This window comes from Rhodopseudomonas sp. NSM (assembly GCF_052445935.1).
Taxonomy (GTDB): domain Bacteria; phylum Pseudomonadota; class Alphaproteobacteria; order Rhizobiales; family Xanthobacteraceae; genus Rhodopseudomonas.
On the sequence record NZ_JBQTCH010000003.1, the window covers coordinates 449,745 to 780,543 of the forward strand.

The 330,799-nt window shown below is 65.8% G+C and carries 289 protein-coding genes, 1 tRNA gene, 3 pseudogenes and 3 riboswitches (1 of these 296 running past the window's edge); of the genes and pseudogenes, 166 read left to right on the forward strand and 127 right to left on the reverse strand.

The genetic code is table 11. The features are described 5' to 3' along the window. Nucleotides 1-830 carry the 3' portion of a sensor histidine kinase gene (locus tag ACTZWT_RS10490; RefSeq protein WP_444769610.1) on the forward strand. The gene continues 640 nt to the left of window position 1, outside the view, so only the last 830 of its 1,470 coding nucleotides appear in the window; its start codon lies off the left edge, out of view; it ends in the stop codon at nt 828-830. After that, nucleotides 827-3,796, forward strand: coding sequence for a bifunctional [glutamine synthetase] adenylyltransferase/[glutamine synthetase]-adenylyl-L-tyrosine phosphorylase (locus tag ACTZWT_RS10495; protein ID WP_444769611.1), 2,970 nt, complete (start codon nt 827-829; stop codon nt 3,794-3,796). Before ACTZWT_RS10490 ends, ACTZWT_RS10495 begins: the two co-directional genes overlap by 4 nt. Before the next feature lie 3 nt (nt 3,797-3,799). On the opposite strand, the gene ACTZWT_RS10500 is transcribed toward ACTZWT_RS10495, so the two are convergent. Both ACTZWT_RS10500 and ACTZWT_RS10505 read right to left on the reverse strand, forming a co-directional pair. Then, a complete protein-coding gene (locus ACTZWT_RS10500; RefSeq protein WP_444769612.1) occupies nt 3,800-4,075 on the reverse strand; it encodes a hypothetical protein in 276 nt (91 codons plus the stop codon). A 111-nt stretch (nt 4,076-4,186) separates the two neighbouring features. Then, complete coding sequence (locus tag ACTZWT_RS10505) at nt 4,187-5,218, reverse strand: helix-turn-helix domain-containing protein (RefSeq protein WP_444769613.1); 1,032 nt, start codon at nt 5,216-5,218, stop codon at nt 4,187-4,189. A gap of 531 nt (nt 5,219-5,749) precedes the next feature. Here ACTZWT_RS10505 and ACTZWT_RS10510 point away from each other — a divergent pair. After that, nucleotides 5,750-9,064 carry a S8 family peptidase gene (locus ACTZWT_RS10510; protein ID WP_444769614.1) on the forward strand — a complete coding sequence of 1,105 codons (3,315 nt, stop codon included), beginning with the start codon at nt 5,750-5,752 and terminating at the stop codon, nt 9,062-9,064. Nucleotides 9,065-9,121: 57 nt separating this feature from the next. Here the strand turns inward: ACTZWT_RS10510 and ACTZWT_RS10515 are convergent, their stop codons facing one another. From ACTZWT_RS10515 to ACTZWT_RS10565, 11 genes are all read right to left on the reverse strand, one after another. Further along, the gene (locus ACTZWT_RS10515; RefSeq protein ID WP_444769615.1) at nt 9,122-11,437 is read right to left on the reverse strand and encodes a PAS domain-containing sensor histidine kinase; all 2,316 of its coding nucleotides are present in this window, start codon (nt 11,435-11,437) and stop codon (nt 9,122-9,124) included. A gap of 218 nt (nt 11,438-11,655) precedes the next feature. After that, nucleotides 11,656-13,035: a cation diffusion facilitator family transporter gene (locus tag ACTZWT_RS10520; protein WP_444769616.1), complete on the reverse strand. Its 1,380-nt coding sequence runs from the start codon at nt 13,033-13,035 to the stop codon at nt 11,656-11,658. 144 nt (nt 13,036-13,179) lie between these two features. Next, entirely contained in the window at nt 13,180-14,148 is a 969-nt protein-coding gene (locus ACTZWT_RS10525) for a quinone oxidoreductase family protein (protein WP_444769617.1), read from the reverse strand. Between the two features lie 28 nt (nt 14,149-14,176). Continuing rightward, nucleotides 14,177-15,172, reverse strand: coding sequence for an NAD(P)H-dependent flavin oxidoreductase (locus ACTZWT_RS10530; protein WP_444769618.1), 996 nt, complete (start codon nt 15,170-15,172; stop codon nt 14,177-14,179). Between the two features lie 396 nt (nt 15,173-15,568). Further along, a complete protein-coding gene (locus tag ACTZWT_RS10535; RefSeq protein ID WP_444769619.1) occupies nt 15,569-16,354 on the reverse strand; it encodes a fumarylacetoacetate hydrolase family protein in 786 nt (261 codons plus the stop codon). Between the two features lie 147 nt (nt 16,355-16,501). Beyond that, a complete protein-coding gene (locus tag ACTZWT_RS10540) occupies nt 16,502-17,476 on the reverse strand; it encodes a 2-dehydropantoate 2-reductase (RefSeq protein ID WP_444769620.1) in 975 nt (324 codons plus the stop codon). A 122-nt stretch (nt 17,477-17,598) separates the two neighbouring features. Then, nucleotides 17,599-19,131, reverse strand: coding sequence for a tripartite tricarboxylate transporter permease (locus ACTZWT_RS10545; RefSeq protein WP_444769621.1), 1,533 nt, complete (start codon nt 19,129-19,131; stop codon nt 17,599-17,601). 90 nt (nt 19,132-19,221) lie between these two features. Then, on the reverse strand, nt 19,222-19,719 hold the full coding sequence (locus tag ACTZWT_RS10550) for a tripartite tricarboxylate transporter TctB family protein (RefSeq protein ID WP_444769622.1): 498 nt from the start codon (nt 19,717-19,719) through the stop codon (nt 19,222-19,224). Between the two features lie 83 nt (nt 19,720-19,802). After that, nucleotides 19,803-20,816: a Bug family tripartite tricarboxylate transporter substrate binding protein gene (locus tag ACTZWT_RS10555; protein WP_444769623.1), complete on the reverse strand. Its 1,014-nt coding sequence runs from the start codon at nt 20,814-20,816 to the stop codon at nt 19,803-19,805. Between the two features lie 229 nt (nt 20,817-21,045). Then, nucleotides 21,046-22,323: a formyl-CoA transferase gene (gene frc, locus ACTZWT_RS10560; RefSeq protein WP_444769624.1), complete on the reverse strand. Its 1,278-nt coding sequence runs from the start codon at nt 22,321-22,323 to the stop codon at nt 21,046-21,048. 128 nt (nt 22,324-22,451) lie between these two features. Beyond that, on the reverse strand, nt 22,452-23,156 hold the full coding sequence (locus ACTZWT_RS10565) for a GntR family transcriptional regulator (protein WP_444769625.1): 705 nt from the start codon (nt 23,154-23,156) through the stop codon (nt 22,452-22,454). 251 nt (nt 23,157-23,407) lie between these two features. On the opposite strand from ACTZWT_RS10565, the gene ACTZWT_RS10570 reads away from it, so the two are divergent. From ACTZWT_RS10570 to pqqE, 9 genes are all read left to right on the forward strand, one after another. After that, nucleotides 23,408-24,259 carry a hypothetical protein gene (locus ACTZWT_RS10570; RefSeq protein ID WP_444769626.1) on the forward strand — a complete coding sequence of 284 codons (852 nt, stop codon included), beginning with the start codon at nt 23,408-23,410 and terminating at the stop codon, nt 24,257-24,259. Beyond that, on the forward strand, nt 24,243-24,659 hold the full coding sequence (locus ACTZWT_RS10575) for a hypothetical protein (RefSeq protein WP_444769627.1): 417 nt from the start codon (nt 24,243-24,245) through the stop codon (nt 24,657-24,659). The genes ACTZWT_RS10570 and ACTZWT_RS10575 overlap by 17 nt, the downstream gene beginning before the upstream one ends. Before the next feature lie 34 nt (nt 24,660-24,693). Continuing rightward, nucleotides 24,694-25,098 carry a hypothetical protein gene (locus tag ACTZWT_RS10580; protein WP_444769628.1) on the forward strand — a complete coding sequence of 135 codons (405 nt, stop codon included), beginning with the start codon at nt 24,694-24,696 and terminating at the stop codon, nt 25,096-25,098. A gap of 41 nt (nt 25,099-25,139) precedes the next feature. Continuing rightward, a complete protein-coding gene (locus ACTZWT_RS10585; protein ID WP_444769629.1) occupies nt 25,140-35,156 on the forward strand; it encodes a hypothetical protein in 10,017 nt (3,338 codons plus the stop codon). Between the two features lie 159 nt (nt 35,157-35,315). Continuing rightward, nucleotides 35,316-35,396 (forward strand): pyrroloquinoline quinone precursor peptide PqqA, encoded by an 81-nt coding sequence (gene pqqA / locus ACTZWT_RS10590; RefSeq protein WP_041798311.1) that lies wholly within the window; start codon nt 35,316-35,318, stop codon nt 35,394-35,396. 138 nt (nt 35,397-35,534) lie between these two features. Next, nucleotides 35,535-36,458 (forward strand): pyrroloquinoline quinone biosynthesis protein PqqB, encoded by a 924-nt coding sequence (pqqB, locus tag ACTZWT_RS10595; protein ID WP_444769630.1) that lies wholly within the window; start codon nt 35,535-35,537, stop codon nt 36,456-36,458. Beyond that, on the forward strand, nt 36,455-37,219 hold the full coding sequence (gene pqqC / locus ACTZWT_RS10600; protein ID WP_444769631.1) for a pyrroloquinoline-quinone synthase PqqC: 765 nt from the start codon (nt 36,455-36,457) through the stop codon (nt 37,217-37,219). Before pqqB ends, pqqC begins: the two co-directional genes overlap by 4 nt. A gap of 10 nt (nt 37,220-37,229) precedes the next feature. After that, a complete protein-coding gene (gene pqqD, locus ACTZWT_RS10605; protein WP_444769632.1) occupies nt 37,230-37,538 on the forward strand; it encodes a pyrroloquinoline quinone biosynthesis peptide chaperone PqqD in 309 nt (102 codons plus the stop codon). Continuing rightward, the gene (pqqE, locus tag ACTZWT_RS10610) at nt 37,535-38,713 is read left to right on the forward strand and encodes a pyrroloquinoline quinone biosynthesis protein PqqE (RefSeq protein ID WP_444769633.1); all 1,179 of its coding nucleotides are present in this window, start codon (nt 37,535-37,537) and stop codon (nt 38,711-38,713) included. Before pqqD ends, pqqE begins: the two co-directional genes overlap by 4 nt. 405 nt (nt 38,714-39,118) lie before the next feature. Here pqqE and ACTZWT_RS10615 read toward each other — a convergent pair whose 3' ends face one another. From ACTZWT_RS10615 to ACTZWT_RS10625, 3 genes are all read right to left on the reverse strand, one after another. Then, on the reverse strand, nt 39,119-40,228 hold the full coding sequence (locus tag ACTZWT_RS10615) for an S-(hydroxymethyl)glutathione dehydrogenase/class III alcohol dehydrogenase (protein WP_444769634.1): 1,110 nt from the start codon (nt 40,226-40,228) through the stop codon (nt 39,119-39,121). Nucleotides 40,229-40,339: 111 nt separating this feature from the next. Beyond that, on the reverse strand, nt 40,340-41,860 hold the full coding sequence (locus ACTZWT_RS10620; protein WP_444769635.1) for a helicase HerA domain-containing protein: 1,521 nt from the start codon (nt 41,858-41,860) through the stop codon (nt 40,340-40,342). A gap of 165 nt (nt 41,861-42,025) precedes the next feature. After that, a complete protein-coding gene (locus ACTZWT_RS10625; RefSeq protein ID WP_444769636.1) occupies nt 42,026-42,646 on the reverse strand; it encodes a TetR/AcrR family transcriptional regulator in 621 nt (206 codons plus the stop codon). 80 nt (nt 42,647-42,726) lie between these two features. On the opposite strand from ACTZWT_RS10625, the gene ACTZWT_RS10630 reads away from it, so the two are divergent. Genes ACTZWT_RS10630 through ACTZWT_RS10655 form a run of 6 tightly spaced genes read left to right on the forward strand, consistent with a single transcriptional unit; the run spans nt 42,727 to nt 50,119 of the window. Beyond that, nucleotides 42,727-43,818, forward strand: a complete 1,092-nt coding sequence (locus tag ACTZWT_RS10630) for an efflux RND transporter periplasmic adaptor subunit (RefSeq protein ID WP_444769637.1) — start codon at nt 42,727-42,729, stop codon at nt 43,816-43,818. Continuing rightward, nucleotides 43,815-44,888, forward strand: a complete 1,074-nt coding sequence (locus ACTZWT_RS10635; RefSeq protein ID WP_444769638.1) for an efflux RND transporter periplasmic adaptor subunit — start codon at nt 43,815-43,817, stop codon at nt 44,886-44,888. The genes ACTZWT_RS10630 and ACTZWT_RS10635 overlap by 4 nt, the downstream gene beginning before the upstream one ends. Next, entirely contained in the window at nt 44,885-47,941 is a 3,057-nt protein-coding gene (locus tag ACTZWT_RS10640; RefSeq protein ID WP_444769639.1) for an efflux RND transporter permease subunit, read from the forward strand. The genes ACTZWT_RS10635 and ACTZWT_RS10640 overlap by 4 nt, the downstream gene beginning before the upstream one ends. Continuing rightward, nucleotides 47,938-48,219: a hypothetical protein gene (locus tag ACTZWT_RS10645; protein ID WP_444769640.1), complete on the forward strand. Its 282-nt coding sequence runs from the start codon at nt 47,938-47,940 to the stop codon at nt 48,217-48,219. The genes ACTZWT_RS10640 and ACTZWT_RS10645 overlap by 4 nt, the downstream gene beginning before the upstream one ends. Nucleotides 48,220-48,247: 28 nt before the next feature. Further along, on the forward strand, nt 48,248-49,444 hold the full coding sequence (locus ACTZWT_RS10650) for a patatin-like phospholipase family protein (RefSeq protein WP_444769641.1): 1,197 nt from the start codon (nt 48,248-48,250) through the stop codon (nt 49,442-49,444). Between the two features lie 54 nt (nt 49,445-49,498). Continuing rightward, nucleotides 49,499-50,119, forward strand: a complete 621-nt coding sequence (locus ACTZWT_RS10655) for a hypothetical protein (RefSeq protein WP_444769642.1) — start codon at nt 49,499-49,501, stop codon at nt 50,117-50,119. 14 nt (nt 50,120-50,133) lie between these two features. Here ACTZWT_RS10655 and ACTZWT_RS10660 read toward each other — a convergent pair whose 3' ends face one another. Genes ACTZWT_RS10660 through ACTZWT_RS10680 form a run of 5 tightly spaced genes read right to left on the reverse strand, consistent with a single transcriptional unit; the run spans nt 50,134 to nt 54,763 of the window. Further along, on the reverse strand, nt 50,134-50,991 hold the full coding sequence (locus ACTZWT_RS10660) for a metal ABC transporter permease (RefSeq protein WP_444769643.1): 858 nt from the start codon (nt 50,989-50,991) through the stop codon (nt 50,134-50,136). Beyond that, on the reverse strand, nt 50,988-51,863 hold the full coding sequence (locus ACTZWT_RS10665) for a metal ABC transporter permease (RefSeq protein ID WP_444769644.1): 876 nt from the start codon (nt 51,861-51,863) through the stop codon (nt 50,988-50,990). The genes ACTZWT_RS10660 and ACTZWT_RS10665 overlap by 4 nt, the downstream gene beginning before the upstream one ends. A 1-nt stretch (nt 51,864) precedes the next feature. Next, nucleotides 51,865-52,746 (reverse strand): manganese/iron ABC transporter ATP-binding protein, encoded by an 882-nt coding sequence (locus tag ACTZWT_RS10670; protein WP_444769645.1) that lies wholly within the window; start codon nt 52,744-52,746, stop codon nt 51,865-51,867. Nucleotides 52,747-52,764: 18 nt separating this feature from the next. Further along, nucleotides 52,765-53,706 (reverse strand): metal ABC transporter substrate-binding protein, encoded by a 942-nt coding sequence (locus ACTZWT_RS10675; RefSeq protein ID WP_444769646.1) that lies wholly within the window; start codon nt 53,704-53,706, stop codon nt 52,765-52,767. 52 nt (nt 53,707-53,758) lie between these two features. Then, nucleotides 53,759-54,763: a hypothetical protein gene (locus ACTZWT_RS10680; RefSeq protein ID WP_444769647.1), complete on the reverse strand. Its 1,005-nt coding sequence runs from the start codon at nt 54,761-54,763 to the stop codon at nt 53,759-53,761. A 168-nt stretch (nt 54,764-54,931) separates the two neighbouring features. On the opposite strand from ACTZWT_RS10680, the gene mntR reads away from it, so the two are divergent. The 3 genes from mntR (at nt 54,932) to ACTZWT_RS10695 (ending at nt 60,267) form a co-directional block, all read left to right on the forward strand. Beyond that, nucleotides 54,932-55,399: a manganese-binding transcriptional regulator MntR gene (gene mntR, locus ACTZWT_RS10685; RefSeq protein WP_444769648.1), complete on the forward strand. Its 468-nt coding sequence runs from the start codon at nt 54,932-54,934 to the stop codon at nt 55,397-55,399. Between the two features lie 513 nt (nt 55,400-55,912). Next, complete coding sequence (locus ACTZWT_RS10690; protein ID WP_444769897.1) at nt 55,913-57,124, forward strand: efflux RND transporter periplasmic adaptor subunit; 1,212 nt, start codon at nt 55,913-55,915, stop codon at nt 57,122-57,124. Continuing rightward, nucleotides 57,124-60,267: an efflux RND transporter permease subunit gene (locus ACTZWT_RS10695; RefSeq protein ID WP_444769649.1), complete on the forward strand. Its 3,144-nt coding sequence runs from the start codon at nt 57,124-57,126 to the stop codon at nt 60,265-60,267. The genes ACTZWT_RS10690 and ACTZWT_RS10695 overlap by 1 nt, the downstream gene beginning before the upstream one ends. Nucleotides 60,268-60,326: 59 nt before the next feature. On the opposite strand, the gene ACTZWT_RS10700 is transcribed toward ACTZWT_RS10695, so the two are convergent. The 8 genes from ACTZWT_RS10700 to ACTZWT_RS10735 are packed head-to-tail and all read right to left on the reverse strand — an operon-like array spanning nt 60,327 to nt 67,353. Beyond that, a complete protein-coding gene (locus ACTZWT_RS10700) occupies nt 60,327-62,006 on the reverse strand; it encodes a complex I subunit 5 family protein (RefSeq protein ID WP_444769650.1) in 1,680 nt (559 codons plus the stop codon). Then, complete coding sequence (locus ACTZWT_RS10705; protein ID WP_444769651.1) at nt 62,003-63,478, reverse strand: complex I subunit 5 family protein; 1,476 nt, start codon at nt 63,476-63,478, stop codon at nt 62,003-62,005. The genes ACTZWT_RS10700 and ACTZWT_RS10705 overlap by 4 nt, the downstream gene beginning before the upstream one ends. Next, complete coding sequence (locus tag ACTZWT_RS10710) at nt 63,475-64,992, reverse strand: complex I subunit 5 family protein (protein WP_444769652.1); 1,518 nt, start codon at nt 64,990-64,992, stop codon at nt 63,475-63,477. The genes ACTZWT_RS10705 and ACTZWT_RS10710 overlap by 4 nt, the downstream gene beginning before the upstream one ends. Then, nucleotides 64,973-65,302, reverse strand: coding sequence for a cation:proton antiporter subunit C (locus ACTZWT_RS10715; RefSeq protein ID WP_444769653.1), 330 nt, complete (start codon nt 65,300-65,302; stop codon nt 64,973-64,975). The genes ACTZWT_RS10710 and ACTZWT_RS10715 overlap by 20 nt, the downstream gene beginning before the upstream one ends. Next, nucleotides 65,299-66,231: a hydrogenase subunit MbhD domain-containing protein gene (locus ACTZWT_RS10720; protein WP_444769654.1), complete on the reverse strand. Its 933-nt coding sequence runs from the start codon at nt 66,229-66,231 to the stop codon at nt 65,299-65,301. The genes ACTZWT_RS10715 and ACTZWT_RS10720 overlap by 4 nt, the downstream gene beginning before the upstream one ends. Further along, nucleotides 66,228-66,551, reverse strand: coding sequence for a cation:proton antiporter (locus tag ACTZWT_RS10725; RefSeq protein ID WP_444769655.1), 324 nt, complete (start codon nt 66,549-66,551; stop codon nt 66,228-66,230). The genes ACTZWT_RS10720 and ACTZWT_RS10725 overlap by 4 nt, the downstream gene beginning before the upstream one ends. After that, nucleotides 66,548-66,832, reverse strand: a complete 285-nt coding sequence (locus ACTZWT_RS10730) for a monovalent cation/H+ antiporter complex subunit F (RefSeq protein WP_444769656.1) — start codon at nt 66,830-66,832, stop codon at nt 66,548-66,550. The genes ACTZWT_RS10725 and ACTZWT_RS10730 overlap by 4 nt, the downstream gene beginning before the upstream one ends. Then, complete coding sequence (locus ACTZWT_RS10735; protein WP_444769657.1) at nt 66,829-67,353, reverse strand: Na+/H+ antiporter subunit E; 525 nt, start codon at nt 67,351-67,353, stop codon at nt 66,829-66,831. Before ACTZWT_RS10735 ends, ACTZWT_RS10730 begins: the two co-directional genes overlap by 4 nt. Nucleotides 67,354-67,470: 117 nt before the next feature. Between ACTZWT_RS10735 and ACTZWT_RS10740 the strand changes: the two genes are divergently transcribed. Beyond that, complete coding sequence (locus ACTZWT_RS10740) at nt 67,471-68,154, forward strand: DUF502 domain-containing protein (RefSeq protein WP_444769658.1); 684 nt, start codon at nt 67,471-67,473, stop codon at nt 68,152-68,154. On the opposite strand, the gene ACTZWT_RS10745 is transcribed toward ACTZWT_RS10740, so the two are convergent. The 6 genes from ACTZWT_RS10745 to ACTZWT_RS10770 all read right to left on the reverse strand — a co-directional run bounded on the left by ACTZWT_RS10745 (nt 68,130) and on the right by ACTZWT_RS10770 (nt 73,052). Continuing rightward, nucleotides 68,130-68,921, reverse strand: a complete 792-nt coding sequence (locus ACTZWT_RS10745; RefSeq protein WP_444769659.1) for a TOBE domain-containing protein — start codon at nt 68,919-68,921, stop codon at nt 68,130-68,132. The two genes, ACTZWT_RS10740 and ACTZWT_RS10745, sit on opposite strands and share 25 nt — an antisense overlap. A 130-nt stretch (nt 68,922-69,051) precedes the next feature. Continuing rightward, nucleotides 69,052-69,567, reverse strand: a complete 516-nt coding sequence (locus ACTZWT_RS10750; protein ID WP_444769660.1) for a DUF2478 domain-containing protein — start codon at nt 69,565-69,567, stop codon at nt 69,052-69,054. 111 nt (nt 69,568-69,678) lie between these two features. Next, entirely contained in the window at nt 69,679-70,524 is an 846-nt protein-coding gene (locus ACTZWT_RS10755) for an ABC transporter ATP-binding protein (protein ID WP_444769661.1), read from the reverse strand. Further along, nucleotides 70,476-71,495 carry a FecCD family ABC transporter permease gene (locus ACTZWT_RS10760; protein WP_444769662.1) on the reverse strand — a complete coding sequence of 340 codons (1,020 nt, stop codon included), beginning with the start codon at nt 71,493-71,495 and terminating at the stop codon, nt 70,476-70,478. The genes ACTZWT_RS10755 and ACTZWT_RS10760 overlap by 49 nt, the downstream gene beginning before the upstream one ends. 4 nt (nt 71,496-71,499) lie before the next feature. Further along, nucleotides 71,500-72,552, reverse strand: coding sequence for an iron ABC transporter substrate-binding protein (locus ACTZWT_RS10765; RefSeq protein WP_444769663.1), 1,053 nt, complete (start codon nt 72,550-72,552; stop codon nt 71,500-71,502). Continuing rightward, nucleotides 72,549-73,052 (reverse strand): SAM-dependent methyltransferase, encoded by a 504-nt coding sequence (locus ACTZWT_RS10770; protein ID WP_444769664.1) that lies wholly within the window; start codon nt 73,050-73,052, stop codon nt 72,549-72,551. Before ACTZWT_RS10770 ends, ACTZWT_RS10765 begins: the two co-directional genes overlap by 4 nt. Nucleotides 73,053-73,543: 491 nt before the next feature. Between ACTZWT_RS10770 and ACTZWT_RS10775 the strand changes: the two genes are divergently transcribed. From ACTZWT_RS10775 to dusA, 11 genes and pseudogenes are all read left to right on the forward strand, one after another. Next, entirely contained in the window at nt 73,544-75,727 is a 2,184-nt protein-coding gene (locus tag ACTZWT_RS10775; protein WP_444769665.1) for a TonB-dependent receptor, read from the forward strand. A gap of 213 nt (nt 75,728-75,940) precedes the next feature. Then, nucleotides 75,941-76,588, forward strand: coding sequence for a pyridoxamine 5'-phosphate oxidase family protein (locus ACTZWT_RS10780; protein WP_444769666.1), 648 nt, complete (start codon nt 75,941-75,943; stop codon nt 76,586-76,588). A 353-nt stretch (nt 76,589-76,941) separates the two neighbouring features. Beyond that, nucleotides 76,942-78,522 (forward strand): sigma-54 interaction domain-containing protein, encoded by a 1,581-nt coding sequence (locus tag ACTZWT_RS10785; protein WP_444769898.1) that lies wholly within the window; start codon nt 76,942-76,944, stop codon nt 78,520-78,522. A gap of 473 nt (nt 78,523-78,995) precedes the next feature. Next, nucleotides 78,996-79,823 carry a nitrogenase iron protein gene (gene nifH, locus ACTZWT_RS10790; RefSeq protein WP_444769667.1) on the forward strand — a complete coding sequence of 276 codons (828 nt, stop codon included), beginning with the start codon at nt 78,996-78,998 and terminating at the stop codon, nt 79,821-79,823. A 59-nt stretch (nt 79,824-79,882) separates the two neighbouring features. Further along, the gene (gene anfD, locus ACTZWT_RS10795; RefSeq protein WP_444769668.1) at nt 79,883-81,457 is read left to right on the forward strand and encodes a nitrogenase iron-iron protein, alpha chain; all 1,575 of its coding nucleotides are present in this window, start codon (nt 79,883-79,885) and stop codon (nt 81,455-81,457) included. 11 nt (nt 81,458-81,468) lie between these two features. Continuing rightward, nucleotides 81,469-81,894 (forward strand): Fe-only nitrogenase subunit delta, encoded by a 426-nt coding sequence (anfG, locus tag ACTZWT_RS10800; RefSeq protein WP_444769669.1) that lies wholly within the window; start codon nt 81,469-81,471, stop codon nt 81,892-81,894. Nucleotides 81,895-81,904: 10 nt separating this feature from the next. Beyond that, a complete protein-coding gene (gene anfK, locus ACTZWT_RS10805; RefSeq protein ID WP_444769670.1) occupies nt 81,905-83,293 on the forward strand; it encodes a Fe-only nitrogenase subunit beta in 1,389 nt (462 codons plus the stop codon). Nucleotides 83,294-83,384: 91 nt separating this feature from the next. Then, a complete protein-coding gene (gene anfO, locus ACTZWT_RS10810) occupies nt 83,385-84,104 on the forward strand; it encodes a Fe-only nitrogenase accessory protein AnfO (RefSeq protein WP_444769671.1) in 720 nt (239 codons plus the stop codon). 11 nt (nt 84,105-84,115) lie between these two features. Continuing rightward, the gene (locus ACTZWT_RS10815) at nt 84,116-84,667 is read left to right on the forward strand and encodes a gamma-glutamylcyclotransferase family protein (RefSeq protein WP_444769672.1); all 552 of its coding nucleotides are present in this window, start codon (nt 84,116-84,118) and stop codon (nt 84,665-84,667) included. 285 nt (nt 84,668-84,952) lie between these two features. Next, nucleotides 84,953-85,948, forward strand: a pseudogene (locus ACTZWT_RS10820) (sigma 54-interacting transcriptional regulator); the annotation flags it as partial. A gap of 277 nt (nt 85,949-86,225) precedes the next feature. Beyond that, nucleotides 86,226-87,221: a tRNA dihydrouridine(20/20a) synthase DusA gene (dusA, locus tag ACTZWT_RS10825; protein ID WP_444769673.1), complete on the forward strand. Its 996-nt coding sequence runs from the start codon at nt 86,226-86,228 to the stop codon at nt 87,219-87,221. Nucleotides 87,222-87,349: 128 nt separating this feature from the next. Here dusA and ACTZWT_RS10830 read toward each other — a convergent pair whose 3' ends face one another. The 5 genes from ACTZWT_RS10830 to ACTZWT_RS10850 all read right to left on the reverse strand — a co-directional run bounded on the left by ACTZWT_RS10830 (nt 87,350) and on the right by ACTZWT_RS10850 (nt 93,006). Beyond that, on the reverse strand, nt 87,350-89,338 hold the full coding sequence (locus ACTZWT_RS10830) for an adenylate/guanylate cyclase domain-containing protein (protein WP_444769674.1): 1,989 nt from the start codon (nt 89,336-89,338) through the stop codon (nt 87,350-87,352). 234 nt (nt 89,339-89,572) lie between these two features. Continuing rightward, nucleotides 89,573-90,109, reverse strand: coding sequence for a TIGR02281 family clan AA aspartic protease (locus tag ACTZWT_RS10835; RefSeq protein ID WP_444769675.1), 537 nt, complete (start codon nt 90,107-90,109; stop codon nt 89,573-89,575). A gap of 10 nt (nt 90,110-90,119) precedes the next feature. Continuing rightward, nucleotides 90,120-90,326: a DUF1289 domain-containing protein gene (locus tag ACTZWT_RS10840; RefSeq protein ID WP_444769676.1), complete on the reverse strand. Its 207-nt coding sequence runs from the start codon at nt 90,324-90,326 to the stop codon at nt 90,120-90,122. A 45-nt stretch (nt 90,327-90,371) separates the two neighbouring features. Continuing rightward, nucleotides 90,372-91,964, reverse strand: coding sequence for a sensor histidine kinase (locus ACTZWT_RS10845; RefSeq protein ID WP_444769677.1), 1,593 nt, complete (start codon nt 91,962-91,964; stop codon nt 90,372-90,374). 172 nt (nt 91,965-92,136) lie between these two features. Further along, complete coding sequence (locus ACTZWT_RS10850) at nt 92,137-93,006, reverse strand: NAD(P)-dependent oxidoreductase (RefSeq protein WP_444769678.1); 870 nt, start codon at nt 93,004-93,006, stop codon at nt 92,137-92,139. A 356-nt stretch (nt 93,007-93,362) separates the two neighbouring features. Here ACTZWT_RS10850 and ACTZWT_RS10855 point away from each other — a divergent pair, with 356 nt between their 5' ends. Both ACTZWT_RS10855 and ACTZWT_RS10860 read left to right on the forward strand, forming a co-directional pair. Further along, entirely contained in the window at nt 93,363-94,481 is a 1,119-nt protein-coding gene (locus ACTZWT_RS10855; protein WP_444769679.1) for an Mrp/NBP35 family ATP-binding protein, read from the forward strand. Nucleotides 94,482-94,697: 216 nt separating this feature from the next. Beyond that, on the forward strand, nt 94,698-95,786 hold the full coding sequence (locus ACTZWT_RS10860; protein ID WP_444769680.1) for a TRAP transporter substrate-binding protein: 1,089 nt from the start codon (nt 94,698-94,700) through the stop codon (nt 95,784-95,786). A gap of 218 nt (nt 95,787-96,004) precedes the next feature. Here ACTZWT_RS10860 and ACTZWT_RS10865 read toward each other — a convergent pair whose 3' ends face one another. The 5 genes from ACTZWT_RS10865 to ACTZWT_RS10885 form a co-directional block, all read right to left on the reverse strand. After that, nucleotides 96,005-97,846, reverse strand: coding sequence for a TRAP transporter large permease (locus ACTZWT_RS10865; RefSeq protein ID WP_444769681.1), 1,842 nt, complete (start codon nt 97,844-97,846; stop codon nt 96,005-96,007). 28 nt (nt 97,847-97,874) lie between these two features. Then, nucleotides 97,875-98,480: a TRAP transporter small permease subunit gene (locus tag ACTZWT_RS10870; RefSeq protein ID WP_444769682.1), complete on the reverse strand. Its 606-nt coding sequence runs from the start codon at nt 98,478-98,480 to the stop codon at nt 97,875-97,877. A 180-nt stretch (nt 98,481-98,660) separates the two neighbouring features. Next, nucleotides 98,661-99,698, reverse strand: coding sequence for a GTP 3',8-cyclase MoaA (moaA, locus tag ACTZWT_RS10875; protein WP_444769683.1), 1,038 nt, complete (start codon nt 99,696-99,698; stop codon nt 98,661-98,663). 106 nt (nt 99,699-99,804) lie between these two features. Continuing rightward, nucleotides 99,805-100,263 carry a hypothetical protein gene (locus tag ACTZWT_RS10880; protein WP_444769684.1) on the reverse strand — a complete coding sequence of 153 codons (459 nt, stop codon included), beginning with the start codon at nt 100,261-100,263 and terminating at the stop codon, nt 99,805-99,807. 160 nt (nt 100,264-100,423) lie between these two features. Then, the gene (locus ACTZWT_RS10885) at nt 100,424-101,101 is read right to left on the reverse strand and encodes an HAD family hydrolase (RefSeq protein WP_444769685.1); all 678 of its coding nucleotides are present in this window, start codon (nt 101,099-101,101) and stop codon (nt 100,424-100,426) included. A 148-nt stretch (nt 101,102-101,249) separates the two neighbouring features. Here ACTZWT_RS10885 and rpiA point away from each other — a divergent pair, with 148 nt between their 5' ends. The 7 genes from rpiA (at nt 101,250) to ACTZWT_RS10920 (ending at nt 109,384) form a co-directional block, all read left to right on the forward strand. Continuing rightward, the gene (gene rpiA, locus ACTZWT_RS10890; RefSeq protein WP_444769686.1) at nt 101,250-101,948 is read left to right on the forward strand and encodes a ribose-5-phosphate isomerase RpiA; all 699 of its coding nucleotides are present in this window, start codon (nt 101,250-101,252) and stop codon (nt 101,946-101,948) included. A 23-nt stretch (nt 101,949-101,971) separates the two neighbouring features. Beyond that, nucleotides 101,972-102,481 (forward strand): DUF2059 domain-containing protein, encoded by a 510-nt coding sequence (locus ACTZWT_RS10895; RefSeq protein ID WP_444769687.1) that lies wholly within the window; start codon nt 101,972-101,974, stop codon nt 102,479-102,481. A gap of 171 nt (nt 102,482-102,652) precedes the next feature. Continuing rightward, nucleotides 102,653-104,038: a glutathione-disulfide reductase gene (gor, locus tag ACTZWT_RS10900; RefSeq protein WP_444769688.1), complete on the forward strand. Its 1,386-nt coding sequence runs from the start codon at nt 102,653-102,655 to the stop codon at nt 104,036-104,038. Between the two features lie 196 nt (nt 104,039-104,234). Then, nucleotides 104,235-105,623, forward strand: a complete 1,389-nt coding sequence (locus ACTZWT_RS10905; RefSeq protein ID WP_444769689.1) for a class II 3-deoxy-7-phosphoheptulonate synthase — start codon at nt 104,235-104,237, stop codon at nt 105,621-105,623. A gap of 1 nt (nt 105,624) precedes the next feature. Further along, on the forward strand, nt 105,625-105,978 hold the full coding sequence (locus ACTZWT_RS10910; RefSeq protein WP_444769690.1) for a diacylglycerol kinase: 354 nt from the start codon (nt 105,625-105,627) through the stop codon (nt 105,976-105,978). Nucleotides 105,979-106,022: 44 nt separating this feature from the next. After that, nucleotides 106,023-107,780 (forward strand): NAD+ synthase, encoded by a 1,758-nt coding sequence (locus tag ACTZWT_RS10915; protein WP_444769691.1) that lies wholly within the window; start codon nt 106,023-106,025, stop codon nt 107,778-107,780. A gap of 116 nt (nt 107,781-107,896) precedes the next feature. After that, entirely contained in the window at nt 107,897-109,384 is a 1,488-nt protein-coding gene (locus tag ACTZWT_RS10920) for an ApeA N-terminal domain 1-containing protein (RefSeq protein ID WP_444769692.1), read from the forward strand. A gap of 216 nt (nt 109,385-109,600) precedes the next feature. Here ACTZWT_RS10920 and ACTZWT_RS10925 read toward each other — a convergent pair. Both ACTZWT_RS10925 and ACTZWT_RS10930 read right to left on the reverse strand, forming a co-directional pair. Then, nucleotides 109,601-109,792 (reverse strand): annotated as a pseudogene (locus ACTZWT_RS10925) (PIN domain-containing protein); the annotation flags it as partial. A 45-nt stretch (nt 109,793-109,837) separates the two neighbouring features. Beyond that, nucleotides 109,838-110,086: an antitoxin gene (locus tag ACTZWT_RS10930; RefSeq protein WP_444769693.1), complete on the reverse strand. Its 249-nt coding sequence runs from the start codon at nt 110,084-110,086 to the stop codon at nt 109,838-109,840. A 203-nt stretch (nt 110,087-110,289) separates the two neighbouring features. Between ACTZWT_RS10930 and ACTZWT_RS10935 the strand changes: the two genes are divergently transcribed. Then, complete coding sequence (locus ACTZWT_RS10935) at nt 110,290-111,045, forward strand: helix-turn-helix transcriptional regulator (protein WP_444769694.1); 756 nt, start codon at nt 110,290-110,292, stop codon at nt 111,043-111,045. Here ACTZWT_RS10935 and ACTZWT_RS10940 read toward each other — a convergent pair. From ACTZWT_RS10940 to ACTZWT_RS10950, 3 genes are all read right to left on the reverse strand, one after another. Then, nucleotides 111,042-112,379, reverse strand: a complete 1,338-nt coding sequence (locus ACTZWT_RS10940; RefSeq protein ID WP_444769695.1) for an FAD-dependent oxidoreductase — start codon at nt 112,377-112,379, stop codon at nt 111,042-111,044. The two genes, ACTZWT_RS10935 and ACTZWT_RS10940, sit on opposite strands and share 4 nt — an antisense overlap. 255 nt (nt 112,380-112,634) lie before the next feature. Next, a complete protein-coding gene (locus ACTZWT_RS10945; RefSeq protein WP_444769696.1) occupies nt 112,635-113,786 on the reverse strand; it encodes a DUF2865 domain-containing protein in 1,152 nt (383 codons plus the stop codon). A gap of 187 nt (nt 113,787-113,973) precedes the next feature. Further along, nucleotides 113,974-114,282, reverse strand: a complete 309-nt coding sequence (locus tag ACTZWT_RS10950; protein WP_444769697.1) for a hypothetical protein — start codon at nt 114,280-114,282, stop codon at nt 113,974-113,976. A gap of 311 nt (nt 114,283-114,593) precedes the next feature. On the opposite strand from ACTZWT_RS10950, the gene cysS reads away from it, so the two are divergent. From cysS to ACTZWT_RS10980, 6 genes are all read left to right on the forward strand, one after another. Then, nucleotides 114,594-116,012: a cysteine--tRNA ligase gene (gene cysS, locus ACTZWT_RS10955; protein WP_444769698.1), complete on the forward strand. Its 1,419-nt coding sequence runs from the start codon at nt 114,594-114,596 to the stop codon at nt 116,010-116,012. A 193-nt stretch (nt 116,013-116,205) separates the two neighbouring features. Further along, on the forward strand, nt 116,206-116,337 hold the full coding sequence (locus ACTZWT_RS10960) for a hypothetical protein (RefSeq protein ID WP_444769699.1): 132 nt from the start codon (nt 116,206-116,208) through the stop codon (nt 116,335-116,337). Nucleotides 116,338-116,340: 3 nt separating this feature from the next. Next, the gene (locus tag ACTZWT_RS10965; protein ID WP_444769700.1) at nt 116,341-116,850 is read left to right on the forward strand and encodes a GNAT family N-acetyltransferase; all 510 of its coding nucleotides are present in this window, start codon (nt 116,341-116,343) and stop codon (nt 116,848-116,850) included. Next, entirely contained in the window at nt 116,847-118,445 is a 1,599-nt protein-coding gene (gene cimA, locus ACTZWT_RS10970; RefSeq protein ID WP_444769701.1) for a citramalate synthase, read from the forward strand. The genes ACTZWT_RS10965 and cimA overlap by 4 nt, the downstream gene beginning before the upstream one ends. Before the next feature lie 174 nt (nt 118,446-118,619). Beyond that, entirely contained in the window at nt 118,620-120,176 is a 1,557-nt protein-coding gene (locus ACTZWT_RS10975; RefSeq protein WP_444769702.1) for an acetolactate synthase large subunit, read from the forward strand. A gap of 11 nt (nt 120,177-120,187) precedes the next feature. Further along, nucleotides 120,188-121,624: an FAD-binding oxidoreductase gene (locus tag ACTZWT_RS10980; protein WP_444769703.1), complete on the forward strand. Its 1,437-nt coding sequence runs from the start codon at nt 120,188-120,190 to the stop codon at nt 121,622-121,624. 9 nt (nt 121,625-121,633) lie between these two features. On the opposite strand, the gene ACTZWT_RS10985 is transcribed toward ACTZWT_RS10980, so the two are convergent. Together ACTZWT_RS10985 and ACTZWT_RS10990 are read right to left on the reverse strand one after the other, a co-directional pair. Next, nucleotides 121,634-123,706, reverse strand: coding sequence for a c-type cytochrome (locus tag ACTZWT_RS10985; protein ID WP_444769704.1), 2,073 nt, complete (start codon nt 123,704-123,706; stop codon nt 121,634-121,636). A 211-nt stretch (nt 123,707-123,917) separates the two neighbouring features. Beyond that, complete coding sequence (locus tag ACTZWT_RS10990; protein WP_444769705.1) at nt 123,918-124,517, reverse strand: LOG family protein; 600 nt, start codon at nt 124,515-124,517, stop codon at nt 123,918-123,920. 193 nt (nt 124,518-124,710) lie between these two features. Between ACTZWT_RS10990 and ACTZWT_RS10995 the strand changes: the two genes are divergently transcribed. The 9 genes from ACTZWT_RS10995 to ACTZWT_RS11035 all read left to right on the forward strand — a co-directional run bounded on the left by ACTZWT_RS10995 (nt 124,711) and on the right by ACTZWT_RS11035 (nt 133,925). Next, complete coding sequence (locus ACTZWT_RS10995) at nt 124,711-126,678, forward strand: ABCB family ABC transporter ATP-binding protein/permease (RefSeq protein ID WP_444769706.1); 1,968 nt, start codon at nt 124,711-124,713, stop codon at nt 126,676-126,678. A gap of 47 nt (nt 126,679-126,725) precedes the next feature. After that, on the forward strand, nt 126,726-127,424 hold the full coding sequence (locus tag ACTZWT_RS11000; RefSeq protein WP_444769707.1) for a phosphatidylserine decarboxylase: 699 nt from the start codon (nt 126,726-126,728) through the stop codon (nt 127,422-127,424). Between the two features lie 74 nt (nt 127,425-127,498). Then, entirely contained in the window at nt 127,499-128,368 is an 870-nt protein-coding gene (pssA, locus tag ACTZWT_RS11005; RefSeq protein WP_444769899.1) for a CDP-diacylglycerol--serine O-phosphatidyltransferase, read from the forward strand. A gap of 143 nt (nt 128,369-128,511) precedes the next feature. Then, nucleotides 128,512-129,231, forward strand: a complete 720-nt coding sequence (locus ACTZWT_RS11010; protein ID WP_444769708.1) for an RraA family protein — start codon at nt 128,512-128,514, stop codon at nt 129,229-129,231. 220 nt (nt 129,232-129,451) lie between these two features. Next, nucleotides 129,452-130,225, forward strand: a complete 774-nt coding sequence (locus ACTZWT_RS11015; RefSeq protein WP_444769709.1) for a motility protein A — start codon at nt 129,452-129,454, stop codon at nt 130,223-130,225. A gap of 30 nt (nt 130,226-130,255) precedes the next feature. Next, nucleotides 130,256-131,077 (forward strand): OmpA/MotB family protein, encoded by an 822-nt coding sequence (locus ACTZWT_RS11020; RefSeq protein ID WP_444769710.1) that lies wholly within the window; start codon nt 130,256-130,258, stop codon nt 131,075-131,077. Between the two features lie 240 nt (nt 131,078-131,317). Then, complete coding sequence (locus ACTZWT_RS11025) at nt 131,318-131,641, forward strand: rhodanese-like domain-containing protein (RefSeq protein ID WP_444769900.1); 324 nt, start codon at nt 131,318-131,320, stop codon at nt 131,639-131,641. A 7-nt stretch (nt 131,642-131,648) separates the two neighbouring features. Then, nucleotides 131,649-132,803 carry an aminotransferase gene (locus tag ACTZWT_RS11030; RefSeq protein ID WP_444769711.1) on the forward strand — a complete coding sequence of 385 codons (1,155 nt, stop codon included), beginning with the start codon at nt 131,649-131,651 and terminating at the stop codon, nt 132,801-132,803. A gap of 9 nt (nt 132,804-132,812) precedes the next feature. After that, a complete protein-coding gene (locus ACTZWT_RS11035) occupies nt 132,813-133,925 on the forward strand; it encodes a polyamine ABC transporter substrate-binding protein (protein WP_444769712.1) in 1,113 nt (370 codons plus the stop codon). Between the two features lie 12 nt (nt 133,926-133,937). Here ACTZWT_RS11035 and ACTZWT_RS11040 read toward each other — a convergent pair whose 3' ends face one another. The 13 genes from ACTZWT_RS11040 to serB all read right to left on the reverse strand — a co-directional run bounded on the left by ACTZWT_RS11040 (nt 133,938) and on the right by serB (nt 148,342). Then, on the reverse strand, nt 133,938-135,728 hold the full coding sequence (locus ACTZWT_RS11040) for a B12-binding domain-containing radical SAM protein (protein ID WP_444769713.1): 1,791 nt from the start codon (nt 135,726-135,728) through the stop codon (nt 133,938-133,940). A gap of 499 nt (nt 135,729-136,227) precedes the next feature. After that, nucleotides 136,228-137,394, reverse strand: a complete 1,167-nt coding sequence (locus ACTZWT_RS11045) for a diguanylate cyclase (RefSeq protein ID WP_444769714.1) — start codon at nt 137,392-137,394, stop codon at nt 136,228-136,230. Nucleotides 137,395-137,504: 110 nt separating this feature from the next. After that, nucleotides 137,505-138,437 carry a lipid A biosynthesis lauroyl acyltransferase gene (locus tag ACTZWT_RS11050; protein ID WP_444769715.1) on the reverse strand — a complete coding sequence of 311 codons (933 nt, stop codon included), beginning with the start codon at nt 138,435-138,437 and terminating at the stop codon, nt 137,505-137,507. Beyond that, a complete protein-coding gene (locus tag ACTZWT_RS11055; RefSeq protein WP_444769716.1) occupies nt 138,437-139,459 on the reverse strand; it encodes a zinc-binding dehydrogenase in 1,023 nt (340 codons plus the stop codon). The genes ACTZWT_RS11050 and ACTZWT_RS11055 overlap by 1 nt, the downstream gene beginning before the upstream one ends. Nucleotides 139,460-139,493: 34 nt before the next feature. Further along, a complete protein-coding gene (locus ACTZWT_RS11060; RefSeq protein WP_444769717.1) occupies nt 139,494-140,774 on the reverse strand; it encodes a beta-ketoacyl-ACP synthase in 1,281 nt (426 codons plus the stop codon). A 28-nt stretch (nt 140,775-140,802) separates the two neighbouring features. After that, the gene (locus tag ACTZWT_RS11065) at nt 140,803-142,005 is read right to left on the reverse strand and encodes a beta-ketoacyl-ACP synthase (RefSeq protein ID WP_444769718.1); all 1,203 of its coding nucleotides are present in this window, start codon (nt 142,003-142,005) and stop codon (nt 140,803-140,805) included. Then, nucleotides 141,998-142,468 (reverse strand): 3-hydroxyacyl-ACP dehydratase FabZ family protein, encoded by a 471-nt coding sequence (locus tag ACTZWT_RS11070; RefSeq protein WP_444769719.1) that lies wholly within the window; start codon nt 142,466-142,468, stop codon nt 141,998-142,000. The genes ACTZWT_RS11065 and ACTZWT_RS11070 overlap by 8 nt, the downstream gene beginning before the upstream one ends. A 25-nt stretch (nt 142,469-142,493) precedes the next feature. Then, nucleotides 142,494-142,775 (reverse strand): acyl carrier protein, encoded by a 282-nt coding sequence (locus ACTZWT_RS11075; RefSeq protein WP_011442233.1) that lies wholly within the window; start codon nt 142,773-142,775, stop codon nt 142,494-142,496. Between the two features lie 168 nt (nt 142,776-142,943). After that, entirely contained in the window at nt 142,944-143,264 is a 321-nt protein-coding gene (locus tag ACTZWT_RS11080; RefSeq protein WP_444769720.1) for a hypothetical protein, read from the reverse strand. 112 nt (nt 143,265-143,376) lie between these two features. After that, nucleotides 143,377-143,877 carry an MgtC/SapB family protein gene (locus tag ACTZWT_RS11085; protein WP_444769721.1) on the reverse strand — a complete coding sequence of 167 codons (501 nt, stop codon included), beginning with the start codon at nt 143,875-143,877 and terminating at the stop codon, nt 143,377-143,379. A gap of 30 nt (nt 143,878-143,907) precedes the next feature. After that, nucleotides 143,908-144,486 (reverse strand): peroxidase-related enzyme, encoded by a 579-nt coding sequence (locus ACTZWT_RS11090; RefSeq protein WP_444769722.1) that lies wholly within the window; start codon nt 144,484-144,486, stop codon nt 143,908-143,910. Nucleotides 144,487-144,696: 210 nt separating this feature from the next. After that, entirely contained in the window at nt 144,697-146,448 is a 1,752-nt protein-coding gene (locus ACTZWT_RS11095; protein ID WP_444769723.1) for an ATP-binding protein, read from the reverse strand. Nucleotides 146,449-147,448: 1,000 nt separating this feature from the next. Next, nucleotides 147,449-148,342: a phosphoserine phosphatase SerB gene (gene serB / locus ACTZWT_RS11100; RefSeq protein WP_444769724.1), complete on the reverse strand. Its 894-nt coding sequence runs from the start codon at nt 148,340-148,342 to the stop codon at nt 147,449-147,451. Here serB and miaA point away from each other — a divergent pair. The 4 genes from miaA (at nt 148,341) to ilvN (ending at nt 153,314) form a co-directional block, all read left to right on the forward strand. Further along, nucleotides 148,341-149,303, forward strand: coding sequence for a tRNA (adenosine(37)-N6)-dimethylallyltransferase MiaA (gene miaA, locus ACTZWT_RS11105; RefSeq protein WP_444769725.1), 963 nt, complete (start codon nt 148,341-148,343; stop codon nt 149,301-149,303). The genes serB and miaA overlap by 2 nt on opposite strands. Before the next feature lie 454 nt (nt 149,304-149,757). Then, nucleotides 149,758-151,536 (forward strand): acetolactate synthase 3 large subunit, encoded by a 1,779-nt coding sequence (locus ACTZWT_RS11110; RefSeq protein ID WP_444769726.1) that lies wholly within the window; start codon nt 149,758-149,760, stop codon nt 151,534-151,536. Between the two features lie 31 nt (nt 151,537-151,567). After that, entirely contained in the window at nt 151,568-152,557 is a 990-nt protein-coding gene (locus ACTZWT_RS11115) for a threonine dehydratase (protein WP_444769727.1), read from the forward strand. Between the two features lie 214 nt (nt 152,558-152,771). Beyond that, on the forward strand, nt 152,772-153,314 hold the full coding sequence (ilvN, locus tag ACTZWT_RS11120; protein ID WP_444769728.1) for an acetolactate synthase small subunit: 543 nt from the start codon (nt 152,772-152,774) through the stop codon (nt 153,312-153,314). Nucleotides 153,315-153,323: 9 nt separating this feature from the next. On the opposite strand, the gene ACTZWT_RS11125 is transcribed toward ilvN, so the two are convergent. Together ACTZWT_RS11125 and ACTZWT_RS11130 are read right to left on the reverse strand one after the other, a co-directional pair. Next, nucleotides 153,324-153,722 (reverse strand): host attachment family protein, encoded by a 399-nt coding sequence (locus ACTZWT_RS11125; RefSeq protein WP_444769729.1) that lies wholly within the window; start codon nt 153,720-153,722, stop codon nt 153,324-153,326. A 42-nt stretch (nt 153,723-153,764) separates the two neighbouring features. Beyond that, complete coding sequence (locus ACTZWT_RS11130; protein ID WP_444769730.1) at nt 153,765-154,319, reverse strand: DUF421 domain-containing protein; 555 nt, start codon at nt 154,317-154,319, stop codon at nt 153,765-153,767. Between the two features lie 304 nt (nt 154,320-154,623). On the opposite strand from ACTZWT_RS11130, the gene ACTZWT_RS11135 reads away from it, so the two are divergent. The 5 genes from ACTZWT_RS11135 to ACTZWT_RS11155 all read left to right on the forward strand — a co-directional run bounded on the left by ACTZWT_RS11135 (nt 154,624) and on the right by ACTZWT_RS11155 (nt 160,302). After that, complete coding sequence (locus ACTZWT_RS11135) at nt 154,624-155,499, forward strand: EamA family transporter (RefSeq protein WP_444769731.1); 876 nt, start codon at nt 154,624-154,626, stop codon at nt 155,497-155,499. Nucleotides 155,500-155,677: 178 nt separating this feature from the next. After that, the gene (gene ilvC, locus ACTZWT_RS11140; RefSeq protein WP_322516589.1) at nt 155,678-156,697 is read left to right on the forward strand and encodes a ketol-acid reductoisomerase; all 1,020 of its coding nucleotides are present in this window, start codon (nt 155,678-155,680) and stop codon (nt 156,695-156,697) included. 412 nt (nt 156,698-157,109) lie between these two features. Further along, nucleotides 157,110-157,874, forward strand: a complete 765-nt coding sequence (locus ACTZWT_RS11145; RefSeq protein ID WP_444769732.1) for a FadR/GntR family transcriptional regulator — start codon at nt 157,110-157,112, stop codon at nt 157,872-157,874. 69 nt (nt 157,875-157,943) lie between these two features. Further along, complete coding sequence (locus tag ACTZWT_RS11150) at nt 157,944-159,176, forward strand: ABC transporter substrate-binding protein (RefSeq protein WP_444769733.1); 1,233 nt, start codon at nt 157,944-157,946, stop codon at nt 159,174-159,176. A 274-nt stretch (nt 159,177-159,450) separates the two neighbouring features. Beyond that, complete coding sequence (locus ACTZWT_RS11155; RefSeq protein WP_444769734.1) at nt 159,451-160,302, forward strand: SDR family oxidoreductase; 852 nt, start codon at nt 159,451-159,453, stop codon at nt 160,300-160,302. A 41-nt stretch (nt 160,303-160,343) separates the two neighbouring features. Here the strand turns inward: ACTZWT_RS11155 and ACTZWT_RS11160 are convergent, their stop codons facing one another. Both ACTZWT_RS11160 and ACTZWT_RS11165 read right to left on the reverse strand, forming a co-directional pair. Further along, nucleotides 160,344-161,891, reverse strand: a complete 1,548-nt coding sequence (locus ACTZWT_RS11160) for an ABC transporter permease/substrate-binding protein (protein ID WP_444769735.1) — start codon at nt 161,889-161,891, stop codon at nt 160,344-160,346. Continuing rightward, nucleotides 161,888-162,679: an ATP-binding cassette domain-containing protein gene (locus tag ACTZWT_RS11165; RefSeq protein WP_444769901.1), complete on the reverse strand. Its 792-nt coding sequence runs from the start codon at nt 162,677-162,679 to the stop codon at nt 161,888-161,890. Before ACTZWT_RS11165 ends, ACTZWT_RS11160 begins: the two co-directional genes overlap by 4 nt. Nucleotides 162,680-162,802: 123 nt before the next feature. Here ACTZWT_RS11165 and ACTZWT_RS11170 point away from each other — a divergent pair, with 123 nt between their 5' ends. The 4 genes from ACTZWT_RS11170 (at nt 162,803) to ACTZWT_RS11185 (ending at nt 166,362) form a co-directional block, all read left to right on the forward strand. Continuing rightward, complete coding sequence (locus tag ACTZWT_RS11170; protein WP_444769902.1) at nt 162,803-163,597, forward strand: ABC transporter ATP-binding protein; 795 nt, start codon at nt 162,803-162,805, stop codon at nt 163,595-163,597. A 163-nt stretch (nt 163,598-163,760) separates the two neighbouring features. After that, nucleotides 163,761-164,558 carry an ABC transporter permease gene (locus ACTZWT_RS11175; RefSeq protein WP_444769736.1) on the forward strand — a complete coding sequence of 266 codons (798 nt, stop codon included), beginning with the start codon at nt 163,761-163,763 and terminating at the stop codon, nt 164,556-164,558. A gap of 53 nt (nt 164,559-164,611) precedes the next feature. Beyond that, nucleotides 164,612-165,634, forward strand: coding sequence for an ABC transporter substrate-binding protein (locus tag ACTZWT_RS11180; protein ID WP_444769737.1), 1,023 nt, complete (start codon nt 164,612-164,614; stop codon nt 165,632-165,634). Nucleotides 165,635-165,645: 11 nt separating this feature from the next. Beyond that, nucleotides 165,646-166,362 carry an NUDIX hydrolase gene (locus ACTZWT_RS11185; protein ID WP_444769738.1) on the forward strand — a complete coding sequence of 239 codons (717 nt, stop codon included), beginning with the start codon at nt 165,646-165,648 and terminating at the stop codon, nt 166,360-166,362. Nucleotides 166,363-166,500: 138 nt separating this feature from the next. Here the strand turns inward: ACTZWT_RS11185 and bioB are convergent, their stop codons facing one another. Further along, on the reverse strand, nt 166,501-167,511 hold the full coding sequence (gene bioB / locus ACTZWT_RS11190) for a biotin synthase BioB (RefSeq protein ID WP_444769739.1): 1,011 nt from the start codon (nt 167,509-167,511) through the stop codon (nt 166,501-166,503). 262 nt (nt 167,512-167,773) lie between these two features. Between bioB and ACTZWT_RS11195 the strand changes: the two genes are divergently transcribed. The 11 genes from ACTZWT_RS11195 to phnE (ACTZWT_RS11245) all read left to right on the forward strand — a co-directional run bounded on the left by ACTZWT_RS11195 (nt 167,774) and on the right by phnE (ACTZWT_RS11245) (nt 177,598). Next, the gene (locus ACTZWT_RS11195; RefSeq protein ID WP_444769740.1) at nt 167,774-167,911 is read left to right on the forward strand and encodes a hypothetical protein; all 138 of its coding nucleotides are present in this window, start codon (nt 167,774-167,776) and stop codon (nt 167,909-167,911) included. Nucleotides 167,912-168,006: 95 nt separating this feature from the next. Further along, complete coding sequence (locus ACTZWT_RS11200) at nt 168,007-169,581, forward strand: 2-isopropylmalate synthase (protein WP_444769741.1); 1,575 nt, start codon at nt 168,007-168,009, stop codon at nt 169,579-169,581. Nucleotides 169,582-169,775: 194 nt separating this feature from the next. Next, on the forward strand, nt 169,776-170,774 hold the full coding sequence (locus ACTZWT_RS11205) for a TRAP transporter substrate-binding protein (protein ID WP_444769742.1): 999 nt from the start codon (nt 169,776-169,778) through the stop codon (nt 170,772-170,774). An 85-nt stretch (nt 170,775-170,859) separates the two neighbouring features. Next, entirely contained in the window at nt 170,860-171,420 is a 561-nt protein-coding gene (locus ACTZWT_RS11210) for a TRAP transporter small permease (protein WP_322516602.1), read from the forward strand. Then, complete coding sequence (locus tag ACTZWT_RS11215) at nt 171,417-172,709, forward strand: TRAP transporter large permease (RefSeq protein WP_444769743.1); 1,293 nt, start codon at nt 171,417-171,419, stop codon at nt 172,707-172,709. The genes ACTZWT_RS11210 and ACTZWT_RS11215 overlap by 4 nt, the downstream gene beginning before the upstream one ends. Nucleotides 172,710-172,861: 152 nt before the next feature. Further along, entirely contained in the window at nt 172,862-173,497 is a 636-nt protein-coding gene (locus tag ACTZWT_RS11220) for a Spy/CpxP family protein refolding chaperone (protein ID WP_444769744.1), read from the forward strand. Nucleotides 173,498-173,663: 166 nt separating this feature from the next. Further along, nucleotides 173,664-173,739: transfer RNA gene (locus ACTZWT_RS11225), tRNA-Lys, on the forward strand. A 409-nt stretch (nt 173,740-174,148) separates the two neighbouring features. After that, on the forward strand, nt 174,149-175,090 hold the full coding sequence (phnD, locus tag ACTZWT_RS11230) for a phosphate/phosphite/phosphonate ABC transporter substrate-binding protein (protein ID WP_444769903.1): 942 nt from the start codon (nt 174,149-174,151) through the stop codon (nt 175,088-175,090). Between the two features lie 30 nt (nt 175,091-175,120). Further along, nucleotides 175,121-175,942 carry a phosphonate ABC transporter ATP-binding protein gene (gene phnC / locus ACTZWT_RS11235; protein ID WP_444769745.1) on the forward strand — a complete coding sequence of 274 codons (822 nt, stop codon included), beginning with the start codon at nt 175,121-175,123 and terminating at the stop codon, nt 175,940-175,942. A 32-nt stretch (nt 175,943-175,974) separates the two neighbouring features. Continuing rightward, nucleotides 175,975-176,775 carry a phosphonate ABC transporter, permease protein PhnE gene (gene phnE / locus ACTZWT_RS11240; protein WP_444769904.1) on the forward strand — a complete coding sequence of 267 codons (801 nt, stop codon included), beginning with the start codon at nt 175,975-175,977 and terminating at the stop codon, nt 176,773-176,775. 1 nt (nt 176,776) lies between these two features. Continuing rightward, entirely contained in the window at nt 176,777-177,598 is an 822-nt protein-coding gene (gene phnE / locus ACTZWT_RS11245; RefSeq protein WP_444769746.1) for a phosphonate ABC transporter, permease protein PhnE, read from the forward strand. A 189-nt stretch (nt 177,599-177,787) separates the two neighbouring features. Here the strand turns inward: phnE (ACTZWT_RS11245) and ACTZWT_RS11250 are convergent, their stop codons facing one another. Then, on the reverse strand, nt 177,788-179,365 hold the full coding sequence (locus tag ACTZWT_RS11250; protein WP_444769747.1) for a cobyric acid synthase: 1,578 nt from the start codon (nt 179,363-179,365) through the stop codon (nt 177,788-177,790). Nucleotides 179,366-179,468: 103 nt separating this feature from the next. Between ACTZWT_RS11250 and ACTZWT_RS11255 the strand changes: the two genes are divergently transcribed. Then, the gene (locus tag ACTZWT_RS11255; protein WP_444769748.1) at nt 179,469-180,002 is read left to right on the forward strand and encodes a tyrosine phosphatase family protein; all 534 of its coding nucleotides are present in this window, start codon (nt 179,469-179,471) and stop codon (nt 180,000-180,002) included. Here ACTZWT_RS11255 and cobS read toward each other — a convergent pair. Both cobS and cobT read right to left on the reverse strand, forming a co-directional pair. Next, nucleotides 179,993-180,769, reverse strand: coding sequence for an adenosylcobinamide-GDP ribazoletransferase (cobS, locus tag ACTZWT_RS11260; RefSeq protein WP_444769749.1), 777 nt, complete (start codon nt 180,767-180,769; stop codon nt 179,993-179,995). The two genes, ACTZWT_RS11255 and cobS, sit on opposite strands and share 10 nt — an antisense overlap. Next, on the reverse strand, nt 180,766-181,830 hold the full coding sequence (cobT, locus tag ACTZWT_RS11265; RefSeq protein ID WP_444769750.1) for a nicotinate-nucleotide--dimethylbenzimidazole phosphoribosyltransferase: 1,065 nt from the start codon (nt 181,828-181,830) through the stop codon (nt 180,766-180,768). Before cobT ends, cobS begins: the two co-directional genes overlap by 4 nt. 203 nt (nt 181,831-182,033) lie before the next feature. Beyond that, nucleotides 182,034-182,243, reverse strand: a riboswitch (cobalamin riboswitch). 158 nt (nt 182,244-182,401) lie between these two features. Then, a riboswitch (cobalamin riboswitch) is annotated at nt 182,402-182,611 on the forward strand. Between the two features lie 210 nt (nt 182,612-182,821). On the opposite strand from cobT, the gene ACTZWT_RS11270 reads away from it, so the two are divergent. After that, the gene (locus ACTZWT_RS11270; RefSeq protein WP_444769751.1) at nt 182,822-183,148 is read left to right on the forward strand and encodes a cysteine-rich small domain-containing protein; all 327 of its coding nucleotides are present in this window, start codon (nt 182,822-182,824) and stop codon (nt 183,146-183,148) included. 34 nt (nt 183,149-183,182) lie between these two features. Here ACTZWT_RS11270 and ACTZWT_RS11275 read toward each other — a convergent pair whose 3' ends face one another. After that, entirely contained in the window at nt 183,183-184,076 is an 894-nt protein-coding gene (locus tag ACTZWT_RS11275; RefSeq protein ID WP_444769905.1) for an ABC transporter substrate-binding protein, read from the reverse strand. A 220-nt stretch (nt 184,077-184,296) separates the two neighbouring features. Between ACTZWT_RS11275 and ACTZWT_RS11280 the strand changes: the two genes are divergently transcribed. Further along, nucleotides 184,297-185,049, forward strand: coding sequence for an alpha/beta hydrolase (locus ACTZWT_RS11280; RefSeq protein ID WP_444769752.1), 753 nt, complete (start codon nt 184,297-184,299; stop codon nt 185,047-185,049). Between the two features lie 90 nt (nt 185,050-185,139). Here ACTZWT_RS11280 and ACTZWT_RS11285 read toward each other — a convergent pair whose 3' ends face one another. After that, on the reverse strand, nt 185,140-187,470 hold the full coding sequence (locus ACTZWT_RS11285; RefSeq protein ID WP_444769753.1) for a Tex family protein: 2,331 nt from the start codon (nt 187,468-187,470) through the stop codon (nt 185,140-185,142). A 132-nt stretch (nt 187,471-187,602) separates the two neighbouring features. Continuing rightward, entirely contained in the window at nt 187,603-188,811 is a 1,209-nt protein-coding gene (locus ACTZWT_RS11290) for an acyltransferase family protein (protein WP_444769754.1), read from the reverse strand. A gap of 309 nt (nt 188,812-189,120) precedes the next feature. Here ACTZWT_RS11290 and ACTZWT_RS11295 point away from each other — a divergent pair, with 309 nt between their 5' ends. The 3 genes from ACTZWT_RS11295 (at nt 189,121) to ACTZWT_RS11305 (ending at nt 191,986) form a co-directional block, all read left to right on the forward strand. After that, entirely contained in the window at nt 189,121-190,506 is a 1,386-nt protein-coding gene (locus ACTZWT_RS11295; RefSeq protein ID WP_444769755.1) for a hypothetical protein, read from the forward strand. Between the two features lie 12 nt (nt 190,507-190,518). Further along, a complete protein-coding gene (locus tag ACTZWT_RS11300) occupies nt 190,519-191,340 on the forward strand; it encodes a hypothetical protein (protein WP_444769756.1) in 822 nt (273 codons plus the stop codon). 160 nt (nt 191,341-191,500) lie between these two features. Next, the gene (locus tag ACTZWT_RS11305) at nt 191,501-191,986 is read left to right on the forward strand and encodes a hypothetical protein (protein ID WP_444769757.1); all 486 of its coding nucleotides are present in this window, start codon (nt 191,501-191,503) and stop codon (nt 191,984-191,986) included. Nucleotides 191,987-192,079: 93 nt separating this feature from the next. On the opposite strand, the gene ACTZWT_RS11310 is transcribed toward ACTZWT_RS11305, so the two are convergent. Beyond that, entirely contained in the window at nt 192,080-194,197 is a 2,118-nt protein-coding gene (locus ACTZWT_RS11310) for an ATP-binding protein (protein ID WP_444769758.1), read from the reverse strand. 204 nt (nt 194,198-194,401) lie between these two features. Here ACTZWT_RS11310 and ACTZWT_RS11315 point away from each other — a divergent pair, with 204 nt between their 5' ends. The 12 genes from ACTZWT_RS11315 (at nt 194,402) to ACTZWT_RS11370 (ending at nt 209,679) form a co-directional block, all read left to right on the forward strand. Next, nucleotides 194,402-194,716: a cytochrome c gene (locus tag ACTZWT_RS11315; protein ID WP_444769759.1), complete on the forward strand. Its 315-nt coding sequence runs from the start codon at nt 194,402-194,404 to the stop codon at nt 194,714-194,716. A gap of 107 nt (nt 194,717-194,823) precedes the next feature. Then, nucleotides 194,824-195,963, forward strand: a complete 1,140-nt coding sequence (locus ACTZWT_RS11320) for an acyl-CoA dehydrogenase family protein (protein ID WP_444769760.1) — start codon at nt 194,824-194,826, stop codon at nt 195,961-195,963. Between the two features lie 193 nt (nt 195,964-196,156). Continuing rightward, nucleotides 196,157-197,314, forward strand: a complete 1,158-nt coding sequence (locus ACTZWT_RS11325) for an acyl-CoA dehydrogenase family protein (RefSeq protein ID WP_444769761.1) — start codon at nt 196,157-196,159, stop codon at nt 197,312-197,314. Nucleotides 197,315-197,431: 117 nt separating this feature from the next. Continuing rightward, nucleotides 197,432-198,655, forward strand: coding sequence for an ABC transporter substrate-binding protein (locus tag ACTZWT_RS11330; protein ID WP_444769762.1), 1,224 nt, complete (start codon nt 197,432-197,434; stop codon nt 198,653-198,655). 140 nt (nt 198,656-198,795) lie between these two features. Beyond that, a complete protein-coding gene (locus ACTZWT_RS11335) occupies nt 198,796-199,446 on the forward strand; it encodes a glutathione S-transferase family protein (RefSeq protein WP_444769763.1) in 651 nt (216 codons plus the stop codon). A gap of 161 nt (nt 199,447-199,607) precedes the next feature. Beyond that, nucleotides 199,608-200,432, forward strand: coding sequence for a helix-turn-helix transcriptional regulator (locus ACTZWT_RS11340; RefSeq protein ID WP_444769764.1), 825 nt, complete (start codon nt 199,608-199,610; stop codon nt 200,430-200,432). A gap of 130 nt (nt 200,433-200,562) precedes the next feature. Next, complete coding sequence (locus tag ACTZWT_RS11345) at nt 200,563-201,429, forward strand: 3-keto-5-aminohexanoate cleavage protein (protein ID WP_444769765.1); 867 nt, start codon at nt 200,563-200,565, stop codon at nt 201,427-201,429. A gap of 169 nt (nt 201,430-201,598) precedes the next feature. Then, the gene (locus ACTZWT_RS11350) at nt 201,599-203,203 is read left to right on the forward strand and encodes an AMP-binding protein (RefSeq protein ID WP_444769766.1); all 1,605 of its coding nucleotides are present in this window, start codon (nt 201,599-201,601) and stop codon (nt 203,201-203,203) included. Between the two features lie 185 nt (nt 203,204-203,388). Further along, nucleotides 203,389-205,011, forward strand: coding sequence for an acyl-CoA carboxylase subunit beta (locus ACTZWT_RS11355; RefSeq protein ID WP_444769767.1), 1,623 nt, complete (start codon nt 203,389-203,391; stop codon nt 205,009-205,011). 11 nt (nt 205,012-205,022) lie between these two features. Further along, on the forward strand, nt 205,023-206,990 hold the full coding sequence (locus ACTZWT_RS11360) for an acetyl/propionyl/methylcrotonyl-CoA carboxylase subunit alpha (RefSeq protein ID WP_444769768.1): 1,968 nt from the start codon (nt 205,023-205,025) through the stop codon (nt 206,988-206,990). A 128-nt stretch (nt 206,991-207,118) separates the two neighbouring features. Continuing rightward, complete coding sequence (locus ACTZWT_RS11365) at nt 207,119-207,898, forward strand: enoyl-CoA hydratase/isomerase family protein (RefSeq protein ID WP_444769769.1); 780 nt, start codon at nt 207,119-207,121, stop codon at nt 207,896-207,898. A 239-nt stretch (nt 207,899-208,137) separates the two neighbouring features. Beyond that, the gene (locus ACTZWT_RS11370; protein WP_444769770.1) at nt 208,138-209,679 is read left to right on the forward strand and encodes an AMP-binding protein; all 1,542 of its coding nucleotides are present in this window, start codon (nt 208,138-208,140) and stop codon (nt 209,677-209,679) included. 251 nt (nt 209,680-209,930) lie between these two features. Here the strand turns inward: ACTZWT_RS11370 and ACTZWT_RS11375 are convergent, their stop codons facing one another. Further along, a complete protein-coding gene (locus ACTZWT_RS11375) occupies nt 209,931-211,193 on the reverse strand; it encodes a serine hydrolase domain-containing protein (RefSeq protein WP_444769771.1) in 1,263 nt (420 codons plus the stop codon). 262 nt (nt 211,194-211,455) lie between these two features. Between ACTZWT_RS11375 and ACTZWT_RS11380 the strand changes: the two genes are divergently transcribed. The 3 genes from ACTZWT_RS11380 (at nt 211,456) to ACTZWT_RS11390 (ending at nt 214,332) form a co-directional block, all read left to right on the forward strand. After that, on the forward strand, nt 211,456-212,364 hold the full coding sequence (locus tag ACTZWT_RS11380) for an intradiol ring-cleavage dioxygenase (protein ID WP_444769772.1): 909 nt from the start codon (nt 211,456-211,458) through the stop codon (nt 212,362-212,364). A gap of 26 nt (nt 212,365-212,390) precedes the next feature. Continuing rightward, entirely contained in the window at nt 212,391-213,224 is an 834-nt protein-coding gene (locus ACTZWT_RS11385; RefSeq protein ID WP_444769773.1) for an aldo/keto reductase, read from the forward strand. Between the two features lie 175 nt (nt 213,225-213,399). Further along, on the forward strand, nt 213,400-214,332 hold the full coding sequence (locus ACTZWT_RS11390) for a DMT family transporter (protein ID WP_444769774.1): 933 nt from the start codon (nt 213,400-213,402) through the stop codon (nt 214,330-214,332). 125 nt (nt 214,333-214,457) lie between these two features. Here the strand turns inward: ACTZWT_RS11390 and ACTZWT_RS11395 are convergent, their stop codons facing one another. Continuing rightward, nucleotides 214,458-214,919, reverse strand: a complete 462-nt coding sequence (locus ACTZWT_RS11395) for an Lrp/AsnC family transcriptional regulator (RefSeq protein WP_444769775.1) — start codon at nt 214,917-214,919, stop codon at nt 214,458-214,460. Nucleotides 214,920-215,051: 132 nt separating this feature from the next. On the opposite strand from ACTZWT_RS11395, the gene ACTZWT_RS11400 reads away from it, so the two are divergent. The 3 genes from ACTZWT_RS11400 (at nt 215,052) to ACTZWT_RS11410 (ending at nt 220,984) form a co-directional block, all read left to right on the forward strand. Further along, nucleotides 215,052-217,448 carry a transketolase gene (locus tag ACTZWT_RS11400; RefSeq protein WP_444769776.1) on the forward strand — a complete coding sequence of 799 codons (2,397 nt, stop codon included), beginning with the start codon at nt 215,052-215,054 and terminating at the stop codon, nt 217,446-217,448. 235 nt (nt 217,449-217,683) lie between these two features. Continuing rightward, nucleotides 217,684-219,114 carry an aldehyde dehydrogenase family protein gene (locus ACTZWT_RS11405; protein ID WP_444769777.1) on the forward strand — a complete coding sequence of 477 codons (1,431 nt, stop codon included), beginning with the start codon at nt 217,684-217,686 and terminating at the stop codon, nt 219,112-219,114. A gap of 160 nt (nt 219,115-219,274) precedes the next feature. After that, on the forward strand, nt 219,275-220,984 hold the full coding sequence (locus tag ACTZWT_RS11410) for an IlvD/Edd family dehydratase (protein ID WP_444769778.1): 1,710 nt from the start codon (nt 219,275-219,277) through the stop codon (nt 220,982-220,984). Between the two features lie 13 nt (nt 220,985-220,997). On the opposite strand, the gene cowN is transcribed toward ACTZWT_RS11410, so the two are convergent. Beyond that, entirely contained in the window at nt 220,998-221,276 is a 279-nt protein-coding gene (gene cowN / locus ACTZWT_RS11415) for a N(2)-fixation sustaining protein CowN (protein WP_011442126.1), read from the reverse strand. 152 nt (nt 221,277-221,428) lie between these two features. Here cowN and ACTZWT_RS11420 point away from each other — a divergent pair, with 152 nt between their 5' ends. From ACTZWT_RS11420 to ACTZWT_RS11430, 3 genes are all read left to right on the forward strand, one after another. Beyond that, nucleotides 221,429-222,124: a DUF899 family protein gene (locus tag ACTZWT_RS11420; protein ID WP_444769779.1), complete on the forward strand. Its 696-nt coding sequence runs from the start codon at nt 221,429-221,431 to the stop codon at nt 222,122-222,124. A 367-nt stretch (nt 222,125-222,491) separates the two neighbouring features. Next, nucleotides 222,492-223,694, forward strand: coding sequence for a DUF2778 domain-containing protein (locus ACTZWT_RS11425; protein WP_444769780.1), 1,203 nt, complete (start codon nt 222,492-222,494; stop codon nt 223,692-223,694). Nucleotides 223,695-223,846: 152 nt separating this feature from the next. Beyond that, a complete protein-coding gene (locus ACTZWT_RS11430; RefSeq protein ID WP_444769781.1) occupies nt 223,847-224,161 on the forward strand; it encodes a hypothetical protein in 315 nt (104 codons plus the stop codon). 67 nt (nt 224,162-224,228) lie between these two features. On the opposite strand, the gene ACTZWT_RS11435 is transcribed toward ACTZWT_RS11430, so the two are convergent. Beyond that, nucleotides 224,229-224,720 carry a hypothetical protein gene (locus ACTZWT_RS11435; protein WP_444769782.1) on the reverse strand — a complete coding sequence of 164 codons (492 nt, stop codon included), beginning with the start codon at nt 224,718-224,720 and terminating at the stop codon, nt 224,229-224,231. A 717-nt stretch (nt 224,721-225,437) separates the two neighbouring features. Next, a complete protein-coding gene (locus ACTZWT_RS11440) occupies nt 225,438-226,190 on the reverse strand; it encodes an SDR family NAD(P)-dependent oxidoreductase (protein ID WP_444769783.1) in 753 nt (250 codons plus the stop codon). Between the two features lie 108 nt (nt 226,191-226,298). On the opposite strand from ACTZWT_RS11440, the gene ACTZWT_RS11445 reads away from it, so the two are divergent. Beyond that, nucleotides 226,299-226,616: an ArsR/SmtB family transcription factor gene (locus tag ACTZWT_RS11445; RefSeq protein ID WP_444769784.1), complete on the forward strand. Its 318-nt coding sequence runs from the start codon at nt 226,299-226,301 to the stop codon at nt 226,614-226,616. Between the two features lie 119 nt (nt 226,617-226,735). On the opposite strand, the gene ACTZWT_RS11450 is transcribed toward ACTZWT_RS11445, so the two are convergent. Next, the gene (locus ACTZWT_RS11450; protein ID WP_444769785.1) at nt 226,736-227,248 is read right to left on the reverse strand and encodes a MarR family winged helix-turn-helix transcriptional regulator; all 513 of its coding nucleotides are present in this window, start codon (nt 227,246-227,248) and stop codon (nt 226,736-226,738) included. Nucleotides 227,249-227,374: 126 nt separating this feature from the next. On the opposite strand from ACTZWT_RS11450, the gene ACTZWT_RS11455 reads away from it, so the two are divergent. From ACTZWT_RS11455 to ACTZWT_RS11475, 5 genes are all read left to right on the forward strand, one after another. Further along, nucleotides 227,375-227,755 (forward strand): alpha/beta fold hydrolase, encoded by a 381-nt coding sequence (locus tag ACTZWT_RS11455; RefSeq protein WP_444769786.1) that lies wholly within the window; start codon nt 227,375-227,377, stop codon nt 227,753-227,755. Further along, the gene (locus tag ACTZWT_RS11460; protein ID WP_444769787.1) at nt 227,725-228,201 is read left to right on the forward strand and encodes an alpha/beta fold hydrolase; all 477 of its coding nucleotides are present in this window, start codon (nt 227,725-227,727) and stop codon (nt 228,199-228,201) included. Before ACTZWT_RS11455 ends, ACTZWT_RS11460 begins: the two co-directional genes overlap by 31 nt. 50 nt (nt 228,202-228,251) lie before the next feature. Then, nucleotides 228,252-229,028, forward strand: coding sequence for an alpha/beta fold hydrolase (locus ACTZWT_RS11465; RefSeq protein WP_444769788.1), 777 nt, complete (start codon nt 228,252-228,254; stop codon nt 229,026-229,028). Nucleotides 229,029-229,174: 146 nt separating this feature from the next. Further along, complete coding sequence (locus tag ACTZWT_RS11470; RefSeq protein WP_444769789.1) at nt 229,175-229,462, forward strand: GIY-YIG nuclease family protein; 288 nt, start codon at nt 229,175-229,177, stop codon at nt 229,460-229,462. A gap of 154 nt (nt 229,463-229,616) precedes the next feature. Further along, on the forward strand, nt 229,617-229,823 hold the full coding sequence (locus tag ACTZWT_RS11475; RefSeq protein ID WP_444769790.1) for a helix-turn-helix transcriptional regulator: 207 nt from the start codon (nt 229,617-229,619) through the stop codon (nt 229,821-229,823). 79 nt (nt 229,824-229,902) lie between these two features. Here ACTZWT_RS11475 and ACTZWT_RS11480 read toward each other — a convergent pair whose 3' ends face one another. Together ACTZWT_RS11480 and ACTZWT_RS11485 are read right to left on the reverse strand one after the other, a co-directional pair. Then, nucleotides 229,903-230,610, reverse strand: coding sequence for a UPF0149 family protein (locus tag ACTZWT_RS11480; protein WP_444769791.1), 708 nt, complete (start codon nt 230,608-230,610; stop codon nt 229,903-229,905). 42 nt (nt 230,611-230,652) lie between these two features. Further along, complete coding sequence (locus ACTZWT_RS11485) at nt 230,653-230,937, reverse strand: HigA family addiction module antitoxin (RefSeq protein ID WP_444769792.1); 285 nt, start codon at nt 230,935-230,937, stop codon at nt 230,653-230,655. 106 nt (nt 230,938-231,043) lie between these two features. Between ACTZWT_RS11485 and ACTZWT_RS11490 the strand changes: the two genes are divergently transcribed. Beyond that, the gene (locus ACTZWT_RS11490; protein ID WP_444769793.1) at nt 231,044-231,340 is read left to right on the forward strand and encodes a helix-turn-helix domain-containing protein; all 297 of its coding nucleotides are present in this window, start codon (nt 231,044-231,046) and stop codon (nt 231,338-231,340) included. 70 nt (nt 231,341-231,410) lie between these two features. On the opposite strand, the gene ACTZWT_RS11495 is transcribed toward ACTZWT_RS11490, so the two are convergent. The 3 genes from ACTZWT_RS11495 to ACTZWT_RS11505 form a co-directional block, all read right to left on the reverse strand. After that, nucleotides 231,411-232,307, reverse strand: a complete 897-nt coding sequence (locus tag ACTZWT_RS11495; RefSeq protein WP_444769794.1) for a hypothetical protein — start codon at nt 232,305-232,307, stop codon at nt 231,411-231,413. Nucleotides 232,308-232,438: 131 nt separating this feature from the next. Beyond that, entirely contained in the window at nt 232,439-234,082 is a 1,644-nt protein-coding gene (groL, locus tag ACTZWT_RS11500) for a chaperonin GroEL (protein WP_322516670.1), read from the reverse strand. 178 nt (nt 234,083-234,260) lie between these two features. Continuing rightward, the gene (locus ACTZWT_RS11505; protein WP_322516671.1) at nt 234,261-234,578 is read right to left on the reverse strand and encodes a co-chaperone GroES; all 318 of its coding nucleotides are present in this window, start codon (nt 234,576-234,578) and stop codon (nt 234,261-234,263) included. A 440-nt stretch (nt 234,579-235,018) separates the two neighbouring features. Between ACTZWT_RS11505 and ACTZWT_RS11510 the strand changes: the two genes are divergently transcribed. Next, entirely contained in the window at nt 235,019-235,303 is a 285-nt protein-coding gene (locus ACTZWT_RS11510) for an usg protein (RefSeq protein ID WP_444769795.1), read from the forward strand. 31 nt (nt 235,304-235,334) lie between these two features. Here the strand turns inward: ACTZWT_RS11510 and ACTZWT_RS11515 are convergent, their stop codons facing one another. Further along, entirely contained in the window at nt 235,335-237,047 is a 1,713-nt protein-coding gene (locus ACTZWT_RS11515) for a hypothetical protein (protein WP_444769796.1), read from the reverse strand. A gap of 633 nt (nt 237,048-237,680) precedes the next feature. Here ACTZWT_RS11515 and ACTZWT_RS11520 point away from each other — a divergent pair. Further along, entirely contained in the window at nt 237,681-240,311 is a 2,631-nt protein-coding gene (locus tag ACTZWT_RS11520) for an EAL domain-containing protein (RefSeq protein ID WP_444769797.1), read from the forward strand. A 36-nt stretch (nt 240,312-240,347) separates the two neighbouring features. Here the strand turns inward: ACTZWT_RS11520 and ACTZWT_RS11525 are convergent, their stop codons facing one another. Further along, entirely contained in the window at nt 240,348-241,598 is a 1,251-nt protein-coding gene (locus ACTZWT_RS11525) for a NupC/NupG family nucleoside CNT transporter (RefSeq protein WP_444769798.1), read from the reverse strand. 191 nt (nt 241,599-241,789) lie between these two features. Here ACTZWT_RS11525 and ACTZWT_RS11530 point away from each other — a divergent pair, with 191 nt between their 5' ends. The 3 genes from ACTZWT_RS11530 to ACTZWT_RS11540 all read left to right on the forward strand — a co-directional run bounded on the left by ACTZWT_RS11530 (nt 241,790) and on the right by ACTZWT_RS11540 (nt 244,226). Next, complete coding sequence (locus tag ACTZWT_RS11530) at nt 241,790-242,893, forward strand: RuBisCO large subunit C-terminal-like domain-containing protein (protein ID WP_444769799.1); 1,104 nt, start codon at nt 241,790-241,792, stop codon at nt 242,891-242,893. Continuing rightward, a complete protein-coding gene (locus ACTZWT_RS11535; protein ID WP_444769800.1) occupies nt 242,883-243,368 on the forward strand; it encodes a cupin domain-containing protein in 486 nt (161 codons plus the stop codon). The genes ACTZWT_RS11530 and ACTZWT_RS11535 overlap by 11 nt, the downstream gene beginning before the upstream one ends. Nucleotides 243,369-243,446: 78 nt before the next feature. Further along, a complete protein-coding gene (locus ACTZWT_RS11540; protein WP_444769801.1) occupies nt 243,447-244,226 on the forward strand; it encodes a hypothetical protein in 780 nt (259 codons plus the stop codon). A gap of 20 nt (nt 244,227-244,246) precedes the next feature. Here the strand turns inward: ACTZWT_RS11540 and ACTZWT_RS11545 are convergent, their stop codons facing one another. Then, entirely contained in the window at nt 244,247-244,588 is a 342-nt protein-coding gene (locus ACTZWT_RS11545; RefSeq protein ID WP_444769802.1) for a hypothetical protein, read from the reverse strand. Between the two features lie 102 nt (nt 244,589-244,690). On the opposite strand from ACTZWT_RS11545, the gene ACTZWT_RS11550 reads away from it, so the two are divergent. Then, complete coding sequence (locus ACTZWT_RS11550; RefSeq protein WP_444769803.1) at nt 244,691-245,491, forward strand: class I SAM-dependent methyltransferase; 801 nt, start codon at nt 244,691-244,693, stop codon at nt 245,489-245,491. 24 nt (nt 245,492-245,515) lie between these two features. Here ACTZWT_RS11550 and ACTZWT_RS11555 read toward each other — a convergent pair whose 3' ends face one another. The 7 genes from ACTZWT_RS11555 to ACTZWT_RS11585 form a co-directional block, all read right to left on the reverse strand. Further along, nucleotides 245,516-246,274, reverse strand: coding sequence for an SDR family oxidoreductase (locus ACTZWT_RS11555; RefSeq protein ID WP_444769804.1), 759 nt, complete (start codon nt 246,272-246,274; stop codon nt 245,516-245,518). 117 nt (nt 246,275-246,391) lie between these two features. Further along, complete coding sequence (locus ACTZWT_RS11560) at nt 246,392-247,579, reverse strand: GNAT family N-acetyltransferase (protein WP_444769805.1); 1,188 nt, start codon at nt 247,577-247,579, stop codon at nt 246,392-246,394. 112 nt (nt 247,580-247,691) lie between these two features. Further along, nucleotides 247,692-248,198 (reverse strand): GNAT family N-acetyltransferase, encoded by a 507-nt coding sequence (locus ACTZWT_RS11565; protein ID WP_444769806.1) that lies wholly within the window; start codon nt 248,196-248,198, stop codon nt 247,692-247,694. A gap of 250 nt (nt 248,199-248,448) precedes the next feature. After that, nucleotides 248,449-249,195, reverse strand: a complete 747-nt coding sequence (locus ACTZWT_RS11570; protein WP_444769807.1) for a peptidase — start codon at nt 249,193-249,195, stop codon at nt 248,449-248,451. A gap of 148 nt (nt 249,196-249,343) precedes the next feature. After that, nucleotides 249,344-250,168: a transglutaminase family protein gene (locus tag ACTZWT_RS11575; protein ID WP_444769808.1), complete on the reverse strand. Its 825-nt coding sequence runs from the start codon at nt 250,166-250,168 to the stop codon at nt 249,344-249,346. Between the two features lie 153 nt (nt 250,169-250,321). Then, nucleotides 250,322-251,266, reverse strand: a complete 945-nt coding sequence (locus tag ACTZWT_RS11580) for an alpha-E domain-containing protein (RefSeq protein ID WP_444769809.1) — start codon at nt 251,264-251,266, stop codon at nt 250,322-250,324. Between the two features lie 115 nt (nt 251,267-251,381). After that, the gene (locus ACTZWT_RS11585; RefSeq protein WP_444769810.1) at nt 251,382-252,800 is read right to left on the reverse strand and encodes a circularly permuted type 2 ATP-grasp protein; all 1,419 of its coding nucleotides are present in this window, start codon (nt 252,798-252,800) and stop codon (nt 251,382-251,384) included. 210 nt (nt 252,801-253,010) lie between these two features. Here ACTZWT_RS11585 and ACTZWT_RS11590 point away from each other — a divergent pair, with 210 nt between their 5' ends. The 4 genes from ACTZWT_RS11590 (at nt 253,011) to ACTZWT_RS11605 (ending at nt 255,610) form a co-directional block, all read left to right on the forward strand. Then, nucleotides 253,011-253,748 (forward strand): competence/damage-inducible protein A, encoded by a 738-nt coding sequence (locus ACTZWT_RS11590; RefSeq protein WP_444769906.1) that lies wholly within the window; start codon nt 253,011-253,013, stop codon nt 253,746-253,748. 18 nt (nt 253,749-253,766) lie between these two features. Further along, nucleotides 253,767-254,225: a PaaI family thioesterase gene (locus tag ACTZWT_RS11595; protein WP_444769811.1), complete on the forward strand. Its 459-nt coding sequence runs from the start codon at nt 253,767-253,769 to the stop codon at nt 254,223-254,225. Next, nucleotides 254,198-254,716 carry a xanthine phosphoribosyltransferase gene (gene gpt / locus ACTZWT_RS11600; RefSeq protein WP_444769812.1) on the forward strand — a complete coding sequence of 173 codons (519 nt, stop codon included), beginning with the start codon at nt 254,198-254,200 and terminating at the stop codon, nt 254,714-254,716. Before ACTZWT_RS11595 ends, gpt begins: the two co-directional genes overlap by 28 nt. Before the next feature lie 273 nt (nt 254,717-254,989). Continuing rightward, nucleotides 254,990-255,610, forward strand: a complete 621-nt coding sequence (locus ACTZWT_RS11605) for a hypothetical protein (RefSeq protein WP_444769813.1) — start codon at nt 254,990-254,992, stop codon at nt 255,608-255,610. 338 nt (nt 255,611-255,948) lie between these two features. Here the strand turns inward: ACTZWT_RS11605 and ACTZWT_RS11610 are convergent, their stop codons facing one another. Beyond that, a complete protein-coding gene (locus tag ACTZWT_RS11610) occupies nt 255,949-256,971 on the reverse strand; it encodes a methionine synthase (protein WP_444769814.1) in 1,023 nt (340 codons plus the stop codon). 140 nt (nt 256,972-257,111) lie between these two features. Between ACTZWT_RS11610 and ACTZWT_RS11615 the strand changes: the two genes are divergently transcribed. The 6 genes from ACTZWT_RS11615 to ACTZWT_RS11640 all read left to right on the forward strand — a co-directional run bounded on the left by ACTZWT_RS11615 (nt 257,112) and on the right by ACTZWT_RS11640 (nt 262,827). Continuing rightward, nucleotides 257,112-257,825: a glutathione S-transferase N-terminal domain-containing protein gene (locus ACTZWT_RS11615; protein WP_444769815.1), complete on the forward strand. Its 714-nt coding sequence runs from the start codon at nt 257,112-257,114 to the stop codon at nt 257,823-257,825. Between the two features lie 318 nt (nt 257,826-258,143). Further along, on the forward strand, nt 258,144-258,764 hold the full coding sequence (locus ACTZWT_RS11620; RefSeq protein ID WP_444769816.1) for a 2-hydroxychromene-2-carboxylate isomerase: 621 nt from the start codon (nt 258,144-258,146) through the stop codon (nt 258,762-258,764). Then, on the forward strand, nt 258,764-259,738 hold the full coding sequence (locus ACTZWT_RS11625; RefSeq protein WP_444769817.1) for an NADPH:quinone oxidoreductase family protein: 975 nt from the start codon (nt 258,764-258,766) through the stop codon (nt 259,736-259,738). The genes ACTZWT_RS11620 and ACTZWT_RS11625 overlap by 1 nt, the downstream gene beginning before the upstream one ends. 87 nt (nt 259,739-259,825) lie before the next feature. Further along, entirely contained in the window at nt 259,826-260,293 is a 468-nt protein-coding gene (locus tag ACTZWT_RS11630; RefSeq protein ID WP_444769818.1) for a MaoC family dehydratase, read from the forward strand. 17 nt (nt 260,294-260,310) lie between these two features. Continuing rightward, a complete protein-coding gene (locus ACTZWT_RS11635) occupies nt 260,311-261,228 on the forward strand; it encodes an SDR family NAD(P)-dependent oxidoreductase (protein WP_444769819.1) in 918 nt (305 codons plus the stop codon). Between the two features lie 366 nt (nt 261,229-261,594). Then, nucleotides 261,595-262,827 carry an NAD(P)/FAD-dependent oxidoreductase gene (locus tag ACTZWT_RS11640; protein WP_444769820.1) on the forward strand — a complete coding sequence of 411 codons (1,233 nt, stop codon included), beginning with the start codon at nt 261,595-261,597 and terminating at the stop codon, nt 262,825-262,827. Between the two features lie 287 nt (nt 262,828-263,114). On the opposite strand, the gene ACTZWT_RS11645 is transcribed toward ACTZWT_RS11640, so the two are convergent. The 3 genes from ACTZWT_RS11645 to ACTZWT_RS11655 form a co-directional block, all read right to left on the reverse strand. Next, nucleotides 263,115-264,197, reverse strand: a complete 1,083-nt coding sequence (locus tag ACTZWT_RS11645) for a D-TA family PLP-dependent enzyme (RefSeq protein WP_444769821.1) — start codon at nt 264,195-264,197, stop codon at nt 263,115-263,117. A gap of 148 nt (nt 264,198-264,345) precedes the next feature. Next, complete coding sequence (locus ACTZWT_RS11650; protein ID WP_444769822.1) at nt 264,346-266,157, reverse strand: ABC-F family ATP-binding cassette domain-containing protein; 1,812 nt, start codon at nt 266,155-266,157, stop codon at nt 264,346-264,348. Between the two features lie 10 nt (nt 266,158-266,167). Next, a complete protein-coding gene (locus ACTZWT_RS11655) occupies nt 266,168-266,662 on the reverse strand; it encodes a YaiI/YqxD family protein (RefSeq protein WP_444769823.1) in 495 nt (164 codons plus the stop codon). Nucleotides 266,663-266,766: 104 nt separating this feature from the next. Between ACTZWT_RS11655 and ACTZWT_RS11660 the strand changes: the two genes are divergently transcribed. Both ACTZWT_RS11660 and ACTZWT_RS11665 read left to right on the forward strand, forming a co-directional pair. Further along, a complete protein-coding gene (locus tag ACTZWT_RS11660; RefSeq protein WP_444769824.1) occupies nt 266,767-267,567 on the forward strand; it encodes a hypothetical protein in 801 nt (266 codons plus the stop codon). Between the two features lie 190 nt (nt 267,568-267,757). Next, nucleotides 267,758-268,975, forward strand: a complete 1,218-nt coding sequence (locus ACTZWT_RS11665; protein WP_444769825.1) for an ABC transporter substrate-binding protein — start codon at nt 267,758-267,760, stop codon at nt 268,973-268,975. 172 nt (nt 268,976-269,147) lie between these two features. Here ACTZWT_RS11665 and ACTZWT_RS11670 read toward each other — a convergent pair whose 3' ends face one another. Both ACTZWT_RS11670 and ACTZWT_RS11675 read right to left on the reverse strand, forming a co-directional pair. After that, entirely contained in the window at nt 269,148-269,570 is a 423-nt protein-coding gene (locus ACTZWT_RS11670; RefSeq protein WP_444769826.1) for a GFA family protein, read from the reverse strand. A 39-nt stretch (nt 269,571-269,609) separates the two neighbouring features. Further along, the gene (locus ACTZWT_RS11675; RefSeq protein ID WP_444769827.1) at nt 269,610-271,997 is read right to left on the reverse strand and encodes a xanthine dehydrogenase family protein molybdopterin-binding subunit; all 2,388 of its coding nucleotides are present in this window, start codon (nt 271,995-271,997) and stop codon (nt 269,610-269,612) included. 219 nt (nt 271,998-272,216) lie between these two features. On the opposite strand from ACTZWT_RS11675, the gene ACTZWT_RS11680 reads away from it, so the two are divergent. Together ACTZWT_RS11680 and ACTZWT_RS11685 are read left to right on the forward strand one after the other, a co-directional pair. Next, nucleotides 272,217-273,287 carry a Ppx/GppA phosphatase family protein gene (locus ACTZWT_RS11680; protein WP_444769828.1) on the forward strand — a complete coding sequence of 357 codons (1,071 nt, stop codon included), beginning with the start codon at nt 272,217-272,219 and terminating at the stop codon, nt 273,285-273,287. Between the two features lie 86 nt (nt 273,288-273,373). Continuing rightward, nucleotides 273,374-274,072 carry an RlmE family RNA methyltransferase gene (locus ACTZWT_RS11685; protein WP_444769829.1) on the forward strand — a complete coding sequence of 233 codons (699 nt, stop codon included), beginning with the start codon at nt 273,374-273,376 and terminating at the stop codon, nt 274,070-274,072. 54 nt (nt 274,073-274,126) lie between these two features. Here ACTZWT_RS11685 and ACTZWT_RS11690 read toward each other — a convergent pair whose 3' ends face one another. Next, complete coding sequence (locus tag ACTZWT_RS11690; protein WP_444769830.1) at nt 274,127-275,599, reverse strand: MFS transporter; 1,473 nt, start codon at nt 275,597-275,599, stop codon at nt 274,127-274,129. Nucleotides 275,600-275,735: 136 nt separating this feature from the next. Here ACTZWT_RS11690 and ACTZWT_RS11695 point away from each other — a divergent pair, with 136 nt between their 5' ends. The 7 genes from ACTZWT_RS11695 to guaA all read left to right on the forward strand — a co-directional run bounded on the left by ACTZWT_RS11695 (nt 275,736) and on the right by guaA (nt 283,475). Next, complete coding sequence (locus tag ACTZWT_RS11695) at nt 275,736-275,984, forward strand: hypothetical protein (RefSeq protein WP_322516714.1); 249 nt, start codon at nt 275,736-275,738, stop codon at nt 275,982-275,984. A 214-nt stretch (nt 275,985-276,198) separates the two neighbouring features. Continuing rightward, the gene (guaB, locus tag ACTZWT_RS11700) at nt 276,199-277,695 is read left to right on the forward strand and encodes an IMP dehydrogenase (protein ID WP_444769831.1); all 1,497 of its coding nucleotides are present in this window, start codon (nt 276,199-276,201) and stop codon (nt 277,693-277,695) included. Between the two features lies 1 nt (nt 277,696). Then, on the forward strand, nt 277,697-278,458 hold the full coding sequence (locus ACTZWT_RS11705; protein WP_444769832.1) for an NAD(P)H-dependent oxidoreductase: 762 nt from the start codon (nt 277,697-277,699) through the stop codon (nt 278,456-278,458). A gap of 135 nt (nt 278,459-278,593) precedes the next feature. Then, nucleotides 278,594-279,619 carry an NADP-dependent oxidoreductase gene (locus tag ACTZWT_RS11710; RefSeq protein ID WP_444769833.1) on the forward strand — a complete coding sequence of 342 codons (1,026 nt, stop codon included), beginning with the start codon at nt 278,594-278,596 and terminating at the stop codon, nt 279,617-279,619. Nucleotides 279,620-279,680: 61 nt separating this feature from the next. Next, complete coding sequence (locus ACTZWT_RS11715; RefSeq protein ID WP_444769834.1) at nt 279,681-280,103, forward strand: MAPEG family protein; 423 nt, start codon at nt 279,681-279,683, stop codon at nt 280,101-280,103. A gap of 38 nt (nt 280,104-280,141) precedes the next feature. Further along, nucleotides 280,142-281,446, forward strand: coding sequence for an RsmB/NOP family class I SAM-dependent RNA methyltransferase (locus tag ACTZWT_RS11720; protein WP_444769835.1), 1,305 nt, complete (start codon nt 280,142-280,144; stop codon nt 281,444-281,446). Nucleotides 281,447-281,852: 406 nt separating this feature from the next. After that, nucleotides 281,853-283,475 carry a glutamine-hydrolyzing GMP synthase gene (gene guaA, locus ACTZWT_RS11725; RefSeq protein WP_444769836.1) on the forward strand — a complete coding sequence of 541 codons (1,623 nt, stop codon included), beginning with the start codon at nt 281,853-281,855 and terminating at the stop codon, nt 283,473-283,475. 17 nt (nt 283,476-283,492) lie between these two features. Here guaA and ACTZWT_RS11730 read toward each other — a convergent pair whose 3' ends face one another. Together ACTZWT_RS11730 and ACTZWT_RS11735 are read right to left on the reverse strand one after the other, a co-directional pair. Beyond that, entirely contained in the window at nt 283,493-286,231 is a 2,739-nt protein-coding gene (locus ACTZWT_RS11730) for a hypothetical protein (RefSeq protein ID WP_444769837.1), read from the reverse strand. Continuing rightward, nucleotides 286,228-287,151, reverse strand: a complete 924-nt coding sequence (locus tag ACTZWT_RS11735) for an SIR2 family protein (RefSeq protein WP_444769838.1) — start codon at nt 287,149-287,151, stop codon at nt 286,228-286,230. The genes ACTZWT_RS11730 and ACTZWT_RS11735 overlap by 4 nt, the downstream gene beginning before the upstream one ends. 491 nt (nt 287,152-287,642) lie before the next feature. Here ACTZWT_RS11735 and ACTZWT_RS11740 point away from each other — a divergent pair. Further along, nucleotides 287,643-287,837 (forward strand): annotated as a pseudogene (locus ACTZWT_RS11740) (glutamine-hydrolyzing GMP synthase); the annotation flags it as partial. 97 nt (nt 287,838-287,934) lie between these two features. Here the strand turns inward: ACTZWT_RS11740 and ACTZWT_RS11745 are convergent. From ACTZWT_RS11745 to ACTZWT_RS11755, 3 genes are read right to left on the reverse strand one after another with little or no spacing between them, the layout of a single operon-like run. Beyond that, nucleotides 287,935-288,774, reverse strand: coding sequence for a DUF3883 domain-containing protein (locus ACTZWT_RS11745; protein ID WP_444769839.1), 840 nt, complete (start codon nt 288,772-288,774; stop codon nt 287,935-287,937). Between the two features lie 42 nt (nt 288,775-288,816). Beyond that, nucleotides 288,817-289,242 carry a type II toxin-antitoxin system VapC family toxin gene (locus ACTZWT_RS11750; RefSeq protein ID WP_444769840.1) on the reverse strand — a complete coding sequence of 142 codons (426 nt, stop codon included), beginning with the start codon at nt 289,240-289,242 and terminating at the stop codon, nt 288,817-288,819. After that, a complete protein-coding gene (locus ACTZWT_RS11755) occupies nt 289,242-289,484 on the reverse strand; it encodes a type II toxin-antitoxin system Phd/YefM family antitoxin (RefSeq protein ID WP_444769841.1) in 243 nt (80 codons plus the stop codon). Before ACTZWT_RS11755 ends, ACTZWT_RS11750 begins: the two co-directional genes overlap by 1 nt. A 70-nt stretch (nt 289,485-289,554) precedes the next feature. Here ACTZWT_RS11755 and ACTZWT_RS11760 point away from each other — a divergent pair, with 70 nt between their 5' ends. Together ACTZWT_RS11760 and ACTZWT_RS11765 are read left to right on the forward strand one after the other, a co-directional pair. Further along, nucleotides 289,555-289,947, forward strand: coding sequence for an NAD(P)H-dependent oxidoreductase (locus tag ACTZWT_RS11760; protein ID WP_444769907.1), 393 nt, complete (start codon nt 289,555-289,557; stop codon nt 289,945-289,947). Next, nucleotides 289,944-290,132 carry a hypothetical protein gene (locus ACTZWT_RS11765; protein WP_444769842.1) on the forward strand — a complete coding sequence of 63 codons (189 nt, stop codon included), beginning with the start codon at nt 289,944-289,946 and terminating at the stop codon, nt 290,130-290,132. The genes ACTZWT_RS11760 and ACTZWT_RS11765 overlap by 4 nt, the downstream gene beginning before the upstream one ends. 288 nt (nt 290,133-290,420) lie before the next feature. On the opposite strand, the gene ACTZWT_RS11770 is transcribed toward ACTZWT_RS11765, so the two are convergent. Beyond that, nucleotides 290,421-291,317 carry a hypothetical protein gene (locus ACTZWT_RS11770; RefSeq protein WP_444769843.1) on the reverse strand — a complete coding sequence of 299 codons (897 nt, stop codon included), beginning with the start codon at nt 291,315-291,317 and terminating at the stop codon, nt 290,421-290,423. A gap of 148 nt (nt 291,318-291,465) precedes the next feature. Here ACTZWT_RS11770 and ACTZWT_RS11775 point away from each other — a divergent pair, with 148 nt between their 5' ends. The 7 genes from ACTZWT_RS11775 (at nt 291,466) to ACTZWT_RS11805 (ending at nt 300,469) form a co-directional block, all read left to right on the forward strand. Beyond that, nucleotides 291,466-293,748, forward strand: a complete 2,283-nt coding sequence (locus ACTZWT_RS11775; protein ID WP_444769844.1) for a 4Fe-4S binding protein — start codon at nt 291,466-291,468, stop codon at nt 293,746-293,748. Between the two features lie 16 nt (nt 293,749-293,764). Beyond that, a complete protein-coding gene (nosZ, locus tag ACTZWT_RS11780) occupies nt 293,765-295,708 on the forward strand; it encodes a TAT-dependent nitrous-oxide reductase (RefSeq protein WP_444769845.1) in 1,944 nt (647 codons plus the stop codon). A 125-nt stretch (nt 295,709-295,833) separates the two neighbouring features. Continuing rightward, nucleotides 295,834-297,195 carry a nitrous oxide reductase family maturation protein NosD gene (locus ACTZWT_RS11785; RefSeq protein WP_444769846.1) on the forward strand — a complete coding sequence of 454 codons (1,362 nt, stop codon included), beginning with the start codon at nt 295,834-295,836 and terminating at the stop codon, nt 297,193-297,195. Beyond that, on the forward strand, nt 297,192-298,094 hold the full coding sequence (locus ACTZWT_RS11790; protein WP_444769847.1) for an ABC transporter ATP-binding protein: 903 nt from the start codon (nt 297,192-297,194) through the stop codon (nt 298,092-298,094). The genes ACTZWT_RS11785 and ACTZWT_RS11790 overlap by 4 nt, the downstream gene beginning before the upstream one ends. Next, nucleotides 298,091-298,918, forward strand: a complete 828-nt coding sequence (locus ACTZWT_RS11795; RefSeq protein WP_444769848.1) for an ABC transporter permease subunit — start codon at nt 298,091-298,093, stop codon at nt 298,916-298,918. Before ACTZWT_RS11790 ends, ACTZWT_RS11795 begins: the two co-directional genes overlap by 4 nt. Next, complete coding sequence (locus ACTZWT_RS11800; protein ID WP_444769849.1) at nt 298,915-299,460, forward strand: nitrous oxide reductase accessory protein NosL; 546 nt, start codon at nt 298,915-298,917, stop codon at nt 299,458-299,460. Before ACTZWT_RS11795 ends, ACTZWT_RS11800 begins: the two co-directional genes overlap by 4 nt. Nucleotides 299,461-299,470: 10 nt before the next feature. Then, nucleotides 299,471-300,469 carry an FAD:protein FMN transferase gene (locus ACTZWT_RS11805; RefSeq protein ID WP_444769850.1) on the forward strand — a complete coding sequence of 333 codons (999 nt, stop codon included), beginning with the start codon at nt 299,471-299,473 and terminating at the stop codon, nt 300,467-300,469. A gap of 100 nt (nt 300,470-300,569) precedes the next feature. On the opposite strand, the gene ACTZWT_RS11810 is transcribed toward ACTZWT_RS11805, so the two are convergent. After that, the gene (locus ACTZWT_RS11810) at nt 300,570-301,445 is read right to left on the reverse strand and encodes an SDR family NAD(P)-dependent oxidoreductase (protein ID WP_444769851.1); all 876 of its coding nucleotides are present in this window, start codon (nt 301,443-301,445) and stop codon (nt 300,570-300,572) included. 186 nt (nt 301,446-301,631) lie between these two features. On the opposite strand from ACTZWT_RS11810, the gene ACTZWT_RS11815 reads away from it, so the two are divergent. Further along, nucleotides 301,632-302,801 carry a zinc-dependent alcohol dehydrogenase gene (locus ACTZWT_RS11815; RefSeq protein ID WP_444769852.1) on the forward strand — a complete coding sequence of 390 codons (1,170 nt, stop codon included), beginning with the start codon at nt 301,632-301,634 and terminating at the stop codon, nt 302,799-302,801. 3 nt (nt 302,802-302,804) lie between these two features. Here ACTZWT_RS11815 and cobA read toward each other — a convergent pair whose 3' ends face one another. Genes cobA through cbiE form a run of 5 tightly spaced genes read right to left on the reverse strand, consistent with a single transcriptional unit; the run spans nt 302,805 to nt 307,290 of the window. Further along, nucleotides 302,805-303,554, reverse strand: a complete 750-nt coding sequence (cobA, locus tag ACTZWT_RS11820; RefSeq protein WP_444769853.1) for a uroporphyrinogen-III C-methyltransferase — start codon at nt 303,552-303,554, stop codon at nt 302,805-302,807. Next, on the reverse strand, nt 303,554-304,915 hold the full coding sequence (locus tag ACTZWT_RS11825) for a cobyrinate a,c-diamide synthase (RefSeq protein ID WP_444769854.1): 1,362 nt from the start codon (nt 304,913-304,915) through the stop codon (nt 303,554-303,556). Before ACTZWT_RS11825 ends, cobA begins: the two co-directional genes overlap by 1 nt. Next, entirely contained in the window at nt 304,902-305,681 is a 780-nt protein-coding gene (gene cobM / locus ACTZWT_RS11830) for a precorrin-4 C(11)-methyltransferase (RefSeq protein WP_444769855.1), read from the reverse strand. The genes ACTZWT_RS11825 and cobM overlap by 14 nt, the downstream gene beginning before the upstream one ends. After that, entirely contained in the window at nt 305,678-306,070 is a 393-nt protein-coding gene (locus ACTZWT_RS11835) for a cobalamin biosynthesis protein (protein ID WP_444769856.1), read from the reverse strand. The genes cobM and ACTZWT_RS11835 overlap by 4 nt, the downstream gene beginning before the upstream one ends. After that, nucleotides 306,067-307,290, reverse strand: a complete 1,224-nt coding sequence (cbiE, locus tag ACTZWT_RS11840; protein WP_444769857.1) for a precorrin-6y C5,15-methyltransferase (decarboxylating) subunit CbiE — start codon at nt 307,288-307,290, stop codon at nt 306,067-306,069. The genes ACTZWT_RS11835 and cbiE overlap by 4 nt, the downstream gene beginning before the upstream one ends. On the opposite strand from cbiE, the gene ACTZWT_RS11845 reads away from it, so the two are divergent. Continuing rightward, nucleotides 307,289-308,071, forward strand: a complete 783-nt coding sequence (locus ACTZWT_RS11845) for a cobalt-precorrin-6A reductase (RefSeq protein ID WP_444769858.1) — start codon at nt 307,289-307,291, stop codon at nt 308,069-308,071. The genes cbiE and ACTZWT_RS11845 overlap by 2 nt on opposite strands. Here the strand turns inward: ACTZWT_RS11845 and cobJ are convergent. From cobJ to tcuA, 6 genes are all read right to left on the reverse strand, one after another. Then, entirely contained in the window at nt 308,038-308,799 is a 762-nt protein-coding gene (gene cobJ / locus ACTZWT_RS11850; protein WP_444769859.1) for a precorrin-3B C(17)-methyltransferase, read from the reverse strand. The two genes, ACTZWT_RS11845 and cobJ, sit on opposite strands and share 34 nt — an antisense overlap. Next, complete coding sequence (locus ACTZWT_RS11855) at nt 308,796-309,524, reverse strand: precorrin-2 C(20)-methyltransferase (protein ID WP_444769860.1); 729 nt, start codon at nt 309,522-309,524, stop codon at nt 308,796-308,798. The genes cobJ and ACTZWT_RS11855 overlap by 4 nt, the downstream gene beginning before the upstream one ends. Next, complete coding sequence (locus ACTZWT_RS11860) at nt 309,521-310,150, reverse strand: precorrin-8X methylmutase (RefSeq protein WP_444769861.1); 630 nt, start codon at nt 310,148-310,150, stop codon at nt 309,521-309,523. The genes ACTZWT_RS11855 and ACTZWT_RS11860 overlap by 4 nt, the downstream gene beginning before the upstream one ends. After that, a complete protein-coding gene (locus ACTZWT_RS11865) occupies nt 310,147-310,830 on the reverse strand; it encodes a hypothetical protein (RefSeq protein ID WP_444769862.1) in 684 nt (227 codons plus the stop codon). The genes ACTZWT_RS11860 and ACTZWT_RS11865 overlap by 4 nt, the downstream gene beginning before the upstream one ends. Then, a riboswitch (cobalamin riboswitch) is annotated at nt 310,795-311,005 on the reverse strand. Its footprint overlaps the gene before it by 36 nt. 138 nt (nt 311,006-311,143) lie before the next feature. Continuing rightward, nucleotides 311,144-312,283 carry a tricarballylate utilization 4Fe-4S protein TcuB gene (tcuB, locus tag ACTZWT_RS11870; protein WP_444769863.1) on the reverse strand — a complete coding sequence of 380 codons (1,140 nt, stop codon included), beginning with the start codon at nt 312,281-312,283 and terminating at the stop codon, nt 311,144-311,146. Next, nucleotides 312,270-313,595 (reverse strand): FAD-dependent tricarballylate dehydrogenase TcuA, encoded by a 1,326-nt coding sequence (gene tcuA, locus ACTZWT_RS11875; protein WP_444769864.1) that lies wholly within the window; start codon nt 313,593-313,595, stop codon nt 312,270-312,272. Before tcuA ends, tcuB begins: the two co-directional genes overlap by 14 nt. Before the next feature lie 239 nt (nt 313,596-313,834). Between tcuA and cobF the strand changes: the two genes are divergently transcribed. From cobF to ACTZWT_RS11890, 3 genes are all read left to right on the forward strand, one after another. After that, complete coding sequence (gene cobF / locus ACTZWT_RS11880) at nt 313,835-314,596, forward strand: precorrin-6A synthase (deacetylating) (RefSeq protein ID WP_444769865.1); 762 nt, start codon at nt 313,835-313,837, stop codon at nt 314,594-314,596. Nucleotides 314,597-315,002: 406 nt separating this feature from the next. Continuing rightward, a complete protein-coding gene (fldA, locus tag ACTZWT_RS11885) occupies nt 315,003-315,485 on the forward strand; it encodes a flavodoxin FldA (RefSeq protein WP_444769866.1) in 483 nt (160 codons plus the stop codon). After that, the gene (locus tag ACTZWT_RS11890; RefSeq protein ID WP_444769867.1) at nt 315,464-315,895 is read left to right on the forward strand and encodes a DUF2023 family protein; all 432 of its coding nucleotides are present in this window, start codon (nt 315,464-315,466) and stop codon (nt 315,893-315,895) included. The genes fldA and ACTZWT_RS11890 overlap by 22 nt, the downstream gene beginning before the upstream one ends. A 111-nt stretch (nt 315,896-316,006) precedes the next feature. Here ACTZWT_RS11890 and ACTZWT_RS11895 read toward each other — a convergent pair whose 3' ends face one another. Both ACTZWT_RS11895 and ACTZWT_RS11900 read right to left on the reverse strand, forming a co-directional pair. After that, a complete protein-coding gene (locus ACTZWT_RS11895; protein ID WP_444769868.1) occupies nt 316,007-317,809 on the reverse strand; it encodes an NAD(P)/FAD-dependent oxidoreductase in 1,803 nt (600 codons plus the stop codon). A 171-nt stretch (nt 317,810-317,980) separates the two neighbouring features. After that, nucleotides 317,981-319,459, reverse strand: a complete 1,479-nt coding sequence (locus ACTZWT_RS11900) for a pyruvate kinase (protein WP_444769869.1) — start codon at nt 319,457-319,459, stop codon at nt 317,981-317,983. A gap of 224 nt (nt 319,460-319,683) precedes the next feature. On the opposite strand from ACTZWT_RS11900, the gene ACTZWT_RS11905 reads away from it, so the two are divergent. The 5 genes from ACTZWT_RS11905 to ACTZWT_RS11925 all read left to right on the forward strand — a co-directional run bounded on the left by ACTZWT_RS11905 (nt 319,684) and on the right by ACTZWT_RS11925 (nt 323,652). Beyond that, complete coding sequence (locus ACTZWT_RS11905) at nt 319,684-320,031, forward strand: ArsC family reductase (protein ID WP_444769870.1); 348 nt, start codon at nt 319,684-319,686, stop codon at nt 320,029-320,031. Between the two features lie 234 nt (nt 320,032-320,265). Then, entirely contained in the window at nt 320,266-321,021 is a 756-nt protein-coding gene (locus ACTZWT_RS11910) for an ABC transporter ATP-binding protein (protein WP_444769871.1), read from the forward strand. After that, nucleotides 321,014-321,760, forward strand: a complete 747-nt coding sequence (locus tag ACTZWT_RS11915) for an ABC transporter ATP-binding protein (RefSeq protein ID WP_444769872.1) — start codon at nt 321,014-321,016, stop codon at nt 321,758-321,760. The genes ACTZWT_RS11910 and ACTZWT_RS11915 overlap by 8 nt, the downstream gene beginning before the upstream one ends. A gap of 52 nt (nt 321,761-321,812) precedes the next feature. Further along, on the forward strand, nt 321,813-322,676 hold the full coding sequence (locus tag ACTZWT_RS11920; protein WP_322518181.1) for a branched-chain amino acid ABC transporter permease: 864 nt from the start codon (nt 321,813-321,815) through the stop codon (nt 322,674-322,676). Between the two features lies 1 nt (nt 322,677). Further along, complete coding sequence (locus ACTZWT_RS11925) at nt 322,678-323,652, forward strand: branched-chain amino acid ABC transporter permease (protein WP_444769873.1); 975 nt, start codon at nt 322,678-322,680, stop codon at nt 323,650-323,652. A gap of 103 nt (nt 323,653-323,755) precedes the next feature. On the opposite strand, the gene ACTZWT_RS11930 is transcribed toward ACTZWT_RS11925, so the two are convergent. Continuing rightward, entirely contained in the window at nt 323,756-326,365 is a 2,610-nt protein-coding gene (locus ACTZWT_RS11930; RefSeq protein WP_444769874.1) for a DUF4407 domain-containing protein, read from the reverse strand. Between the two features lie 501 nt (nt 326,366-326,866). Here ACTZWT_RS11930 and ACTZWT_RS11935 point away from each other — a divergent pair. Together ACTZWT_RS11935 and ACTZWT_RS11940 are read left to right on the forward strand one after the other, a co-directional pair. Further along, nucleotides 326,867-327,511: a DUF47 domain-containing protein gene (locus ACTZWT_RS11935; RefSeq protein WP_322516744.1), complete on the forward strand. Its 645-nt coding sequence runs from the start codon at nt 326,867-326,869 to the stop codon at nt 327,509-327,511. Between the two features lie 9 nt (nt 327,512-327,520). Next, nucleotides 327,521-328,531: an anion permease gene (locus ACTZWT_RS11940; protein WP_444769875.1), complete on the forward strand. Its 1,011-nt coding sequence runs from the start codon at nt 327,521-327,523 to the stop codon at nt 328,529-328,531. Nucleotides 328,532-328,640: 109 nt separating this feature from the next. On the opposite strand, the gene sugE is transcribed toward ACTZWT_RS11940, so the two are convergent. Then, on the reverse strand, nt 328,641-328,955 hold the full coding sequence (gene sugE / locus ACTZWT_RS11945) for a quaternary ammonium compound efflux SMR transporter SugE (protein WP_444769876.1): 315 nt from the start codon (nt 328,953-328,955) through the stop codon (nt 328,641-328,643). A 153-nt stretch (nt 328,956-329,108) separates the two neighbouring features. Here sugE and ACTZWT_RS11950 point away from each other — a divergent pair, with 153 nt between their 5' ends. After that, nucleotides 329,109-330,734: a peptide chain release factor 3 gene (locus ACTZWT_RS11950; RefSeq protein ID WP_444769877.1), complete on the forward strand. Its 1,626-nt coding sequence runs from the start codon at nt 329,109-329,111 to the stop codon at nt 330,732-330,734. Nucleotides 330,735-330,799: the final 65 nt, after the last annotated feature.

The window sequence follows — 330,799 nt, forward strand, 5'->3', positions numbered from 1 at the left end:
GCGACGAACTCGACCGGCTGGCGGAAAATCTCAACGCCATGCTGGAGCGGATCGAGGCGCTGATGAGTGGCCTCAAAGAGGTCTCCGACAACATCGCGCACGATCTGAAGACGCCGCTGACGCGGCTGCGCAACCGCGCCGAGGAGGCGCTGGCGCTGTCCGGCAGCGAGGCGGATTATCGCGCCGCGCTGGAGCGCACCATCGAGGAATCCGACGGCCTGATCCGCACCTTCAACGCGCTCTTGATGATCGCGCGCGCGGAATCCGGGCACGCGCGCGGCGAAATGGATGCGTTCGACGCCGCCGGGATCGCGCGCGACATCCACGAATTGTACGAGCCGCTGGCGGAAGACAACGGCCTGACGCTGCAGGTCACCAGCGCGCCGGCGCCGGTCCGCGGCAATCGCGAACTGATCAGCCAGGCGCTCGCCAATCTGGTCGAGAACGCGATCAAATACGGTCAGCCGCAACTCGCGCTGGCGGCGCCCGGCGCCGAGCCGGCCACAGCAGTCCCGCCGGGCGCCGAGATCATGATCGAGGCGCGCCGCGACGGCGATCAGGTGCTGCTCAGCGTCACCGATCACGGTCGCGGAATACCGGAGGCCGACCGCAAGCACGCGGTGGAGCGCTTCGTGCGGCTGGAGGCGAGTCGCACCCTGCCGGGCTCGGGGCTCGGCCTCAGCCTGGCCTCCGCGGTGGCGACGCTGCATGGCGGCGAATTGCGGCTGGCCGACGCGCAACCGGGTTTGCGCGCCACGCTTGCAATTCCGGCGCACACGGGCGAAGGACTGGCTCCAGCCAACACCACACCAGAACCGACGCCCGCATGACTTTCTCCGCGATTGACGCGGACATTTCACCCGCCGCACTGGCCGCGCGATTCGCTGCCGGGCCGCAATTGCATGCGCCCGACGATGCGGCGAAGCGCTTCGCCGACTGGCTCGCCGAGGTTCCGGCGGATCTCGCCGATGCGATCCGCGGCGTCGCCGATCGCTGTCCGAACATTCGTGTTGCGCTGCATTCGATCGCCGAGGCCTCGCCCTATCTGTTCGACCTGATCCGCGCCGATCCCGCCCGGCTGCTGCGGCTGCTGCGGTCCGAGCCCGAGACCGGCTTCAAGGCGCTGCTCGACGCCACCGCGGCCGCGGTCGCCACCGCCTCCGACGAGGCCGAGGTGATGGCGGTGCTGCGCCGGATGAAGGCGGAGGCGGCGTTGTCGATCGCGCTGTGCGACATCGGCGGGCTGTGGCCGGTGATGCAGGTGACGCAGGCGCTGACCGACCTCGCGGTGCAATCGGTGCAGATGACGCTGCGCTTCCTGCTGCGGCAGGAGGCCGCGCGCGGTCGCATCCTGCCGCCGAACAGCGACGCGCCGGAAGAGGGCAGCGGCCTGATCGTGCTGGCGATGGGCAAGATGGGCGCCGGCGAGTTGAACTACTCCAGCGACATCGATCTGATCGTGTTCTACGAGCTCGACGCGCCGACGCTCGCGCCCGACATCGAACCGCAGCCGTTCTTCGTGCGGGTGACGCAGGGGCTGAGCCGCATCCTGCAGCAGCGCCGCCACGACGGCTACGTGTTCCGCGTCGATCTGCGGCTGCGCCCGGATCCGGCGTCGACGCCGGTGGCGCTGTCGACCGCATCGGCGCTCAACTACTATGAACGCGAGGGCCGCACCTGGGAGCGCGCCGCGATGATCAAGGCGCGCGCCTGCGCCGGCGATCCCGTCGCGGGCGATGCGCTGCTGTCCGAGATCGCGCCGTTCGTCTGGCGCAAGCATCTCGATTTCGCCGCCTTGTCCGACGTCCACGACATGAAGCGGCAGATGCAGACCTTCCGCGGCCAGACCGAGGTCGCGGTCGAGGGCCACAACGTCAAGGTCGGGCGCGGCGGCATCCGCGAAATCGAGTTCTTCGCGCAGACCCAGCAACTGATCGCGGGCGGACGGCATCCGGAATTGCGGGTGCGGCCGACGCTCGCCGCGCTCGACATTCTGGCGAACCGCGACTGGATCACGTTTCAGGCGCGTGACGAATTGTCCGCCGCCTATCAGTTCCTGCGCCGCGTCGAGCATCGCATCCAGATGATCGCGGACGAACAGACCCACACTCTGCCGGACAGCATCGAGGCGGTGGAGCGGTTCTCCCGGTTCTTCGGCTATGCCAGCCGTGAGGCGTTCGCGCGCGATCTGCTGGCGCATCTCGATTGCGTGCAGGGCCACTACAGCAAGCTGTTCGAGGGCGATCCGACCGGCACCGCCAAGTTGCCGGTCGACTACGCCGGTGGCCCCGAGGACACCGTGCTGCTCGATCATCTGCGCACGCTCGGCTACAAGAAGCCGCTGATGGTGGCGACCGCGCTGCAGCAATGGATGGCCGGCGGCTATCGCATTCTCAAGGTCGAAGCGACGCAGCGCGCGTTCCACGATTTCGTGCCGGCGCTGATCGAGGAGTTGGCGCGCGCCGAGGAACCCGACAACGCGGTGAACGCATTCGACCGGCTGCTGCAGGCGCTGCATCGCGGCGGCCGGCTGATCTCGCTGCTCAGCCAGAATCGCGATTTGCTGACGCTGGTCGCGCTGGTGCTCGGCGCGGCGCCGCGGCTCGGCGACATGCTGGCGCGGCAGCCGCAGATCATGGACGGGCTGATCGACCCGCGGTTCTTCGGCGCGATGCCCGACCGCGCCGAATTGTCGGCGCGGCTCGCGGCGACGCTTGCGGACGCCGGCTCCTACGAGGAATTTCTCGACCGGCTGCGGCTGTTCGGGCAGGAGAGCCTGTTCCTGATCGGTACGCGGATTCTGTCCGGTACGGTGTCGACGCAGCAGGCCAGCGTCGCCTTCGCCGACGTCGCCGAGGGCATCGTCGGCACGGTGCACGATCTGGTCAGCAAGCAGTTCGTGTCGCAATACGGCAAGATCAGGGATCAAGAGACCGCGATCCTGGCGATGGGCAAGCTCGGCAGCCGCGAAATGACGGCGTCGTCCGATCTCGATCTGATCCTGATCTATGATTTCGACCACGAGCAGCCGGACTCCGACGGCGAACGTTCGCTGCAGGGCGCGCAGTACTTCGCGCGCTTCACCCAACGGCTGATCTCGGCCTTCACCACGCGCACCAATTACGGCGTGTTGTACGACGTCGACATGCGGCTGCGGCCGTCGGGCCGCGCCGGCCCGCTGGCGTCGCGGCTGGACTCCTTTGCGGAGTATCAGGAGGTCGAAGCCTGGACCTGGGAGCATCTGGCGCTGACGCGGGCCCGGGTGATCTCGGCGTCGCCGGAGTTCCGCGCGCGGATCGAGCAGGTGATCCGCGCGGTGCTGACCCGGCCGCGCGACGCCGCGATCATCGCCAATGACGTCGCCGAAATGCGCGCCGCGATCGCACAGGAGAAGGGCGAGGCCGACGTCTGGGATCTCAAATACGCCGCCGGCGGCATGGTCGATATCGACTTCATCGCGCAGTATCTGCAACTCGTGCACGCCGCCACGATGCCGGACATTCTCGCCGTCAACACGCTGGCGGCGATCGACAACGCGGCCAGATTAGGCGTGCTGGCGCAGCCCGACGCCGATGTGCTGCGCCCGGCGGCACGGCTGTATCACGACCTCACGCAGATCCTGCGGCTGTGCGTCAGTGACAAGTTCAAGCCCGAGGCCGCCGGCGAAGATCTGCTGCGCGTGCTGGTGCGCGCCGGCGACGCGCCGGACTTCTCCTCGCTCCAAGCGCGGGTGAAGGAAACCCAGGCCGAGGTGCGGGCGATCTTCAACCGGCTGATCGGCGGTAAGGGCGAGTAGGGCTTATTTTGCGGGCGGCGCCGGTGCGCCCGCGTCCGGCCCGACCGGCAATTGCTCGCAATCCATCGAATACACCAGCTCGCCCTCCGTGGTGTAGCCGATCGGCTGGCACGGGGGAAAGTCGACGGCGGGCGCTGCGGTCTGCGCGGCGACGAGGCGCGCGCCCGGCATGTCAGCGTCGCCGCGCATCGCGAGATACGCTACGCCCACAAGGCCGCCGGCGATCGCGATCCGGAACGACCAGGTCGCAAACTGATGTAAGAGGGCACTGAAATTCAACGCCGATCCCTCCGCAGACGGACGATCGGCTCATACACGTGGCCGACGCAGCCGCGCAATACGGAATTCGGCTACAGCGGAAGGGCCGCTACCCGATTGCGGTCCCGCTCCTCAGCCGCGGGCGAGGTCGCGAACCGGAGGGCTTCGCGCGACCGCCGTCCACCATTGCTGCACCACGGCCGGGCTGGTGAGCTGGATCGCCGCGGAGGCGTCGAGCTGTGCCTTGCGATAGGCGCTGGCGGTGACGCCGAAGCGTATGCGAAAGCTTCGGCTGAAATGCGCCTCGCTCTTGAAGCCGAGGTCGGAGGCCAGGCGCGACAGGCGGCGCGTCTCGATCGGATCGCTCAGGGCCGCCTGGACGGCAAGCAGCCGGCGCTCCTGGACATAGCGCATGATGCCGCCGCGCTCCGCGAACAGCCGATACAGCGACGCGCGCGAGACGTCGAGCCTGCCGGCCAGCCAATCCGGCGACAGTTGAGGCGACGCGAGATTGTCGCGGATCAGCGCTTCCGACAGCGTGAGAACCGTCTCGTCCGTTCCCTTCTGCTGAGCCAATGAAGGGCCGGGGGCGGGTGCCAGCAGTCGTCTCAAGAAGCCCGTGGTCTCGGCGACCGTGGCGGCGACGTCAGCCTCGGTCAATTGGGCGCTGCGTTCCTGCAACGACAGCATGTGCGCCGCGAGCAGATCGTTCCGGAATGCGTCGAGCCGCGGTTGGAGCGTTTCCAGTGGAAGGCCGCCGAGGAGCTTGCGCGGAACGATCAGGCACACGGTACCGGAGGCGAAGGCGCGCGTGGCGATCGGCTGGCCCAGATCGATCAGCGCGACCTTGCCGGGTCCAATGGTCGTCGGCCGTCCCGTGACGACGCCGTTGAATCCGCCGGTCACGTAGAGATGCAGCAAGAGATGATCCGGCGTCACGGCGATGCGCTGCGCGTCCCGAACGAAGTCCTGCGCATTGAACGCGACCTTGGCGACGACGAGATCGCCGATGATCACCCCATAGGCCGATCCGGTGGGCGTCCTTCTGCCGGGGCCGCACGGGCGCGGTTCGAACAGTGGAGAAATCACCGCACGCCAGGTCGCCAGAGCCGTCGACTCATCGAGATTCGAAGTGACGTAGAACAGTCGGGGAAGGGGCGCCATGACGAGTGTCTGATAGTGCTGATGTTACCTTCGGATCGTTTCGCGTGCCGCCGCGTCCGAATTTGCGACCCAACCTAGCGCCTTGTCCGCGGGAAACGAACGACAAACCGGCGCCGCGGGCGGTTTTACCGCGAACACGCCCGCAGGCTGCGTTCCAGACGCCACCCACATCGAACGAACGATCCGCTTGAGACGCCAAGTCAAAGGAAACCGCAGCCCGCGCTTGTGCAAAGCCATCAGAGCCCTGTCGCAACGATCCTCCGCCGTTCTAGAAGCGTACCGCAAGATGTCGCATCGTGTATGAACGTGTCTGCGATGGGGCTGGAGGGGATCGGGACGCTCGCGCGATGCGCGGGGACCGGGGGAGGATCGATGGCGACTGGCGGACGTTTTCGCAATTTCATGATGCTGTTGCTCGGCTCCACCTTCCTCGTGGGCATCCCTGGTCCGGATCCGCTCCACGCTGCGGACGCGGTCACCAGGCCGAAAACGGCTGCGAAATCCGCCGTGCCACCAGAGTTGAAAGCAAGGTTGGCCGATGCCCTGCGGCGCGGCGAAGGCGAACTGATCGCGCAGGCCTATGATCGTACGTATCGCGATCCCGGATCGCGGGATGCTGTCGTCGGATACGCCGCCGGTCTGTCGCCGCTGGTTGCGCGCCATGTCACGACGGCTGCAGATCTCGGCGTGCTGACCTCGGGGCAGCGGATGTTGCTGGCGCCGAACGCGGCGCAGGTTCTGGCGGCGAGGACGGTAGCGACGGTTTCGGGGCCCGCTGCGACGTCGTACCAGAACGTCGCGATGGCCAACAACACCTCGCCGAATCTCCCCAACCCGCTGCCGAGCGCGCAGGCGCAGACCTGGAACCTCGATCTGATCGGCGCGCCGACCGCGTACAGCCGCGGCTACACCGGCGCCGGCGTCACCGTAACGGTGGCGGACACCGGCTTCGACGTCACCAATGCCGGCCTGGTCAACAAGCTCACGACCAGCCTCGGCTACAATTACGTCGTCCGGGCCGGTGAGGCCTACGATCCGCATCAACTCACGCCGCTGAACGCCAAGGATATCCACGGCTCCCATGTCGCCGGAATCGTCGCAGCAGAGAAGTTCGACAATGTCGACGCCCATGGCGTGGCCTACGATGCGCGCGTCATTCCTCTCCGGATCCTGACCGCGGCCGGCTATGTCGTCGCGGCGGGCAACGACTCCTCTGCGGACGCGCTGAACTACTTCGCGAGTCTGTCGGGAACGATGGTTTACAACGCCAGCTATGGCCCGGACTTCGACGGCATCACCAATCTGACCCAATGGCCGGTCGGCTCCAGTGCGGACGAGGCGGGGGCCGCGCTCAATGCGCTGCGGGCCGGCAAGATCATCGTCGCAGCCAACGGCAACGACCGCGGCTCCAATCCGGTCGCCGCCCGCAACCCCTCCGGTCTGGCACTGCTGCCGTTCCTGAACCCCGCCCATGCCGGCCTCGGCGTGTACGATGATCAGGGCGCGCGGCTCAACTACACGGACCTGCAGCATCAGAACGGCCAGATCATCGGCGTGATGTCGGTCGGGATCACCAAGGCGCCCGCCTGGTACTCGAACCTCTGCGGCGTCACCGCAAGCTGGTGCGTCGCCGCCCCGGGCGGCGACGAAACCACCGGTCCGGAGATCTATTCGACCATTCCGAACAACACCTACGGGTTCGAGGCGGGTACCTCGATGGCGGCGCCGACCGTCTCCGGCGCGATCGCCGTGCTGATCCAGGCCAATCCGACCTACAACGCGCAGGATCTTGCGCATCTGCTGTTTTCGACCACGGAAGATCTGGGAGACGCGGGCATCGACACTGTTTTCGGTCATGGCCTGATCCGGCTGGATCGCGCGACCGATGGTCCGACGACGCTGGCGGCCAATGCCGCCATCACGGTTGCGGCTGATCAGACCGTCTACTGGAGCCAGCTCCTCAACACCCAGGGGGCATTCAGCAAGATCGGCAGCGGCATCCTGACGGTCTCCGGCCGCACCAACGCCGCCGGTGACGTCTTCGCGCAGCTCGGCACGCTCGCCGTGGACGGCACGCTGACGATGGCGGCGGGCCACAGGCTCGACGTCGCCCAGCCCGCGACGCTCGCCGGATTCGGCACCGTCGTCGGCGACAGCACGATCGCCGGCACGCTGTCGCCCGGCAAGATGTCCAATATCGGGGACCTGGTGGCGAACAATGTGGTGGCGGCGGGCACCGTGCTGAACGGCAATTCGGTCGGCGCGCTGACCTTCAACGGCAATGTCACGCTGGCCGCGACGGCCGATACCCGGATCGACATCGACGGCGCGCTGATCGTGCCCGGCGGCCCCGGCACCTATGACAGGATCTATGTCACCGGCGCGGGCAATGTGTTCTATGCGGCGGGCACGCTGACGCCGGTGCTGCGCGACAGCGTCGGTACGGTCAGCAACTACACGCCGGCCCTCGGCGCGGATTTCGCGATCGTGCAGGCGCAGAATGGCGCGCGCACCGCGGGCAGCTTCGCGTCGCTGGTGCAGCCGGTCTCCGGCCTGCCGGCCAACGGCCGCTTCGATCTGGTCTACGACCCGACCGTCCTGACGCTGGTGGTGACGCCGGCGAGTTTCAGCTCCTTCGCCGAGAGCGGTCAGCTCGGTGGCAACGCGCGATTGGTCGCCGGCATCCTCGACAGTCAGCGGCCGGCCGCCGGCGTGCTGCCGTCGGCGAGCGGAAAGGCGTTGTACGATGCGTTGTACGGGCTCGATACCGAAGCGCAGTACGACGTGGCGCTGACGCAATTGCCGGGCCCCGGCCAGCCGGCCGTCTCCGGCGCGGCCCTGCAGGCCTTCACCGGCATCCTCGGCACGATCGGCGATCGCCAGGAGACGATATCCCTGGGCGGCGAGCAGGGGCAGAACGGCACGGCGCAATCCTTTGCGCTGTCCTATGCCGGTCAGAACATGACGAGCGCCGCGACGAGTTCGGCCATGAATGCGTTCGCTGCGATCGCGCCGACGGACCGCATCCAGGACGGCTGGTCGCTCTGGGGGCAGGGCTTCGGCCGTAACTCCCGCGTGCGCGACAATGGCGATCTCGCGGGCTCCAGGGCCGTCAGCGCCGGTTTCACCCTCGGCGCCGATCGCTGGTTCTCGAACAGTCTCGTCGCCGGCGGCGCCTTCGGCTATGCGCGGACCACGGCGAGCAGCACCGATATCCAGGGCAGATCGGATACCTACGCCGGCGCCGCCTATGCGAGCTGGATGCCGGGCGCTGCGGTGGTGGATTTCCGGGTCGTGGCCGGGACGAGTGATTTGTCCACCGGCCGCCAGATCGTGCTGGCGCCCGCGAGCCTGCAGGGCAACGCCAATGGCCTCGGCCTCGGCACCGCGCTCGAGGCGGGGTATCGTTTCGCGCTGGCACCCGATGTGACGCTGAAGCCGTTTGCCGGCCTCACCTGGCAGGGCTTCCGCCGCGACGGCTACAGCGAAAGCCAGCTTCCGATCGGTCTCGTCTACGCTGCGCAGACCTACGACAAGCTGACGACCGTGACCGGCGCTGCCATCAGTGCGCGGCTGCGCGCCGCAGACGGCACGACCCTGGTGCCCGAACTCAAGCTCGGCTGGGGTTACGACCTGCGCGATACCATGTTCGTCAGCCAGGCGGCGTTGCTCGACCAGCCGTTCCTGGTGTCTGCGGCGCAGCCCGGTCGCAACGCCGCGCTGCTCGGCGCCAGGATCTCCGGCTGGCGCAGCGACTCGTTCCGGATGTTCGCGGCTTACAATGGCGAGTATCGCAGCAACGCGGCGAGCCATCAGGTCTCGGCCGGGGCGCGCTTCAACTGGTGAGGCCGAGCTTCGGTCGGACCAAAGCTGTTCGCAGCGCCGTCGGCGGCTGAGGATCGATCAGGCCGCGATCCGGCGGCGCTGGCAGTCGCGCGGCAGCGTCACCATCACCACCGTGCCGGCGCCCAGCGTCGAGCGGAGCCGCATCGAGCCGCCGTGCAGCTTGGTGAGCGACTTGGCGATCGCCAGGCCAAGGCCCGAGCCGTGATAGGTCTTGCTGAGCTGGCTCTCGACCTGCTCGAACGGCTGGCCGAGACGGCGTAGCGATTGCGGGGCGATGCCGATGCCGGAATCGGCGATCATCATCACGATCGAATTCGGCAGCGTCCGGCTGCGCACCATCACCCGGCCGCCGTCGGGGGTGAACTTCACGGCGTTCGACAGAAGGTTGATCAGGATCTGCTTGATCGCCCGGCGATCGGCCACGATCGGAATGTCGTCCTCGATCTCCGAAAGCAGTTCGAGCCGCTTGTTCTCGGCGCGACCGGCCACGACCTTGAGGGATTCGCCGAGGGTGTGGGCGAGATCGAGCTCCTCCATTTCGAGCCGCATCCGACCGGCCTCGATCTTCGACATGTCGAGAATGTCGTTGATCACTTCCAGCAGATAATGCCCGCTGGTCATGATGTCGTGGCAGTATTCCTGATACTTCTCCGAGCCCAGCGTGCCGAACATGCCGCTGCCCATGATTTCCGAAAACCCGATGATGGCGTTGAGCGGCGTGCGCAGCTCGTGGCTCATATTGGCGAGGAATTTCGACTTGGCCTGATTGGCCTCCTCGGCGCGGGTCTTCTCTTCGGAATATTTCCGGGCGAGATCGGCGAGCTGGACCGCCTGTCGCTCCAGCTTGTATTGCGAGATCTTGAGGTCGGCGACGGTGGCGCGCAGCCGCAGATCGTTGTCGACCAGCTTCTGTTCGTGGGCCTTGATCCGCGTGATATCGGTGCCGACCGCGACATAGCCGCCGTCCTTGGTGCGACGTTCGCTGATGTGAAGCCAGCTGCCGTCGTCGAGCTGCGCCTCGAAGGTACGGGCGCCCGGCGTCGAGCCGCCGCCGACGCCGCACAGCCGCGTGCGGATCTCGGGCATCTGCCCGACTTCGATCACCGTCTCGTAGGAGGTGCCGGGCGCAACCGCGATGTCCGGCAGCTTGTGCAGCCGCTGGAAATGGGAATTGCACAGCACCATGCGGTTTTCGGCGTCCCACAGCACGAACGCCTCGGGGATGGTCTCGATCGCGTCGCGCAGTCGCAGATCGGCTTCTACCGTGCGCTCGGCGAGGCTCTTCTGTTCGGTGACATCGACCGCGATGCCGATCAGGTGCTTGTTGTCGGATTGGGTTTCCTGGCTGAGTTCGCAGCGCATCCGCAGCCAGATCCAGTGGCCGTTGGCGTGGCGCATCCGGAAGCTGTGGTCGATGTGATCGGTGTTGCCGGCGATCAACTGGTCGCCGATCGCGAACAGGTCGATGTCGTCGCTGTTCACCAGCGCGTTGACCTCGCCGAAGGTGAGCAGGTCGTTGCGACTCTCCAGGCCGAGCAGCGTGAACATCGACTGCGACCAGAAGATACGGCCGCGCGACAGGTCCCAGTCCCACAGGCCGCAGCGGCCGCGATTGAGCGCGGTGTCGATCCGGCTGCGGACCGCGTCGTTGATCAGATCGCCTTCCTGCGCGCGGGTCGACTGCCAGTGAAACGCGAAGCCGAGGATCAGGACGACGAAGCCGGTGGTGGCCGACAGCGTGATCTGCAGCGCGGCATCGGAGCGCAGGATCGAGCCGGTGTCTTCGTGAATGACGATGACCTGGCCGGGCAGCGACTTGATGGTGTGCAGTGTCGCGAGGGCCGACGCGCCGCTCGGCAGGATGATCTCGGTGATGGTGCCTTGCTGCGCGGACCGGGTCAGCGGCGGCGTGGCGCTGATGATGTCGAGAAACTTGTCGGCGGCGCTCGTGCCTTCGTCGCCCGGCACGCGCGCCAGCACGCGCTGATCGGCGCCGGTGACGATCACATGGCGTCCGGCTGCGATGCCCCAGGACGGGATCAGGCCGGGCAGCAGATTCTGCAGGCGTTCGATCGAGGCCGGGCGATCGAGCCGCACAACGCCGATATGTTCGAGCCGCTCGGCGAGCAGGTCGGCGAGCGCGCAGAGATCGCGATTGAGCGCAGCGCGCTTCTGCCGGCTCTGGTCGATGAACTGAACCGCGGCGCCGAAGCAGATCGTGATGAGGAAGGCGATGATGAGTATCGGGACGGCTCGGCGGAGCACCGGCTCGGCCGTCAATAGCCGATGGTAGGCCGGTTTAGCGATCGACTGCGCCAATCCTTTGATCGAATCGGATTGAGCGCAGGCGCTCGCGCCCTGCACGCGCGCCATACGCGGCCCCCACCAAAATGTCTGTTAGCACCCCGTTCGAACGACGTATCGCCATTCGAATCATGCGCTGATTTGAATCCACTTTTGTCGGGCTGTCGAGAGTCAACGATTCGACGGATCGGAAAATTTCTTATCCAAAGATGAATCGCACGTACATTTATGCGTGAGCCGAGTCCGAAACGGGAACGAATACGCGTAGGAGTCTCAGGCGCCGCGCCTCAATCCGCATTCGGCGGCTCGGCGTGGCTGATCACCCGCTTCACGCTCGGAAACGCGCGGCGCATGTGGCGCTCGATCTCGTCGACGTGGTCGTGCACCGCGATGACGCTGAGCGTCGGCTCGGCATAACAGTGGAAGTTGACGATCTCGCCGGCCTCGGTGTCGCGGACCCTGACGCTGTGGATGTCGTGGATCGCCCCGTTGCTTGCGAAGCCGATCAGCGCGGCGCGAATCTCCTCGACCCGTTCCGGCGCGGCTTCGTAGCCGTGCGGCATTTCCGGCTCGAGCGGCTCGATATGGGTGTCGACCTCGACGTCGGTTCCGAAATCGTCGCGGATGTGCCGCTCCAGCTCGTGCGCGATGTCGTGCGCCTCGACCAGCGGCATGTTGCCGTCGACCTCGAGATCGATGCTGACGGTGATCTTGCAGCCGAGATCGTGGACGGTGACATGGTGGACGGCGAGGCCGGAATTACGCGCGATCACCATGATGCGCTCGCGCACGGTCTCGTTGTCGCGCGCCACCGGAATCGCCGTGAAGGTGAGGTCGGCGTCCTCGAAGGCGAGCTTGAGCGCGTCGTCGGCGCGTCGCTTGATCTCGTCGATCCGGTCGATCGGATAGGTCCGCGGCACCTCGACCAGCGCGTCGATGAAGTGGGTCGGGCCGACCATGCGCGTGCGCAGGCGTTCGATGCCGACGACGCCGGGCACCGCGCTGATCACGTCGCGGGCCTTGTCCGAGACGCCTTCCGGCGCGCGGTCGAGCAGGGTCTGGATCGTCGAGCGGCCGAGCCGCAGGCCGAGGATCGAGATCATCACCGCGACGCCGATCGCAGCGGCGGCGTCGCCCCAGGCGAAGCCCAGCGCCGACAGCGACAGTCCGGCGATCACCGCGAACGAGCCGAGCACGTCGGAGGCGAAGTGCAGCGCGTCGGCGGCCAGCGCCTGACTCTTCGTGGCCACGGCGGTGCGGTGCAGCGCCCAGGCGCGCCAGGTATTGACCAGGATGTCGACGCCGAGGACGCCGAAGGCGAGCCACGAGAAGACCGGCGCGGGAGCGCCCTCGCGCAGCCGGCTGGTGGCCTCGACCAGGATGCCGCCGGCGAGCACATACAGCAGCGCGATGACGCCGAGCGCCGACAGGCTTTCGATCTTGCCGTGTCCATAGTGATGGACGTCGTCGGCCGGGCGGTCGGAGACGCGAACCACGAACCAGGTGATGATGGTCGCGACCAGATCGATCGAACTATGCAAGGCTTCGGAGATCAGCGCCAGCGATCCGATGGCGATGCCGACGGCGAATTTGGCCGCCGCCATGCTGGCGCTCGCCAGCACGGACACCGCAGCCACACGCGATTTGGTGCTCGCGTAATTACTCATGGGCATTACTCATGGGCGCGGTGTAGCAGCCCGGTCCCGAACATAAAAGCCGGGCCATGCGGATCGCCATCGCGATTTCGCGAGTGTTGTTGTTGCAAATAATTCTTATTCAGGCGGCTACGACGTTGCCATCGCGGGAACCGATCAGAGGGTCACCACGATTTTCCCGAGGTGACGGTTCGCCTCCATATGCGCGAAGGCGTTGTCGATCTCGGCGAACGGGAACACCCGGTCGAGCGGCAATCTCAGCTTGCGGGATTCGACCGCCGTCCAGATGTCGCCGCGCACCTGGCGGAAGATTTCGCGGATCTCTTCGATGCTGCGGCTGCGGAAGGTGACGCCGACATAATCGATCCGGCGCGCCGCATGCAGGTCGAAGTTGAAATCGGCGTGGGTGCCACCGAGCCGGCCGACATTGACGATGCGGCCGAGCACGCGCGCCGCGGCGAGGTTCTGGTTGGCGACCTTGCCGGAGATCTGGTCGATGATCAGATCGACGCCGGCGCCGCCGGTGGCGGCGAGCACCTGATCGACCCAGCCTTCGGCCGAAGAATCGATCGCGAGGTCGGCGCCGAATTCGCTCAACCGGTCGCGGCGGCTTTGGTCGGTCGACGAGCCGATCACGAGTCTCGCGCCCTTCAACCGCGCGATCTGCAGCGCCATCAGGCCGACACCCGAGCTCGCGCCCTGAATCAGGACGGTCTCGCCGGGGCGCAGCCTGCCGACCGCGATCAGCGCATTGTGCATCGTGGTGAGCGCGACGGGCAGGGTGGCAGCTTCCTCGAAGCTGATGCTGTCCGGAATGGGAAACAGCCGGCCGTGATCGGCGAGGGTGTACTCGGCGAAGGCTGCTGTGCCCGAGCCCATCACCCGCTGGCCGATCTCGCAGCCATAGGCCTCGTCGCCGACCGCCTCGATCTCGCCGGCCCATTCCATGCCGAGCACCGCGCCGACGCCGCCGGCCGCGCCGTGGGCATGGCCCTTGGTCATGCCGAGATCGGCGCGATTGAGCCCGCAGGCGCGGACGCGGACCAGGACCTGCGGTCCCTTCGGGGCGGGCTTCTCGACGTCGGTGATCGCGACGCCATCGGCGCCGTAGATATAGGCCTTCATCTCAACGCTTCCCGTATGGATGCCGCGGCTACTCCGCCGCCTGGCGCGCGCTCCCCGATAGCATCGTTTCGAGCCGGCCGCGAATGATCGCCTCGGCATCGCGCACGATCCGCGACACCAGCTCGGCGCAGCTCGGAATGTCGTGGATCAGGCCCTGGACCTGGCCGGCCGACCACACGCCTTCGTCGGTGTCGCCGGTGACGTAGACCATCTTGCCGCGGGAGCCGGCGACCAGCTCCTTGACCTGTTCGAAGGTCGCGCCCTGCTTTTCCAGTTCGAGGACCTGCTGGCTGATCGCGTTTTTCGCGACGCGCGAGGTATTTCGCAAAGTGCGGAAGATCAGGTCGGTTGCGCGTTCGTCATTGTCGACGATCTTCTGTTTGACCGCTTCGTGGATCGGGCTCTCCTTGGTGCACATGAAGCGCGTGCCCATATTGATGCCGTCGGCGCCGAGCGACAGCGCGGCGACCAGGCCGCGGCCATCGGCGAAGCCGCCGGAGGCGATCATCGGAATCTTGATCTTGTCGGCCGCGGCCGGGATCAGGATCAGGCCCGGCGTGTCGTCCTCGCCGGGATGGCCGGCGCATTCGAAGCCGTCGATCGAAATCCCGTCGACGCCCATCCGCTCCGCCGACAGCGCGTGGCGGACGCTGGTGCATTTGTGAAGCACCTTGACGCCGTGCTTCCTGAATTCCTCGACGTGCTCCTGCGGCTTGTTGCCCGCGGTCTCGACGATCCGCACGCCGCTCTCGATGATCGCCTGGCGATATTCGGCATAAGGCGGCGGCTTGATCGCCGGCAGGATCGTGAGATTGACGCCGAACGGCTTGTCGGTGAGATCACGGCAGCGCGCGATTTCCTTGGTGAGATCCTCCGGCGTCGGCTGCGTCAATGCGGTGATCATGCCGAGCGCGCCAGCATTGGCTACCGCGGCGACCAGCTCGGCGCGGCCGACCCACTGCATCCCGCCCTGAACGATCGGATGCTCGATGCCGAAGGTTTCGGTGAATCGCGTCTTGATCATGCTGTGCCCCATGGACCGGCGCCTCGCGCGCCTGTTGCTGTTGTGGTTCGGCCGCAGATTGCCGAAGCCGGGAGGAAATGTCCAATGCGCGGGGGAAGGGGCACCCTCTCAACGAGTCATTCCGGGGCGCTCGCGCAAGCGAGCGAACCCGGAATCTCGACGTGAACGACGACGAGTGCGCAACAACTTCGAGATTCCGGGTTCGCGAACTTCGTTCGCGCCCCGGAATGACGTGTGTGGGGCTCACATCGGGCCGCGCATAGAGCTGGGCGACTTCCTCTCAGCGCGTCATTCCGGGGCTCGCCGTAGGCGAGAACCCGGAATCTCTGCCGCGCCAAAACCTCCGCATTCCGGGTTCGCGCCTGACGGCGCGCCCCGGAATGACGGTGCAGGAGGCTACGCTTTCGCCGCCTGATGAAACTCGTTGTGCAGTTCGCCGATGCCCTCGATCGCGATGGTGACGCTGTTGACGGCCTCCTTCATCACGCCCACGCCGACCGAGGTGCCGCAGCAGATCAGGTCGCCGGGCTCGAGCGTCATGTCGTGCGACAGCAGGCTGACGAGCTTGTGGGGCTGAAACACCATGTCGGCGACCGGGTAGTTCTGCCGCTCGGCGCCGTTGAGGATGGTGCGGATCGACAGCGTCGCGGGATCGAGACCGGTGGCGATCGCGGGGCCGAACGGTCCGAAGCCGTCGAAGCTCTTCGCCCGCGCCCATTGCGGGAAGCTCGGATCGCGATTGAGGATATCGGCGGCGGTGATGTCGTTGACGCAGGTGTAGCCGAAGATGTGCGCGGCCGCCTCGGCCTCGGAGATGTTGCTGGCGCGTTTGCCGATGACGATTCCGAGTTCGCCTTCATACACCACCTTGCCGTCATAGGCGGCGGGGCGCTTCACCACCGCGCCGTGCGCGGCGACGCTGGTGGTCGCTTTCAGGAAGTACAACGGCTCGGGTGGGATCGACTGATTGAGCTTGGCCGCCAGCGCGTGAAAATTGTTCCACAACCCGATGATCTTGCCCGGCGCGCAGGGCGCCAGCAATTCGACATCGCCGAGCTGCAGCGTCTGCCCGGTCGGCTTGTTGGCGCCGAACATCTCGCCGTCATGCACGGCGATGTCGGAATGCGCGATGGTGCCGAAGCCGATCGCGCCATCGGCGCGGAAGCGAACCCATTTGGTCATGGCGGGTCTCCTCTCAGATCCGGGAGTCATTCCGGGGCGCGCGTGAAACGCGCGAACCCGGAATCCCGATGCGATGGACGTGCTAATAACCTCTGGATTCCGGGTTCGCGAACTGCGTTCGCGCCCCGGAATGACGAACGTAGACTGTTAGTACAGCCCGGCCACCTTGGCGCGCTGGATCACCAGGCCGAGGACGCTGTCGATCGCCGGCGTCGGGATGCCGGTCATGCGGCCCATTTCCTGCACCACGGTGACCAGGGGATCGATCTCCATCGGCCGGCCGCGTTCGAGGTCCTGCAGCATCGAGGTCTTGTGCGCGCCGACCTTGCGGGCGCCCTCGATGCGGCGTTCGACGTCGACGCGGAACTTGACGCCGAAGGTCTCGCCGATCGCCTGCGCCTCCAGCATCATCGCCTTTGCCAGCGCCCGCGTCGCCGGATCGGACGCGATCACGTCGAGCGTGGCGTGGGTCAGCGCACTGATCGGGTTGAAGCAGACATTGCCCCACAGCTTCAGCCAGATCTCGTCGCGGATGCGGTCGAGGATCGGCGCCTTCAGCCCGGCGGCCTCCAGCAACTTCGACAGATTCTGCACGTCGGTGGTGGTCTCGCCCGAGGCTTCGCCGACCGGGAACTTGTCGCCATAGACATGGCGGATCACGCCCGGGCCTTCCAGCTCGGTCGCCGGATAGACGATGCAGCCGATGCCGCGCTCCGGGCCGAGTTCGTTCCACTGCCGCGCGCCGGGATCGATGCTCTCCAGCGTCCGGCCCTCGAACTGATTGCCGTGCTTGTAGAAGTACCAATACGGCACGCCGTTGACCGCGGTGACGATGCGGGTGTGCGAGCCGAGCAGCGGCTTCATCGCGTCGATCGCACCGGTGATCGAATGCGCCTTGAGGCAGATGATGATGAAGTCCTGCTGGCCCAGTTCCGACGGCTTGTCGGTGGCGCGGACTTTCACCACGCGCTCCTCGTCGCCGATCAACAGCTTGAGGCCGTTCTGCTGCATCGCCGCCAGATGCGCGCCGCGCGCCACCAGGCTGACGTCGGCGCCGGATTGCGCGAGCTGCACGCCGAGATAACCGCCGATCGCGCCGGCGCCGTAGATACAGACTTTCATCGAATTTCCTGGGCTCAACGCCAGAACGCCTGGCGATCGTGGAAGTTGCAGCCGCGAATGATGCGGTGCGGCGGTTTATCGGTCAGATCGGCGCCTCGTTCAAGCATGCGATGCTCATGGCGCTATTCGTAATCGGGGCCGGCCGGCCGCGGCCGCCCGGTCGCCGCGGATCGCAGCCTGGCGTAGCCGGCGTTGATCGGCGACCAGAACAGCGCGATCAGCCCGAGGGTCATGATGGTGGCGACCAGGCCATTGGAGAAGAACACGCCGAGCGCGCCCTGCGAGGCCAGCAGCGACTGCCGGAACGCTTCCTCCGCCTTGTCGCCGAGCACGATCGCCAGCACCAGCGGCGCCAGCGGGTAATTGCACTTCTTCAACAGATAGCCGATCACCCCGAACACCATCATCAGCATCACGTCGAAGGTCGAGTTGTGCACCGAATAGGCGCCGATCGCGCATAGCACCAGGATCAGCGGCGCGACGATGCTGAACGGAATCCGCAGGATCGCGGCGAACAACGGCACGCAGGTCAGCACGATCAAGAGGCCGACGATGTTGCCGAGATACATCGAGGCGATCAGGCCCCAGACGAACTCCTTCTGCTCGACGAACAGCATCGGGCCGGGCTGCAGGCCCCAGATCAGCAGGCCGCCGAGCAGCACCGCGGCGGTCGGCGATCCCGGCACGCCGAGCGACAGCATCGGCAGCAGCGCCGCGGTGCCGGCGGCGTGGGCCGCGGTCTCCGGCGCGATCACGCCCTCGATCTCGCCGTGGCCGAAATTCTTGCCGTTCTTGGAGACGCGCTTGGCGATGCCGTAGCTCATGAACGAGGCCGGCGTGGCGCCGGCCGGCGTGATCCCCATCCAGCAGCCGATCATGCTCGAGCGCAGCGACGTCATCCAGTAGCGTGGCAGTTCCTTCCAGGTCTGCAGCACGACGCGGAGATTGATCTTCGCCTTGCTGCCGCGGAAGCTCAGTCCGTCCTCCATCGTCAGCAGGATTTCGCCGATGCCGAACAGGCCGATCACCGCGATCAGGAAGTCGAAGCCGTTCAGCATTTCGGTGAAGCCGAAGGTCAGCCGAAGCTGGCCGGTCATCGAATCCAGGCCCACGGCGGCCAGCGCGAAGCCGAGCATCATCGCCGCGACCGTCTTGAAGGCGGGCTCTTTCGACAGGCCGATGAAACTGCAGAAGGCGAGGAAGTACACCGCGAATTTCTCGGGCGGCCCGAATTCCAGCGCGAACCGCGCCACCAGCGGCGCGACCAGCGTGATCATGATGATCGCGAACAGCGCGCCGACGAAGGACGAGGTGAAAGCCGCGGTCAGCGCTTCGCCGGCCTTGCCCTGCTGCGCCATCGGGTAGCCGTCGAAGGTGGTCGCGACCGACCATGGTTCGCCGGGGATGTTGAACAGGATCGAGGTGATCGCCCCGCCGAACAGCGCGCCCCAGTAGATGCAGGACAGCATGATGATCGCCGAGGTCGGCGGCATGCTGAAGGTCAGCGGCAGCAGGATCGCGACGCCGTTGGCGCCGCCGAGGCCGGGCAGCACGCCGATGATGACGCCGAGCACGATTCCGATCACCATCACCAGGATGTTGAACGGCATCAGCGCGACGGCGAAGCCGTGGAACAGGTTGGTGAGCTCTTCCATCCGGACGGGTCCTGAACTGCGAGGGTATCGATTGCTTTCGAAAACTGAGTCAGCGCCGGTCCACGTGGAGAAGACAGGCGGAGCGAAAAACTAGAGACCGAGCAACTCCTCGAGCGGCCCCTTCGGCAGAGGCACCAGGAACCAGCGCTCGAACACCAGATAGGTGACCACCGGCGCGCCGATCGCGACGGCAAACACGGTGAGCCAGCGATATTTGCCGAGCCAGCGCATGAACCAGCCGATGAACAGCGCCGACGAGACGTAGAGGCCGATGAACGGCATCGCGCCGACGAACAGCGCGCTCGGGATCAGCACGCTCATGACGTGGCCGAGCTGGCTCCATTCGGCGAACAGATGATGATGGCGGGCGCGCAGCGCGGAGATCAGGTTGATCACGCTGGCGAGCACGATGAACAGCCCGATGTAGAACGGGAAGAAGCCGGCGCGCGGGCCTTCGGCGCCCCAGCCGATCCCGGCCCTGATGCTGCCGACGATCACCACGATCCCTGTGGCGCCAATCAGCAATGCGACGCCGGCCTCGACGAGCTTGTGCGAGGGACCGAGGTTGCCGTCAGTCGATGCAGACATGAGAGTGTCCCCGACAGGAGAGGCGGCGCGGGCGGTCGCTCCGCGCCGGAGCCTTCGTCAGTTGCATGCTTGGTTGAGCGTCGTCAGTTGCCCTGCGCCAGGAAGCCGGCGTCCCGCATCAGGGTCTCGTGCCGCTTGTCCTCGGTCTCGACCCATTTGGTGAATTCGGGTCCGGTCATGAAGGTGGTGTTGAACGCACCGCTCTTCATGAAGTCCTTCCACTCCGGCGTGTCGCGCACCTTGTTGAGGAGGTCGATGTAGTAGGCGACCTGATCCGGGGTCGCCTTCGGCCCCATGAAGATGCCGCGCAGCATCAGGTATTCGATGTCGAGGCCCTGCGACTTGCAGGTCGGCACGTCCTTCCACGCCTTGCCGTCGGCGATCGGATCGCCGTAGTCCATCGGTTTGCCGTCGAACACGCAGAGCGGGCGCAGCTTGCCGCCCCGCCATTGCGCGACCGCCTCGATCGGATTGTTGACGGTGGAGTCGATGTGATTGCCGACGAGCTGCACCGCGACTTCGCCGCCGCCCTTGTAGGGAATGTAGGTGAGCTTGGTTCCGGCGGCCTTTTCGAGCGCCACGGTAATGATCTGGTCTTCCTGCTTCGAGCCGGTGCCGCCCATCTTCATGCTGCCGGGCGGGGCCGCCTTCACGGCGTCGACGAAGTCCTTGGCGGTCTTGTAGGGCTTGTCGGCGTTGACCCAGAGCACGAATTCGTCGAGCGCGAGCATCGCGACCGGCGTGAGATCCTTCCAGTTGAACGGGATGCCGGTGGCGAGCGGCGTGGTGAACAGGTTCGACAGCGTGATGATGATCTTGTGCGGATTGTTCGCCGCCGCCTTGACGTCGAGGAAGCCTTCGCCGCCGGCGCCGCCCGACTTGTTGACGACGACGAGCGGCTGCTTCATCAGATTGTACTTGGTGACGATCCCCTGCAGCGTGCGCGCCATCTGGTCGGCGCCGCCACCGGTGCCGGCGGGGACGATGAACTCCACCGGACGTGTCGGCTGCCAGGCCGCGCCGGCGGGAACTGTGAGGCCGGCGACGCCGACCGTTGCGATGGCGCCGAACACAAGACGAGTCACTCCACTCTTCATGTCGCGTTCTCCCTCGGAATTGAACGCCGATCTTGCGTCGGCTTCGGTGCACTGGTCAGTTTGCTTTACATCGGATGTTCCATCAACCTGACAAAGCTTGCAAACGAAATTGCTGAAAAATCGCCGTCTTCGATCAAATAAGTGACGCGTAGTTATCGGTCGTTCGAAGGCGCGACGAGGCCGCCGGCGGTTCCGGCCGACCCGTCGTCGAGCGGCGTTGCAGCAGCCGCTATTCCGCGGCCTGCTTGCGCGGCGGAGCGAGTGCGCCGGAATCGTGGATTTCAGCGACCTGATGATCGTTGAAGCCGAGGACGTCGCGCAGAATTTCGTCGGTGTGCTCGCCGAGCAGCGGCGAGCGCTCGACGTGGGTCGGCGAGTCCGACAGTTTGATCGGGTTGCCGACCGACAGATATTTGCCGCGGGTCGGATGATCGACCTCGACGATCGTGCCGGTGGCGCGCAGCGAGGCGTCCTCGGCGAGTTCCTTCATCGACAGGATCGGCCCGCAGGGGATGTCGTCCCTGTTGAGGATGTCCATCGCTTCGAATTTGGTCTTGGTCATGGTCCATTGTTCGATGCGGGCGAAGATGTCGTTGAGGTGCTTCAGCCGCGCCGCCGGCGTCGCGTAGTCCGGGTGGGTCTTCCAGCCGGTTTCGCCGATCACGTCGCAGATCTTCTCCCACACCGGCGCCTGGGTGATGAAGTAGATGTAGGCGTTGGGGTCGGTCTCCCAGCCCTTGCATTTCAGGATGCGGCCGGGCTGGCCGCCGCCGGAATCATTGCCGGCGCGCGGCACCGCCTCGCCGAACGGAATGCCTTCGCCGAACTGGCTGTATTCCTTGAGCGGGCCGTGCGCGAGGCGCTGCTGGTCGCGCAGCTTGACGCGCGACAGATTGAGCACGCCGTCCTGCATCGCTGCGGTGACGCGCTGGCCGCGGCCGGTGTGATGGCGCTGATACAAGGCCGTGACGATGCCGAGCGCGAGATGCAGGCCGGTGCCGCTGTCGCCGATCTGCGCGCCGGTGACCAGCGGCGGCCCGTCGCGGAAGCCGGTGGTGGAGGCGGCGCCGCCAGTGCACTGCGCGACGTTCTCGTAGACCTTGCAGTCTTCATACGGACCCGGGCCGAAGCCCTTGATCGAGGCGACGATCATCCGCGGGTTGATCTCCTGGATCTTGTCCCAGGTGAATCCCATGCGGTCGAGCACGCCGGGGCCGAAATTCTCCACCAGCACGTCGCAGGAGCGGATCAGCGCGGTGAGCACTTCCTTGCCCTTCGGGTTCTTGGTGTCGAGCGTGATCGAGCGCTTGTTGTGGTTCAGCATGGTGAAATACAGGCTGTCGACCTTCGGGATGTCCTGCAACTGCCCGCGGGTGATGTCGCCGGTGCCGGGGCGTTCGACCTTGATGACGTCGGCGCCGAACCACGCCAGCAACTGGGTGCAGGTCGGCCCGGACTGGACGTGGGTGAAATCGAGAATGCGAACGCCGTCGAGCGCCTTGGTCATGGTCGTGCTCCGTCTGTTACTTCGATGCGCGCGCGAGGCGGCATTGCTCCGGTGTTGTGTTCCCCCGGCGCATCGTTGTGCACCGGGAATTGTCTGTCAGTCTCGTCGTCCGCACGCCCGACGCGCGGTCAGGCGAACAGCTCCTGGCCATGCGCCTCGACATAGGCGGCGAGCCGCAGCGTGTGCTCGCGCGCCAGCTTCTCGGCGCGTTCGGTGTCGCGTTCTTCCATGGCTTCGATCATCGCCAGATGTTCGGGCAATGATGCGGCGATGCGTTCCTTGCGGCCGATCGTGAGCTGGCGATAGCCGCGCACGTGGATCAGGATGTCGTCCGTCATGTCGACCAGCACCTGCGACTCGCTGAGCGAGATCAGCGCCTGGTGGAACACGATGTTGGCGCGGGAATATTCCTCGATGTGATCCTGCGGCAGATGATCGGGGCCGAACGCCTGAAACACGTCGCGTAGCGCGGTGATGTCGCGTTTGCGCGCCATCGTGGTGATCAGCCGCGCCGCCATGCTCTCCAGCGCCGCCCAGGCGCGGATCATGTCGACGATTTCCGCCTTGGTCCGGCGCACCACCATGATGCCGCGGCGCGGCACGGCTTTCACCAGCCCGTCCTGCTCGAGCATCGCGATCGCCTCGCGGATCGGCGTGCGGCTGACGCCGAGCTTGTCCGACAGCGCGCGCTCGTCGAGCATTACCGGCTCGGGCGTGGTGTAGATGTCCATCTTCAGGATGGCCTGCTTCAGCGCCTGATAGGCCTTGGCCTTGTAGCTCGCTTCGGGCGCGAGCGGCGTCATCGCGAGATCGGGCTCGGCGATCAAGTCCATCGGTCTGGTCCTGGCGCGAGCAGTCATCGATCTTCCATACCGTAACGGGAATGTCTGTTCGCTACTGGCATGCCAAATGCCAAGTCGTCAAGGTGGGCGTCCGATCACGCGAACTGTGCTGCGCTGCGCTTATGGGTTGGGATGCCAGCACAGAGGCGTTCGCGAGCAGAGCGATCCGAAAATAGTGCTTGCGCGAAAATACAACTTATACGAGTATTTCGGCATGGGGTTGCCCCATGCGGAGAGCGGGCATGACGAACGGGATCGGGCGTGTGTTCATGTTCAATCCCTTGGTGAGCGGCACCTACGGCCCGTCCCAGTCCGTGGTCGTCAATTCCGACGGCAGCGCGCCTTACGTGATCAAGAACACCTCGCCGCAGATCGACTATGTGCCGTTCTCGACCTCCGGGGCGCGGGCGCCGGGCTCGTTGCCGTCCGGCAATGCGTTCGTGGATCGCAACGCGCTGCTGATCACCAACGATGTGTCCTGGACCTACCAGTTCGACATTGGTGACTATCCGGGCGACCTGATCGCCTATCTGTTTCGCAGCCAGATCGTGCTGCTCGCGAGCAGCGGCATCTTCCTCGAATCCTGTTCGGGCAGGCCGCAAGCCCCTCGTCGGCAAAGCACGCCCGCACCCGCGATGGCGAACCGGGACACGGAGGCGGGCCGGGTCTACGTCTTCAATCTGTTCAGCGAAGGCCTCGGATTCATGTCGAACGGCGGCAGGGCCGGCGACATCCCGGCCTGGAGCGACGGCAAAAGCGGTGCGGCGATCTACACGCCGAACACCCTCGCGGTCGCGCGCGTGCTCAACAAGAGCGATGCCAAGGGCAAGATCTTCGACGGTGCCAACGCCATCACCGTCACCACCGAGACCATCGGCACGTTCACGCTGAATGTCGACGGCAGGAAATTCCCGCTGGTGCAGGATCTGCTGCTCTATCTGATGCGCGACCGCTGGTACCTGTTCGACGAATTCGGCGCGGACTGCACCACCGGTCCGATCGAATTCGACGACCCTCACTTTCATCCCGGCCGGGACGAAAGCGCTTCGCGACGTCAACCCACAGGAGATCGTCACCATGGCGACGAAGGATAACAACGGATCGGTCTACGTCTTCAACGTCTTCAGCGAGACGCTGACGCTCAGCACCAACGGCGTCACGGTGAAAGACGGTGATATCCCCGGCTGGTTCGCCGACGCGACGCCGAAATATCGGCCGAATGCCGTGGCGGTGCCGCGGGTGCTGAACGCCAGCGACGGGCCCGGCAAGTTCTTCAACGGCACCAACCGGCTGACGATCCAATGGGCCGACGGCCTGTTCGGAGCCTCGGTGGCGATCGACGGCGCCGCGTTTCCGCTGATCCAGGACCTGCTGCTGTTCATCGATCGCAACAAATGGCAGCTCGTCAACGAATACGGCGTCGAGAAGGATACCGGCCAGGTGATCGGCGCGGCGGCTCTCGGCGAACTGGCCGGCGGCCTCGTCAAGGCGTGAGCAGAGGCGCCATGTCCGATCTCATGGCCAGAGCATGACATCGCCCGGCGCCCTGCAGACGCCCGCAGGGAGCGTGTTCGTGTTCAACGTGTTCAGCGAGGACATGGACCGCTTCAGCGCCAACGGCACGCAGGTCGGCGGCAATCCGGCGATCGCGGCATGGAGTGCGGGGCCGACGCCGGCGAAGTACACGCCGGGTTGCCTGCAGGTGCCGCGAACGCTCAATCCGAGCGACGGGCCCGGGAAGTTCTTCAACGGCAGTAACGACATCAAGGTGAACTGGTCCGGCGAGATCGGCGCCTGCACGGTGCCGATCGACGGCGCCCAACATCCGCTGCTCGAGGACCTCGCGCTCTACGTGTTTCGCGGCAACTACTACCTGATCGATTCGGTCGGCGTTCTCATCGAGAGCGGGGCGATGCAGTTGACGGCGCGATAGCGCCGGGATCGCGGCATCGGCCGGCGTGGCAAAGGTGCATCATGGCGAATCGAACGCGTGCCCAGACCTCGTCATTGCAGTTCGAACTGGTGGTGCCCGGCGTCCCGCTGTATCTCGCCGCGGGCGCGACGCCGAAGACCGCGCCCAGCGTGTACTACGCGCTGGTCGGCGATCCCGAATCATTCCCCGACATACTGCCGTTGGACGACGCCTGGGCGGACTGGTCCGGCGGCTTCGTCTTCGTCGGAGCGGGCGCGGCGGTCGCCGATCCGAAGGACGTCGTTGCGGCGCTGAACGTGCGGCTGCAGCCGCAGGCGCCGATGCGGCAATGGGTGGTGTGGTCGAGCGACCTCACGCCGCAGCGGATCGCCGCGGCGCAATTCATTGCCATCGCCAAATCCGCCGGCGGCGGTAGCGGTCGGGTCAAACCAGGCTGCGCGATCACGTTCTGCGATCTGGCGTTGCAGATCAGCGCCGAGGTGATCGTCGCGCCCGCGTTGAGCGCCGATCCGCCGGCGCTGCAACTCGCAGCCAGCGGCAGCAGCGGCCTGGTGCTGCAACGCCAGGGCGCGGGCCAGGCGTCGCTGCCGCTGCCGAGCGATCAGCCGGTGGCGATGCCGATGGCCGGGCCGTCGCTGGGCACGTTCAGCTTCGCCTTCGCGCCGGATCGCGGCAGCTTCTTCGCGCTGTTCGCGCCCGAGGACGACAGCGAAACGCCGCCGGCGTCGGCGGAGATCCGGTTCTTCGCGGGGCCGGTGGAAATGCCGATTGCGATGCGGTTTCCGCTCTTGCTCGGCGCCTTTCCGGATCCGCGCGCGCCGGTGGCGGCGCAACTGCCGCTGCGGGTGACGATCGATCCGCTGCAGCCGACGAATGCGGCGCGCAGCCGTTTCGCGTTCGATCTCGACAAATACGGCGACGGCAAGCCGGTGCTGCCGCTCAGCGAGGCGATGCGCAGCACCGCGGGTGCGACGTTTCGTCTGACGCCGCAATCCGGTGCCGGCTTCAGCCTCGCGCGCAAGCCCGGCGCTGCGCCGCAGACGGCATACCTCACGCCGGCCGGCCGATATCTGGTTGCGACGTTGCCGAAGACCAGGGCAGGCGCGCCGATCGCCAATGATCCGATTGCCCTGATGTGCGGTCTGTTCGGCAGCGAGTTCCTGCTGATCGCGCAGAGCGACCTGCTCGATTTCCAGGGCGAGCGGCCGGGCTTCGCCGCGCACTATCCGCCCGAGATGCATATCGCCCGCGCCTGGGATGCAGCCGGGCCATTGTCCGAGGTCTACTCGACCAACTGGGTGCAGGTGATCCAGGGCGCGAACAGCGACAAGACCTTTCCCGGCACCATCAAGCAGAGCTTCTGTGCGCAGGCGGTCGACACAGTGTATTTCCAGAGCGCGCCGTCGGGCGGCGAGCCGTTTCCGATCGCGGTCGGCGCGCGGATCGCCGATCTGTCGGACCCGGACGCAGGGCAGGTGCTGCCGCTGGCGCCCTATGGCTATGTGTATTTCTCCGACCGGACGATCAGCAATCCGAACCCGGCCGTCAGCGCCGACGCGCTCACCAGCTTCGAGACTGCAGTGCTGTCGCCGGCGCGGTTCGCGGCGATCGCGGCGGATCGCTGCCTCGGGCCGCTGTTCTTCGACATGGCGACGCTGGAGCCGCTGAGCGGCGGCTACGTCCAGACCCCGCAGGGTCTGCTGGTCGGCCTCAACAGCGGGGCGATGACGTCGTCGACGCCGGCCGGGAGCTGGCAGCAATTGCTGCTGGCGCGCAGCCCGCAGCGGCCGGAGCAATGGCTGCGCTTCCGGCACGGCACGACGCCGTCGGGCTGCAGCGGCGGCATCGGGCCGTTCGATGTGGTCAGCCCGTATCTGTCGACAGCGCTGATGAATCCGGCGGCATTTCTGGTGATCGCCGATCCCGCTCACCTCGGCGCCTTCGACAATCTGCTGCAGCTCGGCGAATATCCGATCGAGATCGCGGTGTCGAATGCCGACGACGGGCCGTCGCTCGACGTCAATTGCGTGCTGGTGTTCAAGCTCGCGGCGGGGCGCTCCTTCGCCGACCTCGCCGCGGAGCCGTCGGGCTGGACCGATCCCGAGCTGTTCGCCGGCGCCGGCCGGGCCGAAACGATCTCGCGCCAGATCGTCGACTACATCCATCAGGCCAAGCTCGCGAGCGACGCGGCGCGCGCCGCGGGGGCTTACGATTATTTCGGCGATTTCGTCGCGCGCATGAACGATCCGAACTGGACCGGAATCATCGCGCTCGACGCGCCGTTGCGATTGCCCGAGCTGCCGGCCGACATCGCGATGCTGTTGTGCGGGATGCGGTCCGACAAGCCGCTGCGCTGTCATCATTTCGGCATCACCACCAACGCGCCGAAGCGGGCGGCGTCGGCGGACGGCGCCCTGAAGCACAGCTCGCTGTTCGGGCTGATCTACTACGACGACGCGTTCCAGACCCCGACCACACCGGTCGATTTCCAGACATTGTCGCTGAAGGCGCTGTTCGCCAACAGCCTGCTGGCGCATTTCGAGTCGCAGATCGCTTACTCGATCGCGACGCTGTTCGACGATCCGGTGACATTGTCCGTTGCCGGCCAGAACGATTTCCCCGCCACCAACACCATTGTCATCGACGGCGCGCTGCAGCAGCGCGACGGCGAGACCTCGGTGGTGTTCGTGACCAGCGAGCAGCGCGTCTTCACCTTCCCGGTCGATGGCGATCGCTATCGCGCCCTCGCGGCGCAGACCGTCACCAGCGCCGGGCTCGCGCCGCTGACGGAGGCGAGCGACGGCGTCGGCGGCGACGCGGGGCGAACGGTGTGGGCCGCGTTCACGCTCGACGGCGCGCTCGGCTTCAACACCGTGTCGGCGACTGCGCCGCGAGGTGACGATCCCGCGCCGATCGATCTGTTCTCCTACGGGCTCGACGACGACTATTCCGGCGGGCTCGGCTATTCCGGCTATGCGTTCACGATGACGAGCGTGGTGCCGGATCAAGGCCTCACCCCGCCGCCGACGATCGTGACCGATCTCGGCGGCGTGCTGCTCGACGCCGAGGCCAGCGCGCCGCGCGACCACAGCCTGATGGCGACGCTGCCGCTGAAGCTGCTCGGCTTCCGGCCGCAGGCGGAGTTCGCCGCCCTGAAAACCGTCACTGTCACCGGCGTCGGCCTCGACAGCGTCAGGCCGGTCTATGCGCTGGCGCTGCAGGTGATGATGGGCACGATGGGCGGCCTGACGTCACAGGCGCCGGTGGAAGGCGTGCTGCTGCTCGGCTGGGTGCCCGGCAAGACGCAAGCGGCCGCCGACCAGGTCGGGCTGCTGCTGGCGCCACCGCCGTCGATGAAGGATGGCAGCTTCCAGCTCCAGGGCGTGCTGCCGACGCAATACGGCGCGGTCGAGCTGTTGCGTCCCAAGCTCGCAGGCGACGACGTCTACGTGCTGATGCTGCGCGACGTACTGTTCGCGCTCGGCGCGTTTCCGCTCTACATCCCTTCGACCGGCGAGCGTTCGCTGACCTTCTTCGGCCTGCCGGCGGACGGCGGTGAAGGCCGCGACGCGGGCGATGACGAGGACGGCGGCATCAACCTCGCGTGGTTCCTCGGCGAGCCGGATCTGGCCGGCGCCGGAGCGTCATCCGCGCCTCCGCCATTGGCCGCCAATGAACAGCACCTCAGCGTCACCCCGACGGTCTACGTCGTGGCAGGCCTCAAGGTCGAATACGACATCCAGTCCAACGACGTCATTCCGATCATCATCTCGATGCTGTCGGAAGTGCCGCTGTCGACCAAGGCGGCGCTCGACGACATCGCGGACGGTTCGGCGCAGATCCCGGTGTCCTACGATCCCTCCGCCGGCGTCACCGTCGCGGTCGATCTCGAATTCACTCCGGTGACCTTCCAGTTCGTGTTCTCCGATCCCTATGTCTACGGCGCGCGGCTGTCGATCGGCGCGGCGCCGCCCGATCCGAAGGAGCGCACGTCTGGGCCGGTGGACTTGGTCGCAGCGAACCTCGCTGCGCCACCCGAAAAGAAAAAAGGCATCCTCTCCAGCCTGCGCGGCTTCGTGCTGGAAATCGCCTATCGCAAGATCAGCGACAATCTCGGCGCCTGGAGCGGGTCGTTCACCTGGACCCAGCCGATCGGCACCGACGACTACAACATCATGCTGCCGACGGTCGGACTGATCGTCTACACCAACAGCGATTTCCGGGTCGATATCGGCTGGCCCTTCGCGCCGGACGGGGCGGGGCTGGCGCAGCCGTTCTCGGTGTCGTTCTCGATCGAGGGCGTGCCGGTCGAGGCCGCCGGCGGCTTGTACTTCGCCAAGCTGCGTTCGGCCGACGCACCCGAAGAACTCGGCACCGACTTCGCGGTGATCTGGCGGTTCGGGCTCGGCCTGTCGTTCGGCATCGCCAAGGAGATCCACAAGGGCCCGATGTTCCTGAGCGCGGGGCTGATCGCCTTCGCCACCTTCGAGGGCTTTCTGGCCTCGACGCACGGCAAGATGACCGAGCAGGGCGTCGACTACAAATGGTTCGCCGGCCAGCTCGGCGTCGAGGCCTACTTCACCGGCGCGGTCGATCTGCGGATCATCTCGGCGGCGATCTCGATCAGCGCCACGCTGGTGCTGCAGGTCGCCTACGAGACCGCGCATTCGACGGTGATCCGGCTCGCCTTCAAGGTGTCGATCTACGTCGAATTCCGTATCGTCTTCATCCGGATCTCGTTCAGCTTCGACGCCGACCTCGACGTGTTCCCGCCGATCCATATCGGCAGCGGTCCGCCGGCGCTGATGATCGGCCCGACGCCGCCGACCGCGCGTCGCATCGAGGCGCGGCCGCCGCGCGTGCCGGCGCCTTCGTTCCGCATCCGCAAGGAGCTGCATCCAGCCATCACCGGGCGCTTCGCGACCGGCTCGCCGGGCGATGCGATCGCGATCACGCTGTACTTCACGCTGCAGCCCGCGGTGATCGACAGCACCACCGCGGCGATGCCGCAGGCGGTCGCGGGGCTGGCGATCAACCTGAAGCCGGCGTCGACGGCGCCGGACGATTTCTCCAATCTGTCGACCGCGCTCGGCCATTTTCTGCAGGTGAACTACGCGAAAGGTGCCACGCTGACCGAGCAGCTCGCCGCGATCGCGGCGAAGCTGGAGGACGGCGCCTTCGACGGCGCGGTCGGCAGCTTCCTGTCCGGCCTGAAATTCACCATCCTGCCGCAGGCGAGCCTGACCACGGCGGCAGACTTCGCGTTCTTCCCGATGCTGCCGCAACTGGCGCTGAGCTACAACGGCAGCCAGAATCTGTTCGATGCGCCGCCACTGCCGCCCGGTTACGCCGAGGCGCTGAAGCGCTATTTCGATCAGCTCGCGCAGGGAATGCCGCGCCAGCCGCTGGCGCGCGAGGCGGTTGCAGACAGCGCGTTCCCGACATCGGCGGCCGGGCTGATCTGCACCGACATGATCGTGCTGCTCGCCAAGCAGCTCGTCGCCAATCTGCAGGACATCGCCACGGCCGATCCCGATCTGAGCTTCGATCAGGCGCTGTCCGCGCTCGGCCCGGCCGGCTTCGCGCAGCTCGCCGGCTACATGTCGCGCTTCGCGCTGTACGGGTTGCGGCTGCCGGTGCCGGGCAGCGAGCCGTTCGGCAGCGCGCTGACGGCGATCTATCAGCTCACCGGCCAGCAGGTGGCTCTGGCGCAGCACGGCCAATGGGTCACCAGCTTCACGCTCGGCGTCGCGCCGGGCGAAGACGTCTCCGGCTGGATCGTGTTCGGCGCCGACGGCAAGGCGTCGTCGGTGACCGACGATCTCGGCGCCGGGCTGGTGCTGGACACGATGGTGCAGCCGTCCTGGCTGGGCGCCGGCGGCGGCTTCGTGCCGATGCCGCCGCTGAAGACCCAGCCGTGCCCGTATTACATCGCGCGGTCCTATCTCTGGACCCGCAATGACGGCCACATCGCCAATGTCCGGCCGATGGCCGATGCGCTGCTCACCCGGATGCGGCAGTTCTATGCGCTGGGCGGAAGCGGCGCGGTGGCGCGGCTGGCGCAAGAGCCGGGCGACGCGTTGCCAACAGCATTGAAGGCGATCGCCGGGCTGATCGTCGGGATGAGCCTGCGCCGGATCATTCCGCCGGGGCAGGACAAGCCGCTCGCGACCGTGTTCCGCCTGATCGGCGCCGACACCGGCACGCGCGATCTGCTCGACCGGCTGATCACCGCCGATGCGTGGACGGGAACGACGCTGTCGCTGCTGATCGCCAACGGGTCGAGCAGCTATGCGTCCTGCGCCAAGCCCGAGGCGGTGGTGCTGACCAAGGCCAATCTCTCGACCCTGAACGAGCCGCCGGCGCTGATGGCCACCGGCCAGCCGGCGCTGCGCGCGGCGGCGCAGCAGCCGCCGGTGTCGGCACGGCTCGCGGATGCCGCCGCGTTCGCGCTGCTGGTATGGGAAGTCTCGGTGGTCAATGCCGACGGCTTCTATCTGCACATCGACGGCGTCCCCGACAGCGCCTTCAGCACCGGCGATGCCCAGATCGCGTTGCTGATCTCCGCCGGCGCGCCGGACGTCGCGACGCCGTTGACGCCGTGGGCCAATTGCTTCGTGCTCGACAGCGTGCCCGAGGATAGCAAGGGACCGGTCGCCGCGACCGTGTCGGATTCCAGCGGCGCGTGGCAGACGACGACGCCGGGCAGCCTCGGCGGCAGCGTCGGCTTCTCGATCGACTGGCCGGCGCCGCCGGCGACGCCCGGCCTCGGCGCCAATCCGACGCCAGCCGAAAAGGCGGCCTATGCCGAGGCGCTGTACAGCCTGCTGCAATATCGGATCGACCAGATCGTCGCGCCGTCGCCGCGCGTCGCCGCGGCGATCGGCGCAGGCGTGACGCTGCCGACCAACTGGAGCATGCCGGTCGGCCCCAACCAGGCCGAGCGCGGCGCCGACTGGATCTTCAGCAACAGCGTCGCCGTCGCGGCGCTGCTCGGCCAGAGCAATCGCTACGCCGGGATCGGCTGCTCGGTCAGCTTCTCGATCCAGCTCCTCGACATCTACGGCAATGCGCTGCCGAAGCCATCAACCGTGTCGGTGCCGTTCGTCTACAACGACGTGCTGGTCGCGGTGGAAGCGTGGCCGGCGATCCGCTCCTACTACGCGTTCGGTGCATCAGGCAGCGCCGTCGAACTGACGCTGATGCTGGTGTTCGATCCGGCCAATCTCGGCGGCGGCGCGCTGTCGCCCGACGATCCGGTGACAATCGCCAGCGCGATCGGCAGCTACAGGCTCCTGCTCGACCAGCTCACCGATCCTTTGCAGCTCGCGAGCCCGGGTGCGGCAATCCAGATCGAGACCGTGCTGGCGGCGTCGCCGCTGATCACCACGACCGGCGGCGACAGCCTGCGCGCGGTGCTGACGGCCTTCGTCCGGTCGATCATCGCTTTTCTCGAAGCGCTGCTCGCCGGCCAGACTCCGGCGCCGCCGCCGCCGCTGCAGGCGCCGTTCGCGCTCGACAAAAGCTGGGTCGCCGAGCTGCCGTCGGACATCTTCGAACTCACCGTCGAACTGGTGTTCGCGCGCGCACCCGAGACGGTCGATCCCGCGATCGCCGCGGCGCTGCCGGCGGTGCAGATCACCCGGTCGTGGATCGCGGCGGCGGTGTCGCTGGCGCCGACCGGTGCCGGCGACGGCCCAGATCTGCAGCTCCTGGCGTTCGCGCAGGCGTTCGAAGCGGCGTGGGCCGGCTTCGATGGCAGCGACGGCGTGCTGAAGCTGGCGCAGGGCATCCAGGCCAACAATGCGCTGGCGCAGAAGCGGCGGCAGGCGCGGCTCGGCGCGGTGCGGGCGGCGCTCACCACTGCGGCGGCCGGCCAGACTGCGCAGGCGCCGCTTTGGTGCGTGCGGTTCGCGCGCTCCGCCGGCATCGCCGTCCAGTTCCCCAATGCCGGCGCATCGCCGTCGGCGGCGCAACTGCCGCTGAGCTGTGCCCCGCTGCCACTCTCCACCAGCCTGATTACTGCCACCGTCTCGGTTCGCGTCTACGACGCCAACGGCGGCGTCAAGGCCGATCAGGACGTGGTGTTCTCCGCCATCGACATGGACGTGTGGGCCGGGCAGTTCCTGTCCGCGGCGGACAGCCTGTTCGCGCCGCTGATGTCGAGTGCTGCGGCGACGCTCGATCCGGCCTGCTACGCCGATCTTGCGGCGAACAAGGAAACGCTGGCCGACCAGATTGCGACCGGCCTAGCCGCGGTGCTGCGCATTCCCGGCCAGAGCGTCGACCTCGCCGACGTGACCGAGCGGTTCCGGCAGGCGTTGCTGCAGAGCCTGAGCGCCGACTACGCGCTCGCCGCGGTGGTGCAGGTGCCGGCCGCGGTGACGCTCGCGGGGCAGGACGAGCCCGACGCGCCGCCGCAATTGTTCGGCAAGGTGCGCGATCCCAGCCTGTCGGCGGCGGCCGCGCAGGCGTTCACGCTGACGTCCGCGGACCTCGCGCTCGCCGAGGGCGACGAGCCGCTGATCTATCTCGCCTCGGCGCGCAATCCGGCGGCGCATGCCTGGCTCGATCTGCGCCCGGAATTCGACGTCGCCTTCCTCGAGCACGATTTCGATCCGGACCACAGGCGCTTCGGCTACGAGCCGTCGGCGTGGTTGAGCTTCATCGTGCCGGCCTTCGCGCCGGCCGGCGGCCGGCCGGTGCTGAATATGCCGATGGGCCGCAACGCCATCCCGGTGCCGCTGCGGCTGTTCCCGGCGATGCCGGCGATCGCCACCCAGGCCAGCGTGCTACCGGCGACGATCACCTCGATCGCCGAGGCGCTGCTGTGGAGCTACAGCTTCACCGTGTCGGCGCCAAGCGCGGCGCAGGACGAATTGACGCTGCTGGTGCTGCTGAACGATCCGCCGGCGCCGGGCCTCGGTCGCCGGCTGCAACGCACCGCGCATGCGGAGGCCGCCGGCGACGATCCGCCGCGGCCGCCGCCGACCGATCTGTTCGAGGCGCTGGCGCGGTTCTCGTTCGAATATCCGCAGATCGCGCCGTTCCTCGCGCAGGTGCCGGCCGCCGCGTTCGACGGCGCGCCACCGGAGGCGCCACGCAAGGCGCTGCAGCGTTTCGACGCGCTGATCGCAGGCGCGGCGTCGACCTGGGCAGCGTGGGTGCAGCATCCGCAGCAGGTGAGGGACGAGCGATTGGCTGCTCGCCTGCAGCGGTCGCAAGGCGTCGCCGGCGTGCCGCGCGCGACCTGGCGCTACGTGATCGATTTCAGCAGCCAGCCCGACCTGAAGGTCACCCGCGCGATTGATCAGACCACGACGACATTGCCGCCGTGGCCGCATATCGACGGCTTTGTCACGCCACCCCCGAGCAGCAAGCCGACCGACATCTACGCGTTGCAGCAGCGCAGCGATGCGCCCGGCGAATTGCGCGTGACGTTCCCGGATCTGTTCATGCTGGCGGCGCAGACCGCACATGTGATGGCCAATGTCGTGCGCAATGCCAATCTGGTACCCGACGGCATGCCGGCCGGCACTACCGTCGAGCCGGGTTTCGTCTACACCACGCCATGGACCGAACTCAAAGATCCGGTCGGCCCCGCGCAAACGGTGACGTCGCCGATCGTCGTCGGCAGCGGTGCGACAAATCTCTCCGCCGCGATCGATCAGATGCTGCAGCCCTTCGTCGCAGGTCCGGCCGTTCCCGGTGTGGATGCGACGACGATGCGGCTGCTGGTCAACGCCAACTACGCCTACACACTGGCGCAGGGCGGCACGGATCAGACGTTGCTCAGCCGCTCGGCGATCTTCCTCGGCGATCGCGACATCAGCTTGACGGTGACGCCCGCGGACCCGGCGAGCTTCGACCAGTTCAAGCGCGATCTGGTCGGCGCATTGACGCAGTGGCACGCCGAGGTCGCCCCGAGCGACCGCGGCGCGCGGCTGGAGTTTCTGCTCGATCTGTTTTCGCAGACCGGCGACAAGCAGGTCGCATTGCTCCGCCTGACCGATGTGCGCATTCCAGTGCCGGCGGCCGCGCCGGCGTGGTGGGAATGACGAAACAGCGCCGCGGAATTGTTGCGCCGCACAGATTTCATGTTGCGGTGCTCACCTTGTGTTGATGGCCGGCGGCGAAACCATCCGATGCTTGCGTGCGTTCCAGTGCAGCCTTAATCTTCAAGGCGTGACGACAGCTGCAATCCTCGGGAGGACCTCATGGCCTGGAAGAAGCCTGCGATCGTTGAAGTTTCCGTCGGCATGGAAATCAACATGTACGCCTGCGCGGTGCGCAAGTAATCGATCCGCAACGAGCGTGGGCGGCCGGCGCATCGACGCCGGCTGCTTTCGTTTAGTCCGGCACCGACGGCCTGGGGTCGCGGAGTCGACGGCAAGAGGCCGCAAGATCTCAATCTCAGCGGACATTGGAGGAACCCCATGCGCGTCGTCGTTCTCGGGGCGGCGGCTGGAGGCGGGGTCCCGCAGTGGAACTGCGGCTGCGCGGTCTGCCGCGCGGCATTTGCCGATCCAGCGCTTCGACGCACCCAGGCGTCGATCGCCCTCAGCGCCGATGGCGTGAACTGGTTCCTGATCAATGCTTCGCCGGATCTGCGCCAGCAGATTGTCGCGACGCCGCAGCTCCATCCGAAGCCCGGAGCGCTGCGCCACAGCCCGATCGCGGGCGTGATCCTCACCAATGGCGAGGTCGATGCGGTGGCGGGGCTGCTGTCGATGCGCGAAGGCTCGCCGTTCGCGATCTACGCCCACGCCAAGGTGCTCGCGATCCTGCAGGCCAACAGCATCTTCAACGTGCTCGACGAGAAACTGGTTCCGCGCCGACCGATCGAGACCGGTCGGCCGTTCGAGCCGATGCTGCCGGATGCGACGCCATCGGGCCTCGAAGTGGTTGCGTTCGCCGTGCCCGGCAAGGGCGCGTGGTATCTCGAAGGGCGACCGCATCCGGGCGGCGAGGCGGCGGACGGCGATACGCTCGGCCTGACCATCACCGACAAGTCCACGCGACAATCCATCCACGTCCTCACCGCCTGTGCGCGGGTCACCGACGACCTGAAGGCACGGCTCGCCGGCGCGCCGCTGCTGCTGTTCGACGGCACGGTGTGGCGCGACGACGAACTGATCGCCGCCGGCCTCGGCGCCAAAACCGGGCAGGCGATGGGCCACATTGCGATGTCGGGCGCAGACGGCGCCATCGCCGCACTCGACTGCCTCGGCATTGCGCAAAAACTGTTCGTGCATATCAATAACTCCAATCCGGCGCTGCTCTGCGACTCCGCCGAGCGCGCGGCGGTGGAGCGCGCGGGCTGGCAGATCCCGGCCGACGGCACGGAGGTGGCGCTGTGAATGCGATGACCGCGTTTTCGATCAACAGCGCAGCGCCGCTCGCGAATGCCGACGAACTGGAAGCCGCCCTGCGGCAGATCGGTGTCGCGCGCTATCACAATCTGCATCCGTTTCACCGGCTGCTGCACGGCGGCAAGCTGAACAAGGGGCAGGTGCAGGCCTGGGCGCTGAATCGCTACTACTACCAGAGCACGATCCCGATCAAAGACGCGGTGGTGATCTCGCGCTTCCGCGACCGCGCCACGCGGGTCGAATGGCGGCACCGGATCGAGGATCACGACGGAGACATCGGCAGCGAGGGCGGCATCGAGCGCTGGCTGAAACTCACCGAGGGGCTCGGCCTCGACAGCGAGTATGTCGAATCGACGCAAGGCATTCTGCCGGCGACGCGGTTCGCGGTGGATGCCTATGTGCATTTCGTCCGCGACCGCACGCCGCTGGAGGCGATCGCGTCGTCGCTGACCGAGCTGTTCGCGCCGAACCTGCACGAGGAGCGGATCGCCGGCATGCTGGCGCATTACGACTTCGTCAATCCGGAGATCATGAGCTACTTCAAGCGCCGGCTGACGCAGGCGCCGCGCGACGCCGAGTTCGCGCTCGACTACGTCAAGCGCCACGCCACCACGCCGGCGGAACGCGAAGCGGTGTGCAATGCGCTGATCTTCAAGACCAACGTGCTGTGGGCGCAGCTCGACGCGCTGCATCACGCCTATGTCGACGGCCACGTCCCGCCCGGCGCCTTCGTGCCGCAGGGCGGGTGAGGGCAGGGCGATGGCGTCGCGCCACATCAGCGTCAACGAACAGAGCCGGCCGGTGCTGCCGCGCCACGCCAAATTGCGTTTCGATGAAACAAGGCAGCGCTGGGTGATCCTCGCGCCCGAACGCGTGCTGGCGCCGGACGATATCGCGGTGGAGATCCTGCAGCTCTGCGACGGCACGCGTGACGTCGCGGCGATCATCAATGCGTTGGCGGCGAACTACACCGCCGACCGCGCCGAGATCGGCGCCGACGTCGTCGCGATGCTGCAGGACCTCGCCGACAAGGGGTTTCTCACCGAGGCGCGGGAGGCTGCGCCATGAGCGCCGTGAACGAGACCCATCACCAAGTCGATGGCGTCGCGGCGCTGGAGTCGCGCGGCTCCGTCGCCGAGAGCTTCGGGATTCCGCTCGCGGTGCTGCTGGAAGTGACGCATCGCTGCCCGCTGCAATGTCCGTATTGCTCCAATCCCGTCGAGCTCGAGCGCGGCGGCGCGGAGCTTACGACCGACGAATGGAAGCGCGTGCTGAGCGAACTCGCCACCATCGGCGTGCTGCAGGTGCATTTCTCCGGCGGCGAGCCCACGGCGCGGAAGGACCTCGTCGAACTGGTGCGGCACGCGACCGACGTCGGGCTCTACACCAATCTGATCACCTCGGCGGTGCTGCTGCCGCGCGAGCGCCTCGCGGCGCTGGCGGATGCCGGGCTGTGCCACGTCCAGATCAGCTTCCAGGGAAATGAGCCGGCCGTTGCGGACCGGGTCGGCGGATTTGCCGGCGGCCATGCCAGGAAGCTCGAGGTCGCCCGCTGGACCCGCGAGCTCGATCTGCCGCTCACCGTCAACGCGGTGATGCACCGGCAGAACCTGCATCAATTGCCGGACATCATCGCGATGGCGGTGGCGCTCGACGCCGACCGGCTCGAAGTCGCCAATGTGCAGTATTACGGCTGGGCGCTGAAGAACCGCGCCGCGCTGATGCCGACGCTGCAGCAGATCGAGGATTGCACGGCGATCGTGGAGGCCGCGCAGTCGCGGTTGAAGGGGCAGCTCGCGATCGACTACGTCGTGCCGGACTACTACGCGCTGCGACCGAAGACATGCATGGGCGGCTGGGGCCGGCAGTTCTTCAACATCTCGCCGAGCGGCAAGGTGCTGCCGTGCCACGCCGCCGAGACCATCACCGGGCTCGCCTTCGACTCGGTGCGCGGCGGGCGCTCGATCGCGGAGATCTGGCGCGATTCCGAGGCGCTGAACCGCTATCGCGGCACCTCGTGGATGCAGCAGCCCTGCGCGAGCTGCGCCTTCAAGGAGATTGATTTCGGCGGCTGCCGCTGCCAGGCCTTCGCGCTCGCCGGCGACGCCACCGCAACCGATCCGGCCTGCGCCCTGTCGCCGCTGCACGAGCGGATCTTCAGGACGGCCGAGGCGGAGGCGGAGGCCGGCGGCGACAAGTTCGTGTATCGCAATTTCGCCGGCGGCACGGCGGAGGGTGCGTAGCACCACCTCACCACGTCATTCCGGGGCGCGCGCAGCGCGAACCCGGAATCTCTTCGCGATACATCCCCTCGTTGTCATTCCGGGGCGCCGCGCAGCGGCGAACCCGGAATCCATAGCCCCTGGAGTCGATGCTTTTCTTCGGCCTGACAACGACTGGACTCAAACGCAGGCACAGGGAGTATGGATTCCGGGCCTGCGCTGCTGCGCAGCGCATCCCGGAATGACGTTGAGAGGGGGGTGCACCTGTCGAGATTCCGGGGTCGCGCGCGATGCGCGCGCCCCGGAATGACCGCTGCGTTCGTCATTGCGAGGAGCGAAGCGACGAAGCAATCCAGAAGCTCAGTGCTCGGAGCTGGATTGCTTCGCTTCGCTCGCAATGACGAAGAGAAAGGCCGACGCTTTGGCCTAGAACACCACCACCGACCTGATCGACTTGCCCTCGTGCATCAGCTCGAAGCCCTTGTTGATCTCCTCGAGCGTCAGCACGTGGGTGATCATCGGGTCGATCTCGATCTTGCCGTTCATGTACCAGTCGACGATCTTCGGCACGTCGGTGCGGCCGCGGGCGCCGCCGAAGGCTGAGCCTTTCCAGACGCGGCCGGTGACGAGCTGGAACGGGCGGGTCGAGATTTCCTTGCCGGCTTCCGCCACGCCGATCACCACCGAGACGCCCCAGCCGCGATGGCAGGCTTCCAGCGCCTGGCGCATGACGGTGGTGTTGCCGGTGCAGTCGAAGGTGTAGTCGGCGCCGCCGTCGGTCAGGCCGACCAGATGCTGGACGATGTCGCCGTCGATTGTCTTCGGATTGACGAAATGCGTCATGCCGAAGCGGCGGCCCCATTCTTCCTTGTCGTCGTTGATGTCGACGCCGACGATCTTGTCGGCGCCCACCATCCTGGCGCCCTGGATGACGTTGAGGCCGATGCCGCCGAGGCCGAACACCACGACGTTGGCGCCGGGCTCGACCTTCGCGGTGTTGACCACCGCGCCGACGCCGGTGGTGACGCCGCAGCCGATGTAGCAGCTCTTGTCGAACGGCGCGTCGTCGCGGATCTTCGCCAGCGCGATTTCCGGCAGCACGGTGAAGTTCGAGAACGTCGAGCAGCCCATGTAGTGATAGATCGGCTTGCCCTGATAGCTGAAGCGCGAGGTGCCGTCCGGCATCACGCCCTTGCCCTGGGTGGCGCGGATCGAGGTGCAGAGATTGGTCTTCTGGCTGAGGCAGCTTTTGCACTGCCGGCATTCCGGCGTGTACAGCGGGATGACGTGATCGCCGGGCTTCACCGAGGTGACGCCGGCGCCGATCTCGCGGACGATGCCCGCGCCTTCATGGCCGAGGATCGACGGGAAGATGCCTTCGGAGTCGAGGCCGTCGAGCGTATAGGCGTCGGTGTGGCAGATGCCGGTCGCCTTGATCTCGACCAGCACCTCGCCGGCCTTCGGTCCCTCGAGATCGAGTTCGACGATTTCGAGCGGCCTCTTGGCCTCGAACGCGACGGCGGCCCGTGTCTTCATGGCGAATCTCCCTGCATCGGCGTCACTGCGAATGGCGTGCGGTATCGCAAATCGGCGGCGTCACCGGAACCGTTTTCTCGCGAGCGTTTCTGAACAGCGCGGGGCCGCCGCTCAGGCCGACGACGCGTCGCATGCCGCCTCGGCGGGCATCTCTTCGGCCGCATTCGGGTCGCCCGGCGCGGTCGCCCAGGCGAGTTCGACCAGCGTCACGGTGCGGCGGCCGGTGCCGTCGAACTGGCAGACGATCAGGCCCTGTTCCTCGATATAGGTCAGCAGCCGCCGTGCGCGGCGCAGCGAGTGGGTGCCGTAGGCGCGGGCGATCGCGGCGTCGCCGGGGCAGGGCCAGCCTTCCTTGGCGGCGCGCGCGATCATCATGAACACGCCCTGCATGTCCTCGGGCAGCGTCCCGGCGCGCAGCGAGACGTCCTGCCAGCCGTCATCCTGCGCGATCGCTTCGGTCGTCAGTCCGGCGCGGGCGTGGGTCAGCATCCGGCGGAAATTCGGCATGTCGGGGATCGTCGCGGCCAGGCCTTCGATGCGACAGCGCACGACGAACTCCTGATACAACACGCCGATCGCGCGAAAGCCTGCGTCCGGCTCGGCCAGGATCGCGCGCAGGATGCGGTCGAGCCGCTCGCGCCGTGCGGCCAGTTCCTCGGCGCTGAGCGGCTTCTCCTCGGGTTCGGGCCGCGCCTCCAGCGCCGCCGACTTCGCCGCCATCAACTGACTGAGCAGATCCGGCGCCGAGCGCCGCTGCGGCCGCGTCGATGTCTCCGGCGGCGGTTCGGCGAGGATGATCGAGCGGGCGTTCTGCAACGCTTCTTCAGGCAGCGGCATCAGCCGCGGCGTGGCGTTGCGCGGATGCGTATCGGTCGGCCCGATCCGCAGCGCCAGCGGTCGCCGCGACAAAGCAGGGCCCAGCGCCATGAACTGTCCGCGCTCGAGATCGCGGAACGCATCCGCCTGCCGCCGCTCCATGCCGAGCAGATCGGCGGCGCGCGCCATGTCGATGTCGAGGAAGGTCCGGCCCATCAGGAAGTTCGACGCTTCGGCGGCGACGTTCTTGGCGAGCTTGGCGAGCCGCTGCGTTGCGATCACGCCGGCGAGGCCGCGCTTGCGGCCGCGGCACATCAAATTCGTCATCGCGCCGAGCGACAGCTTGCGCGCCTCGTCGGAGACTTCGCCGGCGACGGCCGGCGCGAACAATTGCGCTTCGTCGACCACCACGAGCATCGGGTACCAATGGTCGCGCGCGACGTCGAACATGCCGCCGAGGAAAGCCGCGGCGCGGCGCATCTGATTTTCGGCGTCCAGCCCTTCGAGATTGAGCACGGTCGAGACCCGGTGGATGCGCGCGCGCTCGCCCGCGACCTGCAAGCCGCGCTCGGTGTGGTCCTCGGCGTCGATGACGAGGTGGCCGAACTTCTCGGCCAGGGTGACGAAATCGCCTTCGGGGTCGATGATCGACTGCTGCACCCAGGGCGCGCTCTGCTCGAGCAGCCGGCGCAGCAGATGCGACTTGCCGGAGCCGGAATTGCCCTGCACCAGCAGCCGGGTCGCCAGCAGTTCCTCGAGGTCGAGCGTCGCCGGTCCGTTGGTCGTGGTCTGCCCCATCTCGATCACAACGGTCATGACTTCGCTCGATGCTCCTTTCGGGGGAGGGGCTTAACAATCCGACCGCACCGCGTCGAGCGCTGTGAACCCATGGCTGACCGTTATGCACGGGTGGTTGCCGGAATGTTCCCTCGGAGCAGCCTCAGGCTGGCCGGGCGCTGGCGCACGCGTAGAGTGACGTGCTCAGCGGGTCAGACCTTTCAGCACGAGGTCGGTGCTGGCTTCCGCGAACTCAGCCATATCGAATTGTTTGCGTGTTCCGAACAGCAACGACCAAAGGCAGATCAGCAGCGAGGGACTCATGATCAGTTCGGCGAATCTCGATGCGGGAGCGTCACGGAATTCGCCGGCTGCAACGCCCGCGTCGATCACTTTCTTGAACTGCTCCATCATCGGCATGATGAACTCGTCATAATGCCGATCGACCAGATCCGGGAAACGCCCGCCTTCGGAGATCAGGAAGCGCAGGACTTCGCGGGAGGCCCTGTTCTCCGCGATGTGATCATAGGTGAAGACGATCAGGGCACGCAGCCGGTCGGGGTGCGAGCCGGTCAGGGCGGCGGCGTAGTCTCCCAATTGCGGCAGGAAATCCTTGGATTTGCGTCGGACCATTTCCTCGAACACCCGCTCCTTGGTGTCGAAGTAGAAATAAATCGTCCCCTTTGTCACGCCGGCCAACGCAGCGACGTCTTCCAGTCGCGTGGCTGAATAACCATGCTTCACAAACTCCTCGAACGCTGCATCGAGGATCTCGGCCGGACGTTCGGCTTTGCGCCGGGCGCGCTTCTTGGTTTCGGCAGGCATGGCGGGAGCTCCAATCATTCGCAGCATACTATTGACTTTCGAGTCAGTCAATATTATTGCAGAGCAGCATGGTCGATCATATGAGCCAGCCCATCATGTTACCGCCGCTTCGAACGATCCTGTTGTTGCTCCTGGCGCTGCCGCTGGCGGCCTGCAACGAAAAGGCTCAGCAGGGCCGGCCGGCGAATCTGGTGAAAACCGAGATCGTTCACCTTCAGCCCCGGCAGACGGTGGTTCGTCTCACCGGTGACGTTCAGGCGCGCGTGACGAGTGAGTTGTCGTTCCGCGTCAGCGGTCGGGTGACCGAGCGGCTGGTCGATGTCGGCGACCATGTGAAGGCCGGCGACGTGCTGGCGCGGATCGATCCGACCGAGCAACAGGCCGACCTCGTCGGGTCTCAGGCAGCCGTCGCCTCGGCGGAGGCGCAGTTGCGCCTCGCCACCGCGACCTTCGAGCGGCAGAAGTCGCTGATGGCCAGCGGCTTCACCACCCGGGGTTCGTTCGACCAGGCGCAGGAAGGCTTGCGGACCGCCGAAGGCTCGCTCGACAACGCCAGGGCCCAGCTCGGGATCGCCAAGGATGCCCTGACCTATACCGAGCTTCGAGCCAGCGCGTCGGGCATCATCACGGCGCGGAATATCGAGGTGGGGCAGGTCGCGCAGTCCGCCCAGTCGGCCTACACGCTCGCCGAGGACGGCGCGCGCGACGCCGTGTTCGACGTCAACGAATCGGTGTTTCTGAAGCCGATCGAGGGCGGCACCATCAAGCTGACGCTGGTGTCGGATCCGTCGGTCACTGCGATCGCGCGTCCCCGGGAAATCTCCCCGACCGTCGACCCGAAGAGCGGGACCGTTCGGGTCAAGCTGTCGATCGAGAATCCGCCGGCCGCGATGACACTCGGGAGCGCCGTCACAGGCGAGGGGCGCAGCCGGTCCGTCGACAAGATCGTGCTGCCTTGGAGTGTCCTGACCTCCGATCAGAAAGGGCCGGCCGTCTGGGTGGTCGACCCCGAGACGCGCGCCGTATCGCTCAGGAGCATCGTGGTGGAAACCTACGAGACCAGTTCGATCGTCGTGGCCAGCGGCCTGAAGCCCGGCGAGCGCGTCGTCGTCGATGGCGGCAAGATGCTGCGGCCCGCGGAAATCGTCACCTATGACGGGGAAAACGCATGACGGCGTCGCGGATCATAGGAGTGATGGCGGCTTGCGTGTTGATCGCGGGATGCCAGGAGAAAGCCAGCCAGCCGGAGCCGATCCGGCCGGTGTTGTCGACTGTGGTCGCCCCTCCCGAAGCGACCAGCATGGGCGTCGTCGGCACGATCGAGCCCCGGTACAAGACGGACTACGGTTTTCGCGTGCTCGGGCGCATGATCGCGCGGCCCGTTTATGTCGGTGACACCGTCGCGAAGGGGCAGGCCCTCGCGGCCATCGATCCGTTCGCGGCGGAACTGGCCGTCAGGTCCGCCGTCGCGGATGTTGCATCGGCGCAGGCGCAGCTGGTGAACGCCAGCAGCAACGTTGCCCGCCAGCGCACGCTGATCGAGACCGGCGCCGTGACCAAGGCCACGCTCGACTCGGCGGAGCAGGGAAATTCCGCCGCGCAGGCCTCGGTCATTCGCGCCCAATCGAGCCTGACCAAAGCGCGCGAGCAACTCAGCTACACCAAGATCGCCACCGAATATGCCGGTGTCGTCACCGCTGTCGGCGCGCAGGTCGGCCAGATCGTCAGTCCCGGCCAGACCGTGGTGACGGTCGCACGACCGGATGTCCGCGAGGCGGTGATCGACGTCGCCGACGACCTCGCCGGCGCCCTGCAGATCGACATGCCGCTGAAGGTCGCGCTGCAGCTCGATCCGCGGATCCGTGTCGAGGGCAAAGTGCGTGAGGTGTCGCCGCAGGCCGATCAGCTGACCCGCACCCGAAGGGTCCGGATCACGCTCGAGAATCCGCCGGAGACGTTTCGGCTCGGCTCCACCATCACGACGCTGATTCCGGGCAAACCGACGCGTGGACTACGATTGCCGGCCACGGCGATCCTGACCGAGGGTGGTCAGCCGAGCGTCTGGATGATCGATCCTGCCGCCGGATCGGTGACCAAACGCAAAGTGCAGATCGTCACCAACGACGACGGTTCGGTCGACGTGGTCGAGGGAATTGCGGCCGGCGCACGTATCGTGACGGCTGGCGTGCATCATCTCAAGGAAGGCCAGATGGTCCGGTTCGGAGAGGGAAGCTCGCTGTGAAGTCCTTCAACCTTTCCGACTGGGCCCTGCAGCACCGCTCGCTGGTCTGGTACTTCATGATCGCGTTCATGGCCGCGGGGCTGTTGTCGTATCTCGAACTCGGACGCGAAGAGGATCCGGCCTTCACCATCAAGACCATGGTGATCCAGGCCCAATGGCCGGGAGCCTCGGCCGAGGAGACGACCCGTCAGGTCACCGACCGGATCGAGAAGAAGCTCGAAGAGCTGGAGTCGCTCGACTACACCAAGAGCATCACGACTTCGGGCCAGACGACGGTGTTCGTGAATCTGCGCGACACCACCAAGGCGCGCGACGTCGTCCCGACCTGGGTGCGCGTCCGCAACATGGTCAACGACATCAAGAGCGAATTTCCGAACGGCGTCGTCGGACCGTTCTTCAACGACCGCTTCGGCGACGTGTTCGGCAACATCTACGCTTTCACTAGCGACGGGCTGACGCAGCGGCAGTTGCGCGACAGGGTTGAGGACGTTCGCGCCAAGGTTCTGCAGGTGCCCAATGTCGGCCGCGTCGACATCGTCGGTGCACAGGACGAGGTGATCTATCTGGAATTCTCGACCCGCAAGGTCGCGGCACTCGGGCTCGACCAGCGTTCGATCATGACGTCGCTGCAGGCGCAGAATGCGATCACGCCCTCGGGCGTGCTGCAGGCCGGGCCGGAACGGATCAGCGTCCGGGTCAGCGGGCAGTTCACCTCGGAGGAAAGCCTCAAGGCGATCAATCTGCGCGTCAACGACCGGTTCTTTCCGCTCACCGATATCGCCACGATCCGCCGCGGCTACACCGATCCGCCGACGTCGCTGTTCCGGTACAAGGGCGAGCCGGCGATCGGCCTGACGATCGGCATGAAGGCCGGCGCCAATCTGCTCGAGTTCGGCGAAGCACTGAAAAAGGAGATGACGCGCATCGCCGCCGACCTGCCGGTCGGCGCAGAGGTGCATCTGGTCTCGGACCAGCCGGAGATCGTCGACGAGGCGGTGTCCGGGTTCACGCGGGCCCTGTTCGAGGCCGTCGTCATCGTGCTGGCGATCAGTTTCATCAGCCTCGGCATGCGCGCCGGCCTGGTGGTCGCCATCTCGATTCCGCTGGTGCTGGCGATCACCTTCCTGGTGATGTCCTACAGCGGCATCTCGCTGCAGCGGATTTCACTGGGCGCGCTGATCATCGCGCTCGGCCTGCTGGTCGACGACGCGATGATCGCGGTCGAGATGATGGTGGCGCGCCTGGAACTGGGCGACTCGCTCAACAAGGCCGCGACCTACGTCTACACGTCGACCGCCTTTCCGATGCTGACAGGCACGCTGGTGACGGTCGCCGGCTTCATTCCGATCGGCCTCAACAACAGCGCGGCGGGCGAATTCACCTTCACGCTGTTCGTCGTGATCGCGGTGTCGCTGCTGACCTCCTGGATCGTCGCGGTGCTGTTCACGCCGCTGCTCGGCGTCACCATTCTGCCGGACAAAATGAAGAGCCATCACGACAACAAGGGATGGTTCTCCACCGCGTTCAGCCGCGCGCTGCTGTTCTGCATGCGCTGGCGCTGGCTCACGATCGCCGTGACGCTCGCGGCGTTCGCGCTGTCGATCGTCGGCATGGGGTTCGTCCAGCAGCAGTTCTTCCCGTCGTCGGATCGCAAGGAGCTGATCGTCGACTGGAGCCTGCCGCAGAACAGTTCGATCGCCGAGACCAGCGCGCAGATGGCGCAGTTCGAGCGGGAGGCGCTGAAGGGCCAGGCCGGGATCGATCACTGGTCGACTTATGTCGGGCAGGGCGCGCCGCGCTTCCTGCTGTCGTTCGACGTTCAGCCGGCCAACGCCACGTTCGGCCAGATGGTGATCGTCACCAAGAGCCTGGCGGATCGTGACCGGCTGAAGGCCGAGTTGCAGGCCTATCTGAAGAAGACGTTCCCCGGCACCGACGCCCTGGTGAAGCTGCTGGATATCGGCCCGCCGGTCGGACGGCCGGTGCAGTATCGCGTCAGCGGGCCCGACATCGGCGAGGTCCGCGCCTTGTCCCGTCAGCTCGCGGGCATCGTCGCCGGAAACCCGCATCTCGGCGACGTGGTGTACGACTGGATGGAGCCCGCGCGGGTCGTCAAGGTCGACGTGCTGCAGGACAAGGCGCGCCAGCTCGGCGTCACCTCGGAAGACATCGCCTCCACCCTGAACGGCGTTGTCGACGGCTCGTCGGTCACGCAAGTTCGTGACGATATCTACCTCGTCAAGGTTCTCGGCCGCGCCAATGCGGCGGAGCGTGGTTCGATCGAAACCCTTCGCAATCTGCAATTGTCGGGCAGCAACGGGCAGTCGGTGCCGCTCGCGGCGGTGGCGAACTTCCGCTACGAGCTCGAGCAGCCGACGATCTGGCGCCGCTCGCGCCTGCCGACCATCACCCTCAAGGCGGACATCCGGGACGGCGTTCAGCCGGCGACCGTCGTCGAGCAGTTGAAAGCGCCGATCGCGGAGTTCAGCGCGAAACTTCCGGTCGGCTATTCCGTCGCCGTCGGCGGCAGCGTCGAGGAGAGCGGAAAGTCGCAGTCGCCGATCATTGCGGTGGTGCCGGTGATGTTGTTCGCGATGGCGACCATTCTGATGATCCAGCTGCAGAGCTTCAGCCGGCTGTTCCTGGTGTTCGCCGTCGCGCCGCTGGCGCTGATCGGTGTGGTCGCGGCACTGTTGCCGAGCGGCGCGCCGCTCGGATTCGTCGCGATCCTCGGCGTGCTGGCGCTGATCGGAATCCTGATCCGCAACTCGGTCATCCTGATCGTGCAGATCGAACATCTGCGAAGCGAGAACAAGCCACCCTGGGACGCCGTGGTCGAAGCCACCGAACACCGGATGCGGCCGATCCTGCTGACCGCCGCCGCGGCCAGCCTCGCGCTGATCCCGATCGCCCGCGAGGTGTTCTGGGGGCCGATGGCCTACGCCATGATGGGCGGCATCATCGTTGGAACGGTGCTGACGCTGCTGTTCCTCCCCGCGCTCTATGTGGCGTGGTTCCGTATCAAGATGCCGGAAGAAGGCACCTCAGCATGAAAACGACAGATCTCGAACCCACTGTGCCGCCATTGTGTCGCGGCGCCCGCGTCCGAATGAGCCGGCTCGGCCGTGAGCGTCATCCTAAATACGGCGAGCGCGAGGGATTGATCGTCGGCCAGGGTTCCCCAAGCAGCTGGCGGGTCAAATTCGACGACCGCAAGACCATCCAGGCGATCCATCAGGACTACCTCGAACGGGTTCCGCGCTCGGCCCAGCCGGCCCAATCCTCGGACGCGATAACGGGTCGGCATCGCGACGCCTCATCGAATCCTTAAACCTTTTCCTCGATCCTCCGGTATGGTCATGCGTCACATTCCCCGGCCGTTGGTCGTGCCTCTGGTGATCGCGTTGAGTTCGCTGCTGGCGGCTTGCGCGTCCAAGCCGCGGGTGCCGTACACCGCCGCGGAAGCCTCCGCGGCCCGTGTGCTCGACCTCAGGGATCTGCGGCGCTACGCCGACGAGCCGGCATCGGCATTCCGGGACGACAAAATCATCGCGGGGCCGCGCACCTATCTGGCGCTGTCGGGCGGCGGTGCCGACGGCGCCTATGGGGCGGGCGTGCTCAACGGATGGACCGACGCCGGGACCCGTCCGTCGTTCTCGATCGTCTCGGGTGTCAGCACCGGCGCGCTGATTGCGCCGTTCGCGTTCCTCGGGCCGCAATACGACCCGACCCTGCGCGAGTTCTACACCAGCGGCATCGCCGAGAGCCTGCTCGACTCGCCGAACCCCTTCAACGCCATCTTCGGCTCGGGCTTGTTCGGCAATACCCGCCTGCGCGAACTCGTCGCCCAGTACATCAATGCGGATTTCATGGCCGCGGTCGCAGACGAGCACGCCCGGGGCCGGATGCTGTTCGTGGCGACGACCAATCTGGATTCCCAGCGCGCCGTGATCTGGAACATGGGCCGGATCGCATCGCTGCGCTCGATGCAGGCGCTCAACCTGTTCCGGGACGTGGTGGCGGCATCGGCGAGCCTTCCGGCGGTCTTCCCGCCGATGCTGGTGAACGCCGAGGCCAACGGCGTCCGGTTCCAGGAGATGCACGTCGATGGTGGCGTCACCGCGCCGGTTCTGACGCTGCCGGAGGCCTATCTGCTGCGCAACGCGTCATGGGGCAAGTCGCTCGATCTGCAGCTCTACATCCTGATGAACAACAAGATCGAGCCGGAATTCCAGGTGGTCCAGAACAGGACGCTGGAGATCGCTGCGCGGTCGTCGTCGACGCTGGTCAAGGCGCAGACGAGGTCGATCCTCTACAGCACCTATGATGCCGCCCGCCGCAACAAATACGGCTTCAACCTGACCTACATCGAAAGCGATCGGCCGCCGTCGCCGTCCGCGGGCTTCGACACCGCTTACATGCGGGACCTGTTTCAGTACGGCTATGACCGGGCGAGGTCGGGCCATGCATGGTCGAAGTCGCCGCCTGCGGATTCGCCGACCGCCGTGCCGGTCGCCCAGGCCACCCCCGTCCGGCGTGTGGCCGGCGCCAACTGATCGTGACGCCGTCGACGCGGCCTTCCACCGCGTCCCGAAGAGAGCGAGGCGGACATGTCTGCACGTATCGTCCTGTCCGTGCTTGCGGCGGCGTCGCTGTTGCTCGGTCTGACCTCGGCGGTCCAGTCCGCGCGCGAACCTCACGAACTCGACGTCGGCGCGACGCCGGGATCTGGCGACGAAGCCGGATCCGCGCCGATCGCCGCCGGCTCCGGTGCGGATCTCGTCCGGATGGTGGAGACCAGCCTGACCGGCGCCAGAGTTTACGATCTGAGCTTCAACGGTGACGGCGCGGCGCCGGCCTTCGAGGTCAAATCGTATCGCGACGACAAGATCTGGAACACGGTCGTCGATGCCGCGACGCGCCGGATCGTTCGCTCCGCCATGGTGATGCCGGCCTCCGATCTGCATGGCGAGGACCAGCGCAGCATCGACGAATTCAGGCGATCGAACATGGCGCTGGCCGAAGCGATCGAAATCGCCGAGAAATACGGGCCGGGCAGGGCGATCAGCGCCGGCCTTCACCACACCGGCGGGAAACTGGTGTTCGTGGTGGTGGTCGTATCAGGCGGTGCGCTGAAGGAAATCGTGATCCGTCCCGAGAGCCTGAAGCGCCGCGGGAGGCGCGGGACGGAGTACCAACCCGCCGATTCCGTCAGCCGCGCGCCCTCCTGAGCCGCGGATCGTCCTCACGGCCGGCTGCCAATTTCGCCGGTCTGTCGCAGGAGACCCCGCTTCGGCGCAAACAGAAATGCCAGAACGAAAACGACCGCCTGGGTCAGCACGATACAGGCGCCGGTCGCGCCGTCGATATGGAAGCTGACCAGCGTCCCGAGCGCGGCCGAACTGGTCGCGACCACCGTGGCGATCACCAGCATCCGGTCGAAGCTGTCGGTCAGCAGATAGGCGGTTGCGCCGGGCGCGACCAGCATCGCCACGACCAGGATGATCCCGACCGCCTTCAGCGACGCCACGATGGTCAGCGCGAGCAGCACCAGCAGCCCGTAATGCAGCCACATCACCGGCAGGCCGATCGAGCGGGCGTGGTTGGGATCGAAGCAGTACAGCAGCAGATCGCGGCCTTTCAGCAGCACGACGAGCAGGGTGCCTCCGGCGACGATGGCGGTTTCGATCAGGTCGCGCGGCGTGACGCCGAGAACGTTGCCGAACAGGATGTGGTTCAAATGCTGGTCGGTATCGATCTTGGTGAACATCACGAGGCCGATGCCGAACATGCCGGAGAACACGATGCCCATCACCGTGTCTTCCTTCACGCGGCTGTTGGCGCTCAAATATCCGGTGAACACGGCGCAGGACAGCCCGGCCGCGAACGCGCCGACCGCGTAGGGCAGGTTCAGCACATGCGCGAGCACGATACCCGGCAGCACCGCGTGGGAGACGGCGTCGCCCATCAGCGACCAGCCCTTGAGCACCAGGTAGCACGACAGCACGGCGCAGACCGCCGCGACCATCACCGATATCATCAGCGCGCGCTGCATGAAGGGATAGGCCAGCGGCCCGGCGAACCAGTCGAACAGTTCGGTCACGACGCAACCTCCGCGGCGGCGAGCCGGCGACGGCGTGCCGCCAGCAGACCATGCTTCGGCGCGAGATAGAACGCCGTCAGAAACACCAGCGTCTGCAGCGTGACGATCACGCCGCCGGTCGCGCCGTCGAGGAAGTAGCTGATATAGGCACCGACGAAACTCGTGATCGCGCCGATCGAGATGCTGATCAGGATCAGTCGGCCGAAGCGGTCGGTGAGGAGATAGGCGGTGGCGCCGGGCGTGACCACCATCGCGATGACGAGGCAGGCGCCGACCGTCTGCAGCGCCGCGACGGTGCAGGCGCTGAGCAGGGTGAAGAACACGATCCTGAGCGCGCGGGGATTGAGGCCGATGCTGCGCGCGTGGTTCTCGTCGAAGAAGGTCACCATCAGGTCCTTCCACAGCAGGGCCAGGATGCCGAGCGAGACTCCCGAGATCAGCGCCACCTGGACGACGTCCCCGTCGGAGATCGCCAGGATGTTGCCGAGCACGATGGTCTGGACGCTGACCGAGGCCGGCCAGATCGAGGCCATCAGCAGGCCGAGCGCGAACAGCGTGGTGAACACCAGGCCGATCACCGCGTCCTCGCGCAGGCGCGAGTTCAGCTTGACGAACTGCATGCCGGCCGCGGCGAGGATGCCGGCGAGGAAGGCGCCGAGCGCGAACGGCACGCCGATGATATAGGCGGCTGCGACGCCGGGCACGATCGAATGCGCCAGGGCGTCGCCCATCAGCGACCAGCCTTTCAGCATCAGATAGGCCGACAGAAAGGCACAGACGCCGCCGACCAGCGCGCTGACCCACATCGCCTTGAGCATGTAGTCGTAGCCGAACGGCACCAGCATCTCGGCGAGCAGCGAGCCCTCGGCCATCTCAGGTCTCCTCTTCGTGCCGCTCGCTGCGGCGCTCGCCATACAGCACGAGCGGCCGCTCGTCGTCGGTGATCACCGTGAACTGCCGGCGGTCGGCGGCGATATCCGGTCCGGTGTCGCCGAACTGCAGGTTGCGCAACACGCCGCCGAACGTTCGTTCGAGGTTGTCTCGCGTGAAGGTCTCGGCGGTCGGGCCGGCGGCGAGAACGGAGCGGTTGATCAGCACGACCTGGTCGCAGAATTCCGGAACGCTGCCGAGGTCGTGGGTCGAGACCAGCATCAGATGCCCGGAGTCCCGCAATTCGCGCAACAGGTCGACAATCGCCGCTTCGGTCTTGACGTCGACGCCGGTGAACGGCTCGTCGAGCAGGATGATGCGGCCGCCCTGCGCCAGCGAGCGAGCGAGGAACACACGTTTCTTCTGGCCGCCGCTCAGTTCGCCGATCTGGCGGTGGCGGTAGGCGCTCATGCCGACGCGCTCCAGCGCCTCGTCGACCTTGCGGCGATCCAGCCGCGACGGAATCCGCAGGAAGTTCATGTGGCCGTAGCGGCCCATCAGCACCACGGTTTCGACCAGCACCGGGAAATTCCAGTCGACATCCTCGCTCTGCGGCACATAGGCGACGATGTTCTTCTTCAGCGCCTCCGAGACCGGCAGACCGCATAGCTTCACCACGCCGGCGGTGGGCCGCACGAAGCCCATGATCGCCTTGAAGATCGTCGACTTGCCGCTGCCGTTGACGCCGACCAGCGCGCAGATCGTGCCGGCGTCGAGCGCGAACGAGGCGTCGCTGACGGCGGTGAAGCCGTTCGGATAGGTGACGGTGAGGTTTTGCACCGTGATGCTGGCGGCGGGCGCCGCGCTGAATTCCGATCTAGCCATGTGCGTGACGTGGCGCGGTCAAGCGCCAAACCCTTTCGCGATGGTCTCGACGGTCACCTTCAGCAGATCCAGATAGGTGGGGACCGGGCCACCTGCGGCGCTGAGCGAGTCGACGTAGAGCATTCCGCCGTAGCGCGCGCCGGCCTCGCGGGCCACCTGCTTCGCGGCGCGGTCCGAGATCGTGCTCTCGCTGAACACCACCGGGATATTGTTGTCGCGCACGAGGTCGATCACCTTGCGCACCTGCTGCGGCGTGCCTTGTTCGTCGGCGTTGATCGGCCAGAGGAAGGCCTCCTTCATGTCGTAGTCGCGCGCGAGATAGCTGAAGGCGCCTTCGCTCGACACCAGCCAGCGCTTGTCCCGGGGGATGGCGGCGAGCCGCATTCGCAGCGGCTCGTCGAGTGCCTTGATCCGCGCGGCATATTCGGCGGCGTTGCGATCATACGCGTCCTTGTTGGCGGGATCGTGCGTGACCAGCGCCTTGCGGATGTTCTCGACATAGATCAGGGCGTTCGAGGGCGACATCCAGGCGTGCGGATTCGGCTTGCCGGCATAGGGCCCTTCGGCAATCCCCATCGGCTCGATACCTTCGGTGACGACGATGCTCGGCACCTGCTTGACGCTCTGGAAGAACCGCTCGAACCAGCGTTCGAGGTTGAATCCGTTCCACAGCACCAGGTCGGCGGACTGCGCACGGACGATGTCGCGCGGTGTCGGCTGGTAGTCGTGGATCTCCGCGCCCGGCTTGGTGATCGATTCCACCACGGCCCTGTCGCCGGCGACGTTCTGCGCGATGTCCTGGATGATCGTGAAGGTCGTCACCACGCGAAGCGGCTTGCGCGTTTCCGCTTGGGACGGCCCGGCCAGCAGCAGGCCAGCGAGGGCAGTCGCCAAGGCGATTGCGAAGGCGATTGCGAAGGCCGTCGTGACCAGGCGTCGCGCGTTTGCCTCCGGCTTCATCTGTCGGCTCCCCGATCGGCGATCATTGCCATTGTCCTGTTCCTGTGACGATCTAGAAATGCACATTGAGGCGCAGCATCGCCTGGTGGCGCTCGAAATTGTCGAGGTCGAGACGGCGGCTGTCGCCCGGCGCTTCGCCGGCCACCTGCATTTGCCAGGTGCCCGACACCCCGAGACTGTTCGTGATGCTGTAGGAGAAGGTCGGACCGACAAACACCGCGTCGCCGGCGAAGCGGTCGAGGCCACCGCCGTCATAGGCCCGCAGATAGCGCAGCGCGATGCCCGCGACGAATTCGGGCACGAACGCGTAGGACAGCGCGCCGTGCAGTTCGAGGCCGGAATCGTGGCTCCACAGTCTCGACGCGCGCTCGCGGGTCGTGCCTGTGCCGTACCAGACGTTGAAGGCGGCAAACAATCTGTCCGGGATCAGCTCGCGGTCGAACAGCGCGGCGAATTCGGCGCCGTAGTGCTCGATCCGCATACCGCTGCCTTCATCGACGCGGCTCCAGCCCGGCTGGGCGTGCAACGTCAGTCCGAACGGCGCGGTGGTCCTGTCGATCAGCTTGTAGCGGAATTCCATCGTCGCACCATTGAAGGTGACGTGGCGCCGATCGCCGTAGCCCGGTGCGCCATCGATCCGCTGGGCGCCGAGGCCGAAGCCGGGTGCGATGCGGAATCGATCGGTGACCGTGTATTTGACCTGGTTGAGCGTCGCGAGCGTGGCGTAGCTGCCGCTTCGCTTGCCGAATGCGCCGACATTTTCCATCTCGATTTCAATGTCGCCGCGCCGGCCGATGTCCGATCCCATGGTGAAGCCGAAAATGTGCTCGGTATCGATGTCCTTGGCTTGATGATCCGGCACGGTCGGCTTTGCGCCGGGGGAGCCGCTCGCCGACGAGGGGGCGACAGCGGCGAGCCATGATGGCCGATCCTGCGCCATTGCGGGCCCGACTTGCGCAAGCGCGCCGATTCCGGTCGCCGCGGCCACGGCGACGAGCGCCCGCTTGGGCTGCTGACGGCCGGCCGGAATGCCCGCCCGCGACCAGACCTCACGCATCAACATCTCCAAATCCTAGCCAATCATACATGGTGTAGCACAGGCTACAGAGTAAGGAATGGTTCGCAGATGTCAACGCTGCAATATGTAGCCAAGGCTACATTTTGACCCGGCCAGTGAAACGTGATCTCTCTGTCTCGCAATCTCAATGGCTTAGGATAGGCGCCCATGCCGGTGACGGCTCACCAGAAGCCACCCCCGACCGACAGCATCAGCACCGAACTGCCTTCGGAGCTCACCCAGGCGCGGCGCTTCGGCAAGACGCGGTCAGCTCAGTCGACCGCGTTGTTCGAAGATTATGTCGAGCTGATCGCCGATCTGCTGACGGGCGTCGGCGAGGCGCGGCCGACGGATATCGCGCGACGGCTCGGGGTGTCCCATGCGACCGCGATCAAGGCCATCGCGCGCCTGAAGCGGGCCGGATTGGCGACCTCGCGCCCTTATCGGGGCGTCTTTCTCACCGAGAACGGACATGCGCTCGCCGAAAAAGTCCATACCCGCCATCGGCTGGTGGTCGACCTGCTGATTGCGGTCGGGGTTCCCGCCGAAGCCGCCGAGGCCGATGCCGAGGGAATGGAGCACCACGTCTCGGATGCGACCCTGAAGGCATTCGCCCATTTCCTCGGGTCCCGATGACGAGCGGCCTGCCGGGCCGGCTGAAGCAGGCCCAAGTAGCAAGTCGTATGTGTCGAACAGATCGGTGCATGACGTCCCGATGATTGATTGAAACGAACCATGCTGACTAATCAATCCCGTCGCTTCTGTGTGGCCCCTATGATGGAATGGGTAGAGAATTTCATGAAATCAAATAGTTAGAGGTGGGGCGTGTGCAAATCTTGTGCACGAATGTTGTTCGATCTTTCACGATCCGTTCCTCCGGTGTGGACCTCATTCTATTTTTTCACTGCGCGATCTCGCGCTATTCGATCCACGCTCCCGCGCGGGGAGCGACCGCCCGGCGTAACGCTTGGCACAATGGCAATCGCCGTGACATTCGCACAATAGTGTTGGAACCGAAGCTAACAGTTCAGGTTGCTTGATGTATCGCGCGTGCTTCCCGCGAACGCCGCTACACGCGCCGCGCCAATCCGTTGCGTCGTTTTTTGTTGGTCAGGTTGAAGCCGGGCAGGTCGAAGGTCATTGGTGCGAATGAGATCAGCCGGCTTTGTCTTCGCCTTCATCGTTGCCCTTGCACTCGGCGCCGCAACCTATTTCTATTTCGGCGACCCGCAGCAAGTCGCGCAAACGACCACCCCCCCGCCGGTCGATGTCGGGGTTATCGATTTGCGCCGCGCAGACGTGCCCTTGCCGCTGACAAATGCCGGCCGCGTCGCCGGATTTCGCAATGTCGAGGTTCGGGCGCAGGTTGGCGGCACCATCCTGAAGCGCGAATTCGTTGAAGGCGCCACGGTGCAGCAGGGCGCGGTGCTGTTCCGGATCGATCCACGCAGCTATCAGGCTGCACTGGACCGCGCCAATGCACAGGCATTGCAGGCCCGCGCAACCCTGGTGCAAGCCGAGGAGAATTTCATCCGCATCGAGCAACTGGCGCAGCGCCAGGTCGCGACTGACAAGCAGCTGGAGGACGCACGCGCCGCGCGCGATCTCGCCCGTGCCGCGCTGCAGAGCGCGCAGGCTGACATCGAGACCGCCAAACTCAATCTCGAATTCACCACCGTGACCGCGCCGGTGTCCGGGCCGACCAGCCTGACGTCGCCGCCGGAAGGCGCGCTGGCGCAGGCGCAGCAGACCGTGCTGACCACCATCACCCAGCTCGATCCGGCCTATGTGAATTTTTCGCTAAGCGAATCCGAATTCGTCGCGCTGCGCGGCATCAATCAGGCGCGCGACCAGCCGCTGAAACGCTCCGACATCGACGTGACGTTGCAATTCGGCGACGGCTCCTTCTACCCGGCGAAAGGCCAGATCAACGAGGCCGCCTCGGTGGTCGATCCGCGAACCGGCACCCTGCAGATACGGGTGATCTTCCCCAATCCGGACGGCGCGCTGCTACCGAACCAGTTCGTCCGTGTGAAGCTCACCGGCGTGGTGCTGCAGGGCGTCTTCGTGGTGCCCGAACAAGCAGTGTCGCAAGGTCCGCAAGGTGCCTTCGTCTACGTGCTCAATTCCGGCAATGACAGCGTCATGTCACGGCCGATCAAGCTCGACCGCAAGGTCGAAGGCGGCTGGGCGGTGAAGGAGGGGCTCAACGACGGCGAGAAGCTGGTGGTCGACGGATTGCTGCGAATTCACCCTGGCGCGAGGGTGAAGCCGGTGCCGGTGAATCCCGACGGCGAGGCCAATGCAAGGACTCGGGCTGAAGCGGCGGGGCCGGCCGTGTCGTCCGGCCAGGCGAAGTAATGTTTTCGCGCTTCTTCATAGACCGGCCGGTGTTCGCCGCGGTCATCTCGATCGGGATCGTCCTGGTCGGATTGATCTCGATGCGCGCATTGCCGATAGCGCAATATCCGGCGATCGTGCCACCCGAGGTGCGGATCAGCGCGACCTATCCCGGAGCTTCCGCCGAAACCATCGCCGAGACGGTGGCCGCGCCGCTGGAGCAGCAGATCAACGGCGTCGAGAACATGCTCTATATGCGCTCGACCTCGACGGGGTCGGGCACCCTATCGATCTCGGTGACGTTTGCGATCGGCACCGATCCGGACCAGGCCACGATCAACGTCAACAACCGGGTGCAGCGCGGCACCCCGCTGTTGCCCGCCGAAGTGGCGCGTCAGGGCGTCGTCGTGCAGAAGCGCTCCAGCGATATTCTGCAGGTGCTGACGATGTCGTCGCCGAGCGGGCGCTACGACACCATCTTCATCAGCAACTACGCGCTGATCAACATCATCGACGAATTGCGCCGCACGCCCGGCGTCGGCGATGCGACGCTATTCGGCGCGTCCGACTATTCGATGCGGATTTGGTTGCGCCCCGACAAGCTCGCGCAGTTCAGCCTGACGCCGGGCGACATCGCCGCCGCGATCCGCGAGCAGAACGCCCAGTTCGCCGCCGGCCGCTTCGGCGAAGAGCCGCAGAAGGATCCCAACGCCTTCACCTATTCGGTGACGACCCAGGGACGGTTCGCCGATCCCAGCGAATTCGAAAACATCATCATCCGATCCGACGAATTCGGCGGTGCGTTGCGGGTCAAGGATGTCGCCCGGGTCGAACTCGGCGCGCTGAACTACAGTTTCGCAGCGACCTATAACGGTGCGCCGACGGTGCCGATCGGGGTCTATCTGCAGCCGGGGGCCAATGCCCTTGAGGTCTCGGCCAACGTGCTGGCCACGATGGACCGGCTGCAGGCCCGGTTCCCGGAAGGTCTCGAGTATCGCAACCCGTTCAACACCACGCGCTTCGTCGAGGCATCGATCGAACGGGTCGTCAGGACCTTTATCGAGGCGATCATCCTGGTGACCTCGGTGGTGTTCCTGTTCATGCAGAACCTGCGAGCGACGCTGATCCCGGTGATCGCCGTGCCGGTTTCGGTGATTGGCACTTTTGCCGGCATGTACGCGCTGGGGTTCTCGATCAACCTGCTGACGCTGTTCGGGCTGGTGCTGTCGATCGGCATCGTCGTCGACGACGCCATCGTCGTATTGGAGAACATCGAGCGCATCATGCGCACCGAGAAGAAATCGCCGCGCGACGCGGCGATCAAGGCGATGGACGAGGTCAGCGGGCCGGTGGTCGCGACCTCGCTTTCGCTGTGCGCGGTGTTCATTCCGGTTTCGTTTCTCGGCGGGCTTGCCGGCGAACTGTATCGCCAGTTCGCAGTGACGATCGCGGTGTCGGTGGTGATTTCGAGCATCGTGGCGCTGACGCTGACGCCGGCGCTGGCGGCGTTGATCCTGAAGCCGCAGCACCAGGAGCCGGCGCGGCCGTTCCGGATCTTCAACCGCGGCTTCGAATGGTTGACCGACAGATACGGCGCCGTGGTGGCGTTCTTCATGCGGCGGGTGGTGGTCTCGCTGGCCGTCGTCGGCGTGATGCTCGCTGCCACCGCGGTGCTGTTCAACACCGTGCCTGGCAGTCTGGTGCCGGAGGAGGACCAGGGGCGCGTGCTGATGGTGACGTCGCTGCCGCCGGCAGCGGCGCTCAGCCGGACCCGCGAGATCGGGCAGATCACAGCCAACGCCATCAAGGACATGCCCGAAGTATCAGGCGTGGTCACGATGTCGGGCTTCGACATCCTGTCGAGCGCGCAGAAGACCAATGCCGGCGTCTCCTTCATCACCCTGAAGGATTGGGCGGAGCGCACCACGCCGGAGTCGGATGCCCGGCAGTTCGCGCCGGCGCTGAGCCGGCTCAATGCCCTGTTCCGTGACGGCGTCGTGGTCGGCTTCAATCCGCCGGCGATCCAAGGCATCAGCACCACCGGCGGCTTCGAACTGTATCTGCAGAACCGTTCCGGCGTCGCGCTGCAGGAATTGGCCGACGCCGCCGACCGGGTGGTCGCCGAGGCCGCCAAGCGTCCCGAACTGGCCGGGGTGCGCTCGCAGTTCTCGACCTCGATTCCGCAATACCGGGTCGACGTCGATCGCGACAAGGCGAAGACGCTCGGGGTGCCGATCGACAGCATTTTCCAAACCATGCAGAGCGGGTTCGGCAGTCTCTACGTCAACGATTTCACGTTGTTCGGACGCACCTACCGCGTCAGCCTGTCGTCGGAATCCGACTTCCGTAGCGCGCCAGGCGACCTGCGGTTCATCTACGCCCGCTCGGAGACCGGCGCGATGATTCCGTTGGATGCGCTGGTCTCGGTGAAGCGCGTGCTCGGCCCGGATTCGGTCGATCGCTTCAACATCTTCCCCTCCGCTAAGATCCTCGGCAATCCGGCGCCGGGATTTTCATCAGGGCAGGCGCTGGCCGCGATGCGGGAGGTGGTCGGCAACACGCTCGGCTCCGACTATTCGATCGGCTGGACCGGCTCGGCCTATCAGGAAATCTCGACCGAGGGCACCGGCTATCAGGGATTTCTGTTCGGCCTGCTGATGGTTTTTCTGATCCTGGCCGCGCAATACGAGCGCTGGTCGCTGCCATTGGCGGTACTGACGGCGGTGCCGTTCGCGCTGTTCGGTGCCATCGTCGCAATCTGGCTGCGCGGGTTGGAGAACAACATCTATTTCCAGATCGGACTGGTGACGTTGATCGGCCTTTCCGCCAAGAACGCGATCCTGATCGTCGAATTCGCCGCGCGGCGACACCGCGATGGACTGTCGGTGATCGATGCGGCACTGGAAGCCGCGCGTCTGCGCTTTCGGCCCATCATCATGACGTCGCTGACGTTCATTCTCGGCGTGATGCCGCTGGCGATCGCGAGCGGCGCCGGCTCCGCCAGTCAGCACTCGATCGGCACCGGCGTGATCGGCGGCATGATCGCCGCCACCGCTCTCGCCATCATCTTTGTGCCGCTGTTCTTTCGCCTGCTGACCCGGAGCAGGCCGAAAGCGGAAGTGATTGCAACGACCGAGAGCAATCCGCCCACGACCATGTCATAATGACCTCCCCGTTGTGATGCTCGTGAAGTACGTATCTCGCTGCCATCGTTGGAGGCAGTTCAGACGAGCGCCGAGAGGCCGAGCAGAATGGCGACCAGCAGCAGTGCGCTCCCGCTCGCCGCCGATCCGGCGAGCCACGTCTCCACCGATTGCGCCGGCCAAGCCAACCCGGCGAGCAGGCGCGTCAGGTCGATCGCGGGTTGCGGAAGGTGCCAGGCTGTCCAGGCGCCGCCGACCCGGCGCACCAAGGCCTCGACAGGGCCAGCGATGTCGCCGACGGGCACGGCAACCCTGATCGGGCGCAACAAAGCCAGGCCGCCGATGACGACCGCCACCAGGATCGGCCACAGCGCATCCCAGATCACCGGGGAGGCGAACGCATAGGCGAGGGGACGTCCGGTCAAGATCGGGAACAATATCCAGGGCACGATCAGGGCAGCGGCCGCCGTCGCGGCGAACGGCACGATCAGGCCGGCTGATGCATGCGCTTCTGCGGCGGGCGGCCGTTGCGCGACGAGGAGCACCAGCGTCCGCAGCATCAGCAGCATGGTTCCGATCGCCGAGAGCGAGGCGAGGAGGCCGACCGGGCCGCTGCCGAGCGGGTCCTTGATGGCGAGTTTTGCAAGCGCGCCGCCGGTGAACGGCATGCCGGCGATTGCTGCGCCGAGAATTGTCGTTATGAGGAGCACCGGGATCGTCACTCGCTTGGAACCCGCCGCGGCGAGCACGCCGACGGCGAGGAACAGCGCGCCCTTGGCCAGCCCGTGATGGGTCGCGTAGAGCGCCGTGGCCATCGCGGTGTCGGCGACGCCGGCCCCGAACCCGGCGCCCAGCACCGCGACCATCAGCCCCATCTGGCTCATCGTCGAATAGGCCAGCACGGCTTTCGGCTGGCGCTGCGGCAAGCCGAGCAGGATTCCGCTCCAGGCGGTGACGAGGCCGAGCCAGACGAGCACGTCGGCCCAGGCCGGCAGAACGTCGACCGGCAGGAAGCGGATCAGGCCGATCAGTCCGGCCTTGACGATAACACCGCTCAGCACCGCGGAGGCGGGCACTGGCGCAGCCGAATGGGCGAGCGGCAGCCAGACGTGCAGCGGCACCAGCCCCGCCTTCAGGCCGAAGCCCATCAGCAAAGCGAGGATCGCGGCATCGCGCCACGGCGAGGCGGCGAGCGCGGCGCGCACATCGTCGATCATCAGGCTGTCGGCGGCGTTGGCGCCGAGCAGCAGACCGAGCAGCAGGCAGGTCTCGCCGAAGATCGCGAGCACGATATAGACCAGCCCGGCTCGCCACGCCGCCGCGCTGCGTTCGTGTACCACAAGGCCGTAGGCTGCTAGCGACAGTAATGCGAACGACAGATAGAAGGTCGCCGCGTCGGCGGCGACGAACGTTCCCGATGTGCCAGCCAGCGTCAGATTCCAGAACAGGCAGAACCGGACCTCGCCCTGTTTGCCACCGAGATAAGCGTAAGCGTAGAAGCCGGCGAGGGTCCACAGCAACGAGGCGAAGCCGAGAAACACCGCACCGAGCGGGTCAAGCCGGAAACTGACGCCGAGCAGCAGCCAAGGCAGACTGATCAGTTCGCCGGTGGGCGACACAAGGGCCGCGGCAAGTCCGGGCAGTGCCGCCAGCGGCAGCAGCGAGGTCGGCCGCCGCAGCAGCAGACCGAGTAGCGCCAGGGCCAGCGGCAGCGTCGGGGCCAGCGGCAGCAGGAGGTTGAAGGACTCGCTCATGGTCATGGGGTGTAATTCCGAGTGACGATGAGCGTCGACCAGCCGAGCGGGCTGAACGGCATTCCAGCGAACACGCCGGCTGCCACCACCGCCGCCGCGGTGACCAGGCCGGGGCCGATCAGCCAGGCCGGGCCTTCCCGGAAGGCGACCGCTGGCCGCGCATCGGCGGGCGGCGCCGCGAACCAGGCGCGGTACAGCAGCGGCAGGAAATAGGCGGCGTTGAGCAGGCTGGAGACGGCGAGTACCGCGAGCACCCAGTGCTGGCCTGCCTGCAGGCCGCCGATGCCGAGATACCATTTGCTGACGAAGCCCGCGAGCGGCGGCACGCCGATCATGCCGAGCGCCGCCACGCTGAACGCCGCCATGGTGAGCGGCATGCGCCGCCCGGCGCCGTCGAGATGCTCGATGCGGGTCGCACCGATCCGCTCGGCGAGCGCGCCGGCGCAGAAGAACAGCGTGATCTTCATCAGCCCCTGGTGGACGAGATGGACCACGCCACCGATGGTCGCGTAGGGACCGAACAATCCGGTGCCGAGCACGATGTAGGCGACCTGACTTACCGTCGAGTAGGCGAGCCGCCGTTTGATGTCATGCTGCTGCAGCGCGCGCAGCGAGCCGTAGACGATGGTCACCGCGGCGATGATCGCCAGCGGCAGCCCGACGCCCAGCTCATTGACCAGCGCGACGCCGTAGACGTCGTACACCACCCGGACGATGCCGAAGGCGCCGGCCTTCACCACCGCCACCGCATGCAGCAACGCGCTGACCGGCGCCGGCGCCACCATGGCGCTCGGCAGCCATCCGTGCAGCGGCACCAGCGCGGCCTTGACGCCGAGGCCCGCCACCATCAGCACGAAAGCGCCAGTGAGCACCAACGGATCGCCGGCCGAGAGGCTGCCGTGGCGGGAGAACTCGATCGGCCCGATCCCACCCTCGAGCCACAGGATGCCGGCGAGCAGCGCGGCGCTGCCGCTCATGGTGTAAGCGAGATAGCGGCGCCCGGCAGCGAGCGAGGCGCCGTCGCCCTTGTGGACGACCAGCGGCCAGGTCGACAGCGTCAGCAGTTCGTAGAACACGAAGAAGGTGATCAGCGACCCGGACAGTGCGACGCCGGTGGTGGCAGCGACGCACAGGCTGAAGAAACCGAAGAAGCGCGACAGATGCGGCCCGTCACCGAGATAGCTGATGGCGTAGACCGTGGTCAGCAGCCACAGGAAGGCGGACAAAGTGAGGAACAACAGCGCCAACGCGTCGACCCGGAGGATCAGCTCCAGCCCGGGAAGCAATGTGAGCGTCGCCTCATAAGTCTCGCCTTCGGCAACGCCGATGATCATCAGTACGGCGAGCCCGAGCTTGCTGATCGCCGCCACCAGATTGACGGCAGTGCGGGAGGTTTTGCTGGTCTCCGGTAGAAGGAAGATCACTGCGGCCGCGAGCAGCGAGGTGGCGAGTGTCAGTACCGGCAGCAGCGCGTTCACGACAGCCCCTCCACGGCGGCGCCCGGACGGCCGATCTGCAGCAGCCGATAGGGGCCGAGCGAGAGGATGCCGAGCAGCACGGACAAGGCCGCTAGGCCGAGCGCGATCGCCTGCCGTGATGGCGCGACCACGACGAGGCGGCCCGGCTGCTCCCGCTTGGCGAGCAGGCGCCCGAGCGGGCGAAACAGGTAGCCGGCGGCTAGCAAGCCACCGGCGATCATCACCACGCCCCACCACCATTGCCCGCTCGCAAAGGCGGCGCTGAGCAGGAGGTACTTGCCGATGAAGCCGCCGCTGGGCGGTAGCCCCATCAGCGACAACGCTGCGAGCCCGAATGCAAAGGCGGCGATCGGCAGGTGCTGCGCAAGTCCGTCGAGACGATCCATCCGGTCGTCGCCAGCCGCCTCGATCATGGCACCGGCGGCGAGGAACATCGCGCTCTTGGCGAGCGCGTGGGACAATGCGTGGAAGATGATGCCGGTCCAGGCGCCCGCAGTCCAGGGTTGTTGCTCCCCGGATCCGCCGGCGAGCGGAAACACCAGCAGCAGATAGCCGAGCTGCGCCACCGTCGAATAGGCGATCACCAGTTTCAAGCGGCGCTGGCGCAGCGCGAGCAGCGACCCGATCAAAATCCCGGCGGCACCGAGTGCGCCTAATCCTTGCGCTACGAATGGAGTTGCGATCGCCGGAGCGATTTCGAACCACAGCCGCAGCATGATGATGAAAGGCCCTTTGACGACCAGCGCCGACAGCAACGCGCTTGCCGGCGCCGGTGCCGAGGCATGCGCAGGCGGCAGCCAGCCGTGTAACGGGAATAGCGCGGCCTTCGCCATCAGCCCCGCCGTCATCAGCGCGACCGCGGTGAGCGTGGCGCCGTCCGTGCTGGCGGCTTGGGCGAGTAGGCGGATATCGAGTGTGCCGTGGACCAAATAGAGGATCGCCGTCCCCAGCAGATAGAGCAGTGAGCCGAGCAGGGCGAATAGCAGGTAGCGGATCGCGGCCGCGAGCGCCGCGGGCTTGCCGTCGAGCGCGACCATCGCCACCGCCGTCATGGTCAGCATTTCCAGCCCGACATAGAGGTTGAACAGATCGCCCGAGACCGCGATCGCGGCAAGCCCGCCGATCGTGCAGAACACCAATGGCCAGAACACGTAGCCGCGCCGGGTCTCGGTGCCGTCCGGCGCGGCGCCGAAGCTGGCGCGGGCAAACAGCATGACGCCTGCGCTGACCAGTGCGATCACCAGCAGGAACGCGCAGCCGAGGCCGTCGAGCCGAAGCGCGATGCCGAGCGGCGGCATCCAGCCGCCGACCGCGATCTCGATCACGCCATGGCGGGCGACCTGCGCGGTCGCGAGTGCAGCGACGGCAAGCCCGGCGAGCGCCATCGGGATGGCGACGCGGTGGGCATGGCGGCCGAGGAGGGAAGCGATCAACGCCGCCGCGAGCGGCAGCACGACGCTGATCGCGGCCCACGGCACCGCCGGGGCAACGAGGTCAACGAAGATCGCGGGCATCGCGGTTCTCCGCATCGCCCGGCGGGCGCGTCGTTGCCGTCTCCTCGTGGAGCCGGATCGCCAGGGCAACAGCGAGCGCCGTGCCGGCGAGGGCAACGACGATGCCGGTGATGATCATCGCTTGCGGCACCGGATCGACGGCAAGCGTCGGATGACGCGCCGCGAGGCTGCCGAAGTACAGGAAGACCCCGCTGCCGACCACGTTGAAGCCGAGGATGCGGCGGAGCAGGCCGGCGCCGGCGACAAGGCCGTAGAGGCCTATGCCCACCAAGGCAGCACCGCACAGGCCATAGAGCATGGGTGCGGTCATGCGAGCCGCCTCGGGCGTCCCATCACCAGCAGCGCCAGCGTGACTGCGATCGACAGTGTCAGCGCCGCCTCGATCGCGAGAATGATGGCTTTGGCCTGCGCCGCCGGAATCACGAGGAAGCCGCCGACGAACAGGCCGGCGCTGGCGACCGCGAGGAACAGCAGCGGTCCGACCGCGACGGCGAGCCGCAGCCGCAGCCGCGATACGGGCGGCGCGTCGACCAGCCCCGCCATGATGCCGAGCATCCACACCGCAGCCAGCACGGTGCCAGCCTGGAACGCGCCGCCCGGCGCATCGGCCCCGATCCAGACCAGATACACGCCGATCATCAGGCCGACAGGCGGCAACAGCCGGCCAAACGACGCCAGCACGCCGTCGATCCGAGCGTGCTCCTTCAGGCCGGGGCGGCCGCCCCAGAAAGGATCGGGGGTCAACGACCACACGCCAACCAGCGCCGCGAACAGCACGATGGTTTCGAGCAGGGTGTCGTAGCCGCGGAAGTCGAGCAGCACCGCCGTCACCGCATTGCCAACGCCGGTCGCGACCAGGTTTTCGCCGACCGGTCCGCGCAGCCCGGCGATCGCATCCGGCAGCGACAGCGACAGCAGGGCGAGCACGGAGGCGATGGCCGCACAGGGAAGCGCAGAACCGAGATGGCCCCTGTGGGGTGGTTGCGCCGCGGCTTCGCTCCGCTGCACGAGAAGCCCGGCGGCCCGCAGCAGCAGCACGCCGCTCAGGCCCGCCCCGATGGCGGCCTCGGCAAGTGCGACATCGACGGCGTCGAGCCGCACCCAGGCGATCGCGACGAACAGGCCGTAGACGATGAACAGCACGATGGCGGCGAACAGGTCGCGCGCCAACACGGCGGCGAGGCCGACACCGATGAGGAGGAGGCATAGTACGAGGTCGAAGACGAGCGGCGCCGTCATGGCCGGCGATCCTGCGACGGGCGCGCGACGAGGGCGGAGCGGGCGAAGAGCTGTGCGACGGTGGCGGCGGCGAGCATCGTCAGCAGCCAGACGACCAGCATCTTAACCGCCTTCCATGCATCGGGTGCCTGGAGCAGGAGGGCCACCGTGATGAAGCCGAGGCCCAGATTGTCGGCCTTGGTCAGGGCGTGCAGCCGGCTGTGAACATCCGGAAAGCGCAGCAGGCCGACGGTGCCGGCGACGAAGAACACGATTCCGGCGGCGAGCAGGGCGATGGTTGCTGCGTCGACAACCGAACCAATGTCGAGATCCCAGCTCATGGGGTTTCCTCCTCGGGATCGCCGACGCCGTCCGGACTGGCCGCTTTGACGAAGGCAACTGCCGCGAAGGCGGCGAGCAGCGCCAGGACCAGCGCGACATCGAGGATCGCAGGGCTGCCAGTAGCTACCGACAACAGCAGCAGGATCCCCACGCCCGCCGTGGCGGCTAGTTGGGCGCCCATCATGCGGTCGGGCCGGGTGGGGCCGCGCAGCACTCGCACCAGGCTCGCCGCAACGGTCAGCAACAGCGCGGCGGCCGTCATGAACAGCAGATCAGTCACGACGGCGGCCTCCCAGCGTCGTCCAGCGTGAGGCCGAGGCCGGCGCCGATCCGACGCTCCTCAGCGGCGATCGCCTCGTCGTGCGGCTGGTCGAGGTCGAGGCAATGCACGTACATCGCACGCCCGTCTTCGCCGGCCGCGAGTGTTCCGGGCATTAGGCTGAGTTCGCCGCCGAGCGCGGCGCGCGGCGCGCCGGAAGGCAGCCGCACCAAATACGCAAGCCAGCCGGGCGAGAGCGGCATGCGCGGATCGAATGCGCGGCGTGCCACGTCGATGCCGCCGCGCAGCGATCCGGCCAGGAAACCTGGGACGAGACCGACCAGCGTAACGAGCCGGACCCGGTGCGCTGCCGGCGGCAACAGGCGCAGGCTCAGCAGCGTTGCCGCTGCCACGGTCAGCAACCCGACGGGCCATGCCGCCGGATCGTTCGAAGTGAGCGCCACCCAGAGTGCACCGAGGAGCACGAAGCGTTTCAGGGCAATCATGAGTTTGGTCATGAGGGCGATCATGTTCGTCACCATGCGACATCGGGTCGCCGCAGCGATTTTGGGGCAGCACCGGCCACTTTGCGCCCGAATGCCGTTAGCCGAACGAGCCAAACGCACGGTTCCGCGGAAGGTTGCGCTTAGCGATTGGCAATGCGCCTGCCACCCGATCGTTGGAAAACCGGCCATGCCGGGCAAGGGGTGCAGATGTTCGAGAGTATCCGTCGCAACGTTCTGACCGGCCTGCTGACGATCGTGCCGCTCTGGATCACCGTGTTGGTAGTCGGGTTCGTACTTGAGCAGATCACCCGCCTGGGACGTCCACTGGTCCTTGGCCTGTCGCGCGGGATTCAACCCTACGCCCCCGATGCCGCCGACCTGCTGACCCGCGACTGGTTTCAGTCGCTGCTCGCGGCCGTCGTCGGTGTCGGATTCCTGTTTTCTATCGGCGCGGCCACGAACGTGGTAGTGGGGCGTCGCTACATCCGGATGCTCGATCGCCTGATCGAGCGGCTGCCGCTGGTCAAGACGATCTACGGGGCGACCCGCACGCTGATCGACTCTGTGCAACGCGGCCCGCAGGGAGGGAACGGCCAGCGGGTCGTACTCATTCCATTTCCGAACCCGAATATGCGGACTGTCGGTTTCGTCACGGCCGTGTTCGAGGCGATCGATACTGGCGAAGAACTCGCGGCAGTCTATGTGCCGACCGCGCCCAATCCGACGTCTGGCTATGTCGAAATCGTGCCGACCAAGCTATTGGTGTGGCTCGACTGGAGCGCCAATGACGCCACATCGTGGGTGAAAGAAACTCAATCAGCAGCGATGATGACGTGATCGGGTTCGAACGTCGCCGCAGCGGTCGAGCCTTCGACGAGTCCGAGATCCTCGACCTGATGACGCGGCACCACCGCGACGAGCGTCTTGCCTTTGCCGAGGTCGAGATGAACCTCCGAATGAACCTCTGCATCGATGCGTCGCACCACCGTGCCGCGAAACAGATTGCGCCGCAGCCGCGATGCGTCGGCCGGTGATACCAGACGCACGAACGGAGCTTTCACCAGCGCCAGCGCCTTTCGGCCGGGGGCGAGGTCGAGCTGTTCCGTGGCGGCATTGGTGATGATCGCGTGAATCGCGTGTTCGTCCGACACTTTGAGGACGACTTCGACGTCGACCGGCCATCGTCGAACGCTCACCACCTCGGTACGGAAGATGTTGCGCGCCGATATTTTGAATCCGGTCGCCCACAGCAGGGCGTCGCCGACGTCTTCGAGGCCTTCTGCGGCGATCAGCGAAGAGATCCTCGCCAGATGATCTTCGAGACGATGGAATGCGGTGATCAGCCGGCGGCCTTCTTCGGTCATCTCGGCGGCGCCGCCGACGCGACCGCTGGTCCGCGTCACGAACGCGGGCGTCGGCAGCAGGTTGTTGATGGCGTCGACGGCTTCCCACGCCGTCTTGTAGCTGATCCCCATCGCCTTCGCGGCCTTGCTGATGCTGCCGTGTTCGGCGACGGCCTCGAGCAGACGGATACGGTCGCGACCGACCAGGAGACGTCCCCCACTCCGAAGCTCGAGATATGCGTCGATCTTGTCGTCGGCCATCGCATGGTGTCGCGTGATTGGTTTGGGGGTGCCACCCTAGGCGATCGCGCTGCGAGGGGAAAGCGCGGCGCAGCGATGCGCAGCGCCCAGAACACCACTTCAGCGGCACGGCTTGTTGCGCAGGCCGAGTTCAGCTGCCGGTCGTGCCGCGTTGCGCCGCGAGCGAGTCGAACCAGTCGACGATCGCGTCCGGACTCACGGGCAACTCTGTCCAGTCGTCGCCCGCGAATTCGATCCAGCCCGGCAGCATCGATCGGTCCACCGCAACGAGAGCGGGAATGTCGCCGGCGACGGCGAGTCCGACTTCCTCGCGAATGCCTCGCCCGGCGATTTCCTCTTTCGCGAACCGTCCGAACAGAACGAGCTGCGGCCGGGTGGCGATCGCTTCAGCGAGCCGCACCTGCGCCATCGCGAGCCCGTCGGCGCTGAGGATGCACGAAGTCGATCCGGCGCCGAGATCCTGCGACAAGGCGATGGAGTCGCCCCGCACCACGTCATCGAGCCAAAGCGAGGCGCGGCCATTCGCGTGGGGCGAACCATAGCGGGGCACGAGGCCGGCGATTCGGGTCGCGGGACGGGCGAGGAGGCGGTCGCGGACCGCGCCGAGCGTCTGTTCGAGCGGATCGCCGGGGCGATACACCACCACGGCGAGAGGCAGCGGGCCAGCCGCTCGATTCCCCGCGCCGGTCTTGATCGCGCGGCCGCCATCGTCGTCGTGGTGATCAAGGCAGTGGTTTCGAGCATCGCAAGACATGCGTTACACCTTTGTCGTTGCAGGATGGGAAAGCGGGGATCGCGACACCACGCGCCGCCCCGAGGGGGTCACCTCGAGAGCCAGCTCGACTCCGTAGAGGCTGCGGAGACGAGCGGCGGTCAGAATATCGTCGACCGCGCCTGCGTCGAAGCGCTGCGCCGGGCCGATGACGGCGACGCGATCGGCGATGGCAAAAGCGTGCTCCGGTTCGTGGGTCGAGACCAGCAGCGCCAGTCCCCGCGATGCCAGGGCGCGGACCTGATCGAGCAGGGCCAGCCGGTTGCCAAGATCGAGGCTGGCGGTCGGTTCGTCCATCACGATGATGTCGGTGTCCTGGGCGAGCGCGCGCGCGATCAGCATCAATTGCCGCTGACCGCCCGAGATCCGATCGGCGGAGCGTTCGGCGATGCCGGCGATACCCAGTGTGTCGAGCGCGCGTCGGGCCGCGGCAACGTCGTCGCGGCTCGGCGTCTCGAACAATCCGAGCCGCGCGGTGCGGCCCATCACCACGATGTCGATCACCGTGTGGCTCGGATCGCCCTGGTAGGCCTGCGGGACGAACGCGATGTGGCGGGCGATTTGTTCGCGGCTCATTGTCGCGATGTCGCGGCCGCCGATCAGGATCTGGCCGCTCAGCGGCGGCAGCAGACCGAGGATCGTTTTGAACAGCGTGGTCTTGCCGACGCCGTTGGGGCCCATCAGGCAGGTCGTGCTGCTGCCCGACAGGTCGAGGTCGATGCCGCCGGCCAGCGCCAAACCGTCATAGCCGATCGTGACATTCCGCAAAGAGAGGCGGGGCGTCATTCGCGCCTCCACAACGCGCGCGCGCCGTGCCGGGTGATCAGCCACACGAACAGGCCGCCGCCGACCAGCGCCGTCAATACGCCGATCGGAATTTCGATGGGCGCAATGGTCCGCGCCAGCGTATCGACCACCACCATGAAGGACGCGCCGAGCAGGATCGACACCGGCAACAGCCGATCGAAACGCGGGCCGACCAGCAGGCGCGCCAGATGCGGCACCATCAGGCCGACCCAGCCGATCACCCCGGACACCGCGACGACGCTCGCGGTGATGAGCGTCGCGGCGGCGATCACCACCTGCCGGGTTCGTCGCGCGTCGACGCCGAGCGCGCGGGCGTCGTCGTCGCCGAGCGACAGCACGGCGATCCGCCAGCGCAGCAGGAACAGCGGGATCAGCCCGATGGCGACGGTCGGAACCACCACTGCGAGATCGTCGGGGCGGATGCTGGCGAGGCTGCCGAGCAGCCAGTAGGTGATCATCGGCAGTTGGGAGTAGGGATCGGCGATGATCTTGACCAGCGAGATCGCCGCCGCCGCCAGTGCGCCCACCACGATGCCGGCGAGAACCAGCATGAGAATGTCGCCGCGTTCGCGCAGCGACCAGGCCAGGGCGGAGACCAGCACGACCGTCAATGACCCGGTGACGAAGCCCATCAGTTCGATGACGGCAACCGGGAGGCCGAACAGGATTCCGATCACCGCGCCCAATCCGGCGCCGTGCGATACGCCGAGAATGTCGGGTGACACCAGCGGATTTCGGAACAGATTCTGATAGGCCGCGCCCGCAGCGGATAGCGCGGCCCCGACGCAGATCGCGGCGGCGATCCGCGGAAGACGAATCTGGAACAGCACGGTCGCGGTCTGGCCCTGGTCATGGTTGCCGGCCACCCGATCGAGGATGGTGGTCACAACTTCGCCTGGCGGAATCTGGTAAGGCCCGGTCCCTGCGGCGAGAATGACGACGAGAGTCAGCAGAACGGTGAGGCCGAGCGCGACCGGCGTGACCCGAAAATGCATCACGTTAGTGGCCGAGACCTTCGAGAAAATTCTCGATCTCTGCGTCGGGGAGGTCGACCTGATAGAACAGCCGATAGAAGCCACGCAGGTCGGCCTCGAGGTTTGTCCGTGCGCGGTCGGGATAGAGGGTATGGACCAGGAGCGGCAATCCGATCAGGCGATTGACCGACGGCGGCAGATCGATGGTGCCGAATGGCTGGTTCGGAAGCAGAAAGACGCGTCGGCTCCGCACAGCCGGGACGACTTGCCATTCGGGACGTTCCAGGATCATGCGCCGAACGGCGGGATCGATGGTGATGATCGTGTCCGGCGCCCATGCGATGACTTGCTCCGGCGAAACGCGTGCGAGGCCGCCCGCCTCGCGGACGCCTTCGACGACATTGACGGCTCCGACGCGTTCGATGATCTCGGTGTTGATCGACCCGCGGGATCCGGTTTCGAATCCGTCGAGGCCGCGGGCGAGGTAGATCCGGGGCCGCACCGCCGGCGGCACCGCCGCGACGGCGCGGTCGACCTCGGCGAAGATCGCTTCGCTGGCGCGGGCCAGGGCTTCGCCGCGTTCACTGACGCCCAGAATGTCGGCGAGCAGCCGCAGTGCTGCGGGCGTGTTCTCGAATCGCCCGTCGATCAGCAGATAGGGAATTCCGGTCTGCGCCTGGATGCGCTCGGCGATCGATCGGTAGGTGTCGCTGGTCGCGCCGAAATCGATGATCACGTCGGGCCGGCTCGCCATCAGGCGCTCCGTATTGATGGTGTCGCCGCGGCCGGTCAGCCGTCCGAGTTCTGGAAGTTCGCGCGTCGCCGGGAGCAGGAAGGGCTTGTCGATGTCGCGGGGCGTGCGGCCCCAGCCGATCATCTTTTCCGGCGCGACAACGTAGAGAAGCACGCCCGCCGGCGGGCCCGATGCGAAGACGCGATTGATGGTGTCGGGGACCTCGACGCGACGGCCGGCGGAATCGACGACGGTGCGAGCTTCCGCGGACGACGACGACGCGAGCAACTGGGCGAACAAGAGGAGGACGACCAGCACGATGCTGCGCCCTGCGAGACCGATCACGAGTGCGCCCCTCCCACCTGAAAGTCTCCAGGCTTGGGCAGTGCCATCGGTGTGAATTCAGAACGATCGGGCTTCAGATCGATCAGAGGCGTGCCGTCCAGGCAATCCAGCCCGCGGACCAGCAGACTGGCGCCGTCACGGCCATCGAGGCGGACGATCGAGGTTCCGATCGGGTTTGGGCGGATCGGTGAGCGAAGTGAAAAAGTGCCGCGCGTGACGCCGTCATTGCGGGGGCATTGCAGCAGAAGATCCCGCCGCGAACGATGCAACCAATAGAACACTTCGAGCATCGCGCCATCCGCAATGCCGGCGAGCGCCGGCAGCCAGGGGTCGAACATCTCGATGCGGCAAAGCGGTCCGTCGGCACGGCCGGCGCGCGGGCACCTGCCGAGCTCGGACCACGGCGTGTGAATCCGGCCGATGAAGACCAGCCCGGCATCGGTTTCGCCGGACCAGTCCGTGGCCACTTCGCCGTCTCTGATTTCGTTGTCCATGTTCATGCGTTGTCCAGTTCTCGTTCGCCGAGGCCGGTCCGTGCCCGAGCCTGAGGCAGAGATGTCGGATATGTAACCTCGAATTACATGATTGGAACTGTCGGTCAATGCGGTGGTCTGTCCCTTGAGAACCATCCATTGGACTTGGAGTAGTTGTTGTTCTGCCACAGTTGGGTCTGAATTCAGCCGCTGGCGGTTAAATATCGTGCAAAAGAGTACATTAACACCACTGTTTCCCGTAATGCGGGTCTCCAATCGGAATACACGCGGAATGACATTGTGTGGGAACTTTGCTTCGTTCGACAAGTAATTTCGGTAATTGATCTATATAAATAGGCGTGCCGCCGAAAGCTGAACCCGCGTCCTTCAGGTCGTGAGGGGCGCTTCAGGCAACCCGGACGTCGCCGCCAAAAAGACATTCGATCTTCCACCGAGGGCCCGCGCGCGGGCAGCGGTGGTTCTCGCTTCAACGCGCGTGAACTGGACAGAGGGGCACTATGAAACGGATAAGGCGCGTGACGATTCTGCTGGCGGGTGCCGCGACGGTCTCTTCGATCGCGGTGGCGCGGGCAGGGAATGAGGGGGCTTACGAACTCGGCATGATTCACGTGACCGCGCCGCCCGGCGATGGTTCGGAATTCGGCGAGTTCGGCGGCAGCACGATTTCCAACGCGCAGACCGAGACCTTCAACAAGAACACGCTCGACAAGGCCGTCGATCTGGTGCCCGGCGTGGTCGCCGCGCCGAGCGGCAACCAGCGCAACGAGACCAACATCTACATCCATGGCTTCGATCGCCTGCAGGTGCCGCTCTCGATCGACGGCGTGCGCATCTATCTGCCGGCCGACAATCGCCTGGATTTCTCACGCTTTCTCACCGACGACATCGCGCAGATCCAGATCGCCAAGGGGTACGTCTCCGTGCTCGACGGATCAGGCGGTCTCGGCGGCGCGATCAATCTCGTGACCAAGAAGCCCGTCAGGCCGTTCGAGGGCGAGTGGCGCAGCCAGGCCGAGTTCGGCAACAACGGCAAGTTCGACGGCTTCAAGAATTACGCGCGCGTCGGCTCCAGGCAGGACGACTACTACTTCCAGGCCAGCGGCACCTGGCGCAAGGTCGAAGGCTGGGAGCTGCCGTCGAGCTTCACGCCCACCGCCATCGAGAACGGCGGCCGCCGCGACTTCTCCGATTCGAAGGACTGGAGCGTCAACCTGAAGGCCGGCTGGACTCCGAACCCGACCGACGAGTATTCGATCAACTTCATCAAGCAGAACGGCTCGAAAAACGCGCCGTACAATGTCGAACCGACCGCGTCGCAAAAATACTGGTCGTGGCCCTATTGGAACGTGCAGATCCTGTCGGCCGCGACCAGGACGGAGATCGGCGACGATGCCTATATCAAGACCCGGACGTTCTGGGAGACCTTCGACAACGCGATCGACATGTGGGACAACGCGGCGCAGACGCAGCGATACTCCACCAGTGCGGCGCGGTCGATCTATCAGGACTGGGCGGTCGGCAACGCGCTGGAATTCGGCAAGGAGTTCGGGACTTTCGACACGCTCAAGCTCGCCACGCACGTTCGACGCGACAGCCACTCCGAATGGAGCGAACTGTTCACCGACCGCTACGGCCTGAATGCGACGACTTCACCGAAGAGTTCGTCCTGCGCCACCAGTATCACCTCGAGTTCGACCTGTTTCATCGAGCCCACCCAGACCTCGACCGAGGACACCTATTCGGTGGCCGCGGAAAACACCGTCCACATCACCCCCAGTGTCGACTGGGTGCAGGGCGTCGGTTATGATCTGCGGCATCTCAACAGGGCCGAGGATTACGTGCTCGGCCAGTACAAATCCGGCACCTACTATCAGCCTTACTGGGTCAACTATCAGCTGACCAATGATTCGGCCTTCAATTGGCAGTCGGCGGCGATCTGGCGCTATTCGGAAACGGCCAAATTGTTCCTGAACATCTCCGACCGGACCCGCTTTCCGACGTTGTTCGAGCGATACAGCTCCAGGTTCGGCACCGCGGCGTCGAACCCCGATCTGCGCCCGGAACGGGCGGTCAACTATCAGCTCGGATGGACCAATGCCTTTGCGCCAAAGAGCCAGGTTTCGGTTCTGGTCTACTATGCCGACGTCACCGACATGATCCAGTCGGTCGCGACGGGCAGGAGTTTCACCGATCCGATTTCCGGAAAAGTGTCCGCCATCACGCAAAACCAGAACGTCGGCGATGGCTACAGGTACGGCATCGACTTCGCCGTCGACTATGCCGTCAGCGCATCGTTGTTGCTGGGCGGCAACGTCTCCTACATTCGCAACGTCCTCACCAATCCGTCCGACCCGACCGTGCAGCAGACCGGCATCCCGACTGTGAAGGGGATGCTGTATGCGAGCTACAGTCCGATCGAATCGGTGACGCTCACGCCGAGCCTGCAATTCGCCGACGATCGCTGGTCGGCAAAGAACGAAGTGATCGCCAACAAGTCAGTCTCCAGTTACGTCAAGACCGGCAGCTACATGTTGGCGAACATGACGGCTGAATACCGGATGAGGGAGAATTTGACCTGGTCCGCGGGGGTGAAGAACATCTTCGATCAGGAATACGCGCTGGCATGGGGTTATCCCGACGCCGGGAGGACCTACTACATCGGGGCGAAGGCGACGTTCTGAGGGGGGCAAATTGAGTCGCGGCTTCCGCCTATGGTGGGAGCCTCGAACCCGACCGGGGCTTGGCGTTAGGCGATCGCGACGTGTCGGTCTTGCCGGCATGGATGCCGCTGACCGCGAGGCTGTAAATCCCGACGCGTTGGGCGGCAGCGTGCCCTCGGTGACACGCTCGCGAATGTAACAGATCGTCGTTTCAATTCGAGAGAGGTACTGCTTATGACCGAGGCTCCCAGCGCACGCACCAAAGTCAACCGCTATCGCTGGCTGGCGAAGTACGATGTAGATACTGTCTACGGAATTCTCGATGCCATGCCGCTTTGTCATGTCGCCTATGTCCATGAGGGCAAGCCGGTTGTCACGCCCACGCTGCAGTGGCGGGATGGGGATCGGATCTATTGGCACGGCGCTGCCGGCGGACGGATGATGAACACCACGCAGGGGCACGAAGTGTGCCTGTGCGTGTCGATCCTCGACGGGCTGGTGATGGCGCGCTCGGCATTCAACTTCAACGTCAACCACCGTTCCGTCATGGTGTTCGGCATCGCCCATCCGGTCACCGATCCGGACGAGAAATACAGGCAGCTCAAACGGTTCGTGGATGGCTTCGTCCCTGGACAATGGGACCGGTTGCGCCCGCCGACGCCCAACGAGCTCGGCGTGACGGCGCTGCATTCGATGTCGCTGACGGAGGCGTCTGCCAAGGTGCGCGCCGGGCCACCGGAAGACAATGATGACGACTACAATTTCGCAGTATGGGCGGGCACGCTACCGATCCAGCTCCAGATCGGCGCGCCGATTCCCGATCCGCGCAACCTGCCGGATGTCGAGATGCCGGCCGAAGTGCAAGATTTCAAAATCGGCTGATCGGTTCCCGGCGAGGTCGGCTGGCCATTGCATTCCGTGAGGTGTCGGCACCGCGGCTGGTACATTCCGGCGACGGTGCCGGCAGCGCGGGCAACCGCTGCCTAAGCCGCGAGCTTCGAGGCGACCACGAACCTTCCGGCTTCGATGCTCGCAGCGGCCCGCTGGACATGGTCGCCGTCTAAAGAGACGAGGGATAGTACATACCGGCCTGCTGACTTCCGCCGCTGGTCGCAATGCAAGGCCGAGTTATTCCTCCGGCACCGCTGGCCTATTTCTTGCTTAAAGCGCTATATAGATAGGAATATAACGAGGCAGATTCGTTGGACGCCCTGGTCATCGATCTCGACGTCGGCATGCCGGTCGAAGATTTTTCGCACTGTTTTACCGGCGAGTGCCGGGTGAACGTGCTGCCGATCCTCTACAAGCTCAATCAGGTCATCTCCGTCAGCGCCGATCTGGCGGAGCCGTTGCGTATCATTCTCGATATCATGCAACGAAACCTGAAGATGGTCCGCGGCGTCATCACGCTCTATGACCGGCGCTCCGAGACTATCTTCATCCACGAGAGCTTCGGCCTGACCGACGAAGAGAAAAGACGTGGAATCTACGCGCTGGGTGAGGGCATCACCGGCAAGGTGGTCGAGAGCGGCAAGGTGATCATCGTACCGCGGCTGGCCGAAAGCCCTGACTTCCTCGATCGCACCGGCGCGGAGCACAAACGGCAAAACACCGCATTCTTCTGCGTGCCGATCATGCTCGGCCAAAAGGTGCTGGGGACGATCGGCGCCGAGCGCGTCTACATGAATCGAAGCCTGTTGAAACAGGATGCCGAGTTCCTGGCGGCGATCGCCCTGATGATCGCGCCGGCTGTCGAACTGTACCTGATCGCGAATATCGACAAGGTCCGCCTCGAGAACGAGAACCATCGCCTGAAGGATGCACTCAAGGAGCGATACAAGCCGGCCAATATCATCGGCAGTTCCAAGCCGATGATGGAGGACGTCTATGATGTGATCGGCAAGGTGGCCTCGACTCGTGCCACCGTGCTGATTCTGGGCGAGAGCGGCGTCGGCAAGGAGCTGGTTGCCAATGCCATCCACTACAGCTCGGCGAGTGCCGAAGGGCCATTCGTCAAATTCAACTGCGCGGCAATTCCGGAAAACCTCGCCGAAAGCGAATTGTTCGGCCACGAAAAGGGCTCGTTCACCGGGGCATTCGCTACCCACAAGGGCAGTTTCGAACAGGCCGACGGCGGCACCATCTTCCTCGACGAAGTCGGCGAACTGAGCCCGTCGGTGCAGGCCAAGCTGTTGAGGGTGTTGCAGGAGCGGACCATCGAGCGGATCGGCAGCGGCAAGCCGATCAAGATCGATGTCCGCGTCATCGCCGCCACCAACCGCAATCTTGCCGAGCGGGTGGCGAGCGGCGAGTTTCGCGAGGACCTGTTCTATCGCCTCAACGTCGTGCCAATCACCGTCCCACCGCTGCGCGACCGCGGCAGCGACGTGATCCTGCTCGCCGACCACTTCGTCTGCCGCTCCAGCACGGCGAACGGAAAGACCATCAAACGGATCTCGACGCCGGCGCTCAACATGTTGATGAGCTACCATTGGCCCGGCAATGTGCGCGAACTCGAGAACGTGATCGAGCGGGCCGTGATCCTGTCCGACGACGACGTAATCCACGGCTACGATCTGCCGCCCTCGCTGCAGACGCCGAAGGAAAGCGGTACGCAGTTCGGGTTGAGCCTCGAGGAGAAGACGCGCGCGGTCGAGTACGAAATGATCGTCGAGGCGCTGAAGAACAGCAATGGCAATGTCGGCGAGGCCGCTGCGGAACTGGGCCTGACCCGTCGCATGCTCGGCATCCGGCTGGATCGCCACGGCATCAACTACAAGACGTTCCGCACGCCGGCTGCGCGCGGTCACGGCTGAGCCGGCCGCGCACGCGGCTCGTGCGCCTCTCCAGCTCCTTGCAAGATCATCATTGCGGATGCGCGCAGCTGCGCGACGACGCGGAATCGCCCGGCGGCGCTCCGGAATTGTCAGGGTCGGCGGCAGCCTCGCGACGCTCTCGATCGTATGCCGGCTGATTTGGGACGCCCAACAGCGTGCGACCGCACGCCTCTCTGCAATCTCGCCAAATTTACCGAAGCGGAAATTGCGGCCCGGAAATTGACGTTCAGGTACTTCGGCGAAGCGATGTTCGCACGCGAATTGCCGGAAACGAACTCTGTCGCAGCTGGATATCTCAGTCGGAAAGTCCGGTTCGGCAGACATATCAGCTCCTTGGAGCCGGAAATTGCCGCCGGCGTTGCATGGCTCCGGCGGCTGGCACACCGGTTGCTAATCAGGTGACGAAGGCGGTGGCACGCGGCTGTCGCGGTCTACTCACAGGAGCACTCACTATGACGCGCAAGATTGCGATCTACGGCAAGGGCGGCATCGGCAAATCGACGACGACCCAAAACACAGCGGCGGCGCTCGCTCATTTCCACGACAAGAACGTGTTCATCCATGGCTGCGATCCCAAGGCGGACTCCACCCGTCTGATCCTCGGCGGCCTGCCGCAGGCCACGGTGATGGACACGCTGCGTATCGAGGGCGCCGAGAAGGTCACGCTCGACAAGGTGGTCAAGGCTGGCTTCAAGGACATCCGCTGCGTCGAATCCGGCGGCCCCGAGCCGGGCGTCGGCTGTGCGGGTCGCGGCGTCATCACCGCCATCGATTTGATGGAAGAGAACGACGCCTACACCGAAGATCTCGATTTCGTGTTCTTCGACGTGCTCGGCGACGTGGTGTGCGGCGGCTTCGCGATGCCGATCCGGGACGGCAAGGCGCAGGAGGTCTACATCGTCGCGTCCGGCGAGATGATGGCGATCTATGCCGCCAACAACATCTGCAAAGGGCTGACCAAATACGCCAAGCAGAGCGGCGTCCGGCTCGGCGGCATCATCTGCAACAGCCGCAATGTCGACGGCGAAAAGGAATTCCTCGCAGAGTTCACGGCCGCCATCGGCACGAAGATGATCCACTTCGTGCCACGCGACAACATCGTGCAGAAGGCCGAGTTCAACAAGAAGACGGTGACCGAATTCCAGCCCGACGCCAACCAGGCGCTCGAATACTGCGAGCTGGGCCGCAAGATCATCGAAAACGATAACTTCGTGATTCCGAAGCCGCTGGCCATGGACGAACTCGAATCGATGGTCGTGAAATACGGCCTGATGGACTGAGCCCAACCCGCGCGCCGGCGTCACGGCGCGCTCCCCACCCTTTCCATGGAGCGAGGCCCATGCCCTACCACGAGTTCGAAGTCAGCAAGTGCATCCCCGAGCGCAAGCAGCACGCGGTCGTCAAGGGGCCGGGCGAGGATCTGACCTCCTGCCTGCCGAAGGGATATCTCAACACCATCCCCGGAACGATCTCCGAACGCGGCTGCGCCTATTGCGGCGCCAAGCACGTGATCGGCACGCCGATGAAGGATGTCATCCATCTCAGCCACGGACCGGTCGGCTGCACCTACGACACCTGGCAGACCAAGCGCTACATCAGCGACAACAACGACTTTCAGCTGAAATACACCTTCGCGTCCGACGTGAAGGAAAAGCACATCGTGTTCGGCGCCGAGAAGCTGTTGAAGCAGAACATGATCGAGGCGTTCAAGGCGTTCCCCGAGATCAAGCGGATGACCATCTACCAGACCTGCGCCACCGCGCTGATCGGTGACGACGTCGACGCCATCGCCGCCGAAGTGAAGGAGGAGATGCCCGACGTCGACATCTTCGTCTGCAACTCGCCGGGGTTCGCCGGTCCCAGCCAATCCGGCGGCCACCACAAGATCAACATCGCCTGGATCAACCAGAAAGTCGGCACGGTCGAGCCGAAGATCACGGGCGACTATGTCATCAACTATGTCGGCGAATACAATATCCAGGGCGACCAGGAGGTCATGCTCGATTATTTCAGGCGCATGGGCATCCAGGTGCTGTCGACCTTCACCGGCAACGGCTCCTATGACGATCTGCGCGCCATGCATGGCGCCCACCTCAACGTGCTGGAATGCGCGCGTTCGGCCGAATACATCTGCGACGAATTGCGGGTGCGCTACGGCATTCCGCGGCTCGACATCGACGGCTTCGGCCACAAGGCGCTCGGCGACAGCTTGCGCAAGATCGGGCTGTTCTTCGGCATCGAGGAGCGCGCCGAGGCGATCATCGCCGAGGAAACCGCGAAATGGGGGCCCGAACTCGCCTGGTACAAGGAACGTCTGCAGGGCAAGAAGGTGTGCCTGTGGCCGGGCGGCTCCAAGCTGTGGCACTGGGCGCATGCGATCCAGGAAGAGATGGGCGTCAAGGTCGTCTCGGTCTACACGAAATTCGGCCATCAGGGTGATATGGAGAAGGGCGTCTCGCGCTGCGGCGAGGGGGCTCTGGCGATCGATGACCCCAACGAACTCGAGAACCAGGAAGCGCTGCGCAACCTGAAGCCCGACGTCATCTTCACCGGCAAGCGGCCGGGCGAAGTCGCCAAGAAGATGCGCGTGCCCTATCTCAACGCCCACGCCTATCACAACGGCCCCTACAAGGGCTGGGAGGGCTGGGTGCGGTTTGCCCGCGACATCTACAACGCGGTCTATTCGCCGATCCACCAGTTGTCGGCGATCGACATCTCCAGGGACGACTACGCGACCGACAAGGGCTTCGTCACCAGGCGCATGCTGTCCGATGTCGATCTGTCCGACGAGGCCAAGGCGTCGCCGATCACGGGCTACACCGGCAAGTTTGATCCGATCGCCGCCATCCGAGCCAAGACCGACGCCGACTATCCGGTATTTCCGCGTCGAAGCGTTGCTGCAGCCGCCGAGTAAGGGAGGGACAAATGGCCAAGAAAGAGAAGAAGGACGTCGCGCGCGCCAGCTATCCGAAGCTCTACGACCACGATCCGCTCGCGGATGTGGACGCCGAGACCAGGACGAAGGTTTCCGAGCTGGAGAACTACATCATGAAGAACTGCCTCTGGCAGTTCAACTCGCGCGGCTGGGATCGGCGCAAGCAGAATGCCGGCATCCTCGGCAAGACCGCCCAGCTTCTCGTTGGCGAGGAGGTCGAAAACCCGACCCCGCTCGACAAATGCTACTGGGTCGACGCGGTTCTGCTCGCCCGGAATTTCACCGAGCGCTGTGGCTGGCTCGCCGACATGGGCAAGGACGAGATCCAAGCCCTGATCGCCAAGCTGCACGCCCGCATCGACTGGCTCACCATCGACGGCTCGCTCAATGAAGAGTTGACGGTCCAGAACTACTAAGGAACACCCCATGAATTGCGAAGTCAAAGCCAAGGACCGCGTCGGCACCATCAACCCGATCTTCACCTGCCAGCCGGCGGGCGCCCAGTTCGCCTCGATCGGCATCAAGGACTGCATCGGCATCGTCCATGGCGGGCAGGGCTGCGTGATGTTCGTCCGCCTGCTGATCTCCCAGCATCTCAAGGAGAGCTTCGAGATCGCCTCGTCTTCGGTGCACGAGGATGGCGCGGTGTTCGGCGCGCTCGACCGCGTCGAGACCGCCGTCGACGTGCTTCTGATGCGCTACCCGCATGTGAAGGTGGTGCCGATCATCACCACCTGCTCGACAGAAGTCATTGGTGACGACGTCGACGGCCTGATCAACAAGCTCGAGGAGGGGCTGCTCGCCGAGAAATACGCCGACCGCGAGGTGCATCTGCTCGCGATCCATTCGCCGAGCTTCGTCGGCTCCATGGTGTCTGGCTACGACGTCGCGGTGCGCGATTTCGTCAAGAAGTTCGCCAAGAAAGGCGAGCCGTCGGGCAGGATCAATCTGCTGACCGGTTGGGTGAATCCGGGTGACGTCAAGGAGCTCAAGCACCTCGTCTCGGAATTGGGCATCGAAGCCAACGTGCTGTTCGAGATCGAGGGTTTCGACAGCCCGCTGATGCCGGAGGGGGATGCGGTTTCGCACGGCAACACCACCATTGCCGATCTGGAGGCGACGGGGTCGGCGATCCACACTTTCGCGCTGAACCGCTACGAGGGCGGCAAGGCGGCGCAATATCTGGAGAAGAAGTTCAAGATCCCGTCCACCATCGGGCCGACGCCGATCGGCATCCGCAACACCGACGCACTGTTGAAGAAGCTCTCGCAGGTCACCGGCAAGCCGATCCCTTCGAGCCTCGTCAAGGAACGCGGCATCGCGCTCGACGCCATCAGCGACGTGGCGCACATGTTCCTCGCCGACAAGAAGGTCGCGATCTACGGCAACGCCGACCTCGTGATCGGTCTGGCCGAGTTCTGTCTCGATCTCGAGATGAAGCCGCAATTGCTGCTGCTCGGCGACGATAATTCCAACTATGCGAACGATCCCCGGATCAAGGCGCTGCAGGAGAACGTCGACTATCCGATGGAGATCGTCACCAACGCCGATTTCTGGGAGCTGGAGGACCGGATCAAGAACAAGGGCCTCGAGCTCGACCTGATCCTCGGTCATTCCAAGGGCCGCTTCATTTCAATCGATTACAATATTCCAATGGTGCGTGTGGGCTTCCCGACCTACGACCGCGCCGGGCTGTATCGCTATCCGGTGGTCGGCTATGGCGGCGCGACCTGGCTCGCCGAGCAGATGGCCAACGCGCTGTTCACCGACATGGAGCACAAGAAGAACAAGGAGTGGCTGCTCAACGTCTGGTGAAGCCGACAAGACGGTGGATGCGCACAAGGGTGTCGGACGCAGGCCACCGGGTCCGACACCCTCGAAACCGGACATCCTGTGAGAGGTCGTCATGAAAATCGCAGCCTATATCGACGGTCAGGACCAGTTGGTCAGCCTCTATCAGCCTGGGCAGTTTTGCATCTACGAGGGCAGCGGCGCCGACTGGACGATGGTGCAGACAACTGCGTTCACGCTCGACGAGTCGCTGTCGCTGGCCGCGATCAAGACCGCCTTGGCGTCGGCGGTTGCGAAGTTCGATGGTTGCGAGGTGCTGCTGTCCGGCGGCATCAAGGGGTTCCCTTACGCATATCTGCAGGAGGAATTCGGGTTTCGGATCTGGAAATCGGAGGGGCCGCTTGCCGAACAGCTGGCGGGCGTCGAGCAGCACGAGCGCGAACGGGCCGAACAGCAGCGTAGTTCGTCGGCGTGCGCTGTCGCGGCCGGCTGTGCCAGCGGCGCATGCGGGGGCGGGCGATCGCGGCGGGTGGCCGCGGCGCCGGCCGGTATCGCTGTCGAAAGTACGGCGATGGCGGCGGAAGATCTCGGTGGCGGACATCTTCGGATCGATCTGGTCGCGGCGATGCGTGCCGCCGCGAAGCTGAATTCGCGGCAGGTCCTGCTGCCGATCCTCGAAGGCGCGGCATTCGAGCGACTGGACATCATATGCGATCACTTGCCGAGATGGTTCGAGGCCAAGCTGGGCGAGATGAATCTGAAGGTCGACGTTGTGCCGCTGGAGGCGGGCCAGGGTATCAAGGCGATCGTGTCGAGCGGCGTGCGTTGCGGTTAGGAACAGGTGATATGGCAGAGCACAAGAAGCGGGAATCCATCCTGCATTTCGCCTATGGTGCCGACATGAATCCGCGCCAGATTGCGGAGCGCTGTTCCTGCGCCAGGGTCGTCGCCGTGGCGCGATTGCCGGACTACGCGTTGTCGTTCCACGGTCACTCCGCGACATGGGACGGTGGAGAGGAGGCGGCCGTGCCGAGACCTGGCGAAGACCTGTATGGCGTGGTCTATCGGCTGTCGCCGACCGACGCCGATCGTCTCGACGCAGCACAAGGCGTTCGGCTGAACGGGACCGGCAACTACTTCCATTACCCTGCCAAAGTGATCGGAACCGACGGCCGCCGGTTCGACGTCGTGCTCCACAAGCGAGACGTCTTGCGGGAAGTGTCCTGCCCGAGCCGGGGCTATCTCGATTTCATCGTTGCAGGTGCGGTGTTGCACGGTCTGCCGGAGGTCTATGTCGATCTGTTGCGGCAGACGAAGACGAGCGAGGCCCGCTACGCCGTCCCGCGGCGTCCCGCAGAATGTCTCCCCGTCCTCGCGGGGACCTCGTGCGCGTGTTGACGCGGAGATGGGCGACACAGCGAGACAAGGCCGTAGCGGGCGGAATGTGCGATGAACATGCTGAGCCGATCAGATGGCGCCATCTCCGATACCGAGGCCACAGAAACGACGCGCGCGCTCGGCGAAATTGCGAAGCTGCTGGCGAAACCGGGGTCGGCGGCGGAGCGTCTTGCGGACGTCAGCGCCGTCGTCAATCGGCTGATCGGCACCCCGCATCATGGCGCGCCCGTCGTCCCTCCACAGTCCAATGCCGCGGCATCGGATCGTAGCGAGGCACCCGGCTGCATCATTGGCGAAAGCCGTGCAATGCTGGCCGCCATGACGAAATTGGAGCGGGTCGCGCCGACGTCATTGTCCGTGCTGTTGCTGGGCGAAAGCGGTACCGGCAAGGGCCTGTTCGCAAGGTTGATTCACGATCGCTCGCCGCGACGGAGCGGTCGGTTTGTCCACGTCAATTGCGCGGCACTGCCGGAAAGCCTGCTCGAGAGCGAGTTGTTCGGGCACGAGAAGGGTGCCTTCACGGGTGCGATGACGCAGCGTAAGGGCCGCTTCGAGCTGGCCGATGGCGGCACCCTGTTCCTTGATGAGATCGGCGAAATTTCGCCGGTCTTCCAGGCCAAGCTGCTGCGCGTCCTGCAGGAACGGGAGTTCGAGCGCGTCGGCGGTGCGATGACCGTCCGGGTCGACGTCAGAATCATCGCCGCGACCAATTCGGACCTGGAGGCGGCCGTTGCTGCTGGACGATTCCGCAGCGATCTCTTTTTCCGCCTGAACATGGTTCCCATCAGGCTGCCGGCACTACGCGATCGGCGCGATCAGATTCCGTTGCTCGCGACGAGGATCCTTGGTCAGTTCAACCGAGAGAACGCTACCGAACTGACATTCGCACCGGAAGCCATCGCGGTCATGAGCGGTTGCTCGTTCCCGGGCAACGTGCGCGAGCTGGAGAACTGTATACGGCGCACGGCGATATTGGCAAAAGGTCCTGTCATCGGAGCCGGGGATCTCGCCTGCCGCGGCGAAGGTTGCACGACAGATCAGTTGCGCCGGGCGGTCGATCGTCACAGGCCACAGTCCGGCATCCGGGGTCGGATAGCCGTGGAAGAGCAGGGGGGGCCGCGCAGACCGGCTCGAAATCGAATTCTCGATCGCGATCGCCTTGTCGAAGCGATGCGCGATGTGGGCTGGTCACAGGCTAAGGCAGGTCGTCTGCTGGGGCTGACCTCCAGACAGGTGCGTTACGCGCTCCGGCGTCACGGCATCGAAGTGCCAAAGATATAGATCAGGGGTGTGGTCCAGCACGACGCAGCTTTTTCCAATCCTTGTGCCCGGTCGCCGGCCCATTCCTCAGCATCCTTCGGCGAAGGAAGGGTCTCATTGACATACTTTCCCTTTCGTCGAAATTGGACGCGCCAGGAGCTGATTTTAGTCTGGTGATGGTCGCCACGCGGGTGCGCTCCGTGTGCACGGAAGCGTCGAGAAACCGGAAAGAACTTCGCGTCATAGCGTAGAATGGAGTGCACATGATGCGACCTGACGACTTGAAGTTACTCAAAAAATGCAAATAAATCAATCACATAAGTTTGCCGTTGCACCTATGATGGAGTGGACCGATTCACGGTGCCGCGTGTTCCATCGGCTGCTGACGCGGCGCGCGCTGTTGTATACCGAGATGCTGACGGCAGCCGCGGTGATCCACGGCGACCGGGCGCGGCTGCTCGGTTTCGATGCGTCCGAACATCCGGTGGCGCTGCAGCTCGGCGGTTCCAGTCCGGCCGACCTCGCGACCGCGGCGCGGATCGGTGAAGACTTCGGCTATGACGAGATCAACCTCAATGTCGGCTGCCCGTCGGATCGGGTGAAGGAGGGCCGGTTCGGCGCCTGCCTGATGGCGGAGCCTGAACTGGTCGCGGACTGCGTCGCGGCGATGAAGCGCGCGGTGCGCATTCCGGTGACGGTGAAGTGCCGGATTGGGATCGACGATCAGGATCCGGAGGAGGCGCTCGATACGCTGGCGCGCAGCGTGGTCGCGGCCGGCGTCGATGCGCTGATCGTGCATGCCCGCAAGGCGTGGCTCAACGGTCTGTCGCCGAAGGAAAATCGCCACATCCCGCCGCTCGACTACGATCGCGTGTACCGGCTGAAGCGGGCGATGCCCGATCTGCCGGTCGTCATCAATGGCGGCATCGGCAGTATCGCCGAGGCGAAGCAGCATCTGGCGCATGTCGACGGCGTGATGCTCGGCCGCGCCGCGTATCAGGAGCCGTGGCGGCTGCTCGATGTCGATCCGGAATTGTTCGGCGAAGCCGCGCCCCACGCCACGATGAAGGACGCGCTCGAGGCGCTGATCCCGTTCATCGAGGACCAGCTCGCGCAGGGCGTGCGGCTGCATGCGTTCACCCGGCACGTCATCGGCGCGTATCAGGGCGTGCCCGGCGCGCGCGCGTTCCGACGCTATCTGTCGGAATTCGGCGTCAGGCCCGATGCCGATGCCAGCGTGCTGCGCAACGCGATGGTGGCGGTCCGCGACAAGGTCGCCGCCGAGGCGGCGTGAACGGCGATAAGTAGTTCGACGGCGTTTTGCTTGGGTGGGGTGGGCCGCGGGCACGGCGGATGAACTCTTCGCCACCCCACCCCGCTCGCTGACGCGAGCGACCCTCACCCTCCAGGGGAGGGTGATCCTCACGCTTCGTTGAGCTCCGCCACCACCCTGGCGAGCGTCTCGCGCACTTCGGCGCGATCGGCGGCGGTGGTGTCGATGAACAGCCGCATCCCGGGCAATTCCTTGCGAATGATCTCGGCCGGCGTAGCGGCCTTGAGGCCGCGTACCGCGTAGGAGCGGACCGGTTCGCCGAATCCCTTCACGGTCAGTGCCGGCCGCTCCTCCGCGTCGATGAATTCGTTCACCAGCGACCAGGTGACGTGGGAAATCAGGATCGAACCGGGCTCGCAGGCCTGTTCGAGCCGGGAGGTGAGGTTCACCTCGCCGCCGACGATGGTGTAGTCCATCCGGTCGGGGCTGCCGAAATTGCCGACGGTGCAATAGCCGGTGTTGATGCCGATCCGCACCCGGAACGGCCGCTGCGCGCCCGCAGCCATCCACTCGGTCTCCAGCTCCTTGAGCTTGGTCTGCATCTCGATCGCCATCGTCACGCAGGCGACGGCGTCGTCCTTGACGCCGCGGCTCTCCGGATCGCCGAAGAAGGCGAGCACGGCGTCGCCGACATATTTGTCGATGGTGGCGCCGTGCTTCAGCGCGATCTGCGCCATCTCGGCGAGATAGCGGTTGAGCATCGCCGTCAGGTCTTCGGATTCGAGCTTGTCGGTGGTGGCGGTGAAGTCGGCGATGTCCGACAGGAAGATCGTCAGCTTCTTGCGCTTCGAGGCGATCTCGGCGACCTGATGGCCGCTGAAGATCGAGGAGTAGACCTGCGGCGACAGATATTTCGACAGCGCCGCCGACAGGCCTTCGAGGCTGCGGGTGCGGGCTTCGAGTTCGGCGGTGCGCTGCTTCACCATCGAATCGAGGTACTCCTCGCGCGCCGCGACCTGACCGGCCATCCCGGTGAACACCCGCGCCAACTGCCCGAGTTCGTCGCGGCGGTCGGCGACGGCCGTGAGCATCGCGGGCTCGAAGGTCTGGGATTCCAGCGCCGTTGCGGCGCGGGTGATCTGGCGCAGCGGCGCGGATTGGTGCCGTGCGACGCCGATCGACAGTAGAATGCCGAGCAGCGCGATCGCGGACGCCGTCGCCGCGGCGATCTCGGCCTGACTCTGCACCGTCGCCCACACCCGGTTCATCGGCAGGCGGACCAAGGCGGCGCCGACGACCTCCTTCTTGTCGTTGTGAACCGGCGCGATCACGCTCAGGTTCTCCCGGGTCTCGATGTGCCGGGTCCGGCCGTCGGCGATCACCAGTCCGACCGGCCCCAGCTCCTGCTTGTTGGGGCCATCGTGCCGGTCCACACCGTAGACGCCCGGGCCCACGATCGCGTCGAGCTTGCGGTCGAACACCCACACCGCGTCGATGTCGCCGTCCGCCAGCAGGTTCTCCACGGTCCGCGGCAGCCCGACTTTCATCGTCAACATCTCGAGCAGTTTCGCGCTGCGCCCGACCTGAATGATCCTCGGCTTGTCGATGCCGCCCACGCCGACATATTTGAAATGCTGATTGTCGATCTCGCGCTTGCGCGCGTCCTGGTCGACTACCTTCCGCTTGCCGGTCAAAAGATCGTAGAACGCGAACGCCTGCGGCTGCACCTGCGGCGAAGGGCTGAAGGTGAAGTCGATTCCCGGCATGCTGTGCAGATAGGCATGGCCTTTGTCGTCGGTGATCCAGATTTCGTCCAACACGGTCGCGTCGGTGATGCTCTTCAGCCGGCGATTGATCTCGTCTGGCGTCGTGCCCGCGCGTTCGGCCGCCTCGACGAATTGCGCCAGAATGGTGCCTTGCGCGACCATCTCGTCGGCGATCATCGATTCCACCTCGGCCGGAATCGAGTTGGCGAGGCTGGCGCTGCGCGCCAGCAGCCGCGCGACCTTCTCGCCCGATGCTTCCGCCTCCGTGATGATGGCCTGGCGTGTCGTCCAGGTGAGTAGCGCGGCGGTGACGAGCGTCGCGCCGACCGTCAGCACGGTGACGAGCAGGATCAATCGCGTGGTGAATTTCATCGAACAACCCGTTGTTGCATGATCGTCTCCGAAACCCGGTCGTCCAGGCTTCGGATCATGCTCGGCCTCTCGCCCGATCAAATGCGCCCGCTCGGTCCACGCGCATTGCTGTCCATCAAACCGCCGACGACGACCAGCGATCGGCATCGGGGCAGCGAACGTCGAACGCGTGGTCCGGCGCATTCGATTCGAATGTCGACAGGCCCCGAAACGATCGGGGCCGGCGACCGGCGACTACGGATAGCCGTGCAGCCGCAACCGGTCGGCGCGAACCTCCCAGCTTTCCAGCCGGTCGAGGAAACTCATGCCGAGCAGGTTGGTCTTCATCTGGCCGCGCGGCACCACCAGCGCCGGCACCGAACGCTCCACCAGTTTGCCGATCGCGATGCTGTCGAGCGACAGCTTGGCGGCGCGGGTGCGCCCGCCGGCGGTTTCGACCTCGACGTCGAAATTCAGTAATTCGAGCGGCAGCCCGGCGGCCTTTGCGGTCTCATAAGTGAGGACGACCGAGGTCGCGCCGGTGTCGATCACCATCGGCGCGTTGACGCCGTTGACCTTGGCGCGCACGGCGAATTCGCCGCCGGTGCCGCGCGGGATCTGGACGACGCGGCCGTGCCCGGCGCCCGTCGTTGCGGTCGCGGCCGCGACGCCCTTCTTCAGCATCGTCGACATCGCATCGCCGGCCTCCGAGATGCGCTTCGGGTCGCCATAGGCGACCACCGCCCCCGCGGTCCCCAGCAGCACCGCGAGAACCAGCAGGATCCTGCTCACGGGGCACCCGTCAGCTGGCGCGGTCCGTGCGTGGCCTGGGCGGCTCCAGGCCGGCCTCGGCCATCCGCTGCGGCAATGCGTCCATGATGGCGAGGCGCTCGTCGCTGGCGAGCCGGTGCCAGCGCGCGATCTCGGGCAGGGTACGGCCGCAGCCGAAGCACAGGCCGGTTTGCGGATCGATCAGGCAGACCGCGATGCAGGGCGTTTCGATGCTCATGCCGGATCGTGAATGACATCGGGTGATGTTCGCAAGCCCTCATCGCTACAGCCCGGTGCCGGCGTTCATGATCGGCTTGCCGCGCGCGCGGCTGCGTTCGTCGATGTCGCCGAGGCTCGGCTGCAGCGGCGCCTCGTCGGCCATCGGCGCCAGCGCCGACATCACCCGCTCGGGCGGGAAGGTGACGATCACTTCGGTGCCGATCCGCAGCTTCGATTTCAGCGTGAAGGTGCCGCCGTGCATGTCGACCAGGCTCTTGGCGATCGGCAGGCCGAGGCCGGCGCCCTGTTCGGCGGATTTGATCGAATTGGAGCCCTGGCCGAACGAGGCCAGCACGACCGGGATCTCTTCCTCCGGGATGCCCGAGCCGGTGTCCTTGACGCTGAGATACTGGCCGCCCGACGCGGTCCAGCCGACCTTGAGCCAGATCTCGCCGCCCTGCGGCGTGAACTTGATCGAGTTCGACAGCAGGTTGAGCACGACCTGACGCACCGCGCGCTCGTCGCCCCAGATCCGCGGCATCCCCTGTTCGAACACTTCGTGGATGGTGATGCCGCGGCTGGAGGCGCGCAGCTTGAGCAGGTGATGACAATCCGTCACCACATGGACCAGCGAGATCGCTTCCTCGTTGAGTTCGTAGCGGCCGGCCTCGATCCGCGACAGATCGAGGATTTCGTTGATCAGGTTGAGCAGGTGGACGCCGGAATTGTGGATGTCCGCCGAGTATTCCTTGTACACCGGCACCGCATGCGCGCCGAAGATCTCGCTCTTCATCACTTCGGAAAAGCCGAGGATGGCGTTGAGCGGCGTGCGCAGCTCGTGGCTCATCTGCGCGAGGAAGCGCGACTTGGCGACATTGGCGGCCTCGGCGCGATGCCGCGCCTCGTCGGAGATCGCCTTGGCCTGTTCGAGCTCGCCGATCAGCGCGTCCTTCTCGGCGCGCGCTTCCAGCGTCGCCAGCGTCGTCGAATGCAGGCGATGCGCCAGCAGCGCGAAGTAACCTTCCGCCGCGACCGTGAGCGCCGCCAGCACGTAGCTGTCGAAGGTGCCGCCGAGCACGAAGTTCAGCGTAATCGCCGCGGTGACCGGGACGGTCGCCGCCAGCGCGGCGATCGGCAGGCTGGCCGCCAGCATGCTCGACACCGCCACCACCAGCAGCATCAGGAACATCAGCAGCGTGTTGGAGACCACGGTCAGCCCGAGCGGGTGGACCAGGATCGTGGTCCAGGCGAGGCCGTAGAGCAGGTCGAGCGCGACGAAGCGGCGTCGCCAGGTCCGTGTGCGGGCCGGTGTGGCGGGCTCCTGCAGGAAGCGGCTGCAGTTGCGGATCATGACGGCGTGGATGCACAGCATCCCGACCGTCCAGGCGCCGGCGGTGACCGGATCGAACCAGAACGCGAACAGGATGCCGGTGACCACCACCAGCAGCATGATGACGAAGGACGCCGACAGCCTTGTCTGCGCGAATTGCCTGACGAGTTCGTGGTCGAAGGCGGGGCGGGTGCCGCTGGTCGATGTCAGCCGGTCGCGCGCTTCGCGGACGCGTTGCGCTGCAGCGCGCCGGTTGCGTGCCGGCGCGACCACCGGGCTCTCAGCCGGAAGCTGGAAGACTTCGGGCTTTTCGGCGGACTCACTCATCACCAGCACAATTCCAGCGCAAAAACGCGCGCAGCTACATCAGCCTAGACATCGCTCATATCGTCGAGAGTAGCCTATGAGGGAATGATATTCCGGTTAACAGCTGGCTAATAATCGCGGTTATCGCCGCGTGAAAACCGCAATCCTCGGGCGAATCCGTAGACCCTGCGTCTCAACGTTCGAGCCGCGCCAGCAGGCTGGAGGTGTCCCAGCGGCGGCCGCCGAGCTTCTCGACTTCGGCATAGAAGGCGTCGACCAGTGCGGTGACCGGCAGGCTGGCGCCGTTGCGCCGGGATTCGGCGAGGCAGATCGACAGGTCCTTGCGCATCCATTCGACCGCGAAGCCGAAATCGTATTTGCCCTCGATCATGGTCTTGTGGCGGTTCTCCATCTGCCACGACTGCGCGGCGCCCTTGGAGATGGTGTCGATCACGGCGTTGACGTCGAGCCCCGCCTTCTTGGCGAAATGGATGCCTTCCGACAGCCCCTGCACCAGACCGGCGATGCAGATCTGGTTGACCATCTTGGTGAGCTGGCCGGAGCCCGCCGGGCCCAGCAGCTTGCACATCCGCGCATAGGCCGCGATCACCGGCTCGGCCTTCGCATAATCCGCGTCGCTGCCGCCGCACATCACCGTCAGCACGCCGTTCTCGGCGCCGGCCTGGCCGCCCGACACCGGCGCATCGATGAAGGCGAAGCCGGCCTTGGTCGCGGCGGCATCGAGCTCGCGCGCCACTTCGGCGGAGGCGGTGGTGTGGTCGACGAAAATCGCGCCCGCTCTCATCGCGGCGAACGCGCCGTCGGCGGCGGTGGTCACCGCGCGCAGATCGTTGTCGTTGCCGACGCAGGCCATGACGAAATCCTGATCCGTCGCCGCCTCGGCCGGCGTCGCCGCGATGCGGCCGCCGAACTGCTCGGCCCACGCCTTCGCCTTGGCCGAGGTGCGATTATAGACCGTGACCTCGTGGCCCCCCTTCTTGACGAGATGTCCGGCCATCGGAAAACCCATCACGCCGAGACCGAGGAAAGCGACTTTGGCCATGTCTGTACCCTTCAGGATTGCGCGGCCCGGCGGAGGCCGGCCGATGGACGTGGAGGATTGCATGCAGCCCCGGGACAGGCCGGCGGCGGCAGGTGCGCCAGCATAGGCTGCGACGCCCGACGGGCAAGGGCCGGCGCGGGGAATTGTCCGTCGATCCGATATCCGCAGTGCGGGTGACCCTCTTGCGGTGCAAAAGAGCGTTCGCTCGACTCGGCGACTGCTGTAGACCGGCCGCGACGACGAAGGCGAAAGCTGCGACGGCGGATTCCGACCTTGAACCGGGCGATGCCATGTGTTCGGTGGGGCCCAACCGGTGCGGCGCATTTCGGCGCGACGCATATCGCAGGAGATATCCATTGAGCGTGACGCAGCAACAGATTCGCGACAGCCTGGCCAAGGTGATGACGCCGCGCGGCGTCGCGCTGACGCAGGCCGACGTGCTGTCGGAAATCGCCGTGACTGACGGCAAGGTGTATTTCTCGATCAATGTCGACGCCGCCGAGGCGCGATCCTGGGAGAGCGTGCGGGCCGCGGCCGAGGCGGCGGCGCGCGCGGTTCCCGGCGTCACCAGCGCGCTCGCCGCGCTGACTGCGGAACGCCGCCCGGGTGCGGCGCAACCGGCACGATCGGGCGTCGCGCCGGCCGCGTCGCATCGGTCGGCGCCGGCCGGCGGCGCGCAGTCGCCGATGTCGAAGCAGGCCGAGATTCCCGGCGTACGCGCGGTGATCGCGGTGGCCTCCGGCAAGGGCGGCGTCGGCAAATCGACCACGGCGCTCAACCTGGCGCTGGGGCTGCGCGACCTCGGCCTGCGGGTCGGCTTGCTCGACGCCGATATCTACGGACCCTCGGTGCCGCGCCTGACCGGCATTCAGGAGAAGCCGCAGCTCGACGACAGCCGCCGGATGATTCCGATTCGTCGCTTCGGGCTGTCGATCATGTCGATCGGCTTCCTGGTCGACGAGGAAGCGCCGATGATCTGGCGCGGGCCGATGGTGATGTCGGCGATCACCCAGATGCTGCGCGACGTCGACTGGGGGCAGCTCGATCTGCTGGTCGTCGACATGCCGCCGGGGACCGGCGACGCCCAACTGACGCTGGCGCAGAACGTGCCGCTGAAAGGGGCAGTGATCGTTTCGACGCCACAGGACCTCGCGCTGATCGATGCGCGGCGCGGGCTGGCGATGTTCACCAAAGTGAACGTCCCGGTGCTCGGTATCATCGAGAACATGAGCTACTTCCTCTGCCCGGAATGCGGCACGCGGTCCGATATCTTCGGCCATGGCGGCGCGCGGCACGAGGCCGAACGGCTGGGCGTTGCGTTCCTCGGCGAGGTCCCGTTGCATATGGACATCCGCGCGACCTCCGATGCCGGCACGCCGGTGGTCGAGAGCGAACCGGACGGTCCGCATGCGGCGATCTATCGCGCGATCGCGGCGCAGGTGCGGGACCGCCTGAAAGCCGTCGCCGCGATCTGACGCCGGGGTCGCCGCGCTGCGGCAGCGGACCGCGCCCGGAGCCTGCGCCGCGGCCTTCGACTTTGGTTGAATTTCGAATATCAGCCCGACGTAGCGTTTCCGCCGCGGACCATCCGTGATAGAGACGCATCCACCAATCGGCTTCGTACCGGACATTCTTGACCGCGAAACGCAAGCCAAGGAATCCGGGAAACGCCGGCAACAAGGAGATGCCTTATGAAACGTCGTGACTTTCTGAAAGTATCAGCAACCGGCGCCGCGGTCGCGGCGGTGGCTTCGCCGGCGATTGCGCAGTCGTCCCCCGAGGTGAAGTGGCGGTTGACCTCGAGCTTCCCGAAGTCGCTCGACACCATCTATGGCGGCGCGGAGTATCTCTCCAAGCAGGTCGCCGAGATGACCGACAACAAGTTTCAGATTCAGGTGTTCGCCGCCGGCGAAGTGGTCCCCGGTCTGCAGGCGCTCGACGCCACCTCGAACGGCACCGTCGAGATGTGCCACACTGTGTCGTACTACTATGTCGGCAAGGACCCGACCTTCGCGGTGTTCGCCGCGGTCCCGTTCGGCCTCAACGCCCGCCAGCAGAATTCGTGGCTGTATCAGGGCGGCGGCAACGAGCTCGCCAACGAGTTCTACAAGAAGCACAACGTGGTCGGCTTCCCCTGCGGCAACACCGGCACCCAGATGGGCGGCTGGTTCCGCAAGGAGATCAAGACCGTCGCCGACATGAGCGGCCTGAAGATGCGGATCGGCGGCATCGCCGGTCAGGTGCTGCAGAAGGTCGGCGTGGTGCCGCAGCAGATCGCCGGCGGCGACATCTACCCGGCGCTGGAAAAGGGCACCATCGACGCCGCCGAATGGGTCGGGCCCTATGACGACGAGAAGCTCGGCTTCCAGAAGGTCGCGAAGTATTACTACTATCCGGGTTTCTGGGAAGGCGGCCCGACCGTGCACGCCTTCACCAATATCGAGAAGTTCAACGCGCTGCCGAAGAACTATCAGACGATCCTCGCCAACGCGGCGGTGAATACCAACACCTGGATGAACGCGCGCTACGACATGCTCAACCCGACCGCGCTGAAGCGGCTGGTGGCGAGCGGCACCCAGCTGCGTCCGTTCTCCAACGAAATCCTCGACGCCTGCCTCAAATCCACCAACGAGCTGTGGGGCGAGATCTCGGCGAAGAACCCCGACTTCAAGAAGGCGATCGACGCGATGCAGGCGTATCGCTCCGATCAGTATCTGTGGTGGCAGGTCGCCGAATACACCTACGACAGCTTCATGATCCGCTCCCGCACCCGCGGCTGATCAAACAAGCATCGCAACAAACAATCAGCCCGGCCTCCGCGAGGGGGCCGGGCTTTTTGTCGTGGAGCAATGCGGCCGTCAGTGGACCGCAGCGTCATCCTGAGGTGCATGCCGGGCAGCGCCCGGCGTGCCTCGAAGGATGAGCCGCAATGCCCGTCTCTCATCCTTCGAGGCTCGCTTCGCTCGCGCCTCAGGATGACGTCCGAACAACAGCCCGGCTAGAACTTCGGCGGGCCGAAATCGAGCTGCGGCGTTTCCATCTGCGGGATGTCGAATTCGATCTTCGAGGGATCGACCGTGCTGGCGATGCCCTTGTAGTGCATCACCATCGCCGGGAACGCGATCACCAGCGCGACCATGATCAGCTGGATCACGACGAACGGCACCGCACCCCAATAGATCTGCCCGGTGGTGATCGGCGCCATCCGCTTGCCGGTGATCCGGTCGATATAGGATTCCTTGGGCGCCACCGAGCGCAGATAGAACAGCGCGAATCCGAACGGCGGATGCATGAACGAGGTCTGCATGTTGACCGCGAGGATGATGCCGAACCAGATCAGGTCGATGCCGAGCTTCTCCGCCGCGGGGCCGAGCAGCGGGATGATGATGAAGGCGAGCTCGAAGAAGTCGAGGAAGAACGCCAGCACGAACACCAGGGCGTTGACGAAGACCAGGAAGCCGAGCTGCCCGCCGGGCAGCGAGGTCAGCAGCTCCTCGACCCAGCGATGGCCGTCGACGCCGTAGAAGGTCAGCGAGAACACCCGGGCGCCGACCAGGATCATCACCACGAAGGCCGACAGCTTGGCGGTCGCCTCGGTGGCCTGGCGGGTGAGGTCGAAGGTCAGCCGGCCTTTCATCAGCGCCAGAATCACCGCGCCCGCGGCGCCCATCGCGCCGCCCTCGGTCGGGGTCGCGACGCCGATGAAGATCGTGCCCAGCACCAGGAAGATCAGCCCGAGCGGCGGCACCATCACGAACACCACCTGCTCGGCGAGCTTCGACAGCAGCTTCAGGCGGAGCAGGCGGTTGAGCACGGCGATGACGAACGACAGCCCGACGGTCACCGACATCGTCAGCACGACGTAGTCCGCGCCGCCCTTCACATCGGTGTAGCGCATCGCCACGATGCCGATCGTGGTCGACAGCACCACGACCAGATACAGCGACAGGGTCATGGTGCGGATCACGCCGATGAACGGCCGGAACAGCACGGCGAGCAGCACCACGAACCAGAAGCCCTGCATCGCCATCGCGGGCAGGCCGATCTTGTCGAACGCCGGCATGCTCCAGCCGAATCCGTCGAGATGCACCGCGAAGAAATAGGCGGTCGCGGCCGCCGAGATCGCCGCCAGCGGCACGATCATCGGGTTCTGCAGGGTGTCGTGTTCGCGCAGGGTCTGCGCTTCCAGCGGCAGGCCGGGCGCCGCCTTCGGGGCGAACACCGTCACCAGGAAGATGTAGCCGGCATACAGCAGCGACAGCACGATGCCGGGAATGAACGCGCCTTCGTACATGTCGCCGACCGAGCGGCCGAGCTGGTCGGCCATCACGATCAGCACCAGCGACGGCGGAATGATCTGCGCCAGCGTGCCCGACGCGGCGATGACGCCGGTGGCGACGCGGCGGTCGTAGCCGTAGCGCAGCATGATCGGCAGCGAGATCAGGCCCATCGAGATCACCGAGGCGGCGACCACGCCGGTGGTGGCCGCGAGCAGCGCGCCGACGAACACCACCGCGTAGGCGATGCCGCCGCGTATCGAGCCGAACAACTGCCCGATGGTTTCGAGCAGGTCCTCGGCCATGCCGGATCTTTCCAGCACCAGCCCCATGAAGGTGAAGAACGGAATCGCCAGCAGCGTGTCGTTGTTCATCACGCCGTAGACGCGTTCGGGCAGCGCCTGCATGAAGTCGGGGCGGAACAGCCCGAGCTCGATGCCGATGAACGCGAACATCAGGCCGTTGGCGGCCAGCGAGAACGCGACCGGATAGCCGAGCAACAGGAAGATCACCAGGGAGCCGAACATGATCGGCGCCATGTAGTGGATAAAAATAGCGGTCATTCGAAACAGTCCCCCAACACAATGACCACTATTCGGCTCGAGGATTCTTCTCGCCGGCGATATGCATCACCAGCCTTTCGGCTTCGAGTTCCGCCGCATGCGCCGACCCCTGCAGCACGTTGCTGTCGGGGATCACCCCCGCCATCATCGCAGCGCGCTTGATGATTTCCGAGATGCCCTGAACGATCAGCAGAACGCAGGCGATCATGATCAGCGACTTCGCCGGCCATTGCGGCAGGCCGCCGGCGCTGAACGATTGTTCGTTCTGATGGTACGAGACCAGGAAGAACGGGATCGACCACCACAGCAGGATGATCGCGAACGGCATCAGGAAGAACACATGGCCGATCATGTCGATCCAGCCGCGGACTTTCAGCGGCAGGGAATGATTGATGATGTCGATCCGGATGTGTTCGTTCTTGAGAAGGGTCCAGGGCGAGCACAGCAGGAACACGACGCTGAACAGCACCCATTGCGCCTCGAGGAAGGAATTCGACGACATATCGAAGACCTTGCGGATGACCGCGTTGCCCGCCGAAATGATCACCGCGACGACGATCATCCACGACAACCAGCGCCCGATCAGCGTGTTGAAGGCGTCGATCTTCCTGCTCAGTCCCAGCAAGGCCTGCAACGCTCGGTCTCCTCCCGTTTCCGCCCGGTCTTCGTGATATGCGAAGTAGCTCTCACAGCCGGAGGCGCGAAGCGGGGGCACCATTTCAGCGCGCAACCGTGCCGTCAATTGGAAAATGGCATTCCAGTGATAGATCAAACGGTTGATACGCGGACGAGCTGATTAGCGGATTCGACGGAATCAGCCGCCGGTGACGCTCATATGCCGGCTGACGCTCGGTCGGTCGTGCTTGCGGTCGATGATGAAGTCGTGACCCTTGGGCTTGTGGCCGATGGCGCGATCAATCGCCGCGTTGAGCAGATCGTCGTCCGGCGAGGCACGGAGCGGGCGGCGCAGGTCGGATGCGTCTTCCTGGCCGAGGCAGGTGTGCAGCGTGCCGGTGCAGGTGATCCGCACCCGGTTGCAGGATTCGCAGAAATTGTGGGTGAGGGGGGTGATGAAACCGAGCCTGCCGCCGGTCTCCTCGACCCGGACGTAGCGGGCCGGTCCGCCGGTCGAGTCCGGCAAATCCGTCAAGGTGTAGTTGTTCGACAGCCGGGCGCGAACCAGCGACAGTGGCACGTACTGATCGATCCGGCCTTCGCCGACCTCGCCGAGCGGCATCACCTCGATCAGCGTCAGCCCCATGCCGAGCCCGTGGGCCCATTGCATCAGCGACGGGATCTCGTCCTCATTGGTCCCTTTCAGCGCCACCGCGTTGATCTTGACGGCGAGGCCGGCTGCGCGCGCGGCCTCGATTCCGGCCAGCACCCGATCGAGTTCGCCCCAGCGGGTGATCGCGCGGAACTTCGCCGGATCGAGGGTGTCGAGCGAGACGTTGATGCGCCGAACGCCGCAGTCGCGTAGTTCGGCGGCGAAGCGGGCGAGCTGCGAGCCGTTGGTGGTGAGGGTGAGTTCGTTGAGCGCGCCGGTTTCGAGATGGCGGGACAGCGCGCGCACCAGCGACATCATGTTGCGCCGGACCAGCGGCTCGCCGCCGGTCAGCCGGAGCTTGCGTACGCCCCGGGCAATGAACGCCGAGCACAGCCGGTCGAGTTCCTCCAGCGTGAGCAGATCGGCGCGCGGGAGGAAGGTCATGTCTTCGGACATGCAGTACGCGCAGCGAAAATCGCAGCGGTCGGTGATCGAGACCCTCAGATAATCGATCGTCCGGCCGAACGGATCGATCATTGTCGAAGCGCCGACGGTCGGCGGGGCGGTCAGGTCAGCATCGATCATACGGCGGCCCTGTCACAAGCGCCGCCGCGGCGGCAAGGAGCTCACCTTTATATCTATGCAGGATTACCGCCTGACACAATCGCGAGTCATGTTGCGTTGCAGTAGCTCAGCGCGGAGCGGCGGCCGGATCAGGGAACGGCGAGGACTCTGCCGCCGGCGCCGGCGCTGCTGCCGGCGCAGCAGCGGCGGGCTTCGGCTTCCTGATCCGCTTCGCAGGTTTGCGGACAGGTTTGATAGGCTGCAACTCGGCGATCACAGGGTTGGGAGTCGCTGCTGCCGTTGCGGATGTCGTGAAGTCGCCGGGCGTCACCACGACCTGAACCGGCACTGTGACCGGCTGGAACTTGTCCATGCTGAAGGTGACGCTGAAGTCAGCGGCCGCGACCGTGATCGAACACGGCGTCCTGCAGCTCTCGCCGCTGGAGGCAACCGCATTGGCTCCGGCGGGTGCGGATTCGAGCTGAACGGTGGCGGTCGGCGGCGCCGACTTGAACGCGTCGAGCGACAACGACGAACAGCCGGCGAGGCTCAGGCCCGCGGCAGCAACGACTACGAAACGGCGCATCTGGAATGTCCACCCTTGGTGCGGCTATCAGCCACAGGCCCCCGCGGACCATAATCGCCCGGAGGTGCGCTTGCAACCGGGTCGGGTGCAATCTTAAGTATTGGTTAACGATTGGCCGCGCGCCTATTGTGTAGGCTGATCAATCAGGTACCGCCGGACATTAAACCGGTGGCAGCAATCGCGCGACGGCATCCGGCAGGTCCCGCATGTGGCCGACCAGGACGTCAGGCTTGAGTTCCGCGATCGGAACCTCGGTATAGCCGAACTCTACCCCGATCACCGGAATTCCGGCGCGCCGAGCGACGCCGACGTCCGGACCGGCGTCGCCGACCATCACCGCCGAAGCCAGATGGCCACCGGCCCTGACGATGGTCTCGCGCAGGATCGCAGGGTCGGGCTTGGCGACGCCGAACGTGTCTGCGCCGCAGATCGCGGCGAAGCGGGAGCTCAGGCCGAGCTGGTCGAGCAGCAGCTTCGACAGCCATTCCAGCTTGTTGGTGCACACCGCGAACCGGTAGCCCTGGCCGGCGAGCACGTCGAGCGTCTGTTCCAGCCCCTCGAACGGCCGCGACTCGACAGCGATATTGGCCGCGTAATAGTCGATGAAATCGACCGCGAGGCGGTTGACGTCCTCCGGGCTGATGACGCGGCCGTCCAGCTCGAGTCCGCGCTCCAGCAGCCGACGCGCGCCTTGCCCGATCATGTTGCGGGCCGTTGCGAGCGGCACCGCGGGCATGCCTTCGCGGACCAGGATGTAATTGAGGGCGTTGATCAGGTCCGGCGCGGTGTCGATCAGCGTGCCGTCCAGGTCGAAGACAACGGTGCGGGATGTGCTCATGCGGCAAGCGCTAGCGGTCCCGGCGGATTTCCGCAACCATCCGATGCCGTGGAGGAGACGGAATCCACCCTGTTGTTATCCCGCAAACGTCGCTAGATATGCCGCGCTGCGCCGGGGACGGTCGGCTGGGAGCAGGGGTCGGTATCCGATGAACAAGGAAGATTTGAAGCGGCAGGCCGCAGCGCGCGCGCTGGACGAGGTCCGCAGCGGGATGAAACTCGGCCTCGGCACCGGCTCGACCGCAAAGCATTTCGTCGAGCTGCTGGGCGAAAAGGTCCGCGCCGGTCTCGATGTCATCGGCGTGCCGACCTCCGAGGTGACCCGGGCCGATGCCGAGCGCTGTGGTATTCCACTGACTACGCTCGACGAGATCGACCGGCTCGACCTGACGGTCGACGGCGCAGACGAGATCGATACCCGGCTCGAGCTGATCAAGGGCGGCGGCGGCGCGCTGCTGCGCGAGAAGATCGTCGCGGCCGCATCCGATCGCATGATCGTGATTGCCGACGAGACCAAATGGGTCGACTGCCTCGGCAAGTTTCCGCTGCCGGTGGAGGTGATTCCGTTCGGGCTGGCCGCGACCCGGCGCGCGATCGAACAGGCGTGCGTGAAAGTCGGCGCGTCCGGCCAATTGCAGCTTCGCAAAGGCAAGGACGGCCATGCTTTCGTCACCGATGGTGGCCACTGGATCGTCGATGCCCACCTCGGGCGGATCCCGGATGCTCCTCGCCTGGCCCATTTATTGTCCGAGATTCCGGGCGTAGTCGAGCATGGGTTGTTTATCGGCATCGCCGGCACCGTCGTGCTCGCGGGGACCGACGGAATTCGAACTGTCGAACGGGCGTAGCGCCAAATCCAGGAGAATTGGAAATGAAGTATCTGTCGAAAGCTCTGCCGGCCGTTGCGCTGGCGCTCGGCTTGGCGTTGTCGGCCGGCCACGCGCAGGCCCAGACCAAGCCTCCGACGCCGGCGGCGATCGCTGCGGCCAAGGAGATTCTGGAGCTGAAGCGCGCCAATACGATCTATGCCAGCGCGGTGCCGAACATCGTCCAGCGCACCATGGACACGCTGATGCAGACCAACCTGAACTATCAGCAGGACCTGAAGGAAGTCGCCATGGTGATCGCCAAGAATATGGCGGGCCGCGAGAAGGAAATCGGCGACGGCATGGCGAAGATCTACGCCCAGGATTTCACCGAGCAGGAGCTCAAGGACCTGGTGGTGTTCTACAAGACGCCGCTCGGGCAGAAGCTGCTGAACGAAGAGCCGAAGGCGATCCAGCAGAGCATGGCGTACATGCAGCAATGGGCGCAGACCTTCTCCGAGGAAGTCAACGGCCAGTTCCGTGCCGAGATGCGCAAGCGCGGCAAGGCGATCTGACCGGCCATTATCTCGTCATTGCGAGCGAAGCGAAGCAATCCAGAGGCCATGCCATGAGCCGGATTGCTTCGTCGCGGAGCCTTCACTCGGACGGCGCGATGCGCCGATCCGGGTGCTCCCCGCAATGACGGACTATTGCGTTCGAGCCACCATTCTCAGGGCGATTACGTCATGACCGACTTCGATACGGATCTGTTCGTCATCGGTGGCGGGTCCGGCGGCGTGCGCGCCGCCCGGATCGCCGCCGGCCATGGCGCCCGCGTCACCGTCGCCGAGGAATATCGCTTCGGTGGCACCTGCGTGATCCGCGGCTGCGTGCCCAAGAAGCTGATGGTCTACGCCTCCCACATCCACCAGGACATCCGCGACGCCGCGGGGTTCGGCTGGACGATTCCGCAGGCGCATTTCGACTGGCCGACGTTGATCGCCAACAAGGACAGGGAGATCGCGCGGCTCGAGGCGATCTACGCGACCAATGTCGAGAAGTCGGGCGCCCGCACCGTCAAGGCGCGCGCGGTGTTCGAGGACCCGCACACCGTGCGGCTGTCGACCGGCGAGACGGTTCGCGCCAGATACATCCTGATCGCGACCGGCGGCGCGCCCAACCACGGCACGATGATTCCCGGCATCGAGCACGTCATCTCGTCGAACGAAGTGTTTCATCTGCCGGAGCTGCCGAAACGGATCCTGATCCAGGGCGGCGGCTACATCGCGCTGGAATTCGCCTGCATCTTCGCCGGGCTCGGTTGCGACGTCACCGTCGTCTATCGCGGCGACAACATCCTGCGCGGCTTCGACGAGGACGTCCGCACCCATGTCCGTACCGAGATGGAGCGGGCGGGCATCAGCATTCTCACCGGCTGCACCGTGGCCCGGGTCGAGAAGCTCGGCGACGAATACACCTCGCATCTGTCGAGCGGCTCCAGCATCGCCTCGGATCAGGTGATGTTCGCGATCGGCCGGCATCCCAACGTCGCCAATCTCGGCCTGGAAAAGGCCAACATCGCGATCAATCCGGACAATGGCGGCATCGCCGTCAACGAGTACTGCCAGACCTCGGTGCCGCACATCTACGCGATCGGCGACGTCACCCATCGCACCAACCTCACGCCGGTGGCGATCCGCGAGGGCCACGCCTTCGCCGACACCGTGTTCGGCAATCGGCCCGCGCAGGTCGACTACACCAACATCCCGACCGCGGTGTTCTCGCAGCCGGAGGTCGGCACGGTCGGACTGACTGAGTCCCAGGCGCGCGCGCTGTACGACCGCGTCGATATCTACAAGACCGATTTCCGCCCGATGAAGGCGACGATGTCGGGCAGTCAGATCCGCACGCTGATGAAGCTGATCGTCGACGGCGACAGCGATCGCGTGCTCGGCTGCCACATCGTCGGCCCGGAGGCCGCCGAACTGGTCCAGCTGATCGCGATCGCGGTGAAGGTGAAGGCGACCAAGGTCGACTTCGATTCCACCATGGCGCTGCACCCGACCGCGGCCGAAGAACTGGTGACGATGCGGACGCCGACCGCCCGTCACGTCCGCCAAGCGGCCGAGTGAGCCCGCCCGGGTTTGCCCGTGGTTTGCCCCGGGTTTGCCGCAACCGTTGAAGGGAGGCGCCTGGAAGCAATTTCAGTAGTTTTCGCAACGGGTTGTCACGCTGCGCGGAAATCCGGCTGGCGGCCGGGGGGGAGCCTGTGTATAACGCGGCCTCCGCGAACATATATAGGGCGGCAGGTCCTCAGGAGTTGGTCTCATGTCCGAACGTTGGACACCCGATAGCTGGCGCAGCAAGCCGGTTCAGCAGATGCCGGACTACCCGGACGCCAAGGCGCTGGGCGATGTCGAGGCGCAGCTGTCGACCTTTCCGCCGCTGGTTTTTGCAGGCGAGGCCCGCAACCTGAAGAAGGCGCTGGCGAGCGTCGCCGCCGGCGAGGCTTTCCTGCTTCAGGGCGGCGATTGCGCCGAGAGCTTCGCCGAGCACGGCGCCAACAACATCCGCGACCTGTTCCGCGTCTTCCTGCAGATGGCGATCGTGCTGACCTATGCGGGCGCCTCGCCGGTGGTGAAGGTCGGCCGCATCGCCGGGCAGTTCGCCAAGCCGCGCTCGGCCCCGGTCGAGAAGCGCGACGGCGTCGAACTGCCGAGCTATCGCGGCGACATCGTCAACGACATCGGCTTCACCGAGCTCGCGCGCGTGCCCGATCCGCGCCGGCAGCTCGAGGCGTATCGGCAGTCGGCGGCGACGCTCAACCTGCTGCGCGCCTTCGCCAAAGGCGGCTACGCCAGCGTCGAGAACGTGCATCGCTGGATGCTGCAGTCGGTCAGCGACAGTCCGCAATCGAAGGCCTATGCCGATCTCGCCGATCGGGTGTCCGGCGCGCTGGATTTCATGCGTGCCTGCGGCCTGACCTTCGCGGTCGACAGTTCGCTCGGCACCACGGACTTCTACACCAGCCACGAAGCGCTGCTGCTCGGCTACGAGCAGGCGATGACTCGCGTCGACTCCACGACGGGCGACTGGTACGCGACCTCCGGCCACATGCTGTGGATCGGCGACCGCACCCGCCAGCTCGACCACGCTCATGTCGAATACTTCCGCGGCATCAAGAATCCGATCGGCCTGAAATGCGGCCCGTCGCTGAAGACCGACGAGTTGCTCAAGCTGATCGACGTGCTCAACCCCGAGAACGAAGCCGGCCGGCTGACGCTGATCGGCCGGTTCGGCCATGAGAAGATCGGCGATCACCTGCCGGCGATGATCCGCGCCGTGCAGCGCGAGGGCCGCAACGTGGTGTGGTCGTGCGATCCGATGCACGGCAACACCATCACCTCGAACTCCGGCTACAAGACCCGGCCGTTCGACCGCATCCTCTCCGAGGTGCGCTCGTTCTTCACCATCCACACCGCGGAAGGCACCCATGCCGGCGGCGTGCATCTGGAGATGACCGGGCAGAACGTCACCGAATGCATCGGCGGCGCGCGCGCGATCACCGACGAGGACCTCAACAACCGCTATCACACCGCCTGCGATCCGCGTCTCAACGCCGAGCAGTCGATCGACATGGCGTTCCTGATCGCGGACCTGCTGAAGCAGGGCCGCGCCGGCAAGGTCAGCCCGCTGCCGGTGGCAGCGGGGCTCTGATGTGCTGAGGTTCTGGCGCGCCACGATCAATTCGTGGCGCGGGCTCAAATTCGCGATCCGCTCCGAGCAGGCGATCCGCGAGGAACTGGTTGCGCTCGTCCTCGCCGTTCCTGCCGCCTGGCTGATCGGCACAACGCCGTCCCGCCGCGTCGAACTCATCGCCGTGGTCGCTCTGGTGATCGTGGTCGAACTGCTCAACACCGCGATCGAGAAGCTCGCCGATCGCCTCACCACCGAGCACGACCCGCAGATCGGGCGGGTCAAGGACATGGGCTCCGCGGCGGTCGGGGTCGCCCTCGCAATTGCCGGGATGGTCTGGCTGTTCGCGCTCGGCGAGCGCATGGGGCTGTTCTAGTTCCCGCGATTGCGAAGCGGGCAGCGGGCGGCTAAATCTCGATTATGACCCAGACAGCCGCCCGTTTCACGATCTCGCTCGCCCAGCTCAACCCGACGGTCGGCGACATCACCGGCAACGCCGCGATGGCGCGCACGGCGCGCGCGCAGGCCGCGGCCGAGCATGCCGACGTCATCGTTTTTCCGGAGCTGTTCATTTCCGGCTATCCGCCGGAAGATCTGGTGCTGAAGCCGGCGTTCCAGGCGGCCTGTCGGGCTGCGGTCGAGGAGTTGGCGCGCGAGACCGCCGATGGCGGGCCGGCGGTGCTGATCGGTTCGCCCTGGGTCGACGGCGGCAAACTGTACAACGCCTGCGCCTTGCTCGACGGCGGCCGCATCGCGGCGATCCGCTTCAAGGTCAATCTGCCGAACTACGGCGTGTTCGACGAGAAGCGCGTGTTCGCACGCGGCCCGGTGGCGGGTCCGGTGACGATCCGCGGCGTCCGCGTCGGCGTGCCGATCTGCGAGGACACCTGGCTGGAGGAATCCGAGGACTACGAGAACGTCGTCGAATGTCTCGCCGAGACCGGCGCCGAGATCCTGATCGTGCCGAACGGTTCGCCCTATGCGCGCGGCAAGGGCGACCTGCGGCTGTCGGTGCAGGTCGCGCGCGTCACCGAGAGCGATCTGCCGCTGGTCTATCTCAACCAGGTCGGCGGCCAGGACGAACTGGTGTTCGACGGCGCATCCTTTGCGCTCAACGCCGACCGCTCGCTCGCCGCGCAACTACCCGCCTTCGCCGAGTGCATCACCACGCTGCACTGGCACAAGGGCGCTTCCGGCTGGCGCTGCGATGGCGCGGTGGCGCCGGTGCCGGACGGCGACGAGGGCGACTATGCCGCCTGCGTGCTGGGGCTACGCGACTACGTCCGCAAGAACGGTTTCCCCGGCGTGCTGCTCGGCATTTCGGGCGGCATCGATTCGGCGCTGTGCGCCGCGATCGCCGTCGATGCGCTCGGCGCCGACAAGGTCCGCGGCGTGATGCTGCCGTTCCGCTACACCGCGCAGATCTCGCTCGACGATGCCGGCAGGCTCGCGAGCGCGCTGGGCTTCGGCTACGAGGTGTTGCCGATTGCGGCCGCGGTCAACGGCTTCGAGGAGATTCTGGCGAAGCCGTTCGAAGGCCTCGAACGCGACATCACCGAGGAGAATCTGCAGGCGCGCACCCGCGGCACGCTGTTGATGGCGATCTCCAACAAGACCGGCGCGATGGTCGTCACCACTGGTAACAAGTCGGAAATGAGCGTCGGCTACGCCACGCTGTATGGCGACATGAACGGCGGCTTCAACCCGATCAAGGACATCTACAAGACGCAGGTGTTCAGGCTCTGCAGCCTGCGCAACCGCTGGAAGCCGGACGGCGCGCGCGGCCCCGACGGCGAGGTGATCCCCGAAAGCATCATCGTCCGCCCGCCGACCGCGGAGCTGCGCGAAGACCAGACCGACCAGGATTCGCTGCCGCCCTACGAGGTGCTCGACGGCATCCTCGAGCGGCTGGTCGAACGCGAGCAGCCGCTGGCGTCGATCGTCGCCGAAGGCTTCGACAAGGACACCGTGGTCCGTATCGACCGCCTCCTGAACATCGCCGAATACAAGCGCCGTCAGGCTGCGCCCGGCGTGAAAGTCACGCGCAAAAATTTCGGCCGCGACCGCCGCTACCCGATCACCAACCGTTTTCGCGACAGGGCCGAGGCGCTGGCCGAGCCGGACGAGTCGCTGGTGATGCGGGCAGGGCGGGCGTCGAGCGAGGCGTTCGAGGGGTAGTAATGAGTTTGGCAAACCGGTCTAGTTGAACGCATCGAAGGGCCAATGATCGCGCCGGTTCTGAGATTCGCTCCGCGAAGGTGTCAGAAGCACGAGAGGCGTAGCGGAGGCGACGCGTGTTAGACAATTCTGGACAGAAGCAGTTTCTCGCGCATTTCGCCGTCCAGGGAACGGAGCATGCCGGAGTCCTCAATCTCGACGGCATGAATACCAAGCTCGATATTTTTTCGAAGGATTTCCTTCATCTTAAGGATGAGGAGATGAATTGTGTGCGCGGCGTGTCCAAGGAAGGCTTCAGCATCTCCGCCATTTATTGCGTGCCGCTCACTATCTCAGGTAGCCACATGACGCTGCAGCCCAATTATGTGGTAATAGGTGCGCATCATCTCGAACCTGAAGCAGACGTTGTTACATCTATCTCGTTTACGTTCACCGAGGCCAATCATCTCTTCTACGAACTCGGCACTTTTGGCCACATCGTTCGCAGGCACCGGTTCTCATTTGGGCAGTTGCGAGAAATCTTGCGCGGAGTAAGGCGTGCACCCAAGCATCGGCGCCGTGGTGGACGCATTGACCTTTATTATCGATGGGATCGGGGGGCGATAATCGAATCCTGTTGTAAGGTAGGTATCATAACGATCTGGAACGCGACGAGTGAACGTTCTCCGTCGTCAGATGGTTTTGAGGTGCGGAATCGCGCGAGGGTTACGGTCTCCTTCATTTCGCCTTGTAATCTTGAAGCCGCTCTGCGTTCGGTTTGGCAGATCATGTCACTATTCGAACTCGTGACGCAGTCATGCCAGAATGTCGAAGACGTGACGCTCGAACACAAGGACGCGCCAGAGCACTCCTATTTAGATCTGCGATTCATTCACCGCGAGTCTGAGGAAGTGAAGAGTGTGATGCCAACGGATGTCCTCGTCAACGGCGGTCTGCATGAGGAAGAATTTAAGACGGTCCTCACTCAATGGATGGATGCCGAACAGCCCCGTGGCGCCGCTCGCCAGCGCTTCATCGATGGTTTTCGTCGCAATTTCCGCTATCGGACCGAACGCCTCATCGGTGCGGCAAACGCTTTCGATCTGCTACCAGCATCTGACTTTACGAAAGCGGGGGCGCTGCCCGACGAGGTCGAGCTTTTGCTGGAAAAATTCGAGACTCAGGTGAGGACGGCCTCGAAAACAAGCGCAAATGTACAGGAGTACAGAGAGCGGATTCTGAACAATCTCAGCTTGGTGCGGAGTCTCAATCTCCGATCAAAGGTGCTGCAGCGCTGGGCCACGGTCCCTTCCTGCATCTCATCGCTCGTTCCAGAAATGCCGGAAGCCATCGCGCATAGTATTCGCGCGCGTAACTTTTTTGTTCATGGTAGCCCTACGCCCATGGCAACCGAATCGGTCTACGAGCTTTCGTCCTTCTTCACCGATACACTGGAATTCGTCTTCGGTGTTTCCGAATTGTGCAGCTGCGGATGGAACGCAGAACGCTGGCTCAATGAGCGGTACTCACTCAGTCGATACAAATGGTACATTAGTAATTTTTCCGGATCTATCAATCGCCTGGAAGCGGCCATTGCGAAGCACAAGACATTGAAAACGATGTGACAAGGCAGAAGGGCAAGCTAGCTCGCAAGGCCATGGGACGAGCGCGAGTTTGTTCGCTGCAGTTTGAGAGCCGTTGCCTCAAGTTGGTCAGCAAGTAGCCCGGATGAAGCGTCCCGCAATCCGGGTCTCTGGATCGACCATGCCGCTCCCGGATTTCGCTGCGCTTCATCCTCGCTGCGGGCTCTCTTTAGCCCGCCTCCGCCCGATCCTCGATCCTCAGCGAGGCACATGGGCGAACGCCTTGTCGCGCGTAACCAGGGTTGCGTCCGTCGCCGCGGCGTGGGCAGCGATCATCATGTCGAGGGGCGCGAGCGTCACGCCTTTGGCTTCGCACGCAGCCCGGATGTCGCCGTAGAGCTTGGTCACGTCGTGGTCTCAAGGCAGTACGTCGACACGGAGCCGGAACTGGCTGGCGAGATCAAGCTCGAGATCGAGCCGGAGCTTGCTCCTGCGCTAGACCGGATCGCGATCCTGCGATGGCCCACTCCGGTCGGCCGGGCTCATGAAATCGTCGGGCACCTGATCCTGATCGTAGAGTGCGATCAGACCGTCCCAGGAATCCGGCTTGCGGGACAGGATGACGTCGCCGGTTCTGGGATCGCGGTGCACGTAGACTTCGCTGCCCTCGAAGCTGAGCTCGGCCGGGAGCCTGACGAACTGGCCGCGGCCGGTGGTGACAATCTTGGCGGTCCGAGATGTCATGGCGGCCTCCATGTCGTGAAATGCATCAGCATGGATATCACGAATTGGCGTTCGCTCGAAGGCTGGTCGCCCGTGCAACGCATCCCGCATCTATGCGCTTGTCCCTTTCGCCGCCACCCGGTTTGATAGGCGCACCGCTACCGGGCAGTGCCGCCGTCGTCCCGCGTCCGGCACGCCACGCCTTCGATCACAGCGAGCCGCGAATGCCGATCCACGATCCTGCCGTCACGCTTCCCGATCTGGCGCGCCGCGCCACGCCCGCGGCGTTCGCCGAGGCCGCGATGCTCTCGCTGCGGCCGTTGTTCGGGGCGACCCGCGCGGTGCTGTCCGACCGGCAGCGCGGGCGGCCCGGCGAGATGCACTTCGTCAACTGGCCGTCCTGGTGCCAGGCGCATTATTGCGCCGAGGTGAGGGCGCGCGATCCGATCCGGCTCTGGCTGGACGGCGCCGAGGGCTGCGACGATCACCGCGTGGCCCGGCTGTCAGATCTGTCGCCGGATGCGCCTGCCGCCCTGCCGCCCGGCGAGCCGCTGCTCGCCGAGAGCGGCGCCGGCTTCGTGCTGACCCTGGCGCTCCGCCAGCAGAGCCGCATCGTCGGCGCCTTCAGCCTGGTGCGCGACGCCGGCCGCGGCGATTTCGACGAGCGCGACCGCGCGCTGGCGCTGTCGCTGCTGCCGCTGCTGGAAATGGCGTATCACGCCGCGACTGCGCGCGTCGCGACGGAGGAAGCGCCGCCCGGCGACGACCCGCTGCGCGCGCTGACTCCGCGCGAACGCGAAGTCGCCGCGCTGGCCGCGGCCGGCCATCCGAACAAGTCGATCGCGCGGCTGCTCGATGCCAGCCCGTGGACGATCAAGAACCACATGCGCGCGGTGCTGACCAAGACCGGCATGCGCAACCGCACCGAACTCAGCGCGCTGCTCGCATCGCAGCGCGGGCGGAGCGCCCGCGTCAGCTAGCAACCGCGACTAATCAAATCCTCGGCCGCCTTCAGCCCCGACCAATGCGCCTGACCGACGGTGCTGTTGGTGAGGTAGTCGCCGCAGAATGCGACGCGCGGCATCGGCCCGAGATCCAAAAACCGGCGCAGGCCGCCGATATAGCCCTTCGGCCGCTTGCAGATCGCGTCCGGTTGGCGCGAGATGAAGCTGTCGATCACGCGCGTCTCGGCCAGTTGCGGCAGGGCGTCGACGACGTCGCCCCAGGCGATGGTCAGCAGGTCCGCGGTGCTGGCGTCGGCGTGCTGCCGGCAGCCAAAATCCTTCCATTGCGAATGCGCGAAGGTGGTGCCGTTGCCCATATCGGTGAAGCGCAGATTGCCGGTGCGGCGGAAGCCGTCGGCGGCGGGCAGCACGTAGGTGTCCAACAGATCCCCTTTGGGGCGGTCGAGCAGATAGTACACGATGTGATGGCCGGCGTAGTCGACGCTGTCGAAGAACGCCCGGCGCTCCGCGTCCAGCGCCGGCATCAGCGCCGACACCTTGTTGCCGGGCACCGCCACGATCACGGCGTCGCCCCGCACGGTCTCGGTGCCTCCCTCGAAAGCGGCGTCGACCGCGACGCCGGAGCCTTCGGTGCGGATTTCGGTGGCGTGGCGGCCGAGCCGGAGATCGACCTGCGGGTCCGCTTCCAACTGACGGCCGAGCTCCCAGGTGATCCGCCCGGCGCCGCGCTCCTTGAAGCTCCAGATCCGGTCGCCCGACCACGACAATCGGCCGGCCGTGCTCCACGCCGTCCAGGCGAGCGAGTAGTCGTCCTCGCCATAGCCGCAGAACATCGCCACGCAGGGCTCGAGGAAGTAATCGACGAAGGTCGGCGAGTAGCGCCGGAAGTACTCGCAGGCGTTGACGTCGTCGAGCGCCACGGCGCTGGTGATGTCGCGCGGATCGCCGGCGACGGCGATCTGGGCGAGCTTCGGCAGCGTCGCCAGCAATCGTGCCTTCTCGATCAGCGGGATGAACGGGTGCTTGGCGGCGCTGATCAGATCGAACGCGCCGAAGCCGACGTTCTGCTGGCGCTTCACCAGGACGTTCCAGCGATGCGCCGCAGTCAGATCGGCGATGCCGTCCGGCTGATCGATGTCGAGCTTGCGGGCGAGGTCGGTGAGATTGGTCTCGGCGCCCAGAAAGGCGAACGCCCCGGTGACCGCCCAGACGCCGTGCCACAGCACGGAGCGGCAGCGTCCGCCGGGTTCGGTGTCCTGTTCGAGGAGCACGACCTCGTGGCCGTCCTCCCGCAACCGATAGGCCGCGCCCATTCCGGCGATGCCGCCGCCGACCACAATGACTCGCATCGACCATCTCCGTTCGTGTCGGCGAAGCGGGGAAAATAGGATGGTCGACGCGCCGCCGGCTATGGCCCGGATGGGCTATGCGGGTTGGGCGAGGGCGGTGCCGCCGGGGTCGCCGTCGGCATAGCGGTATCTGGAGACTGTTATCGGCGCCCAGGATGCATCGCCGGCGCGCAAACGCCGTCGCCACATTTCGCCCTCGGTTTGTCACAGGTTTGCTGCAAGCAAATCGGCGCTGCGCGCGCCTCCGCTGAGCGCTTACCGCGCCGGGATGAAGGTCGGGCCGACCGAACGGATCGTGCCCGGATCGGACGAACTCGTGGTGGCCGGTGGTTTGGCGTCGCCATTCGCCGGCGTGGCCGGGGGGGCGGCGGCATTGCCCTTGCGCGCGGCGGCGCGCTGCGCCGGCGGCAGCGCCATCCGCTTGGCGCTCTCCTCGGTGACGATGATGTCGCCGTGTTCGCGCGCAGAGGTGTCGTCGACGCCTTTCAGCGCGTCGGCCCAGCTCTGGTTCGCGGCCTTGCACGCGCACGCCGGGTTGAATTCCTGACGATAGCGGAAGGCGGCCGGCAGCGAGGTATAGGGCTGGCCGTTGATCGACACCGCGGAGTTCATGTCCTGGCCGGGATTGCGATAGGCGTAGAGCGCCGCGTCGGATGCCGGGCACAGGCTCTTGCAGGTCTTCTCGTCGTCGGCGAAGCGTCCCGGAACGGTGGCGAAGGAGATCGGGAAGTAGTAGCCGTCGCAGGTACGGACGCAGACCGTTCGGAACGTGCCGGAATCGGTGTTGAAATCCGGCAGCGGCGCGCCGGGGGCGTTCGGCGAGTTGCCGCGGAACAGATTGTCGAGGAAATTGCCGCTGCCTTGCTGCGCGGCCGCGGCGTATTGCGGGCCGCAATTGTTCTGCGCCAGCGCCATCAGCACCGAGCGGCGCTGATTGTCGCGGTCGCCGCCGCCGGGGCCGCCGGTGCGCAGCCGCTCGAGGCCCGAGGTCATCTGGTCGAGATTGCCGCGCATCTGCTGGATCTGGTTGTTGACCGGGCCGCATTGCGCCGACTGGCCGTTGAACAGCGAGAAGAAACCGGAGCTGTCGCAGCCCATCCGCTTGGCCTGCATGGTGACGCGGTCGAGCTCGCCCTGCTGGCGGTTGACGGCGTCCTCGTAGCGGCGGATCTGCTCGGCGCGCGCCGGATCTGCGCCGCCGCGGTCGATCGAGGCGAGTTGCGCTTCGAGACGCGGGCAGACCGGATTGACCGCGCCCTGCTGTGCCCCGCCGGGGGGCGGATAGCCCTGCTGCGCATTGGCGCCGGAACCGAGCGCGGCCATGACCAACAGCGCTGCGGCGAACGGCACTGCGCCGGCCGGCAAGCGGCGGCGGAAGCACTTCGCGGTCTCGAACAATTCCGGCATTCAGGGATTCCGAGCGGATGGTGAGATCGGCGATCCGCCGAACCGTCTCAGCAAACCCGCGCGATCGAATCCGCCGGGCAATCCGTTGAAACCGCGACGGTAAAGCACCTCTTAACGGCTTCTCGCGGCATCGTCACGTCGTTTCCGGGGCGTCTCTGTGGCGGAGCCACAGGCGATTTCGCGCAGCCTAACGCCGGCAGGTGATGGCGACATATTCGTCGCAGCCGCCCCGCGTGCAGCCGATGCCGGCGGTCTTCGGCACGGCGCCGGTGATCTCGTCGGGATCGACCCGACGAAAGGCGGTCGCCTGGACGAAATCCCGCTCCTTGCAATAAGCCAGCGCCGCATGGGCGCCGCATCGCTCGCTCTTGGCCAGGCACTGGTCGACGCCGTTGCCGTCCGGCTGGTTGGCGATGATGAAGACGCGGCTGTCGGCCGAGGCGGCAGAAGCCGGGAGCAGCACCAGGCAGGCAACAAGGGCTGGAATCAGTTTCATGGGACACCAGTGGACCAGAGCAGCGGCCTCCGACCGATAGCCGACAAAGGGTAAAGATTGGTTAACCATGGGCGGGAACCCGGCCGGCGCGGAGCCGGGGAAGGGCTCCCATCGGAAATCGGTCGGTCCCGTTCCCTTAGGGCATTCGACGGGCTTGACGCCGTTCCGGCGGCTGGCCATGGTGCGCCGATGAACGGTCTTTTCTCGATTTGTGGCATCTGCCGCGAGATTACGAGCTAGCTCAACGCTGGCTGAGGCCGTCTTTTCTCTCATGAGATCACTGGACGCCCGGCCGCAGGGGACGGGAATCCATGGCTTTGCGCCTCTACGATACGCTGACCAAGGAGAAGCGCGACTTCGCGCCGATCGATCCGCACAACGTGCGGATGTATGTCTGCGGGCCGACGGTCTACGACTTCGCCCATATCGGCAATGCCCGACCCGTCATCGTATTCGACGTGCTGTTCCGGCTGCTGCGGCATCTAGCGAAGCAGGGGACTTGGGATGGTGGCAAGGGTGAAACCCAAGTCACCTACGTCCGCAACATCACGGACGTCGACGATAAGATCAACGACCGCGCCGCGCGCGACTATCCCGGCCTGCCGCTGAACGAGGCGATCCGCAAGGTCACCGAGCAGACCGAAAAGCAATTCCACGACGACGTCGATGCGCTCGGCTGCCTGCGGCCGACCGTCGAGCCGCGCGCCACCGAACACATCGGCGAGATGCAGACGATCATCGACCGGCTGGTCGCCGGCGGCTTCGCCTATGTCGCCGCGGACCACGTGCTGTTCTCGCCGGCGGCGATGAACGCTGCGAACAGCGTGCTGCCGCGCTACGGCGCGCTCGCCAACCGCTCGCTCGACGAGATGATCGCCGGCGCCCGCGTCGACGTCGCCCCCTACAAGCGCGACGTCACCGACTTCGTGCTGTGGAAGCCGTCGAAACCCGGCGAGCCGTCCTGGCCGTCGCCGGCCGGCATCGCCACGCAGGGACGGCCGGGCTGGCACATCGAATGCTCCGCGATGTCGTGGAAGCATCTCGGCGAGACCTTCGACATCCACGGCGGCGGCATCGATCTGGTGTTTCCGCATCACGAAAACGAAGTCGCGCAGTCCTGCTGCGCCTTCCACACCGACCGCATGGCCCAGACCTGGATGCACAACGGCTTCCTGCAGGTCGAAGGCGAGAAGATGTCGAAGAGTTTGGGGAATTTCGTCACGATCCGGGAGTTGCTGGAGACGGACAAATTCGGGGGGCGGAAGTGGGACGGCGCTACGCTACGTCTCGCGATGTTGAAGACGCATTATCGGCAGCCGATCGATTGGACCGCAGATGCATTGCAAGAGGCGGAGAGGGCGATCTTCGATTGGTCGGACTTCATCAAGGACGCCACGCCGGCGGCTTGCGACGACGTCATCGCGGCGCTGACGGATGACCTGAATACGCCCAAGATGATCGCAGAGCTGCACGCGCTGAGACGTGCGGGCAGGGCGGATGAATTGTGCGGCGCCATGCAGTTGCTCGGCATCGCGCAGGTGGTCCGCGCTCCGGTCGATCTGGACGCCGCTGCGAAGTCCTTGATCGAGGCCCGCACAGCCGCCCGTGCCCGCAAAGACTTCAAGGAATCCGACCGCATCCGCGACGAACTCGCCGCGATGGGCGTGGTGCTGAAGGACGGCAAGGACGCCGACGGCAAGCCGGTGACGACGTGGGAGATCGCGCGATGAGCGGTGCCGCGTCGCTGCGTCATCCTGAGGTGCGCGCGCTGTTGCGCGCGCCTCGAAGGATGGGCGACCGGCACGGCGTCGGCCCCGCTGTGCCCGGAAGGTCATCCTTCGAGGCTCGCCCGCCGCGCTGGCGCGCCGCGCACCTCAGGATGACGGCTGTGGCCATCTGCAATCAGCCAACGAGGATCATCCAATGACCGATCAGAAGCCGATTTCGCGCCCCGACACGCCGTTTCCGAAGCACTGGCTGTACTACATCGCGATCAAGATCGCGCTGCTCGCGGGCGCGACGGCGCTGGTGTTGAAGCTCTACAATTTCTGGTGAGTGATGAATACGAATCCCAAACCGGCGCTGCGGCCGTATCTGCCCGAGGATGCCCAGATCGCGGCTGCGATCTTCGTGGCCTCGATCGAGCAGCTCACGTCCGACGACTACAGCGAGGCGCAGCAGGAAGCCTGGGTCTCGGCGGCCGACGACGAGGAAAAATTCGCCGCAAAGCTCGCGTCGCAGCTCACGCTGATCGCGACGCTGGGAGGCGCGCCGGTGGGCTTCGCGTCGCTCGAGGGGGCCGGTCATATCGACATGCTGTTCGTGCATCCGGATTTCGTCGGCCAGCGCGTCGGTGCGACGCTGATCGACGCGCTGGAAAAGCTCGCCGGCGCCCGCGGCGCGCAGGCGCTGACGGTCGACGCCAGCGACAACGCCGCCGAATTCTTCGCCAAGCGCGGCTATGTCGCCACGCAGCGCAACACCGTCACGATCAACGGCGAATGGCTCGCCAACACCTCGATGAAAAAGACGCTCGCGGACCCCGCGGCGCCGGGAGCAGACCAATGAGTCGGGAACGGCTGTATCTCTACGACACCACGCTACGCGACGGCGCGCAGACCAACGGCGTCGACTTCACGCTGCACGACAAGCGGCTGATCGCCGGCCTGCTCGACGACCTCGGCATCGATTATGTCGAGGGCGGCTATCCCGGCGCCAACCCGCTCGACACCGAATTCTTCGCCACCGAGCAGAAGCTCGAGCGCGCGACCTTCGCCGCCTTCGGCATGACGCGGCGGCCGGGCCGATCGGCCTCGAACGATCCGGGCATCGCGCTGCTGCTGGACGCCAAGGCGGATGCAATCTGCTACGTCGCGAAATCGAGCGAGTATCAGGTCCGCGTCGCGCTCGAGACCACCAATGAGGAGAACATCGCCTCGATCCGCGACAGCGTCGCGATCGCCAAGGCCGCCAGCCGTGAAGTGCTGGTCGATTGCGAGCACTTCTTCGACGGCTACAAGGCGAATCCTGCATTTGCGCTGGACTGCGCCAAGGCGGCCTACGAGTCCGGCGCGCGCTGGGTGGTGCTGTGCGACACCAATGGCGGCACCATGCCCGACGAGGTCGAGGCGATCGTCGGCGAGGTGGTGAAGCACATCCCCGGCAGCCATCTCGGCATCCACGCCCACAACGACACCGAGCAGGCGGTGGCGGTGTCGTTCGCGGCTGTCCGCGCCGGCGCGCGGCAGATCCAGGGCACGCTGAACGGGCTCGGCGAGCGCTGCGGCAACGCCAATCTGGTGTCGATGATCCCGACGTTGAAGCTGAAGAAGGAATTCGCCGACAAGTTCGAGATCGGCGTCTCCGACGACAAGCTGGCGAGCTTGGTGCAAGTGTCGCGCGCGCTCGATAATATTCTCGACCGCGCGCCCAATCCGCACGCGCCCTATGTCGGCGGCAGCGCTTTCGTTACGAAAACGGGCATCCACGCTTCGGCGGTGATGAAGGACCCGCACACTTACGAGCACGTCACGCCGGAATCGGTCGGCAACCATCGCAAGGTGCTGGTGTCGGATCAGGCCGGCAAGTCGAATGTGGTCGCGGAGCTGTCGCGCACCACGATCGAGTTCGACCGCGACGATCCGAAGCTCGGCCGTCTGATCGAAAAGATGAAGGAGCGCGAGGCGGCGGGCTATGCCTACGAGTCAGCCAACGCCTCCTTCGATCTGCTGGCGCGCGGCACGCTCGGCCAGGTGCCGGAGTTCTTCCACGTCGAGCAGTTCGATGTGAACGTCGAGCAGCGCTACAATTCGCACGGCCAGCGCGTCACTGTGGCGATGGCGGTGGTCAAGGTCGTGGTCGATGGCGAGACGCTGATCTCGGCCGCCGAAGGCAACGGCCCTGTCAACGCGCTCGACGTCGCGCTGCGCAAGGACCTCGGCAAGTATCAGAAGTACATCGAGGGCCTGAGGCTGGTCGACTACCGCGTCCGTATCCTCAATGGCGGCACCGAGGCCGTGACCCGGGTCCTGATCGAGAGCGAGGATGAACTCGGCGAGCGCTGGACCACGATCGGCGTGTCGCCGAATATCATCGACGCCTCGTTCCAGGCGCTGATGGATTCGGTCGTCTACAAACTGGTGAAGTCGAAGGCGCCGGTGTGAGCGCCGCGGCGGAGTAACCGTCGCCGCGACCGGCGCTCCGGTCCGAACATCCCCGTAAGCACGTACCGCTCGATCGCCGCGTGCTGCCGCATCATCGTTGTTGTCATCGCGCGGTTGCGCTGACAACATGTGTGCAATCAAGCACACGACTGGTGCGGCAGGGGAGACGGTTCAGTGGGCGACGCCATCAATGGTGCACAATCGGTCGTGCAGACGCTGGTCAATTGCGGCGTCGAGGTCTGTTTCGCCAATCCCGGCACCTCCGAGATGCATTTCGTCGCGGCGCTGGACAGCGTCGGCGGATTGCGGCCGGTGCTGTGCCTGTTCGAAGGCGTGGTAACCGGCGCCGCCGACGGCTATGGCCGGATCACCGGCAAGCCGGCGGTGACGCTGCTGCATCTCGGCCCGGGTCTCGCCAACGGCCTCGCCAACCTGCACAACGCCCGCCGCGCCGCGACGCCGATCGTCAATATCGTCGGCGACCACGCCGCGCACCATCTGCAATACGACGCGCCGCTGACCTCCGACATCGTCGACTTCGCCCGCCCGGTGTCCGGCTGGATTCACGAGGCGACAAGCGCTGGCTCCGTCGCCAGCGACGTTGCCCGCGCGGTGCAGGCCGCGAACAGCGCGCCGGGCGCGATCGCGACGCTGATCATGCCGGCCGACGTCGCCTGGAATCCCGCCGCCCGCGCCGCACAGCCGCTCGCCGATCCCGGGCCCGCGCGGGTCGACGCCGATACGGTGGAGGCGGTCGCGAAGCTGCTATCGAACGGCAAGACGTCCGCGCTGCTGATGCGCGGCGGTGCGTTGCTGGGCGAGGGGCTGGAAGCCGCCGGCCGCATCGCGGCGAAGACCGGCGTGCGGCTGCTGTGCGACACCTTCGCGCCGCACACCGAACTCGGCGCCGGCCGCGTGCCGCTGGAGCGCATCCCGTATTTCTCGGAACAGATCACCGCGTTCCTGAAAGACGTCGAGCAGATGATCCTGATCGGCGCCAAGCCGCCAGTGTCGTTCTTCGCCTATCCCGGAAAGCCGAGCTGGGGCTCGCCTGAGGGATGTCATTTCGCGTATCTGGCGCAGCCGCACGAGGACGGCGTGCAGGCGCTGAAGGATCTCGCCGCTGCGCTCGATGCGCCGGCCGAGCCCGCCACGCGCACGCAGCTCGCTTTGCCGGCGCTGCCGAAAGGAAAGCTGAATTCGCTCGGAGTGGCGCAGGCGATCGCGCATCTGACGCCCGACAACGCGATCTATGCCGAGGAGGCCGCGACCTCGGGGTTGCCGTTCCAGATGATCTTGCCGAAGGCGCGTCCGCATACGCATCTGCCGCTGACCGGCGGCTCGATCGGGCAGGGGCTGCCGCTGGCGATCGGCGCAGCGATCGCCGCGCCGGATCGCAAGGTGGTCTGCCCGCACGGCGACGGCGGCGCCGCCTACACGATGCAGGCGCTGTGGACGATGGCGCGCGAGCAGCTCGACGTCACTGTGGTGATCTACGCCAACCGCTCCTATGCGATCCTCAATGTCGAGCTGCAGCGCGTCGGCGCGTCGGGCGCCGGATCGAAAGCGCTGTCGATGCTCGACCTGCACAATCCGGAAATGAACTGGATGAAGATCGCCGAAGGCCTCGGCGTCGAAGCCAGCCGCGCTTCCACCGCCGAAGAGTTCGCCGCGCAATATGCCTCCGCGATGGATCAGCGCGGTCCGCGCCTGATCGAAGCGCTGATCTGAGGGAGCAGGTGATGTCCGCAGCTCTGGTCGATGCCCTCCACACCATCGTCGGCGACGGCGGCGTACTCGACGCCGCCGAGCTCGGCAAACGCTCGGCCGGCGCCTATCGGTTCGATACGCTGAAGGCGGGCGCATTGGTGCGGCCGACCTCGACGCAGCAGGTCTCCGAGATCCTGCGCTGGTGCCACGCCAACAAGGTCACCGTGGTCACCCAGGGCGGACTCACCGGCCTCGTGCACGGCGCCGACGCTGCGCCGAGCGAGGTGATCCTCTCCCTGGAAAGGATGCGCGCGATCGAGGCCATCGACCCGCGGCAGCGTACCGCCACGGTGCAGGCCGGGGTGCCGCTGCAGGCGCTGCAGGAGGCCGTCGACCAGCACGATCTGGCGTTTCCGCTCGATCTCGGCTCGCGCGGCAGCGCGACGCTCGGCGGCAACGCGGCGACCAATGCCGGCGGCAATCGCGTGATCCGCTACGGCATGACCCGCGACATGATCCTCGGCCTCGAAGTCGTGCTCGCCGACGGCACCGTGGTGTCGTCGCTGAACAATCTGATCAAGAACAACGCCGGCTACGATCTCAAGCAATTGTTCATCGGCTCGGAGGGAACGCTCGGCGTGATCACGCGGCTGGTGCTGCGGCTACGCGAAAAGCCGCTCGCCACCAACATGGCGTTCGCCGGACTCGACAGCTTCGACGCGGTGGCGGCCTTCCTCAAGCACTGCGACCGCGCACTCGGCGGCACGCTGTCGGCCTACGAGGTGATGTGGCCGTCGTTCTATCGGCTGGTCACCAGCCCGCCGGCCAAGGGGCAGCCGCCGATCGGGCAGGACTATGCGTACTACGTGCTGGTCGAGAGCCAGGGCTCCGACCAGCAGCTCGACGGTCAGCGGTTCGGCGACGCGATGGAAGCTGCGCTGGAATCCGGCCTGATCGCGGACGCGGCGATCGCGCAATCCGAGCAGGATTGCCGCGCCTTCTGGGCACTCCGTGACGATGTCGGGCAGGTGGTGCAGGGCGGCATGCCGGTGGTGTTCGATGTGTCGCTGCCGATCGCCGCGATGGAGGGCTACGTCGACACGCTCGCCGAGACGCTGACCAATGAGATCGGCGAGCACAGATTGTGGGTGTTCGGCCATCTCGGCGACGGCAATCTGCACGTCGTGGTGCAGGTCAAGCCGATGGACTATCTCGCGCTCCGGCCCAGGATCGAAGCGCTGGTGTATCGCCCGCTCGCCACCTGCCGCGGCTCGGTCTCGGCCGAGCACGGCATCGGGCTGGAGAAGAAGCCGTATCTCTATGTCAGCCGCAGCGCCGCCGAGGTCGCATTGATGCGCACGCTGAAGACCGCGCTCGACCCCAAGGGCATTCTCAACCCGGGCAAGATTTTCAACCTCGATCCTGCGGCTGGCACGGCATCGCCGGTCACGGGATCGGCTGCATCGTGAGCGACGCGATCAGTAGCGCGCGTCCTTCGGCCTGTTGCCGTTCGGCCAGTCCTTGACCTTGCCGGCGAAGTCGGGCCGCTCCATGTGGCTGAAATACTCCGCCACGTCGATCGCCTCCTGGTCGGTCAGGCTGCCTTGTCCGAGCGGGAATTTCTCGTGGGTGCCGATCGGCATGTTGCGCTTGACGAAGGCGGCGGCGGTGTAGGTCCGCGCCATGCCGGCGCCGATGTTGAAGGAACGCTCGCCCCACAGCGGCGGATAGACCAGCCGGCCGGCGGCGTCTTTCAGGCCTTCGCCGTTCTGGCCGTGGCAGGCCACGCATTGCGCCACGTAGATCGCCTTGCCGTTCTCCGGATCGGGCTTCAAATTGGTGTCGACCTTGCCGACGCCGCGTCCGGCCACCTTGTCGGATGGTTTGGTCGCGCCCTTCATCCAGTTGAAATACGCCACCATCGCCTGCATGTCGGCGCCGTCGACCGGCAGCGGCTTGCCGTTCATCGAGCGCAGGAAACAGCCGTTGATGCGGTCCTCCAGCGTGATCTCGCGGCCGGCGCGCGGCGCGTAGCTGGGGAAGAACGCGGAGACGCCGACATAGGGGCTGCCGTCCGCGACCGTTCCGGCGTTGAGATGGCAGGAGGCGCAGTTGAGTTCGTCGCCGACATGGTTCGGCAGCAGCGCGCGGGTTTCGGCATTGAGCCGCATGCCGCGGACCAGTTGCGGCGCGTTGGGCTGCGCCAGCAGGTCGGCGAGGCGTGGCGTCTCGAACAGCGACTTGTCGATCTTCGGGTCGAGCGCGGCGCGCGCCGCGGCGACCTCGGCCTCGCTGACGGCGCGGGCGCCTTCGCCCCAGCTCTCGCGCACGAAGGACAGGATCTCGGCGATCTCGCGATCGGCGAGGCGGGCGAAGGCCGGCATCGTCCAGACCCTCGGATGGGCGGCGGTCGCGGTGGTCTTCCAGCCGGTCAGCGCGATATGCACCAGCGTCGCCGGATCTTTCGCGGTGACGGTCGGGTTGCCGGCGAGCGGCGGGAAGATGCCCTTCACGCCGGCGCCGTCGGCCCGGTGACAGTCGGTGCAGAACTGTGCGTAGCCGAGCCCGCCGCGGGTGGTGAAGGTGGCCGCAGGCGCCTCGGTCGAGGCGATCCGCGGCTCGGCCTTCGGCCGATCGGACGGCAGCGCCTTGAGATAGGTCGCGATCGCGGTCAGGTCCCCGTCGGAGAGCCCCTGCGTCGAATGCAGGATGACGTCGGTCATGCTGCCGGAGGCGGTGGCGAAACGATTCTGGCCGGTCTTCAAGAGCAGAACCGTGTCCTCGACGGTCCACAGATCGCGCAGCTCGATCGCATTCCAGTTCTCGACCTTGGCGCCGGCGAGATAGAAATGGCCCGCCGGTCCGGCGTCGTTCATCGCCTTTTCCTGGAAGCCGATGCCGCGGGGAGTGTGACAGGCGCCGCAATGGCCGAGACCCTGGACCAGATAGGCGCCGCGATTCCACACCGGGTCCCTCGCCGGATCGGGCTTGAACGGCGTCGCATCGAGGAAGGCGAAATTCCAGGCAGCGAGCGCGATGCGCATGTTGAACGGAAACTGCATGTCCAGCGGGCGATTGGCCTGCTCGACCGGCGCGAGGCCCTTGGCGAGATAGGCCCACAGCGCCTTCATGTCGTCGTCGGTCATCTTTGCGTAAGACGGGTAGGGCATCGCCGGATACAAATTGTGGCCGTCCGCCGACACGCCCTTGCGCATCGCGCGATCGAACGCGCCGAACGACCATTGCCCGAGTCCGGTTTTCGGATCGGGTGTCACATTGGTCGAAAACACCGTGCCGAACGGCGTCTCGAGCGCCCGGCCGCCGGCCATGAGAGCGCCGCCCTCGGCGGTGTGGCAGGCGACGCAGTCGCCCAGCCGCGCGATGTATTCGCCGCGCGCGACCATCGCGGGATCGACATTGGCGCCGAAGCCCGGATCATTTTGCTCGATCGGCGGCGGTTGCACGATCCAGGCGGCGGCGCCGCCGATCGCAACGACGGCGATGGCCGCGATGATTCCGAAGCGTTTGAGGCGGCCGTTATTCGTAGTCATCAGTTGCTCGATTCAGGTGTTTTTCGGCGCGAGGCTAGGCATCGCCGGAAAGGGGAGCAACTCAGGACAAGCCCCTATATCCAAACTCTATCGAGGGTCACCGATCTACGTATCGAGGCGAGCAATAATCGAACGAAGGCGGCCCGAACGGATGCCTGCGGAAGGCGTCTCACAGGCAACCGATCGGCGCGCGCCGCCTCAAACGCGGCAATTAAAGCCTGCGCGCGATCTCGGGGGGCATCGTCTTGGCCTGCTCGGGCGCCGCGGCGGCGCGCAGCTTCGGCAGAATCTCGGCGACTGAATCTGCAGTAAGGACTTTGACCGAGAGCTGCGCGCGGATGAAGGCGGTTTCGGTCATATGCGCCAGCAGTCCGAGCAGCGGGTCCCAGAACCCGTCGATGTTGGCGATCAGGATCGGCTTTCTGTGGCGGCCGAGCTGCTGCCAGGTCATCTGCTCGACGAGTTCCTCCAGCGTGCCGATCCCGCCGGGCAGCGCCACGAAGGCGTCGGAGCGTTCGAACATCAGCCGCTTGCGCTCGTGCATGTCGTCGGTGACGATCAGGTCCTGCACGCGGTCGAGCGCGATTTCTTTGGTGCGTAGGAACCCGGGGATGATCCCGGTGACGGCACCGCCATGATCCAGCACGGCGTTGGCGACCGCGCCCATCAGCCCGATCGCGCCGCCGCCATAGACCAGCGTCACGCCGTTCTCGGCGAGTTCCTTGCCGAAAGCGCGGGCCGCCTCGATGAACAGGGGATTGGTGCCGGCTCCGGAGCCGCAATAAACGCAGACGGTTTTGATTTCGCTCATGGTGAGCGATGTGGCACCGCGGGATTACAGCGTCAAGACAGTCGGCTGCCTTGCGCCGCGCAACAGCCTGTTATGACGCAAAGAATCGTCGTCTCAGGGTGCACGCCGCGAACGAAACACTATATGAAGGCGGACCCGACGGATCATCTGTCCGCGGCCGCGTCCCGGCTGCGGTCTGTTTCAGGCACACTTGATGGCTCACCCACATTCGCATTCGCAAAGCGGCAGTCCCGTTGCGACTCCAGAGGACGCCGTAGCGCAGAAGGCGACGCTGGGCGCGACGCTGGTGCATTTGTGGCCGTACATCTGGCCGGGCGACCGGTTCGACCTGAAGATGCGGGTGGCTTGGTCGGTAGTGCTGCTGCTCGTCGCCAAGGCGGCGACGCTGGTTGTTCCGTTCACGTTCAAATGGGCGACCGACGCGCTGACCGGCGCCGACACCGCACCGGTCGAGCCTTCGAACTGGACGTTGTGGCTGCTGGCGTCGCCGCTGGCGCTGACGCTGAGCTACGGCCTGACGCGGGTGCTGATGGCGGTGCTGACGCAATGGCGCGACGGCATGTTCGCCCAGGTGGCGATGCATGCGGTGCGCAAGCTCGCCTATCGGACCTTCGTGCATATGCACGAATTGTCGCTGCGGTTTCATCTCGAGCGCAAGACCGGCGGCCTGACGCGGGTGCTGGAGCGCGGCCGGCTCGGCATCGAAGTCATCGTGCGGATGGTGATCCTGCAACTGGTGCCGACGATCATCGAGCTGACGCTGGTGATGGCCGTGCTGCTGTGGCAGTTCGACTGGCGCTACGTCGCGGTGATCATGGCGACCGTCGTCGTCTACATGTTCTACACCTACAAGGCGACCGAGTGGCGGATCGAGATCCGTCGCCGGATGAACGATTCCGACAGCGACGCCAACCAGAAGGCGATCGACTCGCTGCTCAACTACGAAACCGTGAAGTATTTCGGCGCCGAAGAACGCGAGGCGCGGCGCTACGACAAGTCAATGCGGCGCTACGAGGACGCCAGCGTCAGCACTTACACCTCGCTCGCGGTTCTCAATGCGGGGCAGGCGGTGATCTTCACCTTCGGCCTGACCGGGACGATGCTGATGTGCGCCGTCGGGATCCGCAATGGCACCAACACCGTCGGCGATTTCGTCATGATCAACGCGATGATGATTCAGTTCTATCAGCCGTTGAACTTCATGGGCATGGTGTATCGCGAGATCAAGCAGGCAATCATCGACATCGAGAAGATGTTCGCGGTGCTGTCGCGCAATCCCGAGGTCAAGGACAAGCCGGGCGCCGAGCCGCTGCTCGTGACCGCCGGCACCGTGCAGTTCGACGACGTCCGTTTCGCCTACGATCCGGCGCGGCCGATCCTGAAGGGCCTCAGCTTCGAGGTGCCGGCCGGCAAGACGGTGGCGATCGTCGGCCCGTCGGGCGCCGGCAAGTCGACGATCTCGCGGCTCTTGTTCCGGCTCTACGACGTCTCTGCCGGCCACATCCGGATCGACGGCCAGGACATCCGCGACGTGACCCAGAACTCGTTGCGGGCTGCGATCGGCATGGTGCCGCAGGATACCGTCCTGTTCAACGACACCATCCGCTACAACATCCGCTACGGCCGCTGGGACGCCACAGACGACGAGGTCGAGGAAGCCGCGAGGACGGCACAGATCGACGCGTTCATCAAGGCGTCGCCGAAGGGCTACGAGACCGAGGTCGGCGAGCGCGGGCTCAAGCTGTCGGGCGGCGAAAAGCAGCGTGTCGCGATTGCGCGAACCGTTCTCAAGTCGCCGCCGATCCTGGTGCTGGACGAAGCCACCTCGGCGCTCGACAGCCACACCGAGCACGAAATCCAGGGCGCGCTGGAGCGTGTGTCACAGAACCGCACCTCGCTGGTGATCGCGCATCGGCTGTCGACCATCGTCGGCGCCGACGAGATCATCGTGCTCGATCAGGGCCGGATCTCCGAGCGCGGCACGCATGCGCAACTGCTCGAGCATGGCGGGCTTTATGCCAGCATGTGGAACAGGCAGCGCGAGGCGGAAGAGGCGCGTGAGCGTCTGGCGATGATCGGCGACGACGTCGTCCCGAACGATTCACCGGTTCGTTCGCCCGCGATCGACGACGATCTGGCAACTTCCGCGGCGGCGGAGTAATCGTGTTGCAGCTTTCGGCCACCCGTTTTTGAAGTAGGGGACTTTCCATGTCCGTCGTCAATTCCATCCGTGCCCAGATCCCGCCGATTCATCGGGAAGGCTATCCGTTCATCGGCGCGTTCGCGCTCGCGACCCTGGTGCTGTTCCTGATCTGGGCCCCGCTCGGCTGGATCGGGACCGTGCTGACGATCTGGTGCCTGCTTTTCTTCCGCGATCCGGTGCGTGTGACGCCGGTGCGCGAAGGTCTGGTGGTGGCCCCGGCCGACGGCCGGGTGTCGATGGTGGTGCAGATCATCCCGCCGCCGGCGCTCGGGCTCGGCGACAAGCCGCTGCCGCGCGTCTCGATCTTCATGAGCGTGTTCAACTGCCACGTGAACCGCAGCCCGGTCGCCGGCCGGGTCGAGCGCATCATCTATTCGCCGGGCAAGTTCATCAACGCCGAACTCGACAAGGCGAGCGAGGACAACGAGCGCAACTCGCTGGTGATCTCGACCCCGGCCGGACAGATCGGTGTGGTTCAGATCGCCGGGCTGGTGGCGCGGCGGATCGTCTCGTTCGTCCGCGAAGGCCAGCCGCTGGCCGCCGGCGAGCGGTTCGGCCTGATCCGGTTCGGTTCGCGGCTCGACGTTTACCTGCCGGAAGGCGCCAAGCCGCTAGTGTCCGAAGGGCAGACGGCGATCGCCGGCGAGACCGTGCTGGCGGACTTCAGTCTCGGCGACGGCGGCCGCACCTATCGGGCCGATTGACGCTGTCGGAGCGTCGGCCCGAAGGCTGCCATGATGGCGGCCGAGGATGAGATTGCGAGATCAGGGCGATGCCGATGCAATATGACGAGACCCCACCCGAGATGCCGCGCCGCCGGTTCGGTCCGATTCCGGTGCGGCTGCTGGTGCCCAACGTCATCACCCTGCTGGCGATCTGCGCCGGCCTGACGGCGATCCGGCTGTCGACCGAAGGCCGGATGGAACTCGCGGTGGCGGCGATCGTGTTCGCCGCGGTGCTCGACGGCATCGACGGCCGCGTCGCGCGGATGATCAAGGGGCAGTCGAAATTCGGCGCCGAACTCGACAGCCTGGCTGATTTCGTCAATTTCGGCGTGGCGCCGGGGCTGATCCTGTATTTCTGGCAGCTCCACGATCTCAACAATGTCGGCTGGATCGCCGCGATGGTGTTTGCGATCAGCGGCGGCCTGCGGCTGGCGCGCTTCAACGCCACCATGGACGATCCCAACAAGCCGGCCTTCGCGGCCAATTTCTTCACCGGCGTGCCGGCGCCCGCCGGCGCCATCACGGTTCTGTTGCCGGTGTACATGGCGTTCCTCGGCGCGCCGACGCCGCCTGCGGTGTTGACGGCGCTGTACACGCTGCTGATCGCATTCCTGATGGTATCGCGGTTGCCCGTGTTCTCCGGCAAGACGGTGAAGATGCGGGTGGCGCCGGAAATGGTGCTGCCGCTGTTCGTCTCGGTGGTTCTGTTCATCGCACTGCTGATCGGCTACCCGTGGCACATTCTGTCGGCATGTTCGGTGCTGTATCTGCTCGGCCTGCCGCTCGGCTGGCGGTCCTATCGCGATCACCAGCGCGCTGCCGCCGCGCAGGAATCTCCGCCGGCATCTCCCGCAGGCAGCAAGCCGACGCTGGTGATTCCGGAAGCGGCCGCCAAGGACGATCGGCCGACCCGGCTGAACTGAGCAGGTCGGCCGCGCCGCTAGCGCTGCCATGCGGCGGCGCGCCTTGGGCGCTTTCACAATATTCGCTATAGGGCATGAGCGTTCATCGCTCTGAACGGCATCCGGAACGAGACGGCCGGGTGCGGCGACGCTGGAGGAAGCCCGTGCCCCAATCCGACTCCGGATCTGTGCCCGCTGCCGTGCTCGAAGCGCTCACGCGGTACGACACGCCGACGATCTGCAATGCGATGGAAATCGTTGCGCCGGAGCGCCGCGCCATCGGCTTCACGACGCGCCCGCTGGTGTGTCCGTTTCCGCAATTGCCGCCGATCGTCGGCTATGCCCGCACCGCGACCATCCGCGCCACGGTCGCCTCGGGTCTGCCCGCGGCCGAGCAGCAGGCGCAACGGATGGCGTATTACGAGTATGTCGGCTCCGGGCACGGTCCGCGGATCAGCGTGATCCAGGACATCGACGGCCCGGACGTCGGCTTCGGCGCATTCTGGGGCGAGGTCAACAGCGCGGTGCATCAGGCGCTGGGGTGTCTGGGCGTGATCACCGACGGCTCCGTCCGCGATATCCCGCAATGGGCACCGGGCTTCCAGGCGCTCGCCGGCTCGATCGGTCCGTCACATGGCCACGTCCACGTCACCGGCTTTGCCGCCGAGGTTCGTGTCGCCGGCATGACCGTGCATGACGGCGACCTGATCCACGCCGACAGTCACGGCGCGATCGTGATCCCGCATCACCTCGCCGAGAAACTGCCGGCAGCCGCCGAACTCTGCGCCCGGCGCGAGGTGCCGATACTCGCGATCGCGCGCGATCCTTCGTTTTCGCTGCAGCGGCTGCGCGAGGCGCTGATCCGGTCCGGAGAGATTCACTGAGTCACTCGATCGACCTGCAATGGTTATCAGAAGGTTGACGTAGTACGGCGCGGCACGCGGCAGCGCCGGCGATATCGTTTGTTGCAGCAAGCGTTCCCCCCGACGCTTAACCTTTACGCGTCTTTAATGGCGGTTGCTTAGGGTGAGGCCGCGCAGCGCAGAATGCGTTGCGCCGCCGTCAGCGCGGGCTGGCGCGTGCGTGCGCGTGTCGGAGTACAAGATGGATATCGCCACACTTGTCGGCCTGGTCGCCGGCGCTGCCGTCGTGTCGTCCCTCATCCTGATGGGCGGCAATTTCGGGATGTTCTACGACGTCCATGCGGTCATCGTCATTTTCGGCGGTTCGTTTGCAGCGACCCTGATCCGCTTTCCGTTGTCGGCGATGTTGCACGGACTGCCGCTCGGCGCCAAATTCGCCTTCACCATGAGCAATCTGTCGGCCCGCGACCTGGTCGACGAACTGGCCCGGATCGCCGAGATCGCCCGCAAATCCGGGCCGGTGGGCCTCGAAAAGGTCGAAGCCGACGATCCCTTTCTGGCGAAGGGCATCCGTTACGTCGCCGACGGTTACGACCTCGAATTCATCCGCGACAATCTCGAGCGCGATCGCGACAACTTCCTGCTGCACCTCAACGAGGGTTCGAAGATCTATCGCGCGATCGGCGACTGCGCGCCGGCCTTCGGCATGATCGGCACGCTGCTGGGCATGGTGCAGATGTTCTCCAACATGCAGGACCCGTCGAAGCTCGGGCCGTTCATGGCGGTCGCGCTGCTGGCGACGCTGTACGGCGCGGTGGTGGCGAACCTGGTCTGTCTGCCGATCGCCGACAAGCTGCATGGCAAGCTGGTCGACGAGGAAACCAACCGCACGCTGATCATCGACGGAATCCTGATGATCAGGGACTCCAAGAGTCCGACCCTCGTCAGGGAAATGCTACTCGCTTATCTGCCGGAAAAGCACCGCCACGAAGAAGACGAAGGCGTGCCCGCTTAGTCGGAGACGAGAACAGCCGGAAAGCGCGCCATGGCCAAGAAGAAGCGGGAGGAGGCACACGGCGGTCACGGCTGGTTCGTGACCTTCGCCGATCTGATGGCGCTGCTGCTTGCGTTCTTCGTCATGCTGACGGCGTTCTCGACGCAGGACAAGGACAAGCTGAAGGTCGTCGCAGGCTCGATGCGCGAAGCCTTCGGCGTCCAGTCCGACGCCCGCTATTCCGGCATCATCGAAAACGACGGCCTGCCGACCCGCGGCAAGGTCAAGAACACCGAGCACGTCAATCCCGAATTGTCGACCAGCAAGCCCGCGCCCGGCGAAGTGACGCGTGACGAGGGCATCCAGACCAAGGAAGATCGCGAGTTCGCACTCGCCTCGGCGTCGCTGCGGCAGGCGCTGCAGGACATGCCCGAAATCGCCGAGCTCTCGAAGAATGTGATGTTCGAAGAGACCAAACAGGGCCTCAACCTCGAAATCATGGACCAGGACGGACGCGCGATGTTCGCCGACGGCTCCAAGGCACCGTTCGAGCGCACGCGGCGCCTGCTGCAGCGGCTCGCCGGGCCGCTGCGCGCCAGTCCGCTGCGGCTCACCATCGCCGGCCACACCTCGGCGGGGCTGATGTCGCCGCGAAGCGACTACAACGGCTTCGACCTGTCCGCGGACCGCGCCAATGCGGTGCGCCAGATTCTCGAACGCGAAGGCGTTCCGACCTCGCACTTCTTTGCGGTCACCGGCCGCTCAGACACCCAACCGCTGTTCCCCGAGGACCCCGCGATAGCCGCCAACCGCCGGGTGACCATCACGCTGATGCGCGAAAGCCCGGCGCTGCCGCCGGGGCTCAAGCCGTAACCGCGAACCAGGCGGGAGTGCCCGGCGGCAGAGCCGGTCCATGATCCGACGGTCGCGTTCGACCAATTGGGCGGTGCATTTCGGGCGCCGGCATACTATCCAGCCAGCATGACCGCACCCGTTTTCCGAAGCTTGATTTTCCTCGCGCTAGGCGCGACTTTGGCGATGCAATGGCCGAGCGTCGTTCTCGTTGTTGCACGATTGGGTCCAGCAAGTGCAATCGCGGGAGAGACGAGAGTGATTGGCCAGGTTGAGGATTTGACGCCGCAGGACGTCGCCAAAGGCATCGCAGAGGGGCGCTATCTGCTGGTGGACGTGCGCGAGCCGAACGAAGTGGCCGCGGAAGCCTATCCGGACGCGGTGGTGGTTCCGCTGTCCAGCTTCGACCCGAAGCTGATCCCCGATCCGTCCGGCAAGCAGGTCGTGTTCGCCTGCCGTTCCGGCAAGCGCTCGGTGACCGCGTCGCAGGCGGCGCAGATGGCCGGGCTCGCCTACAACAAGCATCTCGCCGGCGGCATCCTCGGCTGGAAGGCGGCAGGTCTGCCGACCAAGCCGGGCGGCTGATGGCGCGATGAACAGGATCTTCGCCGATCTGCCCGTCACCGTGTTCGAGGCGATGTCGCAGCTCGCGCGCGACAACAACGCGATCAATCTCGGTCAGGGGTTCCCGGACGATCCGGGCCCGGAGGACATCCGCCGCGCCGCCGCGGATGCCGTGCTCAACGGCTACAACCAATATCCCTCGATGATGGGGATCCCCGAACTGCGGCAGGCGATCGCGGCCCATTACGCGCATTGGCACGGCGTCAATCTCGACCCGATGACCGAGGTGATGGTGACCTCGGGCGCGACCGAGGCGCTGGCGAGTGCGATCCTGTCGGTGGTCTCGCCCGGCGACGAAGTCATCGTGTTCCAGCCGGTGTACGATTCCTATCTCCCGATCATCCGGCAGGCCGGCGGCATTCCGCGGCTGGTCCGGCTCGAGCCGCCGCACTGGCGCATCACCGAGGAGGCGCTGCGCGAGGTCTTCAGTCACAAGACCAAGGCGATCGTGTTCAACAATCCGCTCAATCCCGCCGCGGTGGTCTATCCGCGCGAGGATCTCGAATTGCTGGCGCGGTTTTGCCAGGAGTTCGACGCGGTGGCGATCTGCGACGAGGTGTGGGAGCACGTCACCTTCGACGGCCTCGGCCACATCCCGCTGATCGCGATCGAGGGGATGCGCGACCGCACCATCAAGATCGGCTCGGCCGGCAAGATCTTCTCGCTGACCGGCTGGAAGATCGGCTTCGTCTGCGCATCGCCACAACTGCTGCGGGTGGCAGCCAAGGTGCATCAGTTCCTCGCTTTCACCACGGCGCCGAATTTGCAGGTCGCCGTCGCCTACGGACTCGGCAAGAGCGACGATTACTTCCTGCAGATGCGCAAGGACCTCGCCAAGAGCCGCGACCGGCTGGCGCAGGGGCTGTCGAGCATCGGCTTCCCGGTGATCCAGTCGCAGGGCACCTATTTCCTCACCGTCGATCTGTCGCCGCTCGGCCTCAATGAGACCGACGAGGCGTTCTGCAAGCGGATCGTCAACGACTATAAGGTCGCAGCGATTCCGGTGTCGGCGTTCTACGAGGAAGAGCCGGTCACTTCGGTGGTGCGGTTCTGTTTCGCCAAGAAGGATCAGACGCTCGACACCGCTCTCGAGCGGCTGTCGGACGCGGTGCACAGGCGCTAGGGCTCGAGAATGGAACACGGATTCTTCCGGCGGACGCGGTTTGTCGGTCTGACGTTGGCACTGTTCGCAGGCCTCTCTGCGCCGGCGGTGGCGCAGGATCGCGTGGTCAATTTCTACAACTGGTCGAACTACGTCGCGCCCGGCGTGCTGGAGGAGTTCACCCGCGAGACCGGGATCAAGGTGATCTACGATACCTTCGACGGCAACGAGACGCTGGAGACCAAGCTGCTCGCCGGCAAGTCGGGCTACGACGTCGTGGTGCCGACCGCGTATTTTCTGCAGCGCCAGATCGGCGCGAAGGTGTTCCAGAAGCTCGATGCATCGAAGCTGCCGAACCTGAAGAACGCCTGGGACGTCGTCACGAAGAAGCTCGCGCTGTACGATCCCGGCAATCAATACGCCGCGAACTACATGTGGGGCACCACCGGGATCGGCTACAACGCCGCAGCGGTGAAGCGCATTCTCGGCGAGGGTGCGGCGATCGACAGCTGGGACATCGTGTTCAAGCCGGAGAATCTGGCGAAGTTCAAGGACTGCGGCGTGCAGATGCTGGACTCGGCCGACGATATCCTGCCGGCGGCGCTGACTTATCTCGGCCTCGATCCGAATTCGACCAGGCAGGCCGATCTCGACAAAGCTGCCGACGCCGTCGCCAAGGTGCGGCCGTCGGTGCGCAAGTTTCACTCGTCCGAATATCTCAACGCGCTTGCGACCGGAGAGATCTGCCTCGTGGTCGGCTGGTCCGGCGACATCAAGCAGGCGCAGGCGCGCGCCACCGAAGCCAACAACGGCGTCGAGATCGGCTACGCGATCCCGAAGGAGGGCGCGCAGATGTTCTTCGACAATCTGGCGATTCCCGCCGACGCCCGGAACGTCGCCGAAGCGCACGAACTGATCAACTTCCTGTATCGTCCGGAGATCGCCGCGCGCAATTCCGACTTCCTGTCCTACGCCAACGGCAACAAGGCGAGCCAGGAATTCGTCAACGCCCGCGTGCTGAACGACAAGACGATCTATCCGGACGAGGCGATGCAGTCGCGCCTGTTCGTGATCACCGCGCGCGACGCGGCGACGCAGCGGGTGATCAACCGGTTGTGGACGCGGGTCAAGACGGGACGGTGAAATCGCCCCTGGTCAGGCAGTCCCCGCCAGGTCCCGCGCGGACGCTTCGCGAACGGCGGGCTTTCCGAGATCGCTGAAATTGATCGTGCCGGGGAGCGCGTGATCGGAGGGCTTGCCGCCGACGCCGCGCATCGGAATCGGACTGACGGGCGTGCGGTCATATCGTTGGATATCTTGCCGAAACAGCCGCCATGCCCATCCCGCCGTTCGGCGGTAGGTCTGGACCAGTCCGATCATGCCGTAGATCTGCGCGCCGGCATCGATCAGATGGGCCCGCACCCGGAGCTCGGCGCGGCGAAGCATCTTCTTGGAGACCGGGTAATCCTTGACCTCTTCCGCCGGCCTGGTCTCGGCGCTCGAGAACACCCCCGCCGACTTCGAGAATATCAGCGCGCTTAAAAAGCGAACCGGATTGAAGAAATAGGTGTAGGCGATCAGCAGATTGACCTGCTTGAGCCAGGGGCGGGCATGCTTCGAGGCGACGACGTAGTTGCCGTCCATGATATGCGGCTCGACCGCGACGTCGCCCGCTTTGCTGAAAGCCATCCCTGAATCGAACACGTTCTCGTACCATTTGGATCCGGGGGCCGGCGTCAGCATCATCACCTGCGTGGTGATCGATCCCGCCTTTCGCAGCAACCTGATCTGGTTAATGAGACCGTAGTTCGACTTCCAGGTCACCAGCGGCTGGCTGTCGTGATGCATCATCATCGGCATCGGCAGAATGTTGTTCTCCCGCAGCAGCCGGAATGCGAGTTCGGTCTTGTCCTTGTCCTGCGCCTTCTTGACCAGCGTCGCGGTCATGTCCTCGACGCCGAGCCACACCGCTGCGAAGCCGGCGTCGCGGATCAGCGGCAGGTGATCGCGCATGCCGACCGTGTCGTGCACCGTGACCTCGGTTCCGAGCCGGATCTTGCAATGCGGCCTGCCGGCCCGGGCCTTGCGGGCCAAGGTCCCCGCGATATCGAGCGCGCGTTTGGTGTTGTTGAAGAAATTGTCGTCGGCCCCGAAGAAGTGATAGAGGCCGAAGGTCTCGGCGATCTGCCCGATCTCTTCCGCGATGCGCTCGCCGCTCTTGGCGCGAAACTGCGACTGGTTGTAGGCGGGGATCGGACAGTAGGAGCAACGGAACTTGCAGCCGGCCGTCATGACGATCCCGGCGATCGGGCTGTGCTTCCTCACACGATTGGCGGGCAACGCATGGCTCGCCAGCGTCATCTCGTTGCTGGGTGGTTCCAGCAGCTTGTAGCCGTGGACCGAGCTCGGCAGTTCATCGAGATCGCCGAGCAGGCGCTGAACGCCGGTGTCGACCAACTCCTCGATCGGTCCGCCGCGTGGCGCTCTGCGCGCGTAGACGATCCCCGGAATTTCATCGAGTGCGCCGCTGTCGCGCGCGCGCGCGAACACCGACCGCATCGATTCGCCGTCCGCCCGCATCGACAGCAGGACGTCCAGCAATTCGAGAAAGACATATTCCTCGCCGGTGACGGCGACGTCCGCGGCCCAGTTCGCGTTCGGATCTGCACCGAAGACGTGCCAGGGTTCGTACCTGATCCGCGGACCGCCCACCATGATCAGCGGACGCTTGTCCGGCTCGATCCGGCAGGCTTCCTGGATCAGCCGGTCGCATTCCGCCGAATGCAGATGCATGCTCGACACCAGGAAAAGGTCCGGGATGCGGCCATCGAGGCGCATGTGCAGCGGGCTGAAATTCCGGTTCCACTGCTGGAGGACGATCCGGGTCTTGTCGAAGCCGACATCTACAAGCGCCGAACCGATCGCCCGCACGCCACCCGGGGCCATGCGCGTATCGGCAAGAATGAAGGGGAGGACACGGGTCCTATGATCAAAGGCGCTGGCGATGACGGTCGTCAGGTCGTGCTTCCCGGAAAAATGGCGCAGCCGCTCTCGCAAGGCCGTCATCTTGCCAGGGACCAGCAGTTCGTCACCACGGGTACGCCTTGGAAGTTCCATGTCAGGCCTCGTTCCTCGCCGACCTATTTATCGTATCAGTTTGAAGTTAATACGCGCGCGGGTCAAGTTGACGGCCGCCTGGCTCGGTCCGTGGGGCATGAGTCGCCCTAAGCGTTCCCAGCGCACACGCGTTGCAGGCGCTACTTTGCGTCTCGGTCGCCGAAATGCCCTCAGCGGTCGATTGGGCCGGCGATATCAAGCAGGCCGGCGTGATGGGGCGAACACCGGCGTCGAGATCCGCTACGCGATCGGTCGCGGCGTTGCACGAACTGATCAGCTTGCTGTATCGCCCGGATCGCCGCCCGCGAAGCGACAACGCAGCGCATCATCAACCGGCTGTGGATGCGGGTGAGGACGGCGCGGTGAGGTGACCGCTCTCCGGCAGCCGGGGTGCCGGATGGGTTCGGCTGCAATCGTCTTCCACACCGATGCCCGCCTGTTCGAACAGCGGATCAGAATGGAACACCGCGACGCTCGGAGCGCATTCGCGCTGAACGCGGCAGATCACCCGATTGCGGCCGGCGTGCTTCGCGTCGTAGAGCGCTCGATCTGCCGCCGTGACCAGATCGGATACCTCGTGCATCGCGGGCGTAGACGTCGCCACGCCGATGCTGACGGTGGCTGAAACCGGGCGCGAGGCCACCACCATTGCGTTCGCGGCGACCTCTCGCCGCAATCGCTCCGCGACGCTGCGTGCCTGTTGCATATCCGTTTCCGGCATCAGCAGAGCGAACTCTTCGCCGCCGATCCGCGCGAGAATGTCGTATTCACGCTTGCAGCCGCGCGCGAGGTTGGCCAGGTGCACGATGACGTCGTCGCCCACCTGGTGGCCGAAACCGTCGTTGATCGATTTGAAGTAATCGATGTCGATCATCAGGAACGACACCGGCCATCCATGGTGACGAGCTCTGGCCCACTCACGGTTCGCCAGGGTCATAAAGTGGCGGCGATTGTAGACGCCCGTCATGCCGTCCGTCGTCGCCAGCCGCTCGAGCTCCTGCGCATTTCGCACGATGTCGGTGACGTTGCTGTAGATCAGCATTCGCCCTCCGCCGGGCAGGACGGCCAGATGACAGCGCAGCGTCGTCCCGTCCGCCATCGTCAGATCCATCGGTCTCGGATCGCCGGACCGGACCCATGCCAGGCGCCGCTCGACGTAGTCATCGAGGTTCACCGCGACCGCTTTGGCAGCGGCACCGAGCATGTCCGCATACCGCGGCCGCTCCGTCCGGATCTCCTCCGTGCTGTTGGCCCTGAACATGACGTGAAGCACTGGGTTGCTGTAGATCGCCCGGAGGTCTCGGTCGAGGATCAGCAGGCCGCTATCGACGTTGTCGAGGGCGCTGTAGAGCGTCTCGAGGGCCTGTTTGGCTTCGGTCAGCTCGCGCTTCAGGCGCGCGAATCCTGCCGGATCCGCGTTCGATCCGTTCGACCCTTCGGTTTCCCCCACCGGTCCTTGACCACTCTGCATGGTGATCGCCTCCGCGACGCGCATCGATCAATACACTATCGGTTGTGTGGCGACCGACAACAACCTGTAGATGGGCGAGCGAAATTCGGAGTAGGTAGTTAATGCACGGCTAACTCAGGCGTCGACCCGACCGACTAACGCCACCTGCGATGCAGCCACAGCCACTGCTCCGGTGTCTCGCGGATCCAGCCTTCGATCACCGAGGTCGCCGCCTGCATCGTGCCCTGGATGTCGATCTGGCCGTCGGCGTCGCGCACGGGCTGGATCTCGTCGGTGAGTTCGGCACGGAAGCGGTGGCCGGGCAGGCGGATGACGCGGGCGCCGTGCAGCGGGCAGTCGATCTGGCGCAGCAGTCGCGCGAGCATCGGATTCGCCTTGCAGGTGCGGCCGAAGAAGGTGACGTCGACGCCCCTGGTGTAGTGCTGATCGATCAGCATGCCGACGTGCTTGCCCTCTTGCAGGGCCTGCGCCAGCTTGAACGGCGCGGTGCCGCCGGCGGCGATGAGCTGGCCCATCTTGACCGAGCGGATTTCCTCGACGATGCGATCGGCCGCCTCGATGTTCGGACGTCGATACAGCACGGCGGTGTCGAGCCCATGCGCGACTGCGGCGACCGCCGGCAGTTCCCAATTGCCGAGATGGCTGGCGAAGATCAGCGCCGGCTTTCCGTCGGTGCGCAATTTCTCGAATAGTTCGAGCGAGCGCGGTGTGACTTCGATGCGGCTTTGTTCCGGATGATCGGGGTCGTAGTCCCACACCGAATCCAGATGCGCGAACTCCGCCCCGGCGCGGCCGAGATTGTCCCAGACGCCGGCGAGGATCGCCTCGATCGCCTCGGGCGACTTCTCGGGGAAGGCGGCGGTGAGATTGGCGCGGCCGATGCGCTGCTCGGGCAGCCGCGGGCCGAGCTTGCGCACCAGGGCGCCGAAGAAGTCGGCGGTCTTGGTCGGATCGAACTTCCGCGCCAGATGCAGTGCGCCGATCGCCGCCGAGCCCGCGACATTGCCGAGCGCGGTCTTGGCTGCGCGTTGCGCACGCAGCTTGGCGCGGAGCAGGTGTAGTTTCATCAGAAGTGGACGATGATCTTGCCGAACACCTGGCGGCTTTCCATCCGCTTCAGCGCGGCGCCGACATCGTCGAGCGGCACTTCGGTGTCGATCACCGGCAGCATCCCCGCGGCCATCTTGTCGAGGCTCTCGGCGATGTTCTTCATCGTCGCGCCGAACGAGCCGAAGATCCGGTATTGCTGCTGGAACAGCTGCATCAGATTGATGGTCGCGGTCGGGCCCGAGGTCGAGCCGCAGGTCACGAGCCGGCCGCCGCGCTTCATCACCAGCAGCGAGCCGTTGAAGGTGTCGGCGCCGACGTGTTCGAACACGACGTCGACGCCCTTCTTCTTGGTGATCTTTCGCGTCTCGTGCTCGAAGCGGTCGTTGCGGTAGTTGATGACGTAGTCCGCGCCGAGCTTCTTGACGCCTTCGATCTTGCTGTCGTCGCCGACCGTGGTGATCACGGTGCAGCCGATCGCCTTCGCCATCATGATCGCGACGGTGCCGATGCCCGAGCCGCCGGCATGCACCAGAATGGTCTCGCCCGGCTGCAGTTTGGCGTTGTCGAACAGCATGTGCTGCACGGTGGAGAACGCGATCGGCGCGCAGGCGGCGTCGCGCAGGCTCACGCCGTCCGGCACCGGGATCACCAGCCGAGCCGGGATGTTCATCAGTTCGCGCGCGAAGCCGTCGACGTGGAAGCCGATCAGTCCGCCGACATTCTCACAGAAATTATCGCGGCCTTCGAGGCAGGCCTTGCAGTGACCGCAGGTCAGCGCGCCATACATCACGACTCTCTGACCGGGTGCAAAGCGCGTGACGCTGTCGCCGACCGCCTCGATCGTGCCCGACGCTTCGGCGCCGACCACGATAGGCAGCTTGCGCTTGACGAAGGCCATGCCGCGATAGCCCCAGACGTCGATGTGGTTGAGCGCGACCGCGGCGACGCGGATCTGCACCTCGCCGGCCGCGGGCGGCGGGGGAGGCGGCAGATCGGAGACCGCGAGATCGCGATCGGCAACGAGAGTGAGCGCGCGCATGAATCGTGTCCGAAGAAGTTGCGTCCTGGCGCGGCTAGACCGGCTCGCGCGTCAGGATCAGGGAAGCGTTCTGGCCGCCGAACCCGAACGAGTTCGACATCACCGCGGTGACGCGGGCGTCGCGCGCCTTGTTCGGCACGACGTCGAGCGGGATCAGCGGATCCGGCACGTCGTAATTGATGGTCGGCGGAATCCGTTGATGCTCGAGCGTCAGCAGCGAGAAGATCGCCTCGACCGCACCGGCGGCGGACAGTGTGTGGCCGACCATCGACTTGTTCGACGACACCGGAATCGTCGAGGCGCGTTCGCCGAACATCGCGGAGATGCCGTTGTATTCCATCTTGTCGTTTTCGGGCGTGCCGGTGCCGTGGGCATTGATGTAGTCGATCTGCTCGACGCCGAGGCCGGCGTCGGCGAGCGTCTTCTTGATGCAGCCGATGATCGGCTTGCCGTCCGGGCTCGAGCGGGTGCGGTGGAACGAGTCGGCGAGTTCGCCGCAACCGGCGACGACGCCGAGAATGGCCGCGCCGCGCGCCACCGCGGATTCGTAGCTTTCGAGCACCAGCGCGCCGGCGCCTTCCGCCATCACGAAGCCGTCGCGGTTCTTGGCGAACGGCTTGGCCGAGGCCTGCGGCGGGTCGTTCTGGGTCGACAGCGCCGACAGCAGCGAGAACCGGATCAGGGCCTCGGCGTTGACCGAGCCGTCGGTGGCGACGCACAAAGCGGCGTCCGCTTCGCCGCGGCGGATCGCCTCGACGCCGAGCTGGATCGCGCTCGCGCCCGAGGCGCAGGCGGTCGACAGCGAAATCGGCGAGCCCTTGGTGCCGAACGTCTCGGCGAGATGATCGGCGACCGAGCCGAACTGGAAGCGGTGGTGATAGTTCGTGAACCGTCCACCGCCGCTGACGCGGAGCAGGGCGTCGTAGTCGATCGCGGTGTTGGCGCCGGTGGCGCGCGCCAGTTCCTGCCGCGGCTGCCACTCCAGTTCGACCGGCGCCACGGCGAGAAACAGCGGGCCGGGGAAGTCGCCCTTGCGGCCGATGCCGGCCTGCGCGATCGCTTCCTCGGTGGCGATGTCGGCGAGCTTTTCGCCGAGCACGGTGGAGGAGAACGGCTCCACCGGGACGAAATCCACGGTGCCGGCCATGGTGGTTTTCAGGCCTTCGATCGGAAACCGCGTGATGGTGCGGATGCCGGACTCGCCGGCGGTCAGCCTGGCCCAATTGTCGGTTTTGCCGGCGCCGAGCGACGTCACCACGCCCATGCCGGTGACGACCACGATCGGCCTGCCGAATTTGTCGTGCGTCGCGGTCATCGCGTTCCCCTCGCTCGGTCGGTCGAGCTCACCGAATGGCCTCGACCAGCGCCATGCCTTCGCCGCGCCAATGGCCGGCGCCGACCACCACAATCTGGTCCGGGGCCGTCGCGGTTTCAATCTCCAGCCCGCTCGGATCGTTGGCTGGAAACAGCGCGCCGCGCGACAGCGACAGCGCCGCCAGCGCAATGCCGAGCGGAAACTGCGCTTCCATGACGTGCCCGAACGCCGTGCCCGTCGCGCGGACCGGATGAGCGCCATGCGCGCGCAGGAACGCGGCTTCTTCCGCGGTCGCCGGCTCCGCGCCGGTCGCGCCGGTGATGATCGCGGCGTCGTCGTGCAACGGGCCGAGCTGCGTCCACAGCTTGTCCATCGAAGCGGTGACGTCGCCCGGCGCGCGCCGGCGCGACATGTCGGCGACGACATTGGTCAGCCGCGCATAGGGCCTGGCGCCGCGCGCCTGCGCATGCGCCTTCGACTCGATCACCAGGAAGGCGCCACCGGAGCCGAGCGCGAAGCCGCCTTTGGGGCCGCGCGAAAACACCGGCGCGTAGTTGTCCTTGAGATTGAAGTCGCCGAATTCGTAGAGCATCAGCAGATCTTTGCGCTCGCCGTTCTGCGCGGCGCCGATCAGCGCGATGTCGCTCTGGCCGGCGGCGATGCGCGCCAGCGCGATCCTTGCTGCGTCGACGCCGGCTTCTTCCTCGCCCATGAAGGTGCGCGACGAGCCGGTGACGCCGTGGACGATGGCGATGTTGCCGGCGAGCAGGTTGGAAAGCTGCGCCAGAAACAGCGTCGGCCGCAGGTCGTTCATCAGCCGCTCATTGAGTGCGCCGGGCGGAGAATCGCCGTGGGCCTCGGAGTTGAGCACCGCGGAGTCGACCGCGAGGTCGCGCTCGCCGCCGCCGGCGGCGACGATCATGTCCGTTCGGGACAGGATCTCGCTGTTGCCCTTGATGCCCGCCGAATCCAGCGCGAGGCCGGCCGCATAGGTGCCGATCCGCTGCCAGGCTTCCATCTGGCGCTGATCGCCCTTCTTGGGGATCTGCTGGTCGAAGCTCAGCGGGGCCAGCGGATGGACGATGTAGGGCGCAAAGCCGGTGGTGTCGACGTTGACGCGGCGCTGCGCCAGCGCGTCCCAATGCGCGTCGAGGCCTTCGGCCAACGAGGTCGCGAGACCGATGCCGGTGATCCAGGCTTCCACAGGTTGTTTGTGCGACGTCTCAGCCATGGATCATCTGCTCCGGAAATCCGATCTGTCTGGCCATCACTTCCATGTGCCCGCGCAGATCCGGATGAGGGAAGGGCACGTGGCGGAAGGTCAGCGTCGCGTTGCACGCCAGCTTGCCGCCGCTTTTGATGTTCGCCTCGGTCATGGTGTAGCCCGAGCCCTCGTGGATCACACTGGCCTCGACGGACAGCGTCTCGCCGGGCGTGATGAAGCTGCGCATCTTGGCTTCCTTGACCGCGGCGAGAAACGGCATGCGCTGGAACTGCATCAGCGCGATCAGCAGCCAGCCCGATGTCTGCGCCATCGTCTCGATCAGCAGCACGCCCGGCATCAGCGGATAGCCGGGGAAATGACCTTCGAAGATCGTGCTCGTCTGCGGCACCAGCGCTTCGACCGTGATGCTGCGTTGCTCGATACGAAGCTCGGCGATCCGATCGATCAGATGGAAGTATTCGAGGTTCATGGCGCGGGCGGCTTTCGAACCGCCACTACGCGCCCTTGGCGGCGACCAGTTCGTCGATGCGGGCGGCGAGGTTGCTCAGGACGAAATATTGTTCGGTGGTCGCCTTGCCGTCGTTGACCTCCTGGGTCCACTTCTCGAGCGGCAGTTTGATACCGAACGCCTTGTCGATCGCGAAGGCGATGTCGAGGAAGTCCAGGCTGTCGATCCCCAGATCATCGATCGCGTGGCTTTCCGGGGTGATCGTGTCGCGCGGGATGTCGCAGGTTTCCGCGATGATGGTGGCCACCCGATCGAATGTGGAAGTCATCATTAAGCCTTTGAAATTGTGTCGGAAATGGCCGCCCGCGTCGAGCGCGGGCGTGGTCGTGACGACAGGTGAATGCCCGTATATCGGAGCGCTGCCCCGAGTTCAATGGCACGTGGGCCACAGCCCTTTAAGCGCTGCCTGGCCGAGTTTCCACGCCGGTGCGGAGAATCAACCCTGCGGAATCGCAATCTGCGCGCAATCGCGCCGGCCCATCAATACGCAATCCTGTGTCCTGCGCAGGTCGGCGATGCTGGTGGCGAGCCAGAAGCCGACGACTGTCAGCGCGGCGGTGAAAGCCAGCGCGGCGATGTTGGTCAGCATCCGGTGGCGGAAATCGTCCTGCAATTCGTCGCGGCCGCGCTCGTAGGCGGCCAGATCGTTCTGAACCGGGGGGAGTTTCCCGACATCGGCGGTGGGGCCCGTCCTCCGTGGCCGGAACGGCAGCACGCGGTGCTCGTCATCGGGAATGCTGAGGCGGTGGTTCTTCATGATGGCCGGCCTGCGGCGGCTATAGCCGATTGCGTCAGTCGCTCGATCCTATTCGAAGCCCGGGCCGAGGCAAACTCCGCAACTTGACGGAAGTGAGACTGAGAGCTCACGTCTAGTCTTCCACCGCGGGCGAGCCCTTGCTTTTCGTCTCGTTGCCGTCGTCATCCGAGTCCTTGCCGCCGAGCAGGCGATGCAGCAGCCCCTCGAGCCGGTGGCCGCCGATCAGCACCGCCAGCGTGATCGCCATCGCCACCAGCACGCCCGGCCATTGTCCGGCGCCGCAGGCGATGCCGATGCAGGCGGTCAGCCAGGTGCAGGCCGCCGTCGTCAGACCGTGCACGTCGTGCCGGCCGCCGGTGTGGACGATCACGCCGGCGCCGAGAAAGCCGATGCCGGTGAGAATGCCCTGGATCACGCGGCTGGTCGGGTCGGAGATGTGGTCGAACTGGGCGCTCTGGTCGGCGATAGCGACCAGCAGGGCCGAAGCGACGCCGACCAGCGCCAGCGTGCGCATCCCGATCGGCTTGCCCTGGAGGTCGCGATTGAGGCCGATCAGGCCGCCCGCGATCGCGGCGACAGCGAGGCGCAACAGGATTTCCCACCACGGCAGCACCGCATCAGCCTCCCGCTACGATCAGCGTCATCACTTCGGCAGCCGTCCCATCAGATAGAATTCGTCGTTCGGCCGCATGCCGGTGACATTGGCCATGCGGTTGGACAGCGCAAAGAACGCCGCGACGGCCGCGATGTCCCAGATGTCGTCGTCGCCGAAGCCGTGTTCCTTGAGCGCATCGAAGTCGGCGTCGCCGACCCGCTCGGCGTCGCGGCTCACCTTCATGGCGAAGTCGAGCATCGCACGCTGCCGTTCGGTGATCTCGGCCTTGCGATAGTTGACGGCGATCTGGTCGGCGATCTGCGGGTTCTTGGCGCGGATGCGCAGGATCGCGCCGTGCGCGATCACGCAATACTGGCACTGATTGGCCGCCGAGGTCGCGACCACGATCATCTCGCGCTCGGCCTTCGACAGCCCGCTGTCCTTCTCCATCAGCGCGTCGTGATAGGCGAAGAACGCCCGGAACTCATCTGGCCGGCCGGCCAGCGCCAGAAATACGTTCGGCACGAAGCCGGACTTCTCCTGCACGCCCTCGATCCGGCTGCGGATGTCTTCGGGCATCTCGGCGAGAGACGGCACGGGAAAGCGGGAGACGGCAGGCGAGGTCATTGATGAGATCCGGGCTGAGTGATGCGCGAACCTTAGAGACAAGTCGATTGCAGTCAATCATATCGATGAAAAGAGATCCGCGATGCGTGCCAACGTGCCGGCGTGAAACGCTGCCGTGCCGTCATTGCGAGGAGCGCAGCGACGAAGCAATCCAGCGCCATGCACTGGGCTGGATTGCTTCGCTGCGCTCGCAATGACGGAGAGCGTGTTTCAGCGCAACGGCTTCTTCAGCAGCGAGAAACGGTCGGGGTCGAGCCCGAGCGAAGGCTGCAACATCGGCGCTTCGACCGTGCGGGCCAGCGGGCGTTCGATCGTGCCGGGATCGTTCGGCACGTCGCGGTGCGAGGTGGCGCCGCGCCAGCGTTCGAGCACGGCGCTGACGAAGTGCATGTCGTGCCCCGCGGCGGTCGACGGCACCGTCGAGGTCGCGGCTTCCGATCGCGGCAACTGCTGCGGCGGCACTTCCTTGAAGCGCAGCCGCGTCGGCAGCGCGACGCCCTCGCCGAATGCCAGCACCTCGCGGGTGCCGAGCGAGGGCACGAACGACAACAGATTGGCGGCTGCGTCCGACACCGCCGAGCGCAGCAGCGACTGATCGCGGTCGTTGGCGAGCCGCATCGCGAACAGCGTATTGCATTGCGACAGGATGGTGGCGTCGAGCTCGGCCGGACGCTGCGTCACCAGGCCGAGATAGACGCCGTATTTGCGGCCTTCCTTCGCGATCCGCGACACCGCCTTGCGGGTCGGGCCGAAGCCGATCGCGCGATCGGCGCTGGCGTAGCGATGCGCCTCTTCGCAGACGAACAGCAGCGGCGAGACGCCGTCGCTCCACAGCCCGAAGTCGAACGCCATCCGGCACAGCACCGACACCACCGAATCGACGACTTCGGCCGGGAAGCCGGCGAGCTGCATGATCGTCATCGGGCGGCCATTGGCCGGCAGCCGGAACAGATGGCTGATCACCTCCGCCATGGTGTCGCCGCCGACATTGGCGTTGTCGAACATGAAGGCGTAGCGCGGGTCGTTGCGCACCGTCTCGATCCGCGAGATCAGCTTGTGATAGATGATGCGCGACGAGCGGTTCTCCAGCTTGCCCATGCGCTCGTCGATCAGCGAGATCAGGTCGACGAGGCGATACGGCACCGGCGTGTCGGCGGTGTAGCCGACCGATTTCGGATCGACCCGCTTCAGCCCGAGCCGGTCGGCGCTGGTGTATTGCACGTAGAGGCCCTTGGCGATCGGGATCACTTCGGCGAGCACGTCGAGTTCTTCCGGCACGCCGGGACGACCCGCGAACAGCACGTCGACGATCTCGTCGAAATTGAACAGCCAGAACGGCAGTTTCAGATTGCGCGGATTGAGCACCAGCGCCTTGTCGCCGAAGCAGCGGCCGTATTCGTTGTGGACGTCGAGCAGGAATATGCGCAGCGCCGGTCGCGATTTCAGGATCTCGTTGAGCAGCAGCGACACGCCGGTCGATTTGCCGACGCCGGTGGAGCCCAGCACGGCGAAGTGCTTCGACAGCATTTCCTCGATGTCGACATAGGCGATCACCGACGGGTCCTGCTGCAGCGTGCCGACATTGATCTGGTCGGAGCCGGTCGGCGCGTAGACGATGCGCAGGTCTTCGCTGCTGATCAGTTCGACCGCGTCGCCGATCGTCGGATAGTTGGTGACGCCGCGCTGGAACTTCGCGCGCAGCGGACCGGGCAGGATTTCGCCGAGCAGATCGACCGACGCGATCGCGATATGGGGCTCGTTCGGCGAGATGTTCTCGCTCGTCGCCTCGGTGATCATCGCGATGATGGTTGAGGTCGCGGTGCGGATGCTGATGAAGCGCCCGACCGTGGCGCGCACCGCCGCCGGCGACAGCCGGCTTTCGGGCATCAGCCCCGCGCGCGCCATCGACCCGCGCACCGAGATGATCTTGCCGAACGTCGGCGCGGGAACAGCTTCTGCCATTGTCTGGAACTCACACGATTCTGGTATTCGTGCGGCGACTATGCGGGCGCGTTGCTGAGAAACTGTTAAGTGGCGGACGTCACAGAGCTGGAACCGCATCGCCGGTTTTGCTTTCGATGATCATCTGACGAACGGTTCGTGCAGGACGATTAACGTCCCGTTGACCATCACAACCGCCATGGCGAAGCGCTCTCGCGGCGCATGATGCGTCCGAGCTGTGCACCCGTCGCTGCAAAGCGAGGGGTGGGGGCGCGCCGAAAGGCGCAAAAGTGGTGAGTGTCGCGATGGCTTTGCGGACCATCGCGCAACGCCTGATCGGCGCGCCCACCGCGGCGATTTTGGGCATCGGGACCGTTCTTCCGGGAACACAGCGGTGCGGGATCTCCCCGGCCTTGCTGCGCCCGTCCAGCCACGAAAGCGGCAGCCGCTCGTAGTAGCGGCGGACGGTGACCTCTGCCTCCCGGACGCGTGCTTGCGAGGCACGACGCGCAGGACGCCGCGTCCGTCCGGCTTCGCCAGCAAAGCTGGCATTGCCAAACTATCATCGGGGCCGGTTACCCGGCCCGTCCGATCTGTCCCGCTATCCGACGCCTCGCGAAGCGCCCCTCACGGACAGGACGTGGCGGATTATAATCTTAATAGGATTATTGTCAAGAGGCGAGACGAAGGATTTTTGCGGCGCTCGCCGATCCACCCATGCCTTCGCGTTCGTCATTCCGGGGCGCGCCGACGCGCGGTCACGCGCGTCGGCGCGAACCCGGAATCTATAGCCACCGTCGTCGCGTAGTCGGCAGGCCGCCTGTCAGGCCGTGCCTCAACGCGTCGACCGGGGTTATGGATTCCGGGTTCGCGAGTTGCGCTCGCGCCCCGGAATGACGAGAGAGGAGGCGCGCCGGGCCCTCGGACAGGAAAGAGCGTGCCTGTTGCGCGTGGGCACGTCGCTGCGCCGACTTGCCCACGCTATGGACGACAGCGTTCGACGTCCGACGCGTCGGACGACCTAATCGCCGACGAAGTCGCTGCGCTTGTAGCCTTGCGCGTAGAGTAGCGCGGTGAGGTCGGCGTGGTCGATGCGGCCGTGGGCGCTGGCGGCGACCGCGGGCTTGGCGTGGTAGGCGATGCCGAGGCCGGCGGCCTGGATCATGCCGAGGTCGTTGGCGCCGTCGCCGATCGCCAGCGTGTCGATGGCGTCGAGGTCGTCGGCCTCGCGCAATTCGAGCAGCGTCGCGAGCTTGGCTTCGCGGCCGAGGATCGGCTCGGCGACGCGGCCGGTGAGCTTGCCGTCCTCGCTCAGCAGTTCGTTGGCGCGGTGTTCGGCGAAGCCGAGCCGCTCCGCCACCGCGCGGGTGAACTGGGTGAAGCCGCCGGAGACCAGACACGTATAGGCGCCGTGCGCGCGCATCGTCTGCACCAGCGCGCGGCCGCCGGGCGTCAGCGTGATCCGCGTCGCCAGCACCTTGTCGATGATGTCGAGCGAAAGCCCCTTCAGCAGCGCCACGCGCTCGCGCAGCGCCGGCTCGAATTCGATCTCGCCGCGCATCGCGCGCTCGGTGATCGCGGCGACGTGGCTCTTCAGCCCGACGAAGTCGGCGAGTTCGTCGATGCACTCCTGGCCGATCATGGTCGAATCCATGTCGGCGAGAAAAAGCTTCTTGCGCCGTGTGGCGAGAGGCTGCACCACGACGTCGATCGGCAGATCGCCGCGCGCTTCGCGCAGCCGGTCGGCGAGCACCAGGGTGTCTTCGTCGCTGCTGAAGCTGATGTCGGCGGCGATCTCGTCGTGCAGCCAGATCGCGGCGTTCGGCTGCGGCAGCACCGTGCGCGCGCCTTCGAGCACGGTGGAGTCCAGCGCGGGACTGTTCGGATTGCAGATGAGCGTGGCGACGAGCGACATGGGAAAAACGGTTCCGGAGCAGAGGCAAAGGCCGGCGGCCGTGCTTATCGCAGGGCCGACCGCCAGCGGCAAGTCGGCGCTCGCCTTGCGGCTTGCGCAGATGCACGGCGGCGTCGTCATCAATACCGATTCGATGCAGATGTATCGCGATCTGCGGATCATCACCGCCCGGCCGACGCCGGAAGAGGAGGCGCTGGTCCGCCATCTCCTTTATGGCACGGTCGATGCGGCGGTGAATTTCTCCGCCGGCGCCTTCGTCGAGGCTGCGTCAGGCGCGCTGGCCGAGGCCCGCGCTTCGGGCCGGCTGCCGATCTTCATCGGCGGCACCGGGCTGTATTTCAAGGCGCTGACCCGCGGGCTGTCTCTGGTGCCGCCGGTGGCCGCCGAGGTGCGCGACGCGGTCCGGCTGCGGCTCGACCGCGATGGCGTGCTGGCGCTGCACGCCGAACTCGCCCGGCACGATCCGGCCGCAGCCGAACGGCTGGCGCCGGCCGATCGGTCCCGGATCGCGCGGGCGCTGGAAGTGGTGCTGGCGACGGGTCGGCCCTTGGCCGACTGGCATGGCGACGCCTCGCCGCCATTGTTGCCGCCGGAAGGCGTCACGGCGCTGTTTCTCGCGCCGGAGCGGGAGGTGCTTTACGCGCGGATCGACGCCCGGTTCGCAGCGATGCTGCAGGCCGGGGCGCTGGACGAGGTCGCGGCCTTGGCCGGGCGCAATCTCGACCCGCTGCTGCCGGCGATGAAGGCGCATGGCGTGCCGGCGCTGATCCGGCATCTGCGCGGCGAGCTGACATTGGAGGAGGCCGCCGCGATCGGCGCCGCCGACACGCGGCACTACGCCAAGCGGCAATTCACCTGGTTTCGGCACCAGTTACCGGAGTTTCGTTGGGTGACGCCTGAGGAGGCGGAGGGGGTGGTGGATGAAGCCTTGCAGGGCATTACAAGTACAGCGTCATCCTGAGGTGCGAGCGCAGCGAGCCTCGAAGGATGGAGCGACGAATCCGTGCCGCCCATCCTTCGAGGCTGCAAAGGTCCGTGACGGACCTTTGCAGCACCTCAGGATGACGATGCGCTTGTGGGGTGGTCCGCGCACCCGCCTGCACTTATTTACCGCTCGCGAGCCCGCCGAAATCCGGCTAAGGTTTGATCTCACTGCCTTGACAATGGAAGTTTGAGCGGTATGGTCCCGCGCAACCTTTGGGAAGCTTGAGCGACCACATGCGACACAAAATTACCGATCTGCTTCTCGTCATCGTACCCAGGCGCACCGCCGGGGATGGCTAGGCCATCCCGCGAACGGACGGTGCGCTGAGGGCCTTCGACGGGCCCTTTTTTATTGTCCGAACGCCTTCGCCGAACCGAGCTTGTCCGAACCACCCGAAATTCAGCGCCCGACGGCGCCTCCGGAGCCCAACATGAGCGACAGCACCAGCCACGATCCCAACCAGATGACCGGCGCCGCGATGATCGTCCGCGCGATGAAGGATCACGGCGTCGAGCACATCTTCGGCTATCCCGGCGGCGCGGTGCTTCCGATCTATGACGAGATCTTCCAGCAGTCCGACGTGCAGCACATCCTGGTCCGCCACGAGCAGGGCGCCGGCCATGCCGCCGAGGGCTATGCGCGCTCGACCGGCAAGCCGGGCGTGGTGCTGGTGACCTCGGGGCCGGGCGCCACCAATATGGTGACGCCGCTGGCCGACGCGCTGATGGATTCGATCCCGATCGTCTGCATCACCGGGCAGGTGCCGACGCATCTGATCGGCAATGACGCGTTCCAGGAGTGCGATACCGTCGGCATCACCCGGCCGTGCACCAAGCACAACTGGCTGGTGCGCGACATCAAGGATCTGGCGCGCGTGCTGCACGAGGCGTTCTACGTCGCAACCTCGGGCCGTCCGGGCCCGGTGGTGGTCGACGTGCCGAAGGACGTGCAGTTCGCCACCGGCACCTATCACCCGCCGCGCAAGGACGACGTCCACGTCTCCTACGTGCCGACCATCAAGGGCGATCCGAACCAGATCCGCAAGGCGGTGGCGCTGCTCGCCGGCGCCAAGCGGCCGGTGATCTATTCCGGCGGCGGCGTGGTCAATTCCGGCGACGAGGCGTGCCGGCTGCTGCGCGAGCTGGTCGAGGTCACCGATTTTCCGATCACCTCGACGCTGATGGGGCTCGGTGCGTATCCGGCGTCGGGCAAGAACTGGCTCGGCATGCTGGGGATGCACGGCACCTACGAAGCCAACATGACGATGCACGGCTGCGACGTCATGCTGTGCATCGGCGCGCGCTTCGACGACCGCATCACCGGCCGCACCGACGCGTTCGCACCGACCGCCAAGAAGATCCACATCGATATCGACCCGTCCTCGATCAACAAGAATATCCGCGTCGACGTGCCGATCATCGGCGACGTCGCCAGCGTGCTGACCGATCTGCTCGCGGTGTTCAAGGCCGAGGCCAAGAAGCCCGACATCAAGCCATGGTGGCATCAGGTCGCGACCTGGCGCGCGCGCAATTCGCTGGCCTACAAGAAGAACAACGACCTGATCATGCCGCAATACGCGATCCAGCGGCTGTACGAGGCGACGCGCGGCCGCGACACCTACATCACCACCGAAGTCGGCCAGCATCAGATGTGGGCGGCGCAGTTCTTCGGCTTCGAACAGCCGAAGCGCTGGATGACCTCGGGCGGCCTCGGCACCATGGGCTACGGCCTGCCGGCGGCGCTCGGCGTCCAGGTCGCGCATCGCGATTCGCTGGTGATCGACATCGCCGGCGACGCCTCGGTGCAGATGACGATGCAGGAGATGGCGACGGCGGTGCAGTACGAGCTGCCGATCAAGATCTTCATCCTCAACAATCAGTACATGGGCATGGTGCGGCAGTGGCAGCAGCTGTTGCATGGTAATCGTCTGTCGCATTCCTACACCGAGGCGATGCCGGACTTCGTCAAGCTCGCCGAGGCCTATGGCGGCGTCGGCATGCAGGTGACCAAGCCGGCCGATCTCGACGGCGCGATCATGGACATGATCAAGGTCAACAAGCCGGTGCTGTTCGACTGCCGCGTCGCCTCGCTGGAGAACTGCTTCCCGATGATCCCGTCGGGCAAGGCGCACAACGAGATGCTGCTGCCGGCCGAAGCCACCGACGAAGCCACCGCGGCGGCCTTCGCGGGCGGCAAGGCGCTGGTGTGACGCCGCGGGCGTGAAGGGGCGAGGCGAGTCGATGTTCGATCTGCAGCAATTGGAGCACGCGAGGGGCGTCGTCGGCGCGGCGATGCCGCCGACGCCGGCGCATCGCTGGCCGCTGCTGTCGGAACGGCTCGGCGCCGACGTCGTGGTCAAGCATGAAAACCACACGCCGACCGGCGCCTTCAAGGTGCGGGGCGGGTTGGTCTATGTCGATCGCCTCAAGCGCGAACGGCCCGACACCGCGGGACTGATCTCGGCGACTCGCGGCAATCACGGCCAGAGTCTGGCCTTCGCCGCCGCTCGTTACGGCCTGCCGGTGACCATCGTGGTGCCGCGCGGCAATTCCGCCGAGAAGAACCGCGCGATGCGGGCGTTCGGCGCCGAGCTGATCGAGCACGGCGACGATTTTCAGGCCGCCCGCGAGGAAGCCGGGCGTCGCGCCGCGCTCACCGGTCTGGAATCGGTGCCGGCGTTTCATCCCGATCTGGTGCTGGGGGTGGCCACCTACGCGCTGGAATTATTGCGGGCGGCCCCGGATCTCGAAGTGCTCTATGTCCCGATCGGGCAGGGCTCCGGCATCTGCGGCTGCATTCTGGCGCGCGATCTGCTCGGCCTGACTACCGAGATCGTCGGCGTGCAATCGACGAAGGCGCCGTCCTACGCGCTGTCGTTCGCCGCGGGCACCATCGTCACCACCGAGAGCAGCGACACGCTGGCCGACGGGCTGGCGACGCGGATTCCCGATCCGCATGCGCTTGCGATCATCCGCAAGGGGGCGTCGCGCATGGTGCAGGTCAGCGACGCCGAGATCGCCGCGGCGGTCCGCGCCTACTGGACCGACACGCACAACCTCGCCGAGGGCGCCGGCGCGGCGGCGCTGGCGGCCGCCACGCAGGACAAGGTCAAGATCGCCGGCAAGCGGGTCGGGCTGATCCTGAGTGGCGGCAATATCGATTTCGATTTGTTCAACCAATGGGTCGTACCCGACGCGGCGGCCATTGGCGCCGGCAAGGAGTTGGCGTGATGATGTGCAAGATTCCAGACAAGCGGCCCCCAACTCACCGCCGTCATCGCCCGGCTTGACCGGGCGACCCATTATTCCAGCGCGCGTGATCTTGCGGCGAGGCTCTGGAATACTGGATCCCCGCTTTCGCGGGGATGACGGCTGAAGACAAGGCGGCGTCCCGAACTAACAGATGCCTCCGAACGTTTCGGACCAGAGATCGACAGGAAATGAGATGACCCAGCCCGCATCCGCTTACTTCATGGAAGAGCGCCACGACCCGAACGAGACCCATACGCTGTCGGTGCTGGTGCAGAACGAGCCCGGCGTGCTGGCGCGGGTGATCGGGCTGTTTTCGGGGCGCGGCTACAATATCGAGAGCCTCACCGTCTCGGAGACCGAGAACCAGAAACATCTGTCGCGCGTCACCATCGTCACCACCGGCACGCCGATGGTGATCCAGCAGATCAAGAACCAGCTCGACCGCATGGTGCCGGTGTTCCGCGTCGTCGACATGACGCTGACCGGCCGCTCGATCGAGCGCGAGCTGGCGATGGTCAAGCTGCGCGGCACCGGCGACCATCGCGTCGAATCGTTGCGGCTCGCCGAGGCGTTTCGCGCCCGGGTGATCGACGCCTCGACCGAGAGCTTCGTGTTCGAGATCACCGGCAACACGTCGAAGATCAACCAGTTCATCGAACTGATGCGCCCGCTCGGCCTGGTCGAAGTCGTCCGCACCGGCGTCGCCGCAATCGGCCGCGGCGCCGAGGGGATGTAAGCGGGGGAGCTACGCCGTGATCGCCTCGGCGATGTCGTCGAACGAGCTGTTGGTGTAGTCCTTCGCCAGCGAGCGGATCAGCGAGGCTTCCACGGTCTTGTGCAGGATCGGCCGCATCTGGCCGAGCGTCTGCGGGTCGGCGATCAGCACCAGCCCGTCGAATTCACCCGCGAGCTTCATCTTGTTGATGAAGAGGCTGAGCTGCTTGGCGAAGGTGGCTTCGTCGGTCTGGCTCTGGGTCTGATCTTCCGGCCGCGAGCCCGACGGGCCGTCGTCGTCGAGATTTTCCGGCGACAGTCTGCGTTCTTCGCGCAGCACGACGCTGGCCGGCTTGCCGGTGTTGCGGAGCAAAATCGCCCCGCCGCCGTCGGCGACGACCACGAGTGTGTTGTGCGGAATCAGCGCCATGATCTTTCCCTTCAGAACGACGGCGGCTTCGCGCGGCCGTCCTCAGGAATGGCCAACCGGCGCCGCAGGGCTTGGTTCCGTTGTCTGTGCAGAAACTGCCGCGGCCTCGAGGTGCAGGCCTTTCAGCGTGGCGGGATTGGTCCAGTCGACGGACTGCACCACGCTGAATGATCCGTCGGTTTCCAGCACCACGGCGTCGACATCCGCGATTTTCGCGATGCCGCGGCTGCGCAGCACCGCAGTGACCTCCTCGCGGGTCACCCGCTGGGCCAGCATCGCGGAGTCGATGAAGGCGCCTTTGTAGAGCAGCAGCGTCGGCTCGCTCTTCACCAGCGTCTCGAACCAGGGCAGCCGCACCGAGCACCAGGTGATCGCGTATTGCAGGGCGATCAGCATCGCCAGCGCCAGCAACCCTTGCACCAATGAGACGCTGCTGTTCAGCGCCACGGTCCCAAGCACGGAACCCAGCGCGACGGTGACGACGAGGTCGAAGGCGTTCAGCTTGGTGAGGGTGCGCTTGCCCGAAATGCGCAGGAACGCCACCAGGGCCAGATAGGCGATGGGGGTGACGACGAGAACGTGGGCGACGTCGGACATTTCGGACCTCGATCCTCAGCGTGCACGTTACAAAGGCGCGGGGCCTTCGTGGCGTTTCCAGGTTCGCCCCCACCTTCGAAACCTGCGCTGGGTGGCATCGTTCCTGCGCATTTGCGCCCGTCGCCGCGTGGCAAGTTGTCACCGCCTGCCGGGGATCGCGAAGATCCGGCGGGGCGCGACGCTGCGGTGGCGTGCGTGCGCGGAATGCAGCCGCGCGATCCGGCCGCTTACCGCGCCCCGCCGGATCGGCTAGGAACCGGGCAACGGCGCGCGCAGCGCGCGGCCGATTCTGGGCGGAGACATCATGAGGCCAGCCGACATCGCGCTCGCGCTCGTCGTTGCGCTGATCTGGGGGCTGGGCTTCGTGTTCACGCGCTACGCGCTGACCGAGATGTCGCCGACGGTGCTCAATCTGCTGCGGTTCGCCATCACCGCGCTGCCGTGCCTGCTGCTGCCGCGGCCGAAGCTCGCCTGGACGATCTGGATCGGCATCAGCCTGCTGCTGGTGTGGCAATATCTGACCCAGAGCTGGGGTATCGCGCAGGGCGTGCCGGCGGGGCTGACGGCGGTGATCGTGCAGAGCCAGGCGCTGTTCACCATTGCGTTTGCGGCGGTGCTGCTCGGCGAGCGGCCGACCCGGGTGCAACTGATCGGCATCGGCGTGGCCGCCTGCGGCCTGCTGATGATCTGCTTCACCGTCGGCTACGATTTCACCGCGGTCGCCTTCGCGGTCACGATGACCGCGCCGGTCGCCTTCGCCTTCACCAACCTGTTGCTGCGGCGGGCGCAGGGCGTGCCGATGCTCGATTTGTTCGCCTGGATCAGCCTGGCGTCGCTGCCGCCGCTGGCGATCGCTGCCTTCGTCGCCGATGGCGGGCCGGCGATCTGGCGGGAGGTGAGCGGTCTGTCGCCCGGGGTGATGGCGGCGATGCTGTCGCTGTCGATCGGCTCGACCACGATCGGCTACTGGATCTGGGGCCGGTTGCTGCACCGCTACAGCGCGGCGCAGGTGGTGCCGTTCGCGCTGCTGGTGCCGTTCATCGGGGCGGGAGCGTCCAGCCTGGTGTTCGGCGAGACTTTCGGGCCGCTGCGGCTGGCCGGGATGCTGATCGTGGTCGCCGGGCTCGCCATCATGCTGCTGTTCGGCCGGGCGCGACCGGCGCTGCCGGAGACCGCCTGAAAGTCGCAGGCGCCCCGTCTTCGCGGTGCGGCAGCCATGCCGCAGCCACAAAACACCGCTGCGGGCTTGTCTCAGGGCACCTAGCGCCCTAGAAACCGGCAGCAATTTCACGGTCGGCCGGGACTGGCCCGATCACCACAGCAGGGGGCGGGACGGGCCGCCGAAGAGAGGAACGAGAATGCGAGTTTACTACGATCGCGACGCCGACCTGAATCTGATCAAGGGCAAGAAGGTCGTCATCGTCGGCTATGGCAGCCAGGGCCACGCCCACGCGCTGAACCTGAAGGATTCCGGCGTCAAGGACGTCGCGATCGCGCTGCGCAAGGGCTCGGCCACGGCCAAGAAGGCGGAAGCCGCCGGCTTCAAGGTGATGGAAGTCGCCGAGGCCGCCAAATGGGCCGACGTGATGATGATGCTGACGCCCGACGAATTGCAGGGCGAGATCTATCGCGACCACCTGCACGACAACATGAAGCAGGGCGCGGCGCTGTTGTTCGCCCACGGCCTCAACGTCCACTTCAACCTGATCGAGCCGCGCGCCGATCTCGACGTGCTGATGGTCGCGCCGAAGGGCCCGGGCCACACCGTGCGCTCGGAATATCAGCGCGGCGGCGGCGTGCCGAGCCTGATCGCGATCCACCAGGATCCGTCGGGCAACGCCCACGACCTCGGCCTCAGCTACGCCTCGGCGATCGGCGGCGGCCGCGCCGGCATCATCGAGACCTCGTTCAAGGAAGAGTGCGAGACCGATCTGTTCGGCGAGCAGGTGGTGCTGTGCGGCGGTCTGGTCGAGCTGATCAAGGCCGGCTTCGAGACGCTGGTGGAAGCCGGCTACGCGCCGGAGATGGCGTATTTCGAGTGCCTGCACGAAGTGAAGCTGATCGTCGACCTGATCTATGAAGGCGGCATCGCCAACATGAACTACTCGATCTCCAACACCGCGGAATACGGCGAATACGTCACCGGCCCGCGCATCGTCACCGCCGAGACCAAGGCGGAGATGAAGCGGGTGCTGGCCGACATCCAGAACGGCATCTTCACCCGCAACTGGATGCTCGAGAACAAGGTCAACCAGACCTCGTTCAAGGCCACCCGCGCCAAGCTCGCCGCCCATCCGATCGAGGAAGTCGGCGCCAAACTCCGCGAGATGATGCCCTGGATCAAGAAGGGCGCGCTGGTGGACAAGTCGAAGAACTAAGCGCGCGACGCGCTCGGCGTCATCCTGAGGCGCCGCCGCAAAGCGGCGGCCTCGAAGGATGGGCCACAAGTGCCGTGCCAGTCATCCTTCGAGGCTCGCTTCGCTCGCACCTCAGGATGACGGCTTCGACAGTGAGAACACGGGACCGCAGCTACGCGGTCCCGTTTTCGTTTGGGATACGCGCGGCTGCACCTCTCCCCGCGTGCGGGGAGAGGTCGGATTGCGCAGCAATCCGGGTGAGGGGGCGTTTCAACGTAGCCGAGACTCCGTGCTCGCGTCGCCCCTCACCCCAACCCTCTCCCCGCGAAGAGCGGGGCGAGGGGGCGCGCCGTGCGCGGGGCGAGGCCGGACGGTGCAATCCGCCGCAGCCGCGGTGCCTTGATCTGGTCGGACCAGATTGGTAGGGTCAGTCATGGCGACTCCGCTCAGTTCCGAGACCTCCCATTCTGTCCGCAAGACGCTGGAATTCGTGCAGCATCATCGGCTGGCGAAGGGCGACCGGCTGCCGTCGGAGCGGGAATTGTCGGAGCGGTTCGGCGTGGCGCGCAGTTCGGTGCGCGAGGCGCTGGCGGTGCTGGACGCGATGCGGATCACCGAGCGCCGGCCGAAATCGGGCATCTTCCTGCGCAACGCGGTCGAGGATGGCGGGCTCGATGCGCTGGTGCTGCAGGCCGATCTCGGGCTGGCGTTCGATCCGCAGGTGACGCGCGACGTCACCGAGGCGCGGATCATCTGCGAGGAGCAGGCGCTGCGGCTGGCCTGCCGGCGGCGGACCGAGGCCGATCTGGCGAAGCTGCACCGATTGCTCGACGCCTATGCGGCGCTGGTCGACGCCGGGCGCAATCCCGCCGACGCCGACGTCGACTTTCACCTCGCTTTGGTCGCCGCCAGCCAGAACCGCATCCTCGTGCGCACGCTGACGCCGCTGATGCTGATGAGCACGAATTGGCGGCGGCGCTATTTCGACTCGGCGGCGATCCGCCGCCGCTCGCTCGACGATCACCGCGCCTTCGTCGACGCCATCGAGGCGCGCGACGAAGCGGTCGCAGCATCGCTGGTGCAGCGCCACGTCCAGACCGCCGCCGCGGACGTGCGGGCACTGGCGGAGCAGGGCGGCGCGACCGCGACCGAGACGCCATCCAAATCAGACACGCGCGCATCCGACGCGCCGACATAACCCCGGTCAACGGGAGAACTTCGCGCGGCCGACAGCCGCTTCGGGGAAACGCAAAAAGAAGGATCAAAAATGCGTATCAAGACGACTTCCGTGGCCGCTATCGCGGCTGCGATCGCAATGCTCGCCACGAGCCCCGCGCTGGCCCAGAAGAAATACGGCCCCGGCGCCAGCGACACCGAGATCAAGCTCGGCAACACCGTGCCCTACAGCGGCCCGGCCTCGGCCTACGGCATTCTGGGCAAGACCTACGCGGCCTATTTCAAGAAGATCAACGACGAGGGCGGCATCAACGGCCGCAAGATCGTGCTGATCTCCTATGACGACGCCTATTCGCCGCCGAAAACGGTCGAGCAGACCCGCAAGCTGGTGGAAAGCGACGAGGTGCTGGCGATCCTCGGCAGCGTCGGCACCGCCTCGAACATCGCGATCCAGAAATATCTCAACGCCAAGAAGACGCCGCAACTGTTCCTCGCCACCGGCGCGTCGCGCTGGAACGATCCCAAGGCGTTTCCGTGGACGATGGGCTGGCTGCCGAGCTATCAGGCCGAAGCCACCGCCTACGCGACCTATCTGCTGAAGGAGAAGCCCGACGCCAAGATCGGCGTGTTCTATCAGAACGACGATTTCGGCAAGGACTACGTCCGCGGCCTGAAAGAGGGGCTGGGCGACAAGGCGGCGACGATGATCGTGGCCGAATCCAGCTACGAGGTCTCCGAGCCGACGGTGGATTCGCACATCGTCAAGATGAAGGCGGCCGGCGCCGACACGTTGTTCTCGTTCGCGACCGGCAAGTTCGCCGCGCAGGCGATCAAGAAGGTCGCCGAACTGGGCTGGAAGCCGCTGCACATCGTGCCGAATGCCTCGTCGTCGCTCGGCAGCGTGCTGCGCCCGGCCGGTCTCGAGAATGCGCAGGACCTGGTGTCCGCGACCTTCGCCAAGGACCCGACCGATCCGCAGTGGAACGAGGATCCCGGGATGAAAGTGTTCCACGCCTTCGTCGAGAAGTACATTCCCGAAGGCAAGGCGATGGAGAGCACCGTGCTGTCGGGCTACAGCATCGCCCAGACCATGGCCGAGGCGCTGCGGATGTGCGGCGACGATCTCAGCCGCGCGAACCTGATGAAGCAGGCCGCGAGCATGAAGGACGTCAAGCTGGACGGCCTCTTGCCGGGCGTGACCGTCAACACCAGCGCGACCGACTTCTCGCCGATCGACCAGTTCCAGATGATGTCCTTCAAGGGCGAACGCTGGCAGCGTTTCGGCGACGTCATCAAGGGCGAAGTCGCGGTCGCGGGCCAGTAAGCGCGCCGCGCGATCACCTCACCCCGACCGGCGGAGCGCAGCGGAGACGGTCGGGTGAGGGGGCGCCTCGGCGCGTCTGAGCGCCTGATGCTAGTCAGGATCGCTCGGCTTCCAGGCGACGCCCCTCATCCCAGCCTTCTCCCCGCACGCGGGGAGAAGGAGCGGGCCGTGCGCGCGGCAAGGCTTCGTCCTATTGGAATACCAAGCGGGATCGTGGTGACGCGGTCCCGTTTTGCTGTGATAGGGTCGCGATGCATTGGGCACGGAGCGGGCCATGAAATCTGTCGTCGTCACCGGGGTCTCCACCGGGATCGGTCGCGCCATCGCGAAGCTGCTGCTGGACAAGGGTTTTCGCGTGTTCGGCAGCGTGCGCAAGCAGTCCGACGCCGACCGGCTGATTCAGGATTTCGGGGCGAATTTCACGCCGCTGTTGTTCGACGTCACCGACGAGGCGGCGATCCGGGTGGCTGCGGACGAGGTTCGCGCGGCGCTCGGTGGTGAGCGGCTCGCGGGGCTGGTCAACAATGCCGGCATCGCGGTGTCGGGCGCGGTGGTCGATCTGTCGGCCGATGATTTCCGGCGGCAGTTCGAGGTCAATGTGATCGGTCCGATCGTGGCGACGCAGGCGTTCGCGCCGCTGCTCGGCACCGATCCGTCGCTGCGCGGGCCGGCGGGGCGGATCGTGATGATGTCGTCGATCGCCGGCCGGTTCGGCAATCCGCTGATGGCTGCGTATTCGGCGTCGAAGCACGCGCTCAACGGTCTGTCCGACGGGCTGCGCCGCGAGATGATGCTGTTCGGCATCGACGTGGTGATTATCGCTCCCGGTGCGGTCAAGACGCCGATCTGGGCCAAGGCCGGGCAGGAAGATATCTCGCGCTTCGCGGCCTCGCCGTTCTATCCGGCGCTGCAGAAAATCCGCGCGATGCTGCCGCAGATGGACGAAAGCAGCCTGCCGCCGGAGACGATCGCGCAGCACGTCCACGACGCGCTGACGTCGCCGAAGCCGAAGGTGCATGACGTGATCACGCCGGGCCCGTTGCGGTTCTGGCTGTCGACCAGACTGCCGCCGCGGCTGGTCGACAAGATCGTCGCGCGCAGGCTGGGGCTGCAGCCGGCGAAGTAAGCGAATGTCCGGTAGGGCGGATGGCGCTTCGCGTATCCGCCCTACGGCTTCACCCGGTCCCATAGCGCCCGCGACACCACGTCCGGCGTCTTGCCCGACCCCGCTTGCAGATTGGCTTCGCGCATCGCGTCGATGCCGATGCGGCCGAGCAGCGGCGTCAGCGCATCGCGCAGCTTCGCGTCGCCAGCGCCCTTCGGCGACAGCAGCAGCACCGCGTCGTAAGGCGGGATCGCCCGATGCGGGTCGTCCAGCACGACGAGATCGTATTTCGCGATCAGCCCGTCCGAGGTGTAGCCGGCGATGACATCGACCTCGCCGGAGGCGACGGCCGCATACATGAAGTCGGGTTGCATCTGCCGCTCGGTCTTGAAGGCGAGACCATAGGTCTTGCGCAGATGGGCCCATTCCGGCCGCGAGAAGAATTCGTAGTCGCCGGCGATCGTCATCGCCGGCGCGCGGGCGGCGAGATCGGCAATCGAGCGGATGCCGAGCGCCTCGGCCCTGGCGCGCGGCATCACCAGCGCATAGGCATTGGCGAAGCCGAGGTCGCCGAGCAGGGTGACGCCGTCCTTGGCGAGATCCTGCTTCAGATCGGCCAGCACCTGGTCGCGGGCGGCGATGCCGGGGTGCTTGAACTGATTGGCCCACAGCGTGCCGGAGTAATCGACATAGGCGTCGATGTCGCCGCTCTTCAGGGCGTCGTAGATCACGCTGGAGCCGAGGCCGGCGCGCGTGGTGGCTGACAGCCCGGCGGCTTCGAGCCGCTGCTCGATCAGCGCGGCGAGCACATATTGCTCGGTGAAGGTCTTGGCGCCGACGACGTAGGTCGATCGCGTGCCGGCCAGCGACGGCGCCAGCGTCGCGATCACCAGCGCGGCGAGGCCGACGCCGCCGAGCGCGGTGCGGACACGGCTGCGCAGCCGCAGGCCGCGCTCGATCAGCGCCAGCAGCTGATCGACCGCGAGCGCCAGCACCGCGGCGGCGGCGCAGCCGAACAGGACCAGCACCCAGTTCTGCGTCTGCAGCCCGGCGAAGATGTAGTTGCCGAGGCTGGTCTGGCCGATCGGAGTCGACAGCGTCGCGGTGCCGATCACCCACACCGCCGCGGTGCGGATGCCGGCCATGATCACGGGCAGCGCCAGCGGCAGCTCGACCATCGTCAGCGTCTGCCGCGGCGTCATGCCGACGCCCTGCGCGGCCTCGACCAGCGCCGGATCGATGCCGTCGAGGCCGGTGATGGTGTTGCGCAGCACCGGCAGCATCGCATACAGCGCCAGCGCCAGCACTGCGGGCAGGAAGCCGAACGCCGAGAAGCCGACGCCGAGCGTGCTCGCGCTCAACGCCGCCAGTGCCAGCAGCAGCGGATAGAACAGCGCCAGCAACGCCAGGCCGGGGATGGTCTGAACGATGCCGGCGAAGCCGAGCAGGGCGCCGCGCAAGATCGGGTTGTGTCGCGTGACCATCGCCAGCGGCAGGCTGATCGCCAGGCCGAGCGCCAGCGCGGCAAGGCTGACGCGGACATGGGCGCCGAGATAGTCCGGCAGATTGGCCAGCGCCTCGCCCCAGCGCGGATCGCCGAACAGGCTCATGTCGCACCGTCCTGCGGCAGCAACGCCGAGAGCCTGCGCGCCTGCCGGCGCGGCGTCTGCAGTAACTCGGTGACGTAAGGCTCGGTGCTGTGCGCCAGCTCCATGGCGCTGCCCTGCGCCAGTAATCGGCCGGCGCGCATCACCGCGACGCGATCGGCCAGCAGCAGCGCCTCGGTGATGTCGTGGGTGATCAGCACGGTGGTGAGCCCGAGCCTTTCGTGCAGCGCGCGAAAATCCTCGCCGAGCGCGTCGCGGGTCAAGGGGTCGAGCGCGCCGAACGGCTCGTCCATCAGCACGATGGCGGGTTTCGCGGCGAGCGCGCGGGCGACGCCGACGCGCTGGCGCTGGCCGCCGGAGAGTTCGTGCGGAAAGCGGTCGCGATATTGAGCGCGGTCGAGCCGCACCAGATCGAGCAGTTCGTCGACCCGCGCGGCGATCCTGTCGCGCGGCCAGCCGAGCAGCTTCGGCGTGATGCCGATATTGCCGGCGACGCTGAGATGCGGGAACAGCGCGCCGGCCTGGAACACGATGCCGATGCGCCGGCGCAGCGCGATCGGATCGGCGGCGCGGATGTCCTCGCCATCGATCGTGATCGTGCCGGCGTCGGCCTCGATCAGCCGGTTGGCGAGCCGCAGCAGCGTGGTCTTGCCCGAGCCGGAGCCGCCGACGATGGCGAGCAACTCGCCGGGCGCGACGGAAAGCGAAACGCCGTCGACCGCCTTGACCCGGCCGCCGTCGAAGCTCTTGTCGACGCGGTCATAAGCGATCATCGGCGTGGCGTCGCGCATCATGCCGGCTACATGACGGCGGGTCGCGGCAAAGCGCAAGCCGCACTTGCAGTTTGCCGCGCGGCGTTGAATGGTCGGCGCGGAAATGGAGGACGAGGCGTGAACGGAGGGGCATCGACAGCAATCGCATTGCGGGACGCGACGGTGGCGTTCAGGCTCGCCGACGGCCGCATTTACACCGCGGTCGAGAAGGCGTCGCTCGACGTCGCCGACGGCGAGTTCGTCGCGATCGTCGGGCCGACGGGATGCGGCAAGTCCACGCTGCTCAACGTCGCGGCCGGGCTGCTGCAGCCGGTGGCGGGGCAGGCGCGGATCTTCGGCGCACCGCTCGACGGGCTCAATCGCAACGCCGGCTATCTGTTTCAGGCCGACGCATTGTTCCCGTGGAAGACCGCGATCGACAATGTCGCGATCGGTCTCGACGTCGCCGGGACGGCGCGTGCCGAGGCGCTGACGCGCGCCCAGGGATGGCTGGATACGGTCGGGCTCGGCGCCTTCGCCGGCCGCTATCCGCACATGCTGTCGGGCGGTCAGCGCAAGCGCGTCGGCCTCGCCCAGGTGCTGATCCGCGATCCGAAGATCCTGCTGATGGACGAGCCGTTCGGCCCGCTCGACGCGCAGACGCGGCAGATCATGGGCAATCTGTTGCTGCAACTCTGGAGCGCGCATCGCAAGGCGGTGCTGTTCGTCACCCACGACCTCGAAGAAGCGATCGCGCTGGCCGATCGGGTGGTGATCATGTCGTCGGGGCCGTCGTCCCGCATCATCGGCGACTGGCGAGTCGCGCTGCCGCGGCCGCGCGACATCTTCGAGATCAGGCTCACGCACGAGTTCCACGCGCTGCATCGCGAGATCTGGGGCGTGCTGCGCGAGCAGGTGATGAAGGCGTATGGACAGAGCGGGCAGGCGGTGGCGTGATGGGAGTGTTCGTGAAGGCCGCTGACTCACCCCTTGCACGGCGAACTCCCTCCCCCCTTGCGGGGGAGGGTTGGGGTGGGGGGTGGCCACGGGCTCAGTGCTCGCGGCCCCCCACCCCCGACCCCTCCCCGCAAGGGGGAGGGGAGTGCGCGGGGGCCTTGCCATGTCGCGGCTGAAACTCGTGTCGTTGCAGCTCCTCGTCGCCGTCGTCGCGCTCAGTGTGTGGCAGTTGCTCACCACCGTGCCGATCGCCGGCAAATTGCTGCTGCCGCCGTTCTTCTTCTCCAATCCGGTGGACGTCGCCAAGCAGGTCTATGCCTGGTTCGCCTCGGGCGTGATCTGGAAGCATCTCTTGATCACGCTGTGGGAGTCGCTGCTGGCGTTCGTGATCGGTTCGGTCGCGGGCGTACTGGTCGGGTTCTGGTTCGCGCGGCAGCCGCGGGTCGCGGCGGTGTTCGATCCCTATGTGAAGATGTTCAACGCGCTGCCGCGCGTGGTGCTGGCGCCGATCTTCACGTTGTGGCTGGGGCTCGGGATCTGGTCGAAGGTCGCGCTCGGCGTGACGCTCGTCTTCTTCGTGGTGTTCTTCAACGTCTATCAGGGCGTCAAGGAAACCAGCGCGACGCTGGTCGATAACGCGCGGATGCTGGGGATGAGCGAGCGGCAGATGATGCGGCACGTGTTCTGGCCGTCGGCGCTGTCGTGGATGTTCTCGTCGCTGCACACCGCGGTCGGCTTCGCGGTGGTCGGCGCGGTGGTCGGGGAATATCTCGGCGCCGCGGCCGGGCTCGGCTATCTGATCCAGCAGGCCGAAGGCAGCTTCGACGTCGCCGGCGTGTTCGCCGGCATGTTCGTGCTGTCGGTATTCGTGATCCTGATCGACCTGGTGGTCAGCATGGTCGAAAAGCGGCTGCTGGTGTGGCGGCCGCAGCCGGGCGGCGCCGTCCAGCAGACCGACTAGAGTCCTCGGCGGCTTTCGCCTATCCTGCACCGCTTCGTTCCGGGAGAAACGTCATGAAAACGATACTCGCCAAGGTCGCCGCGCTGCTGTCGGCGCTGCTGCTGACGACCACGCTCGCGGCCGCGCAGAGCAAGGTGACGATCGCGATCGGCGGCGGGGCGTGCCTGTGCTACCTGCCGACGGTGCTCGCCAAGCAGCTCGGCGAATACGACAAGGCCGGACTGAGCGTCGAGCTGGTCGACCTCAAGGGCGGCTCGGACGCGCTGAAGGCCGTGCTCGGCGGCAGCGCCGACGTCGTCTCCGGCTATTTCGACCACACCGTCAATCTCGCCGCCAAGAAGCAGGAGATGCAGTCCTTCGTGGTCTACGACCGCTATCCGGGGCTGGTGCTGGTGGTGTCGCCGCGGCACACCGCGGAGATCAAGTCGGTCAAGGACCTCGCCGGCAAGAAGGTCGGCGTCAGCGCGCCGGGCTCGTCGACCGATTTCTTTCTGAAGTATCTCTTGAAGAAAAACGCCGTCGATCCGAACGACGTCTCGGTGATCGGCGTCGGCCTCGGCGCCACCGCCGTGGCGGCGATGCAGCAGGGCCAGATCGACGCCGCGGTGATGCTCGATCCGGCGGTGACGATCCTGCAGGCTGCGCACGCCGATCTGCGCATCCTCAGCGACACGCGCACCGAGCACGACACCCGCGAGGTGTTCGGCGGCGACTATCCGGGCGGCGCGCTGTATTCGACGGTGGCGTGGATCAAGGCGCATCCGAAGGAGGCGCAGGGCCTGACCAACGCCATCCTGAATACGCTGAACTGGATCCACGCGCATTCGGCCGAAGAGATCGCCGACAGGATGCCGCCGAACATCGTCGGCAAGGACAAGGCGCAATACGTCGCCGCGCTGAAGAACACGATCCCGATGTACTCGACCACCGGGCTGATGGACCCGAAGGGCGCCGACGCGGTGCTCGCGGTGTTCAGCACCAGCTCGCCGGATGTGGCGAAGGCCAATATCGACGTCACCAGGACCTACACCAACGCCTTCGTCGAGCAGGCGAAGACGTCGGGCGTGGCGAAGTAGCAGCGCCCGCGATGAGCGCGTCCGCGCCGGTCACGATCCATCGTGTGACGCAGCTCGACCTGTGGGTCGACGACCATGTGTGGCCGTTCGCGCAAACGCACCGGTCGAAGATCGATGGATACTTCGCGGCGCGGCAGCTGGAGCAGCCGAAGCTGTGGAATGGCCGGGTGCTGATGGGGCGCCGGCCGCGCTTCGAGGGCGGCCTCTTCAGCGCCGACTATTTCGAGACCGACTTCGCCAGCTTCCTGTGCTGGCGCGAATGGGAGTTTCCGGATCTGTCGGTGTTCAACGGCTTCGGCATGGGGGTGATCCGCTCGAGCGACGGCGCGATCGTGCTCGGCGAGATGGGCGCGCACACCGCCAATGCCGGCAAGGTGTATTTCGCCGGCGGCACGCCCGACCCGTCCGATGTCCGCGGCAAGCGGCTCGATATTCCCGCCAGCGTCGCGCGCGAGGTCGAGGAGGAGACCGGGCTGCGGCGCTCGGATTATCGCGCGGCTGATCATTGGCACTGCGTCGAGGCCGGCCCCTACGTCGCGATGCTGCGTTTGCTGGATGTCTATCTGCCGGCCGAGGCGCTGCAGTCGCGCATCGAGGCGCATCTGGCGCGCGACGCGCACCCGGAATTCAGCCGGGTGCATCTGGTGCGGTCGGAGGCCGATCTGCTGCCATCGATGCCGCGCTTCGTCACCGCCTATCTCACGATGCTGCTGGACGGCGAGGATTAGAGCAAAACTCTCCGTCATTGCGAGCGAAGCGAAGCAATCCAGAGGCCCAGTGCTCTGCCCTGGATTGCTTCGTCGCGGAGCCTGTGCTCGGACGGCGCGGAGCGCCGATCCGAGTGCTCCTCGCAATGACGCGGAATGTCAGCCGTGGGCGTGGACGCCGAGGTCGTCGCGCGGGGTGATGCCGAGGCGGGCGAACAGCGCGCGGTCCTTGCTGTCGCCGGGATTCGGCGTGGTCAGCAGCGTGTCGCCGATGAAGATCGAATTGGCGCCGGCGAGGAAGCACAGCGCCTGCATCTCGTCGCTCATCGCGGTGCGGCCGGCGGCCAGCCGCACGTCCGATTTCGGCATCATGATTCGCGCCAGCGCGATGGTGCGGACGAATTCGAACGGATCGACGGGCTTTGCGGTCGAGGCGATCGGCGTGCCTTCGATCGGGATCAGCATGTTGATCGGCACGCTCTCCGGATGCTGAGGCAGGTTGGCGAGGGTGCGCAGCATCTCGACGCGGTCGGTCGGCTTCTCGCCGAGGCCGAGGATGCCGCCGCAGCAGACCTTGATGCCGGCGTCGTGCACCTTCGCCAGGGTGTCGAGCCGGTCGCCGAAGCTGCGGGTCTTCACCACCGACGAGTAGAACTCTTCCGAGGTGTCGATGTTGTGGTTGTAGTAATCGAGGCCGGCGTCGGCGAGCTGCTGCGCCTGATCCTCGCTGAGCATGCCGAGCGTCATGCAGGCTTCCATGCCGAGCGCCTTGACGCCCTTCACCATCTCGATCACCGGCGCCATGTCGCGCTCCTTCGGCGAGCGCCAGGCTGCACCCATGCAGTAGCGTGTGGCGCCGGCGTCGCGGGCGGCCTTGGCGCCCTCGATCACCTTCTGCGGGTCCATCAGCTTGGAGGCGGGCAGGGCGGTGTCGTGATGCGCGGACTGGCTGCAATAGCCGCAATCCTCGGCGCAGCCGCCGGTCTTGACGTTGAGCAGCTGATTGCACTGCACCGCGTTGGCGTCGAAGCTCTGGCGGTGGATGGTCTGCGCCCGGAAGATCAGATCGGCGAACGGCGCGTGATAGATCGCGGCGGCCTCCTCGCGGCTCCAGTCGTGGCGGAGGGACGGGGTCGCGGCGGCCAGAGAGGTGAGATCGATCGAGTTCAACGCGGGCGCTCCATACTGTGTCGTTCGGCTCGCAGAGCCATAAGGCGTTTCGGCGGGCGAGGAAACCCGCCGCCGCGCCGGCGTCGCCCAACGATGGTTTAGGTCAGGATTTCTGACGCTTTATCGCGAGGTTTGCCCATCATTTGCCGTTGCGAAGCCGTGGCGAGGTCGTCTAGAAGGATAGTCGTTCGGTCCGTCGGACACTTGCGTCAACCGTCTCTCAAGGGTTGTCGCCGACGATAGGGACCTGAAGGTGTTGGGCATGACGATTCGCGACGGCAGGATGGAATTGGCGGGGACGGCGTTTGCCGGTTCCGACGCGATTCCGGCTGCGGCGATGTCGGCACAGATTCCCGCCACCCTCGCGCTTGGCGGGCTGCTTCTGCTTATTTGCCCCTGAGGGCCGTCTGGGCGTTTGCGCCTGGGCACTCAGGGGATCGCACGAACGCCAGCCCTTCACGCGCCGGACGGCGCCCCGACCAAAGGAATTCATTCATGACCACGACCCCGAAGTCCGAGCAGGACCGCGTCATCATTTTCGACACCACCTTGCGCGACGGCGAGCAGTGCCCCGGCGCCACCATGACCTTCGAAGAGAAGCTGAATGTCGCCAAGATGCTCGACGACATGGGCGTCGACGTGATCGAGGCGGGCTATCCATTTGCTTCGGATGGTGACTTCGAGGCGGTACACGAAATCGCCAAGCGTTCGAAGAATTCGGTGATCTGTGGATTGTCGCGCGCGGCCCACAAGGACATCGACCGCTGCGCCGAGGCGATCAAGCCGGCCGAGCGCGGCCGCATCCACACCTTCCTGTCCACCTCGCCGGTGCACATGAAGTACAAGCTGCAGATGGAAGCCGCGCAGGTCTACGAGATGGTGATCTCGTCGGTGACGCGTGCGCGCAACCATACCGACGACGTCGAGTGGTCGGCGGAAGACGCCACCCGCACCGAGTTCGACTTCCTGTGCCGCTGCATCGAGGCGGCGATCAAGGCCGGCGCCACCACCATCAACCTGCCGGACACGGTCGGCTACGCGGTGCCCGAGGAATATCGCGAGATGTTCCGCAAGGTGCGCGAGACCGTGCCGAATTCCGACAAGGCGCGGTTCTCGGTGCATTGTCACGACGACCTCGGCATGGCGGTGGCCAATTCGATCGCCGGCGTGCAGGGCGGGGCGCGGCAGATCGAGTGCACCATCAACGGCATCGGCGAGCGCGCCGGCAATGCCGCGCTGGAAGAAGTGGTCATGGCGATACGGGTGCGTCAGGACTCGCTGCCCTACTGGAACAACATCGAGAGCACGATGCTGACCCACGCCTCCAAGACGGTGTCGGCGGCGACCTCGTTCCCGGTGCAGTACAACAAGGCGATCGTCGGCCGCAACGCGTTCGCCCACGAGAGCGGCATCCATCAGGACGGCATGATCAAGAACGCCCAGACCTACGAGATCATGACGCCGGAGACGGTCGGCGTGAAGGGTACCTCGCTGGTGATGGGCAAGCATTCCGGCCGCGCCGGCCTGATCCACAAGATGGAAGAGCTGGGCTACAAATTGTCGCGCAACCAGATCGAGGACGTGTTCGTGCGGTTCAAGGCGCTGGCCGACCGCAAGAAGGACGTCTACGACGAGGACATCGAGGCGCTGGTCGACGAGCAGTTGCTGCACGGTCAGGACCAGATCAAGCTGACCTCGCTGACGGTGATCGCCGGCACCCATGGCCCGCAGCGCGCGACCATGAAGCTCGACGTCGACGGCCAGATCCGGATCGAGGAAGCCGAGGGCAACGGCCCGGTCGACGCGGTGTTCAACTGCATCAAGGCGCTGGTGCCGCACGAGGCCAAGCTGGAGCTGTATCAGGTCCACGCCGTCACCGAAGGCACCGATGCCCAGGCCGAGGTCTCGGTCCGGCTGTCGCATGAGGGCCGCTCGATGACCGCGCGCGCCGCCGATCCGGACACCCTGGTGGCGTCGGCCAAGGCCTATCTGGGGGCGCTCAACAAGATCGTCGCCAAGCGCCAGCGCGACGTCCGGCAGGACGCGCCGGCGGTCGCCGTGGCCGGCTGATCCGCATCAGTCGCGATCCGCGCAACTATCGGGGCGGTGCATTCTGCACCGCCTTTTTGCGTTGCAGCAACTTTTTGCCGCGCCCCTGCTAAAGGGGCAATAGCCTTTCGTAGCGCTTCTCTATATTGGTGCGGCTGGTAGTCGAATGAAGGAGGGGCGCCGGGGCGCATTCCTCAAACGATTTGGGAGAGAACATGCGTAAATCCATATTTGTAGTTGCATCGATCGCCGCGCTCGCGCTGACCGGCCCTGCCGCGGCGCAGCAGCCGATGATCGTCAAATTCAGCCACGTGGTGGCGGACAATACGCCGAAGGGTCAGGCCGCGATCAGGTTCAAGGAGCTGGCCGAGAAATACACCAACGGCAAGGTGAAGGTCGAAGTCTATCCGAACTCGCAACTGTTCGGCGACGCCAAGGAAATGGAAGCGGTCGCGCTCGGCGACGTGCAGTTCATCGCGCCGTCGCTGTCGAAGTTCGACAAGTTCACCAAGCAGATTCAGGTGTTCGACCTGCCGTTCCTGTTCAACGACATCGCCGCGGTCGATCGTTTCCAGGCCGGAAAGGCCGGACAGGATCTGCTCCGCTCGATGGAATCGAAGAACTTCCTCGGCCTTGCCTACTGGCACAACGGCATGAAGCAGATCTCGGCCAACAAGCCGCTGCTGAAGCCGGAAGACGCGAAGGGTCTCAAGTTCCGCATCCAGGCGTCCGACATTCTCGCCGCGCAATTCCAGGCTCTGAACGCCACCCCGCAGAAGCTCGCCTTCTCGGAAGTCTATCAGGCGCTGCAGGTCGGCACCGTCGACGGCCAGGAGAACACCTGGTCCAACATCTTCTCGCAGAAGTTCTATGAAGTGCAGAAGGACATCACCGAGTCCGATCACGGCGTGATCGACTACATGGTCGTGGTCAACGCCAAGTGGTGGAACGCTCTGCCGAAGGACCTGCAGGACGCCATGAAGAAGGCGATGGACGAGGCCACCAAGGTCAACAACGACGTCGCCGGCAAGCTCAACGACGAAGCCAAGCAGAAGATCGCCGCTTCGGGCACCAGCAAGATTCATCAGCTCACGCCCGAGCAGCGCAAGCAGTGGGTCGCCGCGATGAAGCCGGTGTGGGCCAAGTTCGAAGGCGCGATCGGCAAGGACCTGATCGACGCTGCGGTAGCGTCGAACGAATCGAAGACCAACTGATCGAGCGCTATCGATCGATCGATTGAATGACGGCGGTCGCGGAATTCCGCGGCCGCCGTTGTGACGACCTTGGGGGAGGAAGCCGGTGACGTTGCGGACGCTGTTCCATCGCATCGAGGAGGGGCTGATCGCCCTGATCCTCGGCGCGATGACGATTCTGACATTCGTGCAGGTCGTCCTGCGCTACGGCTTCAATTCCGGCTTCATCTGGGCGCTCGAGGCGAACTTCTATCTGTTCGCCTGGCTGGTGATGATCGGCATCGCCTATTGCGTCCGCGTCCGGGCCCATATCGGCGTCGATGCGGCCGTCAATCTGCTGCCCGCGGGCGGCCGGCGCATCGTCGGCCTGATCGTCGTGGCGCTGGCGCTGCTCTATGCCGGCCTGATGGTCTACGGCTCCTACGAATACATCAACCGCCTGATGATCATCGACGTCGAGGCCGAGGATATTCCGGTCAAGCGCTGGATTCTCAGCATCTGCCTGCCGCTCGGCTTCGCGGCGCTGTTCATCCGTCTGCTCGAAATGGGCTGGCGGATCATCACCGGGCAATCCGGCGGTTATGAACTCGCCAACGAGGCCCAGGAAGCGGTGGAGCATCACCTCCCCAATCATCAAGAACTCGACGCCACGACGGTGCAGCGATGAACACCATCTTTCTGTTCGCCGCGCTGTTCGCGATGCTCGGCCTCGGCATGCCGATCGCGATGTCGCTCGGCCTGTCGTCGATCCTGACCATCCTGCTGTTCCAGAACGACAGTCTGGCCTCGCTGTCGCTCAAATTCTTCCAGACCACCGAGCAGTTCACGCTGCTGGCGATTCCCTTCTTCATTCTGGCCGGCAATTTTCTCACCACCGGCGGCGTCGCCAAGCGGATGATCAATTTCGCGATCTCCGCCGTCGGCCATCTGCCGGGCGGCCTGGCGATCGCGTCGGTGCTGGCCTGCATGCTGTTCGCGGCGGTGTCGGGATCGTCGCCGGCCACCGTGGTGGCGATCGGCTCGATCGTGATCGCCGGCATGGTCAAGGTCGGCTACACCCAGTCCTTCGCCACCGGCGTGATCGTGAACGCCGGCACGCTCGGCATTCTGATCCCGCCCTCGATCGTGATGGTGGTGTTCGCCGCGGCCACCGAATCGTCGGTGGGGCGGCTGTTCATCGCCGGCATCATTCCCGGCCTGCTGCTCGGCCTCGCGCTGATGGTGGCGATCTACGTCACGGCGCGGATCAAGAAGCTGCCGCGACAGCCCAAGGCGTCCTGGGGCGAGCGGCTGTCGCTGTTCGGCCAGGCCTCGTGGGGGCTGCTGCTGATCCTGATCGTGATGGGCGGCATCTATGGCGGCATCTTCACGCCGACCGAAGCCGCCGCGGTGGCCGCGGTCTATGCCTTCGTCGCCGCCGTGTTCATCTATCGCGACCTCAAGATCGTCGAGGTGCCGCGGGTGCTGCTGGATTCCGGCCGGGTCTCGGTGATGCTGATGTTCATCATCTGCAACGCCTTCCTGTTCGCCCACGTCCTGACCACCGCGCAGATTCCGCAGGACATCGCCCGGCTGATCACGGACGCGCAGCTGCAGCCCTGGCACTTCCTGCTGATCGTCAACATCATCCTGCTGGTTGCCGGCAATTTCATGGATCCGACTGCGATCGTGCTGATCACCGCGCCGATCCTGTTCCCGACCGCGATGCAACTCGGCATCGATCCGATCCATCTCGGTATCATCTATGTGGTGAACATGGAGATCGGGCTGGTGACCCCACCTGTCGGGCTCAATTTGTTCGTCGCCTCAGGCATCACAGGCATGCCGCTCACCAAGGTGGTGCGCGCGGCCGCGCCGTGGCTGCTGGTGCTGCTCAGCTTCCTGATGATCATCACCTACATTCCGGAGATCTCCACCTTCCTGCCCAATCTCGTGTTCGGGCCGGCGATCAAGTAGGCGCGTGACGGAATGTTGCGATTGCTTCCGAACGCGGTCGATATGTTTCCGCCGGATTACATCTTGGTAATCAGCGGCTTTCTGTCGAAACCGTAAGTTGATCGGGCGCCGGGCGGACCACATCTTCAGGGCTCCTTTGCAAGGAGGCTTCCATGAAGAAGGTTCTGTTCGCCAGCGCCACCGCGCTGGTTCTCGCCGGGACGTCCGCCGCCTACGCGCAGCACCGCGGCTGGCTCGATCATCATCGCGATCATCGCGCTGATCGTTCCTGGGCCAGCGCGGAGGACCGCGCCGCCTTCGCCGATGCGCGGATCGCAGCGGTGAGGGCGGGGCTGAGGCTGACGCCCGATCAGGAGAAGCTGTGGCCGCCGCTCGAAACCGCCGTCAAGGAATTCGCCAAGCTGCGGATCGACCGCGCCGAGGCGCGGATGAAGGCGCGCGACGACGACCGTGACAGCCGGGGCGGAGGCGATCCGGTCGAGCGGCTGCGCGACCGTGCCGACGGCATGGCCGCCACCGCCGCCGCAATGAAGAAGATCGCCGATGCCGCCGATCCGCTCTACAAGTCGCTCGACGACGCCCAGAAGCGGCGGCTGCGGGCATTGACCCGGTTCGAGGGATTCGGCGGCGGATGGGGCATGGGTCGGCACCATCCTCACTTCAAGCACCAGGACGACGACCGCGACCGGCGCCGGGATCGCGACTGGGATCGCGACCGCGGACCCCGTCCCGGCATGATGGACGACCGCGACGACGCCGACGACGGTCCGGGCCCGCGCCAGCTCTGAGTGCGGCGCCAGCCCTGTCGGCCGCGAAAACCGCCGGGCGTCCGGCGGTTTTCCGCCTTCCAAAAAGATCGATCCGGAGCGGGAAAAAGTCGCCCGGCTTGCTGGACATCCCCGGCCTGCTTTGCTAAACGCAGCCGTCCCGAACGGGAAATTCCGGATCGGTTCCGGGCGCATAGCTCAGTTGGTAGAGCAGCTGACTCTTAATCAGCGGGTCCCAGGTTCGAGCCCTGGTGCGCCCACCACCCCGATCCAAGATCTGGACCCTGCAATCGCCTGAGAAGGCCGAACGGAACGGTGTTGAACGTTCTGCTGCCGGGTCGTCGGCCGGGGCTGATCCGCTGCAGCCGATGCGATGCAAGTACGGGACCAGGCACGAGACCAGGCCGCGCTGACCGTTCACTGATCATGTCGACAGATGTTGCCGGTCGTCCTCGATCAGCCGGCCGACGAACGCCTTCACCTTGTCGTCGCCTTCACCACGTCGTCGATCCTCCCACTTGCCGACGGACCGCTCAGCGTCGCGTTGCGCCGAGAGCTGTACCGAACCCCCGAGCCGCGGTGTAGCGGTCGTGTCATGAAACCGTGATAACTCGCGTCCAGGCGCCATCGACATGTCGGGAGACGAGGGTGAAGTACTGGTTCAAAGCGGGCATCGGCGGGTTGGCGCTGGCGGTCATCACCGTGGTCGGCACAGGGGCGAGCCTCGCGCTCGACCAGCGCTACACCGACGCCGATGGCGACATGATCGCGGATGTCCCGACCGACCCGAGCAAGCTGATCGATCCCGGCACGTTGGTGTTCGCCTACACGCCGGTCGAGGACCCTGCCGTCTACACCAAGGTCTGGGAAGGCTTCCTCAAGCACATGGAAACCGTGACCGGCAAGAAAGTGCAGTTCTTCCCGGTGCAGTCGAACGCCGCCCAGATCGAGGCGATGCGTGCCGGCCGCCTGCACATTGCTGCCTTCAATACCGGCTCGAATCCGATCGCGGTCGCCTGTGCGGGCTTCCGCCCGTTCGCCATGATGGCGGCCAAGAACGACGAGTTCGGCTACCGGATGCAGTTCATCACCTATCCCGGGTCGGGCATCGAATCGATCGAGGACATCAAAGGAAAGAAACTCGCTTTTACGGCCGAAACCTCGAATTCCGGGTTCAAGGCGCCGTCGGCGCTGCTTCGCGACCAGTTCAAGATGGAAGCCAACAAGGACTACGAGCCGGTATTCTCCGGCAAGCACGACAATTCGATCCTCGGCGTCGCCAACAAGGATTACGCGGCTGCTTCGATCGCATCTTCGGTGATGGATCGGATGATCGCCCGCAACGTGATCAAGCGCGAGCAGGTCAAGGTCATCTACCAGTCAGATCGATTCCCGACCTCCGGCTATGGCGTCGTGTACAATTTGAAGCCGGAACTGCAGGACAAGATCAAGTCTGCGTTCTTCTCCTTCAAATGGGAAGGATCGGACTTGCTCGCGGAGTTCGGAAAGTCCGAGCCGCCCCAGGAGAAGTTCGTCGAGATCTCGTTCAAGGATTCGTGGAAAGTGGTTCGCGACATCGATGCTGCGATGGGCATCAAGTACACTTGCAAATGAGGGCGTAGCCGCCTCGGGATCGTATTATCGATGCTTCGAATCCAGGGGCTGACCAAGACCTACTCCAACGGGGAGACCGCTTTGAAAGGCGTCTCCGTCTCTGTCGGAGCAGGCGAGATCATCGGCCTGATCGGACCCTCGGGAGCGGGCAAGTCGACGCTGATCCGCTGCGTCAACCGGCTGATCGAGCCCAGCGCGGGGAGTGTTCAGCTCGGGGCGGTGGAACTCACCGGCCTCACGGGAGGTGCGCTTCGTCGACAACGCCGCCAGATCGGCATGATCTTCCAGGAATACGCGCTGATCGAGCGCCTCACCGTGATGGAAAACGTGCTCGCCGGACGACTCGGCTACACCGGATTCTGGCGGAGCTGGTTCAGGCGCTTCGCGCAGGTCGACATCGATCGTGCGATCGCGCTTCTCGAGCGCGTGGGGCTCATCGAACACATCGACAAGCGCGCCGACGCTCTCTCGGGCGGCCAGCGCCAACGCGTCGGCATCGCGCGTGCCCTGATCCAGCAGCCGAAGCTGCTGCTGGTCGACGAGCCGACGGCGAGCCTCGATCCCAAGACGTCCCGGTCGGTGATGCGGCTGCTGACGGAACTGTGCATCGAAAGCAGACTTGCGGCGATCGTCAACATCCACGATGTGGCCCTCGCGCAGGCGTTCCTTCCCCGCATCGTCGGGCTCAACGCCGGGACGGTCGTCTACGATGGTCCTTCCAGCGGACTATCTGCCGATGTGCTGACCTCGATCTATGGCGAAGAGGATTGGGCAAGGACCGCGGCGGGCGGCGTCGGCGGCGACGACGACGAGGAACCGGAGATCTTCGCTCGCCTGGAATCCGCGCAGTGAGCGCTTCCGCATCGGGGGCCGGGCCGGCCGATATCGTTCCGGTCTCGACGCGTGGCTGGCAGCCGCCTCGACTGATCGAGAGCGCGTGGATCCGTTGGGCCGCCCTGCTCGGGGTCACATCCTATCTCGTTCTGGCCCTTGCCACGATCGACGTGGACTGGCGGCGGATGTCCGAAGGTGTCGTGCGTGCCGCCCGGCTGTTCGAAGGCTTTCTCACCCCGAATTTCACGGCGCGCTGGAGCGACATTCAGCAAGGCGTGATCGAGAGCCTGACCATGACCGTCACGGCGACGGTGGCCGGTGTGCTGCTGGCTGTGCCGATCGGCCTGGGCGCTGCGCGCAATCTCGCGCCATGGTGGCTCTACGGCATCTGCCGCGGCGTTATCGCGGCGTCGCGCGCCTTGCAGGACATCATCGTGGCGATCTTCTTCGTCGCGATGTTCGGCTTCGGTCCGTTCGCGGGCTTTCTGACGCTCACCGTCTCGACGATCGGGTTTCTCTCCAAGCTCCTCGCCGACGACATCGAGGAGATCGACCCGGCGCAGGTGGAGTCGATCCGCGCGACGGGGGCCGGATTCTGGCAGGTGATCGACTATGCGGTGCTGAGCCAGGTGATGCCGCGCCTCGTCGGCCTCACGGCCTACAAGGTCGACATCAACTTCCGCGAATCCTCGGTGATCGGCATCGTCGGCGCGGGGGGCATCGGCGCGACGCTCAACACCTCTCTCGATCGCTACGAGTTCGACACGGCGGGCGCCATCCTCCTCATCATCATCGGCATTGTCATGGCCTGCGAATACGGCGCCGGCGCCATCCGGAAGCGGTTCGCCTGAGATGCCGACGTCGCGCACGTCTGCCGGCAGGCTGTCCGGATGGCAGGTCAAGACCGCTGCTCGCATGCGTCTCGAATGGCTCGGCTGGCTGGCCCTCGTTGCGCTGACGGTGCTCTGCTGGCGGGTGATGACGGAAGGCACCGTCTGGGCGTTCGTCGAGGACGCGCCCCGGCAGGCGGCCGATCTGTTCGGCCGCATGGTGCCGCCGCGATGGTCTTACGCCAGCAACCTGTGGCGTCCGCTCTGGGACACGATCAACATGGCGACGCTCGGCACCGCGATCGCGATCGTGATTGCGACGCCGCTCGCCTTCCTGGCGGCGCGCAACACGACGCCGAGCCTGATCGTGCTGCGCCCCCTGGCCCTGTTCGTGATCGTCGCCTCGCGTTCGGTCAACGCGCTGGTGTGGGGGCTGCTGCTCGTCGCCGTGCTCGGCCCCGGCGTCCTGGCCGGCATCATCGCCATCGCATTGCGCTCGATCGGGTTCATCGGAAAGCTGCTCTACGAAGCGATCGAGGAGATCGACGAGACGCAGGTCGAGGCGATCAGGGCGACCGGAGCTTCACCTCCGCAACTGATCACTTACGCCATCGTGCCACAACTGCTGCCCGCCTTCGCGACCATCGCGGTGTTCCGCTGGGACATCAACATCCGTGAATCGACCGTGCTCGGACTGGTCGGCGCCGGTGGGCTCGGACTGGCGCTGGAGGCGTCGCTCAACACGCTGGCGTGGCCGCAAGTGAGCGTGATCCTGCTGATGATTCTGGCGACCGTCGTGTTCAGCGAGTGGCTGACCGCGAAGGTCCGCAAGGGCATCGTTTGAGGAACGGGTGCTGCCGAGCTGATTTTTCGGAGCGTCGACGGCAACGCCATCATTCGGATGCGCGGCGAAACGGCGTCGAGCCTCGAGTGACCGGTCCTGCCAGCGGAGAACGCGACGCGGTGCTCGTCGTTTAACAATCGCCCGACGAGACCCGCCGCGACCTCGCGAACACCGATGCCGGGCGCTGCGTCATCTTGCCAGCGCCAGCAGGGCGTCGAGATCGAGATTGTCCTCGCAATGGTCGGCGAGGGCGTCGAGCGCGTCTTCGACGCGGCGCTCGAAGTCGAGGCCGGAGGTCGCGGCGCCGAGCGTGGTCAGCCATGCCGAGCGGAACGCGTCGCCGCCGAACAGCCCGTGCAGATACGCGCCCATGACGCGGCCGTCCGCCGACACCGCACCCTCGGGCCGCGGTTCGCCGCGGCCGTCGTCGAGCAGCAGCCATGGCTGCGCGAGGCCCGCGCCGGTGGTGCGCCCCATGTGCATTTCGTAACCGGTGACGCGACAGCCGCCGCGCCGGTCGACCGCATCGATCTCCGTCAGACGCTTGTCGTCCGAAATCTCGGTCTCGACATCGAGCAGGCCGAGGCCGGGCGTTTCACCCGCCGGCCCCTCGATGCCCAGCGGATCGCGCACGACCCGTCCCAGCATCTGAAAGCCCGCGCACAGGCCGACGACGCGGCCGCCGCGGCGGACATGCGCGCGGATGTCGATATCCCAGCCTTCGCGGCGGATCAGGTCGAGTTCGGTGCGCGTCGCCTTCGAGCCCGGCAGCACCACGACGTCGACGTCGCCGGGGATCGGGGAGCCGGGCTGAATCCAGCGCAGATCGACGTCGGGCTCCGCCGCCAGCGGATCGAGATCGTCGAAATTCGCCACGCGCTGCAGCCGCGGCACCGCGATCCTGACCCGGCCGCGGCTCGCGGCCGCGGCGCGCTCGAGCGCCAGCGAGTCTTCCGCCGGCAATCGGTCGGCGCCGGGAAACCAGCGCAGCACGCCGAGAAACGGCCAGCTGGTCTGTTCGGTGATGGTGCGGCATCCCGGCTCGAACAGCGAGAAGTCGCCGCGGAATTTGTTGATCAGATAGCCGGCGACGCGGGCGCGATCGCCGTCGTTGAGCAGCACGTAGCTGCCGACCAGCGCCGCCATCGTGCCGCCGCGGTCGATGTCGGAGAGGAACACGACCGGCAGATCGGCGGCCTCGGCGAAGCGCATGTTGGTGATGTCGGAGGCGCGCAGATACACCTCGGCGCCGCTGCCGGCGCCTTCCACCAGCACGAGATCGGCCTCGCCGGCGAGCCGCTCGAAACTGTCGAGCACCGCCGGGATCAGCCGCTGCCGCATGTGGTGATAGATCCGCGCCGGACAATTGCCGAGCACGCGGCCGCGCAGCACCACCTGCGCCCCGATCTCGGTTTGCGGCTTCAGCAATACCGGGTTCATGTGGATCGACGGCGCGGTCCGGCACGCGCGCGCCTGCAGCGCCTGCGCCCGGCCGATCTCGCCGCGTGCCGCCGCGCCGTCGGGGCCGGGCGGCAGATCGGGATCGCCGGCGACCGCGGCGTTGTTGCTCATGTTCTGCGCCTTGAACGGACGCACCACCAGCCCGCGGCGGCTGTAGGCGCGGCACAGGCCGGCGACCACCATGCTCTTGCCGACGTCGCTGCTGGTGCCCTGGATCATCAGCGCGCGGGCGCGTCGTGGCGCCGTGGTGGCGCGCGGCGTGAACTGGATGCGGGAGATCAACTCATCAACGTCGGGTGCGGTCATCGGGAGACTCGTCGGGGGAGGGAAGCAAAACGGGTGCAGAGGAATCGCGAGGCGATCCAAAGCCGGCTTGACGCCGGCGCCGCGTCGGCGATACGACGCCGGCGTGATCATCGTCAGCGCTCTCAGCCATGCTCAGGACCTCGTCGCGCGGCTGCGGCCGGCGCGGTCGCTGTCCTTGATGGCGCCGTGGCAGCGTGTCGTCTTCAACGAGGACTGGCTGCCCGAACAACGGCTGATCCTCGCCTTCAACGACGTCGTCGAGACCGGCTCCGTCCATGTCGCGCCTGACGATGCGATCGTGCGCAGGATCATCGATTTCGCGCACGGCTGCGAAAGCGGTGAGGACGTTCTGGTGCATTGCTGGATGGGCGTCAGTCGCTCGCCGGCTGCGGCCTACATCATCGCCTGCGCACGCGCGCCGGGCGACGAGCACGCGATCGCCGAGGAACTGCGCCGCTGTTCGCCGGTGGCGACGCCGAACCGGCTGATGGTGGCGATTGCGGACGACATTCTCGCGCGCAACGGCCGCATGGTCGAGGCGATCGAGCGCATCGGACGGGGCTGTGAGTATGACGGCGAGGCCGGCCCGTTCTGCCTGCCGCTCGACTGGCGTGACGGTCCGGCGCATCAGATCTGACCCTGGCCCGCAATAGCGGCGACGCCCAGCAGCAGTCCGATCTCGGCGAGTTGTTCGGTGGCGCCGAGCACGTCGCCGACATAGCCGCCGAGCAGACGCCGCGCGGCCAGAGCCGGCGCCAGCCCCGCGATCACTGCGGCCGTGACTCCGCAGGCGGCCGCCGCGGGGGCGCCGATCGCCAGCCACATCGTGCCGAGCAGGGTGAACGCCACGGCCGCCGCGGCGCCGCCGCCCCCGAGCCGCGCGGTCGGGTAGTTCAATTTGGCGGTCGCGACATTGCCCGCATAGGGCAGCAGCGACATCACCAGCACGATGCCGGCGCGACCGATGCTGTGTCCGGCCACCAGCGCGGCTGCGCCGAGCCAGGGAGGCAGGCTCGCAAGGAGCACGATGCGGAGGAGCAGGCTCGCGACCAGCGTCACCGCGCCGTAGCTGCCGATCCGGCTGTCCTTGATGATCGAGAGCCGCTGCTCCCGCGTCCGGCCACCAAACAGCCCGTCGACGGTGTCGGCGACGCCGTCTTCGTGCAGGGCGCCGGTGAGGACCACGCCGGCGAGAACCGCGAGCGTGGCTGGCAGCAGGCCCGTCCAGATCGTGGAGGCAATCAGCAGCACGCCGCCGCTAACGAGCCCGATCAGCGCGCCGACCAGAGGGAAGTACTTGGCAGCCGGAAGCACCCAGTCGTCGTCGAGGCGCGAGGCGCCCATCGTCGGAATCAGCGTCATGAACTGGATCGCGTTCAGCAGGGGCTGCAGCCGGCGGATCACGATCGCTGCCCGATCGTGCCGGCCAGAACGTCGGAGAGATCAGCGAATTCGGTGAGGATTCCGGCGGCGGCGCGGACCAGCGGAATCGCCATGAGCGCGCCGGTGCCTTCGCCGAGCCGCAGGCCGAGATCGAGATAGGGCGTCGCCGCCATCGTCTCCAGCAGGACCTTGTGGCCGCGCTCTGCCGAGCGGTGCGAGAACACGCAATAATCCCTTGCTTCTGGATGCAGCCGCACCGCGACCAGCGCTGCGGCGCTGGCGATGAAGCCGTCGATCACCACCGGACGGCGCCGCGCCGCCGCCGCCAAAACGGCGCCGGCCATCATCGCGATTTCATATCCGCCGAATTCGGCGAGGACGTCGAGCGGGGCGGTGGCAGTCGTCCGCGCCGCCGCTTTCTCGGCGATGGCGAGCTTGTGGGCGACGCCGGCGGCGTCGAGCCCCGCGCCGCGGCCGACGCAGTCGGCGATCGGCGCCGCGGCGAGACGATGGGTGATCAGCGCGGCCGAGGTGGTGTTGCCGATGCCCATCTCGCCGATCGCAACGATATCGACGCCGCCGTCGATCGCATCGCAGACCAGCGCGACGGCGGCGTCGATCGCGCGCCGCGCCTCGTCGGTGGTCATCGCCGGCTCGCGGCTGGCATTGCGGGTGCCGCGCCCGATCTTGCGATCGATCAGCCCGGGGCAGGGCGGCAGGTCATCGTCGATGCCGGCATCGACCACGCAGACGTCGGCGCCTGCGGCTCTCGCCAGGACATTCACGCCGACGCATCCGGCGAGATAGGCGCTGACCATCGACCGCGTCACGCTCGCCGGATAGGGCGATACGCTTTCGGCGGCGATCCCGTGATCGCTGGCGAAGATGAACACCGTGGCGCGGTCCGCGCGCGGCGGCGCCGGATGCCAGATCAGTCCGAGTTGCACGGCGAGATCTTCCAGCCGGCCGAGCGAGCCCGGCGGCTTGGCCTTGGCATCGATCCGGCTGCGTAGCAGCGGCTCGAGCGCGGGATCGACGGCAGTGATCGTGCAGAAACGCGGGTCGCTTCGTGGTGCGTGCATGGGGCTGCGAGATGATGAGGAGGAGACAAGCGCGTACCTCCGCGCATGCGGAAGACGCTTCGAAGGCGTCGGACAAACATCTCCGCGCCGTCGCGAGCAGGCTCGGACAGCATCGACAGAACGAAGTCGACGACGATGATGAGGGCGCTACGTGGAAAGCAGATGCGGCATCTGAACGTCCTTCTTCGACCCACCGTCGAATGGCATTGCACAAATCTACGGCCGGTCTCCTGGCTCGCGGATGTTGTCCCGATCGCCTTCCCGAGGCCGTTTTGGCGGACTCAGTGGCGCGTGTGATCGGAAGCGATCCGCTTACAGTTGCGGGGGCAGCCGCGGCTTTGGCGCTTTCGCGCCGCACCGCATTCCCTGTTTCACCTCTCTTGCGAAGAGGCACCGTAGACGATCCGACAAGAGCACGACGACCCGCCGGACGCAAGATGAGAGGAGGCGAGAGTCGGGCTCTACGACGAAGGTGCAAATGCTCCCTGCTGATCGTGCGGTGGACGTCACCGCGCATGTTGGTAGTCGTTCCCGAATCCGCATCGCGCTTGCGCGTCGATGCGAGGCGTGCTCTGTTCGGCATGCCTTCGGTGCCTCTTCGCAAGAGAGGTGAAACAGGGAATGCGGTGCGGCGAGCTTTTCGCCAATTCCGCGGCTGCCCCCGCAACTGTAAGCGGATCGTTCGCGATCAAGCTGCCACTGAGCGATCGTTGTCGCGCTCGGGAAGGCGATCCGGACCATATCCGCGAGCCAGGAGACCGGCCGAAGGCAATCGTCCACTTGATGTCGACGGCGGGTCGACAGCGGAGAATCCCATGATCAATCAGACGTAGTTCGCCGTCGTCCCAGCGCAGATTGCTGATATCGCCAGATCGATCGGCGTCGCGGGCGGTCATTGTCGCGCGTTGCTCGCCCCCGTGATCGGGCGGGCGGCACGACGCACGCCTGTGCGCCAATGCGGGGCCGTCGAGGGCTTCGCCATGGAGTGGGCATGGAACCCAAAGACACCACGACCAACGAGGCCTTCAAGGGCTTCACCAACGAGGCCTGTCCGTTTCTGCCGTGTCATCCCGGCGTCGCGCGCGAATTCAATTGTCTGTTCTGCTACTGCCCGCTGATCGCCTATGAGTGCCCGGGACCCTATCAGGTGTTCACCGATCGCCACGGCCAGCGACGGAAGGATTGCAGCGCCTGCACGCTGCCGCACAACGGCTATCGTCGCTCCTGGAATTTCATCCAGCGGTGGCTCGAGAAGCCGAAGCTGTGGGACGGAAGCGAGCAGGATCCGAAGCGGATCAAGGAGGCGTCGTCGGAATGACGCCACGCCGCTGCGCGACGCGTAGCGGCCCTCGTCAAGGGTGCGGCCGTGTCACGGACGCGTCCTTGTCCCGGTGAATCCGCTCGATCGAATCGGCGAGCTGATCCAGCGCGGCAGGCAGCATCGGCCCGCCGCACATCGACAGTTGATCCGGGAAGACGAGACGGCGGCCCTGCGGATAGGCGTGCTGGATCGCGGGATGGAGCAGCAGCGCCGTGCCTTGATCCTCCGCGAACGGCTTGTCCTCTGCGAGCAGCAGCAGGTCCGGGCGTGAGGCGACGATCGTTTCCAGCGACGCAAAGCCGCCATAGACGAGGCCGATCTCCGATGCCGCATTGGAGAGGCCTGCGACCTCCAGCAGAGAACTCAGCAAACCGTCGCTGCCCGCGACCCAGCCGCGTCGCGAGACGGGAAGAATGCGGTCGCGCCAACGCGACGCCACCGCGCGGGTGCGCGTGACGGATCGATCGATCCGGTCATTGATCGCATCTGCACGCTCGGGATGGCCGACCAGTTCGCCGACACGCCGGATCTGCGCCTTCACGTCGTCGATGTTGCGAGGGACGTCGAACTCTTCGATCGGAATTCCATTGCTGCGCAACAGCTCCCGCGTCGCCGCCTTGCCGTAGCGGCCGGCGAGAACAAGGTCGGGCGCCAGCATCAACAGGTCCTCGGCTTCGCCCGACAGCCGCGGAAAATCGCGCGCTTGCTTCGCCGACCAGGACAGATGCGGGTCGCGGGCATAGGGCCCGAGGCCGACGATCTGCGCCGGATCGGCCAGCGCGATCAGGAGCTGATCGGTACACATGTTGATCGACGCGACCCGGGCGGCACCGGCGATCGCCATGCCGGGCAGCACTGCGCTGATAGCCAAGGCGAGCGCGCCGCAGAGCAGGCCCCGTGTTCGACGTCTCATCGGGTGGGCCATGGTACGAGAGGCGTGTTCCTTATGGGGATTGCAACGTACCAAGCACATCGAAGCTTTGCCGGATTTGATCTGAAGCAAGCCGTGGCGGCAGCCCCGGACCGGCTCCATAATGCTCGTCGGTGTCGGACGCGGTGAGGGGGTGATTTGTGGTGGCCGCGGTGATCGCTTATTCATTCCTCGAACCGGCAAAGATCGGTTGCAACGACGAATGGAGATCGAGATGAGTGACGTGATCCTACCGGGAGCGGAAGCGTTTTCCTTCGACGGCGGCAAGATCGGCATCCTGCTGGTGCATGGTTTCACCGGCAGTCCGCAGAGCATGCGCTATCTCGGTGAGCGGCTCGGCGAGCAGGGCTACACCGTGCTCGGCCCGCGCCTTCCGGGGCACGGCGTCTCGCCGGCGGCGATGGCGAAGACCACCGCGGCCGACTGGGCCGCTTGCGCCGAGGACGCGCTCGCCGAGATTTCCGCGAAGTGCGACAAGGTGTTCGTCGCCGGCCTGTCGATGGGCGGCACGCTGTCGCTGTATCTCGCGGCGATGCATCCGGACAAGGTCAGCGGCGTGATCCCGATCAACGCGGCGGCGCAGATCGAATCGCCCGACATGGCGTCGATCGCGTTCGCACGCGGGCTTCCGGAGACCATTCCGGGCATCGGCTCCGACATGATGGACACCGAGGCCAAGGAACTGGCCTATCCGGAAGTGCCGGTCGTCTGCATGAAAGAAGTGCTCGGGCTGGCCGCCACCGCGCGGGCGCTGCTGCCGCGGATCAAATGCCCGACCTTCGTGATCAATTCCCGGGTCGATCACGTGCTGTCGCCCAACAACGCCAGTGTGATCGCCAACAATGTCGGCTCGGATCGCATCGAGCTGTTGTGGCTCAATCGCTCCTATCACGTCGCGACGATCGATCACGACAAGGATCTGATCGCCGCCGAAGTGCACGCCTTCGTGCAGCGGAACATCAAGTAGGCAGGGCGGCGTCGTGCCTTCGGCGATCCAGCCGAGGGCACGACTGCGCATGGGCGCGAGCCGGCTCGTCGATGCGGGGTCGGCGGCCGCTTACTTCGATCTGCCCTTGCTGTTCTCGGCCGCCTTCGCCAGCGCGGCCGCGAAAGCACCGCCGCCGGTGCTTTTCGGCTCCGGCTTGGGGCGATAGCGATCGACCAGCTTGGCATTGCCGCCGCCGTCCTTGCGGCGCTCGCCGGGCGCGGGAATCGGATCCGACAGCCGCAGCGTCAGCCCGATCCGGTTGCGCGGCACGTCGACCTCGAGCACCTTCACCTTCACCACCTGGCCCGGCTTCACTACCTCGCGCGGATCATTGATACGTCGTTCCGACATCGCCGAGATGTGGATCAGGCCGTCCTGATGCACGCCGATATCGGCGAAGGCGCCGAACGCGGCGACGTTGGTCACCGTCGCCTCGAGGATCATGCCGGGCTTGAGGTCGGTGATCTTCTCGACGCCTTCCTGGAAGGTCGCGGTCTTGAACTCGGGCCGCGGATCGCGGCCGGGCTTCTCGAGTTCCTTCAGGATGTCGGTGACGGTCGGGATGCCGAATTTGTCGTCAGCGAAGGACGCCGGCTGCAGCGACTGCAGCGTCTTGGTCTGGCCGATGATCGCCTTGATGTCGCTCTTGGTCGCCGCCAGAATCTTCTTCACCAGCGGATAGGCTTCCGGATGCACGCCGGAGGCGTCGAGCGGATTCTCGCCGTCGCGAATCCGCAGGAAGCCGGCGCATTGCTCGAACGCCTTGGGGCCGAGCCGCGGGACTTCCTTGAGCTTGGTGCGGCTGGGGAAGGGGCCGTTGGCGTCGCGGTGCGCGACGATGTTCGCCGCCAGCGTCTCGCCGATGCCTGAGACGCGCGCCAGCAGCGGCGCGGACGCGGTGTTGAGATCGACGCCGACCGCGTTGACGCAATCCTCGACGGTGGCGTCGAGTGCGCGCGACAGCACATGCTGGTTGAGATCGTGCTGATACTGGCCGACGCCGATTGACTGCGGCGGCACCTTCACCAACTCGCCGAGCGGGTCCTGCAGCCTTCGTGCGATCGACACCGCGCCGCGGATCGAGACGTCGAGATCCGGAAATTCCTTGGAGGCGAATTCGGAGGCCGAATACACCGAGGCGCCGGCCTCGGAGACGATCGCCTTGGTGAGCTTGAGTTCGGGCTTCAGCTTCATCAGATCGGTGACGAGCTTTTCGGTCTCGCGCGACGCGGTGCCGTTGCCGATCGCGACCAGCTCGATGCGATGCTTGATGCAGAGCTGCGCCAGCTCGAGCATGCTCTCGTTCCATTTCCGCGCCGGCTCGTGCGGATAGATCGTGGTGTGGTCGACGAACTTGCCGGTCTGGTCGATCACCGCGACCTTGACGCCGGTGCGGAAGCCCGGATCGAGACCGAGCGTCGCGCGGCCGCCGGCGGGCGCGGCCAGCAGCAGGTCGCGCAGATTGGCGGCGAACACCCGCACCGCTTCTTTCTCGGCCTGCTGCCAGAGCCGCATCCTAGTATCGAGCGCGAGCCCGGTCTTGATCCGGGTGCGCCAGGCCCAGCGGACGCATTCCGACAGGAAGGCGTCGCCAGGCCGCCCCTTGCGCGCAATGCCGAAGGTCGCCGCGATGCGGTTCTCGTATTGCGTCGGCTCCTTGGAGTCGGGATCCTCGCCGTCGCCGAAATCGAGTTGCAGCACTTCTTCCTTTTCGCCACGTAGCAGCGCGAGGATTCGATGCGACGGCAGCTTCTGATAGGGCTCGGAAAAGTCGAAATAGTCGGCGAATTTCGCGCCTTCGGTCTTCTTGCCGGTGCGAACGCTCGACTTGATCTGGCCGCGGCTCCACATCGCTTCGCGCAAACTGCCGGTGAGGTCGGCGTGTTCGGAGAAGCGCTCGACCAGAATCGCGCGCGCGCCTTCGAGCGCGGCCTTGACGTCGGCGACCGGATGCTCGCCGTCGGTCTTCACGAAAGCCGCGGCCTCGGTCTCCGGATGCTTGTCGGGATTCGTCAGCAGCATGTCGGCGAGCGGCTCGAGCCCGGCCTCGCGCGCGATCTGCGCCTTGGTCCGGCGCTTCTCCTTGAACGGCAGGTAGATGTCTTCGAGCCGGGCCTTGGTGTCGGCCGCGAGCAGGGCCTTCTCGATCTCGGGCGTCAGCTTGTCCTGCTGCCTGATGCTGTCGATGATCGCGATCCGGCGCGCGTCCATCTCGCGCAGATAGCTCAGCCGCTCTTCCAGCGCGCGCAACTGCACGTCGTCCAGCATCCCGGTCGCTTCCTTGCGATAGCGGGCGATGAACGGAACGGTCGATCCGCCGTCGAGCAGGTCGATGGCGGCCTGAACCTGCTCTTCACGGACGGTGAGTTCGGTGGCGATGATGGACGCGATTTTCGGCACTGGAGGTCTCTCGGAACGATGGCAAGGAGGTCGATTGAGCGCCGGCTGCGCGGCGAATCGAAGGCACCGTACGACATCCCGGCAGCGAGGGGGACGGCGCCGTCGGGGCGGCCCACAGCCGTTTGCGAGCCTTCAGGCCGCCGGCACGCTCCGGACCCGCGGGGCGATCAAGGCGCGGACGGCTCGCCCGAGACGGACGCCGGGCAGTTCGACAAATCTGTAGCAGACGTAGGCGAGCGCCAGGGCCGCCATGGTGCTCACGGCGAAGACCAGCAGCGCGACCAGGGGTCGCGGCAGGCCGAGACCGTCGATCGTCCAGGCGAGAAATTCAGGATGATTCCACAGCGGTGTGATCGTCAGGAAGTGGAACAGGTAGTAGCTGAACGACAACTTCCCCAGCCAATGCGCGATCGGATGGTCGAGCACGTTCAGCAGCGACGCGCGCGGACCGTAGGCGACGAGATGGATCAACATCCACGCGCAGAGCGCATTGACCAGAAAACGCCAGGTCGAGGCATGGCCGAGCAGCGGACGTGCGGTGAAGAACAGGATGATGAATACGGCGATCGCCAGATTGGCATGCGACGGCGACAGCCGCGCCGCCAGTCGGCCTGATGCCACCGCGCAGAAGCAGCCGAATGTGAAAGCGTAGTAGAACTGCAGGGGGGGCTCGCCGAGCATCTTGTGGATGGAAGGATCGAACGACAGCACCACCAGCGTGAGCGCAATGATGGTGGCCAATATATTGGGCAGAAGCATGCCGCGGGACAGCAACAGGTACATGGCGTAGATCAGCGGAATGGCCAGCATCTCGAGCTGCAGCGACCACATCACGCCGTTGAGCGAGATGTCGATCAGCGCCATGTTCTTCAGGACGATCGACAGCGGAATGGCCGTGCCGGCCAATGTCATCGCGACCGCGAACAGACCGATTGCGAAGATGATCGCCGGATACAGCCGGAACAGTCGCGCGACGACGAAATCAGTGGCCTGTGGAACCGAGGGGCGGGTGTCCTTCAGCAACGACCGGGTCAACACGAATCCGCTGAGGACGAAAAAGAATATCACCGCCTGCAGGCCGTCGACGACATGCACGATCGCCCCGTAAGCGAAACGGCTCCAGTTGCTGAGCTCGACCCCCGGATTGATCAGCAGCCCGGTGTTGGCCCCTGTCGGCGCCTGAACCACATGCGATGCCGCGACCAGCAGCGCGGCAATGCCGCGCATCGACTCGAGACGCGGGATGAAACTGCGGTCCTGGCTCATGCTGTCCAGCGTTTGGGGTGAGTCGGACACCGGAAGGGGCGCAGGCGAACTGCCGTAGACATCGAGCTGTTCCACGTTTGCGGTTCGCGCGCGGGAGGGGGCGTGATCGAACGGGCCGGCCGCGGCGAGCGCTGCGGCTCATCGCGCGCCGGCCGTCGGCGAAGTTCTGTCGCCGCCGATTGTACACCTTTGGGGAGCCGGGCCAACCACCCGGGACCGGCGGTCCACCTCTTTGGTCTTTGGCGGAGATCGGTTCTCGGGCGCCTGATGGTTCCGGGATCCCAGCTTCCGCGTCACCATAATCTCGTCCGAATCTGCAACTAAGCGTTGCGAAGTGCGAACATGCGGGGGTGTTGGTCGTGCGCAGCGTCGCATCATCCGGATATGCCCATGCCCCTTGCCGCCGACCCGGCCACCACATCGTCGTCACCTGCCGCCCCTAATTCGAACACCACACCGGTTCCCGCATCGCTACTGCTGTCGCGCGGCGTCGTGCGGCTGGAGGTGATGCTCAAACTCACCACTGCCATTCTGGCGCTGGCCGCGGGGGTCTACACCTATCTCGGCGTGCGCGAGCTGCTCGACGGCAGCCCCGCGACCGTGTTCTTCGCGGCGCTGATCTATTCGGTCGCGGTGTCGGTGGGCATCTATGCCTTCTGGGTGTTCCTGATGCAGTTCATGCCGCACGTCGTGGACCGGACCGGCCGCGTCCTGATGTTCGGCTGCATGATTTTCGGTTCGCTGATGATCGTGGCGATGTCGTCCTGGCTGAACGCTTCGGCGCTGGCCGGCGGCGCGGCGATCCGGCAACACCTCGCGATCACGGTGCAGGACTATACCCGCGACCTCGACGCCGCGAACACCAACGCCATCGCTGCGCTGGGGCTGTTGCCCGACATCCAGATCGCGTCGTCGCGGTTCGCCAAACTGGCCGACGCGGAGCGCGCCGGCTCGCTCACCGGCACGTCGGGCTCCGGCACCGTGGTGCAATTGCTGACGCAGATGTCGGGACAGCTGGATAGTCTCGGGAAGGAAGTCGAGGCCTCGGGCAAGCGCGTGTCGGCGCTTTTCGAGGAAGGGGGCAAGCATCTCGCCAGAATGCGTGAGATGGTGTCGGAGCGCGGCCCGATCAGCGAACGCAGCGACGGCTTCGCCACCGAGTCCCTGGCGCTGATGGGCGTGATCGCCAATCTGCAGCAGACCTCGGTCGCACCGGCGGTGAAGCGCGCCGCGGCATCGCTGTCGTCGTCGTTCATCGCGCCCGCGGCCGGTGGGCGCAGCGCCGATCTCGCCGAGCGCCAGACCGCGGTGGTCGGCAAGGTCGAGGGTGCGATCGCGGCGCAGGCCGCGTCGCTGGCGGGCGCGGCCGACAAGATCCTGGAGATGCCGCGGATCGAACCGGGGCGGTTCCAGGCGCTGTCACCGGCGGAAGCCGTCCTGCGCTATGCCGGCGATTTCATTCCGAGCTGGGCCGGCGCGATCTCGATCGACCTGATGCCGGCGGTGCTGGTGCTGATCCTGTGCGTTGTGCACGCCGCGATCCGGCGCGAGGGGCTGCCTGTGGCGAACGCTTCGGCCATGACCGCGGCCGAGATGATGGCGGCGCTCAGGATGGCGCGCGAGGTCGAGCAGGCGAGCCGCGCGGCGCAGCCGCCGGCCGAGCCGAAAGGGAACGAGCCGTCCGAGGCGCCGGCGATCGCCGATGAGCCCGCCGCCGCTACGGCCGACGAAAACGTCACCGCGCTGTCGTCGGCGCGGCACGTCAAGTAGCGCGGTCCGTCGATGAGCGGCCTGGCGCAGCGCTTCAACCGATGGGTGGCCGGCAATCCGGACGATGCCGTGCTCCGCCTGGTGTTCCGCGGGCTGGTCGCCGCTTCGATCGGCGCGTTGGCGTTCGATCTCGCGAGCGCGAATGGCTGGGTGGCTCCGGTCGACGGCACGCCGGCTCCGGCCGACCAGCGCGAGGCCATGCCGAGCGGATTGCCGACGCTGCCGGCGATTCTGTCGCCCTGGCTGCCGGGTGGCGACCGGCTGGCGCCACTGCCGCAGACCGATGGCGCACTGGGCAAGGCGATGACGTTCGAACTCGTGAGCGGCGGCAGGCTCACCGCCATCGGCACGATCACGCCCGGGACCTCTGAAGCCTTCGCCAAAGCGATCCAACGGCATGGCGAATACATCAAGACGGTGGTGCTGAATTCGCCGGGCGGCTCGGTCAGCGATGCGCTGGCCATGGGGCGGTTGATCCGCGACCGTGGGCTCGCGACCTCGATCGAGGCCGGCAAATACTGCGCGTCGTCCTGTCCGCTGGTGTTCTTCGGCGGTATCGAGCGCCACGCCGGCGAGAAGGCGGCGATCGGGGTGCATCAGGTGTTCGCTGCGAAAACCGCCACTGCGGCGCCCGCGTCGCGCGACGCCATGAGCGACGCGCAGCGCATCTCCGCGCGCTGCCAGCGCTATCTCGGCGACATGGGAATCGACCTGCAGGTCTGGATTCACGCCATGGAAACGCCGAAAGATCGGCTGTTTGTATTCAAACGGGAGGAATTGCAGGCCCTGAAGATCGTCACCCCGCCGGCCGCGGCGCCGCCGGCCAAACCCTGAGGCGCCGACCCCGATAGCGCATCGCGGCGACGTGTCGCGGTTTTCAGTTGTCAACCTGCATCGAAACACCACTTTTTGTGCGTGTCTTGCATTCGGTTCCAGCAACTTTTGAAAATCCTCGTCGTTATCGGCCCAGTGCAACGTCGCGAAGGAAAATGAAATGAAGAAGACTGGCTTGGTTCTTGGTGCGGTAGCTGCCCTTGCGGTCGCCACCGCATCGGCTCCCGCGCAGGCGCAGCGCGGTTACGGTTACGGCCATGGTTTCGGCCCGGCCCTGATCGGCGGGCTCGCGGCTGGCGCGCTGATCGCGGGTGCCGCTTCCAGTGCCTACGGTTACGGTCCTGGGTATAGCTACGGCTATGGTTATGGCGGTGGGCCCTACTATGGTTCGCCGTACTATGCTCCCCGCGTCGTTAGCTACTACGGCGGCCCGCGCTACTACGGTGGCGGCGGTTGGGGATACGGCGGTCCGCGCTACTACGCGCGTCCCCGCGCGGTCTACTACGGCGGCGGTTACCGTCCGTATCGCGGCTATCGCCAGTCCTACGGTTACTACGGTTCGCCCGTGATCCGGGCCGGCTATATCGGCGGTCCGCGTTTCGGTGGCCCGCGTTATGGTCACCGTCACATTCATCGCCGCTGGTAACCACCGGTCGCGCGATCGAATCGCCGACGGCACCACAAACGAAGGCGGTAGCGGCAACGCTGCCGCCTTTGGTCTATTCGGGACTTTGCACGTTCAGGACTTGGTGACGCGATCCTGCAGCGCCTGGCTCAGCGCCTTGCGCAGCGTATCGAGCGTGTAGGGCTTTTGCAGCAGCGGGAAGCCATCGTTCAGCGCCGACGCGCTGCGGTCGCTGTAGCCCGACGCCAGCACCACCGGGGTTTCGGGATGATGCTCGCGGATCAGCCGACCGAGTTCGAGACCGCTCATGCCCGGCATCACGATGTCGCTGAACACCAGATCGATATCGTTGCGCTTGTTGAGCAGGTCGATCGCATCTTCGGCCGAGCAGACTTTCACGACGGTGAAGCCGCATTGCTCGGCATAGTCGGTGGCGACGGCGGCGACGTCGGGATGATCCTCCACGAGGAGCAGCGTCGCCCGCTCGCTCGGCTGCAGGAATGCAACTTCCGCGACGTCCGTATCCTGCGTCGGGCGCTCGGTCGAGCGGGGGAGGAACAGATCGAACCGGGTACCGCCGCCGATTTCGCTCTCGACCGTGATCGCGCCGTTCGACTGCTGCATGAATCCGTAGATCTGGCTGAGCCCCAGTCCCGTGCCGCGATCGACCGGCTTGGTGGTGAAGAACGGCTCGAAGATCCGGTCGCGGATCTCCTCGGGAATGCCTTCACCGGTGTCGGCAAAGCTGAGAATGGCGAAGTCGCCGGTCAACCGGCGCGGCCCGAAATTCTTCAGCGTCTCGGTCCGGATCGAAATCGTGATGCGCCCGCCATCCGGCATCGCGTCGCGCGCATTGAGGGCGAGGTTGAGGAGGGCGATCTCGAACTCGTTGGGATCGATCTGGACCACGACGCGCTTCGCCGGCGGTTCGATCTCGATGGCGATGTCGCTGCGGACCGATTGTCGCAAGACATCGGCGAACTTCATCACGCTGTCGCCGAGGTCGACCAGCTTGGCCGCGACATTGTGGCGGCGAGAGAACGACAGCAATTGCCGGGTGAGGCCGGCGCCCTTGGCGACTGCGGAATCGATCATATCGAACGTCCGCCGGTCCTGCAGGTCGTTGTGACGACGCCTGAGCTTCTGCACCGACCCGCCGACCACCATCAGCAGATTGTTGAAGTCGTGGGCGACGCCGCCGGTGAGTCGGCCCAGCGATTCGAGGCGCTGCGATTGCTTCAGCGCACTCTCCGCGGCCGCGCGTCGAGCGGCTTCCTCGTAGAGCCGCTGCGTCCGCCTCAACGCCAGCACCACGATCGCGATCAGGGCGGCGGTGGCAGGCAGGCCGACCAACAGATAGGCGCCGAGTTGCGACAACCACATTTTGCGGATCGCCTGGGTCTCCAGTCCGGCATAGACGTAGACCGGGAGGTTGGGCAGTTTGCGATAGGCGATGCGCCGCTCGATTTCGTCGAGGGCGGAGACCTGGGTGAGTGTGCCTTCGGTGCTCCCCGCCACCATAGCTCGGCCGATCAGGCCGTCGGATCTGATCTTTGCGTCGCCATGGTCGATCGCCGGGAAGCGAGCGAGGATGGCGCCGTCCTCGCGGACCAGCGCCGCATAGCTGCCCTTCTCACGACCGACCTTGGCGTAGAAACCCTCGAAATAGTCCGGCAGCACCGACGTCTGGATCGTGCCGGCGAAGCTGCCGTCGGGTGCGATGCGTCGCACGCTGACCCCGAAGAACGGCGCGCCGCCATAGGGCGGTCGCGGCGTCAGGGTGCGGCCGACGAACAGGCCGATGTCCTTGCCGACATGCGCTTTGAAGTAGTCCCGATCGGAGAAATCGGTTCGTGGCGAGGGGTAGAGCAGGGTGTTGACCAGCGTTTGCCCGGTCCTGTCGAAGATCCACATCGACTTGATCTGTTCCGAGCCGGCGGTCAGCCGCTTCAGCCGGGCGTGCAGCGCGCCTTCATTGGCGCGGATCTGGTCGTCGGACATGTCGCGGATGATCTCGCCGGTCTCCGCGATGGAGCGCTCGACCGATTCGAAAATCTTGAGCGCGTGCTCGGTGATGATGTCGCGAGTCTTGTCGATTTGCCGTTCGGCGCCGGCGTCATTGGAGCGATAGGCCAGCCAGGCTGCGTAAGCGAATAGCGCCGCCGGCAGCACGACCGAGGCGACGAGGATCGCACGCAGCAGTCGAAGCGAATCGCGTTGCGCCGTCAGCATGGGCTCGGGGGGACGAAATCAGCTGCCATTGATTTTCAATTAAGCACCTTTTCCCATTGCGGGAAACCCGTTACAGCGGCCGGCTCGGACGGTGGTAAATCCCTGACAGGGCGCCACCTATCGTTTATGGAACCGTTGCAGTAAACAGCGTGATGACTCGCGAGTTCCAACGGATGTGAGCCGGGCTTGCAGAAGAGGATTGCCATGCGCCCTTTGACCTTCGGTCTGTCGTTGCTGCTGCTCGCCGGCGCATCCGCCCCATCATTCGCCGCAGATGCCGCCAACGGCGAAACCCTGGCCAAGCGCTGGTGCAGCAACTGTCACCTCGTTTCCGAGGACCAGCGCAAGGGCACCGACCTCGTCGCGTCGTTTGCCTCGATCGCATCGCAGCCGGGATTCGATCAGGACAAGCTGGCGACCTTCCTGCTCGAGCCGCATCCGAAGATGTCCAATATGGCGCTGAGCCGGATCGAGGCGAAGAACATCGCGGCCTATATCGCCGAGCAGAAGCGCCAATAGTGCATTCGCGCGGCTGCTGAGCGCCGCGCCCCGGTCAGCGTCTCGACGCAAGTGGGGCCGTGGCTTTCCCGGCATCCTCGCCGCACGCGAACTGCCGGGTGCGATCAGTGACCAACTCCCCATTCTATACCGCCGACCACTTCGCCTTCCGCGACGTGGTGCGCCGCTTCGTGCAGAAAGAAATCGAACCGTTCGCCACCGAATGGGACGAGGCCGGCGGCTTTCCGCGCGAGCTTTATGAAAAGGCCGCGGCGATCGGGCTGCTCGGGCTGGGCTTTCCCGAAGAGTACGGCGGCACGCCGACCGATCAGTTCATGTGGATCGTGGCCACGCAGGAACTGGCGCGCGCCGGCGCAGGCGGCGTCAGCGCCAGCCTCAACAGCCATTCGATCGGCGCGCCGCCGATCGCGCGTGCGGGGACACCAGAACTGAAAGCCCGGGTGCTCCCCGATATTCTCGCCGGCAAGAAGATCTCCGCGCTGGCGATTACCGAACCATCCGGCGGCTCCGACGTCGCCAACCTGCGCACCACGGCGAAGCGCGACGGCGACCATTACGTCGTCAACGGCGAGAAGACCTTCATCACCTCGGGCATGCGCGCCGACTACATCACCACGGCGGTGCGCACCGGCGGCGAGGGACCGGGCGGTGTCAGCCTGTTGCTGATCCCCGGTGATACGCCGGGGCTGACGCGGACGCCGCTGAAGAAGATGGGATGGTGGGCATCCGACACCGCGACGCTGCATTTCGACGATTGCCGGGTGCCGGCCGGCAACCTGCTCGGGCAGGAAGGCGCCGGCTTCATGATCATCATGCTGAACTTCAACAGCGAGCGGCTGACGATGGCGGCCGGCTGCATCGCCGCGTCCCGGGTCTGCCTCGACGAGGCGACGGCCTATGCGAAACAGCGCGTCACCTTCGGAAAGCCGCTGTCGAAGCATCAGGTGATCCGCCACAAGCTGGTCGACATGGCGCAGCGCATCGCCGCGTCGCAGGCGATGCTTGAACTGCTGGCGTGGCGGGTGGAGCAGGGCGAAAGCCCGATCGCGGAAATCTGCATGCTGAAGAACCAGGCGACGCAGACGATGGCGTTCTGCGCCTCCGAGGCGGTACAGATCTTCGGCGGCGCGGGCTTCATGCGCGGCGTCAAGGTCGAGCGCATCTATCGCGAGGTCAAGGTCAACGCCATCGGCGGCGGCACCGAAGAGATCATGAAGGATCTCGCCAGCCGGCAGATGAGGCTGTGAGCGTGAGTATCAACCTCTCGTCATTCCGGATTGCGACCGCAGGGAGCAAGTCCGGAATCCATAACCCCCGTCGGTGAGTATGGATTCCGGGCTCGCGCTACGCGCGCCCCGGAATGACGAACGATAGAAACGAAGCGAGATTCCGGTTCGCCCGCCTTCGGCGAGCGCCCCGGAATGACAAGGGAAGAAACCAATGCTGTTCAATGCCGACCACGACGAGCCGCGCCGCGTGCTGCAGAAATTCATCGCCAGCGACATCAACCCGCATGTCGACGAATGGGAGAAGGCCGGCATCTTTCCGGCGCACGAGCTGTTCAAGAAACTCGGCGATCTCGGCTTTCTCGGGCTCAACAAGCCGGAAGAATATGGCGGGCAGGGGCTCGATTACTCCTATGCGCTGATGATGGCGGAGGAACTCGGCAACATCAATTGCGGCGGCGTGCCGATGGCGATCGGCGTGCAGACCGACATGGCGACGCCGGCGCTGGCGAAATTCGGCTCGGACGAGCTGCGTCGCGAATTTCTGGCGCCTGCGATCTCCGGCGACATGGTCGCCTGCATCGGCGTGTCGGAGCCGGGCGCGGGCTCCGACGTCGCCTCGATCAAGACCAATGCGAAGTCCGACGGCGACGACTACGTCATCAACGGCGGCAAGATGTGGATCACCAACGGCACCCAGGCCGACTGGATCTGCCTGTTGTGCAACACCGGGGACGGCCCGGCGCATCGCAACAAGTCGCTGATCTGCGTGCCGATGAAGACCAAGGGCGTCAGCATCGCGCGCAAGCTCGACAAGATGGGGATGCACTCGTCCGACACTGCGCAGATTCACTTCGACGAGGTGCGGGTGCCGAAGCGCAACCGGATCGGCGAGGAGGGCCTCGGATTCACCTACCAGATGGTGCAGTTCCAGGAGGAGCGACTGTGGGGCGCGGCGGCCTGCCTCAAGGCGCATGAAAGGACGATTCAGAACACCATCGAATACACCCGCAATCGCCAGGCGTTCGGCAGGCCGCTGCTCGACAATCAGGTGATCCATTTCCGGATGGCCGAGTTGCAGACCGAGGTCGAGCTGCTGCGCTCGCTGGTGTATCGCGCCGCCGAAGCGCTGGTCGCGGGCGAGGACGTCACGCAACTTGCGACGATGGCGAAGCTGCGCGCCGGACGGCTCGGTCGCGAACTGCCGGACGCCTGCCTGCAATTCTGGGGCGGCATGGGCTTCATGAACGAGACGCTGGTGAGCCGCTCCTATCGCGACTCGCGGCTGACCTCGATCGGCGGCGGCGCCGACGAAGTGATGCTCGGCATCCTGTGCAAGATGATGGGGACGCTGCCGGGCGGAAAGAAGTAGACCTCCGCCGTCCAGCGCATGGACGCAAGATAGCGGGCGCGACTGTCCCCTACGTTGTTACCTGATAACTGCGCGCAAGACGCAGACAGAGTCCAACACAATGAAGGGAGGGGAGTCATGACGTCGCTCAGTCGCCGTTCGCTGATGGCTGGATCGGTCGCTGCCGGTCTTGCTGCGATTGCAGGCCCACGCAACGCCCGTGCTGACGAGCTGCCGGGTGTCACTGCCACAGAATTGAAGATCGGATGTACGACATCGTTGAGCGGTCCCGTCTCCGCCCTGGGAACGATCGCGCGCAGTCAGGAAGCCTATTTCCGGATGCTCAACGATCAGGGCGGCATCGCCGGCCGCAAGATCAACTTCATCATGTACGACGACGCTTTCAACCCATCCAAGACGGTCGAGCAGACCCGGCGGTTGATCGAGAGCGACAACGTCGCCTTCCTGTTCTCGATGCTCGGCACCGCGCCGAACTCGGCCGTGGTGAAATACATCAACGCGCAGAAGGTGCCGCATCTGTTCCTGTCGGTGAACGGCGACAAATGGGGGGACTACAAGTCCTACCCCTGGACCATGGGATTTGCGCCGAGCTCCAGGACCGAAGCCCAGGTGTTCGCCAAATATGCGCTCAGCCAGAAGCCGGACGCCAAATTCGCGCTGTTGTATCAGAACGACGACCTCGGCAAGGACTTCGTCGCCGGCCTTCGCGACGTGCTGGGCGATCGCTACGAGACGCTGGTGCGGGCCATGTCCTATGAAGTCACCGAGCCGACGATCGACTCGCAGATCGTTACGCTGCGGGCGACCAATGCCGATGTGCTGATTTCGGGGGTGACGTCGAAATTCGCCGCGCAGGCGATCCGCAAGGTTTACGAACTCGGCTGGAAGCCGATGCACTTCGTCACCAGCGGCGCGGCCTCCGTGGCATCGACGATCACCCCGGTGGGCGCCGAGCGCGCCGAAGGCCTGATCACGTCGGTCTACACCAAGGACCCGGCCGACCCGGCGTGGGCCGACGATCCCGGCATCAAGGACTACACGGCTTTCATGGCGAAATATTTCCCGACCGGAAACGCCAAGGAGAGCCTCAACGCCTTCGGCTACACGGTCGCGTCGGTGCTGCGCGTCCTGCTCGGGCAGTGCAACGGCAATTTCAGCCGTGAGAACATCATGGCTCAGGCCAACAACCTCAAGAACGTCGAGGTGCCCACGTTGTTGCCCGGCGTTCGGGTCAACACCAGCCCGACCAATCATCATCCGCTGCGGCAGATGCAACTGCAGCGCTTTGAAGGGCAGGGCTACAAGCGATTCGGCGAGGTCATCGAGGGAACGATGTTGTAGGCGCGGCCACCATAACGCAGCCGCAAGCTCGCAAGATGCTCGCGAGCGGCTGCGTTATGGGGTAGTCTGCCGACCGCCGGTCCGACCGATTGGAAGTCGGCCGCGCCAAGATCAATATTGACGAGGGAAACGCCAATCACATGATCACGCTGTATCACTGCCACGGCGCACGCTCGTTCCGGCCGCTCTGGATGCTGGAGGAGATGGGGCTCGACTACGAGCTGAAGATGCTGCCGTTCCCGCCGCGGATGTTCGCCAAGGAGTATCTGGCGATCAATCCGCTCGGCACCATCCCGTTCATGATCGACGGCGACACCAGGATGACGGAGTCGTCGGGCATCTGCCATTATCTCGGCACCAAATACGGGCCGACGCCGCTGGTGCTCGACGTCGGCGAGCACGACTACGGCAGCTACCTCAACTGGATGTTCTTCAGCGATGCGACGCTGACTTTCCCGCAGACGCTCGTGCTGCGCTACGGCACGCTGGAGCCGAGCGAGCGGCGGCAGCCGCAGGTGGTCGAGGACTACGCCAAATGGTTTCTCGGCCGGCTTCGCGCGGTCGAGGCGGCGGCGGGCCAGACCGAATGGCTGAGCGGGGGACGCTTCACCGCGGCCGACGTGGTCATCGGCTATGCGCTGCGGCTTGCGGAAAATCTCGGTCTCGCCAAGGACTTCGGCCCTAACGTCGCCGCCTATTGGCAGCGGCTGCAGGATCGCGAGGGCTACCGCCGTGGGCTGGAGGCGGAGATCCGCGCCGGCGACGAGCAGAAGGTCGCCCGCCGCGCCTGACCGGGCAGGCGACCCGTGCGATCGCCGCTGCTGGCCGGCACGCAGTTCCGCGTCATCTCGCCCGGTGACAACCCCGAGGTTTGTTGTATTGTCCGTGGTGCTCCGCAAGAGGGCCCTGCAGCGATGCGGCAGAAGGGCGTCGATCCGCCCCGGGAGGAACGATGAGCGACCACGAATGTCCGGATACCGGACGCCTGCTTCTGATCGGCCCTGAACGCGTGTTCTACGCCGGCCTGCTGGGTCGGCCGCGGCGGCGGAGTGTCGGCGGCTTTTCGATCTATGTTGCGCTGCAAGGTCAGCTGCGGGTCACCGTCGAGGGCCAGCCCGAACTGTGCGGCGCGATGGCTTTTGTGCCGCCTTACCTGGTCCACGATGTCGAAAGCGATTGCCTTTCGGTGATCACGCTGATGATCGAGCCGGAGAGCGTGCTCACCGCGCCGATGACGGCGCTCGGCGTGCGCATCGGCAGCCCCGGCGCCGCCGCGCTGGCCAACAGGGTGCGGCAGGCGTACCAAGCGCTGGTCGCGACCGGGCGACGTGACGGCTTCACCACGACCGAATTCGACAATCTGGCGTTCGGCGAACCGCTGCCGGCGCGGAAGCTCGACCGGCGGATCGCTGCCGCCATCGTCCGGCTCAACGACGTCTCCGGCGCGGCGGTGACCGCAGAGGATTGCGCCGCCGCAGCCAACCTGTCGCAGTCGCGCTTCCTGCATCTGTTCAAGGACGAGACCGGGGTGTCGTTCCGCGCGCTGCGGGCCTGGAAGCGGGCGCGGCACCTGCTGCACTTCGTCAATTCCGATATCAATCTCGCGCATCTGGCGCAGGACATCGGCTATCCGGATTCGACCCACTTCAGCCATTCGATCCGGCGGTTCTACGGGCTGCAGCCGCGTGCGATCTTCTCGGGCTCGCGCGATCTGGCGATCTGGCGCAGCGATCCGCATTCCGCCGGCGTCGCAGAATTCCGGCAGGGGCGGCCATAAGGAAGTCACCGACCAGACGACAGCGCGTGCACGCAAGAAGCGTCAACGCGGCCCACGCATCATTCCACCCGACATGATCATGCGTAGCGCGATCCTCGCGGGCGCAGCATCGCCGGAAGGGCTATCTGGAATGAGCGACAAGGCCGTCATCACCTGCTCGCTGAACGGCGTGCTGACCGATCCGAAACAGCACCACGTGCCGGTGACACCGGAACAGATGGCCCGCGAAGCCAAGGCCGCCTACGACGCCGGCGCCGCGATCGTTCACATCCACCTGCGCGACCAGCGGCCCGACAAGGGCCATCTGCCGAGCTGGGACGTCGCGGTGTCGCGCGAGATCCAGCAGGCAATCCGCGAGGCTTGTCCCGGCGTCATCATCAACCACACCTCCGGCACCTCGGGGCCGCACTACGAAGGGCCGCTGGCCTGCATCCGCGAGACCAGGCCCGAGATCGCCGCCTGCAACGCCGGCTCGCTGAACTATCTCAAGGTCAAGTCCGACAACAGCTGGGCCTGGCCGCCGATGATGTTCGACAATTCGGTCGAGAAGATTCAGGACTTTCTCGCTGCGATGAAGGATGCGGGCACAATCCCGGAATTCGAATGCTTCGACGTCGGCATCGTCCGTTGCGTCGACATGTATGTTCAAACCGGGATGTATAGCGGCCCGCTCGAGTACAACTTCGTGATGGGCGTTGCCTCCGGCATGCCGTCCGATCCGGAACTGCTGCCGATCCTGTTGAAGCTGAAGCGCCCCGAAGCGCATTGGCAGGTGACCGCGATCGGCCGCTCGGAGATCTGGCCGCTGCACCAGGCCTGCGCCGATCACGGCGGGCATCTGCGCACCGGGCTCGAGGACACGTTCTATCTCGCCAATGGCGAGAAGGTGACGTCGAACGGCCAATTGATCGAGGAGATCGCAGGCTGCGCGCGCCGCGCAGGTCGCGAGATCGCGTCGCCGGACGAGGCGCGGAAGATTTTTGGCGTGCTGAATTAGTTGCTGTCATTCCGGGGCGCGCGCAACGCGCGCGAACCCGGAATCCGGAGATGTTCTGCTCGCATCAGGTTCCGGGTTCGCGCTTCGCGTGCCCCGGAACGACAGGATAAGCATCACACCAAATCAGCCAAGCAGCCGGAAGAGCTGCCTCACACCGAGGGAGTGAATCATGACCAATCTCGAAGCCACCGGCGGCGTGCCGGGACCGGGCCGGATCGGCCGGGTCGCGATCGGCGATATCCTGCGCAAATCGGCGCTGCGCTTTCCCTCGCGGATCGCGCTGACCGAGGGCGCGCGCCAGGTCAGCTACACGGAACTCGAACGCGACGCCAACCGCTTCGCGAACTACCTGGTGTCGCGCGGCTTGAAGCCCGGCGACAAGATCTCGACGATCTGCAACAACTCGGTCGAATTCGTCAAGGCGCTGTTCGGGATTCACCGCGCCGGCCTGGTCTGGGTGCCGATCAACACCATGCTCGGGCCGGACGACATGAGCTACATCCTCGATCATGCCGGGGTGAAGTTCGCGCTGATCGACGACAATCTGCACGGCCAGCCCGAGCGCCGCGCCGCGCTCGAACAGCGCGGCATCGCGCTGGTGGCGGTGGATCTCACCGGCAAGGCGAAGGACGCCGGGCTGCAGAGCTTCAACGAACTGATCGACGGGCAATCCGAGATCGAGCCGGACGTCGCGTTCGACGATCGCGATCTGGCGATGATCATCTACACCTCGGGCACCACGTCGCGGCCGAAAGGCGCAATGCACTGCCACCTCGCGGTGACCATGGCGGTGATGAGTAACGCCATCGAAATGCATCTGTCGCGCGAGGACGGCATCACCGGGCAATTCCCGCTGTTCCACTGCGCGGCGCATGTCGTGTTGCTGAGTTATCTCGCGGTCGGCGGCAAGATGGCGCTGATGCGCGGGTTCGATCCGGTCGCCTGCATGGAGGCGATCCAGCGCGACAAGCTCACCGTCTTCATCGGCCTGCCGCTGATGTATCAGGTGATCCTCGATCATCCGCGGCGCAAGGAATTCGACCTGTCGACGCTGCGCTGCTGCATCTACACCATGGCGCCGATGCCGCGGCCGCTGCTAGAGCGTGCGATTGCCGAGCTGTGCCCGAATTTCGTTCAACCCTCGGGCCAGACCGAGATGTATCCGGCGACGACGATGTCGCAGCCGGACCGCCAGCTCGCGCGCTTCGGCAACTACTGGGGCGAGTCGACCATCGTCAACGAGACCGCGATCATGGACGACGCCGGCAATCTGCTGCCGCCGGGTGAAGTCGGCGAACTGGTGCACCGCGGCCCGAACGTCATGCTCGGCTACTACAAGGATCCCGAGGCCACCGAAGCGGCGCGGAAATTCGGCTGGCACCACACCGGCGATCTGGCGCTGATCGACGCGCACGGTGAGGTGCTGTTCGTCGATCGCAAGAAGGACATGATCAAGTCCGGCGGCGAGAACGTCGCCTCGGTCAAGATCGAGGAGACGCTGCTGGCGCACCCGGCGGTGATGAACGCCGCGGTGGTCGGCCTGCCGCATCCGCAATGGGGCGAGGCGGTGTCCGGCTTCGTCAAGCTCAAGCCGGGGGCTCAGGCGACCGAGACCGAGATCATCGAGCACTGCCGCAAGTCGCTCGGCGGCTTCCAGGTACCGAAGCTGGTGCGGATCGTCGAGGAGATGCCGATGACCGCCACCGGCAAGCTGCGCAAGGTCGAGCTGCGAAACCAGTTCACGGACTACTTCGCGATGGCGCAGACGGGGTGATGACGACGACCACCGTCATTCCGGGATGCGCGCATGGCGCGCAGACCCGGAAACCAGAGGTTCAGAGCACCTCGGGATTCCGGGTTCGCGCGTCGCGCGCCCCGGAATGACGAACGAGACGGATCAGCGCGGTTTCGGGTCTGCAAGCCAAGGCATGTTCGCCCCGAAATGACAAGGAACACCGAATGGCAATGATAGAATCCACCGTCGCGCCCGGGAGCGAAGGCTTCAGGACCAACCGCGACGGCATGTTGGCAATGATCGAACGGATGCGGATGCTGGAGGATCGCGCACGGATCGCGTCCGCGGCCTCCGCCGAACGCTTCCACAAGCGAGGGCAATTGCTGCCGCGCGAACGCGTCGCGCTGGTGCTCGATCCCGGCGCACCGTTCATCGAACTCTCGACGCTCGCGGGTTACATGTTCGACACCGCCAACGCCGACAAGAGCGTGCCGGGCGGCGGCGTGATCGGCGGCATCGGCTACGTCGCCGGCATCCGATGCATGATCAGCGCCAACGATTCCGGCATCGACGCCGGCGCGCTGCAGCCCTACGGCCTCGACAAGACGCTGCGCATCCAGGAACTGGCACTCGAGAACAAGCTGCCGTTCGTGCAACTGGTCGAAAGCGCCGGCGCCAATCTGTTGCGCTACCGCGTCGAGGACTTCGTGCGCGGCGGCAATATCTTTCGTAACCTGGCGCGGCTTTCGGCCGCCGGGCTTCCGGTGGTGACGGTGACGCACGGCTCGTCGACCGCGGGCGGCGCATATCAGACCGGCCTGTCCGACTACATCGTGATGGTGCGCGGCCGGACACGGGCATTCCTCGCCGGGCCGCCGTTGCTGAAGGCCGCGACCGGCGAGATCGCCACCGAGGAAGAGCTCGGCGGCGCCGAGATGCATACGTCGGTGTCGGGGCTCGGCGATTATCTCGCCGAGGACGATCGCGATGCGCTGCGGATCGCGCGCGACATCATGGCCGGCCTGCCGTGGGATCGCTCCGGGCCGGGGCCCGACCCCGCGAGCTATCATCCTCCGCTGCATGATCCGGAAGAACTGCTCGGCATCATGCCGATGGATCACAAGCGTCCGGTCGATATGCGCCAGGTGATCGCGCGGATCGTCGACGAGTCCGATTTCACCGAGATGTCGCCGAACTACGGACCGGCCACGGTGTGTGGCCACGCCAGGATCGTCGGTCAGCCGATCGGCATCATCACCAACAACGGCCCGCTCGATCCGGCCGGCGCCAACAAGGCGACGCACTTCATTCAGGCGTGCTGCCAGTCGCGCAGGCCGATCCTGTATCTCAACAACACCACCGGCTACATCGTCGGCAAGGCCTATGAGGAAGCCGGCATGATCAAGCACGGCTCGAAGATGATCCAGGCGGTGACCTCCGCGTCGGTGCCGCAGATCACGATCTATTGCGGCGCCTCGTTCGGCGCCGGCAATTACGGCATGTGCGGCCGCGGCTTCCATCCGCGGTTCTGCTTCTCCTGGCCGAACGCCAAGACCGCGGTGATGGGCGGCGAGCAGGCCGCCGAGACCATGGCGATCGTGGCCGAAGCCGGTGCTGCGCGAAGGGGCGTGCCGGTCGACCGCGAGAAGCTCGACCAGATGAAGGCCGGGATCACCGCCGTGTTCAACGGCCAGATGGACGTGTTCGCGACATCGGCGCGGATGCTCGACGACGGCGTGATCGACCCGCGCGACACCCGCGCAGTGCTCGCCGAGGTGCTGGCGATCTGCCGCGAGAGCGAGGCGCGTGAACCGCAGCGCATGCAATTCGCGGTGTCCCGGGCATGAATGCGACGCGCATGTTGAAATCCACACCTTTCACCAAGATTCTAATCGCCAATCGCGGCGAGATCGCGCTGCGGGTGATGCGCACCGCGCGCCGGATGGGTTACGGCGTCGTCGCCGTGTATTCGACCGCGGACGCCGATGCCGCGCATGTTCGTGAGGCCGACGAGGCGGTGGCGATCGGCGGTGCGCAGCCGTCGCAATCCTATCTCAACATTCCGGTGCTGATTGAAGCCGCGAAGATCGCCGGGGCCGATGCCGTGCATCCGGGCTATGGCTTCCTCGCCGAGAACGAGGATTTCGCCGCGGCCTGCCGCGACGCCGGCCTCGTGTTCATCGGCCCGTCGGCGGAATCGATCGCGTCGATGGGCAACAAGGCGGGCGCCAAGGACATCATGCTGAAGGCCGGGGTGCCCTGCGTGCCCGGCTATCAGGGCGAGGACCAGAGCGACGGCGCGATGACGCGGGAGGCCGGGCGGATCGGCTTTCCGGTGATGATCAAGGCGGTGGCCGGCGGCGGCGGCCGCGGCATGCGGTTGGTGAAGGACGCCGCCTCGCTGCCGGATGCGCTACGCAGCGCGCGCTCCGAGGCGCAGAGTGCGTTCGGCGATCCGACCGTGATTCTCGAGCGCGCGATCATCGATCCGCGCCATATCGAAATTCAGGTGTTCGGCGATCACTACGGCCACGCGATCCATCTCGGCGAGCGCGACTGTTCGGTGCAGCGTCGTCATCAGAAGCTGATCGAGGAGGCGCCGTCGCCGGCCGTGTCCGAAGCGCTGCGCGAGCAGATGGGCACCGTGGCGGTGAACGCCGTGAAGGCGATCGGCTATGAGGGGGCGGGGACGCTGGAATTCCTGCTCGACGCGCAGGGCCAGTTCTACTTCATGGAAATGAACACCCGGCTGCAGGTCGAGCATCCGGTGACCGAGGCGATCACCGGGCTCGATCTGGTCGAACTGCAGCTCCGCATCGCCGCCGGCGAGCCGCTGCCGCTGCGCCAGGACGACGTCAAATTCAGCGGCCACGCCATCGAGGTGCGGCTGTGCTCGGAGGACGCCGACAAGGACTTCATGCCGCAATCGGGAAAGATGGCGCTGTGGCGGATGCCGGGCGAGTTGCGCGTCGAGCACGCGCTGCAGTCCGGCGCGGAGATTCCGCCATACTACGACTCGATGATCGCCAAGATCATCGCGACCGGCGGCAGCCGCGATGAGGCGCGGCGCAGGCTGATCCACGGCCTCGACACCACCTTCGCGTTCGGCGTCACCACCAATCGTGGCTTCCTCGCCGCCTGTCTGCGGCACGACGCGTTCGCGCGCGGCGAGGCGACGACGGCGTTCATCGCGCAGCATCGCGACGCGCTGACGCGGGCATTGCCCGACGACGCCGTCCCGGCCGCCGCGGTGGCGGCGCTGCTGCTCTACGTCACCGACCGGCACGCGCCGCCGCATCGGCCGGGGCGATCGCTCGCGGCGGTGTTCCCGACGCAGCTGCGGTTCGATCTCGACGGCACGCCGCAGACCTGCGACGTGGTGCGCGAGCGCGACGGCGCCTATCGCGTGCGTCACGACGGCCGCGCGACGTCGTTCACGATCGAGCACCTCGCCGCCGACGGCATTCGCTTTCAGGCCGGGGACTTCAGTGAATCCGCGGTGTATCACCGCGACGGCGACCGGCTGTTCGTGCAGCGGCTCGGCGTCGGCAACACCATCGTCGATCTCACCCGCGCGGCGCCGCAGCGTGCGGCGGCCGGCGGCGGCGACGGCAAGCTGCGCGCGGCGCTGAACGGTCGCGTCGTCGCGGTGCTGGTCAAGGCCGGTGACAGCGTCGAGGCGGGGCAGCCGGTGCTGACGCTGGAGGCGATGAAGATGGAGCACGTGCATCTGGCGCCGGCGTCGGGCATCATCGCGATCGACGTCGTCGAGGGCGAGCAGGTCACCACCGGCCGCATCGTCGCCGAGATCGAACCAGCGTCTTGAGGCGCGAGCACAGAGCATGCCCCGTCATTGCGAGCGAAGCGAAGCAATCCAGCAGCACGGTGCGCTGAGCTGGATTGCTTCGTCGGCTTCGCCTCCTCGCAATGACGAAACTTGAGGATAGACCGACCATGAGCAACGACGCCGTGATCATCGACAAGCGCGAAAGTGCGCTGTGGATCACCATCAATCGCCCCGACAAGCGCAACGCCATCAATGCCGGCGTGGTCGAGGGCATCACCCGCGGCTGGCGGCAGGCGCACGACGATCCGTCGGTTCGCGTGATCGTGTTGACCGGCGCTGGCGACAAGGCGTTCTGCGCCGGGGCCGACCTGCAATCGACCGGGGCTGCGTTTTCGTTCGATTTCTCCAAGCCGAACGTCGACTACGCCGATCTGTTGCGGCTGGCGCAGAACGCGACCAAGCCGTCGATCGCTCGCGTCAACGGCACCTGCATGGCCGGCGGCATGGGACTGTTGTGCATGACCGACATGGCGGTCGCGGCCGACAACGTCGTGTTCGGGCTGCCGGAGGTGAAGGTCGGCGTGTTTCCGATGCAGGTGATGAGCCTGCTCCAGGACATCGCGCCGCGGCGACTGATCAACGAATGGGCGCTGACCGGCGAACCGTTCGATGCGCAGGCGGCGCTATCGGCCGGATTGCTCAACTATGTAGTTCCGGGCGCCGAACTCGACACCAAGGTCGACTGGCTGGTCAAACGCCTCACCGACAAATCGCCGACCGCGATCCGCCGCGGCAAATACGCGATGCGGGCGATCGCGTCGATGTCGTTCGACCAGAGCATCGCCTACACCGAAAGCCAGATCGCGCTGCTGGCGATGACCGAGGACGCGAAGGAAGGGCTCACGGCGTTTGCGGAGAAGCGCAAGCCGGTGTGGCCGGGGAAGTGAAGAGGCATAGCATGCTTTCTTCTGTCATTCCGGGGCGCCGCGCAGCGGCGAACCCGGAATCCATACTCCCGGTGGTCGTTGTGGTGGATGACGGCAGTCGCTTTGCCTTCGGATGAGGGCGCAGTGGTTATGGATTCCGGGCTCGCGCTACGCGCGCCCCGGAATGACGGGTGGATAGGACGGTGACCTAACAGCCATGCCGCACCAAGCGGCGGGCGCGAGGCGAGGGAGGAACGACGATGCTGGCAAGCGAGATGATCCGGCGCGGGGCGATCTATCACGGCCCGAAGACGGCGGTGCTGTTCGGCGATAAGAAGCTCACCTTCACCGAGATCGACCGGCTGTCGAACCGCATCGCCAACGTCTTCATCGAGACGCTCGAACTGGCGGTCGGAAGTCGGGTCGGGATGCTGCTGAACAATTCGATCTACACGCTGCCGATCGATTTCGGCTTCGTCAAATCGCGGCTGTCGCGGGTGCCGCTGAATTCGCGGCTGTCGATGGCCGAGCAGCAACAGATGCTCGAAGGCGCCGGCGTCGACCTCCTGATTCACGGCACCGATCTCACCGAACGCGCGGGCGAGCTCGCGCAATCGATGCGGGGGCTCAAACTCGTCAGCATCGGCAACTCCGGTGATCCGAACGATCTGCTGCAGCTCGCGCAGGCGCGATCGGACGTGCCGCCGACCCGCATTGCCGAGCCCGACGACATCGTCATCACGATCTTCACCTCGGGCACCACCGGCAAATTGAAAGCGGTGGAGCACACCCAGGCCAGCTGGGCGGCGATGGCGACCAACGTGCTGATCAACATGGAGATCGGCGAGGGCGACGTGATGCTGCACGCCGCCTCGATGATCCATGCGTCGGGCTGTTTCATCGTGCCGTATTGGCTGCGCGGTGGCACGGCCGCGGTGCTGCCGGGCTTCACGCCGGCGAGCTATCTCGACGCGGTCGAGCGCTGGAAGCCGACCGCGCTCAATCTGGTGCCGACCATGATCGGCATGTTGCTCGATCATCCGGGCATCGAGCAGGCGGACTTCTCGTCGGTGAAGAGCATCATCTACGGCGCCTCGCCGATGCCGCGGCCGACGATGCAGCGCGCGCTGAAGCTGTGGGGGCCGCGGTTTGCGCAGTATTACGGCCAGTCGGAAGCGCCGATCTTCATCACGCACCTGACCAAGGACGACCACGTCGGCCCGGACGCCGAACAGCGGCTCGCCTCCTGCGGCCGGCCGTCGATCGATTGCGAGATCAGGCTGGTCAACGAAGACGGCGACGAGGTCGCGCCCGGCGAGACCGGCGAAATCGCGCTGCGCACGCCATTCGCGATGAAGGGCTACTACAACGCGCCCGAGCTGAACGCGCAGATGTTTCTGCCCGGCGGCTGGCTGCGGACCCGCGACGTCGGGCGGTTCGACGCCGACGGCTACCTGTATCTGGTCGACCGCACCTCGGACATGATCGTCACCGGTGGCTACAACGTCTATCCGCGCGAGGTCGAGGACGCGCTGGCGGCGCATCCGGCGGTGCGCGAGGTGGTGGTGGTCGGGCTGCCCGACGACAAATGGGGCGAGAGCGTCGCGGCCTTCGTGGCGCTGCGCAAGGACGCCAGCGCCGAGGAGCCCGAACTGATCGCCTTCGCGCGCGAGCGGGTGGCGAGCTACAAGGTTCCCAAGCAGGTGCGCTTCATCGACGAGGTGCCGAAGAGCCCGGTCGGCAAGCTGTTGCGTCGCGCGGTCCGCGATCCGTTCTGGCAGGGCCGCGACCGCAAGATCTAGAGCCGTTCGGCCTCCGGTGGAATCGGCACTGGCGTTCCAGGACGCTCTCCACAGGCACAACCTCATGGTGAGGAGGAGCGCAGCGCCGTCTCGAACCATGCGCCGCGGGCCGTGCGCGTTTCCCATCCTTCGAGACGCCCGGCTTCGCCGGGCCCCTCACGATGAGGAGGCAGTGCATCCGACAAGAGCCAGATCGCTTCAATCAATCGATGAAACGCTTTGGCCTGCGCGCGACGATGACGGAGCGAGCCTCATAGATTGCTCTCGGTGATCGCGCCGTAGACGAGCGCGCGTAGCTCGCGGCGGATCGGATAGCTGCTCGACGGCAGCAATTGCGTCATGAAGATCGTGATCAGCTGTTCCGCGGGATCGATCCAGAACGCAGTCGAGGCGGCGCCACCCCAGTAGTATTCGCCGACGCTGCCGGGCAGCAGGGTCAAGGCCGGGTTCATGTTGACCGCGAAGCCGAGGCCGAAGCCGATGCCGGCGTTGGTCGCCTCGCTGAACATCGAGCGTGACATTTCGGTGAGGTCGCGACCGCCGGGCAGGTGATTGGTGGTCATCAGTGCCAGCGTCTTCGGTCCGATCAGGCGGACGCCGTCGAGCTCGCCGCCATTCAGCAACGCGCGGCAGAATTTCAGATAGTCCGCGGTCGTCGAGAGCAGTCCGCCGCCGCCGGAGATCAGATCGGGCGGTGAGAGGAAACTGCTGGTTTCGGGGTCGTCCTGCAACGTCATGCCGCCCTTGCCATCGGCGGAATAGCAGGCGGCGAGGCGGTGCGCCTTCGCGGCCGGCACATGGAAATCGGTGTCGGTCATGCCCAGCGGATCGAGAATGCGCTGTCTGACGAACTGCTCGAACGGCATGCCGCTGATCTTCTGAACGATGTATCCGACCACGTCGGTCGAGACCGAGTAGTTCCAGGCTTCGCCGGGTGAGAACTCCAGCGGAATTCGCGCGAGATCGGCGATCCAGGATTCAAGCGTGCCGGCCTTTTCGAACGCGCCGATGCCGTTGTCGCGATAGGCGGCGTCGACATTGGTGCGATTCTGGAAGCCGTAAGTCAGGCCGGAGGTGTGCCGCAGCAGATCGACGATCTGCATCGGTCGCACCGGCGGCTTCATCAAGAACTGAGGGGCGATGCCAGCCTGAAACACGCCGAGATTGGCCCATTCCGGAATGTACTTCGCCACCGCATCGTCGAGCGCGATCCGCCCTTCCTCGAACAGCATCATCAGCGCCACCGAGGTGATCGGCTTGGTCATCGAGTAGATGCGGAAGATGGTGTCGTCCTTGATCGGCACCTGGCGTTCACGGTCGGCGTGGCCGAGCGACGACTGGTGGACGATCCGCCCGCGGCGATAGACCAGCATCTGGGTGCCGGCGAATTTACCGGGGTCGAGATACACCCGCTGGAGATGCTCGTCGATCCGCTTGAGGGCGAGTTCCGACATGCCGGCATCGGCAGCAGACCCGGTCGCGGGGGCGCGTGACTTTTGGGATTGGGCCGGCATTCGATACTCCATCACTGCAGGGTGATATCCCGTTTGCGCACCGCGCGTCCAAGCTTGCTGCGCGCTCTCACGAATCTGTTAACGGAAACGCCAAGGCTATTCTATCGTGGCAGCAGCTGACCCGGCGCGGAATTGTGCGATTTTGAGCACACGATCCGGGCCTTCGGCAAGGACGGTCCGTGCAGACCGGTCTGCAAGCGGCGCGCTTATCACGCGGAGAGGCATGTTGTAGCGTCGCAGCATCGACAACCGGGAATGGAATATGCCTCAATTCGACGAAACCGAGCTGACCGAAGCGGTCGTCGCAAGCTTCGACGATACGCCTGATCCGCGGCTCAAGCATCTGATGCGCGAACTTGTCCGTTCGCTGCACGACTATGTCCGTCGCACCGGGCTGACCTTCGAGGAGTGGCAGAAGACGATCGATTTCCTCACCCGCACCGGGCAGAAATGCACCCCGAGCCGGCAGGAGTTCATTCTGTTGTCGGACGTGCTCGGCGTCTCGATGCTGGTCGATGCGGTCAATCATCGCGAGCGCGACGGCGCCACGGAGACGACGGTGCTCGGCCCGTTCTACGTTGGCGAGCACAGACCGATGCCGCATGGCGCCGACATTTCCCAAGGTGTCGAGGGCGAGCGGATGTATGTCGAGAGCCGCGTCACCGATCTCGCCGGCCAACCGCTAGCCGGCGCGGCGGTCGACGTCTGGCACGCCGACGATGACGGATTTTATGATTCGCAGAAGCCTTCCTACGCGCAGGATGGCCCGTCGCTGCGGGCGCGGTTCGTCACCGATGATGACGGGCGTTTCGCGTTTCGCACCATCCTGCCGTGCAGCTATCCGATTCCGATCGACGGTCCGGTCGGCGAATTGATCCTCGCCTCGCAGCGGCACCCGATGCGGCCGGCGCATGTGCATTTTCTTGTGAATGCGCCGGGCTACGAGCCGCTGATCACGCATGTGTTCATCGAGGGCGACAAATACCTCGAAAGCGACGCCGTATTCGGCGTCAAGGACGACCTGGTCTCGACGATAGAGTTGCGGAACGACGCAGTGATGCCCGACGGCCGCGAAGCGGCAGGGGCTTGGCATTTGATGACATATGAATTCCGGCTGAAGCCGGGGAGGGGCGCGGCGCCGAAGCCGATGATGGCCGTGGCGGCGGAGTGAAACGGGAGCTCGCATTGAGTGGGGACATGCGCAGATTCGGCCGGGGCGGGCCGGAGATCGCGCCGATCGGACAGGGCACCTGGCACATCGACCGGGGTGACCGGACGGCGGCAATCGCCGCGCTGCGGCGCGGCCTCGATCTCGGCATGACGCATATCGACACCGCCGAGATGTATGGCGACGCCGAGCCGCTGGTGGCGGAGGCGATCGAAGGCCGGCGCGACGAGGTGTTCCTCGTCTCCAAGGTCTTGCCGAGCAACGCGTCGCGGCGTGGCACCATCGCCGCCTGCGAGCGCTCGCTGAAGCGGCTGAAGACCGATCGGCTCGACTGCTATCTGTTGCACTGGCGCGGGCAATATCGGCTGGCCGAAACCGTGGCGGCGTTCGAGGAACTGGCCGCCGCCGGCAAGATCCGCTCCTGGGGCGTCAGCAATTTCGACGCCGGCGATCTGTGGGAACTGCTGAAAATCGCGGGGCCGGGCAAGATCGCCTGCAATCAGGTGCTCTACCATCTGCGCGAACGCGCGATCGAGCACGCGGTGATTCCGTGGTGCGAAGCGCATGGCGTGGCAGTCACCGCCTATTCGCCATTCGGCCATAACGAGTTCCCGGCGCCGCGCAGCCCGGAGGGGCGGCTCCTGCAATCGATCGCCGACGCGCATGGCGCGACGCCCAGACAGGTGGCGCTGGCCTTCCTGACCCGTCGGCCGTCGCTGTTCGCGATCCCGAAGGCCGCCGATCCCGCTCATGCCGCGGACAACGCGGCCGCAGGCGAGCTGCGTCTCTCCGACGACGACATTGTGGCGATCGACCAGGCCTGTCCGCTGGGGCCGGAGCCGGCCAGCCTGCCGATGTTGTGAGCGCTCCCCCGCCGCACGTTGCATCTGCGTCGCCGCGTGCATAGCCGCGTCCTGATTTCTGTGCTTGTGCGGTGGCTGCGAACATCGTTTTGTCGGATTGTTACTTGACTGGTCCGCGACGAGCCGACCGCCCGATTTCCCTTTTCATTGCACTGCTGGATCCGTGACCCTCACCTTGCCATCCGCGAAAGACGCGACCCGTCGCCTGACCGCGCGCCATGCCGACCATCCGTTGCGCGGCATCGCGCTGATCGTCGCCTCGACGGTGTTTCTCGCCTGTTCCGACACGATGGCGAAATATCTCGGGCGCACGCTGCCGCCGATCGAGATCGGCTGGATCCGCTTTCTGGTGTTCCTGCTGATCATGCTGCCGATGATGCTGACGTCGGCGTCGCCGCTGCGCTCGGCGCGGCCGAAGCTGCAGGTGCTGCGGGCGCTGGCGCTGGTGGCTTCTTCTGTGCTGTTCATCACTGGCTTGCAGTTCCTGCCGATCGCCGAGGCGTCTGCGACGTCGTTCGTTGCGCCGCTGTTCGTCACGGCGTTGTCGATCGTTCTGCTTGGCGAGGCGATCGGCGTCAGGCGCTGGGCCGCCACCGCGGTCGGATTGATCGGGGTACTGATCGTGATCCGGCCGGGCTCGGCGGCTTTCAATCCGGCTGCGATCTTTCCGATCCTCTCGGCACTGAGCTGGGCGATCACCCTGATCCTGACCCGGATGATCAGCGGCGCCGACCGCGCCGTGGTCACCATGACGTTTTCGGCGGTGGTCGGCTTTGCCGCGCTCAGCGCGATGGTGCCGTTCGTGTGGGTGACGCCGAGCTGGCACGACATCCTGATCGGCGTGCTGGTCGGCCTCGCCTCGACGATGGGGCAGTGGATCGTCGTTTTGGCCTATCGCTACGCCGACGCCTCGGTGCTGGCGCCGTTCACCTACAGCCAGCTGGTCTGGGTGTCGTTTCTCGGCTTCGGCCTGTTCGCCGAAATCCCCGATTCATGGACCTTCGTCGGCGCCGCGGTGATCATCGCCAGCGGCATCTACACCGCGCACCGCGAGCGGCTGCGGCGCAAGCAGACGGCGATGCCGGCCGAGCCCAGCCCGAATCCGTGAGGCCGGGGGAACGAAGCGCTATGGATCCGTCATTGCGAGCGAAGCGAAGCAATCCAGAGGCTTAGTGCTCGGCGCTGGATTGCTTCGTCGCTTTGTTCCTCGCAATGACGCAGAGACAGTGCGCCTTACACCGGCAGCGCGATCGAATATTTCACCTGGCTGAGCGCGAAACTCGACTCGATCGAGGCGATGCCGTCGAGCCGGGTCAGCTTGGTCTTCAGGAAGGTTTCGTAGGCAGCAAGGTCTGCCGCCACAACGCGCAGCAGATAGTCGCGGTTGCCGGTCATCAGGTAGCATTCCAGCACCTCGTCCCATTTCGAAATCGCCTTGGCGAAGCGGGCGAGGTCTTCCTCCTTCTGCCGTGTCAGCTTGATCGAGATGAACACGCTGACATGCAGCCCGAGCGCCTTCTGGTCGACCTGCGCGGTGTAGCGCGTGATCACGCCACGGCGCTCCAACAGCTTTACGCGGCGGTGGCACGGCGACACCGACAGCCCGACCTTGTCGGCGAGATCCTGCATGGTGGTGCGGCCGTCGGCCTGCAGGCTGGCGAGAATCTTGCGGTCGATCGTGTCGAGGTCGGACATTGGAATGAAATCGCCGTCTGGAGATCGGAATTGGCAGGATATCCCAATCCGGCCGGCGTTGTCGCCGGGATTTGAGAAGTCCCGCTCGGCGATTCGTCGTAAATTCGGCGGATCGAACATTGGGTGATCGCCATGCCGCAGAGCCGACAACGTCTCGACACGCTGACTGCGCTCGCGCGCAAGGTGCTGTGGCTGTCGACCTGGACGATCCACCACGCCAACCACATCCGTCCCAATGCCGACGGGCTGAAGGTCGGCGGTCACCAGGCATCGTCGGCCTCGCTCGCGACCATCATGTCGGCGCTGTATTTCTCGGTGTTAAGGCCGGAGGACCGGGTGGCGGTGAAGCCGCATGCCAGTCCGATTTTTCACGCCATCCAGTATCTGTTCGGCCGGCAGAGCCGCGCGCGGCTGGAGAATTTCCGCGGCTTCAAGGGGGCGCAATCCTATCCGTCGCGCACCAAGGACGTCGACGACGTCGATTTTTCAACCGGCTCGGTCGGGCTCGGCGTGGCGCAGACGCTGTTCTCGTCGCTGGTTCAGGACTACGTCAGCGCGCATGGCTGGATGAAGGATCGTCGCGAGGGCCGGATGATCGCGCTGGTCGGCGACGCCGAGATGGACGAGGGCAACATCTTCGAGGCGCTGCTCGAAGGCTGGAAGCACGGCCTGCGCAACACCTGGTGGGTGGTCGACTACAACCGGCAGAGTCTCGACGCCGTGGTGCGCGAAGGTCTGTGGGAGAAGTTCGAAACGATGTTCCGGAATTTCGGCTGGGACGTCGTGATCGTGAAATACGGACGGCTGATGCTGCAGGCGTTCGCCGAGCCCGGTGGCGAGGCGCTGCGGCGCTGGATCGACAACTGCCCGAACCAGATGTACGCGGCGCTGTGCTTCCAGGGTGGCGCCGCCTTCCGCAGGCGGCTGCACGACGAGATCGGCGATCAGGCCGAGGTGTCGCGGCTGATCGATGCGCGTTGCGACGACGAGCTGCTGGCGCTGATGTCCAATCTCGGCGGCCACGACATGGCGAGCATGCTGGAGGCCTTCGAATCCATCGATCACGATCGGCCGGTGTGCTTCATCGCCTACACCATCAAGGGCGTCGGCCTGCCGTTTCAGGGCCACAAGGACAATCACGCCGGCCTGATGACGCCGGCGCAGATCGAGACCTATCGCAAAGCGCAGAATATTCGCCCGGGCCATGAGTGGGATCGCTTCGAGGGCCTGGCGCAAGATGAAGCGGCGCTGGATGCGTTTCTGAAGGCGGCGCCGATCAATGCCGGCGGCGAGCGCCGCTTGAGCGCGCCGGTGCTCGAGGTGCCGCAACAACTCGCCTTCAAGCCGGCGCCGGAGATGTCGACCCAGCAGGGTTTTGGCCTGATCCTCAATGAGCTTGCGCGCGGCGACAGCGCGCTCGCGTCGCGCATCGTCACCGCGTCGCCGGACGTCACCGTCTCGACCAATCTCGGCGCCTGGGTCAATCGCCGCGGCCTGTTCGCCCGTGCCGAGAAGGCCGACCTGTTTCGGAGCGAGAAGATCCCGACCACGTTCAACTGGGACTTCTCGCCGAAGGGCCAGCACATCGAACTCGGCATCGCCGAGATGAATCTGTTCATCCTGATGTCGGCGCTGGGGCTGTCGCACAGCATCAATGGCGAGCGGCTGCTGCCGATCGCGACGCTGTACGACCCGTTCATCCAGCGCGGCCTCGATGCGCTGAACTACGCCTGCTATCAGGATGCGCGCTTCATGGTGGCGGCGACGCCGTCGGGCATCACGCTGGCGCCGGAGGGCGGCGCGCATCAGTCGATCGCGACGCCGCTGATCGGCATCGCGCAGGACGGGCTGGCGTCGTTCGAACCGGCCTTTGTCGATGAGCTTGCCGTCATCATGCGCTGGGGCTTCGAACACATGCAGCGCGACGACGTCGAGGGCGGCGATGCCGCCGACGGCATGCGCGCCGGGGGTTCTGTCTATCTGCGGTTGTCGACCCGCACGGTCGAGCAGCCGCAGCGGATGATGACGCCCGGCTTGCAGAAGGCGATCACAGACGGCGCGTATTGGCTGCGGGAACCCGGACCGAACTGCGAACTCGTGGTCGCCTTCACCGGAGCGGTGGCACCGGAGGCGATCGCCGCGGTCGGGCTGCTTGGCGACAGCCGGCGCGACGTCGGCCTGCTGGCGATCACATCCGCGGACCGGCTGCATGCCGGCTGGACCGCCGCTCGGCGGTTGCGGCGGGCGCGCCGCGGGTCGCGCCATGCGAGCCATATCGAGACGCTGCTGGCGCCGCTGCCGCGCAGCTGCGGCATCGTCACCGTGCTCGATGGCCATCCGGCAGCGCTGGGCTGGATCGGCGCGGTCTGCGGCCATCGCATGGAAGCGCTCGGCGTCGAACATTTCGGCCAGACCGGCAGTATCGCCGAGCTGTATCGGCATTACGGCATCGACGCCAACGCGATCATCGACGCCGCCGAGAGCCTGGTCGCCGGCGCGCCGGTGTTGCACCGCAAAATGGCGGTGTAGCAGCGTCAAATCCCGCGGCATGGAATGGTCCATCGGGCGGGTTTCATGCGGCCAACACGCGCAATTGTCCGGCTGAGCCTTGCTCCTCGCGCGGCAGTGTTTTTATATGCGTTCCCGCATATGGCGGGTCTCGAATTCATGCCGCGTCGTCGCTGCGAGGATGTTCGCGGGGGCCGCGGTCCGCGTCGTCTCCCACCCGCCAGCGCACTCCAATAATCAGAACAAGAGGTTCACGATGGTCAACCGCATGCAATTCTACATCGACGGCGCCTGGGTCGATCCGGTCGCCCCCAAGTCGACGCCGGTCGTCAATCCGGCGACCGAAGAGGCGATGTATGAAGTTGCACTCGGCTCCAAGGCCGACGTCGACAAGGCCGTCGCGGCCGCCAGGCGCGCGTTCGACACCTTCTCCCAGACCAGCCGCGAGGAGCGCATCGCGCTGCTCGAGAAGATCATCGCGATCTACAAGGGGCGCATGAAGGAGATCGGCGCCGCGGTGTCCGACGAGATGGGCGCGCCGCTGCCGATGGCCGAGAAGATGCAGGCCGGCGCCGGCCTCGGCCACATCATGTCGACCCTCGACGTCCTGAAGAACTACGCGTTCGAAGAGCCGATGGGCTCGGCGGTAATTGTGCGCGAACCGATCGGCGTCGTCGGCATGATCACGCCGTGGAACTGGCCGCTGAACCAGATCGCCTGCAAGGTCGCGCCCGCGCTCGCCGCCGGCTGCACCATGATCCTGAAGCCGAGCGAATTCACCCCGACCTCGGCGCTGATCTTCGCCGAGATCCTGCATGAAGCCGGCGTGCCGAAGGGCGTGTTCAATCTGATCAACGGCCTCGGCCCGGAGGTCGGCGCGGCGATGAGCGAGCATCCCGACATCGACATGATCTCGTTCACCGGCTCGACCCGCGCCGGCATCGACGTGGCTCAGCGATCGGCGCCGACGGTGAAGCGCGTCAGCCAGGAGCTCGGCGGCAAGTCGCCGAACGTCATTCTCGAGGATGCCGATCTCACCAAGGCGGTGACCGGCGGCGTGATGCACATGTTCAACAATTCCGGCCAGTCGTGCAACGCGCCGAGCCGGATGATCGTGCCGCTGTCGAAGATGAAGGAGGTCGCCGCGATCGCCAAGGGCGTCGCCGAGAAGACCAAGGCGGGCGATCCGCGCGGCGAGGGCACCACGATCGGCCCGGTGGTCAATCGTGGCCAGTGGGACAAGATCCAGACGCTGATCAACAAGGGCATCGAGGAAGGCGCGACGCTGGTCGCCGGCGGACCCGGTCTGCCCGAAGGCGTCAACAAGGGCTTTTATGTGCGCCCGACGGTGTTCGCCGACGTCACCGACAACATGACCATCGCCCGCGAAGAGATCTTCGGGCCGGTGCTGGTGATCATGGGCGCCAAGGACGAGGACGAGGCGGTCAAGCTCGCCAATGACACGCCCTACGGTCTCGCCGGTTACGTCTCGGCCGGCTCGGTCGAGCGTGCACGCAAGGTCGGTCGGCAGATCCGCGCCGGCAACGTCAATCTGCAGGGCGTCCCGAACGAACGCACCGCGCCGTTCGGCGGCTACAAGCAGTCCGGCAACGGCCGCGAGTGGGGCAAGTTCGGACTCGAGGAATATCTCGAGGTCAAGGCGATCGCCGGCTTCAACGCCGCGTAACGCCGCGTTCGACTGTTCGATGAGATCGCGCCGGGTCGGTTTTTCGTCCCGGCGCTTTCGTTTGGCGGGCGAGTAGCAAGGATGATCACCTGGTCCGCCACGATTGACATCCTCGTCGACCACCTCCTAACTGCTGCGCGACACGCTGCGGGACGGGGACATGGCCGACGGATTGCGCAAGGGACTGACCAGCTACGGCGACGCCGGTTTTTCGCTGTTCCTGCGCAAGGCCTTTATCAAGGCGATGGGCTATTCCGACGATGCGCTGGAGCGGCCGATCGTCGGCATCACCAACACCCACAGCGACTACAATCCGTGCCACGGCAACGTGCCGCAGATCATCGAGGCGGTAAAGCGCGGCGTGATGCTGGCGGGCGCGATGCCGATGGTGTTTCCGACCATCTCGATCGCCGAGAGCTTCGCGCATCCGACCTCGATGTATCTGCGCAACCTGATGGCGATGGACACCGAGGAGATGATCCGCGCCCAGCCGATGGATGCGGTGGTGGTGATCGGCGGCTGCGACAAGACGCTGCCGGCGCAGATCATGGCCGCGGTGTCGGCCGATCTGCCGACGGTGGTGGTACCGGTCGGGCCGATGGTGGTCGGTCATCACAAGGGCGAAGTGCTCGGAGCCTGCACCGACTGCCGGCGGCTGTGGGCGAAGTATCGCGCCGGCGAGATCGCCGACGCGGAGATCGATGCCGTCAACGGCCGGCTGGCGCCGTCGGTCGGCACATGCATGGTGATGGGCACGGCGTCGACGATGGCGTGTATCACCGAGGCGTTGGGGCTGTCGCTGCCGATGAGCGCGACGATCCCGGCGCCGCATGCCGAGCGTTTTCGCTCGGCGGAGGAAAGCGGCCGGGTCGCCGCCGCGATGGCGAAGGCCAAGGGGCCGCGCCCGAGCGAACTGCTCACGCCCGCCGCATTCCGCAATGCACAGGTCGTGCTGCAGGCGATCGGCGGCTCGACCAACGGGCTGATCCATCTCACCGCGATCGCCGGCCGCGTGCCGCACCGGATCGATCTCGACGACTTCGATCGGCTCGGCCGCGAGGTGCCGGTGCTGGTCGATCTGAAGCCATCGGGCGATCACTACATGGAGCATTTTCATCACGCCGGCGGCGTGCCGAAACTGATGGCGCAGCTCGGCGAACTGATCGATCTCGACGCGCGGACGATCAGCGGCGCCGCGCTGCGGGATGTCGTCGCTGATGCCGAACACGTACCGGGGCAGGACGTGATCCGATCGCGCGACAATCCGATCCGTCGCGAGGGCGGGCTTGCGATGCTCACCGGCAATCTGGCGCCGCGCGGCGCGGTGATCAAGCATTCGGCGGCGTCGCAGCATTTGATGCAGCACACCGGCCGCGCCGTGGTGTTCTGCTCGGTCGAGGACATGGTGTTGCGGATCGACGATCCCGATCTCGACGTTGCGGCCGACGATGTGCTGGTGCTGCGCAATGCCGGGCCGCGCGGCGCGCCGGGGATGCCGGAGGCGGGCTATCTGCCGATCCCGATGAAGCTGGCGCGCGCCGGCGTCAAGGACATGGTGCGCATTTCGGACGCGCGGATGAGCGGCACCGCGTTCGGCACCATCGTGCTGCACATCACCCCGGAGAGCGCGGATGGCGGGCCGCTGGCGTTGGTCGAGAGCGGCGACCGGATCCGTCTCGACGTGCCCGCGCGCCGCATCGACCTGCTGGTCGATGATGCCGAGTTGGCACGCCGACGCGCGGCGCAACCATTGTCGACGTCAGCGCGGCCGCCGCGCGGCTATGCGCAGCTGTTTTACGACACGATCCTGCAGGCGGATGAAGGCTGCGATTTCGATTTTCTCACCGCGTCGGGGCGCAGCGAGCGCTGAGCGCATCGCGCGCTCACATCAGCGTCACTTCCAGTTCTTCCAGCATCGCCAGCGTTTCGAGATCGCCATTGTCCTCGAGCAGCTCGCGCAGTGTCGGCAGATAGTTGTGCAGCACGCGCAGATCGTCGAGGCCCTGCTTCTCGCGCAGCTCGATGCGCTTCTGCGCGAAATACGCCCAGAACGGATTCTCCGCGGCGTCGATGTGTTTCTGCAATCGCGCCATCACGCGTTCCGATCGAACCTCCCAGTTGGAATTCTTGAAGCTGACATAGCGATCGAACGAACCCGACATTCCATACTCCAAAGCAGTGGTAGCGGGCATTGCAAGCAAGCGACATGCCATGCTGCACGCAGTTCTCATGCGCGATTTCGTGCGGGCGATGTCGGATCGCGACGAGGTGAATCGTCCTCGAAATTGACATCGACGATCCGGAGGACAACGCCATGAGCCTGAAGCCCGCAATCGAACTCGCCCGCCTCGGCGAAGCCCGCTATCCCAACGAAAGCGCCGAATATCGCCGCGCCCGCATCGCGCTGCTTGCCGAGGAAATCGAACTGCGCCGTCACATCGAGCGGGTCGCCGAACAGCGCCGGCAGTTGCCGCCGGGCGGCGAGGTGACCAGGTCCTACGCCTTCGAGGGGGAGGGCGGAACCACCGACTTCGCCGGGCTGTTTGGCGACAAGCCGACACTGGTCGTCTACAGCTACATGTACGGCCCGCAGCGTACAGAGCCGTGCCCGATGTGCACGTCGCTGCTCAGCGCCTGGGACGGCGAGGTGCCGGACATCACCCAGCGGGTGGCGCTGGCGATCGTCGCCCGGTCGCCGATCGAACGGCTGGTCGCCTTCAAACGCGCGCGCGGCTGGCAGCACCTGCCGCTGTTCACCGACCTTTCGGGCGACTACAGCCGCGACTATCACGGCCTGATGCCGGACGGCGGCGATGACGCGGCGTTCAACGTGTTCAGCCGCCGCGACGGCGTCATCCGGCACTTCTGGGGCGGCGAGATGTTCGCCACCAGCGCCGACCCCGGCCAGGACCCGCGCGGTGCGCCGGATCTGATGCCGATATGGACCATTCTCGACGCCACACCGGAGGGCCGGGGGACCGACTGGTATCCGAAGCTCCGCTACGGCTGAGTCGGCCAAGGCGGGCCGCGGGGTGGTGCGCGGATGGCACAGACGGAATTTTTTTCCGGTGCCGCGCTGGCCTTCTCATGCTTTGATCGGACCATGAGGGGCGTGCCTGGGACGGGTTCGGGAGACTCTATCAAGATACCGCAGAACCTTCAAAAAATCCAGTAACATGTTGAAAATACTATATTATCGTCCCGTCCTAGTATGGTAACCAGCCGTTAACCACCGCGGCGCATGGTCGAATTCTGAACCGGTTAAGCGGCATTTAACTCAAACCCGCCTTAATCGCGCTCCTCTGTTCTGCCACATGCTTGTGCGGATTTTCGGTTGAAGCACCTCGGGCAATGGGGCAAGTCTGGATGCGAGACGAATGAGTGTCGGTACCGGGGCGCGTACACTGCCCAGCCATCGTGGGGCCCGCTACATGGGTTTTCGGAAGTCGCTCGGCGCGATTGCCATCGCGCTGCCGGTGATAGGCTGCGTCTGGACGGTGTATGCCAACACCGTGGGCGCAAGCATCTATCCCAGCGTCGGCACCTGGGGCGAGGAGCCCGTCAGCCGCTCGGACGCTCGTCCGGAGCGACTGAATTTCGCCTCGCGTTTCGAGCCGCTCGCCGCGGCCGCGGCCAATGCGCCTCAGCTGATGACGCACCTCGCGCTGAAAAACGCCATGGCCAAGCAGAGCGCTGCGCCGGTGCAGGTCGCCTCCGCCGATCCCGGCGACGTCTCCGTCACCGCCAGTGTTCAGGCTGCCAACGCCGCGGCGCCGCAATCCAAATCCGGTCACCGCTATTACGCGCTGCTCGACGCCAATTATTCGTTCGGTTTCGAGCCCGACAGGTTCAGGCCCGTCGCAAATAATTCTGGCGAGCCCGCCGTTGCCGACGAGGCCGGCAAAGCCGCCGCGGCCGCGGCGACGAAACTCGCGATGGCGGTGCCGATGCCGCCGGAGCGTAAATCCGCTTCATCCCGCGTCTCGCCCGGCCCGACCCGCAATCCGTTCAGCCAGGAAGCGCTGGTGGCCCGCGCCAAGGCCGCGCTGATGGCGTCGAAGGCGGAGAGCAAGTCGAGCTTCTTCGACAAGCTGTTCGGCAAGCCGGACGCCCCGGCGCTGGCCTATGCTTCGGCCGAAGCCGGCGTCACCAGCTCAGGCGAGCCGAGCAACCCCGCTTTCAGCCCGTCCGACGACGACCGCTACACCGCCGTCTACGACATCACGGCCAAGACCGTGTACATGCCGGACGGCAGCAAGCTCGAGGCGCATTCGGGTCTCGGTCAGAAGATGGACGATCCGCGCCACGTCAATGTCCGGATGCACGGCGCCACCCCGCCGCACATCTACGACATGAAGATGCGCGAGGCGCTGTTCCACGGCGTCGCGGCGATCCGGCTGACGCCGGTCGGCGGCGAGGACATGATCCACGGCCGCACCGGATTGTTGGCGCACAGCTACATGCTCGGCCCGCGCGGCGACTCCAATGGCTGCGTGTCGTTCAAGGACTACAACGCCTTCCTGCAGGCGTTCAAACGCGGTGAGGTCAAGCGCCTCGTCGTCGTCGGCAGCATGACCTGACGGGTGCAGCGCGACCGCGGGTCGGTCGCGCGCGGTCCGTCACTTGCTCGCGGTCCTCTCTCTCGTCTTCCTCGTCTTCACAATGTGTGATCAGCGCGTCCGGAACTTCTGCCGGACGCCGGGGATTGGTCGATCTCATGGGAGGATCGACGATGCCCGTTCGGACCATCACCGGCGTAATTGCGTTCGCCACGCTGCTCGGTAGCGGCGCGGCTCTGGCTCGGGAGCAGGGAACCGAGGCGCAACGTCAAGCCTGCATGCCGGATGCATTTCGGCTGTGCAGCCAGTTCATCCCGGACTCGTCCCGGATCGAGCAATGCCTGCGCGCCTCCGGGCCGCGGCTCAGTCAGGCCTGCTACGTCGTGTTCAATCCGCCGCAGGAGCAGCGCCCGCCGGTCCGCACGGTGCGGCGTCAGATCCCGCAGGCCGAGCCGCAGCGCCGGTTCACGGATTTCGACGAGGAATAGCAGGAAGGCCCATTGCCGTTGCAAAGGGCAGCGGCGGAGCTTTGCGCTCCGCCGCAACGTCAGAGGCTCAGCGGCAAACACGAACCGTGCGCACCACGCGGCGACCCATCGGTCCGCGGCGCACTTCCTTGCGAATCGTGCAGCGCGGGCCACGGCGGACGACGCGCCGCCGCTCGATGTAGCGCTGGGCCGAGACGTCGGTCATTGCCGCGGCCACGGTGGACGCGGCCGGCGCCGGGGCCGCCGCCAATGCCGGCGCGCTGAACGCGACCAGACCCAGGGCGAACGCAGCGGCAATTCCGAAAGCTGTTTTCTTCACGTGATTCTCCTCAGACGGATGGTTGAAGCCAACTCTATTGAAGCCAACTTTATTGAAGCGAGGTCTAACGACCTCGTGCCAACATCGTTGCTTCGCGATGAACTGAGCGTGAAGAAAACGTGGCGGGAGGGTGGCGTCGCGCATTGGCTGGTGCTCGGTCGGACGGAGCGCAACGGCGCTGCGCGCAGATTCGATTATCAACAGCTCGATTTTCAAACAGCCACGTCGGCGAACAGCCATGTGTCCGCGATCCCGCGGCGCGAATGCGCCCGGGCTTTGCCAGAAACGTTCCGCCCTCCGACGAGAGGGCGTGCGGAACGCCGGACGCTCGACGCGTCCGCGGCCTCGTGTGCAAAAGTAAAAAGCACACGAGTTAGCAACCACGGTCACGCCGGAATCATCCGGCGTTCCGCACGCGATGGTGTTAACGGCCTGGTTCGCGAAGACCCCCGGTGGGCGACCCTGAGTGATCCACCGTTACGGGAGGCTGACGCACCGTCCCCGCCGGCGGTCAGGCCGGCGCGGCTTGGCGCTGCTCCCTGCGCAAGGCGATGCGCCGGGATATCGCGACTTCGGCCGTCCGCGTTCGGCGTGGCCGTCAGTTTCGTCACCCTCGCCAGGGTTACCCCCGGCGCGATCGGAAACTCGAACGCCGCCCGCGTCCACCGCCTCCCGCCCCGCGGATCGTGACGATCGCGAAACGCCCCTCTCGATGGGGCGGGATGCGCGTGGGTATACTATCCTATAGGAATTTTGTCAAGAGATGCGGGGCGGACATTTTCGCGCGCGTCATTCCGGGGCGCTCGCGAAGCGAGCGAACCCGGAATCCATAGCCCTGGCATTCATGATCAACCGCGTCGTGTCTCACCGCGAGTCCAGGGGCTATGGGTTCCGGGCCTGCGCTGCTGCGCAGCGCATCCCGGAATGACACGCGCGGGTCGAAGTGACAGTTCGACGCTAGCGCGGGCCGCCCGTCACATGCAGCGTTTCGCCGGTGACGTAGGAGGCGCCTTCGCTGGCGAGGAACGCGACGACCGCGGCGATCTCCTCGGCCTTGCCGACGCGGCCGAGCGGCGTCGTCGCTTCGATCCATTGCCGCATCTCGCCCTGGTCGTAGCCGGCGGTCTTGACGCCTTCGGTGACGACCATGCCGGGATTGACCGCGTTGACGCGGATCTTGCGCGGCGCCAGCTCCCGCGCCAGCACCGCGGTGATCGCATCGACCGCCGCCTTGGTCGCGGTGTAGACCGCGGAATTCGGCGGCGCGAGCGTCGAGATGCCCGACGAGATGTTGATGATGCTGCCGCCGTTGCTGTTGAACTGGCGCGCCGCCTGCTGCGACACCAGCAGCAGCCCGAGCACGTTGAGATCGAACTGGCGGTGGAAATGCTCCGGCGTGATCGCATCGAGCGGCAGCATCTCGTAGACGCCGGCATTGTTCACCAGCACGTCGATCGGGCCGAGCGCCTGCACGGTGGCGTCGACCACGGCCTTGGCGGCTTGCGGATCGGCGAGATTGCCGTGAACCGCGACGGCCTTGCCGCCTGCGGCGGCGATCTTCGCCACCACCGCGTCGGCGCCGTCCTTGCTGGAGGCGTAGTTGACGGCGACGGCGGCGCCTTGGGCGGCGAGCTGCAGCGCGATCTCGGCGCCGATGCCCTTCGACGCGCCGGTCACCAGCGCCACCTTGCCTTGCAGAGTCTTGGTCATTTTCGATCGTCCCTGGTTGGGAACCGGCCTGATCAAAGATCGGCTAGTTCAATAGTTCGGAAATATGGGACTATTGAACCATGTCAAGGGACGACCTATATCTTTTTCATGGTCCAGTTCGTCCACCCTGCGCGCGACGACATCACGCTCGAAGGCGTACTCGGCGCGCTGAGCGACCCGATGCGGCTGCGCATCGTGCGGGCGCTGCTGCAGGAGGGCGACTGCCTGTCGTGCACGGCGGCGGCGCCGTGCCCCGAGATGGCCAAATCGACCTTGTCGAACCATTTCCGCGTGCTGCGCGAAGCCGGCCTGATCCAGACCACCAAAAAGGGCGTCGAAAACCGCAACATCGTGCGCGACGCGGACATCAATGCGCGGTTTCCGGGACTGCTGAAGGCGATCCTGAAGCACGCGGGCGAGGCGTGAGGGCGGGGACAGTCGGTTGTAGGATGGGTTGAGCGGAGCGAAACCCATCGTGCGCATTCGAAGTGATGGGTTTCGCGAAGAGCTCAACCCATCCTACGGGCTGCGTCGCCGGTGATCACTCAGGAGCTCATCTTCTTGTGAAGCCGGTCGCGGATGGCGTCGATCGCGGTCTTGATCGCCGTCACCGTCGCCTCGTCCAGCGCCACGGCCTGCGCGACGCATTCCATCACGTCCCCCGCCTGGCTCTGCAACGCCTGACCTGCGTCGGTCAAACGCAGCTGGACCTCGCGCTCGTCCTTCGGATTGCGCGTCCGGGTGACGAGACCGGCCGCCTCCAGCCGCTTGAGCAGCGGGGTCAGGGTGCTGGAATCGAGGAACAGGGCCTTGCCCAGCTCCTTCACCGACTGACCGTCGCGGCGCCACAGCGTCATCATCACCAGAAACTGCGGGTAGGTGAGCTTCAGCCGATCGAGCAGCGGACGGTAGAGCTGGGTGAAGGCGTGCTCCGCCGAATAGATCGAAAAGCACAGCATGTCCGAGACATCGGGCAGGGCTGGGGGCAGGGCTGGGGGCAGGGCTGGGGGCAGAGCTGGGGGCAGGGCTGGTGCGGACTTGGCGCGGGGCGAGGTCATGGCGTCTCCGATGCCCTTCCAAATAATTTGTGTGCGATTGATTTGCAAGCGATTGACAGCGTCGGTCCGTTATCCTAGATAGATCGTGCACAAAGCAATCGCGCACAAAATAAAAGGACCTCGACCATGACCACGTTCACCACCCGCGATGGGACCCGGCTGTTCTACAAAGACTGGGGCACCGGCCAGCCGATCCTGTTCGCGCATGGCTGGCCGCTGTCGTCAGATGCCTGGGACCAGCAGATGCTGTTCTTCGGCGCGCAGGGCTATCGCGTGATCGCCCATGACCGGCGCAGCCACGGCCGGTCCGACCAGACCTGGGACGGCAACCACATGGATCAGTACGCCGACGATCTGGCCGAGCTGATCGCGGCGCTCGACCTGCGCGATCTGATCCTGGTCGGCCATTCGACCGGCGGCGGCGAGGTGGCGCACTATCTCGGCCGGCACGGCACGGCACGTCCCGCGTCGCGAAGGTGGTGCTGGTCGGCGCGGTGCCGCCGCTGATGCTGCAGACCGCCGCCAATCCGCACGGCACGCCGCTGTCGGTGTTCGACGGCATCCGCGACGGCACCGCCAAGAACCGGTCGCAATTCTTCTTCGACCTGACCGTGCCGTTCTACGGCTTCAACCGCGACGGCGTCGCGAGCAATGACGGCCTGCGCGAAAACTTCCGGCGGATCGGGCTGCAGGGCGGCATCAAGGGGCAGTACGACTGCATCCGTGAATTCTCCGAGGTCGACTACACCGAGGACCTCAAGCGGATCGACCGGCCCACCCTGATCATCCACGGCGATGACGACCAGATCGTGCCGATCGACGCGTCGGCGCATCGCGCGGCAGAACTCGTCCCGAACGCGACGCTGAAGGTCTATCCCGGCGCCCCGCATGGCCTCGCCGAAACCGAAGCCGACCGTTTCAACGCCGACGTGCTGTCCTTCATCCGCTCCTGATCACATTCAATCTCCCCACCTCGAAACCCGCATCCCGAAAGATCGTCATCATGTCCAAACTCTCCGCCGTCGTCGCGCTTGCCGCCTCGTTGATCTCCGGTTCGGTCGTCGCCCAACCGGCCAAGTCCGACCACCCCACCATCGTCCTGGTCCACGGCGCCTTCGCCGACTCCTCGAGCTGGAACGGGGTCGTCTCGATCCTGCAGAGCAAGGGATACAAGACCGTCGCCGCCGCCAATCCGCTGCGCAGCGTGTCGAGCGACGCGCGCTACGTGTCCGACGTCGTCGCCAGCATCGCGGGTCCGGTGGTGCTGGTCGGTCATTCCTACGGCGGTCAGGTGATCTCGACCGCCGCCAAAGGCCACGCCAACGTCAAGTCGCTGGTCTATGTGGCGGCGTTCGCGCCGGAGGCCGGCGAGGCGGTGGCCGAGTTGGCGGGCAAATTCCCCGGCGGCACGCTCGGCGCGGCGCTGGCGCCTCCGGTCAAGCTCGCCTCCGGCGGCGTCGATCTGTACATCGATCAGGCCAAGTTCCGCGAGCAGTTCGCGCACGACGTGCCGGCGGCGAACACCGCGTTGATGGCGGCCAGCCAACGCCCGATCACCGAGGCGGCGCTGACTGAAAAATCCGGCGAGCCGGCCTGGAAGTCGCTGCCGTCGTATTTCGTCTTTGGCGACGGCGACAAGAACATTCCCGCCAAGGCGCTGCACTTCATGGCCGGACGCGCGCATTCCAAGCACACCGTGGTGGTCAGCGGCGCCTCGCATGTGGTGATGGTGTCGGAGCCGCAGGTGGTGGCCGAGCTGATCGAAGAGGCTGCGAAGTGAGGTGGCGATGCAGGTCGCTGCGCAAGTAGCGGCCTGGTGGTCTCCCAAAGATCGCGCGGCTTATGTATAATCCACTAGGCACCGTCATTCCGGGGCGCGCGCCTCTTGGCGCGCGAGCCCGGAATCCATATCCCCTAGCATTCGCGATGTCTTACTACGTCTACCTCCTGGCCAGCAGCAAACACGGCACGCTGTATCTCGGCGTCACCAACGACCTTGTGCGCCGCTGCTACGAACACCGCACCAAAGCCGCGCCCGGCTTCACCTCGCGTCACGGTGTGGACAAGCTGGTGTGGTTCGAAATCTACGACGATGTCATCAGCGCCATCACCCGCGAAAAGCAGTTGAAGAAATGGCGCCGCGACTGGAAGATCCGCCTGATCGAGGAGCAGAATCCGGATTGGACCGACCTCTATTCCAGCATATCACATTGAGGCCAGGGGTTATGGATTCCGGGCTCGCTCGCAAGTGCTCGCGCCCCGGAATGACGAGGGAGAAACGATGACCAGGATCAAAAGTCTGCACAAAGCCTAGAGCAAGGACCCGGCCTATCGGGCCGCATACGACGCGCTCGAGGAAGAGGTGACCATGGTGGCCACGATAGCCAAGGCGCGCCGCCGCGCCGGCCTCAGCCAGGCCCAACAACTCGCCCGCCGCCTGAACACCACGCAAAGCACGGTGGCGCGGCTGGAAAGCGGACGCTGCCAGCCCTCGACCCGGACGCTGCTACGCTTCGCCAAGGCGACCGGGCACCGGCTGAAGATCAGCTTTCAGCCGTTGAAGGGGAAGGGTTGATCGTAGGATGGGCTGAGCGGAGCGATACCCATGCGGCGACTTGCGACGGTGATGGGTTTCGCGAAGCGCTCAACCCATCCTACGAGTTCGCCTCGTTAGCTCCGCAGCAGCGCTTGTACTTCTTCCCCGAGCCGCAGGGGCAGGGCTCATTGCGGCCGATCTTGCGTTGCGTCCTGGCTGGCAGGGCCGGCGGCGTTGGCGGGCCCCATTCGATGGAGCGGGATGACTGGTCGGTGGCGGTCCGCCATCTGTTCAGCGCGATGATCCAGCCGGTGACTTTGGCGTCGGCGGTCTTGGCCAGGGCTTCGCGGTCGGCGTCGGAAATCTCCACCATCATGGCGGAGATGTCGACCAGCTGAGTCAGGCTGTCGAACGCCGCGCGAGTCGCCTCGTCGGCATTCTGCAGGAGCTCCCAGTGCTCCGGCCACATGTCCACGGCTGCTCCGAAGCCGTCGATCCACATCTCCCAGACCACGTCCCCCGTACCGATGCGGGGCATCAGCGGGCGGTAGCGCTCGGGATGGTCGGCCAGCGTCGCCGCGACCTCGTTGTAATGCTGCATGATCAGCGCGAACACGCTGTTGGCGTGATCGAGATCGGTGAACGGCGCCGGCTCGTCCGCATCGCCGCCCCACACCGCCGGCAACCAGTCTCCGGGCTTGATCATCTCGGGGCAGACCAGTAGCGCGGCGATGAAGCCGTCGAGCTCTTCGAGCTGCAAGGCCTCGACGCCGATATCGGCGAGTTCGTTTTCGAGCTGCGCGAGATGGGGTGGGAGCCGGGGCATTGGTGATCTCGTTGCTGCGGTTATCGCGTGAGCGTCCGTCGTCTAGGCCACCGCGCGGGGGACGATGCTCTTGTAATCGGTCGACTGCTCGGCCTTGGACAAATCATGCGCTGCCTGCAGCTTGAGCCAGAACCGCGGATCAGTGCCGAAGTAGCGACCGAGCCGGAGCGCGGTGTCGGCGCTGACGTCGCGGGTGCCGCGCATGATTTCGGTGAGCCGGTTGGCAGGCACGCCGAGCTCTTTGGCGAGCGCGCGAGCGGAGAGGCCGAGCGGCACCAGATATTCTTCGCGGAGTACTTCGCCAGGGTGTGTGCGGAGCCGGGGCATGATGGTCTCCCAAATCGACGCAGATCATATATGATCCATCGAGCCCCGTCATTCCGGGGCGCGCGCCAACTCAGCGCGCGGGCCCGGAACGACGAAGGCATGAGCGATGACCAAAATCAAGGATCTGCACAAGGCCTGGAGCAAGGACGCGACCTATCGCGCGGAGTACGACGCACTCGAAGAAGAGTTCACCGTGATGGCCGCGATCGCCAAGGCGCGTCGCAGCGCCGGCCTCAGCCAAGCCGAACTCGCGCGCCGCATGAAGACCACGCAAAGCACGGTCGCCCGCTTGGAAAGCGGCCGCGGCCAGCCCTCGACTCGGACGTTGCTGCGGTTCGCCAAGGCGACGGGGCATCGGCTGAAGATCAGTTTTCAGCCGGTGAAGGGGAAGGGGAAGGGGTGAGAAGGTTGACTAAGCGTCATTCGAGTGCGGGTCTTCGACTATTGCTGCGCTTACCAGGGTGCTGGCTGCCCTAGAACACAACATCGCCAAGAAAAGTGCCGTTTGGCGAAGAAATGGCGGGCATACGTTCGTCTTCAATTGCCTCCACCAAGCCCTTCAAGAGATCGGCCGTCCCCTGTACGTATTCCTTGGTGAATACCTCCAGCCGGTTTCCGTCTCCGTCGATTCCATTGCGATGCACGCAATGATGTCGATATTCGATTGCTTGCAGGAGCTTCTCTCGCCCGTCATCCCCTAGAATTTTGAATAGGTCGACTTTGAATGCCGCGTTGTAGAGCGATCGAACTCTTGGAATGTTGTGGTAGACAAGAGACTTTAAGTAATTTCGCACTTTTGTCTTGACGAATTCGGGATCGGAAATGATCTGGACTAAAGTGAATTTTTCACGCGTAAGATCGGAGTCAGAAGCTAACAGCCGCAGTAAAATCTCATTTTCTTCCATCACTGCATTGATCAGTGTATCTGCGAGATATGCCTCAAGTGCACTCACCAATTGGGCGAAGATCATTCTATTCAGCAAGTGGGCGCCGTTGCCGCCGTGTTCCTTTAAAAGGTCCGCTGTGTGGTGATATGTGTCTAAGAAGATTCCAGTTGGGTCATCAGGGACTGCGTAGCTTGCCCAATCATCCTCGTCTGGCCGTGAGAAAAATGCCATGTCGGCGTTGACGTGAGTGTCAGGAAATTCATCCAGTGTCACCTCACAATGACCGCCACTATTAAAGACGTAGGCTTGAAACTCCGAGCTGCATCTCGGACAAACTACTTCTGTCGATCCCTCTGACATCATGTCAGACGAACGTTCCATCGCCGACCAGTCAGGCTCTGGCACTTCAACTGAGGTTGATGTCAATTGCTTACATTCAGGGCATTGAAACGTCACGTCCGTTTCAAACCGTTGTGCGACCATTTTGATTCCCTGGCTGCTGCTTTAGTCGAAGTTGCTAAGTTGTAAGATAGAATGTCTTCCCCCAAACAAAAACCCCGGCGTTTCCGCCGGGGTTCTGCATTGCGTAGTTCGCGTGGAGCGAAGTGGCCGGATCAGAAATCCATGCCGCCCATGCCGCCGCCCGGGGGCATGCCGCCGGCGCCGGCGCCACCCTTCTTCGGGAGTTCGGCGACCATCGCTTCGGTGGTGATCAGCAGCGCGGCAACGGAGGCCGCGTTCTGGATTGCGGTGCGGACCACCTTGGTCGGGTCGATGATGCCCTTCTTGACCAGGTCGCCGTACTCGCCGGTCTGGCTGTCGAAGCCGTAGTTGTACTGGTCCTTCTCGAGCACCTTGCCGACGATCACCGAGCCGTCTTCGCCGGCGTTGATGGCGATCTGGCGGGCCGGGGCGGAGAGCGCCTTGCGGACGATCTCGACGCCGGTCTTCTGGTCGTCATTCGCGGTCTTGATGCGCTTGAGCTGCTCGGAGGCGCGCAGCAGAGCGACGCCGCCGCCCGGGACGATGCCTTCCTCGACCGCGGCGCGGGTGGCGTGCATCGCGTCGTCAACGCGATCCTTGCGCTCCTTGACCTCGATCTCGGTGGCGCCGCCGACGCGGATCACCGCGACGCCGCCGGCGAGCTTGGCCAGACGCTCCTGCAGCTTCTCGCGGTCGTAGTCCGAGGTGGTTTCCTCGATCTGCGCCTTGATCTGCGCGACGCGGGCCTCGATGTCGGCCTTCTTGCCGGCGCCGTTGACGATCGTGGTGTTTTCCTTGTCGATCATCACCTTCTTGGCCTTGCCGAGCATCTGGAGCGTGACGTTCTCCATCTTGATGCCGAGGTCTTCCGAGATCGCCTGGCCGCCGGTCAGGATCGCGATGTCCTGCAGCATCGCCTTGCGGCGATCGCCGAAGCCCGGCGCCTTGACGGCCGCGACCTTCAGGCCGCCACGCAGGCGGTTGACGACGAGGGTGGCGAGGGCTTCGCCTTCGACGTCCTCGGCGACGATCACCAGCGGCTTGCCGGTCTGCACCACGGCTTCGAGCAGCGGCAGCAGTTCGTTGAGGTTGGAGAGCTTCTTCTCGTTGATCAGGATGTAGGCGTCGTCGAATTCGACGCGCATCTTGTCGGCGTTGGTGACGAAGTAGGGCGAGATGTAGCCGCGGTCGAACTGCATGCCCTCGACGACGTCGAGCTCGGTCTCTAGCGACTTGGCTTCCTCGACGGTGATGACACCCTCGTTGCCGACCTTCTTCATCGCGTCCGACAGGAACTTGCCGATTTCGGCATCGCCGTTCGCCGAGATGGTGCCGACCTGGGCGATCTCCTCGTTCGAGGTGACCTTCTTGGAGTTCTTGACGAGATCGGCGACGACGGCTTCGACCGCGAGGTCGATGCCGCGCTTCAGATCCATCGGGTTCATGCCGGCGGCGACGGCCTTGCCGCCTTCGCGGACGATCGCCTGGGCCAGCACGGTCGCGGTGGTGGTGCCGTCACCGGCCGCGTCGGCCGACTTCGAGGCCACTTCGCGCACCATCTGGGCGCCCATGTTCTCGAACTTGTCCTCGAGCTCGATCTCCTTGGCGACTGTGACGCCGTCCTTGGTGATGCGGGGCGCGCCGAACGACTTGTCGAGCACGACGTTGCGGCCCTTGGGGCCGAGCGTGACCTTCACCGCATTGGCGAGAATGTCCACGCCGCGCAGCATGCGGTCGCGGGCGTCGACGCCGAATTTGACTTCTTTAGCTGACATATGAGGTTTCCCTGAAAACTGGTTGTGGACCTCATCCTGAGCAGCCGGCCCGGCCGAAGGGCGGGGCGGCGTCTCGAAGGATGATCTGGTTGAACGTTGCGTGGCTCACCCTTCGAAACGCCCCGGCTTCGCTCTTCGAGCTGCGCCGCGGCTCCTCAGGGTGAGGGCTTTGCGTGCGTCAGGCCGCCTTCTTCTTGGCGGGGGCGACGTCGGTGATGACGCCCATGATGTCGCTTTCCTTCATGATCAGCAGCTCCTTGCTGTCGATCTTGACTTCGGTGCCCGACCACTTGCCGAACAGCACCCGGTCACCGACCTTGAGGTCGATCGGGATCAGCTTGCCGGCTTCGTCGCGGCCACCCGGGCCGACGGCGACGATCTCGCCCTGCGAAGGCTTTTCCTTGGCCGAGTCAGGAATGATGATACCGCCAGCGGTCTTCTCTTCGGCGTCGATGCGCTTGACCACGACGCGGTCGTGAAGCGGACGGAAATTCATGCAGATCCTCCTAAGTTTCTGAACAGTTTTCAGAATTTCTGGAAATTGGCAGTCGTGCCCGGCGAGTGCCAAGCCGACATTGAGGACATAATCCGCCGCATTCGGAGAGACAAGGGTGGATAGCAGAAAAATTGGCACTCGGGGGGAACTTCTGCCAATTCCCCTGATCAGGATTAATGCAACGACGCCACCCGCGGCCTCCCCACGACTTCCCGTCGGCTGCTAGCACTTCCCGTAAGTCGCTGCCAACGCTGACATTTTACACAGAACGTTAAACTTTTGGGCTTGAGATCAGTTACTTCGTGACGTCACAATTGAGGCCACCCACCGGCGGAAGTGGAGACCGGACCCGGCGGGCAGTCAGAACGAGCTGCAGGGCACATCGACGACGCAAGCCGGTCACCACTTTTGCTGAATGCGCTCTAGCCCAGGAGGTTGGCATGGACGGACAAGGTGCGGTTTCTGAAGACTTCAAGAAACAGGTGCTCGGCTATGGTTTGACCACGGCGGAAATTCTCTATCGCCGCCCGGATCGCAACTGGCTGCTGCAGAGCTACACCTGGCAGAACTACGACCTGTTTCCGCACTTTCCGGCGCTGAAGGACTTCCTGTCGTTCTGGGAAAAGGAGCTCGAGGGACCGCTGTTCTCTGTCACCGTGGCGCATTCGAAGCTGATCAAGCCAGCCGAGCTGCGCACCGTCGACGGCGTGTTCCGGCTGCATTGAACGGCAAAGGCGAGGCAGCCCGCGGACGGGCTCAGTCGGTCCGCGGGCCGGCTGCCGCCGTCGGCCGCAGCGCCGGCGGGTTCGGGTCGTAGGCCGACCAGAATCCGGCGTCGCGCTGATACTGGCAGATCCGCTGGGTCACGCCGGCCAGCTTGATCCAGCGCCGTAGCGCGTCGTCATAGTCCATCTGCTTGTCGTCGAGGCGCCAGCCCGGCGGCGACCAGCCGGAATTGCCGTTGATGGTCGGCAGGCCGATCCGCATCGAGATCCACATCGCGTCGACTTCCTTGAGCGAGATGTCGGACGGCGGTCCCGAATTGACCACGAACACCTCGCAATCGGCCGGCGGCGCCGGCACCGCAGCGAGCCGCGCGAGCTCGTCGCGTCGCGACAATTCACCGGGCTGCAGGTTGATCTGCTCGATCAGGCAGACCGCCAGCACCAGCGCCGCGATCGCCTGCCGCGTCCGCAGCCGGCCGAGCGGCGCGGTGGTGATCCAATAATGCAGCAGCACGGCCAGCCCGGTCACCATCCACAGATGCACCAGCAACTGGATTCGCCCGGCGGCCCGGATCGCCACGGCGCCGGGCACGATCTGGTAGGGGATCCAGAACACGCTGAACGTGCCGACGCGGAAGGTGAACAGCCACGATAGCGCCCAGACCGCGACGCAGGCGACGCCGACGACGAGTTGCCACGGCATCGCTTCGCCCGGCCGTCGCGCCCTGCGCACGACGACAACCAGCGCCACGGCCGCCGCCGTCAGCAGCGGCGTCACGGCGAGAACCCGCTCGTGGTCGGTCTTGCCGAGCAGGAGGTCGACCAGCCAGCCCCACATCAGGTTGGTGTGGCTGACGTTGATCAGGTCCTTGGGGAACGGCGCGTAGCTGAGAAATTCACGATACGACCGGCCCGACAATTCGTGCAGCGCCGGCAGATAGATCACGACCAGCGGCGCCACGCCCACCGCGAAGCCGAGCGCGGCCGCGGCGAGCATCGCGGCGCACGGCCGGATGTTGGTCCAGAGCAGCGCCACCATGGCGCGCCACCGCAGCACGGCGACGGCGCACAAGGCGAACAGCGCGGTGAAGACGAACAGCCACGCGACGTAGAACAGGGTCGAAAACAACAGGCCGAACAGCAGCCCGGCCAGCGCGGCGCGGACCAGCGACCACCGCGTCGGCCGCGGGAAATCCTCGATCGCCCACAGCGCCAGCAGCATGATGCAGGGCACGTAATACAGCGCGAAGAAATTCGGATGCCCCTCGGCGGTCTTGAACATCAGATTGTTGGGAAACGTGATCAGGACCGCGGCGCAGATCGCGATCGCAGGCGACAGCCGCAGATAGCGCACCAGAATCACCAGGCTGGCGACGAAACAGGCCAGCGACAGCGCGATCGCGAACACCTGCGAGGCGAGGAAGGGATCGAGGCCGAGCGTGCGGAGCGCCGAATAGGGCAGGATGTCGAGCAGGAAGGCGTCGGTGTAGCCAAGCACGTTCTTCTGCGGGAAATAGAACGGCGGCGACAGGAATTCGGCGCGCCCGCGCAGCGCGTTGAACAGATGCTCGTGCAGATAGGCGATCAGCCGTCCGTCGCCGGGACTGCCGAAGATCCAGTCGAACGACGACAGCAGGCTGGAGCGGAAAGCGATCGCGGCGGCCGCGGCCCATGCGACCAGCCCGGCAAGGAGGGTGCGCAGCCCGAGCGAGCCCGCCTGATCGCGCAACGTTGTGACTGGCAATCCGATCTCCGCAACTCAGGTGACGGCTGATCGATTGCGAAGCGGTATTCCACTCGGTCGAGACATCCAGCTCGTTGGAACCACACTGATAGCATCATTGAGGAAAAACGAAGAAGCCGGGCGGGCCTGCCCGGAGCGCATTTTTTCATATTCTAAGGGGATTTCCTGACGCGCGCGGGGGTGGACGAGGTGGCGCCCGATCCCGTCCTGTTTCGCGACATTGCCCTGGAGGGCGTGGCACGTCCGGCCGGACGAACGGGCGGTGCGCGATCCGTCCGCCGGATCGTCCCGCCGAGGGCGGCATCGGCGCCGGCGGACGTCGCGCTACCGCTGCTCCCGCGAGTTGCCCGCAAGATGCAACCGGACAGCTGGAATTGGGGGCGGCGACACCGGCCGCAGGCTTCGAGCCGGTGATGGCCACCGCGGAGCCTTCGGTCCGCTTGCCGTGCATCCGATCTGCGTTCCGCCGTTTATGCGATGGCCGGCAACGGATTACTAAGCATGAAAGTCCCGCCGCGCGGGGGCGGGGATCGAACCAACCCTTTACTCATTAATTGAGCGAATAGGTTGTGCGAACACGCATGTATCCCGCTCGGGAAACTACGTAGTTTCCACAGGTATCAGGACGGGATGATGGGCACAAGGGATCGGTTCGTCGCGGGCGATCCGGAAATCAGGCTGGTTGCGCTCGAACACGCGAACGACGCCGTGGTGATCGTCGATTGCGATCGTCTGGTGCGGTATATCAACGTCGCGGCGGAGGCGATCTTCGGGCTGAATCGCACCGAGGTGCTCGGTCGGGAGGTCGGTGTGCTGGGCCCGCAACTAAGCGCGTATCTCGCGCAGCCGGAGTTCGGCGCGGTCGATGACGATAGCGCGCTCGGCGAAGCCGGTTGCGAAATCGCCATCAGCCGCGAGGATGGAACGAGCATTCGCGCCGCGGTGTCGGTCTCCCGCGTTCGGCTCGGCGGTGGCTACACCATCGCGTTCGTCCGCGACATCACGCGGGAATACGAGCAGCGCGAAGGGATGGCGCTGCTGACGTCGATCGCCGACCGAACCAGCCGCGCCTGCATCGTCACCGATCGCGAGCTCAACATCGTCTACACCAACGCCAGCTTCACGCGGCTGTTCGGATATTCGGCCGAGGAGGCCAAGGGGCGGCAGGCGGGCGATCTGCTCGCGGGCAGCTACACCGATCGCCGAACGCTTGCGACCCTGCAGTCCAGGGGCGTCGAGGACGAGGGCGGCGAAGAAGAGATCCTGCTCTACAACAAGGACGGCAACGAGATCTGGGTCTCGGCCGACGTCAAGGCGCTGCGCAACGGACGCGGGCGGATCTACCGCCGGTTCGCCCTGTTGACCGACATCTCCGAGACCGCGCAGTTGCGGTCGCTGCAGCAACTGACCCTGAGCGCGCTGGCCAATGAAATCCCGATCACCGAGATCGCGGACCGGATCTGCAGGTTCGTCGAGAAGATCGCGCCGGACGTGGTGTCCTCGCTGCTTCACATCGATTCCGGACTGCTTCGTCCGCTCGGCGGCCCGAGCCTTCCGGACGAATATTCGCGGGCTCTGGAAGGCATCGCGATCGGGCCGGAGATCGGATCGTGCGGGGCAGCAGCCTATTTCGGCGAGCCGGTGCTGACGACCGATATCGACAAGGATCCGCGATGGCAGCCGTACAAGGCGCTGCCGCTGGCCGCCGGGCTGCGCGCCTGCTGGTCTTCGCCGATCAAGGCCAAGGACGGCCGCGTGATCGGAACCTTCGCCTTCTATTTCAGGGAATGCCGCGGGCCGAGCCGCTGGCACGAGCGCATCGTCGAGGCCTGCCTGCATCTCGGCGCGCTGGCGATCGAACGCAAGGAAGCCCGCGCCCAGATCGCACGGCTCGCTTATTACGACATGCTGACGGGCCTGCCGAACCGCGCGCGTCTGCGCGATCTGATCGGCCAGGCAACCTCGGCCTGTCCGGTCGGGAAGCACGTCGCGCTGGCGTTCCTCGACGTCGACAATTTCAAGGACGTCAACGACACGCTCGGCCATGCGGCCGGCGATGATTTCCTGGTCGAGTTCGCGCAACGCCTGCGCAGACAGATTCAGCCGCGCGACATGCTCGCGCGGCTCGGCGGCGATGAATTCGTCATCGTCATGCCCGGGCGCGACGCGGCCGAAGCCGGGCTGGTCGCGTCGCGGATCGCCGACGCATTGGCGAAGCCGCTCGGGATCGGGACCCGGCAGGTGCCGATGTCCGCCAGCATCGGTATCAGCCTTTATCCGGACAACGCGACCGACATCGATACGTTGATCAGGCAGGCCGACACGGCGATGTATCAGGCCAAGCGCGCCGGGCGCTCGACCTATCGGTTCTTCAGCGAAGACATGAACGGCGTGGCCGAGGAGCGCATGGCCTACGGCGCAGCGTTGCGCAACGCGATCGCGCTCGATGCGCTCGAGCTGCACTATCAGCCGCAGGTCAGGACCTGCGACGGCGCCATCCATGGCGTCGAGGCGCTGGCGCGCTGGAACGATCCGGTGCTCGGCACGGTGTCGCCGGCGAAGTTCATCCCGCTCGCCGAGGAATGCGGGCTGATCGAACAGATCGCGCTGTGGTCGGTTCGCGCCGCGTGCCGGCAAATGGCGGCATGGCGGGAGCAGGGGCTGGATATCCCCTGCGTTTCCGTCAACCTGTCGCCGATCAATTTCCAGAACCGGAATCTCGCCGCGGTGGTATCCGACATCCTTGCCGAATTCCGGCTGCCGCCCGACGTGCTGATGCTCGAAGTGACCGAGGGCGTGATCCAGAACGAACGCTCGCTCGCGATCGAGACCATGAATGCGCTGCGCAGGCTCGGCGTCGGGCTGTCGCTCGACGATTTCGGCACCGGCTATTCAAGTCTCAGCCAGCTCGCGCAGCTGCCGATCCGCGAATTGAAGATCGATCGCGGCTTCATGAGCGACATCGAGCAGCAGTCGAGTGCGCGGGCGGTGGTGACCGCGGTCGTTCGTGTCGGCCAGAGCCTGCAACTGAGCGTGATCGCCGAGGGCGTCGAGACCGACGGGCAATTCGCGGTGCTGGCGGAGCTGGGATGCGACGCCGTCCAGGGCTTCCTCTACGCGCCGGCGCTGACGCCGGCCGCGTTCGAGCTCTGGCTGGTCGACTACAGCGCCCGGCGCGCGGAGGCGATGACCCGGCGTATCGCAGAAAAGTCGGCGGCTTCGTCGTCCGAGATTCGCGCCGCCGCCGTCAGGCGGCTGGGCTAGGCGGGCTTCGCAACGGCGTCGTTCGGAGCCACGGGTTTACGTCATCACGCCGACCACCGCGCCCATCAGGCAGGTGGTGAGGGTGCCGGAGACGATCGATTTCAGGCCGAGCGCGGCGATCTCCTCGCGGCGCTGCGGGGCCATCGCGGTGAGGCCGCCGAGCATGATGCCGAGGCTGCCGAAATTGGCGAAGCCGCACAGCGCATACAGCATGATCAGCCGCGAGCGCGGATCGAGCGCGTCGGGCGCGAGCTTCGACAGTTCGACATAGGCGATCAGCTCGTTGAGCACGGTCTTGATGCCCATCAGCGAGCCTGCGGTGACGGCCTGGGGCCACGGCAGGCCGAGCAGCCAGCACACCGGCGCCATCGCATAGCCCAGCATCCGCTGCAGCGAGATCGGCGCGCCGCCGATGTCCGGCAGAATGCCGAGCGCCGCGTTGGCGAGATACACCAGCGCCACCAGCACGATCAGCATCGCAATGATGTTGAGCAGCAGTTCGAGCCCGGCGGCGGTGCCTTTGACCACGGCGTCGATGCTGCTGACCGCGATCCGCTCCGGATCGGCCAGCGCGCCGCCGGTCGCGCGCGGCTCGGTCTCGGGCACCATGATCAGGCTGATCAGGATCGCCGCCGGCGCGCCGAGCACCGAGGCGATGACGAAATGCGCCGCCGCATCGGGCAGATGCGGCGCCAGCAGGGTGGCGTAGAGCACCAGCACGGTGCCGGCGATGCCGGCCATGCCGCCGGTCATCACCAGGAACAGCTCGCTGCGGGTGAGCTGCGCCAGATACGGCCGGATGAACAGCGGCGCCTCGACCATGCCGAGAAACACGTTGGCCGCGGTCGACAGCCCGACCGCGCCGCCGACGCCGAGCGTGCGCTCCAGCAGCCACGACATGCCGTGCACGATCGGCGGCAGGATCCTCCAGTAGAACAGCAGCGTGGTGAGCACGCTCATCACCAGCACGATCGGCAGCGCCTGGAAGGCGAGGATGAAATCCGCGCCGGGCGCCTTGACGTCGAACGGGGCCGCGCCGCCGCCGAGATAGCCGAACGCGAACGAGGTGCCGGCGCGGGTCGCCGCGGCGATCACGCCGACCGCCTCGTTGATCGCGCCGAAGGCTTGCGCCGCGCCCGGCAGCTTGAGCATCAGCGCGGCGGTGCCGATCGTCACCGCGAGCCCGATCACGATTTGGCGCAGCGAGACGCGGTCACGATGTTCGCCGCAGGCCCAGGCGAGCATCAGCAGCGCGAAGATTCCAACAGCAGATTGAAGTTGCAGCATCAGTCCCCCGCGCCATTATGCCGATGCCGGGCGCGGTGACCAGCATGGGTGGGGCAGATTCGATCTGCGACTTTGTGCTCAGGGCCTGACCGCGCGAGACGGCGTCGCGAAGTCTGCCGCATCGCGGCGCTGTCATGCGCGCCGTGCTAGAGAGGCCGTCGCGTCGGCGGGGCGCGGCGGGACGGCAGCGGATGACGAACGATCGAATCATCGCGACCTATCATGTGACGAGCGAGCCCGGACGGATCGCCGACCGCGCGCAGGGGCTCGCGATCGAGCAGAGCGTCGAATGCCCGCTCGATGCGATCGGCGACCCCTGGGTGTGCGACGCGATTCTCGGTCGTGTCGCGCGGATCGACGAGCTGGAGAGCGGCCGCTACGCGGTGCGAATCGCGCTGGCGTCCGCGACGGCGCCGGCGGAGCCCGGACAATTGATCAACATGCTGTTCGGCAACGCCTCGATCCAGCCCGACGTCGCGCTGGTCGATGTCGAACTGCCGCCGTCCTATCCCGAAGCGTTCGGCGGCCCGAAGCTCGGCCTCGACGGCATCCGCGCGCTGACCGGCGTGCACGGCCGGGCGCTGACCGCCTCGGCGCTGAAGCCGCAGGGACTCGCGCCCGCGGCGCTGGCCGCGATCGCGCGGCAACTCGCGGAGGGTGGCGTCGATCTGATCAAGGACGATCACGGACTCGCCGATCAGGCCTACAGCCCGTTCGCGGCCCGGATCGCCGCGGTCGGGGGCGCGGTGGACGCCGCCAATCAGGCGAGCGGACGGCGGACGCTGTACGCCCCGCACGTCACCGGCTCGCTCGACGACATGCGGCGCCAGCTCGACCTGATCCGTGCAGAAAGTATCCCCGCGCTGATGATGATGCCGATGATCGTCGGGCTGTCGAACTTCCATGCGATCGCCCGGGAGGCCGAGGGGCTGGCGGTGCTGGCGCATCCGGCGCTGTCGGGCGCGACCAGGATCGCGCCGCTGCTGCTGCTCGGAAAACTGTTCCGGCTGTTCGGCGCCGACGCCACGGTGTTTCCGCATCATGGCGGGCGGTTCGCCTACACGCCCGAAACCTGCCGCGCTTTGGCGGATGCGGCGCGCGGCGACTGGGGCGGGCTGAAGCCGTGCCTGCCGGTGCCGGCGGGCGGCATCGCGATCGATCGCGTCGGCGAGCTGTTGGCGTTCTATGGTGAGGACGTGATGCTGCTGATCGGCGGCAGCCTGCTCGCGGCGCGCGAGCGCCTCAGCGAACAGGCGGCGGAATTCGTCGCGGAGGTCGCAGCCCATGGCCAGTGACGAGACCAGCAACGAGCAGCCCGGCGTCCGCAGACAGACGACGCCCGGCCGTTGGGACGGCGTCGCGCTGATGCCGTACAAGCAGGCCGACGCCGCGCCGTTTCGCGACGTGACGCGGCAGGTGCTGTTCGCCGATCCGAACCTCGCCTGCGAATGGCGCTATTTCGAGGTCGATGACGGCGGCCACTCGACGCTGGAGCGGCACGCGCATGTCCATGCGGTGATGATCCATCGCGGCCGCGGGCAGTGCCTGGTGGGCGCTACGATCAGCGACGTGGCGGCGGGCGACCTGGTGTTCATCCCGCCGATGACCTGGCATCAGTTCCGCGCCAATGCCGGCGACTGCCTCGGCTTTCTCTGCGTGGTGAACGCCGAGCGCGACCGGCCGCAACTGCCGGGCGAGGGCGATCTCGCAGAGCTGCGGGCGAGCCCGGCGGTGGCGGATTTCATCCGGACCTGTTCGCCCCCGGAATAAGGTCCCGCTGCCGATATCCTTATCAATTCATTAACTCGGCGAACGTAACGATCCACCCTATTATGAATGGGGGCTTCCATGCGGATCGGAAGTGCTGCGTCTTACCATAACGATGTCGCCGTGCTGCAATTGCTGTCGCACTCGGCGTCCACCTCCGGCAAAGGCGCCGGCCAGTCCTCGACCGGCGCGAGCTTCGGCGGATGGAATGCCGGCGGCTCGTCCGCCGCGCTGTCGACCTATACGGCGAATGGGACGCTCTCCGGCGGTGCCGGCGCGATCTCGCTGATCAAGACCATGGCGGCGTCGGGCACCTTCGCGAACGCCGCCAGGGGCGTTGCCGACGATCAGGTCCGCGCGCTCGTGCGCGACGGCAAGATCGCGCAACTGCCGATGCCGAAGGATTTCGATGCTTCGGGCCTGAGCACCGCCGAGCAGAACGTCTACCATGTCGTGCAGACGCTGCAGAGCCTGTACGACGCTCAGCCCAAGACGCTCGACGACGCGCTGGCGGGTCACGTCGAGACGGTGCTCGACAGCTATCCCGAAGCGATCGCGCGGATGAAGGACGGGCTGGCGAACGGCACGCTGCCGGAGTCCGACGGCTGGAACGATGTCATCGCCAGGTACGAGACCGAACTCTCGGCGGCGCAGCAGGGCAAGATGAAGATCACCGGGATCGACGACCTGGGCCTGGTGCAGACCACCAACGAGTTCAGCGTCTCGTCCAACGGCATCGGCTGGAGCGGCAGGGGCACCAAGACCACCGCCGATATCCCGGCGCTGCAGGAACTGCTCGGCACCAACAACGTGCTGCCGGGTGGCAGCCCATACACCGGCAGCTACGTCATCAGCTGGTAGCTGCCGGGCAGGTCCGGAACTCAGGCGAGTTCGATCGGGCCGTGGTCGTCGCAATGGCCGGCGTGCGGATGGTGCAGGCGGCCGTCGACCAGATAATCGACATGATCGCCGTGCGGCACCGCCTCGTGGCCGCAACCGGGGCCGTGAGTGTGGCCGGCGCAGGCGGTCTGCGGCGTGCACTGCACCGGATTGGTGTCGCTGACGGCAATGACGTGCTCGTCGACGTGATCGCCGTGCATGTGGTGCAGATGGCCGTCGTGCAGATAGTCGACATGGCCGTCGTGCCTGACCGCGGTGTGACCGCAGGCGGGACCATGCTGATGATCGTGGTTGGCGTGGTGGCTCTCGTTGCAGGTCGTCATGATGGCGTCTCCCTGTGGCGATGATGCCGGTTGGATATGTGAAGCTGACCGCCTAATGTTTCTGCTTGTTTCCAGCAAAGCAAGAGACGGTGGGCGGATCGCATGCATCAATCGGCTTTGGACAAGTTCCGGGTTTTTCTCGACGTCTATCTGCCGGCGCATGTCGGCCGGCCGCTCTCGGTGATGGACGTGGGAAGCTGCGCCATCGACGGCGCCGACACCCATCGGCCGGACGTCGTACGGCGTGGGTGGTCGTATCTCGGCATGGACATCGAGCCCGGACCGAATGTCGATCTGGTGGTGTCCGACGGCTACGATTGGACCGAGATTGCGGACGACAGTCAGGATGTCGTGCTGTGCAGTCAGGTGCTGGAGCACACCCGCCATCCCTGGCGTCTGGTTCAGGAAATCGCCCGCGTGTTGCGTCCGCGTGGGCTCGTCTTCCTGGCGGCTCCCAGCGCCGGACATGTGCATCGCTATCCCGAAGACTGTTTCCGCTACAATCCCGATGGGCTTCCGGCGCTGGCGGAGGCGGCGGGCCTCGTCGTGATCGATGCCAGCGTGCAACGGCGTCAGGTGTATCGAAGCAACATCTGGCGCGATGCCGTCGCAGTGGCGCAGAAGCCGCAGCTGGAGCCGGAGCAGGCGGGACGGAATCACGCCCGCGCCCAGCTCGCCCGGTTGTCGATGCGGGCCGATCTTGTGCCCGGCGATCTGGCGGCGGTCGACTTTGCGCCGCGCTCCGCCGAGCCGAGCCAGATCGCGACGCTCGCGCCGGTTCGCGACAGCGCGTTCGAGCGACGCGACGCGGAACTGGCCGGGCAGCGCGATCCGCTGCGCCGCGCGCTGCAGGTCCGAAGCCATCTGTCCGCGGCGCTGAAGGCGCTCACCCGGCCGGTGTGACGGCGGCGCACCGCGTCGTGCGCGTCAGCCGCGGCCGACGAACGGCATCTTGGTGGCCATCACCGTCATGAACAGCACATTGGCGTCGAGCGGCAGGCCGGCCATGTAGGCGACGGCGTCGCCGACGGCCTTGGCGTCCATCCGCGGCTCGTGCCGGGTCGAGCCGTCGGGCTGCAGCACGCCGGGGCCTGCGACCATGCGATCGGTCATCGGCGTTGCGGCATTGCCGATGTCGATCTGGCCGACCGCGATGTCATAGGCGCGGCCATCGAGATTGGACGACTTGGTGAGCCCGGAGATGGCGTGCTTGGTCGAGGTGTAGGCGGCGGAGAACGGCCGCGGCGCATGCGCCGAAATCGAGCCGTTGTTGATGATGCGGCCGCCGCGCGGGGTCTGGTCCTTCATGATTCGGAAGGCGTGCTGGGTGCACAAAAACGGCGCGGTGAGATTGGTATCGACTACCGCCTGCCATTGCGCCAGCGGCAGCTCCTCGAACGGCACCGGCGGCGCGCCCATGCCGGCATTGTTGAACAACAGATCGAGCCGGCCGTAGCTGGCGACCGTCCTGTCGAACAGCGCGGCGATCGAGGCGGGATCGGCCATGTCGGCCTGCACCGGGAGACTTTCGCCGATGGCTTCGCCGAGCTTCTGCGTTTCCTGCAGCAGTTCGAGCCTGCGGCCGGCGAGCACGACGGTGAAGCCGATCTGCATCAGCGCCAGCGACGCGGCGCGGCCGACGCCGGTGCCCGCGCCGGTGACGATTGCGATCCTGGTATCAGCCATTGGCTCTCTCCCCGGAGTTTCTTGCTGTTCGTTGTGAATGTTCGCGGGATCGTAGAGGCTGTGCTGCGCTTCAACAAGACGGCCGGCATCGAGGCGAGGGGCCGAACCGAAATGAAGCTATGGTTCGCCGACCGGCGCGCCGAGGGCCCCCCGATCGTCCGGCTTCGCCGCGGATTTCGACGGGCGGCTCTGCGATCGGGCGCGGAACGCCTTGATGGCGTGCAGCGCCTTGTCCGACAGGATCGCCGCCTTGCCCAGCAACGTGCGTCCGCCGGCGAAGGATTGCAGGATGACCTGCTGGTTGGCGAAGCGATACTTGTAGTCTTCGTCGCCGCACAGGAAATCGATCGTCGTCGCGCCGTGATCGATCGACCACCGGATGTAGTCGAACAGCAGGATGTTGCCGGGCGAGCTGCGTTCGAACGCGGCGTCGTAGGTGGTGACATAGGCCATCATGGTGTCGTGCTGCATCAGGTTCACCGTCATGGCGATGATCACGCCGTCGCGCTCGAGCACGAACACGCGCAGCAGCTTCTTGTCGGCGAGTACCTGCGCCAGCGCTTCCAGCATCGGCGAATCCGCGTCGAACAGCGGCGCGACCAGCCCGTTGCGGGCGCACCAGGCGCGCTTCAGCTCGGCGCAGCGCCGCAGTGCCGGGCCGAGCGGCTCGTCGGGCGACAGCAGCCGGAATTCGACCTTGGCGTTCTCCGCCAGGCTCTTGAGACCGCGGCGATAGTTGCGCCGCGCATTGCCCGAATGAGTGTCGAACCAGGCCTGGCTGTTACTCCATGGGCCGACCACGCGCAGGCTCGTGGCCTGCCGGTGATGCGGCCGCAGCGCGACGCCGCCTCCGTCCGTCCGCGTGGTCAGCGTGTTCACGATCGCCGTCGGCAGCACATGGCCGAGATAGGCGGCGTCGAAACCGCCCTGCTGATCGAGATAGTCCCACATCCGCTGCACCACCGCCGGGCCGACGCCCGGACGCAGCAGCGCGTCGCAATAGTCGGAGTAGTCCTTGGCGGCCCATTCCAGCACACGGACGCCGTGCCAGCGGCAGGTCGCCAGCGGCAGCACTGCGACGAGCGTGTCGTGTCGCCATGCCAGAACGACGAACAGCTCACGGCGCTGCCGGTCCGGCACCGCGTGCCACCACGCCGCGGTCCAGGCATGGCTCTGGAACACATAGGCGCCGGATTCGTCCCACAGCGCTTCCCAGACCGGGCCGATCTCCTGCAACCGTTCGGCGGTCCGGACAATCTCCAGCCGCTCGCCATTGGCACTCGCAGGGCCGGCATTGCTGATCATGTGGAACTCCGGTGTCGATGCGGACGGCGATGCGCGCGATCGGGCCGCGGCATCCGATTATATAACGGCTGCGGGCATTTTCCGCCGACGGCATCGGACGATACAGTTAACCTCACTCTACCGCGCGAACCATGTAGCAGGCGTCCGGGCCGTAGCTGGCGAGTTTTGCCGCCAGCGCGGGATTTTCCATCTCGTGAAAATTCAGCCTGTGCCAGAACCGGCGCGATCCGTTCACCGCGACCAGCGAGATGCTGTCCAGGCCGGCCGCCACCGCTTGCCGCAGCAGCAGCGCGATCACCGCCGCACCGGCGCCGTGGCCGCGGCCATGCGGCAACAGCGCGACGTCGTGAATGTAGTAGGTCGACGCCGGCGAGGGGAGACTGCCGAGCAGCGTGTCGAGCGCGGGCGGCTCGGCGATCCGCCACGGATGGCTGACGACGTAGCCGCTGATGCCGTCGCCATCGCCACCGAGCACGAAGCAGCCGGCGGGATAGAGCGCGAGACGCTCGGCGAAGACCGCGGCGTCTTCCGGAAACGCGACGTGGACCTGTGCGGCGACGGCATTCACCGCGGCGAGATCCGCGGCAGTCATCGGGCGCCAGCGGGCAGCGGCGGTCATGCTCATCGTGGCGCGTGCCGCGGAATGTGCGCCACCTCGCCCCGCGTGCGGGGAGAGGTCGGCCGGCGTCGCGCAGCGATGCCGGTCGGGTGAGGGGGCGCCTCGGCGCGGCCGAGCCGCTCAGACTCGCGGAGACGCCCCCTCACCCCGACCCTCTCCCCGCACGCGGGGAGAGGGAGCGCGGCGGCGTCTCCTGCATCGTCATGTCGAATGGTGTTTGCGGCCATGTGGAGATCAAGTCGCCGGCGAACTACTTCTGATCCCCATAGGGCGGCCGCGGGATGTTCTTGTGGGCGGCGCGCAGCGCGGCGGACCAGCGCGAGCGCAGATCGTGGAAATACGGCTCGCCGGCTTCGATGCGGTGGTTGAGGTCGGCGTCGCAGACGTCGGTGCGGACCACCAGCACGTCGATCGGCAGACCGACGCCGAGATTGGATCGCATCGTCGAATCCATCGAGATCAGGCTGGTTTTCAGCGCCTCGTAGAGTTCGACGTCGTAGGTGATGGCGCGGTCCAGCACCGGCTTGCCGTATTTGTGCTCGCCGATCTGCAGATAGGGCGTGTCGATGGTGCATTCGATGAAATTGCCGGCCGGATAGATCATGAACAGGCGCATCCGCTCGCCCTTGATCTGGCCGCCGAACAGGAACGACACCTCGTAATTGATCTCCTCGGCCTTCAGCGCCTGCGCCTCGGTGGCGTTGACGTGCCGGATCACGCGGCCGATCCGCTGCGCGGCCTGAAACATCGTCGGCGAGTCGAGCAGCGTTTCGTGTTCGCCGGTCTCGGGATCTTCGAGACCTTCGGTCAGGGTCGACAGCACCGACTGGCTGATCGACAGATTGCCGGCGCTGGCGATCGCCATGATGCGGTCGCCGGGCCGGTTGAAGACGTGCAGTTTCCGGAAGGTCGAGATGTTGTCGAGCCCGGCATTGGTCCGCGTATCGGCGACCATCACCAGGCCGTCCTGGACCAGCACTCCGCAGCAATAGGTCATCGCGTCCTCGAACCAATCCGTCTCAAAGGGAAAGCAGGCACCAGCTTCGGTGCGGTTCGCGGACACTAGCCATTTGACGGGCCCCGTCCAGCCCCTCCGGAACCCGCGGCGCGGTCCAATGGCCGCAATCTGCGCGGCGGTGGTGACGCTATTGCGACTGGAATTGGCGGCCGGCCTGATCGACCTTGACGGCGACGGTCAGCGTCTCGAGCCCGCCGCCGTAGCGGGTGCCGCGGACCGGGGCGGCGCCGAGATAATCCAGCCCGATCGCGACGCGGGCGTGGGCGTCGGTCGAGCAGATGCCGTTGGCGGGATCGAAGCCGACCCAGCCGAGCGCGGGGACATAGGCCTCGGCCCAGGCATGGCCGGCCTGCTGATGCACCTCGCCGTCGGCGCGCAGGAAATGTCCCGCGACGAATCGTGCGGGGACGCCGCTGGCGCGGGCGCAGGCGATGAACACATGCGCGTAATCCTGACAGACGCCGCGGCGCAGCGTGAAGGCTTCCGCCGCAGTGGTGCCGGAATGGGTCGGATCGCTGTCGAACGTCATATGGTCGTTCATCCGCGTCATCAGCGCGTGCAGGAAGCTGATGACATCGCCCTCGGCGCCGCCGACTTCGCGGGTGAAGGCGGCCATCGCCGGGCTGAGTTCGGTCAGCTCGGTCGAGCGCAGGAACAGTTGCGGTGGAAACCGCTCGTCGGTGCCGCGCATCACCCCGCCGGTGTCGATGGTCTCGATCAGACCCTCGGCGGTGATGGTGAGGTCCTCGGTGGCGCCGATCGTCAGCACGTGGGTGGCGTTGCCGAACGCATCGTAGTGCATGTCGAGCCTGACGTCGGCCGAGACGTCGATCTGCCAGTCGGCGACATACTGGCCGTCATGGCTGCCGGGCGTCATCCGCAGCACCTGGATCACCCCGGTGGCGGCGGGCTCGTAGCGATAGGTCGTGGTGTGGGAAATTCGCAGGCGCATGGATCGGCATTCCGGGTCGTCGCGGCGGCAGGAGCGCGGCGGACTATATCAGGCTCGGGCGCGAGGACGCGTCGTCAATCGCCGTTGTTCGCGGATTTCTCGGGCGCGCATGATCCCGCCCGGGAACTCGGATTTGCGTGGCTGCACCATGCTTTAGATCAGGTATTGCTTGGCCACGATCTCGCCGAGGCGGCTGTTGTCGGCGAGGAACTCCTGGATGAATTCGTGCACGCCGCGCTGGAAGATGTCTTCCATCTCGGAATGCTCGAGCCGGTTGCGGATGCCGCGGGCGTGGCGCTGCGCCGGCCCCTGGCGGCCATAGGCGACGCCGATCTGGTCGAGATTGCGCACCAGATTGCCGTAGCAGGAGGCCAGCGAGCGCGGCAGCGAGTCGTTGAGGATCAAGAGATCCGCGATCAGCCACGGCTTCAGCGTCTGGCGATACACCCAGTGATAGGCGGTGAGCGCCGACACCGAGCGCAGGATCGACGACCACTGATAGTAATCGAGCGGGCCGCCGACGTGTTCCTGCTCGGGCAGCAGCAGGTGATATTTGACGTCGAGAATCCGCGCGGTGTTGTCGGCGCGTTCGAGGTGGACGCCGAGCCGGGAGAACCAGTAGGCGTCGTTGCGCAGCATGGTGCGGTAGGCCGAGCCGTCGAACCGCAGCGAGGTCTCCTGCACGAAGCGCAGGAAGCCGGTGAGCTGCTCGCGGGTCTTGGTGCCCTTGCTCCAGTTCTCCTGCAGCTCGATCCAGGCGCTGTTGATGGTCGCCCACATCTCGCCGGTCAGCGCGGTGCGGACCGAGCGCGCATTCAGCCGCGCGGCCTCGATGCAGCTGCGGATCGACGACGGGTTGGTGGCGGCGAACGACAGGAACTCGACCACATTGGTCTCGTTGGCCTCCTCGTAGTGCTTGTAGAAGCTGCCGGCGACGCCGGCAGTCAGCAGCGCCGAATCCCACTCGTTGCCCTGGCCGGAATAGGTGTTGGGCAAGGCGGTGACGCGCAGCGTCGCGTCGATCGTCCGCGCGAGATACTCCGCGCGTTCGACATAGCGGGCGAGCCAGAACAGGTTTTCAGCGGTACGCGACAGCATGCTCTATCCGTCATTGCGAGGAGCGAAGCGACGAAGCAATCCAGAGGAGATGATGCGGTCCTGCGGCCCTGGATTGCTTCGCTTCGCTCGCAATGACGCCCCCTGTTTTGCGAATTTACTCATCCAGCACCCACGTATCCTTGGTGCCGCCGCCCTGGCTGGAATTCACCACCAGCGAGCCTTCCTTCAGCGCGACGCGGGTGAGGCCGCCGGGGACGATGGTGACGTGGTCGCGGCCGGTCAGCACGAACGGGCGCAAATCGACGTGGCGCGGGGCGAGGCCGGCTTCGGTGCAGGTCGGGCAGGTCGACAGCGCCAGCGTCGGCTGCGCGATGAAGCCTTCCGGCTCGCGCTTCAGCTTGTCGCGGAACGCCTCGATCGTCGCCTTGGTGGCGGCCGGGCCGATCAGCATGCCGTAACCGCCGGAACCGTGGACTTCCTTGACGACCAGCTCGGACAGATGATCCAGCACGTAAGCGAGGTCGGCCGGTTCGCGGCAGCGCCAGGTCGGGACGTTCTTCAGGATCGGCTCCTCGCCGAGATAGAACTTCACGATGTCCGGCATGTAGCTGTACACCGCCTTGTCGTCGGCAATGCCGGTGCCGACCGCATTCGCCAGCGTGACGTTGCCGGCGCGGTAGGCCGACATCAGCCCGGGCACGCCCAGCGCGGAATCCGGGCGGAAGGTCAGGGGATCGAGGAAGTCGTCGTCGACCCGGCGATAGATCACGTCGACCCGTTTCAGGCCCTCGGTGGTGCGCATGAACACCTCGTCGTTCTTGACGACGAGATCGCGGCCCTCGACCAGCTCGACGCCGAGCTTGTCGGCCAGAAACGAGTGCTCGTAATAGGCCGAATTGTAGACGCCGGGCGTCATCAGGGCGACGGTCGGCTCCGACGAGGAATGCGCCGGCGCGACCGAGCGCAGCGCCGTCAGCAGCTCGTCCGGGTAGCGCTCGACCGGCGCGATGCGGTGCCGGGCGAACAGGTCCGGAAACAGCCGCATCATGACTTCGCGGTTTTCCAGCATGTAGGACACGCCGGACGGGGTCCGGGCATTGTCCTCGAGCACGTAGAAATTCTCGTCGTCGACCCGGACGATATCGATGCCGGCGATGTGGACGTAGACGTCGTGCGGAACCGCCTGGCCGTTCATCTCCGGCCGGAACACCGGGTTCTGGAAGATCAGGTCGTCGGGAATGATGCCGGCGCGCAGGATGTCGCGGCCGTGATAGATGTCGCGCAGGAACATGTTGAGCGCGCGCACCCGCTGCTTCAGGCCGAGTTCCATCAGCGCCCATTCGCGCCCGGACAGGATTCGCGGGATCACGTCGAACGGGATCAGCCGTTCCTGCGCCTCGGCGTCGCCATAGACCGCGAAGGTGATGCCGATCCGTCGGAACAGCAGTTCGGCTTCCTGACGCCGATGTGTGAGGGACTCGGGCGGCGTCTCGCTCAGCCAGCGGGATAGTTCCTGATAGGCCTGGCGAAGCTCGCCGCCGAGGCCATTCATTTCATCGAACGCAACTGCCATGTCGCTAAATTGATTCCCGAGGTGTTCGCGCCAGAGTGCAGCACGGAACACGATGGTAGCAAGGCCCGGGCCAGCGCGATATGGATGGAGTGGACCGATTTATGGGGCCGGTCCATGATGCTGCCCGAAAAACGGGCGATGCGCTGCATATTTAAGCGTCAGCCGGTAAGATTAGACGGCCGGGCACGGCCGGGAGGGACAAGGGAAGTCATGAGCGACATCGTCACAGCGGGTATCCTGGTGATTGGCGACGAGATCCTGTCCGGCCGCACCAAGGACAAGAACATCGGCTTCATCGCTGAATATCTGACCAATATCGCCATCGACCTGCGCGAAGTCCGGGTGGTCGCCGACGACGAGGAGGCAATCATCGAGGCGCTGGACGCGCTGCGCGGCCGCTACACCTATGTGTTTACGACCGGCGGAATCGGCCCGACCCATGACGACATCACCGCCGACTGCGTGGCGAAGGCGTTCGGCGTCGGCATCGGCTATCACCCCGAGGTGGTGGCGCGGTTCCGCGAACGATTTTCCGAAGCAGAACTGAACGAGGCGCGGCTGCGGATGACGCGGATTCCGGACGGCGCCGAACTGATCCAGAGCGCCACCATCATCGCCCCCGGTTTCAAGATCGGCAATGTCATCGTGATGGCCGGGGTGCCGTCTATCATGCAGGCGATGATGGACATCGTCGCGCCGAAATTGAAGTCCGGAGTGAAGATGCTGTCCGAATCGATTCAGGCCAATGCGCGCGAAGGCGACATTGGCGGACCGCTGCGGGAGATCGCTGCGGCTCACCCCGAGACGATGATCGGCAGCTACCCGTTCCTCGACGAGGGACGCAAACCGAATACGAATCTGGTGGTCCGCTCGCGCGATCCCGAGAAATTGCAGCAGGCGATGAGCGCGGTGAAGCGGATGTTGGCGGAATTGCACGCGACCGAATAATTTCAGCACGGAGGAATTATGAACAGCGAATCGGTGTTCTGGAAGATCGCAGACGGACGATTGCCCCCACCGCCCTGCGCCACGACCCTCGGAATCGAATTTCTCCGCGTCACCCCCGAAACCGGCGGCATCGAAGTGAAATTCGAGGCCACGCCGGCGTTTCTCAATCTCGCCGGCCACGTCCAGGGCGGTTTTCTCGCCGCGATGCTGGACGACACGATGGGGCCGGCGCTGGTGGCGACCCTCGATCCCGACGAGTTCGCGCCGACCGTCAATCTCAATGTGCAATTCCATCGCCCGGCGCGGATCGGGCTGCTGAAAGGCATCGGCCGCGTGCTATTGCGGGGCAGGCAAATCTGCCAGCTCAGCGGCGAATTGCTGCAGGACGACCGGGTGGTGGCGACCGGTACCGCGACCGCGGTGATTCGCAGGATGGCGACGGAGACGGCATGGACGGCAGCGCAGAAGCAGGCGTAGCGGAGCGGCGGCCGTTTCCGGTGTCGTGGGACCAGTTTCATCGCGATTGCCGGGCGCTGACCTGGCGGCTGAACGAGGTCGGGCCGTTTCACGCGGTGATCGCCATCACCCGCGGCGGGCTGGTGCCGGCGGCGATCGTGGCGCGTGAGCTCGGGCTGCGGGTGATCGATACGATCTGCGTGGCGAGCTACGCCCATGACCGGCAGGGCGACTTGCAGGTGCTGAAGGGCGTCTCCGAGCAGACCGCGGCGCTGGGCGGCGGCACCGGCAAGGGGCTGCTGATCGTCGACGACCTGGTCGACACCGGCAAGACCGGGCGGATGGTGCGCGACCTGCTGCCGGATGCGCATTTCGCCACCGTCTACGCCAAGCCGAAGGGCAAGCCGCTGGTCGACACCTTCATTACGGAAGTGTCGCAGGACACCTGGATCTTCTTCCCCTGGGACACCGGCCTCAGCTTCCAGCCGCCGCTGAAGGACGGCGCGGCCTAACCTCTCCCCGCGCGCGGGGAGAGGTCGGATTGCGCAGCAATCCGGGTGAGGGGGCGCCGCGACGAGTCCGAGCTTCTCGCAATTCGGGTGGCGCGCGCCGCTCGGTGGTGCCGACATTGCAGCGCGCGGCCGCGTCGAGGCGCCCCCTCATCCCAGCCTTCTCCCCGCGCGCGGGGAGAAGGAGCCGGCGGTGCGCGCGGAGAGGTCCTGCACCACGCGCGGAATCGCGATGACGCTCCGAGAGGGCCTCGTCTTGTGTTTGTGGAGCCCACCATGCCGCTGCAGAATCGCGTGACGCCGTTCGGCGAGATCGTCGCGGTGGCGAGCCGCGGGATGTTCACCGGCAATCGCGGCATCATTCACGACCCGGCGACCAGGACGCTGCTGACGCGGCGCTGGTCGAGCCCGGCGTGGATCACCTGCGTCTGCGACTTCCGCGGTCGCCGCCGCGAGGTGATGGCGACGCGAAGCTGGACCGAGCTGTTCTTTCTGGATGAAGCGACCGCGCTCGCGGCGGGGCATCGGCCGTGCTTTTATTGCCGCCGTAACGACGCGAACGCTTTTGCTGCGGCGTGGGCGCGCGGCAACGGCCTCGCGCGCGTCGGCGCGAAAGAGATCGACGCCGCGCTGCATCGCGAGCGGCTGGACGGCAGGGCGAAGCGGCTGCATCCGCTGCCGCGCGCGGTGGATGAGCTGCCCGACGGGGCGATGGTGATGGCGGATGGCGACAGCTACCTGATCAGCCAGGGCCGGGCGCTGCGCTGGTCGTTCGCGGGCTATCGAGCCGTCGACCAGCCGCTGGACGACGCCTTGTTACTTACACCGCCCTCGACGCTGCGTACGCTCGACGCGGGCTATCGACCTGCGCTGCACGCAAGTACGCGCACCACCTAACCACGTCATTCCGGGATGCGCCGCGCAGCGGCGCAGGCCCGGAATCCATAGCCCCTGTGCGCGCGGTGGCGCACAGAAGCTGCAATCAGATAACGAGCACAGGGCGTATGGATTCCGGGTTCGCGCTGCGCGCGCCCCGGAATGACGGACGAGAGGGTGGTTGCGAAACAACCAGGCCGTCATCCTGAGGTGCCGTCGCGAAGCGGCGGCCTCGAAGGATGGCCGCTTGTGCCCGGCGCCGCATCCTTCGAGGCGCGCAAGGGCGCGCACCCCGGATCAAGTCCGGGGCAGGCTCTCAGGATGACGGTTCTGCGGCTGGTCGTGCGGAGGATCGCAGCTTACCCGAACCGCTTCCTCGCCAACTCCGCGCCCTTGCCCAGCGCCGCCAGCTTCGCTTCGGCGATGTCGCGGCGCATCGGGGCCATGCCGCAATTGGTGGTGGCGACGATGTTGCTCTTCGGCACGTGTTGCATCACCGCCTCGATCGTGGCGCAGACGTCGTCGGCGGTTTCGATCGCGTCGCTGGCGACGTCGATGACGCCGGCCTGGACGATCTTGCCGGGCAGCAGCGACAGCAATTCCAGCGGCACGCGCGAATTGCGGCACTCGATCGCGACCTGCTGGATCGGACTGGCATCGATCGCCGGAAAGATCTGTTCGTACTGCCGCCACTCGGCGCCGAGGGTCTCTTTCCAGTCGGTGTTGGCCTTGATGCCGTAGCCGTAGCAGATGTGCACGGCGGTGGCGCAGGTGAGACCGTCCGCGGCGCGCTCCAGCGCCTTGACGCCCCAATCGGCCGCCTCGCTCATGTAGACGTTGAACGCCGGCTCGTCGAACTGGATCATGTCGATGCCGTCGGCCTGCAGCGCCTTGGCTTCCTGATTGAGCAGCTCGGCGAAGGCGAACGCCATCTTCACGCGGTCGCCGTAGTACTTGTCGGCGATGGTGTCGATGATCGTCATCGGCCCGGGCAGGGTGAACTTGATCTGCCGCCTCGTATGCGCGCGCGCGACCAGTGCCTCGAATTCGTGGACGCGGCCCTTCAGCCGCAGCGGCGCCACCACCTGCGGCACCATGGCTTTGTAGCGATCGTTGCGGATGCCCATTTCGACCTTGTGGGCGAAATCGATGCCTTCGACCGCTTCGAGAAAGCCGTGGACGAAATGCTGCCGCGCCTGCTCGCCTTCCGTCACGATATCGACGCCGGAATCCTCCTGCAGCTTGAGCGCGAGAATCGTCGCGTCGCGCTTGGCGCGCAGCAGTTCCGCGCCGGAGGATTTCCACGGCGCCCACAATTTGTCGGGTTCGGCGAGCCATTCCGGCTTCGGCAAGGAGCCTGCGATCGTGGTCGGAAACAGCATCGGGCCTTCTCCCTGGGACACGTCGTTGCGGCCTTCTCTGCCATGTTCGCCGCGTCGCGGATAGGGGGCCGAGACCGAGGTGACAAGCCCGGCGCGGCCGGGCTAGGATGTGCAAAAATCAACCCGTGAAGGGAGCCCGCATGATCGAGCTGCATTACGCGCCGACGCCGAACGGCTGGAAGATCTCGATCATGCTGGAAGAATGCGGCCTGCCGTACAAAATGGTGCCGATGCAGCTCGGCCGCGGCGACCAGTTGAAGCCGGAATTTCTCGCGCTCAGCCCGAACGGACGGATGCCGGCGATCGTCGATCACGCGCCCGCCGACGGCGGCGCGCCGCTCAGCATGTTCGAGAGCGGCGCGATCCTGATCTATCTGGCGGAAAAATCCGGGAAGTTCATGCCGGGCGCGACGCGGCCGCGCTTCGAGGTGATGCAATGGCTGATGTGGCAGATGGCCGGGCTCGGGCCGATGCTCGGCCAGAACGGCCACTTCCTGCTGTATGCGCCCGAGAAGATTCCCTACGCGATCGAGCGCTACACGCGCGAGGCCAAGCGGCTGTACGGCGTGCTCGAGACGCGGCTCGCGGATCGCGACCACATCGCCGGCGACTATTCGATCGCCGACATGGCGTGCTTTCCATGGATCATGACGCACAAGGCGCAGGGGCTGTCGCTCGATGACTATCCGAACGTCAAACGCTGGTACGCGCTGTTGCGCGCGCGGCCGAAGCTGCAGGCTGGGCTGGCGCTCGGCAAGGAGGACAGGAAGCCGATGGACGAGCAGGCGCGCAAGCTGCTGTTCGGCGTCGACGGCCCGGCGCATGCGGACGCGCAGGGCGCGCAGCAGCAGTGAGAGTAGTGGTGAGCACTGGATACGGACGACGTGATGCACGCGCGATCAACAACCACACCCGTCATCCCCCGCTTTCGCGGGGGATGACGGTGGGTGCTTGTTGATGACGACACAACGAGTATCAACGCTCGTCATTCCGGGGCGCGCCGGAGGCGCGAGCCCGGAATCCATACGCCGCAGCTTGAGCGTCGGAGCAGGGCGTCGGTTGCGCTTTGCCTGAACGAGAGGATAGGGGGTATGGATTCCGGGTTCGCGCTGCGCGCGCCCCGGAATGACGAATCGAGAGACAACAAGTAACAACAACAAAAGGAAACCCCGATGCTCGAATTCTTCTTCGATTGCTCCAGTCCGTGGACCTATCTGGCCTTCCACAACATCCAGCCGCTGGCGAAGGAGATGGGCGAGGAGATCACCTGGCGGCCGATCCTGGTCGGCGGGATCTTCAACTCGGTCAATCCGAGCGTCTATGAATCGCGCAAGACGCCGGTGCCGCTGAAGGCGCGCTACATGCTGAAGGACCTCGGCGATTGGGCGCGCTCGGCCGGCCTCGCCATCAAGATGCCGCCCTCGGTGTTTCCGGTGAACAGCGTGAAAGCGATGCGCGGCTGCCTATGGCTGCTGCGCGACAAGCCCGACGCGATGGCGCCGTTCGCCACCGCCGTGTTCGAGGCCTATTGGGGCGACGATCAGGATATTTCCAAGGACGAGGTGCTGAGCGCGATCTGCACCCGCGTCGGCCTCGATCCGCAGGCATTCTTCACAGCGATCGGCGAGCCCGCGATCAAGGATCAGCTCAAGGCCAACACCGACGAGGTGATGGCGCGCGGCGGCTTCGGCTCGCCGACGATCTTCGTCGACAAGACGGACATGTATTTCGGCAATGATCGCTTGCCGCTGGTGCGGGAGGCGCTGATGCGCCGCAAAGCGGGCGCGGCCTGATGCCGAAGGCAGTGGTGTGCCGCGAACTCGGTCCGCCCGAGGCGCTGCGGCTTGAAGAGTTCGAGCGCAAGGCGTTGAAGCCCGGCGAGGTGCGGGTCGCGATCCGTGCCGCGGGCATCAACTTTCCGGACATCCTGATGTGCGCCGGCGAGTATCAGCTCAAGCCGGAGCTGCCGTTCATTCCCGGCGTCGAGGCGGCCGGCGACGTGATCGAGATCGGCGAGGGCGTCGGCGACGTGAAGGTCGGCGATCGCGTCATCGTCAAGCTGCGGTTCGGCGCCTACGCCGAGGAAGTGGCGGTGGCGGCGTCGCAGCTGACGCCGATGCCGCCGAACTTCGACTACGCCGAAGCCGCGACCTATCTCGCCGGCCACGGCACGGCCTGGCACGGCCTGGTCGATCGCGGACAGTTGAAGCCCGGCGAGGTGCTGTTGGTGCACGGCGCTGCCGGCGGCGTCGGGCTTGCCGCGGTCGAACTCGGCAAATATCTCGGCGCCACCGTGATCGCGGCGGCGTCGTCCGAGGAGAAGCTCGCGGTGGCGCGCGCCCGCGGCGCCGATCACGGCATTCTGTACGGCGCCGAGCCGTTCCGTGATGCCGTGAAACGCATCACGCAGGGGCGCGGCGCAGATGTGGTGTTCGATCCGGTCGGCGGCGAGATCTTCGAACAGAGCGTGCGCTGTATCAACTGGGGCGCGCGGCTGCTGGTGGTTGGTTTCACCGGCGGGATCGGCCTCGCGCGGACCAATCTGATCCTGATGAAGGGCGCCAGCGTGATCGGCGTCCGCGCCGGCGAGGCGGTGCGGCGCGATCCCGCGCTCGGCGAACGACGCATCGCCGCGCTGCTCGATCTGGCGGCAAAGGGCGTGCTGCGCCCGAACGTCTCGCATCGGCTGCCGCTCGCGCAATGGGCGCAAGGGATGCGGCTTCTGATCGAGCGCCGCGCGATCGGCCGGGTGGCGCTGCTGCCGTAACACGGAATTTGCGATCCGCGCCGCGCGAAAATTTCGCTTGGCGCGGGTTTCGCAATGTGGAATGCAGCGCAAAACAACGAGGACTGAATGAGCGCTGAAATCGAACGCGACGCCTATATGAAGCTGGTCGGCACCGAGATCGGGGTGTCGGAATGGCACGTTCTCGATCAGAAACGGATCGATACATTCGCCGATTGCACCGAGGACTGGCAGTTCATCCACGTCGATCCGGAACGCGCCGCGCGTGAGACGCCGTTCGGCGCGACCATCGCGCATGGCTTCCTGACTTTGTCGATGCTGAGCGTGTTCTCCTACGAGGCGATGCCAAAGATCAAGGGCGTCACCATGGGCGTCAATTACGGCTTCGACCGGCTGCGCTTCATCTCGCCGGTCAAAGCCGGCATGCGCGTGCGCGGCCGCTTCATGCTGGCCGAAGCGACGTGGCGCAAGCCGGGCGAACTGCTGTCGCGTACCAGCGTCAATGTCGAGATCGAGGGCGAGAAACGCTCCGCGCTCGTGGCCGACTGGCTCGGCCTGATCTACTTCGAACAATAATCCGGGAAACAACACACATGGTTATCAGGTTCGACGGACGCGTCGCCATCGTCACCGGCGCGGGCAATGGGTTGGGGCGCGCGCATGCGCTGGGCCTCGCGGCGCGCGGCGCCAAAGTTGTGGTCAACGATTTCGGCGGCGCGCGCGACGGCACCGGCGGTTCGATGACCGCGGCGGAGACCGTGGTCGAGGAGATCCGCAAGGCCGGCGGCACGGCGATGGCCGACGGCGCCGACGTCTCCAACTACGAGCAGGTCCAGGCGATGGTCGCCAAGGCGACCAAGGAGTGGGGCAGCGTCGATCTGATGGTCGCGAACGCCGGCATCCTGCGCGACAAATCCTTCGGCAAGATGGAGCTGAGCGATTTCCAGAAGGTCATCGACGTGCATCTCGCCGGCACGTTCTACTGCTGCAAGGCGGTGTGGGACGGCATGAAGGAGCGCAACTACGGCCGCATCGTGCTGACGACCTCGTCGTCGGGCATGTTCGGCAATTTCGGCCAGGCCAATTACGGCGCGGCGAAAGCCGGCATCGTCGGGCTGATGAACGTGCTGGCGCAGGAAGGCCGCAAGTCCGACATCCGCATCAACACCGTGTCGCCGACGGCCGCGACCCGGATGACCGAAGAGCTGCTGCCGCCCCAGGCGCTGCAATTGATGAAGCCCGAGGCGATCACCCCGGCGGTGCTGTTCCTGCTCGGCGAGAACGCGCCGACCCGCACAATCATGGGCGCGGGCGCGGGCTCGTTCGCGGTGATCAAGATCATCGAGACCGAAGGCATCAACCTGCCGGAAGACGAATGGACCCCGGACGCGATCGCGGCGCATTTCGCCGAGATCGACGATTCGTCGAAGGCCCAGGCGCTGGAAGGCGCATTCCAGCAGACGCAGAAATACGTCGCGCAGGCGGCGGCGCGGCTCGGCATCAAGATGTGAGGTGAGGGGGCGGCCGAATGCGGGTTTTCGCTCGCCTTGGGCCGCAGCTTTTCAACTCGTCATTCCGGGGCGCGCGCAGCGCGAACCCGGAATCTCTGATTGCAGAACATCGCGGGATTCCGGGTTCGCTCGCTGCGCGAGCGCCCCGGAATGACGGAGAGGGGAAGCGATCGTCTTTCAACTTGTCATTCCGGGGCGCGCCATCGGCGCGAAGCCGGAATCCATAACCACCGCTAGGGGATATGGATTCCGGGCCTGCGCCCCAAGGGGCGCATCCCGGAATGACGAACTCTGAGGTGAACCCGGAATCTCTGCCCGCCTGCCGGTTCGTGTATAAGGGCCGGATGATTTGCAGCGCAGGCAGCCGTGGTTGACATTCTCGACATCGATGTCGCCGTGATCGGCGCAGGTCCCGCCGGGCTGATGGCAGCGGAGACCGCTGCGCAAGGCGGCGCGCGCGTGACCGTGTTCGACGGCATGAGTTCGGCCGCGCGAAAATTCCTGCTCGCCGGGCGCGGCGGGCTCAATCTCACCCACAGCGAACCGTTGCCGGAGTTCCTCGCGCGCTATGGCGACGCGCAGGCGCGGCTTGCGCCGGCGATCGAGGCGTTTCCGCCCGATGCGCTGCGCGCCTGGGCGGAGGAACTGAGGCAGCCGACCTTTGTGGGCAGCAGCGGCCGGGTGTTTCCGGTTGCGATGAAGGCCTCGCCGCTGCTGCGCGCCTGGCTGCGCCGGCTCGACGGGCAGGGCGTGCAACTCCAGCTGCGGCATCGCTGGAGCGGCTGGGACGACGACGGCCGGCTGCTGTTCGACACGTTCGGCGGCGTGCGTGCCGTTGAAGCGCGAGCCACGGTGCTGGCGCTCGGCGGCGCGAGCTGGCCGAAGCTCGGTTCCGACGGCGGCTGGGTCGATCGGCTCGCCGCGAAGGGCGTCGCGATCGCACCGCTGAAGCCCGCCAATTGCGGCTTCCTGGTCGACTGGTCGGATGTGTTTGTCGACGAGTATCAGGGCGCGCCGCTGAAGAACCTCGCGCTGTCGTTCGGCGGGCACAGCCTGCGCGGCGAGGCGATCGTCACCAGAGGCGGCCTCGAGGGCGGCGCGGTCTATGCGCTGTCGGCGAGCTTGCGCGATGCCGTCCTCGCAGACGGCGCGGCGACGCTGACGATCGCGCTGCGGCCGGATCTGTCCGCCGATGAACTGGCGGCGCGGCTGGGCAAGCCGAAGGGCAAGCAATCGCTGTCGACTTACTTGCGCAAGGCGGCCGGACTGGCGCCGGCGGGGATCGGGCTGCTGCAGGAAGCGGCGCGGGCGCGAGGCCTGTCGCTGGCGGCGATGTCGCCGACGGAATTGGCGGCGCTGATCAATACGGTGCCGGTGCGGCTCACCGGCATCGCGCCGATCGCGCGGGCGATCTCGACCGCGGGCGGAATCGCGTTCGATGAGCTTGATGACGCCTACATGCTACGTCGTTTACGCGGGGTGTTCGCGGCCGGCGAGATGCTGGACTGGGAAGCACCGACCGGCGGTTATTTGCTGACAGGATGTTTTGCGACCGGCGCCGCCGCGGGGCGGGGCGCGCTGGCGTGGCTGGGGCGGTAGGCGCACGACGACTTAGGCCGTGCCGCGCCTTCGCCCTTCGAGGCTCGCTGCGCTCGCACCTCAGGGTGACGGCGAAACGCAAGCATCCTCTCGTTCGTCATTCCGGGGCGCGCGTAAGCGCGAACCCGGAATCCATAACCCCTGGCGTTAGTAATTGATACGAAATGTCGGAAGCGCGGTGCTGAACGCGAGGCCAGGGGATATGGATTCCGGGTTCGCGAACTTCGTTCGCGCCCCGGAATGACGAGCTGGAGGTTTGTTCGCGAGGCGATCAGTCTATCGCGCTGTTACTTCAGCTTCCCGCGTGCCGCGACCGGCAGGATGCCGACGATCTCCTCGCCGCGGACCATCACCACTTCGTCGAGCATGTTGACGACGACGCAGACGTGGTTGGGCACGATGCGGACGACGTCGCCGATGGCGGGACGGGAGTTGCTGCGGGAGAGATCCAGGAAGCCGTGTTCTTCGGCGAAGCGCGCGATCCTTGCCTCGGGGTGGTCGAGGATCAGGCCGAAGCCGTCGAGGCCGCCGCCGGGGTCGGAGGTCAGCGTTTTCGAGCCGGCGTCGAGGATGCCGCGCTCCGGTGCGGCGCGGCTGACCACGGTGGAGTAGATCGTCAGCGCGCAATCGTCCCACGCCGCGACGCCGGCTTCGACCTGCATGCGGTCGTTGTAGATATAGGTGCCGGGGCGATGTTCGGTGGCGCCCTCGAGCTGGCCGAGGTTCTTCAAATTCGGTGAGCCGCCGGTCGAGACGATTTCCGCGTCGAGGCCATGGGCGCGGATGCCGGTCAGCGCCTCGTCGTAGAAGCGCTGCGCCTGCGGCCAGCCGGTCTCGGTCGGGTACAGCATGAAGCCTTTGAACACGAGGCCTTCGGAAGCGGCGATGGCGCGGGCGAGCGCGATCGCTTCCGCCGGCGTCTCGACGCCGGCGCGCTGGCGGCCGGTGTCGCATTCGACCACGACGCCGAGCGGGCGGCCGGCGCGCGCCGCGGCGGCGGGGAGGCCGGCGATCACCACCTCGTTGTCGGCGGCGACGATCATCTGCGCGCGTTCGTGCAGCGCGCCGAGCCGCGCCATCTTCTCCTCGCCGATCAGATTGTAGCTGATCAGGATGTCGTCGATGCCGGCCTCGGCCATCACCTCGGCCTCGCCGATCTTCTGGCAGGTGATGCCGCGTGCGCCGGCCTTGATCTGCATCTGCGCCAGCAGAGGCGATTTGTGGGTCTTGATATGTGGCCGGTTGGCGACCCCGGCCGCGTCGCACAGCGCCTGCACCCGCGCGATGTTGCGCTCGACGCGGTCCATGTCGATCACCGCCGCGGGCGTGCCGATGTCGCGGGCGATCTTGGCGGCGAGCGGGGTGGTCATGGGTGGGCTCCGTTAGCTGCGTCATTGCGAGGAGCGAAGCGACGAAGCAATCCAGGCACAGTGCACGGAGCTTCTGGATTGCTTCGCTTCGCTCGCAATGACGGGGAGAGACTTTGACTATGTCGCTGTCGCATTGTTTGAGGGTGCCTCACGCGCTTTCGATCTCTTCCCGCAGCATTTCGAGTTCGAGCCAGCGCTGTTCGGAATCGTGCAGCGCCGCGTGGGCCTTGGCCATCGCGGCGGAGGCCTTGTCGAATTTGGCGCGGTCGCGGGCGTAGAGTTGCGGATCGTCGAGCTGTTTCTGCAGTTCGGCGATCTCGGCCTCCAGCTTGGCGATGGTCTTGGGCAGCGTTTCCAGCGCGTGCTTGTCGTTGAAGGTCATCTTGCGCTTCGGCGCGGGCGCGGCGGCCGGTGCCGCGGACTTCGGCTCGTTCGCCTCGCTGGCGGCTTTTGCCGGGGCGCGGCTGAGGTCGGCGCCGCGCTGGCTCAGCATGTCGGAATAGCCGCCGGCATATTCGGTCCAGCGGCCGTCGCCTTCCGGTGCGATCACCGACGTCACGACGCGGTCGAGGAAGTCACGGTCGTGGCTGATCAGGATGACGGTGCCGTCGTAATCGCCTAGCATTTCCTCCAGCACGTCCAGCGTCTCGAGGTCGAGATCGTTGGTCGGCTCGTCGAGCACCAAGAGGTTCGACGGCTTCGCCAGCGCGCGAGCCAGCATCAGCCGGCCGCGTTCGCCGCCGGACAGCGCTTCCAGCGGCGTGCGCGCCTGCTCCTGCTTGAACAGGAAGTCCTTCATGTAGCCGATGACGTGGCGCGGCTTGCCGCCGACCATCACCTGGTCGCCGCGGCCGCCGGTCAGCGCCTCGGCGAGCGAGGTCTTGGCGTCGAGGCTGTCGCGATGCTGATCCAGCGTCGCGATTTCGAGATTGGTGCCGAGCCGGATGCTGCCCGAATCCGGCGGCAGTGCGCCGGTCAGGATGCTGATCAGCGTGGTCTTGCCGGCGCCGTTGGGACCGACGATGCCGATGCGGTCTCCGCGATTGATGCGGATCGAGAAATTATCGACGATCGGCCGATCGCCCCACGCCTTGTTGATGCCCTTGGCTTCGATCACCAGCTTGCCGGATTTGTCGGCCTCGGCGGCGGCGAGATTGGCGCTGCCGGTCGGGCCGCGATAATCGCGGCGCGAGGCGCGCAGCTCGTGCAGGCCGGCGAGCCGCTTGACGTTGCGCTTGCGGCGGCCGGAGACGCCGTAGCGCAGCCAGTGCTCCTCGGCGACGATCTTGCGATCGATCTTGTGCTGATCGCGCTCCTCTTCGGCGAGGATGTCGTCGCGCCAGGCTTCGAATTGCGAGAAGCCGCGGTCGATCTGGCGGATCACGCCGCGATCGAGCCAGGCTGTAGCGCGCGACAGGTTGGCGAGGAAGCGGCGGTCGTGGCTGATCATCACGATCGCGCCCCTGCGCTGCGCCAGATCGCTTTCGAGCCACTCGATCGTCGTCAGGTCGAGATGGTTGGTCGGCTCGTCGATCAGCAGGATATCCGGATCGGGCGCCAGCATCCGCGCCAGCGCGGCGCGGCGCGCTTCGCCGCCGGAGAGATGCGACGGGTCCTCGTCGCCGTGCAGGCCGAGCTGCTCCAGCAGATACGCGGCCTGATAGTGCGCGTCGCCCGGCGCGAGCCCGGCCTCGACATAGGCCAGCGTGGTGGTGAAGCCGTCGAAATCCGGCTCCTGCGGCAGATAGCGGATGGTCGAGCCGGGCTGCACGAAGCGGCTGCCGCGGTCGGGCTCGATCAGGCCGGCGACGATCTTCAGCAGCGTCGACTTGCCGGAGCCGTTGCGGCCGATCAGGCAGAGCCGGTCGCCCGCCGAGACGCTGAGTTCGACGCCGTCGAACAGCGGCGCGCCGCCGAAGGTCAGCGCGATGTCTTTGAGTTGGATCAGCGGCGGGGCCATTCGTGGTCCATCAGGTCTGTGGTTGCGCCGGCGGCGAGGGGTGGCGGCGGGCGATCCGGCGGATCGTGGTGTCGAGCGCTGCGAGAAACGCCGAGCGGTCGCGCGGGGTGAAGCCGCGGGGGCCGCCGGTGATCTCGCCGGACGAGCGCAGATCCGTCATCAGATTGCGCACTGCCAGCGCCATCCCGATCGACGCCTCGGAAAACGGCTTGCCGTTCGGCGCCAGCACCTCGGCGCCGGCCTTGACGCAGCGGCTCGCCAGCGGAACGTCGGCGGTGACCACGATATCGCCCGGCTGGACCCGTTCCGCAATCCAGTCGTCGGCGGCGTCCATGCCGGAACCCGCCGCGATCCGCTCGATCAGCGGATGCGCCGGCACGCGGATGAAACTGCCCGCGACGACGCTGACCGGCAGGCCGTGGCGCTCCGCGACCTTGTAGATCTCGTCCTTCACCGGGCAGGCGTCGGCGTCGACATAGATGCGGGTGGGCGCGGCTTCGGTCATTCGCTCTCGGTCGGGGGCTGGCGCGGCGCTTTACGGCCGCTGCGGCGCTGGCGTAGCATCGCCGGACACGATCGCCAACAAGATCGAACAAACCGGGAGAAACCATGGCCGCTCCGCTCGAGCCCTGGCGCGTCAGCGCCTTCAACACCGCAAAGCTCTCCGAAAACAAGATGCACGACGACAATGTGGCGCAGCGGTTCGGCTTTTCCGGCGGTCTGGTGCCCGGCGTCGAGGTGATGGCCTATATGATGCACCTGCCGGTGGTGCGCTGGGGGCGGGAATTCCTTGAGCGCGGGCTGATCGAGGCGCGGTTCGTCAAGCCGGTCTATGACGGTGAGACTGCCACGGTGTCGGGCCATGACGAGGACGGCGCGCTGGCGATCGAGGTCGAAAGCCGCGGCGCGCTGTGCGCGACGGGCGCGGCGGCGCTGCCGGAGCGGGCGCCGGTGGTCGATCTCCGCGACTATGCCGAGACCGCGCCGGCCGCGGTCCGGCCTCCGATCGGTCCCGGAGCGTTCGCGCCGGGGCTGTGGCTCGGCACTGCGCCGGTGACCTGGGGCGGTGCGAAGCTGCGCGAATATCTCGCCGAGATCCGCGAGACCGAGCCGATCTATCTCGCGAACAATCTGGTGCATCCCGGCACGCTGCAGCGCATCATGAATCGGGTGCTGGTCGACAATGTCGTGCTCGGTCCGTGGATTCACGTCGGCTCGAAGATGCAGTTGCTCGCGGCGGCGAGCGGCGACGACACGCTGACGGCGCGCGCCAAGGTGGTCGCCAACTACGACAAGAAGGGCCACCGCTTCGCCGAGTTCGACGCGCTGATCGTCGCCAACGGCACGACGCCGATCGCGCATTGCCATCACATCGCGATCGTTCAGCCGCGCGAATTGGCGGCGGCGTAGTCGAGCCAATTCCGTCGCACGGACGCTGGTGATCCAGGCTGCGACGTTCTGACCTCGCGCGTCTCGCGCGCGGGCTGCGAGAATGAGCATCGGAACGTCTCGGGCAGACAGGAGGGCGGGCACACACCACATATGCGCGGGCCGGCGACAAGGCCGAACCAACAAAATCAAAAAACACTCCGGAGGAAACATGCACTTCATTCAACGTGCGGCAGCGGCACTGACGCTCACCGCTCCGCTGCTGCTCGGCGCTTCAGCGTTCGCGCAGCAACAAGGCCCGCTGAAGATCGGCCTGCTCGGCGACTTCCAGTCGGTGTATTCCGACATCGGCGGCGCCGGCAATGTCGAGGCCGCCAAGATGGCGATTGCCGAGATGGGCGGCACGATGTTCGGCCAGCCGATCGAATTCATCTCGGCCGACGTCCAGAACAAGCCGGATATCGCCGCGTCGCTGGCGCGCAAATGGTACGAGAACGAAGGCGTCGACATGATCGTCGACCTGCCGACCTCGGCCACCGCGCTCGCCGCGATGGAGATGTCGAAGCGGTTCGAGAAGATCATGATCGTCACGGATGCCGCGTCGTCCGACATCACCGGCAAGTCGTGCTCGCCCTACACCGCGCACTGGACCTATGATACTTATTCGAATGCGCACACGGTGGGTTCGGCGATCGTCAAGAACGGCGGCGACACCTGGTTCTTCATCACCGCGGACTATCTGTTCGGCCATTCGATCGAGCGCGACACCGGCGAGGTGGTCAAGGCGGCCGGCGGCAAGATCGTCGGCAGCGCACGACACCCCTTGAACAACGCCGATTTCTCGTCGTTCCTGCTGCAGGCGCAATCGTCCAAGGCCAAGATCATCGGCATGGCCAATGGCGGCGGCGACACCATCAACACCATCAAGCAGGCGTCCGAATTCGGCATCGTCGCCGGCGGCCAGAAACTCGCCGGCATCGTGATGTTCATCTCCGACATCCACAGCCTCGGGCTGAAGATGGCGAACGGGCTGATCATCACCGAGGCGTATTACTGGGACCTCAACGACCGCACCCGCGAATTCGGCAAGAAGTTCTACGACAAGATGAAGCGGATGCCGACAATGAACCAGGCCGCGACCTACAGCGCGACGCTGCATTATCTGAAAGCGGTGAAGGCGGCCGGCACCAGGGACACCAAGGCGGTGCTGGCGAAGATGCGCGAAATGCCGGTGCGCGACGCCTTCACCAACAACGGCTTCCTGCGCGAGGACGGCCGCATGGTGCACTCGATGTTCCTGTTCGAGGTGAAGAAGCCGGAGGAGTCGAAAGCGCCGTGGGACTACTACAAGCTGCTCGCCGAAGTCCCCGGCGATCAGGCGTTCCGCCCGCTGAAGGACGGCGGCTGTCCGCTGGTCAAGACGCAGTAAGGGGACGCGCAGTTGTGACCCAGCGCTGAACTACACAACCATCGTCATCGCCGGGCTTGCCCCGGCGATCCATCTTGTTCGCAAGAAGTCATTTTCGCGCGCTACGCGCGCGATGGATCCGCGGGTCAAGCCCGCGGATGACATCGTGCGTGGGGAGGCGCTGTGCTCTCACTCACTCCGCAATGAACCGCAGCGTGCCGGCGCGGCGGGTGGGCTGGCCGGTGTCGTTGGTGTGATTGACGCCGTCCATCACCGGCACCTCGGCGAAATCGAACGGGCTGACGCCGTCGAGGCAGGCGACGTTGACGGCGTAGAGGTTCGTATTCGATCGGCGCTGGTGATGGGTGTAGATGCCGCAGCGCGAGCAGAAGAAATGCTGCGCCGTGCCCGTGTGGAAGCGATAGGTCGTCAGCGCGTCCTCGCCCTGCAGGATCCGGATGCCGCCGGCCTCCGCCATGGCGACGACGGCGCCGCGCATCCGGCAGTAGGAGCAGGTGCAGCGGCGGATCGACTCGAAGCCGTCGCTGAGTGTCACTTCGAAGCGCACCGCGCCGCAATGGCATTGGCCTGTGCGAACCTCAGGGGTGCTTGCCATGTCGTGTCTCGTCCGTTGAGCTCACCCTGCCGTGCGATCCTAGGCGGCGGATGATGACGCCCGGGCGACTTCCGCATCCCGGATCGCGCGCCAGACTTTTTCCGAAGTCAGCGGCATGTCGAGCGTCGTGACGCCGACGTCCTTCAATGCGTCGAGCACGGCGTTGACGACGCTCGCCAGCGAGCCGGCGCAGCCGGCTTCGCCGCATCCCTTGGTGCCGAGCGGATTCGATTTGGTCGGCACCGGGTGGTCGCCGACCAGCATCGGCGGAATGTCCTCGGCGCGCGGCAGCGCGTAGTCCTGCAGCGAGCCGGTGATCGGCTGGCCGTCGCCGTCATAGGACATCTTCTCCATCAGCGCCTGGCCGATGCCCTGCGCGACGCCCCCGTGCAACTGGCCTTCGACGATCATCGGATTGATGACCACGCCGAAATCATTGACCGCGGTGTAGCGCACCACGCGGGTGACGCCGGTGTCGGGATCGATCTCGACCTCGGCGACGTGGCAGCCGTTCGGGAAGGCCGACGGCACGCCCTGCGACGTGTGGTCGACGTCGAGCGACGACGGCACGTCCTCCGGCAATTTGCCTTCGCGCAGCCGTTGCGCCAGCTCCATGATGCCGATGCTGCGGTCGGTGCCGGCGACGGTGAAGCGGCCGGCTTTGAATTCGATGTCGGCTTCGGCGGTTTCGAGGATGTGCGACGCCGCGGCCTTGCCCTTGGCGATCACCTGCTGCGCGGCCTCGACGATCGCCTGGCCGCTGGCGGTGATCGAGCGCGAGCCGCCGGTGCCGTTGCCGCTGTGGACCACGTCGCTGTCGCCCTGTTCGAGCCGGACGCTGTCGAACGGCACGCCGAGCTGCGCGCACAGCACCTGTGCGAACGGCGTGGCGTGGCCCTGGCCGTAGTCGAGCGTGCCGGTGATCAGCCGCACCGTGCCGTCGGCCTCGAACACGATCTTGCCGAGCTCGGCGCTCGGCGGCGCGGTGACTTCGAGATAGGAGCCGACCGCGATGCCGCGCAGCCTGCCGGACTTGCGGCTCTCCCGCTTGCGCTTGCTGAAGCCGGCATAGTCCGACAGCTCCAGCGCCTGCGCGAACACGCCGCCGAAATCGCCGCTGTCATAGGTCACGCCGGAGCAGGCGGTGAACGGCAGCTGCGCCGGCTTGATGAAATTGCGCTTGCGCAAGGCGAGCCGGTCGATGCCGATCTCGTCGGCGGCGCGGTCGATCAGCCGCTCCAGGAAGTAGTTCGCCTCGGGCCGGCCGGCGCCGCGATAGGCGCCCATCAGCGTGACGTTGGTGACGACGCATTTGATGTCGACGGCGAGCAGCGGGGTGCGATACACGCTGCCAATGTTCTTGCCGGTGTTGAGCGACAGTGGCAGCGGCGCCACCCCGGTGATGTAGGCGCCGAGATTGCCGGTGCCGCGGAGACGGATGGCGAGAAAACGGCCCTCGGCATCGAGCGCGAGTTCGGCGCGGATCTGCTGGCCGCGGCCGTGGCTGTCGGAGAGGAACGCGGAGGAGCGTTCGTCGGTCCACTTCACCGGCCGGCCGAGCGCCTTCGCCGCGTGCAGGATGCAGATGTATTCGGGATAGGCGATGTTCTTCATCCCGAACGAGCCGCCGACCTGGCCGGTCAGCACGCGGACCTTGTCGTTCGGCACGCCGAGCAGCTTGGCCAGCGTGTTGCGGTTGCCGGACACGCCCTGGGTCGGGAGCTGGATGGTGTAGCGCTCCGTCTCGGCGTCATAAGAGGCGAGGCCGACACGCGGCTCCATCGGCACCGCGGCGACGCGGGTGTTCTCGATGTCGAGGGTAGTGACATGCGCGGCCGAGGCGAAGGCGCTGTCGACCGCATCGGTATCGCCGAAGTGATAATCGAGCGCGACATTGTTCGGGATGTGGTCGTAGAGCTGCGGCGCGCCGGGCTTGATCGCGTCCTCGGCATCGGTGACGGCATCCAGCGGCTCGATATCGAGCTCGACAGCTTCGGCGGCATCGCGCGCCTGTGACAGGGTGTCGGCGACCACGCAGGCGACCGGGTCGCCGACGAAGCGAACCTTGTCGGTTGCGAGCGGCAGGCGATTGGTCTGCAACAGCGGCGAGCCGTCTCGGTTCTTGATCGGCAGGCCGCAGGTGAAGGGTGCATAATTGGCGTCGGCGAGGTCGGCGCCAGTGTAAACGCCGCGCACGCCGGGCATCCCGCGCGCCGCCTCGGTTCCGACGCCGCGGATCACGCCATGGGCATGCGGGCTGCGCACCATCACCGCGGTAAGCTGGCCGGGCAGGTTGCAATCGTCGGTATAGCGGCCTTTGCCGCGCAGCAGGGTGTCGTCCTCCTTGCGCCGCACCGGCTGGCCGACACCGAATTTTTGCAGCGCGATGGCGGTGTCGGACGGTGCGTTCGAAAGGCGGTCCTGCATGAGGTTCGTTCCAGCGGTGGGATGACGTCAAAAAAGCCGCGTCTTCGCAGCCGTTTCCGTGTAAAGATGACGATCTTCAGATAATGCAGTGCTGGCGGCGCGACAACGCACGATCCGGAATGCGGGCCGTGCGGGTGGGTTGCGCCGTGGCGATGCGCTGCTAAACTTTCCGTGAATATGATCTCGACGTCGGCCGGACGGCCACGAAAGACCGAATTGATGGATGAGCAGACGCGGCTTCGCGGCGGCCTGGTGGCCGGCGGAGACACGCAGTACGGGAATGTCGCGCTTGCCGAGGACGAGCACCGATCGATGGCGCCGCATGGCGGCGTCTATGCTGCGCTCGACCTCGGCACCAACAATTGCCGGCTGCTGATCGCGCGGCCGACCGGCGACGGCTTTCGCGTGGTCGATTCGTTCTCGCGGATCATCCGGCTCGGGGAGGGCGTGTCCACGACCGGGCGGATCAGCGACGCCGCGATCGCACGGGCGGTTTCGGCGCTGTCGATCTGCCGCGACAAGATCAAGCAGCGCAAAGCCAAACGGCTGCGGCTGATCGCGACCGAGGCCTGCCGCGCCGCATCCAACGCCGACGATTTCTGCGACCAGGTCGCCCGGGCCACCGGCATCCATCTCGAGATCATCGATCGCGAGACCGAGGCGCGGCTGGCCGCGATCGGCTGCTCGCCGCTGGTCGATACCGCCGGGCGCGGCGCGATCCTGTTCGATATCGGCGGCGGCTCCAGCGAACTGGTGCGGCTGGCGCGCGACCCGGCGCGGCCGGAGCTGCCACCGCGGATCCGGGCCTGGATGTCGATTCCGCTCGGCGTGGTGACGCTGGCCGAGCAATTCGGCGGCAAGGTCGTGACCGTGGACAGCTATGCGGCGATGGTCGACGAGGTCGCAAAGCACGTCGCGCCGTTCGCGGCCGCGCATGGCGGCGACCTCGGCGGCCTGCATCTGCTCGGCACCTCCGGCACGGTGACGACGCTTGCGGGGCTGTATCTCGACCTGATCCGCTACGATCGCCGCCGCGTCGACGGCATCTGGATGAGCGACGGGGAACTGACCGCGACGATCGACCGGCTGCGCAGCATGAGCTATCACGACCGCGCCCAGAACCATTGCATCGGCGCCGAGCGCGCCGACCTGGTGCTGGCCGGATGCGCGATCCTCGACGCGGTGCGCGCGGCGTTCCCGCTGCCGCGGCTGCGGGTGGCCGATCGCGGCCTGCGCGAGGGCATGCTGGTCGAAATGATGCGCGAAGACGGCGTGCCAGGAATCGCCTGAGGAATCGCCTGACCAGGTTCCACGCTGGTTTTTCCGCGCTCATCTGCTAAGCAACGCGCCACCACCACCAATTTTCAAGCAGGGCCATGGCCAAAGACACCACCGGGCGGATGCGCGTCACCGTCAAGAGCGGCGGCCGGATGAAGCTGTCGTCGAAGCTGTGGCTCGATCGTCAGCTCAACGATCCCTATGTCGCGCAGGCCAAGCGCGACGGCTATCGCTCGCGCGCGGCCTATAAGCTGACCGAAATCGACGACAAGTATCATTTCCTCAAATCCGGCCAGGCGGTGGTCGATCTCGGCGCCGCGCCCGGCGGCTGGAGCCAGGTCGCGGCGAAGCGGATCGGATCGGCGGACGGCCGCGGCAAGGTGATCGCGATCGACCTGCTGGAGATGGGCGAAATCCCCGGCGTCACCTTCGCGCAGCTCGACTTTCTCGACAATGCCGCGCCGGACAAATTGCGCGAGATGCTCGGCGGCGACGGCGCCGACGTGGTGATGAGCGACATGGCGGGCAACACCACCGGGCATCGCAAGACCGATCAGCTCCGCATCGTCGGGCTGGTCGAGAGCGCCGCACAGTTCGCCAGTGAAGTGCTGAAGCCCGGCGGCATCTTCGTCGCCAAGGTGTTTCAGAGCGGCGCCGACGCCACGCTGATGAATCAGCTCAAGCGCGACTTCGCCACCGTGAAGCACGTCAAGCCCGCCGCGAGCCGCAAGGATTCCTCGGAGCGCTATGTGCTGGCGATGGGATTCCGCGGCACGCCGCCGGCCCCGCAGGAATAATAACTGCCGGTTCGGCGCTGGCAGCGACCGCATGGCGCAAGCGCGGCGCCGCGGTCACAGCCGCTGATCACGCGCGGTCTGGGTTTCTTCGGTCGCCGTTTTGTCTGCAGCGCCGGCGGCGCCCTTCCGGCTCGAGATCTCGATCGCCTTCCGGCCCGAGATCTCGCTGCCGGCATCGTCCGGCATCCGCCAGAAGAAGAACGCCGAGAGCGCCGACAGCACCGCGACCACGACGAAGGCCGGCGCGAAATCGTCGGCGCTGAGCGTCGTGGTGCCGTGCCACGCCATCGTCGACTCGACCGCAAACGCGCCGATCGCGACGCCGGCCGAGATCGCGAGCTGCTGGCCGACGCTGACCAGCGTGGTGGCGCGGCTCATCTGCGCGGTCTCCACCTCGGCATAGGCGACGGTGTTGATCGCGGTGAATTGCAGCGAGCGGAAGAAGCCGCCGACCAGCAGGATGATCATGATCAGCAGCAGCGGCGTCGCTGGCGTGAACAGCGCGCAGGCGGCGAGAAACACCGAGCTGACCAGCGCGTTGATCGTCATGATCCTGCGGAAGCCGAAGGTGCGGATGATCCTTGCTGCGAGCGGCTTCATCCCCATCGCGCCGGCCGAGGAGGCGAAGGTGACGAGGCCGGAGTGAAACGGCGACAGCCCGAAGCCGATCTGCATCAGCAGCGGCAGCAGGAACGGCAGCGCGCCGATGCCGAGCCTGAACAGGAAGCCGCCGGTCATGCTGGCGCGCAGCGTCGTCAGCCGCAGCAGCGAGAAGTCCAGCACCGGCGAGGCGGTGCGGCGAGCGTGCAGCACATACAGCGTCATCGAGATCGTGCCGATCGTGATCAGCGCGACCACCACTTGCCAGGGCAGCAGACCGAGCCCCGCCACCGACAGGCCGAAGGCGACACCGGCGAGCCCGATCCCGGCCAGCACCAGGCCGTAAAGGTCGAACCGCTCCGGGTTCTCGCTGCGGATCGGATCGATGTAGCGCTGCGCGAAGAAGATCCCGGCGAACCCGATCGGAATGTTGATCAGGAAGATCCAGTGCCAGGAGAAATAGGTGGTGATGAAGCCGCCGAGCGGTGGGCCGATCACCGGCCCGATCAGCGCCGGCACCGTCATCCACGCCATTGCGCCGACCAGCGCGCTCTTGTCGATCGAGCGCAGCAGCACCAGCCGCCCGACCGGCGTCATCATCGCGCCGCCGAGGCCCTGCAGGATGCGTGCGGCGACGAAATCGGTGATGGATTGCGATAGCGCGCAGCCGATCGAGCCGACCATGAACACCGCGATCGCCGCCGAAAACACGGTGCGCGCACCGAACCGGTCGGCGGTCCAGCCGGAGGCCGGAATGAACACCGCGAGCGACAGCAGATAGGACGTGATCGCCAGCTTCAGCGTCAGCGGCGAGGTGCCGATATCGGCCGCGATCGCCGGCAGCGAGGTGGCGATCACGGTGGCGTCCATGTTCTCCATGAACAGCGCGGCGGCCACGATCAGCGGGATCAGTCGTTCTTTGTTCATGCAGAGTTTCGGCGGGGAAGGGAGCCCGCCTGTAGCATCGCGTCGCAGCGCCCGCCATTGCGGACGGCGCAGAGGCACCTAAATCTTGCGTGACCGGCGCGCTCATTGCCGGAGCCCGTATGGGGGAGTTCCGCCGATGATCTACCTGCTCGCCGCCTTCCTGCCGCCGCTCGGCCTGCTGCTGAACGGCCAGCCGCTGTCGGCGGTGTTCAATCTGGCGCTGCTGGTGGTGTGCGTGATCCTCGGTCTGATCTTCAGCCCGCTGTGGCTGCTGCCGTCGCTGCACGCGCTGATCGCGGTGCGGATGCGGCAGGAGAAGCGGATGCACCGCGAAGTGGTCGAGGCGATCCGCCAGCACGGCCCGCCGCCGGCCTATCGGCGCTGACTTTGTGCCCCCCGCGGTCCATTCATGGCGGGGGAGCACAAAAGCCGTGGTTCGAGGGGCAGGGGCCCCTTTGATTCGTCATATCCCCGTGCTATCGACCACCGCCAACCCTCCCGACGGGCTCGATTCGACGGCGCTGCCACTGCGGCGCCGAACGCGGCTCCCGTCTCCCGAGCTTGAACGCGGCGCAACCTGCCGCTGAACGGAGTTGGCAATGGCGTCATTGAACGGATCACGGCAGTTTCAGGAAGCATACACGTTCGACGACGTGTTGCTGAAGCCCGGCCCGTCGGACGTGCTGCCGTCCGACGTCGACATCCGCTCCCGGATCACCCGCGCGATCTCGCTCAACATCCCGATCATCGCCTCGGCCATGGATACCGTCACCGAGGCGCGGATGGCGATCGCGATGGCCCAGGCGGGCGGCATCGGCGTGATCCATCGGAATTTCGATCCCGAAGGCCAGGCGGCGCAGGTCCGCCAGGTCAAGAAGTTCGAATCCGGCATGGTGGTCAATCCGCTGACCATCGCCCCCGAAGCGAAACTCGCCGACGCGCTGGCGTTGATGAACCAGCACGGCTTTTCCGGCATTCCGGTGGTGACCGGCGCCGAGGGTCGCAGCCCGGGCAAGCTGGTCGGCATCCTGACCAATCGCGACGTCCGTTTCGCCACCGATCCGTCGCAGCAGGTGTCGGAGCTGATGACTCACGAGAATCTCGTGACGGTGCGCGAGGGTGTCAGCCAGGACGAGGCCAAGAAACTGCTGCATCAGCACCGCATCGAAAAACTGCTGGTGGTCGACGATCAGTACCGCTGCGTCGGCCTGATCACCGTCAAGGACATGGAAAAGGCGGTCGCGCATCCGCTCGCGTCGAAGGACGCGCAGGGCCGGCTGCGGGTCGCCGCCGCGACCACGGTCGGCGAGGGCGGCTTCGAGCGCACCGAGCGGCTGATCGAGGCCGGCGTCGACCTCGTCGTTGTCGACACCGCGCACGGCCATTCGGCGCGCGTGCTGGAAGCGGTCACCAGGATCAAGCGGATCTCCAATGCGGTGCAGGTGATCGCCGGCAATATCGCGACGCGCGACGGCGCGCAGGCGCTGATCGATTCCGGCGCCGACGCCGTCAAGGTCGGGATCGGGCCGGGGTCGATCTGCACCACCCGGATGGTCGCCGGCGTCGGCGTGCCGCAGCTCACCGCGATCATGGACGCGGTCGAGGCGGCGAAGAAGGCCGACATCCCGGTGATCGCCGATGGCGGCATCAAGTACTCGGGCGATCTCGCCAAGGCGCTCGCGGCCGGCGCCGATATCGCGATGGTCGGCTCGCTGCTCGCCGGCACCGACGAGACTCCCGGCGAAGTGTTCCTGTGGCAGGGGCGCTCCTACAAGGCCTATCGCGGCATGGGCTCGGTCGGCGCGATGGCGCGCGGCTCGGCCGACCGCTACTTCCAGCAGGACATCAAGGACACGCTGAAGCTGGTGCCGGAAGGCATCGAGGGCCAGGTGCCGTACAAGGGCCCGGTCGGCAACGTGATGCATCAGCTCGCCGGCGGCCTGCGCGCCGCGATGGGCTATGTCGGCGCTCGCACGATCGCCGAATTCCACGACAAGGCCGAATTCGTCCGCATCACCGGCGCCGGCCTGCGCGAAAGCCACGTCCACGACGTCACCATCACCCGCGAGAGCCCGAACTATCCGGGCGGGGTGTGAGGTGCGGGCCCATATCGTTTTGGCGCATCCGGAGCCGGCTTCGTACAACGCTCATCTTGCCGCGATCGCACGGCGGGTGCTCGCCGAGCAGGGATGGACAGTCACTGTCTCTGATCTTTACGCGATGGGATTCGATCCATGCGAGGGGGCGAGGCACTTTGCGCACCCGAACGATCCCAGCCGGTTCGACGCGCAAAGCGAGCAGCGGCACGCCTCCGCGAACCACACGTTGCCGGATCATGTCGCGGAAGAGATCGCCAGGCTCGATCAGTCCGATCTTGTAATTCTGCAGTATCCGATGTGGTGGCATTTGCCTCCGGCGATTCTGAAGGGCTGGTTCGACCGGGTATTCGCCTATGGCGAGATCTACACAAGCCGAATGCGGTTCGAGAACGGCCGCTTCAAAGGCAAGCGGGCGATGCTGTCGGTCACGGTCGGCACCAGCGAGGCGACCTACGCCTACAATGGCCGTAGTGGAGACATCGACCTGATGCTGTGGCCGGTCAATTTCAACTTGGCCTATGTCGGGTTCGACGTTGTCAAGCCGTTCGTAGCTTATGGGGTGGAAAGCGGGATTCGCTATTCCGATGTGGAAGCCATCGAGGCGCGGCTGCAGGACATCGTCGTGGATTGGAGCCGAGTCCTGGAGACGATCGCCGAACGCCCCAACGTGCCGTTCAATCGCATGGCGGAGTGGGGCGAGGATGGACGGATCATTTCGACAGCTCCGAGTTATTCGCCGTTCATGCGCCACCAGCCCTAGCGGAACGCAGAACTACGCTCCCCACGTTAGCCGGTTTGTTGCGTAATCTTCTCCGCTGTTGGCGAAATGGATGCAGTCGCATACAGTCCAGCCTCCAATTTCGCTCTCTCAAGAAGCCTCAAAAAAGGAAACAGCATGTCCAAGGGTCAGCGTATCGTTCTCGCCTCGCGTCCGACGGGGGAGCCGACGGCGGCGAATTTCCGTCTCGAGGATTATGAGGTGCCGACGCCGGGCGAGGGGCAGGTGCTGCTGCGCACGATCTGGCTGTCGCTCGATCCCTATATGCGCGGCCGCATGAGCGACGGGCCGTCCTACGCGCAGCCGGTGCCGGTCGGCGGCGTGATGGAAGGCGGCACTGTGTGCGACGTGCTCGACAGCAAGAGCCCGGGCTTCGCCAAGGGCGACATCGTGCTGGCGCATAGCGGCTGGGCGACCCACGCCGTCGCCGACGCCAAGCCGCTGCGCAAGATCGATCCGTCGCTCGGCCCGATCTCGACCGCGGTCGGCGTGCTCGGCATGCCCGGCATGACCGCCTATACGGGCCTCCTGGACATCGGCCAGCCGAAGGCAGGCGAGACCGTCGTGGTCGCCGCGGCGTCGGGCGCTGTCGGCTCCGCGGTCGGGCAGATCGCCAAGATCAAGGGCGCCCGCGCGGTCGGCATCGCCGGCGGCAAGGCGAAGTGCGACTACGTCAAGAGCGAGCTCGGCTTCGACGATTGCCTCGACCATCGCGATCCGGACCTCGCCGCCAAGCTCAAGGCGGCGTGCCCGAACGGCATCGACGTGTACTTCGAGAATGTCGGCGGCGAGGTGTTCGAGGCGGTGTTTCCGCTGCTCAACGCTTTCGCCCGGATGCCGGTGTGTGGACTGATCGCGCAATACAACGCGTTCGAGGCGCCGCCGACGCCGAAATGGGCCACCGCCTTGATGCGCCACGTGCTGACCAAGCGTCTCACCATCCGCGGCTTCATCGTCAGCGATTTCGCCGGACGCCGACAGGAGTTCCTGCGCGACATGTCGGAGTGGGTGCGCGACGGCAAGGTGAAGTACAAGGAGTTCGTCACCGAAGGCGTCGAGAGCGCGCCGGAGGCGTTCATCGGCCTGCTGAAGGGCGCCAATTTCGGCAAGCAGCTGGTCCGCGTCGGTCCCGACAAGGCCTGAAAATAAACGCGGGCCTCGGCTGCTGCCGGGGTCCGCCCCCTTTCGTCAACAGGAGATCACGATGTCGGTCCAGATGGTGCTGCTGCCGGTGTTCGTGCTGATCGGCCTGACTTTCGCGCTGCTGCTGGGAACGTTCTGGGAGCGCCGGCGCGCGCTGGTGTCGCGCGAGACCAAGATCCGCGACATCGCGCTCGGGCAGCCGAACTGGCCGGAGCGCGCCACCAAGGTCGGCAACTGCTTCAGAAACCAGTTCGAGCTGCCGTTGTTGTTCTATGCGCTGATCGCGATCGGGCTGCCGCTGCGCCGTATCGATCTGGTGCTTGTGCTGTTGTCCTGGGTGTTCGTGGTGACGCGGTTCGCCCATGCTGGTATTTTCGTCAGTTCCAACGATCTCGGGCAACGATCCACCGCATGGTTCGCCGGCGCGCTGGTGCTGCTGGCGATGTGGGTCTATTTCGCGCTGCGCATGCTGCTGCTGATCTGATATCGCTCCCGCGCGTTCCCGAAGATTGAAAGACTGAAATGACCCCCGCCGCACGGCTGTCCGCAGCCATCGACCTGATCGCCACCATCGACGGCCAGCGGATTCCCGCCGCCAAGGCCCTCAAGGAGTGGGGCACGGCGCATCGCTATGCCGGCTCCGGCGACCGCGCGGCGATCGCCGGCGTGGTCTGGGACGTGCTGCGCCGCCGCGCCTCCAGTGCCTTCCTGATGGACGACGACAGCCCGCGGGCGCGCGTGCTCGGCATGCTCAAGCTCGAGCGCGGCCTGACGACGGAGGCGATCGCGGCGCTGTGCGACGGCGGCCGGTTCGCGCCGGAGCCTTTGACCGACGCCGAGCACGCCGCCTTGTCCGGGCGCACGCTCGCCGCCGCTCCGCCGCATATCGCCGGAGATTATCCGGAATGGCTCGACGGCGCCTTGGCCGAGGTGTTCGGCGAGGAGCGGGTTGCAGAAGCGACCGCGATGGCCAGCCGGGCGCCGCTCGACCTGCGCGTCAACACGCTGAAGGCGAAGCGCGAGAAGGTGCTGGCGTCGCTGAAGCATCTCGGCGCGTCCGAGACCCCGTGGTCGCCGATCGGCCTGCGGATCGAACTCGGCGCCGACGCCCGCAATCCGGGCGTGCAGGCCGAGCAGGATTTCATCAAGGGCGCCATTGAGGTGCAGGACGAGGGCTCGCAGCTCGCGACGCTGCTGTCGGCCGCAAAGCCCGGCGAGCAGGTGATCGACCTTTGCGCCGGCGCCGGCGGCAAGACGCTGGCGCTGGCCGCAATGATGCAGGGCAAGGGCCGGCTGATCGCCACCGATTCCGACAAGCGCCAGCTCGCGCCGATCCACGAGCGGCTGTCGCGCGCCGGCGTGCACAATTGCGATATCCGCCCGCCCAAGGGGCCGGCCGATACCCTGTCCGACATCCACGCCTCCGCCGATCTGGTGCTGGTCGATGCGCCGTGCACCGGCACCGGCACCTGGCGCCGCAACCCCGACGCGAAATGGCGGATGCGCCCGGGCGCGCTGGAAATCCGGCTGAAGGATCAGGCCGAGGTGCTGGCCCGCGCCGCCGCGCTGGTGAAGCCGGGCGGGCGGATCGCCTATGTCACCTGCTCGGTGCTGCCGGCGGAGAACGGTGGCCAGATCAGGGCGTTCACGGCCGCGCACCCGGAATTCGCCGTCATCCCGCCGGCCGAGGTCGCCGCCGCGCTGTGGGACAAGGCCGAGGACTTTCTGGCCGCCACAAGAACCTCGCCCGAGGGCCTGCTGATGACCCCGCGCAAGACCGGGACGGACGGGTTTTTCGTGTCGGTGCTGCGCAAGGCTGCGGCTTGAACGAGCCGTCACCCTGAGGTGCGAGCGCCGGGCGCTTTGCGCGCGGCGGGAGCCTCGAAGGGCGACGGCGTCGCGGGCACAGAGGTCGCAGAACAGCATCCTTCGAGGCTCGCCGAAGACGGCGAGCGCCTCAGAGTGCGACTCAAAAATGAGAGCAACAATATCAGGCGCTTAAGTTCGTCTTTGCGAGGAGCGAAGCGACGAAGCAATCCAGACTCTTGAGCTTGGCGCACTGGATTGCTTCGCTTCGCTCGCAATGACGGAGATAGGGCGTTGATTTGGCCGCCTGCATTTCCGGTCAGACACTCAGGATTACGGCGGGGTGCGGGGGTGGCACTGGACGTCGGCTGCGCCAGCCCCGTTTTTCCCCGTTGCGAGGCGGGCCGGGGTCGCGTATTTGCTGCCCATGACAGCCCCCAGCACATCCTCCGCTTCGTCCGTCGTCCCCTCCGGTGCCGACACCTCGCCGCATGTCGCCGCGATCCACGAGAAGATCCTGATCGTCGATTTCGGCTCGCAGGTGACGCAGTTGATCGCCCGCCGCGTCCGCGAGGAGGGCGTCTATTCCGAGATCGTGCCGTTCCAGAAGGCCGAGGCCGCCTTCGCCGAGATGAAACCGAAGGCCGTGATCCTGTCCGGCGGCCCGGCCTCGGTGCTCGACGACAACGCGCCCAGCGCGCCGATGGCGATCCTCGAGGCCGGCGTGCCGGTGCTCGGCATCTGCTACGGCGAGCAGACCATGGCGCAGCAGCTCGGCGGCACCGTCGAGGCCGGCCATCACCGCGAGTTCGGCCGCGCCCAGATCGAGATCACCGACGATTGCGCGCTGTTCGACGGCGTCTGGCAAAAGGGCTGTCAGTACGACGTCTGGATGAGCCATGGCGACCGCGTCACCAAGCTGCCCGAGGGCTTCCGCGGCGTCGCCAAGGCGCCGGGCTCGCCGATCTCGGTGATCGCCGACGACAAGCGCAAATTCTACGCGATGCAGTTCCACCCCGAGGTGGTGCACACGCCGGACGGCGCGAAAATCCTACGCAATTTCGTCCGCAAGGTCGCGGGGCTGACCGGAGACTGGACGATGCGCGCCTTCCGTGAGGAGGCGATCGACAAGATCCGCGCCCAGGTCGGCACCGGCAAGGTGATCTGCGGCCTGTCCGGCGGTGTCGACAGCGCCGTGGCGGCGGTACTGATCCACGAGGCGATCGGCGATCAGCTCACCTGCGTGTTCGTCGACCACGGCATGCTGCGCAAGGACGAGGCCAAGACCGTCGTCGATCTGTTCCGCCACCACTACAACATCCCGCTGGTGCATGTGGACGCGTCCGAGACTTTCCTCGGCGCGCTCGCCGGCGTTACCGATCCGGAGCAGAAGCGCAAGATCATCGGCAAGCTGTTCATCGACGTGTTCGACGCCGAGGCCAAGGTCGTCGGCGGCGCGGATTTCCTGGCGCAGGGCACGCTGTATCCCGACGTGATCGAAAGCGTGTCGTTCACCGGCGGCCCGTCGGTGACGATCAAGTCGCACCACAATGTCGGCGGTCTGCCCGAACGCATGAACATGAAACTGGTCGAGCCCTTGCGCGAATTGTTCAAGGACGAGGTGAGGGCGCTCGGCCGCGAGCTCGGCCTGCCCGACGTGTTCGTCGGCCGCCATCCGTTCCCGGGCCCCGGCCTCGCGATCCGCTGTCCGGGCGAGATCACGGCCGAGAAGCTCGAGATCCTGCGCAACGCCGACGCGGTGTATATCGACCAGATCCGCAAGGCCGGCCTCTACGACCAGATCTGGCAGGCCTTCGCCGTGCTGCTGCCGGTCAAGACCGTCGGCGTGATGGGCGACGGCCGCACCTATGAATACGTGGTTGGATTGCGAGCTGTTACTTCAACCGATGGCATGACGGCCGATTTCTATTCCTTCGACATGGCCTTCCTCGGCGCGACGGCGACCCGGATCATCAACGAGGTCAAGGGCGTCAACCGCGTGGTCTACGACGTCACCAGCAAGCCGCCGGGGACGATCGAGTGGGAATGAAGCTGTCTTGTGCTTTTCTAGCGACGAGCTGCAGTCGCTAGGCGACGGTACACTGCGTTTGCAGAAAGTGCAGGATCAACTTCCACAATCTGATCCAACGCATCAGTAAGATCGTGAGGAATAACAGCACCTTCCGACGTTCCGACGGTGAGGTCAAGTAGCGTCAAGAGAGCACGCGCCTTCACTTTGTCATTGATGACCGCGAGCTTCTTCTCTCCGCCTTCATCTCCATAAAGGCCGTAGTTGACCATAGACCAACACTCGAACGGCACAAGAAAGCGGGCGATTGTGTCCACGGCTTCGGCGAATGCCTCGCCTGAAGTCGCCGGAAGATCAGCAAGCGCGCCGCTGACCCCAGGCGTCGCCAGCGAACGTTCCTGCGGCCAAACCTCTCGAAGGAACGGCGAAGCGGCATTTTGGAAGAGACCGTCTCGCGTGCTGCTGAATTGATCCGGCGGGCGCTTCGATGAGAGATCTCGGACAAACACTTGGATCGCATTCGCCGCCGATGCGCGCACTTCATCATCCAGCGTTCGTAGCATCTGCTGAATGCGTTGATTAGGCACTGCAGGGTCGCGGCCCGCGCGGAAAGCGTGAAGGGATTCGATCACGAGACTGAAAACTAGCCGGCGGCGCGTTTCCCGACCCAGTCGGCGATCATTTGCGCGTTCGATCATCGCCGCGCCGATGCTTTCCAGGACTTTGGCGAAGTGCGTGCGCCTTGCGACGGCTCGCCAGAGTGCCAAGGCGTCGCCGTCATCCTTGAGCAACGGCGCGATGAGATGTTCCTGTGCCCAATCGGGATCAGTGTGAAGAAAGTAAGGCAGGTATTCGATCAAACGGTATCGCACAAGCAATCCGCTCCGACCATCGGTCGCGATTAATGTGTCGCGCATCTGGCGCAACCAACTCCCGTCATGAAATGGATTCTGCGGACCTACATGTGTTCGCCAAGCGGCAAAGAAAACGCCTGTAAGCTTACCTGTAGGCGTGTTCAACGCCGCGCTTCCGTCCCGATCATTCTCGTTGTCTTTTTCTTCAGCAATGACCGTCAATTCTTCATCGTTGTTCTCTTCAGGATTGCGGTTCGTTGCCTCTACGGCGATGGGCCAAAGGCGTAGCCAGATCGGCAGTGCCATCGGCAGCTCAATTGCGTGCTTCTCCCAGGTGTTCAGCCAGGCACAAATACCCTCAATCGAAATCGAAAGGGTTGTGTCAGATAGCTGGTTAAACAGGCCAAGAACGCTGCCGGCTGCTCTAACTAAGTTCGCATCCTGCCCAGGTTCGCCATCCTGCTGGGGGGGGCTATGCGCCCAGCCAAAGCGGTTCCAGACCTTCGGGAAGTTGTCTCCACCGTTGTTGGTTGTCTCGAAGTCAGCAAGCACCTTCTCGGGATTGCCCTGCTGGTTGATCCAGTCATTTGCACGTTCCGCCGGGTCATCATCCCAGCCACGACGCCCAGTCCCGAGAGCGGATTCTAGAGCCTTTAGCCGTTCTACGCCCGAAACCGTGTCGAATTTTGCATCCGCTTTCGCTTCACGACGGGAAACGGTCATCCCTCTGGAAAAACCTTCATCAATCGTCATCTTCGCGAGTTCCGCGAATTGCGCCGTCCGTACATCAAGCCAAGTCTTGTCTCGATCCCGTAAGACACCCCCGCCGACTTCGATGCGCCGTAATTCCCGCAAAGACCAAAACAGCCGCGCATTCTTTACGTCCGTGGCATCCACCTTCTTCGGCCAATGACCCCGCGGAGGGCCTTTCTGAATCCTAGCGACGATGGTGTCTCGCGCTTCTGCGTTCATTTCGGGGAATCGGACGGCGCGAAGCTCAGCGATTTCCGGGAAACCGTGCACATCCCAAAACCGTTCCTGATCAAGGCCAGTGAGTAAGGCGGATACCTCATCAATGGGCGTAATCTTTTCGTTCCGAGACATCGCAGCCCACAAACGAAGATGCACTGGCGAGCTATTGAGCCTCCAGTGCCGAGCAAAACTCCGCGCAGCAGCGAGATCGAGTTCCGAAATTCTAGTGACGACGGCATGCAGCAGCTTCACCGACGGCGCGATTCCATGATGGTAAGCGTCCGGGTCAACATCCTCGCGCGATCTTGGAGCGTTAGCAACGTAGTACGCGCGTCTTAGGTCGCCAAGTTGCCATAAGCGCCTTTGTCCATCCCAGCCCAGCCTGCGAGCAGTATCGAGGCCGTGACTGACAGCGGCTTCCAGGGCATTGGCCAGCGATGTCAGAAAAGCGACACCATTGAGGTTAGCCAGTTCGAGTACATTCAGATCAATCAGATCTCCGCTCGTCAGTCCGGCGTACAGGATGTGCTCGACCGTCTTTGGCTTGCGCGGCTTCTTGATGTTGATCCATCGCCATGACTTAATTGGCTCGACTATGAGTCGCGGCGCAACGAGATCAACAATTGCGGCGACCGCTGCACCGGACCGATCTCCTGCCCGTAGTCGCTTCTGAATGTCGTAAATGGCGGTTGCGTTGTATTCGTCCGAATGAGGCGCTGCCCAGCTTTCTTCGATCAGCCGCCATGCCGAGGCCCATGGTTCTGCAAGATCGCGTGCACCTGGTCCGGTTAATAGGTCCTCAACCGCGATGCGCTCGACCCGCTGCCCGGGTTTGAGTTTCAGCGCCCAGTCGATCGTTCCTTGCTCAGCAAGGCGCTTGTCCAGAAAGGCTATTACCGTTCGGAACGTCTCGCGGTCTTGCGGATCAAGATAAGCCCAGGGCCGGATCATGGTTTCAATCCCCGCTCGGCTTCAGCGCAAATCTTTACAACTGCATCGAGCCAATCGATCTCTGCCTTCGCCTCAGAAACCAGCGCCGAAAGACGGACGCGTTCGCTCGCGTTGCTTCTCCGGAAGAAATGGTCGAAAAGGTCTCGGTTAGAGTCCTTGGCCGCAGACCGAGAGTTTCTCACAATCCTTCGCAGTTCGGCATCGACGATTTTTTTCTTCCCATTGATCGCAGACAAAGCCGCCCATCGTTCTAGGGTCGCCCTTAGCGCGTCGTGGCCGTTCGTTGAGTCGTAGTGGATCGGCGTGATACCGCGCCCATTCCAGTCCGCAAGTGCGACCGCGTCCGGTGAGTTCGTCCCGAAAAAAGTGAAGCGCTCCTTCAAGTCGTCAAAACGCTTTCCGTCCGCTGCGACCGCATTGAGCAGATAACGCATAGGCGGATCATTGGCGCTGTAGCCGACCAGAACCAGATGATACAGGCGCGCAGCATCGTAGATAAAATCCGGAACAACGCGGCGGCGCAGATAGAACTCGCCGAAATCCTGATCCGATAGAACAAGTTCAGAAATTCTTTCCGGGCTCTTGTCAAGCGCGCCATGGATATGAAGCACGCCAGAGAACTCAGAATTCCGCGACGGCCTTGGCATCGAACCGAGAGAATAAGTCTCAACGGGCGACCGAAGGCGCTGGGCAGCGACTTGAAGCAGCAGATCGAAGTTTGTTGTCACGATGGTTCTGGCCCCGCCGCGATCGGCAAGGGCTATGAGCGCCTTGTGGATCGGGGCCGGGCTTACTGTGCCTGAACGCAGGATGCTCGCCACCGTGCGCCTCACCTGGCTATCGCCACGTGTTTGATCGTCTAGTCGGCGCTCAAGCATGCCGAGGACAACATCATAGTCCCCCAGGATGAACCGCTTCACCTCCGCAGTCTGCCGATCGGTCAGGCCAGAACAATTGGCCTGCCACTGGCTGCAAGCTCCCGGCGGCAATCCCGCTAGGATGCTGTGCGTCGAAGTATCGAGTTTGGCGTAGACGTCGAGAACAAGTTGACGAAAATCCGGAAGACCTGCCGGACGTGATATGCCCGCACCGCAAATGAACAGGACGTCCCCACGTGCATGAGCAAGAAGCAGCCGCTCGGGGATTGCGCAGAGCCCAGGGCCAAATTGTATAACTCTATCCTCAATGGCAGGGTTGGCAGCCACAGCCCTTAAGCCCTGTTCTCGCAGAATCGTTGTTTCATTCTAATGCGCGGCTTCCTGATTGAACAGCTGACTGTCGCCGTCTCCTTTCTGACCCCAACCGGAGAGGCAACAGGCTTCAGCGCCACGGCACCGCTCATTGAGAAGCCGCCTATAAAGGTAAAGTCGTGCAGGCGAGCTTGCGGTAGGTCCTGACGTTACTGTTGAACTTCCGCCACCACTACAACATCCCGCTGGTGCATGTGGACGCGTCCGAGACCTTCCTCGGCGCGCTGGCCGGCGTTACCGATCCGGAGCAGAAGCGCAAGATCATCGGCAAGCTGTTCATCGACGTGTTCGACGCCGAGGCCAAGGTCGTCGGCGGCGCGGATTTCCTGGCGCAGGGCACGCTGTATCCCGACGTGACCAGCAAGCCGCCGGGGACCATCGAGTGGGAATGAGGGATGCAAACGGCGGCAATAGCGTGGTATCGGGTCTTGTCGACCCGCAATGTGGCAGCCGCTACGGGAAGCTTGCCTGATAGCTGGTCGCCATCAGCGACACATGCGCTTCCAGCGGCGGACGCAGCTCGAATGCCTTCGGCTCCCTCGCAAAATTCCACAACCGCACCAGCCGCCAGTCCATGCGCCGCTCCTCGGCTACCGACAGCTCATTGCGTGTAATGTGAAAGGGCGTGCGCTCCCAGCCATTCGTCGTCTTCACCTCGATCAGCCGATCGCTGCCATTGGTGTCGAAGCTCAGGATGTCATATCCGGCACCGTCACCATCGACATGCGATACCCAGCGGATGCGCTCGGCGAGATCTGTCCGGCCGGCAGCGATCAGACTGGCACGCTCATGGGCCAGGACACGCTCCTCACCGGCGCGACCGAGCGCGCTATTGCGGGCATCACGCCCGGCCACATCGTACTTTCGAGCGATGACGGTCATCTGCTCGAGCTCATCGGGCGGCGGCGCATTGCTGTGCGTCGGTGGCGGCCCGATCCACAGCATAGCTTCCTCCCGGAGCGCTGACGGCGACGGCCCCATTGCCATCCGCGCGGCCGGTGCGAGCCAATCCGGGTGGCGATCGAGCCAGCGTACTACCGCATCGACAAGCGATGTCTGAAAATTGAAGGCCGGCTTGTAACCCGGAATCCAGTCCTCACTGAGCCCCTTGAGCACGGCGCTGATGTTCTGATGCTTGTATTCGATCGAGCCGCGGGGCCGATCGATCACCGCCTGCAGCAGGCGGTTGTGCTCGGCCTTGCTGTAGGGCCGCCCGATGATGTCATCCGCGAGCATTGCGAAATAATCCGCCACGATCGCGTCGTTCTGCTCGTCGGACCAGTCACCGGCCATGGCGGCTCCCGAGCGGGCCGGCCAAGCTGGAGAAGGCCCGGATCATGCGAGCAACTGCGCCGGCACGCCGACCGTCGGACCTGCTTCGGCAAGGCGTTGGTCGAGCGTATACACCGTTGCGCCATGCTCCGATGCGATGGCGAGGTGCATCGCATCACCCGCACGGAGTCCAAGCGCATGCTGATCGGCAAACTTCGCCGCCGCGCGGAACTGCCCGCCCGTCACGCCAAGCACGGTGAAGCTCTCGGCGACCAACTTGTTGAACATGGCGAGTGCCGCCGCGCGCTGCTTCAGGTCGATCTGCCCGGTCCGCAGCTTGATCGCCATGGCCGACGACATCTCGGTGATGGTCCAGTCGCTGATCAGGAGTTGCGCCGGATCCTGCTCGGCCAGCCAGCCCTGAATGCGCGGCGTCATCGCTTCATTGGAGAGCGCCGCGACGATCAGCGACGTGTCGAGATACAGCATCAGTAGCGATCGCCATCCCGCATCAACCGCACGAGATCGGCGGCGGTCTGGGACTGTGCCGGCATCGCTGCCGTCAGCGATTGAAGCAGCACGGAATCGATCGGCTTGCGTGGATTGGCCACGGCCGTGAGCCGCGCAACGGGCTTACCCCGACGGGTGATTTCGATCGAATCGCCCGCTTCGACCCGGTCGACCAGTTCGCTCAGATGGGCTTTGGCATCCGCCAGATTGATCGCATCCATGTCACCCTCCTGACCATGTAGATGGTCATATAGCGTATTTGGCATAAGAATTCCAGCGGCGCCTTTCCGCATCACTTTCTTTGCCAAATCCCCCTCAGGACCGGAAGCACTCGCAAGCCATCCTGATTATGCCGCTTCCCGCGCCAATCGTGCACTGCTCGCTGGAGTAGACGACCTGCCCGAACTGGAAGTAGCCAAACTCTACACGCTTTATCCCGATGGCCTGATCGATTTCGCAGTGGAGCGCGGGCGACTGTTGCGTGCAGACAGACTAGTGCTTCAGTTTCCACTGCAATGGTATTCGACCCCATCGCTACTCAAGCTCTGGATGGATGGGGTGCTGACGCCGCTGTTTTACCGGGAGCCAGACGTCGCCGCATCCACTGCGGGACTGCCGCTGCTCGCGGCCCTACGACGGGGGGCCCGCCGGCGAGCCACCAGCCGGGCGGCTCGGCCGGGATGATCGATGAACTGTTTGCGCCGCTCAGGGCAACTGCGCGCAAATGCGGCTGGCTGTGGCAGCCGCCGTTCGCACTCCATGACGTGCGAGCGCTCGATGATGCCGCCCTGACGCGAGCGGGCGAGGATTACAAAACCAGAATCCTTTCCGCGCCGGTGCTGAAGCGAGTTGTGAAAGCCCGTTCGTGAAGTGCGGCACAGCCCGCTGTTGCGCCCGCCGGCAGGAGCAACGCCAGTGAGGCACCATGCTTGCGCTTTTGGAACGGTCATCGGCGGCTCAGGAATCGAAGAGGAGTTGCGTCCGACCCTTAGTCGCTACACAGGCCAGGAGAGCGATGCGGAGCGACAGGCCATCGCCAAGGCCAGGTGAACCGCCACGGGTGTCGGCCGAATTGCCTGGCGGACCGGCTTCGCAATCTCAAGGAATTATCAGGGATCTTGAATTCAAGCCGCGGAATAGCCCAGCGACACCGACCGCTAGCGCGCAGGAGTTCGATTGATGTCTGACGCAGAAGCGACATCACGTAGCCTTGCAAGCCGGGCAATCGACTGCGCGGCCAGCTTCTGGGCCAGCTCCATGCTGAACTCGTCCGCGGCCCGATCCGCTTCTTCGAGATAGAGTTCTGACAATTGCTCGGCCCGCTGCAACACGCGGAGCTTGATCTGGTCGAGCGTCCCGGCTTCTGCGATGTCCTCCTGTGGTTCGGAAGCCGGCGGCAGCGGCGAGGGCCCAAGCTTCGACAGCACGTCGCATTGCTGCGGCGTCAATTGCTGCGACCACAGCTTGATATCCCTGAGCAGCAGACTTTCCAGAAGCGCAGCGGAGTCGGGCTCGGAGAAGGGCTCGCCCCCGTCTCTCCCGCTTTCGCGTAGCGAACGCCAGGCCAGCCGGCGCTCGCGTCGGAGCAGACTGCCGTCCTTCAGAGCTGCCCGGGCGAAATCCTCGGCGACCGCGCAGACGGCCCGATCGGTCGCCAGAGATGCGACGTAAGTCCAGAACACGAACGCCCGCTCGCGGTGACGAACCGCGAGCGCCCAGGCATCGTACGCGGTGGAGAGCGACGAGTTGACGACATCGGACAACTCATCGGCGGGAACGATATCGGTCGGCGTCCAACGCAAGTCCGCCGAGTCGGGGCGCTTGTTTAGCGATGCCAGCGAGCCTAAGATAATGGTCCGCGCACGTTCGCGTTCGATGTGCGTCAAGATCTCGAATACGCGCCGGACCGGCCCGAAGGATGGGTTCGCCGACTCGACCAGCTGCTGATATCGCGTTGATGCGGTCTCCGCCTGGATCAGGGCGATCGCGTAGAGTTCCGCCAAGCTGCCGACCGACGTCAGCGGCGCGACTGTCAAGAGCGGTTCATTACGCATTGTGGGAGTCTCCCGCTTGCGGCCTAGTCGCTCATAGAGTCCATCTAGCTTGCTGTAGCGCAAAGAAGCGCTCGATTCGACTGCTATAGGACCTCCATCGCAAAATATCGCAAATCCAGAACAACGGCGTTCTGCTGCAACTGGAACAATGCAATTGCGAAGGTTCGCTCACATTCATCGCATTCTTGGCGTCGTTCTGGCTGCTTGCTGCTGGTTCAGCGTCTCGACGTGCTCGGCGGCGAGCCGGCTCACCGATTTTCTCGGCAAGGCGGAGCCGACCGAGCTGGTGCCCGGCGCCGACAGATTCGGTCCGCTGCAAGGAGAGCCGGCTATCGCGCCGGTCTACAGGAAAGACGAGTTAGTCGGATTCGCTTACCTGAACTCGGAGGTTTCGAACGCTACCGGCTATTCGGGGAAGCCGATTCACATTCTGGTCGGCATCGATCCCAAGGGCGTGCTCACCGGGCTGAAGCTGGTCGACCACAAAGAGCCGATCGTGCTGGTCGGCATTCCGGTGCAGCGCATCCTCGACGTGATGAACAAGCTGACCGGAACCGACATGGCCAGCGTCGCGCGCGGCGACGCACGGCCGCCGCAGATCGATATCGTCAGCGGCGCCACCGTCACCGTGCTGGTGATGGGCGACAGCATCGTTCGCTCCGCGACCAAGTTGATCAGGAGTGGCCGGATCGGAACCCAGGACCCGAGTGCCGCTGCTGCGGCGCCGCCGTTGCGCAAGTCGCTGGCCGGCGGCAGCGGCGAGATCCGCGACTGGGAGACGCTGCTCGGCGACGGCTCGATCCGCCGGTTGCACCTGACGGTCGCCGACGTCAACCAGGCGTTCGAGAAATCGAGCAATCCCGCCGCGGCGGAGCACCCCGAGCAGGGCGATCCGGAGGAAAGCTTCATCGAAATGTTCGCCGCCGACGTCGCGGTGCCGACCATCGGCCGCAGCCTGCTCGGCGACGACGGTTTCGATCGGCTGGCCGCGCGGCTGAAGCCGGGTCAGCAGGCGATCCTGGTGGCGGGCAGCGGGCGCTATTCCTTCAAGGGCTCCGGCTATGTGCGTGGCGGCATCTTCGATCGCATCGAGCTGATCCAGGATGGCAACAGCATGCGGTTTCGCGATCGCGATCACACGCGACTGGGCGCCGTCGCCGCCGAGGGCGCGCCGGAGCTGCGCGAGATCGCGCTGTTCGTGGTGCCGTCGGGTTTCGCTTTCGATCCGACCGAGCCATGGTCGTTGCAACTGGCGGTGCAGCGCGTGATCAACACCCGCGACAAGGCGCTGCTGACCTTCGATCTCGGCTACACGCTCCCCGACGCCTACATCAAGACCGAGCCGGCACCGCCGCCGGTGATCCAGCCGCCGTCGCCAGCCGCCGCGCCCGCGCCGGTCTCCGGCGCCGCTGCGAATCCGCTCGACGAGGAGCCGCTGTGGATGCGGATCTGGCGCGGCAATGTGGTCAATATCGGCATCACCATCGCGGCGCTCGGCGTGCTGACGCTGATCTTCTTCTTCCAGAACTCGCTGGTTCGCCGGCCGGCGCTCTACACCTGGGTGCGGCGCGGCTATCTCGCCTTCATCCTGGTCTGGCTCGGCTGGTACGCCAACGCGCAGCTGTCGGTCGTCAATGTGATGACCTTTGCCAATTCGCTGATGAGCGGCTTCAACTGGGAATACTTCCTCTCGGCGCCGCTGATCTTTCTGTTGTGGGCCGCAGTCGCCGCCGGATTGCTGTTCTGGGGGCGCGGCCCGTTCTGCGGCTGGCTATGCCCGTTCGGCGCACTGCAGGAGCTGCTGAGCAATCTCGCGAAGGCGCTGAAGGTTCCGCAATATCGTTTGCCGTGGGGGCTGCATGAGCGGCTATGGCCGATCAAATACATCATCTTTCTCGGCCTGTTTGGCATGTCGCTGTATTCCACCGCGCTGGCCGAGCAACTCGCCGAAGTGGAGCCGTTCAAGACCGCGATCGTGCTGAAATTCGTCCGCGAATGGCCCTACGTGATCTACGCGCTGACGGTGCTCGCCGCCGGACTCTTCGTCGAGCGGTTCTTCTGCCGCTACATGTGCCCGCTCGGCGCCGCGTTGGCGATCCCCGGCCGGATCCGCACCTTCGAATGGCTGCGGCGCTGGAAGGAATGCGGCTCGCCGTGCCAGCGCTGCGCCAATGAGTGCCCGGTGCAGGCGATCCATCCCGAAGGCCACATCAACGTCAACGAGTGCATCTACTGCATGCATTGTCAGGAACTGTATTTCGACGACCATCGCTGTCCGCACATGATCCAGGTGCGGCTGAAGCGCGAAAAGCGCGAGGCGCTGTCGTCGCCCTCGATACGGTCCGGCAAGGGCCCCGACACGCTGATCACCGCTGGAGGCCGGCCCATTCCGGGTTTGTCGGCCGAAGCGATCGCTCCACCTGCAACCTGAAGTCAAGGAGACGACCATGACCGAAAATACCAACGACAAAACCGTCAGCCGGCGAGCGCTGTTGGGGACCACGGCCGCGGCGGCCGGTGTTGGGCTGGCCGGCGGCATCGGATTTTCGGGCGGCGATGGCCTGACGACGGCTGCCGAAGCGCAGACCAAGGCGGCAACCAAACTGCCGGCGCGGCCGGCGGTTCAGAAACACGAGGTACTTCCGGGCGAACTCGACGAATACTACGTGTTCTTCTCCAGCGGCCAGACCGGCGAGCTGCGGATCGCCGGCCTGCCGTCGATGCGCGAATTGATGCGGGTGCCGGTGTTCAACCGCGACAGCGCCACCGGCTGGGGCCAGACCAACGAAAGCCTGAAGATCCTCACCGAGAATCTGCTGCCGGAGACCCGCGAATTCCTCAAGACCCGCGGCGGAACCTATCTGAATGGCGACCTGCATCATCCGCATCTGTCGTTCACAGACGGCACCTATGACGGCCGTTACGCCTTCATGAACGACAAGGCCAACACCCGCGTCGCCCGGGTGCGGCTCGACGTGATGAAATGCGACAAGGTCATTCAGCTGCCGAACCAGCACACCGTGCACGGCCTGCGGGTGCAGAAATATCCGCGCACCGGCTACGTGTTCTGCAATGGCGAGGATCGCGTGCCGCTGGTCAATGACGGCAAGATTCTCGACAATCCGAAGGAATATCACGCGATCTTCACCGCGATCGACGGCGACACCATGAAAGTCGCCTGGCAGGTGATGGTGGATGGCAACCTCGACAATGTCGATGCCGACTACCAGGGCAAATATGCCTTCGCCACCTGCTACAATTCGGAGGAGGGCGTCACCGCTGCCGAGATGACCGCCAACGAGCAGGACTGGGTCGTCATCTTCAATCTCAAGCGGATCGAGGAGGGCGTCAAGAACGGCGACTTCAAGGAGATGGGGGGCGTGCCGGTGCTCGACGGCCGCAAGGGCTCCAAATACACCCGCTATGTGCCGATCTCCAACAGCCCGCACGGCATGAACACCGCGCCGGACGGCATCCACATCGTCGCCAATGGCAAGCTGTCGCCGACCGCCACGGTGATGGACGTGCGGCTGTTCGACCAATTGTTCGACGACAAGATCAAGCCGCGCGACGTCGTGGTGGCGGAGCCCGAGCTCGGCCTCGGCCCGTTGCACACCGCCTATGACGGCAAGGGCAATGCCTACACCACGCTGTTCATCGACAGCCAGATCTGCAAGTGGAACATCGATCTGGCGATACGTGCCTTCAAGGGCGAGAAGGTCAATCCGATCATCGAGAAGATCGACGTCCATTATCAGCCCGGCCACAACCACACCTCGATGGGCCAGACCAAGGAGGCAGATGGAAAGTGGCTGATCTCGCTGAACAAGTTCTCCAAGGACCGGTTCCTCAATGTCGGTCCGCTGAAGCCGGAGAACGATCAGCTGATCGACATCTCCGGCGACAGGATGAAGCTGGTGCACGACGGCCCGAGCTTCGCCGAACCGCATGACGCCACTATCGTGCACCGCTCCAAGATCAATCCGATCTCGATCTGGAACCGGGCCGACCCGATGTTCTCCGACGCGGTCAAGCAGGCGCAGCTCGACGGCGTCAAGCTCGAGGAAGAATCCAAGGTCGTTCGCGACGGCAACAATGTCCGCGTCTACATGACCTCGACCGCCCCGAACTTCGGTTTGGAGAAATTCCAGGTCCGACAGGGCGACCAGGTCACCGTCTACGTCACCAACATCGACGACGTCGAGGATCTCACCCACGGCTTCTCGATCGTGAACTACGGCATCAACATGGAAGTGGCGCCGCAGGCCACCGCGTCGGTGTCGTTCTCCGCCGACAAGGCAGGCGTGTACTGGTACTACTGTTCCTGGTTCTGCCATGCCATGCATATGGAAATGAAAGGCCGCATGTTCGTCGAGCCGAAGACGGCCTGAGAACGTCGCCGTCATTGCGAGCCTTCACCTCTCCCCGCGCGCGGGGAGAGGTGACTTGCCCGACGCTGCGGCCAGCGTCCGTTCCTTTCGCTGATCCTAACTTGAACAAACTCCGAGGACCTCACGTGTCGCTTTGGTCGCGTCTCATTCCGATGGCAGTGCTCGCCTTCGGCGCCTGCGGCTCCGCAGTCGCGGAAACCATCGGCGTCGCGCCCGATCAGCCGCTGCAGGGCGTGCTGGATCGCGCCGCCGACGGCGACGTGCTCGAGCTCGCGCCCGGCAACCACAATGGCGCGATCACCATCGCGCGCCGCGTGGTGGTGTCCGGGCAGAAGGGCGCGGCGATCGTCGGCAACGGCCAGGGCAGTGTCGTCACCATCAGTGCGCCCGACGTGACGGTCCGCGGCATCACCATCAAGGGCTCGGGCCGCGACCTGCAAAGCATGGATTCCGGCGTCTTCCTGCAGAAGACCGCGGAGCGGGCGCTGATCCAGAACAATCGGTTCGAGGGCAACCTGTTCGGCGTCTATGTCCACGGCGCCAGCGGATCGCGGGTCGAGCGCAATGTGATCGAAGGCCTGCGCGATATCCGGCTCAACGAGGCCGGCAACGGCGTCTCGGTGTGGAACGCGCCGCACGTGACCATCGAGGGCAACACCATCCGTTATGGTCGCGACGGCATCTTCACCATCACCAGCAGCAAGGACCGTTTCATCAATAACCGTTTCGAAAATGTCCGGTTCGGCGTGCACTACATGTACACCAACGACAGCGAGGTTTCCGGCAATGTCTCGGCCGGCAATCACGGCGGCTACGCCATCATGTTCTCCAACCGCCTGAAGATCACCGGCAACATCTCGGATCGTGATCGCGACTACGGGCTGTTGTTCAACTACGCCAATCGGTCGGAGATCTCCGGCAACCACGTGATCGGTGGCGCGCTGAACAATGGCGGCAACGCGCGCGACGAGGCAGCCGGCGACGAGAAGGGCATGATGCCCGAACCGCGATCGGCCGAGCCGGCGCGCGAGGGGCCGCAGAAATGCGTGTTCATCTACAACGCCAACCACAACCGCTTCCACGACAACTGGTTCGAGCGCTGCGGCATCGGCGTGCATTTCACCGCCGGCTCCGAGGGCAACAGCGTCACCGGCAATGCTTTTGTCGGCAACCGCAACCAGGTGAAATATGTCGGCACCCGCGATCTGGACTGGTCGAAGGGCGGCCGCGGCAATTACTGGAGCGACAACCCGGCATTCGATCTCGATGGCGACGGCATTGCCGACACCGCCTATCGGCCGAACGATCTGGTCGATCGCGTGCTGTGGACCGCGCCGGCCGCCAAAGTGCTGATCAACAGCCCGGCGGTTCAGGTTCTGCGTTGGGCGCAGAGCCAGTTTCCGGCGCTGTATCCGGGCGGCGTAGTCGACACAAGGCCGCTGATCGCACCGCCGCCGAAACCCGCCGTGCCGGAGCGCGCGCCATGACGGCCAGCGTCAAGGTGACCGGCGTCGAAAAGAGCTTTCGCAGCGTCCGCGCGCTGCGGGGCGTGTCGTTCGAATTGCGGCCGGGGCGGCTAAACGCGCTGGTCGGCCACAACGGCGCCGGCAAGACCACGCTGATCAAGCTGATGCTGGGACTGATCCGCGCCGATCGGGGCGCCGTCGCGGTGCTCGGCGAGGATCCCGCCGCCGGTGAGTTTTCCGGACGACGTCAGCTCGGCTATCTGCCGGAGAATGTCGCCTTCAACGCCGCGTTGACCGGGCGCGAAACGTTGGCGTTTTATGCCCGGCTGAAGCAGGTCAAGCCTGCCAGCGCATGGCCGGTACTGGATCGCGTCGGACTCTCCGCCGCGGCGGATCGTCGGGTCGGCACTTATTCGAAAGGCATGCGGCAGCGGCTCGGGCTGGCGCAGGCGCTGCTCGGCCGACCGAAGGTGCTGCTACTCGACGAGCCGACCACCGGGCTCGATCCGGCGCTGCGCCAGACCTTCTATGAAATCCTGGACGAGTTGCGCGACGATGGCGCCACCGTGCTGATCTCGTCGCATGCGCTGAACGAGCTGGAGGATCGCGCCGAGCACGTGCTGATCATGAACCGAGGCTTGCTGGCGGCGCAGGGCACCATGGAGGAATTGCGCGAGATCTCGCAACTACCGATCCGTGTCGCGATCCTGCGCGAGCCGGGCGGCGCGCCGCCAGCCTGGGCGACGGGCGGCGACGCGGCGGCGCTGCGCGACGTCGTTCTGGTCGAGAGCAACGCCAGCAAAATGCATCTGCTGCGGCTCGCCGCCGCGGATCCGCGCGTGCGCGATATCGAAGTCACCGCGCCGACGCTCGACGATCTGTATGCGCACTTCCTGCAGCGCCAGGAGGACGCGGGATGAGGACGATCGTCATCATTGCCGCCAAGGAGATCCAGGAAGGCCTGCGCAACCGCTGGGTGCTGGCGACCACGCTGCTGCTGGCCGCGCTGGCGCTGTCGTTGTCCTTTTTGGGCAGCGCGCCCACCGGGCAAGTCGGCGCCGGCGCGCTCGACGTTGTGGTCGTCAGCCTGTCCAGCCTGACGATCTTCCTGGTGCCCTTGATCGCGCTGTTGATCTCGCACGACGCGGTGGTCGGCGAGATGGAGCGCGGCACCATGATTCTGCTGCTGAGCTATCCGGTCGGCCGCAGCCAGGTGATCCTGGGAAAGTTCGTCGGCCATGTGGCGATCCTCGGCTTCGCCACGCTGGTCGGCTACGGCGCCGCCGGGCTGGCGCTGGCGCTGACGGGCGCCTCGGTCTTGGCGGCGAGCTGGATCGCCTTCGCGGCGATGCTCGGCAGCTCGGTCCTGCTCGGCGCCGCCTTCGTGGCGATCGGCTATCTGATCAGCGCGCTGGTGCGCGATCGCGGCACCGCGGCCGGCGCCGCGGTCGGCGTCTGGCTGCTGATGGTGCTGCTGTTCGACTCCGCGCTGCTCGGGCTGCTGGTGGTCGACCAGGGCCGCGTCATCACCGCGCCGGTGCTCAACGCGCTGCTGTTTCTCAATCCGACCGACCTGTACCGGCTGAGCAATCTGGTCGGATCCAATGTCAGCCAGTTTTCCGGGATGGCCGGTCTCGCCGGCACGGCCCATATCGGCCTGAGCGCGCTGCTGCTCGGCCTCATCGGCTGGATCGTCGCCCCGCTCGGGCTGGCGATCCTGGCATTCGGACGGAGGGAGCTATGATGTTTCGAATCGTCTGCGCGATGCTGGCCGCCTTGGCGCTGGCGGGCTGCAATCAGGACGCCAGCGTCGGCAAAATGCCGCCGCCGGTGGCGCTGAACAGCGACGCGATGGGGGTGTTCTGCGGCATGAACCTGATGGAGCATCCCGGGCCGAAAGGGCAGATCATCACCGGGAGCCGGATCGATCCGTTCTGGTTCTCCTCGGTGCGCGACACTGTGGCGTTCACCCTGATGCCGGATCAGCCGCGCGACATCCGCGCGATCTATGTCTCCGACATGGCGAAGGGCAGCTGGGACGAGCCGGGCGCCGACAACTGGATCGATGCCCGCAAGGCGCTCTATGTGATCGGCAGCCGCCGACAGGGCGGCATGGGCGCCGCCGAGGCCGTGCCGTTCGCCGAGCCGGCCGCGGCGGAGGCCTTCGCGGCGGAGCATGGCGGCCGGATCGTGTCGTTCAAGGAAATCCCATCGTCCTATGTGCTCGGCAGCGACAGCGCCGCCGACCACAGCGGCGACCATCAGGCGCATTCCACCATCAACTGACGAGGCCGCCATGCCGCATTCTTCCCTGACGCGCCGGCGCATGATCGCGATCGCGGCGACCGCCCTCGGCGCGACAATGCTGGGCGGCGTCCGCGGCGCGCGGGCGGACCAGCCGTTGGGCTGGCAAGGGACGGCGCTGGGCGCGCATGCGTCGATCGCGATCTACCATCCGGATCGCGCCGTCGCCGAACGGCTGATCGCGCAGTGCGTCGCCATGGTGCGACAGCTCGAGCAGCAGTTCAGCCTGTATCGGCCCGACTCCGCGATCTGCGAGCTCAATCGCAGCGGCCTGCTGATCGGTCCCGATCCGCAGATGGTCGCGCTACTGCGCGCGTCGCGGCAGTTTGCAGAACTCACCAACGGCGCCTTCGATCCCACCGTGCAGCCGCTGTGGCGGTTGTATCAGGATCATTTTGCGGCAGAGCGTCCGGATCCCGATGGGCCGTCGCAGCCGGCGCTGGCCGATGCGCTCGCCAGGGTCGGCCATGACGGGCTGCGGGTCGGCACCGACCGCGTTGCGCTGATGAAGCGCGGCGCGGCGATCACGCTGAACGGCATCGCTCAGGGGTTTGCCACCGACCGCGTCGCCGAACTGCTGCGCGACGCCGGCCTGTCGACCACGCTGATCGATATCGGTGAAATCCGCGCGCTCGGCGCACGCCCCGATGGCCGACCGTGGCGCGTCGGGCTTGACGATGCCACGCAGCCCGGCGCCCTGACCGGCACCATCGATCTGGTCGACCGCGCCGTCGCCACCAGCGCCGGTGCCGGTTTCCGCTTCGACGACAGTGGCCGCTTCACCCACTTGTTCGATCCCGCCACCGGCCGCAGCCCCGCGCTGTATCGCTCGGTCAGCGTGATCGCCCCGACCGCCACCGAAGCCGACGCACTGTCGACCGCCTTCAGCCTGCTGCCGCCGGCGCGCATCAAGGCGATCATGGACAGGCGGCCGAATGTGGAGGCGCGGATCGTCGGAGCGGACGGAGAGCCGGTCGTGCTCGCAGCTTAGATCGTCGATGAGCGCATTCGGTCTGCGTCGACGAAGCTCCTGGTTCGGCCGCGGCGCGGCGGGTCTCCGCGTGCGTAGCATGACGACAGTCACACGGCCGTCAGCCGCCTGCCGTGCCTTGTTCCGCCGTCAGTGTTTCGCTGATCTGCCACAGCCGGCGGTTTGCGTCCGCGTCGAGCGCCTGGGCGGGGGCCGGAATGGTCCTGCGATCGCCGAAATACTGGCCGCTCACCTCGGCCAGTTCCGGTGCGTTGGCGAGATACAGCACGCGCCGCGCCGCCCGCTGCGCTGAAGGGATCGCCCAGCCCCCCAGCCGGGCGAACAGCTTCAGAAAGAACCCCTGGGCGCCATCGGTGCCGCCGAGGTTCGATTTGAAGACCCCCGGGAAAACGCAATTGACCGTCACGCCGCTGCCTTGCAGCCGTCGCGCCAGTTCGAAGGTGAAATGCAGGTTGCCGAGCTTGGACTGGCCGTAGCCTCGCATCATGCGGTAGGGGCGCCGCTCCCAGTTCAGATCGTCGAAATCGAGCGACGTGTCGATGCGGGTGCCGACATTGACGATCCGCGCCGGGGCACTGGCTTTGAGAAGATCCAGCAGCAGATTGGTGAGGAGGAATGGGGCGAGGTGGTTCACCGCCATCGCGCACTCGATCCCCTGCGGGCTGAGCCGCCGCTCGGGGAAGGCGCTCCCGGCATTGTTCACCAGCAAGTGCAGGTGTTCGAAGCGCTGCTGCACGGCTTGCGCCATTGCGCGGATCGCCGACTGGTCGGCCAGATCGGCGACGAACAGATGCAGATCGTCATTGCCGGTGGCGGCGCGAATGTCCTCGATCGCCTTCTCGCCCCGTTCGCGGTCACGGACCACCAGGCCGACGCGGGTATTCTCCGCCGCCAATGCCGTCGCGATGGCTTTGCCCAGACCCGAATTGGCTCCGGTGACCAGGGCGGTTCGCTTAGTTGCTTGGTATGGATGCATCGAGCTGGCCTCCGGGACTCGGCGGGCAAAAGGTCGCACAGGCGGCTGAGGTCGGTCGACGGTTGGCGAACGGTCGGCCGGATTTGCCGATGAGATCATAGCAGGTCTCGAGACCGGACCCTCAATTTAGGAACAACGGTGCCTCGGTGTGTTTGTCTGGGAGATGAACACAAGCGGAGGTACGAGATGAAGGCGCTGACCTGGCACGGCAAGAGCGATATCCGGTGCGAAAGCGTGCCCGATCCCAAGATCGAACATGGACGGGACGCGATCATCCGGGTCACCGCGTGCGCGATCTGCGGTTCCGATCTGCATCTGTTCGACGGCGTGATGCCGTCGATGAAGAGCGGCGATGTCGTCGGTCACGAAACCATGGGCGAGGTGGTCGAGGTCGGCGCCGACAACAAGGCGCTCAAGGTCGGCGACCGCGTCGTCGTGCCGTTCACGATCTCCTGCGGCGAATGCTTCTTCTGCAAGCGCGGCTTCTTCAGCGGCTGCGAGCGCTCCAATCCGAACGCCGAGCAAGCCGCGAAACTCTGGGGCCATTCGCCCGCCGGTCTGTTCGGCTATTCGCATCTGCTCGGCGGCTTCGCGGGCGGGCAGGCGGAATATCTGCGCGTACCTTACGCCGATGTCGGTCCGATCAAAGTGCCGGACGGGATGACCGACGAGCAGGCGCTGTTCCTGTCGGACATTTTCCCGACCGGCTTCATGGCGGCCGATTTCTGCGATCTGCAAGGCGGCGAAACCGTTGCGATCTGGGGCTGCGGGCCGGTCGGGCAATTCGCCATCAAGAGCGCGTTCCTGCTCGGCGCCGAGCGCGTCATTGCGATCGACACCGTGCCGGAACGGCTGGAGATGGCCCGGGCATCCGGCGCGATCACGATCGACTTCAAGCAGGAGGACGTCTACGACCGCATTCAGGATCTGACCCATGGCCGCGGCGCCGACGCCTGCATCGACGCGGTCGGCACCGAGCCGGAGACCACCTCCGGTTTCGACGCCGTCGTCGATCGGATCAAGGTGGCGACCTTCATGGGCACCGATCGGCCGCACGTGCTGCGGCAGGCGATCCATTGCTGTCGCAATTTCGGGACGGTGTCCATCGTCGGCGTCTATGCCGGCCTGCTCGACAAGATCCCGATGGGTTCGGCGATCAATCGCGGGCTGACGTTCCGCATGGCGCAGACACCGGTTCAGCGCTATCTGCCACAGTTGCTGCAGCGCATCGAGAAGGGTGAGATCGACCCGACCTTCGTCATCACCCACCGCGCGACGCTCGAGGAGGGTCCCGAGCTTTACAAGACGTTCCGCGACAAGAAGGACGGCTGTATCAAGGTGGTGATGAAGCCCTGAGGCTCAGCCTTCTTCGAGCGCCAGACCATAGATGATCATGCAGGCGCCGGGCGGGCGATTGGTGATCAGCCGGGCCGCGGTCTCGGCGATCGTTCCGCGATAGACGCGGGTCTCCGGCGAGCCGAGGCTTTCGACGATCGCCGCCGGCGTTTGCGGGCTCATGCCGTGGGCGATCAGGCGTTCGACCAGTGCCGGAAAGGTCGCCTTGCCCATATAGATGCAGGTCGTCGCAGCCGGATCGGCCAGCGCCGCGATGTCGAGATCGCCGGGCAGGCGACCGTCGACATCGTGGCCGGTGACGAGCTGGACGCGGCGGGCGACGCCGCGTTTGGTCAGCGAAGCGCCGATCGCCGCGGCGGCGGCGGTCGCGGTGGTGACGCCGGGGACGATCTCAATAGCGATGCCGGCGTCGCGGGCGGCGCGTAGTTCCTCGTCGGAGCGCGCGAACACGGCAGGGTCGCCGGCCTTCAGCCGCACCACGCGCTTGCCCCGCCCGGCATGGGCCACGATCAGCCGGCTGACCTCGTCCTGCCGCGGCGACGGGTGTCCGGCGCGCTTGCCGACGGCGACGAGTTCGACGTCCGGCTTGAGGAACGACATGAAATCCTCGCCGGCCAGATCGTCGTACAGCACGACGTCGGCTTGCTGCAGGCGCTTGACCGCGCGCAACGTCAGCAGATCGGCGTCGCCGGGGCCGGCGCCGACGAGAGCGACGCTGCCAGGGGTGAAGTGTGAACTCGAAGTGGCCGGCATCAGCTGGCAAGCTCCTGCGCGACGTCGATCAGGTGAAAGAACGTTCCGGTGACATGACCGCGGCGGCTTCCCGTCTCACCGCTCGGCGAGCCGGCTGCGTCGCGGATGTCTGCGAGCGGGTCGTCGGCGACGCCGAGCACGCGGGCGTAGTGATATTCGTGGCCGCGCAGCACGCAGCCGGCCGAATGCCCCGCGGCCGGCGTCTGCAGGGTCGCGACGCGATAGCCGAGATTCAGCTTGCGCTGGGCGAAATCGGTTTCGAGGCCGAGGAGTCCCACCATCGCGTGGCGATGGCCATCGGCGTCGATCAGGCCTGCGCCGAGCGTCATGTAGCCTCCGCATTCGCCGTGCACCGGGCGCGTGTCTGCAAACTGCGTCAGGGCCGACTTGAAATGCGTCGCCGCCGCGAGCGTGCCCGCGTGAAGTTCGGGATAGCCACCCGGCAGCCAGGCGGCGTCGCAAGTATCATCGGGTCCTTCGTCAGCGAGCGGCGAGAACGGCACGATTTCGGCGCCGGCGGCGCGCCATCCGGCGAGCAGATGCGGATAGATGAAGGAGAAGGCGTCGTCGCTGGCGAGCGCGATGCGCTGGCCTGGAGGGGTAATGCGCGGCGTCGCCGCGGCGTCGTACTGTGACGGAGCGGCGGCGCGTTCGAGCGCGTCGAGGTCGATGCCCTGTTCGGCGAGTGCGGCCAGTGCAGCGAGCCGCGCGTCGAGCTGCGTGTGCTCGCGTGCCTGCACCAGGCCGAGATGGCGGTTCTTGATCGCGCTGCCGGCATGTCGTGCGAGCGTGCCCAGCACAGGAATGCTCTGCGTCGTGAAGCCGGCGCGGACCAGCGCCTCGTGCCGCGCGCTGGCGACGTTGTTGAGGATCACGCCGGCCAGCATCACGTCGCTCCGGTAGTTCGCGAAGCCGAGCGCCAGCGCAGCGGCGGATTGCGACTGGCCGGCGACGTCGATCACCAGCACCACCGGCCATCCGGTCGCCGCGGCGATATCGGCGGTTGCGCCGTTGCCCCACGCGCCTGTCGTGCTGCCGCCGTCGAACAGCCCCATCACGCCTTCGGCGATGCAGAGGTCCGCGCCGGCTGCCGCCTCGAGCAACGCGGCGATCCGGCCGCGCGAAAAGGCAAAGGAGTCGAGATTGTAGCTGGGCCGCCCGGCCGCGGCGGCGTGGAACGCGGGGTCGATGTAGTCGGGGCCGCATTTGTACGGCTGCACGATGCGGCCGCGGCGGCGCAGCGCGGCGAGCAGTGCCAGCGTTACGGTGGTCTTGCCGCTGTTGGTCGACGGCGCGGCGATGATCAGCCCCGGCGGTCTGCGCGGCGTGGTAGCGCTCAGGACGCGATCAGTCGCGGGCACGATCGTCCTCCGCGGAGCGACGGTAGCGCCGGTCGTAGTCCATACTGTAAAGCGCGCTGTCGCGAAAGTCGGTCGCCGCCAGCGATGGCCCGACCAGGATCAGCGCGGTGCGGTCGATGCCGGCTTCCGCGACCTGTGCCGCGATGGTCGTCAGCGTGCCGCGGATGATCTGCTCTTCAGGCCAGCTCGCGCGGACGACGACGGCAACGGCACAATCGTCGCCGTAATGCGGGCGCAGTCTTTCGACGACGTTCTCGATCACGTGGATCGACAGATGGATCGCCAGCGTCGCGCCGGTCGCCGCATAGGCCTCGAGGTTCTCGCGAGGTGGCATCGCGGAAGCGCGGCCGGAGGTGCGCGTCAGCACCACGGTCTGCGCGACTTCCGGCAGTGTCAGTTCGCGGCCGAGCGCCGCCGCAGCGGCAGCGAAGGACGGCACGCCGGGCGTGACGGTGTAGGGGATGCCGTGGGCCTCGAGCCGGCGGATCTGCTCGCCCATCGCGCTCCACACCGACAGGTCGCCGGAGTGCAATCGCGCGACGTCGTGGCCGGCCTCGGCGGCGGCGACGAATTCTTTGGTAATCGCGTCGAGGTCGAGCGGCGCGGTGTCGACCACGCGGGCGCCGGGCGGGCACAGCGTGATCAGCTCGCGCGGCACCAGCGAGCCGGCATAGAGGCAGACCGGGCAGCGCATCACCAGATCGCGGCCGCGCACCGTGATCAGGTCGGGCGCACCGGGACCGGCGCCGATGAAGTGGATCGTCATGGGGTGAGTTCCTGGATGGCGACGGCGGCGGTCGCCTGGCGGTCGGTCGAAATCAGCCGCGTTACGGCGAGGCGTGCGGCCGGGCCCGCCGCGGCGAGCGCCGCGGCTTCGCACACGCTGCCGACGCCGCGGGCGCGCGCGACGCGCGGTGAGTTGGTCGCGATGCGATCGGCGGCGCTCCGGATCGCCGCCGCGCTGATCGCGAGGCAGGGCAATGCGGCTTCCGTCGCCGCTGCGATCAACGGCGGATGCACGGCTTTGTCGTCGGGCACCGCGAGGTGCGTCGGCCGCGCGGGCACAGCGGCGCGGCGCGCAGCCGCGATCACTTCGGCGATCGACGCCTGCGGGGCGGTGGCGCGAAATCCAATGCCGATCACGACCCGCGTCATTTGCGGACGCTCCATTGCACCACCGGGATCGCGGCGCGCCAGGCAGTGAGCCCGCCGACCGGCGCCGCGCGTTCGACGCCGAGCCGCAGCAACTCGCCGCCATGGCGGCCGTGCCAGCCGATCAGCAGCGCCTCGGTTTCCAGCGTCACCGCGTTGACGACCAGCCGTCCGCCGGACGGCAGCGCCTGCCACACCGCGTCGAGAACGCCCGGCCGCCCGGCGCCGCCGCCGATGAACACGGCGTCCGGCGTCGGCAGGTCGGCGAGCGCTTCGGGCGCTTGCCCAAGCCTGAGATCGAACTGCGGCACGCCGAGCGCGTCTGCATTGGCGCGGGCAATCGCCAACCGATCGGGCCGCGCCTCGATGCCGATGGCACGATTGCTACGCGCCGCCAGCAGCCATTCGATGCCGATCGAGCCCGACCCCGCGCCGATATCCCATAACAACTCGCCGCCGCGCGGCGCCAAGCTCGACAGCGTCACCGCGCGGATCGCGCGCTTGGTGAGTTGGCCGTCGGTCTGGAACAACGCGTCCGGCAGGCCGCTTGCGTGTGGGATGATCATGGCGCCGGGCTGCGCGACAACGTGGATGCCGATCGCGACGGGGGCTGCGACGTCGGTGAGTGCAAAGTCGGCGGCGGTGGTGCGTCGGATGCGTTCGCGCGGCCCGCCCAGCGCTTCGAGCACGGCGATATCGGAGGTGCCAAATCCCGACGCTTCCAAATAGGACGCGATCTGTGCGACGGCGGCGCCGTCGCGGACCAGCACGATCAGGCGCGCGCCGGACCGCAGATGCGGCCGCAACGTCGTGAGCGGCCGCGCATGCAGGCCGAGCGCGACCGTCTCTTCCAGCCGCCAGCCGAGTCGCGCGGCGGCCCACGAGAACGTCGACGGTGCGGGCAGGGCGGTCCATTCGGTGGGTGCGAGATGCTCCGCGAGCACCGCGCCTGCGCCGTGCCAGAACGGATCGCCCGAGCACAGCACGACGACGTTGCGGCCGCGCTGCGCCAGCACCTCGGGCAGCGACGCCGCGAACGGCACGCGCCATTGCAGCGTCGGCCGGCCGAATGCCGCGACCATCGCCAGATGCCGCTCGCCGCCGATCACGAGATCAGCCTTCGCCACCAGCGCGCGTGCTTTGTCCGACAGGCCCGCGACGCCGTCCTCGCCGATTCCGACGATGGACAGCCACGGCGTCGGCGTGTCATCGGTGGCCGTCATGACGCTCCACTCCGCCCAGCGCCTGCGCCTGTTGATCCTCGGCGGCACCGCCGATGCGACGCGGCTTGCGACGGCGATCGCCGCGGAGCCGCGCATCGAGGCCGTCCTGTCGTTTGCCGGTCGCACCGACAATCCCAAGCCGCCGCCGATCCCATGGCGGGTCGGTGGCTTCGGCGGCGTGCGCGGATTGATCGATTACTTGCGCGCGGAGCGGATCGATCGCGTCGTCGATGCCACGCATCCGTTCGCAGCGCAGATGAGCCGCAACGCCGTCGCGGCTTGTGATGTTGCCGGCGTGCCGCTGCTCGCACTCGAGCGCGCGCCATGGCAGGCGGGTGAGGGCGATCGCTGGATCGAGGTGGACGATCTGGTTGCGGCGGCGCAGGCGCTCGGCGAGGCGCCGCGCCGGGTGTTCCTCGGCACCGGCCGGCAGCATCTCGATGTGTTCGCCGCGCAGCCGCAGCATGCTTATCTGGTCCGCCTGGTCGACCCGCCGCGCGCGGCGCTGCCGTTTCCGCAGGTCGAAATCGTGGTGGCGCGCGGGCCGTTCGACCGCGCCAGTGATCGGGCACTGCTCGAAGCGCACCGCAGCGAGATCGTGGTCGCCAAGAATGCCGGCGGCGATGCGGCGGTGGCCAAGATCGAGGCGGCGCGCGACCTCGGCCTGCCGGTCGTGATGGTCCGGCGTCCCGCTGTGCCTGCGAGGCTCACGGCGACCACGGTCGCCGAAGTGATGGCGTGGCTCGGTCATGACGGCGCCTTCAGCGAGCGCGGCGTGTAGACATAGCTGCCGCCGTCGGCGCGGGGGATGAGGCGCGTCTGCGACGAGCCGATCATCACCACGGTGCGCATGTCGGCACGGCCCGGAAGCGCATCGGAGAGCGGTACGACGTCGATGCGCTGGTGAGGCTCGCTGACGGCGGTGGCGAAGATCACCGGCACCGACGCCGGATGGATGCTGCGCAGCAACTCGAAGGCGCGGTCGAGCTGCCATTGCCGCGCTTTCGAGATCGGATTGTACAGCGCGATCACGAAGTCGGCTTCGGCAGCCGCGCGCAGCCGCTTCTCGACGGTCTCCCACGGCTTGAGATTGTCCGACAGGTTGATCGCGCAGAAATCATGGCCGAGCGGCGCGCCGATCCGCGCCGCAGCGGCGAACATCGCGCTGATGCCGGGCAGCACCCGGATGTCGAGATCGCGCCAGGCTGGATCGCCGGCCTCGATCGCCTCGAACAGCGCCGCCGCCATCGCGAACACGCCGGGATCGCCGGACGACACGATCACCACATGCCGACCCTCGCTCGCGAGCCGAAGCGCGAACGAGGCGCGATCGATCTCCTCGCGATTATCGGAAGAGTGCCGGCGGACATCGTCGCGCGCGGCGACGCGGGCCACATAGGGCGCGTAGCCGACCAGATCGGTCGCGGCGTCGAGTGCGGCCGTGACTTCCGGCGTGATCAGCTCCTGCGCGCCCGGGCCGAGGCCGGCAACGACGACCGATCCCGTCATGGTCGTCGTCCCTGTCCATGGACGAGGATCATCGAGAAGTAGGGCGCCTGATCGTCGGGCTTGTCTGCAAGCCGCATCACCGTCTCGCCGGCCATCGCGCCGCGTTCGACATAGACCGCGCGGTCGATCAGGCCGGCGGCTTCGAGCGAACGCCGGACCTTGGGAAGATTGCGGCCGAGCTTCATGATGACGATGGCGTCGCCGGTCTTCAGCGTTTCGGCGAGCCGTGTCGCATCCAGTGTTGCGGGCACGACGCACAGCACGTCGTCGCCGTAAGTAATCGGCGTGCCGCTCGCGGTCCAGCACGCCGCCATGCCGGAGATGCCGGGGACGACGACGACCGGCACGTCGCCGATCAGCCGGGTGTAGAGGTGCATGAACGAGCCGTAGAGAAACGGATCGCCCTCGCACAGCACCACCACATCGCGGCCTTGCGCGACATGCGCCGACAGCCGCGCAACGCAGTCCTCGTAGAAGCTGCGCAGGGTCGCGGCGTAAGCCGGATCGTCGAGCGGGATTTCGGTCGTCACCGGATAGTCGAGCGGCTCCTCGACGACGCCGTCGGCGAGCAGGCCGTCGACGATGGTGCGGGCATGGCCGGTGCGGCCGGCCTTCCTGAAGTAAGCGACGACCTTGGCGGAGCCGACCAGCCGCGCGGCGCGCACGCTCATCAGGTCCGGATCGCCGGGGCCGACGCCGACGCCATAGACGGTCGGGCGGGTCATTCGACTTCGCTCGCCAGCGCGTTGATCGCCGCCGCCGTCATCGCGCTGCCGCCGCGGCGGCCGCGGACGATGACGCAGGGTGCGGGGGCCGCTTCGAGCAAGGCCTCCTTGGATTCCGCCGCGCCGACGAAACCGACCGGAATGCCGATGATCGCAGCAGGCCGCGGTGCGCCGGGTTCGCCGAGGATTTCGAGCAGCCGGAACAGCGCGGTCGGCGCGTTGCCGATCGCCACCACGGCGCCGTCGAGCCGCTCGCGCCACAATTCGAGCGCGGCGGCGGAACGCGTGGTGCCGAGTTGCGCGGCGAGTGCGGGCACGCGCGGATCAGTCAGCGTGCAGAGCACCTCGTTGTCGGCCGGCAGTCGCTTTCGGGTGACGCCGTTGGCGACCATCTGCGCGTCGCACAGGATCGGCGCACCGGCCTGCAGGGCCGCGCGGCCGGCAGCGACGAGGCCCGGCGTGAAGACGATGTCGGCCGCGACGTCGACCATGCCGCTGGCGTGAATGATCCGCACCGCGACGATCTCTTCGTCGCGATCGAAGCGATCGAGCTGCGCCTCGGCACGGATGATCGCGAAGGACTGCCGATAGATCGCGTCGCCGTTGGTTTCGTAGGAGTAGCTCATCGCACCGCCTCGCGGATCGGCTCGGCGGTCGGTTGTGCCGGCTGGTCGAGCCAGGGCGCGATGGTGAGGCCGGCCGCGAGCGACAATTGCGTCAGCACCGCGCGCGCGGCCGCCTCGTCGCTGCCTTTGCAGAGCGAGGCCAGCCGGCGCAGCGTCGAACGCGGCAGATTGGACATCGCGTCGAGCCGCGGGTCGGGCTGATCGGCGATGACGGCGAGGGCGATCCGCCGGTCCCGCGCGACCGCGGTGAGGGTGTCGATGCCATCGCGCCATTCTTCGGCGCTATGCGCCAGATGGATCAGCATGCCGCGCGCCGCCACGGCTGCGGAGAGAAAGTGCTGATCGATCGAAAGCCGCGCGAGGTTTGCGAGATAGAGCTTCGGCAGTGTCTGGCCGGCGTTGGACCACGCGCGCGCGTAGCGTGCGAGCTCGGCGTCGGAGAGCGACACCACCACGAGATCGGCGGACAAAGGGGAGCAGTCGGACGCGTCGAGGGCGTCGGGCCCATCGGAGCGAACAATCGAGAGCGGCATCGTGCCAAGTCCGTCGGTTGACCATCGCGCGATGCGATGATGCGAAACCGGCGAACGGACCTGCACTCCGAACGGCCGAACTTCACCCCGGAACATCCCGCCCGGAATGGCGTCAATCAGCAGGCGACGGCAGGTCTCCTGGCTCACGGGTCACGGCCAGCGCAGCCTTCCCGGGCGTCTGCCCAGTGGCGTGTTGCGATGGCTCGCCGTTCACAGTTGCGGGAGCAGCTTCGGCTCCGTCATCATCCCGCGCAGGGCGATGACTTCCGATATTCCCTCTTAGTCCCGTCCGAAGACAGGAACCGTCGGCAGCGCGATGTTTGGTCCGAAAACGCAGATGAGTCAATCGAGCTTGCGTCGCGCAGAAGCCGGCCAGCACGCAATAAAATCGGCCCGCGCTTGCGCTGGATCAAGACGGTTCGGCCCGGCTGCGGCAGCGGCCGGTTGCGAGCACGGCCGGTCAGCCGCGATCGCGTTTGTGTCTAGCGCCCGCCGCGGCCTTCTCGGCTGCCGCGCGCAGCAATGCGGCGGCCCGGAACGGGGCGTGGACGGCCTTCGAGAACGGCAGCACGACGAAGAACCCGAAAACCAGACCGAGATGACCGGCCAGCAGCAGTCCCATCGCCGGCGTCTCGCGGAACGCCAGCACCGCAAGGCCGCTGAGGGTGACCAGGCCGAGAAGGACCAGGAAGGCGACGTTGAGTGCGACTTCGGTCCGGTCGGAAGGCTCGGTGTCGGCGCAATGTTCGACCCAGAGCAGCCCGGCGATGCCGGCCAGCATGGCGACGCCGCCGACGAGGCCGAGCAGCACCGGCAGGCTGCCGAGCGGATAGGGCGCTGCGACGCCGAGCGCGTGATGATACATCGCGGCCGAGACCGTCGACAACAAGGTGCCGGCGAAGCCCGCGACCATGACGTGGTGAAACAGCCGGCGGCGATGCGAGGTGCGCTCGCCGATGTCGTTGCAGCCCGGTCCGCCACCGCCGAGATGGCGCAGCGTGACGATGTCGCGCATCGCGGGCCCCAGCGCGCGCAACAGGGAGCCGGTCGGGACATCCGGTGCGATCGTGCGCCAGAACCGCAGCGTCGCCAGTCCGATACACGCCACTGCCCACAGCAGCGACGCGCCGGCGGCGCCCGCCATGATCGACCACGGCAGCACGCGATAGAACGCGCCCTCGCTGTCGTCGGCGCCGAACAGCGCTGCAGGCGGACGGGCCACCAGCACGACGACGAGCGTGGCGAGCACGATGACGCCGACGATCGCCGCGATTCCCGCGACCGGCGAGCCGAAGGCGCGGCCGAGCACGGGCGGCCACAGATGGTCGGCATAGGAGCGCCGACGGACCGCGGCGAGCGTGGCGGGGAGATTGATCGCGAACGGATGCGGCGGCGTGTATTGGCACGCGTACCAGCAGCCGCGGCAGTTGTGGCAGAGATTGGAGAGATAGTTCAGATCGCTCAGGTCGAACTTGTGCTTGTCGTCGATCGCCGGAAACACCGGGCACAGGCCGTCGCAATACATGCAGGCGGTGCAGAGCCGCAGCACGCGCTCGGCTTCGGCAGTCAGTTCGTCGGTCGACACATCAGCCGTGGACATGACGCGCCGCCTCCGTTCCGGCAAGCCGCCCGAACACCGCCGCGAGTGTGAGGCCGAGGCCAGCGAGATAACCGTGTCCGATCACATTGGCCGCCATGATCATGCCCGCCGCGAACAGAGTGTCGTTGCGGCGATCGTCGGCCCAGACAATTCGCATGTGGTCGTCGACCGCGACGCCGTAGTGCACGAAGGTGACGCCGGGGCGCATCGGGTAGGCGGCGAACGGGGCCGTCGTGATCTCGCGTGCGCCTGCGGGCAGTGCGGCGTTGAAGGCGTTCACGCTGTGCGCGAGCGCCGCCGGATCGAGACCGAGCGCGGCGGCGAGGTCGTCGATGGTCGCGCCTGTGATCGGCGGAAAGGCCTGCGGCGCCGCCCGCCGCAGCCCATCGGCGTCGAGGATCAGATAGGCCGTCTGACCGGCGCAGGCGGCGATCCGCGGTCCCCAGCGGGCATAGTGGGTCGGCTCGGCGCCGGCGCCGGTGGCGTCGATCCGCGTCGCCGAACCATCGACCGCCATTCCATACGGGATCGCGGTGATCCGGGTGACAATGCCGCCGTCGAATCGTGGTCCGCGCGCATCCACCGCCACCATGTGGCAGATCGTCGGATCGCCGGCGGTGCGCGCGCCGGCCGCGATCAGATCGGCCAGCATGTGCCCGTTCGCGTAGGGTGTGCCGCGGACCATGAAGCCGTCGGCGGCGTCGCCGTAGTGGGATCGCAGCCAGGCCGGATCGGCGCCGGCGCCGCCCGCGCAGACCACAATGGTGCGGGCATCGATCGGCGACGGGCCTGAAGGCGCCGTCGTGCGTTCGATGCTCCAGCTGCCGTTCGAGGATTGCCGTGACAAACGAGCTTCGCTGTCGGTGCTGATCTCGACTCCGATGTCGGCCGCCGTGGCATAGAGCGCGTTGATCATCGCCTTGCCGCCACCCAGCGGAAACACGGTGCGGCGGGAATAGGGCACGACGCCGACATGCGGCTCCTGCAGCGGAACGCCGTTGGCCATCAGCCATGCCGTGATCGTTTCCGACTCCGCGACAAGACGCTGGGCAAGGCACGGACTGGAGTCGCCCTGGGTCACGCGGGCGAGGTCATCGAGAAATTCGTGCGCGGTGTAGGCGTCGGGCACGTAGCGTGTAGGGGCTTCGTGCACGACGCGGAAATTGCGGGCATGGCGGGCATTGCCGCCGCGGAACGCGCTGGGAGCGCACTCCAGCAGACGAACCGAGACACCGGCGCGGCGTGCGGCGATCGCTGCGCACAGCCCGGCGAGACCGCCTCCAATCACAACGACATCCCACGTCGAACTCAATTCACCGCGACTCCCGACGGACTTCGTCGATTGAGATTTGCCGCCGCCGGGCTCGCCGGTTCCGGTCGGCGCGACGCTTGCTCAATTCGTCTTAGGACCCGCGCTGAACCACTTGTCAATCGCGCCGATGCTTGCGCCTGACGGGACGTCGTGCTTTTCTGGCTTCATCTTCCCAAGCCTCTCTTCGTCGTGACGGTCGCGGCTCTCCGGCCGACGAGAGCGCACGAGCGACATCAGTCATGCGCAAGATTCTTCTGATCGGAATGGGCCCCGGCGGCCCCGATTTCCTCACCGTGCAGGCGATCGAGGCGCTCAATCGCGCAACCGTGTTCTTCCTGCCGGACAAGGGCGCCGAAAAGGCCGAACTGCGCGAAGTCCGCGAACAGATCTGCCGGCGCTTCATCACCCAGCCGGATTATCGCTTCGTCACCATCGACATCCCGCAACGCGACGCGCCCGCGGACGATTATCGCGCGACCGTCGACGACTGGCATGCGCAGATCGCCGCGCGCTACCGGCAGGTGCTGATCGACGAGCTTCCCGACGATGGTTGCGGCGCGTTCCTGGTCTGGGGCGATCCGACGCTCTACGACAGTTCCTTGCGAATCCTGGATCGGCTGCGCGCGGAAGGGCTGCCGATCGAATACGAGATCATTCCCGGCATCAGCGCCGTGCAGGTGCTGACGGCGCGGCATCGCATCCCGCTCAACCGCATCGGCGAGTCCGTCACGATCACGACGGGCCGGAAGCTCGGCGCGGCCGGGCGGGTCGCCGAGGATACGGTGGTGATGCTGGATGGCGACGAGACCTTCGCCAAGATCGACGCCGGCGACACTTATATCTATTGGGGCGCCTATCTCGGCATGAAGGACGAGATCCTGATCGCCGGCAGACTCGCCGATGTCGCGGCTGAGATTCAGCGCGTCAGGCGCGAAGCCCGCGAGGCCAGGGGCTGGATCATGGACGCCTATCTGCTGCGGCGTTCCGACGGCGGCGCGTAGCGCGTCTTCAGAGTTTCTGCGGGCGATTGGAGCGTCTCAAAGCGCTACAGACTTTCGTCGCGTGCGCTCCGTCGTGCGCGCTCAGCGCGGTATTCGGGCACCAAAGAATATTCTTGACGCATGAAATTCACTGCGCGGCGTCGCGCCGGGCAGACGAATCCGGACGTTTGCCGGTATTCGCGGGGCTGCGTCGATGCGCTTAGTTAGCACGCAGAGACGCTCCACCGAGTTAGTTTGGAATTAGTATAGCAATAGTCTGATCAAAACTTGCGCAGAAGATGCATTTTTGAATTTGAGGCGGCAGGAGCGAGACAGTAGGCTCTGGCTGTTTCGACTCCACAGAGAGCCGCGGGACACTATTTGCGACGCCGGTTTCTCGTTCTTTCCTCGAGCTATCCAGAGACCCATGAGCGTGAACATCATTTTCGGCTCCGACGCCGGAGCCACGAAAGCGGTTGCGAACCGCATCGCGAAACACACCAATGGTCGGGCGATCGATATCAAGGCCGCGAGCGTTGCTGATTTCGAGAATTGCACGTTGCTGATTCTCGGATCGCCGACTTACGGCGCCGGCGATCTGCAGACCGATTGGGAGGCTCATCTCGACAAGCTTCAGCAGGCCCGGCTGACCGGAAAGAAAGTGGCGCTGTTCGGCACCGGCGACCAGGTCAGCTATCCGGACTGCTTCGTTGATGCGATGGGCGTTCTGTACGATCTCGTCACCGAGCAGGGCGCGACCGTGGTGGGGTTCACCCCGACCGCGGGCTACGACCACACCGGTTCGCGGGCGGAGCGGGACGGTCAGTTCGTCGGATTGCCGCTGGACCAGGACAACCAGTCATCCAAGACCGAGAAGAGGATCACCGAATGGGTCGGTCGGCTGAGCTGAACAGCGCGACGCTGCAGATCTTCAATCATCATCTGTACGAGCTCTCCAAGGGGATGCGGCCGTTGGCGCTGATGACCATGACGGTCGAGGCCGCAGCGCCGGTGATCGCGCGCCTGCAGGGGCGGGGCATTGCGCACTACGTCCACGAGGCGTGCCCTGATCGGGTGAACGTGGTGTTCGGCAGCAGGCTGGCCGTCAAGGCGGTCCGCCGCTTCCTGGTCGGGCCGCTGTGCGAATTGACGGCCGAGCACGATTTCATGCTCGGCATCCTGCTCGGCTACGATCGCGAAATGCAGTGCGAGCGTTTTCTCGGCCGTTGCGGGGACGCGGTCGAGACGGAGGCCCCGCTCGCAGTGACTTCCGAAATGCCGCTGGCGCTCGCTGCGGATCGCAACGCGCTGGCGCTCTAGCTCAATTCGCGGCGGCCGGCATCATCCATTCCATTCGGGATGAGGATGGCAAGGACGTCGCCGTCGCGCCTGGGCCGCGTCCGCCGATTGGCCGCGGCCCGGCACGCGTGCTCAGTTCAGATGATGCACCGCTTGCCGCCCGTAGACCAGCGTCGGGACGCCCTCCATCCGTGCCTTGAGCTGCAGCGCCAGGAACTGCGAGTAGTGCCGCGACTGGTGCAGATTGCCGCCGTGGAACCAGAGTCCATCCTGCTGGGTCGGCTTCCACATGTTGCGCTGCTCGCCTTCCCATGGACCGGGGTCCTTGGTGGTGTTCGAGCCGAGTCCCCAGACTTTGCCGACCTTGTCGGCGACGTCCTGCGAGATCAGATCGGCGGCGAAGCCGTTCATCGAGCCGTAGCCGGTGGCGTAGACGACGAGATCGGCTGGCAGTTCGGTGCCGTCGCTGAGGATCACCGAATGTTCGGTGAGCCGGGTCAAGCCGACATTGCTTTTCAGCTTGATACGGCCGTCGGCGATCAGGTCGCAGGCGCCGACATCGATGTAGTAACCGGAGCCGCGGCGCAGATATTTCATGAACAGGCCTGAGTCGTCGTCGCCGTAGTCGAGCATGAAGCCGGCGGCTTCGAGTCGCCTGTAGAAGTCGGCGTCGCGTTCGCGGATCGCGTTGTAGACCGGGATCTGGAATTCGTGGAGGATCTTGTAGGGCAGCGAGGCGAAGATCAGATCGGCCTTCGCCGTGGTAATGCCGTTCTTCACGGCCTGTTCGGAATACAGCGCGGAGAGTCCCAGCTCCATCAGCGAGTCGGACTTCACGACGTGGGTCGACGAGCGCTGCACCATGGTGACGTCGGCGCCGGCCTCCCACAGCGCCGCGCAGATGTCGTGCGCGGAATTGTTGGAGCCGATCACCACCGCCTTCTTGCCCTTGTAGGCGTCCGGGCCGGGATGCTGCGAGGAATGGTGCTGATCGCCCTTGAAAAGATCCATGCCCTCGAAGTTCGGCATATTCGGCTTGGCCGACATGCCGGTGGCGAGTACCAATTGCTTCGGCGTCAGGGTGATCTCCTGGCAATCGCGCTCGACCACCACGGTCCATTCCTGCTTCGCTTCGTCATACGAAGCGCGCTTGCACACCGTGGAGCCCCAATAGTTCAGCTCCATCACCTTGGCGTACATCTCCAGCCAGTCGCCGATCTTGTCCTTCGGGGCGAACACCGGCCAGTTCGGCGGGAACGGCAGATAGGGCAGGTGGTCGTACCAGACCGGATCGTGCAGGCAGAGCGACTTGTAGCGCTTGCGCCAGCTATCGCCGGGCCGCTCGTTCTTCTCGATGATGAGGGTCGGCACGCCGAGCTGGCGCAGCCGCGCAGCGAGTCCGATGCCGCCCTGGCCGCCGCCGATGATGACGCAATAGGGCTGGCGGCTGATGCCGAGTTCGGCGGCCTCGGCGTCGCGCTCCTCCTTCCAGGTCTTGCGCGTCGGATCGACGCCGTGCCTGGCGCCCATCGGGCGATCGAAGCCGAGCGGCTCCTCGAAGCCCTTCAGCTCCGCCATGGTGGTGAGCAGCGTCCAGATCCGTCCGTCTTTCAGCCGCAGATGGCCGAAGCCGCGCGCCACCGCGGTATCGAACTGAATCCAGCTTTCGACGATGCCGTCGGCTTCGGTGGCGTCTTCGCCGTCCGCAATCCGCCAGTTCGATGGACGCGTATCGGCGAGCCGCGCAGCGAGCATGTCGCGAACCTGGTCCTTGCCCTCCATCGTCTTGATGTTCCAGGTGAAGGCGACGAGGTCACGCCAGTAGCAATCGGTCTGAAACAGCTCGACCGCGCGGTCGGGATCGTTGGCGCTCAGCGCTTCATCCAGCAGGGCGAGCAGGGTCGTGACTTTGCCGTTCGGCGCGGTGTCGAGCATGATGTCCTCCCGTTGATAGTTGTCGCGACGTGACGCTGCGGTCTCGTTGCGCCGATCCTATCACCGCGCGCCGGGAGTGCGAGCGCGAAGCGGGACGATGTTGAATTCGTGATGATGCGTAGTTGTGCGCCGCACTCAGTGCGGCGCCGCAGCGGTCCGGCGACGCCGGCGCTAGCCCCAGCTCTGCAGCTTGCGAAGCTGCGGCGTCTTCTTGTGCTGGTGGTCGGCCATCCGGCCGAGCAGGGTGTCGAGCTCGGTGATCGCCTTGAACAGATAGGGCCCCTTGTTGAGCATCACGCATTCGGCGCGCGCCGCCATCGCCGCGTCGGTCATCTCGCCACGCGAGGGCGTACCCTTCTTGACCAGTTGTTCGAGCACCTGCGTGGCCCAGATCACCGGGATGTGCGCGGCCTCGCCGAGCCACAGAATTTCTTCCTGCATCTCCGCGAGGCGCGCGAAGCCGATCTCGACGGCGAGATCGCCGCGCGCGATCATCACCGCGGTCGGCTGCTGGCCCGCCGCCTGCACCAGAATGTCGGGCAGGTTGGCGACCGCCTCCGGCGTCTCGATCTTCAACACCAGCGACAGCTTGCGCCAGTCGTCGGGCCTGCGTTCGGCGAGCGCCGTCTGCAGCGTCTCGACGTCGGCGACCGATTGCACGAAGGAAAACTCGATGCCGTCGGCATGTTCGGCGACGAAATCGAGGTCGGCGCGATCCTTGGCGGTGAGCGCCGGGATATCGAGCAGCGTGTCCGGGAAGTTGAGGCCTTTCTCCGGCTTCAACCGCAGGCCCTTGTCGGAGGTCGAGGTGACGCGCCCGACCAGGCCCCACGGCGTCTTGCGTTCGATGCGGATGCAGAGCTTGCCGTCGTCGACGAACACCCGTGCGCCGACCGCGCTGTTGATCAGCGGGTCGCTCAGGGTGCATTCCACCGCGAAGTGATCCTCGGCGACATCGATGCGGTGCAGCGCGCCGGCGGCGACGATCGCGATCAGGTCGCCGGTGAGGATGCGTTCGCGCCCCTCGGGCGCGCGCGCGGCGCCAGTGCGGATCTTCGGACCGGCGATGTCCATCAGGATCTTCATCCGGTGTCCGGTGGACTCTTCGGCGACGTGCAGGTGGTTGATCATGCGCTGCCACGCATCGGCATCGTCGTGGGCGCAATTGATCCGCACCGCCTCGACCTTGCGCTCGGCGAGCCGCAGCATGAACGAGGGATCGTCGGCGGCTTCGCTCGGGCAGGTCACGAGCAGCGCGGTGGCGCGGCCGCTCGACGGCGCGCCGAACAGTTCTTCGCTGCGCTCGGCGAGGTTGTGCTCGCCAGCGAAGAATTGCCGCGACGAAGGGCGCAGCGCCTCCGGCTCTCCGCTCATCGCGGCCAGCGTGGCGCGTACGGCGAGCAGCGTCGGCGTCACGCGGCTTTCCAGCCGCCCGAGCGACGACAGTCCAAGCGTCATCAGTGAGTGCTGGAGCGGCCGCAGATCGTGCCGACGCAGCGCCAGATAATGCGCGAGATTGGCGGCGCTGGCGGCGAAGCCGGGTCGTTCGATCCGTTCGGCCCAGGCGGCGATGCGCGGCCGGCTGTCGGCCTCGATCTCGGCGATCAGCCGGTCGAGTTTCTGCTTCAGGCGGACGATCTCGTTCGACATGGGGCGGCTCTTGAATGCGGGCGGTGGAACCATCGACCGCCAAACAGTTCGTCTAGGGGCCGTCGATGTAACTCCTGTGACAGAGGTGCAGCCACCGGCTGCGACCTTATGCTCATCTGGCTTCCTCTGCGGCGCGCGCCGTCCACAGCGGTCTGGGACCGGTTGCTTGACGGCGAAGCCGCGCCCGCCCTGAATGGGGCTCCCATTCGAATGCGAGGCGCGCCTTGTCCATCACTGTCTTCGGCATCAGGAACTGCGATACGATGAAGAAGGCGCGGGCATGGCTCGACGGCCACGGTGTCGCCTACGCCTTCCATGACTACAAGACCGCGGGCGTCGACAAGGCCCAGCTCGCGCGTTGGGCCAAGCAGGTCGGCTGGGAGACGCTGCTCAACCGCGCCGGCACCACCTTCCGGAAACTGCCCGATGCGGACAAGGCGGACCTGACCGAAACCAAGGCGATCGCGCTGATGCTGGCGCAGCCGTCGATGATCAAGCGGCCGGTGCTGGAGAAGGGCACGACGCTGCTGGTCGGGTTTCGGCCGGAGGCCTACGCTGACGCGTTCGAGTGAGGCCGCCGGGAGACGTCGGGATCGCGGCTCGGCGCGCGGCCGCCGGTTGTCGTCGGTCTCAGACGCTCTCAAACGCTGAGCTGCATTGCATCTTGCGCACGGCTGGCGAATAGCGGCATAGTCGGCGAGAACGACGGGTCAGGAGCGCCTGCCAAGGCGCCCGGCACCGGATAGCAACAAAAAAAATCGGTCGTGCGCGGAGCTTCGCTGCGGACCGACAGGGGGAAATTGTTCTTGGGCGATGACATCATCCTTGAAACACATGGTTTGACCAAGGAGTTCTCCGGCTTCTTCGCCGTGCGCGATGTCAATCTGCGTGTGCGGCGCGGACACATTCACGCGCTGATCGGCCCGAACGGTGCCGGCAAGACGACATGCTTCAATCTGCTGACCAAGTTTCTGCATCCCTCGGCGGGGCAGATTCTCTACAAGGGGCAGGATATCACCGCGATGGCGCCGGCCGATGTGGCGCGGCTCGGGCTGGTGCGGTCGTTCCAGATTTCCGCAGTGTTTCCGCATCTGACGGCGCTCGAAAACGTGCGCGTCGCACTGCAGCGTCAGCACGGCAGCTCGTTCGATTTCTGGCGCTCCAAGAGCGTGCTCGATCGCTACAATCACCGCGCGCGGGAGCTGCTCGACGACGTCGGCCTGAGCGAATTCTCCGACACGCCTGCGGTCGAGATGCCGTATGGCCGCAAGCGCGCGCTGGAGATCGCGACCACGCTGGCGCTCGATCCGGAGATGATGCTGCTCGACGAGCCGATGGCCGGCATGGGCCACGAGGACATCGACAAGATCGCCACGCTGATCAAGCGGATATCGGCGAAGTACACCATTCTGATGGTCGAGCACAATCTCAGCGTCGTCGCCCATCTGTCCGACGTCATCACCGTGCTCACCCGCGGTCAGGTGCTGGCCGAAGGTCACTACAACGACCTGACCCAGGACGAGCGGGTCAAGGAAGCCTATCTCGGAGCGGGTCATGGCTGAGACGACGACCTTGGATCGCGCCGTCTCGGCGCCCTCTGGCAACGCGCTGCTGAGCGTGCGCGACCTGCAGGCGTGGTACGGCGAATCCCACATCCTGCACGGCATGAATTTCGAGGTCCGTACCGGCGAGGTGGTGACGCTGCTCGGCCGCAACGGCGCCGGCAAGACCACAACTCTGAAGTCGGTGATGGGCATCATCGGCAAGCGCACCGGCACGATCACTTTCGACGGCCACGACATCAGCCGGGCTTCGTCGGACAAGATCGCGCGTCGCGGCATTGCGTTCTGCCCGGAGGAGCGCGGCATCTTCGCCAGCCTCGACGTCCGCGAGAACCTGATGCTGCCGCCGCAGGTGCGGCCGGGCGGGTTGTCGCTGGATCAGATCTTCGAACTGTTCCCCAACCTGCGCGAGCGGCTGAAGAGCCAGGGCACCAAGCTCTCGGGCGGCGAGCAGCAGATGCTGGCGATCGCGCGCATCCTGCGCACCGGCGCGCGCTTCCTGATGCTCGACGAGCCGACCGAGGGCCTCGCGCCGGTGATCATCCAGCAGATCGGCCACACCATCGCGCGGCTCAAGAAGGAAGGCTTCACCATCCTGCTGGTCGAGCAGAATTTCCGCTTCGCCGCGACGGTGGCCGATCGCTACTACGTTGTCGAGCACGGCAAGATCATCGACGGCTTCGCCAATTCGGAGCTCGATGCCAACATGGACAAGCTTCACACCTATCTCGGCGTGTGAGCGCCGTGCCCTTCGAATTTCGCTGAGAGCTGGGAACCCCATGTCGATCAATATCCAGGCCCTGTTGGCGCAGCTTCTGGTCGGGCTGATCAACGGCTCGTTCTACGCCTTGCTCAGTCTCGGTCTCGCCGTGATCTTCGGCATGCTCAACATCATCAACTTCGCGCACGGCGCGCTGTATATGATGGGCGCGTTCTGCGCCTACTTCCTGCTCAACCTGTTCGGCATCGGCTATTGGTGGGCGCTGATCCTGGCGCCGCTGATCGTCGGCGCGTTCGGCATGCTGATGGAACGCACGCTGCTGCAATGGCTGTCCGGGCTCGACCATCTCTACGGTCTGCTGCTGACGTTCGGCGTCGCGCTGATCATCCAGGGCCTGTTCCAGAACTATTTCGGCTCCTCCGGCCTGCCTTACGCGATCCCCGATGAACTCCGGGGCGGCATGAATCTCGGCTTCATGTTCCTGCCGATCTATCGCGGCTGGGTGGTGGTGTTCTCGCTGGTGGTGTGCCTGCTCACCTGGTACCTGATCGAGCGAACCCGGCTCGGCGCCAATCTGCGCGCCGCCACCGAGAATCCGACGCTGGTGCGCGCTTTCGGCATCAACGTGCCGCGGATGATCACGCTGACCTACGGGCTCGGCGTCGGTCTCGCAGCGCTCGCCGGCGTGCTGTCGGCGCCGATCAACCAGGTGCGGCCGCTGATGGGCGCCGATCTGATCATCGTGGTGTTTGCGGTGGTGGTGATCGGCGGCATGGGCTCGATCATGGGCTCGATCATCACCGGTTTCGCGCTCGGCGTGATCGAGGGCCTGACCAAATATTTCTACCCCGAGGCCTCCAACACCGTCGTGTTCGTCCTGATGGTGCTGGTGCTCTTGGTCAAACCCTCGGGACTGACGGGACGGGCGACCTGACATGAGCACGATCACGCAAAACTCCGTTCCGGCCCCGACGACGCGCCGCCCGGTACGCGACGAGATGATCGCGTTCGCGCTGATGACGGTCGTGCTGGCAATCGTGCCGTTCACCGGCGTCTATCCTTTCTTCGTGATGCAGGGGCTGTGCTTCGCGCTGCTGGCCTGCGCCTTCAACCTGCTGATCGGCTATGGCGGGCTGCTGTCGTTCGGTCACGCCATGTTCCTCGGCACCGCGGGCTACGTCACCGCCCACGCGTTGAAGGTGTGGGAACTGCCGCCCGAACTGGGGATCGTCGTCGGCACGGCGGCGGCGTTCGGGCTCTCCGTCATCACCGGCCTGATCGCGATCCGCCGCCAGGGCATCTATTTCGCGATGATCACGCTGGCGCTGTCGCAACTGCTGTATTTCATCTATCTGCAGGCCCCCTTCACCCACGGCGAGGACGGCATCCAGGGGATTCCGCAGGGCAAGATGTTCGGGTTCATCGATCTGCAGAACTCCACCACGCTGTACTTCGTGGTACTGGTCGGCTTCCTGCTCGGCTTCCTGATCATCTACCGCGCCATCAATTCGCCGTTCGGCGAAGTGCTGAAGGCGATCCGCGAGAACGAACCGCGCGCAATCTCGCTCGGCTACAAGACCGACCACTACAAGCTCTTGGCCTTCATCCTGTCGGGCACGCTGGCCGGCTTCGCCGGCGCGCTGAAGGTGTTCGTGGCGCAGAACGCCTCGCTGACCGACGTGCACTGGTCGATGTCCGGCGAAATCGTGCTGATGACGCTGGTCGGCGGGCTCGGCACCGTGTTCGGTCCGGTGGTCGGCGCCTTCGTGATCATCGCCATGCAGCAATATCTCGCGGGCTTCGGCCAGTGGGTCACGGTGATCCAGGGCGTGATCTTCGTCGCCTGCGTGCTGACCTTCCGCCGCGGCATCGTCGGCGAGATCGGGCACTACTTCAAGCGGTCGCTGTAAGCGGACCACCGGGCGCGGGATCGATCGGCGCTACCCTCCTGACAAAACCGCCGCGCAACCATCGTTGCGCGGCGGTTTGCCGTTGATGCTCAACCCGACGCGGCTATGCCTTCGGAAAGATCTCGTATTGCGGCGTGGGCTCGAGCGGCAGTTCGGCCTCGGCGGCATGGTCCGCTGTGAGCGGCTGGTCGCGGCGGGTGCGGGCAGCCTTCTTTCGCGCTTTGGACAGTTCGACCGCTTCGCTCATCAGCTTCTCGACATCGGCGCTGAATTTCAGTGTCGGGTTCCCGGCGACGCTGAACTGGCCGTCGTGCCCGGTTGGGTCGGCTTCGCCATGCATCGTCTCTGCAGAATGCGTGGCCGGGTCGATCAACGGGTCCGGGACGGGGGGCGGGGGCGCGCTTTCGATGGCACCGCTGGTCGCCGCGGGAGCCGCATCGACCGGTACGACGTTGTTGGCCGTCACCGCCACCGGGGCCGATGGGGCGAGGGCTTCGCCGGTGTCGGCTTGCATGGCGCCCGGATCGATCGTCCCGGCGTCAGGCGTCGCATCGGCGTCGACGGCGGTCTGGACCGGATCCGGCTGGGCCGTTGCGGGGCGCAGTGCGGCTGCTGCGCGCGGCGGCATCGGCGGCAGGTCGTCGATCACGGGAGCCTCGATCGGCCGCGTCACCGGTTCGGCCAGCACCTGCCGGACCAACTCGCTGGTCTGCGGATCAGCGGCAATTGAAGAGGGCGGCGCGGGACGTTCGGCGACAGTTTCCTGCACGATTGGGGCGGCGGTTCGGACACCGAAGCTCTCGCGCGCTGCCTCGGGGGGCATCGTCTCGCGGCGCGGCGCCCCCCGCCGCGGCATGATCAGGTTGCGGACGTCGATCTCGCTGGTGTTGAACTCGCTGGTGTTGAATTCCGGCTCGTCATGTTCCGGCGCAAAGAAGTCGCCGACCCTGACGTTCCGGGCGGTATGGTCGCGGGCGACGACCTGCGCGGCGCGCCGGCGTGGCATCTCGTGTCGCGGCATCTCGTCGTCACGGCTGCGATAGTCCCGGCGGTCGACATCACGCCGGTCGAGGTCGCGCCGGTCAAAGTCGCGGCGATGCAGATCGCGGCGGTCGTAACCGTCGCGGTCGTCATGGGCGTAGCTGCGGCGGTCAAGGTCACGGGCGTAGGTCTGCGCCGGATAGTCCCGGCGGTCGAAGTCGCCGTCGAAATCGCGCGCATATTCGCGCCGGCCATCGTCGCGTTCGCGCGATCGATCGATCCGGTCGTCGGCGGGCGCGCGCCTCGGTTCCGTGCGCCGCTGTTCAGGCGGCGCGGGCTGCTTCATCTCCACGGCGCCGAGGCTCATGGCGGGCAGGGTGATCGCGGCGATCGCCGGAGCAGGGGCCGGTTCAGCCGGCTTGTCGTCGTCGAGGTCTTCGTTGTTCTCGATCCGCTGCCGCGCGCGCTCGACCTGAGCCTGAATCTTGGCGGCATAGACGCTGGGGGGCGAGAAGAAAATCTTCGCGATCACCGGCACGATCTCGAGGAAAATGATGAACATCCGCGTCATCCACGAGAACAGCGTCATGGTGGCGCCGTCCTTCGGATCGTTCTTCAATTCCTGATAGGCGGCGATCCGGGTCAGCGGATCGATCCTGTCCTTCTTCTCCTGGTAGTAGGATTCGGCGAGCGCCTTGCTGCGGAAGTCGGCAATGCTGGCAATCTTGTCGGCCTCGAACGATTTCAGGTCGGCGCGGGCGGCGTCGATCCGGGCCTGCAGCGCATCGGCCTTGGCCTTGATCGCGCCGCGCTCCTGATCGCGCGCGACCAACGCTTCGGCCGCGATCTTCGACTGCTCCGCGCGCAACTCGTCGCGTTTGGCGTGGAGCTGGACGATCTCGGCCTCGCGCGTCGCCCGCTGGGCGATGAAGGAGTCCCTCTGCTTCTTGGCGAATTCGTAGCGCGGTCCGGCGCCGGGGCGGCCGGAATTGTTCGGCGCGGCTTTCTGGCCAAACTCCTCGGCGTTCATGTCCGCGGTATAGCGCTGGATGGTGCGGTCGATCTGGCCGATGTCGGCGCGGATGTCGGCTTCGCGCGCGACCAGCGCCCCGATCTGCTGCTCGATGGCGTCGTTGCGGGTCTGGAGGTTGGGCTCCGCAACCGGAGTTTCGGTGAGGGCGTCGCGGTGCAGTGCCTGCAATGCGTCGATGCTGGCCTGGCGGCGAGCGGCCTCGGCGTTCAGCCCGGCCTCGTATTGGGCGATCCTGGTGTAGATCGGTTGATTGGCGGCGACGCGATCGGCCTCGATCTTCTGGTTGATCGTGCCGGAGAAGATCGCGAGTTCGAGAAACATCGCGATCACCCAGGCGAGCCCGAACGACATCAACAGCCGGATGCCGACCCGGACGAAGCGCCACGCCGTCTGCTTGGCTTCGGCGCTCGACTGAATCGGCGCGGTATTCCACAGCGTGCCCTGATAGAACCAGTCCGACTGGCACAGCGCGCGGTCGAACATCAGCACGGTGAGGGCGATCACGCCGGACACCAGCAGCCGCGTCCAGACGCTCGCGATCATGTAGCCGGTGGCGTGGAAGGACACCCCGAGCACGACGATGAAGGACAGGCAAAGCGATGCGCCGAGATGCGCGGCCCACAGCTTGTCGGAGGCCGGGCAGGTCGAGAGCGTCTTTCGATCGACGCCGGCGATGACACCAAGTGCGCGTTGAATCATGGCCGCCCAATTCTGCGGTGATAAGCGCCGCGGTTGGAAATGACAGGTTAACGCGAGTCTAACAGAGCCTCCGACAATTCAATACGCAGTGCGGCGGACAGGCTGCGTCGGGCGGTTCTGAGCTCGGCTCAGCAATGGCTGCTAAGTGGTGATAGTCAGGAGAGAAGTTCGCTGTCGCCGCGGGGCGCAACGCGGTTTCGCCACCCTCAAAAAATTCCCGTGGGGTGTCGTTGACAGGATCGCGTTCTGTCCTCCGATACCACTAGCCGGCGGGCGACTCGACCTGACGGGCCGCAGTGATTCGCGCGCGGCGCCCGCCGGGTCTCCGCCGCGCCGCAACGCCGACGTTGCGCCCGCAAATTCGCCCAATGGCCCGAAAGCCTGCAGGCCGGTGCATGTTGCGGAATGGGCGGTTGCCTGCCAGCGCTCGAAATGATTTATGACGCGGATGTGACGCGGGCCGACGCCCGATCCCCAGTCCCGTCAATCGGATAACTCCAGATGTTGCGTTACTTTCGAGCCCTTCTGCCGCGGGAGGAGAGGTTCTTCGACCTGTTCGCCCTGCATATCCAGACCGTGGTCCAAGGTGCGGAGGCGCTTCAGGATATGCTGCGGGGCGGGGACGAGACGCTGGTCCACTGCCAGCGCGTCAGCCATTTCGAAGCCGAGGCGGACGGCATCACCCGCGAGGTGCTGACCGCGGTGCGCCGCACCTTCATCACCCCGTTCGACCGCGTCGACATCAAGAACCTGATCACCTCGATGGACGACGCCATCGACCAGATGCAGCAGACCGCCAAGGCAGTGATCCTGTTCGAGGTCCGCGAGTTCGAGCCGCCGATGCGCGAGATCGGCACGCTCCTGGTCGAAAGCGCCAATCTGGTCGGCAAGGCGCTGCCGCTGATGAAGTCGATCGGGCCCAATCTGCAGATGCTGACGGCGATGACCGAGGAAATCACCAAGCTCGAGGGGCGCGTCGACGATCTGCACGACATCGGCCTGAAGGAACTGTTCCTCAAACATCGCGACGCCAACACCATGGATTTCATAGTCGGCGCTGAAATCTACGACCATCTCGAGAAAGTCGCCGACCGGTTCGACGACGTCGCCAACGAGATCAATTCCATCGTCATCGAACAGGTCTAGGGCCGCGCCGTGGACGCTTCGATCGGACTGCCGATTCTGGTCGGATTGATCGCCGTCGCCTTGCTGTTCGACTTTCTGAACGGCCTGCACGACGCCGCCAATTCGATCGCCACCATCGTCTCGACCCGGGTGCTGCGGCCGCAATACGCCGTGTTCTGGGCGGCGTTCTTCAATTTCATCGCCTTTCTGGTGTTCGGCCTGCACGTCGCCAACACCATCGGCACCGGCATCATCGAGCCCAGCGTGATCGACGCGTCGGTGATCTTTGCGGCGCTGGTCGGCGCGATCGTCTGGAATATCGTCACCTGGGCGCTCGGGATTCCGTCGAGTTCGTCGCATGCGCTGATCGGCGGGCTGCTCGGCGCCGGCCTCGCCAAGGCCGGGCTGTCGGCCGCGGTATGGGGCGGGTTGTCGAAGGCGCTACTGGCGATCGTGCTGTCGCCGCTGGTCGGCTTCCTGCTGGCGCTGGTCTTGGTCGCGATCGTGTCCTGGGCCGCGGTGCGCTCGACGCCATTCGCGGTGGATCGCGCCTTCCGCATCCTGCAGTTCGTCTCCGCCTCGCTGTATTCGCTCGGCCATGGCGGCAACGACGCGCAGAAGACGATGGGGATCATCGCCGTGCTGCTGTACTCGCAGGGCTATCTCGGCAGCGAGTTCTCGGTGCCGTTCTGGGTGGTGCTGTCGTGCCAGGCGGCAATGGCGCTTGGCACGCTGCTGGGCGGCTGGCGGATCGTCCGCACCATGGGGCTGCGCATCACCAAGCTGACGCCGATGCAGGGCTTCTGCGCCGAAACCGGGGGCGCCGCGACGCTGTTCATGGCGACCTTCCTCGGCGTGCCGGTGTCGACCACCCACACCATCACCGGCGCGATCGTCGGCGTCGGCGCGGCGCGGCGCATGTCGGCGGTGCGCTGGAACGTGGCCAGTTCGATCGTGTACGCCTGGGTGATCACGATCCCGGCTTCGGCGATCGTCGCGGCGCTGGCGTATTGGGCGACCCGGCTGCTGCCGACGTTCTGAGGTTCCGTCATTGCGAGGAGGCGAAGCCGACGAAGCAATCCAGAAGCTCCGTGCACAACGCCCTGGATTGCTTCGCTTCGCTCGCAATGACGGAATCGAGGACTTGCGCTTACGTCACCACCTTGAGCCCGATGATGCCGGCGACGATCAGGCCGATGCAGGCGAGGCGGGCCGCCGTCGCCGGATCGCCGAACAGCACGATGCCGAGCGCCGCGGTGCCGACCGCGCCGATCCCGGTCCAGACCGCATAGGCGGTGCCGATCGGCAGCGTCTTCAGCGCCAGCCCGAGCAGGGCGATGCTGACGATCATCGCGGCGATGGTCAGCACCGAGGGCACCAGGCGGGTGAAACCTTCGGTGTATTTCAGCCCGATCGCCCAGCCCACTTCCATCAACCCGGCGACGACCAGTAACCCCCATGCCATTCGATCTACTCCTGTAGAGATTTCAGTTGCTTGGAACCCGTCCCTGCGACCCTATATGAGGCTGTGAAGGCGCTACAGCAATTCCGCACGCCGCTTGATGTTCAAAGCCTTCGCCCTTGATTGCGCCGGCTTTCTTTGCCACAGCCTCAATCCATGTCCGACATCGCAGCTCCGGCCGACGCGCCGTCCTCGACCCCGTCTTCGCTCGCCCATGAAGTTGCGCGGCGGCGCACCTTTGCGATCATCTCGCATCCCGACGCCGGCAAGACCACGCTGACCGAAAAGCTGCTGCTGTTCGGCGGCGCGATCAATCTCGCCGGGCAGGTCAAGGCCAAGGGCGAGCGCCGCAACACCCGGTCGGACTGGATGAAGATCGAACGCGACCGCGGCATCTCGGTGGTCACCTCGGTGATGACTTTCGAGTTCGAGGGGCTGGTCTTCAACCTGCTCGACACCCCGGGCCACGAGGACTTCTCCGAGGACACCTACCGGACGCTGACCGCGGTCGATTCCGCCGTGATGGTGATCGACGCCGCCAAGGGCATCGAGGCGCGAACCCGAAAGCTGTTCGAGGTCTGCCGGCTGCGCGACATCCCGATCATCACCTTCATCAACAAGATGGATCGCGAAAGCCGCGACACCTTTGATCTTCTGGACGAGATCGAGAAGACGCTGGCGCTCGACACCACGCCGATGACCTGGCCGGTCGGGCGCGGCCGCGACTTCCTCGGCACCTACGATGTGCTCACCGGCGGCGTGCGGTTGCTCGAAGGCGGCGGCGCCAAGACCGGCGCGGCCGAGCAGATCGCGATCGAGGATCTCGGCAAGCGCAACGCCAATCTCGACGTCGGCGCGGTGAAGGAAGAGCTGGAACTGGTCACCGAGGCCTGCAAGCCGTTCGATCTCGACGCGTTTCGCGAGGGCCATCTGACGCCGGTGTATTTCGGCTCGGCGCTGCGCAATTTCGGCGTCGGCGATCTGCTGCAGGGGCTCGGCCGCTACGCGCCGCCGCCGCGCGCGCAGGAGAGCAACCTGCGCAAGATCGAGGCCGACGAGCCGAAGATGAGCGCCTTCGTCTTCAAGATCCAGGCCAACATGGATCCCAACCACCGCGATCGCATCGCCTTCGCAAGGCTTTGTTCCGGCAAGCTGACTCGCGGCATGAAGGCCAAGCTGGTCCGCACCGGCAAGAACATGAGCCTGTCGGCGCCGCAATTCTTCTTCGCGCAGGACCGCTCGGTGGCGGACGAAGCCTTCGCGGGCGACGTCGTCGGCATCCCCAATCACGGCACGCTGCGGATCGGCGACACGCTGACCGAGGGCGAGGACGTCACCTTCATCGGCGTGCCTTCGTTTGCGCCGGAAATCGTTCGCCGCGTCCGGCTCGGCGACGCGATGAAGGCCAAGAAGCTGAAAGAGGCGCTGCAGCAGATGTCCGAAGAGGGCGTCGTGCAGGTGTTCCGCCCGCGCGACGGCGCGCCCGCTCTGGTCGGCGTCGTCGGCCCGCTGCAGCTCGACGTGCTGAAGGCGCGGCTCGAAGCCGAGTATCAGCTCCCGGTCGATTTCGAAGTCTCCGAATTCCAGCTCGCGCGCTGGATCTCGGCCGAGGACCGCAAGAAGCTCGACAGCTTCATCACCGCCAACAACTCCTCGATCGCCGACGACGTCGACGGCGACCCGGTGTATCTCGCCAAGAACGAGTTCTATCTCGGCTACACGAGAGACCGCGCCGAAGGCATCGTGTTCTCCGAGATCAAGGACGTGAAGAAGGTGGCGTGAGGCGGGGGGCTGCGCGACAGCTTCAGGCCCGCAAAGGTCTCTCACAGCGTCATTGCCGGGCTTGA

Coding starts and splice junctions, on each gene's coding strand:
- ACTZWT_RS10495 (WP_444769611.1), top strand. CDS start 827: ATGACTTTCTCCGCGATTGACGCGGACATTTCACCCGCCGCACTGGCC.
- ACTZWT_RS10505 (WP_444769613.1), bottom strand. CDS start 5,218: ATGGCGCCCCTTCCCCGACTGTTCTACGTCACTTCGAATCTCGATGAG.
- ACTZWT_RS10515 (WP_444769615.1), bottom strand. CDS start 11,437: ATGGCGCGCGTGCAGGGCGCGAGCGCCTGCGCTCAATCCGATTCGATC.
- ACTZWT_RS10520 (WP_444769616.1), bottom strand. CDS start 13,035: ATGAGTAATTACGCGAGCACCAAATCGCGTGTGGCTGCGGTGTCCGTG.
- ACTZWT_RS10525 (WP_444769617.1), bottom strand. CDS start 14,148: ATGAAGGCCTATATCTACGGCGCCGATGGCGTCGCGATCACCGACGTC.
- ACTZWT_RS10530 (WP_444769618.1), bottom strand. CDS start 15,172: ATGATCAAGACGCGATTCACCGAAACCTTCGGCATCGAGCATCCGATC.
- ACTZWT_RS10535 (WP_444769619.1), bottom strand. CDS start 16,354: ATGACCAAATGGGTTCGCTTCCGCGCCGATGGCGCGATCGGCTTCGGC.
- ACTZWT_RS10540 (WP_444769620.1), bottom strand. CDS start 17,476: ATGAAAGTCTGTATCTACGGCGCCGGCGCGATCGGCGGTTATCTCGGC.
- ACTZWT_RS10545 (WP_444769621.1), bottom strand. CDS start 19,131: ATGGAAGAGCTCACCAACCTGTTCCACGGCTTCGCCGTCGCGCTGATG.
- ACTZWT_RS10550 (WP_444769622.1), bottom strand. CDS start 19,719: ATGTCTGCATCGACTGACGGCAACCTCGGTCCCTCGCACAAGCTCGTC.
- ACTZWT_RS10555 (WP_444769623.1), bottom strand. CDS start 20,816: ATGAAGAGTGGAGTGACTCGTCTTGTGTTCGGCGCCATCGCAACGGTC.
- frc (WP_444769624.1), bottom strand. CDS start 22,323: ATGACCAAGGCGCTCGACGGCGTTCGCATTCTCGATTTCACCCACGTC.
- ACTZWT_RS10565 (WP_444769625.1), bottom strand. CDS start 23,156: ATGGACTTGATCGCCGAGCCCGATCTCGCGATGACGCCGCTCGCGCCC.
- ACTZWT_RS10570 (WP_444769626.1), top strand. CDS start 23,408: ATGACGAACGGGATCGGGCGTGTGTTCATGTTCAATCCCTTGGTGAGC.
- ACTZWT_RS10575 (WP_444769627.1), top strand. CDS start 24,243: ATGGCGACGAAGGATAACAACGGATCGGTCTACGTCTTCAACGTCTTC.
- ACTZWT_RS10580 (WP_444769628.1), top strand. CDS start 24,694: ATGACATCGCCCGGCGCCCTGCAGACGCCCGCAGGGAGCGTGTTCGTG.
- ACTZWT_RS10585 (WP_444769629.1), top strand. CDS start 25,140: ATGGCGAATCGAACGCGTGCCCAGACCTCGTCATTGCAGTTCGAACTG.
- pqqA (WP_041798311.1), top strand. CDS start 35,316: ATGGCCTGGAAGAAGCCTGCGATCGTTGAAGTTTCCGTCGGCATGGAA.
- pqqB (WP_444769630.1), top strand. CDS start 35,535: ATGCGCGTCGTCGTTCTCGGGGCGGCGGCTGGAGGCGGGGTCCCGCAG.
- pqqD (WP_444769632.1), top strand. CDS start 37,230: ATGGCGTCGCGCCACATCAGCGTCAACGAACAGAGCCGGCCGGTGCTG.
- pqqE (WP_444769633.1), top strand. CDS start 37,535: ATGAGCGCCGTGAACGAGACCCATCACCAAGTCGATGGCGTCGCGGCG.
- ACTZWT_RS10615 (WP_444769634.1), bottom strand. CDS start 40,228: ATGAAGACACGGGCCGCCGTCGCGTTCGAGGCCAAGAGGCCGCTCGAA.
- ACTZWT_RS10620 (WP_444769635.1), bottom strand. CDS start 41,860: ATGACCGTTGTGATCGAGATGGGGCAGACCACGACCAACGGACCGGCG.
- ACTZWT_RS10625 (WP_444769636.1), bottom strand. CDS start 42,646: ATGCCTGCCGAAACCAAGAAGCGCGCCCGGCGCAAAGCCGAACGTCCG.
- ACTZWT_RS10630 (WP_444769637.1), top strand. CDS start 42,727: ATGAGCCAGCCCATCATGTTACCGCCGCTTCGAACGATCCTGTTGTTG.
- ACTZWT_RS10635 (WP_444769638.1), top strand. CDS start 43,815: ATGACGGCGTCGCGGATCATAGGAGTGATGGCGGCTTGCGTGTTGATC.
- ACTZWT_RS10645 (WP_444769640.1), top strand. CDS start 47,938: ATGAAAACGACAGATCTCGAACCCACTGTGCCGCCATTGTGTCGCGGC.
- ACTZWT_RS10650 (WP_444769641.1), top strand. CDS start 48,248: ATGCGTCACATTCCCCGGCCGTTGGTCGTGCCTCTGGTGATCGCGTTG.
- ACTZWT_RS10655 (WP_444769642.1), top strand. CDS start 49,499: ATGTCTGCACGTATCGTCCTGTCCGTGCTTGCGGCGGCGTCGCTGTTG.
- ACTZWT_RS10665 (WP_444769644.1), bottom strand. CDS start 51,863: ATGGCCGAGGGCTCGCTGCTCGCCGAGATGCTGGTGCCGTTCGGCTAC.
- ACTZWT_RS10670 (WP_444769645.1), bottom strand. CDS start 52,746: ATGGCTAGATCGGAATTCAGCGCGGCGCCCGCCGCCAGCATCACGGTG.
- ACTZWT_RS10675 (WP_444769646.1), bottom strand. CDS start 53,706: ATGAAGCCGGAGGCAAACGCGCGACGCCTGGTCACGACGGCCTTCGCA.
- ACTZWT_RS10680 (WP_444769647.1), bottom strand. CDS start 54,763: ATGCGTGAGGTCTGGTCGCGGGCGGGCATTCCGGCCGGCCGTCAGCAG.
- mntR (WP_444769648.1), top strand. CDS start 54,932: ATGCCGGTGACGGCTCACCAGAAGCCACCCCCGACCGACAGCATCAGC.
- ACTZWT_RS10690 (WP_444769897.1), top strand. CDS start 55,913: ATGAGATCAGCCGGCTTTGTCTTCGCCTTCATCGTTGCCCTTGCACTC.
- ACTZWT_RS10695 (WP_444769649.1), top strand. CDS start 57,124: ATGTTTTCGCGCTTCTTCATAGACCGGCCGGTGTTCGCCGCGGTCATC.
- ACTZWT_RS10700 (WP_444769650.1), bottom strand. CDS start 62,006: ATGACCATGAGCGAGTCCTTCAACCTCCTGCTGCCGCTGGCCCCGACG.
- ACTZWT_RS10710 (WP_444769652.1), bottom strand. CDS start 64,992: ATGCCCGCGATCTTCGTTGACCTCGTTGCCCCGGCGGTGCCGTGGGCC.
- ACTZWT_RS10715 (WP_444769653.1), bottom strand. CDS start 65,302: ATGACCGCACCCATGCTCTATGGCCTGTGCGGTGCTGCCTTGGTGGGC.
- ACTZWT_RS10720 (WP_444769654.1), bottom strand. CDS start 66,231: ATGACGGCGCCGCTCGTCTTCGACCTCGTACTATGCCTCCTCCTCATC.
- ACTZWT_RS10725 (WP_444769655.1), bottom strand. CDS start 66,551: ATGAGCTGGGATCTCGACATTGGTTCGGTTGTCGACGCAGCAACCATC.
- ACTZWT_RS10735 (WP_444769657.1), bottom strand. CDS start 67,353: ATGGTGACGAACATGATCGCCCTCATGACCAAACTCATGATTGCCCTG.
- ACTZWT_RS10740 (WP_444769658.1), top strand. CDS start 67,471: ATGCGCCTGCCACCCGATCGTTGGAAAACCGGCCATGCCGGGCAAGGG.
- ACTZWT_RS10745 (WP_444769659.1), bottom strand. CDS start 68,921: ATGGCCGACGACAAGATCGACGCATATCTCGAGCTTCGGAGTGGGGGA.
- ACTZWT_RS10760 (WP_444769662.1), bottom strand. CDS start 71,495: ATGCATTTTCGGGTCACGCCGGTCGCGCTCGGCCTCACCGTTCTGCTG.
- ACTZWT_RS10770 (WP_444769664.1), bottom strand. CDS start 73,052: ATGAACATGGACAACGAAATCAGAGACGGCGAAGTGGCCACGGACTGG.
- ACTZWT_RS10775 (WP_444769665.1), top strand. CDS start 73,544: ATGAAACGGATAAGGCGCGTGACGATTCTGCTGGCGGGTGCCGCGACG.
- ACTZWT_RS10780 (WP_444769666.1), top strand. CDS start 75,941: ATGACCGAGGCTCCCAGCGCACGCACCAAAGTCAACCGCTATCGCTGG.
- ACTZWT_RS10785 (WP_444769898.1), top strand. CDS start 76,942: ATGCCGGTCGAAGATTTTTCGCACTGTTTTACCGGCGAGTGCCGGGTG.
- nifH (WP_444769667.1), top strand. CDS start 78,996: ATGACGCGCAAGATTGCGATCTACGGCAAGGGCGGCATCGGCAAATCG.
- anfD (WP_444769668.1), top strand. CDS start 79,883: ATGCCCTACCACGAGTTCGAAGTCAGCAAGTGCATCCCCGAGCGCAAG.
- anfG (WP_444769669.1), top strand. CDS start 81,469: ATGGCCAAGAAAGAGAAGAAGGACGTCGCGCGCGCCAGCTATCCGAAG.
- anfK (WP_444769670.1), top strand. CDS start 81,905: ATGAATTGCGAAGTCAAAGCCAAGGACCGCGTCGGCACCATCAACCCG.
- anfO (WP_444769671.1), top strand. CDS start 83,385: ATGAAAATCGCAGCCTATATCGACGGTCAGGACCAGTTGGTCAGCCTC.
- ACTZWT_RS10815 (WP_444769672.1), top strand. CDS start 84,116: ATGGCAGAGCACAAGAAGCGGGAATCCATCCTGCATTTCGCCTATGGT.
- dusA (WP_444769673.1), top strand. CDS start 86,226: ATGCAAATAAATCAATCACATAAGTTTGCCGTTGCACCTATGATGGAG.
- ACTZWT_RS10830 (WP_444769674.1), bottom strand. CDS start 89,338: ATGAAATTCACCACGCGATTGATCCTGCTCGTCACCGTGCTGACGGTC.
- ACTZWT_RS10840 (WP_444769676.1), bottom strand. CDS start 90,326: ATGAGCATCGAAACGCCCTGCATCGCGGTCTGCCTGATCGATCCGCAA.
- ACTZWT_RS10845 (WP_444769677.1), bottom strand. CDS start 91,964: ATGAGTGAGTCCGCCGAAAAGCCCGAAGTCTTCCAGCTTCCGGCTGAG.
- ACTZWT_RS10850 (WP_444769678.1), bottom strand. CDS start 93,006: ATGGCCAAAGTCGCTTTCCTCGGTCTCGGCGTGATGGGTTTTCCGATG.
- ACTZWT_RS10860 (WP_444769680.1), top strand. CDS start 94,698: ATGAAACGTCGTGACTTTCTGAAAGTATCAGCAACCGGCGCCGCGGTC.
- ACTZWT_RS10865 (WP_444769681.1), bottom strand. CDS start 97,846: ATGACCGCTATTTTTATCCACTACATGGCGCCGATCATGTTCGGCTCC.
- moaA (WP_444769683.1), bottom strand. CDS start 99,698: ATGATCGATGCTGACCTGACCGCCCCGCCGACCGTCGGCGCTTCGACA.
- ACTZWT_RS10880 (WP_444769684.1), bottom strand. CDS start 100,263: ATGCGCCGTTTCGTAGTCGTTGCTGCCGCGGGCCTGAGCCTCGCCGGC.
- ACTZWT_RS10885 (WP_444769685.1), bottom strand. CDS start 101,101: ATGAGCACATCCCGCACCGTTGTCTTCGACCTGGACGGCACGCTGATC.
- rpiA (WP_444769686.1), top strand. CDS start 101,250: ATGAACAAGGAAGATTTGAAGCGGCAGGCCGCAGCGCGCGCGCTGGAC.
- ACTZWT_RS10895 (WP_444769687.1), top strand. CDS start 101,972: ATGAAGTATCTGTCGAAAGCTCTGCCGGCCGTTGCGCTGGCGCTCGGC.
- gor (WP_444769688.1), top strand. CDS start 102,653: ATGACCGACTTCGATACGGATCTGTTCGTCATCGGTGGCGGGTCCGGC.
- ACTZWT_RS10905 (WP_444769689.1), top strand. CDS start 104,235: ATGTCCGAACGTTGGACACCCGATAGCTGGCGCAGCAAGCCGGTTCAG.
- ACTZWT_RS10915 (WP_444769691.1), top strand. CDS start 106,023: ATGACCCAGACAGCCGCCCGTTTCACGATCTCGCTCGCCCAGCTCAAC.
- ACTZWT_RS10930 (WP_444769693.1), bottom strand. CDS start 110,086: ATGACATCTCGGACCGCCAAGATTGTCACCACCGGCCGCGGCCAGTTC.
- ACTZWT_RS10935 (WP_444769694.1), top strand. CDS start 110,290: ATGCCGATCCACGATCCTGCCGTCACGCTTCCCGATCTGGCGCGCCGC.
- ACTZWT_RS10940 (WP_444769695.1), bottom strand. CDS start 112,379: ATGCGAGTCATTGTGGTCGGCGGCGGCATCGCCGGAATGGGCGCGGCC.
- ACTZWT_RS10945 (WP_444769696.1), bottom strand. CDS start 113,786: ATGCCGGAATTGTTCGAGACCGCGAAGTGCTTCCGCCGCCGCTTGCCG.
- ACTZWT_RS10950 (WP_444769697.1), bottom strand. CDS start 114,282: ATGAAACTGATTCCAGCCCTTGTTGCCTGCCTGGTGCTGCTCCCGGCT.
- cysS (WP_444769698.1), top strand. CDS start 114,594: ATGGCTTTGCGCCTCTACGATACGCTGACCAAGGAGAAGCGCGACTTC.
- ACTZWT_RS10960 (WP_444769699.1), top strand. CDS start 116,206: ATGACCGATCAGAAGCCGATTTCGCGCCCCGACACGCCGTTTCCGAAG.
- ACTZWT_RS10965 (WP_444769700.1), top strand. CDS start 116,341: ATGAATACGAATCCCAAACCGGCGCTGCGGCCGTATCTGCCCGAGGAT.
- cimA (WP_444769701.1), top strand. CDS start 116,847: ATGAGTCGGGAACGGCTGTATCTCTACGACACCACGCTACGCGACGGC.
- ACTZWT_RS10980 (WP_444769703.1), top strand. CDS start 120,188: ATGTCCGCAGCTCTGGTCGATGCCCTCCACACCATCGTCGGCGACGGC.
- ACTZWT_RS10985 (WP_444769704.1), bottom strand. CDS start 123,706: ATGACTACGAATAACGGCCGCCTCAAACGCTTCGGAATCATCGCGGCC.
- ACTZWT_RS10990 (WP_444769705.1), bottom strand. CDS start 124,517: ATGAGCGAAATCAAAACCGTCTGCGTTTATTGCGGCTCCGGAGCCGGC.
- ACTZWT_RS10995 (WP_444769706.1), top strand. CDS start 124,711: ATGGCTCACCCACATTCGCATTCGCAAAGCGGCAGTCCCGTTGCGACT.
- ACTZWT_RS11000 (WP_444769707.1), top strand. CDS start 126,726: ATGTCCGTCGTCAATTCCATCCGTGCCCAGATCCCGCCGATTCATCGG.
- pssA (WP_444769899.1), top strand. CDS start 127,499: ATGCAATATGACGAGACCCCACCCGAGATGCCGCGCCGCCGGTTCGGT.
- ACTZWT_RS11015 (WP_444769709.1), top strand. CDS start 129,452: ATGGATATCGCCACACTTGTCGGCCTGGTCGCCGGCGCTGCCGTCGTG.
- ACTZWT_RS11020 (WP_444769710.1), top strand. CDS start 130,256: ATGGCCAAGAAGAAGCGGGAGGAGGCACACGGCGGTCACGGCTGGTTC.
- ACTZWT_RS11030 (WP_444769711.1), top strand. CDS start 131,649: ATGAACAGGATCTTCGCCGATCTGCCCGTCACCGTGTTCGAGGCGATG.
- ACTZWT_RS11035 (WP_444769712.1), top strand. CDS start 132,813: ATGGAACACGGATTCTTCCGGCGGACGCGGTTTGTCGGTCTGACGTTG.
- ACTZWT_RS11040 (WP_444769713.1), bottom strand. CDS start 135,728: ATGGCCCCGGGTGGCGTGCGGGCGATCGGTTCGGCGCTTGTAGATGTC.
- ACTZWT_RS11045 (WP_444769714.1), bottom strand. CDS start 137,394: ATGCGCGTCGCGGAGGCGATCACCATGCAGAGTGGTCAAGGACCGGTG.
- ACTZWT_RS11050 (WP_444769715.1), bottom strand. CDS start 138,437: ATGAAACTACACCTGCTCCGCGCCAAGCTGCGTGCGCAACGCGCAGCC.
- ACTZWT_RS11055 (WP_444769716.1), bottom strand. CDS start 139,459: ATGCGCGCGCTCACTCTCGTTGCCGATCGCGATCTCGCGGTCTCCGAT.
- ACTZWT_RS11060 (WP_444769717.1), bottom strand. CDS start 140,774: ATGACCGCGACGCACGACAAATTCGGCAGGCCGATCGTGGTCGTCACC.
- ACTZWT_RS11065 (WP_444769718.1), bottom strand. CDS start 142,005: ATGGCTGAGACGTCGCACAAACAACCTGTGGAAGCCTGGATCACCGGC.
- ACTZWT_RS11070 (WP_444769719.1), bottom strand. CDS start 142,468: ATGAACCTCGAATACTTCCATCTGATCGATCGGATCGCCGAGCTTCGT.
- ACTZWT_RS11075 (WP_011442233.1), bottom strand. CDS start 142,775: ATGACTTCCACATTCGATCGGGTGGCCACCATCATCGCGGAAACCTGC.
- ACTZWT_RS11080 (WP_444769720.1), bottom strand. CDS start 143,264: ATGAAGAACCACCGCCTCAGCATTCCCGATGACGAGCACCGCGTGCTG.
- ACTZWT_RS11090 (WP_444769722.1), bottom strand. CDS start 144,486: ATGACCTCGCCTGCCGTCTCCCGCTTTCCCGTGCCGTCTCTCGCCGAG.
- ACTZWT_RS11095 (WP_444769723.1), bottom strand. CDS start 146,448: ATGGCAGAAGCTGTTCCCGCGCCGACGTTCGGCAAGATCATCTCGGTG.
- miaA (WP_444769725.1), top strand. CDS start 148,341: ATGGGAAAAACGGTTCCGGAGCAGAGGCAAAGGCCGGCGGCCGTGCTT.
- serB (WP_444769724.1), bottom strand. CDS start 148,342: ATGTCGCTCGTCGCCACGCTCATCTGCAATCCGAACAGTCCCGCGCTG.
- ACTZWT_RS11110 (WP_444769726.1), top strand. CDS start 149,758: ATGAGCGACAGCACCAGCCACGATCCCAACCAGATGACCGGCGCCGCG.
- ACTZWT_RS11115 (WP_444769727.1), top strand. CDS start 151,568: ATGTTCGATCTGCAGCAATTGGAGCACGCGAGGGGCGTCGTCGGCGCG.
- ilvN (WP_444769728.1), top strand. CDS start 152,772: ATGACCCAGCCCGCATCCGCTTACTTCATGGAAGAGCGCCACGACCCG.
- ACTZWT_RS11125 (WP_444769729.1), bottom strand. CDS start 153,722: ATGGCGCTGATTCCGCACAACACACTCGTGGTCGTCGCCGACGGCGGC.
- ACTZWT_RS11130 (WP_444769730.1), bottom strand. CDS start 154,319: ATGTCCGACGTCGCCCACGTTCTCGTCGTCACCCCCATCGCCTATCTG.
- ACTZWT_RS11135 (WP_444769731.1), top strand. CDS start 154,624: ATGAGGCCAGCCGACATCGCGCTCGCGCTCGTCGTTGCGCTGATCTGG.
- ilvC (WP_322516589.1), top strand. CDS start 155,678: ATGCGAGTTTACTACGATCGCGACGCCGACCTGAATCTGATCAAGGGC.
- ACTZWT_RS11145 (WP_444769732.1), top strand. CDS start 157,110: ATGGCGACTCCGCTCAGTTCCGAGACCTCCCATTCTGTCCGCAAGACG.
- ACTZWT_RS11150 (WP_444769733.1), top strand. CDS start 157,944: ATGCGTATCAAGACGACTTCCGTGGCCGCTATCGCGGCTGCGATCGCA.
- ACTZWT_RS11155 (WP_444769734.1), top strand. CDS start 159,451: ATGAAATCTGTCGTCGTCACCGGGGTCTCCACCGGGATCGGTCGCGCC.
- ACTZWT_RS11160 (WP_444769735.1), bottom strand. CDS start 161,891: ATGAGCCTGTTCGGCGATCCGCGCTGGGGCGAGGCGCTGGCCAATCTG.
- ACTZWT_RS11165 (WP_444769901.1), bottom strand. CDS start 162,679: ATGCGCGACGCCACGCCGATGATCGCTTATGACCGCGTCGACAAGAGC.
- ACTZWT_RS11175 (WP_444769736.1), top strand. CDS start 163,761: ATGTCGCGGCTGAAACTCGTGTCGTTGCAGCTCCTCGTCGCCGTCGTC.
- ACTZWT_RS11180 (WP_444769737.1), top strand. CDS start 164,612: ATGAAAACGATACTCGCCAAGGTCGCCGCGCTGCTGTCGGCGCTGCTG.
- ACTZWT_RS11185 (WP_444769738.1), top strand. CDS start 165,646: ATGAGCGCGTCCGCGCCGGTCACGATCCATCGTGTGACGCAGCTCGAC.
- ACTZWT_RS11195 (WP_444769740.1), top strand. CDS start 167,774: ATGACGATTCGCGACGGCAGGATGGAATTGGCGGGGACGGCGTTTGCC.
- ACTZWT_RS11200 (WP_444769741.1), top strand. CDS start 168,007: ATGACCACGACCCCGAAGTCCGAGCAGGACCGCGTCATCATTTTCGAC.
- ACTZWT_RS11205 (WP_444769742.1), top strand. CDS start 169,776: ATGCGTAAATCCATATTTGTAGTTGCATCGATCGCCGCGCTCGCGCTG.
- ACTZWT_RS11215 (WP_444769743.1), top strand. CDS start 171,417: ATGAACACCATCTTTCTGTTCGCCGCGCTGTTCGCGATGCTCGGCCTC.
- ACTZWT_RS11220 (WP_444769744.1), top strand. CDS start 172,862: ATGAAGAAGGTTCTGTTCGCCAGCGCCACCGCGCTGGTTCTCGCCGGG.
- phnC (WP_444769745.1), top strand. CDS start 175,121: ATGCTTCGAATCCAGGGGCTGACCAAGACCTACTCCAACGGGGAGACC.
- phnE (WP_444769746.1), top strand. CDS start 176,777: ATGCCGACGTCGCGCACGTCTGCCGGCAGGCTGTCCGGATGGCAGGTC.
- ACTZWT_RS11250 (WP_444769747.1), bottom strand. CDS start 179,365: ATGACCGCACCCGACGTTGATGAGTTGATCTCCCGCATCCAGTTCACG.
- cobT (WP_444769750.1), bottom strand. CDS start 181,830: ATGCACGCACCACGAAGCGACCCGCGTTTCTGCACGATCACTGCCGTC.
- ACTZWT_RS11270 (WP_444769751.1), top strand. CDS start 182,822: ATGGAACCCAAAGACACCACGACCAACGAGGCCTTCAAGGGCTTCACC.
- ACTZWT_RS11275 (WP_444769905.1), bottom strand. CDS start 184,076: ATGGCCCACCCGATGAGACGTCGAACACGGGGCCTGCTCTGCGGCGCG.
- ACTZWT_RS11280 (WP_444769752.1), top strand. CDS start 184,297: ATGAGTGACGTGATCCTACCGGGAGCGGAAGCGTTTTCCTTCGACGGC.
- ACTZWT_RS11295 (WP_444769755.1), top strand. CDS start 189,121: ATGCCCATGCCCCTTGCCGCCGACCCGGCCACCACATCGTCGTCACCT.
- ACTZWT_RS11300 (WP_444769756.1), top strand. CDS start 190,519: ATGAGCGGCCTGGCGCAGCGCTTCAACCGATGGGTGGCCGGCAATCCG.
- ACTZWT_RS11305 (WP_444769757.1), top strand. CDS start 191,501: ATGAAGAAGACTGGCTTGGTTCTTGGTGCGGTAGCTGCCCTTGCGGTC.
- ACTZWT_RS11310 (WP_444769758.1), bottom strand. CDS start 194,197: ATGCTGACGGCGCAACGCGATTCGCTTCGACTGCTGCGTGCGATCCTC.
- ACTZWT_RS11315 (WP_444769759.1), top strand. CDS start 194,402: ATGCGCCCTTTGACCTTCGGTCTGTCGTTGCTGCTGCTCGCCGGCGCA.
- ACTZWT_RS11325 (WP_444769761.1), top strand. CDS start 196,157: ATGCTGTTCAATGCCGACCACGACGAGCCGCGCCGCGTGCTGCAGAAA.
- ACTZWT_RS11330 (WP_444769762.1), top strand. CDS start 197,432: ATGACGTCGCTCAGTCGCCGTTCGCTGATGGCTGGATCGGTCGCTGCC.
- ACTZWT_RS11335 (WP_444769763.1), top strand. CDS start 198,796: ATGATCACGCTGTATCACTGCCACGGCGCACGCTCGTTCCGGCCGCTC.
- ACTZWT_RS11340 (WP_444769764.1), top strand. CDS start 199,608: ATGAGCGACCACGAATGTCCGGATACCGGACGCCTGCTTCTGATCGGC.
- ACTZWT_RS11345 (WP_444769765.1), top strand. CDS start 200,563: ATGAGCGACAAGGCCGTCATCACCTGCTCGCTGAACGGCGTGCTGACC.
- ACTZWT_RS11350 (WP_444769766.1), top strand. CDS start 201,599: ATGACCAATCTCGAAGCCACCGGCGGCGTGCCGGGACCGGGCCGGATC.
- ACTZWT_RS11355 (WP_444769767.1), top strand. CDS start 203,389: ATGGCAATGATAGAATCCACCGTCGCGCCCGGGAGCGAAGGCTTCAGG.
- ACTZWT_RS11360 (WP_444769768.1), top strand. CDS start 205,023: ATGTTGAAATCCACACCTTTCACCAAGATTCTAATCGCCAATCGCGGC.
- ACTZWT_RS11365 (WP_444769769.1), top strand. CDS start 207,119: ATGAGCAACGACGCCGTGATCATCGACAAGCGCGAAAGTGCGCTGTGG.
- ACTZWT_RS11370 (WP_444769770.1), top strand. CDS start 208,138: ATGCTGGCAAGCGAGATGATCCGGCGCGGGGCGATCTATCACGGCCCG.
- ACTZWT_RS11375 (WP_444769771.1), bottom strand. CDS start 211,193: ATGCCGGCCCAATCCCAAAAGTCACGCGCCCCCGCGACCGGGTCTGCT.
- ACTZWT_RS11380 (WP_444769772.1), top strand. CDS start 211,456: ATGCCTCAATTCGACGAAACCGAGCTGACCGAAGCGGTCGTCGCAAGC.
- ACTZWT_RS11385 (WP_444769773.1), top strand. CDS start 212,391: ATGCGCAGATTCGGCCGGGGCGGGCCGGAGATCGCGCCGATCGGACAG.
- ACTZWT_RS11395 (WP_444769775.1), bottom strand. CDS start 214,919: ATGTCCGACCTCGACACGATCGACCGCAAGATTCTCGCCAGCCTGCAG.
- ACTZWT_RS11400 (WP_444769776.1), top strand. CDS start 215,052: ATGCCGCAGAGCCGACAACGTCTCGACACGCTGACTGCGCTCGCGCGC.
- ACTZWT_RS11405 (WP_444769777.1), top strand. CDS start 217,684: ATGGTCAACCGCATGCAATTCTACATCGACGGCGCCTGGGTCGATCCG.
- ACTZWT_RS11410 (WP_444769778.1), top strand. CDS start 219,275: ATGGCCGACGGATTGCGCAAGGGACTGACCAGCTACGGCGACGCCGGT.
- cowN (WP_011442126.1), bottom strand. CDS start 221,276: ATGTCGGGTTCGTTCGATCGCTATGTCAGCTTCAAGAATTCCAACTGG.
- ACTZWT_RS11420 (WP_444769779.1), top strand. CDS start 221,429: ATGAGCCTGAAGCCCGCAATCGAACTCGCCCGCCTCGGCGAAGCCCGC.
- ACTZWT_RS11425 (WP_444769780.1), top strand. CDS start 222,492: ATGAGTGTCGGTACCGGGGCGCGTACACTGCCCAGCCATCGTGGGGCC.
- ACTZWT_RS11430 (WP_444769781.1), top strand. CDS start 223,847: ATGCCCGTTCGGACCATCACCGGCGTAATTGCGTTCGCCACGCTGCTC.
- ACTZWT_RS11435 (WP_444769782.1), bottom strand. CDS start 224,720: ATGGCTGTTCGCCGACGTGGCTGTTTGAAAATCGAGCTGTTGATAATC.
- ACTZWT_RS11440 (WP_444769783.1), bottom strand. CDS start 226,190: ATGACCAAGACTCTGCAAGGCAAGGTGGCGCTGGTGACCGGCGCGTCG.
- ACTZWT_RS11445 (WP_444769784.1), top strand. CDS start 226,299: ATGGTCCAGTTCGTCCACCCTGCGCGCGACGACATCACGCTCGAAGGC.
- ACTZWT_RS11450 (WP_444769785.1), bottom strand. CDS start 227,248: ATGACCTCGCCCCGCGCCAAGTCCGCACCAGCCCTGCCCCCAGCTCTG.
- ACTZWT_RS11455 (WP_444769786.1), top strand. CDS start 227,375: ATGACCACGTTCACCACCCGCGATGGGACCCGGCTGTTCTACAAAGAC.
- ACTZWT_RS11465 (WP_444769788.1), top strand. CDS start 228,252: ATGTCCAAACTCTCCGCCGTCGTCGCGCTTGCCGCCTCGTTGATCTCC.
- ACTZWT_RS11470 (WP_444769789.1), top strand. CDS start 229,175: ATGTCTTACTACGTCTACCTCCTGGCCAGCAGCAAACACGGCACGCTG.
- ACTZWT_RS11475 (WP_444769790.1), top strand. CDS start 229,617: ATGGTGGCCACGATAGCCAAGGCGCGCCGCCGCGCCGGCCTCAGCCAG.
- ACTZWT_RS11480 (WP_444769791.1), bottom strand. CDS start 230,610: ATGCCCCGGCTCCCACCCCATCTCGCGCAGCTCGAAAACGAACTCGCC.
- ACTZWT_RS11485 (WP_444769792.1), bottom strand. CDS start 230,937: ATGCCCCGGCTCCGCACACACCCTGGCGAAGTACTCCGCGAAGAATAT.
- ACTZWT_RS11490 (WP_444769793.1), top strand. CDS start 231,044: ATGACCAAAATCAAGGATCTGCACAAGGCCTGGAGCAAGGACGCGACC.
- ACTZWT_RS11495 (WP_444769794.1), bottom strand. CDS start 232,307: ATGGTCGCACAACGGTTTGAAACGGACGTGACGTTTCAATGCCCTGAA.
- groL (WP_322516670.1), bottom strand. CDS start 234,082: ATGTCAGCTAAAGAAGTCAAATTCGGCGTCGACGCCCGCGACCGCATG.
- ACTZWT_RS11505 (WP_322516671.1), bottom strand. CDS start 234,578: ATGAATTTCCGTCCGCTTCACGACCGCGTCGTGGTCAAGCGCATCGAC.
- ACTZWT_RS11510 (WP_444769795.1), top strand. CDS start 235,019: ATGGACGGACAAGGTGCGGTTTCTGAAGACTTCAAGAAACAGGTGCTC.
- ACTZWT_RS11520 (WP_444769797.1), top strand. CDS start 237,681: ATGGGCACAAGGGATCGGTTCGTCGCGGGCGATCCGGAAATCAGGCTG.
- ACTZWT_RS11525 (WP_444769798.1), bottom strand. CDS start 241,598: ATGCTGCAACTTCAATCTGCTGTTGGAATCTTCGCGCTGCTGATGCTC.
- ACTZWT_RS11530 (WP_444769799.1), top strand. CDS start 241,790: ATGACGAACGATCGAATCATCGCGACCTATCATGTGACGAGCGAGCCC.
- ACTZWT_RS11535 (WP_444769800.1), top strand. CDS start 242,883: ATGGCCAGTGACGAGACCAGCAACGAGCAGCCCGGCGTCCGCAGACAG.
- ACTZWT_RS11540 (WP_444769801.1), top strand. CDS start 243,447: ATGCGGATCGGAAGTGCTGCGTCTTACCATAACGATGTCGCCGTGCTG.
- ACTZWT_RS11545 (WP_444769802.1), bottom strand. CDS start 244,588: ATGACGACCTGCAACGAGAGCCACCACGCCAACCACGATCATCAGCAT.
- ACTZWT_RS11550 (WP_444769803.1), top strand. CDS start 244,691: ATGCATCAATCGGCTTTGGACAAGTTCCGGGTTTTTCTCGACGTCTAT.
- ACTZWT_RS11555 (WP_444769804.1), bottom strand. CDS start 246,274: ATGGCTGATACCAGGATCGCAATCGTCACCGGCGCGGGCACCGGCGTC.
- ACTZWT_RS11560 (WP_444769805.1), bottom strand. CDS start 247,579: ATGATCAGCAATGCCGGCCCTGCGAGTGCCAATGGCGAGCGGCTGGAG.
- ACTZWT_RS11565 (WP_444769806.1), bottom strand. CDS start 248,198: ATGACCGCCGCTGCCCGCTGGCGCCCGATGACTGCCGCGGATCTCGCC.
- ACTZWT_RS11570 (WP_444769807.1), bottom strand. CDS start 249,195: ATGACCTATTGCTGCGGAGTGCTGGTCCAGGACGGCCTGGTGATGGTC.
- ACTZWT_RS11575 (WP_444769808.1), bottom strand. CDS start 250,168: ATGCGCCTGCGAATTTCCCACACCACGACCTATCGCTACGAGCCCGCC.
- ACTZWT_RS11580 (WP_444769809.1), bottom strand. CDS start 251,266: ATGCTGTCGCGTACCGCTGAAAACCTGTTCTGGCTCGCCCGCTATGTC.
- ACTZWT_RS11585 (WP_444769810.1), bottom strand. CDS start 252,800: ATGGCAGTTGCGTTCGATGAAATGAATGGCCTCGGCGGCGAGCTTCGC.
- ACTZWT_RS11590 (WP_444769906.1), top strand. CDS start 253,011: ATGAGCGACATCGTCACAGCGGGTATCCTGGTGATTGGCGACGAGATC.
- ACTZWT_RS11595 (WP_444769811.1), top strand. CDS start 253,767: ATGAACAGCGAATCGGTGTTCTGGAAGATCGCAGACGGACGATTGCCC.
- gpt (WP_444769812.1), top strand. CDS start 254,198: ATGGACGGCAGCGCAGAAGCAGGCGTAGCGGAGCGGCGGCCGTTTCCG.
- ACTZWT_RS11605 (WP_444769813.1), top strand. CDS start 254,990: ATGCCGCTGCAGAATCGCGTGACGCCGTTCGGCGAGATCGTCGCGGTG.
- ACTZWT_RS11610 (WP_444769814.1), bottom strand. CDS start 256,971: ATGCTGTTTCCGACCACGATCGCAGGCTCCTTGCCGAAGCCGGAATGG.
- ACTZWT_RS11615 (WP_444769815.1), top strand. CDS start 257,112: ATGATCGAGCTGCATTACGCGCCGACGCCGAACGGCTGGAAGATCTCG.
- ACTZWT_RS11620 (WP_444769816.1), top strand. CDS start 258,144: ATGCTCGAATTCTTCTTCGATTGCTCCAGTCCGTGGACCTATCTGGCC.
- ACTZWT_RS11625 (WP_444769817.1), top strand. CDS start 258,764: ATGCCGAAGGCAGTGGTGTGCCGCGAACTCGGTCCGCCCGAGGCGCTG.
- ACTZWT_RS11630 (WP_444769818.1), top strand. CDS start 259,826: ATGAGCGCTGAAATCGAACGCGACGCCTATATGAAGCTGGTCGGCACC.
- ACTZWT_RS11635 (WP_444769819.1), top strand. CDS start 260,311: ATGGTTATCAGGTTCGACGGACGCGTCGCCATCGTCACCGGCGCGGGC.
- ACTZWT_RS11645 (WP_444769821.1), bottom strand. CDS start 264,197: ATGACCACCCCGCTCGCCGCCAAGATCGCCCGCGACATCGGCACGCCC.
- ACTZWT_RS11650 (WP_444769822.1), bottom strand. CDS start 266,157: ATGGCCCCGCCGCTGATCCAACTCAAAGACATCGCGCTGACCTTCGGC.
- ACTZWT_RS11655 (WP_444769823.1), bottom strand. CDS start 266,662: ATGACCGAAGCCGCGCCCACCCGCATCTATGTCGACGCCGACGCCTGC.
- ACTZWT_RS11660 (WP_444769824.1), top strand. CDS start 266,767: ATGGCCGCTCCGCTCGAGCCCTGGCGCGTCAGCGCCTTCAACACCGCA.
- ACTZWT_RS11665 (WP_444769825.1), top strand. CDS start 267,758: ATGCACTTCATTCAACGTGCGGCAGCGGCACTGACGCTCACCGCTCCG.
- ACTZWT_RS11670 (WP_444769826.1), bottom strand. CDS start 269,570: ATGGCAAGCACCCCTGAGGTTCGCACAGGCCAATGCCATTGCGGCGCG.
- ACTZWT_RS11675 (WP_444769827.1), bottom strand. CDS start 271,997: ATGCAGGACCGCCTTTCGAACGCACCGTCCGACACCGCCATCGCGCTG.
- ACTZWT_RS11680 (WP_444769828.1), top strand. CDS start 272,217: ATGGATGAGCAGACGCGGCTTCGCGGCGGCCTGGTGGCCGGCGGAGAC.
- ACTZWT_RS11685 (WP_444769829.1), top strand. CDS start 273,374: ATGGCCAAAGACACCACCGGGCGGATGCGCGTCACCGTCAAGAGCGGC.
- ACTZWT_RS11690 (WP_444769830.1), bottom strand. CDS start 275,599: ATGAACAAAGAACGACTGATCCCGCTGATCGTGGCCGCCGCGCTGTTC.
- ACTZWT_RS11695 (WP_322516714.1), top strand. CDS start 275,736: ATGATCTACCTGCTCGCCGCCTTCCTGCCGCCGCTCGGCCTGCTGCTG.
- guaB (WP_444769831.1), top strand. CDS start 276,199: ATGGCGTCATTGAACGGATCACGGCAGTTTCAGGAAGCATACACGTTC.
- ACTZWT_RS11710 (WP_444769833.1), top strand. CDS start 278,594: ATGTCCAAGGGTCAGCGTATCGTTCTCGCCTCGCGTCCGACGGGGGAG.
- ACTZWT_RS11715 (WP_444769834.1), top strand. CDS start 279,681: ATGTCGGTCCAGATGGTGCTGCTGCCGGTGTTCGTGCTGATCGGCCTG.
- ACTZWT_RS11720 (WP_444769835.1), top strand. CDS start 280,142: ATGACCCCCGCCGCACGGCTGTCCGCAGCCATCGACCTGATCGCCACC.
- guaA (WP_444769836.1), top strand. CDS start 281,853: ATGACAGCCCCCAGCACATCCTCCGCTTCGTCCGTCGTCCCCTCCGGT.
- ACTZWT_RS11730 (WP_444769837.1), bottom strand. CDS start 286,231: ATGATCCGGCCCTGGGCTTATCTTGATCCGCAAGACCGCGAGACGTTC.
- ACTZWT_RS11745 (WP_444769839.1), bottom strand. CDS start 288,774: ATGGCCGGTGACTGGTCCGACGAGCAGAACGACGCGATCGTGGCGGAT.
- ACTZWT_RS11750 (WP_444769840.1), bottom strand. CDS start 289,242: ATGCTGTATCTCGACACGTCGCTGATCGTCGCGGCGCTCTCCAATGAA.
- ACTZWT_RS11755 (WP_444769841.1), bottom strand. CDS start 289,484: ATGGATGCGATCAATCTGGCGGATGCCAAAGCCCATCTGAGCGAACTG.
- ACTZWT_RS11765 (WP_444769842.1), top strand. CDS start 289,944: ATGATCGATGAACTGTTTGCGCCGCTCAGGGCAACTGCGCGCAAATGC.
- ACTZWT_RS11770 (WP_444769843.1), bottom strand. CDS start 291,317: ATGCGTAATGAACCGCTCTTGACAGTCGCGCCGCTGACGTCGGTCGGC.
- ACTZWT_RS11775 (WP_444769844.1), top strand. CDS start 291,466: ATGCAATTGCGAAGGTTCGCTCACATTCATCGCATTCTTGGCGTCGTT.
- nosZ (WP_444769845.1), top strand. CDS start 293,765: ATGACCGAAAATACCAACGACAAAACCGTCAGCCGGCGAGCGCTGTTG.
- ACTZWT_RS11790 (WP_444769847.1), top strand. CDS start 297,192: ATGACGGCCAGCGTCAAGGTGACCGGCGTCGAAAAGAGCTTTCGCAGC.
- ACTZWT_RS11795 (WP_444769848.1), top strand. CDS start 298,091: ATGAGGACGATCGTCATCATTGCCGCCAAGGAGATCCAGGAAGGCCTG.
- ACTZWT_RS11800 (WP_444769849.1), top strand. CDS start 298,915: ATGATGTTTCGAATCGTCTGCGCGATGCTGGCCGCCTTGGCGCTGGCG.
- ACTZWT_RS11805 (WP_444769850.1), top strand. CDS start 299,471: ATGCCGCATTCTTCCCTGACGCGCCGGCGCATGATCGCGATCGCGGCG.
- ACTZWT_RS11810 (WP_444769851.1), bottom strand. CDS start 301,445: ATGCATCCATACCAAGCAACTAAGCGAACCGCCCTGGTCACCGGAGCC.
- ACTZWT_RS11815 (WP_444769852.1), top strand. CDS start 301,632: ATGAAGGCGCTGACCTGGCACGGCAAGAGCGATATCCGGTGCGAAAGC.
- cobA (WP_444769853.1), bottom strand. CDS start 303,554: ATGCCGGCCACTTCGAGTTCACACTTCACCCCTGGCAGCGTCGCTCTC.
- cobM (WP_444769855.1), bottom strand. CDS start 305,681: ATGACGATCCACTTCATCGGCGCCGGTCCCGGTGCGCCCGACCTGATC.
- ACTZWT_RS11835 (WP_444769856.1), bottom strand. CDS start 306,070: ATGACGCGGGTCGTGATCGGCATTGGATTTCGCGCCACCGCCCCGCAG.
- ACTZWT_RS11845 (WP_444769858.1), top strand. CDS start 307,289: ATGACGCTCCACTCCGCCCAGCGCCTGCGCCTGTTGATCCTCGGCGGC.
- cbiE (WP_444769857.1), bottom strand. CDS start 307,290: ATGACGGCCACCGATGACACGCCGACGCCGTGGCTGTCCATCGTCGGA.
- cobJ (WP_444769859.1), bottom strand. CDS start 308,799: ATGACGGGATCGGTCGTCGTTGCCGGCCTCGGCCCGGGCGCGCAGGAG.
- ACTZWT_RS11855 (WP_444769860.1), bottom strand. CDS start 309,524: ATGACCCGCCCGACCGTCTATGGCGTCGGCGTCGGCCCCGGCGATCCG.
- ACTZWT_RS11860 (WP_444769861.1), bottom strand. CDS start 310,150: ATGAGCTACTCCTACGAAACCAACGGCGACGCGATCTATCGGCAGTCC.
- tcuB (WP_444769863.1), bottom strand. CDS start 312,283: ATGTCCACGGCTGATGTGTCGACCGACGAACTGACTGCCGAAGCCGAG.
- cobF (WP_444769865.1), top strand. CDS start 313,835: ATGCGCAAGATTCTTCTGATCGGAATGGGCCCCGGCGGCCCCGATTTC.
- fldA (WP_444769866.1), top strand. CDS start 315,003: ATGAGCGTGAACATCATTTTCGGCTCCGACGCCGGAGCCACGAAAGCG.
- ACTZWT_RS11890 (WP_444769867.1), top strand. CDS start 315,464: ATGGGTCGGTCGGCTGAGCTGAACAGCGCGACGCTGCAGATCTTCAAT.
- ACTZWT_RS11895 (WP_444769868.1), bottom strand. CDS start 317,809: ATGCTCGACACCGCGCCGAACGGCAAAGTCACGACCCTGCTCGCCCTG.
- ACTZWT_RS11900 (WP_444769869.1), bottom strand. CDS start 319,459: ATGTCGAACGAGATCGTCCGCCTGAAGCAGAAACTCGACCGGCTGATC.
- ACTZWT_RS11915 (WP_444769872.1), top strand. CDS start 321,014: ATGGCTGAGACGACGACCTTGGATCGCGCCGTCTCGGCGCCCTCTGGC.
- ACTZWT_RS11925 (WP_444769873.1), top strand. CDS start 322,678: ATGAGCACGATCACGCAAAACTCCGTTCCGGCCCCGACGACGCGCCGC.
- ACTZWT_RS11930 (WP_444769874.1), bottom strand. CDS start 326,365: ATGATTCAACGCGCACTTGGTGTCATCGCCGGCGTCGATCGAAAGACG.
- ACTZWT_RS11935 (WP_322516744.1), top strand. CDS start 326,867: ATGTTGCGTTACTTTCGAGCCCTTCTGCCGCGGGAGGAGAGGTTCTTC.
- sugE (WP_444769876.1), bottom strand. CDS start 328,955: ATGGCATGGGGGTTACTGGTCGTCGCCGGGTTGATGGAAGTGGGCTGG.
- ACTZWT_RS11950 (WP_444769877.1), top strand. CDS start 329,109: ATGTCCGACATCGCAGCTCCGGCCGACGCGCCGTCCTCGACCCCGTCT.